General features: G+C 52.6%; 410 protein-coding genes, 4 tRNA genes, 3 rRNA genes, 13 pseudogenes, 2 riboswitches and 1 other annotated feature (1 of these 433 cut by a window edge). Of the genes and pseudogenes, 278 read left to right on the top strand and 152 right to left on the bottom strand.

Annotated features, from left to right (window positions below; genetic code table 11):
- Window positions 1–182 precede the first annotated feature (182 nt).
- Entirely contained in the window at window positions 183–947 is a 765-nt protein-coding gene (locus tag HP572_RS18145) for a DNA adenine methylase (RefSeq protein WP_240583935.1), read from the bottom strand.
- Between the two features lie 248 nt (window positions 948–1,195).
- On the opposite strand from HP572_RS18145, the gene HP572_RS18140 reads away from it, so the two are divergent.
- The 20 genes from HP572_RS18140 to HP572_RS18045 all read left to right on the top strand — a co-directional run bounded on the left by HP572_RS18140 (window position 1,196) and on the right by HP572_RS18045 (window position 14,750).
- Window positions 1,196–1,540, top strand: coding sequence for a putative holin (locus HP572_RS18140; protein ID WP_240583934.1), 345 nt, complete (start codon window positions 1,196–1,198; stop codon window positions 1,538–1,540).
- A 1-nt stretch (window position 1,541) separates the two neighbouring features.
- Window positions 1,542–2,189 carry a transglycosylase SLT domain-containing protein gene (locus tag HP572_RS18135; protein ID WP_240583933.1) on the top strand — a complete coding sequence of 216 codons (648 nt, stop codon included), beginning with the start codon at window positions 1,542–1,544 and terminating at the stop codon, window positions 2,187–2,189.
- Window positions 2,173–2,850, top strand: a complete 678-nt coding sequence (locus HP572_RS18130; RefSeq protein WP_240583932.1) for a hypothetical protein — start codon at window positions 2,173–2,175, stop codon at window positions 2,848–2,850. Before HP572_RS18135 ends, HP572_RS18130 begins: the two co-directional genes overlap by 17 nt.
- Window positions 2,850–3,182 (top strand): hypothetical protein, encoded by a 333-nt coding sequence (locus HP572_RS18125; protein ID WP_039558121.1) that lies wholly within the window; start codon window positions 2,850–2,852, stop codon window positions 3,180–3,182. The genes HP572_RS18130 and HP572_RS18125 overlap by 1 nt, the downstream gene beginning before the upstream one ends.
- Window positions 3,175–3,486: a hypothetical protein gene (locus tag HP572_RS18120; RefSeq protein WP_240583931.1), complete on the top strand. Its 312-nt coding sequence runs from the start codon at window positions 3,175–3,177 to the stop codon at window positions 3,484–3,486. Before HP572_RS18125 ends, HP572_RS18120 begins: the two co-directional genes overlap by 8 nt.
- 1 nt (window position 3,487) lies before the next feature.
- A complete protein-coding gene (locus tag HP572_RS18115) occupies window positions 3,488–4,045 on the top strand; it encodes a DUF3486 family protein (RefSeq protein WP_240583930.1) in 558 nt (185 codons plus the stop codon).
- Window positions 4,042–5,649 carry a hypothetical protein gene (locus HP572_RS18110; RefSeq protein WP_240583929.1) on the top strand — a complete coding sequence of 536 codons (1,608 nt, stop codon included), beginning with the start codon at window positions 4,042–4,044 and terminating at the stop codon, window positions 5,647–5,649. Before HP572_RS18115 ends, HP572_RS18110 begins: the two co-directional genes overlap by 4 nt.
- Complete coding sequence (locus HP572_RS18105) at window positions 5,649–7,142, top strand: DUF935 domain-containing protein (protein ID WP_240583928.1); 1,494 nt, start codon at window positions 5,649–5,651, stop codon at window positions 7,140–7,142. Before HP572_RS18110 ends, HP572_RS18105 begins: the two co-directional genes overlap by 1 nt.
- Window positions 7,123–7,944 carry a phage minor head protein gene (locus HP572_RS18100; protein ID WP_240583927.1) on the top strand — a complete coding sequence of 274 codons (822 nt, stop codon included), beginning with the start codon at window positions 7,123–7,125 and terminating at the stop codon, window positions 7,942–7,944. The genes HP572_RS18105 and HP572_RS18100 overlap by 20 nt, the downstream gene beginning before the upstream one ends.
- Entirely contained in the window at window positions 7,941–8,390 is a 450-nt protein-coding gene (locus tag HP572_RS18095; RefSeq protein ID WP_240583926.1) for a phage virion morphogenesis protein, read from the top strand. The genes HP572_RS18100 and HP572_RS18095 overlap by 4 nt, the downstream gene beginning before the upstream one ends.
- A gap of 195 nt (window positions 8,391–8,585) precedes the next feature.
- On the top strand, window positions 8,586–9,698 hold the full coding sequence (locus HP572_RS18090) for a peptidase (RefSeq protein WP_240583925.1): 1,113 nt from the start codon (window positions 8,586–8,588) through the stop codon (window positions 9,696–9,698).
- Between the two features lie 36 nt (window positions 9,699–9,734).
- Window positions 9,735–10,670 (top strand): hypothetical protein, encoded by a 936-nt coding sequence (locus HP572_RS18085; RefSeq protein WP_240583924.1) that lies wholly within the window; start codon window positions 9,735–9,737, stop codon window positions 10,668–10,670.
- Between the two features lie 10 nt (window positions 10,671–10,680).
- Window positions 10,681–11,019, top strand: coding sequence for a DUF2190 family protein (locus tag HP572_RS18080; protein WP_240583923.1), 339 nt, complete (start codon window positions 10,681–10,683; stop codon window positions 11,017–11,019).
- Between the two features lie 2 nt (window positions 11,020–11,021).
- Window positions 11,022–11,468: a gp436 family protein gene (locus HP572_RS18075; RefSeq protein ID WP_240583922.1), complete on the top strand. Its 447-nt coding sequence runs from the start codon at window positions 11,022–11,024 to the stop codon at window positions 11,466–11,468.
- The gene (locus HP572_RS18070) at window positions 11,468–11,935 is read left to right on the top strand and encodes a Gp37 family protein (protein ID WP_240583921.1); all 468 of its coding nucleotides are present in this window, start codon (window positions 11,468–11,470) and stop codon (window positions 11,933–11,935) included. The genes HP572_RS18075 and HP572_RS18070 overlap by 1 nt, the downstream gene beginning before the upstream one ends.
- Entirely contained in the window at window positions 11,932–12,156 is a 225-nt protein-coding gene (locus HP572_RS18065) for a hypothetical protein (protein ID WP_371745285.1), read from the top strand. The genes HP572_RS18070 and HP572_RS18065 overlap by 4 nt, the downstream gene beginning before the upstream one ends.
- The gene (locus HP572_RS18060; RefSeq protein WP_240583920.1) at window positions 12,146–13,573 is read left to right on the top strand and encodes a phage tail sheath subtilisin-like domain-containing protein; all 1,428 of its coding nucleotides are present in this window, start codon (window positions 12,146–12,148) and stop codon (window positions 13,571–13,573) included. The genes HP572_RS18065 and HP572_RS18060 overlap by 11 nt, the downstream gene beginning before the upstream one ends.
- Window positions 13,573–14,097 carry a phage major tail tube protein gene (locus HP572_RS18055; protein WP_240583919.1) on the top strand — a complete coding sequence of 175 codons (525 nt, stop codon included), beginning with the start codon at window positions 13,573–13,575 and terminating at the stop codon, window positions 14,095–14,097. The genes HP572_RS18060 and HP572_RS18055 overlap by 1 nt, the downstream gene beginning before the upstream one ends.
- Window positions 14,098–14,107: 10 nt before the next feature.
- Window positions 14,108–14,308 carry a hypothetical protein gene (locus tag HP572_RS18050; protein WP_240583918.1) on the top strand — a complete coding sequence of 67 codons (201 nt, stop codon included), beginning with the start codon at window positions 14,108–14,110 and terminating at the stop codon, window positions 14,306–14,308.
- 139 nt (window positions 14,309–14,447) lie between these two features.
- The gene (locus HP572_RS18045) at window positions 14,448–14,750 is read left to right on the top strand and encodes a phage tail assembly protein (protein ID WP_080163278.1); all 303 of its coding nucleotides are present in this window, start codon (window positions 14,448–14,450) and stop codon (window positions 14,748–14,750) included.
- A 74-nt stretch (window positions 14,751–14,824) separates the two neighbouring features.
- On the opposite strand, the gene HP572_RS18040 is transcribed toward HP572_RS18045, so the two are convergent.
- The gene (locus tag HP572_RS18040; protein WP_240583917.1) at window positions 14,825–15,094 is read right to left on the bottom strand and encodes a hypothetical protein; all 270 of its coding nucleotides are present in this window, start codon (window positions 15,092–15,094) and stop codon (window positions 14,825–14,827) included.
- 42 nt (window positions 15,095–15,136) lie between these two features.
- Between HP572_RS18040 and HP572_RS18035 the strand changes: the two genes are divergently transcribed.
- The 19 genes from HP572_RS18035 to envZ all read left to right on the top strand — a co-directional run bounded on the left by HP572_RS18035 (window position 15,137) and on the right by envZ (window position 36,313).
- Complete coding sequence (locus HP572_RS18035) at window positions 15,137–17,950, top strand: phage tail tape measure protein (protein ID WP_240583916.1); 2,814 nt, start codon at window positions 15,137–15,139, stop codon at window positions 17,948–17,950.
- Window positions 17,950–18,834 carry a phage tail protein gene (locus HP572_RS18030; RefSeq protein WP_240583915.1) on the top strand — a complete coding sequence of 295 codons (885 nt, stop codon included), beginning with the start codon at window positions 17,950–17,952 and terminating at the stop codon, window positions 18,832–18,834. Before HP572_RS18035 ends, HP572_RS18030 begins: the two co-directional genes overlap by 1 nt.
- Complete coding sequence (locus HP572_RS18025) at window positions 18,831–19,046, top strand: tail protein X (protein ID WP_080163287.1); 216 nt, start codon at window positions 18,831–18,833, stop codon at window positions 19,044–19,046. The genes HP572_RS18030 and HP572_RS18025 overlap by 4 nt, the downstream gene beginning before the upstream one ends.
- Window positions 19,034–20,185 carry a phage late control D family protein gene (locus HP572_RS18020; RefSeq protein ID WP_240583914.1) on the top strand — a complete coding sequence of 384 codons (1,152 nt, stop codon included), beginning with the start codon at window positions 19,034–19,036 and terminating at the stop codon, window positions 20,183–20,185. The genes HP572_RS18025 and HP572_RS18020 overlap by 13 nt, the downstream gene beginning before the upstream one ends.
- Complete coding sequence (locus HP572_RS18015; protein ID WP_129705315.1) at window positions 20,182–20,775, top strand: phage baseplate assembly protein V; 594 nt, start codon at window positions 20,182–20,184, stop codon at window positions 20,773–20,775. Before HP572_RS18020 ends, HP572_RS18015 begins: the two co-directional genes overlap by 4 nt.
- 65 nt (window positions 20,776–20,840) lie before the next feature.
- Window positions 20,841–21,188, top strand: a complete 348-nt coding sequence (locus HP572_RS18010; protein WP_240583913.1) for a GPW/gp25 family protein — start codon at window positions 20,841–20,843, stop codon at window positions 21,186–21,188.
- Complete coding sequence (locus HP572_RS18005) at window positions 21,179–22,285, top strand: baseplate J/gp47 family protein (protein WP_240583912.1); 1,107 nt, start codon at window positions 21,179–21,181, stop codon at window positions 22,283–22,285. Before HP572_RS18010 ends, HP572_RS18005 begins: the two co-directional genes overlap by 10 nt.
- Entirely contained in the window at window positions 22,278–22,853 is a 576-nt protein-coding gene (locus tag HP572_RS18000) for a phage tail protein (protein WP_240583911.1), read from the top strand. The genes HP572_RS18005 and HP572_RS18000 overlap by 8 nt, the downstream gene beginning before the upstream one ends.
- Entirely contained in the window at window positions 22,850–25,189 is a 2,340-nt protein-coding gene (locus tag HP572_RS17995) for a hypothetical protein (RefSeq protein ID WP_371745284.1), read from the top strand. Before HP572_RS18000 ends, HP572_RS17995 begins: the two co-directional genes overlap by 4 nt.
- A 122-nt stretch (window positions 25,190–25,311) precedes the next feature.
- The gene (locus HP572_RS17990; RefSeq protein ID WP_240583910.1) at window positions 25,312–27,312 is read left to right on the top strand and encodes a TonB-dependent siderophore receptor; all 2,001 of its coding nucleotides are present in this window, start codon (window positions 25,312–25,314) and stop codon (window positions 27,310–27,312) included.
- 41 nt (window positions 27,313–27,353) lie between these two features.
- A complete protein-coding gene (locus HP572_RS17985; RefSeq protein ID WP_240583909.1) occupies window positions 27,354–28,322 on the top strand; it encodes a hypothetical protein in 969 nt (322 codons plus the stop codon).
- Window positions 28,292–28,759: a hypothetical protein gene (locus HP572_RS17980; RefSeq protein WP_240583908.1), complete on the top strand. Its 468-nt coding sequence runs from the start codon at window positions 28,292–28,294 to the stop codon at window positions 28,757–28,759. Before HP572_RS17985 ends, HP572_RS17980 begins: the two co-directional genes overlap by 31 nt.
- Before the next feature lie 13 nt (window positions 28,760–28,772).
- On the top strand, window positions 28,773–29,789 hold the full coding sequence (locus HP572_RS17975) for a PLP-dependent cysteine synthase family protein (RefSeq protein WP_010277727.1): 1,017 nt from the start codon (window positions 28,773–28,775) through the stop codon (window positions 29,787–29,789).
- A 10-nt stretch (window positions 29,790–29,799) separates the two neighbouring features.
- Complete coding sequence (locus tag HP572_RS17970) at window positions 29,800–30,969, top strand: NAD/NADP-dependent octopine/nopaline dehydrogenase family protein (protein WP_240583907.1); 1,170 nt, start codon at window positions 29,800–29,802, stop codon at window positions 30,967–30,969.
- 60 nt (window positions 30,970–31,029) lie between these two features.
- The gene (locus tag HP572_RS17965) at window positions 31,030–32,280 is read left to right on the top strand and encodes an MFS transporter (protein WP_240583906.1); all 1,251 of its coding nucleotides are present in this window, start codon (window positions 31,030–31,032) and stop codon (window positions 32,278–32,280) included.
- The gene (locus HP572_RS17960) at window positions 32,273–33,433 is read left to right on the top strand and encodes an ABC transporter substrate-binding protein (RefSeq protein WP_240583905.1); all 1,161 of its coding nucleotides are present in this window, start codon (window positions 32,273–32,275) and stop codon (window positions 33,431–33,433) included. Before HP572_RS17965 ends, HP572_RS17960 begins: the two co-directional genes overlap by 8 nt.
- A gap of 68 nt (window positions 33,434–33,501) precedes the next feature.
- Window positions 33,502–33,912: a ParB N-terminal domain-containing protein gene (locus tag HP572_RS17955; protein WP_080718602.1), complete on the top strand. Its 411-nt coding sequence runs from the start codon at window positions 33,502–33,504 to the stop codon at window positions 33,910–33,912.
- Window positions 33,913–34,232: 320 nt separating this feature from the next.
- Window positions 34,233–34,952 carry a two-component system response regulator OmpR gene (gene ompR / locus HP572_RS17950; RefSeq protein WP_005969424.1) on the top strand — a complete coding sequence of 240 codons (720 nt, stop codon included), beginning with the start codon at window positions 34,233–34,235 and terminating at the stop codon, window positions 34,950–34,952.
- Entirely contained in the window at window positions 34,949–36,313 is a 1,365-nt protein-coding gene (gene envZ / locus HP572_RS17945; protein WP_240583904.1) for a two-component system sensor histidine kinase EnvZ, read from the top strand. Before ompR ends, envZ begins: the two co-directional genes overlap by 4 nt.
- 262 nt (window positions 36,314–36,575) lie before the next feature.
- On the opposite strand, the gene pckA is transcribed toward envZ, so the two are convergent.
- From pckA to HP572_RS17920, 5 genes are all read right to left on the bottom strand, one after another.
- Window positions 36,576–38,195 (bottom strand): phosphoenolpyruvate carboxykinase (ATP), encoded by a 1,620-nt coding sequence (pckA, locus tag HP572_RS17940; RefSeq protein ID WP_205555251.1) that lies wholly within the window; start codon window positions 38,193–38,195, stop codon window positions 36,576–36,578.
- Between the two features lie 197 nt (window positions 38,196–38,392).
- Window positions 38,393–39,262 carry an Hsp33 family molecular chaperone HslO gene (gene hslO / locus HP572_RS17935; protein WP_240583903.1) on the bottom strand — a complete coding sequence of 290 codons (870 nt, stop codon included), beginning with the start codon at window positions 39,260–39,262 and terminating at the stop codon, window positions 38,393–38,395.
- Between the two features lie 115 nt (window positions 39,263–39,377).
- Complete coding sequence (gene hslR, locus HP572_RS17930; RefSeq protein WP_205555249.1) at window positions 39,378–39,788, bottom strand: ribosome-associated heat shock protein Hsp15; 411 nt, start codon at window positions 39,786–39,788, stop codon at window positions 39,378–39,380.
- A 12-nt stretch (window positions 39,789–39,800) separates the two neighbouring features.
- A complete protein-coding gene (yrfG, locus tag HP572_RS17925; RefSeq protein WP_240583902.1) occupies window positions 39,801–40,487 on the bottom strand; it encodes a GMP/IMP nucleotidase in 687 nt (228 codons plus the stop codon).
- 117 nt (window positions 40,488–40,604) lie between these two features.
- Window positions 40,605–42,752 (bottom strand): intracellular growth attenuator family protein, encoded by a 2,148-nt coding sequence (locus HP572_RS17920; protein WP_240583901.1) that lies wholly within the window; start codon window positions 42,750–42,752, stop codon window positions 40,605–40,607.
- Between the two features lie 437 nt (window positions 42,753–43,189).
- Here HP572_RS17920 and nudE point away from each other — a divergent pair, with 437 nt between their 5' ends.
- Entirely contained in the window at window positions 43,190–43,747 is a 558-nt protein-coding gene (gene nudE / locus HP572_RS17915) for an ADP compounds hydrolase NudE (protein WP_240583900.1), read from the top strand.
- Between the two features lie 100 nt (window positions 43,748–43,847).
- Here nudE and mrcA read toward each other — a convergent pair whose 3' ends face one another.
- Complete coding sequence (gene mrcA / locus HP572_RS17910) at window positions 43,848–46,403, bottom strand: peptidoglycan glycosyltransferase/peptidoglycan DD-transpeptidase MrcA (protein WP_240583899.1); 2,556 nt, start codon at window positions 46,401–46,403, stop codon at window positions 43,848–43,850.
- A 115-nt stretch (window positions 46,404–46,518) separates the two neighbouring features.
- Here mrcA and pilM point away from each other — a divergent pair, with 115 nt between their 5' ends.
- The 12 genes from pilM to trpS all read left to right on the top strand — a co-directional run bounded on the left by pilM (window position 46,519) and on the right by trpS (window position 56,841).
- Window positions 46,519–47,370 (top strand): type IV pilus biogenesis protein PilM, encoded by an 852-nt coding sequence (pilM, locus tag HP572_RS17905; protein WP_240583898.1) that lies wholly within the window; start codon window positions 46,519–46,521, stop codon window positions 47,368–47,370.
- Window positions 47,371–47,372: 2 nt separating this feature from the next.
- A complete protein-coding gene (locus tag HP572_RS17900; protein ID WP_240583897.1) occupies window positions 47,373–47,942 on the top strand; it encodes a PilN domain-containing protein in 570 nt (189 codons plus the stop codon).
- Entirely contained in the window at window positions 47,935–48,522 is a 588-nt protein-coding gene (locus HP572_RS17895; RefSeq protein ID WP_240583896.1) for a hypothetical protein, read from the top strand. Before HP572_RS17900 ends, HP572_RS17895 begins: the two co-directional genes overlap by 8 nt.
- The gene (locus tag HP572_RS17890; protein ID WP_240583895.1) at window positions 48,519–48,893 is read left to right on the top strand and encodes a HofP DNA utilization family protein; all 375 of its coding nucleotides are present in this window, start codon (window positions 48,519–48,521) and stop codon (window positions 48,891–48,893) included. Before HP572_RS17895 ends, HP572_RS17890 begins: the two co-directional genes overlap by 4 nt.
- Window positions 48,894–49,005: 112 nt before the next feature.
- Entirely contained in the window at window positions 49,006–50,268 is a 1,263-nt protein-coding gene (gene hofQ / locus HP572_RS17885) for a DNA uptake porin HofQ (protein WP_371745339.1), read from the top strand.
- Between the two features lie 351 nt (window positions 50,269–50,619).
- Complete coding sequence (gene aroK / locus HP572_RS17880; protein ID WP_005969451.1) at window positions 50,620–51,141, top strand: shikimate kinase AroK; 522 nt, start codon at window positions 50,620–50,622, stop codon at window positions 51,139–51,141.
- A gap of 51 nt (window positions 51,142–51,192) precedes the next feature.
- The gene (aroB, locus tag HP572_RS17875; RefSeq protein ID WP_205555239.1) at window positions 51,193–52,278 is read left to right on the top strand and encodes a 3-dehydroquinate synthase; all 1,086 of its coding nucleotides are present in this window, start codon (window positions 51,193–51,195) and stop codon (window positions 52,276–52,278) included.
- A 166-nt stretch (window positions 52,279–52,444) separates the two neighbouring features.
- On the top strand, window positions 52,445–53,461 hold the full coding sequence (locus HP572_RS17870; RefSeq protein WP_240583894.1) for an SPOR domain-containing protein: 1,017 nt from the start codon (window positions 52,445–52,447) through the stop codon (window positions 53,459–53,461).
- A 79-nt stretch (window positions 53,462–53,540) separates the two neighbouring features.
- The gene (gene dam, locus HP572_RS17865; protein WP_014916855.1) at window positions 53,541–54,353 is read left to right on the top strand and encodes an adenine-specific DNA-methyltransferase; all 813 of its coding nucleotides are present in this window, start codon (window positions 53,541–53,543) and stop codon (window positions 54,351–54,353) included.
- Between the two features lie 112 nt (window positions 54,354–54,465).
- Window positions 54,466–55,143 carry a ribulose-phosphate 3-epimerase gene (gene rpe / locus HP572_RS17860; RefSeq protein WP_010297113.1) on the top strand — a complete coding sequence of 226 codons (678 nt, stop codon included), beginning with the start codon at window positions 54,466–54,468 and terminating at the stop codon, window positions 55,141–55,143.
- Window positions 55,136–55,840, top strand: coding sequence for a phosphoglycolate phosphatase (locus HP572_RS17855; protein WP_240583893.1), 705 nt, complete (start codon window positions 55,136–55,138; stop codon window positions 55,838–55,840). Before rpe ends, HP572_RS17855 begins: the two co-directional genes overlap by 8 nt.
- Window positions 55,837–56,841 carry a tryptophan--tRNA ligase gene (gene trpS, locus HP572_RS17850; RefSeq protein WP_205555235.1) on the top strand — a complete coding sequence of 335 codons (1,005 nt, stop codon included), beginning with the start codon at window positions 55,837–55,839 and terminating at the stop codon, window positions 56,839–56,841. The genes HP572_RS17855 and trpS overlap by 4 nt, the downstream gene beginning before the upstream one ends.
- 74 nt (window positions 56,842–56,915) lie before the next feature.
- Here the strand turns inward: trpS and HP572_RS17845 are convergent, their stop codons facing one another.
- The 8 genes from HP572_RS17845 to nirB all read right to left on the bottom strand — a co-directional run bounded on the left by HP572_RS17845 (window position 56,916) and on the right by nirB (window position 66,437).
- Window positions 56,916–58,373 (bottom strand): M20 family metallopeptidase, encoded by a 1,458-nt coding sequence (locus HP572_RS17845; RefSeq protein WP_205555234.1) that lies wholly within the window; start codon window positions 58,371–58,373, stop codon window positions 56,916–56,918.
- Window positions 58,374–58,467: 94 nt separating this feature from the next.
- Window positions 58,468–59,337: a transporter substrate-binding domain-containing protein gene (locus HP572_RS17840; RefSeq protein ID WP_240583892.1), complete on the bottom strand. Its 870-nt coding sequence runs from the start codon at window positions 59,335–59,337 to the stop codon at window positions 58,468–58,470.
- Window positions 59,338–59,413: 76 nt separating this feature from the next.
- Window positions 59,414–60,178 (bottom strand): ABC transporter ATP-binding protein, encoded by a 765-nt coding sequence (locus HP572_RS17835; RefSeq protein ID WP_095993023.1) that lies wholly within the window; start codon window positions 60,176–60,178, stop codon window positions 59,414–59,416.
- Window positions 60,175–60,909, bottom strand: a complete 735-nt coding sequence (locus HP572_RS17830) for an ABC transporter permease (RefSeq protein ID WP_240583891.1) — start codon at window positions 60,907–60,909, stop codon at window positions 60,175–60,177. Before HP572_RS17830 ends, HP572_RS17835 begins: the two co-directional genes overlap by 4 nt.
- Window positions 60,909–61,625, bottom strand: a complete 717-nt coding sequence (locus HP572_RS17825) for an ABC transporter permease (RefSeq protein WP_010277628.1) — start codon at window positions 61,623–61,625, stop codon at window positions 60,909–60,911. Before HP572_RS17825 ends, HP572_RS17830 begins: the two co-directional genes overlap by 1 nt.
- A 488-nt stretch (window positions 61,626–62,113) precedes the next feature.
- Window positions 62,114–63,493 (bottom strand): siroheme synthase CysG, encoded by a 1,380-nt coding sequence (gene cysG, locus HP572_RS17820; protein ID WP_240583890.1) that lies wholly within the window; start codon window positions 63,491–63,493, stop codon window positions 62,114–62,116.
- Window positions 63,494–63,519: 26 nt separating this feature from the next.
- A complete protein-coding gene (nirD, locus tag HP572_RS17815) occupies window positions 63,520–63,888 on the bottom strand; it encodes a nitrite reductase small subunit NirD (protein WP_240583889.1) in 369 nt (122 codons plus the stop codon).
- Complete coding sequence (gene nirB, locus HP572_RS17810) at window positions 63,885–66,437, bottom strand: nitrite reductase large subunit NirB (RefSeq protein WP_240583888.1); 2,553 nt, start codon at window positions 66,435–66,437, stop codon at window positions 63,885–63,887. Before nirB ends, nirD begins: the two co-directional genes overlap by 4 nt.
- A gap of 635 nt (window positions 66,438–67,072) precedes the next feature.
- Between nirB and HP572_RS17805 the strand changes: the two genes are divergently transcribed.
- The 7 genes from HP572_RS17805 (at window position 67,073) to ppiA (ending at window position 74,523) form a co-directional block, all read left to right on the top strand.
- A complete protein-coding gene (locus tag HP572_RS17805; RefSeq protein ID WP_103199182.1) occupies window positions 67,073–68,227 on the top strand; it encodes a mandelate racemase family protein in 1,155 nt (384 codons plus the stop codon).
- A gap of 99 nt (window positions 68,228–68,326) precedes the next feature.
- Window positions 68,327–69,937, top strand: coding sequence for an ABC transporter substrate-binding protein (locus tag HP572_RS17800; RefSeq protein ID WP_205555276.1), 1,611 nt, complete (start codon window positions 68,327–68,329; stop codon window positions 69,935–69,937).
- Between the two features lie 132 nt (window positions 69,938–70,069).
- On the top strand, window positions 70,070–71,110 hold the full coding sequence (locus HP572_RS17795; RefSeq protein WP_039492138.1) for an ABC transporter permease: 1,041 nt from the start codon (window positions 70,070–70,072) through the stop codon (window positions 71,108–71,110).
- Between the two features lie 38 nt (window positions 71,111–71,148).
- Window positions 71,149–72,030 (top strand): ABC transporter permease, encoded by an 882-nt coding sequence (locus HP572_RS17790; RefSeq protein ID WP_100018545.1) that lies wholly within the window; start codon window positions 71,149–71,151, stop codon window positions 72,028–72,030.
- Window positions 72,002–72,889 (top strand): ABC transporter ATP-binding protein, encoded by an 888-nt coding sequence (locus HP572_RS17785; protein ID WP_080762775.1) that lies wholly within the window; start codon window positions 72,002–72,004, stop codon window positions 72,887–72,889. Before HP572_RS17790 ends, HP572_RS17785 begins: the two co-directional genes overlap by 29 nt.
- A gap of 44 nt (window positions 72,890–72,933) precedes the next feature.
- The gene (locus HP572_RS17780) at window positions 72,934–73,710 is read left to right on the top strand and encodes an ABC transporter ATP-binding protein (RefSeq protein ID WP_202618495.1); all 777 of its coding nucleotides are present in this window, start codon (window positions 72,934–72,936) and stop codon (window positions 73,708–73,710) included.
- 240 nt (window positions 73,711–73,950) lie between these two features.
- Window positions 73,951–74,523 (top strand): peptidylprolyl isomerase A, encoded by a 573-nt coding sequence (ppiA, locus tag HP572_RS17775; RefSeq protein ID WP_010277593.1) that lies wholly within the window; start codon window positions 73,951–73,953, stop codon window positions 74,521–74,523.
- Window positions 74,524–74,609: 86 nt separating this feature from the next.
- On the opposite strand, the gene pelZ is transcribed toward ppiA, so the two are convergent.
- From pelZ to pelA, 4 genes are all read right to left on the bottom strand, one after another.
- Window positions 74,610–75,887: a pectate lyase PelZ gene (gene pelZ, locus HP572_RS17770; protein ID WP_240583887.1), complete on the bottom strand. Its 1,278-nt coding sequence runs from the start codon at window positions 75,885–75,887 to the stop codon at window positions 74,610–74,612.
- 175 nt (window positions 75,888–76,062) lie between these two features.
- Window positions 76,063–77,187, bottom strand: a complete 1,125-nt coding sequence (gene pelC, locus HP572_RS17765; protein WP_205555227.1) for a pectate lyase PelC — start codon at window positions 77,185–77,187, stop codon at window positions 76,063–76,065.
- A gap of 710 nt (window positions 77,188–77,897) precedes the next feature.
- Entirely contained in the window at window positions 77,898–79,025 is a 1,128-nt protein-coding gene (gene pelB / locus HP572_RS17760; protein WP_205555226.1) for a pectate lyase PelB, read from the bottom strand.
- 666 nt (window positions 79,026–79,691) lie between these two features.
- Window positions 79,692–80,816 carry a pectate lyase PelA gene (gene pelA, locus HP572_RS17755; RefSeq protein ID WP_240583886.1) on the bottom strand — a complete coding sequence of 375 codons (1,125 nt, stop codon included), beginning with the start codon at window positions 80,814–80,816 and terminating at the stop codon, window positions 79,692–79,694.
- 681 nt (window positions 80,817–81,497) lie between these two features.
- Between pelA and HP572_RS17750 the strand changes: the two genes are divergently transcribed.
- Window positions 81,498–82,073, top strand: a complete 576-nt coding sequence (locus HP572_RS17750) for an aminodeoxychorismate synthase component II (RefSeq protein ID WP_240585779.1) — start codon at window positions 81,498–81,500, stop codon at window positions 82,071–82,073.
- A 119-nt stretch (window positions 82,074–82,192) separates the two neighbouring features.
- The gene (locus HP572_RS17745) at window positions 82,193–83,419 is read left to right on the top strand and encodes an aspartate aminotransferase family protein (RefSeq protein ID WP_240583885.1); all 1,227 of its coding nucleotides are present in this window, start codon (window positions 82,193–82,195) and stop codon (window positions 83,417–83,419) included.
- 229 nt (window positions 83,420–83,648) lie between these two features.
- On the opposite strand, the gene crp is transcribed toward HP572_RS17745, so the two are convergent.
- Window positions 83,649–84,281, bottom strand: coding sequence for a cAMP-activated global transcriptional regulator CRP (gene crp / locus HP572_RS17740; protein WP_004090925.1), 633 nt, complete (start codon window positions 84,279–84,281; stop codon window positions 83,649–83,651).
- Window positions 84,282–84,656: 375 nt separating this feature from the next.
- On the opposite strand from crp, the gene HP572_RS17735 reads away from it, so the two are divergent.
- Entirely contained in the window at window positions 84,657–85,064 is a 408-nt protein-coding gene (locus HP572_RS17735; RefSeq protein ID WP_240583884.1) for an OsmC family protein, read from the top strand.
- 113 nt (window positions 85,065–85,177) lie between these two features.
- Here the strand turns inward: HP572_RS17735 and HP572_RS17730 are convergent, their stop codons facing one another.
- From HP572_RS17730 to HP572_RS17720, 3 genes are all read right to left on the bottom strand, one after another.
- Window positions 85,178–86,047, bottom strand: a complete 870-nt coding sequence (locus tag HP572_RS17730; protein WP_048262707.1) for a phosphoribulokinase — start codon at window positions 86,045–86,047, stop codon at window positions 85,178–85,180.
- 124 nt (window positions 86,048–86,171) lie between these two features.
- On the bottom strand, window positions 86,172–86,408 hold the full coding sequence (locus tag HP572_RS17725; RefSeq protein ID WP_010277524.1) for a YheU family protein: 237 nt from the start codon (window positions 86,406–86,408) through the stop codon (window positions 86,172–86,174).
- Entirely contained in the window at window positions 86,405–87,445 is a 1,041-nt protein-coding gene (locus tag HP572_RS17720) for a hydrolase (RefSeq protein WP_240583883.1), read from the bottom strand. Before HP572_RS17720 ends, HP572_RS17725 begins: the two co-directional genes overlap by 4 nt.
- A 106-nt stretch (window positions 87,446–87,551) precedes the next feature.
- On the opposite strand from HP572_RS17720, the gene HP572_RS17715 reads away from it, so the two are divergent.
- The gene (locus tag HP572_RS17715) at window positions 87,552–88,154 is read left to right on the top strand and encodes a LysE family translocator (protein ID WP_240583882.1); all 603 of its coding nucleotides are present in this window, start codon (window positions 87,552–87,554) and stop codon (window positions 88,152–88,154) included.
- Window positions 88,155–88,215: 61 nt separating this feature from the next.
- Here HP572_RS17715 and HP572_RS17710 read toward each other — a convergent pair whose 3' ends face one another.
- A complete protein-coding gene (locus tag HP572_RS17710) occupies window positions 88,216–90,129 on the bottom strand; it encodes an ABC transporter ATP-binding protein (RefSeq protein ID WP_240583881.1) in 1,914 nt (637 codons plus the stop codon).
- 125 nt (window positions 90,130–90,254) lie between these two features.
- Between HP572_RS17710 and kefG the strand changes: the two genes are divergently transcribed.
- From kefG to slyD, 4 genes are all read left to right on the top strand, one after another.
- Entirely contained in the window at window positions 90,255–90,806 is a 552-nt protein-coding gene (kefG, locus tag HP572_RS17705) for a glutathione-regulated potassium-efflux system ancillary protein KefG (protein ID WP_240585778.1), read from the top strand.
- A gap of 1 nt (window position 90,807) precedes the next feature.
- A complete protein-coding gene (kefB, locus tag HP572_RS17700; protein WP_039320306.1) occupies window positions 90,808–92,619 on the top strand; it encodes a glutathione-regulated potassium-efflux system protein KefB in 1,812 nt (603 codons plus the stop codon).
- A gap of 62 nt (window positions 92,620–92,681) precedes the next feature.
- Window positions 92,682–92,876 carry a YheV family putative zinc ribbon protein gene (locus HP572_RS17695; RefSeq protein WP_240583880.1) on the top strand — a complete coding sequence of 65 codons (195 nt, stop codon included), beginning with the start codon at window positions 92,682–92,684 and terminating at the stop codon, window positions 92,874–92,876.
- 120 nt (window positions 92,877–92,996) lie between these two features.
- Entirely contained in the window at window positions 92,997–93,581 is a 585-nt protein-coding gene (gene slyD / locus HP572_RS17690; protein ID WP_010277503.1) for a peptidylprolyl isomerase, read from the top strand.
- 109 nt (window positions 93,582–93,690) lie between these two features.
- Here the strand turns inward: slyD and HP572_RS17685 are convergent, their stop codons facing one another.
- Window positions 93,691–93,909, bottom strand: coding sequence for a protein SlyX (locus HP572_RS17685; RefSeq protein ID WP_010277499.1), 219 nt, complete (start codon window positions 93,907–93,909; stop codon window positions 93,691–93,693).
- A 282-nt stretch (window positions 93,910–94,191) separates the two neighbouring features.
- Between HP572_RS17685 and fkpA the strand changes: the two genes are divergently transcribed.
- The gene (gene fkpA, locus HP572_RS17680; RefSeq protein ID WP_205555216.1) at window positions 94,192–95,010 is read left to right on the top strand and encodes an FKBP-type peptidyl-prolyl cis-trans isomerase; all 819 of its coding nucleotides are present in this window, start codon (window positions 94,192–94,194) and stop codon (window positions 95,008–95,010) included.
- A gap of 143 nt (window positions 95,011–95,153) precedes the next feature.
- Here the strand turns inward: fkpA and HP572_RS17675 are convergent, their stop codons facing one another.
- Window positions 95,154–96,647: a PLP-dependent aminotransferase family protein gene (locus HP572_RS17675; protein ID WP_240583879.1), complete on the bottom strand. Its 1,494-nt coding sequence runs from the start codon at window positions 96,645–96,647 to the stop codon at window positions 95,154–95,156.
- 103 nt (window positions 96,648–96,750) lie between these two features.
- Between HP572_RS17675 and HP572_RS17670 the strand changes: the two genes are divergently transcribed.
- Window positions 96,751–97,554 carry a YggS family pyridoxal phosphate-dependent enzyme gene (locus HP572_RS17670; RefSeq protein WP_240583878.1) on the top strand — a complete coding sequence of 268 codons (804 nt, stop codon included), beginning with the start codon at window positions 96,751–96,753 and terminating at the stop codon, window positions 97,552–97,554.
- Between the two features lie 73 nt (window positions 97,555–97,627).
- Here the strand turns inward: HP572_RS17670 and pmrB are convergent, their stop codons facing one another.
- From pmrB to eptA, 3 genes are read right to left on the bottom strand one after another with little or no spacing between them, the layout of a single operon-like run.
- The gene (gene pmrB, locus HP572_RS17665) at window positions 97,628–98,722 is read right to left on the bottom strand and encodes a two-component system sensor histidine kinase PmrB (protein ID WP_205555213.1); all 1,095 of its coding nucleotides are present in this window, start codon (window positions 98,720–98,722) and stop codon (window positions 97,628–97,630) included.
- Window positions 98,719–99,387 (bottom strand): two-component system response regulator PmrA, encoded by a 669-nt coding sequence (pmrA, locus tag HP572_RS17660; RefSeq protein WP_240583877.1) that lies wholly within the window; start codon window positions 99,385–99,387, stop codon window positions 98,719–98,721. Before pmrA ends, pmrB begins: the two co-directional genes overlap by 4 nt.
- Window positions 99,384–101,030: a phosphoethanolamine transferase EptA gene (eptA, locus tag HP572_RS17655; protein ID WP_240583876.1), complete on the bottom strand. Its 1,647-nt coding sequence runs from the start codon at window positions 101,028–101,030 to the stop codon at window positions 99,384–99,386. Before eptA ends, pmrA begins: the two co-directional genes overlap by 4 nt.
- A gap of 371 nt (window positions 101,031–101,401) precedes the next feature.
- Here eptA and HP572_RS17650 point away from each other — a divergent pair, with 371 nt between their 5' ends.
- The 39 genes and pseudogenes from HP572_RS17650 to HP572_RS17460 all read left to right on the top strand — a co-directional run bounded on the left by HP572_RS17650 (window position 101,402) and on the right by HP572_RS17460 (window position 123,054).
- Window positions 101,402–102,124 (top strand): transcriptional regulator, encoded by a 723-nt coding sequence (locus HP572_RS17650; protein WP_240583875.1) that lies wholly within the window; start codon window positions 101,402–101,404, stop codon window positions 102,122–102,124.
- Window positions 102,124–102,513 carry a sulfurtransferase complex subunit TusD gene (gene tusD, locus HP572_RS17645; RefSeq protein WP_240583874.1) on the top strand — a complete coding sequence of 130 codons (390 nt, stop codon included), beginning with the start codon at window positions 102,124–102,126 and terminating at the stop codon, window positions 102,511–102,513. The genes HP572_RS17650 and tusD overlap by 1 nt, the downstream gene beginning before the upstream one ends.
- A gap of 9 nt (window positions 102,514–102,522) precedes the next feature.
- Entirely contained in the window at window positions 102,523–102,882 is a 360-nt protein-coding gene (tusC, locus tag HP572_RS17640; RefSeq protein WP_240583873.1) for a sulfurtransferase complex subunit TusC, read from the top strand.
- 18 nt (window positions 102,883–102,900) lie between these two features.
- Window positions 102,901–103,188: a sulfurtransferase complex subunit TusB gene (tusB, locus tag HP572_RS17635; protein ID WP_240583872.1), complete on the top strand. Its 288-nt coding sequence runs from the start codon at window positions 102,901–102,903 to the stop codon at window positions 103,186–103,188.
- A 131-nt stretch (window positions 103,189–103,319) separates the two neighbouring features.
- A complete protein-coding gene (gene rpsL, locus HP572_RS17630) occupies window positions 103,320–103,694 on the top strand; it encodes a 30S ribosomal protein S12 (RefSeq protein ID WP_005969567.1) in 375 nt (124 codons plus the stop codon).
- 96 nt (window positions 103,695–103,790) lie between these two features.
- On the top strand, window positions 103,791–104,261 hold the full coding sequence (gene rpsG / locus HP572_RS17625; RefSeq protein WP_009111198.1) for a 30S ribosomal protein S7: 471 nt from the start codon (window positions 103,791–103,793) through the stop codon (window positions 104,259–104,261).
- A gap of 96 nt (window positions 104,262–104,357) precedes the next feature.
- On the top strand, window positions 104,358–106,472 hold the full coding sequence (gene fusA, locus HP572_RS17620) for an elongation factor G (RefSeq protein WP_205555208.1): 2,115 nt from the start codon (window positions 104,358–104,360) through the stop codon (window positions 106,470–106,472).
- 69 nt (window positions 106,473–106,541) lie between these two features.
- Window positions 106,542–107,726: an elongation factor Tu gene (gene tuf, locus HP572_RS17615; protein WP_010277443.1), complete on the top strand. Its 1,185-nt coding sequence runs from the start codon at window positions 106,542–106,544 to the stop codon at window positions 107,724–107,726.
- Window positions 107,727–107,930: 204 nt separating this feature from the next.
- Window positions 107,931–108,125, top strand: coding sequence for a bacterioferritin-associated ferredoxin (bfd, locus tag HP572_RS17610; RefSeq protein WP_005970281.1), 195 nt, complete (start codon window positions 107,931–107,933; stop codon window positions 108,123–108,125).
- A 72-nt stretch (window positions 108,126–108,197) separates the two neighbouring features.
- A complete protein-coding gene (gene bfr / locus HP572_RS17605) occupies window positions 108,198–108,671 on the top strand; it encodes a bacterioferritin (RefSeq protein ID WP_010304949.1) in 474 nt (157 codons plus the stop codon).
- Window positions 108,672–108,975: 304 nt separating this feature from the next.
- Complete coding sequence (rpsJ, locus tag HP572_RS17600) at window positions 108,976–109,287, top strand: 30S ribosomal protein S10 (protein WP_001181005.1); 312 nt, start codon at window positions 108,976–108,978, stop codon at window positions 109,285–109,287.
- Window positions 109,288–109,319: 32 nt separating this feature from the next.
- Window positions 109,320–109,949 carry a 50S ribosomal protein L3 gene (gene rplC, locus HP572_RS17595; RefSeq protein ID WP_010304941.1) on the top strand — a complete coding sequence of 210 codons (630 nt, stop codon included), beginning with the start codon at window positions 109,320–109,322 and terminating at the stop codon, window positions 109,947–109,949.
- A gap of 10 nt (window positions 109,950–109,959) precedes the next feature.
- A complete protein-coding gene (gene rplD / locus HP572_RS17590) occupies window positions 109,960–110,565 on the top strand; it encodes a 50S ribosomal protein L4 (protein WP_010286181.1) in 606 nt (201 codons plus the stop codon).
- Window positions 110,562–110,865 (top strand): annotated as a pseudogene (gene rplW, locus HP572_RS17585) (50S ribosomal protein L23). Before rplD ends, rplW begins: the two are co-directional and overlap by 4 nt.
- Window positions 110,866–110,882: 17 nt before the next feature.
- Window positions 110,883–111,704, top strand: coding sequence for a 50S ribosomal protein L2 (gene rplB, locus HP572_RS17580; protein WP_010286179.1), 822 nt, complete (start codon window positions 110,883–110,885; stop codon window positions 111,702–111,704).
- A 16-nt stretch (window positions 111,705–111,720) separates the two neighbouring features.
- Window positions 111,721–111,999, top strand: a complete 279-nt coding sequence (gene rpsS / locus HP572_RS17575) for a 30S ribosomal protein S19 (protein ID WP_004929772.1) — start codon at window positions 111,721–111,723, stop codon at window positions 111,997–111,999.
- Between the two features lie 14 nt (window positions 112,000–112,013).
- On the top strand, window positions 112,014–112,346 hold the full coding sequence (gene rplV / locus HP572_RS17570; protein WP_005970275.1) for a 50S ribosomal protein L22: 333 nt from the start codon (window positions 112,014–112,016) through the stop codon (window positions 112,344–112,346).
- A gap of 17 nt (window positions 112,347–112,363) precedes the next feature.
- On the top strand, window positions 112,364–113,065 hold the full coding sequence (gene rpsC / locus HP572_RS17565; protein WP_005970274.1) for a 30S ribosomal protein S3: 702 nt from the start codon (window positions 112,364–112,366) through the stop codon (window positions 113,063–113,065).
- A gap of 12 nt (window positions 113,066–113,077) precedes the next feature.
- Window positions 113,078–113,488 (top strand): 50S ribosomal protein L16, encoded by a 411-nt coding sequence (rplP, locus tag HP572_RS17560; protein ID WP_005970273.1) that lies wholly within the window; start codon window positions 113,078–113,080, stop codon window positions 113,486–113,488.
- The gene (rpmC, locus tag HP572_RS17555; protein ID WP_005970272.1) at window positions 113,488–113,679 is read left to right on the top strand and encodes a 50S ribosomal protein L29; all 192 of its coding nucleotides are present in this window, start codon (window positions 113,488–113,490) and stop codon (window positions 113,677–113,679) included. The genes rplP and rpmC overlap by 1 nt, the downstream gene beginning before the upstream one ends.
- The gene (gene rpsQ / locus HP572_RS17550; protein WP_010286161.1) at window positions 113,679–113,933 is read left to right on the top strand and encodes a 30S ribosomal protein S17; all 255 of its coding nucleotides are present in this window, start codon (window positions 113,679–113,681) and stop codon (window positions 113,931–113,933) included. Before rpmC ends, rpsQ begins: the two co-directional genes overlap by 1 nt.
- A 161-nt stretch (window positions 113,934–114,094) precedes the next feature.
- Window positions 114,095–114,466: a 50S ribosomal protein L14 gene (gene rplN, locus HP572_RS17545; RefSeq protein WP_000613954.1), complete on the top strand. Its 372-nt coding sequence runs from the start codon at window positions 114,095–114,097 to the stop codon at window positions 114,464–114,466.
- A gap of 10 nt (window positions 114,467–114,476) precedes the next feature.
- On the top strand, window positions 114,477–114,791 hold the full coding sequence (rplX, locus tag HP572_RS17540; protein WP_005970267.1) for a 50S ribosomal protein L24: 315 nt from the start codon (window positions 114,477–114,479) through the stop codon (window positions 114,789–114,791).
- Between the two features lie 14 nt (window positions 114,792–114,805).
- Complete coding sequence (gene rplE, locus HP572_RS17535; protein WP_005970265.1) at window positions 114,806–115,345, top strand: 50S ribosomal protein L5; 540 nt, start codon at window positions 114,806–114,808, stop codon at window positions 115,343–115,345.
- A gap of 13 nt (window positions 115,346–115,358) precedes the next feature.
- Window positions 115,359–115,664 (top strand): 30S ribosomal protein S14, encoded by a 306-nt coding sequence (gene rpsN / locus HP572_RS17530; RefSeq protein ID WP_010286114.1) that lies wholly within the window; start codon window positions 115,359–115,361, stop codon window positions 115,662–115,664.
- 33 nt (window positions 115,665–115,697) lie between these two features.
- Window positions 115,698–116,090 (top strand): 30S ribosomal protein S8, encoded by a 393-nt coding sequence (rpsH, locus tag HP572_RS17525; protein ID WP_005970261.1) that lies wholly within the window; start codon window positions 115,698–115,700, stop codon window positions 116,088–116,090.
- Between the two features lie 12 nt (window positions 116,091–116,102).
- Window positions 116,103–116,636, top strand: a complete 534-nt coding sequence (gene rplF, locus HP572_RS17520; RefSeq protein ID WP_005970259.1) for a 50S ribosomal protein L6 — start codon at window positions 116,103–116,105, stop codon at window positions 116,634–116,636.
- A gap of 9 nt (window positions 116,637–116,645) precedes the next feature.
- Window positions 116,646–116,999 (top strand): 50S ribosomal protein L18, encoded by a 354-nt coding sequence (rplR, locus tag HP572_RS17515; protein WP_010286111.1) that lies wholly within the window; start codon window positions 116,646–116,648, stop codon window positions 116,997–116,999.
- Between the two features lie 14 nt (window positions 117,000–117,013).
- Window positions 117,014–117,514 carry a 30S ribosomal protein S5 gene (gene rpsE, locus HP572_RS17510; protein WP_005970257.1) on the top strand — a complete coding sequence of 167 codons (501 nt, stop codon included), beginning with the start codon at window positions 117,014–117,016 and terminating at the stop codon, window positions 117,512–117,514.
- Between the two features lie 5 nt (window positions 117,515–117,519).
- A complete protein-coding gene (gene rpmD, locus HP572_RS17505; protein WP_004846568.1) occupies window positions 117,520–117,699 on the top strand; it encodes a 50S ribosomal protein L30 in 180 nt (59 codons plus the stop codon).
- Window positions 117,700–117,702: 3 nt separating this feature from the next.
- On the top strand, window positions 117,703–118,137 hold the full coding sequence (gene rplO / locus HP572_RS17500) for a 50S ribosomal protein L15 (protein WP_010286086.1): 435 nt from the start codon (window positions 117,703–117,705) through the stop codon (window positions 118,135–118,137).
- 7 nt (window positions 118,138–118,144) lie between these two features.
- Window positions 118,145–119,476 (top strand): preprotein translocase subunit SecY, encoded by a 1,332-nt coding sequence (gene secY / locus HP572_RS17495; protein ID WP_010286083.1) that lies wholly within the window; start codon window positions 118,145–118,147, stop codon window positions 119,474–119,476.
- A 33-nt stretch (window positions 119,477–119,509) separates the two neighbouring features.
- Window positions 119,510–119,626: a 50S ribosomal protein L36 gene (rpmJ, locus tag HP572_RS17490; protein ID WP_002227352.1), complete on the top strand. Its 117-nt coding sequence runs from the start codon at window positions 119,510–119,512 to the stop codon at window positions 119,624–119,626.
- Window positions 119,627–119,772: 146 nt separating this feature from the next.
- Window positions 119,773–120,129: a 30S ribosomal protein S13 gene (gene rpsM, locus HP572_RS17485; protein ID WP_010286058.1), complete on the top strand. Its 357-nt coding sequence runs from the start codon at window positions 119,773–119,775 to the stop codon at window positions 120,127–120,129.
- A gap of 16 nt (window positions 120,130–120,145) precedes the next feature.
- Window positions 120,146–120,535 carry a 30S ribosomal protein S11 gene (rpsK, locus tag HP572_RS17480; protein ID WP_002919257.1) on the top strand — a complete coding sequence of 130 codons (390 nt, stop codon included), beginning with the start codon at window positions 120,146–120,148 and terminating at the stop codon, window positions 120,533–120,535.
- A 30-nt stretch (window positions 120,536–120,565) separates the two neighbouring features.
- Entirely contained in the window at window positions 120,566–121,186 is a 621-nt protein-coding gene (rpsD, locus tag HP572_RS17475; protein WP_010286047.1) for a 30S ribosomal protein S4, read from the top strand.
- Between the two features lie 25 nt (window positions 121,187–121,211).
- Window positions 121,212–122,201, top strand: a complete 990-nt coding sequence (gene rpoA, locus HP572_RS17470; protein ID WP_005970247.1) for a DNA-directed RNA polymerase subunit alpha — start codon at window positions 121,212–121,214, stop codon at window positions 122,199–122,201.
- Between the two features lie 40 nt (window positions 122,202–122,241).
- Window positions 122,242–122,634, top strand: a complete 393-nt coding sequence (gene rplQ, locus HP572_RS17465) for a 50S ribosomal protein L17 (RefSeq protein ID WP_005970246.1) — start codon at window positions 122,242–122,244, stop codon at window positions 122,632–122,634.
- A gap of 207 nt (window positions 122,635–122,841) precedes the next feature.
- Window positions 122,842–123,054: an alternative ribosome-rescue factor A gene (locus tag HP572_RS17460; RefSeq protein ID WP_010286032.1), complete on the top strand. Its 213-nt coding sequence runs from the start codon at window positions 122,842–122,844 to the stop codon at window positions 123,052–123,054.
- 30 nt (window positions 123,055–123,084) lie between these two features.
- Here HP572_RS17460 and mscL read toward each other — a convergent pair whose 3' ends face one another.
- From mscL to def, 5 genes are all read right to left on the bottom strand, one after another.
- Window positions 123,085–123,498 carry a large-conductance mechanosensitive channel protein MscL gene (gene mscL / locus HP572_RS17455; protein WP_014916810.1) on the bottom strand — a complete coding sequence of 138 codons (414 nt, stop codon included), beginning with the start codon at window positions 123,496–123,498 and terminating at the stop codon, window positions 123,085–123,087.
- Between the two features lie 91 nt (window positions 123,499–123,589).
- Window positions 123,590–124,966: a Trk system potassium transporter TrkA gene (gene trkA, locus HP572_RS17450; RefSeq protein ID WP_010304922.1), complete on the bottom strand. Its 1,377-nt coding sequence runs from the start codon at window positions 124,964–124,966 to the stop codon at window positions 123,590–123,592.
- Window positions 124,967–125,022: 56 nt separating this feature from the next.
- Window positions 125,023–126,312, bottom strand: coding sequence for a 16S rRNA (cytosine(967)-C(5))-methyltransferase RsmB (rsmB, locus tag HP572_RS17445; RefSeq protein ID WP_240583871.1), 1,290 nt, complete (start codon window positions 126,310–126,312; stop codon window positions 125,023–125,025).
- A gap of 67 nt (window positions 126,313–126,379) precedes the next feature.
- The gene (fmt, locus tag HP572_RS17440) at window positions 126,380–127,327 is read right to left on the bottom strand and encodes a methionyl-tRNA formyltransferase (RefSeq protein ID WP_240583870.1); all 948 of its coding nucleotides are present in this window, start codon (window positions 127,325–127,327) and stop codon (window positions 126,380–126,382) included.
- A 23-nt stretch (window positions 127,328–127,350) separates the two neighbouring features.
- Complete coding sequence (def, locus tag HP572_RS17435) at window positions 127,351–127,863, bottom strand: peptide deformylase (protein WP_014916807.1); 513 nt, start codon at window positions 127,861–127,863, stop codon at window positions 127,351–127,353.
- Between the two features lie 128 nt (window positions 127,864–127,991).
- Here def and dprA point away from each other — a divergent pair, with 128 nt between their 5' ends.
- The 6 genes from dprA to HP572_RS17405 are packed head-to-tail and all read left to right on the top strand — an operon-like array spanning window position 127,992 to window position 131,799.
- Window positions 127,992–129,113, top strand: coding sequence for a DNA-protecting protein DprA (dprA, locus tag HP572_RS17430; protein WP_240583869.1), 1,122 nt, complete (start codon window positions 127,992–127,994; stop codon window positions 129,111–129,113).
- A complete protein-coding gene (locus HP572_RS17425; RefSeq protein ID WP_205554347.1) occupies window positions 129,085–129,558 on the top strand; it encodes a DUF494 family protein in 474 nt (157 codons plus the stop codon). Before dprA ends, HP572_RS17425 begins: the two co-directional genes overlap by 29 nt.
- Window positions 129,559–129,578: 20 nt before the next feature.
- Complete coding sequence (locus HP572_RS17420; RefSeq protein WP_240583868.1) at window positions 129,579–130,136, top strand: type I DNA topoisomerase; 558 nt, start codon at window positions 129,579–129,581, stop codon at window positions 130,134–130,136.
- Entirely contained in the window at window positions 130,129–130,698 is a 570-nt protein-coding gene (gene tsaC, locus HP572_RS17415; RefSeq protein WP_240583867.1) for an L-threonylcarbamoyladenylate synthase type 1 TsaC, read from the top strand. Before HP572_RS17420 ends, tsaC begins: the two co-directional genes overlap by 8 nt.
- A gap of 19 nt (window positions 130,699–130,717) precedes the next feature.
- Window positions 130,718–131,545: a shikimate dehydrogenase gene (gene aroE, locus HP572_RS17410; protein ID WP_240583866.1), complete on the top strand. Its 828-nt coding sequence runs from the start codon at window positions 130,718–130,720 to the stop codon at window positions 131,543–131,545.
- Window positions 131,542–131,799 (top strand): DUF1488 domain-containing protein, encoded by a 258-nt coding sequence (locus HP572_RS17405; protein WP_240583865.1) that lies wholly within the window; start codon window positions 131,542–131,544, stop codon window positions 131,797–131,799. The genes aroE and HP572_RS17405 overlap by 4 nt, the downstream gene beginning before the upstream one ends.
- Here HP572_RS17405 and HP572_RS17400 read toward each other — a convergent pair.
- On the bottom strand, window positions 131,784–132,332 hold the full coding sequence (locus HP572_RS17400; protein WP_240583864.1) for a gamma carbonic anhydrase family protein: 549 nt from the start codon (window positions 132,330–132,332) through the stop codon (window positions 131,784–131,786). The two genes, HP572_RS17405 and HP572_RS17400, sit on opposite strands and share 16 nt — an antisense overlap.
- Before the next feature lie 430 nt (window positions 132,333–132,762).
- Here HP572_RS17400 and HP572_RS17395 point away from each other — a divergent pair.
- The 8 genes from HP572_RS17395 to aceK all read left to right on the top strand — a co-directional run bounded on the left by HP572_RS17395 (window position 132,763) and on the right by aceK (window position 144,042).
- Window positions 132,763–134,300: ribosomal RNA gene (locus HP572_RS17395) — 16S ribosomal RNA — on the top strand.
- 140 nt (window positions 134,301–134,440) lie between these two features.
- Window positions 134,441–134,516, top strand: a tRNA-Glu gene (locus tag HP572_RS17390).
- Window positions 134,517–134,749: 233 nt separating this feature from the next.
- A 23S ribosomal RNA gene (locus HP572_RS17385) occupies window positions 134,750–137,657 on the top strand.
- A 122-nt stretch (window positions 137,658–137,779) separates the two neighbouring features.
- Window positions 137,780–137,895, top strand: a 5S ribosomal RNA gene (gene rrf / locus HP572_RS17380).
- The 16S, 23S and 5S rRNA genes sit together here with 1 tRNA gene alongside, the layout of an rRNA operon.
- 218 nt (window positions 137,896–138,113) lie before the next feature.
- Window positions 138,114–139,043, top strand: coding sequence for a homoserine O-succinyltransferase (gene metA, locus HP572_RS17375; RefSeq protein WP_095992991.1), 930 nt, complete (start codon window positions 138,114–138,116; stop codon window positions 139,041–139,043).
- Window positions 139,044–139,327: 284 nt separating this feature from the next.
- Window positions 139,328–140,926: a malate synthase A gene (gene aceB / locus HP572_RS17370; protein WP_240583863.1), complete on the top strand. Its 1,599-nt coding sequence runs from the start codon at window positions 139,328–139,330 to the stop codon at window positions 140,924–140,926.
- A gap of 31 nt (window positions 140,927–140,957) precedes the next feature.
- Entirely contained in the window at window positions 140,958–142,265 is a 1,308-nt protein-coding gene (gene aceA, locus HP572_RS17365) for an isocitrate lyase (protein ID WP_240583862.1), read from the top strand.
- Between the two features lie 49 nt (window positions 142,266–142,314).
- A complete protein-coding gene (aceK, locus tag HP572_RS17360) occupies window positions 142,315–144,042 on the top strand; it encodes a bifunctional isocitrate dehydrogenase kinase/phosphatase (protein WP_240585777.1) in 1,728 nt (575 codons plus the stop codon).
- Between the two features lie 340 nt (window positions 144,043–144,382).
- Here the strand turns inward: aceK and iclR are convergent, their stop codons facing one another.
- Window positions 144,383–145,213 carry a glyoxylate bypass operon transcriptional repressor IclR gene (iclR, locus tag HP572_RS17355; protein WP_180792207.1) on the bottom strand — a complete coding sequence of 277 codons (831 nt, stop codon included), beginning with the start codon at window positions 145,211–145,213 and terminating at the stop codon, window positions 144,383–144,385.
- 239 nt (window positions 145,214–145,452) lie between these two features.
- On the opposite strand from iclR, the gene metH reads away from it, so the two are divergent.
- From metH to HP572_RS17340, 3 genes are all read left to right on the top strand, one after another.
- Window positions 145,453–149,088, top strand: a complete 3,636-nt coding sequence (gene metH / locus HP572_RS17350; protein WP_371745338.1) for a methionine synthase — start codon at window positions 145,453–145,455, stop codon at window positions 149,086–149,088.
- Between the two features lie 516 nt (window positions 149,089–149,604).
- Window positions 149,605–150,561, top strand: coding sequence for a helix-turn-helix transcriptional regulator (locus HP572_RS17345; protein ID WP_240583860.1), 957 nt, complete (start codon window positions 149,605–149,607; stop codon window positions 150,559–150,561).
- A gap of 305 nt (window positions 150,562–150,866) precedes the next feature.
- The gene (locus tag HP572_RS17340; RefSeq protein ID WP_371745283.1) at window positions 150,867–152,858 is read left to right on the top strand and encodes a TonB-dependent siderophore receptor; all 1,992 of its coding nucleotides are present in this window, start codon (window positions 150,867–150,869) and stop codon (window positions 152,856–152,858) included.
- A gap of 71 nt (window positions 152,859–152,929) precedes the next feature.
- On the opposite strand, the gene HP572_RS17335 is transcribed toward HP572_RS17340, so the two are convergent.
- The gene (locus tag HP572_RS17335) at window positions 152,930–154,384 is read right to left on the bottom strand and encodes a DASS family sodium-coupled anion symporter (protein ID WP_240583859.1); all 1,455 of its coding nucleotides are present in this window, start codon (window positions 154,382–154,384) and stop codon (window positions 152,930–152,932) included.
- A gap of 306 nt (window positions 154,385–154,690) precedes the next feature.
- Here HP572_RS17335 and HP572_RS17330 point away from each other — a divergent pair, with 306 nt between their 5' ends.
- Complete coding sequence (locus HP572_RS17330; RefSeq protein ID WP_240583858.1) at window positions 154,691–156,337, top strand: Na/Pi cotransporter family protein; 1,647 nt, start codon at window positions 154,691–154,693, stop codon at window positions 156,335–156,337.
- A gap of 365 nt (window positions 156,338–156,702) precedes the next feature.
- On the opposite strand, the gene lysC is transcribed toward HP572_RS17330, so the two are convergent.
- Entirely contained in the window at window positions 156,703–158,079 is a 1,377-nt protein-coding gene (gene lysC / locus HP572_RS17325; RefSeq protein ID WP_039545857.1) for a lysine-sensitive aspartokinase 3, read from the bottom strand.
- A 115-nt stretch (window positions 158,080–158,194) separates the two neighbouring features.
- Window positions 158,195–158,388: riboswitch (Lysine riboswitch) on the bottom strand.
- A gap of 201 nt (window positions 158,389–158,589) precedes the next feature.
- Between lysC and pgi the strand changes: the two genes are divergently transcribed.
- Window positions 158,590–160,239 carry a glucose-6-phosphate isomerase gene (pgi, locus tag HP572_RS17320; protein ID WP_240583857.1) on the top strand — a complete coding sequence of 550 codons (1,650 nt, stop codon included), beginning with the start codon at window positions 158,590–158,592 and terminating at the stop codon, window positions 160,237–160,239.
- Window positions 160,240–160,282: 43 nt separating this feature from the next.
- The gene (locus HP572_RS17315; RefSeq protein WP_119881870.1) at window positions 160,283–160,627 is read left to right on the top strand and encodes a DUF4156 domain-containing protein; all 345 of its coding nucleotides are present in this window, start codon (window positions 160,283–160,285) and stop codon (window positions 160,625–160,627) included.
- 60 nt (window positions 160,628–160,687) lie between these two features.
- Here HP572_RS17315 and epmB read toward each other — a convergent pair whose 3' ends face one another.
- Window positions 160,688–161,740: an EF-P beta-lysylation protein EpmB gene (epmB, locus tag HP572_RS17310; protein ID WP_205554996.1), complete on the bottom strand. Its 1,053-nt coding sequence runs from the start codon at window positions 161,738–161,740 to the stop codon at window positions 160,688–160,690.
- 41 nt (window positions 161,741–161,781) lie between these two features.
- Here epmB and efp point away from each other — a divergent pair, with 41 nt between their 5' ends.
- The 3 genes from efp (at window position 161,782) to HP572_RS17295 (ending at window position 163,255) form a co-directional block, all read left to right on the top strand.
- Window positions 161,782–162,348, top strand: coding sequence for an elongation factor P (gene efp, locus HP572_RS17305; protein WP_010295533.1), 567 nt, complete (start codon window positions 161,782–161,784; stop codon window positions 162,346–162,348).
- 182 nt (window positions 162,349–162,530) lie between these two features.
- Window positions 162,531–162,662 carry an entericidin A/B family lipoprotein gene (locus HP572_RS17300; RefSeq protein ID WP_005972977.1) on the top strand — a complete coding sequence of 44 codons (132 nt, stop codon included), beginning with the start codon at window positions 162,531–162,533 and terminating at the stop codon, window positions 162,660–162,662.
- Between the two features lie 239 nt (window positions 162,663–162,901).
- The gene (locus tag HP572_RS17295) at window positions 162,902–163,255 is read left to right on the top strand and encodes a DMT family protein (RefSeq protein WP_005972979.1); all 354 of its coding nucleotides are present in this window, start codon (window positions 162,902–162,904) and stop codon (window positions 163,253–163,255) included.
- Between the two features lie 39 nt (window positions 163,256–163,294).
- Here HP572_RS17295 and HP572_RS17290 read toward each other — a convergent pair whose 3' ends face one another.
- The 5 genes from HP572_RS17290 to frdA all read right to left on the bottom strand — a co-directional run bounded on the left by HP572_RS17290 (window position 163,295) and on the right by frdA (window position 167,309).
- Window positions 163,295–163,879: a lipocalin family protein gene (locus tag HP572_RS17290; RefSeq protein WP_240583856.1), complete on the bottom strand. Its 585-nt coding sequence runs from the start codon at window positions 163,877–163,879 to the stop codon at window positions 163,295–163,297.
- 123 nt (window positions 163,880–164,002) lie between these two features.
- Window positions 164,003–164,359 (bottom strand): fumarate reductase subunit FrdD, encoded by a 357-nt coding sequence (gene frdD, locus HP572_RS17285; protein WP_240583855.1) that lies wholly within the window; start codon window positions 164,357–164,359, stop codon window positions 164,003–164,005.
- A 14-nt stretch (window positions 164,360–164,373) separates the two neighbouring features.
- Window positions 164,374–164,769, bottom strand: a complete 396-nt coding sequence (frdC, locus tag HP572_RS17280; protein WP_109411734.1) for a fumarate reductase subunit FrdC — start codon at window positions 164,767–164,769, stop codon at window positions 164,374–164,376.
- A 13-nt stretch (window positions 164,770–164,782) separates the two neighbouring features.
- Entirely contained in the window at window positions 164,783–165,520 is a 738-nt protein-coding gene (locus HP572_RS17275; RefSeq protein ID WP_205554995.1) for a succinate dehydrogenase/fumarate reductase iron-sulfur subunit, read from the bottom strand.
- The gene (gene frdA / locus HP572_RS17270) at window positions 165,513–167,309 is read right to left on the bottom strand and encodes a fumarate reductase (quinol) flavoprotein subunit (protein WP_205554994.1); all 1,797 of its coding nucleotides are present in this window, start codon (window positions 167,307–167,309) and stop codon (window positions 165,513–165,515) included. Before frdA ends, HP572_RS17275 begins: the two co-directional genes overlap by 8 nt.
- A 474-nt stretch (window positions 167,310–167,783) precedes the next feature.
- Between frdA and epmA the strand changes: the two genes are divergently transcribed.
- Window positions 167,784–168,761, top strand: a complete 978-nt coding sequence (epmA, locus tag HP572_RS17265) for an elongation factor P--(R)-beta-lysine ligase (protein WP_010295515.1) — start codon at window positions 167,784–167,786, stop codon at window positions 168,759–168,761.
- A 51-nt stretch (window positions 168,762–168,812) separates the two neighbouring features.
- Here the strand turns inward: epmA and mscM are convergent.
- From mscM to rsgA, 3 genes and pseudogenes are all read right to left on the bottom strand, one after another.
- Window positions 168,813–172,138, bottom strand: a pseudogene (gene mscM, locus HP572_RS17260) (miniconductance mechanosensitive channel MscM).
- A 56-nt stretch (window positions 172,139–172,194) separates the two neighbouring features.
- On the bottom strand, window positions 172,195–173,223 hold the full coding sequence (gene asd / locus HP572_RS17255; RefSeq protein WP_240583854.1) for an archaetidylserine decarboxylase: 1,029 nt from the start codon (window positions 173,221–173,223) through the stop codon (window positions 172,195–172,197).
- Window positions 173,224–173,367: 144 nt separating this feature from the next.
- Window positions 173,368–174,417, bottom strand: a complete 1,050-nt coding sequence (rsgA, locus tag HP572_RS17250) for a small ribosomal subunit biogenesis GTPase RsgA (RefSeq protein WP_240583853.1) — start codon at window positions 174,415–174,417, stop codon at window positions 173,368–173,370.
- A gap of 183 nt (window positions 174,418–174,600) precedes the next feature.
- Between rsgA and orn the strand changes: the two genes are divergently transcribed.
- The 4 genes from orn (at window position 174,601) to HP572_RS17230 (ending at window position 176,591) form a co-directional block, all read left to right on the top strand.
- A complete protein-coding gene (gene orn, locus HP572_RS17245) occupies window positions 174,601–175,143 on the top strand; it encodes an oligoribonuclease (protein ID WP_205554990.1) in 543 nt (180 codons plus the stop codon).
- A 216-nt stretch (window positions 175,144–175,359) separates the two neighbouring features.
- A tRNA-Gly gene (locus tag HP572_RS17240) sits at window positions 175,360–175,435 on the top strand.
- A gap of 76 nt (window positions 175,436–175,511) precedes the next feature.
- Window positions 175,512–175,587, top strand: a tRNA-Gly gene (locus HP572_RS17235).
- Between the two features lie 458 nt (window positions 175,588–176,045).
- Window positions 176,046–176,591 carry a hypothetical protein gene (locus HP572_RS17230; protein ID WP_240583852.1) on the top strand — a complete coding sequence of 182 codons (546 nt, stop codon included), beginning with the start codon at window positions 176,046–176,048 and terminating at the stop codon, window positions 176,589–176,591.
- A 52-nt stretch (window positions 176,592–176,643) separates the two neighbouring features.
- Here the strand turns inward: HP572_RS17230 and HP572_RS17225 are convergent, their stop codons facing one another.
- Window positions 176,644–177,279, bottom strand: a complete 636-nt coding sequence (locus tag HP572_RS17225; RefSeq protein WP_240583851.1) for a dimethylsulfonioproprionate lyase family protein — start codon at window positions 177,277–177,279, stop codon at window positions 176,644–176,646.
- 10 nt (window positions 177,280–177,289) lie between these two features.
- A complete protein-coding gene (locus HP572_RS17220) occupies window positions 177,290–178,129 on the bottom strand; it encodes an alpha/beta fold hydrolase (RefSeq protein WP_240583850.1) in 840 nt (279 codons plus the stop codon).
- A 46-nt stretch (window positions 178,130–178,175) separates the two neighbouring features.
- Between HP572_RS17220 and HP572_RS17215 the strand changes: the two genes are divergently transcribed.
- The 6 genes from HP572_RS17215 to HP572_RS17190 all read left to right on the top strand — a co-directional run bounded on the left by HP572_RS17215 (window position 178,176) and on the right by HP572_RS17190 (window position 185,953).
- On the top strand, window positions 178,176–178,490 hold the full coding sequence (locus HP572_RS17215) for a helix-turn-helix transcriptional regulator (RefSeq protein ID WP_240583849.1): 315 nt from the start codon (window positions 178,176–178,178) through the stop codon (window positions 178,488–178,490).
- Between the two features lie 90 nt (window positions 178,491–178,580).
- Window positions 178,581–179,048 (top strand): redox-sensitive transcriptional activator SoxR, encoded by a 468-nt coding sequence (soxR, locus tag HP572_RS17210; RefSeq protein WP_205554985.1) that lies wholly within the window; start codon window positions 178,581–178,583, stop codon window positions 179,046–179,048.
- A gap of 329 nt (window positions 179,049–179,377) precedes the next feature.
- Window positions 179,378–180,523: an efflux RND transporter periplasmic adaptor subunit gene (locus tag HP572_RS17205; protein ID WP_240583848.1), complete on the top strand. Its 1,146-nt coding sequence runs from the start codon at window positions 179,378–179,380 to the stop codon at window positions 180,521–180,523.
- Window positions 180,520–183,597, top strand: coding sequence for an efflux RND transporter permease subunit (locus HP572_RS17200; protein WP_240583847.1), 3,078 nt, complete (start codon window positions 180,520–180,522; stop codon window positions 183,595–183,597). The genes HP572_RS17205 and HP572_RS17200 overlap by 4 nt, the downstream gene beginning before the upstream one ends.
- Window positions 183,590–185,101: an efflux transporter outer membrane subunit gene (locus HP572_RS17195; protein WP_240583846.1), complete on the top strand. Its 1,512-nt coding sequence runs from the start codon at window positions 183,590–183,592 to the stop codon at window positions 185,099–185,101. Before HP572_RS17200 ends, HP572_RS17195 begins: the two co-directional genes overlap by 8 nt.
- A 225-nt stretch (window positions 185,102–185,326) precedes the next feature.
- On the top strand, window positions 185,327–185,953 hold the full coding sequence (locus HP572_RS17190; protein ID WP_240583845.1) for a superoxide dismutase: 627 nt from the start codon (window positions 185,327–185,329) through the stop codon (window positions 185,951–185,953).
- Between the two features lie 228 nt (window positions 185,954–186,181).
- Here HP572_RS17190 and HP572_RS17185 read toward each other — a convergent pair whose 3' ends face one another.
- Window positions 186,182–186,790 (bottom strand): hypothetical protein, encoded by a 609-nt coding sequence (locus tag HP572_RS17185; RefSeq protein WP_240583844.1) that lies wholly within the window; start codon window positions 186,788–186,790, stop codon window positions 186,182–186,184.
- 261 nt (window positions 186,791–187,051) lie between these two features.
- On the opposite strand from HP572_RS17185, the gene HP572_RS17180 reads away from it, so the two are divergent.
- Entirely contained in the window at window positions 187,052–188,191 is a 1,140-nt protein-coding gene (locus tag HP572_RS17180) for an MFS transporter (RefSeq protein ID WP_240583843.1), read from the top strand.
- A complete protein-coding gene (locus HP572_RS17175; RefSeq protein ID WP_240583842.1) occupies window positions 188,188–188,883 on the top strand; it encodes a YjjG family noncanonical pyrimidine nucleotidase in 696 nt (231 codons plus the stop codon). Before HP572_RS17180 ends, HP572_RS17175 begins: the two co-directional genes overlap by 4 nt.
- A gap of 124 nt (window positions 188,884–189,007) precedes the next feature.
- Here the strand turns inward: HP572_RS17175 and HP572_RS17170 are convergent, their stop codons facing one another.
- From HP572_RS17170 to HP572_RS17160, 3 genes are all read right to left on the bottom strand, one after another.
- Window positions 189,008–189,337, bottom strand: a complete 330-nt coding sequence (locus tag HP572_RS17170; RefSeq protein WP_240583841.1) for a type II toxin-antitoxin system RelE/ParE family toxin — start codon at window positions 189,335–189,337, stop codon at window positions 189,008–189,010.
- Window positions 189,306–189,542: a hypothetical protein gene (locus HP572_RS17165; protein ID WP_039317656.1), complete on the bottom strand. Its 237-nt coding sequence runs from the start codon at window positions 189,540–189,542 to the stop codon at window positions 189,306–189,308. The genes HP572_RS17170 and HP572_RS17165 overlap by 32 nt, the downstream gene beginning before the upstream one ends.
- Before the next feature lie 184 nt (window positions 189,543–189,726).
- The gene (locus HP572_RS17160; RefSeq protein ID WP_240583840.1) at window positions 189,727–191,385 is read right to left on the bottom strand and encodes a DUF1963 domain-containing protein; all 1,659 of its coding nucleotides are present in this window, start codon (window positions 191,383–191,385) and stop codon (window positions 189,727–189,729) included.
- 336 nt (window positions 191,386–191,721) lie between these two features.
- Here HP572_RS17160 and HP572_RS17155 point away from each other — a divergent pair, with 336 nt between their 5' ends.
- The 3 genes from HP572_RS17155 to HP572_RS17145 are packed head-to-tail and all read left to right on the top strand — an operon-like array spanning window position 191,722 to window position 194,336.
- Window positions 191,722–192,741, top strand: a complete 1,020-nt coding sequence (locus HP572_RS17155) for an ABC transporter substrate-binding protein (RefSeq protein ID WP_240583839.1) — start codon at window positions 191,722–191,724, stop codon at window positions 192,739–192,741.
- A 15-nt stretch (window positions 192,742–192,756) separates the two neighbouring features.
- A complete protein-coding gene (locus HP572_RS17150; protein WP_039283646.1) occupies window positions 192,757–193,521 on the top strand; it encodes an ABC transporter permease in 765 nt (254 codons plus the stop codon).
- Complete coding sequence (locus HP572_RS17145; RefSeq protein WP_240583838.1) at window positions 193,518–194,336, top strand: ABC transporter ATP-binding protein; 819 nt, start codon at window positions 193,518–193,520, stop codon at window positions 194,334–194,336. Before HP572_RS17150 ends, HP572_RS17145 begins: the two co-directional genes overlap by 4 nt.
- Window positions 194,337–194,405: 69 nt before the next feature.
- Here the strand turns inward: HP572_RS17145 and HP572_RS17140 are convergent, their stop codons facing one another.
- Together HP572_RS17140 and HP572_RS17135 are read right to left on the bottom strand one after the other, a co-directional pair.
- Window positions 194,406–195,572 carry an MFS transporter gene (locus tag HP572_RS17140; protein ID WP_240583837.1) on the bottom strand — a complete coding sequence of 389 codons (1,167 nt, stop codon included), beginning with the start codon at window positions 195,570–195,572 and terminating at the stop codon, window positions 194,406–194,408.
- Between the two features lie 18 nt (window positions 195,573–195,590).
- Window positions 195,591–196,475 (bottom strand): LysR substrate-binding domain-containing protein, encoded by an 885-nt coding sequence (locus HP572_RS17135; RefSeq protein WP_205554973.1) that lies wholly within the window; start codon window positions 196,473–196,475, stop codon window positions 195,591–195,593.
- A gap of 250 nt (window positions 196,476–196,725) precedes the next feature.
- Here HP572_RS17135 and HP572_RS17130 point away from each other — a divergent pair, with 250 nt between their 5' ends.
- The 14 genes from HP572_RS17130 to ahpF all read left to right on the top strand — a co-directional run bounded on the left by HP572_RS17130 (window position 196,726) and on the right by ahpF (window position 212,250).
- Window positions 196,726–197,343 (top strand): LysE family translocator, encoded by a 618-nt coding sequence (locus HP572_RS17130; RefSeq protein WP_205554972.1) that lies wholly within the window; start codon window positions 196,726–196,728, stop codon window positions 197,341–197,343.
- Window positions 197,344–197,482: 139 nt separating this feature from the next.
- Window positions 197,483–198,532 (top strand): NAD(P)-dependent alcohol dehydrogenase, encoded by a 1,050-nt coding sequence (locus HP572_RS17125; protein ID WP_240583836.1) that lies wholly within the window; start codon window positions 197,483–197,485, stop codon window positions 198,530–198,532.
- A 205-nt stretch (window positions 198,533–198,737) separates the two neighbouring features.
- Window positions 198,738–199,280, top strand: coding sequence for a LemA family protein (locus HP572_RS17120; protein WP_240583835.1), 543 nt, complete (start codon window positions 198,738–198,740; stop codon window positions 199,278–199,280).
- Window positions 199,281–199,284: 4 nt separating this feature from the next.
- Window positions 199,285–201,345 carry a DUF2207 domain-containing protein gene (locus HP572_RS17115; protein WP_240583834.1) on the top strand — a complete coding sequence of 687 codons (2,061 nt, stop codon included), beginning with the start codon at window positions 199,285–199,287 and terminating at the stop codon, window positions 201,343–201,345.
- A gap of 65 nt (window positions 201,346–201,410) precedes the next feature.
- Entirely contained in the window at window positions 201,411–201,851 is a 441-nt protein-coding gene (locus tag HP572_RS17110; RefSeq protein ID WP_240583833.1) for a DUF6138 family protein, read from the top strand.
- The gene (locus HP572_RS17105) at window positions 201,818–203,119 is read left to right on the top strand and encodes a DUF6138 family protein (protein ID WP_240583832.1); all 1,302 of its coding nucleotides are present in this window, start codon (window positions 201,818–201,820) and stop codon (window positions 203,117–203,119) included. The genes HP572_RS17110 and HP572_RS17105 overlap by 34 nt, the downstream gene beginning before the upstream one ends.
- 69 nt (window positions 203,120–203,188) lie before the next feature.
- Entirely contained in the window at window positions 203,189–204,115 is a 927-nt protein-coding gene (locus HP572_RS17100) for a D-2-hydroxyacid dehydrogenase (protein WP_240583831.1), read from the top strand.
- 224 nt (window positions 204,116–204,339) lie between these two features.
- Window positions 204,340–205,818 (top strand): hypothetical protein, encoded by a 1,479-nt coding sequence (locus HP572_RS17095; protein WP_240583830.1) that lies wholly within the window; start codon window positions 204,340–204,342, stop codon window positions 205,816–205,818.
- A 375-nt stretch (window positions 205,819–206,193) separates the two neighbouring features.
- Window positions 206,194–206,403: a hypothetical protein gene (locus tag HP572_RS17090; protein ID WP_371745337.1), complete on the top strand. Its 210-nt coding sequence runs from the start codon at window positions 206,194–206,196 to the stop codon at window positions 206,401–206,403.
- 183 nt (window positions 206,404–206,586) lie between these two features.
- On the top strand, window positions 206,587–207,576 hold the full coding sequence (locus HP572_RS17085; RefSeq protein WP_205554965.1) for a hypothetical protein: 990 nt from the start codon (window positions 206,587–206,589) through the stop codon (window positions 207,574–207,576).
- A 314-nt stretch (window positions 207,577–207,890) separates the two neighbouring features.
- Window positions 207,891–207,966, top strand: a tRNA-Gly gene (locus tag HP572_RS17080).
- 253 nt (window positions 207,967–208,219) lie between these two features.
- Window positions 208,220–209,869, top strand: a complete 1,650-nt coding sequence (locus tag HP572_RS17075) for a DUF4153 domain-containing protein (RefSeq protein WP_240583829.1) — start codon at window positions 208,220–208,222, stop codon at window positions 209,867–209,869.
- A 110-nt stretch (window positions 209,870–209,979) separates the two neighbouring features.
- Entirely contained in the window at window positions 209,980–210,543 is a 564-nt protein-coding gene (gene ahpC, locus HP572_RS17070) for an alkyl hydroperoxide reductase subunit C (RefSeq protein WP_039278061.1), read from the top strand.
- A gap of 144 nt (window positions 210,544–210,687) precedes the next feature.
- A complete protein-coding gene (gene ahpF / locus HP572_RS17065; protein ID WP_240583828.1) occupies window positions 210,688–212,250 on the top strand; it encodes an alkyl hydroperoxide reductase subunit F in 1,563 nt (520 codons plus the stop codon).
- A gap of 517 nt (window positions 212,251–212,767) precedes the next feature.
- Here the strand turns inward: ahpF and queG are convergent.
- Complete coding sequence (queG, locus tag HP572_RS17060; RefSeq protein ID WP_205554962.1) at window positions 212,768–213,907, bottom strand: tRNA epoxyqueuosine(34) reductase QueG; 1,140 nt, start codon at window positions 213,905–213,907, stop codon at window positions 212,768–212,770.
- Between the two features lie 157 nt (window positions 213,908–214,064).
- On the opposite strand from queG, the gene nnr reads away from it, so the two are divergent.
- From nnr to HP572_RS17005, 11 genes and pseudogenes are all read left to right on the top strand, one after another.
- Window positions 214,065–215,633, top strand: coding sequence for a bifunctional ADP-dependent NAD(P)H-hydrate dehydratase/NAD(P)H-hydrate epimerase (gene nnr / locus HP572_RS17055; RefSeq protein WP_240583827.1), 1,569 nt, complete (start codon window positions 214,065–214,067; stop codon window positions 215,631–215,633).
- Between the two features lie 5 nt (window positions 215,634–215,638).
- Entirely contained in the window at window positions 215,639–216,121 is a 483-nt protein-coding gene (tsaE, locus tag HP572_RS17050) for a tRNA (adenosine(37)-N6)-threonylcarbamoyltransferase complex ATPase subunit type 1 TsaE (protein WP_205554960.1), read from the top strand.
- Window positions 216,118–217,805 (top strand): annotated as a pseudogene (gene amiB / locus HP572_RS17045) (N-acetylmuramoyl-L-alanine amidase AmiB). The gene tsaE and the pseudogene amiB overlap by 4 nt, the downstream one beginning before the upstream one ends.
- A gap of 51 nt (window positions 217,806–217,856) precedes the next feature.
- A complete protein-coding gene (gene mutL, locus HP572_RS17040; RefSeq protein WP_240583826.1) occupies window positions 217,857–219,866 on the top strand; it encodes a DNA mismatch repair endonuclease MutL in 2,010 nt (669 codons plus the stop codon).
- Window positions 219,859–220,800, top strand: coding sequence for a tRNA (adenosine(37)-N6)-dimethylallyltransferase MiaA (miaA, locus tag HP572_RS17035; protein WP_240583825.1), 942 nt, complete (start codon window positions 219,859–219,861; stop codon window positions 220,798–220,800). Before mutL ends, miaA begins: the two co-directional genes overlap by 8 nt.
- A gap of 113 nt (window positions 220,801–220,913) precedes the next feature.
- Window positions 220,914–221,213: an RNA chaperone Hfq gene (gene hfq / locus HP572_RS17030; RefSeq protein WP_010285823.1), complete on the top strand. Its 300-nt coding sequence runs from the start codon at window positions 220,914–220,916 to the stop codon at window positions 221,211–221,213.
- A 94-nt stretch (window positions 221,214–221,307) separates the two neighbouring features.
- Window positions 221,308–222,588 carry a ribosome rescue GTPase HflX gene (gene hflX, locus HP572_RS17025; protein WP_240583824.1) on the top strand — a complete coding sequence of 427 codons (1,281 nt, stop codon included), beginning with the start codon at window positions 221,308–221,310 and terminating at the stop codon, window positions 222,586–222,588.
- Window positions 222,589–222,684: 96 nt separating this feature from the next.
- Window positions 222,685–223,944: an FtsH protease activity modulator HflK gene (hflK, locus tag HP572_RS17020; protein ID WP_039545809.1), complete on the top strand. Its 1,260-nt coding sequence runs from the start codon at window positions 222,685–222,687 to the stop codon at window positions 223,942–223,944.
- 3 nt (window positions 223,945–223,947) lie between these two features.
- A complete protein-coding gene (hflC, locus tag HP572_RS17015; RefSeq protein ID WP_039545807.1) occupies window positions 223,948–224,940 on the top strand; it encodes a protease modulator HflC in 993 nt (330 codons plus the stop codon).
- Window positions 224,941–225,064: 124 nt separating this feature from the next.
- On the top strand, window positions 225,065–225,265 hold the full coding sequence (locus HP572_RS17010; protein ID WP_010285804.1) for a DUF2065 domain-containing protein: 201 nt from the start codon (window positions 225,065–225,067) through the stop codon (window positions 225,263–225,265).
- 99 nt (window positions 225,266–225,364) lie between these two features.
- Window positions 225,365–226,663, top strand: a complete 1,299-nt coding sequence (locus tag HP572_RS17005) for an adenylosuccinate synthase (RefSeq protein ID WP_240583823.1) — start codon at window positions 225,365–225,367, stop codon at window positions 226,661–226,663.
- Window positions 226,664–226,776: 113 nt separating this feature from the next.
- Here the strand turns inward: HP572_RS17005 and mpl are convergent, their stop codons facing one another.
- Window positions 226,777–228,162, bottom strand: a complete 1,386-nt coding sequence (gene mpl, locus HP572_RS17000) for a UDP-N-acetylmuramate:L-alanyl-gamma-D-glutamyl-meso-diaminopimelate ligase (RefSeq protein WP_240583822.1) — start codon at window positions 228,160–228,162, stop codon at window positions 226,777–226,779.
- 169 nt (window positions 228,163–228,331) lie between these two features.
- Here mpl and fbp point away from each other — a divergent pair, with 169 nt between their 5' ends.
- Window positions 228,332–229,336: a class 1 fructose-bisphosphatase gene (gene fbp, locus HP572_RS16995; RefSeq protein ID WP_010285800.1), complete on the top strand. Its 1,005-nt coding sequence runs from the start codon at window positions 228,332–228,334 to the stop codon at window positions 229,334–229,336.
- A 65-nt stretch (window positions 229,337–229,401) separates the two neighbouring features.
- Here fbp and ruvX read toward each other — a convergent pair whose 3' ends face one another.
- The 7 genes from ruvX to metK all read right to left on the bottom strand — a co-directional run bounded on the left by ruvX (window position 229,402) and on the right by metK (window position 234,861).
- Entirely contained in the window at window positions 229,402–229,821 is a 420-nt protein-coding gene (ruvX, locus tag HP572_RS16990; protein WP_240583821.1) for a Holliday junction resolvase RuvX, read from the bottom strand.
- Window positions 229,821–230,384, bottom strand: a complete 564-nt coding sequence (locus HP572_RS16985; RefSeq protein ID WP_205554950.1) for a YqgE/AlgH family protein — start codon at window positions 230,382–230,384, stop codon at window positions 229,821–229,823. The genes ruvX and HP572_RS16985 overlap by 1 nt, the downstream gene beginning before the upstream one ends.
- Window positions 230,385–230,467: 83 nt before the next feature.
- Window positions 230,468–231,427, bottom strand: coding sequence for a glutathione synthase (gshB, locus tag HP572_RS16980; RefSeq protein WP_010285797.1), 960 nt, complete (start codon window positions 231,425–231,427; stop codon window positions 230,468–230,470).
- Between the two features lie 11 nt (window positions 231,428–231,438).
- A complete protein-coding gene (gene rsmE / locus HP572_RS16975) occupies window positions 231,439–232,173 on the bottom strand; it encodes a 16S rRNA (uracil(1498)-N(3))-methyltransferase (RefSeq protein ID WP_240583820.1) in 735 nt (244 codons plus the stop codon).
- 117 nt (window positions 232,174–232,290) lie between these two features.
- Entirely contained in the window at window positions 232,291–232,989 is a 699-nt protein-coding gene (gene endA, locus HP572_RS16970; protein ID WP_240583819.1) for a deoxyribonuclease I, read from the bottom strand.
- A 96-nt stretch (window positions 232,990–233,085) separates the two neighbouring features.
- Complete coding sequence (locus tag HP572_RS16965; protein WP_240583818.1) at window positions 233,086–233,598, bottom strand: SprT family zinc-dependent metalloprotease; 513 nt, start codon at window positions 233,596–233,598, stop codon at window positions 233,086–233,088.
- A 111-nt stretch (window positions 233,599–233,709) separates the two neighbouring features.
- Window positions 233,710–234,861 carry a methionine adenosyltransferase gene (metK, locus tag HP572_RS16960; RefSeq protein ID WP_010295424.1) on the bottom strand — a complete coding sequence of 384 codons (1,152 nt, stop codon included), beginning with the start codon at window positions 234,859–234,861 and terminating at the stop codon, window positions 233,710–233,712.
- Window positions 234,862–235,419: 558 nt separating this feature from the next.
- Here metK and HP572_RS16955 point away from each other — a divergent pair.
- Together HP572_RS16955 and speA are read left to right on the top strand one after the other, a co-directional pair.
- A complete protein-coding gene (locus HP572_RS16955; RefSeq protein ID WP_005973095.1) occupies window positions 235,420–235,578 on the top strand; it encodes a hypothetical protein in 159 nt (52 codons plus the stop codon).
- Entirely contained in the window at window positions 235,571–237,553 is a 1,983-nt protein-coding gene (speA, locus tag HP572_RS16950; RefSeq protein ID WP_039531128.1) for a biosynthetic arginine decarboxylase, read from the top strand. Before HP572_RS16955 ends, speA begins: the two co-directional genes overlap by 8 nt.
- Before the next feature lie 59 nt (window positions 237,554–237,612).
- Here speA and HP572_RS16945 read toward each other — a convergent pair whose 3' ends face one another.
- Together HP572_RS16945 and HP572_RS16940 are read right to left on the bottom strand one after the other, a co-directional pair.
- Complete coding sequence (locus HP572_RS16945) at window positions 237,613–238,158, bottom strand: LuxR C-terminal-related transcriptional regulator (protein WP_205555005.1); 546 nt, start codon at window positions 238,156–238,158, stop codon at window positions 237,613–237,615.
- A gap of 674 nt (window positions 238,159–238,832) precedes the next feature.
- Window positions 238,833–239,585 carry a M48 family metallopeptidase gene (locus HP572_RS16940; RefSeq protein ID WP_039283589.1) on the bottom strand — a complete coding sequence of 251 codons (753 nt, stop codon included), beginning with the start codon at window positions 239,583–239,585 and terminating at the stop codon, window positions 238,833–238,835.
- Window positions 239,586–239,996: 411 nt separating this feature from the next.
- Between HP572_RS16940 and tkt the strand changes: the two genes are divergently transcribed.
- The 7 genes from tkt to HP572_RS16905 all read left to right on the top strand — a co-directional run bounded on the left by tkt (window position 239,997) and on the right by HP572_RS16905 (window position 248,537).
- Entirely contained in the window at window positions 239,997–241,991 is a 1,995-nt protein-coding gene (gene tkt, locus HP572_RS16935; protein WP_039516842.1) for a transketolase, read from the top strand.
- A 314-nt stretch (window positions 241,992–242,305) separates the two neighbouring features.
- The gene (gene epd, locus HP572_RS16930) at window positions 242,306–243,322 is read left to right on the top strand and encodes an erythrose-4-phosphate dehydrogenase (protein ID WP_240583817.1); all 1,017 of its coding nucleotides are present in this window, start codon (window positions 242,306–242,308) and stop codon (window positions 243,320–243,322) included.
- Window positions 243,323–243,394: 72 nt separating this feature from the next.
- Window positions 243,395–244,558 carry a phosphoglycerate kinase gene (gene pgk / locus HP572_RS16925; RefSeq protein WP_205551816.1) on the top strand — a complete coding sequence of 388 codons (1,164 nt, stop codon included), beginning with the start codon at window positions 243,395–243,397 and terminating at the stop codon, window positions 244,556–244,558.
- A 137-nt stretch (window positions 244,559–244,695) separates the two neighbouring features.
- Window positions 244,696–245,772 (top strand): class II fructose-bisphosphate aldolase, encoded by a 1,077-nt coding sequence (gene fbaA / locus HP572_RS16920; RefSeq protein ID WP_010300561.1) that lies wholly within the window; start codon window positions 244,696–244,698, stop codon window positions 245,770–245,772.
- Window positions 245,773–245,908: 136 nt separating this feature from the next.
- Window positions 245,909–246,763, top strand: a complete 855-nt coding sequence (mscS, locus tag HP572_RS16915; protein ID WP_205551814.1) for a small-conductance mechanosensitive channel MscS — start codon at window positions 245,909–245,911, stop codon at window positions 246,761–246,763.
- 232 nt (window positions 246,764–246,995) lie between these two features.
- On the top strand, window positions 246,996–247,610 hold the full coding sequence (gene argO / locus HP572_RS16910; RefSeq protein ID WP_205551811.1) for an arginine exporter ArgO: 615 nt from the start codon (window positions 246,996–246,998) through the stop codon (window positions 247,608–247,610).
- A gap of 201 nt (window positions 247,611–247,811) precedes the next feature.
- Window positions 247,812–248,537 (top strand): oxidative stress defense protein, encoded by a 726-nt coding sequence (locus tag HP572_RS16905; RefSeq protein WP_240585776.1) that lies wholly within the window; start codon window positions 247,812–247,814, stop codon window positions 248,535–248,537.
- 105 nt (window positions 248,538–248,642) lie between these two features.
- Here HP572_RS16905 and HP572_RS16900 read toward each other — a convergent pair whose 3' ends face one another.
- A complete protein-coding gene (locus tag HP572_RS16900; protein WP_010300546.1) occupies window positions 248,643–249,536 on the bottom strand; it encodes a LysR family transcriptional regulator ArgP in 894 nt (297 codons plus the stop codon).
- Between the two features lie 240 nt (window positions 249,537–249,776).
- Between HP572_RS16900 and rpiA the strand changes: the two genes are divergently transcribed.
- From rpiA to HP572_RS16885, 3 genes are all read left to right on the top strand, one after another.
- Window positions 249,777–250,436 (top strand): ribose-5-phosphate isomerase RpiA, encoded by a 660-nt coding sequence (gene rpiA, locus HP572_RS16895; protein ID WP_010681795.1) that lies wholly within the window; start codon window positions 249,777–249,779, stop codon window positions 250,434–250,436.
- A gap of 294 nt (window positions 250,437–250,730) precedes the next feature.
- A complete protein-coding gene (gene serA, locus HP572_RS16890; RefSeq protein WP_240583816.1) occupies window positions 250,731–251,924 on the top strand; it encodes a phosphoglycerate dehydrogenase in 1,194 nt (397 codons plus the stop codon).
- A 65-nt stretch (window positions 251,925–251,989) separates the two neighbouring features.
- The gene (locus HP572_RS16885; protein WP_240583251.1) at window positions 251,990–253,165 is read left to right on the top strand and encodes an IS4 family transposase; all 1,176 of its coding nucleotides are present in this window, start codon (window positions 251,990–251,992) and stop codon (window positions 253,163–253,165) included.
- Here HP572_RS16885 and HP572_RS16880 read toward each other — a convergent pair.
- The gene (locus tag HP572_RS16880) at window positions 253,079–254,113 is read right to left on the bottom strand and encodes a zinc-binding alcohol dehydrogenase family protein (RefSeq protein ID WP_240583815.1); all 1,035 of its coding nucleotides are present in this window, start codon (window positions 254,111–254,113) and stop codon (window positions 253,079–253,081) included. The genes HP572_RS16885 and HP572_RS16880 overlap by 87 nt on opposite strands.
- Before the next feature lie 136 nt (window positions 254,114–254,249).
- Here HP572_RS16880 and HP572_RS16875 point away from each other — a divergent pair, with 136 nt between their 5' ends.
- Together HP572_RS16875 and HP572_RS16870 are read left to right on the top strand one after the other, a co-directional pair.
- The gene (locus HP572_RS16875; protein ID WP_240583814.1) at window positions 254,250–255,158 is read left to right on the top strand and encodes a LysR family transcriptional regulator; all 909 of its coding nucleotides are present in this window, start codon (window positions 254,250–254,252) and stop codon (window positions 255,156–255,158) included.
- A 253-nt stretch (window positions 255,159–255,411) separates the two neighbouring features.
- On the top strand, window positions 255,412–257,115 hold the full coding sequence (locus HP572_RS16870; protein ID WP_205551804.1) for a methyl-accepting chemotaxis protein: 1,704 nt from the start codon (window positions 255,412–255,414) through the stop codon (window positions 257,113–257,115).
- A 75-nt stretch (window positions 257,116–257,190) separates the two neighbouring features.
- Here HP572_RS16870 and ettA read toward each other — a convergent pair whose 3' ends face one another.
- Window positions 257,191–258,858 carry an energy-dependent translational throttle protein EttA gene (ettA, locus tag HP572_RS16865; protein ID WP_010300532.1) on the bottom strand — a complete coding sequence of 556 codons (1,668 nt, stop codon included), beginning with the start codon at window positions 258,856–258,858 and terminating at the stop codon, window positions 257,191–257,193.
- Between the two features lie 358 nt (window positions 258,859–259,216).
- Here ettA and sltY point away from each other — a divergent pair, with 358 nt between their 5' ends.
- Entirely contained in the window at window positions 259,217–261,151 is a 1,935-nt protein-coding gene (gene sltY / locus HP572_RS16860; protein WP_240583813.1) for a murein transglycosylase, read from the top strand.
- Window positions 261,152–261,223: 72 nt separating this feature from the next.
- Complete coding sequence (gene trpR / locus HP572_RS16855) at window positions 261,224–261,571, top strand: trp operon repressor (protein ID WP_205551800.1); 348 nt, start codon at window positions 261,224–261,226, stop codon at window positions 261,569–261,571.
- Window positions 261,572–261,574: 3 nt separating this feature from the next.
- On the opposite strand, the gene yjjX is transcribed toward trpR, so the two are convergent.
- Window positions 261,575–262,114 (bottom strand): inosine/xanthosine triphosphatase, encoded by a 540-nt coding sequence (gene yjjX, locus HP572_RS16850; protein WP_010300523.1) that lies wholly within the window; start codon window positions 262,112–262,114, stop codon window positions 261,575–261,577.
- Window positions 262,115–262,164: 50 nt separating this feature from the next.
- Here yjjX and gpmB point away from each other — a divergent pair, with 50 nt between their 5' ends.
- Window positions 262,165–262,815 (top strand): 2,3-diphosphoglycerate-dependent phosphoglycerate mutase GpmB, encoded by a 651-nt coding sequence (gene gpmB, locus HP572_RS16845; RefSeq protein WP_240583812.1) that lies wholly within the window; start codon window positions 262,165–262,167, stop codon window positions 262,813–262,815.
- Here gpmB and robA read toward each other — a convergent pair.
- Window positions 262,804–263,691, bottom strand: a complete 888-nt coding sequence (gene robA / locus HP572_RS16840) for an MDR efflux pump AcrAB transcriptional activator RobA (protein ID WP_240583811.1) — start codon at window positions 263,689–263,691, stop codon at window positions 262,804–262,806. The two genes, gpmB and robA, sit on opposite strands and share 12 nt — an antisense overlap.
- A 223-nt stretch (window positions 263,692–263,914) precedes the next feature.
- Between robA and creA the strand changes: the two genes are divergently transcribed.
- Window positions 263,915–264,379 (top strand): protein CreA, encoded by a 465-nt coding sequence (creA, locus tag HP572_RS16835; protein ID WP_371745336.1) that lies wholly within the window; start codon window positions 263,915–263,917, stop codon window positions 264,377–264,379.
- Between the two features lie 54 nt (window positions 264,380–264,433).
- Here creA and arcA read toward each other — a convergent pair whose 3' ends face one another.
- Window positions 264,434–265,150 carry a two-component system response regulator ArcA gene (gene arcA / locus HP572_RS16830; protein ID WP_039490693.1) on the bottom strand — a complete coding sequence of 239 codons (717 nt, stop codon included), beginning with the start codon at window positions 265,148–265,150 and terminating at the stop codon, window positions 264,434–264,436.
- Window positions 265,151–265,901: 751 nt separating this feature from the next.
- On the opposite strand from arcA, the gene HP572_RS16825 reads away from it, so the two are divergent.
- The 5 genes and pseudogenes from HP572_RS16825 (at window position 265,902) to thrC (ending at window position 271,699) form a co-directional block, all read left to right on the top strand.
- Window positions 265,902–266,588, top strand: a complete 687-nt coding sequence (locus tag HP572_RS16825; RefSeq protein ID WP_039511228.1) for a tRNA/rRNA methyltransferase — start codon at window positions 265,902–265,904, stop codon at window positions 266,586–266,588.
- Window positions 266,589–266,781: 193 nt separating this feature from the next.
- Window positions 266,782–266,868, top strand: a complete 87-nt coding sequence (gene thrL, locus HP572_RS23015; protein ID WP_071531141.1) for a thr operon leader peptide — start codon at window positions 266,782–266,784, stop codon at window positions 266,866–266,868.
- Window positions 266,807–266,922: a sequence feature (Thr leader region), on the top strand. Its footprint overlaps the gene before it by 62 nt.
- A gap of 91 nt (window positions 266,923–267,013) precedes the next feature.
- A pseudogene (gene thrA, locus HP572_RS16820) lies at window positions 267,014–269,474 on the top strand (bifunctional aspartate kinase/homoserine dehydrogenase I).
- 2 nt (window positions 269,475–269,476) lie between these two features.
- On the top strand, window positions 269,477–270,406 hold the full coding sequence (gene thrB / locus HP572_RS16815) for a homoserine kinase (RefSeq protein ID WP_205551788.1): 930 nt from the start codon (window positions 269,477–269,479) through the stop codon (window positions 270,404–270,406).
- A gap of 3 nt (window positions 270,407–270,409) precedes the next feature.
- Complete coding sequence (thrC, locus tag HP572_RS16810) at window positions 270,410–271,699, top strand: threonine synthase (protein ID WP_039490697.1); 1,290 nt, start codon at window positions 270,410–270,412, stop codon at window positions 271,697–271,699.
- A 46-nt stretch (window positions 271,700–271,745) separates the two neighbouring features.
- Here the strand turns inward: thrC and yaaA are convergent, their stop codons facing one another.
- Complete coding sequence (yaaA, locus tag HP572_RS16805) at window positions 271,746–272,519, bottom strand: peroxide stress protein YaaA (RefSeq protein WP_240583810.1); 774 nt, start codon at window positions 272,517–272,519, stop codon at window positions 271,746–271,748.
- A 313-nt stretch (window positions 272,520–272,832) separates the two neighbouring features.
- On the opposite strand from yaaA, the pseudogene tal reads away from it, so the two are divergent.
- Window positions 272,833–273,787: pseudogene (gene tal, locus HP572_RS16800) on the top strand (transaldolase).
- A 76-nt stretch (window positions 273,788–273,863) separates the two neighbouring features.
- Here the strand turns inward: tal and HP572_RS16795 are convergent.
- Window positions 273,864–274,952 carry a GGDEF domain-containing protein gene (locus HP572_RS16795; RefSeq protein WP_205551782.1) on the bottom strand — a complete coding sequence of 363 codons (1,089 nt, stop codon included), beginning with the start codon at window positions 274,950–274,952 and terminating at the stop codon, window positions 273,864–273,866.
- A gap of 389 nt (window positions 274,953–275,341) precedes the next feature.
- On the opposite strand from HP572_RS16795, the gene mog reads away from it, so the two are divergent.
- Window positions 275,342–275,929 carry a molybdopterin adenylyltransferase gene (gene mog, locus HP572_RS16790; protein ID WP_240583809.1) on the top strand — a complete coding sequence of 196 codons (588 nt, stop codon included), beginning with the start codon at window positions 275,342–275,344 and terminating at the stop codon, window positions 275,927–275,929.
- A gap of 122 nt (window positions 275,930–276,051) precedes the next feature.
- Complete coding sequence (locus HP572_RS16785) at window positions 276,052–277,389, top strand: MFS transporter (protein WP_205551778.1); 1,338 nt, start codon at window positions 276,052–276,054, stop codon at window positions 277,387–277,389.
- A 103-nt stretch (window positions 277,390–277,492) separates the two neighbouring features.
- On the opposite strand, the gene satP is transcribed toward HP572_RS16785, so the two are convergent.
- Entirely contained in the window at window positions 277,493–278,068 is a 576-nt protein-coding gene (gene satP / locus HP572_RS16780) for an acetate uptake transporter (protein ID WP_005973207.1), read from the bottom strand.
- Window positions 278,069–278,551: 483 nt separating this feature from the next.
- Here satP and dnaK point away from each other — a divergent pair, with 483 nt between their 5' ends.
- The 4 genes from dnaK (at window position 278,552) to nhaR (ending at window position 284,130) form a co-directional block, all read left to right on the top strand.
- Window positions 278,552–280,459 (top strand): molecular chaperone DnaK, encoded by a 1,908-nt coding sequence (dnaK, locus tag HP572_RS16775; RefSeq protein ID WP_205551776.1) that lies wholly within the window; start codon window positions 278,552–278,554, stop codon window positions 280,457–280,459.
- Between the two features lie 108 nt (window positions 280,460–280,567).
- Window positions 280,568–281,704 (top strand): molecular chaperone DnaJ, encoded by a 1,137-nt coding sequence (gene dnaJ / locus HP572_RS16770; RefSeq protein WP_205551774.1) that lies wholly within the window; start codon window positions 280,568–280,570, stop codon window positions 281,702–281,704.
- A gap of 282 nt (window positions 281,705–281,986) precedes the next feature.
- Complete coding sequence (nhaA, locus tag HP572_RS16765) at window positions 281,987–283,183, top strand: Na+/H+ antiporter NhaA (protein WP_240583808.1); 1,197 nt, start codon at window positions 281,987–281,989, stop codon at window positions 283,181–283,183.
- A gap of 32 nt (window positions 283,184–283,215) precedes the next feature.
- A complete protein-coding gene (gene nhaR, locus HP572_RS16760; RefSeq protein WP_240583807.1) occupies window positions 283,216–284,130 on the top strand; it encodes a transcriptional activator NhaR in 915 nt (304 codons plus the stop codon).
- Window positions 284,131–284,167: 37 nt separating this feature from the next.
- Here nhaR and rpsT read toward each other — a convergent pair whose 3' ends face one another.
- Window positions 284,168–284,431: a 30S ribosomal protein S20 gene (gene rpsT / locus HP572_RS16755; protein ID WP_010681770.1), complete on the bottom strand. Its 264-nt coding sequence runs from the start codon at window positions 284,429–284,431 to the stop codon at window positions 284,168–284,170.
- Window positions 284,432–284,856: 425 nt separating this feature from the next.
- Here rpsT and ribF point away from each other — a divergent pair, with 425 nt between their 5' ends.
- The 8 genes and pseudogenes from ribF to carB all read left to right on the top strand — a co-directional run bounded on the left by ribF (window position 284,857) and on the right by carB (window position 296,555).
- Window positions 284,857–285,798: a bifunctional riboflavin kinase/FAD synthetase gene (gene ribF, locus HP572_RS16750; RefSeq protein WP_240583806.1), complete on the top strand. Its 942-nt coding sequence runs from the start codon at window positions 284,857–284,859 to the stop codon at window positions 285,796–285,798.
- Between the two features lie 31 nt (window positions 285,799–285,829).
- The gene (ileS, locus tag HP572_RS16745; RefSeq protein WP_240583805.1) at window positions 285,830–288,643 is read left to right on the top strand and encodes an isoleucine--tRNA ligase; all 2,814 of its coding nucleotides are present in this window, start codon (window positions 285,830–285,832) and stop codon (window positions 288,641–288,643) included.
- The gene (lspA, locus tag HP572_RS16740) at window positions 288,640–289,155 is read left to right on the top strand and encodes a signal peptidase II (RefSeq protein ID WP_094371036.1); all 516 of its coding nucleotides are present in this window, start codon (window positions 288,640–288,642) and stop codon (window positions 289,153–289,155) included. The genes ileS and lspA overlap by 4 nt, the downstream gene beginning before the upstream one ends.
- Window positions 289,155–289,630 (top strand): annotated as a pseudogene (gene fkpB / locus HP572_RS16735) (FKBP-type peptidyl-prolyl cis-trans isomerase). Before lspA ends, fkpB begins: the two are co-directional and overlap by 1 nt.
- Complete coding sequence (gene ispH / locus HP572_RS16730) at window positions 289,611–290,561, top strand: 4-hydroxy-3-methylbut-2-enyl diphosphate reductase (RefSeq protein WP_014916702.1); 951 nt, start codon at window positions 289,611–289,613, stop codon at window positions 290,559–290,561. The pseudogene fkpB and the gene ispH overlap by 20 nt, the downstream one beginning before the upstream one ends.
- A gap of 338 nt (window positions 290,562–290,899) precedes the next feature.
- Window positions 290,900–291,721 (top strand): 4-hydroxy-tetrahydrodipicolinate reductase, encoded by an 822-nt coding sequence (dapB, locus tag HP572_RS16725; RefSeq protein WP_240583804.1) that lies wholly within the window; start codon window positions 290,900–290,902, stop codon window positions 291,719–291,721.
- Between the two features lie 445 nt (window positions 291,722–292,166).
- Window positions 292,167–293,315 (top strand): glutamine-hydrolyzing carbamoyl-phosphate synthase small subunit, encoded by a 1,149-nt coding sequence (gene carA, locus HP572_RS16720; protein WP_240583803.1) that lies wholly within the window; start codon window positions 292,167–292,169, stop codon window positions 293,313–293,315.
- Between the two features lie 14 nt (window positions 293,316–293,329).
- Window positions 293,330–296,555, top strand: a pseudogene (gene carB / locus HP572_RS16715) (carbamoyl-phosphate synthase large subunit).
- Window positions 296,556–296,642: 87 nt separating this feature from the next.
- On the opposite strand, the gene HP572_RS16710 reads toward carB, so the two are convergent.
- Window positions 296,643–297,257: a LysE family transporter gene (locus HP572_RS16710; protein ID WP_119888439.1), complete on the bottom strand. Its 615-nt coding sequence runs from the start codon at window positions 297,255–297,257 to the stop codon at window positions 296,643–296,645.
- A 202-nt stretch (window positions 297,258–297,459) separates the two neighbouring features.
- Here HP572_RS16710 and HP572_RS16705 point away from each other — a divergent pair, with 202 nt between their 5' ends.
- The 3 genes from HP572_RS16705 to folA all read left to right on the top strand — a co-directional run bounded on the left by HP572_RS16705 (window position 297,460) and on the right by folA (window position 299,275).
- Window positions 297,460–298,233 carry a threonine/serine exporter ThrE family protein gene (locus tag HP572_RS16705; protein WP_240585775.1) on the top strand — a complete coding sequence of 258 codons (774 nt, stop codon included), beginning with the start codon at window positions 297,460–297,462 and terminating at the stop codon, window positions 298,231–298,233.
- Complete coding sequence (locus HP572_RS16700; RefSeq protein WP_240583802.1) at window positions 298,224–298,694, top strand: threonine/serine exporter; 471 nt, start codon at window positions 298,224–298,226, stop codon at window positions 298,692–298,694. The genes HP572_RS16705 and HP572_RS16700 overlap by 10 nt, the downstream gene beginning before the upstream one ends.
- Before the next feature lie 98 nt (window positions 298,695–298,792).
- Entirely contained in the window at window positions 298,793–299,275 is a 483-nt protein-coding gene (gene folA, locus HP572_RS16695; RefSeq protein WP_240583801.1) for a type 3 dihydrofolate reductase, read from the top strand.
- 81 nt (window positions 299,276–299,356) lie between these two features.
- Here folA and HP572_RS16690 read toward each other — a convergent pair whose 3' ends face one another.
- On the bottom strand, window positions 299,357–300,262 hold the full coding sequence (locus HP572_RS16690) for a LysR family transcriptional regulator (protein WP_240583800.1): 906 nt from the start codon (window positions 300,260–300,262) through the stop codon (window positions 299,357–299,359).
- Between the two features lie 110 nt (window positions 300,263–300,372).
- Between HP572_RS16690 and HP572_RS16685 the strand changes: the two genes are divergently transcribed.
- Together HP572_RS16685 and HP572_RS16680 are read left to right on the top strand one after the other, a co-directional pair.
- The gene (locus HP572_RS16685) at window positions 300,373–300,903 is read left to right on the top strand and encodes a DMT family transporter (protein ID WP_240583799.1); all 531 of its coding nucleotides are present in this window, start codon (window positions 300,373–300,375) and stop codon (window positions 300,901–300,903) included.
- Between the two features lie 148 nt (window positions 300,904–301,051).
- Window positions 301,052–301,246: a hypothetical protein gene (locus HP572_RS16680; protein WP_240583798.1), complete on the top strand. Its 195-nt coding sequence runs from the start codon at window positions 301,052–301,054 to the stop codon at window positions 301,244–301,246.
- A gap of 40 nt (window positions 301,247–301,286) precedes the next feature.
- Here the strand turns inward: HP572_RS16680 and apaH are convergent, their stop codons facing one another.
- The 6 genes from apaH to lptD form a co-directional block, all read right to left on the bottom strand.
- Complete coding sequence (gene apaH, locus HP572_RS16675) at window positions 301,287–302,144, bottom strand: bis(5'-nucleosyl)-tetraphosphatase (symmetrical) ApaH (protein ID WP_240583797.1); 858 nt, start codon at window positions 302,142–302,144, stop codon at window positions 301,287–301,289.
- 2 nt (window positions 302,145–302,146) lie between these two features.
- Window positions 302,147–302,524: a Co2+/Mg2+ efflux protein ApaG gene (gene apaG, locus HP572_RS16670; protein WP_010681750.1), complete on the bottom strand. Its 378-nt coding sequence runs from the start codon at window positions 302,522–302,524 to the stop codon at window positions 302,147–302,149.
- A gap of 12 nt (window positions 302,525–302,536) precedes the next feature.
- Window positions 302,537–303,355: a 16S rRNA (adenine(1518)-N(6)/adenine(1519)-N(6))-dimethyltransferase RsmA gene (gene rsmA / locus HP572_RS16665; RefSeq protein WP_014916690.1), complete on the bottom strand. Its 819-nt coding sequence runs from the start codon at window positions 303,353–303,355 to the stop codon at window positions 302,537–302,539.
- Window positions 303,348–304,349, bottom strand: a complete 1,002-nt coding sequence (pdxA, locus tag HP572_RS16660) for a 4-hydroxythreonine-4-phosphate dehydrogenase PdxA (RefSeq protein ID WP_240583796.1) — start codon at window positions 304,347–304,349, stop codon at window positions 303,348–303,350. The genes rsmA and pdxA overlap by 8 nt, the downstream gene beginning before the upstream one ends.
- The gene (gene surA / locus HP572_RS16655) at window positions 304,349–305,644 is read right to left on the bottom strand and encodes a peptidylprolyl isomerase SurA (RefSeq protein WP_205551744.1); all 1,296 of its coding nucleotides are present in this window, start codon (window positions 305,642–305,644) and stop codon (window positions 304,349–304,351) included. Before surA ends, pdxA begins: the two co-directional genes overlap by 1 nt.
- Before the next feature lie 218 nt (window positions 305,645–305,862).
- The gene (gene lptD, locus HP572_RS16650; protein ID WP_240583795.1) at window positions 305,863–308,271 is read right to left on the bottom strand and encodes an LPS assembly protein LptD; all 2,409 of its coding nucleotides are present in this window, start codon (window positions 308,269–308,271) and stop codon (window positions 305,863–305,865) included.
- 149 nt (window positions 308,272–308,420) lie between these two features.
- Between lptD and djlA the strand changes: the two genes are divergently transcribed.
- A complete protein-coding gene (gene djlA, locus HP572_RS16645) occupies window positions 308,421–309,311 on the top strand; it encodes a co-chaperone DjlA (RefSeq protein ID WP_240583794.1) in 891 nt (296 codons plus the stop codon).
- Window positions 309,312–309,393: 82 nt separating this feature from the next.
- Here djlA and rluA read toward each other — a convergent pair whose 3' ends face one another.
- The 4 genes from rluA to HP572_RS16625 form a co-directional block, all read right to left on the bottom strand.
- Entirely contained in the window at window positions 309,394–310,047 is a 654-nt protein-coding gene (gene rluA / locus HP572_RS16640) for a bifunctional tRNA pseudouridine(32) synthase/23S rRNA pseudouridine(746) synthase RluA (protein ID WP_240583793.1), read from the bottom strand.
- A 168-nt stretch (window positions 310,048–310,215) separates the two neighbouring features.
- A complete protein-coding gene (gene rapA, locus HP572_RS16635) occupies window positions 310,216–313,119 on the bottom strand; it encodes an RNA polymerase-associated protein RapA (protein ID WP_240583792.1) in 2,904 nt (967 codons plus the stop codon).
- A 207-nt stretch (window positions 313,120–313,326) separates the two neighbouring features.
- On the bottom strand, window positions 313,327–315,693 hold the full coding sequence (locus HP572_RS16630) for a DNA polymerase II (RefSeq protein ID WP_240583791.1): 2,367 nt from the start codon (window positions 315,691–315,693) through the stop codon (window positions 313,327–313,329).
- A 120-nt stretch (window positions 315,694–315,813) separates the two neighbouring features.
- Window positions 315,814–317,394 carry a sensor domain-containing diguanylate cyclase gene (locus HP572_RS16625; RefSeq protein WP_240583790.1) on the bottom strand — a complete coding sequence of 527 codons (1,581 nt, stop codon included), beginning with the start codon at window positions 317,392–317,394 and terminating at the stop codon, window positions 315,814–315,816.
- 429 nt (window positions 317,395–317,823) lie between these two features.
- On the opposite strand from HP572_RS16625, the gene HP572_RS16620 reads away from it, so the two are divergent.
- Window positions 317,824–318,594 (top strand): DedA family protein, encoded by a 771-nt coding sequence (locus HP572_RS16620; RefSeq protein WP_240583789.1) that lies wholly within the window; start codon window positions 317,824–317,826, stop codon window positions 318,592–318,594.
- A gap of 34 nt (window positions 318,595–318,628) precedes the next feature.
- On the opposite strand, the gene ilvN (HP572_RS16615) is transcribed toward HP572_RS16620, so the two are convergent.
- Window positions 318,629–318,940: an acetolactate synthase small subunit gene (ilvN, locus tag HP572_RS16615; protein ID WP_029368145.1), complete on the bottom strand. Its 312-nt coding sequence runs from the start codon at window positions 318,938–318,940 to the stop codon at window positions 318,629–318,631.
- Between the two features lie 5 nt (window positions 318,941–318,945).
- On the bottom strand, window positions 318,946–320,610 hold the full coding sequence (gene ilvB / locus HP572_RS16610) for an acetolactate synthase large subunit (protein WP_240583788.1): 1,665 nt from the start codon (window positions 320,608–320,610) through the stop codon (window positions 318,946–318,948).
- A 517-nt stretch (window positions 320,611–321,127) separates the two neighbouring features.
- Between ilvB and HP572_RS16605 the strand changes: the two genes are divergently transcribed.
- A complete protein-coding gene (locus tag HP572_RS16605; RefSeq protein WP_240583787.1) occupies window positions 321,128–322,750 on the top strand; it encodes a family 43 glycosylhydrolase in 1,623 nt (540 codons plus the stop codon).
- Window positions 322,751–322,754: 4 nt separating this feature from the next.
- Here HP572_RS16605 and thiQ read toward each other — a convergent pair whose 3' ends face one another.
- The 4 genes from thiQ to HP572_RS16585 all read right to left on the bottom strand — a co-directional run bounded on the left by thiQ (window position 322,755) and on the right by HP572_RS16585 (window position 327,275).
- Entirely contained in the window at window positions 322,755–323,465 is a 711-nt protein-coding gene (gene thiQ, locus HP572_RS16600; protein WP_205551729.1) for a thiamine ABC transporter ATP-binding protein ThiQ, read from the bottom strand.
- Entirely contained in the window at window positions 323,452–325,059 is a 1,608-nt protein-coding gene (thiP, locus tag HP572_RS16595) for a thiamine/thiamine pyrophosphate ABC transporter permease ThiP (RefSeq protein ID WP_240583786.1), read from the bottom strand. Before thiP ends, thiQ begins: the two co-directional genes overlap by 14 nt.
- Entirely contained in the window at window positions 325,035–326,018 is a 984-nt protein-coding gene (gene thiB / locus HP572_RS16590) for a thiamine ABC transporter substrate binding subunit (RefSeq protein WP_205555817.1), read from the bottom strand. The genes thiP and thiB overlap by 25 nt, the downstream gene beginning before the upstream one ends.
- A gap of 80 nt (window positions 326,019–326,098) precedes the next feature.
- Window positions 326,099–326,195: riboswitch (TPP riboswitch) on the bottom strand.
- A gap of 174 nt (window positions 326,196–326,369) precedes the next feature.
- Complete coding sequence (locus tag HP572_RS16585) at window positions 326,370–327,275, bottom strand: LysR family transcriptional regulator (RefSeq protein ID WP_240583785.1); 906 nt, start codon at window positions 327,273–327,275, stop codon at window positions 326,370–326,372.
- A gap of 284 nt (window positions 327,276–327,559) precedes the next feature.
- On the opposite strand from HP572_RS16585, the gene HP572_RS16580 reads away from it, so the two are divergent.
- Window positions 327,560–328,489, top strand: coding sequence for an aromatic alcohol reductase (locus tag HP572_RS16580; protein WP_240583784.1), 930 nt, complete (start codon window positions 327,560–327,562; stop codon window positions 328,487–328,489).
- 50 nt (window positions 328,490–328,539) lie between these two features.
- On the opposite strand, the gene sgrR is transcribed toward HP572_RS16580, so the two are convergent.
- Window positions 328,540–330,198, bottom strand: coding sequence for an HTH-type transcriptional regulator SgrR (gene sgrR / locus HP572_RS16575; RefSeq protein ID WP_240583783.1), 1,659 nt, complete (start codon window positions 330,196–330,198; stop codon window positions 328,540–328,542).
- Between the two features lie 90 nt (window positions 330,199–330,288).
- Between sgrR and sgrT the strand changes: the two genes are divergently transcribed.
- Complete coding sequence (gene sgrT / locus HP572_RS16570) at window positions 330,289–330,453, top strand: glucose uptake inhibitor SgrT (RefSeq protein WP_095992910.1); 165 nt, start codon at window positions 330,289–330,291, stop codon at window positions 330,451–330,453.
- A 183-nt stretch (window positions 330,454–330,636) separates the two neighbouring features.
- Here the strand turns inward: sgrT and HP572_RS16565 are convergent, their stop codons facing one another.
- Both HP572_RS16565 and HP572_RS16560 read right to left on the bottom strand, forming a co-directional pair.
- Window positions 330,637–331,197 carry an AlpA family transcriptional regulator gene (locus tag HP572_RS16565; protein ID WP_240583782.1) on the bottom strand — a complete coding sequence of 187 codons (561 nt, stop codon included), beginning with the start codon at window positions 331,195–331,197 and terminating at the stop codon, window positions 330,637–330,639.
- A 26-nt stretch (window positions 331,198–331,223) separates the two neighbouring features.
- Window positions 331,224–331,451 carry a hypothetical protein gene (locus tag HP572_RS16560; RefSeq protein WP_240583781.1) on the bottom strand — a complete coding sequence of 76 codons (228 nt, stop codon included), beginning with the start codon at window positions 331,449–331,451 and terminating at the stop codon, window positions 331,224–331,226.
- Between the two features lie 689 nt (window positions 331,452–332,140).
- On the opposite strand from HP572_RS16560, the pseudogene HP572_RS16555 reads away from it, so the two are divergent.
- From HP572_RS16555 to HP572_RS16540, 4 genes and pseudogenes are all read left to right on the top strand, one after another.
- Window positions 332,141–333,761: pseudogene (locus HP572_RS16555) on the top strand (methyl-accepting chemotaxis protein).
- A gap of 216 nt (window positions 333,762–333,977) precedes the next feature.
- On the top strand, window positions 333,978–334,814 hold the full coding sequence (locus HP572_RS16550; RefSeq protein WP_240583779.1) for an AraC family transcriptional regulator: 837 nt from the start codon (window positions 333,978–333,980) through the stop codon (window positions 334,812–334,814).
- A gap of 105 nt (window positions 334,815–334,919) precedes the next feature.
- Complete coding sequence (locus HP572_RS16545) at window positions 334,920–335,654, top strand: AzlC family ABC transporter permease (RefSeq protein WP_240583778.1); 735 nt, start codon at window positions 334,920–334,922, stop codon at window positions 335,652–335,654.
- Window positions 335,651–335,962 carry an AzlD domain-containing protein gene (locus HP572_RS16540; protein ID WP_039501490.1) on the top strand — a complete coding sequence of 104 codons (312 nt, stop codon included), beginning with the start codon at window positions 335,651–335,653 and terminating at the stop codon, window positions 335,960–335,962. The genes HP572_RS16545 and HP572_RS16540 overlap by 4 nt, the downstream gene beginning before the upstream one ends.
- A 68-nt stretch (window positions 335,963–336,030) precedes the next feature.
- On the opposite strand, the gene leuD is transcribed toward HP572_RS16540, so the two are convergent.
- The 4 genes and pseudogenes from leuD to leuA form a co-directional block, all read right to left on the bottom strand.
- Window positions 336,031–336,633, bottom strand: a complete 603-nt coding sequence (gene leuD / locus HP572_RS16535; RefSeq protein WP_039526799.1) for a 3-isopropylmalate dehydratase small subunit — start codon at window positions 336,631–336,633, stop codon at window positions 336,031–336,033.
- Window positions 336,634–336,646: 13 nt separating this feature from the next.
- Window positions 336,647–338,047 (bottom strand): 3-isopropylmalate dehydratase large subunit, encoded by a 1,401-nt coding sequence (gene leuC / locus HP572_RS16530; protein ID WP_240583777.1) that lies wholly within the window; start codon window positions 338,045–338,047, stop codon window positions 336,647–336,649.
- A gap of 2 nt (window positions 338,048–338,049) precedes the next feature.
- Window positions 338,050–339,142: pseudogene (leuB, locus tag HP572_RS16525) on the bottom strand (3-isopropylmalate dehydrogenase).
- Complete coding sequence (gene leuA, locus HP572_RS16520; RefSeq protein WP_039278285.1) at window positions 339,142–340,740, bottom strand: 2-isopropylmalate synthase; 1,599 nt, start codon at window positions 340,738–340,740, stop codon at window positions 339,142–339,144. Before leuA ends, leuB begins: the two are co-directional and overlap by 1 nt.
- A 410-nt stretch (window positions 340,741–341,150) precedes the next feature.
- Between leuA and HP572_RS16515 the strand changes: the two genes are divergently transcribed.
- From HP572_RS16515 to cra, 4 genes are all read left to right on the top strand, one after another.
- Entirely contained in the window at window positions 341,151–342,956 is a 1,806-nt protein-coding gene (locus HP572_RS16515) for a long-chain fatty acid--CoA ligase (RefSeq protein WP_240583776.1), read from the top strand.
- Window positions 342,957–343,317: 361 nt separating this feature from the next.
- Window positions 343,318–345,036, top strand: a complete 1,719-nt coding sequence (gene ilvI / locus HP572_RS16510; RefSeq protein ID WP_205551701.1) for an acetolactate synthase 3 large subunit — start codon at window positions 343,318–343,320, stop codon at window positions 345,034–345,036.
- Window positions 345,037–345,038: 2 nt separating this feature from the next.
- Window positions 345,039–345,530, top strand: coding sequence for an acetolactate synthase small subunit (gene ilvN / locus HP572_RS16505; protein ID WP_010681718.1), 492 nt, complete (start codon window positions 345,039–345,041; stop codon window positions 345,528–345,530).
- Between the two features lie 267 nt (window positions 345,531–345,797).
- Entirely contained in the window at window positions 345,798–346,802 is a 1,005-nt protein-coding gene (gene cra, locus HP572_RS16500) for a catabolite repressor/activator (protein ID WP_039278293.1), read from the top strand.
- 66 nt (window positions 346,803–346,868) lie between these two features.
- Here the strand turns inward: cra and HP572_RS16495 are convergent, their stop codons facing one another.
- Window positions 346,869–347,306, bottom strand: a complete 438-nt coding sequence (locus HP572_RS16495) for an L-alanine exporter AlaE (protein ID WP_010681525.1) — start codon at window positions 347,304–347,306, stop codon at window positions 346,869–346,871.
- A 303-nt stretch (window positions 347,307–347,609) separates the two neighbouring features.
- On the opposite strand from HP572_RS16495, the gene HP572_RS22940 reads away from it, so the two are divergent.
- The 17 genes and pseudogenes from HP572_RS22940 (at window position 347,610) to lpxC (ending at window position 366,078) form a co-directional block, all read left to right on the top strand.
- Window positions 347,610–347,738: a hypothetical protein gene (locus HP572_RS22940; protein ID WP_256462085.1), complete on the top strand. Its 129-nt coding sequence runs from the start codon at window positions 347,610–347,612 to the stop codon at window positions 347,736–347,738.
- A 457-nt stretch (window positions 347,739–348,195) separates the two neighbouring features.
- Window positions 348,196–348,654: a division/cell wall cluster transcriptional repressor MraZ gene (mraZ, locus tag HP572_RS16490; RefSeq protein ID WP_010298042.1), complete on the top strand. Its 459-nt coding sequence runs from the start codon at window positions 348,196–348,198 to the stop codon at window positions 348,652–348,654.
- A 2-nt stretch (window positions 348,655–348,656) separates the two neighbouring features.
- Window positions 348,657–349,601 (top strand): 16S rRNA (cytosine(1402)-N(4))-methyltransferase RsmH, encoded by a 945-nt coding sequence (rsmH, locus tag HP572_RS16485; RefSeq protein WP_201877950.1) that lies wholly within the window; start codon window positions 348,657–348,659, stop codon window positions 349,599–349,601.
- Complete coding sequence (gene ftsL, locus HP572_RS16480) at window positions 349,598–349,918, top strand: cell division protein FtsL (protein ID WP_039470042.1); 321 nt, start codon at window positions 349,598–349,600, stop codon at window positions 349,916–349,918. The genes rsmH and ftsL overlap by 4 nt, the downstream gene beginning before the upstream one ends.
- Before the next feature lie 23 nt (window positions 349,919–349,941).
- On the top strand, window positions 349,942–351,705 hold the full coding sequence (locus HP572_RS16475) for a peptidoglycan glycosyltransferase FtsI (RefSeq protein WP_010298031.1): 1,764 nt from the start codon (window positions 349,942–349,944) through the stop codon (window positions 351,703–351,705).
- The gene (murE, locus tag HP572_RS16470; RefSeq protein ID WP_205551699.1) at window positions 351,692–353,179 is read left to right on the top strand and encodes a UDP-N-acetylmuramoyl-L-alanyl-D-glutamate--2,6-diaminopimelate ligase; all 1,488 of its coding nucleotides are present in this window, start codon (window positions 351,692–351,694) and stop codon (window positions 353,177–353,179) included. Before HP572_RS16475 ends, murE begins: the two co-directional genes overlap by 14 nt.
- Entirely contained in the window at window positions 353,176–354,537 is a 1,362-nt protein-coding gene (gene murF / locus HP572_RS16465; RefSeq protein WP_240583775.1) for a UDP-N-acetylmuramoyl-tripeptide--D-alanyl-D-alanine ligase, read from the top strand. Before murE ends, murF begins: the two co-directional genes overlap by 4 nt.
- Window positions 354,531–355,613 (top strand): phospho-N-acetylmuramoyl-pentapeptide-transferase, encoded by a 1,083-nt coding sequence (gene mraY, locus HP572_RS16460; protein WP_010298023.1) that lies wholly within the window; start codon window positions 354,531–354,533, stop codon window positions 355,611–355,613. Before murF ends, mraY begins: the two co-directional genes overlap by 7 nt.
- A 3-nt stretch (window positions 355,614–355,616) precedes the next feature.
- Entirely contained in the window at window positions 355,617–356,933 is a 1,317-nt protein-coding gene (gene murD, locus HP572_RS16455; protein WP_240583774.1) for a UDP-N-acetylmuramoyl-L-alanine--D-glutamate ligase, read from the top strand.
- The gene (gene ftsW, locus HP572_RS16450) at window positions 356,933–358,135 is read left to right on the top strand and encodes a cell division protein FtsW (protein WP_010298016.1); all 1,203 of its coding nucleotides are present in this window, start codon (window positions 356,933–356,935) and stop codon (window positions 358,133–358,135) included. Before murD ends, ftsW begins: the two co-directional genes overlap by 1 nt.
- Window positions 358,132–359,223 carry an undecaprenyldiphospho-muramoylpentapeptide beta-N-acetylglucosaminyltransferase gene (gene murG, locus HP572_RS16445; protein ID WP_240583773.1) on the top strand — a complete coding sequence of 364 codons (1,092 nt, stop codon included), beginning with the start codon at window positions 358,132–358,134 and terminating at the stop codon, window positions 359,221–359,223. The genes ftsW and murG overlap by 4 nt, the downstream gene beginning before the upstream one ends.
- A 62-nt stretch (window positions 359,224–359,285) precedes the next feature.
- A pseudogene (gene murC, locus HP572_RS16440) lies at window positions 359,286–360,763 on the top strand (UDP-N-acetylmuramate--L-alanine ligase).
- Entirely contained in the window at window positions 360,756–361,676 is a 921-nt protein-coding gene (locus HP572_RS16435; RefSeq protein WP_205551690.1) for a D-alanine--D-alanine ligase, read from the top strand. The pseudogene murC and the gene HP572_RS16435 overlap by 8 nt, the downstream one beginning before the upstream one ends.
- Before the next feature lies 1 nt (window position 361,677).
- Window positions 361,678–362,520: a cell division protein FtsQ gene (gene ftsQ / locus HP572_RS16430; protein WP_371745282.1), complete on the top strand. Its 843-nt coding sequence runs from the start codon at window positions 361,678–361,680 to the stop codon at window positions 362,518–362,520.
- 59 nt (window positions 362,521–362,579) lie between these two features.
- Window positions 362,580–363,836 carry a cell division protein FtsA gene (gene ftsA, locus HP572_RS16425; protein ID WP_010298002.1) on the top strand — a complete coding sequence of 419 codons (1,257 nt, stop codon included), beginning with the start codon at window positions 362,580–362,582 and terminating at the stop codon, window positions 363,834–363,836.
- 68 nt (window positions 363,837–363,904) lie between these two features.
- Window positions 363,905–365,056, top strand: coding sequence for a cell division protein FtsZ (ftsZ, locus tag HP572_RS16420; protein WP_005975217.1), 1,152 nt, complete (start codon window positions 363,905–363,907; stop codon window positions 365,054–365,056).
- Between the two features lie 104 nt (window positions 365,057–365,160).
- Window positions 365,161–366,078 carry a UDP-3-O-acyl-N-acetylglucosamine deacetylase gene (lpxC, locus tag HP572_RS16415; protein ID WP_039278868.1) on the top strand — a complete coding sequence of 306 codons (918 nt, stop codon included), beginning with the start codon at window positions 365,161–365,163 and terminating at the stop codon, window positions 366,076–366,078.
- 18 nt (window positions 366,079–366,096) lie between these two features.
- Here lpxC and HP572_RS16410 read toward each other — a convergent pair whose 3' ends face one another.
- A complete protein-coding gene (locus tag HP572_RS16410) occupies window positions 366,097–366,624 on the bottom strand; it encodes a DUF721 domain-containing protein (RefSeq protein ID WP_240583772.1) in 528 nt (175 codons plus the stop codon).
- A 26-nt stretch (window positions 366,625–366,650) separates the two neighbouring features.
- Between HP572_RS16410 and secM the strand changes: the two genes are divergently transcribed.
- From secM to mutT, 3 genes are all read left to right on the top strand, one after another.
- On the top strand, window positions 366,651–367,166 hold the full coding sequence (gene secM / locus HP572_RS16405) for a secA translation cis-regulator SecM (protein WP_205551686.1): 516 nt from the start codon (window positions 366,651–366,653) through the stop codon (window positions 367,164–367,166).
- A 112-nt stretch (window positions 367,167–367,278) separates the two neighbouring features.
- Window positions 367,279–369,981 (top strand): preprotein translocase subunit SecA, encoded by a 2,703-nt coding sequence (secA, locus tag HP572_RS16400; protein ID WP_240583771.1) that lies wholly within the window; start codon window positions 367,279–367,281, stop codon window positions 369,979–369,981.
- Between the two features lie 90 nt (window positions 369,982–370,071).
- Complete coding sequence (gene mutT / locus HP572_RS16395) at window positions 370,072–370,467, top strand: 8-oxo-dGTP diphosphatase MutT (protein WP_240583770.1); 396 nt, start codon at window positions 370,072–370,074, stop codon at window positions 370,465–370,467.
- Between the two features lie 64 nt (window positions 370,468–370,531).
- Here the strand turns inward: mutT and yacG are convergent, their stop codons facing one another.
- The 3 genes from yacG to coaE form a co-directional block, all read right to left on the bottom strand.
- Window positions 370,532–370,726 carry a DNA gyrase inhibitor YacG gene (gene yacG / locus HP572_RS16390; protein ID WP_205551680.1) on the bottom strand — a complete coding sequence of 65 codons (195 nt, stop codon included), beginning with the start codon at window positions 370,724–370,726 and terminating at the stop codon, window positions 370,532–370,534.
- 75 nt (window positions 370,727–370,801) lie between these two features.
- Entirely contained in the window at window positions 370,802–371,554 is a 753-nt protein-coding gene (zapD, locus tag HP572_RS16385; RefSeq protein ID WP_240583769.1) for a cell division protein ZapD, read from the bottom strand.
- Window positions 371,547–372,173, bottom strand: coding sequence for a dephospho-CoA kinase (gene coaE / locus HP572_RS16380; protein ID WP_240583768.1), 627 nt, complete (start codon window positions 372,171–372,173; stop codon window positions 371,547–371,549). The genes zapD and coaE overlap by 8 nt, the downstream gene beginning before the upstream one ends.
- 294 nt (window positions 372,174–372,467) lie before the next feature.
- Between coaE and HP572_RS16375 the strand changes: the two genes are divergently transcribed.
- Window positions 372,468–373,508, top strand: coding sequence for a GMP reductase (locus HP572_RS16375; RefSeq protein ID WP_010681506.1), 1,041 nt, complete (start codon window positions 372,468–372,470; stop codon window positions 373,506–373,508).
- Between the two features lie 86 nt (window positions 373,509–373,594).
- Here HP572_RS16375 and hofC read toward each other — a convergent pair whose 3' ends face one another.
- From hofC to HP572_RS16350, 5 genes are all read right to left on the bottom strand, one after another.
- The gene (gene hofC / locus HP572_RS16370; protein ID WP_240583767.1) at window positions 373,595–374,800 is read right to left on the bottom strand and encodes a protein transport protein HofC; all 1,206 of its coding nucleotides are present in this window, start codon (window positions 374,798–374,800) and stop codon (window positions 373,595–373,597) included.
- Window positions 374,797–376,281 (bottom strand): type II secretion system protein GspE, encoded by a 1,485-nt coding sequence (gene gspE / locus HP572_RS16365; protein WP_240583766.1) that lies wholly within the window; start codon window positions 376,279–376,281, stop codon window positions 374,797–374,799. The genes hofC and gspE overlap by 4 nt, the downstream gene beginning before the upstream one ends.
- Window positions 376,282–376,283: 2 nt before the next feature.
- The gene (gene ppdD / locus HP572_RS16360) at window positions 376,284–376,730 is read right to left on the bottom strand and encodes a prepilin peptidase-dependent pilin (RefSeq protein WP_240583765.1); all 447 of its coding nucleotides are present in this window, start codon (window positions 376,728–376,730) and stop codon (window positions 376,284–376,286) included.
- Between the two features lie 328 nt (window positions 376,731–377,058).
- Window positions 377,059–377,949 carry a carboxylating nicotinate-nucleotide diphosphorylase gene (gene nadC / locus HP572_RS16355; protein ID WP_010681502.1) on the bottom strand — a complete coding sequence of 297 codons (891 nt, stop codon included), beginning with the start codon at window positions 377,947–377,949 and terminating at the stop codon, window positions 377,059–377,061.
- A 144-nt stretch (window positions 377,950–378,093) separates the two neighbouring features.
- Window positions 378,094–378,954 carry a nucleoside-specific channel-forming protein Tsx gene (locus HP572_RS16350; protein ID WP_039283422.1) on the bottom strand — a complete coding sequence of 287 codons (861 nt, stop codon included), beginning with the start codon at window positions 378,952–378,954 and terminating at the stop codon, window positions 378,094–378,096.
- A 456-nt stretch (window positions 378,955–379,410) separates the two neighbouring features.
- Here HP572_RS16350 and ampD point away from each other — a divergent pair, with 456 nt between their 5' ends.
- Both ampD and ampE read left to right on the top strand, forming a co-directional pair.
- On the top strand, window positions 379,411–379,983 hold the full coding sequence (gene ampD, locus HP572_RS16345) for a 1,6-anhydro-N-acetylmuramyl-L-alanine amidase AmpD (RefSeq protein ID WP_240583764.1): 573 nt from the start codon (window positions 379,411–379,413) through the stop codon (window positions 379,981–379,983).
- On the top strand, window positions 379,983–380,837 hold the full coding sequence (ampE, locus tag HP572_RS16340; protein ID WP_240583763.1) for a beta-lactamase regulator AmpE: 855 nt from the start codon (window positions 379,983–379,985) through the stop codon (window positions 380,835–380,837). The genes ampD and ampE overlap by 1 nt, the downstream gene beginning before the upstream one ends.
- Before the next feature lie 48 nt (window positions 380,838–380,885).
- Here ampE and HP572_RS16335 read toward each other — a convergent pair whose 3' ends face one another.
- From HP572_RS16335 to HP572_RS16325, 3 genes are all read right to left on the bottom strand, one after another.
- Window positions 380,886–381,842 (bottom strand): family 43 glycosylhydrolase, encoded by a 957-nt coding sequence (locus HP572_RS16335; protein ID WP_240585774.1) that lies wholly within the window; start codon window positions 381,840–381,842, stop codon window positions 380,886–380,888.
- On the bottom strand, window positions 381,820–383,253 hold the full coding sequence (locus HP572_RS16330; RefSeq protein WP_205551662.1) for a glycoside-pentoside-hexuronide (GPH):cation symporter: 1,434 nt from the start codon (window positions 383,251–383,253) through the stop codon (window positions 381,820–381,822). Before HP572_RS16330 ends, HP572_RS16335 begins: the two co-directional genes overlap by 23 nt.
- A 183-nt stretch (window positions 383,254–383,436) precedes the next feature.
- Window positions 383,437–384,795, bottom strand: a complete 1,359-nt coding sequence (locus HP572_RS16325) for an amino acid permease (protein ID WP_240583762.1) — start codon at window positions 384,793–384,795, stop codon at window positions 383,437–383,439.
- Window positions 384,796–385,477: 682 nt separating this feature from the next.
- On the opposite strand from HP572_RS16325, the gene pdhR reads away from it, so the two are divergent.
- The 4 genes from pdhR (at window position 385,478) to lpdA (ending at window position 392,587) form a co-directional block, all read left to right on the top strand.
- The gene (pdhR, locus tag HP572_RS16320; protein ID WP_010306328.1) at window positions 385,478–386,242 is read left to right on the top strand and encodes a pyruvate dehydrogenase complex transcriptional repressor PdhR; all 765 of its coding nucleotides are present in this window, start codon (window positions 385,478–385,480) and stop codon (window positions 386,240–386,242) included.
- A 141-nt stretch (window positions 386,243–386,383) separates the two neighbouring features.
- Complete coding sequence (gene aceE / locus HP572_RS16315) at window positions 386,384–389,047, top strand: pyruvate dehydrogenase (acetyl-transferring), homodimeric type (RefSeq protein ID WP_014916631.1); 2,664 nt, start codon at window positions 386,384–386,386, stop codon at window positions 389,045–389,047.
- A gap of 14 nt (window positions 389,048–389,061) precedes the next feature.
- Window positions 389,062–390,948: a pyruvate dehydrogenase complex dihydrolipoyllysine-residue acetyltransferase gene (gene aceF / locus HP572_RS16310; RefSeq protein ID WP_205551658.1), complete on the top strand. Its 1,887-nt coding sequence runs from the start codon at window positions 389,062–389,064 to the stop codon at window positions 390,946–390,948.
- A 214-nt stretch (window positions 390,949–391,162) separates the two neighbouring features.
- Window positions 391,163–392,587: a dihydrolipoyl dehydrogenase gene (lpdA, locus tag HP572_RS16305; RefSeq protein WP_010306320.1), complete on the top strand. Its 1,425-nt coding sequence runs from the start codon at window positions 391,163–391,165 to the stop codon at window positions 392,585–392,587.
- A 62-nt stretch (window positions 392,588–392,649) separates the two neighbouring features.
- Here the strand turns inward: lpdA and HP572_RS16300 are convergent.
- Window positions 392,650–393,547: pseudogene (locus HP572_RS16300) on the bottom strand (LysR family transcriptional regulator).
- Window positions 393,548–393,662: 115 nt separating this feature from the next.
- On the opposite strand from HP572_RS16300, the gene HP572_RS16295 reads away from it, so the two are divergent.
- The 5 genes from HP572_RS16295 (at window position 393,663) to HP572_RS16275 (ending at window position 401,307) form a co-directional block, all read left to right on the top strand.
- Window positions 393,663–394,856 carry a serine hydrolase gene (locus tag HP572_RS16295; protein ID WP_240583761.1) on the top strand — a complete coding sequence of 398 codons (1,194 nt, stop codon included), beginning with the start codon at window positions 393,663–393,665 and terminating at the stop codon, window positions 394,854–394,856.
- On the top strand, window positions 394,853–396,037 hold the full coding sequence (locus HP572_RS16290; protein ID WP_240583760.1) for an MFS transporter: 1,185 nt from the start codon (window positions 394,853–394,855) through the stop codon (window positions 396,035–396,037). Before HP572_RS16295 ends, HP572_RS16290 begins: the two co-directional genes overlap by 4 nt.
- A gap of 196 nt (window positions 396,038–396,233) precedes the next feature.
- Window positions 396,234–398,141 (top strand): rhamnogalacturonan lyase, encoded by a 1,908-nt coding sequence (locus HP572_RS16285; RefSeq protein ID WP_240583759.1) that lies wholly within the window; start codon window positions 396,234–396,236, stop codon window positions 398,139–398,141.
- 161 nt (window positions 398,142–398,302) lie between these two features.
- Entirely contained in the window at window positions 398,303–399,481 is a 1,179-nt protein-coding gene (locus tag HP572_RS16280) for a dienelactone hydrolase family protein (RefSeq protein WP_240585773.1), read from the top strand.
- 113 nt (window positions 399,482–399,594) lie between these two features.
- A complete protein-coding gene (locus HP572_RS16275) occupies window positions 399,595–401,307 on the top strand; it encodes a hypothetical protein (RefSeq protein ID WP_240583758.1) in 1,713 nt (570 codons plus the stop codon).
- Between the two features lie 167 nt (window positions 401,308–401,474).
- On the opposite strand, the gene HP572_RS16270 is transcribed toward HP572_RS16275, so the two are convergent.
- Together HP572_RS16270 and HP572_RS16265 are read right to left on the bottom strand one after the other, a co-directional pair.
- Window positions 401,475–402,803, bottom strand: coding sequence for an MmgE/PrpD family protein (locus tag HP572_RS16270; protein WP_240583757.1), 1,329 nt, complete (start codon window positions 402,801–402,803; stop codon window positions 401,475–401,477).
- A gap of 107 nt (window positions 402,804–402,910) precedes the next feature.
- Window positions 402,911–403,894, bottom strand: a complete 984-nt coding sequence (locus HP572_RS16265; RefSeq protein WP_014916622.1) for an AraC family transcriptional regulator — start codon at window positions 403,892–403,894, stop codon at window positions 402,911–402,913.
- 422 nt (window positions 403,895–404,316) lie between these two features.
- Between HP572_RS16265 and HP572_RS16260 the strand changes: the two genes are divergently transcribed.
- The gene (locus HP572_RS16260) at window positions 404,317–406,611 is read left to right on the top strand and encodes a TonB-dependent siderophore receptor (protein WP_240583756.1); all 2,295 of its coding nucleotides are present in this window, start codon (window positions 404,317–404,319) and stop codon (window positions 406,609–406,611) included.
- 106 nt (window positions 406,612–406,717) lie between these two features.
- On the opposite strand, the gene HP572_RS16255 is transcribed toward HP572_RS16260, so the two are convergent.
- Window positions 406,718–407,029 carry a metalloregulator ArsR/SmtB family transcription factor gene (locus HP572_RS16255; protein WP_205551641.1) on the bottom strand — a complete coding sequence of 104 codons (312 nt, stop codon included), beginning with the start codon at window positions 407,027–407,029 and terminating at the stop codon, window positions 406,718–406,720.
- Window positions 407,030–407,289: 260 nt separating this feature from the next.
- Between HP572_RS16255 and HP572_RS16250 the strand changes: the two genes are divergently transcribed.
- Window positions 407,290–408,690, top strand: a complete 1,401-nt coding sequence (locus tag HP572_RS16250) for an RtcB family protein (RefSeq protein WP_240583755.1) — start codon at window positions 407,290–407,292, stop codon at window positions 408,688–408,690.
- Window positions 408,691–408,838: 148 nt separating this feature from the next.
- On the opposite strand, the gene HP572_RS16245 is transcribed toward HP572_RS16250, so the two are convergent.
- On the bottom strand, window positions 408,839–409,345 hold the full coding sequence (locus HP572_RS16245) for a DUF3060 domain-containing protein (RefSeq protein ID WP_240583754.1): 507 nt from the start codon (window positions 409,343–409,345) through the stop codon (window positions 408,839–408,841).
- A 445-nt stretch (window positions 409,346–409,790) separates the two neighbouring features.
- Between HP572_RS16245 and acnB the strand changes: the two genes are divergently transcribed.
- Window positions 409,791–412,388: a bifunctional aconitate hydratase 2/2-methylisocitrate dehydratase gene (gene acnB, locus HP572_RS16240; RefSeq protein WP_205551634.1), complete on the top strand. Its 2,598-nt coding sequence runs from the start codon at window positions 409,791–409,793 to the stop codon at window positions 412,386–412,388.
- 205 nt (window positions 412,389–412,593) lie between these two features.
- On the top strand, window positions 412,594–412,953 hold the full coding sequence (yacL, locus tag HP572_RS16235; protein ID WP_039361517.1) for a protein YacL: 360 nt from the start codon (window positions 412,594–412,596) through the stop codon (window positions 412,951–412,953).
- A gap of 85 nt (window positions 412,954–413,038) precedes the next feature.
- Here yacL and HP572_RS16230 read toward each other — a convergent pair whose 3' ends face one another.
- The 8 genes and pseudogenes from HP572_RS16230 to HP572_RS16195 form a co-directional block, all read right to left on the bottom strand.
- The gene (locus tag HP572_RS16230) at window positions 413,039–413,713 is read right to left on the bottom strand and encodes an amino acid ABC transporter permease (RefSeq protein WP_240585772.1); all 675 of its coding nucleotides are present in this window, start codon (window positions 413,711–413,713) and stop codon (window positions 413,039–413,041) included.
- A gap of 1 nt (window position 413,714) precedes the next feature.
- A complete protein-coding gene (locus HP572_RS16225) occupies window positions 413,715–414,440 on the bottom strand; it encodes an amino acid ABC transporter ATP-binding protein (protein ID WP_095992877.1) in 726 nt (241 codons plus the stop codon).
- Entirely contained in the window at window positions 414,437–415,117 is a 681-nt protein-coding gene (locus HP572_RS16220) for an amino acid ABC transporter permease (RefSeq protein ID WP_240583753.1), read from the bottom strand. The genes HP572_RS16225 and HP572_RS16220 overlap by 4 nt, the downstream gene beginning before the upstream one ends.
- Window positions 415,118–415,123: 6 nt before the next feature.
- Entirely contained in the window at window positions 415,124–415,882 is a 759-nt protein-coding gene (locus HP572_RS16215) for a transporter substrate-binding domain-containing protein (RefSeq protein ID WP_240583752.1), read from the bottom strand.
- Window positions 415,883–416,471: 589 nt separating this feature from the next.
- Entirely contained in the window at window positions 416,472–417,137 is a 666-nt protein-coding gene (fsa, locus tag HP572_RS16210; protein WP_240585771.1) for a fructose-6-phosphate aldolase, read from the bottom strand.
- A 43-nt stretch (window positions 417,138–417,180) separates the two neighbouring features.
- Window positions 417,181–418,441: pseudogene (locus tag HP572_RS16205) on the bottom strand (PTS ascorbate transporter subunit IIC).
- Between the two features lie 14 nt (window positions 418,442–418,455).
- Window positions 418,456–418,743 carry a PTS sugar transporter subunit IIB gene (locus HP572_RS16200; RefSeq protein WP_205551624.1) on the bottom strand — a complete coding sequence of 96 codons (288 nt, stop codon included), beginning with the start codon at window positions 418,741–418,743 and terminating at the stop codon, window positions 418,456–418,458.
- 22 nt (window positions 418,744–418,765) lie between these two features.
- Window positions 418,766–419,209 (bottom strand): PTS sugar transporter subunit IIA, encoded by a 444-nt coding sequence (locus HP572_RS16195; protein ID WP_010286817.1) that lies wholly within the window; start codon window positions 419,207–419,209, stop codon window positions 418,766–418,768.
- 303 nt (window positions 419,210–419,512) lie between these two features.
- Here HP572_RS16195 and HP572_RS16190 point away from each other — a divergent pair, with 303 nt between their 5' ends.
- Window positions 419,513–420,703, top strand: a complete 1,191-nt coding sequence (locus HP572_RS16190; protein WP_240583751.1) for a LacI family DNA-binding transcriptional regulator — start codon at window positions 419,513–419,515, stop codon at window positions 420,701–420,703.
- Window positions 420,704–420,882: 179 nt separating this feature from the next.
- On the opposite strand, the gene HP572_RS16185 is transcribed toward HP572_RS16190, so the two are convergent.
- The 12 genes and pseudogenes from HP572_RS16185 to HP572_RS16130 form a co-directional block, all read right to left on the bottom strand.
- Window positions 420,883–421,920 carry a fatty acid desaturase gene (locus HP572_RS16185; RefSeq protein ID WP_240583750.1) on the bottom strand — a complete coding sequence of 346 codons (1,038 nt, stop codon included), beginning with the start codon at window positions 421,918–421,920 and terminating at the stop codon, window positions 420,883–420,885.
- Between the two features lie 42 nt (window positions 421,921–421,962).
- The gene (locus HP572_RS16180; protein ID WP_240583749.1) at window positions 421,963–423,579 is read right to left on the bottom strand and encodes an acyl-CoA dehydrogenase family protein; all 1,617 of its coding nucleotides are present in this window, start codon (window positions 423,577–423,579) and stop codon (window positions 421,963–421,965) included.
- Between the two features lie 370 nt (window positions 423,580–423,949).
- Window positions 423,950–424,276, bottom strand: a complete 327-nt coding sequence (locus HP572_RS16175; RefSeq protein ID WP_224073132.1) for a multidrug efflux SMR transporter — start codon at window positions 424,274–424,276, stop codon at window positions 423,950–423,952.
- 17 nt (window positions 424,277–424,293) lie between these two features.
- Window positions 424,294–424,710 carry a multidrug efflux SMR transporter gene (locus tag HP572_RS16170; protein WP_240583748.1) on the bottom strand — a complete coding sequence of 139 codons (417 nt, stop codon included), beginning with the start codon at window positions 424,708–424,710 and terminating at the stop codon, window positions 424,294–424,296.
- A gap of 46 nt (window positions 424,711–424,756) precedes the next feature.
- Complete coding sequence (gene cutD, locus HP572_RS16165) at window positions 424,757–425,707, bottom strand: choline TMA-lyase-activating enzyme (protein ID WP_240583747.1); 951 nt, start codon at window positions 425,705–425,707, stop codon at window positions 424,757–424,759.
- Window positions 425,708–425,800: 93 nt separating this feature from the next.
- Window positions 425,801–428,176, bottom strand: a pseudogene (cutC, locus tag HP572_RS16160) (choline trimethylamine-lyase); the annotation flags it as partial.
- A 666-nt stretch (window positions 428,177–428,842) separates the two neighbouring features.
- Window positions 428,843–429,532 (bottom strand): SDR family NAD(P)-dependent oxidoreductase, encoded by a 690-nt coding sequence (locus HP572_RS16155; protein WP_240583746.1) that lies wholly within the window; start codon window positions 429,530–429,532, stop codon window positions 428,843–428,845.
- Between the two features lie 65 nt (window positions 429,533–429,597).
- Window positions 429,598–430,065: a YhcH/YjgK/YiaL family protein gene (locus HP572_RS16150; RefSeq protein ID WP_240583745.1), complete on the bottom strand. Its 468-nt coding sequence runs from the start codon at window positions 430,063–430,065 to the stop codon at window positions 429,598–429,600.
- Window positions 430,066–430,252: 187 nt separating this feature from the next.
- Window positions 430,253–431,440: an exo-alpha-sialidase gene (locus HP572_RS16145; RefSeq protein WP_240583744.1), complete on the bottom strand. Its 1,188-nt coding sequence runs from the start codon at window positions 431,438–431,440 to the stop codon at window positions 430,253–430,255.
- A gap of 3 nt (window positions 431,441–431,443) precedes the next feature.
- Window positions 431,444–432,859, bottom strand: coding sequence for a sodium:solute symporter family protein (locus HP572_RS16140; protein WP_039549716.1), 1,416 nt, complete (start codon window positions 432,857–432,859; stop codon window positions 431,444–431,446).
- A gap of 38 nt (window positions 432,860–432,897) precedes the next feature.
- Window positions 432,898–433,782, bottom strand: a complete 885-nt coding sequence (locus tag HP572_RS16135; protein WP_039470120.1) for a dihydrodipicolinate synthase family protein — start codon at window positions 433,780–433,782, stop codon at window positions 432,898–432,900.
- 68 nt (window positions 433,783–433,850) lie between these two features.
- Window positions 433,851–434,987, bottom strand: a complete 1,137-nt coding sequence (locus HP572_RS16130; protein ID WP_205551603.1) for an iron-containing alcohol dehydrogenase — start codon at window positions 434,985–434,987, stop codon at window positions 433,851–433,853.
- A 236-nt stretch (window positions 434,988–435,223) separates the two neighbouring features.
- On the opposite strand from HP572_RS16130, the gene dtnK reads away from it, so the two are divergent.
- The 3 genes from dtnK to HP572_RS16115 all read left to right on the top strand — a co-directional run bounded on the left by dtnK (window position 435,224) and on the right by HP572_RS16115 (window position 438,609).
- Window positions 435,224–436,552 carry a D-threonate kinase gene (dtnK, locus tag HP572_RS16125; RefSeq protein ID WP_240583743.1) on the top strand — a complete coding sequence of 443 codons (1,329 nt, stop codon included), beginning with the start codon at window positions 435,224–435,226 and terminating at the stop codon, window positions 436,550–436,552.
- Entirely contained in the window at window positions 436,545–437,525 is a 981-nt protein-coding gene (locus tag HP572_RS16120; protein ID WP_233990208.1) for a D-threonate 4-phosphate dehydrogenase, read from the top strand. The genes dtnK and HP572_RS16120 overlap by 8 nt, the downstream gene beginning before the upstream one ends.
- A 268-nt stretch (window positions 437,526–437,793) precedes the next feature.
- The gene (locus tag HP572_RS16115) at window positions 437,794–438,609 is read left to right on the top strand and encodes a DeoR/GlpR family DNA-binding transcription regulator (RefSeq protein ID WP_240583742.1); all 816 of its coding nucleotides are present in this window, start codon (window positions 437,794–437,796) and stop codon (window positions 438,607–438,609) included.
- Window positions 438,610–438,649: 40 nt separating this feature from the next.
- On the opposite strand, the gene HP572_RS16110 is transcribed toward HP572_RS16115, so the two are convergent.
- The 8 genes from HP572_RS16110 to HP572_RS16075 form a co-directional block, all read right to left on the bottom strand.
- Entirely contained in the window at window positions 438,650–439,120 is a 471-nt protein-coding gene (locus HP572_RS16110) for a lipocalin-like domain-containing protein (RefSeq protein ID WP_240583741.1), read from the bottom strand.
- A gap of 108 nt (window positions 439,121–439,228) precedes the next feature.
- Window positions 439,229–440,107 (bottom strand): metal ABC transporter substrate-binding protein, encoded by an 879-nt coding sequence (locus HP572_RS16105; protein ID WP_240583740.1) that lies wholly within the window; start codon window positions 440,105–440,107, stop codon window positions 439,229–439,231.
- A 40-nt stretch (window positions 440,108–440,147) separates the two neighbouring features.
- Entirely contained in the window at window positions 440,148–441,002 is an 855-nt protein-coding gene (locus HP572_RS16100; RefSeq protein WP_205551590.1) for a metal ABC transporter permease, read from the bottom strand.
- The gene (locus HP572_RS16095) at window positions 440,999–441,709 is read right to left on the bottom strand and encodes a metal ABC transporter ATP-binding protein (protein WP_240583739.1); all 711 of its coding nucleotides are present in this window, start codon (window positions 441,707–441,709) and stop codon (window positions 440,999–441,001) included. The genes HP572_RS16100 and HP572_RS16095 overlap by 4 nt, the downstream gene beginning before the upstream one ends.
- 591 nt (window positions 441,710–442,300) lie before the next feature.
- Window positions 442,301–444,124: a metallophosphoesterase gene (locus HP572_RS16090; RefSeq protein ID WP_240583738.1), complete on the bottom strand. Its 1,824-nt coding sequence runs from the start codon at window positions 444,122–444,124 to the stop codon at window positions 442,301–442,303.
- Between the two features lie 41 nt (window positions 444,125–444,165).
- Window positions 444,166–445,071 carry a BadF/BadG/BcrA/BcrD ATPase family protein gene (locus HP572_RS16085; RefSeq protein WP_240583737.1) on the bottom strand — a complete coding sequence of 302 codons (906 nt, stop codon included), beginning with the start codon at window positions 445,069–445,071 and terminating at the stop codon, window positions 444,166–444,168.
- Window positions 445,068–445,619 (bottom strand): glucosamine kinase, encoded by a 552-nt coding sequence (locus HP572_RS16080; protein ID WP_240583736.1) that lies wholly within the window; start codon window positions 445,617–445,619, stop codon window positions 445,068–445,070. Before HP572_RS16080 ends, HP572_RS16085 begins: the two co-directional genes overlap by 4 nt.
- Window positions 445,616–446,923, bottom strand: a complete 1,308-nt coding sequence (locus tag HP572_RS16075) for an ABC transporter substrate-binding protein (RefSeq protein WP_240583735.1) — start codon at window positions 446,921–446,923, stop codon at window positions 445,616–445,618. Before HP572_RS16075 ends, HP572_RS16080 begins: the two co-directional genes overlap by 4 nt.
- A gap of 453 nt (window positions 446,924–447,376) precedes the next feature.
- Here HP572_RS16075 and HP572_RS16070 point away from each other — a divergent pair, with 453 nt between their 5' ends.
- The 7 genes from HP572_RS16070 to HP572_RS16040 all read left to right on the top strand — a co-directional run bounded on the left by HP572_RS16070 (window position 447,377) and on the right by HP572_RS16040 (window position 455,854).
- Complete coding sequence (locus tag HP572_RS16070; protein ID WP_240583734.1) at window positions 447,377–449,839, top strand: hypothetical protein; 2,463 nt, start codon at window positions 447,377–447,379, stop codon at window positions 449,837–449,839.
- Window position 449,840: 1 nt separating this feature from the next.
- Window positions 449,841–450,947, top strand: coding sequence for a glycoside hydrolase family 105 protein (locus HP572_RS16065; protein WP_240583733.1), 1,107 nt, complete (start codon window positions 449,841–449,843; stop codon window positions 450,945–450,947).
- Between the two features lie 2 nt (window positions 450,948–450,949).
- Complete coding sequence (locus HP572_RS16060; protein ID WP_205551574.1) at window positions 450,950–452,041, top strand: ABC transporter ATP-binding protein; 1,092 nt, start codon at window positions 450,950–450,952, stop codon at window positions 452,039–452,041.
- Between the two features lie 23 nt (window positions 452,042–452,064).
- Window positions 452,065–453,063, top strand: coding sequence for a carbohydrate ABC transporter permease (locus tag HP572_RS16055; protein ID WP_010279314.1), 999 nt, complete (start codon window positions 452,065–452,067; stop codon window positions 453,061–453,063).
- Window positions 453,064–453,071: 8 nt separating this feature from the next.
- Window positions 453,072–454,124, top strand: a complete 1,053-nt coding sequence (locus tag HP572_RS16050) for a carbohydrate ABC transporter permease (protein ID WP_039483648.1) — start codon at window positions 453,072–453,074, stop codon at window positions 454,122–454,124.
- Entirely contained in the window at window positions 454,124–455,161 is a 1,038-nt protein-coding gene (locus HP572_RS16045; protein ID WP_240583732.1) for a LacI family DNA-binding transcriptional regulator, read from the top strand. Before HP572_RS16050 ends, HP572_RS16045 begins: the two co-directional genes overlap by 1 nt.
- Before the next feature lie 78 nt (window positions 455,162–455,239).
- Window positions 455,240–455,854: a hypothetical protein gene (locus HP572_RS16040; RefSeq protein ID WP_240583731.1), complete on the top strand. Its 615-nt coding sequence runs from the start codon at window positions 455,240–455,242 to the stop codon at window positions 455,852–455,854.
- Between the two features lie 65 nt (window positions 455,855–455,919).
- On the opposite strand, the gene HP572_RS16035 is transcribed toward HP572_RS16040, so the two are convergent.
- Window positions 455,920–456,378, bottom strand: a complete 459-nt coding sequence (locus HP572_RS16035) for a GNAT family N-acetyltransferase (protein WP_240583730.1) — start codon at window positions 456,376–456,378, stop codon at window positions 455,920–455,922.
- Between the two features lie 335 nt (window positions 456,379–456,713).
- Between HP572_RS16035 and HP572_RS16030 the strand changes: the two genes are divergently transcribed.
- Both HP572_RS16030 and HP572_RS16025 read left to right on the top strand, forming a co-directional pair.
- The gene (locus HP572_RS16030) at window positions 456,714–457,979 is read left to right on the top strand and encodes an MFS transporter (protein ID WP_240583729.1); all 1,266 of its coding nucleotides are present in this window, start codon (window positions 456,714–456,716) and stop codon (window positions 457,977–457,979) included.
- A 1-nt stretch (window position 457,980) separates the two neighbouring features.
- The gene (locus HP572_RS16025) at window positions 457,981–459,414 is read left to right on the top strand and encodes a glycoside hydrolase family 32 protein (RefSeq protein WP_240583728.1); all 1,434 of its coding nucleotides are present in this window, start codon (window positions 457,981–457,983) and stop codon (window positions 459,412–459,414) included.
- A 178-nt stretch (window positions 459,415–459,592) separates the two neighbouring features.
- Here the strand turns inward: HP572_RS16025 and HP572_RS16020 are convergent, their stop codons facing one another.
- The 3 genes from HP572_RS16020 to HP572_RS16010 all read right to left on the bottom strand — a co-directional run.
- Window positions 459,593–460,588, bottom strand: a complete 996-nt coding sequence (locus HP572_RS16020; protein ID WP_119888516.1) for a LacI family DNA-binding transcriptional regulator — start codon at window positions 460,586–460,588, stop codon at window positions 459,593–459,595.
- A 126-nt stretch (window positions 460,589–460,714) separates the two neighbouring features.
- Entirely contained in the window at window positions 460,715–461,257 is a 543-nt protein-coding gene (ssb1, locus tag HP572_RS16015; RefSeq protein WP_039283288.1) for a single-stranded DNA-binding protein SSB1, read from the bottom strand.
- On the bottom strand, window positions 461,238–461,373 hold the 3' portion of the coding sequence (locus HP572_RS16010) for a hypothetical protein (protein ID WP_182912385.1). 59 nt of this gene lie beyond the right edge of the window; 136 of the gene's 195 nt are visible here — the last part of the coding sequence; the start codon falls outside the window, past its right edge; it ends in the stop codon at window positions 461,238–461,240. Before HP572_RS16010 ends, ssb1 begins: the two co-directional genes overlap by 20 nt.

The following is a 461,373-nucleotide window of genomic DNA, read 5'->3' as shown; positions in this document are numbered from 1 at the left end:
ATTGACATGTTTAGTTGGGCTGATGTTGCATACAACGTATCAGGGGCTGGCTGTAACGGTGTTAATCGGTATGGTTACCGTATCGGTGATGTGTTTGCTGCGAACTGGAAGACGACTTTTTAATATAATCAAGGTGCTATCATAGCGGGCGCAAAGGCTCGCTATGATATATCTATGCCTCATCAAAAATTACAAATCACCAGCTCCCGCCGTGGGGCTGCTTTCCCCGACAGGCTGTAATTGATCGCCACACTCTGTAGATTCAGTCCTTCAAACGTCTGCCGCATTTCTGGTATATCGTTCACCGAGATGATCATCTTCCCTTTGATCTCCCGCGCCAGTTGCGCCATCTGAACGTAGTTTTCCAACCCAAACTCGACGCCATAGCCTTCCGTTCCCCAGTATGGTGGGTCGCAGTAGAACAGCGTGTGTGGACGATCATAGCGCTGGATACACTCCGCCCAGTCAAGGTGCTCAATCACCGTTCGGGATAACCGCAGGTGTGCGATTGACAGCTCTTCTTCAATGCGTAGCAGGTTAAAACGCGGTGGTGCAGTCGTTGCCGTACCGAATGTACGTTCTTCCACCTTTCCGCCGAATGCCTGTTTTTGAAGGTAATAGAACCGGGCAGCACGCTGAATATCGGTTAGCGTCTCTTCTGGCACAGCCTGCAACCATTTGTATATCTGACGGCTGACCAGCGCCCACTTGAATTGCCGTACAAACTCTTCCAGATGGTGTTTCACCACCCGATAAAGGTTCACCAGTTCACCGTTAATATCGTTGATCACCTCGGCCTTGCTAGGGTGTTTCAGAAAGTACAATGCTGCCGCGCCGCAGAACGGCTCGACATAGCAGGTATGGGTGGGAAACAGTGGAAGAATATGTTTGGCCAGGCGGCGTTTACCACCAATCCACGGAACGATGGGCAAAGATTGCTCTTTCATTATCTGTAAGCCTTTTTCACAGGATGAAAATACGGTAGGCTTTTCCGGTTCTCGAGAACGGGAGAGCCTCGGTTGACTCACAGCTCACGTCTGTGTGTTGACGGCTTGTCCGGTGTTGACGCACCAGACAGGCCGCTCTTTTCCCCGCCATACTGGCGTTTCCCTCTGTTTTGCCACTATTAACGCCGTTTAAAATCCCTGCGTGACGCGATGCGTCATGCTGTCTCCACTTACATAAGGAGACAGCAATGAAACTCAACCTCTTTCGGTTCACACGCCTGAAACGCCTTTTAGGCTGGCAACTGACTGCCGTGTTACTGCTGGCGGTGATCGGGCTGGTATCACCGCAGCAACTCCCCGTCGTCATCTACAAAATCTCACTGATCACGCTGGCCGCTGTGTTGGGCTACTGGCTCGACCGTTCGTTGTTCCCCAAAGCGGCGCTAGGCCAGTATCTGGAACATGACCCCGAACTGATGGAACGCGGCGAATACCCGGTCAAAAATGGCTATCAACGGATATTTGCTGCGGCTTTGATCCGTCGCGCCATTATTGTGGCGGCGGTTTGTCTGGCCGTAGCGATGGGGCTATAAAATGGCTAATCGGATTCGTAACAACGATCCAGGAACAGGTCTGTTGTTACTCCTATTCATTCTGCTGCTGGTCGGTGCGTTGGATAGTGATGCCGCCCAGCCGCCTGCGGCGTCCAAACAATACCGCAGCGACCTTATCCGTAATGCCCGGCTGGACTGGGGGCTGAATGCGCCGGTGGCCGATTTCGCCGCGCAACTCCATCAGGAATCCGGCTGGAATCCCCGCGCAGTGTCGCCCGTTGGCGCACAGGGCTTGGCGCAGTTTATGCCTGCTACATCGGCGTGGATTAGCGACATCATGCCGGAACTCAAAGCCAATCAGCCGTTTAATCCCGCGTGGTCAATCCGTGCATTGACCCGCTATGACCGCTGGATCTGGCAGCGTGTTAATGCGGCTGACAACTGCCAGCGAATGGCGATGACGCTCTCCGGCTACAACGGCGGGCTGGGCTGGATACAGCGCGATCAGAACCTGGCTGCGCAACGCGGGTTAGACCGTCAGCGTTGGTTTGGGCATGTCGCTACCGTCAATGCCGGGCGTTCTGCGGCTAACTGGCGTGAGAACCGCCATTACCCACTGCGCATCCTGCAGGAGTTAGCGCCGCGCTATCTGACGTGGGGAGGCCGTAGCTGTGCTGAACCTGCTTAAAAAGTTGCCGTGGAAAACCTTGCTATGGGTTGCCGCCGTATTGTGTGCGCTGTGGTTGATTTACCAGAAAGGTTATGAGGGCGGATTCGCCAGGGCAGAATCCGCTGGTAATACCGCACTGGAGAAACAGAAATCGGCATCCGATGCAACATTGGCACGCCTTCAGGCGGATGTCGCTCAGCAGCAACAGCAACGGGCTGAACAGGCCAATGCCGCCTTACAGGCATGGCAGCAGCGCTATCAGCAACTTGTCGTGTCTGCCCATGCTGCCGAGCAGCAATACCTCACTACCATGGTGTCATTGCGCCAGCAAAACGAAAACCTGAAGCGGAGAATTGATGATGTCACCCAACGCTGGATTGATGAACGCGGCCAGAGCCGTCCTATTGAATGCGTGTTTACTGCTGGTTTCGTGCAGCAGTACAACTCCGCCTACGGATTATCCGTCAACAGTGAAACAGGCTCTGCCACCACTGCCAGCGGGGCTGGCGGTTCGACCACAACAGTTACCTCCCTTGACGCCCGGCTACGCGACTCCGGCGTTACCCAACGCGACATCCTCGCCCACAGCGCCGACGCCGGAGAACGTTACCAGCAGCTTGCCGCGCAGGTAAATGGCCTGTTGGATTACCTCGCTGCACTACAGAACAGGAAAGAATAATGAAAATTGAAGTGGAGTTCTGGCAACTGGTGGGCTTGTTGCTGGGTTTTTTAGGGTTTGTCTTTGCCGCTGGGAAAATTCTGCTGGCGCAGATAGAACAACGCCTGAACGAGCGCTTTGGCGCACTGGAGCAGGCCCGCTCTCAGAGCGAAAAAGGCTGGCAGCGGCTGGAGAGGGAGTTTCTGGAGTTTCGTGCCGATCTGCCAGTGACCTATGTCCGGCGCGAGGATTACATCCGGGGGCAGACAGTGATCGAGGCTAAGTTGGACGCGGTTTACAACAAGCTGGAACTGGTGCAACAGCACCGAATGAATGGAGGACAACATGGTTGATATCACTCGCGTGCGCCGTGAGGGACTGCGCTGGAGTCTGCTGGTCGCGCTCAATAAAACCCGCCCGTACACCGCCAGTGAGACGCTGTTGCTGGATATTGCACGAGCCATTTACCCGGACACTACACCGCTGGAGCTGCGGCGCGAGCTGGACTATCTGTCTGACCGCAAGATGGTGGAATTGACCAAACGCCCCAGCGGGGACTGGTTTGCTGATTTAACGCGGCTCGGCGTTGATATCGTTGAGTACACCGTGGAGTGTGGCCCAGGGATCGCCCGGCCTGAAAAATACTGGAGCGAATGATATGGCCCGTCGCAGCACTATCGACAAACTGCCGGAAGAGGCCCGCCGCTGGCTGGAGCGGGCGCTGACCGAGTCCGGCTTCAGTGGGTATGCCGAACTGGAAAGCCTGCTGCGTGAGCAGGGTTATATCATCAGTAAATCGGCGATCCACCGTTATGGTCAGAAGATTGAAAAGCGTTTCGGTGCCATTCGTGCAGCGACAGAAGCTGCCCGCATGCTAACCGAAGGGGCAGCGGACGATCAGGATGCGCGTTCGGAGGCGGTCATCGCTCTGATCCAGACTGAACTGTTCGAAAGTATCGTCCAGTTGCAAGAAGCCGACGAAGGTAAAGTTGACCCACAGGAGCGCGTGGCGTTGTTGTCCAAAGTGGCCAAGAACGTCGCCACGCTGTCGCGGGCCAGCGTCAATCTGAAGAAGTTCCAGGCTGATATCCGGCGTGAAGCCCGTGAGGAGCTATTACGTGAACAGTCTGCTGCATTGGCGAAAGAGGCCAAAGCCCAAGGCATGGGGGAAGACCAAATCAGGTTTTGGCGCGAAAAAGTGTTGGGGATCAAATGAAACCATTAAGCAGCACAGTTCGTATTGTTGAATGGGAGGAGTTGCCGCCAAGAGCGCGTGATATCCCATCCAGTTTCAATCCTATGGCGGATGGCGTTTTAATGGCTCATCAAATAGAGGTTCTAAAAATCAGAACCTCTATCCTTGCTGTACCCAAAGGCCGTCGAACTGGTATTACTTTCTCATTCGGATTTGATGCTGTGCTAACCGCTGCTGCCAGAAAAAACAGCGGTGGTATGGATGTTTACTATATAGGTGATACAAAAGAAAAAGGGCTAGAGTTCATTGGATACTGCGCAAAGTTCTCACGTGTTGTTGCAGAACAGCAAGCAGATTCAGTCTCAAGCATTGAAGAGTTTCTCTTTGATGATCAGGATGAGGACGGAAACACACGCCGTATTACGGCATATCGTATCCGTTATGCATCAGGGTTTCAGGTCGTAGCACTATCATCACGGCCAGCTAATATTCGCGGATTACAAGGTGTGGTCATCATTGATGAGGCAGCATTTCATCAGGACGTCCAAGGGGTTCTGGATGCAGCTACGGCACTACTTATTTGGGGAGGGCGTATTGTCGTTATCTCATCTCACAATGGTAGGTCAAATGCATTCAACTCGTTTGTCACGGATATTGAGAACGGTTTGTACGGCAGTGATGCCGCAGTCTATACCGTAACTTTTGATGATGCGGTAGAGAATGGTCTGTATGAACGTGTCTGTTTTATGAAAGGAGAAGAACCAACCATTGAAGGTAAGACTGCGTGGTACAGCCGAATCCGTAATGCTTATGGGCCAAGGAAAGCCGCGATGCGCGAGGAGTTAGATGCTATTCCTCGCGATGGAAACGGTATTTGCATTCCTGGTATTTGGATTGAAGCGGCCATGCCTCCAGGTGATGATCGGGTAGTGTTACGTCTGACTTTGGATGATGATTTTTCCACTAAGTCTCGTAAGGAGCGTGAGGCTTATGCCTCAGACTGGATAGCGCGTTACCTTGAGCCCGTCATTGCTAAGCTTGACCCCAATCTACGTTATTCCGTAGGTGAAGACTTTGCCCGTCACCGTGACTTTTCCTCCGTCGTATTACTGGCGGTAATGCCCAATTTGTATCGCAGGGTTCCTCTTGTCATTGAGATGCATAAAGTCCCCACCCGGCAACAGGAACAAATTCTTTGGTACTTACTGCGTGCATTGTTGCGATTTACGGGTGCAATGGATGCAACTGGCCCGGGACAAACGTTGGCTGAATATACCGCCGATGAGTTTGGCACAAATCGTATCGCCCAGATTAATCTCAACCGTTCCTGGTATGGAACGTGGATGCCGAAGCTGATTCAGGCATTTGAGGATGGTGTGATCACATTACCAGCTGACGACAACGTAAAGCAGGACTTACATAGCATTGAAGATATTGATGGCATCCCGATGGTTTCCCCTGTCCGCAAAGAGGATTTGAAAGACCCTGAGCTTTTTCGTCACGGTGATACCGCTATCGCTCTGGCTTTAGCGTGGTATGCCTCTGTCGCAATGAATGCTGGAGCTGTCACCGTTAATTCCCGTCGCCGCCGCTCTGCGGCACATCTATTGGAGAATTACTACTAATGGCACGCGGACTCTGGGTTTCTCCCACCGAATTTGTTTCCTTTTCTGAGCCGAAGAAATCGCTCAGCGAACAGATCGCCTCACGTGACCGCAGCATGGATTTCTATGGGCTGGGGATGTACCTGCCCAACCCCGACCCAATACTGAAAGCGCAGGGAAAGGATATCCGTATTTATCGTGAGCTGCGCACCGATCCGCTAGTTGGTGGCTGTATTCGCCGCCGCAAGGCTGCGGTGAAAGCGCTGGAGCGCGGGGTGGACAGAGGGAATGCCCCTGTCAGGGTATTCAGCTTTATCCGCGATATGCTGACGGACATGGATATGTCGCGCATTATCGGGGAAATGACCGACGCGGTGCTATACGGCTACCAGCCCTGTGAAGTGATGTGGCAACGCTCAGGGACAAGCTGGCATGTCGGCGACATCATCGGTAAGCCTGCTGACTGGTTCCAGTTCGATACCGACAACCGGCTGCGCTTCCGCGCCCGTGACAGCGGGTTTGAAGGCGAAGTTGTGCCGGACTACAAGTTCCTGGTGCCGCGTCAGGATGCGACCTATGACAACCCGTATGGCTTCCCCGACTTAAGCATGTGCTTCTGGCCCGTTACCTTTAAAAAGGGTGGAATGAAGTTCTGGGTGCGGTTTGCCGAGAAATACGGTTCGCCGTGGGTGATCGGTAAACATCCTCGTGGTACGCCGCAGGGGGAAATCGACAACCTGTTGGACTCTCTGGAATCGATGATCGAGGATGCCGTTGCTGCTATTCCTGATGATTCCTCTGTCGATATCAAAGAAGCAGCAGGCAAAGCCGACAGCAGCGAGATCTACCAGAATCTGATCGCCGTATCGCGTGGCGAAATTGCTATCGCGTTGCTGGGACAGAACCAGACCACTGAAGCGACGGCGAACAAAGCCTCGGCGCAGGCCGGGCTGGAAGTCACCGACGATATCCGGGATGGCGACAGCGATATCGTGACCAGCGCGATCAATCAGTTGATCCGCTGGGTGGTTGACCTCAATTTCGGCAGTCACGTTGCAGCGCCGGTGTATCAGCTATGGGAGCAGGAATCCGTCGATGAGGTACAGGCGACACGCGATGAGAAGCTAAGCCGCGCTGGTGTGACGTTCACCCCGCAATACTGGAAGCGTGAGTACCAGTTGCAGGACGGCGATATCGACGAAACGCCCAGAGAGACGCTACCTGACCAATCGCTGGCGTTCGCGGAAGCCGTCAATGCCGATGTCAACGCACAGGACGCGCTCGATGCGGCGCTGGATGTTGTGATGAACGGTGGCCAACTCGACGACACGCTGGAGCCGTTGCTGGCTCCGTTGTTTGAACGCCTCCAGTCCGGCGCTCGCCCCGGCGACTTGTTGGGAGAACTGGCGGAACTGTACCCGCAGATGAAAGCCGACGATCTGCAAGAGCGGTTGGCGCGGGTTCTGTTTGTCGCAAATATCTGGGGGCGTCTGCATGAGCATCACCGCGACTGAACTGGCGTACTGCATGACGCTACCGCCTAAACGGGCTATCAGTTACCTACAGACGAAAGGCTATGCGATAAGCTGGGACTGGGAAGACGTTTGGCAGGAATCTCATGCCCGTGCGTTTACCGTCGCTAAAGTGACCCGGCTGGATATTCTTGAAGATATCCGCCGTGCCTTGCAGGAGGCACTGGATGACGGCAAGACTGACCGCTGGTTTCGTAAGGAACTGGAGCCTGTGTTGCAGAAGAAAGGTTGGTGGGGGCCGCGTGATACTACCGACCCTGTCACTGGCGAGCCCGTCACTATTCAACAAGGTAGTCCGTGGCGGCTGGACACCATCTTTCGCACCAATATGTCGGTGCTCTACAGCGCTGGCCGCTGGGCTGAGCAGATGGAAAATGCCGATGATCGGCCCTACTGGATGTACAGCGCCATTCGTGACAAGCATACGCGGCAAAGCCATCTGTCGATGCACGGGCTGGTTTTTCGTTTCGACGATCCGTTCTGGCAGGCATTCTACCCGCCGAACGGCTGGCGCTGCCGCTGCAGTGTGATCGCCCTGAGTCAGCACGATATCGAACGGCGCGGGTTGAAGGTGGCCAACGCCATTAATGCGATGGGCTGGGAACTGAAGCTGGTCTCAGAGAAAACCGGCGAGATGCAACGCGTGGCCACGTTCAACACCGGCAGCACCAAAATCAGTACCGACATAGGATGGTCGTATGCGCCGGGCGCGGCGTATCGCCCGGATTTGGCCCGTTATCAGGGCGGTCTCGCGTCCCTGGCTAAACAGGAGTTATCGTCATGAGTACCGTCACAATCACGATTAACGACAACGATCTGCGGCGTGGACTGCGTGCGCTGGAGAGCGCAGCGGCGGATATGACCCCAGCGATGCGCAAGATTGCCGGCACGCTGCACGCAGAAACCGATATCAATTTTGATGAGGCCGGACGGCCTGAATGGATTGTGTCTCAGGCAGCAGAAGAGCGTGACGGCCAGACACTGCGCAAAACCGGACGGCTTCAGGGATCGGTATCAACCGAATATGATTCCAGCACGGCGATGATCGGCACCAACACCGTTTATGGTGCCATCCACCAGTTTGGCGGTAAGACCGGCCGCAATGAATCCGTCGAGCTACCCGCCCGTCCGTATCTGCCGATGGATGAAGATGGCAACCTGCAACCCGAGGCGGTCAACTCGGTATTGGACACCATCCAACGCCATCTTGAATCTGCGGCGCAGCGTTGATTTCCGGCGGCACGGTTAAGCCAATGTGCCGCCTATCCTGAAAAGTGGCTTAAATTCCTTTATAAAGGCTTTACAGCCGCACTATTTCCGCCACACCAAACCGGCTTTGCTCCCCGTTTTTCTTAATGGGGGTTAACAGCCAACTTTAGCGCTTCCGTTGACACTGTCCTGAGTTTTCCAAACCGGGACAGCACTATGCCACTCCACATTTTTAAATCCGGCACCCATACCGATATGCACGGCACGAAACTGCCGTTCACGCCTGCTGATTTGGCGGCGTGTGCAGCGGCGTATGACCCTGCAGTGCATGAGGCACCGATGGTGATCGGCCACCCGAAAGCGGATGCACCAGCCTATGGCTGGGTGGCTTCATTGTCGACCAGCGGCGGCGATCTGCTGGCTGAACCTAAGCAGGTCGATCCGCAGTTCGCCGAACTGGTGGATGCAGGCCGCTACAAGAAGGTTTCCGCCTCGTTCTATCTGCCTGATTCGCCCAATAACCCGAAGCCCGGCACGCTCTATCTGCGCCACGTCGGGTTCCTCGGCGCACAGCCACCGTCGATTAAGGGGCTGCGGCAGGTGGCCTTCAATGAACAGGAAGACGGCGTGGTCGAGTTCGCAGACTGGGGAATGATGACCAGCGCCAGCCTGTTTAGCCGCCTGCGTGAGTTCATCATCAGCAAATTTGGCATGGAAGAAGCCGACAGCGTCCTGCCGTCGTGGCAACTCGACACGCTGCGTGATGAAGCGATGCGGGAGGACAAAGCCTTACAAGCCGCCCCAGCATTTCAGGAATCCGTTCCCGTTAACCCAATAACATCCCCCCATGAGGACACCACTGTGACTAAAGAAGAGATTGATGCTCTACAGGCCGAAAACGCTCGTCTGAAGGCCGACGCCGCCAGCCGACTGGCTGCTGATGCGAAGCTGAGACAGGAAACGGTGCATACCGGCAACGTCGCCTTTGCAGAAAAACTGGTGACGGAAGGCCGTTTGGTGCCAGCGGCAAAGGCCGTTGTCGTGGCGTTACTGGATGAAGTCTCCAAAGGCGAGCAGCCCGTTGAGTTCGCTGAAGGTGAGGTGAAAAAGCCGCTGGCCAGCGCGTTTAAAGAACTGTTAGGCGGCACTACACCTGTACTGGATTTCAGTGAGCACGCCACCAAAGACCGTGTCAACGTCGATCTCACCACGACGTCGGCGGAATTTGCTGAAGCCGATCCTGAGCGTCTGGCTCTGCACCAAAAAGCTACGGCGCTGGCGAAGAAAGAAGGGATTAGCTACGACGCTGCCGTCGCACGCTGTCTGTAACCGCCGCAATCCGTAACCGTAAGAAAAGGAAACATCATGTCTGATTATTTAAAAGGTAAACGCGTCGTTGACCCGGTGCTGACCAGTGTGGCACGGGGTTACAGAAACGCCGCGTTTATCGGTGAAAACATCTTCCCCCTCGTTCAGGTGGAAAAAGAAGGCATCGTGGTGCCGCTGTTCGGTAAAGGTGCATTCGTTGAATATGACACCGAGCGTGCCGTCGGTGCAGAAAGTAATGTTCTGCTACGTGAGAAATCCAGTTCAATGGATTTGGTGCTCAACGAGCATGATTTGGCTGCGCCGGTGGACTACCGCGAACAGGCCGAGTCGCTGTTCAACGAAGAGGCAAAAGCTATTCGTCGCGCAACCAGCGGCGTCAATCTGAAGCGCGAACTGTATGCCGCCCGACTGGCACAAGACCCGAAGGTCTATCTGGCTGGTTCTAAAAAAGCACTGGCTGCTGCGGAGCGCTGGGTAAACGGTAAAGGTGAACCGGTCACATTGATTGAAGCGGGGATCGAAGCGGTTCGTAATGCGACAGGTTTGCGCCCGAACCTGATGACGATGGGCGCCAGTGTGATGTCGGTGCTGCGCTATCACCCGGCTATTCAGGCGCAAATTGGCGCTAACGAGCGCAAACGCATCACAGCAGAAATCCTGCAGGATATTTTCCAAATTCCCAAAGTGGTCATCGGTGAGCCAGTGTCCAGCCAAGACGCGAAGAAAAACCCTATCGATGTCTGGGCTGACAACCTGATGCTGCATTACGTTTCACCGCCGCAGCCTGGTACGGAAAGCGCGGACGAAAATGAGCCGTCATTCGGTTATACGTTCCGTCGCAAGGGGATGCCTGTTGCTGACAAATATCCGGGCGTGGGTGGCAAAGTCTCTTACGCGCGTTTCACCGATATCTACAAAGTCGCAGTTGTTGGCGGCGATGCCGGGTATCTCATCACCAATATCCTGAAATAACGGGGGCATTATGGGAGCTACACAACAGGTCATTCTGACCACCACGGTGCTGGCCACCGCTGCCCTGGCACAGCAGCGTTTTGTCGGTGCAGATAACGCCCCGTGTCAGGCGGGGGCTGCCGCATTGGGCGTTGCCGAAGTGGATGGCGCGGCAGGCGATGCCGTGCCGGTTAATGTACTCGGTATCGTTGCCGTGGAGGTCGGGGCCGCTATCGAGCGCGGTAAATCTGTCCAGTCCGACGAGTCCGCCCGTGCCGTTCTGCTGACGGAAGCGGGCGTATCAAATGGCATCGCACTGGATGCGGCCCTCGCCGAAGGCGACGTCATCCGAATCCTGCGCGGAGTATAACCATGTACTGCACGTTGGCGGATTTACTCGAACAGGTGCCTGAGTCCACGCTGATCCAGTTGACCAATGAAACGGTTGGCTTTGATGCCCCACCACCAGTTAACACCACGGTAGTGGACAGTTGCATTCGCTATGCCGATGAGCTGATCGATGCCCATCTGCGTGGACGTTACACCCTGCCGCTGACAGAAATCCCCACCGTGCTGCGTGACATTGCGGTCACTTTAACCCGTTACCGGTTGTATGCCCGTCGCCCGGAAGGGGCGATGCCAGATACGGTAAAAGACGACAACAAAGTGGCGACACGCCAACTGGTGGACATTCGTGATGCGAAGCTGACGCTGGCCTTACCGTCAACCAGTAAGGATGTACCAGAGTCCGGTGAGTTTCGGGTGCGGGCGCGTCGCGCAACCTTTGGCGGCAACAATGGCATGCTGGAGAAATACTGATGGACGTCAATCCGGTTATCGAGGCAGTGGTTGCCCGTCTGAAGGAAAAACTGCCCCAGCTACAGATTGAGTATTTCCCGGAGAAGCCCGCCGATTTCCGCCTCAATCACCCCGTGGGGGCGGTACTGGTGAGCTACGCCGGTTCCCGCTTTGGCAAGCCAGAGGATATCGGCGCGGTGATGCAGTCCCACACGATCACCCTGAACACGACCGTCGTTTTCCGCCAGTTAAACGGGCGAAATGGTGCGGTAGCGGTGCTGGATGTTGTTCGTCGAGTGCTGTGCGGCTACAAGCCGCCGAACTGCCACCGCAAAATCTGGCTGGTGCGCGATGTGTTTCTGGGCAATGTCGGCGGGCTGTGGCAGTACGCGCTGGATTTCTCCACCGAATCCATCCAGTTGGAAGATACCGATTTACCCGATGGGCCGTTACTGTCCCTGGTCAATTATGAGGAAAGTGAATCATGAAATACCGTTATACCGGCCCATCCAGTGGCGTCACGCTGGCTGACGGCACCGAGGTGCTGTTGTGGCCAGACAGCGTCGTTGACCTTCCAGAGTCCCACGACTACGTCAAAACGCTGGTTGCACTGAAGCATTTACACGCCGAGCCGGATGTCACCACCGTATCCGCCTCCCGCCGTAAAAATGTCAGTGAAGAGAAATTGGAGGTGATCAGTGGCAGCTAACTATTTACACGGCGTCGAAACCACTGAGGTAGAAAACGGCGCACGTCCGGTGAAAACCGTGAAGTCCGCCGTTATCGGTCTGATCGGCACTGCCCCCACGGGAGCCGTTAATACCGTTACGCTATGTCTGTCAGAGAAAGATGCGGCACAGTTCGGTAGCCAATACAGCGGTTTCACCATTCCGCAGGCGCTGGATGCGATTTACGATCACGGCGCGGGAACGGTGCTGGTGATTAATGTGCTCGACCCGGATGTGCATAAAACCCACGTTGATAATGCCAGTGTGGCGTTTGCCGCCGCGACAGGAAAAGCGCAACTGGCACAGCGTGCGGTCGCTAAGCTGGTGTTGCGTCAGTCGCTGGAAACCACGCCGTATATTGACGGAACGGACTACCAGATCGATGCGCAAACCGGTGTGATTACCCGGCTGAACAGCAACATCCCGACCGATGACGCGGTACTGGCCAGCTACGATTATGCCGACCCGACGAAAGTGACGGCGGCAGAGATTATTGGTGCCGTCAACGCAGCGGGAAATCGTACCGGCATGAAGCTGCTGCACGATACCTATAACCAGTTCGGCTTCTTTGCCAAAATCCTTATTGCGCCGGTGTTCTGTACCCAGAACAGCGTCAGCGTGGAGCTGATTGCGCTGGCAGACAAACTGGATGCCATCACCTATATCGATGCGCCAATTGGCACTACGTTTGCGCAGGTGCTGGCAGGTCGAGGGCCTGCGGGCAGCATCAACTTCAATTCCAGCTCAGACCGGGTGCGGTTGTGCTATCCGCACGTCAAAGTCTATGACGCACAAACCAACAGCGAACGGCTGGAGCCGCTGTCACAGCGTGCAGCGGGGTTGCGTGCCAAAGTCGATTTGGAGAGAGGTTTCTGGTGGTCATCTTCCAATCAGGAACTGATGGGCATTACCGGCGTTGAACGGCAGCTATCGGCGATGATCGACGACCCGAACAGTGAAGTTAACCTCCTGAACGAACAAGGCATTACTACCGTGTTCAACAGCTACGGCTCTGGGTTGCGTCTGTGGGGCAATCGTTGCGCGGCGTGGCCCACCGTTACCCATATGCGTAACTTTGAGAACGTGCGGCGCACCGGTGATGTCATTAATGAGTCTATCCGCTACTTCAGCCAGCAATACATCGATATGCCGATCACCCAGGCACTGATCGACGCGCTGACCGAATCGGTGAACGGCTATGGCCGCAAGCTGATTGGTGACGGTGCACTGCTGGGTTTTAAATGCTGGTATGACCCGGCGCGTAATGAAGAAACGGAGCTGGCAGCGGGCCACCTGTTGCTGAGCTACAAATACACGCCGCCACCGCCGCTAGAGCGGTTGACGTTCGAGACGGAGATCACCTCCGAATATCTGGTTACGTTGGAGGGCAATAGCTGATGGCTGGGAAAATTGAAGTAAACCGCATCACCAACGCCAATATCTATCTGGATGGGGTGAACCTGCTGGGGCGTGCTGAAGAAGTGAAACTGCCGGACGTCAGCATGGTGATGCAAGAGCATAAGGCACTGGGGATGGTGGGCAAGGTTGAATTGCCTGCCGGGTTCGACAAACTGGAAGGCGAGATCAAGTGGAACTCGTTCTATCGTGACGCCATGCTCGGTGCGGCGAACCCGTATAAAACGCTGGCGTTGCAGTGCCGCTCCAGCGTCGAGCGCTACAGTTCCCAAGGGCGTATCGATGAAATCCCGCTGGTGACGTACATGACCATCATGTTCAAGAAGAACCCGCTGGGTACGTTCAAGCAGCATGAGAACGCTGAGTTCTCCAGTAGCTTCACTTGTTCCTATCTGAAACAGGTACTGGACGGCGAAGATCTGCTGGAGTTGGATTATCTGGCCAATATCTTCCGCGTCGGTGGCATCGACCAGCTGACGGACTATCGCATGAATATCGGGGGTTAAGAAAAATAGCATGAGTGAGAAAATCGTATTACGTGCAGATCAGATTAAGGCGCTGGCTGAGTTTGCAGAGTCGGAAGGCCAGTATGCTTATACCATCACCCACGGCACTATTCCCGCTTTTGAAGCCGATGATGGCTCGATGGTGCCGGAGTATAGCGGGCTGATTGCCTATTCCGAATCCGAGCAGCATGGCGTGCTGCAACTGGACTAAGCAACCGCTGTATTTTCTCTACAAAGGAGGGATTGGTTCCCTCCTTTTTTCGTTAACTGCCATTAATATTGATTTTCCCCACCTCGCACCATACTGCCCCTGAACGCTAATTCGCATTAATTTCGTCAGGAGCATAACTATGTCTGAAACCTTTTCGTTATCGATCCCGTATTCCACTGCTGCCGGTGTCAAACTGGAATCCCTGTCCCTGCGGCGTCTGCAGGTCAAAGACCTGAAAGCCGTGCGCAAAATCAGTGATAAAGCTGAAGACTGGGATGACTTGCTGATTGCCCGTGCCAGTGGCCTGCCACCTGAAGATCTGGACGGGATGGATTTAGCTGACTATCTGGCGCTGCAAAAACGATTTCAGCACCTTACAGGGGTGGTTGCATCATCCGAAGACGCTGATTCAAGCGCAGGCGCTGTTGGCGAGGTGGTTTAGGTTTCAGCCGAGTGAGCTGAACGAGCTGGATCTGGATGAGTTTGAGAGCTGGCTGGAAACAGCCAGCGAACAGATTAAACGTGAGAACGGCGATAGCGACTAATCAGGGCACCGACGCCCGCAAATATCGCGGCCAGCAAATAGACGGCGGGTTGCAGGAGAAACGCGGCTAATGCCATTGCCAGCGATAATAATGCCGCACCGCCGCCAATCATCAGCACCCAGACAAACGGCTCACTGCTGCTGTTAACGGTATAGATAATCAGTTTTGCCAGCAGATAAAGATACGTCCCGCCAAATACCGTTATCAGCAGTCCTTTACATACCATCAGCGCATTTTCCATATCCGTATCCCTGTTTCGCATCGTTAAAAGGAATCATAAATCGTGGCCACAGAATTTTCCATAGGCGTGATTATTGGTGGAGCCATATCCGGCGCGTTTCGCAGTGCGGTAACGGGAACCCGCCGCACGCTGGATTCAATTGGCGAAACTACGCGCCGCCTGCAGGAGCGCCAAAATGCGCTTACGCGGGCCACAGAACGTTATGGCCAACTCGGTTCACGCGCCAGTCAGCGGCTGAACAGCGACCTGAAACGCGTCGGGCGAACCATGGAGCAGCTACAGCGCCAGCAAAATCGGCTTGCTGCAGCGGCGGCAACCAGCGATGCGGCACGGGCAAACCGGATGGCGCTCTATGCCAAAGGGGCCGAGACCTATGCAGTGGCCAGAACGGTAGCGTCACCGATTATGAGTTCGGTGAAGCAATACGCCAGCTTTGAGTCTGGGCTACGGGATATTGCAGTGACGGGCGATCTGGATAAAACGCAGGAACAGGCTATTGGGGCAGCGATTCGACAAGCAGCATTGAAGGTCAACCAGACACAGGAAGCATTGCTGGGTGGTGTCGGGCAACTGGTTGCGGATGGGATGAACCCCGTGGAAGCGGCAAGATTTGCCAGCATGTTGGGTAAAACCGCAACTGCGACTAAAGGGGATATGACTGAACTGGCAAAAATGACCTATGCCTTCAGCTCCGCATTGCAAATTACTGATCCCAAAGAGATGGAAGATGCATTCGCGATTGCGGCAACGGGCGCAAAGCTGGGTTCATTTGAATTAAAAGACATGGCGAAAGCGTTACCGGGACTCGCAAAATCTTTCGCGGCCAAAGGGATCGTCGGGAAAGACGCCATTACCCAGATCGTCGCCAGTCTTGAGGTGGCGAAAGGTTCTGGCTCTGCTGAAGAAGCGGTCACCAATATGACCAACTGGCTGGCTGCAATGAACCGTAGCGACACTATTCAGAAGTATGAAAAAGCCGGAATTAACTATAAAGCCTCGATGCAGGATTATGTTTCAAAGGGATTTTCGCAATATGAAGCCTCACTCATGATTGCCAACCGATTTATTGATGGCAAGGGCAAGGCATTTGCTGATCAATGGCAGAAAGCAGGTGCAAAGGGTGATAAAGAGACTCAGCAAAAATTATTTGAATCGTTCGGGTTGGCAGAGATTTTTACTGATATTCAGACTGCGCAGCATTTGATTTCAATGCGCCAAGACTGGGGGAAATATCAGTCAAATAAAACAGAAATGAATAGCCCTGAATCTCAACAAACGCTGGATAAAGACGCAGCCAAGCAGAACGATACGTTAGAGGCACGCTGGCGACAAACCCAAATACGTATGAATGAAGCGGCTATTGGCATTGGCGAGTCATTAAAACCAGCGCTAATTTCACTGGGTGAAACCATTATTCCGCTTATCGATCAGGCGGGAAAATGGATCGCCGCTAACCCTGAGATTGTGAAAGGCGTGGTGATGGCCGCAGCCGGACTGCTGGCCTTTAAAGCGGCGGCTATCGGTACCAAACTGGGCTTAAATCTGCTGCTGTCCCCCGTTGTTGACCTCTGGAAAGGCGCGGTGCTGCTGCGTTCTAAATGGCTGTTACTCCAAACCGCATTCGGTGCCGGTGGCCGTGCTCGCCAGTGGCTTAGCGTGCTGGGTAATTTATCCAGCGGTGCGCTCAATCTTTCCCGTTCTCTGGGCGGCGGGCTGTGGCGCGGCATCCAGTTAGCCGGTCGCGGACTGCTGTGGATGGGGAATGGTGTGATGTTCGTGGGGCGACTGTTTGGCGGTGGCATCCTCAGCGGCATAAAATTATTAGCCAATGGTGCGGGCTGGCTGGGCCGAATGTCGCTGGTATTAGGCCGTGTGCTCGGCGGCGCGTTACTGCGCGGTATTACGCTAGTGGGTCGTGCCGTGATGATTATGGGCCGCGCATTATTGATGAACCCTATAGGGCTATTGGTGACGGGGATCGCCGTCGCGGCCTATCTGGTTTATCGCTACTGGGAACCTATCAGTAATTGGTTCCGTGCACGCTGGAATGATATTACAACCGCATTTAGCGGTGGCATTGGCGGCGTAACAAAGTTGATTCTGAACTGGTCACCCATAGGTATTTTTTACACCGTATTTGCTGAAGTGATGAAATATTTCGGCATCGATATGCCGAGTAAATTTACCGACTTTGGCGCAAATATTATCAGCGGTCTGGTGAACGGTATTAGAAATGCCTGGGAAGGCGCAAAAAAAGTCGTCGGTGAATTAGGCGATAATATTAAGGGCTGGTTTGCCGAGAAATTAGGTATTCATTCCCCCAGCCGGGTATTTGCGTCATTCGGCGATAATATATCGCAGGGAGCTGCGATAGGAATTAGCCGCACTACACCGCTGGCCGCAAAAGCCGGGCAGCATCTGGCTGACGCATTAACTCCAGCTATTCCATCGATTGATATACCTGCTGTCACCGCGCCGACCATCGCGCCTTTTCAATCGTTACCGGCTGTCACTGTCCCCGTATCGCCATTACGTGTACCCGTCATGCCGTCTCTAACCAATGAGGCCTCAGCGAGACAAAGAGTAATCCCAGACGAGCCATTAACAAAAACACGCCCGAACGTGCCACAACTCCCTGCTATACCAGAAATGCCATCGGCCCGGCAGCAAGGCCGCGCCGTCAGCGGAGAACATGACAGCAACTTGCGTGTGACGTTCTCCCCGAATATCTACCTTAATGGGCAGAAAGCGCCAGCTACGCCGGAAATCACCAGCGCCCTGAATCTGTCCCTGCACGAACTGGAGAAGATGATGGAGCGCATTGTGGCGCAACAGCAGCGCCGGGGGTATGCCTGATGTTTGCCGTATTGGGTGACATTGAGTTTGAGTTGATTACCTACTGGGACGGTTTTGAATCGACGTTCGGCGTCGATTATGCCGAGCACAGCCGCATTGAGGGGAAGCCAGGGCTGCAGTTCGTCGGCGAACAGCTTGATGAGTTCCGCATTAGCCTGGTGTTCCACAGTCTGTATTGCGCCCCAGATAACGAGTTATCGCGGTTACGTCGCGCGATGCGGGCGCATCAGGCGCTGGCGCTGGTATTCGGTAATGGCGACTATCGCGGCTGGTTCGTGATTACCGCCGTGACGGCCAGCAGCCAGCAGACCGATTCATCTGGGAACGTGATGGCCATGACAGCGGAAGTGACACTGCGCGAGTACATCGGCGACCCGAAAAGCCTGCTCAAACCGCCCGCGATTAATAGCACCATTCCGGGGACGGGCGTTGTCACCAGCGCCGTCACCAAACCTAGCGGTATGGCGCAATCGGTGCGCGATGCCGTGAGCTATGCGAAGAAAGCACAGTCTGCCCTCACCGCCGCCGCCAGCACGGTGCGTGCAGTGCAGAAGATGGCGACCAATCCGACGGTTGCACTAACCCGCATTCCCGGTTTGATGTCACAGATAGGCGGCGTGACTGCACCGCTAATGTCATCTATTCCTGCGCTAAATGCCGTCAAAGATACCTTTCCTGATGCAGTGCGGTTAGCCCGTGATACCAGTCAGGCCGCAACGTTTGTGGCATCGGCGCGACAATCGCTGGCAGGCGTTGACAGCCGCAATCTGGCCGCTGCATTGAATACCGTTTCCGGGCAGTTTGATGCCGCTGGCGTGCTGTTGAAAAATAATTCTCCGGCACTCAGTAAAATGACATCGACCATTGTGGCGAGGAAAGCATGAGATACATCGAACATGTGACAAAAATGGGTGACCGGTGGGATTCGCTGTCACACCATTATTATGGCGACCCGTTGGGCTATGACCGGATCATCATGGCGAATCCGCATGTGGCCGTTACGCCATCATTACCGTCCGGCGTCGTTCTCTTGATCCCGATGATTGAACAGGATGAAGTCGAAAATGCTGAGGAGGTCGCGCCGTGGCTACGTTAACTCAACAAACAGTACCGCCTCCGGGAACCTCCGAAGTCCTGCAGCCGGTGTTTACTCTGTGGTATCTGAAAAAAGATATCACAAACGATATTGCGTCTTACGTCACCCGCGTCAGCTATACCGACAATATCAAATCGGAGTCAGACACCATTGAGGTCACACTGGATGACACCGATGGTCGCTGGCTGGATAAGTGGTATCCGGGTAAAGGCGATACGCTGACGCTGAAGCTCGGTTACAGTGGTGAGAAGCTGCTGTCCTGCGGCACGTTTTCTATTGATGAGATCGACGTCAGTGCACCGCCGTCAACGGTGTCCATTCGCGGTGTGGCCACGTCGGTCAACACTGCGTTGCGCACCAAATCCAGCCGTGGATTTGAAAATACTACGCTGGTTGCTATCGCAGGTCGCATCGCTAAAAAGCACAGCCTGAAACTGGTCGGCGGTATTGAGTCAATAAAGGTCGATCGTGTCACGCAGTATGCGGAAACCGATGTCGGCTTCCTGAAGCGACTGGCCAGCGAGTATGGCTATGCCGTTAAAGTCGTCAGCGACCAGTTGATATTTTCCCATCTGGCCACCTTGCGACAGCTTGATCCCGTAAAACAGTTATCGCCCGCCGATGTCGCCCGCTATTCTCTGCGTGACACCATCAATCAGATCTATAAATCGGCAAAGCTGAAGCACCAAAAGGCCAGTGACAAGAAACTGGTGACGTACCATTCCGATGGGAGTGCGGCGACAGCTACGGTAAAAGAGAGTGGCAAAACCACCAGTGCGGATACGCTCAAGGTCACCAGCCGCTCAGCGGACAAAGACAGTGCGCAGCTCAAAGCCGATGCCGCGCTGGATTCACATAACGAATATCAGCAAACCGGTTCACTGACGGTAATGGGAACGCCGCAACTCACTGCCGGCAACAAAATAGCGCTGGTGAAATTTGGTCAGTTATCCGGGCAATGGCTTATTACCAGCGCCCGGCATTCGTTTGATCGCAGCAGCGGTTACGTAACTGAACTGGAAGTCGCTCGTGGCCCGGTGACCAATGGCAAAAAAAAGAAGAAAACGCAGACGCTGACGGTTTACAAGGCGGATGGCACGACCACGACGACAACGACTGTGAAGGAAAAGAAAAAATGAGCGTATCCCGACAGGTGGGCACCGTCAGCGCCGTTGACCCGCAGAGCGTCCGCGCCCGTGTTCGTCTGCCCGAATGCGATAATATGCGCACCAACTGGCTGGATGTCCTGCAACACAATACCCAGAACAATAAGGACTACTGGCTGCCCGACGTCGGTGAGCAGGTTGTCGTGCTACTGGATGAAAATGGCGAGGACGGCGTTATCCTGGGTGCAGTCTATTCGAGTGTCGATAAGCCACCGGTTAGCAACCCGGACGCACGCGGCGTTACTTATTCTGACAACGCCGCGTTTTACTACGACCGTAAGGCGCATACTTTAACCATCAATGGAGGCATTGAGCATATTGTGATCGCCTGCGGTACGCACGTAACAGTGACAACACAAAAAGCCACCATTGATGCGCCAGAGACAGAAGTCACGGGCAATCTATTAGTAAAAGGTAAGCTGACCTATCAGGGCGGCATGGCAGGGTCTGGCGGGGTTGGCTCAGCAGCAACCATTCAGGGAAATGTCAGCGTTCAGGGGGATATTGATGCCACCGGCACAGTGATGGATACCGGTGGTAACTCAAATCACCATTCTCACTAGAGTTCATTCAGCCTTTCTAAATCACGTTAATAACCACCGATCCCACCGGGGGCGATACTGCCCCCATGAATACTAATTCTGTTTACTGGCAACCGGCCCTGCAACACTCTGGCGAACTCGTCGAGGGCGTTGCCGATATCACACAGGCCATTCACATAATTCTGCGCACGCCACGCGGCAGCGATCCCCATCGTCCCGAATTTGGTAGCAACCTGCATCACTACATTGACTACCCGGTTGACCGGGCAATTCCGCACGTCGTGCGGGAGACGGTCGACGCGATCAAACGTTGGGAGCCGCGCTGCAAGCTGCTGGCCGTGAAGCCATTGATTGATGGCTCGCATATGACATTGCGTCTGAGCTGGGAAACAACCAGCGGCGTGCTACAGGCTACGGAGGTGCTATGGCGGTAACGACTGAACCTGTCTTCATTGAGCGTGATGCCGCGAAGATTACCGCAGAACTGATTGCAAAATATGAGACAGACAGCGGTAAGACACTTTATCCCGCCCAGGCTGAACGCCTTCTGATTGACTTGATGGCCTACCGTGAAATGCTGGTACGCAGTGCGATTCAGGATGCAGCCAAACAGAATCTGGTGCGTTATGCCCGCGCGCCGATGCTGGATTACCTCGGCGAACTGGTGGGAACGTACCGCCTCGCTGCACTGGCCGGACAGACAACGCTGCAGTTTAGCGTCGAAAGCGCATTGTTGACCGATACGCTGATCCCTGCGGGAACCCGCGTCAGCGCATCTGACAGCGTCGTATTTGCAACCGACAGCGATGTGATAATGAAGGCTGGCACACTAAGCGCAACAGTGGCAGCGGCCTGTACGCAGGCGGGGTTAGTGGGCAACAACTGGCAACCGGCGCAAATCAGCACGTTGCTGGATGAAATTGACGATATCGATTTCACGGTAACGAATCTTACTGCCAGCGCCGGTGGTTCCGATGAGGAAACCGATGACCGGCTGCGCGAACGCATCCAGCTAGCCCCTGAGTCCTTCAGCACGGCAGGCTCAAAATTAGCGTACCGCTATCATGCGCTGAGCGCTCACCCCGATATTGTCGACGTTGCGGTGGTCAGAGCCGAGCCTGGCACTGTTCATTTATATCCGCTGCTGTCCACAGGCCTGCCTGATGACAGTGTGCTGGCGCAAGTGATCAGCGTTTGTTCAGATGAAAAAGTCCGGCCACTCACGGACACCGTCGCGGCAAAATCCCCAGTTACAATTGAATACTCACTGCATGCCAGATTGACGCTCAAACGCGATGTGCAGGCATTGCCAGTTAAACGAGCAGCACAACAGGCTGCGTTAGCCTGGACAGAACAACGTCGGGCAACATTGGGGCAGGACATCGTGCCCAGTCAGATTAATGCCGCCTTATTACTCGATGGGGTTTACAGCGTTGAGCTGCTGTCCCCGGCGTTGCTGGTGCTTGATGACTGGCAACTCGCTATCTGTACAGACATCGCAATAACCATTGCAGGTGCGGCTGATGAGTAAAGACCTTCTCCCGCCCTCACTGGCGTCTGATCTGCGATTTAGCGTGCTGGCATCGCTGCTGGATGGATTCGATGCTCTGCAGGTTGAAGCCGTCATTGTCTATCTGGTCGATATCGTCGACAGCAGCGCACTCGATGCCCTTGCCGAGCAGTTCTCACTGAAGGAAGACGGCTGGCAACTTGCTGAATCTGAAGATGCCCGCCGCGCAATGATTAAATCAGCGATAGAACGGCATCGCTTCAAAGGAACGGAATGGGCCGTGCGTGATGTTATCCGTAGTCTTGGGTTTGGTGATGTGGAGTTAATCGAACACATCGGACGCCTCAGTTACAACGGTATCCGCAGTTATAACGGCCATATGGTGTACGGCGATCAAAGTAAATGGCCGGTCTACCGCGTTCTGCTGCAACAACCCATTACCAACGACCAGGCGCACATGCTGCGCAACACACTGGAAATGATTGCCCCCGCCCGCTGCCTGTTGGCCAGCCTGGAATATCTGGGGGTGCCTATTCGCTATAACGAAACCGCATCATATGACGGTAGCTACAATTACGGGAGCGCATGATGGCTAATTTGCCTGAACAAAAAGAGTGGATCGACGGTATTTATCAACTGGAAACATCCGATCCTGTTATTGGTGGCCCCGGAGGTATTTCCAACCGACAGGCTGAACAGTTGGCTAATCGTACTGCGTACCTGAAAGAACAGCAGGAAAAAACGGGGGCAGATTTGGTATCCCATACCAAAGCGGCTGACCCGCATACGCAGTATGCCCCTAAACTCAGTCCAGCTTTGACCGGAACGCCTACGGCTCCGACTGCAGCAGCAGGCGTTAATAACGCGCAGATCGCCACAACGGCCTATGTAATGGCAGCAATTGCCGCTCTGGTGAATGGTTCGCCAGGCGCATTAGATACGTTAAAAGAACTGGCCACCGCATTAGGGAATGACCCTAACTTCTCGACCACCATATTAAATAAGCTGGCACAAAGGCTGGAGAAGGAACAAAACGGCGCGGATATTCCCGATAAGGCCAAATTTATGGCTAACGTAGGGTTAAAATCTGCCGCAACACGCGCAGTAGGTGCTGGTGCCGGCGATGTTCCCGATATTACGGTTAGTGATGGTCGCTATTTAGGGAAAACTGCCACGGCAGCAGCAGCAACTAAATTAGCCGCCGCGAGAAAAATCGCTGGTGTAGCCTTTGATGGTACAACCGATATCGCCTTGACGCCTCAAAACATCGGAGCATTACCGGCTGTAGGTGGCACACTGACGGGTAATTTGATTTCGACAGTCGCTGATGTGTTGCGCATGGTTTACGGTGGATATGGCGCTATTCTCCGGCAGGACGGCGGTGGCGTTTATATTCTACTGACCAATAAGGATGCGGCCAATGGGGCATTTAATAGTCTGCGTCCACTCAGAATTGATCTGGCTACAGGAAATATTGAGTTCGGTCACACGGCTAACGCCTCTGTGCTTCAGGAAAAAGGTCAGCGCGTCTACAGCCCAAACAATAAACCCTCTGCAGCGGATATCGGTGCCTTGCCAGCAGACGGAACCGCAGCAGCGGCGACCAAACTGTCAATGGCACGGAAAATTGCCGGAGTAGCGTTTGATGGTTCAGCGGATATTGCACTTACTCCAGCTAATGTGGGGGCGCTACCTGCGACGGGAACTGCAACTGCAGCAACGAAACTTGCCGTAGCCCGAACTATCAATGGTGTGGCCTTCGATGGCACAGTAAATATCGCACTTACTCCGGCTAATATAGGCGCATTGCCAGCAGCAGGAACGGCAGCAGCGGCGGATAAACTCGCAGTTGCGCGTACAATTAATAGCGTGGCCTTTGATGGTTCGTCGGATATAACACTAACCCCAGCCAATATCGGTGCATTGCCAGCAGCAGGAACGGCGGCATCAGCGACTAAGCTGGCAACAGCACGCACAATTAATGGCGTAGCCTTCGATGGCACAGCGAATATCGCGCTGACCCCAGCCAATATCGGCGCATTGCCAGCCGCAGGGACGGCGGCTGCGGCAACGAAGCTGGCAACAGCTCGCACAATTAACGGCGTAGCGTTCGATGGGACAACAAACATTACCATCACCGCCGCAGCCAATGGCGGTACAGCCACGACAACAACCGGTAATGCAGGTACTGCAACGAAGCTGGCAACAGCACGTAAGATTAATGGTGTAGCGTTTGATGGTACATCTGACATCAATTTAAATCTGGGCTTAAACATAAAAGCGCTGGGGCAGTATGGCACATTGTTTATGACTGAAGTTGCCTTTACCGCCTTGAATGCCAATACCCTACGCGGCAGCATCGTTACTTCAGAGTTGGGTATGTTTATAAAGCCAGGTGAAACTAAATTAGCCTTATGCAGTGCTACGCCGTCAGAAGTTATCAGCCCTGGATTAACACGATACCCATTTGTTGGCAGCTTCGTAATTACAGCCTTAACGCGCAGTGGTCAAAATAATGTGGTACTAACACTGGATATTACTTACCCCAATCATGGAGTAGTTGTGGGCGCTGCCCGAAATTTTTTAGCTCAGGCTTTTGTCTATCGGGAAATAGGGTGCAGTATTCAGGGGATGTTAGCTGCTGCAGATGGTTTTGTCCGTGTGAACGTTATCAAGCTGAGCTCACCTGCCAGCTCACTGATCGCCCCCATCATGACATCATCGATTCAGGATTCGGGGTCTGATTTTGGTGCACTGCCTGTTTCTCTGTATGGCAGGACAACACAAGCCTATGAGAACCGGGGGACGATCGCCTCTGCTTATCTTTCAGACCTGAGCACAATATTAATGAGTAGTGCAGATAAGAGTGCGAATGCATCAGACCCAACGCCACTCGTCAACGTGATGTTATTCGACTTCAATTAAAACGTTCACAGATCGCGTGGGTATATCAACTATGACATACGCATTTGCTTGTCAGTAGCAGATGGTTTTGTAATTTGTTTTCAGTATCTGTAACAGTATGGGGATTTAATTTATCGCGCAGGATGTGCCGCATTTATCGCGCGGCGCATCAGCTGCTGGGCAAAAAGGACGTGATGGATACGCCGTTTAACGTCAGCAACATGACCTCATCGTTTATTGAAAATAAACAGGCACAGACGCTGGGGCAGGTGGTTGCGCATGACGCATCGGTGCGGGTGAGCAGTTCTCAGGGCGGCTTGCTGGATTCCTACTACATTCGCGGTTTTCCACTCAATGAAGGAAACCTGAGCGACATCGCTATGAACGGTGTCTACGGTGTTGCGCCCAACTACCAGCTAATGACTGACTATATCGAGCGGGTGGAAGTGCTGAAAGGGCCGTCGGCGCTGCTGTATGGGCTGTCGCCGAACAGCAGCGTGGGCGGCGTGATTAACGCTGTCACCAAACGCCCGACCACCGTCGGCAATCTGACCCGTCTCACCACCAGCTGGCAGTCTGATTCCCAGCTCACGCAGCATGCGGATATTTCCCGCGTCTATGCGTTGGAAAATAACAACCTGCTCGGCGTGCGTTTTAACGGCAATTACGGTTACGGCGACACGGTGTGGGACGGCAGCGACAAACGTACACAGGTCGGCTCGCTCGGACTGGATTTCTCGTCAGAACGCTTCCGCGCCACGTTGGATCTCATCAGTCAGCACCTGAAAACGCGTGCGCCGTCGCGGCCCTACTCGTTTGCGCCCGGTGTGACTGTGCCTGACGCACCGGATGGCAATACCAACATTTCCCAGCCGTGGGGATTCTGGCATTCCAAAGACCAGTCGGTGCTGCTGCATACCGAATACGATCTAGCGGATAACGTCACCTGGTTTACCGATCTGGGCGGTTCCAGCGCACACGTGAGCCGACTGTCAGAGCAGGTGCCGCAGGTCACGAATAATAATGGCGATGTGAGTTCCGCCGTGGGGAATTATCGCTTTACTACCAGCCGCTACACGCTGGCGACCGGTGTTCGCGCGGATGTGGAAACGGGTTCGGTGACGCACAAGCTGTCGGCACAGACCAGCTACTATCGCGATCGTCAGGCGACCGGTATCGGCAGCGGAACAGCAATTAACTCAAATATTTACAATCCGGTTTCTTCACCTGCCCAGAATGTCGCTGCTCCGCCAAGCGTGTATAAACGCTCTTCCACCGCGCTGTCAGGTATCGCGCTGGCGGATACGCTCGGCTTCTGGAACGATGCGCTGCAAGTCACGGGCGGGCTGCGCTATCAACAGATCAAGTCGGATAACTTTGTTCCCGGCAATAGTGCGCCATCATCGTCCTACGACAAAAATGCGGTAACGCCGATGGTGGGTGTCGTGGTTAAGCCCTGGCAGCACGTCTCACTCTACGCCAACTACATTGAGGGGCTGAGCAAAGGCGATATTGCGCCTGCGAATGCGAGCAATCCGGGCCAGGTACTTGCGCCTTATAAGAGCAAGCAGTACGAAGCTGGGGTGAAAGTGGACGCGCTGGGGACGATCTCCACGCTGAGCGTTTTCCAGATCACCAAGCCGAGCGGTGCGCTGGTTAACGGTGCGGGTAGTGAGTTCGTTACCGCTAACGAGCAGCGCAATCGGGGTATCGAGCTGGATGTCGTCGGTTCACCGCTGGAGGATCTGCGCCTGACCGGTGGCGTGATGCTGCTGGATGCCGAGCTGACCAAAAGCGTGACGCCGGGGGCACAGGGCAAGCGCGCGCCGGGTACGTCGCGTTTTCAGGCGAACGCCGGAGTGGAATATGACCTGCCGTTCCTGCGCGATCTGACGCTGAATGCCAACGTCGTCCATAACGGGAAGCAGAACGTCAACACCATCAATACCCAGTCAATTCCTTCTTGGACCACCGTTGATTTCGGCGCGCGTTACAAGACACGAATCTATAACGCGCCCACCACGTTCCGTGCCGATGTGCTTAACGCCTTTGACCGCAATTACTGGTCTGGAGTGACGTCGTTCAGCACGGTATCGCAAGGAACGCCGCGGACGCTGATGCTGTCCGTCGCGGTTGATTTCTAAGGATATGTGTTTTTCAGGAACCGAACGTTAAGGAGATAGCGATGAGCAACCTGTTTAGCTTTGCCGCAGTGTCTTCCCTCCCTGTCGCGCAGGCCCACTGGCCTGAGAGACTGACGCCTTATTTGGATAGTGAGATTGAGCAGTTTGTTTTCAACTCGCCCCAAAGGCTGTCATGGTTGGTTGAGCAGTATGGATCGCCGCTGAATATTGTCTGGCCGCACACCGTGGCCAACAATATCGCGGCATTGCGGACAGTGTTGCAGCGTCACGACGTGGACTGCCGCCTGTACTACGGCGCGAAGGTGAACAAATCGCCGGGGCTGGTTCAGGCGGCGGTTAACGCGGGCGTCGGCGTGGATGTTTCCAGCTTACAGGAGCTGAAAGATGCGCTGCGGGCAGGCTGTGACGGCGCACGGCTGTGCGCTACCGGCCCGGCCAAAACGCGCGAGTTTCTGACGGTGCTGGTTCATCATCGCGCCCTTATCGTGCTGGATTCGCCGGAAGAGTTCGACGAGGTGCTCGCGCTGGCGGATTTGCTGCGTGTGACGACGCCTGTGCGGGTTCTGCTGCGCTATCGCCCGTCGTTCGCTCAGACCAGCCGGTTTGGCATGCTGACCGATGAGGTTGCAATCTGTCTGGAGGCGTTGAGCACCAGACAGGATGCGCTTCATCTGGAAGGCTTCCATTTCCATCTCGGCGGCTATGAGCCCGATACCCGCGTGGCGGCATTCGCTGAGGTGCTGCCGTTGCTGGAGCGGGCAAGGTCAAAGGGATTACAGCCCGCCATTATTGATATCGGCGGGGGATTGCCGATTCAATATCTTCCGGCTTCACGCTATCAGGATTATTTAGCGAAGCAGAATGGGGCGGATTACCGCCACGGTCAGGTGCCGACCTCGTTTTACCCGTATGGCGGCGAGCGTTCGGCAGTCGACTATCTTGAGGCATTCCTGTCCGCCCCAATTGGACAGGATCGCGTGTGGCTGATGTGCTCAAGCAGCATGACCTGATTCTGGCGATAGAGCCGGGACGCAGCCTCGCTGACCAAAGTGCGATTACGGTGTTTCGCGTCACGCGCACGCGCCGCCAGCCGGATGGCAACCACGTCGTGTTTGTGGAAGGCAGCAGCTTCAGCGCGTGTGAAACCTGGTTTAACTCTGAGTTTTTGATTGATCCTCTGCATGTTTTTTCCGTCAAAAAAGACACACCTCCGGTGCCGGGCAAAGCCTGGATCGCCGGACACAGCTGTCTGGACGACGATGTCATTACGAACCGATTGATTCATTTTCGAACCGTGCCGCAGTCAGGCGATTTACTGATTTACGCGAATACGGCGGGATACCAGATGGACCTGCTGGAAAACGCGTTTCATCGGCATCCGCTGCCTGCGCGCCTGTGTGCGTTCAAAGGTAAGAAAGGTGAGCTGATTTTTTCCAGTGATAACTGAATGGAGCAGAACCATGATCCTGAATAAAGTAACTGATTTGATTGGTAATACGCCCGTTATACAAATTCCAGTCCCCTATGGGGATACGCGTTTGTTTTTAAAAGTGGAGAAGAACAACCCCGGCGGCAGCATGAAAGATCGCATGGCGCGAAACATGATTGTTGCCGGACTGAAGTCAGGCAAAATCCGCCCCGGTGGCACCATTGTCGAGTCGTCATCGGGGAATACCGGTATCGGGCTGGCGCTGGCGTCGATTGAATACGGCCTGCGCTTTATCGCCGTGGTCGATCATCACGCGGCACAGGACAAAATTGCCATCATGCGCGCGCTCGGCGCGGAAATTCGCTATGTCTCCGGCGACTACGGTGAAGATGAAGTCGCGGTGGTGGAACGCCAACGCATGGCGGCACAGCTGGCGCAGGAAATACCCGGCGCGGTGTTTATGAACCAGTCGGACAACGCGGCGAATGCGGGCGGCTATGCCGATTTTGTCCGCGAGCTGTTTAGTCAGATTGGCAAGATCGACGCGTTTGTCGGCTGCGTGGGTACCGGTGGTTCGATGACGGGTATTTCGCACGGCCTGAAAGTCCATAACCCAGATATCACGACCATTGCCGTTGAACCGGTGGGCTCTATCGTCTTCGGTCACCCCGGCAAGCCTTACTATCAATCCGGCACCGGGACGCCAGCGGGGGATACCGTAGGGTTGGTGCTGGATTACAGCTGCATCGACTGTGGTGAGCAGGTTTCGGATGCGCAGGCGTTTGAAACGGCGCGCTATATCGCACGGCACTACGGTTTGCTGGTCGGCGGTTCGACGGGCGGGGTGATCTATAAAGCGCTGGAGCTGATCTATCAGGATCGCATCGGCGGCAACGTTGTGCTGGCGATTGCCGACGGCGGTGAGAAATACCTGCACACGGTGTTTAACGAAGAGTGGCTGGCGGCGCGTAACCTGATAGATAGCGGCGTGTGGCACGATCTGGATCGCTGGCTGGGCAACGCGATTTCTCTGGAGCAGGCAAGCTAAGGAGTCAAGGATGATCGAAACGCTAAGCGGGCAGCCGCTTAACGTGGTGATTTGCGGGGCCGGCAAGACCGGCCATCTCACCACGGTGCTGTTTAAACGACTGCCGGACGTCAACGTGACGCTGCTGGGCAGCCATCCTCGTCTGCCGGAAGCCTATCAGCAGCACGGTAAACGGCTACATGCGCTGCTGCCGGATGGCGAGACGCTGACGGCCACGCCGGACTGTGTCACCTGCGACCCGGCGGAAGCCTGCCGCGATGCGGATGTCGTTATCATCACCGTTCCCGCCAACTTCCGCGCCGACCTTCTGGGGCGGATCGTTCCCCATCTGCCTGCCAACAAGCCGGTTTATGTCGGGGCGATCCCCGGCTTTTGCGGCTTTGACTGGCTGGCCGAACGTGAGCTGGCCGCGCGTCCCAACGCGGTGATTTGGGGAATGAAGGACGTCGCGCACATTGCGTTTGATTTGCTGCCGGGCCAGTCGATCAAAATGGGCGGTGAAAAGGCCACGCTGTATGTCGCCACGCACCGGCGTGAAACGGCTGCGAGCCAGCAGTCGCTGATGGCGCTGTTGCAACGGCTCTATTCTGCGCCCGTGGTGCTATTGCCGGATTATCTGGAAATCACGCTGACGCCGGGTAACCCGATTATGCACAGTGCGGTGATTTATGGCCTGATTGGCCCCTACGGACAGTGGCACGCCCGGCCGCTCTCGCAGCCGCTATGCTGGTGGAATGATTGCCCGGAACGTGGCGCCTATTATCTGGAACGTATGGATGAAGAGAACCAGCAGCTGTGTGCGGCGCTGGAGACGCGGCTTGGCGTGCGGCTGGATTCCGTGCTGCCGCTCAAGCAGGAGATTATCGATGCCTATGGCGATCAGATTGCCGATGCGCACACGATGCTTTCCGTGCTGCGCACCAATCAGGCTTACCACGGCATTGGTCTGCCGCTGCGACAACATGACTCTGGCGGGTACGTGTTTGATACGCAGCATCGGGTGTTTCAGGAGGATATTGCCTACGGCCTGAGCCTACTGGTGACGATTGCGGAGAATCTGGCCGTTAGCGTGCCGTACATTGAGGAAGTTTACCGGTGGTGCAGCGATTACATGGGAACCTCCACGCAGGGTCGTCCCGACTATTTCCCGCCGCACTGGCTGACGGATGAGATGAATTGACGTGATGACCGTAGCGGGAATGAGGCCGGTTGACGCCGCGGAATCAGAAGGAGCTGACGCATGCGCTTGAGCGGACAGGTGGCATTCATCATCCACTTTATGTTTGTCGTGCAGCTGGTCGCGATGGGCGCGATGGAGATGAGCGGGCCGTTTTGGCCGCTGCATCTGGAAAGTATGTCATCCGGCGCGGAACTGAGTATCGCGGGGATTGCCGTGTACGTCGGGCCGATGCTGGGCATTATGCTGACCAGCGCCTTCTGGGGACGGATGGGCGATCGGCTGGGCAACAAAGCCATGATGATCCGCGCGCTGTTTGGGCTGGCGTTAACCCAGCTTGGGCTGGCGTGGGCTAACGACATCTGGACGATAGTCGCGCTGCGTTTTATTCAGGGTGCCTGTGCGGGCTATATTGCGCCCGCGCAGGCGTATGGCGTCGCGGTGGTCAGTCCGCTACAGCGCACGCGGCTGTTCGCCTGGCTTCAGGTGTCTACCAACGTGGGATCGCTGTTGGGAGCGATTGTCGGCGGGCTGATCCTCGATTACCTGAACTTCTTCTGGATCAACCTGAGTGCGGCGATCCTCTGCGCGCTGTGCGGCATTACCGTGGCGCTGTTTCTGCCACATGTCGCCCCCGAGGTTCCCACTGTTCCGCCTGCGGATACGCAGCCGAAAAGCGTTCCGCGCAGGCGGCTCTGGGCGCTATCGCCGATTCCCGGTTTGCTGCTGATTTCTGGCCTGTTACTGACCAGCCGTATGATCCCGCAAACGCCGTTTTCCCTCTATCTGGACGGCGTCTTTCAGGTGGATAAGTGGGTTATCGGGCTGTGTTATGGTTTACAGGCGACCGGCGTGATTGTCTCTGCGTCGCTGTGGGCGCGCTATTTTGAAAACCTCTCGCTGCCGCAGACGCTGAGCCGCCTGTGTGTGGTGATGCTGGCTTGCGCCATCGTGACATTGACGGCCGCCACAATCCTGAATATTGCGATTTTCATCCCGCTGTATTTCCTGTGGGGCGTGCTGCTGGGGGCGACAACGCCCGTTCTGATGGCGCTGATTTCCCGTGCGGCGGGGGCTGGGCAGCAGGGCTACATACTCGGCGTGGCGCAAAGCGTCAGCCAGTTTGCCTCGATTCTGGGCATTTCTTTGGGGGGATTGGTTCTCTATTCCCCCGGACTACGTTCGCTGTTCTTCTGCGTTGGTGCCGCCTATCTGGTGACCTTCCTGGTCTCGCTGATGCTGCTACGACGCCTGCGGATACAGGCGGAAAAACATGACTCTCTCTCGACGAAGGGAAATATCGAAAATGTGTAATCGTTGGACGCGGCAACATTGCCGTCGGTTATTGCTGAGTGCGCTGTTGATGGTCGGCCTGTCGCCGCTGGTGGGGCAGGCTGAGCAAACCGCGCAAACCTCCACTGTCATCAAGGACGTGTTGGGGCGTGAGGTGAGAGTCAACACGCCGGTGCAGCGCGTCATGTTGGGAGAGGGGCGTCAGCTGTATCTGGTCGCGATGCTCGATCGGGAAGATCCGGCGAAAAGGATTGTCGCCTGGAAGCGCGATCTGATTCAGTCGGATCCGGCAACGTGGCACCAGTATCGCGATCGTTTTCCTCAACTGACGAAAATCCCAACGTTTGACGGCACGGAAAAGGGCACGTTTGACGTGGAGCAGGCGGTGTCGCTGAAGCCGGACGTCATCATTATGAACATTGAGGCGCAGCGGTCGATTGTCGATGCGGGTTATGACCGGATACTGGGCAGCGTCGGCATTCCGATTGTGTATGTCGATTTTCGCTATCACCCGCTGGAAAACACCGCGCCGACCATGCGCCTGTTCGGCAAACTGTTTAATCAGGAAGCACGTGCCGAAGCATTTCTCGCATTCCGTGAGGCGCAGCTAAAACGCGTTTCCGATGTGCTGGCGGCGAAAAAACCGCGTTCACCGCGCGTATTCATTGAGCGACTGGGGGGCTATACCGATGAATGCTGCCTGACGTTCGGCCCGGATAACTTCGGGAAATTCGTGCAGTTGGCCGGTGGCGATAACGTCGCGGCGAAGAATGCACCGAGTACCTTTATGCAGATGCACCCTGAGCAGGTGATCGTAGAAAACCCGGAAATTGTGGTGATCACCAGCGGCAACTTTGAGGCCTTCGTACCTGGCGGACGCTGGATTGGTCTGGGGCCGGGGCAGGATATGACGGAAGGGCGCAAGCGTCTCGAGTGGTTTCTGGGGCGTCCGGCCTACACCAACAGCATCGCCAAGCAGCAGCGTGCGTTTCATGCCATCTGGCATCAGTTTTACAACGGCCCGTATGACTTTATCGCCATTCAGCAACTGGCCGAGTGGTTCCATCCGGACTTATTCCGTGATCTCAACGCGGATGACACTTTCCGCCAGCTTCACCAGCAGTTCCTACCGGTTGATTACCAGCCGGGTTATTTCGTCAGTCTTGCGCAGTAAGTCACTCACAGTCCGCTCCGGTACTTATGCCGGAGCGATACGAGATTGTTTACGTCAGGAGGTAGAGCGTGTTTGAAAGTATGACCTACCAGATTGCTCTTACGCCCGTGCAGTTCCTGCTTCCCTCTGAAAATGTCGATATGTCGAACGTGGAATGTCTGATGGAGGATATTTGCCGCTGTGGTTGCTGGACGACGCCAGTACCGATAGAGAAAGAGACGGGGATTATTATGGACGGTAATCACCGGTTACGTGCGGCCGCCGAGCTGGGATTAAAGCATATCCCCTGCGCGCTGCTCGACTATGACGATCCCCGCGTGTCCGTTTACCATTGGAAGACCGGACAGCCTTTTTGCAAAAGCCTGATTATGCAGACGATTGTGGCGGAAAAGAGTCTGTTCCCTTACAAGACGACGCGTCACCTTTTCCAGCCTGCACTGCCGTCGGTGCGTGTTGTGCTGGATGAGCTTATGCGTTAATCACTGCGATTTACGTTGTCGCCCTGAATTCAGGCGGCAACGTCCTCTCTGTTCGGTTTTCTCCTGCTTTTGCTGCCGCCGCGCCTTTTTATTAGTGGCGGCGTTACTATAATCTTCGTAAACGACAATCTTCGCTAACCGCCATCGTCATTAATCGCCGATTATTTCATGCCTGAGAGCACAGGAAATGATTGATTACACGAATTTTAATATGCTTTGTAACAATTTTGCCTAGAATGTATACCAGAAACGACTGTCAGTAATTCGTATGTTTCTGAACAATAGCATCGTCGGCGCTATTACGCCTTTGGAGAAAGAGAATGCAAGAAAACTATAAAATTCTGGTTGTAGATGACGACATGCGTTTGCGGGCGCTGTTAGAGCGTTATCTGACTGAGCAGGGTTTTCAGGTACGTAGCGTAGCCAATGCTGAACAGATGGACCGTTTACTGACCCGTGAATCCTTTCACCTTATGGTGCTGGATCTGATGCTGCCGGGCGAAGATGGGCTGTCCATCTGCCGTCGCTTGCGTAGCCAGAGCAATCCGATGCCGATCATTATGGTGACGGCAAAAGGGGAAGAAGTCGATCGTATCGTCGGGCTGGAAATCGGCGCGGACGATTATATTCCTAAACCTTTCAACCCGCGTGAACTGCTGGCTCGCATCCGTGCGGTGCTGCGTCGTCAGGCGAATGAACTGCCGGGCGCGCCATCGCAGGAAGAAGCCATTATCGCGTTTGGCAAATTCAAGCTGAATCTAGGCACGCGCGAAATGTTCCGCGATGATGAACCGATGCCGTTAACCAGCGGCGAGTTTGCCGTGCTTAAGGCGCTGGTGAGCCACCCGCGTGAACCGCTGTCCCGCGATAAGCTGATGAACCTGGCCCGTGGTCGTGAATACAGCGCGATGGAGCGTTCCATCGACGTACAAATTTCTCGTTTGCGCCGCATGGTAGAAGAGGATCCGGCGCACCCGCGCTATATCCAGACCGTGTGGGGGCTTGGCTACGTGTTTGTCCCGGACGGCAGTAAGGCATGATGCAATGGCGCTTTTCTCCGCGCAGCTCATTTGCACGGACGTTGCTACTGATTGTCACGTTATTGTTTGTCAGTTTGGTCACCACCTATCTGGTGGTGCTCAACTTCGCTATTCTGCCGAGTTTGCAGCAGTTCAATAAAGTGCTGGCATACGAAGTAAGAATGCTGATGACGGACAGTCTGCAACTGGAAGATGGCACCACGCTTGAGGTGCCGCCAGCGTTCCGGCGTGAGATTTACCGAGAATTGGGTATATCGCTGTACACCAATGCGGCGGCGGAGGAAAGCGGCCTGCGTTGGGCCCAGCACTACAAGTTCTTGAGCGACCAGATGGCGCAACAGCTGGGCGGCCCGACGGATGTGCGGGTTGAGGTCAGCAAAAATACGCCAGTGGTGTGGCTGAAAACCTGGCTGTCACCTGATATCTGGGTGCGCGTTCCCCTCACCGAAATTCATCAGGGCGATTTCTCGCCGCTCTTCCGCTATACGCTGGCGATAATGCTGCTGGTGATTGGCGGCGCGTGGCTATTTATTCGGGTACAGAACCGACCCTTGGTTGAGCTGGAGCATGCGGCTTTGCAAGTCGGTAAAGGCATTATTCCGCCGCCGCTGCGTGAATATGGCGCTTCCGAAGTGCGTTCCGTGACGCGCGCCTTTAACCAGATGGCCTCCGGCGTGAAGCTGCTGGCCGATGACCGCACGCTGCTGATGGCGGGCGTCAGCCACGATCTGCGTACGCCGCTGACGCGAATTCGTCTAGCGACCGAAATGATGGGCAAGGAAGATGACTATCTGGCGGAGTCGATCAATAAGGACATTGAAGAGTGTAATGCGATTATTGAGCAGTTCCTTGACTACCTGCGTACCGGTCAGGAAATGCAGACGGAAGTGGCAGACCTGAACGCCATTATGGGCGAAGTGGTGGCATCGGAAAGCGGTTATGAACGCCAGATCGACAGCGATTTTGCTACCGGCGAACTGCTGGTGCGCATTAGCTCTCTTTCGATCAAACGCGCAGCGCTGAATCTGGTGGTGAATGCGGCACGTTACGGGAATGGCTGGATAAAAGTCAGTACCGGACGTGAGCTACAGCGCGTCTGGTTTCAGGTAGAAGATGACGGAGAAGGCATCGCGCCCGATCAGTTACAGCACCTGTTCCAGCCGTTTGTACGTGGCGATAGCGCGCGAACCACGAGCGGTACAGGGCTGGGGCTGGCGATTGTGCAGCGTATTATCGATGCGCACAATGGCGTGCTGGATGTCGGCAGCAGCGAACGCGGTGGGCTCTGCGTCCGCGCATATCTGCCGCTGCTCTCAGACGCCGCGGTAGCGGTGGATACGAGTGCTACGAAAGAGTCATAAGCATTTTTTGCAGCACTGGCATGAATAAGAAAGGCGCGGATTCCGCGCCTTTCTTCGATTACGACAAAGGCCGTCGAGCGGTAGTAACGGATAGATCGTAAAGACGCTGTGAATACGTCCATGTACGCTCGGCTTGCGCCATCCATGGCGCAAACGCTTTACTCTTCTATTCCGTTACTACCGTTTTCATTCGTCAAATAGGTTGTCAACGATCTGAAGGCGCGGATTCCGCGCCTTTTTCGTTATAGATTCTCTTCAGCGTTTACCGTTTCGGCCCTGCTTTCACCAGCGCTGCGCCTGCCGGAGCATCGGTGTATTTATCGAAGTTGGTGATAAAGCGCTGTGCCAGATCGTCCGCTTTTTCCTGCCATTGTTCGACGCTCGCGTAGGTATCACGTGGATCGAGAATGTCAGGATTGACGCCGGGCAGCGAGGTCGGAATCGCCAAATCGAAGACAGGCAGCGTCTGCATTTCTGCATCATCAATACTGCCGTTCAGAATGGCATCAATAATCCCGCGCGTATCCTTAATAGAGATACGTTTGCCGCTGCCGTTCCAGCCGGTGTTCACCAGATAAGCCTGTGCGCCAGCGGCCTTCATGCGTTTCACCAGCACTTCAGCGTACTGCGTCGGGTGCAGCATCAGGAATGCTGCGCCGAAGCAGGCGGAGAAGGTCGGCGTCGGTTCCGTCACGCCGCGCTCGGTTCCTGCCAGTTTGGCGGTAAAGCCCGACAGGAAGTGATACTGCGTTTGATCGGACGTCAGGCGAGAAACCGGTGGCAACACGCCGAACGCGTCCGCCGTCAGGAAGATCACTTTCGTTGCATGGCCCGCTTTAGAGACTGGCTTAACGATATTCTGAATGTGGTAGATCGGATAAGAGACGCGGGTGTTCTCGGTTTTGGAACCGTCGTTGAAGTCCACGGTGCCGTCTGCCAGCACGGTGACGTTCTCCAGCAGCGCATCGCGTTTGATGGCACCGTAGATATCCGGCTCGGCTTCTTTGGATAGTTTGATGGTTTTGGCATAGCAGCCGCCTTCAAAGTTGAAGACGCCGTCGTCGTCCCAGCCATGCTCGTCATCGCCAATCAACTGGCGTTTCGGATCGGTGGACAGCGTGGTTTTTCCCGTGCCGGACAGGCCAAAGAAGACCGCCACATCACCTTTCTCGCCGACGTTTGCCGAGCAGTGCATGGAAGCGATGCCTTTCAGCGGCAGCAGGTAGTTCATGATGGAGAACATCCCTTTCTTCATTTCGCCGCCGTACCAGGTGCCGCCAATCAGCTGGATGCGTTCTGTCAGGTTGAACGCGACAAAGTTCTCGGAGTTCAGCCCCTGTTCCTGCCAGTTCGGGTTGGTGCATTTTGCGCCGTTCATCACGATGAAATCCGGCTCAAAGCCTTCCAGTTCTTCATCGCTCGGGCGGATAAACATGTTTTTGACGAAATGCGCCTGCCACGCCACTTCCGTGACGAAACGTACGCTGAGGCGGCTATCTGGGTTAGCACCGCAGAAGGCATCGATGATGAATAACCGTTTGCCAGACAGCTGCGTGGTAACGAGCTGCTTCAGGTGCGTCCAGGTTTCCTGACTCAAGGGTTGGTTATCGTTCTTACCTTTGCCTTGATCGGACCACCACACGGTGTCGCGGGTTACGTCATCGCGCACGATGTATTTATCTTTCGGGGAACGACCGGTAAAGATGCCGGTATCGACGGCTACCGCACCCAGTTGGGTTTCGATGCCGCGTTCATAGCCTTGTAGGGTAGGGGAGCGTTCTTCTTCAAAAAGCAGTTCATAGCTGGGATTGTAGACAATATCGCGGACATCGTGGATTCCATAAGCAGCCAGGGCTTGCGGGGTAATACCGTTGATCTGCATGTTGCTACTCCTCAAGTTATAGTCGTACTACTAAACATTGTAGGGAGTGAGCTTATTTTAACCGCGATAGCAATCATAAAATTAAATAAATTCATTAATAACTTTGCTTATTTAGGGTGTGTGAAAAATAATCACGGCGGTTTATAAGTGGGAAAATAAGCAAAATAAAACGGGTACTTTCGTACCCGTTAAAAAAATTAATGCAACAGATTTCCTGATGATTCGTGCCGTATGGCGCGAATGTCCAGCGAATTAAACAGATAGTGCGTACCGCAATAATCACAGTGCATATCGATTTCCCCGTCCTGCTCGATCATCTCATTCACTTCCTGATCGGATAGCGTCATTAATGCATCTGCGCAACGATCGCGCGAACAGTGACAGCGGAACTCGACATCCTGCGGCTCATACACGGTTACCTCTTCCTGATGATAAAGGCGGTACAGCACCTCGGTTGCAGGCAGGGTAAACAGCTCGTCGGCTTTGACCGTCGTGGTGAGCTGTGCCAGATGATCAAAATCATTACGATCGGCGTCCTGTGCGGGCAACACCTGGAGCAGCATGCCTGCGGCTGCCTGCTTCCCGTCGTGTTGACCGGTACGGATAAACAGCCGTGTTGGCAACTGTTCGGACTGCTGGAAATAGCTCTCCAGACATTCGGCCACGGTTTCACCTTCTAAGCCGACGACGCCCTGATAACGCTCACCGTCAGTCGGCGTAATGGTAATAACCAGGTAGCCATTGCCGACCATTTCTTTCAGCGAACTCCCCGGCGCGATATCCCCTTGCAGACGGGCAACGCCGCGCATCTGCTGCTGGTGATTACCGTTAATCACCGCCAGCTTCAGTGGGCCATCGCCCTGAAGCTGAACGGTGATATCGCCGCTGAATTTCAGCGTGGCCGTCAACAGGCTGGTAGCAACCAGCATTTCGCCGAGCAGCGTTTGTACCGCCGCTGGGTAGTCGTGGTTGGTCAAAATACGTTGATACGTTTCGTTAACGGTTACCAACTCGCCACGAACGGCATAATTTTCAAACAGATAACGATGTAGTTGGTCGTGAGCCATAGTATTTTCTCGTCGTTGTGCAGAGATGAGTTGTGTTGCGATGAGTGGTGCGGCAATTGCTGAGCCTTCTCTCTATTGTCAGCAGTTTGATGACCAACAAATGAAGGGCGGAGCACTAGTCCTGATCGCTGTATTTAAATTTAATCAGATCGCGTCGCTCTTTTTTATCAGGGCGGCGATCGGGGTGTGGCATCGTCAGCGCATTCATTTTTCGCGCCTGTGCCAGCTTTTCTCGTTTCTCAATGCTTGCGTCCGTTTCCTGATACAGCGCCTGCGCCTCTGTCGCGCTTCTGCGCTGCCCGCTGACGGCTAAAATGACCACGGTGCGTTCATCATTGCCCTGACGCAGTTTGATCTCGGCATTCAGTTCGACCTGTTTGCTCGGCTTACCGCGTTGCCCGTTATAGTGCACTTTGCCGCCGTCGATCATTTCGCGAGCTATCGCACGGGTTTTATAGAAACGGGCGGCCCAAAGCCATTTGTCCAGACGAACGGCGTCGTCGGCCTGCTCGGTAGCTTTCACCATAAATCCCCCTGATTACCCTGCGCTAACGGAGTGGCGCAGGGCTGGTAGCAGCGCAAGGTAGTCGTTCATTGACGGATGTTGCAGGAATGCCTTTTCCTGCTGGCTGGAATCGGGATTACGTACACCCAGACAGTAATGAATGCCGAATGTTTTCGCAGCATCCAGAATCGGTTCGCTGTCATCCACGAATAACGTTCTGGCGGGGTCGAAGCCAGTCTGTTGCTGTACGGCCTGCCACAAGCGCTGATTCTCTTTCGGATACCCATAAGTATGGGTGGAAAGTAATAAATCAAGGTGCTGATCCAGCCCCGTGTGTTCGATTTTTACCGCCAGACTGTGTGGATGGGCGTTGGTCAGCAGAATCGTCTCTTTACCGCATTCGCGCAGCGCCGCTAAAAACGGCGTCGTGTCATCGCGCAATTGAGCGCGTGCACCAATATCCGTCGTCATTTGATAGATATCCAGATCGAGACGTTCTGACCAATAATCGAAACAGTACCAGTTTAGCGTGTGCTGAACGGCCCGGTACTCCTGTTCGATAAGCTGGTGCGCCTGTTCAAGGCTGATGCGACGTTTTTCACTGAGCGACTGCGGCACCAGTTGAAGCCAGAAATAGCTGTCAAACGCCAGATCGAGCAGCGTGCCATCCATATCCAGTATCACGGTGTCGATGTCGTGCCAGTTAACGTGGGGATTCATAACGACTCCAGATGTCGCGCCGTGCTATAGGGGTGATGCAGCAGAAGACGCGCAATGCAATTGTGACAAGAGTGACGGCCGCTAGGTTAGCATAACCGCAGAGCGGGCACGATGCCGTTAGCGGGGGAGCTGTGGGCGATTGTCTGGGAACGCATTCGTCATCATATTGAACCGTGAGGCGTAATAGCGCTGAATATCGGTCACGCGCTTCTGGCTTTTACGCATCTTAATACCGGTCAATACTGCATTAACGATAAACGTTGCAGAAAAGAGCAGCAGCAGCAGACAAGTGCCGAGATAGCGCCAGACGGTAATGACGTCGGGTTCGCTGTGCAGGCTGATGTGCTGGGTCCCGTTGGCATCGGTATTCAGCTGCGTGATAACGCCCGTGGCATTAAACGGCGTATGCAACAGCATCGCGGAAAGCCGCTGGAGTTCCTGCCACTGGTCCGATGGACGATATTCATTCAGCGGCATCGGAGGGAGCGGATGGTTAACGAACTGTCGGCCTTCATCGCTGCGAATCAGGAATCCACCGGGCGGCGGGCTGTTCAGCGAATCTGCCGCGTTATTGATTTCCTGATAGAAGAATTGATCGGTAGAACTGTTGACCAAGGATTCCAGCGTTTCTGCGCTGACGGCAGGCAACACCACATTCATGCCTTTCAGCGTGCCGGAATTGGCATCTTTTACCAGCGTATTCCAGTTCTTGACGTCGCTTAGATTCACCAGTGCATTTTTCAGACGGGAGCAATCGTTTTCCTGCCGACACAAATCTTGTGTTCTCAGAACAACTTCAGCGAAGTTTTTCATCAGAATCAGCCCTGATTTCTGGATCGTCGACGCTAACTGAGAGTTAACCTGACCCTCTTTTTCCGCTTGCGGATGGAGCTGGCTGTTGACGGATTTAAGCAGGGCAGAGGCTTTTTCAATCGTCTCGGATTCCGGTAATGGCAGCGGCGCCGCTTTATTCCAGTAAATGGCGGAACAGTCAAAAGGGCTGAACGCATAGGACGATGGTGCGGAGACGGGATGAATGCCGGCGGGCACGTAGCACATGCCGTTTCCACGAACAGCCAGCGTGTCGCCAATGCGGAGCTGAGCGGTTTCCAGATCGCTGACCTGCGTGACCTGAATACGCTGCGCACCTTGAAGCCAGGCCAGGCTGAGCTTGAGCGGCAGTTCAAGCTGCACGTTAGTGACGAGCAAAATCAGGCTGAGCAGTGAACCCGCGGCCAGCAGCAGATTTCTGCCCCAGCGCTGTAGCGGGAAATGTTTCACTTCATCATGCAGCGACAGGTGCTCTCCCTGACGGATCACCTGTCGGTTGAGATAGATATCGACATCTGTTTTTCGCCCGAGATCCTGCGTGATATAGGGCTGCCAGTGAGGCGGGTAAATCAGATCGATATTACCGAGTGAGATATTGCCGAGCGGCCCCTGATTGGATTCGCCAAACAGGCCCAAGCCTTGTGGCGTGCCGTGAAGGCAGTGTACATCGCGCAGTTCCTGAGCGGACGGCGAGCGGAAAAGCTGCCACAGGCTCCAGCCTGCTAATAATGATGCGGTACCGATCAGCCAGGGGAGCAGGGCGATAGGGCTATTCAGGCTGATGAACAAAAGCAGAAAAGACACGCAGAGCACGGCCGTTTCTTTCAAGCCCCCAGAGTGGTGCATGGCGTGTTCTTCACGTGTTTCCTTACGGATCGTGACCAACTCGGCATGCTCACTGCCTTCCTGACGGATGGAGGCGTTCGGGACAGGGACTTCACTCGGCAGGGGAGCGAGGGGACGATCGTCGAGACACTCGGTTAGCGAGTGCCCATTCAAGGAAATGACCAGCGGGATCGAGCGCGTCTTAATCAGTTCGACGGTGTTATTTTCGGTAATGAACGGTTCCCAACTGGGCGGCAGATGGATTTCTTGCGTATCAATATAGTAGCGCCACTTATTCTGAGCGTCAGTGCTCAGGCCGTAGCGTGTAATCGTATGGGTGATGGGGTAAACCCGATTACTTTGCAGGGAACGCGGGAGTTTGGGCTGCTCATTGGGGGTATCAAGCGGCGTGGTTTGCTGGCTGTTTTCCTGAGCCAGATAACGCTCAATGGCGATCCGTTCATCTTCAGTTAACCGTCGCGGAAGCGATTGCGAAACGGGTAACGGCGGAGCGGAGAAGAAACGGTGTCGCATGCGGTAGGCAACAAGACCACCGACAACGATCAGACAGGCAAGCAATATCGCCAATAGGGTAAATATTGTGCTCATGTCATCTCCATTCCAAAACGCGATGCTCCTTGTTCTCGTCGGAGTTTAACAAAATTATACAATCGATGATAACCCGTATGGCATTGTTTTCTTAGATTAATAACGTAATTGTGAGTGGAATTAATCGCATAAGGTGATGATAGTAACAAGCAAAAAGTGCTGCTTGAATGAGGATATTCCTATTTTTTTTAAGTTATTGACTTTTTCTGGTGGTTTCTCATACAGGATGTATCCTTCATGTTGCCCACACGTAAATTCATCGTCGCGATAGTTGCAGCGGAGGCGACTGTTAACGCACAATGTGAACAGAATCAAAAAAGAATATTTACGATCTCTTCTTATTCAACAGCATGCCATGTTCAGGTTGCGATAAACGCCGTCTTTCATGCATGTTGGGCTAAGGTGCCGTTCTGGTCGTAACTCTCTGGGGGGCATCAATGAGCCATAACCTGAAAAAACCTAAAATCCTCAAGGTAGAAACGATAGCGCGTTCGCGCTTGTTCAATGTGGAATCCGTCGATCTTGAATTTAGCAACGGGGTACGCCGGGTTTATGAACGGATGCGTTCAAGCGGCCGACAGGCGGTGATGGTTGTCCCGATCGTTGATGATGAATTGCTGTTGATCCGTGAATACGCTGTCGGTATCGAAGAATACGAACTGGGCTTTCCCAAAGGGCTGATCGATCCCGGCGAAACGGTCTTTGAAGCCGCTAACCGCGAGCTGATGGAAGAAGTCGGTTTTGGGGCGGAAAAGCTGGAATTGCTGGCGACGTTAACGATGGCGCCCTCCTATTTTTCCAGCCAGATGAATATCGTGGTGGCGCGTGGTCTGTATCCGCAGAGCTTGGAAGGCGATGAACCGGAACCGATGCCGCAAGTCCGCTGGCCGATAGATAACATGATGTCGTTGCTGCAAGAGCCTGATTTCCGCGAAGCGCGTAATGTCAGCGCGCTGTTTTTGGCCCACGACTGGCTGCGTCGTACACCTCGCTAATTTTTAATAAACCAACCTGTTTTTCATAAGCCAACATAGCAAAAAAGAAGGCGCAGTTTCCTGCGCCTTCTTTGCCTTGTCTGATGCTATCGAACGCTGGCTAGAATAGCTCTTCGCTTTGTCCGTTATCCATCAGCGTGGTGCCGACTTCATGCACTTCGTATTCTTTCGGCTGCGTTCCATCAATGAAGTATTCGGAACGGCTATTCCCGCCACCGTTGGACAGCTTGCCGCTGCTACGGTCAATCACCACACTGACGATGCCAGGCGGCGGCGTCAGCGGTTGTTCCGGTACGCCATCCAGCGCGGCTTTCATGAAATCATCCCACGCAGGCTGTGCTGACTTCGCTCCGCCTTCATAACCAGAGATCTGATCTTTGATGACGCCAGATGCGCTGCTGGCACCCAGATCGCGGCGGTGATCGTCGAAGCCGATCCAGACTGAAGTCACCAGATTCGGACCATAGCCGGAGAACCAGGCGTCTTTAGAACTGTTCGTTGTACCGGTTTTACCGCCGATATCACGACGTTTCAAATCACGGCCCGCACGCCAGCCCGTACCCATCCAGCCCGGTTCGCCAAAGACGTTGCTGTTCAGCGCGTCTTTAATCAGGAACGCCAGCGGCGTATTGATCACGTGCGGTGCATAAGGCTGTGCAGCGCTTTGCTGTGCGGCTTCTGGCGTAACAGGTTCCAGTTCTGGCTGCGGCAGACCTACCGGAGGAGCTTCGTTTGACGTGGCAACATCTTCAACGTTAGTAGTCGCTAACACCGGAGAACGTGGCGTTTCACCGTAAACCAGCGGGAGATTACAGGTATCGCAGACCACTTTCGGCGTTGCGGTAAACACCGTACCGCCAGCTTCGCTCTCTATCTTGCTAATCAGATAAGGGTCGACCAGATAGCCGCCGTTTGCCATGACGGCATAACCACGTACGACCTGTAGCGGCGTAAATGAGGCGGCACCCAGCGCCAGCGATTCTGTATGGACGATATTCTGCGCCGGGAAACCGAAGCGTTGCAGGTAATCTGCGGCATAGTCCACGCCCATCGCACGCATAGCTCGTACCATCACTACGTTTTTGGATTGACCCAGTCCCTGACGCAAACGGATCGGACCATCGTAGGTTGCCGGTGAGTTTTTCGGCCGCCAGTCAGATCCTGCACCAGCATCCCAACGGGTGATCGGTACGTCGTTCAGAATCGTTGCCAGCGTTAAACCTTTGTCCATCGCAGCGGTATACAGGAACGGTTTGATGTTGGAACCAATCTGACGCAGTGCCTGCGTCGCACGGTTGAATTTGCTTTGGTTAAAGTCAAAACCGCCAACCAGTGCTTCTATCGCCCCGTTTTTCGGGTTAAGCGAGACGATGGCCGAGTTGACGTCCGGCACCTGTGCCAGCCACCAGTCATCGTTCACTTTACGCACCCAGACCTGCTGGCCTGCCTGTACCACATCCGTGACGCGCTTCGGTGTTGGCCCTTGCTGCGTATCGGAACGGTATGCACGTGCCCAGCGCATGCCCGACATCGGCAGGGCAATATTGCTGCCGTCAGACATGATCGCAATCGCGTTGTCAGCCGTAGTGCTGGTGACGATGGCCGGATAGAGCGGGCCGTAGACTGGCAACGCTTTCAGGGCGGCAATCATCTTCGCCTGATCCCAGACGCCTTCACCTACTTTCCAGAGCACTTTGCTCGGGCCGCGGTAACCGTGGCGCATGTCATAGGCGAGGATGTTATTACGCAGCGCATCCTGTGCAGCGGTTTGCAATTTTTTGGTGACCGTCGTGTAGACCTTATAACCGTCGTTATAAGCATCTTCGCCGTAGCGTTTGACCATCTCCTGACGTGCCATTTCTGCGACATACGGGGCGGAGAACGAAATATCCGGTGCGTGATAATTCGCGACCAGCTTTTCGTTACGTGCCGCATCGTATTGCGACTGCGTGATGTAGTTTTCATCCTTCATACGAGCAAGGACGACGTTGCGACGGGCAACGGCACGGTCGTAGGAATAGAGCGGGTTGAACGTCGATGGCGCCTTCGGCAGACCGGCGATCATCGCCATTTCGCTCAGCGTCAACTGGTCAACAGGGCGGCCAAAGTAAACCTGTGCCGCCGCGCCAACGCCATAAGCGCGATAGCCGAGGTAAATCTTGTTCAGATAAAGCTCAAGGATTTCATCCTTGGTCAGCAACTGCTCAATACGGATAGCCAGAAACACTTCCTTGATCTTACGAATCAGGGTGCGTTCCGGGCTCAGGAAGAAGTTCCTGGCGAGCTGTTGCGTAATGGTACTCGCCCCTTGAGAGGCGTGACCGGACGTGAGCGCGATAGACGCCGCGCGGATGATCCCGACGGGATCGACACCGTGGTGATCATAGAAGCGGCTGTCTTCGGTCGCGATAAAAGCGTGTACCAACTCAGGGGGAACCTGATCCAGCTTGAGTGGGATACGGCGTTTTTCACCAAACTGAGCGATCAGTTCGCCATCGGCGCTGTAGACCTGCATCGGCGTTTGCAGCCGAACGTCTTTCAGCGTGGCGACATCGGGCAGTTGGGGTTCGATATAACGGTACAAACCGTATATCGAGGCAGCTCCCAGCAGAATGCAAGAGACTGCAAGGATGAATAGATACTTTACGAACTTCACCTGGGATTTTCCATTCAGTAGCGTTTGGACAGTTTATAAACAATCGGGCGCTAGTATAAAGGTAAGCCAGCACTGTGGATACGTTCTTTTAAGGGATAAGGAAATCGGGTTGAACATGGCTTATCACATCTGGCGGGTTGGAGTAGATATACAAAACGGCTTCATGCGCGCGCTGGCGGTTCAGCGCCGCCGCGATGGCTGGCAGCTTCGTCACTGGTGGCAATATCCGCTACCAGACGACACCTTGCGCACGGGTAGTCTACACCATACTGAGGCACTTTGTGAGGCCTTGCGCACATGGCGTCGTTTACTGCCTGGACACATTTCGCTACGGGTGGGGTTCCCTGCTCAGTTGATTTTACAGCAGCATTTACCTATGCCCGACCAGCGTTTACAGGAGCCGGAGCGTAGCCTCTACATCGAAACCATGGCGGCTCGTAAGCTACCGATCAGCAGCGAATCGCTGGCGATAGACTATCGGGAAGACCCGCAGAGGCAGGGTTCGCTGCTGGTGACGGCCGCGCGCCGACAGGAGATCGATAAATGGCTGGCATGCCTGAATAGCACGGGGTTACACCCCGATGTACTTGAGGTTTCAACCTGTGCGCTTCGGGCGATGGCACAGCGGGCTGGGCTTGAAACTAACCGCCTGCTTCTGCATCGCTTGTTGGATGGCTGGCTGTGGGTTTCCCCGTTGAACCATGCTTTTCACTCGGGCGTGATACACCTTGATGAGCTGAACGATGAGGCCGATATCTTATCGGTTGTAAGCACTCGCTATCAGCACGATGTCGACGACATAGCCTATTACTCTAGCGTCTCGCCCGATTTACCCCGCCAGCAGACCGACGTATTACAGCCGTGGTCGCCGTTAACGGTGTTTAACCACATGCAGCCGCCGCTACCGAGTTTCCCCTCGGCTTTTGCGATTGCGGGTGGGTTGGCATTGCGTCCTGAGGATGCCTGACTATGCCGCTGATTAATCTTTTACCCTGGCGCCAAACCCAAATGCGTCTGCGGGTACGCCGTTGGTTAGGTCTGCTGTGGCTACAGACGGGGTTGATGTTATGCCTTATCGCCACGAGCTATCTGTTTTGGCAGCACAGACAGCAACGCGCGCAGGATGAACTCAATGCGGTGCTGGCCCAACAACAGCAACTGACGACGCAGTATCAACAAACGCATCAGGCGCGAGAAGCGCTGCGTCGCTATCTGGAACAGGAGCGCGCCGAGGCGATAGTCCAGCATGACAATCGTCGTAACCTCCATCTGTTCGACCAGCTTGCTGGCATGATGCCCGCGCGTCTGTGGCTGACGGAAATCGCTGACCGTGGCTCGTACCTGCTGCTGTCCGGTGTGAGTGAAAACTATCACGATATCATTACGCTACAGCATGCGTTATCACGCCATGTTTCCGTCGAGCGTGTACAACTGCTGCATACGTCCCGAGAGCGTGGTGTGAATACCCCGTTGCGCTTTTCCTTTCAGGCCAACTGGCGCGATACGGGTGTTTCCTTACCGGGGGAAGACCATGATTAATCAAGCGATCGTGACTGCCGTCGTACTGAATCGGCCTGGACTAGTTAATAAACCGCTCTGGCAGCAGCTAGCGCTTCAATTGGCGTTTGTCGCTGCTGCTGGACTGCTAGCAGGCTGGTTCCTCATCGGTGAAGTACGGCAGGCGGTGATTGGCATAGAAGAGCAAACCGTTCAGGCGCGTCTGGATGTCGGCGAACTCCAGCAAAAACTGGATGCGATGCCGCTGCTCTCAGTGCTAAGCACGCAATTAGCGGAGAAAACTGCGCAAGACGATCCCTTCCAGCCTGACCGACTGGCACAGCTTATCGTTGAGCCTCTGTCGCTGGCGGGGGCTTCGCTTCTATCCTGGCAGTCCACTCCACCTCATGCGGGAGCACCTCATCAGGAACGTTGGCAATTGGCATTTAGCGCGAACTACACGGGCGTATTGCAGGTGCTTCGTGCGCTGACGGCATTACCTTATGTTCTGCAAATAACGCAACTGACCGTAAAGCCAGATGGCGCTCCAATGGCGCAGTCAACAGAAATACCACGGTTGCAGGTTGAGCTATCGCTAATCAGGCCGGAGGCGGTGCCATGAACCACATAACACGTTGTATCGCATTGATGCTCTTCGTACCCCATAGCGTGCAGGCAGAAAAACTCGCAGAACGTATCGACCCTTTTCAGCCTCTGGCTGCTGCGCGTTGCCTGCCCTCAGCGACACTGCCAGCGTGGCAGCTAAAAGGCGTGATGGGTTCTGGTGACCGTTGGACTGGCTGGTTAGCGCAGCCGGAGGTTGGTTGGATCAGGCTGACACGTGGCGAAACGATTCCTCCAGGGAATTGGCTGGTCAGTCAACTGGATAAATCAGGGGCCAAACTTGTCCCGACAGCGCATGAGGCAAGTTGTGACGGCCTGCCAGAGAACCTGCTGCTGGTTTCTCCGTTTATCACTAAGCCAGTGGAATAGATGCAGACTGCCTGACGACAGGTATTTTGAACGTAGTCTTTGGACACCCGTTCTTTGAAAACAACGCTGGCAACAGCGTATCTCGATAACAAGGAAGGTTATTAATATGAGGATGTTATGTCGGGTGGTGGCGTGGAGTGGGTTACTTCTTCTCGCCGCGCCGTTTCAGGCCAGCGCGGAAAGTTCGGTATCGATGGCGTTTGAAGATTCACCGATACCTCGGGTGCTACAGGCGTTAGCCGATCACCAACAGCTCAATCTGGTGATCGCTCCGGGCGTGACGGGTAATCTTAGCCTGAGGCTGGCTGATATTCCCTGGCAGCAGGCTCTGGATATTGTTTTACGCATGGGGAAGCTCAGCGTCGAGCGGAACGGCAACGTGCTGATGGTTTTCCCTGCTGGGCACCTTGAGTCCTTGCAGAAAGAACGGGACGAACAGGCGGCGGAGCAGGCGCAGAAATTGCCGCTGCATAATATCTCTGTTGCATTGCAATATGCTGATGCGACGGAAGTGGCGGCCAGCGTTCAGGCTCAGCGTGGAACGCTACTCTCTGCGCGTGGCAGCGTAACCGTGGATAAGCGGACGAATACCCTATTGATTCGCGATACGGAAGAGGCTCTGACGCAGCTCGAACCGTGGGTGAAAGAGCTCGATCTGCCGTTAGCGCAGGTACAGCTAGCGGCCCATATCGTCACCATCAGCAGCGAGCACCTGCAGGCGCTGGGCGTGAATTGGGGGCTGGGTGAAGGGGACGCGGCGAACAAGGCACTCAGACTGAATAATTTTAACGTTGGCCTGCCAGTCGATACACCCACGATCAATGCCGGGTTCCATTTGGCGCGCTTGAATGGTCGCCTGCTGGACCTGGAATTGATGGCGCTGGAACAGGAAAGCCAGGTCGAGATTATCGCCAGCCCTCGCTTATTTACCGCGCACCAGCAGACCGCCAGTATTAAACAAGGCACGGAAATTCCGTATCAAGTCTCCAGCGGTGCCAGCGGATCGACGTCTATCGAGTTCAAAGAGGCGGTATTAGGGATGGAAGTCACGCCAGACATTCTGCGTGCCGGACGGATTACGCTAAACCTGAAAATCAGCCAAAACATGCCGGGGCAGACGATTAAGCAGGGTGATAATGGCGAAGCATTAGCGATCGATAAACAGGAAATCCAAACTCAGGTGACGGTCGCTGATGGAGAAACCATCGTTTTAGGCGGCATTTTCCAGCAGCAAAAAAAGAACAGCGACAGACAGGTACCCATATTGGGCGAGGTTCCCGTATTTGGTCATCTGTTCAGAAACCATACTCAGCAGCATACACGACGAGAATTGGTCATTTTCATTACGCCGACGCTGATACCCGCATCATCGTGAGTAAACCCAGGCGGGCTCTGATGTTATACGGTGTTTTTTTTTCGGATTAGGCGCAATATTTTGTCACGTTCGTCGCTTATGAGTTTGACGCTGCGGCGGATTTAGCTTACAAGGGTTAGCGAATTGAGCACTGAAGTGTTGTTCCACCGAAAATGTCGATAAAACATACTACATTGACCCCCTGTGGTCGGTGTGACATTTTATTCGGTTGCCAAACTACCCTGAGTCTTGAGATAATTTTTTGTCTGATTCTCGCACTATCGCTCATGAGGTTTCAGTTTAGGTCCCGCCGCTGGGTTGATTGGCGGGGCGGGTTATCATTAACGAATTGTCTTAGTAATACCAAAAAACATGGCAGAGAAACGCAATATCTTTCTGGTTGGGCCTATGGGTGCCGGCAAAAGCACTATTGGCCGTCAGTTAGCTCAGCAACTCAATATGGAGTTTTTCGACTCCGATCAAGAAATTGAGCGACGCACTGGGGCTGATGTGGGCTGGGTATTCGATGTGGAAGGCGAAGAAGGCTTCCGCGATCGTGAAGAGAAAGTCATTAATGAATTGACGGAAAAGCAAGGCATCGTACTGGCGACAGGCGGTGGCTCAGTCAAATCACGTGAGACGCGCAATCGTCTTTCCGCGCGCGGCGTTGTCGTTTATTTGGAAACGACAATCGAGAAACAGCTTGCCCGCACGCAGCGTGACAAGAAGCGTCCGTTACTTCAGGTTGAAACCCCTCCACGTGAAGTATTGGAAGCGTTGGCGAAAGAGCGGAACCCGCTTTATGAAGAAATCGCTGACGTTACCATTCGGACTGACGAGCAAAGTGCCAAGGTCGTTGCTAACCAGATTATCAATATGCTGGAAAGTAACTAAGAGCATACCTTATCCGCATTGAGCGGATCCTGAACGGGTTGTTTAACGCGCATGGAAAGAATTACCGTAACACTTGGGGAACGTAGTTATCCCATTACGATAGCCGCTGGATTATTTGATGATTCGGCTTCTTTTATGCCGTTGAAAGCGGGGGAGCAGGCCATGCTGGTGACGAACCAGACGTTGGCTCCTCTGTACCTTGACCGCGTTCGTGGTGTGTTGGAAAGCAGTGGTGTGCATGTTGATCAGGTTATTTTACCTGACGGCGAGCAGCACAAATCGCTGACCGTATTGGATCAGGTTTTTACCGCGCTGTTGGCGAAACCGCATGGTCGTGATACGACGATTGTTGCCTTGGGTGGCGGTGTCATCGGCGATTTAGCCGGTTTTGCCGCGGCCAGTTATCAGCGTGGCGTCCGGTTTATTCAGGTGCCGACAACGCTGTTATCGCAGGTAGATTCTTCTGTCGGTGGTAAAACCGCCGTCAATCACCCGTTGGGTAAAAACATGATCGGGGCGTTCTACCAGCCCGTATCGGTTGTGATCGATCTGGACTGCCTGAAATCTTTACCGGCACGGGAATTGTCATCCGGGCTGGCGGAAGTCATCAAGTACGGCATTATTCTGGATCGCGATTTCTTTCTTTGGCTCGAAGAAAACATTGAAGCCGTGCGTGCGCTACAGCATGACGCGCTGGCTTACTGCATTCGACGCTGCTGTGAAATCAAAGCAGCGGTGGTTGCAGCAGATGAACGTGAAAGTGGCATGCGTGCGTTGCTCAACTTGGGCCATACTTACGGGCATGCCATTGAAGCAGAAATGGGCTACGGTAACTGGCTGCACGGCGAAGCGGTTGCGGCAGGCATGGTGATGGCTGCACATACCGCACGTCGCCTTGGGCAGTTCTCCGCTGAGGATGTCGAACGAGTCAAGTCTCTGCTGATTCGCGCTGGCTTACCAGTAAACGGCCCAACGCAAATGACACCTGAATCCTATCTTCCTCATATGATGCGCGACAAGAAAGTGCTGGCGGGCGAGTTACGTCTGGTGCTGCCAACGGCAATCGGTCAATCTGAAGTTCGTGGCGGCGTCGCGCATGACATGGTGTTGGCTTCGATAGCTGACTGTCTTGCCTGATGCGTAATGCTATCGGGTTATGAAAGACTGGCAGTTATGAAAGATAAGTATTAACGACAGACACGCCCTGATGGGTTATGGTTAATAAAATACAATGCGTTACGATTCAATGATTCGCCTTGGCGACCGCGTGGCGAATTCGAGCTTTTTAGTGGGGAGATGTTAAATGGATGAGTTCAAGCCGGAAGATGAGCTGAAGCCTGATACCAGTGACCGTCGACCTACTCGTCAGCAGAAAAGCAGCAACTTCGCGGTACCTAAAATCGCGCTTTCCAGACAGCACCTGATGATTGGCATCGGGATTGTGGTGCTGGTGTTGCTGATCGTGGGTATTGGATCGGCCTTGCAGGCACCTTCTCAGCCACAAACCTCACAGACGCAGAATCAAGCGAGTGGCGAGCGAAATATCGATCTCTCTTCTTCGTCCTCCATGACCCAGAGCACGCAGCCTTCCTCTCCGAGTGAAAGCCCTGCGGCCGTTTCCGGCGAGGCCAGTCATGGCCAAATGCCAGGGCAGACGTCTTCTCAAACGCCGACGTCGCCTCAGACATTGAGTGCTCCACCGATTTCCGGTACGCCGACGGATGCACAGATTCAACCGCCGGTGGCAGGCCAGCAGCGTATCGAGCTGCCAGGCAATATCACCGATGCGCTGTCGCAACAGCAAGGGCGCGTTAGCGAATTCTCTCAGGGGTCGGCAGGAAACTCGACGCTGCCAACAGCGCCTGCGACGGTTGCTCCGGCGGGGAAAACGCCTGCGACCTCATCCGCTAAAAATACGCACAACACGACGCCTGCACACGCTAGCAACGCTAAGCCTGCTGCGAATAGCGCGCCAAAAGCGCCAGTAGCCAGCAAACCTGCAGCTAACGCAAAAGCAGCGCCTGCGGCGGCCGGGCAGAACGTTTCCGTACAGAATGCGCCTGCGAGCAGTTTTACGTTGCAACTGAGCAGCGCATCACGCTCGGATACGCTGAAAGCCTACGCAAAACAACATAATCTCGCCCATTCGTGGGTGTATGAAACGAAACGAGACGGAAAATCCTGGTATGTGTTAGTGACCGGAGTCTATGCTTCTTCTGCGGAAGCGAAACAGGCAATTGCCGCGTTGCCCGCAGAGGTACAAGCGAAAAAACCATGGGTTAAGCCGATCCGCCAGGTGAAGCAGGACTTGAATAAGTAACACCAATTTTAGCCCTGATGTGCTGTCTGACACAGAGTACAATCCGCGGCTCTGAAACGTATGAGTAACTAACGACGGCATGAAGAAGAACCGCGCTTTTTTAAAATGGGCTGGTGGTAAATATCCGCTGGTAGAAGAAATTCGTCGCTATTTACCCGCAGGAGACTGTCTCATTGAGCCCTTTGTTGGCGCGGGTTCCGTGTTTCTGAATACGGAATACGATCGCTACATACTGGCTGATATTAATAGCGACCTGATTAATCTCTACAATATCGTTAAATCGAATGCAGATGAGTTTGTTACCGACGCCCGTAAACTTTTTACGGATGAGGTCAACACGTCAGAGACGTTTTATCTGCTCCGTGACGAATTTAACCTTTGCAGCGATGCCTATCGGCGTGCGCTGCTGTTTCTCTATTTGAATCGCCACTGCTATAACGGCCTGTGCCGTTACAACATGCGCGGTGAATTCAATGTTCCTTTCGGGCGCTACAAGAAGCCCTATTTTCCTGAAGAAGAAATTCGCTGGTTCGCCTTCAAAGCGCAAAATGCCACCTTCGTCTGTGAGCATTATCAGGACACGCTGGAAAAAGCAGAGAAAGGATCGGTCATTTATTGCGATCCGCCTTATGCGCCGCTGTCTGCGACCGCGAATTTTACGGCCTATCACACCAATAATTTCAGTCGTGCCGACCAGCAGAGTTTGGCGCAATTGGCGCGCCGTTTATCAGCAGAAAGCCAGATTCCGGTACTGATTTCCAATCATGACACGTTACTGACTCGTGAGTGGTATCAGGAAGCTGTGCTGTATGTTGTTAAAGCGCGCAGAACGATTAGCCGTAATATTTTAGGGCGTAGTAAAGTAAACGAGTTATTAGCCCTATATCGGTAATACCGTTTGGGGTAAACAGAGCGCGGTGAATCGGTTAATGCCGTCTGAGAGGCGTCATTAGCCGGGAATAGGTTACCCGCAGGCATTCAGACTTTACCGTTTGGAGAAATGAATGAAGCCGTTTTTAATCGCGCCGTCTATTCTGTCGGCTGATTTTGCCCGTCTTGGTGAAGATACCGCTAACGTATTGGCTGCCGGGGCGGATGTGGTCCATTTTGATGTCATGGATAACCACTATGTGCCAAATTTGACGATTGGCCCGCTGGTCCTGAAATCCCTGCGCGATTACGGCATTACCGCGCCGATTGACGTCCACCTGATGGTGAAACCAGTCGATCGTATCATCCCGGATTTCGCCAACGCGGGAGCCAGTTTCATTACCTTTCATCCCGAAGCCACGGATCATCTCGATCGTTCACTGCAACTGATCAAAGATCACGGCTGTAAAGCCGGGCTGGTGTTTAACCCCGCGACGCCGCTGAGTTATCTCGATTACGTCATGGATAAGCTGGATATCATTCTGCTGATGTCGGTTAACCCTGGATTTGGCGGCCAGTCCTTTATTCCCAGCACGCTGGATAAACTGCGTCAGGTTCGTCGCTTGATCGACGACAGCGGTTACGACATTCGACTGGAAGTCGATGGCGGCGTAAAAGTAGAAAATATCGGCGCAATTGCTGAAGCGGGCGCGGATATGTTTGTGGCGGGATCGGCTATTTTTGGTCATCCAGATTACCGTGCCGTCATTGATCAAATGCGTAGTGAAATTTCAAGGACGACACATGACTGAATTAACCGCAGTTCGCGGATTGGCTTTTGATTTGGACGGGACGCTGATTCACAGCGCACCGGGTCTGGCGGCGGCGATCGATCAGGCCTTAGTGGCGCAGTCGTTGCCTGCTGCGGGCGAAGCGCGTGTCGCAACCTGGATTGGTAACGGTGCGGACGTGATGGTTGAACGGGCGCTGCGCTGGGCTGGCGTTGAGCCTACAGGTGAGCGCCTGCAAGAAACCCGTGAGCGGTTCGATAGCTATTATGCGCAGACGGTGGATAGCGGCAGTACGCTGTTTCCACAGGTAAAAGAGACGCTGGCACAGTTGGCGAAGCAGGGCGTTCCGATGGCGGTGGTGACCAATAAACCCACGCCGTTCGTTGCCCCGCTCTTGGCGGGCCTAGGGATTAGCGACTATTTTTCGCTGATCATCGGTGGCGATGACGTCATTGTGAAAAAGCCGCATCCTGCGCCGCTCTATCTGGTACTCGGTAAGCTGGGGCTGCGTGCCAGCGAGCTTCTGTTCGTCGGCGATTCCCGCAATGATATTCAGGCGGCACAGGCGGCGGGCTGTCGTAGCATCGGCATGACGTATGGTTATAACTATGGTGAAGCGATCGAGCTGAGTCAGCCGGATGTCGTTCTGGATCGTTTTGCCGATATTTTGCCCCTGATCGGGCAGTCTTCTTCACACAATCAGGAACCCTTAGCATGAGCAAGCCCATTGTATTTAGCGGTGCGCAGCCGTCTGGTGAATTGACCATTGGTAACTACATGGGGGCGTTACGTCAGTGGGTCAACATGCAGGACGATTACGACTGCATCTATTGTATTGTGGATTTGCATGCCATCACGGTACGTCAGGATCCGCAGGCGCTGAGAAAAGCGACGCTGGATACGCTGGCGCTGTATCTGGCCTGCGGTATCGATCCGAAAAAGAGCACTATTTTCGTTCAGTCGCACGTGCCTGAGCACAGCCAACTGAGCTGGATACTGAACTGCTACGCGTATTTCGGTGAACTGAGCCGCATGACGCAGTTCAAGGATAAATCCGCGCGTTATGAAGAGAACATCAACGCCGGTCTGTTTAGTTATCCGGTGCTGATGGCGGCGGATATCCTGCTGTACCAAACGAATCAGGTGCCGGTGGGTGAAGATCAGAAACAGCACCTGGAGCTGAGTCGTGACGTCGGGCAGCGCTTCAACAGCCTGTATGGCGACATTTTCAAAGTGCCAGAGCCGTTCATTCCGAAATCGGGTGCCCGCGTGATGTCGCTGCTGGAACCGACCAAGAAGATGTCCAAGTCTGACGATAACCGCAATAACGTTATCGGGCTGCTGGAAGATCCGAAAGCGGTGGTGAAGAAGATCAAACGCGCGATGACGGATTCCGACGAGCCACCTGTCATTCGCTATGACGTGGCGAATAAAGCTGGGGTATCCAACCTGTTGGATATTCTGTCTGGCGTCACGGGAAAAAGTATCCCAGAGCTGGAGCAGGAATTTAACGGCCAGATGTATGGTCACCTGAAAGGCGCGGTAGCGGATGCCGTATCCGGTATGCTGTCTGAGCTGCAAGAGCGTTATCATCGCTACCGTAACGATGAGGCTTTCCTGCAACAGATCATGCGTGAAGGGGCTGACAAAGCGAGTGCTCGCGCACAGGAAACGCTGAAGAAGGTCTACGACGCTATCGGTTTTGTTTCCCGTCCGTAAGTCTTAATTACCGTCAGGAGGCGTTCTCCTGACGGTTTCCTGCTACTGCTTATCTATCCCTTCGAATCAGCTTCTTATCCCTGTGGGATAGGCGCGAACACGTCGTCTGGAATCGGGTTCTCAAACGGTGTCTGCTGCAATCTTTCCTGATGGTCGGCTTTTGCCTGCGCAATCAGTTCGGGTGTGACCAGCAGATCGATAGCCAGTGAGGCCATCGCTTTCGCTGCGTACTCTGTGCCTTTGTGTGCGGCCCCGGTTTTCCCCTGTGCGACCAACTGCCATGAATGCGCTGGCGTGCCGATGGCATAAGTGGCGCTGCGAATCTGCACGGTTGGCACAACCCAGCTAACTGTTCCCACGTCGGTAGAACCGATGAAGGCGTCATTCGGGCTATACAGCGGATAAATTCCGTCGTGCAGCGTTAAACCCGGCTGCGGTTTAACGCCGAAACGCGCGTAGGATTCGGCAATGTCTTCGGCGCTCAGCGCGGTCTGGAACATCGCTGCCATTTTGCGGTCTTCGTCATCGAACGGTATCGGGCCGAGCGCCAGCAGATGTTCGTGCATACGCGCTTCCAGCGGCGGGTTCGCCAGCAGATTGGCATCACCGCTAATCACTTCGCTGCTGACTTCGGTTTCCGTCATCAGCGCCGCGCCTTCGGCAATTTTCTTCACGCGTTTGACCAACTGGTGCAGTTCCGGCAACTGGCGAGCTCGTACGAGGTAACGCACGGTGGCATTGGCCTGAACGACGTTCGGGGCGTGGCCGCCGCTGTCAGTAATCGCATAGTGGATGCGGGCAGAGGAGGGCATGTGTTCGCGCATGTAGTTGACACCAACGTTCATGAGCTCCACGGCATCCAGCGCGCTGCGTCCCAAATGTGGGCTGCTGGCGGCATGAGCCGCACGACCTTTGAAGTAAAAATTCAGTTCGTTACAGGCCAGCGATACCGGGCTGTTGACACCGGTGAAGGTCGCCGGGTGCCAGCAGAGGGCGATATCGACGTCGTCAAAGACGCCTTCCTTGACCATAAAGCCTTTGGACGATCCGCCTTCTTCCGCAGGGCAGCCGTAAAAGCGGACGGTTCCAGCCAGTGCGTGCTTTTGCAGATAATCTTTCACTGCCGTCGCTGCCTGTAGTGCTGCGGTACCGAGCAGGTTATGTCCGCAGCCGTGGCCATTGCCACCGTTTTCCAGCGGCTTTGGCTCAGCGACATTCGCCTGCTGGCTCAGGCCCGGCAGTGCATCGTATTCACCCAGAATGGCGATAATCGGCAGACCTTCGCCGAATTCTCCCAGCAGCGCGGTCGGCATGCCGGCAATGCCTGTTGTCAGGCGGAAGCCTTCTGCTTTCAGGACGGCTTCGTGCTGTGCCGCGGAACGATGCTCTTCGTAGTTCAGCTCTGGCGTATCCCAGATGCCGTCGCTCAGCGTACAGAACTGCTGCCGCTTAGTCGCAATCAGGTCGCAGATCTCTTCCACGTTCTGGCGATTAACGGCCGGCAGCGTTCCTTCAGTGTGTGTTGCATTCATGCGTGGTGTGCTCGTTTGATTTTTCTGATGGCATTGGCGAGGAGCGTGTCACAGCCAATTAGCCATGACACGCGATTCAGCGATTGGACAACGCTTAGAGCGGCGTGGTGTCCATGCCGAACCATTTTTCGCTCAGCTTTCTGATGGTACCGTCTTGTTTAGCCTGATCGATTGCCTTGTCGAACATGGCTTTCAGCTCAGGATCGCTTTTGCGCAGGCCAACGGAAGAACCGCTGCCCAGAATACCGCCGATGAACTGTGGCCCTGGCATCACGATGTTGTCATTGCCCGGTTTGTCCGTCGTGCTTTTCAGGTACGGTGCGGAAGCGATGACCAGATCCACACGGCCTGCTTTCAGATCCAGATCGTGTTCCTGCGTAGTTTTATATTCGCGTACTTTCATCACGCCTTTCATGTATTTATCCAAAAAGGCGCTGGCGATAGAGGCGGACTGCACGCCGATGGTTTTGCCTTCCAGCAGCGGTTTCAGTTTCTCAACTTCTGCCAGTGCTTTCGCTTCATCGGCAGGTTCAATGGAGAAACGCACGCCCGCGTCTGGGAAATCTTTGGCGAGTGAGCTGGATTTCAGCACGGCGAAGGTCTGCCCTGCCTGCGTGTACGGCTGGCTGAAATCGATCACTTCACGACGTTTTGCCGTGGCGGACATACCCGCGATGATCGCATCATATTTACCCGCGTTCAGCGCAGGAATCGCACTGGCGAAGGGCTGAACCATGATCTCGCATTTCACCTGCATGTTGTGACACAGCACTTTGTACAGCTCGATCTCCATGCCATCCAGCGTACCGTCTGGTTTGGTGAAGTTATACGGGTGGTAAGCGCCTTCGGTCGCGATGCGGACGGTCGTCCATTTTTTCTCTTCTGCGGAGGCGGTAAATGAGGCGGCCAGCGTGCCTGCCATACACAGCGAGCAAGCGAGCAGAGTGAGTTTTGATTTGATCATTGGTGTTCTCCCGGCGAGTGATATCGTTATATTTTGTTTATTTCCCACCACTGTCACGAGAGTGGTGGGGTTGTGTTTACCAACTGGCAATAAATTGCCGGAAGCGAGCCGACTGGCTGGCAGTGAAAACTTGCTCCGGCGTTCCCTGTTCTTCAATTTCCCCCTGATGGAGGAAGACGATGCGGTTGGAGACTTCGCGGGCAAAATCCATTTCGTGGGTCACGACCAGCATGGTCATCCCTTCGTCCGCCAGCGTACGCATGACGCGCAGCACTTCGCCGACCAGCTCTGGGTCGAGCGCGGAGGTCGGCTCATCAAACAGCATCACTTTCGGTTCCATCGCGAGCGCACGGGCAATTGCGGCGCGCTGCTGCTGTCCACCGGACAAATGCGCAGGATAGTAGTGACGCTTATCCGCCAGACCGACTTTCTCTAACAGCTGCTCGGCGTGCTCCACGCACTCCGCCTGTGGACGCTTTAAGACGTGCACGGGCGCTTCGATGATGTTTTCCAGCACGGTCTTGTGTGACCAGAGGTTAAAATTCTGGAATACCATGCCCAACTGGGTACGAATTCTGTCGATCTGTTTGAGGTTCGACGGGCGGTTCTGCCCTTTGCGGTTCGGCTTCATTTCAATTGCTTCTCCGCCGACGATAATCTCGCCCTGATCGGGAAGCTCAAGCAGGTTGCTACAGCGCAGCAGCGTCGATTTACCTGAACCGGACGATCCCAGAATTGAGATGACTTCCCCTTGATTGGCCTCAATCGAAATCCCTTTAAGGACGTCCAGAGAGCCGAAGCTTTTATGAATGTTGCGCAGGCTAATGGCGGGTGTCGTCATTGCAGATCTCCCAATTTCTTAATTTTTTTCGCTGCCGGTTGCGCACCCGGCGCACGGAGATGAGGGGTAAGCGTAAATTCTGTCCACATCAGTAAACGGGTCAGAATAAGGTTAATAAACAGATAAATAGCACCAGCGACCAGGAACACTTCGAGCGCCCGGTAGGTTTCCGCGATGAGGCGTGCGGCGATTCCGGTGATTTCCATCAGCGTGATGATGGACGCCAGCGAGGTCGATTTGACCATCGAGATCAGCTCGTTGCCGTAAGCGGGGAGTGCCTGACGGATTGCCAGTGGAAAAACGATACGCTTGAAAATCATGAACGACGGCATGCCGCAGGCGCGTGCCGATTCGATCTGGCCTGCAGGAACGGACTGCAATCCGCCACGGATAATTTCACTGGCATAGGCTCCGGTACACAGGCTGAGCGACAGCAGGGCGCACCAGTGCGGTTCCCGCAGGAATGGCCAAAGCATACTTTCCCGAACCCAGGTGAATTGCCCCAGCCCGTAGTAAATCAGGAACAGCTGAACCAGCAGCGGCGTGCCGCGGAAAAACAGCACGTAGGTCCGGGCAATGGAGCGCAGTACGGCAAAGGATGACAGCTGCATCAGCGCCAAGCTCAGCGCCAGAAAGAAGCCCAGAAAGACCGAACTGACCGCCAGTTGCAGGGTTAACGGGATACCGGGAATAATCTCCAGAAACGTTTCGTACAGAAAAGGAAAATCCATCAGCGTTTCACACCCCGGGAATAATGAGACTCAGCACGGCGCATAATCCAGCCGGAACAGATTGAGATAGCCAGATACAGCAGCGCGGCCGCCATGAAGAAATCAAACGGTTTGCCGGTAGAGCCCGCGCCCGTTTGCGCCTGCGTCAAGAGTTCAGCGACGCCGGTAACGGAAACCAGCGCAGAGGTTTTCAGCACCAACTGCCACACGTTGCCGAGTGGGGGGATCGCGTGGCGCAGCAGGAGCGGTATGATGATGCGGCGCAGGCGCAGTAGCGTTGGCATACCGCAGGCTTTGGCGGCCTCAATTTCCCCTTTGGACACGGCGTAGAACGCACCGCGGTAGACTTCTGTCTGCTGCGCGCCGGAGGAAATGCCGACGGCGATTACCCCGGCGAGGAAGCCAGGAAAGCCAAAGAACTCATTGCTGCCAAACAGTTTGGCGAGCAGAGTTAACGCAGAGCTGCCGCCGAAATACAGCAGGTAGATGATGAGTAGGTCGGGGACGCCACGGATAAGCGTCGTGTAGCCATCAGCCAGATAGCGTACGGGGCGATTGCCGCAAATTTTGGACCAGGCACCGATCGTGCCGATCACCGCCCCCAGCAGAAAGCCGCCGATCGCCAGTGCGAGCGTCATTCCTGCTCCGATTAGTAATAATTTCCCCCAGCCATGTTCACCAAAACTGATGAGCTGCCAGAAAGTAACGTCTTCCACAAGTGACTCCAAACTGCTTGCTTATTGTTCTGCTGAACAGAACTGTTTTTGTGATGAGAGAACGACATACTCCGTTCAGGAACGCGAGTAGAAATACGTAATGACGCGATGTATCACCTTTCGGTATGGACTCATTCGATGAGGCACTAATGTCGAAAAACCACGATGACTTGACGATGAAATCGTTTCGATAGGAACGATTCAGAGGTCGTGCCGCGAATCTATTAGAAAGCTAAGCAATAGTCGGGCCACGTTTTACGTAAACGATTATTGATTATTTATTCATATAGTCTGCTTATTAATGAGTTTCGTTTTAGTCAAAATAAGGCAGATGTGGCCTGCGGTAAAGCATTAAAGTGACATTTTGTAAGGGAGTATGTTCAAAATAGTGCATTGTTATGCTATTTGATGTGGCGTTGCATTATGATGGTGCAATAACCGCTATCCGGCAGAACGGATAGCGGGTGAGTAAGGTGGTAGGGAGAGGATTATGCTGTCTGGTCAGAGAACCAGCCCAATTTTTCCCGCAGCCCGACAACGTTGCCGATGATAATCAAGCTCGGGCTGCTGGCCTTCTGTGCTAATTCGCTCAGTTGGGAGAGCTGTCCACTCAGCACGCGCTGTTTGGTTGAGGTGCCGTTTTCGATAATCGCGACAGGCACGGTTTCCGGTAACTGCTGTTCGATGAGCTTACTTTGAATGTGCTCAGCCTGCTGAAGCCCCATGTAAAACACCAGCGTTTGCTTTTCCGCGGCGAGGCTGGACCAGTCCAGATCGGTGTCGTGCTTGACGTGTCCGGTGATCAACCTGACGCCCTGTGAGTGGTCGCGATGGGTGAGCGGGATGCCGCTGTAGGCTGAACAGCCCGACGCGGCCGTAATACCGGGGACGACGGAGAAGGGAACGCCTGCCTGTTGCAGGTGCTCCAGCTCTTCGGCACCACGGCCGAAGATAAAGGGGTCGCCGCCTTTCAGCCTGACGACCCGATGACCGGCGAGTGCCTTTTCTTCCAGCAGCTGATTGATTTGATCCTGAGGAACGCTGTGATAGCCAGACGCTTTGCCGACGAAGATTCGCTCGGCGTCGCGGCGTGACAGGTTGAGGATCTCTTTCGATACCAGACGATCGTAAACAACGATGTCGGCCTGCTGGAGATGCTGGAGGCCTTTCAACGTCAGTAATCCCGCATCGCCCGGCCCTGCACCGACTAACGTCACCTCACCCCGGTCATCAAGCGGCGCGGAGAAAAGCAGTTCCGTCAGTTGGTTAACGCTTTGGCTATTGTCGTTTGCCAACGCCTGCGCCAGCCGATCGTGTACGAAGAGCTTTTCCCAGAAGCGACGGCGTGCACTCATATTGCGGAATCGGCTTTTGACCCGACTGCGCAATTCACCTGCGTATGTCGCCAGCTTACCGAGATTTTGCGGCAGAATACTTTCCAGTTTTTCCCGCAGTAGCCGAGCCAATACCGGTGCAGCGCCGCCAGAAGACACCGCGACCATCAGCGGTGAACGGTCGATGATCGACGGCATAATGAAGCTGGCGCGTTCTGGAGAATCCACCACGTTACAGAAAATCCGGCGCTCGCTGGCGCTGGCATAGACATGGTTATTGACGTCCTGATCGTCGGTGGCGGCAATCACCAGCCACACGGCGTCCAGTAATGTGGGATCGAAGGTGCCGTGTACCAGCGTTAATTGAGCATCCTGCTCCCACGCCCGAAATTGATCGTTAAAATCGAGCGCATTGACGGTAATCACTGCACCAGCATCCAGCAATAGCCGGGCTTTACGCTCGGCTATTTCACCCCCTCCTACCAATAGACAAGGTTTATCGTGCAACTGACAGAATATTGGCAGGTAATCCATGTAACGCCTCTTGAAAGCTCAGGTTATTAGGGTAATGGTTGGCTATTATCAACCGCGGTGCCACGGTCTGCGATGGATATTTGCACATTACCGTTTGTGACCTGAGTATCATAAGCTGCAACAGAATAGGCTCCATCCTCCAGACAGAAGCCATCATAAAGGCGGAAATGCTGTTTTTTCAATGGGCTTGCTACCCAAAGATCGTCTTGATGCTCGCCCACTATACCGCGACTTAATACGCTCGCCTGCGCGAACGGATCGATATTGCTGATGGCGTAAACCTGTTCATCGTTACGTGGGCGGAACACGGCAATCTGTTGCTGCTCGACGAGTGCACAAACGCCGGTGCCGGGCAGGATGTCGTCTAACTTACATACGGTCGTCCACTGGCTCATGCGTTTTCCTCCTCTAGCTCAATCTGTTTCACCGGAATACGCTCGGCAGGGCGCGCCGGACGGTGTTGTTGACGTTCACTCACCATTTGCACGTTCGGGTCACGTACCGGGCTGTTAATGAAGTGGGCAAAGCGTTTCTGTGCGTCTGGATCTGCCAGCGTCGCCTGCCATTCGCAGAGGTAACCTTCCCGCAGACGTGCGATATCCGCTTCAAGCTGATCGTTAATGCCCAGCTTGTCTTTCACAATCACGTTACGCAGATAGTCGACACCGCCTTCGAGGTTATCCAGCCAGACGGACGTACGCTGGAGCTTATCGGCCGTGCGGATGTAGAACATCATGAAGCGGTCCAGATAGCGGATTATCGTTTCGCGGTCTAAGTCGGCTGCCAGCAGGTCGGCGTGGCGCGGTTTCATCCCGCCGTTGCCGCATACATACAGGTTCCAGCCTTTTTCGGTGGCGATAATTCCCACGTCTTTACCCTGTGCTTCTGCACATTCCCGTGTACAGCCGGAGACGCCAAATTTCATTTTGTGCGGTGTGCGGATGCCTTTGTAGCGGTTTTCCAGCTCGACGCCAAAGCCCACGCTGTCGCCGACGCCAAAGCGGCACCAGGTGCTGCCGACGCAGGTTTTTGCCATACGTAATGCCTTGGCGTAAGCGTGGCCGGTTTCAAATCCGGCTTCGATGAGCTGAGCCCACACGTCAGGCAGGTCGTCTTTCTGTACGCCGAATAGCGCCATGCGCTGAGAACCGGTCATTTTGGTGTACAGGTTATATTGCTTCGCAATGCGACCAATGGCGATCAGGCCATCCGGCGTGATTTCCCCGCCTGCGGAGCGTGGGATCACGGAATAGGTGCCGTCTTTCTGGATATTGCCGAGGAAGTTATCGTTGGAATCCTGCAGCGGCGTGTGCTGTGGTTTGAGCACGTACTCGTTCCAGCAGGAGGCCAGCAGAGACGCGGCGGTTGGTTTACAGACCTCACAGCCGTAGCCTGAACCGTGTTTCTCCAGCAGTTGATCGAACGTTTTGATTTTTTCGATTTGGATCAGGTGGTACAGCTCCTGACGCGAATAGGCGAAGTGCTCACACAGGTGGTTATTGACTTCGATCCCCTGCTTGCTGAGTTCCGCGTTTAACACCTGCGTCAGCAGCGGGATACAGCCGCCGCAGCCCGTACCAGCTTTGGTGGTTTCCTTTAGCGCCGCGACGGTATGACAGCCGCCGTTAATTGCTTTGATGATGTCGCCTTTGGACACGTCGAAGCAGGAGCAGATTTGCGCACTTTCCGGCAGAGCATCGACACCCAGCGTCGGTTTCGCACTGCCAGCGGATGCTGGAAGAATCAGCGCTTCAGGAGAATCCGGCAGCGGGATTTTGTTCAGCATGAATTGCAGCAGGTTGCCGTAATCCCGCGTGTCGCCGACCAGTACGGCACCGAGCAACGTTTTATTATCGGCGCTGACGATCAGACGTTTGTAGGTTTCTTTATTTTCATCCAGCCACATGTAGCTGCGAGAGCCCGGCGTATGGCCGTGTGCATCGCCAATCCCGCCGACATCGACGCCCATCAGCTTGAGCTTGGCGCTCATGTCGGCACCCTGGAATCGGTTTTCATGTCCTAACAGGTGGTCGACGGCAACCTGTGCCATCTTGTAGCCGGGTGCGACCAGACCAAATGGTCGACCATGCCAGGCGGCACATTCGCCGATAGCGTAGACGTCCGGGTCGGAGGTTTGGCACCAGTCGTTAATCGCGATACCGCCGCGTGGGCCGATTTCCAGCGCACACTGACGCGCCAGTTTGTCCTGGGCGCGGATACCGGTCGAGAACACGATGAAGTCGACTTCCAGCGTGCTGCCGTCGGCAAACACCATCGTCTTGCGGTTTTCCAGACCGGAATGCTGAATGGCCTGCGTATTCTTACTGGTGTGTACACGCACACCCATGTTTTCAATCTTGCGTTGCAGCAGGGCGCCGCCCTGTGCATCCAACTGTTCGGCCATGAGCACCGGGGCGAACTCAATAACGTGCGTTTCCACGCCAAGGTGTTTCAGCGCGCCAGCCGCTTCCAGACCTAATAGACCCCCGCCGATCACCGCGCCGCGTTTGCTACGGCGTGCGCAGTTTTCGATGGCGTTCAGATCTTCAATGGTGCGGTAGACGAAACAGTCTTGCCCGTTTGATCCTTTGATTGACGGGATCCACGGATAAGAGCCGGTGGCCATGATTAACTTGTCGTAATACACGGTACGGCCGGAATTGGAGTGAATGGCTTTTTCACTGCGGTTGATGGTGATGGCGCGTTCACCGAGCAGGACTTTAACGCCATTTTTTTCGTAGTAGCCTTCGCGTACTAAAGAGAGCTCTTCTACCGTGTGGTGCGCGAAGTAAGAAGAGAGGTGGACACGATCGTAGGCGACGCGGGGTTCTTCACAAAAAACGGTAATATCGTAGGTGGACGTTGGGGCCTTATCCAGCAACTCTTCGATAAAACGGTGGCCAACCATCCCGTTACCGATAACAGCGAGTCTGACTTTGTTCATTTTTGCCTCAAAATTGCTTCTTCTGAGGTTACCTTATCGCTCCACACTGGACGCTTATTGATGTACATCAAATTGTCTTTTATATACTACTTTATGAGTATCTCAATGATTTTACTTATTTTTTCTTAAGTCTTGGTTTTTGCTGGAGTTTTAGTAGCGGGCAAAAATGAGATCTATAGCACGCTTTTGGTCAGAAGCCGACTGGTTAGCGGGCAATCCGCTATCAGAGTAATCGTCCCCCTCGTCAATCATTCACGTTCCTGAGCGCTCAAAAATAAAACTAAGGGATTATCCATTTGTTTAATAAGGATATGAAATGTTCTGGTGATAATGCTCACAAGGTTGTGTGCAATTGCACAGTTATCGGCGACATAATTTCGTCATATGGAATAAATTGCCTAATGACTAACGGAGTCACAACCTTAATAATTGAAAATAAAACAGCATTTTTTTTTAATTAGCACACTATTTCTTTTCTGTGACCTTGATCGACTTATGAGGCCGTACCAGAAGAATAGCCGTGTTTTTTATCGACAGGACCAACACAGTCAGTGAAGTTATTCTTTAATTATTTATGTGGCTTACATTCGTCATCGTGTACATGAGTTGTGTTAAACATCAAGGCAGGTAACAACGTGAAAATAGAATCAATTGATGTCACCGTCTTCACTTATCCCACACGCCGGGTTTCCGACAGTGCGGGTCATTCACACCCGGGAGCCGAGAATCAGGCCAAGATGGCGCTGTTAACCATCACGGCAGATGATGGGCAAAAAGGCTACGCTTTCGCTCCGCCGGAAGTGATTCGTCCTCATATCGTTAATGCTTTCTTCCGCAAAGTGCTGATTGGGCAAAACCCGTTCGACCGTGAGCGCCTGTGGCAGGATCTGGTGCACTGGCAGCGCGGTAGCGCCAACCAACTGACCGACCGCGCGCTGTCGATTGTGGAATCCGCACTGTGGGATCTGCAAGGTCGCGTGCTGAACATGCCGGTGCATAAACTGCTCGGCGGCTATCGTGAAAAAGTCCCTGCTTACGGCAGCACCATGTGTGGTGACGAGCTGGAAGGGGGATTGTCTACGCCAGAGGAATACGGCCAGTTCGCAGAAAAGCTGGTGCAGCGCGGCTATAAAGCCATCAAGTTGCACACCTGGATGCCGCCGGTGTCATTCGCGCCTAGCCCGAAGATTGACGTACAAGCCTGTGCGGCAGTACGTGAAGCGGTCGGCCCGGATATCTGTCTGATGCTGGATGGTTATCACTGGTACAGCCGTAGCGATGCACTGTACATCGGCCGTGAACTGCAAAAGCTCGATTTCACCTGGTTTGAAGAGCCAATGGAAGAACAGAGCATGGCGTCTTACAGCTGGCTGACCAAGAGCCTGGATATCGATGTTATCGGGCCAGAAAGTCTGTCAGGCAAATACTTCAGCCGTGCTGACTGGGTTAAAGAAGGCGCATGCGACATTTTACGCGCGGGCGTGCAAGGCGTGGGCGGTCTCTGGCCGTGTATGAAAGTCGCGAGTCTGGCGGAATCCTTCGGTATGGACTGCGAAGTTCACGGTAACGGTGCGCCAAACCTCAACGTCGTGGGTGCGATCAAAAACTGCCGCTGGTATGAGCGCGGGCTGCTGCATCCTTTCCTCGATTACGACGAACCTGCTGCTTATCTGAATTCGATTGTCGATCCAATGGACAACGAGGGCTTTGTGCATCTGCCGCAACGTCCAGGGCTGGGAGAAGATATTAATTTTGACTGGATTGAGGAGCATACCCTAAGTAAAGAATAACGTTTTGTTCTACTGGTTTTTTGTTCTACCTGAAAGATAGCCTTACCTAAAAAATAAAAAGTTGTCGTCTTCCATGCTCCCACACCTTGGAGAATAATGATGAAAGCACGAGCAATACTCCGTACCCTGCTGTTAGGTTCACTCTGCATGGCCGCTACGCCGGCCATTCTATCGGCAAAAACCCCTGACGATCAGCTGATCGTGGGGATGAACATGAACAACATGCTCTCACTCGATCCGGCCGCCATGACCGGTAACGAAGTGGTGGGCATTATCGTCAACCTCTATGACTCGCTGGTGGTGCTGGATCCCGCCAACCTGAGTAACATCCAGCCTTCTCTGGCGAAAAGCTGGAGCGTCAGTGATGATGGTAAGGTCATTACCTTCAATTTGGTGGATAACGCCAAATTCCATTCCGGTAATCCCGTAACGGCGCAAGACTTCGCCTGGTCGATGAAGCGTCTGCTTAACCTCAACATGGCACAGGCCACGACGTGGAAATCCTACGGCTTCACCGCGGAAAACGTGGAGAAAATGATCCGTGCCAAAGACGCGCACACCGTTGAAATCGAACTGCCAAAACCGAACGATCCAAAACTGGTGCTCTACTCGCTGGCGACGCTGGGTAGCGGCTCGGTGCTGGATAGCAAAACGGTCATGCAGCATGAGAAAAACGGCGACTGGGGTAACGGCTGGCTGACCACGAACGAAGCCGGTTCCGGCCCGTTCAAGCTGGACGTGTGGCAGGCGAAAGACGTGCTGCGCATCAGCAAGGTTGAAAACAACTGGCAGGGCGATGCGAAAATGCGTCGCGTGATTTTCCGTCACATGACTGAATCACAGGCGCTGCGCCTGATGATTGAAAAAGGCGATATTGACGTTGCCTCTGGCATGTCGGTGCCGGATATCAATGCATTAAAACAAGATAAAGACGTTGTGGTTGATGAGGTGAAAAAAGGCACGCTGTACTACGTTGCAATGAGCCTGAAAAACGAATACTTCGCTAAACCGAAAGTGCGCGAAGCGGTTCGTTACCTGATTGATTACGATGGCGTCAATAAGACGGTAATGCCTGGCTATGGTTTCTATCATCAGCGCCCTATCCAGAAAGGAATGGATGCGACGCTGCCGGATCCTGGCTACAAGCTGGACGTGCCACGCGCCAAGGCACTACTGGCCGAAGCGGGCTACCCGAATGGATTTGAAACCACGCTGCGTGTCTTGTCCGATCAGCCGTTCCTGAATCTGGCGACGTCGGTACAGTCCACGCTGGCGCAGGCGGGCATCAAAGCCAAAATCATCTCCGGCACCGGTAATCAGGTTTACGGCGCAATGCGCGATCGTAACTTCGATATGCTGGTTGGCCGCGGCGGTGGCGGTGTCGATCCGCATCCTCACTCCAGCCTGCGTTCTGTTGTCTATAACCCGGATAACAGCGACGAAGCCAAACTGACCAACTTCCAGGGCTGGCGCACATCTTTCTACGATAAGCCTCTGAACGACATGATCGATCAGGCGCTGTTGGAGAAAGACCCTCAGAAACAGAAGCAGATGTATATCAACGTACAGAATCGTTATGAAGAACTGTTCCCGGCCATCATTCCGGTGTCGCAGATGATCGATTCTGTGGTGTTGCGTAAGGACGTGAAAGGCTATGTGCCGCATCCGTCTTCTACGACGCATCTGCGTGAGGTGTATAAGCAGCGCTAGTGTCCACACGTTAAACCGGATGATTAGCCGATACGTTCCCGGCTAATCATCCCGATCAGATACGTTAAAAAGAGATGACCGCGTGAGTGGTGATTTGCTGTCGCCGCTCACCGGGATATCAGGAGAAAGAACATGGTTTTCTCTGATTGGATCAAGCCGGGTGGAGTACTGCGTCGTTTGGCAAAACGTCTGTTTCAGGTCGTCGTCACGCTGTTCGGATTATTAATCCTGACCTTCGTGATCGGCCGCGTGATGCCAATCGATCCAGTCCTGGCTATTGTCGGACAGGACGCCGACCAAAGTACCTATCAACAGGTTTACCAACAGCTGGGGTTGGATAAGCCGCTGTATGTGCAGTTCTTTATTTACTTCAATTCACTGATGCATGGAGATTTGGGCAATGCCCTCCTGACCGGGCGACCGGTAATGGATGACATTATCCGCGTTTTCCCTGCCACCATCGAACTTGCCACCATGGCGATTATCGTCGGTGCCGGTCTGGGCGTGCCATTAGGCGTGCTGGCTGCGGCGCGACGTGGCAAGTGGGCGGATTATGTGGTGCGTTTTATCAGTCTGGCCGGTTATTCCACGCCGATATTCTGGGTCGGGATGATGGGGCTGCTGGTGTTCTACGCCTGGTTGAACTGGGTGGGCGGTGCTGGACGGGTTGATATGGCCTACGACGGCCTGGTGGAGAACCGTACCGGCCTGCTGCTGGTGGATTCTCTACTGGCGGGCGAGTGGGATGTATTCCGCAGCGCGCTGAACCATCTGGTGTTGCCAGCTACGATTCTCGGTTTCCACTCGCTGGCCTATATCAGCCGTATGACGCGTAGCTTCATGCTGGCGCAGCTTTCGCAGGAATACATCATTACCGCGCGAGTGAAAGGGCTGTCTGAGTTCCGCGTTGTCTGGGCGCACGCGTTTCGCAATATTCTGGTTCAGCTTCTGACGGTAGTGGCGTTGGCGTATGGCTCGCTGCTGGAAGGGGCGGTACTGATCGAAACGGTCTTCTCATGGCCTGGCTTTGGTTCCTATCTGACTGGCAGCCTGCTGCTGGGGGATATGAACGCGGTTATGGGATGTGTGCTGCTGGTCGGGTTGATCTTCGTGACGCTTAACCTGCTGTCGGACATGTTGTATCAAATCTTTGATCCGAGGACGAACGCATGAATATTTCCTCTGAGCCGCCGGTCAGCCGTGAATCGGTAATGCGGACACCGCCGGAAAAACGTGTGAGCCGCCTGCGGCTACGCGGTGCGCGAATCGGCGGGTTTCTCTTGACGATGATGCGCAATCCGCTGACCGCGATTGGTTCTGCAATTGTGCTGATGTTGATTCTGGTCGCTATTTTCGCCCCGTGGATCGCCACGCACGATCCGCTGGTACAGGACTTGGCTAACGCGCTACAGGCCCCGAGTGCGGCGCATTACTTTGGCACCGATGAGTTTGGGCGCGATGTGTTTAGTCGTCTGGTCTATGGTTCACGCATCACGCTGTATATCGTTGCGCTGGTGTCGGTAACCGTGGGGCCGATCGGGCTGGCGCTGGGCGTGGTGGCCGGGTATTACGGCGGCATCGTCGATACCATCCTGATGCGTATCACCGATATCTTCATTTCGTTCCCGAGCCTGGTGTTGGCGCTGGCGTTCGTTGCGGCGCTTGGCCCGGGTCTGGAGCATGTGGTGATCGCGATTACGCTGACGGCCTGGCCACCGATTGCCCGTCTGGCAAGGGCGGAGACGCTGTCGCTGCGTCACGCGGACTTTGTGTCTGCTGTGAAGCTGCAAGGCGCATCCTCTATCCGCATCCTGCTGCACCACATTGTGCCGCTGTGTCTGCCGTCGGTGATTATTCGTATCACCATGAATATGGCGGGCATCATTCTGACAGCGGCGGGTCTGGGCTTTCTGGGGTTGGGGGCACAGCCGCCCGATCCTGAATGGGGCGCGATGATCTCTGCGGGTCGTCGTTACATGATGGAGTGCTGGTGGTTAGTAACTATTCCGGGGCTGGCGATTTTGATTAACAGCCTGGCGTTCAACTTCCTTGGAGACGGCCTACGTGACATCCTCGATCCCAGAACTGAATAAGTCTTCTCAACGTGCGCCGGGAAGCTCGCCCCTGATGGAAGTGGAAAATCTGCGGGTAAGCTTCGTGAACCGTGGTGCCGTGACGGATGCCGTGCGCGGCGTTTCCTTCACGCTGGGCTGTGAAAAGCTGGCTATTGTCGGCGAATCTGGCTCCGGTAAATCGACGGTCGGTCGTGCGCTGCTGCAACTGCATCCGCACAGCGCGCGGATTACGGCAGACAAACTGCGCTTCGGCGATACCGACCTGCTGAAAGCGGATGAGGCGCGGATGCGCCAGATTCGCGGCAAGCGCATCTCTATGATTATGCAGGACCCTAAATATTCGCTGAACCCAGTGGTGTGCGTTGGCGATCAGATTGCCGAAGCCTATCTGGCGCACCATAAGGTGTCGCACCGCGAGGCGAAGGAAAAGGTCATGGCGATGCTGGACGTGGTACGTATTCGCCAGCCAGAGCGCGTATACAATCTATATCCCCATGAGATCTCGGGTGGGCAGGGGCAGCGCATCATGATTGCGATGATGCTGATTACTGAACCCGAAATCGTGATTGCCGATGAACCGACCTCCGCACTGGATGTGTCCGTGCGTTTGCAGGTGCTGGCAATGCTGGACGATCTGGTCAGCGAGCGCGGTCTGGGGCTGATTTTCATCAGCCACGATATCAATCTGGTACGCAGCTTCTGCGATCGGGTGCTGGTGATGTATGCCGGACGCGTCGTGGAGTCCATTGCTGCCGCCGATCTGGACAACGCGCAGCATCCTTACACGCGTGGGTTGCTGAATTCGCTGCCGGATATCGACCATCGACGCCCGCGTTTGCCGGTGATGAATCGCGACCCAGCCTGGATCAATGGATAAAGGGGATAATCATGGCAACTGAAGCAATGAGTCAGCGCAAGCCGATGATCGAAGTGAATAACCTGAATCTCTCTTTTGGGCAGGGCAGCACGGCGAATCAGGTGTTGTACGATGTGAACCTTACCGTCAACGATGGCGATATTTTTGGTCTGGTAGGAGAATCGGGTTCCGGTAAAACCACGGTGCTGAAGTGTCTGGCCGGGTTGTTTAATCATTGGGAAGGTACGCTGCATATTGACGGGAAGAAACTGGCACACCGAATCGATCAGGCGCGCTGTCGCCGGGTGCAGATGGTGTTTCAGGATCCGTACGGATCGCTGCATCCCCGTCATACCGTGGAGTCGATTCTGGAAGAGCCGCTGTCGATCCACCGCTTTGACGATCGTGACGATCGTATCGATACCTTGCTGGAGAAAGTGGGGCTGGGAACGCACTTCCGCCGCCGCTATCCGCACCAGCTTTCGGGGGGGCAGCGCCAACGTGTGGCGATTGCCCGAGCGCTGATTCTGGAACCGAGAGTGCTGCTGCTGGATGAGCCGACGTCGGCGCTGGATGTGTCGGTGCAGGCGGAAATTCTCAACCTGCTGACGGAGTTGCAGCAGCAGGAAAAGCTGACCTACCTGATGGTGACGCATGACTTAGGCGTGATTTCCCACTTGTGTCATAAAGTGGCGGTGATGCAATACGGTAAAATACTGGAAACGCTGGAAACCGACGACCTGACCAGCGATGTACCTAAGGACGCGTATACCTCCATGCTGGTGGACGCCAGCCGTCAGTACAGCCGCGATCTGGCGGTGCGTTCGGAGCGTATGGGCTAGGTATTTATAGACTAAGTACGTGTGGACTAGGTACGTATGGACTCGTCGCGCTGCGCGATAATTATCATCAATGAGGGCCGAGCAATCGGCCCTTTTTTTATCTTGGTCACAGGTTTTCGCTAACAGTTGGTTACGAACAGACTTTTATACGTAAAAAAAGGTAAATGGGTAGCGTTGAAGGGTGCGGATACTTACAATCATTACGCTTTCTGTAGTCGGCCTCTTCAAAAAGGAATTCTCATGTTCAAACGTACTCTGGTTGCTGCGGCAGCCCTTATTTCACTGACGGCATTTTCTCCCGCCTTTGCGGCTTCCGACACCACCACGCGTGTGCTGTTGACGACGTCTGCGGGCAATATCGAACTGTCTTTAGATAATCAAAAGGCACCGGTTTCGGTAAAAAATTTCGTCGAGTACGTTAACAACGGTTTTTATAACGGGACGACATTTCACCGTGTGATCCCTGGCTTTATGGTGCAGGGCGGCGGCTTTTCTGGCGAAATGAGCCAAAAAGCGACGAACGCGCCGATCAAGAATGAAGCCGATAACGGTTTGCGCAACCAGCGCGGCACGATCGCGATGGCGCGCACGTCTGATAAAGACAGTGCAACCAGCCAGTTCTTTATCAATGTCGCGGACAACGCGTTCCTCGATCACGGCCAGCGTGATTTTGGCTACGCCGTGTTCGGTAAAGTCGTGAAAGGTATGGACGTCGTGGATAAGATCTCTCAGGTGCCAACGAAAAACGTCGGTCCTTATCAGAACGTACCGACTACGCCAGTGGTGATTCAGTCTGCGAAAGTGCTGCCCTGATTGGCAAGATAGATAAGCAAAGAACCGAGAATACGTAAAAGGCCACTGATGTGGCCTTTTACGATCTTACGTACTCAACGGCTGTATTATTCCAGCGCTTTAGCCATTTGCTGTAGCCAGGCGTCCACGCCGGTGCTCGGCACGTTCAACTGACGGTAGGTCGCGGTTGCAACCGGATAGCCGCCGACGTCTTCCTGACTATTCACGAGGCCACCTTTCCGCTGTTTGAAATTCTCCACGATACGTTTATCAACGGCATCACGATCTTTAGGACGTGCGCCTGCGCTTTGTAGTACCTGATTAGTGACGGCGCTGGCCGGTGATGCCGTTAAGCCCGCAGGCCAAATAGGGGACACTTTGAGTAAATTAATCCCGCTGCCTGACGTTTGCGGTGCGGCTTTGCCCTTGGCATCGTACGCGAGGTTATCTGACATCCAGACATCGCCGGAGCTGTTGCTTCCTACCAGCCCTAAACCTGCTTTGGTATTGGCACCGTAATGCATCACGTTACCCGCCACGGAGACGCGTGGGCTGGCGGGCATGGTTTTTCCTTCCCACTCTTTCACTACTCCACCAACGCGAAGACCCCAGATGCCGGGGTTATAGATCAGGTTATTGACCATGACGCCCGTTGAGCCAGCCTTGAACCAGGCATTGCGCTCGTTGTTGTGCGCATAGAGGCTGCCCACAATCGATACGTCAGTCACGTTATCGTGAACCAGCGTCCCCATCGAGTGAATACCTTTGGTGTGAGCCGAGTCGTATAGGCCTTCAGCAACGATATTATTCGACAGCGTGATACGGCGTGCGGTGCCCTGCGGCCCGTCATAGCGTGGGCCGGAAATAGACAGGTTTTCATCCGTACCCCAGGCGAAACTAGAATGGTCGATCACGACGTTGTAGGCATCTTTGCCGTTGATGGAAACATCGCGTTCAAAGCCGCTTTTTTTACCCGTTCCAGCATCGCCGATGCGGAAACGAATATGCTGCATGAGGACATCGTGTGTGCTGATCCCCATTCCGCCGCGAATGATGGTGATACCGGGAGAAGGGGCGGTCTGGCCGGCGATGGTGACAAACGGCTCAGTTAACCGGAGGTCACTTTTATTCAGGTCGATAATGCCGCCAACCTCAAAAACGATAATGCGCGGCCCTTTAGCGGCCAGCGCTTCCCTGAGTGAGCCTGCACCGGAAGAGGCCAGCGTTGTGACGCGAATAATGCGTCCACCGCTGCCTGCAACGGTATCCGTTCCGAATCCTTTCAACTCTGGTGCTGCCGGTGTGGCGGCGCTAGCCATCGGTACGCCAACACTGAATACTAAGCCAGTGCTGAACAGTGCGGCGAACAGAAGAGAACGTTTCATTTCATTTCCTTGAATATTAACGATAAAAATGAGCGAGCCCTTAGGACTCGCTCAAGTGCGGCCCGAACGATAGACCAACGGGCGTTAAGCGCGCTTGCAGGCTCCGGTTAGCACAGGACAATGAGGGCGGAGCCTGCAGTTTGCTTATTTACCTTTCACGCTTTACACATCGCAATTAGTTGCAATTTGCTGCTGTCAGCACGGCAAGGTTTTTGTTCACGCCAGCATAGTTCGCCAGTTTGTCCTTCACGCACTGTGCCGAAACCGGAGAGTAGCTGTAAGGAACAGAAGCGAATGTGCCAGTGCTTTTCCAGTCTTCCGCATTCACGTACGGCTTGGAATCTTTATCCCAAGTGATGTTGTATTTCGCGAAATCGGCTGGGCTCATGACGTTGTTATTACGCAGCTCCCAGGTACCGAAGTTGGAACCGTCGTAACGTGAGGTCACCGGGTTTTTCGCATTCTCGAACCAGTTACGTTCGATCAGCGCAATCCCTTTCTGACGCACGTTCAGGCCAGAACTGGTGATGCCGGTATACAGGTTGTTGTACGCGTGAACCTGGCCGCCACGTTGCAGCGGGAGGCGAGCGTTAACGTCGTCGTAAATATTGTGATGGTAAGTCAGGTCACGGCCCGTATCGCTGCTGCTGAAGCCGCTCAGCCCCACTTTTTTGATGCCATGAATGTAGTTATACGACACCGTCACGTTGGTTGAGGCTTTCTTGATATCAATCGCGGATTCGAATGTGGTGTCGCCGTCTTTTGTACCAGCGCATTCAAAGTTTTTCGCGAAGATTTCGTTGTGGTCGATCCAGACGTTCGGCGTGTTATCAATACGAATGGCATCACCATCCTGCGCGCCGCCCGGCATGTAACCAAAACGCATGTTACGGATGACGATATCGGATGATTTTGTCAGCCAAATCCCGAAGTTGGCGGACGATCCGTTGGTTCCGATGATGGTAATGCCTTTGGTGAACTCTTTGATTTCTACACCGCGGGCATCCTTACTCCACTGGCCGCAGATGTTGGCCTCAGCGGCTTTGATCAGCGCGTCTTCATTACCGTTATAGGTGATGACGAGCGGGTAAGCACCACCTTTGACTTTCTTACCTTTGGAATCCAGCTTCGCTTCTTCGATGATATCAATGATGTCTTGCATGGAGCGCGCCGTTTTTTTCACGGCACCGGCAACGTCACCACCGTCAGTGGTAGCATAACCCCCCGTATTTGCCGCCATCGTTGGTTGGGCCGCAAGCAATAACAGCCCAGCGGCTGCAGAAGGCAGTAGGTATTTCATTAAGGTACTCTCCTTGGAATTGAATTTTTGTTTGGGCATTTATGATCTACATAACCCAGATTATATTATTTTGGTGTTTCAATAAAAATGAAATCAAGGTTTATTGAAATCCCAATTAAGTCTTACCATAAAAGTAAAAGAATTCAATATTTCGATATTAAATATATAGGGTGAATAACGGTGGGAGTGCGCATGGCTAATAAGTGACTATTTTAAAAGGTAATATTTTTTTCATTTTTTCTAAAATTAAGCTGCTTTGAATTTTTATGAAAAATAAAATTATATTTCGTTTTATTGCTCGCTGTTGGATTCAATTTGATAGAGGTGATAACTGTGAGCGACATCAATAAATAAGTAAAATTTCCTTATTGAGATGATGGTGTAAGAAATATTTGATGCTGATCAAATTATTAATTAATCATGTGTTGATTGAACGCGGTTATTTTTATCGATTAATCCTTAATTAAATAATGGTTTCTTCATTAATAAACAAAGCTATTAATTTAATATGTAAATAATTAGCCTGTTATTTAGTTGGTGCGTATTTTTTAGGAATGCCTATTCACTCTCATGTGTAGGTTCCATAAAAAACGAGCGAGCTCTAAGAGCTCGCTCGGAGAGAACCATGTCTTAGCGTGAAGAGTCATGGCCGCGGGACATTCAGGCTTATTGCTTTCTGTCTTGATTCGACAGAGAAAGCCTGATCGCGTTTATTTGCAGTTAGCGGCTGTCAGTACAGCCAGGTTTTTACCTACGCCAGCATAGTTTGCCAGTTTATCCTTCACACACTGCGCAGAAACTGGCGTGTACTTATAGGAGACGGTAGGGAATTTTCCTGTGGTTTTCCAGTCATCCGCATTGATATGAGGGGATGACGGTTTGCCCCAGGTGATTTTGTATTTAGCGAAGTCTGCCGGTTTCGTGACGTTGTTGTTACGCAGCTCCCAGGTACCAAAGTTGGAGCTGTCGTTACGTGCCGTCACTGGGTTCAGCGCATTTTCGAACCAGTTGCTTTCGATGAGAGCTTTCCCTTTCTGACGGACGTTAAAGCCTGAACCGGTGATGCCGTCATACAGGTTGTTGTAGGCGTGAACCAGACCACCACGTTGCAGCGGCAGGCGTGAGTTAACATCGCGGTAGATATTGTGATGGTAAGTCAGGTTACGAGCCGTCGTATCCGAACTACTTGAACCGCTCAGGCCGACTTTCTTGATGCCGTGGATGTAGTTGTAGGACACCGTGACGTTCGTTGACCCTTTCTTGATATCAACCGCTGATTCAAAAGTGGTGTCATTGTCTGGCGTACCAGCGCATTCGAAGTTCTTGGCGAAGATCTCGTTGTGGTCGATCCAGACGTTCGGTGAGTTATCGATACGAATGGCATCGCCGTCTTGCGCGCCGCCCGGCATATAGCCAAAGCGCATGTTACGTACCACGACGTTAGAAGAATTCACGATCCAAACACCGAAGTTGGCGGATGAGCCATTGGTGCCCTGGATAGTAATGCCTTTGGTGAACTCTTTGATTTGTACGCCGCGGGCGTCCTTACTCCACTGACCGCAGATATTTTTTTCAGCCGCTTTGATTAATGAATCTTCATTACCGTTATAGGTGATGATGAGTGGGTAAGCGCCACCTTTGACTTTCTTGCCTTTTGAATCCACTTTCGCGGCTTCAATAATATCCACAATCTCCTGCATAGAACGTGCCGTTTTTTTCACGGCGCCAGAAACTTCGCCACCATCCGTAGTGGCATAGCCGCCCGTATTTGCAGCCATCGCGGGTTGAGCAGCAAGTAATAACAACCCAGCGGCTGCCGTAGGCAATAGGTATTTCATTATGATTGTCTCCTTGGAATAGAATTTTTATGGGCATTTATCGATCCCTATGCCCGATATAGCAGGTACACATTTTTCAACAAAAATGAATCTCAATTTTGGTGAAAAACCAAGGGGAGTGTGGTCAAAAAATAAGATCAGTTCAAGGGTGAAATGTTAAATGTATTAGGTTGGAAACATTTTGTAATACTGATGATTGGATAATTTGGATTTTATGAGAAACGATTTTCTTTTAAATCAACCTAAAATCATAAGGTTATTTTGTTGGCAGAAAATAAATGCACTCGGGTTTCTTTATTGGTTGGGTTTTAAATGGTTATTTTTATTGTGGCAATCGCTGCCGCTAGTGTAAGGAAATCATCTTAAGTCAAAATATACTATCACAGGCATATTCAATATTGTTTACGTGATGATCCAATTTTATCGTGAATTTTAGTTTGTTAAAAAATAATAATTATTAGTCACTATATGGCGTTTCTTTATGTGATAAGCAAAAAATAGACCTCATTATTCATCGCGGTTTATTGGCTAAATGATCATTAGCATGCGTCTGTTTTCATGAAAGTTACGCTGACAATCTTGCGCAGGTCTCTTAAAAATGAGCGAGGCCGAAGCACTCGCTCATGAAGAACCCGACGCAGAATGAATGCGTCGGGCGTAACGCGTTTATTTACAGTTAGCTGCTGTCAGGACTGCCTGGTTTTTACCTACGCCAGCATAGTTTGCCAGTTTATCCTTCACGCACTGTGCGGAAACTGGTGAGTAGCTATACGGGACGGCAGGGAATTTGCCGGTGCTCTTCCAGTCATCCGCATTGATGTGCGGGGTGGATGGTTTACCCCAGGTGATCTTGTATTTAGCAAAATCAGATGGGCTGGTAATGTTGTTGTTACGGAGTTCCCAGGTACCGAAGTTGGAATCGTCGTTACGTGCGGTCACTGGGTTGAGTGCATTTTCGAACCAGTTGCTTTCGATCAGTGCGATCCCTTTCTGACGGACGTTAAAGCCTGAACTTTTGATACCGTCATACAGGTTGTTATAAGCATGCACTTGACCACCACGTTGCAGCGGCAGACGTGAGTTAACATCGCTGTAAATATTGTGATGGTAAGTCAGGTTACGACCGGTATCTGTGTTGCTTGAGCCGCTCAACCCTACCTTTTTCACGCCATGGATATAGTTGTACGACACGGTGACGTTGGTTGAGGCTTTCTTGATATCAACCGCTGATTCAAAGGTCGTGTCGTTGTCTGGCGTACCAGCACATTCGAAATTCTTGGCGAAGATCTCGTTGTGGTCGATCCAGACGTTCGGTGTGTTATCAATACGGATGGCATCGCCATCTTTTGCACCGCCCGGCATATAGCCGAAGCGCATGTTACGCACGATAACGTTGGAAGAGTTAACTATCCAGATACCGAAGTTAGCGGAAGAACCATTGGTACCGAGGATGGTGATCCCTTTGGTGAACTCTTTGATTTCTACACCGCGCGGATCTTTGCTCCATTGGCCGCAGATGTTAGCCTCAGCCGCTTTGATTAGCGCATCTTCATTACCGTTATAGGTAATGACGAGCGGGTAGGCGCCGCCTTTGACTGCTTTACCGCTTGAGTCCTTTTTCGCGGCTTCAATGATATCGACGATCTCTTGCAGAGAGCGTGCGGTTTTTTTCACAGCACCGGAAACGTCGCCGCCGTCAGTGGTGGCATAACCTCCCGTATTTGCCGCCATTGTCGGTTGGGCAGCGATCAGCAACAGCCCAGCGGCTGCAGAAGGCAGTAGGTATTTCATTATGTACTCTCCTTGACATAGAATTTTTTTGGGTATTTATCACTACACACCCTGTGTAATAAAAAAAGGCTGTTTCAACAAAAATGAAACCAAAGTTTGTCTATAAAGCCGAGCTAAGTGTTAACAGAAAAAATAAACAATACAAGATGGGGCGTTAAATATATTAATTAAATAACAGAGGACAACTGAGAGGATTTGTGTCTATTACTTTTAAATAGAAACCAATTTCCATTTAAATCATTTAAATTCATTGGTTTATGTTTTTTAATATGTGTTTTTTCAATCTGGATTCTTTATTTTTTATCCATCTAACATGCGTGGTTTATTCGCTTTCTTAGCAATTGTGATCGTCATCAAGAATATCACTTTAAAGCTAATCTTCTCGCCATCCTGCCTTTTTTAAAAAATATGAATTAATTCATAGGTGGTTTTAATTTATTATTTTTTTTGTTAGAAATAATTTCAAGGTAATGCGTTTACTGTGGGTAGGGATAATAAATAAGGCCTATTAATAAAGATATTTACTGATGAAATAAATGATTTATGATCGATGAAATGATTATCATGCTAATTTCTTAAATGGTAAGAGCGACCCCTTGTCTTTGATGGTAACGAGGGGGGTACCTGGCGCGGATTTCATGTATGTTAGTACGGATTTTTCCGACTAACAGTGCAATGACTATGCTGCTAATTATCGATAACTACGACTCCTTTACCTACAACCTTTACCAATACTTTTGTGAGCTTGGCGCGCAGGTTGTGGTGAAGCGTAATGATGAACTGACGCTGCGTGAGATTGAACAGCTTGCGCCTGAGCGGTTGGTCATTTCACCGGGCCCTTGTACGCCGGACGAGGCGGGCATTTCACTGGCGGCCATTCGTCACTTTGCCGATAAGTTGCCTATTTTGGGCGTGTGTCTTGGCCATCAGGCGATGGGACAGGCGTTCGGCGCGCGCGTGGTGCGGGCACGACAGGTCATGCACGGGAAAACCTCAGCGATTGCGCATAGCGATACGGGGGTTTTCACGGGGTTGGCTCAGCCTTTGACGGTCACCCGTTACCATTCACTCATTATTGATTCCGCCTCGCTACCCGATTGCTTTGAAGTCACGGCCTGGAGCGAGCATGAAGGGAAGCGTGATGAGATTATGGGGATCCGCCATCGCATATTGCCGCTGGAAGGGGTTCAGTTTCACCCAGAGAGCATTCTTAGCCAGCAAGGGCATCAGCTTTTGGATAATTTCCTTAAAATTTAGCTATATAGAAAGTTATTCTCCTCAGTAGCCGATTTAATATTGCCTGTAATTGATTTTTTATGCATATTTATTGACTATATTTTCATTCCGACATGATGGGCAGCAGAGTGAGGCAGCAAATGGCAGCAGAGCAGAAAGCAGTGACACGGGATACTCACGATAAAGTGATTTTGCCAGTTTATGCACCCGCGAAGTTTGTACCCGTGAAAGGTAAAGGGAGCCGCGTCTGGGATCAGGACGGCCGCGAGTATATCGATTTTTCCGGTGGTATTGCGGTTACGGCGCTGGGTCACTGCCATCCTGCATTGGTGAATGCGTTGCAGCAGCAGGGTGAAAAGCTGTGGCACACCAGCAATATTTTCACTAATGAGCCTGCGCTACGCCTCGCCAGCAAATTGATTGATGCTACTTTTGCCGACCGCGTGTTCTTTGTTAACTCCGGTGCTGAGGCTAACGAAGCGGCCTTTAAGCTGGCGCGTCACTATGCGGTTAAACGCCATAGTCCGTATAAAACCAAGATCATCTCCTTCTACAATGCATTCCATGGTCGGACGCTGTTCACCGTCTCGGTCGGCGGACAGCCTAAATATGCCGACGGTTTCGGACCTAAGCCTGCGGATATTGTTCATGTTCCCTTCAACGATCTGGCTGCGGTTAAAGCGGTGATGGACGATCACACCTGTGCAGTCGTGCTGGAGCCGATTCAGGGTGAAGGGGGGATTACGCCTGCTACGCCTGAGTTTTTACAAGGCGTTCGCGATCTGTGCGATCAGCACAAGGCGCTACTGGTGTTTGATGAAGTGCAGAGCGGAATGGGGCGTACTGGCAAACTATTCAGCTACATGCACTACGGCATTACGCCGGATATTCTCACAACGGCTAAAGCCTTGGGCGGTGGTTTCCCAATTAGCGCGATGCTGACGACGGAAGAGATCGCATCGGCCATGACGGTTGGTGTACACGGCACCACCTATGGCGGCAATCCGCTGGCCTGTGCGGTGGCGGAAGCCGCGCTGGATATTATCAACACGCCGGAAGTGCTGTCAGGCGTGGCGGATCGCCACGATCGCTTTGTCAGTGAGCTTGAGAAAATCAATCAGCAGTACGGTGTATTCGAACAGGTTCGCGGTATGGGGTTGCTGTTGGGCGCGGAACTGAAACCGCAATGGCACGGTCGTGCAGGCGAGTTTCTGGCGGCGGCAACGGCTCAGGGGCTTATGGTACTGATGGCTGGGCCGAATGTGATCCGCTTTGTACCGTCTTTGATCATTAATGAAGACGATATTGTGCAAGGGATGGCCAAATTCGCCAAAGCCGTCGCGCAGGTCGTTAACGCAGCAAACTGACTCTGTTCTTAAAAGATCAGCTATAAAAAAACGTAGGGAACGTTTTTCAACGTCGTTTTGCGACGGCCCGTAGGGTGGTGAGCAGGACGCTCGCCATAAAAAAACGTAGGGAACGTTTTTCAACGTCGCTTGCGACGGCCCGCAGGGTGGCGAGCAGGATGTTCGCCATAAAAAAAGCGTGAGGCCGAGGCTTCACGCTTTTTTATTGGTAGGGTACCGCGACAGGGGCTTAGCGAGTGCCGTAAACGACAATCGTTTTACCGTGTGCAGAGATCAGGTTCTGGTCTTCTAACATTTTCAGAATGCGGCCCACGGTTTCACGCGAGCAGCCAACGATTTGCCCAATTTCCTGACGAGTAATTTTTATTTGCATGCCATCTGGATGCGTCATGGCATCAGGTTGTTTGGCCAGGTTGAGTAGGGTTTGGGCAATACGGCCGGTCACATCAAGGAAGGCGAGGTTGCCGACTTTCTCAGAGGTAACCTGAAGTCTGCTTGCCATTTGCGCAGACAGACGCATGAGGATATCCGGGTTAACCTGGATGAGCTGGCGGAATTTTTTATAGGAAATTTCAGCCACTTCACAGGCAGTTTTTGCCCGAACCCAGGCGCTGCGTTCCTGACCTTCTTCAAACAGGCCGAGCTCGCCGATAAAATCGCCCTGATTGAGGTAGGAGAGAATCATTTCCTTGCCTTCTTCATCTTTGATTAGCACTGCGACAGAGCCTTTCACGATGTAGTAAAGCGTTTCTGCTTTTTCACCTTGGTGAATCAGCGTGCTCTTCGATGGATACTTGTGAATATGACAATGGGAAAGGAACCATTCGAGAGTTGGGTCTGTTTGCGGTTTGCCGAGAACCATTCGCTATCATCCTCTGTTGTAATTCACTGCGCAAATTACAGGGGTCAGAGTTCCCTGTACGGCGTGTTTAACTGCTAAAAAAATAAAATTCAGTCTAGGCAGAATGACGTCAGGGAATATACTGAAACCTCTGTACCCTTTATTTTCCGGTTGCTGCCTTGCCGCACCGTAAACATGGCTGGGGTATGTCTGGCCAGGTCATCATCTTCTTCGTTTCTGGGTTTGTCCAGAAAAGGTCTATTCTATTTTCGTTTTAACACAGCTTTAAGGACGTGTCTTGTGTTGTCTCGCTTCAGCATGACAAAGCGCTGATTAACGCTGGTTTTTGTACAGTAACGGTATAAATTTTCAAAAAATTTTTAGTGGAGAGGCATCATGCAGGCACGGGTAAAATGGGTTGAATGCTTAACGTTTTTGGGCGAATCCGCATCAGGGCATCAGATATTGATGGACGGCAATTCCGGTGATAAAGCGCCGAGTCCGATGGAAATGGTGTTGATGTCTGTAGGCGGATGCAGCGCGATTGATGTGGTATCGATTCTGCAAAAAGGCCGCAACGATGTCGCGGATTGCGAAGTGAAATTAACGTCAGAGCGTCGGTCTGACGCGCCGCGTTTATTTACCCACATCAATCTGCATTTTATCGTGACGGGAAAAGGATTGACCGACAAAGTTGTCGAGCGAGCCGTTGCACTGTCGGCGGAAAAATACTGCTCTGTCGCACTGATGCTGGGCAAAGCCGTTGAGGTGACGCACAGCCACGAAATTAGGGTGCTGGCATAACCCCTGTCTCTGGGCACTAATTCTGGTCACTTAAGCCTGTTATTAGGGGAAACACAGGGGGAGGTTCCCGTAGGGAGGCCTCACCCCTGTGGTCGCCCCGTGTATCTCGATGCTTATTCGATGGTTTTCCCTTCAATTAACCGCTGTACCAGCGGCGCCATGATTAATTCCATCGCCAACCCCATTTTCCCGCCGGGAACGACCAGCGTGTTGATGTGGGAGATAAAGGAACCCTGCAACATGGCGAGCAGATAGGGATAATCAATATTATCCAATCCCTGAAAGTGAATCACGACGAAGCTTTCGTCCAGTGAAGGAATCGACTTGGCGGCGAACGGGTTGGAGGTGTCCACGGTAGGCACGCGCTGGAAGTTGATGTGGGTGCGAGAGAACTGTGGCGTGATATAGGTGATGTAGTCTTCCATTGAGCGGACGACGGAATCCATCACTGCTTCACGCGAGTGGCCGCGCTCATTGACGTCACGAATCAGCTTTTGAATCCATTCCAGGTTGACGATCGGTACCACGCCGACGAGTAAATCCACATGCTGTGCCACGTCGTTTTGCTCGGTGACCACGCCGCCGTGCAGTCCTTCATAGAACAGGATATCGGTGGGTTCCGGCATTGGTTCCCACGGCGTGAACGTTCCGGGAACCTGATTATAGGGAATCGCTTCATCGTAGGTGTGAAGGTATTTACGCGTCTGGCCGCGCCCGTGCAGGCCATATTCAATAAACGACTGTTCCAGCAGGCTGAAATCATTCGCTTCCGGGCCGAAATAACTGATGTGGCGTCCTAAATCACGCGCTTTACGAATCGCCATATCCATTTCCGGACGGGTATAGCGGTGAAAGCTATCGCCTTCTAACTGGGCGGCACGCAGATCAAACTGCTGGAAAATCTTACGGAAGGCCAGACTGGTTGTCGTGGTTCCCGCTCCGCTGGAGCCGGTAACCGCAATAATCGGATGCTGATGTGACATAAGGTGCGTGACTCCGTGATCGCGATGCCCGCGTAGACCGAAGGCCTGCGCGCATCCTCAAAAAAGACGTAATTGTCATCATTGTTAGCATGTTTGGCGCGTTCTTTCACGACTTTCGGCGTGCTCAATAAGGGGCATGCCCTCCGGAATTGAGCTGGTTACGCGGCATGATATTGAGAGTTTCATGTAACTCAGACCACACCAACACCACCTCGCCAGATTGGAGTTGGCCGCGGATATCTTCCACTTTCTGTGCCAGCGAACGCTCCTGTTCGCCATAATCGGTGCCTTCCCGCAGGACGAAGGATTCGATGATGTTATCCAGCGTTTCTGGATCGAGCTGTTGCCAGGGAATAATCACGCTATGTTTCCTGATTCAAAGGGTTCCTGAGTAAAAACGGTTCCTGAAGAAAAAGAGTCGCTGACCTGGTCCAAAAATGGGCTAAGCCAGTTGGGAATGCGCTGTTCCAGCCACATTTCCGGTTTCAGCAACGTTCCGCCGACGAAGCCAACATGCCCGCCATGCTCCGTTAGCTGATACTCAATATTAGACGGTAACTGAGACAGATCGGGAATCACCTCTGATGTCATGAAAGGATCGTCCTTCGCATGGATGATGAGCAGCGGTTTACGTATCTGAGGCAATAGTGGCAGAGCGCTACAGCGTCGATAGTAGTCGGCCGCATCGCGGAAGCCGTGGATACGTGAGGTAATGACGTCATCAAACTCCCGCAGTTGGCGGATTCGCTTCAACTGCGGTAGCTGAATTGGCAATGTATCTGGATACGCCGCCAGCTTGCGGCCGGCGTTTTGTTTCAACAGGCGCAGCAGGTAATGCTGATAGACGCGGGAGAAACCTTGTTCCATCCGACGGCTACAGGGCTCGAGCATCAGTGGCGCGGAAACAATGATGGCCGCGGACAGGGAACAGGCTTCACCTTGCTGCGCGAGCAGGTAGGCCAGCATGTTACCGCCGAGAGATACGCCGATGGCGGCGGTAGGCACATCGCCCAGCGTCTCCTGCATCCAGCGCAAGAAATAGCTGGCATCGCTGGTTTCGCCGGAGTGATAAATACGCTTCATCCGGTTGGGTTTACCGCTGCATCCGCGGAAATGCATGATGACGGCCAGCCAGCCGCGCTGCTGACAGGCATGCAGCAGGCCGTGAGCGTAGGGGCTATGAAAGCTGCCTTCTAGCCCGTGGAACAGCACCACGCGCGGTTTGTGCCGCGCCTGTTCAGGGGCTTCGCTCCAGGCCAGATCGACGAAATCGCCGTCCGGTAATTCCAGTGACTGCCAGACTGGCGAGAATTGCGCATGACGGCGGATCAGACGCGGTAATAGCGTTTGCAGATGTGGGTTATGAGCGCCGCTTAGCGGACGAAAATGGTCATACATAAAGGATATAGAAATCTTGTTGTCGGCTCTTGTACGATCAATATCACACTGTTAGCTTCAATGCTGCCAGTTGGTACGACATTTGGGTCAGGAGCGCCCACAAATAATGGAACTGAGTTTATTTCTTTCGATGTTGGGGTTTTTGTGGGTAGCGGCCATCACACCAGGGCCGAATAATATGCTGTTGACCACCTCGGGCGCGAATTTTGGCTTTATGCGTTCACTGTGGCTGATGATCGGCATCATGCTGGGCATGCAGAGCATTTTGCTGCTGGTGGCATTCGGTGTCGGTGGTTTGATTCTGATTTACCCTTCGCTGCACTTTATTCTGAAAGTTCTCGGTAGCGCCTATCTGCTCTGGCTGGCGTGGAAAATCGCCACGGCGGCTTACGAACGACTGGAAGCGTCCGTTGCGCCGCCCCAGCCGATCCGGCTCTATCAAGGGTGGTTGCTGCAATTTCTGAACCCGAAAGCGTGGCTCATGGCGCTGGGCGCGGTTGCCAGCTTTAGTCTGGCGGGGGAAGGCTATAACCAGTCCGTGATCGCGATAAGCATCGGGATTGTGCTCGTCAATCTGGTGTCCGGCGTCATCTGGCTCGGATTTGGCACGATGATTGGACGACTGCTGCGCAGTAAGAAAGCGTGGATTATCTTTAATGTGTCAATGGGGCTGCTGACCGCCGCCTGCGTGCTGTTGATTTGGCATTAAGGCTTCGTTGATAACGTCGCGAGCGGTTTTTCGCTCGCGACTCTTTTTCAGGCAACTAATATCAAAGCGAATCGCTCTGCATCATCTGCTCTAGCTGTTCCTGCGCATCCAGCCAGGATAGCTCCGTTTCTTCCAGCTCGATTTTGACTTTGGTTTGCTGTTGCAGGCAGTCGGTGAGTTCGGCCTTGCGGCTGATGTCGTAGATGGCACTGTCCGCCAGCCGAGCTTCCAGCGCTGCCAGCGTTTCTCCCAGCTTTTCCATTTGCTGTTCAAGCTTGGTTATCTGTTTGCGCAGCGGCTGCGTTTGCGTTCTCAACTCGGCTTCGCGGCGTTTCTGATCTTTTCTGCCTTGCGCGCTGTTGGCCGTATTTTCTTTTGGCGCTTCATCGGCTGCATTTTCCTGACGTTGCAGGCCGACCAGCCACTGCTGGTAATCTTCCAAATCGCCGTCAAATGGTTCTACTTTTTGGTCGTGTACCAGATAGAGATCGTCCGTAGTAGAACGGATCAGGTGTCGATCGTGCGAGACGACAACCAGCGCGCCTTCAAAATCGATTAACGCTTCGGTCAACGCCTGACGCATATCCAGATCGAGGTGGTTGGTCGGTTCGTCGAGCAGCAGGAGGTTCGGGCGCTGCCAGACGATCAGTGCCAGCACCAGACGGGCTTTCTCGCCACCGGAGAAGCGCTCGGTGATCTCGGTGACTTTGTCGCCCTGAAAACCGAAGCCGCCGAGGTAGTCGCGCAGCTGCTGTTCCGTTTCCCGCTCTGCCAGACGCACCAGGTGCTGCAAGGGTGATTCGTCCGCACGTAGAAACTCTAACTGGTGCTGGGCGAAATAACCGAGCTTCACACCTTTTGCCAGCCCAATTTCCCCTTTCAGCGGGGCGAGCGTGCCAGCAAGCAGTTTGATCAGCGTAGATTTACCCGCACCGTTATGGCCGAGCAGCCCGATGCGGGAACCCGGCACTAAATTGAGTTTAATGGATTCCAGAATCGGCTTGTCGTTGTAGCCTGCGCTGACCTTTTCCATCTTCATCAGTGGATTGGGCAACGACTCCGGGGCGCGAAAACTGAAGCGGAAAGGGTTATCGACATGCGCTGGCGCAATCATCTCCATGCGTTCCAGCATTTTTATCCGGCTTTGTGCCTGCTTGGCTTTGGTCGCTTGTGCGCGAAAGCGGTCGATGTAGTGTTGCAGATGCGCGACGCGCTCCTGCTGATGTTCATAGAGCGATTGCTGCTGTGCAAGACGGGTGGCGCGCTGGCGTTCAAACGAGGAGTAGTTACCCGTGTACTCATTGAGCGACTGCTGCTCAATGTGCAGAATCTTGGTCACCACCGGATCGAGGAAATCACGGTCGTGCGAGATCAGGACCAGCGTGCCGGCATAGTTTTTCAGCCATTTTTCCAGCCAGATGACCGCATCCAGATCGAGGTGGTTGGTCGGTTCATCCAGTAACAGCAGGTCTGAACGACAGATCAGCGCCTGTGCCAGATTCAAACGCATCCGCCAGCCGCCGGAAAAAGCACTGACGGGCTGTTGCAACTGTGACTGAGAAAATCCTAGCCCGTTTAGCAGGCTTGATGCTCTGGCCTGAATCGTCCAGGCCTGAATGGCATCCAGCTTGCCGTGCAGCGTGGCAATGGCGTTGCCATCGTTTTCTTCGTTGGCGGTCTGCAACGCGGCTTCCAACTGGCGAAACTCACGGTCGCCGTCAATCACGTAGTCCAGCGCGGGTTTATCCAACGCAGGCGTTTCCTGATTGACCCAGGCCAGTGACCAGTTTTGCGGGAAGGTCGCACTGCCACCGTCGGCGCTGATTTCGCCTTTCAGTAATGACAGCAGTGTAGATTTACCACAGCCGTTTTTGCCAACCAGGCCGACTTTCTGGCCGGGATTAACCGTTGCTGTCGCGTTGTCGATCAGAACGCGCACACCACGTCGAATTTGCAGCGAAGAGAAAACAATCATAAAGCGCCGTATGTTCAGAGTATGTTAAATTATGGACATATCAGGACACGCGGTGCCCTGTTTTTAGTCGTTGCGCTGCATGGTAACGGAAAACGATTATTATGACGACGCTTTGGAGGGGAATGATGTCGCAGCCACCGAAGATTTTGCTGCTGTATGCCCATCCGGAACCACAGGACTCGGTAGCGAACCGGCTCTTATTGCAACCGGCTCAGCAGTTGGCGAATGTAACTGTGCACGATCTTTACGCACACTATCCTGACTTTTTTATCGATATTCATCATGAGCAACAGCTGCTGCGTGAGCATCAGGTCATTGTTTTCCAACATCCGTTTTATACCTATAGTTGCCCGGCTTTGCTGAAAGAGTGGCTCGATAGGGTGTTATCCCGTGGTTTTGCCAATGGGATCGGCGGGAATGCGCTGGCGGGGAAATACTGGCGTTCGGTGATTACAACGGGTGAGCCGGAAGATGCCTACCACGTTGACGGGAGCAATCGCTACCCGATGGACGATTTGCTACGTCCGTTTGAGCTGACGGCAGCAATGTGCCGTATGCATTGGATGCACCCCATGATTATTTACTGGGCGCGTCGGTTACAGCCCGATGTGTTGTTGAATCAAGCCAAAGCTTACGGTGAATGGCTATCCTCCCCTTTACCTGAAGAGGAACGCTAATATGGAGAGTTCTGCGCTACTGACCGCCGGAGTCTTGTTTTTGTTTGTGGCGGTAGTAGCTGTACCGATTGCTGCCCGATTAGGAATTGGTGCCGTACTGGGCTATTTGATCGCTGGGATCGCCATTGGCCCGTGGGGGCTTGGCTTTATCCGTGATGTGGAAGCCATCCTGCATTTCTCTGAGCTGGGCGTCGTTTTCCTGATGTTCATCATTGGCTTGGAACTGAATCCGTCCAAACTCTGGACGCTGCGCCGCTCGATCTTTGGCGTTGGGGCGGCTCAGGTTGGACTGAGTGCGCTGATTTTAGGCGGAGCCCTGTATCTGACGGATTTCTCGTGGCAGTCCGCGCTGATTGGCGGCGTGGGGTTGGCGATGTCGTCAACGGCCATGGCGCTGCAGCTGATGCGCGAAAAGGGCATGAACCGCAATGAGTCGGGACAGTTGGGCTTCTCTGTTCTGCTGTTTCAGGATTTGGCCGTTATCCCTGCGCTGGCGCTGATCCCGATTCTGGCTGGTGTGCAGGGGGATTTCGGCGATTGGGAACGGATTGGGCTGAAGGTTGCCGCGTTTCTCGGCATGCTAATCGGCGGTCGCTATCTGGTGCGTCCGTTGTTCCGTTTTATTGCGGCATCCGGCGTGCGCGAGGTGTTCACCGCCGCCGCGCTGTTGCTGGTGCTCGGCTCTGCGCTGTTTATGGAAGCATTAGGGCTTTCCATGGCGTTAGGCACCTTTATCGCCGGTATTCTGCTGGCGGAAAGCGAATATCGGCATGAATTGGAAATTGCCATTGAGCCGTTCAAAGGCCTGCTGCTTGGGCTGTTCTTTATCTCTGTAGGCATGGCGCTGAATCTTGGGATCCTCTACACCCACATCGTGAAGATTATGGTTGCGGTGCTGGTGCTGGTGGCAGTGAAAGCGGCCGTACTGTATTTCCTTGCGCGAATTAATCGTATGCGCCGCTCCGAGCGCTTGCAGTTTGCCGGGGTGCTGAGTCAGGGCGGTGAGTTCGCTTTCGTTCTGTTTTCCGCTGCGGCGTCATTCAACGTATTGAAAGGCGAGCAACTGCCGCTGTTGCTGGTGACGGTGACGCTATCCATGATGACGACGCCGTTGCTGATGCAGTTGATCGACCGCATTCTGGTACGTCGTTACAACGTGCAGGATGTGCCGGATGAGAAACCGTATGTCGAGGATGACGAGCCGCAGGTGATCGTGGTGGGCTTCGGGCGTTTCGGACAGGTGATTGGTCGCTTATTAATGGCGAACAAAATGCGGATTACGGTTCTGGAGCGTGATATCAGCGCCGTGAGCCTGATGCGCAGCTATGGTTATAAGGTTTATTATGGTGATGCTACTGAACTGGAACTGCTGCGCTCGGCGGGCGCGGATAAGGCTCGCTCCATTGTGATCACCTGTAATGCGCCAGAAGATACGATGGAGATTGTGCATCTCTGTCAGCAACACTTTCCAAATCTGGAGATTCTGGCACGGGCACGTGGGCGTGTTGAAGCTCATGAGCTGTTACAAACAGGCGTAAGACATTTCTCGCGTGAAACCTTTTCCAGTGCGCTGGAGCTAGGGCGGAAAACGCTGGTGACGGTGGGCATGCACCCCCATCAGGCGATGCGTGCACAACAGCATTTCCGCCGTCTGGATATGCGCATGCTGCGTGAACTGATGCCGCAGTTGACGGGGGATGTCGCGCAAATCTCTCGTGTGAAAGAGGCTCGCCGTGAGCTGGAGGATATTTTCCAGCGAGAAATGCTGCGCGAGCGACGTCGGCCGAGTGTATGGGATGAGGACGACGAGTAAGAACCAATAACGCCTATTGGAGTTCTTTACAGATGCTGGAACGGCGAAGAATGGGAGTTATCATGCGTAAACGCTTTATTGCAGGGGCTGTGTGCCCGACGTGTCAGGCTCAGGATACGCTTGCCGTTGGACGAGAAGATGACGTTGAGGTTGTGGTGTGCGTGAAGTGCGGATATCGCCAGAGCCAGACAGAGGAACCTGCGACGGCATCTGCCCCGCAGTCTAACGAGATTATCGGGATCTTCCGGCCAGAATGAGGGATGAGTGTCGTGGTGGCATTGTCACCAACCGTAGACGTTTTTTGATTCCAGACGGTACATAGGGACATTTTTCAGCTACAATTTGCGCCAGTTTGATTTCCAACGGTAGGAGATATCATGAAAGTAGCAAAAGATCTGGTGGTCAGCCTGGCCTATCAGGTACGTACAGAAGACGGTGTGTTGGTTGATGAGTCTCCGGTGAGCGCGCCGTTGGACTATCTGCATGGTCACGGTTCCCTGATTTCTGGCCTGGAAAAAGCGTTGGAAGGCCGTGAGGCTGGCGCGAAGTTTGATGTGAACATCGGTTCCAGCGACGCTTACGGCAACTATGATGAGAATCTGGTTCAGCGCGTACCGAAAGATGTCTTTATGGGCGTTGACGAGCTGCAGGTTGGCATGCGTTTCCTGGCTGAGACCGATCAGGGTCCAGTACCAGTTGAAATCACCGAAGTTGAAGACGACCACGTTGTTGTCGACGGCAACCACATGCTGGCAGGCCAAAACCTGAGCTTCAACGTTGAAGTTGTTGCTATCCGCGAAGCGACGGAAGAAGAGCTGGCGCACGGTCACGTTCACGGCGAACACGACCATGAACACGGCGACGGCTGCTGTGGCGGTCACGGCCATGATCATGACCACGATCACGGTCACCAGCACGGTAAAGGCGGCTGCGGCGGCAACGGTGGATGCGGCTGCCACTAATTAGTCGTAGCGCATAAAAGAAACCTCAGGTTGATGAAGATCACCTGAGGTTTTTTTATTTGTGTTTATATCTGGACGGTGGTGAGCGCCGATATAACGGGCGCGAATCTCAGTAATGCGGCGGCGGCGTTTCTTCCGACTGAGGGGCAACGAGCGAGGTTTGCTGGCTGCGCAGCCGGTCGGTGAGTAGACGGACATGTTCACGCAGGCGGCTAATTTCCCGCTCGTGTTGAATAACCGTTTGGTTAAGTTCTTCTATGGTTAATTCCTGAAAAGCCTGTCGGCTTTCCAACTGTTCGAGCCGTTCTTCAAGTGCTGATGGTGACATCGGTATTCCCCTTACTTCTTGTTACCCGCGAGTTTGTCAGAAAGCGGAAACTTCTGGTAGTAAAAACGGTCGCAGTAGGGCGCAATGCACTATCCGGATCGGGGCATATCGTTGCCAGAAGGCCTTAGGACGACACAAATGATGTCAGAAAAGCTTCCTGACGTTTTTTATCAAAGGATTGTCGCGTGCGTCGTTGTGTTGTCTTCGTCCGCACAGTTATAGTAGGCGCGAATTTATTTTAATGATGGCTGGAGCGCGTCGCTCCAGATGCTGGAGAAATGGATGAAATCACTGTTTAAAGTAACGCTGTTAGCAACAACGATGGCTCTGGCTCTGAACGCAGGCCAGGCTCTGGCGGCAGACAAAGCGCAGGCATCTGACACCACTGCGGCAGCCAAATTCAAGAACGATGAGCAGGCAGCAGCTTATGCGTTAGGTGCATCTTTAGGGCGTTACATGGATAACTCTCTGAAAGAGCAAGAAAAATTAGGTATCAAACTGGATAAAGATCAGCTGATTGCTGGCGTTCAGGATGCCTTTGCTGATAAGAGCAAGCTGACTGACGAAGAAATCGAGAAAACGCTGCAAGGCTTTGAAGGTAAAGTGAAAGCCGCTGCTGAAGCCAAGATGAAGCAAGATGCGAAAGATAACGCGGATAAAGGCGCTAAGTATCTTGAGTCCTTCGCCAAAGAAAAAGGCGTGAAGAAAACTGAATCTGGCCTTCTGTATCAGGTTGAGAAAGAAGGTAGCGGTAACGCACCGAAAGACAGCGATACTGTAGTCGTTAACTACAAAGGTACGCTGGTTGACGGTAGCGAGTTCGACAACTCCTACAAACGCGGTGAGCCACTTTCTTTCCGTCTGGACGGCGTGATCCCAGGCTGGACTGAAGGTCTGAAGCACGTTAAGAAAGGCGGCAAAATCAAGCTTGCTATCCCACCGGCTCTGGCCTATGGCGAGAACGGCGTGCCTGGCATTCCGGCTAACTCCACGCTGGTGTTTGACGTTGAACTGCTGGACATTAAATCTGAAGCTGATCTGAAAGCAGCAGATGATGCGAAAGCTGAAAAACCAGCAGCCGAAGCGAAAGCGGCTAAATAAGCATCGCGATAATGGCGCTATAACCGCAGGCTGCGACCTGCGGTTTTTTTTGTTTCACCATCACTTCCCTGCGATTGAATCCCTTTCCCGTTAACCGTGACGGCACCTATCTGTCATCTACCACCAATCTCTATCACCCATCATCAGCACAGCGCGCGTAGCACCTTCGCCAACGTCTTGACTGCCGTTTCCAGTTCATGCGGTGCGTGGGCAGCAAATCCCATGAGGAAACCAGCTTGATGTTGGCCCGAGGCATACAGTGCTGTCAGCCCGAGCAGATCGATACCGGCCCGACGCGCGGATTCCACCGCGTCGTGTTCAGAGATGTCACGGATGAAGATACAGGGCATCTGCATGCCTCCGGCCGGCACTCGTGGCTCCACGAAGTCAGCCAGGTGGTGACGTACCAGCCGTGCCAGCACATCGCGGCGTTCCGCATAAACGGCGCGCATCGTGCGGACATAGGCACCGAAGTGGCCTCCTTCGATAAAACGCGCCAGCGTGAGCTGTGGAATAGGCGCGCTGTGCCCATCCATCAGCGTGCGGGCCACAGTCATCGGGGCAACCAACTGCGGTGGCAGTACCATGTAGCCGATGCGCAGGCCGGGAAACAGCGATTTGGTGAAGGTGCCGATATAGATGGTTCGATCGTGCGCGTCGAGCCCCTGCACGCAGGCGGTAGGTTTGCCCGCGTAGTGGAACTCGCTGTCGTAGTCGTCTTCAATTATCCAACTCTGATGCTGCCAGGCCCATTCAATCACGGCCAGCCGCCGATCCAGTGCCAGCGTCGCGCCAGTGGGGAACTGGTGTGAGGGCGTCAGAAACACGGCTTTCGCGGGCGTATTGTGCGCATGACTTGCCTCAAGCAGGTGCTCGACCTGCAAACCATCGGCATCCAATGGGATCGGCACACAGGCAAGTCCGGCGGCTTCGAATGCCTTGCGTGCGCCATGGTACACGGGATCTTCAAGGAAGATCGGATCGCCAGCATCCAGCAATACCGTCGCACACAGGGTGAGTGCTTGCTGGGAACTGGTCAGCACCAGTACGCGATCGGGCGTGGCACGAGCTCCCCGTTCAAGATTGACATAATCTGCGATGGCGCGTCTCAGCGCTTCCACGCCCTGCGGTGGGCTGTGTAGCAGCGCCCGCGTGCCATATTCCTTTAGCACCTGTCGTTCTAGCCGTTCCCATGTTTGGAGGGGAAAGCTGCGGGTTTCTGGTACGCCGGGCGCGAACGCGCGCGGGATGATGAAGTCGCGAACGCCACCATTCTGGAACATAGCACTGCCGCGTTGACTGAGGCGCAGTGCTGCTTTGCTCTCTCCCGTTTTTCGGGCTTTGCCACGTCCCGGCAGACGCTTTGCCCGCTCCGACACGAAACTGCCGCTGCCGACGCGGCGTTCGATAAATCCTTCTGCATGCAGCTGGCTGTAAGCCGATTCGACCGTATCACGCGATACTCCCAGCGATGTAGCCAGTGCGCGTGAGGCGGGTAAGGGCTTACCCACATCAAGAATGCCATCGAGGATTAACTGGCGAATCGCTCGCTGGATGCGGGCGTGTAAGGGTAGGGCACCTTGTGCGGGGTCGCCAATCCAGGCCTTGACCGATTCAAGCTGGGCGTGTTTGAACAATTGGTCTGCCTCTTATCAGGAAAATGGTGGGGGACATCCAGCTATTTTAAATCTATAAATACGTTTCACAATCCATTCATCTTCTTCGTCAGGAGTGACGCTGATGTCGACATCCTCCGATACACAAACTCGCCACGACAGGCACGGCTGCTATCCCGATGCTGTCACGGTTGACGATTTCCAACTCAATCTGGCGGCAGTTCAGGCTCGCATCACAGCCGCTTGTCAGCGCGTTGGGCGCGATCCTGCAACAGTGCGGCTGCTGCCCGTCAGCAAGACCAAGCCCGAAAGTCGCCTGCGTATGGCTCATGCGGCTGGTTGTCGGATATTGGGTGAAAATAAGGTGCAGGAGGCATTCCGTAAATGGGAAGCCATGCAGGATTTAACCGATTTACAGTGGTCCGTCATTGGTCACCTGCAAACCAACAAGGCTAAGCTGGTGGCACGCTTCGCTACCGAGTTTCAAGCGTTGGACAGTCTGCGGCTGGCTGAAGCGCTGGATCGTCGCTTGCAGATTGAAGGGCGCTCGCTGGATGTATTTGTGCAGGTGAACACCTCCGGTGAAGCCAGCAAATACGGCTTGTCACCTGAGGATGTCCCCGCGTTCATTCAGGCGCTTCCCGCATTTTCTGCGCTACGCGTGCGTGGGTTCATGACGCTGGCGCTGTTCTCCAGCGAGGCCGAACGTGTGCGCCAGTGTTTTATACGGCTGCGCCAGTTACGCGATCGGTTGCAGCAAAACCTTCCGGTTGGCATTGAGTTGGATGAATTATCCATGGGGATGTCCGGCGATTTTGAAATAGCCATTGAGGAAGGTGCTACCGTGGTACGCGTCGGTCAGGCAATCTTTGGCGCTCGCCCTCTGCCAGATAGCTATTACTGGCCTGATAGCGCCATTACAGAATGACCGTCTTAAAAATCATAGGACGATTCCTATGTATGACGCTTCTCTACTCTTACTGACTTCGACCCGTTGCTCTTCAGGCCTCATCCAGGGATTTTTCAGGGGCGGTGAGCACCACGCGAGCAAGTGCACCGGAACGTTGCGGCCGGTTGCAGAGGAAAAATTTTCCATCGTGCAACTGAGCAATGCGCGTCACGATACTTAGCCCGAGGCCGATACCGCCATAGCGGCTATCCATGCGAACGAACGCCTTACTCAATTCACCGACTTTGCTTTCGTCGATCCCCGGTCCCTCATCCTCAACCTGTAGTTCAATATGTTGCGGCGTGCTCAGACTCACGGCGATCTGGCTGGCTTCCGGGCTATAGCGATAGGCGTTTTCTACTAGATTGCGTAGCAGTAGCTGGAGCAACGTTGCATCGCCGCGCAGAGTGATATCTTCTGGTGGCAATATCCATTTCAGCGTCTGCTGGCGTTTTTGTAGCATCTCGGCCAGTTCATCCTGCATAGGAAAAATGACGTCTTTCAGGAACGCGACATTTTGGTGATGACCCGCTGAAAACTCTTGCCCGACACGCGCAAGCAGCAAAAGCTGCTCCACCGTTTTCACCATTTTATCAATGCGTTTGATGAGCGAACTACAGTCAATCTGATGTTGCTGCTGGTGCAGTTCGAGGTGCAGCCGAATACCGGATAGCGGGGTTCGTAATTCATGAGCAACATCCGCAGTAAATTGCCTGTCGCGTTTCAACGTTTCGTCCAGACGTTGAAAAAGCTGGTTGATGGTATGGGTGACAGCCGCGATTTCTTTAATGTCACTCTGCTGTGGCAGCGGCTCCAGGTTTTCCGCTGTGCGATCCTGCAATTCTTCCTGTAGGCGGGAAAGCGGACGGGTGATCCAACTGACCGCCTGAAAGCACATGAGCAATGTCAGGATGACCATCACCAGACTTGGGATACTGAGCGAGGCGATCGCCTCATTGATCTCTTGATCGATCTGCATGTTCTGAGCGCTGGCGCTCAGGGATTTATCAACCAGCAGGCCGATCTGCTCTTCGCTTTCGTGCCAAAGCCAGAATACGCTGATCATCTGACAGACGAGCAGGATGCCGCCCAGTGCCAGCACCAAACGACGACGCATGCTGGTAACGGTGTCGGCATCGCTCTTCATGGCTGTTCACCTTTAGTTAGCAGATAGCCAAAACCTCGCAGGGTCCGGATGCGGTCTTTCCCTATCTTGTGACGCAGATTATGGATATGCACTTCCAGCGAATTGGAGGACGGGTCGTCGTTCCAGGCGTAGATATCCTGATGCAGAACCTCGCGATGTACCTGAGAACCGGCTTTCAACACCAGACGGGACAGGATCGCAAACTCTTTTGGCGTCAGCACCACTGGCTTGCCGTCCAGTAACACCTGTTGATTGTTTAAGTCCAACGTAATGTTGTCGACCTGTATTGTGCTGTTGCTTGAACCCTGATGGCGGCGAATCAGCGCGCGTACGCGCGCCTGTAATTCCGTTAGGGCGAAAGGTTTGGCAAGGTAATCGTCTGCGCCGACATCCAGCCCGCTGACGCGATCGTTTACCTTATCCCGCGCCGTTAAGATGAGTACGGGATGCTGGTAATGATTCTTACGCCAGCGCGAGAGCAGGGTGAGTCCGTCTTCATCCGGTAAGCCAAGATCGAGAATAACCAGACTGTAATGCGCACTGCTGATGAGCGCATCCGCTTCTTTGGCCGAGCCTGCGCAATCGCAGGCATAGCCTTCATGACTCAACGCCAATAATAATCCTTCCTGCAACAGCTTATCGTCTTCAACAATCAATAATTTCACGTTGCCTTGTCCCTGCACGGATGAAGGATATCGAGCTGAGGCTGATATTCTTTCGTGGCGATAGTAAACATCCCCAGTATGGTATGGAAAAGATTATCTTGCGAGTAATCCAGCTGTTTTGCGTTCTGGCGCAGACAGGTGTCCTGAATGCCCTGTTGCTGCAGGTAACCCGTTGATAACCACATCAACATCGGTACGTGCGTTTGCTGCTTCGGCGCAATTGAGTAAGGCATGCTGTGCAGGTAGATGCCGTTTTCCCCTAACGATTCGCCGTGGTCGGACAGGTAAACCAGCGACGTATTAAATTTATCCTGATGCTGTTTCAGTAAATTGATCGCTTTATCCAGAACAAAATCGACATACAGGATCGTATTGTCATACGTATTGGTCAGCGCTTCCTGCGTACAGGTTTGAATCTGATTGGTATCGCACGTTGGCGTAAATTTCTTAAAGGCGTCAGGGTAGCGCTGGTAATAGCTCGGGCCGTGGCTGCCTATCGTATGTAATACGATAATTCCGTCGTTATCGAGCTTGTTAATATAGTCTTCGACGCCGTGGAATAACGCTTCATCGTGGCATTCGCCGTTGGTGCATAATCCCGGCAGCTTTAATGATGTCACATCAACCGTTGGCACTCGTGTACAGGCATCTTTGCAGCCGCCGTCATTTTCTTGCCAAAGTACGTTAACCTTTGCCCGCTGTAATATATCCAGCAGCCCTTCCTGATGGCTGGCTACATCGCCGTTAAAACTCTGGCGCGGCATGTTGGAGAACATGCAGGGAACAGAGACGCCCGTTGAGGTACCGCACGATGAGGTGTTTTCAAAATAAACCACATTGTCTTTTGCCAGCAGCGGATTCGTTTCTTTCCCGTAGCCGCCCAGCGAAAAGTTTTGCGCCCGGGATGTCTCGCCAACCACCAGAATAACCAGATTCTTTTTTGCCGTCGGGGATGGTGGGGCCGCTTTGTGGGCATCCAGACCAATTTGCTCTAGAGGCAAATTAGCCAGCACACTATGTTTATGGTAGGACAAACTGGCCGCCACAATATTGCTGGGCGTAATCGCTTTTACCAACTCTTTGTTATTACGCATGAACGAGGCGTAATCTTTATAAAAGAATGCCGCGACGGATAAAATGGCGAATAACGAAATAATGACGCTAAGAAAGCGCATGCCAATATAGAGCGCTGTCGGCTTGGCGGGCTTTATTTTTATCCAGACGGCGAGCGCCGCAGGAATGACGCCAATAAAGAATACCCAGGCGACAAGCTGTGGCGTCAGCAGTGAAAAGGATTCGCCAGCTGTTGTCTCCAGGATATTCTGGATCATAGTGCGGTCAATGATAATGCCGTAGTTCAGCATAAAGTATTGCGCTGCGGCACCGGTCAGCAGGAAAAGAACAATGACGCCCTTACGCAGATAAGGTACTGCCAGAAGCGTGAAAATGATATTCAGCACCGCGAAAATCACAACGGGCATGCTGAGAAAGAAAGGGATATTAATCCAGTCTGCCATGTCCAGCAGTTGCAGCGTCTGGCGATAGTAGGCAATGTTCTGGACCAGAGTAATAAAGGCAGAAAATATCAGCACGAACGTGATGCTGCTCAGGTGTGGTCTGCCCATCGGTATTCGTTTTTTCATACACGTCTCTCGTGATTTCCATGATGGAGAGGAAAGAAGACGCTGACTCTAGCGGGATTAAATTAATGCAACCTTAAGAGGTAGCCCGTGAAATTCAGGGACGCGAGTGTGGACATTTGCTAGACTGTGTCCCTTGTCAATACAAAATAAATAGACCCGTCATACTTCAAGCTGCTTGTGCGTTGGCCGCCCTTACTCACCCCAGTCACTTACCTGAGTAAGCTCCTGGGGATTTGCGCGGTTGCTGCGTTACAAGGCCATAAATGGGCCTTGCCCTAAAGGGTCAACGCAGAGCGTTGTTCAAAACGCTAACGTTTTGTCACGCAGCTCGAATTATTGGGGGGATAATGACGTTGAGGGTGGTGTCTGCCATGTCTAATTCGCTTGTATCTGGCGAATCTTATGAGCTTGATTTGCTGGATGAACGTCCTTTCAGTCAAACGGACTATGAGATCCTGAAATCGTATGAAGCGGTGGTTGATGGCTTGGCCATGTTGATTGGCGAGCATTGTGAGATTGTGTTGCACTCGCTTGAGGATCTTAAATGTTCTGCCGTGCGTATTGCCAATGGAGAACATACTGGTAGGAAGATTGGCTCGCCGATTACGGATCTTGCATTGCGCATGCTGCATGACATGGCAGGTGAAGATAGCAGCGTGTCGAAAGCCTATTTTACCCGCGCAAAAAGCGGCGTGTTGATGAAATCAGTGACGATTGCCATTCGCAATCGCGAGCAGCGTGTGATTGGGCTGCTGTGTATCAACATGAATTTGGATGTGCCTTTCTCCCAGATTGTGCAGACCTTTATTCCACCTGAAACGCACGATGCCGCCTCTTCCGTTAACTTTGCGTCATCCGTTGATGATCTTGTGGCACAAACGCTGGAATTTTCGATTGAGGAAGTCAATGCGGATCGCAACGTCTCCAATAATGCGAAAAATCGCCAAATCGTACTGAGCCTGTATGAGAAAGGCATCTTTGATATTAAAGACGCCATCAACCAGGTCGCCGAACGCCTCAATATCTCCAAACACACGGTCTACCTTTATATTCGTCAATTCAAAAGCGGCGACTTCAGCGGGCACGAACGTTAATGTTGAGTTACTGTTTGCTGGTGACAGGCCCGGCTTATGGCACACAGCAGGCAAGCAGCGCGTTGCAGTTTGCACAGGCGCTGTTGGCTGAAGGGCACAGACTGAAAAGTGTGTTCTTCTATCGCGAGGGCGTGTTGAATGCCAACCAGCTAACGTCACCCGCTAATGATGAGTTTGATCTTGTCCGCGCCTGGCAGCAGTTGGGTAAAACGCATCAGGTGGCGCTGAATGTCTGTGTCGCCGCGGCATTACGCAGAGGTGTGACCGACGCGCAGCAAGCGACTCAGCTCAACCTTGCGGGCGCGAACCTGCAACCCGGCTTTGTTCTGAGCGGGCTGGGGGAGTTGGCGCAATCGGTGCTGACCTGCGATCGGGTTATTCAGTTTTAAGGTAGCGTTATGAAGCGAGTCGCATTTGTTTTTACGCATTCTCCACATGGGAGTGCTTCCGGGCGAGAAGGGCTAGATGCGCTATTGGCGATGTCAGCACTGACGGAAGAGATTGGCGTATTTTTTGTTGGTGATGGCGTACTGCAACTGCTGCCGCATCAACAGCCGGAAAAGATTTTGATGCGTAATTACATCGCAACGTTTGGCGTGCTGCCGTTGTACGATATCGACGCGTGTTATCTGTGTGAGACTTCTGCGCGCCAGCGTGGGTTGAGTATCGATACGGACTGGGTTTTGGATGTAGAGCTATTAGCGCCGCAAGCATGGCGCAGTAAGTTGGGCGATTATCATTCCATCCTTTCATTCTAGCGACGGATTTCCTCTTTTATGCTGCATACGCTCTCACGTTCTCCTTATCACGTTGACCTGGATGCACTCTTGCACAGTTTGGATCAGGGTGATGCGTTGGTCTTATTGCAAGACGGTGTTATCGCTGCGCTGGCGGGTGGAGATATTATTCAGCGTCTTCTTGATTCAGCGGTTCTTCTCTACGCGCTCCAGCCTGATACAGCGGCAAGAGGAATGACTGAACAAATTTCAAACAATGTGACACTCATTGACTATAATCAGTTTGTTCAACTGACAGTGGAGCACCCGCAGCAACTCGCGTGGTAACGCCGAATTTTTGTATATTTCTTGACTCCTTCCACTGCCAGCCCTAAAATTCTGCGTCCTCATACTTTGCCTTGCGCAAACATGAGGCGATTTATTACGTGTTTACGAAGCAAAACCCAGGAGCTTTTTGAATGGCAACGATTAACCAGCTGGTACGCAAACCACGCTCCCTGAAGGCTGCTAAAAGCAACGTTCCGGCGCTGGAAGCATGCCCGCAGAAACGTGGTGTATGTACTCGTGTATATACTACTACCCCTAAAAAACCGAACTCCGCACTGCGTAAAGTATGTCGTGTTCGTTTAACCAACGGTTTTGAAGTTACCTCCTATATCGGTGGTGAAGGTCATAACCTGCAGGAGCACTCCGTGATCCTGATCCGTGGCGGTCGTGTTAAAGACCTGCCAGGTGTGCGTTACCACACCGTTCGTGGCGCGCTGGACTGCTCAGGTGTTAAAGACCGTAAGCAATCCCGTTCCAAATACGGCGTGAAGAAGCCAAAGGCTTAATGGTTCTCCGTTAAGTAAGGCCAAACGTTTTAACTTAAATGTCAAACTAAACTCGTAGAGTTTTGGACAATCCTGAATTAACAACGGAGTATTTCCATGCCACGTCGTCGCGTCATTGGTCAACGTAAAATTCTGCCGGATCCTAAGTTCGGATCAGAACTGCTGGCCAAATTTGTAAACATCCTGATGGTAGATGGTAAAAAATCTACTGCTGAAGCAATCGTCTATACCGCGCTGGAGACCCTGGCTCAGCGTTCTGGTAAAGATCATCTGGAAGCTTTTGAAGTAGCTCTGGACAACGTTCGCCCGACTGTCGAAGTTAAGTCGCGCCGCGTTGGTGGTTCTACTTATCAGGTACCAGTAGAAGTCCGTCCGGTTCGTCGTAATGCGTTGGCAATGCGTTGGATCGTAGAAGCTGCTCGTAAACGCGGTGATAAATCTATGGCTCTGCGCCTGGCGAACGAACTTTCTGATGCAGCAGAAAACAAAGGTACTGCTGTTAAGAAACGTGAAGACGTTCACCGTATGGCCGAAGCTAACAAGGCGTTCGCTCACTACCGTTGGTAATCCCTTCGCTGTAGTCATGCTAACCAAGCGGGCGCTAAAAATAGCCAGCCCGCTTGGGTTAACTAAATTGAACGCCCTAGTAAATAGAGGATACAAATGGCTCGTACAACACCCATCGCACGCTACCGTAATATCGGTATCAGTGCGCACATCGACGCCGGTAAAACCACTACTACCGAACGTATTCTGTTCTACACTGGTGTAAACCATAAAATCGGTGAAGTTCATGACGGCGCAGCTACCATGGACTGGATGGAGCAGGAGCAGGAGCGTGGTATTACTATCACTTCCGCAGCGACTACTGCATTCTGGTCTGGTATGGCTAAGCAGTATGAACCGCATCGCGTAAACATCATCGACACCCCGGGACACGTTGACTTCACTATCGAAGTAGAACGTTCCATGCGTGTACTTGATGGTGCGGTAATGGTTTACTGCGCAGTTGGTGGTGTTCAGCCACAGTCTGAAACCGTATGGCGTCAGGCAAACAAATATAAAGTTCCACGCATTGCGTTCGTTAACAAAATGGACCGCATGGGTGCTAACTTCCTGAAAGTTGTTGGTCAGATCAAATCCCGTCTGGGCGCGAACCCTGTTCCGCTGCAGTTGGCAATTGGTGCTGAAGAAGGTTTCACCGGTGTTGTTGACCTGGTGAAAATGAAAGCTATCAACTGGAACGATGCCGATCAGGGCGTGACCTTCGAATACGAAGATATCCCTGCTGATATGCAGGATCTGGCTGAAGAATGGCACCAAAACCTGATCGAATCCGCAGCAGAAGCTTCTGAAGAGCTGATGGAGAAATACCTGGGTGGTGAAGAACTGACTGAAGAAGAGATCAAAAAAGCTCTGCGTCAGCGCGTTCTGAACAACGAAATCATCCTGGTAACCTGTGGTTCTGCTTTTAAGAACAAAGGTGTTCAGGCGATGCTGGATGCGGTAGTTGACTACCTGCCATCCCCAGTTGACGTACCTGCGATCAATGGTCTTTTGGATGACGGTAAAGACACGCCGGCTGAGCGTCACGCAAGTGATGACGAGCCGTTTGCTGCACTGGCGTTCAAAATCGCTACCGACCCGTTTGTAGGTAACCTGACATTCTTCCGCGTGTACTCTGGTGTAGTTAACTCCGGTGACACCGTACTGAACCCAGTTAAATCAGCACGTGAGCGTTTTGGTCGTATCGTTCAGATGCACGCTAACAAGCGTGAAGAGATCAAAGAAGTTCGTGCGGGCGATATCGCTGCTGCTATCGGTCTGAAAGATGTAACGACGGGTGACACTCTGTGTGATCCAGACAACGTCATCATTTTGGAACGTATGGAATTCCCAGAGCCAGTAATTTCCATCGCGGTAGAACCGAAAACCAAAGCTGACCAGGAAAAAATGGGTCTGGCATTGGGCCGTCTGGCTAAAGAAGACCCGTCTTTCCGCGTATGGACTGACGAAGAATCTAACCAGACTATCATCGCTGGTATGGGTGAATTGCACCTCGATATCATCGTTGACCGTATGAAGCGTGAATTCAACGTTGAAGCGAACGTGGGTAAACCACAGGTTGCTTATCGTGAAGCGATTCGTGCGAAAGTTACCGATATCGAAGGTAAACACGCCAAGCAGTCTGGTGGTCGTGGTCAGTATGGTCATGTTGTTATCGACATGTATCCGCTGGAGCCGGGCTCAAATCCGAAAGGTTACGAGTTCGTCAACGACATCAAAGGTGGTGTAATTCCTGGTGAATACATCCCTGCCGTTGATAAAGGCATCCAGGAACAGCTGAAAGCGGGTCCATTGGCTGGTTACCCAGTGGTTGATCTCGGCGTGCGTCTGCACTTCGGTTCTTTCCATGACGTTGACTCCTCTGAATTGGCGTTTAAACTGGCTGCTTCTATCGCCTTTAAAGACGGCTTTAAGAAAGCAAAACCTGTTCTGCTTGAGCCGATCATGAAGGTTGAAGTTGAAACGCCAGAAGAGAACACTGGTGACGTCATCGGTGACCTTAGCCGCCGTCGTGGTATGCTGCGTGGTCAGGAATCCAACGTTACTGGCGTTGTGATTCACGCTGAAGTTCCGTTGTCTGAAATGTTCGGATACGCAACTCAACTGCGTTCTCTGACCAAAGGCCGTGCTTCTTACTCCATGGAGTTCCTGAAGTACGATGACGCGCCTAACAACGTTGCTCAGGCCGTAATTGAAGCCCGTGGCAAATAAGCCTCAGGGTTAAAACAAAATCCCGTGCTCTCTCCATAGGGGGAGAGCATTTGAGTAAGGAATATCGCCGTGTCTAAAGAAAAATTTGAACGTACAAAACCCCACGTTAACGTTGGTACTATCGGCCACGTTGACCATGGTAAAACTACTCTGACTGCTGCAATTACTACCGTTCTGGCTAAAACCTACGGTGGTTCTGCTCGTGCATTCGATCAGATCGATAACGCACCAGAAGAAAAAGCACGTGGTATCACCATCAACACCTCTCACGTTGAATACGATACCCCGTCTCGCCACTATGCGCACGTTGACTGCCCAGGACACGCCGACTATGTGAAAAACATGATCACCGGTGCTGCCCAGATGGATGGCGCGATCCTGGTTGTTGCTGCGACTGACGGCCCAATGCCTCAGACCCGTGAGCACATCCTGCTGGGTCGTCAGGTTGGTGTTCCTTTCATCATCGTGTTCCTGAACAAATGTGACATGGTTGATGACGAAGAGCTGCTGGAACTGGTTGAGATGGAAGTGCGTGAGCTGCTGTCTCAGTACGACTTCCCAGGCGACGACACCCCAGTGGTTCGTGGTTCTGCTCTGAAAGCGCTGGAAGGCGAAGCTGAGTGGGAAGCAAAAATCATCGAATTGGCAGAGCACCTGGATTCTTACATCCCAGAACCAGAACGTGCGATTGACAAGCCGTTCCTGCTGCCAATCGAAGACGTATTCTCCATCTCCGGTCGTGGTACTGTTGTTACCGGTCGTGTAGAGCGCGGTATCGTTAAAGTCGGTGAAGAAGTTGAAATCGTTGGTATCAAAGATACTGCGAAATCTACCTGTACCGGCGTAGAAATGTTCCGCAAACTGCTGGACGAAGGTCGTGCAGGCGAGAACGTTGGTGTTCTGCTGCGTGGTATCAAGCGTGAAGAAATCGAGCGTGGTCAGGTACTGGCTAAGCCGGGTTCAATCAAGCCGCACACTCAGTTCGAATCCGAAGTGTATATCCTGAGCAAAGATGAAGGCGGCCGTCATACTCCGTTCTTCAAAGGCTACCGTCCTCAGTTCTACTTCCGTACCACTGACGTAACGGGCACCATCGAACTGCCAGAAGGCGTAGAGATGGTAATGCCGGGCGACAACATCAAAATGGTTGTTACCCTGATCCACCCAATCGCGATGGACGACGGTTTGCGTTTCGCAATCCGTGAAGGCGGCCGTACAGTAGGCGCGGGCGTTGTTGCTAAAGTTATCGCTTAATCGCTGATAAACTTAATGCATGAAAAAGGCACTTCGGTGCCTTTTTTTACGTCCTAATGATTAAATGGAAATTGAAATAAAAATAATTCTTATTTAGAATAACTCAGTTGGTTAAAAAATCGCTAGGAGCGATTTCAAATGCTGGTTGCAGTGTCCTGAAAGGTAGTGCGAAAGACACTCGTGATAACAATGAGTCATTCTGATATGTATGTTTGTTTGTGCAACGCGATTTCTGACAAAGTCATTCGTAATGCTGTTCGTCAGCACCAGCCTCAATCTATGCAGCAATTACGCAAACTCGTCCCTATCGGGACTGATTGCGGTAAGTGTATTCGTCAGGCGCGTGTCATTTTTGAGGAAGAGCAGGCTAAAATTCCTGATATGTATGAAGTAGCATAAAATGTAGGGTCGTTTTTTTGACTCTCTGCTTACCGGTTCTACACTTTAAGAACTGGAGCGGAGGAGCATGTCATGAAAGGCGATAAAAAAGTCATCACACATCTGAATAAGTTATTGGGCAACGAGCTGGTAGCCATTAACCAATATTTTCTTCATGCCCGAATGTTTAAAAACTGGGGCTTAACCCGTCTTAACGATCACGAATATCATGAGTCTATTGACGAAATGAAACATGCTGATCGCTACATCGAACGAATCCTGTTTCTCGAAGGCATCCCGAATCTACAGGATTTGGGGAAGTTAAATATTGGCGAGGATGTCGAAGAGATCTTACGTTCTGATCTTCAACTTGAGTTGGATGGCGCAAAGAGTTTGCGCGAGGCAATTGCCTATGCTGATTCGGTGCATGACTATGTCAGTAGAGATTTAATGATAGAAATTCTTGCTGATGAAGAAGGGCACATCGACTGGCTGGAAACAGAATTAGATTTGATTTCACGCCTTGGTATACAAAACTATCTTCAAGCTCAGCTAAAAGCTGAGTAATGGGTTATCGTAGCCTGCTATGTAATTTATGCCCCAATCCGGCCGGACTGCGTGCATTGCTCCGGCCGCGTTAAAATCATTTCATCCTGCTTGTTGCTTCCCCAGCCAATTTGCGTATAATGCGCGAGCTTACCGAAACTAGGTAAGCCTGATTCAATCCGAATCAGACGGCCAATATTCATTTATTGACCAAAACAATACTCCCGATATGGGGGTTATGTGCTGACGATTACACTCCCCCATCAATCGAAATGGGTGCGAGGAGTAATCATTTACGTTTATAAATAATTGGAGCTCTGGTCTCATGCAGAACCAAAGAATCCGTATCCGCCTGAAAGCGTTTGATCATCGTCTGATTGATCAATCAACTGCGGAAATCGTCGAGACTGCTAAGCGCACTGGTGCGCAAGTACGTGGTCCGATCCCGCTGCCGACCCGCAAAGAGCGCTTTACCGTTCTGATTTCTCCGCACGTCAATAAAGATGCGCGCGATCAGTACGAGATTCGCACTCACAAGCGTCTGGTTGACATCGTTGAGCCAACCGAGAAAACCGTTGATGCTCTGATGCGTCTGGATCTGGCTGCTGGTGTAGACGTGCAGATCAGCCTGGGTTAATCAGGTCATTGAGCGATTGAGAGGTTGAAACAATGATTGGTTTAGTCGGTAAAAAAGTGGGCATGACCCGTATCTTCACTGAAGATGGCGTATCTATCCCCGTAACCGTTATCGAAATTGAAGCAAACCGCGTAACTCAGGTTAAAGACCTGGCTAACGACGGTTACCGCGCTGTGCAAGTAACTACTGGTGCTAAAAAAGCAAACCGTGTTACCAAGCCAGAAGCAGGTCACTTTGCTAAAGCTGGCGTAGAAGCTGGCCGTACTCTGCGTGAATTCCGTCTTTCTGAAGGCGAAGAGTTCACTGTAGGTCAGAGCATCAGTGTCGAAATTTTCGCAGACGTTAAAAAAGTAGACGTTACTGGTACATCTAAAGGTAAAGGTTTTGCTGGCACAGTTAAGCGCTGGAATTTCCGTACTCAGGATGCTACTCACGGTAACTCCTTGTCTCACCGCGTTCCGGGTTCTATCGGTCAGAACCAGACTCCGGGCAAAGTGTTCAAAGGCAAGAAAATGGCAGGCCAGCTGGGTAACGAACGTGTAACCGTTCAGAGCCTGGACGTAGTGCGTGTTGACGCTGAGCGCAACCTGCTGCTGGTTAAAGGTGCTGTTCCGGGAGCTACCGGTAGCGACCTGATCGTTAAACCAGCTGTGAAGGCGTGAGGAGATAGCAATGGAATTAGTATTGAAAGACGCGCAAAGCGCGCTGACTGTTTCCGAAACTACCTTCGGTCGTGATTTCAACGAAGCGCTGGTACATCAGGTTGTTGTTGCTTATGCAGCAGGTGCCCGTCAAGGTACTCGCGCCCAGAAGACCCGTGCTGAAGTAACTGGTTCCGGTAAAAAACCTTGGCGTCAGAAAGGTACTGGCCGTGCGCGTTCTGGTTCTGCTAAGAGCCCGATCTGGCGTTCCGGTGGTGTAACCTTCGCTGCTAAGCCACAGGACCACAGTCAGAAAGTTAACAAAAAGATGTACCGCGGCGCGCTGAAAAGCATTCTGTCCGAACTGGTACGTCAAGATCGTCTGATCGTTGTCGAGACGTTCTCTGTAGAAGCACCGAAAACTAAGTTGCTTGCGCAGAAGCTGAAAGAAATGGCACTGGAAGACGTGTTGATCATCACCGGCGAACTGGATGAGAATCTGTTCCTGGCTGCGCGTAACCTGTACAAGGTTGACGTGCGTGATGCAGCAGGTATCGACCCAGTTAGCTTGATCGCCTTCGACAAAGTCGTTATGACTGCTGATGCAGTTAAGCAAGTTGAGGAGATGCTGGCATGATCCGTGAAGAACGTCTGCTGAAAGTACTGCGCGCGCCGCACGTATCTGAAAAAGCATCTACCGCGATGGAAAAAACTAACACCATCGTTCTCAAAGTTGCTAAAGACGCGACTAAAGCAGAGATCGTTGCTGCTGTAGAGAAACTGTTCGAAGTAGAAGTTAAAGACGTAAACACCCTGGTAGTTAAGGGTAAAGTTAAGCGTCACGGACAGCGTATTGGTCGTACGCAGCGACTGGAAAAAAGCTTACGTCACCCTGAAAGAAGGCCAGAATCTGGACTTCATCGGCGGCGCTGAGTAAGTCGGAGGAGAAAGACAATGGCAGTTGTTAAATGTAAACCGACATCTCCGGGTCGTCGCCACGTTGTTAAAGTGGTTAACCCTGAGCTGCACAAGGGCAAGCCTTATGCCCCGTTGCTGGAAAAGAACAGCAAATCCGGTGGCCGTAACAACAATGGCCGCATCACTACCCGTCACATCGGTGGTGGTCACAAACAGCAATATCGTCTGATTGACTTCAAACGCAATAAAGACGGTATTCCTGCGGTTGTTGAGCGTCTGGAGTATGATCCGAACCGTTCCGCGAATATCGCGCTGGTTCTGTACAAAGACGGCGAACGTCGTTACATCCTGGCGCCGAAAGGCCTGAAAGCCGGCGACCAGATTCAATCTGGCGTTGATGCTGCGATTAAAGCGGGTAACACCCTGCCGATGCGTAACATTCCAGTCGGTTCAACGGTTCATAACGTAGAAATGAAACCAGGTAAAGGCGGCCAATTGGCTCGTTCTGCTGGTGCTTACGTTCAGATCGTTGCTCGTGACGGTTCTTACGTTACCCTGCGTCTGCGTTCTGGCGAAATGCGTAAAGTCGAATCCGACTGCCGCGCTACGCTGGGCGAAGTTGGCAACGCTGAGCACATGCTTCGCGTTCTGGGTAAAGCTGGTGCTGCACGCTGGCGTGGTGTTCGTCCTACCGTTCGCGGTACGGCAATGAACCCAGTCGACCACCCACACGGTGGTGGTGAAGGTCGTAACTTTGGTAAGCACCCGGTTAGTCCGTGGGGCGTTCAGACCAAAGGTAAGAAGACCCGCAGCAACAAGCGTACTGATAAATTTATCGTACGTCGCCGTACTAAATAATCTTAGAGGATAAACCATGCCACGTTCTCTCAAGAAAGGTCCATTTATTGACCTGCACTTGCTGAAGAAGGTAGAGAAAGCGGTGGAAAGCGGAGACAAGAAGCCTTTGCGCACTTGGTCCCGTCGTTCAACGATCTTTCCAAATATGATCGGTTTGACCATCGCTGTCCATAATGGTCGTCAGCACGTTCCGGTGTTTGTTTCCGATGAAATGGTCGGTCACAAACTGGGTGAATTCGCGCCGACTCGTACTTATCGCGGCCATGCGGCCGACAAAAAGGCCAAGAAGCGCTAAGGTAGGAGGAAGAGATGGAAACTATCGCTAAACATTGCCACGCTCGTTCTTCTGCTCAAAAGGTTCGCCTGGTGGCAGACCTGATTCGCGGTAAGAAAGTGTCGCAAGCTCTGGAAGTTCTGACCTACACCAACAAGAAAGCTGCTGGTCTGGTTAAAAAAGTGCTGGAGTCTGCTATTGCTAACGCAGAACACAACGATGGCGCTGACATTGATGATCTGAAAGTCGCGAAAATCTTCGTTGACGAAGGCCCAAGCATGAAGCGCATTATGCCGCGTGCTAAAGGTCGTGCGGATCGCATCCTGAAGCGTACCAGCCACATTACTGTGGTTGTGTCCGATCGCTGAGACTCTGGAGACTAGCAATGGGTCAGAAAGTACATCCTAATGGTATTCGCCTGGGTATTGTCAAACCTTGGAACTCTACCTGGTATGCGAATACCAAAGAATTCGCTGACAACCTGGACAGCGATTTTAAAGTTCGTAAATACCTGACGAAGGAACTGGAGAAGGCTTCCGTTTCTCGTATCGTTATCGAACGTCCGGCAAAAAGCATTCGTGTGACTATTCACACTGCTCGCCCGGGTATCGTGATCGGTAAAAAAGGTGAAGATGTTGAAAAACTGCGCAAAGTCGTAGCGGATATCGCTGGCGTACCTGCACAGATCAATATCGCAGAAGTTCGTAAACCTGAACTGGACGCAAAACTGGTTGCTGACAGCATCACTTCTCAGCTGGAGCGTCGTGTGATGTTCCGTCGTGCTATGAAGCGTGCTGTACAGAACGCCATGCGTCTGGGCGCTAAAGGTATTAAAGTTGAAGTAAGTGGCCGTCTTGGCGGCGCTGAAATCGCGCGTACCGAATGGTACCGTGAAGGTCGTGTTCCATTGCATACACTGCGTGCGGATATTGACTACAACACCTCCGAAGCGCACACCACTTATGGTGTTATCGGTGTGAAAGTGTGGATCTTCAAAGGTGAGATCCTGGGTGGTATGGCTGCCGTTGAACAACCGGAAAAACCGGCTGCTCAACCTAAAAAGCAGCAGCGTAAAGGCCGCAAGTAAGGAGAGTCGCTGATGTTACAACCAAAGCGTACAAAATTCCGTAAGGTGCACAAGGGCCGCAACCGTGGTCTGGCGCAGGGTACGGATGTTAGCTTCGGCACTTTCGGTCTGAAAGCTGTTGGCCGCGGTCGCCTGACTGCTCGTCAAATCGAAGCTGCACGTCGTGCCATGACCCGTGCTGTTAAGCGTCAAGGTAAGATCTGGATCCGTGTATTCCCGGACAAACCGATCACCGAGAAACCGCTTGAAGTTCGTATGGGTAAAGGTAAAGGTAACGTGGAATATTGGGTTGCCTTGATTCAGCCAGGTAAAGTCCTGTACGAAATGGACGGTGTGCCGGAAGAGTTAGCCCGTGAGGCATTCCAACTGGCAGCAGCGAAACTGCCTATCAAAACCACCTTTGTAACTAAGACGGTGATGTAATGAAAGCAAATGAGCTGCGTGAAAAAAGCGTCGAAGAGCTGAACACTGAACTGCTCGGCCTGCTGCGCGAGCAATTTAACCTGCGTATGCAGGCTGCCAGTGGTCAGTTGCAACAGACTCACCTGGTAAAACAAGTGCGTCACAATATTGCACGTGTTAAGACTTTACTGACTGAGAAGGCGGGTGCGTAATGACCGATAAAATCCGTACTCTGCAAGGTCGTGTTGTAAGCGACAAAATGGAGAAATCCATGGTTGTTGCTATCGAACGTTTTGTGAAACACCCGCTTTACGGTAAATTCATTAAGCGTACGACTAAGCTGCACGTACATGACGAGAACAATGAATGCGGTATCGGTGACGTGGTTGAAATCCGCGAATGCCGTCCGCTGTCCAAAAATAAGTCTTGGACACTTGTTCGCGTTGTAGAGAAAGCGATTCTGTAATAAAGTAGCGCTCTTCTCTTATGATAAACGGCTCTGCAAAGGGCCGTTTATTTTTTCTACCCATACCAAGGAAGCGGTGTTATAATGCTGCGCCCTCAATTATGGGGTATTTAATGGCCCGAAAGGGTCCTAGAGTAGTAGTTGACAAGCGGAGCACTAAAATGATCCAAGAACAGACTATGCTGAACGTGGCCGATAATTCCGGTGCACGTCGCGTAATGTGTATCAAGGTTCTAGGTGGCTCGCACCGTCGCTACGCAGGCGTCGGCGATATCATCAAAATTACCATCAAGGAAGCAATTCCTCGCGGTAAGGTGAAGAAAGGCGATGTTCTGAAGGCGGTAGTGGTGCGCACCAAGAAGGGTGTTCGTCGCCCGGACGGTTCTGTCATTCGCTTCGATGGCAATGCTTGCGTTATTTTAAACAATAACAGCGAACAGCCTATCGGTACGCGTATTTTTGGGCCGGTAACTCGTGAACTGCGTAATGAGAAGTTCATGAAAATTATCTCTCTGGCACCAGAAGTACTTTAAGGAGCGAATCATGGCAGCGAAAATCCGTCGTGATGACGAAGTTATTGTGCTAACCGGTAAAGATAAAGGTAAGCGCGGTAAAGTAAAAAATGTCCTGTCTGCTAGTAAGGTCATTGTTGAAGGTATTAACCTGGTTAAAAAACATCAGAAGCCGGTTCCGGCCCTGAACCAACCAGGTGGCATCGTTGAAAAAGAAGCTGCAATTCAAGTTTCTAACCTTGCAATCTTCAATGCGGCAACTGGTAAGGCTGACCGTGTAGGCTTTAGATTCGAAGACGGAAAAAAAGTCCGTTTCTTTAAATCTAATAGCGAAACTATCAAGTAATTTGGAGTAGTACGATGGCGAAACTGCATGATTACTACAAAGACGAAGTAGTTAAAAAACTCATGACTGAGTTTAACTACAATTCTGTCATGCAAGTCCCTCGGGTCGAGAAGATCACCCTGAATATGGGTGTTGGTGAAGCGATCGCTGACAAGAAACTGCTGGATAACGCAGCAGCTGATCTGGCAGCAATCTCCGGTCAAAAACCGTTGATCACCAAAGCACGCAAATCTGTTGCAGGCTTCAAAATCCGTCAGGGCTATCCGATCGGCTGTAAAGTAACTCTGCGTGGCGAACGCATGTGGGAGTTCCTTGAGCGTCTGATTTCCATTGCTGTACCGCGTATTCGTGACTTCCGTGGCTTGTCCGCTAAGTCATTCGATGGTCGTGGTAACTACAGCATGGGTGTGCGTGAGCAGATCATCTTCCCGGAAATCGACTACGATAAAGTCGATCGCGTTCGTGGTTTGGACATTACCATTACCACTACTGCGAAATCCGATGATGAAGGCCGTGCGCTGTTGGCCGCCTTTAACTTCCCATTCCGCAAGTAAGGTAGGGTTACTAATGGCTAAGCAATCCATGAAAGCACGCGAAGTTGTTCGTGTGAAACTGGCTGAAAAATACCGCGCTAAACGCGAGGAATTGAAAGCTATCATCTCTGGTGTGAACTCATCCGACGAAGATCGTTGGGATGCAGTTCTTAAGCTGCAGACTCTGCCGCGTGATTCCAGCCCGTCTCGTCAGCGTAACCGCTGCCGCCAAACTGGTCGTCCGCACGCTTTCCTGCGGAAGTTCGGGTTGAGCCGTATCAAGGTCCGTGAAGCCGCTATGCGCGGTGAAATTCCGGGTCTGAAAAAGGCTAGCTGGTAATTGTCACCAATTGAATCACGGGAGTAAAGACAGATGAGCATGCAAGATCCGATCGCGGATATGCTGACCCGTATCCGTAACGGTCAAGCCGCGAACAAAGTTGCGGTCACCATGCCTTCCTCCAAGCTGAAAGTGGCAATTGCCAACGTGCTGAAGGAAGAAGGTTACATTGAAGATTTCAAAATCGAAGGCGACACCAAGCCAGTTCTGGAATTAGAACTTAAATATTTCCAGGGCAAGGCAGTGGTAGAAAGCATTCAGCGAGTAAGCCGTCCAGGTCTGCGCATCTATAAAAGAAAAGATGAGCTGCCAAAAGTTATGGCCGGTTTGGGTATCGCAGTTGTTTCTACCTCTAAAGGTGTTATGACTGATCGTGCAGCTCGCCAGGCTGGTCTTGGTGGCGAGATTATCTGCTACGTAGCTTAATCGGGAGGAAAAATGTCTCGTGTTGCAAAAGCACCCGTCGTCATTCCTGCCGGCGTAGAGGTAAAACTCAACGGTCAGGATGTTTCGATTAAGGGTAAAAACGGCGAGCTGAGTCGTAAGATCCACGATGCTGTTGAAGTGAAACAAGCTGACAACGCTCTGACTTTCGCTCCGCGCGAAGGTTTTGTTGACGGATGGGCCCAAGCGGGTACCACTCGTGCTCTGTTGAACGCAATGGTTATCGGTGTTACCGAAGGCTTCACTAAGAAGCTGCAACTGGTTGGTGTTGGTTACCGTGCTGCTGTTAAAGGCAACGTGGTTAACCTGTCTCTCGGGTTTTCTCACCCAGTAGAGCATGCACTGCCGGCAGGTATTACTGCAGAATGCCCAAGCCAAACTGAAATCGTACTGAAAGGTGCTGATAAGCAGGTTATTGGTCAGGTTGCTGCGGAATTACGCGCCTACCGTCGTCCTGAGCCTTATAAAGGCAAGGGTGTCCGTTACGCCGACGAAGTCGTGCGTACCAAAGAGGCTAAGAAGAAGTAAGGTAACACTATGGATAAGAAAGCAGCTCGTATCCGTCGTGCGACCCGCGCACGCCGCAAGCTCCAGGAACTGGGTGCGACGCGTCTGGTGGTACATCGTACTCCACGCCATATTTATGCGCAGGTCATTGCACCGAACGGTTCTGAAGTCCTGGTAGCCGCTTCTACTGTAGAAAAAGCTATCGCTGAACAACTGAAGTCTACCGGTAATAAAGACGCAGCAAGTGCAATAGGTAAAGCTATTGCAGAACGCGCGTTAGAAAAAGGCATCAAAGATGTCTCTTTCGACCGTTCCGGTTTCCAATATCATGGTCGAGTCCAAGCACTGGCAGATGCTGCCCGTGAAGCTGGCCTTCAGTTCTAAGGTAGAGGTGTAAGATGGCTCACATCGAGAAACAAGCTGGCGAACTGCAGGAAAAGCTGATCGCGGTAAATCGCGTATCTAAAACCGTTAAAGGTGGTCGTATTTTCAGCTTCACCGCACTGACTGTAGTGGGTGATGGCAACGGCCGCGTTGGTTTTGGTTACGGTAAAGCTCGCGAAGTTCCAGCAGCGATCCAGAAAGCGATGGAAAAAGCCCGTCGCAATATGATGAATGTCGCGCTGAACAACGGCACCCTGCAGCACCCAGTTAAAGGTGCTCACACGGGTTCTCGTGTGTTCATGCAGCCAGCTTCCGAAGGTACCGGTATTATTGCCGGTGGTGCAATGCGCGCCGTTTTGGAAGTTGCAGGGGTTCACAACGTATTGGCTAAAGCCTATGGTTCCACTAACCCGATTAACGTGGTTCGTGCAACGATTGATGGTTTGGCCAATATGAAGTCCCCGGAAATGGTCGCTGCCAAGCGTGGTAAATCCGTTGAAGAAATTCTGGGGTAATGACCGTGGCAAAGACTATTAAAATTACTCAAACCCGTAGTGCAATCGGTCGTCTGCCGAAACATAAGGCGACACTGCTTGGCCTGGGTCTGCGTCGTATTGGCCATACAGTTGAACGTGAGGATACTCCTGCGGTTCGCGGTATGGTCAACGCGGTTTCCTACATGGTTAAAGTAGAGGAGTAACAGATGCGTTTAAATACTCTGTCTCCGGCCGAAGGTGCTAAACACGCACCGAAGCGTTTAGGTCGTGGTATTGGTTCTGGCCTGGGCAAAACCAGTGGTCGTGGTCACAAAGGTCAGAACTCTCGTTCTGGTGGTGGCGTACGTCGTGGTTTTGAAGGTGGTCAGATGCCTTTATATCGTCGTCTGCCGAAATTCGGTTTTACTTCTCGCAAAGCGATGATCACGGCAGAAGTTCGTCTGTCTGATTTAGCTAAAGTAGAAGGCGACGTGGTTGACCTGAATACGCTGAAAGCCGCTAATGTTATTGGCATTCAGATTGAGTTCGCGAAAGTGATTCTGTCTGGTGAAGTTGCTCGTCCGGTAACGATTCGTGGTCTGCGTGTCACTAAAGGTGCTCGTGCTGCTATCGAAACTGCTGGCGGTAAAATTGAGGAATAAGTAGCAGATGGCTAAGCAACCAGGATTAGATTTTCAAAGTGCTAAAGGCGGAGTTGGTGAACTGAAGCGCAGACTTTTGTTTGTTATCGGTGCGCTAATTGTTTTCCGTATTGGCTCTTTTATCCCAATTCCTGGTATTGATGCCACTGTGCTTGCCAAATTGCTTGAACAGCAGCGAGGCACCATCATTGAAATGTTTAACATGTTCTCTGGTGGTGCTCTCAGCCGTGCTTCTATCTTTGCACTGGGTATTATGCCGTATATTTCGGCGTCGATTATTATCCAGTTGCTGACGGTGGTTCATCCCGCGTTGGCTGAAATAAAGAAAGAAGGGGAAGCTGGCCGTCGTAAGATTAGCCAGTATACCCGCTACGGTACCTTGGTATTGGCTATATTCCAGTCGATCGGTATTGCTACCGGTTTGCCGAATATGCCTGGAATGCAAGACTTGGTGATAAATCCAGGTTTTGCTTTCTACTTTACCGCTGTTGTGAGCCTGGTTACTGGGACAATGTTCCTGATGTGGCTGGGAGAACAGATTACGGAACGTGGTATCGGTAACGGTATCTCGATCATAATCTTCGCTGGTATTGTTGCGGGACTACCGCCGGCCATTGGCCATACCATCGAGCAAGCTCGGCAAGGCGACCTGCACTTCCTCCTGTTGCTGTTGGTTGCAGTTTTAGTGTTTGCAGTAACCTTCTTCGTTGTTTTCGTTGAGCGTGGTCAACGTCGTATCGTCGTTAACTATGCAAAACGTCAACAGGGGCGTCGTGTTTATGCAGCACAGAGTACGCATTTACCGCTGAAGGTGAACATGGCTGGGGTTATCCCTGCAATTTTCGCCTCCAGTATTATTCTGTTCCCAGCCACGATTGCATCTTGGTTTGGGGGCGGTACCGGTTGGAACTGGCTGACAACTATTTCGCTCTATTTGCAGCCCGGACAACCGCTTTATGTGTTACTCTATGCGTCTGCAATCATCTTCTTCTGTTTCTTCTACACTGCGTTGGTTTTCAACCCGCGCGAAACAGCAGATAACCTGAAGAAGTCCGGTGCATTCGTGCCAGGAATTCGTCCGGGAGAGCAAACGGCGAAATATATCGATAAAGTGATGACTCGCCTGACTCTGATTGGTGCGATGTATATTACTTTTATCTGCCTGATCCCGGAGTTTATGCGTGACGCAATGAAAGTACCTTTCTATTTCGGGGGTACATCTTTATTGATCGTTGTTGTCGTCATCATGGACTTTATGGCTCAAGTGCAAACTCTGATGATGTCGAGTCAATATGAGTCTGCATTGAAGAAAGCAAACCTGAAAGGCTATAACCGTTAATTAGGTGAGCTTGAGAAGTTACGGAGAGTAAAAATGAAAGTTCGTGCTTCCGTCAAGAAATTATGTCGTAACTGTAAGATTGTTAAGCGTAACGGTGTCGTTCGTGTGATCTGCAGTGCCGAGCCGAAGCATAAACAGCGTCAAGGCTGATTATCTCGCATATTTTTCTTGCAAAGTTGGATTGAGCTGGCTAGATTAGCCAGCCAATCTTTTGTATGTAGCTGCAACATTATTTGAGTATCCTGAAAACGGGCTTTTCAGAATGGTGTTGCTGTATAAAATTGTAGGAGTGCATAGTGGCCCGTATAGCAGGCATTAACATTCCTGATCATAAACATACCGTTATTGCGTTAACGTCGATTTTCGGTATCGGTAAAACCCGGTCGCAGGCTATTTGTGCTGCAACAGGGATTGCCGAAGATGTTAAGATCAGTGAGCTGTCTGAAGAGCAAATCGATAAGCTGCGTGACGAAGTTGCCAAGTTTGTTGTAGAAGGTGATCTGCGTCGTGAAGTTACCCTGAGCATCAAGCGTCTTATGGACCTTGGTACTTATCGTGGTTTGCGTCATCGTCGTGGTCTGCCGGTTCGCGGTCAGCGTACCAAGACTAACGCCCGTACCCGTAAGGGTCCGCGCAAACCGATCAAGAAATAATCGGGGTGATTGAATAATGGCAAAGGCACCTATTCGTGCACGTAAGCGTGTAAGAAAGCAAGTCTCTGACGGTGTGGCTCATATCCATGCTTCTTTCAACAACACCATCGTAACCATTACTGATCGTCAGGGTAATGCGCTGGGTTGGGCAACTGCCGGTGGTTCCGGCTTCCGTGGTTCTCGTAAATCTACGCCGTTCGCTGCTCAGGTAGCTGCAGAACGTTGCGCAGAGGCCGTGAAAGAGTACGGTATTAAGAACCTGGAAGTTATGGTTAAAGGACCTGGTCCGGGCCGTGAGTCTACTATCCGCGCATTGAACGCGGCTGGTTTCCGCATCACTAATATTACTGATGTGACTCCGATCCCTCATAACGGTTGTCGTCCGCCGAAAAAGCGCCGCGTATAACGCCGCTTTTAGGATTGTTGGAGAAAGAAAATGGCAAGATATTTGGGTCCTAAGCTCAAGCTGAGCCGTCGTGAAGGCACCGACCTGTTCCTGAAGTCTGGTGTTCGTGCGATCGATTCCAAGTGTAAAATTGAACAAGCTCCTGGCCAGCACGGTGCGCGTAAACCGCGTCTGTCTGACTATGGTGTACAGTTGCGTGAAAAGCAAAAAGTTCGCCGTATCTACGGTGTTCTGGAGCGTCAGTTCCGTAACTATTATAAAGAAGCAGCACGTCTGAAAGGCAACACAGGTGCAAACCTGCTGCAACTGCTGGAAGGTCGTCTGGATAACGTTGTTTATCGTATGGGTTTTGGTGCCACTCGTGCTGAAGCACGTCAGATGGTAAGCCACAAAGCTATCATGGTAAACGGTCGCGTTGTTAGCATCGCTTCTTATCAGGTATCCCCGAATGACGTAGTCAGCATCCGTGAGAAAGCTAAAAAGCAATCTCGCGTGAAAGCCGCTCTGGAGCTGGCTGAACAGCGTGAAAAGCCAACTTGGCTGGAAGTTGATGCTGCCAAGATGGAAGGTGTGTTCAAACGTATTCCTGAACGTACCGATCTGTCTGCGGACATTAATGAACACCTGATCGTCGAGCTTTACTCCAAGTAAAGCTTAGTACCAAAGAGAGGACACAATGCAGGGTTCTGTGACAGAGTTTCTAAAACCGCGCCTGGTTGATATCGAGCAAGTGAGTTCGACGCACGCCAAGGTGACCCTTGAGCCATTAGAGCGGGGCTTCGGCCATACTCTTGGCAACGCACTGCGCCGTATTCTGCTTTCATCCATGCCAGGTTGCGCGGTGACCGAGGTTGAGATTGATGGTGTACTGCATGAGTACAGCACCAAAGAAGGCGTACAGGAAGATATCCTGGAAATCCTGCTCAACCTGAAAGGGCTGGCGGTGAGAGTTCAAGGCAAAGATGAAGTTATTCTTACCCTGAATAAATCTGGCATTGGCCCTGTGACTGCAGCCGACATCATCCATGATGGTGATGTCGAAATCGTCAAGCCGCAGCACTTAATTTGCCACCTGACCGATGAGAACGCATCTATTAGCATGCGTATCAAAGTTCAACGTGGTCGTGGTTATGTGCCGGCATCTGCCCGTATTCATACGGAAGAAGATGAGCGCCCAATCGGTCGTCTGTTAGTTGATGCTTGCTACAGCCCTGTAGAGCGTATTGCCTACAATGTTGAAGCAGCTCGTGTAGAACAGCGTACTGACCTGGACAAGCTAGTCATCGAAATGGAAACCAATGGCACGATCGATCCTGAAGAGGCGATCCGCCGTGCGGCTACCATTCTGGCTGAACAACTTGAAGCTTTTGTTGACTTACGTGATGTTCGTCAGCCAGAAGTTAAAGAAGAGAAACCAGAGTTCGATCCGATTCTGCTGCGCCCTGTTGACGATCTGGAATTGACTGTCCGCTCTGCTAACTGCCTTAAGGCAGAAGCTATCCACTACATCGGTGATCTGGTACAGCGTACCGAGGTTGAGCTGCTCAAAACGCCTAACCTTGGTAAAAAATCTCTTACTGAGATTAAAGACGTACTGGCTTCCCGTGGTCTGTCTCTGGGCATGCGCCTGGAAAACTGGCCACCGGCAAGCATTGCTGATGAGTAACCAGATCACAGGTTAAGGTTTTACTGAGAAGGATAAGGTCATGCGCCATCGTAAGAGTGGTCGTCAACTGAACCGTAACAGCAGCCATCGTCAGGCTATGTTCCGTAACATGGCTAGTTCTTTGGTTCGTCATGAAATCATCAAGACGACCCTGCCGAAAGCGAAAGAGCTGCGTCGCGTTGTTGAACCGCTGATTACTCTTGCCAAGACCGACAGCGTTGCTAATCGTCGTCTGGCATTCGCCCGTACTCGTGATAACGAGATCGTGGCAAAACTGTTTAATGAACTGGGCCCGCGTTTCGCGAGTCGTGCCGGTGGTTACACTCGTATTCTGAAGTGTGGCTTCCGTGCTGGTGACAATGCGCCGATGGCATACATCGAGCTCGTTGATCGCTCAGTTTCGCAGACAGAAGAAGTGGCTACTGCAGAGTAATCTGTAAGAGCATAAAAAAACCGGGGAAACCCGGTTTTTTTATATCTGAAATAAGTCATGCTTTCGCATAAATGTACATGGTAAGCAACTACCTGTGTCTGAGTGAACTGAAAAATACATCCCACCTGTTCTCATCTACCCATTTCGACTATATACTCTGCACGTTTTATTGATGTACATACCAACCCGAGTTCCTTAGGAGTAATGATGACCACATATCGCCATAAACGTGGGAAAATCCAGGACAACGCCATTGAGGCATTGCTACATGACCCACTGTTTCGCCAACGAATTGAAGTGAATGAGAAAGGGAAAGGAAGTTATCGTAGAAAAGAGAAGCACATGAAGAAAGGTAACTGGGAGGCCAGTGGTAAGCAATCAAATGATTATTTACCTCTGGCCTTTCTACTTTCTGCTTAACGATACTGAGTCTAAGCAGAAACTCAATTCTTACTGTCTAGTCTGTTGTTCTTTTAGTAAGTCGCGAATTTCAGCTAAGAGCTTTTCTTCTGCGCTAGGTTTTGGCGGTGCTGCAGGGGTATCTTCCTGTTTACGACGCATTTTATTCATAAGCTTGATCGCTATAAAAATCGCGAAAGCGACGATGACAAAGTCGAAAATATTCTGGATGAAAGCGCCATAATTCATGACGACGGCAGGAATTTCGCCTTGTGCATCACGAAGAATAAGGCTGAATTGTTTAAAATCGACACCACCAATCAAAAGCCCAAGTGGCGGCATAATAATATCTGATACCAGAGAAGAGACGATTTTGCCGAAAGCTGCACCAATAATGACACCCACCGCCAAATCGACAACGTTGCCACGCATGGCAAACTCTCTGAATTCTTTAATGATGCTCATATCCGTTCTCCTTGCCAAAATTTATAAATTAATTCTAACCAATAGCCGTATCTTTGCCAGATTATCGATTAGTAATAAAGCTGTTCCCACATTATAAAAAGAAGGGACTCGGTTGAAATAGACGTTCAACATCAGGCACAAATTTCTTGTCAGCCAAGAACATGATGACATGATCACCTTGTTCAATTTTGCTATTTGCGTTGGCAATGATGACATCATCACCGCGAACGATTGCACCGATGGTCGTGCCGGGTGGAAGCTTAATATCTTCGATCATTCTGCCGACAACTTTCGATGTGCCCTCATCTCCATGGGCGATGGCCTCGATTGCTTCGGCTACACCACGACGTAAAGAGGATACACTAACAATATCCGCCTTACGGACATGGCTGAGTAGCGCAGAAATTGTTGCCTGCTGTGGGGATATTGCGACATCGATGACGCTGCCCTGAACCAGATCGACATAAGCCCGACGCTGGATAAGGACCATTACTTTTTTCGCGCCCATGCGTTTAGCCAGCATAGCTGACATAATATTCGCTTCGTCATCGTTGGTAATGGCGATGAATACATCGATCTGCTCGATATGCTCTTCGGCGAGGAGTTCTTGATCTGAAGCATCGCCGTGGAATACGACCGTATTTTGCAGAAGCTCAGCCAGTTCCACAGCTCGGTCTGCATTTCGTTCTATCAATTTTATGCTGTAGTCTTTTTCTAACCGCTGCGCTAATCCTGCACCGACGTTCCCGCCACCAACGATCATGATCCTTTTATACGGTTTTTCAAGGCGCTGCAGTTCGCTCATCACCGCACGAATATGCTGTGAAGCGGCGACAAAAAACACTTCATCTCCGGCTTCGATAATGGTGGAACCCTGCGGACGAATCGGGCGATCGTGACGAAAAATAGCCGCAACGCGGGTATCCACGTGAGGAATGTGTTCACGGAGAGAGGTGAGCGCATTACCGACCAGTGGGCCACCATAGTAGGCGTTAACTGCCGCAAGACTCACTTTGCCTTCAGCGAAGTTGACGACCTGAAGTGCTCCAGGATATTCGATCAGTTTGTAAATGTTATCGATCACTAACTGTTCCGGGGAGATCAGGTGATCAATGGGAACCGCTTCTGGTAAAAACAGCTGTTCTGATTCACGGATGTATTCAGCGGCACGAATGCGCGCAATCCGGTTTGGTGTTTTGAAAAGAGAATAAGCAATCTGGCAGGCTACCATATTCGTTTCATCTGAATTGGTAACGGCGACCAGCATATCAGCATCTTCTGCTCCCGCTTCACGCAGCACTCGTGGATGAGAGGCATAGCCTGTAACGACACGCAGGTCAAATTTATCCTGAAGCTGGCGTAACCGATTTGCATCAGTATCAACGACAGTGATGTCATTGTTTTCACCCGCTAAATTTTCCGCCAGTGTTCCGCCGACCTGACCCGCGCCAAGAATGATAATTTTCATAATAAGCCATGCCGTTTATTGATTGCTGTCTGTTGCAGACAATACTGGGTTCAATATCAGTTTTTTACCAGCTTCGCATAAAAGAAACCATCACCACCATCGGCATGGGGAAGCATCTGTATACCCGGCATTTCTCTTGCTCCTGTATCGACAAGCGTTGCATCGGTATGGCGAGTCAAGAAATCAGCAACTTGTTGGATATTTTCTTGTGGCAGAATAGAGCAGGTAGCATAGACCATCGTGCCGCCTGTTTTGAGATGTGGCCAGATGGCATCAAGAATTTCTTTTTGCAATGCCACTAGCTCCTCGATGTCTCTGTCTCGGCGCAACCACTTAATATCAGGATGACGGCGAATCACACCAGTGGCTGAGCATGGAGCATCCAACAGAATGCGATCAAATACACGTCCTTCGCACCATGAATCGGGGTAACGTCCATCACCTTGTTTTACTTCGGCATGCATTTGTAGCCGCAGTAAATTTTCTTTTACCCGACCTAAACGTGTTTCATCTACATCGACAGCGAGTACATGAGATTTTGGTGCCGCTTCTAAAATGTGTGTCGTTTTTCCGCCAGGAGCAGCGCAGAGATCGAGGATCTGTTCGCCATCCTGTGGATCGAGCCAATAGACGCAACCTTGAGCCGATGCATCCTGTACCGTTGCCCACCCTTGCGAAAATCCTGGCAATTGATCGACCGCACAGGGAGCAGCAAGTCGTACCGCATCGCTGTATTCAGCATGAGGAAATGCTTCGATTCCCTCTTGCTCTAACAAGTTTAAATACGCTTCACGTGTGTGGTGTAATCGATTCACACGTAGCCACATTGGTGGGCGTTGATTATTCGCCTCAACGATGTTTTGCCAGTGATTTGGATAGGCACGCTCAATGCGCGCCAGCAGCCAGCCTGGATGCAGGTAGTGAGATGAGTGAGTTGCCTCACGTTGAATCAGTTCTTCCTGCTGACGCTGAAATTGGCGTAATACGCCATTAATCAGTCCTTTGAGCTGTGGCCGCTTTAATGCGACGGCACCTTCTACTGTTTCTGCCAAGGCCGCATGTGGCGGGATCCGAGTGTAATGTAGCTGGTAGATGCCGACCATGATGAGGTAGTGCAGCGTGCGTTGTTTACCCGTCAGAGGTTTAGCCATCAGTTGTTGAATACACCATTCCAATTGCGGTAAAACGCGTAATACGCCGAAGCAAAGCTCTTGCAAAAGTGCGCGATCTTTATCGGAGACTTCACGCTGATGAACAGGTAATAAGGCACTGAGTGATTGTCCCTGATCCAGAACCTGTCCCACCACTTTTGCGGCAATACTGCGTAGATTGTATGAGCTTTTCATGTGTTAGCGATGACGTATACGTAAAAGAGAGAGGATATACCGGCATGGTGCCGGTATGAAAAATAGATTAGTCCAGTGTATTACCGGGAACGAACCACTCACGACGTGAGTTAAGCAGATCCTGCGCGCCCATGACTTTTTTGCCTGCGGGCTGCAATTCCTGAATATTCAAGATGCCATCTGCTGTTGCTACCTGAATGCCCTGCTTGTCTGCCTGTATGATTGTACCAGGCTGTGAGCCATGTGCTTTGGCGATGACTTCAGCTTTCCAGACTTTCACTGGTTGTTCATCTACGATGAAATAGCTGACTGGCCAAGGATTAAAAGCACGAATACAGCGCTCAAGCTGCTCGGCAGATAACTGCCAGTTGAGACGGGCTTCTTCTTTGCTGAGCTTTTCTGCATAGGTGGCAAGGGCATCATTTTGTGTTTCAGCAACAGCGCTGCCATCAGCAAGCTGCTCCAGCGTTTCCAATAAGCCACGTGGGCCCAGCTCAGCAAGTTTATCGTACAACGTTGCACTGGTATCCTGTGGCAGTATTGGGCACGAAATTTTATGCAGCATTGCGCCAGTATCGAGTCCAACATCCATTTGCATGATCGTCACGCCGGTTTCACTATCCCCAGCCCACAATGCACGCTGAATGGGGGCCGCGCCGCGCCAGAGAGGCAACAGAGAACCGTGAACATTAATGCAGCCAAGGCGAGGCATGGATAACACGGGCTGCGGCAGAATTAAGCCGTAGGCGACAACGACCATAACATCGGCATTTAACGCCTGAACCATCGCTTGATTTTCTTCCGGCCGCAGAGATTTAGGCTGGAAAACGGGGATATTATGCTGCTCTGCCAGTACTTTTACCGGACTGGGAGTGAGCTTGTTGCCCCTGCCTGCTGGACGATCGGGCTGGGTGAAAACGCCAACGATTTCATGGCCCGATGATAAAAGCGCGTCGAGGTGACGCGCAGCAAAGTCAGGGGTTCCGGCAAAGATTATGCGTAAAGAATCAGACACGGTGCTTCCTGTCAGGATGAAAATTATCGGGCTCGACTATTCTGCTTAGCCAGTTTTTCCAGTTTTTGACGAATGCGCTGGCGTTTAAGCGGGGAAAGGTAATCGATAAACAGTTTCCCAACCAGATGGTCCATTTCATGCTGAATACAAATGGCGAGTAGCTCGCTTGCTTCAAGTTCGAACGCCTTACCTTCACGATCCAATGCGCGCACTTTCACATGCTCTGCACGAGGAACCAGCGCGCGCGTTTCAGGGATCGACAGGCAACCCTCTTCGATGCCCGTATCGCCGCTCTTTTCAATCAGCTCGGGATTGATCAGCACCAGTCGTTGGTCTCGTTCTTCAGAGACGTCGATAACAATAATACGCTGATGAATATCCACCTGTGTCGCAGCCAGCCCAATACCTTCTTCTTCGTACATGGTATCGAACATATCATCCACGATACGTTGAATATCTGCATTGACTTCTTTTACGGGTTGCGCAGTGATGCGGAGCCGCTCGTCTGGAAAATGTAATACCTGCAAAACTGCCATATATGTTTAGATCTGTATCTGAATAGTGAGAGAGTCTTAGCCCTCATTCTAGACATTTCCTGCCCCGATTGACAGCATCGGCACTGAATTGCAGCACTTATCTGAACAGGGCGGAGTAAGGGACACCGATGCGATCAATGGAAATCTGGCTACGTATGACGGGCGTACGGCATCTGGGGGTCAGACGTGCTTGGGCGATTGTCAGAAAGCTTATTGACTTAAACTCGTTCGATAATGAGGTTTTGGGGGCGTTAGGCCTGTCTGCTACTCAAATAGCCCAATTCTGTTCCTATGATCGTAAGATCCTGGAAGAAACTCTCAACTGGTTGTCTCATCCTAATCATCATATCGTGACGTGCGAAGATGCCTTATATCCTTTTCTGTTGAGCAATATTCGTGATTTTCCGCTTCTGCTCTTTGTTTCTGGTTCTCCTGAGTTACTGGCATCGCCACAAATATCGATTATTGGTAGCCGGGGGAGTAGTGCTTACGGTGAACGCTGGGGATGCTTTTTCGCTCAAGAGCTTGCCGCGAATGAACTCACGGTGACAAGCGGGCTAGCGATTGGCATTGATGGTATTGCTCATCGTGCTGCTTTGGATGCGGGAGGGCTAACCATTGCGGTGCTGGGAAGCGGGCTGAAGAATGTTTATCCCAAGCGGCACGCTAAGCTTGCCGAACGTATTTGTGGCGGTGGTGGCGCGTTGGTCTCCGAATTTCCCCTCGCGATGCCGCCTTTCCCAACCAACTTTCCCAGAAGAAACCGCATTATCAGCGGGCTAGGGCTGGGTGTTCTGGTCATTGAAGCGACTATCCGCAGTGGGTCGTTGGTCACTGCGCGTTATGCTTTGGAGCAAGGACGGGAAGTTTTTGCTCTGCCGGGGCCGATTGGTAACCCGATGACTGAGGGAACACACTGGTTGATCCAGCAAGGAGCCAGCCTGGTTACACATCCGAAAGATATTCTTGAGCAGTTGGTGAGTGAGTTACAGTGGCTGCCGATGGAAAGCGGGCAAACTATTTCTAACGAAGAAGAGGATGGCGAATTGCCATTTGCCGATGTGTTGGCTAACGTAGGAGATGAGGTTACACCTGTTGACGTTGTCGCTGAACGTGCCGGCCAACCTGTGCCAGAGATAGTCACTAAGCTATTAGAGCTGGAGTTAGCAGGATGGATCGCAGCAGTACCCGGCGGCTATGTCCGATTAAGGAGGGCAGGCCATGTTCGACGTACTCATGTACTTGTTTGAGAGCTACATCCACAATGAAACTGAAATGCGTGTCGATCAGGATACGTTAACTGATGACCTCACCCGCGCTGGATTCCATCGTAACGATATTTATAGCGCGTTGAGTTGGTTGGAGAAACTGGCCGATATTCAGGAAGGGCAGACTGCGCCGCTTTATTTAGCGAACGATCCTCTGGCTATACGGATCTATACGCAGGATGAGGCGCTGCGTCTTGATGCGGAATGTCGTGGCTTTTTATTGTTCCTTGAGCAAATTCAGGTTCTGAACCTTGAAACGCGGGAAATGATTATTGAACGCGTCATGGCGTTGGAAACGCAGGAATTTGATCTGGAAGATCTGAAGTGGGTCATTCTCATGGTGCTTTTCAATGTACCTGGTTGTGAGAATGCTTATCAGCAAATGGAAGAATTACTCTTTGAGGTCAATGACGGTTATGTGCAATAGCCAGAGGAATAACAGTTCGAATGGCTAAGCCTGCACTGTTTGCTGAAAAAAAACAGGAAATGTGTCCAGACTGTGGGTCAGTGCTGGTTATCCGTTCTGGTCGGCACGGCCCATTTCTTGGCTGTTCTGCGTATCCAGAATGTGAGTTCATTCGCCCGCTGAAAGCACAAGCTGATGGACATATCGTCAAAGTGTTAGATGGGCAGCAATGTCCGCTTTGTCAGTCGACCCTAGTCTTACGGCAAGGCCGTTATGGGATGTTCATCGGCTGTGGCAATTACCCTGAATGCCATCATACCGAGACTATCGATCGCCCTGATGATACGGAGATTCGATGTCCACAGTGTAATGAAGGCACGCTGTTGCAGCGTAAATCTCGCTACGGCAAGGTGTTTCATTCTTGCGATCGCTATCCCGATTGCCAGTTTACGTTAAACCATAAGCCGATAGCGGGTGAATGCCCTTCTTGCCATTACGCTTTATTGTTTGAGAAAAAAACGGCACAAGGCATCAAGCTATTTTGTGCCAGTAAATTATGTGGAAAACCGATAGCGGCAGAAGTTGATAAGAATGAGTGATGTGTCTGATGAACTAATGATTCCCATTTTGCGGGAGTTACATAACGAGCAGGTTATTGCGTACCCGACTGAAGCGGTATTTGGGTTGGGCTGCGATCCTGATAGTGAAGTGGCGGTGAATCGCCTGCTGGCGTTAAAACAGCGCCCCTGGCAAAAAGGGTTGATCCTGATTGCGGCAGATTTTAGCCAACTGGTTCCTTATATTGATGACAGTGCGTTATCCGATGAGCAGAAAGCGGTGATGTTTTCCACATGGCCAGGTCCGGTTACTTGGGTATTGCCAGCAAAACGCACGACCCCGCAGTGGTTAACGGGGCAATTTGCTTCACTTGCGGTGCGCGTTAGCGACCACCCATTAGTCAAGGAACTGTGCCAGCGTTACGGTAAACCGTTGGTATCGACCAGTGCCAATTTAAGTGGTCAACCGCCTTGCCGCACGGCTCAGGACGTTTCTCTACAGTTTGGTGATGATTTTCCTGTGCTAGTTGGGGATGTCGGCGGAAGAATGAACCCATCAGAAATTAGGGATGTATTAACAGGCGAGCTTATTCGTCAAGGGTAACGACAAGTTGGAGAGGAACGTGTCTGAAGTAACGTCTTTTGCGGTTTTTGGCAATCCGATTGCGCATAGTAAATCACCTCGCATACATGAGCTATTTGCTGCACAGACGGGGATAACGTTGACGTACCAGCGCGTGTTGGCGCCTCTGGATAATTTTGAGCAGATGCTGCGCCAGCATTTTCGTGATGGTGCTGGTGGGGCGAATGTGACTGCGCCCTTTAAAGAGCGGGCTTTTGCAGAAGCCGATGAGTGTAGCGAGTGTGCCACGCTTGCGGGGGCGGTCAATACATTGAAGAGATTGAGTGACGGCCGCCTGTTGGGTGATAATACCGATGGCATCGGTTTGCTCAGCGATCTGCAACGATTGGCGCTGGTGAAACCGTTGGATCGTGTTTTGTTGGTTGGTGCGGGCGGCGCGGCGCGGGGTGTTATCCAACCTCTGCTGGCTTATGGCTGTTCCGTCGTACTGACGAATAGGACCTTTTCCAAGGCCGATGCCTTAGCTAAGATCTTCTGTGACATTGGTGATATTAACGCTGTTGCTCTAGATGATTTACAGGGTCAGTCGTTCGATCTGATCATCAACGCCACATCTTCTGGTATGTACGACAGCGTTCCTAACTTACCGACAGAACTCATTTCGCCGGAAACGTGCTGTTATGACATGTTTTACCTGCCGCAACTGACACCATTTTTGTCATGGTGCGTACAGCATGGTGCCCGCCATTATGCAGATGGTTTGGGAATGCTGGTGGGGCAAGCGGCACATGCGTTTAAACTTTGGCATGGTGTTATGCCGGATGTGGAGCCAGTTATTGCTTTGCTAAAGCAGGATCTTGCTAAATGAACCAAGCGATCCAGTTTCCCGATCGTGAAAGCTGGGATGATAAGGTAAGGGCGATCCGCTTTCCTGTTTTAGTGAATGGCTTTCAGCAGGAATGCTTAGTGAACGCTGAGCTGCTCCAGCAACGTTATGGTGGTGATAGCCCTGAACGGTGGCTGGCACTGTTCAGGGAATATCGATGGGATCTTGAAGATGAACTGGAACAAATGATCGCTGCTGAAGAATGGGATGATGAAGGCTGTTACTCGTTGTCCTGAGCAAGGTATTCATCTTTCCAGCGAACGTAGTTGTTTGCCGAGTAAATCAATCCCTCTATTTCTTCTTGTGTGAGTGGCCGAATTTTTTTGACTGGGCTGCCGAGGTATAGATGTCCCTTCTCTAGCCGTTTTCCTGGGGGAACTAAGCTACCTGCACCAATCATGACATCATCTTCAACAATTGCTCCATCCAGGAGTATTGATCCCATTCCGACCAGAACCCGATTTCCTATTTGGCAACCGTGCAGCATCGCTTTATGGCCCACCGTGACGTCTTCACCAATAATAAGCGGATTACCTTCTGGCTTTTTCTCTGAGCAGTGGGTGACATGAAGTACAGAACCGTCCTGAACATTACTCCTTGCACCAATAGTAATGTAGTTAACATCGCCTCGTATGGCGACAAGGGGCCAGATGCCGACATCATCGCCTAGTGTTACCTTGCCAATCACCACGCTGGAATGATCGACCATGACCCTTTTGCCTAAAACGGGAGAAATACCGTTATAACGACGGAATGTTTTTGCACTCATCGACAACCTCGTAGTTATTTGCCACATACTGATTATTCGTTATTAGACAAAATATCGACAGATATGGGATGTCGGCAACTGAAAAGTGGCGTGGATCGAGTAAGATCTCATCGAAAGGGTCGAAAAACACGCGAACAGAAAAAAAGATCAAGAAAGTTGTTGTGTAACGAAAACGGATCCCTATAATGCGCCTCCATCGACACGGCGCTGTGAACACACAACAGGGTCGATAAAGAAAGAGAAAGCACTTTAAAATTTAATCAGACAGGCTCTTTAACAATTTAATCAGACAATCTGTGTGGGCACTCACAAGACCGTATCTTAACGATATAAAAAGTCTTGAAGAGTGAACAACAGTAAATTCATTACGAATAAACAGTTACTAATTCTTTGAGCATCGCTGACGAGTTCAGCAAATCAAACAAATCTTAAATTGAAGAGTTTGATCATGGCTCAGATTGAACGCTGGCGGCAGGCCTAACACATGCAAGTCGAGCGGTAGCACAGGGGCTGTCTCTGGGTGACGAGCGGCGGACGGGTGAGTAATGTCTGGGAAACTGCCTGATGGAGGGGGATAACTACTGGAAACGGTAGCTAATACCGCATAACCTCGCAAGAGCAAAGAGGGGGACCTTCGGGCCTCTCGCCATCAGATGTGCCCAGATGGGATTAGCTAGTAGGTGAGGTAATGGCTCACCTAGGCGACGATCCCTAGCTGGTCTGAGAGGATGACCAGCCACACTGGAACTGAGACACGGTCCAGACTCCTACGGGAGGCAGCAGTGGGGAATATTGCACAATGGGCGCAAGCCTGATGCAGCCATGCCGCGTGTGTGAAGAAGGCCTTCGGGTTGTAAAGCACTTTCAGCGGGGAGGAAGGCGGTAAGGTTAATAACCTTGTCGATTGACGTTACCCGCAGAAGAAGCACCGGCTAACTCCGTGCCAGCAGCCGCGGTAATACGGAGGGTGCAAGCGTTAATCGGAATGACTGGGCGTAAAGCGCACGCAGGCGGTCTGTTAAGTTGGATGTGAAATCCCCGGGCTTAACCTGGGAACTGCATTCAAAACTGACAGGCTAGAGTCTTGTAGAGGGGGGTAGAATTCCAGGTGTAGCGGTGAAATGCGTAGAGATCTGGAGGAATACCGGTGGCGAAGGCGGCCCCCTGGACAAAGACTGACGCTCAGGTGCGAAAGCGTGGGGAGCAAACAGGATTAGATACCCTGGTAGTCCACGCTGTAAACGATGTCGATTTGGAGGTTGTGCCCTTGAGGCGTGGCTTCCGGAGCTAACGCGTTAAATCGACCGCCTGGGGAGTACGGCCGCAAGGTTAAAACTCAAATGAATTGACGGGGGCCCGCACAAGCGGTGGAGCATGTGGTTTAATTCGATGCAACGCGAAGAACCTTACCTACTCTTGACATCCAGAGAATTTGCTAGAGATAGCTTAGTGCCTTCGGGAACTCTGAGACAGGTGCTGCATGGCTGTCGTCAGCTCGTGTTGTGAAATGTTGGGTTAAGTCCCGCAACGAGCGCAACCCTTATCCTTTGTTGCCAGCGATTCGGTCGGGAACTCAAAGGAGACTGCCGGTGATAAACCGGAGGAAGGTGGGGATGACGTCAAGTCATCATGGCCCTTACGAGTAGGGCTACACACGTGCTACAATGGCGTATACAAAGAGAAGCGACCTCGCGAGAGCAAGCGGACCTCATAAAGTACGTCGTAGTCCGGATTGGAGTCTGCAACTCGACTCCATGAAGTCGGAATCGCTAGTAATCGTAGATCAGAATGCTACGGTGAATACGTTCCCGGGCCTTGTACACACCGCCCGTCACACCATGGGAGTGGGTTGCAAAAGAAGTAGGTAGCTTAACCTTCGGGAGGGCGCTTACCACTTTGTGATTCATGACTGGGGTGAAGTCGTAACAAGGTAACCGTAGGGGAACCTGCGGTTGGATCACCTCCTTACCAAAAAGATGTGTGTTGCGTGAAGTGCTCACACAGATTGTCTGATGAAAATACTGAGCAAGCGCACCTGTTGATGTCATGAGTGTAGACTCATGCTGACGCGAGCGTGCCGGGTTTATGACCTGGTGCGGATTTTTCGTGTCCCCATCGTCTAGAGGCCTAGGACACTGCCCTTTCACGGCTGTAACAGGGGTTCGAATCCCCTTGGGGACGCCAATCCGATAATGAGTGAAAGACATTATCACGAATATCTTAAAGATGATTCTTCGGAGTCATGTTTACGATATTGCTCTTTAACAATCTGGAACAAGCTGAAAATTGAAACATGACAGCTGAACATGCATTGATGCCTGCGGGTATGAATGGCGTGTCAGTATGTTAATGAGTCTCTCAAATAATCGCAGCGCGAACAGTGACTTTGAGTTATCAAAGACACCTTCGGGTTGTGAGGTTAAGCGACTAAGCGTACACGGTGGATGCCTAGGCAGTCAGAGGCGATGAAGGGCGTGCTAATCTGCGATAAGCGTCGGTAAGCTGATATGAAGCGTTATACCCGACGATACCCGAATGGGGAAACCCAGTGTGTTTCGACACACTATCATGACATGAATACATAGTGTCATGAGGCGAACCGGGGGAACTGAAACATCTCATTACCCCGAGGAAAAGAAATCAACCGAGATTCCCCTAGTAGCGGCGAGCGAACGGGGAGGAGCCCAGAACCTGAATCAGTTTGTGTGTTAGTGGAAGCGTCTGGAAAGTCGCACAGTAAAGGGTGATAGTCCCGTACACAAAAATGCACAAGCTGTGAGTTCGATGAGTAGGGCGGGACACGTGACATCCTGTCTGAATATGGGGGGACCATCCTCCAAGGCTAAATACTCCTGACTGACCGATAGTGAACCAGTACCGTGAGGGAAAGGCGAAAAGAACCCCGGCGAGGGGAGTGAAATAGAACCTGAAACCGTGTACGTACAAGCAGTGGGAGCCTACTTGTTAGGTGACTGCGTACCTTTTGTATAATGGGTCAGCGACTTATATTCTGTAGCAAGGTTAACCGTATAGGGGAGCCGCAGGGAAACCGAGTCTTAACTGGGCGTTAAGTTGCAGGGTATAGACCCGAAACCCGGTGATCTAGCCATGGGCAGGTTGAAGGTTGGGTAACACTAACTGGAGGACCGAACCGACTAATGTTGAAAAATTAGCGGATGACTTGTGGCTGGGGGTGAAAGGCCAATCAAACCGGGAGATAGCTGGTTCTCCCCGAAAGCTATTTAGGTAGCGCCTCGTGAACTCATCTTCGGGGGTAGAGCACTGTTTCGGCTAGGGGGTCATCCCGACTTACCAACCCGATGCAAACTACGAATACCGAAGAATGTTATCACGGGAGACACACGGCGGGTGCTAACGTTCGTCGTGAAGAGGGAAACAACCCAGACCGCCAGCTAAGGTCCCAAAGTCATGGTTAAGTGGGAAACGATGTGGGAAGGCATAGACAGCCAGGATGTTGGCTTAGAAGCAGCCATCATTTAAAGAAAGCGTAATAGCTCACTGGTCGAGTCGGCCTGCGCGGAAGATGTAACGGGGCTAAACCATGCACCGAAGCTGCGGCAGCGACACTTAGGTGTTGTTGGGTAGGGGAGCGTTCTGTAAGCCGTCGAAGGTGGCCTGTGAGGGCTGCTGGAGGTATCAGAAGTGCGAATGCTGACATAAGTAACGATAATGCGGGTGAAAAACCCGCACGCCGGAAGACCAAGGGTTCCTGTCCAACGTTAATCGGGGCAGGGTGAGTCGACCCCTAAGGCGAGGCTGAAAAGCGTAGTCGATGGGAAACAGGTTAATATTCCTGTACTCGGTGTTACTGCGAAGGGGGGACGGAGAAAGCTAGGTTATCCGGGCGACGGTTGTCCCGGTTTAAGCGTGAAGGTGGATGACTTTGGTAAATCCGGGTCATTGTTAACACTGAGGCGTGATGACGAGTCACTACGGTGATGAAGTAACCGATGCTACGCTTCCAGGAAAAGCCTCTAAGCTCCAGGTAACATCAAATCGTACCCCAAACCGACACAGGTGGTCAGGTAGAGAATACTCAGGCGCTTGAGAGAACTCGGGTGAAGGAACTAGGCAAAATGGTGCCGTAACTTCGGGAGAAGGCACGCTGATGGTAGGTGAAGTGACTTGCTCATGGAGCTGAAATCAGTCGAAGATACCAGCTGGCTGCAACTGTTTAATAAAAACACAGCACTGTGCAAACACGAAAGTGGACGTATACGGTGTGACGCCTGCCCGGTGCCGGAAGGTTAATTGATGGGGTCAGCCGCAAGGCGAAGCTCTTGATCGAAGCCCCGGTAAACGGCGGCCGTAACTATAACGGTCCTAAGGTAGCGAAATTCCTTGTCGGGTAAGTTCCGACCTGCACGAATGGCGTAATGATGGCCAGGCTGTCTCCACCCGAGACTCAGTGAAATTGAACTCGCTGTGAAGATGCAGTGTACCCGCGGCAAGACGGAAAGACCCCGTGAACCTTTACTATAGCTTGACACTGAACCTTGAGCCTTGATGTGTAGGATAGGTGGGAGGCTTTGAAGCGTGGACGCCAGTCTGCGTGGAGCCAACCTTGAAATACCACCCTTTAATGTTTGATGTTCTAACGTGGACCCGTGATCCGGGTTGCGGACAGTGTCTGGTGGGTAGTTTGACTGGGGCGGTCTCCTCCCAAAGCGTAACGGAGGAGCACGAAGGTTAGCTAATCCTGGTCGGACATCAGGAGGTTAGTGCAAAGGCATAAGCTAGCTTGACTGCGAGAGTGACAGCTCGAGCAGGTGCGAAAGCAGGTCTTAGTGATCCGGTGGTTCTGAATGGAAGGGCCATCGCTCAACGGATAAAAGGTACTCCGGGGATAACAGGCTGATACCGCCCAAGAGTTCATATCGACGGCGGTGTTTGGCACCTCGATGTCGGCTCATCACATCCTGGGGCTGAAGTAGGGTCCCAAGGGTATGGCTGTTCGCCATTTAAAGTGGTACGCGAGCTGGGTTTAGAACGTCGTGAGACAGTTCGGTCCCTATCTGCCGTGGGCGTTGGAAGATTGAGAGGGGTTGCTCCTAGTACGAGAGGACCGGAGTGAACGCACCACTGGTGTACGGGTTGTGATGCCAATTGCATTGCCCGGTAGCTAAGTGCGGAAGAGATAACCGCTGAAAGCATCTAAGCGGGAAACTTGCCTCGAGATGAGTCTTCCCTGGGCACTAGATGCCCCTGAAGGGCCGTTGAAGACGACGACGTAGATAGGCTGGGTGTGTAAGCGTAGCGATACGTTGAGCTAACCAGTACTAATGACCCGAGAGGCTTAACCTTACAACACCGAAGGTGTTTTGTGGGCGACTCAGAGATTTTGATTTTAGCTTGTTCAGAGATTGGTTCTGATGGTTGTGTGACACAAAAAGTGGAACATAACGGTTGGAATGAAACAGAATTTGCCTGGCGGCGATAGCGCGGTGGTCCCACCTGACCCCATGCCGAACTCAGAAGTGAAACGCCGTAGCGCCGATGGTAGTGTGGGGCTTCCCCATGTGAGAGTAGGGAACTGCCAGGCATCAAACAAGTGGAAAGCCCTCGTCGAAAGACGAGGGCTTTTTAGTGATCCTGAGGCGCTTAAACGTATTCAGCAGAAGTAACACTGATGAGGCATACTCGGTTTCGTGAAACATTTTCACCTTATGCGCTGAGCGCTCGACATTAGAACAAAAACTCGCTATCTTCGGGCATCTGGATGTCTAAACGTTTAAACGTATGCTTTGAGGATATAAGGTTATGCCAATTCGGGTTCCTGATGAGTTACCAGCCGTCAATTTTCTGAGGAATGAGAACGTCTTTGTGATGACGTCCTCGCGTGCTAAAACGCAGGAAATTCGTCCCCTCAAAGTGCTGGTTCTGAACCTGATGCCTAAAAAGATCGAGACTGAAAACCAGTTTCTGCGCCTGTTATCCAACTCCCCCTTACAGATCGATATCCAGCTGTTGCGTATCGATAGTCGTGAATCAAAGAATACGCCGGCTGAGCATTTGAATAACTTCTACTGCGATTTTGACGACATCCAAAACGAAAATTTTGATGGCTTGATTGTGACTGGCGCACCGCTGGGATTAGTCGATTTCTGCGATGTTGTTTATTGGCCACAGATCGCACGTGTCATAGAGTGGGCAAAAGAGCATGTTACCTCCACACTATTCGTGTGTTGGGCTGTGCAGGCTGCTCTCAATATCCTCTACGGCATTCCCAAGATGACTCGCAAGGAAAAGCTATCCGGCGTTTACCTACATCAAACGTTGCAACCCCACGCTTTGCTGACCCGCGGCTTTGATGAAACGTTCCTGGCACCACATTCGCGCTATGCAGATTTCCCCGCTGATGTGATTCGGCAGCATACGGACTTAGAGATTCTGGTCGAGTCGGAGCAGGCCGGAGCCTATCTGTTTGCCAGCAAAGATAAGCGTCTGGCGTTTGTTACCGGACACCCTGAGTATGATGTCTTGACACTCGCGGGTGAGTTTTTCCGCGATTGTGATGCTGGATTGGATCCGGCCGTTCCGGTGAATTATTTCCCTGATGACAACCCTGAACTGGCACCGAAAGCGAGCTGGCGTAGCCACGGTCATCTGCTTTTTGTTAACTGGCTGAATTACTATGTTTACCAGATTACGCCTTACGATTTACGCCGGATGAACCCTACGCTGGACTAACCTCATTCTCCTTCTTTTCTCTAAGGCACCTTTTGAGGTGCCTTTCTTTTTTGTGCTGAACCCTTCCATTTCTGTTGGTTAATGAAAGTTATTTCTCTTCCTTTTTGATTTTAATTTTCATTTTTATCATGAAGTTATTTTTATCTTTTCATTAAAATGGAAATTGTTTTTGATTTTGTTTTTTATTGTATTACGCTTAATTCTGTCGGCTAAGAAATGTACATACTGGTTTGCCGATTTGGCGGTTGTTGATAAATGAAGCGGAATCTGAAAAGGAACCACGAATGATGCAGCAGACGATAAACAGAGAATTGGCGTTTAGTCAGCGTTTTGGCGAAGGTGAGAAGCAAATTCTGACGGAAGAAGCGATTGATTTCTTAACGGAGCTGGTCGCACATTTCACGCCAGCACGTAATCAATTACTCGCCGAACGGCAGGTACAACAGCGTAATATCGATCAGGGTAAGTTGCCTGATTTTATTTCAGAAACAGCTTCCATTCGTGATAAGGCATGGACAATACGCGGTATTCCCGATGACCTTCAGGATCGTCGCGTTGAAATTACCGGTCCGGTCGAACGCAAGATGGTGATCAACGCATTGAATGCCAACGTGAAAGTATTCATGGCGGACTTCGAGGATTCGTTGTCGCCGAGTTGGGAAAAGGTGATCGACGGGCAAATCAACTTGCGTGATGCCGTACGCGGGACGATTTCCTATATCAATGAAACAGGGAAAATCTACCAGCTGAAGCCCAATCCTGCCGTATTGATTTGCCGGGTACGCGGCTTGCATCTGCCTGAAAAACACGTGTCCTGGCAGGGGGACGCGATTCCCGGCAGCCTGTTCGACTTCGCGCTGTACTTTTTCCACAACTATCAGGAATTGCTGAAGAAGGGTAGTGGCCCTTATTTCTATCTGCCAAAGACCCAGTCATGGCAGGAAGCGGCCTGGTGGAATGATGTCTTCTGTTACACGGAAGATCGCTTTGATCTGCCGCGCGGGACAATCAAAGCGACGGTGTTGATTGAAACGCTGCCTGCCGTTTTCCAGATGGACGAAATTCTCTATCACTTACGTGACCATATCGTTGGGCTGAACTGCGGCCGCTGGGATTATATCTTCAGCTATATCAAAACATTAAAGAACCACAGCGATCGCGTCCTGCCCGATCGCCAGTCGGTGACGATGGAAAAACCCTTTCTTAGCGCTTACTCGCGGCTATTGATCAAAACCTGTCACCGTCGCGGCGCGTTCGCTATGGGCGGGATGGCGGCGTTCATTCCGAGTAAGGATGCGGAACGCAATAACTGGGTGTTGGATAAGGTACGTAAAGACAAAGAGCTGGAAGCTCACAATGGTCACGATGGCACCTGGGTGGCGCATCCGGGGCTGGCCGATGCGGTGATGGAAGTGTTCGATCGGGTGTTAGGTGAGCGTAAGAATCAGCTCGAGATCAGCCGTGAACAGGATGCGCCTATTCGTGCCGAAGAGCTGCTTGAGCCTTGCCCGGGAGAGCGCACGGAAGTGGGGATGCGCGCGAATATCCGTGTTGCAGTGCAGTACATCGAAGCATGGATATCCGGCAATGGCTGCGTCCCGATTTATGGGCTGATGGAAGATGCGGCAACGGCAGAAATTTCCCGCACCTCAATCTGGCAGTGGATTCGCCACGGCAAGACATTAAGTGATGGTCGTGTGATCACCAAAGCGCTGTTCCGCCAGATGCTGGCCGAAGAGATGTTTGTGATTCAAGAGGAGCTCGGTGATGCCCGTTTCAGCGGAGGGCGCTTTGATGAAGCCGCTCGGCTAATGGAGCAAATTACCACGCAAGATGAGCTGATCGACTTCCTGACGCTACCTGGCTACGCACTGCTTGATTAATCCTGACTGATAATAAAAAGGAACCTCTGCTATGACGACCTCTCGTATCCAACAAGTCCAGCATATCGAAAAAGAGTGGAAAACCGCCCGCTGGGACGGTATTACGCGCCCCTACAGCGCAGAAGATGTGATTAATCTACGGGGATCGGTGAACCCGGAATGCACGCTCGCGCAGCTCGGCGCGGCAAAGCTATGGAGCCTACTGCATGGTGACTCCCGCAAAGGCTATGTGAATTGCCTGGGCGCGCTGACGGGTGGACAGGCTTTACAGCAGGCGAAAGCGGGCATCGAGGCGATTTACCTTTCCGGTTGGCAGGTGGCGGCGGATGCCAACCTGGCGTCCAGCATGTATCCCGATCAGTCGCTCTACCCGGCGAACTCCGTACCTGCGGTGATTGAGCGCATCAATAACACGTTTCGACGCGCCGATCAGATTCAGTGGGCGAACCGCATTGAGCCGGGCGATAAGCGTCATACCGACTACTTTCTGCCGATTGTGGCGGATGCGGAGGCGGGGTTTGGCGGCGTGCTGAATGCGTTTGAACTGATGAAGTCGATGATCGAAGCGGGTGCTGCGGCGGTTCACTTTGAGGATCAACTGGCATCGGCGAAGAAATGCGGGCACATGGGGGGCAAGGTTCTGGTGCCGACGCAGGAAGCGATTCAGAAACTGGTTGCGGCGCGTCTGGCGGCGGATGTCTTGGGCGTGCCGACCTTACTGGTTGCACGAACCGATGCGGATGCAGCGGATTTGCTGACTTCCGACTGCGATGAATATGACCGTGATTTCATCACCGGAGAACGTACGGTGGAAGGCTTCTATCACACACGAGCTGGTATCGAGCAGGCAATCAGCCGCGGTCTGGCCTACGCACCGTATGCCGATTTGGTGTGGTGCGAAACCTCAACGCCGGATTTATCGCTGGCGCGTCGTTTTGCTGAGGCCATCCACGCGAAGTTCCCCGGTAAGCTGCTGGCGTACAACTGTTCTCCTTCCTTTAACTGGAAGAAGAATCTGGATGACAGCACGATCGCACGTTTTCAGGATGAGCTGTCGGCGATGGGCTACAAGTACCAATTCATTACGCTGGCCGGCATCCACAGCATGTGGTTCAACATGTTTGATCTGGCGCATGCCTATGCGCAGGGCGAAGGGATGCGGCACTACGTAGAAAAAGTGCAGCAGCCTGAATTTGAGGCGATTAAAGACGGCTATACCTTCTCATCGCATCAGCAGGAAGTGGGTACCGGCTACTTCGATAAGGTGACGAACATCATTCAGGGAGGCGAGTCTTCAGTGACGGCGCTGACGGGATCGACAGAAGAACAGCAGTTCTGATCCTAACCCGGTCAGTGTTCGTCTGGCCGGGTTTCATCGGGAGATCATGATGACGTGTGACCTTGAAAAGCTGGTGGCGCAGACGATCCTGCAAGGGTTTGATGCGCAATATGGACGTTTTCTCGAAGTGACAGCAGGGGCACAGCAGCGCTTTGAACAGGCTGACTGGCCTGCCGTACAACAGGCAATGAAACAGCGTATTCACCTATACGATCACCACGTTGGTCTGGTGGTTGAACAGCTGCGCTGTATTACGGGTATTCGCTGCGATGATGCGGATTTTTTGGCTCGGGTGAAGCATATCTACACCCGCTTACTGCCGGACTACCCGCGTTTTGAGATTGCCGAGAGTTTCTTTAATTCCGTCTACTGTCGGCTGTTTAACCATCGGGAACTGACGCCTGATAAGCTGTTTGTTTTCAGTTCTCAGCCTGAACAGCGCTTTCGTGAAATCCCCCGGCCTATCTCCAAGACGTTTGTGCCCACTGACGGCTGGCAGAACATGTTGGAAAAGCTGCTGAGCGATGTGCCGCTGCGCTTACCGTGGGAAGATTTGCCGCGTGATATTGGTTATATCACTGCGTATTTGCAGCGTACTTTCTCAGCGGAGCAGCTTGCGCAGGCGACATTACAGCTGGCTAATGAGCTGTTTTATCGTAACAAAGCGGCTTGGCTGGTGGGAAAACTATCGCTCCCTGACGGTGTTTTTCCGTTCCTGCTGCCGATTCACCACAACGAACGCGGGGCGCTATTTATTGATACCTGCTTAACCAGTCAGGCAGACGCCAGCATTGTGTTCGGTTTCGCCCGCTCTTACTTCATGGTGTATGCCCCGTTGCCGTCGGCGCTGGTGGCCTGGCTGCGTGACATTTTGCCGGGGAAGACGACGGCGGAGCTTTACCTGGCGATTGGTTGTCAGAAGCACAGTAAAACCGAGTATTACCGCGAATATCTGCACTACATTGCCGAATCAGAAGAGCAGTTTATCATCGCTCCCGGCGTGAAAGGTATGGTGATGTTGGTGTTTACGCTGCCGTCGTTCGATCGCGTATTTAAGGTCATCAAAGATCGTTTCGCGCCGCAGAAAGAGGTAAGTGCAGAGCGGGTAATGGCGTGCTATCAGTTGGTGAAAGAGCACGATCGCGTCGGGCGTATGGCGGATACGCAGGAATATGAAAACTTCGTCATCGATAAGCATCGTATCAGTCCAAAGTTGCTGGAGGAACTTTGGCGTGAGGTACCGGAAAAGTTGGAAGATCTAGGCGATCAATTGGTGATCCGACACTTGTACATGGAGCGCCGGATGACGCCGCTGAACCTCTATCTGGAACAGGCAAGCGCACAGCAGTTGCATGATGTGATTGAAGAATACGGCAATGCCATCAAACAGCTGGCCGCGGCGAATATTTTCCCCGGCGACATGCTATTCAAGAATTTCGGCGTCACGCGTCATGGGCGAGTCGTATTTTATGACTACGATGAAATCTGCTACATGACTGAAGTGAATTTCCGCAAAATCCCGCCGCCGCGTCACCCAGAGGACGAACTGGCCGCCGAGCCGTGGTACAGCGTCGCGCCGAATGACGTATTTCCCGAAGAATTTCCCCATTTCCTGTGTAGCGACCGCCACATTCGCACGCTGTTTGAGGAAATGCACGGCGACTTGTTTTGCGCGGATTACTGGCGAGCACTACAACAGCGGATCAGGGACGGGCACATTGAGGATGTTTACGCCTACCGACGCCGCAAGCGTTTTAGTCAGCGTGCTGCAATTTGAGCGTGGCTCGTTATTCGTTATATGTATTCTGTCTCAGAGAGCGTTTCGTGCGCCACACCGCAGCCATTTACATGCGATACCGTATACGCGCCCGACGTAGGGCGGCTCAGTCGCCGCCGCCCTACGAACCCAGGCTTCCGGCTAAATTATGCCGCTACGCGGTTCCATCGATGCTCTTGGCCGCTAGTCGAGCCGCCAGTGACGCGTTCCCGACGCGGCACTGGCTTTCGCGACGTCCTGTCGCTCACTCGGCGGTCAAGTTCACCGCTGCATAATTTTCATGCCGGGTAATAGTAAAGCCCACCATAATTGGCAGCTTATTACGAGGAATACACCTTATTCATAACCCACTGTATTCCTGCATCACCTGTTTGGCGGCTTTGATCACCAGCGCGCCGAGTTCTGTGACGCGGTCGTCCGTTATGCGCGACACGGGGCCGGAGATGGAAATAGCGGCGAACGCTTCATGATGTTCATCCAGAATACAGGCCGCGATGCAGCGCAGCCCCAGCGCGTGCTCTTCGTCATCGAACGAATAGCCCTGCTTGCGAATCAGCGACAGGTTTTCTTTCAACGCTTGTGGCGAGCTGAAGGTGTGTGGCGTGTAGCCATGCAGCCCTTTCTTGTGCAGCAGTTGAGTGACCTGAGCATCGGGTAAATGTGCCAGAAACGCTTTCCCGGCACCGGAAGCATGCATTGGCAACTTACCGCCAATAGGTGCGGACATACGCATCAGCGCCGTACACTGCACCTGATCGATAATAATCGCCTGGCTGTCGGTCTGATCGAACACGGCCAGATTGACGGTTTCACCAGAGTCTTCCATTAACTTGCGTACTATCGGATGCACAATCGCCAGCAGGTTGCGGCTTTGCAGAAAGCTGCTGCCGACGATAAACGCGTGTGAAGCAATCGTCCACAGCCCCAAGTCGCCAACCTGACGCACAAAGCCCTGTTGCTGCATGGTGGTGAGCAGACGGTGGGTCGTGGAATTCGGTAAACCGGCCTGCTGAGCGAGATCGGTTAGCGCCACGCTGCCGTTGGCTTTGGCGATATATTCAAGCAGCGTCAGGCCACGGGTCAACGACTGCACCTGCCCGGTCGGTTGTGCAGCGGTGCTCGCGCTGGCTCTGGGTTTTTTCCCGCGTTTGGCTGGCTCTGGTGGCGTCATAGCGTCGATTCCTTTTTATGGTAATGGAATTGATTTTCGTTTTTTCACCGCAGAATGCAACTCTTCTTTCTCTGCACTTTTTATCGGCAAATGACCTGAAAAAGTCTCATGCTACACCGCGTTAGCGTGCTCATAACTTATGCTAGGATAGACACAACATATCGTATTTATTGGCCGGGAATGGGGTTCGCGTGAGTAATCGGGTAGACGAATTGCGGCGTCAGTTGGCGCAACGCATTATGGTGCTGGATGGTGGTATGGGAACCATGATCCAGGGTTATCGCCTGCAGGAAGCAGATTATCGCGGTGAGCGCTTTGCTGACTGGCCGAGCGATGTGAAGGGAAATAACGATCTGCTGGTACTCACCAGGCCGCAGGTGATTAGCGAAATCCATGACGCCTATCTGGAAGCCGGTGCCGACATTCTCGAAACCAACACCTTCAACGCCACCACCATTGCGATGGCGGACTATGATATGCAGGCGTTGTCGGCGGAAATTAATACCGTTGCTGCACAGCTGGCGCGTGCCAGCGCGGACAAATGGACGGCCTTAACGCCGGATAAGCCACGTTATGTTGCCGGTGTGCTTGGCCCGACGAACCGTACCGCGTCGATCTCTCCCGATGTTAACGATCCGGCATACCGTAACGTCAGTTTTGATCAACTGGTGGAAGCGTATCGCGAATCGACTCGTGCCTTGATCGCTGGCGGTGTCGATCTGATCATGATCGAAACCATCTTCGATACGTTGAACGCTAAAGCGGCGAGCTTCGCGGTAGAAAGCGAGTTTGAGGCATTAGGCATCGAGCTGCCGGTGATGATTTCCGGCACGATCACGGATGCGTCAGGGCGTACGCTATCCGGCCAGACAACAGAAGCGTTTTACAACTCCTTACGTCATTCCCGTCCGCTATCTTTTGGCCTGAACTGTGCGCTGGGACCGGATGAACTGCGTCAGTATGTCGCTGAGCTGTCACGTATTTCAGAATGCTATGTGAGTGCGCACCCGAATGCAGGGCTGCCCAACGCCTTTGGGGAGTACGATTTAGATCCGGCCGATATGGCGAAACATATTGGCGAATGGGCGCGATCCGGTTTTCTGAATATCGTCGGTGGCTGCTGCGGATCGACACCTGCGCACATTGCTGCGATGGCAAAAGTGGTGGAAGGGGTACCGCCGCGCAAGCTGCCAGAGATTTCGGTGGCTTGCCGCCTATCCGGTCTGGAACCGCTGAATATCGATGCCAACACGCTGTTTGTTAACGTCGGGGAACGGACGAACGTCACCGGCTCCGCACGTTTTAAGCGTCTGATCAAAGAAGAAAAATACAACGAAGCGCTGGATGTTGCCCGTCAGCAGGTGGAAAGCGGCGCGCAAATTATCGACATCAACATGGATGAAGGCATGCTGGATGCGGAAGCGGCGATGGTCCGATTCCTGAACCTGATTGCCGGTGAACCGGATATTGCCCGTGTACCGATCATGATCGACTCCTCTCGGTGGGAGGTGGTTGAGAAGGGGCTTCAATGTATTCAGGGCAAGGGCATTGTTAACTCGATTTCCATGAAAGAAGGCGTTGAGGCCTTTGTGCATCACGCCAAACTGGTACGGCGCTACGGCGCGGCTGTGGTGGTGATGGCGTTTGATGAAGTCGGTCAGGCGGATACTCGCGCCCGTAAAATTGAAATTTGTCGCCGGGCGTACCGAATTCTGACGGAAGAAGTCGGTTTCCCACCGGAAGATATCATTTTCGATCCGAACATTTTTGCTGTGGCAACGGGGATCGATGAGCACAACAACTACGCGGTAGATTTTATCGAAGCCTGTGCGGACATCAAGGCGCAGCTGCCGCATGCGATGATCTCCGGCGGGGTATCCAACGTTTCCTTCTCATTCCGTGGCAACGATCTGGTGCGTGAAGCGATCCACGCTGTCTTCCTCTATCACGCGATCCGCAACGGCATGGACATGGGGATCGTGAATGCCGGTCAGTTGGCGATCTATGACGATCTCCCTGCGGAATTACGCGATGCGGTGGAGGATGTGATCCTGAACCGTCGCAGCGATGCCACCGAGCGCATGCTCGAACTGGCAGAAAAATATCGCGGCAGCAAAACGGAAGATGAAGGGAATAAAACGCAGGCGGAATGGCGCGGCTGGGATGTGAAGAAGCGTCTGGAATATTCGCTGGTGAAAGGCATTACCGAATTTATTGAGCTGGATACCGAAGAAGCGCGCCAGCAGGCCGCACGGCCGATAGAGGTGATTGAAGGCCCGCTGATGGATGGCATGAACGTCGTCGGCGATCTGTTCGGCGCAGGGAAAATGTTTTTGCCGCAGGTCGTGAAATCAGCTCGCGTCATGAAGCAAGCGGTGGCCTATCTCGAACCCTACATTGAAGCCAGCAAAGCCAAAGGCACGTCAGCCGGAAAGATCCTGCTGGCGACGGTAAAAGGCGACGTTCACGATATCGGTAAGAATATCGTCGGTGTGGTGCTGCAATGTAACAACTACGAAATTATCGATCTGGGCGTGATGGTGCCGACGGACAAGATTCTGAAGACCGCACGCGAAGAAAAGGTCGATATTATCGGGTTGTCCGGGCTGATTACGCCGTCGCTGGACGAAATGGTCAACGTGGCGAAAGAGATGGAGCGTCAGGGTTTCACGCTGCCGCTGCTGATTGGTGGCGCGACGACGTCTAAAGCGCATACCGCTGTGAAGATTGAGCAGAACTATAGCGGCCCGACGGTCTATGTGCAGAATGCTTCGCGCTCTGTCGGCGTGGTATCGGCGCTGCTGTCCAGTGCGCAATATGACGACTTTGTTGCACGTACCCGTAAAGAGTACGAAACCGTGCGTATTCAGCACGCGCGTAAAAAGCCGAGAACGCCGCCCGTGACGCTGGAAGCGGCTCGTGCTAACGCTTCCGATCTGGATTGGGAGAACTACACGCCGCCCGTTGCACATCGGCTGGGCGTGCAGGCAGTGACAGCCAGCATCGAAACGCTGCGCAACTACATCGACTGGACGCCGTTCTTTATGACCTGGTCGCTGGCCGGGAAATATCCCCGCATTCTGGAAGATGAGGTGGTGGGTGAAGAGGCCAAGCGCCTGTTTGCCGATGCCAACGCGATGCTGGACGATTTGTCCGCACGCGGTGCACTTAACCCTCGTGGCGTGGTTGGCTTATTCCCGGCGAACCGCGTTGGCGATGACGTGGTGATTTATACCGATGAACGGCGTGAAACGGTGCTGTCAGTGAGCCACCATCTGCGCCAGCAGACGGAGAAAACCGACTTCCCGAACTACTGCCTGTCTGATTTTGTGGCACCGAAGTCCAGCGGCAAGCCGGACTACCTCGGGGCGTTTGCGGTGACCGGTGGACTGGAAGAAGATACGTTGGCCGATCAGTGGGAAGCTCAGCATGATGATTACAACAAGATCATGGTGAAGGCGATCTCCGACCGTCTGGCGGAAGCCTTTGCGGAATACCTGCATGAGCGTGTGCGTAAAGTTTACTGGGGCTATGCGCCGAATGAGAACCTCAGTAATGAGCTGCTGATCCGCGAGAACTATCAGGGCATCCGTCCTGCACCGGGCTATCCTGCTTGCCCGGATCACACGGAAAAAGTGCAAATCTGGCAGTTGCTGGATGTGGAAAAGCATACCGGCATGAAGCTCACCGAATCCTATGCCATGTGGCCGGGCGCGTCGGTATCCGGCTGGTATTTCAGCCACCCCGACAGTAAATACTTCGCCGTCGCGCAAATCCAGCACGATCAGGTAGCGGATTACGCGGTGCGTAAAGGGATGGATGTGGGTGAGGTGGAGCGCTGGCTAGCGCCGAATCTAGGTTATGATGCTGATTAAGGGATTGAGTAAGGTGCTTACAGATATTGTTGTCTGAGTTATGTATGACTGTGAGCGTTTCGGGCGTGAGGGCAAAGGTGATATTTTGTGACGAATACGCCACGCCCGACATAGGGCAGCTCAAACGCCGCTTGCCCTATGTACCCAGGCTGTTGGCTGAAATCCTGCCGCTACGCGGTGCCTTCGGAATCATTGAACGCTAATCGAGCCGCCAGTGACGCGTTCCCGACGCGGCACTGGCTTTCGCGACGTCCTGTCGCTCACTCGGCGTTCACTGATACCTCAGCATGATTTCTGATGCCAGTCAGAGAACCTTCCCTACGTTAGCCAAGGTGTTCAGGATTTAGAACACCATTTCAATGAGAATAGTTATCAGTCTTATTGATGCAATTTCATGGTAATGGTAAGGTGAGCATCAATTAAGCAGAAAGCATTTTTCTGTTTTTATTCCACTCATTTCCGCTAACCGCTGGCCTGATTCTGGGCGTTAAACAGGATGAGGGTATCTTCCCGCTCATGCTAAAACGACTCTTTTCCATTGAGGATTTCTTCGACATCGGTGAACGTTACGGGATTGATTACCACTTCCCGCAGCTGTCGTCCTGCCGTGAGCGCGCGAAAGAAAAGCGTATCGTGGTGCAGGGCGATGTCGAAGAGATGACGCTGTCCTCTGGGATTTGCCTGACGAATTCTAACGTGCAGGTGTTGCAGCCTTACGAATCGACGTCGTTGCACTGTTGCCCGTTTTATACGCTGGTGGTGCTGGAAGGTCGCGTCGCGCTGCGTCTGAACGGCAAGGAGTTTGTTGTTCGCTCCGGTATGGCATTCAGCACCCGGCTGGGTGACCCGTTAATCATGAACGCCAGCCACCTCGCGGACTGTCATCTGCGCACCGTATCGCTGGGTATTTTCCCCACCACCTTTGCTTTGGATCCACTGTTGGGCTCGCTGCTGAACGAGTGGGAACAGGGCGGTAATCCAACATTTCTATGGCAGGTTCCCGGCTATTTGTTATCTGGGTTGCAGCACGCGCTGGAAAATACCGTGCCGGGATTATCGCGTCAGCTGATGCTGGAAGGCGTGATGCTACAACTGCTAGGGCAAGGCCTGTCATTCGGGCAACGTGGGGGAGAGCGGCGCGTCTTGCCTCCGCCCGGTGAACAGGATCGGCTGGAGAACGTTCGGCGGCTTCTGGCGCAACAGCCTGAAAAAGAGTACACCCTCAATGAACTGGCGCAGCTGGCCGCGATGAGCACCAGTAGCCTGCGTACCAAGTTTCGTCAGGCGTATGGTCATTCGGTCTTTGACTATCTACGTGACTGTCGGCTGGAACTGGCTCGGCGCTATCTGGTGCAGGGATACAGCGTTCAGCAGGCGGCCTGGATGTCGGGCTACCAGCATGCGACCAACTTTGCCACGGCTTTCCGGCGGCGTTACGGTATGGCGCCGAGCGATGCACGCATGGTCAGCTAGCATTTCCTTTCTTATCACTCTCCTGAGCCTTATTTGTGCCAGCTATTGTCACTTGGCTGCCCGCTTGGCGCTTTCTCGCTGAGTTCCCGTTTTGTCATTGCGCATACGCAAGTTGTCACTGCGCATAGCTATCGCAAGACTAAAAACAGTAATAATTCTTATTTACAATAATAAGGTCTGTGGAGATTCCCATGTTCAGAAAAACGCGGCTGGCGCTGGTGGTTGGCTGTTTCACCAGTGGATTAACGGTGTCGGCACTGGCGTAGGATACGCCATCCTCTTCTTCTCAGGGTGATACGTTAGTCGTGACGTCTCAAACGCAACGCGGCGCGACCAAGCTGGAAACGCCCGATATCGAGACTCCTCAGGCCGTTTCTATCATTACGCGCGACCAGATTCAGGAACAGGGTGCGACCAGCGTTCGTCAGGCGGTCGGCTATACGCCGGGCGTGTACAACAACCAAATCGGCGCGTCCAACCGCTTTGACTACATGGTGCTGCGCGGCTTTTCCGACGGCAGTCTCGATAACGTCTATCTCGACGGGCTGAAGATGATGGGGGATACCAACTCCCATAGCTCGCTGGTTATCGATCCCTGGTTCCTCGACAGCATTGAAGTGGTCAGAGGCCCGGCGTCCGTACTTTATGGTCGTTCTTCTCCGGGCGGTATTGTGGCGCTGAACTCCCGTCAGCCGTCGTTCGATCGCAGCGGACAGATCAAACTCTTTGCAGGCAATAATGCGCAGCGCGGTGCGGCGTTTGACGTTACCGGACCGCTGGATGATGACGAGCGTTTTGCGTTTCGTCTGGGCGGGATGGTGCGTGAGGCGGATACCCAATTTGGGCCGCTGAAAGAAGAACGCTATGCGATTGCACCTAGTCTACTGTGGCGGATTTCCGACAAGACCCGTTTGGAGTTGATGGCGTACCTGCAACGCGATCCAGAAGGCGGCAGTCACTCGGGTTTGCCGTATGAAGGCACGGTAGTCGCGCACAACGGGCGGAAAATCTCGAACACCTTCTATGAAGGGGAAGAGAATTATGAGAAATACGACCGTAAGCAAAACATGGTGGGATACAACTTTGAACACGGTTTTGATAGCGGCTGGGCGGCGCGCCAAAAAGTGCGCTATCTGCGTACCAAAGTGCATTTGGATCAGGTTTACGCCTATGGCTGGACGCAGCCGAGCGCCGATACGCTGACCCGTTATTACTCAGGTTCCCGCGAGTCGCTGTCTGCATTAACGTTAGATAATCAGCTCGATGGCAGCGTGGATACCGGTGCGGTGAACCACCGTCTGCTGGTGGGGCTCGACTATCAGCAGCGTAATAACAATATGGACTGGCCTTCGGGGTCCTTCCCGGCGCTTGACGCGTTTAATCCCGTTTACGGTTCTGGTCCAACGGCCATGTCCGGTACGCTGGAAAAGCACAAGCTGCAACAGACGGGCATCTATCTACAAGATCAAATGAGCTGGGAGCGTTGGCGTTTAACGTTGGGCGGTCGTCACGACCAGGTAAAAGTGACCCATGTTAACCATACCAAGGGGACACACAGCGAGTTGGATAAAAACAACTTTAGCTCGCGTGCCGCCTTACTCTACCTGTTTGATAATGGCGTTGCACCGTATGTCAGCTATTCCACGGCCTTTACGCCGACCAGCTTCGCCGATGATAACGGCAACGTGCTGGAACCGATGAAAGGCAAACAGTGGGAAGCTGGGATGAAATATCAGCCTGAGGGTTCTAAGGATCAGTACAGCCTGTCGGTATTCCGTATTAACCAGAAGAATGTGGCGACAAAAGTTCAGCCTAACGATCCTTACCGCTCCGTGGGTGAAATTGAGTCTGAAGGGGTTGAACTGGAGGCCGTGAGCCACATTACCGATAATCTGCGTCTGCAAGCGGCCTATACCTATACGGATATTCGCTATAAGAAAAGCAGTGTGGCTGAGCAAGGAAAACGGGCGGTGTACGCGCCGCGCAATCAAGCCAGCGCCTGGGCTAGCTATGATGTCAAAAGCGGTCCACTGGACGGCCTGACGATTGGCTCCGGCGTACGTTACGTGAACGGTGTGACTTCCGATCGCGCTAACACCCACACGCTGCCGTCTTACACGCTGGTGGATCTGGCAGTGGGATACGATCTCTCGAAGGTCGGTCTGAAAGGGCTGAGTGCGCAGCTTAATGTGAACAACCTGACCGATAAACGCTATGTCTCCGCCTGTAACTCGCTGGAGTTCTGCTACTTCGGTGCGGAGCGCAGCGTAGTCGGCAGCGTCTCTTATTCGTTCTGATCGCGCGTGTTGCAGCCATGAAACGAAAGCCGGGGAAACCCGGCTTTTTCACATCATGTATTCGCTAACGATCAATACAGGCCAATCACCTTCCACCACAGCAGACCCGCGCTCATGAAGATCGCCTGATTCACCAGACTGACGACGAAACCGGTGCGCCACCAGACGGCGGTGGGCACGTAGCCCGCGCCGAACAGGATGGGGCCGCGCGCGTGGGTATATTGCGTCAGTGAGCAGTACAGACTGCTGGTAAACGCCAGCATGAATGCCATCGGCACCGCCGGAATGTTCAGGTTGATCCCGACGCCGAGGAATACGGCAAAAAGTGCGGCGATCTGCGCGTTGCCGCTGGCGAAGAAATAGTGGGTGTAGAAATAGGCCGCATTTAGCAGTAACAACACCAATACCCAGCTGGTTCCCTGCATTAAGTGGCCGATGTTGCTGCCGATGAGATCGCCAAACCAGTTGGTGAAGCCGAGCTTTTTCAACTGATTCGCCATCATCAGCAGGGCGGCGAACCAAATCAGCGTATCCCAGGCTCCTTTCTCGCTCTTCACGTCTTCCCAGTTCAGTACGCCGGTTAACAGCAGGAAAGACAGCCCGACGAACGAGGCTGTCGTGGCATCCACGCCTAATTTATCGCCAAAAATCCACAGCACCAGCAGCAGGACAACGGTGAATGCCATCAGCCATTCACCGCGGCTCATGTTGCCCATCTTTGCCAGTTCGGCGACGGCCAGTTTTGGTGCATCTGGCGTATGGCGAATTTCCGGCTTGGTCAGCCAGTAGACGAGCAGGGGGACAACGGCCAGAGAAATCAAACAGGGCACGAGCGCTGCCAGAAACCAGCTTCCCCACGTGATGGTCACGCCCGCGTTGGCCGCGAGTTTCACCGCCAGCAGGTTGCCGGTATAAGCGGTCATAAACAGCGCCGCCGTCACGTCGTTAACGTTACCGATGCAGGTAATCAGAAAGGTGCCAATCTTACTGCGCGAGGCATCTTCCGGTTTGGAATCGAAGCTGCGCGACAGCGAATCAGCAATGGGATAAATAATTCCGCCGCAGCGGGCGGTGTTGCTCGGCATCGCAGGGGAAAGGACCAGATCGGCAAAGGCCAGCCCGTAAGCCAGACCCAGCGTGCGTTTTCCCAACATGCGGATCATCTGCAAGGCGATACGGCGACCCAGCCCTGTTTTGATAAAGCCGCGCGCGATCATGAAGGCGACAACAATCAGCCAGATCAGCGAACTGTTCAGGTCGCTGAGCGCGGTTTGTATCGCACCGCTGGCCGTTGTATCTCCCGCGGCGTACGTCAGCGCAAAGAGTGTGATACTGATAATACCGATAGCCCCAATCGGGAGCACATTCGCGACAATACTCACGATCGTGGCGACGAAGAGGACGGCGGAGTGCCAGGCGGCGGGGCTTAAGCCAGTCGGGGGCTCTATGTGCCAAAAAAAGGCGGCGATGGCGAGGATAATGATTAGCGGAAGCCAGTTCAGTCCATATGAGGTTTTCGTTTTCATCCATTTTCCTTACTCGAGGGCTGCAAGATTATGCAGAGTTATAACCCATAAGAGTTATAGGGATAAAAAGAGCATAGCGCTAACCGGGAAAGGCGTGAGGCAAAATTATGGGCTTTTTGATTTGGATTCTGTTTTTTAAATATTGTCAGTTAAGTAATTGTTATACGTCATTGATCGCTGCACGATTTTGCTTTGGCGCGGGCTGCCTCGCAGTACGGTCCGCCAACATCTGGTAAGATGGTCGTTCATTACGTCATCAACACCTTCTATTTTATCAACACACGTTTAGCTGGAGGCGAGAATTTTTTGTTAACACTGCTGAATCTCCTTTCTGCGATTGCGTTACTGGTATGGGGCACTCACATTGTCCGCACCGGTATCATGCGAGTTTATGGTACCCAGTTACGGCGGGTTCTCAGCGATAGCGTTGAGAAAAAACCGTTGGCTTTTATGGCCGGTATTGGCGTAACCGCGCTGGTGCAGAGCAGCAATGCGACCGCGTTGCTGACGACCTCTTTTGTCTCACAGGGGCTGGTGGCATTAACGCCTGCGCTGGTGATTATTCTCGGGGCGGATGTCGGTACGGCACTGATGGTGCGTATTCTGACGTTCGATCTGTCCTGGCTTTCTCCGCTGCTGATTTTTCTGGGCGTAATATTTTTCCTCAGCCGTAAGCAGACGCGGGTGGGTCAGGTTGGTCGCGTGGCGATTGGGCTCGGGCTGATTTTGCTGGCGCTGGAAATGATTGTCGTGGCCGCGGCTCCGATCACACAAACGTCGGGCGTGAAAGTGCTGTTCTCCTCGTTGACGGGCGACGTCATGCTGGATGCACTGGCTGGCGCGCTGTTCGCGGTGATTACCTATTCCAGTCTGGCAGCGGTGCTGCTCACGGCAACCTTGACGGCAAGCGGTGTAATTTCGCTGGAAGTGGCGATGTGTCTGGTCATTGGTGCCAATCTGGGTAGCGGTTTACTGACGATGATGAGCACCTCGACGCAGAATGCGGATGGTCGACGCGTGGCGCTCGGTAGCATGCTGTTCAAGCTGATAGGCTGTTTGGTTGTGCTGCCGCTGGTTGAGCCGCTTTCGCGCTGGCTGACGCATATTCCGCTGGGTGCTGAAGAGTTGGTGATCTATTTCCACCTGTTCTACAACCTGATTCGCTGTCTGCTGCTGATCCCGCTCACTGGCGTGGTGGCGCGGCTGTCCTGCGCGATGATTGCTGACTCGCCGCAGGTCGATCTCCAGATGAAACCGCGCCATCTGGACACCAGTTCGCTGGATACGCCAGCGCTGGCGTTGACCAACGCCGCACGAGAAACGCTGCGTATTGGCGATGTGCTGGAGCAGATGCTGCGTCTGTACCGCGAAGTCTTGCAGGGCGACCATATGCAGCGGCGGGAGATTCGCCGACTCGATGATGATGTCGATATCCTTTACACCGCGATTAAGCTCTATCTGGCACAGATTCAGAAAGACGGATTGGATGAGCGAGATTCCCGGCGCTGGGCTGAGGTGATCGAAGTGGCGCTGAATCTGGAGCAGGCGGGAGATATTATCGAACGTATGGCAGATGACATCGCGAATCATTCCTCCGGCGTACGCATGGCGTTTTCCGCGCAGGGTCTGGAAGAGTTGAACCATCTGCATGAACAGCTGCTGGCGAATCTGCGTCTGGGGCTATCGGTTTTCCTGTCGGAGGATGTCACCAGCGCGAAACGTCTGCGCCGTGCTAAACACCGCTTCCGCATTATGAACCGCCGCTATGCCCATGCGCATGTCGATCGCTTACATCAGCACAATGTACAGAGTCTGGAAACCAGCTCGCTCCATTTGAGCTTACTTGGGGACATGAACCGACTGAATTCACTGTTCTGTGCGGTGGCTTATAATGTCTTGATTGTGCAACAGGATGAGGACGAAGAGCGCGAAGAATCGCCGCTGACGCTGTGATCCTTTGGAGGTTATCTTAGTTATATTTTTATGCAGGCTAAGAGGTGGTTTCGTGCGCGATAATACTGCCATTTTCCTGCTACTTCATAGCACGCGCCCGACACGGGACGGCTCAAACGCCGCTCGCCCCGTGACCCCAGGCTTTTCGGCGGGAATTATGCCGCTTGTGCGGTTCCATCGGTGTTCCTGACCGCTAGTCGAGCCGCCAGTGACGCGTTCCCGACGCGGCACTGGCTTTCGCGACGTCCTGTCGCTCACTCGGCGGTCAAGCCCACCGCTGCATAATTTTTGACGCCGGATAACGTCAAAACCTGCGGTGTCTCTGTATTTGTGACTAAGAGACAGACCAAATACAGAGAGCGAACTTACTCGAACAGGCTGCGGTGCAGTGTTTGTACCACACGCTCGGCGTCATCACCCGGTACCAGGAAGCACAGGTTGTTGCTGCTGGCGCCGTAGCAGATCAGGCGAATACGGAACGGTTCCAGTACGCCAAACACTTCTTTCCCGACGCCACAGGCCTGAGACAGATTGTTGCCGATTAACGCGACCAGCGACAGATTCTCTTCAACCTCAACCCGACACAGCGATGACAGCTCGGTCAGCAAGGCGCTGGAGAGCAGGCTGTCGCCCGTTGAGGTGGAGCCGGTTGTGTCGAGCGTCAGCGCAACGTTGACTTCTGACGTCGTGATCAGGTCAACGGAGATGTTGTGACGCGCCAGAATGCTGAACACTTCGGCCAGAAAACCGCGTGCGTGCAGCATGTTCAGGCTATACAGCTTAAGCAGCGTTTGCTTACGACGCAGTGCCAGCGCGCGGAACAACGGCGGATTTTCGGTTTTATTGCACACCAGCGTACCGCCAGCGGCCGGATCTTTGCTTGAGCCGACGAACACAGGAATATCGCTACGTACCGCAGGCAGCAGCGTGGCCGGGTGCAGGACTTTTGCGCCGAATGTCGCCATTTCGGCGGCTTCTTCAAACATGATTTGGTCGATGCGTTTTGCAGTCGGCACCACGCGTGGATCGGTGGTGTAGATGCCGGGAACGTCGGTCCAGATATCAATCCGGCTGACGTTGAGCGCTTCGCCCAGCAGCGCCGCCGTATAATCGCTACCGCCGCGACCCAGCGTGGTCGTGCGGCCTTTCGCTTCGCTGCCGATAAAGCCCTGAGTGATCACCAGACCTTGCTCAAGACGCGGCTGCAGCTGGCTGCGAGTCAGCTCACCCAGCACGTCACAGTCCGGCTGAGCGCGACCAAAGTGATCGTCGGTACGCATGATCTTGCGTACATCAAACCATTCTGCAACGACATCACGCTGACGCAGGATCTCGACAAACAGCAGGGTAGACATCAGTTCGCCGTGGCTGACCAGTTCATCGGTCAGGGCGTTTGACGTCGCGAGCGCCGCCGCTTCAGACAGGGTGGTGACGCTGTCCAGCATGCGATCAATCTCATCGCGAATAACGCTTTGATTGGTCAGTTTGTCGATGATGGCGTATTGGATTTGGCGAATTTTCGCCAGATGCTCGGCGCGCGTTTCCGGCGTTTGGCCTTCCGCGAGTGCGACCAGTAAATTCGTAATACCCGCTGATGCTGACAGCACCACAACGCGCACATTCGGGTTGGATAACACCACATCGGCACTGCGATTCATGGCGTCAAAGTCCGCCACGCTGGTGCCGCCAAATTTGGCAATAACGGTAGAGTTCGCGTTTGCGGAGACTTCAGTTGCAGACATGTCAAAAAACCTCGTGTCAGGGGGTAGGCTGTTTTCAGTAAACAGCATTCCATTAATCAGCCTTGGCACAGGGGGAGAGCAAAAGTAGGGGGCAGGCGTAGAAAATAACTACGATACACCCAGAAGCGCTCCACCTTGCTGGACGTCCATCAGGACAAATCCGGTGACAACCCAGAGGATTCAGCCTCTGTAGTCGATAGGGTGAAAGCCGTATTTTCACCGCATCTCGGCGTCGCTCCCCCTCGGATATCATCAGCGGATTACGGTTCCTCCGATATCTTACCTGGGCGACGCGCCTCTTCTGGCTTGCACACCGAGTGTGCAAGTACGGTGTTACAAATAACGGGTTATGCGGTTTCTGTCAATAAACAATCTGTCAGCAAACTACAAGCTGTCAGTAAACGACAGGGCATAAACCGCTTTTAGCAAGAAAAGGGATCTCAATCTGGATTTTAAGGGATACAATCGATTCAGTCACTTTGAACTCATGCTTAGAGAGAAAGTCGCATTATGAAAAATATCAATCCAAGCCAAACTGCCGCCTGGCAGGCATTACAAACCCATTTTGACGCGATGAAAGACGTGCAAATCAGCGAGCTGTTTGCACAAGATAGCGATCGTTTCGCGCATTTTTCCGCGACGTTCGACGATCAGATGCTGGTGGATTACTCCAAAAACCGCATCACGGCAGAAACAATGGAAAAACTGCACTCGCTGGCACGGGAAACCGACCTGTCTGCGGCGATTCAGTCCATGTTTGCCGGCGAGAAAATCAACCGCACGGAAGACCGCGCTGTTCTGCACGTTGCCCTGCGTAACCGCAGCAATACGCCGATTTTGGTGGATGGCAAAGATGTGATGCCGGAAGTCAACGCGGTGCTGGCGAAGATGAAAGATTTCAGCGAACGCGTGATTGGCGGTGAGTGGAAAGGCTATACCGGCAAAACCATTACCGACGTGGTGAACATCGGTATCGGCGGCTCCGATCTCGGCCCGTTCATGGTAACGGAAGCGCTGAAGCCTTATAAAAACCATCTCAACATGCACTTTGTCTCTAACGTTGACGGCACGCACATCGCTGAAACGTTGAAGCCGCTGAACCCAGAAACTACGCTGTTCCTCGTCGCGTCGAAAACCTTCACCACGCAGGAAACCATGACCAACGCGCACAGCGCTCGCGACTGGTTCCTGAAAACGGCGCAGGATGATAAGCACGTTGCCAAGCACTTTGCCGCGCTGTCCACCAACGCGAAAGCCGTCGGCGAATTCGGTATCGATACCGACAACATGTTCGAATTCTGGGACTGGGTTGGCGGACGCTACTCTCTGTGGTCGGCGATTGGGCTGTCGATCATTCTCTCTCTGGGCTTTGATAACTTTGAAAAACTGCTCAGCGGCGCGCACGCGATGGACAAGCACTTTGCTGCCACGCCAGCGGAGAAAAACCTGCCTGTGCTGCTGGCGCTGATCGGTATTTGGTACAACAATTTCTTCGGTGCTGAAACTGAAGCGATTCTTCCGTATGACCAATACATGCACCGTTTTGCCGCCTATTTCCAACAGGGAAATATGGAATCCAACGGGAAATCTGCCGATCGCAACGGCAATCCAGTGGATTACCAGACCGGGCCGATTATCTGGGGCGAACCGGGCACGAACGGCCAGCATGCGTTCTACCAGTTGATCCATCAGGGTACCAAGCTGGTTCCGTGTGATTTCATTGCACCGGCGATTAGCCATAACCCATTGAGCGATCACCACAGCAAGCTGCTGTCGAACTTCTTTGCACAGACGGAAGCGCTGGCGTTCGGTAAGAGCCGTGAGGTGGTGGAAGCAGAATTTGCCGCGGCAGGAAAAAGCCCAAAAGAAGTGGAACACGTCGCGCCGTTTAAAGTATTCGAAGGCAATCGCCCAACCAACTCTATCCTGCTGCGCGAAATCACCCCGTATAGCCTGGGAGCGTTGATTGCGCTGTATGAGCACAAAATCTTCACTCAGGGCGCGATCCTGAACATCTTCACATTCGATCAGTGGGGCGTGGAGTTAGGGAAACAACTGGCGAACCGTATTCTGCCAGAGCTGGAAAATGACAGTCAGATCGACAGCCATGACAGTTCTACTAACGGACTGATCAACCGTTTCAAGGCGTGGCGTAACTAATCGGGCCTGTGCCCTTTGGTTTTTCAATCGCAAGGAGGAAGACATGCAGGTTCGTATTTTGTTGGGGCTATCAGCAGCCGTTTTGCTGGCGGGGTGCAGCAGCACCAGTCAACTTAGCGCTGCTGGACAAGCCGTGGCGTTCACGGACACCAAACCAGGAAGCGAATGTCAGCTGTTAGGGCAAGCCAGTGGTAGCCAGTCTAACTGGCTGGCGGGAAACCATAGTGACGGCAGTTCTATGCGCAGTGCGGCAAACGATCTGCGTAATAAAGCGGCGGCGATGGGAGGCAATACCATCTATGGCGCAACCAGTTCGAGCGAAACCTTCTGGTCAAGCTTTGCGCCGCTAGACAGCAAGATGAACGGCAGCGTCTACAAATGTCCTTAAGCTAAAGAAAAACCCGGTGAGAGTGACATGTTGCTCTCACCGCTTTTCCTAACGTATTGCTCAACCGACTATCCCAGCGTCATCCTGATGCTGCTTCATCCCTAAATCCAGTGGCGTTTTGCTGGCTTCCCCACCGATTTCCCGCGCCAGACGCGGCACCAGATAGCCGGATACCTTCTTCAGCAGCGCTTTAACCAAGATGCGCGCCTCGTTGTCATCGACCAGAAAATGCGCGGCACCCTGAACCTTATCCAGTACGTGTAGGTAATAAGGCAGAATTCCTGCGTCAAAGAGCGCATTACTGAGCCGCGCGAGTGTCTCTGCGTTGTCATTCACCCCGCGCAGCAGCACGCTTTGGTTGAGCAGCGTCACACCTGCACGGCGCAAACGCGCCATACTTTGTGTTAAATCAGGATCAATTTCCTGCGGGTGGTTAATATGCGTCACCAGCAACACCTGAAGCGAACTGCGGGACAGGCGATCGCACAGCGCGTCGGTAATACGTGCAGGGATAACCACCGGCAAGCGGCTGTGAATGCGCAGACGTTTCAGATGTGGGATGTGTTCCAGTTCGGTGATCAGCCAGTCCAGCTCGTGGTCTTTAGCCATCAGCGGGTCGCCACCGGAAAAAATAATTTCATCCAGTTCTGGGTGCTGGCGGATATAATCCAGCGCCTGACGCCAGTTTGCCTTGTTGCCCTGATTATCCTGATAGGGGAAATGGCGGCGGAAGCAGTAGCGGCAGTTTACCGCACAGCCGCCTTTAACCAGCAGCAGAGCACGGTTGTGATATTTGTGTAGTAGCCCCGGCACGACGCTGTGTTGCTCATCAAGCGGGTCATGAGTGAAGCCTGGGGTGGCGATAAACTCTTCACGCGCGGTCAGTACCTGTAGCAGCAACGGATCGTCAGGATTGCCTTTTTGCATCCGTGCAGCGAATGCGCGCGGCACCCGCAGCGCAAAAAGCTTGCGTGCATCACTGCCTTGCCGGAGTTTAGCGTGATCGCTCAGTGCCAAAAGTTGCAGTAATTCATCAGGATCGGTAATTACGTCCGCAAGTTGCTGCAACCAATCTTCTCTGGAAGGTATATTTAGGGTTACAATGTGTGCCATTTTTTGGCTTCGTACCAGTATTAAAATTGTAGAGGGCCTTTATGGCGACTTATTCTAGCAACGATTTCCGTTCCGGTCTTAAAATCATATTCGAAGGCGAACCGTATGCTGTCGAATCCAGTGAGTTTGTTAAGCCGGGTAAAGGCCAGGCTTTTGCTCGCGTAAAAATGCGTCGCCTGTTGACGGGCTCTCGCGTTGAAAAAACCTTCAAGTCTACCGATTCTGCAGAAGGCGCAGACGTCGTTGATACCAACATGAACTACCTGTACAACGACGGTGAGTTCTACCACTTCATGCATCCTGAGACGTTTGAACAACATCAGGTTGAAGAAAAGACCGTTGGTGATGCTGCAAAATGGCTGCAAGACAACGCCGAATGTATCGTTACCCTGTGGGATGGTCGTCCTATCGCTGTTCAGCCACCGAATTTCATCGAAGCTGAAATCACCGATACCGACCCAGGCCTGAAAGGCGACACTGCCGGTACTGGTGGTAAGCCAGCAACGCTGAGCACCGGCGCAGTCGTTAAAGTGCCATTGTTCGTGCAGATCGGCGAAGTTGTCAAAGTTGACACCCGTTCTGGTGAATACGTATCACGCGTTAAGTAATTAATGCGAAAAAGGCCGCCTTCTGTGAGGGCGGCCTTTTTGATCCCGCTGTCTGACTGAAATCACCTTTTTGCTTTTCTCCTCATCCGAAAAAACCTCCACAAGAATTAAAATTGGCTACGCTTAAAAAGCAGTCACTTTCGTACCGTTGAAATCCTACTCTCATAAAGAAGGAATCGAGTATGTTGAAGAAAGCTTTTGTTGCCATTTTCTCTCTGGTTATTCTCTCTGCGGTGGTTGGGTGCAATACCACCCGAGGCGTTGGGCAAGATGTTGAAGCGGGTGGGAAGGCTATTCAGCGCAGCGCCCAATAGCCCATACCCGTCATACTTCACGCTGCATGTGCGTTGGCTTTCCTCGCTCACCCCAGTCACTTACTGATGTAAGCTCCTGGGGATTCGCTGCGTTGCCGCCTGCATGCAACTCGAATTATTTAGGGTATGTTTTAGGAAATAAGTCGTAATAACTTTTCCGAGTGGAAGAAAATGCCGTTTATGGTGTTTTCTTCCCCGCGGCGAGATAATGTGAAAGTGGATCACTCGGAGAAGTAATAATGTCGCCTCTTTTCATTACTGTCGGCATGCTGACGTTGAGTAATATATTTATGACGTTCGCTTGGTATGGGCATCTACGCTATTTCAGTGGCCGAACCTGGATAATTGCTGCATTGATCAGTTGGGGTATCGCATTATTTGAATACCTTCTACAGGTGCCGGCAAATCGGATTGGTTATCAGGTCGCCTCTGCCGGTCAATTGAAAATATTGCAGGAAGTGATCAGCCTTTCCGTATTTATCCCTTTCTCCATGTTCATTTTAAAAGAGCCGTTCCGTACCGACTATATTTGGGCGGGGCTATGCCTGCTGGGCGCGGTTTTCTTTATGTTCCGCGATAAGATTATGGGATAACCCATCGGTTATCCCATTGTTGCGCCCAATACGCTCAGATTACTGATTGACCCAGATAAGTGCTTCTGTCGGGAAGCCGTAGCGTTTGGCTGTGGCGAGCAGTTTGTCGCGTGTCGCGGCATCCAACGTTGGCGTGCGTGAGAGAATCCACAGGTAGTCGCGGTTCGGCCCGCAAATTAGGGCGTAGCGATAGTCGTCGTCCAGTTCAATAATATTGTAACCGCCATAGAACGGCCCGAAGAACGACACTTTTAGCGCGCCACGCTGAGGTGACCCCGTGAAATACGCTTTTCCGATGCTTTCTTTCCATTCCTGTTTTTCGACGTTAAAGCCGCGATTGATCACCTTGATTCCGCCGTCATCCCGCGGGCCATAGGTTGCCGTCACGCGTTCCATATTGCGTTCAAAACGGTGGTCGAGACGGGCGATCTCATACCATGTGCCGAGGTAACGGTTGACGTCAAAATTTTCCACGACGGTAACGTTATCGGGCGGCGTTACGCTACAGGCGACGGAAAAGAGCGCTATCAGCGCGGCAACGCACGCTTTCCCACATCGTCTGATTTTGAAGAGAAGGCTTTTGAATAACGTGGTGTTAAGGCGAGTAGCATTAAAGAGCATCATATTGACATCTCATCGTTTTCATCTTTGTTCCAGTGTAGACGATGAGCGTGGTCAGGCGGGAAAATAATACGGCCTGCGACGATCTCGTGCAGGCCGTTAGGTACATATTTACAGATGTTACCTCTACAGCGTAACGACACCGATAACGGTAACCACAGTCAGGATTGCCGCCAGACCGTAGAACACCCACTTCCCGGCAGGGACGTGGATTTTCAGGTCATGCATCGCGTGGTGGATACGGTGCAGGCCACACCAGAGCGGCAGTATAATCATCAGCAGTAAAAAGACACGGCCGATAAAGCTCTGGCTGAACGCGGCGATGCGCTCATAGGTTAACGCGTCTGGGAACAAGCCCAGAGGCAGCATCACTCCGACCAGCAGAATGATCACCGGAGCGAAGAACGCGCTCCACATCCCACCAGCGCCGAACAGGCCCCAGAAAGGCGGTTCGTCAGAACGTTTTGGCGTTGGGTTAATCACATTATTTCTCCTGTTCAGAATAGTAAGGCGATCGCCAGAACGGCAACGGTTACCACCACGGTGACAGCCCATAGCCCTTTAATGATCGGCTCTGGCCCCATTTTTTCATCTTTAACAACGATGATGCTGGCCTTCGGTGCCAGTTCAAACCAGGTTTTGGTATGCAGCGCAGCAGCCAGCAGAGCAACGATATTGATCAGCAACACCAGCGGGTTTTGCAGGAAGCTGACGAAGCCTGCCCAGCCTTCTGGCCCATTTTTCAGCGCGAAAACGCCAAACATCAGTACGATGCTGAACCAGACGGCAGGGACGGCAGTCCCTTCACGCAACATATAAAAGCGGTAGAACCCCAGCTTTTTCCACCAGGTCGGCGACATACCGCGAACATACGCTTTACGTTTAGATGTCATCATTGTCCCTCCCTTATTGTGGTTTCAGCATGGCGATCATGAAGTCTTTCGCGCTTTCGACTTTGCCTTGCTGGATGGCAGCGGCAGGGTCGACGTGCTTCGGACACACTTCTGAGCAGTAGCCCACAAACGTACAGGTCCAGACGCCGTTATTGCCGTTCAACTGCGCCATACGCTCTTTCTTGCCGTGATCGCGGTTGTCCAGGTTATAACGGTGCGCCAGCGTAATTGCTGCCGGGCCGATGAACTCAGGGTTCAGGCCGAACTGCGGACATGCCGCATAGCACAGGCCGCAGTTAATACAGCCGGAGAACTGGTGATACTTCGCCATTTGCGCCGGAGTCTGCTTGTTCGGACCGTCAGCAGGTTTACGAGCGTTGCCGATGATATATGGCTTGATGGCTTCCAGACTCTCGATAAAGTGGGTCATATCGACCACTAAATCGCGCTCGATGGGGAAGTTGCCCAGCGCTTCGACCTTCAGACCGTTCGTGTATTCACGCAGAAAGGTTTTACAGGCCAGTTTAGGGACGTTATTCACCATCATGCCGCAGGAGCCACAGATTGCCATGCGGCAGGACCAGCGGTAGGAGAGATCCGGTGCCAGGTTATCTTTGATATAACCCAGCGCATCCAGCAGGGACGTCTGCGTGTTGTACGGGACATCGAACGTTTCAAAATACGGTTCATTGTCCCGTTCAGGGTTATAGCGCATGACTTCCATTTTCAGGGTTTTGATCGTCTCAGCCATTCGCCTGCTCCTTCTTGCTGCCTTCCTGCGCATCACCTTCTGCACCGTATACGCGTTTGGCCGGTGGAAGTTTGGTAATCTTCACATCGCTATACTCCAGACGAGGTGCGCCTTCTGGGTTATAGAACGCCAGCGTATGCTTCAGGAAGTTAACGTCATCACGCTCGGTGCAACCGTCATCCAGACGCTGGTGGGCGCCGCGAGACTCTTTACGGTTGATCGCCGAGTGCGCCATACATTCCGCAACATCCAGGCTATGGCCCAGCTCAACGGTGTACAGCAGGTCGGTGTTGAACACGCTGGAGCGGTCGGTGATTTTCACGCGTTTGAAGCGTTCTTTCAGCTCTGCCATCTTATCGACGGTTTTCTGCATCAGATCGGTGGTGCGGTAAATACCGCAGCCTTCTTCCATCGACATGCCCATTTCGTCGCGGATTTTCGCCCAGCTTTCGGTGCCTTCCTGATTCATCAGGTCATGCAGGCGTTGTTCGATGTCGCGCGTTTGTGCGTCCAGCGCCGTGCCGTTGGCCGGTGCCGCCGCCTGTGCGCGCTGTACGGCGTGCTCACCCGCTACGCGCCCGAAGACCACCAGTTCGGCCAGCGAGTTGGAACCAAGACGGTTCGCGCCGTGCAGACCAACCGAGGAACATTCGCCGACGGCGAACAGACCCTTGATGCGGGTTTCGCAGTTCTGATCGGTTTCAATGCCGCCCATCGTGTAGTGCGCGGTAGGACGAATAGGAATCGGCTCTTTCACCGGATCGACGCCGACATAGGCTTTTGCCAGTTCGCAGATGAACGGCAGACGTTCCAGAAGCTTCTTCTCGCCGAGGTGGCGCAGATCGAGATAAACCACGTCGCCCAACGGGGTTGAGACGGTGCGGCCTGCGCGCCATTCGTGCCAGAACGCCTGCGAGACTTTATCGCGTGGCCCCAGCTCCATGTATTTGTTCTTCGGCTGGCCGAGCGGCGTTTCCGGGCCCATGCCGTAGTCTTGCAGGTAACGGTAGCCGTCTTTGTTGACCATGATGCCGCCTTCGCCGCGGCAGCCCTCAGTCATCAGGATACCGGAACCGGGCAAGCCGGTTGGGTGATATTGAACGAATTCCATATCACGCAGTGGGACGCCGTGGCGGAACGCCATGCCCATTCCGTCGCCTGTGACGATGCCGCCGTTGGTGTTGTAGCGGTACACGCGGCCTGCGCCGCCTGTCGCCAGCACCACGGCGTTAGCGCGGATCTGAATCAGCGAACCTTCCATCATATTGATGGCAACAAGGCCGCGCGCTTCGCCGTCATCGACCAGAACATCGAGGACAAAGTGCTCGTCAAAACGTTGGATTTGCGGATATTTAAGGGAAGTTTGGAACAGGGTATGCAGCATGTGGAAGCCGGTTTTATCGGCGGCAAACCAGGTGCGTTCGATCTTCATCCCGCCAAAGCGGCGAACGTTGACAGAACCATCCGGTTTACGGCTCCAGGGGCAGCCCCACTGTTCCAGTTGAATCATCTCTTCTGGGCAGTGTTTGACGAAGTGCTCAACAACGTCTTGTTCACACAGCCAGTCGCCACCGGACACGGTGTCGTTGAAGTGATAATCGAAGCTATCGTGTTCCTGAGTCACTGCTGCTGACCCACCTTCTGCCGCCACGGTATGGCTACGCATTGGGTAGACTTTTGAGATCAGCGCAATTTTCAGTTGAGGGTTGGCTTCTGCGGCTGCAATTGCCGCTCGTAGGCCAGCTCCTCCGGCCCCGATAATGGCCAAATCGGCATTAAAGGTTTGCAATGCATTCCTCCAGTTACTTAAGTTAATTAAGTTAAAATAAAAAAATAATATCTATTCGTTTCTGTCTTTATATCTGAGCTTAATATCAAACCCGCTGAAAATTATGTGATAGATGTATAAAGAATAGATAAACCTATAATTTTTGTGTGGGAATGATTATACCGAATTATGGGTAGATGAAATTTGATGTGATCCTGCATTTTGTGGTTTTTTCAGCAGGCTGCGTATTTATTGATAAAAACGTGATCGAAAGGCTTATTTAGGGGGAAATGATGCTTTTATTTCTTTAATAACCCTTTTTAGGTGGATATAAGGAAATGATCCACTGGATATAATTTACGGCGACTATCCTGACCGCTCCCTCTTGGAGGGTAGAGCATGCATGGCTGAAAAGCGCGTCTGGCCTTTTTTCCGCTGGAAATTTGGGCTGATGCGGGTAGACTGCACCCCCTGTTTGACTTTGGAGTAAGAACCATGAGCGAGACGACAAGTTGGCAACCTAGTGCTTCTGTCGCTAATTTGTTGAAACGAGCGTCGATCATTGCTGCTGTCCGACGTTTCTTCACCGATCGTGGTGTACTGGAGGTCGAAACGCCCGCGATGAGTCAGGCTACGGTAACGGATGTTTTCTTATACCCGTTCCAGACCCGCTTCGTTGGTCCCGGTGCTGCAGATGGCATGACGCTGTATTTGATGACGAGCCCGGAATACCACATGAAGCGTCTGCTGGCTGCTGGTAGCGGACCGATCTTTCAGCTATGTCGCAGTTTCCGCAATGAAGAATCAGGCCGACACCACAACCCAGAATTCACGATGCTGGAATGGTATCGCCCTCACTATGATATGTACCGCCTGATGAATGAGGTCGATGACCTGTTGCAGCAGGTACTGGATTGTGAAAGCGCGGAAATGCTCTCCTATCAGCAGGCGTTTTTACGCCATCTGGAGATCGACCCTCTGTCTGTTGATAAAGCGCAGCTGCGCGAAGCAGCAGAAAAACTCGGGCTGGGCGATATCGCCTGCCGTGAAGACGATCGCGATTCGCTGGTGCAGATGCTGTTCACCTTTGGCGTTGAGCCGCATATCGGGCGCGACAAACCGGCGTTTGTCTATCATTTCCCAGCAACACAGGCCTCGCTGGCCGAGATCAGTTCGGAAGACCATCGCGTCGCCGAGCGTTTTGAAGTCTATTTCAAGGGGATCGAGCTGGCGAACGGCTTCCGTGAATTGACCGATGCCGATGAGCAACGTCAGCGTTTTGAGCAGGATAATCGCAAGCGTGCCGCGCGGGATTTGCCACAGCAGCCGATTGATGAAAACCTGCTGGCGGCGCTGAAACACGGTCTGCCGGAGTGTGCCGGTGTGGCGTTAGGTGTGGATCGTTTGATCATGCTGGCGCTGAATGCCGAGAGACTGAGTGATGTGATCGCGTTCTCCGTCGATCGCGCGTAATCCGTTTGAAGCAGGGCGGGGCCACATCTGACCGCCGCCCGTTTTCCCTTCTTATAAGCTGCCCGGCGTCCGCTGCCGTGGCGTCAGCGTTTTTCCACTGCGCGACAGATTGTCCATTTTCACCTGGAACGGTGGGAAAGGAAGCTCCAGATTGTGTTTGCGGTAGTTTTCCAGAATCAGCTGATGCAGTTCGTGGCGCAGTGGCATACGGTGCCCCATTTCGGCGGCGAACACGCGCAGCTCGAAAATCTGAATCCCCTGTTGCAGATCAACGAGGAAGGCTTCGGGCTCTGGCGTATCCAGAATCAGCGAACAGCGCTTCACTGCATCCATCAGCAGTTCCGTGACTTCCTGACTGTTCGCGTTCGCCGGAGCAGGCACCGTCATCACCACACGCGTGACGGAATCCGACAGCGACCAGTTAATAAACTGCTCGGTGATAAATGCCTTGTTCGGCACGATGATTTCTTTTCTATCCCAGTCGGAAATGGTGGTGGCGCGGGTGTTAATTCGCATGACGCTACCTGTGAGATCGCGGATCGTGACCGTATCGCCGATGCGGATCGGTTTCTCAAACAGGATGATCAGGCCGGAGATAAAGTTGGCGAAGATCTCCTGCAAACCGAACCCGAGTCCCACACCCAGTGCGGCAACCAGCCATTGCAGTTTCGACCATTCGATCCCGATCAGCGAGAAGCCCATCAGACAGCCGATCAGCATCAGAATATATTTGCTGATAGTGGTAATGGCGTAGCCGCTGCCCGGCGACAGATCCAGATGCTGTAGGATCGCCAGCTCCAGCAGGGCGGGCAGGTTACGTACCAGCTGTGCGGTAATAATGAAGATCAGAATGGCGATCAGTACCGATCCCAGCGTGATCGCCTGCACGCTCTCCACGCCTTTGACCGTGCTGGAGACATCCCACAGGCTGATATTTTCCAGGAATGCGAAGGCAGAATGAATTTCCGACCACAGCGCGATAACGGAAACCAGTGCGATCAGCGTCAGAATGGAGCGTACGAGCTGCAGGGACTTAGCGCTGATGGCATCCAGATCGACGACGGGTTCTTCCACCGCTTCCGAACTGCTTTCATGGGACGATGCAGACGGCGTGTCTTCTTCACCTTTGGCACGCTGCGCCAGAATTTCCGAACGTCGCTGTTTGGCGCGGTCGAAGGCGATACGGCGGCGCTGAATCAGCATCCAACGGCGAATAATGTGGTAAACCACCAGCAGGAAGAACCAGATAGAGACGGAGGTTTCCAGACGGGCTAACAGCGCCTGTGCGGTCGCCAGATAGCCGATACAGGAGGCCAGCGCGGCAACGAGCGGCATGGCGATCAGGATGTTCCACATCGCACGGTTAACGGAGTTTTCCCCCGAACCTTCTTTATCCAGATACAGCGGGATCCCCGCGCGTTTTAATCCGGTCGTGACCAAACTCAGAGCCATACAGAGCAAGATGAAGCAGAGCCGCCCCAGCGTGCTGGAAAACTCGCGATCGTTGAGCTTATCGAACGTAATCAATGCGCCATAATCAGCGGCACGATAAAGGCGATGGAAAGACGATAGTAGCGCATCGCTCTGGCTACGCGCTCCGGCGACCAGCGGAAGTGGACAATGAACAGCCCCTGCGGATGCGAGAATGAGGCGCTGATCATCACCAGCCACATCAACGGCACGGTGGCGGTCACGCTGTCGCCGATAGCGACGGCAATCGGGTAAGGCCAGGCGTTTTGCAGCCCGTATCCCAGCGCGGCCCAGAGCACCGGCAGCGGCAGGGCGGTAAGGATGGACCAGAACACGGTACGCAGCGTCAGCATAAAGTGGTCGAGAGTGACCTTGCCGACGCGGCTGCTGGCACGCTCCATAAACGCATGATAGTGACGACGCGAGCTGATACTAAAGCCAACCAGCAGCAGTGCGCCCAGCAGCGGCAGCACGGTTTCCTGACTGGTTACCATCATCACCAGCGCGCTACCCAGCTGCGTCAGCGTGTCTAATGACAGCAGGCGCGTCAGATCCTGTACCAGTTTGAGCGGATAGGCGAACGTCACGGGATCGACATCCGCCACCCAGAACAGGTCGCGATGGGCAGCTTCCCGTGTTTCGGTTAGCGCATCCGCCAACTGGTTATTGGCAACTTTGAGTTTGGTCAGTTCGAGTATCTGTGAATCACAGCCAGAGATCAGTGAAGTCAGCAGGTCGCGCTGGGTTCGCATCTGATCGGTCAGAATACGCTGCTGTGCGCTGGTCAGCGGATCGCCGTTATCCTGTTTGGCATTATCAAGATCTTGCGGTTTGTTGATCAGGTCTTCAAAGTGCAGCCGCTGTACGCGCAGCTGCGCCATGTCGCTATCCAGCAACTGAGGCTTGGGCATTTCCGGCAGGCGGGCAATCTGTGCCCGTAAGGTTTCACCCAATATCGGTGAAACGCCGAGCCACTGTGCTTGCTCGCGAATGGTGCTCAGCGCCTGACGAACCTGAATGGTGTGCGTGGCAGCCTGACGCTGCTGAGAAGCAATGAGGTCCATCCGCTGTGCCTGCTGGTTCAGCGCGACGGAGAGCTCGCGGTTAACCTGTAGCTGCTTGCTGATGACGCTGGGTAAATCGCCACTTTGTTCCGCGAGCAGCTCTGTGCGCTCTAATGCCTGTTCGGCTTCGCGCTGGCGCATATTGTTGAGTCTGCTGCGTAAATCCTGTTGCAGCAGATCCAGCCTGTCGTGGCGCTTTTTATACAGTTCGACACGTAGCCGGGATAGCTCTTGACGATTGCTGGCTGACAGCTGTGCCAGCTCCAGTTCGTCCACCCGGCTTTTGCGCAGGGCGGATTCGGCCTGAAGTGCGACGAGCTGCGCTTGCCCCAGCGGGGTAGCAGGCGTACCGAGAGACTGAATACGGCGTTCCGCATCGCTTTGCATGCGGCTGGCTTCAGTTTGCTGCTGCGGAAGCTGGCTCAGTGAATCGCTGATTTCACGCAGCCGATCCTGTTCCTGTTGGAGCTGGCGCGCCTGTTCCAGTAGCTGGCTGCTGGTTTGCAGTAATTGCTGTTCGAGATCGTTGCTGGAGAGATTTTCTGAAATAGACGACGGTTTGCCGTCTTCGGCATTAAGCTGGCGACGCAGCTCCTGAACCAGCTTGGGGAAATCATCAATCACGCGCTGATACTGTGTGGCGCGCTCCAGTGACTCTTTACGATCCTGCAGGGTGTTCAGTGCAGCCTGATATTCCTCAACGATTTTCGCCTGATCGGCTGCACCTTTGTTGGCTTCCGCCTGCTGTAGCTGCTGGCGTAACTGCGCCTCATTGGGCGCAGTGGCAGCCAACGCGGCAGTTGATAATAAACATCCCAAAAGAAAAGTCAGAATCAGACGCACGTTAGCTACCTTTATTACAAACAACACTCTTACAAGCGACGAAAATCGGCCGTTATTTACGGCGCGTCGGGTTTGTGGCCCGTCTGGCCGGATGCATCAACCGCAGGGTTTTGTCCCTCAATCTGAGCGGGCTCAGATGCTACCGCGGCAGGCGACAGTGCGGCGTCGTTGGCTTCCAGCTCGGTGCCTTCTGGGAAGACAACAGGCGTTTGCTCATCCTGACGGACTTCAGCAAACGGTTCGCCCATACGCGTCACGCTCATGGTATTCAGGTGAGCAGCAAACTGGAGATTATTGCCTGCAGCAAACAGGTTAATCACGGTTGAACCCAGCTTGAAGCGGCCCATTTCCTCGCCTTTTGCCAGCACCACGGCACCTTCTTCGCCCGCCTGCGGGTAAGTCCAACGCTTGATGATGCCTTCACGTGGTGGCGTCACCACGCCTGACCACACGGTTTCGATGCTACCGACAATGGTCGCACCCACCAAAATCTGTGCCAATGGGCCGAATTCAGTATCAAACAGGCAAATGACACGTTCGTTACGTGCAAACAGATTCGGCACGTTATCGGCGGTCAGCAGATTGACGGAGAACAGGTCACCCGGTACATAAATCATCTCGCGCAGCACGCCGTCGCACGGCATGTGGAGGCGATGATAATCACGCGGCGAAAGATAAATGGTGGCAAACAGACCGTCGCGGAACAGATCAGCCATCATATAGTTGCCAGCCAGCAGCGCTTCCAGCGTGTAGTCGTGATTCTTCGCCTGAATCAGTTTGCCGTCGGTAATGGGGCCAAACTGCGACAGCACGCCGTCAGCGGGCTGCACCAGACGGTGCGCATGAGGATCGACAGGGCGAATGCCTGGACGCAGAGGACGAACGAAAAATTCGTTAAACGTGCGGTAGGATGCGGTATCCGGCTGTTGCGCTTCCTGCATGTTGACGTTGTATTGGCGGACAAACAGATCGATCACCAGCTTGGTGAGTTTTCCTGCTCGCTTATTTGCTCCCCAGCCCGCTAAGCGGGTCAGCCAGATCTTGGGAAGCCAATACTGTAATTTGATTTTGATATTATCCAGCACTGTGAGCCTCTTGGATTAATAGTGCGCCATAAAATAAGCTGTCTGGGGAACACGCCTGACGTTGCCAGCGGTAGCCCAGAAAGAGAGTTAGCGGATTCGTTAACTCTCAAAGGGGGCGCATTGTAACGATGGTCATGATAAATGTCAGTTATCTGTATCCGAAAAGCCTTTACGCGTTTTTACTTGCGCCATGCTTTCCAGAATCCGGTGATAGTTATCAAAACGCTCTGTGGCAATCTCTCCGCGCGCAAGTGCAGCATTGATCGCGCAGCCTGGATCGTTTTCATGTTTACAGTCGCGGAACTTACACGAGCCGATGTATTTACGTAACTCAATGAAACCACTCGTCACCTGTTCAGGCTCCAGATGCCACAGACCAAATTCGCGCACGCCCGGTGAGTCGATTACGTCGCCGCCGTGTGGGAAGTGGTAAAGCCGGGAGGCGGTGGTGGTGTGTTGCCCCAACCCTGAGTTATCAGACACCTCATTGACCAGAATCCGTTCTTCGTCCAGTGCGAGCAGCGCGTTAAGCAGGCTGGATTTTCCGACACCTGACTGTCCGGCGAAAATACTGATACGGTCGGTGAGGGCTTGCTCCAGTTCAGGGATACCCTGTTGGGTATGGCTGGAAACCATCAGCACGCGATAGTCGAGGGCGCGGTAGATATCCATTTGTTTATCAACAAACTGGCGGGATTCGTCATCCAGCAGGTCAATTTTGTTCAGCACGATCAGCGGGTCGATCTCCAGCGTTTCGCAGGCGACCAGATAGCGATCGATAATGTTCAGCGACAGCTCAGGCAAGATCGCCGAAACGATCACGATTTGATCGATATTGGCGGCGATCGGTTTAATGCCATCGTAATAGTCAGGGCGAGTTAGGACGGAATGACGGGGGTGAACGGCTTCCACGATCCCGCTGATGCCAGCGAGTGATTCATGGCCGGGGCGCCAGACGACGCGGTCGCCCGTGACCAGCGATGAAATGGTCCGACGAATGTTGCAGCGGTGAACCACACCATCGGCGGCTTCCACATCGGCGTGCATACCGAATCGGCTGATGATAATACCTTCCTGCGCATCGCCCAGTTGGCTATCTTCCCATTCGATTTTGCTTTCCGTTTTTTTCAGGCGACGCTGGTGGTTGGCGCTAACCCGACGCTGCTGACCTTTCGACAGTTTCTTTTTGCTCACTGAGCCTCACTTAAGACGATTTATCGTTCACGACAGCGGGTTGTCGCTCGCCGCGTTTGAACGGACTATAATACACTCTATTTGATTTTAATTAACTGATACCACCTTGTCGGTATCAGCATTGAGATTGTTACTGGTATCCTTGTATCGACGACAGGGCACAATGCAACAGGAATTCCCACGATGGTAGATGAAAATAACCTGATCTGGATCGATCTCGAGATGACGGGTCTGAACCCGGATCACGATCGCATCATTGAGATCGCAACGCTGGTGACGGATGCAAACTTGAACGTGTTGGCTGAAGGGCCGGTCATGGCGGTGCACCAGTCAGATAGCCAACTGGCGCTGATGGATGACTGGAATGTGCGTACACACGGTGCCAGTGGCCTGACGGATCGCGTCAAAGCCAGCACGATTGATGAACGCGCTGCCGAGTTGGAAACGCTGGCGTTTCTACAAAAATGGGTACCGGCGGGTAAATCGCCGATCTGTGGCAACAGCATCGGTCAGGATCGCCGCTTCCTGTTCCGCTATATGCCAGAGCTGGAAGCCTACTTCCACTACCGCTATCTGGATGTCAGCACGCTCAAAGAATTGGCGCGACGCTGGAAGCCAGAAATTCTGACCGGCTTTAAGAAGCAAGGCACGCATCAGGCGATGGACGACATTCGCGAATCGCTGGCGGAACTGGCCTATTACCGTGAGAACTTTCTGCGACTGTAGTCGGTGAAGCAAAACGGGTAGGGTGTGATGTGCAGGGATCTGCTGCTATTTACGTCACAACGCCTGTTTTGTCAGCGTATTGTTTTTTTTATCAGCAGTCAGACAATTTTTCATTTTGGGGGGCTTGCGGTTAAACGGATTTCTCGTATAATGCGCACCCCATACCGATGAAGAATTTCAATTAAAGAACTTCAACATCGTGTAAAGATTTCCCGGGCGGGAATAGCTCAGTTGGTAGAGCACGACCTTGCCAAGGTCGGGGTCGCGAGTTCGAGTCTCGTTTCCCGCTCCAAGTTTTATCACTGTTTGTCACCATACAAACCGTGTGCAGTAATCAGACGTAACGCCTGTTAATGTCTGTCCGATATGCGGGAATAGCTCAGTTGGTAGAGCACGACCTTGCCAAGGTCGGGGTCGCGAGTTCGAGTCTCGTTTCCCGCTCCAATCTTTTAGTCTCTTTCTTTGATTCAATCTCCTTTTCTCTTTTGACGTATCAAACCCGTTAAACGCTTTCTGTTTTCTTCATTACGCAAGAAATCCATGTCGTACGCTGAGTAATGTCTCTGGGTTGTGCCTTGAACGTTGATATCGTAGATAAATTATTTTATTAAATACTTAGCTTGATTATATTTATTCTGATGTCTGTTTCTATTTTATTTTTTGTGTCGGTTTGATTTTGACGTAATATTAAAATTTGACTATGTTTATAACCAGAATGCATTTATAAAATCACATCATTTAAAATGACGAAGATTGTTATTGTTTTTAGTGATTTTTCTATTCGACGCTATCTGGGGAGTATCATTTAAATTTCATGAGGCATTCCGGTTATTTATTTAATAAATAATGGATTGTTATCATGGATCATATGGTTATCCCTACAGATAAAAGAGGATGGAAAAATGAATGCAATGAATAGCACTATTTTACACGTTGTAGCAACGGCGGCATTGGTGATGAGTGGTTTTGCTCAGGCTGATGACACGGCAAAAGCACATACCGGAAAAGACCAGGTTGAACTCAAACACATTCATGCTGTACTGCAAAATGGAACGCCCAGCCCGCAGCACGATGCGATGTGTGAGAAACAGCTGAATATGCCTGAATCCAAATACGTCGGCATGAAAGTAACAACAGAATATAACATTAATACCCAGTCAATGATGATGTCAGCAAAATCCATGTTCCCTTCGCCACACAGCACGCAACCAATGGAATTAACGGCCGATTTATCCGCTTTGGGGCTATCTGATAGCTATTCATTTGGTGCATTTAAGCCCAGCGCCTTACCTAACGCTTATATTATTTTCTCTGTTGATAAAAAAATGAAAAACCCGGCTAGCACTTTTATGGTTATTAATGAAAGTGAAACGTATAACTGTGTTATTAGCAGTTCAATGCATGGGGTAAGCAAAGAGGCAATGAAAAGCCTTGAAATGAAGAAATAATAATTCTTTATTTTCTACCGTAGATTGCAGGCCGCTGGTCTGCAATCTACGGCTATTCACTTGACCCACGCCGCCATTCAGAAGGCGAACGGATATCGCCGTGCCATATATATAAAGCAAGTACAGGGTCTTCTTGCGCCCGAGTCGCGTGTGTAACACCGCTACGGTGAAAAATTAATTCACCGGGTTGACGTGGAAAATAGCCCCCATTCCCCATTGACCACAAACCCGTACCAGCCAGAGGAAGGTAAATCTCCGTCGCGGGGTGACAATGCGCTGGATAATGTGTTTTTGGTGCAATGAGCGTCAGACCTATCGCTAAATGGGATGATATCCAGCGATCTTCAGGCCCGACAAATTGTGTAAAGGCGATCTTTTCGTCCAGATACGGAAAATCAGGATGCGGAGAATAATCAAAATTCCAGCTTAATGCGGGGGCTAATAACCTGATCATCGAGCATATTTCTTTGTCTCCCGATACTTCCCCAATTTTCAATGCTTGTTCAAGATAATCAACCGCAGGCAGCTGCGCAGCGGTACTCAACCGCGCGTTTTTTATTGGCAGGGAAGGCCAACTATTGATTATGGGGAGGAGATCGCCACGTAAATGTTGCTCTATGGGGATCGAGACCAACCGTTTATGGATCGTGAAGAGTAGACGCCCGAGAATAGGGTTACTGCTGCTCATGATTGCCGCCTTATCGTGAGGATGGTGTTCCCGCCCGCTGTAGCAGCAAGGAATACATCGATTGAACAATGACTTCGGGAGAGTCTTCCTGAACAAGGTGACCTGCGTTTTTGACGATCTGTAAGGGGACATCGCCGAGTCGATGAGCCAGACGTTGACCGACATCAAGCGGTATCCACTCATCCTGTTCGCCCCACAACATATTCACTGGGCAATCAAGCTTGGTGAGTAAAGGCTCAATGTCGGCGGTATAGCATTGGTCCATCTGGGCTATTTGCCGATAGAAAGCCGCTTGCCCGACTGCTCCTTGCCACGGTGACATGTAAATATTCAGGGCCTCTTCCGATAACGGCTGATAAGCCGCACCCTGTAAATAAGCATTGAGTAAAGCCTCGTGAGCGTATTCCGGTAGCCCGGTGAAGGCGTCCTGATATTTTCTGACATGGGTGACAAAGGGTGATCCCCACGGGGAAAGGACGACCGCATCAAACAGCGTCAGAGAGGCATAGCGGAGGCTTTGCAGGAAATAGCCGCGTAGTGCTGTTGCCCCGCCGAAATCATGGCAAAGTATGTCGGGTCGCGTAAGTTTCCATTCTTTCAGGAGTGCGGCCAAGAGCCTATCCTGCACGCCGAGCGACACCTGCTGTCCGGCAGATTTATGTGATTGCCCGTAGCCCAGCATATCGTAGTAATAAATGGTCCACTGGGAAGCGAGCAGAGGAGCGATGCGCCGCCATACCTGAGAGGAAAAAGGTGTACCGTGAATGAGCACCAATGCGGGGCCTTGACCCATGCATCCCCAGGCGACAGGCTGACCTTCGAAAAGAAAACTATTTTTTAGCTCAAGCATGTTATCATCATATTCAATATTAGCTATATGACTATATAATACGATAATGAGCGTGAGATCAACCCAGGTTAAAGCATTAGCCAGTGAACCACGACTGGAAATCCTCCGGCTGCTTAAGCATCCACAGCAGCATTTCAGTGGGCAGACATCAGCCGATCCGCAGGAGTTTGGTGTGTGTATTACGCTGATCGCTGATGCATTGCATATCGCCCAGCCGACCGCCAGCCGGCATGTCGATCTGTTGCGACAGGCAGGCTTCATTACGATAAAACGTTATCAGAAATGGACGTACTGCCAGAGAAACGAAGCGGCTTTAGCGGACTACATTCAGTGGTTGACCGGGGAGCTATGTGGAAAATAGAGTGATGGGCGTGGGCGTTCCGCCCTGATTGCCGCGTGACCATCTGCCGTATAAAATCTCAACCTAACTTCATGTCTTGGGGAATTGACGATGTCTAAGGTTGCAGAAGGCAAAGACGCCGGGCTGCCGCGTTTGCTGAGCGTTGGGGAAGTCTCTAAACGTACTGGCGTAGCAGTTTCGGCGCTCCATTTCTACGAATCGAAAGGGTTGATCAGCAGTATACGAACGCCAGGCAACCAAAGACGCTATACGCCCGGTGTGATGCGCTATATCGCGATCATCAAGGTTGCGCAGCGTGCCGGGATTCCGCTCGACGAAGTGCATGAAGCATTGGGTGACTATCAGCCGCTTGTTCGAGTCAGTACCGAGCAGTGGAAGGTGGTTGCTTCCCGCTGGCGTCAAAGCCTCAACGACCGAATTACCAAACTACAGCGACTTCGTGATGAGCTGGATAGCTGCATCGGATGCGGATGCCTGTCGCTGACGGATTGTCCACTGCGTAACCCCAATGATGAACTGGCTCAGAAAGGGCCTGGCGCTTATTTACTTGAGCGTTAATCGGCTCGGCCTGCTGATGAGGTTACCTTGTGGCAGGCCAGAACTCACTGCTGTACGACAGGAAACACGCCGTCTTTCCCCTTCTATGCGCCGATGATGCTTCGGTTGCTGTCCCTCCTTCTCGATGAACAAAAGCTCTTGACCTCAAGTTAAGTTGAGGCTTTATAAAAGCACCGATTTCTTGGAATGAGCGCCAAGCGTCGGTGTCTGTGTACTGCTGTTCTCTACGATAAGTGGCTGTTATTTATGGCACGTTTCGATGGTGAGGCTGTATGGGTCAACGAATGCCTGATGCCTATACGTCGTAACGTTATGTGGAGAGCAGCAAAATGAGTGAGCCATCGCCGGGCAGTCCTGCCCGCAAGCCATCTGGATTCAATACTATCGTCATCGCAGGTGTTGTGGTCACCCTGATTGCCACCAGCCTATGGTATTGGCGGTCTGCGCGCCAAAGTCAGGGAGGCTGGGCAGGCGGAGGGCCGATTGATGTGGTGGCGACGACGCTGCACACGCAGGCTGCACCAGTAAGCCTGGAAGGCTTGGGTGAACTGCGTGCGGTTCGTCAGGTGATGCTGTCGGCTGAGGTGGCTGGGCGCGTCGCCGCCATTTCATTTGAGCCCGGTCAGCGGGTCAAAGCGGGAACGGTGTTGGTACAGCTGGATGATGCGACCGAGCAGGCCGATTTGGCTGCGGCCAAAGCCTCTGCTGGTTTCGCTCAGGGTCAGCTCACTCGGGCGAGTGAACTGGCTCGGACGGGCGCTACGTCTCGGGAGATGTTGCAGCAACGTCAAGCTGAGCGTGACCAGACTGCGGCGCAAGTTCAGCAGCTAGAAGCACGTATCCGTCAAAAGCGTATACGCGCGCCGTTTGACGGAGAGCTCGGTTTACGCCGTATCGATCTGGGGCAGTATCTCAACCCCGGCGATGTCGCCGTGACATTGACCGATCCAAGCCAGTTGTATGCCAATTTTGACATCCCCCAGCAAGAGCTGGCGAGAGTGAAGGTGGGGCAGACAGTACAGGTGCGCATCGACACGGCTGGGGTTGCGCCAGTGCAGGCCACCATCAGCGCCATTGAGCCACAAGTGGGGCGAGATACGCGCAATGCTTCCATTCAGGCAGAAGTGGACAACCAAGGGCGCACGTTGCAGCCGGGCATGTACGCGACGGTGGACGTGATGTTACCGGCTGAGCCCGATGCGTTGACGCTGCCTGTCTCAGCCGTAATGACTTCTGCCTCAGGCGATGCTGCCGCCGTCGTGCGCGGGCTCACGCCTGAGAAGACTGGCAAGGCTGAGATCGTCCCGATTACGGTAGGGCGGCGCATTGGCGATACGGTGGTGATTGCTAGTGGGCTGAAAGCTGGCGATGTTGTGATCACGGAAGGTCAACTGCGGGTACGTCCGGGCGCCGATCTGCGCGTGGTGGATAAGCCTGTTGCCGAGGGGGCTCCGGCCACTGGGGGTCAGCCATGAAGTTTACCGATCTGTTCATCAAACGGCCGATCCTGTCGATCACGCTGAGTACACTCATTCTGTTGATCGGTCTCGCAGCGCTGTTCTCGTTACCGATGCGTCAGTATCCGGCGATGGAAAGCGCGACGATTGTTGTCACGACCAATTTCCCCGGAGCCTCGCAGGATGTGATGCAGGGCTTCGTCACCACACCTATCGCTCAGGCGATTGCCAGCGCTAACGGCATCGAATATCTGAGTTCAACGTCCACGCTGGGGCGCAGCGAGATCAAGGCAAAACTGGTTCTCAATGCGGATGCGGATCGGTCCATGACCGAAGTGCTGGCCAAGGTGCAGCAGGTGAAGTACCGCTTGCCCGAAGGCGTATACGATCCAGAGATCAAGAAGATCACTGACGGCGTGTCGGCGGTGCAGTATCTGTCCTTCGTCAGCGATCAGCAGAGCATTCCCGAGATTACGGACTTCATCAACCGCGTGGTACAGCCGCAGATCACTTCGGTGCCGGGCGTCGCGTCAGCGGAGACGAGTGGTGGGCAAACTATCGCAATGCGCCTCTGGGTCGATCCGATCAAACTGGCCGCCCGGGGGATGACCGCCAGCGATCTGGCCGCGGCGCTGCGTGAAAATAACGTGCAGGCCGCACCCGGTGCGCTACGTGGCCGTGACAACCTGATTCCGATCACGGCGGCTACTGACATGCGTAGCGTGCAGGACTTTCGCGATCTGGTGATCAAACGTGGAGACAACGGTGTTGTACGCGTCGGCGATATCGCCACCGTCGAACTGGGTGGTCAGAACTACGACAGCAGTTTTTTGAACGATGGTGCGCGTGCGGTAGCCATCGCCATCTCGCCGACGCCTGATGGTAATCCGCTAGAGATCGTGGCTGGTGTTGACGCGTTACTGCCTGATTTGCAGCGTGCCGCGCCTCCTGGCTTGAAGGTGGTCAATAACTTCGATACTGCGCGCTTCGTCAATGCGGCGATCGATGAAGTCATGAAGACCTTGCTGGAGGCGGTTGTCATCGTGGTGGTGGTGATCTTCCTGTTTCTGGGGACTTTCCGCGCCGTTCTCATTCCCATTGTCACCATTCCGCTGTCGCTCGTCGGCACAGCCTCACTGATGCTGGCTTTTGGTTTCTCGATCAATCTGTTGACCCTGCTGGCGATGGTGCTGGCCATCGGGTTGGTGGTGGACGATGCCATTGTGGTGGTGGAGAACATCCATCGACATATTGAGGAAGGGCTGTCGCCGGGCAAGGCGGCTATCGTGGGCGCGCGTGAGATCGTATGGCCCGTCATCGGCATGACGGTCACGCTGGCAGCTGTCTATGCGCCCATTGGTATGATGGGAGGCATCACCGGTGCGCTCTTTAAAGAGTTTGCTTTCACGCTGGCTTGCTCGGTGATTGTCTCTGGCGTGATTGCCTTGACGCTGTCGCCCATGATGAGCAGCTACATGCTCAACTCGCAGATGTCTGAGGGCCGCATGGCCAAGGCTGTCGAACGCACGATGCACAATCTGGCCGTGCGCTATGGCCGTCTTTTGGGCTACGTACTGCATGCCCGCGCGGCAGTGATGATGGTCTGTGTGGCAGTACTGGGTGGCATTGTTGTTCTGTTCATGGGGGTACAGCGCGAGCTGGCACCGGGCGAGGATCAGGGCTACGTGTTCGTGCAGACCAAGTCACCTCAGTACGCCAACGTGAGTTACACCGAGCGGACTGGGGTGGCGGTCGAAAGCATCTTTCGTTCGCTTCCTGACTATCAGGGCAGTTTCATGGTCAATGGCTATAACGGCCAGAATGCGGGGTTTGGCGGCGTTGTGCTTAAGCCTTGGGAAGAGCGGCAGATGACGGCAAATCAGGTCGAGGGCTCGCTGAATGCACGTAGTGGCGGCATTACCAGCTCCTTTGTTACCGCTTTCCAGCCCGCGCCTTTACCTGCTGGCAGCGACGGCTTGCCCGTACAAATGGTTCTCCGTTCACCCGCAAATTTCACCGAATTATATGGCGTGCTTGAAAACATCAAGGGGGCGGCATGGGGCAGCGGTCTGTTCGCATTTGTCGACAGCGATCTGGCTTTTGACAGTCCGCAGGCTCGCCTGACTATCAACGCGGCTAAAGCGGGTGAAATGGGCGTCACGATGAGTGCCGTGGCGGATACGCTGGCGGTGCTCGTCGGCGAGAACTACATCAACCGCTTCAACTGGTTTGATCGTTCCTACGATGTCATCGCGCAGGTTCCGCAGGATAAACGCCGCGCGCCGGGCGACTTGACGGGCTACTACGTGCGTGCCGAATCGGGCCGTCTGGTACCGCTGTCCACCGTGGTCGATGTGCAAGTGCAGCCACAGGCCAACCGTCTGCCGCAGTTTAACCAGATGAACGCCGTGACGCTTTCGGGCGTGCTGTTGCCGGGTGTCACGATGGGACAGGCTGTCGATTTTCTGAAAGCGCAGCCTTTGCCACCGGGTACGCAGGTAGACTGGCTCTCTGATAGCCGCCAGTTCGTCAAGGAAGGCAATCGCCTGATTGTCTCGTTTGGCTTCGCGCTGATCGTTATCTTTCTGGTACTGGCTGCGCAGTACGAGAGTTTCCGCGATCCGTTAGTGATTCTGGTGACGGTGCCGCTTGCCATCTGTGGCGCGCTGCTGCCGCTGTGGCTCGGGTTTGCCACCATGAACATTTATACCCAGATCGGACTGGTGACGCTGATCGGCCTGATATCCAAGCACGGCATTCTGATGGTTTCCTTCGCGAATGACATCCAGAAGCATGAAGGCCTCAGCCCGATGGAAGCCATGCACAAGGCGGCCATGATCCGTATGCGGCCGGTGCTGATGACCACGGCTGCCATGGTCGCTGGCCTCATTCCGCTGCTGTTCGCTGGCGGAGCTGGTGCTGCCAGCCGCTACTCTATCGGTATTGTGGTGGTAGCTGGCCTGATGATTGGCACGCTGTTTACGCTATTTGTTCTGCCAACGATTTATACCCTGCTGGCGCGTGACCACCGTGCGTCTGCCGCCTCCGAACGTGAGCGTGAACTGAATGATGAGGTTTCTAAACATGCGTAATCCTCCACGTAACGTTTACGTAAGGCCTGTTCTGACGGCGTTGGCGACGGCGCTGCTGCTATCAGGCTGCTCCCTGGCACCTGTGAACCAACGGCCTGCTGCGCCGATTCCCTCTCAGTGGAGTGATGGCGTTGAGGGAAGCAACGCCGGTACGTCGAGCAAGCAAAACGCTTTAGCCACCCGCGCACTGGACTGGCAAGCCTTTGTCACTGACGATGGGCTGCGTGGGCTGATTACGCTTGCGTTGAACAACAACCGCGACTTGCGCCAGACTCTGCTTAACGTTGACGCGGCGCGTGCGCAGTACCGTGTGCAGCGTGCCGATCGATTACCGGGTGCCCAGATTGACGGAAGCGGCATGCGTCAGCGCATCCCTGAAGATCTTCGTACGCCGGGTGCTTCATCGGTGCAGAGCAACTATCAGGCCGGTGTGGGGCTGACTTCCTTCGAACTGGATCTATTCGGGCGCGTTCGCAATCTCTCCGAAGCGGCTATGCAGGAGTATCTGGCAACTGAGGAAGCTGCACGTAGCGCGCAGATCAGTCTGGTTAGCGAGGTTATACAGGCCTACCTGACGCGCGATAGTGCGCAGCGGCGCTATCTGCTCGCCACGCGCATCCTTGAGGCGCGCGAAGCGTCACTCAGGCTGATTGATCAGCGCCGTGCGCTTGGCGCAGCCAACGAGTTGGACTATCAGGAGAGTCTGGGTCAGACCCAGCAGGTGCGTGCAGATTTGGAACGTATCGATCGTGAATTCCGTCAGGCAAACAATGCGCTGGCACTGTTGGTTGGAGTGAACGATGTACGGCCACATCTGCCTGCGTCCTCAGGTACAGGGACTCTGTTGGTGCAGGCGCTTGCACCGGGGACGCCGTCGGACCTGCTAGAGCAGAGGCCGGATATTCGTGCCGCAGAGCATCGGTTGCAGGCGCGCAATGCCAGCATCGGTGCTGCTCGCGCCGCGTTCTTCCCACGTATTTCCCTGACTGGTCTGTTCGGCAGTTCGAGTTCTGAACTGTCCAACCTGTTTGAGTCTGGTCAGCGGGCGTGGTCCTTCGCACCGCAGATCACGCTGCCGATCTTCGATGGCGGGCGCAACCGGGCTAATCTGGATCTGTCTCTTGTACGGAAGGACATCGCCATTGCCGATTATCAGCAGGCGATTCAGGTGGCATTCCGTGAGGTATCGGATGCGCTTGCGGCGACCGACACCTTGCGCCGAGAAGAACAAGCGCAGCGTGCGTTCGCCCAATCAAGCTCTCGGGCGCTGCAGCTTGCGGAAGACCGTTACCGCAGCGGTTCCGATGATCATCTGCGGCTGCTCGACGCGCAACGTAACGATTTTGCCAGCCAGATGACACTCGTCCAGATAGAAACCCAGAGACAGATCGCGCTGGCAACGCTCTTTCGTACCTTAGGCGGCAGTTGGCGAGGCGATGTGCCTGCGCAGGGTAGGGGGCAAACCGGCAGCAATCTGGCTTATGCAAGCATAGCGAGTCGATGACGCACGTTGAAAAGAGCGCCCGGCCTTGATTGGCCGGGTTGCTTTTGCCTCGCTGAAATCAGAGGAGCATCGCTTCGCTCACTTTCCGAAAAATAGTTGAATAAGAGGATTGACCTTAAGTTAAGTTGAGGTTGTATAAACACAGATGCACTTGTCATGACGATGTGGTGCAGCGACGGCAAGCCGTCGTATTAGCTGATTTTTTCCCCTATTGGAGAGTTTCCTATGTCTTACGTCTTACCTTCTCTTCCCTATGCATTTGATGCGCTGGAACCCCATTTCGACGCCCGCATGATGGAGATCCATTACTCTAAGCATCATCAGACCTACGTGACCAATCTCAACAACGCGGTGGCCGATGCGGGCGACCAGCAGGTACCTGTGGAGGTGCTGATCGCCGATATCGCGGCGCTACCGGAAAACATTCGAGTCGCCGTGCGTAACAATGGCGGAGGGCACGCGAATCACTCGCTGTTCTGGACCGTGTTAAGTGCACAGGGAGGCAAGCCCGAAGGAAAACTGGCTCAGGCCATCGACAGCGATCTGGGTGGGTATGAGGCTTTCAAAGACAGCTTCACTAAGGCGGCGCAGACCCGTTTTGGCAGCGGCTGGGCGTGGCTGACGGTGAGGCGCGATGGCAAATTGCTTGTCGAGAGCAGCGCGAATCAGGATAACCCTCTGATGGGGGACTTCGCTGGCCTGTCAGGCGGCACCCCGATTCTGGGGCTGGATGTTTGGGAGCATGCTTATTACCTGAATTATCAGAACCGCCGCCCTGACTATATCTCAGCGTTCTTCTCCATCATCAACTGGCAGGAAGTGGCTCGACGCTACGAAAACGCCACCAAGTGAGTGAGGCTGCCAGCGAAGCATTTTTGCTGGCAGTTCGCTTTTGGCGTTTAATTTGTGTTTTATTATACGTTGCCAATATTATGTACAGTTGAGAAAAGCATGTATCTCTGTTTATGTAATAATTCCTATTCTACTTTCCGGTCTTAGGCTTTTATGAATTATTCTCCATGCCGTTATTAAATTAACGAGTTCGATAATAATAAATGGGGAGCTAACTTTCCTAATCGGTCAACAAAGCGAAAGAAATTTAGCTAGCCGACTTAACGCATTAAGTTCGCTTCTGGAAGCTGATTTTGAGAGCAGTAGACGATAGTCATAAGCATGCAGGGTGCTTTTAACCGCATTGGTTGAAACCTGGCTAAATAATGCTGATTCACTAAAATCGCTCTCAATAGTGACAATCGAATATTGTCCTTTTGTACTCCATTGATTAAAGCGAACGACGACGGAGCCCCTGACTATAACGGCTCCTTCTTTCTTATCCTCTGAAAAATAAAAATCAAAAACAGGTTCAGCAATCCCATTGACTAAACAAACGGCCTTATAGCATTTCAAAAGAGAAATAAGGCTCGCTCCCCGTCCTATAGAGAAACCGCTTCCGGCATTTTCATCGAGATAAAAATAGCGTTTAAAAACAATATTCAGCTTTTTATTATGGTAGCCAACAACATAGTCCTTCTCATAAAAATGAAAATCAGTCGGATCGCCGACTAACTCGTATCCTTGAGAAACCAGTTCTGTCGGCGAAAAATCCTTAAGACCAAAAATGTCTGGGTGCTGAACGGTCGATGCTTTTAGATACCTGATAAAGAGAGTAAAGAAAGAGATTTCCAACATTGTTTGCCCACCGCGTATTGCGCCTCTGAGCACAATGTTACCTGTTTGTATAAGAATGTGATGGTATCATCTCTGTTCAGATGGCCAAATTTAGTGTGTTACTACTATTCCGTTTGTTACTACATTCCGTGTGTTACGACAGGCCAGTGTTACAGGTAAATAATTATTTTGAGTGCAAATCGAATCCAAACCCCGTCTCTCCCCGTGTTAAAGCTCCTCGCACTTGCGACAGCCGCGTTTCTGACCTTACTGACTGAGATCATGCCGGCAGGGCTCCTCAGTTCGATCGCGACGGGTCTTGATGTCTCTGAAAGTCTGGCCGGCCAGTTCATTACCGCGTTTGCTCTGGGGGCGCTGTTATCTGCGATTCCTGCTACGGCGCTGACGCGCGGCATGCGGCGCAAGCCCTTGCTGCTCATCGCGATTAGCGGATTTGCCGTCGTGAATGCGGTGACCGCCTTTTCAGACAACTACGTTTTATCACTGGCTGCCCGCTTTGTTGCAGGCCTGTTCGGTGGCGTGGTCTGGTCGATGCTGGCTGGGTACGCCTCCCGTATGGTTCCCCGGTGGTTACTCGGGCGTGCAATCGCCATTGTCGGTGCGGGATCTACGGCCGCGCTGGTTCTCGGCGTACCGATTGGCGGCCTTCTCGGTTCAGTCATCGGCTGGCAGGGCGCATTTGGACTCGTGTCGGTTATTGCGGTGCTTCTTGTGGTCTGGATCGCGCTTTTTGCTCCCGATTTTCCGGGTGAATCAGCCGATAAACGGCTATCGCTGCCTCAGGTTGCCGCCAAGCGTGGCGTCGGGGCGACGCTTGCGCTGATCCTCACCTACATCGTCACGCACAATATTCTGTATATTTACATCGAGCCTTTCCTCGTGGCTTCGGCCATGGGGGACTGGCTCAATGGTGTGTTGTTCATTTTCGGAGCGGGTGCGGTCTTTGGCCTCGTGCTGTCAGGGATTATCGTCGATGGAAATCTTAAGCGTCTCGGTCCTGCCGAGGTGTTCTTATTCGCCGCGGCGACGCTCCTTCTGGGCCTTTGGTCCGATGTACAGGTCATTCTGATTCTGGCCGTCTTTATGTGGGGCGTCTCTTTTGGGGGATTCTCCGTCGTCACGCAAACGGCAATGACTCACCTTTCTTCTGATGCCGTGGACGTTGCACAGTCGATGTCTACCACATCGTGGAACACTGCGGTGGCCTCAGGGGGCGTCATTGGAGGATTGCTCCTCAGCAGCGCAGGCCCGGGCGCGTTTCCGTGGGTGATGATCGGGCTATTGACGCTATCATTCCTCGTCGTACTTCTGGGGGTTAACCGTGCGCTGACGGCCGTTAAGCCAGCGCAGTCCGTCTCCGTCAGAAATGATTCCTTGATGCAGAGTAACCAACAATTATGAAATACCGCCACTTCCTGTTTGACCTTGACGACACGCTGTTGGACTTCAAAGCCTCTGAGCGCCTTTCGTTTGCGCGTACGCTGACGAACCTTGGCGTCGATATTGAGAATACGACCCTGTTCGCAGACTATCAGCGCGAGAATTCTCAGCTATGGAGCGAGTTTGAGAAGGGGGAAATCTCCAAGGATCTCCTGAAAGTAGAACGATTTCGGCGCACGTTTTCCCTTCATGGCATCGATATCGATCCCCACAAAGCGAGCAACCTCTATCTGGAGTGCCTGCCTGAGACCGTGGTGCTGGTAGATGGCGCGGTTCAGATCTGTGAAGCGCTTGCCGAGATTGGTGAAGTTGGCATTATTACCAACGGTATTGAGCATGTGCAGGCGAAGCGGGTGGCGAACTCGGGTCTGGCGGATTGGCTCACGTTTGTCGCTACCTCTGAGGCCTGCGGATTCGCCAAGCCGGATGCGCGTTTCTTCGAGTTCTCCGCCAGCAAGTTCAGCTCGTTCAAAAAAGCCGAAGCGATCATCGTGGGCGACAGGCTCGATGCCGATATCCTTGGAGCGAACCTCTACGGCATCGACAGCTGCTGGTTCAACGCAGGTGGAGCTGCCAACGATTCGGACATTGCGCCAACCTATGAAGCCGCAACCCTGCAAGCTGTCTTCACGCAGATCAGTGCCAAGTCTTAAGCCTGTACCACGCCACATCGACGACAATCACCACGATTAATTCGCTTTGGGTTGTCGTCGCACTCTACTTAGTCATTTCCTGAACAAGAAAACCGCTTAAGATAAAAAGAGCATCTGAGACTCGTTACTTAATAAGCTTTAAGTCGGCTTTTCTGTGACGCTTTTGATCATCATAGAAATTTTCATGTGAACCGAGGCTCAATAAATATATTTCAAGTTTAGCGTCAACCCAGCTATAACTCAGGAGATATTGCTGGTTACTCATATAAAATTTATGTACCCAAAGATAATTCAGATCACCTTTTTTTCGCTCACCAATCTCAGGTTCGTCAATGATAAGTTCAATCTGCTCATCGACGGTTTTCTGTTCTTGTTCTGTCAGAGAGGCAAATTTTTTCTCAAAACGGCGTGACTGATATATCTCAAGATTTTTCTCGGTCTCTTCTGCGCACATATTTCGTCATTCTTCCATTGTCGATTTCTGATTTCGCCAGCAAGATTTCGTTGATGAAGGAAAAAGGCAATTCAGGGTTATCCTCAGCAATACGGCCAATTTTAGCCCAGTACTCTATTTGCTTTGGCACACTTCGGCTCATTGCCTCAGCATGCACTTTCACCTCTTCAACAAAATCATCATCCAGGCGGATGCTTGTTGCCATATTTTGGTACTCCACTATGTAGTCACCACAGCCTCTTAGTGATGGTTTTGATGATACGTCACCTTTCGACGCACTACAGATTTTAGTTTGCGACAAATTGTCGCAATGTGCAACTTTTTTTCTTGCGGCAGCCCGCAACATGGGTATGTTTTGTCTCTGCGATTGTTTTACTAAATGCTCTCAATCAGTAGTCACAGACCAGAAATACGCGGTCGAAGCGTAGGGCTGCGAGGTCGGTACGATGAATGATGAAATTCAGCATGCCGTCATCCCACTGAAATTGTCCGTCCAGACAGACCTGAAACAGTACCAGCCAGTCCTGCGCTTCGCCGCCTAACTTCTGTGCTGCCTGCAACTCGGGTAATTCATGCTGGCTGAAGCCACAGCCGTTGATTCGGGCAATGCCCTGATACTCGGGCAATGGGGCATCAGGCGAAAAGTCTGATGGCAGCATCTCCCTGTCGATCATCCAGGCGAGTTGCTCTTCCGTCGTTTTGCTGTCAGGCAGCAGATTGAATGCCCCCAGTTGCCGTAACTGCCAGGCGTAATATTGGGCAAAGCCAAGCCGAGACAGCGCATCGTCGTATACATCATTGTCCAGCTCGGCCTGCTGTTCCAGACTCAGGCGTGAGCAGAGTATGGATCCAAGATGAGGATTTTGGTGCAATGCGTAGAAGCTGGGGACGGCGACGCTGGTTCTCGGGTGTAGTTTGAATGCGGGCTTCTGTCCGAGCGTCTTCTCGTCATTGAAGGCCAGGTCGGCAAAGCGTGTGCCGCTGCACAGATGTGCGGAGTCCTGTACATAGATGACTTTCCCTCGGGTTGTTACAGGGCTGCTTCCACATTCCAGAAAGAAGAATAACGTGCCTTCGCGCGGTAAATAATCTTGCAACGGTGCCAAAGCGCGGCAGTCTACCTGTGCAATAAATTCCAGCGGTACACGATAGCTCTGCGTGACGTCGTCCCAAGGGAAAATGCACACGTCTTTTTCGTCTTCACCTTCTTGCCAGCATTCCTCGTATTCGAGCAAGGTGTCTTCGGGGACGCTGACGCAAGGATAGGGAATATCGACAGGTAAATCTGGCAGACCGCCCAGCCGATGATTGCCCAGCGCTGTCTGCTCGTCCTCTGCGCCATGATAGAAATCGATACTACTGCGTAAGGTGCCAGCCACGGCGTAGGCTATGGGGGCGATGGCATCCGCCGAGAGCAGCGCATCCACAAGGTGCCGCCGTAACGGAGAATGCTCTGCCAGCAGCGGGTGCAAGGCTGGATCTACGGGCATAGGGGTAAAGGTTGGCGTCTCGGTTGTCTCTTCCTGCTTTATTTCTACCTTGTTTTCCTGAATGGCGTTGGCCACCGCTTCTTCTTCCCCTAATGCTTGTCTATGGAGGATCAATGCCATCTCTGGGGTTGTGGTGACAATCCGCAGGCTGCGCAGCGCGGTTTCCAGGGTTTTGAAATGTTCTTGTCGCCGATCCTGCGGGCAGTAGCCCCCAGCGAAAAGGCAAACCGTGTCCGTTAAGCGGATAAACGCGAACACGTAGGCGAAGCCGTAAATCCCTTCAGCCGTCATGAACAATGCGCTGTCGTTTTCGAGGGTTAACGTCTTTTCCTCAAGCCAGGTGAGTTTGCCATAGCTTTTACCGCAGAAAGTGCGATATCGCTCTACCTGCCCCGTTTCTACTTTATGCAGCAGTTCCCCACTCACCGGGTAAATGTTTAGCGCAACGACGCCATCGTCAGTGGCGTACTGGCCGAGTCCCCCTTGTCCTATCTGCTCAACGGACGTGAAAGTTGAGGGGAAATCTATAGATAAAACATCCGTGTGCATGATTGTCATGACAATCCCTAACGTAGAAAAGCATATCGCCTCTGATGGATTTTTTATGATGCCACATTTGTCTGCATCAGCAAGAAGGCGATGTGCTGACGGCGAGTCACTCTGCATCACTCGCAATGCATTTTTGTAACGTTTTGCTTTTTTTTGGTGCGTTAACGCAGCCTGAACGGCGTGTTTGCTGGGGTTTTATGGTGCTAATAAACATGGCACGGCCTGTGCTTAGTCTTACATACCATCTTGTGTACAAGATGGTGCGACTCAGGCAATCGACCTGATCGGTTTTTTCAGGCTGGTGGTTATCGGCTGTTGTTAGCTCACCGTTGAAGGGGGAATACAATGAAAAATAACAATGACAAGATCGATCGTAAACGCAGGCAGTTGATGAAGTGGTCAGCGGTTAGCGCAGGCGCGCTGACGCTAAGCAGCTTGCTGCCAGGAATGGCTTTTGCTGCCGAAGGGGAAGAAATCCGCATTGGTTACTGGCCGATTGTGGGCGGCTTGCCTTTATATGTGGGCGTTGAGCGGGGCTTTTTCAAAGAGGCAGGGTTGAATGTGCGAGCGGTGAAGTTCGCCAGCCCGCAACAGATTGTCGAGGGGATGATCACGGGCCGCATACACGGATGCGCCAACGGTACGGCCACCGGCGCATTGGGATTAGGAGCGATTACCTCACCCGGCCTGTTCAAGATCATTTGCTCGAATCCTTCTAATCATCGGATGGTATTAGATGAATTTCTGGTGCCGTTAAACAGCGATGTAAAAAGTATCGCGGAGCTGAAAGGCAAGCGTATCGCCTGTGGGCCGGGTATTCAGAATGTGGTGATGACCAAAATCATTCTGGAGAAAAATGGCTTTACGGCGGACGAGCTGCGCGTGACGGAATTGCCGGTTGGGCAACATGTTGCTGCGCTGGCGGCGGGTCAGATTGACGGTGTTTATACTCTGGAACCGACGGGAACCGTCGGCCGTCTGAAAGGGCTGTCGCGTACGCTGGAAACCGGCGTGATCTCACGCTATGTGCTTGGTAACCCCGATGCGCCGTGGTTTGGTGGTGCGGCGGCGTTAAATAGCGGTTTTATCGAAAGTCGTGCGGCGGATGCAAAGCGCTTCACGCAGGCCTATGCCAAATCGGTGCAGTTTATCCAGCAGAATCCAGAAGCCGCTCGCGATCACATCACGGGTTACACCAGCATTGAGGCCGAACTGAGTAAAGAAGTGCCGCTGCCGGGGTTTGTCATGTACGACGAGCTAAAAGGCGACAATCTGGCGTGGTTCCAGAAGTTTTATGACGTGTTCACCGAAAGAAAAATCTTCCGGCAGCCGGTGGATGTCAGCAGCCTGATTTATCAGCCTTAAGGGAGGAGCTCGATTATGCGCCAGCATTGGACGTCTAAATTATTACCCGCTGTCGGCCCGATTTTACTGTTTCTCTTTTGGCAATTGGCCGTCAGTGCGAAATGGCTGAACCCTATTTTATTGCCATCGCCTGTCGAGACGCTGGGTTATATGTTCCAGTCTTTCGCGGATGCCAGCATGCGTACCGATATCGGTGCGACGCTATACCGTACGCTGGTGGCGTTTGGTTTTGCTGCTCTGATTGGCGTGCCGCTTGGCATCATTTTAGGTAGCAACGAAAAGATCTACCGCAGCCTGGAGTTCTTGATCGACTTCTTTCGTTCTACGCCATCATCGGCGCTGATTCCGCTATTTTTGCTGATTTTCGGGATAACCGATGCGAATAAGATTGCCATTTCGGCCTTTGCCGCTGTGCTGGTGATTCTGTTCAACAGCGCCTATGGCGTGATGAATGCAAAGAAAACCCGTCTGATGGCGGCGCAGGTCATGGGGATTTCCCGCTGGCATATTTTTAAAGACATCATGCTGCTGGAAAGTCTGGCGCAAACCTTTGTCGGCCTGCGCACGGGGGTGTCGATGGCGTTGGTGATCGTCATTGTCGCGGAGATGTTTATTGGCTCGGAAACAGGGCTGGGGCACCGCATCATTGATGCCCAGCAGGTGTTCAATATTCGGGATATGTACGCTTCAATTCTGATTACGGGCGCACTGGGATATCTGCTTAACGTCCTATTTTTAGTGGTAGAGAAACGAATTGTTCACTGGAGTGGCAAAGCATGATGACATCTCATACAGCGCAAATGGAAAAACCGGATACCGCTTTTCCGCCTTATCCGGCACCGAACACCCACGTTACCATTCGCGGCTTGAACAAGTCGTTTGCGGATCAGCCGCTTTATACCGACCTGAATCTGGATTTACCGCGTGGCAAAATCGTGTCTATTTTCGGGCCAAACGGCTGCGGTAAATCGACGCTGATGAACATGATTGCCGGGCTGATTCCCGTCGATAGCGGCGATATCCTGTTTGATGGCAAAACGTTGTCAGAAACTAGAATCGGGTATGTGTTTCAAAACTATCGTGATGCGCTTTTCCCCTGGATGAGCGCCTGGAAGAATATTGCTTACCCGCTGGTGCGCAGCGGCATGCGCAAGCAGGACGTTCAGACGCGCATGGATGAGTTGATCGCAATGTTTGATATTCGCTTCGATCTTCAGCGTTATCCGTATGAGCTTTCAGGTGGACAGCAGCAGACGGTATGTATCATGCGGGCGCTGGCGACGGGGCCGGAGGTGATGTTTTTGGATGAGCCGTTCTCCGCGCTGGATTTTGAAATGACGCTGTTCATCCGTGACAAGCTGCAAGAAGTTCAGGTGGCGACTGGCGTGACGATGGTCATCGTGTCACACGATTTAGAAGATGCGGTATTTCTGGCGGACGAAATCCTGCTGCTGACGCGCCGGCCAACGACGGTGTCGGAGATTGTTCCGTTCAACTTGGCGCGCCCGCGCGGTGCGGAGGCGATGAGCGATCCTGAGTTTATTCGCGTCAAGGCACACACGCTGGAGGTGTTCAAACGCGAAATGGCTGCATAAGTGCCTATCTGGCGTATCTATTTCTGGCTCACCAAGCCCGCTACAGCTTGGTGAGCCAGATTTATACATTCACTCTTCACCCAACGAGCGCGATACGCGTTCTTTTCTTAATACGCCTTGTATGCCGACAAACAGTACGCCGGTTAGCAGCAAGATGGCGATGAGGCCGTCGTAGCCGTAAAACGTGATGGCGGCACCAGAGAAGAGTGGCCCGCTGATACTGCCAGCCGACCACACCAGCCCCAGAAGTGAATTCATCACAATCAGCCGCTGACCGGCAAATTTCTGACCCGCCCGAACCAGAGACAGCGTGTAAAGCCCGCCAGCCGCTGCGCCCAGTACAATACAGACGGGCACCAGAAGTGAAGGGGAGGAGAACGAGAAGGTGATCAAGACCAGCATCACACAGAAAAGGATGCCGCAGCCGATGTGGGTTTTGATGATGCCGCATTTGTCTGCCAGCCAGCCAATCGGCGTCTGAAAGACGGCATCGCCCAGAAAGATGAGTGTGACCAGCAAGATCGCAGATTTTTCGTCCAAGCCCTGTTCCATGCCGTAAAGCGGAAAGAGCGAAAGGATACTGGCATCGAAGAAGGAGAAGCAGAGCACGCCAGAAGCGATTGCCGGGAGAAAAGGAATAAGATCCCGATAAGACGCTGAGGACGATTCATCTGCCTGAACCATTGTGGCACAGTTCCTCAGCATGAACGCACACGCGGCGGATATCGCGCAAATCAGCCATAGCGCATAGGTTTGCATCGACTCGCCAGCGGCAATGAGCAGCGGCCCTATCAGCTGACACCCGGTGAAAACGGCGGCATACAGCCCCGTCAGCGTCGCTTTGTGTTTGTCTGATGCCCGGCTGGTGACCCAGGTTTCTCCCAACACCACCAAAACCCCCGAGGCGAGCCCGGTTAACAGGCGAGGAAAAATAAGCGAAACAGGGTGTGATAGCTGGAACGAGGCAACGGTTGATGCCGCCAGAATGATCAGGCTGCCGGATAACAGATAGCTGGCATGCAGGCGACGGCTGAGCCACGGCGTAACGAAAGAGGATAGCATCATCCCCGCTGCCGGAAGAGCTGCCAGAATACCGAGTGTCGCGGTGCTGTGCCCGAGCTCGGCCAGCTTCAGGCTGATTAGCGGCAGCGTGTAGCCCGTAACCAAGCCCACGAGTGAGGCGGCGATAATCATGTTGATTGTCGTGAAGTTGGCTTCACGGGACTGTGCTGTCATTGTCTTTCCAGTGCGATTTTAACAAGCATTTTCAACCCCAGAAAGGCAGGTGGACACTTCCTGCATTAGCCAGGTATGAAATCGTACGTACTTTTCATTTTGCTCAAGGGGGATGGGCGATAACAGATAATAAGCAGAACCCTCCCGCGCAAATCCATACGGTGCATGCAGTTGCCCGTTTGCAATTTCGTCCTGCACCATCAGGAAAGACGCCATTGCCATGCCTAATCCCGATACGGCCGCCTGAATACACAGATAAAAGTGTTCATAGTCCGCTCTGGTACTGCCTTTGAGTGACACATGCGTCTGTCGTTGCCAGGTTGCCCACGCTTTCGGACGCGTTCCGGTATAGAGCAAACGCATTCCCTCCAGACTGTCCTTGCGATCGGCTTTGTCGCGACTTACCGGCCCCATCCATTCGTCACACACCTTTACCCCATGCGTTTGTGGGTCCCAGTGAAAATCGTCACGCCGCAGCGCGAGGTCAACGCCGCTACGCACAAAATCAATCGGCCCGCCCGCAGCCACCAGATGAAGTTTGATATCGGGATTCGCCTGATTAAAAGCCGGTAGCCGCGGAATCAGCCATTTCATGGCAATCGTGGGCTCGCATGACAGCGTCAGTACGTCATCCTGCGCACCTTGCTGTAGCCGATAGACCGCGCCTTCGAGCTGCTCGAAGACAGACTGCGTGACCGTATGCAAAGAACGGCCCGCCGCGTTTAAAAAGATCGCGCGGTTGCGTCGTTCAAATAGCTCAACCCCCAGCGCCTCTTCCAACAATCTGATCTGCCTGCTGACGGCACCATGCGTGACGTGCAGGGACTCGGCGGCTTTAACAAAGCTACCGGTTTGTGCGGCCGCTTCAAAGAAGCGAAAAGAGGCTAACGAGGGAATTTTCATATACACGATGAAATTTGACAGATTTATACCAAGATAAATCGCTTTTTTGCCACATGCAAACGCTGAATAATCACACTGTCTTCAGGTTTAAAAGGCCTAATGGCCTAAATAATGAGGAAATATTGTAAAGGTCGCATCTTTGCTAGCCGTATTGCGTCAGTGATTTTTGCATTCTTCCTTTAGCCTGTCTGTTACCCATCTGTGCAAAATCATCGTGAAAGTGATGGCTTGCCGAACAAGGAAAACGTTAATGAATGAGTTAATTGCCGTCGCGACGATCACCATTTTGGCGGTGATCAGTCCGGGGCCTGATTTTGCTATGGTGACTCGCAACAGCTACGCCTTTGGCTCGCGCGCCGGTTTACTCAGTGCGTTTGGCATTGCCTGCGGCGTCCAGATCCACGTGATGTATACCGTTTTTGGCATCGCGGTATTCATTGTGAACTCTCCGATGCTATTTATGGCGATGAAAGTTCTGGGAGCGTCATACCTGATTTATCTGGGGTATAAGTCATTAACCAATAAAACAAAAATAACATTAGAAGAAGCGTCCGGTAATGCGCCGTCATCGCTTGCTGCGTTTCGCATGGGCTTTCTCACCAACGCGCTTAACCCAAAAACCATGCTGTTTGTCGTCGCCACCTATACCCAGGTCGTACAGCCCGGTAGCCCAATGAGCCATAATTTTGGCTACGGGTTATTCATGTCGGTGGCGCACTGGGTCTGGTTCAGTATTGTTGCGCTGTTTTTTGCCGCGCCAGCTATGCGCCGCCGACTCATCGATCGTCAACATTGGGTCGACAAAGGTATCGGTGTTGCCCTGATTGCGTTAGGTGCATCTCTGGCGTTCACCAAAATTACCCTCTGATGAGGGGGAATACATCGGATCAGGCAAGAAAACCATCGGAATGCTATACCTACCTGCTGAGGGATTTAGGAAAATATTCGATTTCTTAACATGATCGATTCTCAACATGATCGGTTTCTCAACAGAAAAGGAAATAGCCATGCTTGTACATGCGTATGGGGCCCATGCGGGCGATAAACCTCTTGAACCGTTGCAGATCGTCCGTCGTGCGCCGGGAGCCCACGATGTCCAGATTGAGATTGCGTACTGTGGCATCTGCCACTCGGACCTGCATCAGGTGCGTGCTGAATGGGCAGGCACACAGTTTCCCTGTGTACCCGGCCATGAAATCGTCGGACGGGTGTCGGCGGTAGGGGCACATGTTTCGGCCTTTAAGGCGGGCGATCTGGTCGGTATTGGCTGCATCGTGGACAGCTGTCGGCACTGTGAAGAATGTGATGATGGCTTAGAAAACTACTGTGGCGGGATGGTCGGCACGTATAACGGCCCGACTGCGGATGAGCCCGGCTGGACGCTTGGTGGCTATTCTCAGCAGATCGTCGTGCATGAGCGCTATGTGCTGCGCGTCCGTCATTCCGAGGCGGAACTGGCTGCGGTCGCGCCTCTGCTGTGCGCGGGGATTACCACCTATTCGCCGCTGCGCCACTGGAATGCCGGGCCGGGTAAGAAGGTCGGCGTCGTGGGTATCGGCGGGCTTGGTCACATGGGGATCAAACTGGCGCATGCCATGGGTGCTTATGTTGTGGCGTTCACCACGTCTGAATCTAAGCGTGAAGATGCCAAGGCGCTGGGTGCAAATGAAGTCGTGGTATCTCGTAACGCGGAAGAGATGGCAGCGCACGCGGGCAGCTTCGATTTAATCCTGAATACCGTTGCTGCGCCGCACGATCTGGATGCGTTTCTGGTTCTGCTGAAGCGCGATGGCGCGCTAACGCTGGTCGGTGCGCCTGCGTCACCGCATCCTTCTCCTAACGTGTTCAACCTGATCATGAAACGCCGTACGGTGGCGGGATCGATGATCGGTGGCATTCCTGAAACGCAGGAAATGCTGGATTTCTGTGCCGAGCACGGGATTGTTTCCGATATCGAGCTTGTTCGCGCCGACGAAATCAATGAGGCCTACGAGCGGATGCTCAAAGGCGATGTGAAATACCGCTTCGTCATTGATAACGCCACGCTGAACGCCTGATTGGCCTAGGTCCCACAGCACGGATTTCCCCGTGCTGTGGGGCTGTCATGACATGATTTATCACGCCTTCTCTATATCATGAGAAAAACCAAACCATCGTAATTTCCTGTCACCAACGACGCGTGAATGCGGTACTATTCGTCGTCATATCTTTATACCAACACGTTGATTTTCCTTCTCTATCACAGCGAAAAGACAGCTTAAAATGGAAATTTATCTTGGTTTAGCTCTGGTTGGTTTGGTGGTTATCTGGGCGATTTTTACCTACAACCGATTGATATCTCTGCGACGTTTTAAAGATGAAGCCTGGAGCGGCATTGCAGTGCAGTTAAAGCGCCGTCACGATCTGGCCCCTAATCTTCTGACGTTGGTCAAGCGCTACGCGCAGCACGAAAAAGATCTGCTGGAAGCCATTGCCCGTCAGCGTACTAGCCAGACTGGCAGCACGCGACAAATTGCTCAGAATGAACGGGAATACTCAGGGACGCTGGGGCGATTTTTTGCGCTGGCGGAGGCTTATCCTGACCTGAAAGCCAACCAAAACTTCCTCGCCTTGCAGCAATCGCTTTCTGAAATTGAAGAGCAGCTTCAGATGTCGCGCCGTTATTTCAATGCCACGGTGCGGGATTTGAATATTCAGGTGGAATCCTTCCCCAGTCTGTTAATCGCCAACCTGTTCCAGTTTAAAACCGAAACGTTCTTTGAACTGGAGAATCCCGCAGAAGGTGACGTTCCACGGATGGAGTGACGTGATGGCAAGGTGGGTGGATGCGCTGCGCCGTTGCGGCTGGTTGGTTTTACTCGGGTGGATCGCTCTGGTTCAGGCAAACGCGCTGGATAATACGTTTATCCCCGGGGTTAGCGTTGCGCCGGGAACGACGGTTTCTCAGCAGACGGCGGACGAACGTATTCTGCTGTTTGATTCGCAGGCTCGCTTCCAGACGGATGGCACCATGCTGGTGGACGAGACCATTCAGGTTCAGTCGACCGGCGAGCAGATCAAACGAGGGATTTTCCGTACGCTCCCGCTGGTCTGGCATCGGCAGGACGGCAGTACGTTCCGGCTGGCGTACCAGATTACACAGGTGCTGCGAGATGGCGAGCCGGAAAGCTACAGTATTGATCAAACGGGCGAACAGATTAAGTTACTGATTGGCCGTGCCGATCGTCAGCTACAAGCCGGAGTATACCGCTACCGTATTCAGTATCAGGTGAGTAACCATTTCAGCCGCTTTCCCGACTGGGATGAGCTGTATTGGAACGTCACGGGTAACGGTTGGAGCTATCCTATCAACCGAGTTCGTTTTCGCCTGTATCTGCCGGAGCAAGCCGCGTTTCTCTCTGCCAGCGGTAAAGATTCCCGTCTGCAATCGGTTGACGTCTATACCGGTCCGGTGGGTTGGAAAGGCGACAACGCCCGCATTCTGGCTGATGGCAGTATTGAGACGCTCGCACCGCTGCATCCAGGGGAAGGCGTAACCGTCGCCTACACCTGGCCACGGAGTATTCTGGCTTCCGCCCCGGCACCGCAAGAGGATTCTCTGCTGGGGAATTGGCTCTCGCCCGCGTTGAAAAGCGGGATACTGTGGTTTCCCCCCTTTCTGATCGTGGCTTACTACCTGTTTTGGTGGAGTAAGCATATAACCCCCCTTGGCTTAACGAAACCCGCAGTCATGCCGTTGTATAGCGTTCCCAATGGCATTTATCCCGGCTATGTACGTTACCTCTGTCAACGAACCTACGATAATGTGGCTTTCTCCAGCGATGTCTTGGATCTGGTTGCCAGGCGTGCGATTGCGCTGACAAAAGTCATCCATAAGCCGAGAAAAAGCCGAAGTGGTATGACGCAGAAGCGAGAAGAGCAGTGGCTCACTCGCTTACCTGAAAGCGAGTCTATGAAGCTGACACCTGAGGATAAACAGCTCCTTAGTACCTTGTTTCCCGGCAAGACGAAGAAACTGGATATTACGGAAACCAGTATGCGTTCGGTGCCAATGCAGAAGGCGCGCAAGGCTCAAGAGACGCATTATGAAAAAATGCACCCGACGCTGTTTTTATCGATTGCAGGAGCCGTGAGAGCGGGACTCGCGCTAAGCCTCTTGGTTCCGGTGCTGTACGGTTTTTTCTTTAATCTCTGGACGGCAATCAGTACGGTCATCGGCATGCCTTTCCTGCTGTTCAGTATGATGCTGTGTCTGCAATTAATTAAATACGCACGCTTTTCCGCGCTGCTAAAGAATAGTGAGAAAAGTAAAGCCTCGCTTTTTCTGGTGGTGGCCGGGTTTCTCTTTACGCTGCCGTTTGGTCTCGGGCTGTTTCGCTTACTGACATCGTCTCAACTGCCAACAGACTATCAGGGTGCCTTATTGGTCAGCCTGTTACTGTGTCTGGGTTTCTTCTGCATCGTCCCGCGCCATACCCAGAAAGGGTTGAATGGTTTGGCCATAGCCAAAGGGATGACCTTGTACCTCCGCACCGCAGAAGAGCGCCGTTATGAGACGCTGTATCCGCCCGATGAGCGAGTGACTCATTTTGAACGCATGCTGCCTTACGCACTGGCGTTGGGCGTGGGGGAAACCTGGGCTAATACGTTTGCTCAGTATCTGAAAAACCACCAAATGGCCTCTGACGTGTTCTCCAGTACGCAGTGGAACGGAATCTCCCAGTTCAACCGCATGTGTAGTGCCTCGTCGATAACGGTGGTGAGCTCCGGCTCTGGCGGGGGAGGTGGCGGCAGTTCCAGTGGTTCAGGCTCTTCCGGCAGGGGATCGTCGGGGGGCGGTTCCGGTGGTGGCGGTGGAGGCGGTTGGTAGAAGCATCAATACCGTGCTTTGGGGCAGTATTTCATCTGCGATAAATAATAAGGAAAAATAGAAAAATGACGGACAGGCATTCAAACGAGACCGGGGTATCACCACAACACGACCTGCCGATGCGGGATGAATCGCTTACGGCAATCAACAAATGGTTTGATACGCAGGAGCAAAGGGCCGGGCTTGATGAGATTGTATCGCGAACAACGTTGCAGGCTGGCATCCATGATGATTTGATACTGGATTATGCTCCAGGGCGTACGTCGATATCCTCTGAAGCGAAGCCGGATGCCGATGGGGTGTCGCCCGGCAGTCGCAAAGGTGCGCTGAGCGTCGCGCAAATACAGGAAAGTATCGTTCCTGTGCTGGCTCAGGCTATCGCGCAGCGTGTTGAGAAACTGGCAGATACGGCGCTGATTGACTACCAGTTTTGCTTCCGTGCCGTATCTTCCCGGCAACGGAAGGCCGCCTGTTGGTTACGCTGTTTACGTTCACCAACGAGGTGAAAAAACAGCGGCTACTTGAGTCTATCCACGCCTATACCGATCGACACCTGACGCATGGCGATGCGCCGACGGAGCCGCTGCAAACGTTCTTTCTGGTTCGTCACCTGTTCGATGCGCATCTCTTTCCTGCGATGGATATCGACAACGTCATCACTCTGCTTGAGCTGATTCAGCAGCGAAACGCAGGAGGTGCGGAGTTGTCGGAACATCGACGCACCATTACCCGTGAGTTAAAAGCGTGGGTGGATCAGCACTTTTTGTTGCGCTATTGCGACGTGTCCAAACCCGAGTATTTTTTTGAACCAGATAAGTATACCCTCAATCCCGGTATCGCACTGGAGTTACAGGGTTCACAAGCGCTTCATCCCGTTGAATTAGTGCTCTATGCGGCCGTTATGATTCTGCGCTATGAACCTTCTTATAGTAAGTCCCAGGCTTTGGAATATCTGGATATCGCGAAGCAGTTGGGCTATCCGCGTGCGGTAAGCATGATGGAAGAGGGAAGCGGCACGTTTGAGCACGCGCTGATTAACCTGAAGAACGAATTGGTGGAGTGCGTGGCGAATGATGTGTTCTCGACCATCACCGTTCGTATTCGCAAGGAAAGCGCCGAAGCGTATGAGCAGGCGCTGCGCTTCATTACGCGCTTACTGACGCTTGGTTTCCCAAAGAGCTACAAGATTGTCCTGAAATCGTCGGTGCGGCAGTACCTTCCCATCAAGGGTCTGGCAAAATCAGATACCCATCGTTTTTTTGCTAACGCGTTGCAGTATGCATCGAACTATCCGCTTCTTGAGGATTATGCGCGTACTGCGATTGAAGAATTTGAGTGGTACGCCGATTCGGAAGGCGAAAAGTGCTGTATGCCGGGAAGTTATGCGGTATTCGGGCTGGGCCTGACTGAGGCGGGATACTTCCCACTCGTTAAAGATTACATGGAAAGTGTGGATGATGAGCATCAATCGCTACAGGATGCCTTCATTCGTGCGTTTTTCGATAAGCATGGCGTGACGACACAGAACGTGGCGACGCTGGTTGCCTGTCTGAGCCATGCGACAGAAAGCCTAAAGTTGAATATGTTGCCTGCGTTAGAGGATGACGCGCTGTTCGAACAACTGGTCGAAGAAGTGCGGATGCGGGAACCCGCCGTGATAGAACATATTCTGTATCTCATCTGGGGCAATACCAAGAAACTTGCCGCACTGGTGAAAAAATCGGAAGCGAAGCGCGGCGCGCTACTGACGTCGCTCATTCAGGCTTCGGCCTAATCGTAAACGTAATGAAGACAATGATCGGAGTGAGGCCGAAGGTGCCTCACTCTGCTAAGGAACGTGCTTATGACCGCTATTCTGCTGCTGGACTCGCGTGCCGATGAGATCGGCTCTGTCTTAAATCATAGTGCGCCGGAGCTTGAGCTGGTGCTCTCGAACGGTACGGCAGAGCAAGCGGCGGGCTGCCCGATTTGGCTGGGCGAACCTGATACCGCAGCGGCACTGCTGGCTCAGGGAGCGAAACCGACGTGGCTACAGTCGACTTGGGCGGGGTTCAAGCCGCTGCTGGCCGATGGGTTACCGCGTGATTACCGTCTGAGTCGCGCCGTTGGCGTGTTTGGGCAGCCGATAGCCGAGTATGTGATTGCTTATATGCTCAGGCATGAGCTGCGCCTGGGGGAACGGCAAGCCAGTCAGGAAGAGCGGCGCTGGGATCATCGCTTACCGGGATCGCTGGCGGATAAAAACGTGCTGATTGTCGGTGCGGGAGAGATCGGCTGTGAGGTTGCAGGCTTCCTACGGCCTTTTGGCGTTGAGCTATACGGTATTGTCAGTACGCCAAGACAGCGGCCTGATTTTAAACGGATCATGAGCTTAGCGGAGTTACCTGCTGCGGTACCGAAGGCCGACTATGTCATCAATCTCCTTCCCGATACGTCGGCAACCACCGATATCTATGATGCCCGTCTATTTGCCGCCATGAAGTCTTCGGCGCTGTTCATTAATGTCGGGCGCGGTAGCGCCGTAGTGGATGATGATTTGCGGGCGGCGCTGTGTGGTGGACAGATTGCGGGTGCGGTGCTGGATGTCTTCAGGCAAGAGCCGCTACCGTACAGCCATCCGTTTTGGAACACACCGAATCTGACGTTGACGGCGCACATTGCCGGACCAATGGTGCCGGGACTGATGGGGCGATTATTTCTGGATAATCTCGCTCGCTTTCATGCTGATAATACGCTGCGTGGCGAGGTGGATTTTAATCGAGAGTATTGAATAATTATTGAATGAATTATAAATGAGCGAATTAATTATACTTAATAATAATTTCAATTTGCTCATTTAAAAAAAATTCATTTTAAATATTTTTGTAAGATTTTATTGAGATTATCCGGCGTGTCGGTGTAATACTACGTCCGCTTAACATTCAGTATTTGTTAATTATTAAATAATAAGTCTGCTTTCTATTTGAGAATACTCAAAGATAAGGAAATATTGGGATGAAATACCATCGTTTAAATGTATATCTTGCGGCTGCCGGATTGGCATTCTGCATGAGTTCAGCGATTGCTGAAACCAGCGTTTCTGTCGAAGTGAAGGATATTGGGAAACTGCAAAAGAAAGGCACGGTTTCTGTATTTGATGCTCCTAACAGTATACAGGCGCATGCTGCAAGTAATTATAAATTCCACAAAGCGGAAAATGAGGGCGTTGTCGTTATTACTCCCAATGCTCCCACTGCGCAGGCTGATGCAAAAAGCGCGCAAAAAAAACCGTTATCCAGCACTCAACCTCTTGCTAATAACGCTGCATTTACCCCTTTGTGTCCAACCCTTGCCGTAAATTCAATTTATACGCTGGATGGGCTGCAAAGTGGAGGCAGCGCCTGTTATCACTTTGAAATCACTCAGCGTGCTAAAACAACCGCGTTCGTCGTAGGCATGAGTCCTGAAACCGATATTGCACTTAGCTTGATGCGCGATGATGGCCAGAATAATGTGACGGCAATTAATTATTCAAATCAAGCAGGGAATGCTGATGAAGCTACGTTGGATTTAACGCCACCGGGGCACTACTATTGGTTTATGGAAGCCAATACCGCAGATGGTTCCGCTTTTAACTTTGGTGCTATCGTTAATACAAATGTTGATGACTATGAGCTGAATGATATCCCTTCATTGGCTTATCCTTTATCTGATAATTTGAAAGAGGTTGAAGCTAACTCTGATAGTGATTCTGATGTAGATTACTACAAATTTATCGCACTACGCGGCCAGCATGTTTTGCTTCGTCTTGATGGCATTACTAGTGGGACGAATAATAATTGGTTACTTGCGTACTCGACTAACGGTGGGAATTCTTGGGTAACCAGTTCTACGGGACAGGAAAATACGATCGTTCCCTCCCAGCCAAATGAAAAAATTCTGGTAAGAGTTTTACCAAATCCATCAGCGTTGCCGACAGTATCTCAGAAATATAAGTTGTCTGTAGGCTCAAAAATTGCTGGATTCACTTCTTCTGTTAAAGGAGAGGATACGGTTCTACGTATTCCAAATGCGGCTCCGACAGCTTATGGTTTCATGACTACGCAAGCCTATCGCGATGTTACCTGGAACGTTCGTATTACCGATTCAACTGGAACTGGTATTCCAAATATTATTGCGCTTTTTTACCTCGACCAACGAGAAAATAACGGTAATTTGGAGTTTAGTCCGAGTAACGGTCATGGGGCAATAACTGATGCCAACGGAGTTGCATCGGGAACCGTGAAATTGGATGCCTGTCAGGCTGATTACACCACGGAGTTCCAAGACTATAGTCAGGGTTATATCAATACGTGGAGAACAACTTATGATGTTGGTGCATGGAAGATCACAGTCCCTTATCAGTATGATGTTGGTGTAGGTGGTAACAACTCTAAGTACGTCACATTTGGGCACATCTGCAAGCAAACCTTGTTGAAAAGCGTAAGATCCTGATACGCATAAGCCAATGAAATACCAGGCCGCCTTATCCTCGGGCGGTCTGGTTGTTGAGGTGGGCTCATGGCTTTGCCTCCACAGCGTTGGGGCTGGTTAAAACTGGACGGTAAAGTTTTCAGCGAAAGGGGCTCTCACTCGAAGTTGATTGTACATAATGCTAAGTTTCGAGCTGCTTACTGACTAAATGGTTATTAAATTCAATTCATTACATTTTATTTGGCAGGGTTTAATTCGCTGTGAATTCAGCACAATTTTCTTGCTGAAGTAAAAGATAATAAATTCGATTCTCTGCGGGAATAGCTCAGTTGGTAGAGCACGACCTTGCCAGGGGCGCGAGTCCGAGTCTCGTTTTTCTCTCCAATTGCGGGAGCGGTGCTGTGTGTCTTCAGACAAGAGCCGTTACCGTACAGCCATCAGTTCTGGAAAACACCGAACCTGACGTTGACAGTACATATCGCCGAACCGATGGGGCAATTATTTCTGAATAATTTCGTTCGTTTCCATACTGATAATATCCTGCGTAGTGAGATAGATTTTAGTCATGGACACCATATTACTATTAGCATTCAATTAATTATTTAAAAAACAATATCACTCTCTTTATATTCTAAAGAATTCTGAAAAATAGCCGTTAAGACTATATTAGGGGGTAATTCTGCCTAATTTAGAAAGTTCCAAATCTTGCATTCAGGAAAAATCACCTTATTCGGATTACTCAACGATAAGATAATCTTGAGACAACCTATCACGTTACATCGGCGGTTGGTGGATAGTTTTAATCAAATTCTTGGCAGTTCTGATGCTCACTACGCATACATTCTACTACGTAGTCAGCATATTTTAGTGTGTACTGGTGTCCCAGCTCAGGAAGATGTTGGTGTAGAAGGAAAAAGCGCTACTCATATCACATTTGAGCACATTTGCAGGGAAACCTTATTGCACAGCGTTAAATCATGGCACACAGGAGCAAATGGTATTATGAATAGCATTTCTACGTTTGGATCGTATGCAGTTGCAGATTCGGGGCAAAGTCCTCGAACGATGAATAGCCAGACTGAACAATATGCCGCGAAGAGTAAAGCTGTGTTAACTGGGGAAACCATTGAGCGTCAGGTTGTAGAGATAAGCCAAGAAGCCCTTGCTAAATTTCAGGAATACACTGCAAAGCAGAAGGTCGGCGATACGGCATCTGAGCAGCTAAGAACTGTTGAAGGTGCGAGAGTTGGGCAGCCAGGTTATATAAGTGAGGAAGATCAAACTAGGCTAATGGAGGCAATGCTTGCGTCCAGTCTGGACGAATACTTAGGAGTATTGGATGAGGTCTCGGGTAATCTTTCCTCAGTAACGAAGCAAATTGATCAGGCTTATTCGTCTTTTCTGGATCAACTTGCTGAAGACCACCCTGACTTAAAGGACGCATTTTTTGGATTTAGTGTGAATAAAGATGGGACGCTTTCTGTGACGCAGTCAGGAGATCTGAATAGAGAACAAGTTAATCGTTTGGAGAAGGTATTGAATGACTCTGATGAATTAGTCGCCTTGGCCAACGATTTGGCGGATGCTCAGATTGCGGTATTTAATACAATTCGTGGGGCCAATCCCGAAAAGACGCTTAATCGAGATAATTATGCCCAAACCATCGATATGGGGATTGATCTCCTAACAAGGCATCTCGCACGTTCCGCTCCTCGTGATGGTTCTGCTTCGGAGATCCACCAACGGAACTGGGATAGCAACTGGTATAACCAATTATAAGTAAGAACATAAGATTCCCCAGGCAGTAAACGACGTAACGCGAAACCTCTTAACGCCTAAGTGGTTTAGTCGTGGAGGCGGGCTTATAGCTTTGCCTCCACAGCGTTGGGGCTGGTTAAAACGGGACGGTAAGGTTTTCAGTGAAAAGGGCTTGCCACGTTAAGTTGATTGGTACATAATGCTGACCGTCGAATCATTTTGTTAGTAAATAGTGATTAAATTCATTAAGTTACATGAGATTTGACAGGGTTTGATAAATTTTGGTTTCGGCACGGTTTTTTGCTGAAAGTAAAAGATAATAAATCCGATTCTCTGCGGGAATAGCTCAGTTGGTAGAGCACGACCTTGCCAAGGTCGGGGTCGCGAGTTCGAGTCTCGTTTCCCGCTCCAAAATTCTTCATCTCTAACTCTCTTCTTTACTCTGATTTCTGGCTCTTATCGCCGCATAACATCCTTATTCTGCATCAATCCTATTTTCAATTTGTGGTAAAACTGTCCATCGTCGTTCTGTCGTAATAGCAACTTTTTCCACTCATGGAATAACATAGTCGCTACGTTGCAATACGCCGTGATAGTTATTGCTGGCATATTGACTCCGCCGATCCGGATATACTCACGTTTATTCTCGACAAAAGGATTTGCCATGTCCGCCCATGCCCCATCGTTAAAGTTTTATCTGACTATTGGCTTGCTTCAGGGGCTGCTCCTTGTCGCGGCGCTTGAAATGAAAGAGGGCGCTCTTCAGGGAATGCTCATAACGATGGCGGTGGTTGGCGGCATTAGTCTGCAATTGCTGGAACGCACTCTCTTGGTGAAAAAGACGTGGCTGTTGGCTGGCGTGCTGACCGCGCTGATGACCGCCATCAGCGGCTGGATCCTCTTCGAAAATGGACTATTCCGGTTGCTGGATTCCTGGGTGCTGTGTGGCATCCTCCTCGGTTATATCTGCTGTACTTTCATTTGCAGTTGGCCAGACCGTGAAGGGCGATGGCCGTCCTACGATGCACTCTGTAAACACGCCTGGATCAATATTTTTACTGTGCTGTTGGCCTGGCTACTCGTTCTGGTCGTTGTGTTGCTGCTCGTGCTGTGCGGCATGCTGTTCAACATGTTGGGATTCCGGCAGGTAAGTAAAGTATTCAGTCATTACCGATTCTATATGCTGCTTTTGCCGGTGGTGTTTTCTCTCGGCATATATATCGGAATGACCAAAGAAGCCGTAATCGGGTTGCTGCGCGGGATTCTGCTATCGGCTTGTCGTTTCCTGCTGCCGTTTAGTGCACTGATTACAGTGGTTTTCACCTTAACGCTGCCTTTTAGCGGCCTGGAGCCGATATGGAATACCGGCCGTTCCACCGTCATTCTGTTATGCCTGATGGGTGTAAACCTCTTTTTGATTAACTGCACATCTCAGGATGATAACGAAGGCCGCGCTTACCCGGTGGTTTTACGCGGGTTGGTTAGCGCCAGTGTGATGTGTCTGCCGATTTTGGTTGGGTTAGCAGGCTATTCCAGCTGGCTGCGCATAGAACAGTATGGCCTGACGCCTTTCCGTTTTCAGTCGATCTTCGTCGTGGCGATCGCGATGCTTTATAGCCTGGCGATGGTATGGGCCGTCATCCGCCGCTCTGGCGTTTGGTTGGGGAATTTACGCACGAGCAATCCGCTGCTCGCGGCTGTCACCTGCGTTCTGATGGTATTGCTGCATACGCCGTTGTTAAACCCAGAAGCGTTTAGTGCGAGAAATCAGGTTCAGCGTCTGCTTAGTGGGAAAACGCCGGTCGATGAATTTGACCTGTGGGCGCTGCGCGATGAGTTAGGGACGGCGGGCAGGCAGCAGTTTACCTGGTTGGCTGAAGAATTGAAGCAAGACCGTATACTGGATGAGACAGGGCGTCAGGCACTACGCGATCGGCTGCAAGGGCACCCTGCGAAAGTACTCCCTGTTCAGGTCGAATGGGTGGGGCCATTGGAAGACGGGGTCGAAAGCATGCTGCAGGGCGATAACCTGGGTAATCAGTGCAGGGAAATTGCTTGCCTGCTCTTTGCGATTGATTTGACCGGCGATGGTCATAACGAAGTGCTCGTTTTTCCCAGAGTGGGCTGGGGGAATGGTGGGAAGATCCTCGCCCGTGATGAACAGGGACAGTGGCAGATTGCGGCCAGTATGTTTGGCGCGATAGGGACGGAAAAACTGGTCGCGCTGGTGAAGGACGGCAAGGTTGAAGCCGTTGCCCCACGCTTCAAGACGGTCAGGATCGGTGACCAGAATATGGAGATCACGTATCCCTGATTTCACGCTACGTTAGGTATTACTTATTGATTCGATAAAGACAACAGATTGGTGATAACGATCACGTTTCTGTACTTTAGCCGCATGCGAAAACACATGAGGATAAAGTGATGTCAGTAATCAATACCCAAGTTAAACCATTCAAAAACATGGCTTTCAAAGACGGCCAATTCATTGAAGTGACTGAGAAGAACATCGAAGGCAAATGGAGCGTGTTCTTCTTCTATCCGGCTGACTTTACGTTTGTCTGCCCGACCGAACTGGGTGATGTCGCTGACCACTACGACGAATTCCAACAGCGTGGCGTGGAAATCTACTCTGTTTCCACCGACACCCACTTCACGCACAAAGCGTGGCACAGCAGCTCTGAAACCATTGGCAAAATCAAATACACCATGATCGGTGACCCAACTGGCCAACTGACGCGTAACTTTGAAAACATGCGCGAAGCAGAAGGTCTGGCTGACCGCGGTACGTTCATCGTTGACCCACAGGGCATCATCCAGGCGGTAGAAATCACGGCTGAAGGCATTGGCCGCGATGCCTCTGACCTGCTGCGTAAAGTGAAAGCGGCGCAGTACGTGGCTTCTCACCCAGGCGAAGTGTGCCCAGCCAAGTGGAAAGAAGGCGAGGCTACACTGGCTCCGTCTCTGGATCTGGTTGGCAAAATCTAAGCTAACACTTCGGAAAACATAGCTGTGGAAAACATGGCTATTTTTGTCGGGTGCATTGCACCCGATTTTTCTGGCCCGGCTTTTTGGGGCCAGCACCCCGCGCGATTCTGCTTTTGTACCACCTTGCCTAATTAAGGACGACCAATGCTCGACAATACGATGAAAGTCCAGTTGAAAGCCTATCTGGAAAAATTAACCAAACCTGTTGAGTTGATTGCGACTCTGGATGACTCCGCCAAATCTGCTGAAGTCAGAACCCTGCTGGCTGAGATTGCTGAGCTGTCCGATCGGGTAAGTTTTATTGAAAAGAATGATCTGGCAGTACGTAAGCCGTCATTCCTGATTACCAATCCAGATTCCCAAAGCGGCCCGCGTTTTGCCGGTGCGCCAATGGGACACGAATTTACCTCCCTGATTCTGGCGTTATTGCAGGTGGGCGGTCATCCGTCGAAAGAAGCGAAAGAATTACTCGATCAAATCCGCCATCTTGACGGTTCGTTCCACTTTGAAACGTATTACTCGCTGTCCTGCCACAACTGCCCAGACGTGGTGCAGGCATTGAATTTAATGGCGGTGCTGAATCCGAATATCACCCATACCGCGATTGATGGCGGTGTGTTTCAGGATGAGATTCAAAGCCGTAATGTCATGGGCGTTCCCACCATTTTCCTGAATGGCGAGCACTTCAGCCAGGGTCGGACGAGCCTGGCTGAGATTGTGACTAAAATCGATACTGGCGCGGGCGCTAAACAGGTTGAGAAGCTGAACCAACGCGACGTCTATGATGTGTTAATCATCGGTAGCGGCCCGGCGGGCGCAGCAGCGGCGGTCTATTCGGCGCGTAAAGGCATCCGCACCGGGTTGGTTGGTGAGCGCTTTGGCGGTCAGGTACTGGATACCGTCGATATCGAAAACTACATTTCCGTGCCGAAAACGGAAGGGGCCAAACTGGCGACGGCGCTGAAGAGCCATGTTGATGACTACGATGTTGACGTGATCGATGCGCAGAGTGCAGAAGCCTTAATTCCTGGTGGCGAACCGGGTAAACCGCATCAGGTGATTACCGTATCCGGTGCGACACTGAAAGCGCGTAGCGTGATCATTGCGACCGGCGCGCGCTGGAGAAACATGAATGTCCCCGGTGAAGATCAGTACCGTACACGCGGCGTAACATACTGTCCGCACTGTGATGGCCCGCTGTTTAAAGGCAAGCACGTTGCGGTGATTGGCGGCGGAAACTCTGGTGTGGAAGCGGCTATCGATCTGGCAGGCGTAGTGAAACATGTCACGCTGCTTGAGTTTGCACCGGAACTGAAAGCGGATTCGGTATTGCAGGAGAAAGTACGTAGCCTGCCGAACGTTGACATCATTCTGAATGCGCAAACTACTGAAGTGAAAGGTGATGGACAGAAGGTGACGGGGTTGAGCTATAAAGATCGTCTTACTGATTCAGTGCACGATTTAGCGCTGGAAGGCATCTTCGTACAAATTGGCCTGCTGCCTAACACCCACTGGCTGGAAGGTACGGTAGCCAGAAACCGCATCGGTGAAATTGAGATTGATGCTAAGTGCGAAACCAGCGTGAAAGGGGTCTTTGCTGCCGGCGACTGTACGACGGTGCCGTACAAGCAGATCATTATCGCGACGGGTGAAGGCGCAAAAGCATCCTTGAGCGCCTTTGATTATCTGATCAGAACCCGCGCATAACATCAGCTTGTGGGGAAGGAGGATGTTGCCGTCCCGCTTCTCTGACGACGATCTTAACGTTCCGCGCGGCGATGCCTCATGAAGAGGTGTCGCCGCGTTTTTGCTTTTGATCGTAGAATTTTTCTTTCGATCGTAAAAATTAGATCTCAGCCCTTGCTAAAGGACAATAAGAAATTCATAATGCTCGCCGCTTTGTGCTGTTGCCCGTTTTTTACTGTCTACACGGCATCATATTTCGAGCGCAAGCGTTACCTTAATCCACATCATCTTTTATCAGTTAATACAAAAAATCATATTCTTCTTAACAGACTTATCCACAGGCTGTTTGTTGGTTATTTATTAATCATGCCATGTTATTCATAAAATACTGTAGAGTATCTTATTGATATCTATTCATAAATCTTACTTGTAAAACGTTATAACTATCGCTTGTACTTTTTGTGACAGTTGATTGGCAACGGTTTTTTTTATTTATTCACAGCGCGTGCGACAAACTGATGACAATAGTTTGAGCGGCTCACGCATCACGCGGTAATCCTTTCTCTACTGCACGAATAAGTCGTTTTTTCTGTGTGGATTGGACGTCAATTTCCAGCAATGCACGACGTTCCAACTGCTGATGAACTGCCCAGTGGATATGTTCATCCAACAGTTCGCTTTCACCCAGACGGGCTTGCAGCGCCAGCACGATACTATCCTGATAGGGGGCATTCCCCAGTGCGACGGCAATATTGCGTAGCCAGCGGAGATGGCCGATGCGCCGGATCGGTGACCCTTCCGTAATACGTAGAAATTTCTCTTCATTCCAGCCGAATAGCGCCAGCAGCTCTGGCGTATGCAGCGCGGCACGCGGGCTGAAATCCGCCTCGTCGGTAAGCTGTGAAAACCGATTCCACGGGCAAATCAGCTGACAGTCATCGCAGCCATAGATGCGATTACCCATTAGCGGACGAAATTCTTCAGGAATCGGACCTTCCAATTCGATAGTCAGATAGGAAATGCAGCGACGGGCATCCACGGTATAAGGTGCGACAATCGCGCCGGTTGGGCAGGTGGTCATGCAGGCGACACAGCGGCCGCACTGTTCTTCCTGTGGGCGATCGACGGGGAGAGGTAAATCGATCAGCAATTCACCGAGAAAGAACCAGGAACCGGCTTCTCTGTTCAGAATTAGTGAGTGTTTACCAACCCAGCCAAGCCCGGCTTTCGCAGCCAGCGGGCGCTCCATGATGGGCGCGGAATCGACAAAGGGGCGAAAATTCAATTCACCGCAGTATTCCTGAATCTGGTCGCCGAGTTTTTTCAGGCGCTGGCGTAATAGCTTGTGGTAATCACGGCCGAGTGCATAGCGGCTAACGTAGCCGAGTTCTGGGTTTTTTAAGGTACTGGCGAATGCGGCTTTGGCAGGCAGGTAATTCATACGTACACTGATGACGCGCAGTGTGCCGGGCAGCAATTCATGCGGACGCGCTCGTAACATGCCGTGGCGCGCCATCCAGTCCATTTCCCCGTGGTATTGCTTATCCAGCCAATCCTGAAGCCGAGGTTCTTCTGCGGACAAATCAGTGTCGCAAATGCCGACCTGCTGGAACCCTAATGCCTGTCCCCATTGTTTGATGTGTTGCGCTAATTCGTTGAGATCGTAGGGGTATGACATGATGGGGCCACAGAAATAAACAAGACGTGCTGATGTTACCATATTCGCGCCGCAGAGCCGATGCCTGCTGAGACGTGCGGAATGCTGGCGGTCGTTTAGGTTGCTTGCTAATTTTAAGTCATTGTAATGAAAAAATTGTAATGAAAACCAAGAGCACATGATGACGTGTCATGACCGGAAGCGAGAGGATGAGTTGCCTGATTCGGTGTTTTACGCCGAATGGGTGCGGCGTGAAGAAGCCAGAGCCGCCAGCGAGTCGGGGCTTTCGCTGTGGGAACTCATGCAGCGTGCGGGAGAAGCCGCATTTCAGGTGGCTCGCCAATGCTATCCCTCAGCTCGACGTTGGCGGGTGCTGGCTGGACACGGCAATAACGGCGGTGATGGATATGTGGTCGCCAGCCTGGCGCTGGCGGCAGGTATGGAGGTCGATGTTGTTGCCTGTACCAGCGATAAGCCGCTGCCCGACGAGGCTTATCTTGCCCGCCAACGCTGGCTGGAGCAGGGCGGCCGTATCCAAGAGGTTAGTGCGCAGGATGGTGATACGCCGTGGCCGGACGGGATCGATCTCATTGTGGATGGTCTACTGGGAACCGGTCTTTCTGCTGCACCGCGTGCGCCTTATGCCGCGTTAATGATGCAGGCGAATGCCTATCCGGCTCCCATTGTTTCACTGGATATTCCCTCTGGCTTACATGCTGAAACCGGCGCCTGTGCGGGCGTTGCGATTTGTGCGGTGCAGACGGTGACGTTTATCGCGCTGAAACCGGGACTACTGACCGGCCGCGCCCGTGAGCACGTCGGAACATTACATTATCATTCGTTAGGATTGCAGGCGTGGCTGGACGATCAAACCGCGCCGATACGGCGGCTGACCGCGGCGCAACTTCCCGAGTGGTTGACGCCTCGTTCAGCCGGACAGCATAAAGGTGATAACGGTAGACTGCTGGTGGTAGGCGGCAACGTCGGCTTAGGCGGCGCGGTATTGATGGCTGCGGATGCGGCGTTACACAGCGGTGCAGGATTGGTGCGAGTACTTACTCACAAGCAGTATCAATCGGCGTTTCTAACGGCTCGGCCTGAGCTGATGGTGCAAGAACTGACGACAGAGACGCTTCGACAGGGGCTGGAATGGGCGGATGTCGTGGTGATTGGTCCCGGTTTAGGGCAGGATGAATGGGGCAAAAGCGCGCTGCGTCTGGCAGAAAATTGTAACAAACCCATGTTATGGGATGCGGATGCGCTTAACCTGCTGGCAATCAACCCGCATAAGCGGCAGAATCGCGTGCTGACACCTCACCCCGGTGAGGCAGCACGTTTACTGAATTGCCGCGTTTCTGATATTGAAAGTGATCGCTTACTTGCGGCCACAAAGTTGGTAAAACGCTATGGCGGTGTTGTCGTATTGAAAGGTGCGGGAACGGTGATTGCCAGCGAGCGAGACGAGGTTGCTATTGCTGATGTGGGAAACCCCGGCATGGCGACAGGCGGCATGGGTGATGTGCTGTCAGGTATCGTTGGTGGTTTGCTGGCGCAAAAGCTCTCGCTGTATGATGCTGCCTGTGCAGGGTGTGTTGTTCACGGCGCGGCGGCCGATTGGCTGGCAGCGCGACGCGGCACTCGAGGTATGCTGGCAACCGATTTACTGCCTGTGTTGTTCCGATATGTTAATCCCGAGCGGGTGTTTCTAGAGCCGATGCTTTCAGAACCTATGTTTTTAGAACAATAGATAGAATGAAAAAAATAGTCTTACTTCTGCCGGATGAGGCAGCAACGATTGCTTTAGGTACGGCGCTGGCGAAAGCCTGTGACGGTGCTTGTGTTATCCACCTTTATGGCGACCTCGGTGCGGGAAAAACGACGTTTAGTCGCGGTTTCCTACAGGCGCGCGGTCATCAGGGCAATGTTAAAAGCCCCACTTATACGCTGGTCGAGCCCTATGCGTTATCGCCGCTTGCTGTCTATCACTTTGATCTCTATCGACTGGCCGACCCGGAAGAGTTGGAGTTTATGGGGATCCGTGATTATTTGACGCAGGATGCCATTTGTCTGATTGAATGGCCGCAGCAGGGCGCTGGCGTACTGCCCGATGCCGATATCGAACTGCATTTGCGCTATCAGGATCAGGGCCGACAGGCTGAGCTGTCCGCTGTCTCTGCGGCGGGAGACGCGATGTTGCAACGTTTTTCTCTTCAGCCAGGAACAACCGAATCATGATGAGTCGTATGGTTAAGCTGTTCATCGGCGTATGGCTGTTGCTGGCAAGTTCGGCGTGGGCGGCTAATCTGTCTGATATCAAGGTGGATAATGCGTCAGGTCAGGCCACGGTGCGCCTGAGCTTTAGCGGTCAGCCGATTTATGCTTTTTTCCCGCTCAGTAACCCCGCCAGAGTGGTCATCGATATTCGTCAGACTGGCGTCATTCAGGGGCTGCCGTTGGATTTCAGCGGGCAAAATCTGATTAAGCGTGTGCGAACCAGCAACGCGCAGGACGCACAAAGCCTGCGTTTGGTGCTGGATTTAACTCAGGCGGCTAAAACGCGGGCGGTGACGCAAAAAGAAGGATCGGGTTACGCTGTTGTTTTCACCATCACGGGTGATAAAGCCAAAACGGTGCAAGCCTCTGCGCCTCCTGCTTCACGTCAGCAAAATAGCGCGCCGGCAGAACCGGCCAACAATCCGTTTACCAACAAGCCGTTTACCAACAAACCGACAGTTGCCGTCAATACCAGTTCGTCATCTACCCGTGCGCCAGCCCGACAGGGGAATGAACGCGTCGTTGTGGCGATTGATGCTGGGCACGGTGGGCAGGATCCAGGGGCGATTGGCACGAACGGTCTGCGGGAGAAAAATGTCACGATTTCTATCGCGCGTAAGCTACAAATTTTTTACTGAATAACGATCCGGCCTTTAAAGGTGTGCTGACGCGTGACGGTGACTACTTTATCTCCGTCATGGGGCGTTCGGAAGTTGCGCGTAAGCAGGGGGCGAACCTGTTAGTGTCGATTCACGCGGATGCGGCACCGAATCGCAATGCCAAAGGCGCGTCTGTTTGGGTGCTGTCCAACCGCCGTGCGAACAGTGAAATGGCAAACTGGCTGGAGCAGCATGAGAAGCAGTCCGAACTGTTGGGCGGTGCGGGCGATCTGTTAGCGAACAGCAGTGCCGATCCTTACCTCAGTCAGGCGGTACTGGATCTGCAATTTGGTCACTCTCAGCGGGTGGGGTATGACGTGGCGACCAAGGTGCTGCGTGAGCTCCAGCGTGTCGGTGGGCTGCATAAACGACTGCCTGAGCACGCGAGTTTGGGCGTGTTGCGCTCGCCGGATATTCCTTCTCTACTGGTGGAAACCGGATTTATCACCAATGTCTCGGAAGAGCGGCTGTTGGGGAGTAACGACTATCAGGAAAAACTCGCCAATGCGATTTATCAGGGGCTGAGAAGTTACTTCCAAACTCACCCGATTCAATCCCTCCCAAAGCAGGAAAGCCGCCCACTACAGTCGGCGGCAAGTGATAGAGCAACGTCGGGCGGTAACGTAACTGCGGCAAAAGCGAGTGCGGGCAGCACGCGTCATACCGTCGCGCGTGGCGAAACGCTCTCTTCGATTGCCAGGCGCTATGGCGTCAGTCTCTCGGCTATGCGTGACGTGAATAAGCTGAACAAGGACATCGTCTGGGTTGGGCAGCGCTTGAATATTCCGGCGACAGGAACGAAGCAGACGGCATCGACACCTGCGCCCAAAAAGGCCACGCCGGTTAAGCATAAGGTCGTAAAGGGTGATAGCCTGAGTGCGATTGCTGCCCGTTACGGTGTCAGCATGAAAGAAATCCAACAGGCGAATAATATGCGCTCCGGCACGGTACAGCTGGGGCAAACGCTGGTTATTCCGTCTGCCTGATTCTTCATGCTGACGGTGTCGATAGATTGAGGATAGTAAGAGGGATACGCCATGCCGATTCAGGTGTTGCCACCGCAACTGGCTAACCAGATCGCTGCCGGAGAAGTGGTTGAGCGTCCGGCTTCGGTCGTGAAGGAGCTGGTGGAAAACAGTCTGGATGCAGGCGCGACCCGGATTGATATCGACATAGAACGCGGCGGCGCGAAACTGATCCGTATTCGTGACAATGGTTCGGGTATTGGAAAGGATGAATTAACGTTGGCGCTGGCGCGTCATGCGACCAGCAAAATTGCGACGCTCGACGATCTGGAAGCCATCGTTAGTATGGGGTTTCGCGGCGAAGCGCTGGCAAGTATCAGTTCCGTCTCTCGTCTCACCCTGACATCGCGCACCGCCGAACAATCCGAAGCCTGGCAGGCTTATGCCGAAGGGCGCGACATGGCGGTGACGGTCAAACCCGCCGCTCATCCTGTAGGCACCACGCTGGAAGTGCTGGACCTGTTTTATAACACGCCCGCTCGCCGTAAATTTATGCGCACCGAAAAAACCGAATTCACCCATATTGATGAGGTGGTGCGCCGCATCGCGCTGGCGCGTTTCGATGTCGCTATTACGCTGCATCATAACGGTAAGCTGATGCGGCAGTATCGTGCTGCGCCAGATAAAAGCCAGTATGAACGCCGGTTGGGCAGCATCTGTGGTGCGACGTTCCTGCAACATGCGTTGGCAGTGTCATGGCAACACGGCGATCTCACCATTCATGGCTGGGTGGCCGATCCGGTTGGGGCTAAACAATTACCGGATATGCAGTATTGCTACGTGAACCAGCGCATGATGCGCGATCGGCTGATTAATCATGCTATCCGGCAGGCTTATCAGGATCAGCTTAGCGACGAGCAGCAGCCCGCCTATGTGCTGTATCTGGAGATCGACCCGCATCAGGTGGATGTGAATGTGCATCCTGCCAAGCATGAGGTGCGTTTCCATCAGGCGCGTCTGGTACATGACTTTATCTATCAGGCGGTGATGTCCGTTCTGCAACAGGCATCCTCACCGGCGCTTGGCATGACAGAGCCGGAGACCGGGAAACCCGTGCGATGGCAGCAGGAAAACCGCACCGCCGCAGGTGAAAACCATTTTGCCCAGCCGTCACGTAGCGATAGTTCGCCGTCGTATGGTGGGAAAACGCCGCGCGCGGGTCATTCCGGTCAGGCGAGAGAATCTGCTTATTCCGGCTATCAGCCAGAGAATCCGTACCAGAAGAAGCAAGGTGATCTGTATAAGGCGCTGCTGCAACCAGCGGATAGTGCAGCAAGTGCACCGCCGTCGTCTGGTGAGCGTATTTCTGTACCGTCGAGTCACGTTATGTCGCCGGATAGGGATGTCCCATCTACGGTATCGCATGACGCACCGCCAACTCGAACCGCGACGGACACCGCAGCCAGCAATAATAAGCAACGTGCGTCGGTTGAACCACCGCTGGAAAGCCAATCGAACGGTTTTGGGCGGGTATTGACGGTTTATCCTCCGTGCTACGCGCTGTTGGAGTACCATAAGGGATTGGCGATGCTGTCGCTTTCCGTGGCTGAACGTTATCTGAAGGCGGTGCAGTTGACGCCGTCGGAAGAAGGGCTGCGGGCGCAGCCGTTGCTGATTCCACAGCGCCTGACGTTGAGTAAATCTGAGCTGAACGTGTTGTCTGCTCATCACGCTTTGCTGGCGCGTTTTGGTATTGATGTCGTGGTTGAGTCACAGCGTGCCACATTGCGTGCCGTACCTTTACCATTGCGCCAACAAAATTTACAAAACTTGATCTCCGAACTGATAGGCTATCTGGCCGACTATCAGACGGTTGAGACACAGCAGGTGGAACCTGGCGAATTGGCATCGTGGATGGCAACGCGATTGCAGAGTGAGCAGGAAAGCTGGAGCCATTCTCAAGCCATACAATTACTGGCGGATGTCGAGCGGCTTTGTCCGCAGTTGGCGAAAACGCCGCCGTCTAAACTTTTATCTGTGATGGACATCCAGGATGCCATCAAGGCTTTAAAGCATGAGTGATGTAGAAAACGCGTCGTTGCCGCCTGCCATTTTTATCATGGGGCCGACGGCGTCAGGAAAAACGGCATTGGCAATGGCGTTACGAGAATATTTGCCGGTAGAGTTGATTAGCGTAGATTCCGCCCTCATCTATAAAGATATGGATATTGGGACGGCGAAACCGAGTGTGGAAGAGCTGGCACTGGCCCCGCATCGATTAATCGATATTCTCGATCCAACAGAATCCTATTCTGCGGCGGACTTTCGCCGTGATGCGTTACGTGAGATGGCGGACATCACCGCTGCCGGGCGCATTCCCCTGTTAGTCGGGGGGACGATGCTGTATTTCAAGGCGCTGCTGGAGGGACTTTCTCCTCTGCCGTCAGCCGACCCTGCCGTGCGCCAACGCATTGAAGAGCAGGCAAAAGAAATCGGCTGGGAAGCGATGCATCGGCAGCTCAGTGAGATCGATCCGGTAGCAGCAATTCGGATTCATCCAAATGATCCGCAGAGACTCTCGCGAGCACTGGAAGTTTTTTTCGTTTCAGGTAACACTTTAACTGAACTGACAAAAACGTCTGGCGACGCGCTGCCCTATCAGGTTCATCAGTTTGCTATCGCTCCGGCGACGCGTGAATTGTTGCATGAGCGGATTGAACAGCGTTTTCATCAGATGTTGGTGGCAGGTTTTGAGACAGAAGCCCGGACATTGTTTGCCCGGCATGACCTTCATACGGATATGCCCTCTATTCGTTGCGTTGGTTATCGCCAGATGTGGTCATATTTATCCGGTGAAATTGATTACGATGAGATGGTTTATCGGGGAATTTGTGCGACGCGTCAGTTAGCGAAGCGGCAAATGACCTGGCTGCGCGGTTGGGATGATGTCTGCTGGCTGGATAGCGAAAAACCGACTGAAGCACTGGACAAGGTGATACAGGTTGTTAGTGCATAGGTTGAGTGATTGTGTACAATCGGTGAGTCTCAGCGTGCAAGTTTTTTTACACCGTTATTTTAGAGCCGTAGGGTTCTTTGTTACAAACAACATACAAATAAGGAAAATATAGAATGGCTAAGGGGCAATCTTTGCAAGATCCGTTCTTGAACGCTTTGCGTCGTGAACGTGTTCCGGTTTCGATTTATTTGGTGAACGGTATTAAGTTGCAAGGTCAGATCGAATCTTTCGATCAGTTCGTGATTTTGTTGAAAAACACGGTAAGTCAGATGGTTTATAAGCACGCCATCTCTACAGTTGTTCCTTCTCGCCCAGTCTCTCACCATAGCAACAATCCAGGCGGCAGCAACAACTATCACGGTAGTAACACGACTGCTCAGCAGCAGTCGCAGGAAGCTGATGACGCCGAATAAGGCGTATTGTCAATTCACCACGGCGTGGGAGAGCTGGACGCATCGCTCGGCTCCTTCGCTGTGGTGTTTTTTGCTCGTTTGAGAGGTTACTCGCTTGTTTGACCGTTATGAATCAGGTGAACGGGCCATATTAGTTCATATTTTCTTTTCGCAAGATAGAGATACAGAAGATCTGCTGGAGTTTGAATCTCTGGTTTCTTCTGCCGGAATTGAATCCTTGCAGGTTGTTACTGGCAGCCGTAAGGCGCCTCACCCCAAGTATTTTGTCGGGGAAGGCAAAGCTGAAGAAATTGCTCAGGTAGTAAAAGAAACGGGCGCGTTTGTCGTGCTCTTTGATCATGCGCTGACGCCTGCTCAGGAACGTAATCTGGAGCGTTTGTGCGAGTGCCGGGTGATCGATCGTACCGGACTGATTTTAGATATTTTTGCCCAGCGTGCGCGTACGCACGAGGGGAAATTACAGGTAGAACTGGCACAGCTGCGCCACCTTGCGACCCGATTGGTTCGCGGTTGGACGCACCTTGAACGTCAGAAAGGCGGTATCGGTTTGCGTGGCCCGGGTGAAACCCAGCTTGAAACCGACCGTCGTTTATTGCGTAACCGTATCATGCAGATACTGTCGCGTCTTGAACGGGTAGAAAAACAGCGTGAACAAGGGCGCCGGTCGCGGGTTCGTGCCGATGTCCCCACCGTTTCGCTGGTGGGCTATACCAACGCGGGTAAATCCACGCTGTTTAACAAGATTACATCGGCGGGCGTCTATGCCGCCGATCAGTTATTTGCCACACTGGATCCAACATTGCGCCGCATTCAAGTGGATGATGTTGGTGATACGGTGCTGGCGGATACCGTAGGTTTTATCCGGCAGTTGCCCCATGATTTGGTGGCTGCGTTTAAGGCTACATTACAGGAAACACGTCAGGCCTCGCTGCTGCTGCACGTAGTTGATGCCGCCGATCCTCGTCTTGACGAGAATATTGAAGCGGTTAATGACGTATTGGCGGAAATTGAGGCAGACGAAATACCTGCGCTGTTGGTAATGAACAAGATTGATATGCTGGATGATTTCGTTCCGCGTATCGATCGCAACGAAGAGAATCTACCGGTACGGGTCTGGCTTTCAGCACAGACCGGCGACGGTATTCCGTTGCTATTTCAGGCATTGACTGAGCGGCTTTCCGGGGAAATCGCACAACATACCTTGCATCTTCCCCCGCAGGCAGGACGCTTGCGTAGTCGTTTTTACCAGCTTCAGGCAATAGAAAAAGAATGGATTGAAGAGGATGGGCAAATTGGTTTGGTTATTCGTATGCCGATTGCTGACTGGCGCCGCCTCTGCAAAAAAGAGCAGGAACTGATGGACTATATTGTCTGATTTGACTGGCATAAACAGTCTGAACGGTGAAATAGTCTGACGGACTCTGGGATATTGAACCTGAAGAACACCTATCATAAAGAATGGAGCTAAAACATGGCGTGGAATCAGCCCGGTAATAACGGACAAGACCGCGACCCGTGGGGGAGCAGCAGCAATAATGGCGGCAACTCTGGCGGAAATAACAATAAAGGTGGCCGAGATCAGGGGCCGCCGGATCTGGACGACATCTTCCGTAAACTGAGCAAAAAACTCGGCGATCTGGGTGGCGGAAAAGGTTCAGGCTCAAGCAACAGCGGAAATTCTGGCGGCCCAGCACTGGGTGGCCGGATCGTCGGTATCGCTGCCGTCGCTGCGGTTGTCATCTGGGCCGCTACTGGTTTCTATACCATTAAAGAAGCGGAACGCGGTGTCGTCACGCGCTTTGGTGAATTCAGCCACTTGGTTGGTCCGGGTCTTAACTGGAAACCGACCTTCATCGATTCTGTTCGCGCGGTGAACGTTGAGTCGGTGCGTGAACTGGCGACGTCGGGCGTGATGTTGACGTCAGATGAAAACGTCGTGCGCGTTGAAATGAACGTGCAGTATCGTGTCACGCAGCCAGAACAATATCTGTTCAGTGTAACCAATGCTGATGACAGCCTGCGTCAGGCAACTGACAGCGCGCTGCGCGGCGTTATTGGTAAGTACACGATGGACAAAATTTTGACGGAAGGCCGTACCATTGTGCGTACGGATACTCAGCGTGTACTGGAAGAAACTATTCGTCCGTACAACATGGGTATCACGCTGCTGGACGTCAACTTCCAGACCGCGCGTCCGCCGGAAGAAGTTAAGGCCGCGTTTGATGATGCGATTGCCGCACGTGAAAACGAACAGCAATATATTCGTGAAGCGGAAGCGTACGCGAACGAAGTACAGCCGCGTGCTAACGGTCAGGCTCAACGTATTCTGGAAGAGTCTCGCGCTTATAAAACCCGTACCGTTCTGGAAGCTCAGGGTGAAGTTGCCCGTTTTGCCAGAGTCTTACCGGAATATAAAGCTGCACCGGAAATCACCCGTGAGCGTTTGTATATCGAAACGATGGAACGCGTGCTGAGCCATACCCGTAAAGTGCTGGTCAATGACAAGGGGGGCAACCTGATGGTGCTGCCGTTGGATCAGATGCTGCGTGGACAAGGCGGTGAAAATACGCAAAGCAATAACAGCAGCAGCGCTAACCCACTGCGTTTGCCTAGCAACAGCAGCGGTGCGACGAATAGCAATCAAACGCGCAGCAGTAACAATGGAAATATCATGGATCAGCGCAGAGCAAATGCGCAGCGTGATGACTTCACTCGAGTAGGGAGAGAATAATCGATGCGTAAGCCCTTACTATTTATCCTGATCCTGGTACTGATGGTGGTCTATGCGTCACTGTTTGTGGTGCAGGAAGGCCAGCGCGGCATTGTGATGCGTTTTGGCAAAGTATTGCGTGATGACGACAATAAGCCGCTGATCTATGCACCGGGATTGCAGTTCAAGATTCCGTTTATCGACTCAGTGAAAATGCTGGATGCACGTATCCAGACGATGGAAAACCAGGCTGACCGCTTTATCACTAAAGAGCAGAAAGACCTGATTGTCGATTCTTACCTCAAATGGCGTATCAGCGATTTCAGCCGCTACTATTTGGCAACGGGTGGTGGTGACATCTCTCAGGCTGAAGTACTGCTGAAACGTAAGTTCAGTGACCGTCTGCGTTCTGAGATTGGTCGTCTGGATGTGAAAGGCATTGTTACCGACTCGCGTGGTCAACTGATGTCTGACGTGCGTGAAGCGCTGAATACTGGTACCGGTGAAACGACCGAAGCCGATAATGCGATTGCTTCTGCTGCTGCGCGTGTTGAGAAAGAGACTACGAGCAACGAACCTCATATCAACCCGAACAGTATGGCTGCGCTGGGTATTGAGGTTATCGATGTGCGAATTAAGCAAATCAACCTGCCAACTGAAGTCTCTGACGCGATTTACCAACGTATGCGTGCAGAGCGTGAAGCGGTAGCACGTCGCCACCGTTCACAAGGTCAGGAAGAGGCTGAAAAGCTGAAAGCGACGGCCGACTATGAAGTCACCCGTACGCTGGCTGAAGCTGAGCGTCAGGGACGTATCACCCGTGGTGAAGGGGATGCCGAAGCGGCGAAACTGTTTGCTAACGCATTCAGTGAAGATCCTGACTTCTACGCTTTCGTTCGTAGCCTGCGCGCGTATGAAAACAGCTTCAGTAATAATCAGGACGTGATGGTGCTCAGCCCGGATAGCGACTTCTTCCGCTACATGAAGTCACCGGACAGCATGGTTCCACGCCGCTGATAGTCATTAACTGACGTCTCATCAAGCCCGGGTTCTTTCTCCGGGCTTTTTTTTGCCATTTTCTGGCAGAGATAAATCCAAGAATGTGGTCCTGTTCGTACTTGACGCGGGAAAAGAGGGTGTTATGAATTCAACGATTTGGCTGGCGCTCGGGCTGGTTTTGGTGCTCGAAGGGTTGGGGCCGCTGCTGTTTCCCCGTCTCTGGCGGCGTATGATTTTGGGAATAGCGCAGTTACCGGATACTATTTTGCGCCGTTTTGGCGGCGGAATAGTTGTTGCAGGGTGCGTGATCTACTACATGTTGCGTAGCCGGATGGGTGGCTAAAATTAAGCAGAAAAATGTGCGCAATCGTGTGCTAAAAGTACTGAAAGCATCCAAATGAGATGGTAGAATCCTTTTTTAAGCAACCTGGTGATTCTTGAAATGGGTAAGAACGTCGTCGTACTGGGCACCCAATGGGGTGACGAAGGTAAAGGCAAGGTCGTTGACCTGCTGACTGAACGGGCTAAATATGTTGTGCGCTATCAGGGTGGACACAACGCTGGCCACACGCTGGTTATCAACGGTGAAAAAACCGTCCTTCATTTAATTCCTTCTGGCATTCTGCGTGAAAATGTTGTCAGCATCATCGGTAACGGTGTTGTGCTGGCGCCTGACGCATTGATGAAAGAAATGACGGAGCTTGAAGCGCGTGGCGTCCCGGTACGCGAACGTCTGCTGCTCTCTGAAGCCTGTCCGTTAATCCTGCCTTATCACGTCGCGTTGGATAACGCGCGTGAAAAAGCGCGTGGTGCGAAAGCAATTGGTACGACTGGCCGTGGTATCGGCCCTGCGTATGAAGATAAAGTTGCTCGCCGTGGCCTGCGCGTTGGCGATCTGTTTGATAAAGAAACCTTTGCTGTCAAACTGAAAGAGATCGTCGAATACCATAACTTCCAGTTGGTTAACTACTATAAAGCTGATGCCGTCGACTACCAGAAAGTGTTGGACGACGTGTTGGCGATTGCCGATATTCTGACTGGCATGGTCGTTGATGTTTCCGATCTGCTGTACAAAGCGCACCTGCGTGGCGATTTCGTCATGTTTGAAGGCGCGCAGGGTACGCTGCTGGATATCGACCACGGTACTTATCCGTACGTGACCTCTTCAAACACCACTGCGGGCGGCGTTGCTACCGGTTCTGGTCTGGGTCCACGCTATGTAGACTACGTACTGGGTATCGTTAAAGCTTACTCTACCCGTGTAGGTGCAGGTCCATTCCCGACTGAACTGTTTGAGGAAGTGGGTGAGCATCTGTCTCAGAAAGGTAACGAGTTTGGCGCGACAACGGGTCGTCGTCGTCGTACCGGCTGGCTGGATGCGGTTGCCGTACGTCGTGCAGTACAGATCAACTCGCTGTCTGGTTTCTGCCTGACCAAGCTGGATGTTCTGGACGGTCTGAAAGAAATTAAAATCTGCGTAGGCTATCGTTTGCCGAATGGCAGCGAAGTGGATACCACTCCGCTGGCGGCTGAAGGCTGGGAAGGTCTTGAGCCGATTTACGAAACGATGCCGGGCTGGTCTGAAAGCACGTTTGGCGTGAAAGATCACAGCAAACTGCCGCAGGCTGCGCTGAACTACATCAAACGTATCGAAGAAATCACTGGTGTGCCGATTGATATTATTTCTACCGGCCCAGATCGTAGCGAAACGATGGTGCTGCGCGATCCGTTCGACGTCTGATGTTGCCACCCATTATTAATGGGTGATGAGAAGATGAAAAAGGACGGGATTCCCGTCCTTTTTGCTATCTGCCGTTTGGCCGTCGTGGTGTGAACGACGACGGCTTCGACCTGTTATTCCTGAACGTCTTTCGCCTTCTGCGCTTTGTTCTTCAGGCCATCCAGCAGCTTATTGTGGATGTTGCTGAACCCGCCGTTGCTCATCACCAGAATGTGGTCGCCAGGCTGTGCAGTCTTGACGATGTTTTCTACCAGCGTGTCAATATCCGCGCTCCAGTGGGCGGGTTGTACGCAGGCTTCCGCAACTTCTACCACCTGCCATGGAATATGTGCTGGCTGGAATAAGAAAACTTCATCGGCGCGGCCTAATGACGGCGCCAGTTCGTTTTTGCACATCCCCAATTTCATGGTGTTCGAACGGGGTTCAAGTACGGCCAAAATCCGGGCTGTGCCGCCAACCTTGCTGCGTAGCGCTGACAGCGTCGCCAGAATCGCAGTCGGGTGATGTGCAAAATCGTCATAAACCGTGACGCCATGCTCCGTACCGCGTAACTCCAGACGACGACGCGCGTTGATAAATCCGCCCAGCGCGCGGCAGGCATCAGCGGGGAGTACGCCAACGTGGTGAGCGGCAGCGATGGCCATTAGCCCGTTGTGCATGTTGTGTTCGCCCACCAGCTTCCAGTGGACTTCACCGACGAGTTCTTTATTCAGGTAAACCTGATATTGGCTGGCATCGGTCGATACTTTCTGTGCCCGCCATGTGCCTTCTTCACCAACCAGTTCCTGCTCACTCCAGCATCCCATTCCCATCACCTGTTTGAGGTTAAGGTCATTGGCTGGCAGGATGATCTTCCCGCTGCCCGGCACCAGTCGCACAAGATGATGGAACTGTTTCTGAATGGCTTTCAGATCGTCAAAGATGTCGGCGTGATCAAACTCAAGATTGTTGAGCACCAGCGTTCTTGGGCAGTAATGGACAAATTTAGAGCGCTTGTCGAAGAACGCACAGTCATATTCATCGGCTTCGAGCACCATGAATGGGCTGTCACCCAAGCGGGCGGAAACGGTGAAGTTGCCGGGAACGCCACCGATCACAAAGCCCGGCTGATAGCCGCAATCTTCCAGAATCCAGGTGACCATCCCCGCCGTGGTGGTTTTGCCATGTGTACCCGCAACGGCAATCACCCAGCGATCGCGCAGCACATAATCATGCAGCCACTGTGGGCCGGAAACATAAGGTAATCCCTGTTCCAGTACGGCTTCGACGCATGGGTTTCCGCGCGTCATCGCATTACCGATGATGACCAAATCAGGCGCGGGGCTAAGCTGTGCCGGATCGTATCCCTGAATCAGCGTGATTCCCTGTTCTTCAAGTAAGGTACTCATGGGGGGATAAACATTTGCATCTGAGCCTGTGACATCATGCCCCAGCGAACGAGCAAGCAGGGCAAGGCCACCCATAAAGGTGCCGCAGATACCTAAAATATGAATACGCATACATTTTCCATCTTCACAGTGAGTCTGCGTCACATTCTAACGCTATGAATCCGCCATAAGAAATGGATTTGACTAGGTACTCACTTTCTCTTTGGGCTACACTGCATGCGCAAACGTTGGCGGTGCAGAAATGAAACCGCTTTTCATCCGTAGATTCTGGAATAGTGTTATGAAAACGTTAGGCGAATTTATCGTCGAAAAACAGCACGATTTCTCTCACGCCACAGGTGAGCTTACCGCGCTGCTGTCTGCTATTAAACTGGGTGCCAAGATTATTCACCGTGATATCAATAAAGCAGGTTTGGTTGATATCCTGGGAGCCAGCGGTATTTCTAATGTTCAGGGCGAAGTGCAGATGAAGCTCGATCTGTATGCCAATGAGAAACTGAAAGCGGCATTAAAAGCACGTGGTGAAGTGGCAGGTATCGCCTCCGAAGAAGAAGACGAAATTGTTATCTTTGAAGGTGATAAGGCGGAAAATGCCAAGTATGTTGTTCTGATGGATCCGCTGGACGGCTCGTCGAATATTGATGTAAACGTCTCTGTCGGTACGATTTTCTCTATTTATCGCCGTATTACGCCGCTGGGAACGTCAGTCACGGAAGCGGACTTCTTGCAGCCGGGTAGTCAGCAGGTTGCTGCGGGCTACATCGTTTACGGTTCTTCAACCATGCTGGTGTACACCACGGGTCACGGCGTTCACGCCTTTACCTACGATCCGTCGCTCGGTGTGTTCTGTCTCTCGCATGAAAAAGTTTGCTTCCCGGAAAAAGGGAATATGTATTCCATCAACGAAGGGAACTACATCAAGTTTCCTGTCGGCGTGAAGAAATACATCAAATACTGTCAGGAGCAGGATGAAGAGACGCAGCGTCCTTATACGTCGCGTTACATCGGTTCACTGGTCGCAGATTTCCACCGTAATCTGCTGAAAGGCGGAATTTACCTGTACCCGAGCACCGCGAGCTATCCGAAAGGTAAACTGCGTTTGCTGTACGAATGCAACCCGATGGCGTTTCTGGCGGAGCAGGCAGGCGGTAAAGCCAGCGACGGTAAAAACCGTATTCTGGATATCACGCCAGAGAAACTGCATCAGCGCTCACCGTTCTTTGTAGGAACAGAATCCATGGTTGATGACGTCGAACGTTTCATCCGTGAATTCCCAGACGCCTAATTAACACTAATTAGTCGTTGATGTAGTCCCGTGTGGTCGGATTCTCGGCTACACGGGATTGTCTTTTAAAGCTGTGCTTCGAACCAGCTCTCCAGAATAATCACCGCAGAAGCCGCGTCAACGCTACCTTTATCCAGCGCTTTAAAGCCACCGCGTTCGAAGAGATCGGCACGCGCTTCCACCGTACTCAAGCGTTCATCGTGTAACTCAATCGCGACACCAAAACGGCCATGCAGTCGGTTAGCGAACTTCCGCGCCCGTGCCGTCAGCGGTTGTTCGGTGCCATCCATGTTGAGCGGCAGGCCGACGACGACCAGATCGGGCTGCCATTCTGACAACAGCTTTTCCACTTTTTGCCAGTCGGGTATCCCTTCCTGCGCTTTGAGCGAGGTCAGTGCGCGCGCCGTACCGGTAATTTCCTGACCGATGGCGACACCGATACTTTTTGTCCCAAAATCAAAGGCAAGAATGGTTCTGCTGGCCATCAGGCATGCCCTGCTTCGGTGGAGATATTATGAATATCGATACCCAACTTTCTGGCCGCCGCCCGCCAGCGTTCGGCAATCGGCGTATGGAACAGAATCTCTTGATCGGCTGGCGTTGTTAGCCAGGCATTATCCAACAGTTCCTCTTCCAGTTGACCGTTCTCCCAGGCGGAATAGCCTAAGGCGACCAGCGTATTTTTCGGCTGCTGGGGAGTGCCTAGCGTTTCCAGCACGTCTTTGGACGTGGTGATCATGGTGTCCTCAGAAATACTGATGCTGGAACCAAAGCCGGAGCAGGGCGTATGCAGGATAAAACCACGGTCGTCTGCCAGTGGACCGCCAATGAAGACGGGCTTATCCAATCGAATGGCAGGATCGCGCGGTGTCGGATCTATTTTTAGTTTTTTCAGCACATTTTCCACGGAAAACTGATCCATCGGTTTGTTGATGATCAGCCCCATGGCTCCGTCTTCATTATGTTCGCAGATATAGACCACCGAACGTTTAAATACAGAGTCCTGTAGTGCTGGCATAGCAATGAGGAAGTGATGCTGTAAATTCATTGTGTATTTTTATCGATATCCGTCAGCGTTGGAGAAACGGCCCGTATTGCGCGGGCCGGGTGGCGTGCCAGGTGTCTCTGGTCTTAGCGGGTACGTGCAGCGAGACGCTTTTCAATGGCGTCCATCAGCATGCCTGTGATGGAAACATCCGGGTAAGCCGCTTCGATTTCACGTACGCAGGTCGGGCTGGTGACGTTAATTTCTGTCAGGCGGTCACCGATGATGTCCAGACCGACGAAAATCAGCCCTTTGGCTTTTAACGTTGGTGCGACATCACGGGCGATTTTCCAGTCGCTTTCGGTTAGCGGACGCGCTTCGCCGCGCCCACCGGCTGCCAGATTGCCGCGTGTCTCACCGCTTTTCGGGATACGCGCCAGGCAGTAAGGAACGGGTTCGCCATCGACCACCAGCACGCGCTTGTCGCCGTCTTTAATCGCAGGCAGATAGTTTTGCGCCATGCAGTAGCGGGTCGCGTGTTCGGTCAGCGTTTCGATGATGACCGAGACGTTGGCATCATCCTGCTTCAAACGGAAAATAGACGCGCCGCCCATGCCGTCGAGCGGTTTGAGAATGACGTCGCCGTGTTTTTCATGGAACTGGCGCAGTTTGTCTGCACGACGCGTAACGAGCGTATCAGGGGTCAGATGCGGGAACCAGGCGGTGAACAGCTTCTCATTGCAATCACGCAGGCTCTGCGGCTTGTTGACGATCAGCGTGCCTTTCTCTTCCGCACGTTCCAGAATATAGGTGGCGTAGATGAACTCCGTATCAAACGGCGGATCTTTACGCATCAGCACCACATCCAACTCTTCCAGCGCAATATCCTGCTCGCCGGAGAAATCGTACCAGCCGTCGTAATCGTACTGGACGCTCAGGCGACGCGTTGTTGCGCGCGCGACGCCCGCATGCATATAGAGATCGTTCATCTCCATATAATGCAGTTCCCAACCACGGCGCTGTGCTTCCAGCAGCATGGCAAAGCTGGTGTCTTTCTTGATATTGATGGTGTCAATTGGATCCATCACGATACCGAGTTTGATCATTCTTTTCTCCTTTACCCCAAATCGCCGAAACGTACCTGTAAGGCGGTCATGGCGGTGAGTGCAGTGGTTTCTGTGCGCAAAACGCGTGGCCCCAACAGGATATCAGTGAATCCGTGTTCTGAGGTCATGGTAATTTCACCGGCGGTGAGCCCGCCTTCCGGACCAATCAGTAGCCTGACCCGATCGACTGGCAGTGGTAATGTATTGATGCTCTGTGTGGCGCGTGGGTGCAGATTCAATTTCAACGCGTTATCTTGTTCTGCACACCAGGCTTCCAGCGTCATCGCTGGCCGCACCAGCGGCACACAATTGCGGCCTGACTGTTCACAGGCGGCAACCGCAATTTTCTGCCACTGGCTAATTTTTTTCTCCATACGCTCGGCATCCAGTTTGACGCCACAACGTTCAGAAAGCAGGGGGGTAATTACATTGACGCCCAGCTCGATGGATTTCTGAATGGTAAATTCCATCTTCTCGCCGCGCGACATCACCTGTCCCAGATGTAAATGTAGGGGCGATTCTTTATCTTCCAACTTACCTGCTGCGAAGCGAACGCGCACACTCTTTTTGCCAGCCGCGATGATTTCTGCATCAAAGACATGATTGCTGCCATCAAACAGCTGCAATGACTGACCCGTCGTCATGCGTAACACGCGACCCACATGATTGGCGGCATCGTCACTCAGTTCGACTTCACCGCCGTTAAGGGGGAGCGTTTCGGGATGAAAAATGCGTGGTACTCGCATACTGGATTCAGACCTTTGAATAAAATAGAGCGGCGCAGAAACGCCAGAAATAGGCAAAACCACCGTCATCTGGCGGTGGTTTTGCTGGAAACAGATTCGCTATAGTAGGTAGAGGAACTAGCGCTGGCAAGCCTGTTGAACGTAGGGATTTGGGTTTCCCTGTTTTGCGGCAATGCGCTGATTGCGGGTACATTCCCACTGGGTGACCGGGTACTGCTTATCCCAGGCTTCGAACAGCTGAGTCTGCTGGTTGGAAAGACGTAACTGATAGCGGTCGCGCATATAGAAATAGGTACGGGCGATCTGGCCGCGAGCGCGAGCGGGCGGTTCTGCCAGATTATTTTTGAAATCGACCTTCATTTCGCATTGACCATATTGGGATGCGCCGCCGTTCCACTGCCCATACATGGCATTGCCGCGATCGCCATTTACCTCGCCGATAGCAGGTTGCAGGTTATGCAAATCGGTTTCCATCTCACGGTAGACAGGGTCGCTGTTACAGTTCTTTCTGCCGCCATCCTGCCAGCACTGGCGCTGGTGGCCGAATTGCCAGGCCGGTACAACGTGCTCCCACTCGATACGGCTGGCACGCTGCTCATTCTTCCTTACCTGATAACCACAGGATTCAAGGTCGGGCGTGCCTTTCTTGCCCTGCCACGTAATCTTGCAGCCACAGTAGAACGAACCCGGCGCATCGCGATTAATGTCGACAGCGGCGGCCTTTGCCTGCGAAAAATTATTGATGTTTTGACCCAACGCGGTGGCCGAAAACAGACCCGCGCCTACGGCAGCGATAGCGAGAATTTTGCGTAGCATATTCCAAATAATCCACAGGCTGTAAAGTTGGCAGACTACCGGATGTCTCGTCGGCAGGCAAATGCAAAAGCAGTTTTTAAAACTGGAAATTCCCTTTTAAATAGAACTTTTTACATCATGACGTAAGGTTTTCCCGCAACGACGACAGCGATATTCTGTTTCGCCGCGCAGCACCCGATTGTGCCGGCGGATCGTCAGCTCATGCTGTTGGCAATCACACAGGTAGGTGAAGGTTTTCCCCTGTACGGATTGCACTGCAAACCGATGCGTGCGTTTTGCCGGGACGTGCAGGACGCTTTCCATCATCCAGCGCCATTCCTTGCCATGTGGTGCGACACGGCCAAAACGTGCATAAACCAGCAAATGAGCCAGTTCATGGGGAACCACTTCATCGATAAAGGCCTGCTGATTTTCCTGCAACAAGACGGGGTTCAGTCGAATTTCCCAGTGTTGCAGCCAGGCCGTTCCTGCCGTTGAACCGCGTTGCTGGTAATTGACTGTTGGCTCGGTGTAGTTCGTCTGCAAGGTGAGGTTAGCTTGCTGCAATTTATCACGCAGGCAGCGCATCACAGCCTGATGACTGGCAATGGGGATTCGGGGTGTGTTCATTGCTGTGAGCATAAATTGAGTGGCTGAGAGACGCAATAGGCGAAGCGGGGGGAGGTAGAATGAAAAACGGCGAATTTTCATTCGCCGTTTGGTATTTATTGAGTAGCCAGATTACAGGCCAGCAGCTTCGCGCAGCTCTGCGGCTTTGTCCGTTTTTTCCCACGGGAAATGTTCGCGGCCAAAGTGACCATAGGCTGCGGTTTCCTGATAAATCGGATGCAGCAGATCCAGCATCTGGATTAAGCCGTAAGGACGCAGATCGAAGAATTCACGCACCAGCAGCGTCAGTTGCTCAGTGGACACTTTCTCTGTGCCGAAGGTTTCGATCATGATGGAAGTCGGTTCTGCCACGCCGATAGCGTAGGACACCTGAATTTCGCAGCGATCGGCCAGACCAGCCGCGACGATATTCTTGGCAACATAGCGTGCAGCATAGGCAGCAGAACGGTCTACTTTAGACGGATCCTTACCGGAGAACGCACCGCCTCCATGACGTGCCGCGCCGCCGTAGGTATCAACGATGATTTTACGGCCAGTCAAACCGCAGTCACCCATTGGGCCGCCGATAACAAAGCGTCCGGTTGGGTTGATGAAATATTTGGTATTGGCAGACAGCCATTCTGCAGGCAGAACCGGTTTGATGATCTCTTCCATCACCGCTTCATGCAGATCTTTCTGGCTGATGTCTTCTGAATGCTGGGTAGACAGCACCACGGCATCGATGCCAGCAATCTTGCCATCGTCGTACAGGAACGTAACCTGGCTTTTTGCATCCGGGCGCAACCACGGCAGAGAACCGCTCTTGCGGACTTCTGACTGGCGCTGAACCAGACGGTGTGCATAAGTCACAGGTGCAGGCATCAGGACGTCGGTTTCGTTAGTGGCGTAACCGAACATCAGACCCTGATCGCCTGCGCCTTGTTCCAGCGGATCGCGGCGGTCAACGCCCTGATTGATGTCAGGAGACTGCTTGCCAATCGCGCTCAATACGGCGCAAGAATTGGCATCAAAGCCCATTTCAGAATTGACATAACCGATATCACGCACGGTACGGCGGGTAATTTCTTCGATGTCGACCCAGGCGCTGGTGGTAATTTCACCACCGACTAACACCATGCCGGTCTTTACATAAGTCTCACAAGCGACACGCGCTTTTGGGTCTTGCTCCAGAATGGCGTCGAGAACCGCATCAGAAATCTGGTCAGCAATTTTATCAGGATGTCCTTCAGAGACTGACTCGGACGTAAAAAGGTGTTTAGCCATGAGTTTCTTTACCTTCAAATCAAAGCCGTTAAGCAGTGTATCAGTTAATCGGTATAGACGGATTAACATCTGGATGGCTATTCTAGGTCACCTTTTAGTCTCAGTGCCAGTAGTTTTTCGCATTAGCGCGCCATCGTCCTTTTATCATCGGCCGTTTTTTCTTTTACAAGAGATGACTAGCGGTAATTTTCATTTTGCTTTTCCAGCAGCATGTAGGTATAAACGGCGAGCGGTGATACAACCCGCGACATCTTGAATTTTTTATTGATAGCTGACCGCATAGCCTGCGGCGCACGTGGAGGTGGTAGGATTAATGATCCGTTGTTTACTGAGTATATTGCGTTCGCAATATGTCCCTTTTGACGCTACCGCGTCCGCGACTCAACCCTTCTTTTCCGTTTCTCGACGTAGCCTGTCTTTAAATTCGACACAGGACTCCAGGGCTGGTTAACCTGCCTGTTATTCTTTCTGCCAGAAGCGTTTAGCGTCTTTCTGGTCACGTTCGCCCGGTGATTTTCACAACGAGTTTTATCGACCCGTAACACGGAGCCTGACAACGTGTTTTACACTAATAAGAGTAATAAAGTGACGGCATACTTCACTACGCCGGTTTTTTCACTGTCGATGCCGCATGTTGCAGGTATGCTCATGTGGGCTGTTTATTCAGGTACTGATGTGATCAGCAGTCTAGAAAAAGAAGAGGTTCGTTATGTCTGACGACATGATTCATCACGGCTCGTCAGCGACGGGTAAACATGAAAATTTGCGCTCTATGCAGGAGGTTGCCATGAATGACCGTAATGCCAGCGAAATGCTTCGTACTTACAATATTGCCTGGTGGGGCAATAATTACTATGACGTCAATGAACTCGGCCACATTAGCGTGTGCCCGGATCCTGACGTACCAGAAGCTCGCGTCGATCTGGCCAGATTGGTCAAAGATATGCAGAAAGATAACCATCAGCGCCTTCCTGCGCTGTTCTGCTTTCCGCAAATCCTTCAGCATCGCCTGCGTTCTATTAACGCTGCGTTTAAACAGGCTCGCGAATCGTTTGGCTATGAAGGCGGGTATTTTCTGGTTTATCCGATCAAGGTTAACCAGCATCGTCGCGTCATTGAGTCACTGGCTAATTCCGGTGAACCGTTGGGTCTGGAAGCCGGTTCAAAAGCGGAACTGATGGCGGTATTGGGCCACGCGGGCATGACCCGTACGGTGATTGTGTGTAACGGCTACAAAGACCGTGAATACATCCGTCTGGCACTCATCGGTGAAAAGCTGGGCCACAAGGTGTATCTGGTCATCGAGAAGATGTCCGAAATCCGGCTGGTGCTGGAAGAAGCCGAGCGCTTGAATGTGGTACCACGCCTTGGCGTCCGTGCGCGTCTGGCTTCTCAGGGATCGGGCAAGTGGCAATCCAGCGGCGGTGAAAAATCCAAGTTTGGTCTGGCAGCGGTCCAGGTGCTGCAACTGGTTGAGATGCTGCGTGAAGCGGGGCGCTTGGATAGCCTGCAACTGCTGCATTTCCATCTGGGATCGCAGTTGGCGAATATCCGTGATATCGCGACGGGCGTGCGTGAATCCGCACGCTTCTACGTTGAACTGCATAAGTTGGGCGTAAATATCCAGTGCTTCGACGTCGGTGGCGGGTTGGGCGTGGATTATGAAGGCACGCGCTCTCAGTCCGATTGTTCAGTGAACTATGGCCTGAACGAATACGCCAACAACGTGATTTGGGGCATCGGTGATGCCTGTAACGAACATGGGTTGCCGCATCCGACGGTTATCACCGAGTCTGGCCGTGCGGTAACCGCGCACCATACCGTGTTGGTTTCCAATATCATCGGTGTTGAACGCAACGAGTTCAGTGACCCGACTGAGCCGGAAGAAGGCGATCCGCGTGCGCTGGAGAGCCTGTGGTCAACCTGGAAAGAAATCAAGCAGCCGGGGAAACGCCGTTCGCTGCGTGAATGGCTGCACGACAGCCAGATGGACTTGCACGATGTGCATACCCAATACACGCACGGCATGTTGGATCTGACACAGCGTGCGAAAGCAGAGCAGCTTTATCTGAGCATCTGTCAGATGATTCAGGAACAGCTGGATCCGAGCAACCGTGCGCATCGACCGGTAATTGATGAATTACAGGAGCGGATGGCTGACAAGCTGTATGTCAACTTCTCGCTGTTCCAATCCATGCCGGATGCATGGGGGATCGATCAGTTGTTCCCGGTCATGCCGTTGGAAGGGCTAAACAAGCCGCCTGAGCGCCGTGCTGTTGTGCTCGACATCACCTGTGATTCCGATGGTACGATCGATCATTATGTCGATGGTGACGGGATCGCGACGACGATGCCAATGCCGCCTTACGATCCAGAAAATCCGCCGCTGTTGGGCTTCTTTATGGTCGGTGCCTATCAGGAAATCCTGGGGAATATGCATAACCTGTTTGGCGATACATCGACCGTTGACGTGTTTGTCTTTCAGGATGGCACCGTTGAGATTGAAGAATCTGACGAAGGGAATACGGTTGCTGACATGCTGGAATATGTGCAGCTTGACCCCAAAGTGCTGATGACCCGTTTCCGCGATCAGGTGAAAGAAACCGATCTGGATACCGAACTTCAGGCGCAGTTCCTGGAGGAGTTTGAAAGCGGGCTGTACGGCTATACTTATTTGGAAGATGAAGAATAAGTGTGACTGACTGAGTAAAAAGGGATGCGAGTGAGCATCCCTTTTTTTTCGGCTATCGCTTAGATAAGCGAATTACTGATATTGATATCGGCTGCTGGTTTTGGAAGGGAATCAAATTCTTCAATGACGCTGTCTTTGAAGATAATTTTAGCAATAAGCAGTAAAGAGTTTTTATCCTGAACGCCATATTTATTCAGTAATCGTGATTTGCTGTTCAGTACGGACTTCTTATTTAATCCGATGATGTCGGCAATCGCTTCCGCTGTGTAGCCCGCACACCAATGCTGGAATACGGCATATTCAGATTTTGACAGTCTGACGGGACTGAATAAACGGCGGTCGTGAAGGTGGACGAAATCGAGTAATTTATAAAAAGAATCGATGGCTGCTGACTTTGAAATAAGAATCGTTTTTTCGTCAATGCACACGGGAGGGTGATTGGGGGAATTATTGATGATCACGAACGACGACGCCATATTATAAAAGTGGGTTCTTATCGACTCGTAGTATTCCTCAAAGCCCTCGCTGCTACCGTCAATGATGAAAATACATTTCTTCTTTCCTTGCTGCAGCGTAAACCTGTTGACGGGTTTTATCGAGAGCATAGGGATACTGGATAGGATTTCCCGTAATCCTACCGTGGTAAAATTGCATTTACTGAAAATTCTCACATCCATGATTTTTAACACATATGAGTTTATTGTCTGAAAGTGGCCATAAACCAATAATCGCTGCTGATGTTATCCAGTTATTAAGAAATCGCGATCCTGAAATGCCTTTAAATCGCTAAAAGGTGGAGCCTCTAGAGAAACCTGCGGACGCGACAACAGGTTTTATCATATATCTATATGATCAAACTGGAAAAAATTTTATTGGTTTAACATAGTATGCTTGATTTACTGGTTTATTTCTATCTTTAAATACAGGGGGTTACTCCATCATTCTTGTTTATTGCGACGTATGTCTCCGTGCTAATCATGATTGCCTCTTTTCCGTATGCTGCGCATTCACGGATTGCTGCGCTCGGAATCTGGAAATCTGCCAAGATTCGTTTCTTAAAAAGAGAACGGAAAGTAAATACGATTGAAAATAGCTATCTATTTATATCTATTAATTCTTAAATCCTATCATTGTGAGGATAGAGGCGATTGAAGATAGCGGTTATGTCGCAGCTTACCGTGAATATGATGGGGATGATAGTGGTCGGATGACTAGCGGGCAATTGAGATTTTTTCAATTGCCCCAGTGTGTGCTCTTTGCGAGTAATCAGCGTGTGTGATTATTTCTCGGCAGCGATACGCTCACGAATGTGTTTGGCACGTCCTTCCGATGAAGGATGGGAATCGAACATGCTGCTCTCACGCCCGGCATCAAGTTTGGCCAGTTTTTCAAAGCTGCTTGCCAGACCTTCCAGTTTGACGCCACGTTTCTTCAGCAGATCGAAGGAATAGTCATCTGCCTGCGTTTCCTGAGTTTGAGAGAATTGGGAATTAACCAGTTTTTCTCCCAGATCGGCGAGTTGAGACTGTGACAGGGACGCCGCTACGCCACCCGCAGAGCCAATGGCAGTACGTGCAGCCGTCGCCGCATAGGCAACCTGCATGGCTTTACGCGTGTGGCCCAGCGCAACGTGGCCAATTTCGTGGCCGAGAACGCCTTCCACTTCGTTGTCATTCATCATATCCATCAGGCCGCTGTATACGCGGATGCAGCCGTTAGCCATTGCCCAGGCGTTAACGTCTTTGGTCAGATAAACCTTATAGTTGGCTGGTGTACCGTTGATGTCATGACCCAGCGCATCTGCAATTTTATTCAGGCGCTGTGTGTACTTGCTGTCGGCTGGAGCAATTTTTGCCTCTTTGTCCATTTGTTCACAGGACTGATTGCTGAGTGATTTAACATCAGCATCGCTGAGCGTTGCCGCCTGAAACGCCTGTGCGCCGGATTGCATTAAGGTATTGGTGTTTAAGTTCTGGCAGCCAGTCAGCAAGGTTGCTACACACAGCGCCAGTACAGAAGAACGAATTGCCATAAAATCATCTCCCTACGATAGTGTTTGTTTTTTAATACGAAAGAAAATCGGCTATAACCTACCCGAAAACCGCGTGGAGAAATAGATCGGAAAATCTGATTTGTATGCTTTCCGATATCACCGTTGGCGATGAACTTTATTTTTTGTGCGTTCCAAAAAGGTGCGATGAATAAAGGCAAACCCACTAGAAAACATGGCGTATGGCGCTGTAATCAACTGCATAATTGGCAAAAGAACCGTCATTGATTCGTCAGCCGATAAATCCCTCTTTTTTGCTCACGGTTCCATGTGCATTCCCTCTGCTTTTCATGTACATTTGTAATCATATTTATTTTGTCATTCCTGTGTAACTTGTTGATTTTTATTGGTTATGCATGAAAGGCAGTCGTTCAATCCGATCTGGAGTCAAGCATGTCCTCTCGTAAAGAACTTGCCAATGCTATCCGCGCGCTGAGCATGGATGGGGTGCAGAAAGCCAAATCCGGTCACCCGGGCGCACCGATGGGCATGGCCGATATCGCCGAAGTGCTGTGGCGCGATTACCTCAACCATAATCCGGCCAACCCTAACTGGGCCAACCGTGACCGCTTCGTCCTGTCCAACGGCCACGCGTCCATGCTGATTTACAGCCTGCTGCATCTCTCCGGCTACGACCTGCCGATTGAAGAACTGAAAAACTTCCGTCAGCTGCATTCCAAAACTCCAGGCCACCCTGAATACGGCTACACCGCCGGCGTTGAAACCACCACTGGTCCGCTGGGTCAGGGTATTGCCAACGCGGTCGGGATGGCAATTGCCGAGCGCACGCTGGCAGCGCAGTTCAACCGTCCGGGCCACGAGATTGTCGACCATCACACCTACGCCTTCCTGGGGGACGGCTGCATGATGGAAGGGATTTCTCACGAAGTCTGCTCGCTGGCAGGCACCATGAAGCTCGGCAAACTGACCGCGTTTTATGATGACAACGGCATCTCCATCGACGGTCACGTTGAAGGCTGGTTTACCGACGATACCGCGGCTCGCTTTGAAGCCTACGGCTGGCACGTTGTGCGCGGCGTAGACGGTCACGACGCTGACGCCATCAAACGCGCTATCGGTGAAGCACAGCTGGTGACCGACAAGCCGTCGCTGCTGATGTGCAAAACCGTGATTGGCTTTGGCTCACCGAACAAGGCCGGTACGCATGATTCCCACGGTGCACCGCTGGGTGATGCGGAAGTGGCGGCTTCCCGCGAACAGCTGGGCTGGACGCACGCGCCGTTTGATATCCCCGCCGACATTTATGCCGCATGGGATGCTAAACCGGCCGGTCAGCGTAAGGAAGCCGCGTGGGACGAGGCGTTTGCCGCCTACGCCAGCGCGTACCCTGAGCTGGCTGCCGAGTTCAAACGCCGCACCGGCGGTGAACTGCCAGCCAACTGGCAGGCTGACGCACAGAAATTTATCGACGATTTGCAGGCGAATCCGGCGAAAATCGCCAGCCGCAAAGCGTCACAGAACGCGCTGGAAGCTTACGGCAAACTGCTGCCGGAATTCCTGGGCGGCTCTGCTGACCTGGCGCCAAGCAACCTGACCATCTGGTCTGGTTCTGTTTCACTGGATAAAGACCACGCGGGCAACTACATCCACTACGGCGTGCGCGAATTCGGTATGACGGCGATTGCCAACGGGATTGCGCTGCACGGTGGTTTTGTACCGTACACCGCGACCTTCCTGATGTTCGTGGAATACGCGCGTAATGCCGTGCGTATGGCCGCGCTGATGAAAATCCGCAGCATCTACGTTTACACCCACGACTCTATCGGTCTGGGTGAAGACGGCCCGACGCACCAGCCGGTTGAACAGCTGGCCAGCCTGCGCGTCACGCCGAACATGAGCAACTGGCGTCCGGCAGACCAGGTGGAAACGGCGGTGGCGTGGAAATACGCCATTGAGCGTCAGGACGGCCCGACGTCGCTGATCCTGTCCCGTCAGAACCTGGCACAGCAGTCACGTACGGCTGAACAGCTGGCGAACGTGGCGAAAGGCGGCTACGTGCTGAAAGACAGCGAGGGTCAGCCTGAGCTGATTCTGATTGCCACCGGTTCTGAAGTTGAACTGGCTGTCGGCGCGTATGACAAACTGACTGCCGCAGGCCGCAAGGTACGCGTGGTGTCCATGCCATCTACGGATGCGTTCGACAAGCAGGATGCGGCCTATCGTGAAGCGGTGCTGCCAAAAGCGGTATCGGCACGCGTAGCAATTGAAGCGGGTATTGCGGACTACTGGTTCAAGTACGTCGGCCTGAACGGCGCGATTGTCGGCATGACGAGCTTCGGCGAATCGGCTCCGGCTGAGCTGCTGTTCGAAGAATTCGGCTTCACCGTCGATAACGTCGTTGAAAAAGCGCAGGCGCTGCTGAAGTAATCACGCCGCGTTAATCTCGATATGAGAAGCCGTCAGCTAACGCTGGCGGCTTTTTTTCATCTTTAATTTAACCCACCTCTCAATGCGCGTTGTCTGCCCCTCGATCGCGGTTTTTTCATTTTTATGACGCAGGTCACTCTTCTTGTGTGTGCCAGACGAGAATATTTCTTTTATGCATTAATTCGTTTATGCTAGCTGAAGCGTTTCAGTTGTTGTGCTGACGGCGTTTCTCCAGGGGTTCTCTGGTGTCTAAGAAGGGTATATCCTATGCGCTGGGTAACCCTGCCACGACACAAGGAATCACAAGGAACGCCATGACGATTCGTATTGCGATAAACGGTTTTGGCCGCATCGGCCGCAGTGTTTTACGTGCGCTGTATGAATCGGGCCGCCGAGCCGAGATTACGGTTGTGGCGATTAATGAGCTGGCGAGCGCGGAAGGTATGGCGCATTTGCTCAAGTATGACTCCAGCCACGGCCGTTTTTCGTGGGATGTGCGTCAGGAGTGCGACCAGCTTTATGTCGGTGATGACTGTATTCGTCTGTTGCATCAGGCAGAGATTCAGTCTTTGCCCTGGCGAGAACTCGGTGTCGATATCGTGCTGGATTGCAGCGGCGTCTACGGTAGCCGAGAAGATGGAGAAGCCCATCTGGCGGCAGGTGCAAAGAAAGTGCTGTTTTCTCATCCGGGAACGACGGATCTGGATGCCACGGTGGTGTTTGGCGTCAATCACCACCAGTTGGAAAGCGGGCACTGCATTGTTTCCAATGCATCTTGTACGACTAACTGCATTATCCCGGTCATCAAACTGCTGGATGATGCGTTTGGTATCGAGAATGGGACGGTGACGACGATTCACTCGTCGATGAACGATCAACCGGTGATCGATGCTTATCATCACGATCTGCGGCGTACACGAGCCGCCAGCCAGTCGATCATTCCGGTAGATACTAAACTGTCTGCGGGGATCACCCGTATTTTTCCGCAGTTTGTCGATCGTTTTGAGGCGATCTCGGTGCGTGTACCGACGATTAACGTCACGGCAATTGACCTGAGTGTTAGCGTCAGGAAAGCCGTAAATGTGAATGAAATTAACGCACTATTGCAAAAATCAGCGCATGAGTCGTTTCGTGGTATAGTTGATTACACTGAATTGCCGTTAGTGTCGGCTGATTTTAACCACGATCCGCACAGTGCCATTGTCGACGGCACGCAGACACGGGTCAGTGGTCAGCATCTGATTAAAACATTGGTCTGGTGCGATAACGAATGGGGCTTTGCCAACCGGATGTTGGATACAACACGGGCGATGGCGGCCAGCGGTTTCTAGTACGACGGTGGCGATCTGGGGTCGCTATCTCGCTCAAGCAACTTTAAAAGAGAATCAACAAGAGGATTCACCATGTCTGTAATTAAGATGACCGATCTGGATCTGGCTGGTAAACGTGTTCTTATTCGTGCGGATCTGAACGTACCAGTAAAGGAAGGGAAAGTGACGTCTGATGCGCGCATCCGTGCCTCTCTGCCGACCATCGAAATCGCCCTGAAACAAGGCGCTCGCGTTATGGTCACTTCCCACCTGGGACGCCCGACCGAAGGCGAGTACAACGAAGAATTTTCTCTGCTGCCTGTCGTTGACTACCTGAAAGAAAAACTGTCTTCTCCTGTGCGTCTGGCGAAAGATTACCTGGACGGTGTTGATGTCGCCGAAGGTGAGCTGGTTGTACTGGAAAACGTCCGCTTTAACAAAGGCGAGAAGAAAGACGACGAAGTCCTGTCCCAAAAATACGCGGCGCTGTGTGATGTGTTCGTAATGGATGCATTCGGTACGGCACACCGTGCGCAGGCTTCAACCCACGGCGTGGGTAAATTTGCCCCTATCGCCTGTGCGGGCCCGCTGCTGTCTGGTGAGCTGGAAGCACTGGGTAAAGCCTTGAGCGAGCCAGCTCGTCCGATGGTCGCTATCGTTGGTGGTTCTAAAGTCTCCACCAAGCTGACCGTACTGGATTCCCTGTCTAAAATCGCCGATCAACTGATCGTCGGTGGCGGTATCGCTAACACCTTCGTTGCTGCACAAGGCCACAACGTGGGTAAATCCCTGTACGAAGCTGACCTGATTTCTGAAGCGAAAAAGCTGCTGGAAACCTGTGATATTCCTGTACCGAGCGATGTGCGTGTTGCGTCAGAATTCTCTGAAACTGCAACGGCAACGCTGAAGTCAGTTACGGCAATTAAAGACGAAGAGCAGATTCTGGATCTGGGTGATGTGTCTGCTGAGCGTCTGGCTGAAATTCTGAAGAATGCCAAGACCATCCTGTGGAATGGCCCGGTTGGCGTCTTCGAGTTCCCTAATTTCCGTAAAGGAACTGAGACCATCGCCCGTGCTATCGCAGATAGCGATGCGTTCTCTATCGCAGGTGGCGGCGATACTCTGGCTGCGATCGATCTGTTTGGTATTGCAGATAAAATCTCCTACATTTCTACTGGTGGCGGCGCATTCCTCGAATTTGTCGAAGGGAAAAAACTGCCAGCAGTGGTTATGCTGGAAGAACGCGCCAAGCAATAATTTAAGGTAAGGGGCGCTTTTCCTCTTTCCTGTGGTTGTCTCGATATGTGATGTTCGCAATATCGTGTCGAGACAACCTGTCGATTTAACATCGATTTCTCTAACCCCTCCACGGCCAACGAAACGGGACACGTAACATGTCTAAAATTTTTGATTTCGTAAAACCCGGTGTCATCACTGGTGATGACGTTCAGAAAGTTTTCGCAGTAGCAAAAGAAAACAAATTCGCCTTGCCAGCAGTGAACTGTGTCGGTAGCGACTCAATCAATGCTGTGCTGGAAGCCGCAGCCAAAGTGCGCGCGCCAGTTATCGTTCAGTTCTCTAACGGCGGTGCAGCATTTATCGCCGGTAAAGGCCTGAAAGCAGAAGGTCAGCAGGCGGCAATTTTGGGTGCGATTTCTGGCGCTCATCATGTGCATCAAATGGCTGAACACTATGGCGTGCCAGTAATCCTGCACACCGACCACTGTGCGAAGAAATTGCTGCCGTGGATCGATGGCCTGCTGGATGCGGGTGAAAAACACTTTGCTGCGACTGGCAAACCGCTGTTCTCTTCTCACATGATCGACCTGTCTGAAGAGTCTCTGGAAGAGAACATCGAGATCTGCTCTAAGTATTTGGCGCGTATGGCCAAAATCGATATGACCCTGGAAATCGAACTGGGTTGTACTGGTGGTGAAGAAGACGGTGTGGATAACAGCCACATGGATGCTTCTGCTCTGTACACCCAGCCAGAAGACGTTGACTACGCGTACACCAAACTGAACGCGATCAGCCCACGTTTCACTATCGCTGCTTCTTTCGGTAACGTGCATGGCGTATACAAGCCAGGTAACGTGAAACTGACCCCGACCATCCTGCGTGATTCTCAGGAATATGTTTCTAAGAAACATAACCTGCCGCACAACAGCCTGGACTTCGTATTCCACGGCGGTTCTGGTTCCAGCGCTCAGGAAATCAAAGATTCCGTTAGCTACGGCGTAGTGAAAATGAACATCGATACCGATACCCAGTGGGCAACGTGGGAAGGTATCCTGAAATACTACAAAGAAAACGAAGCGTATCTGCAAGGCCAATTGGGTAACCCGAAAGGCGAAGATCAGCCGAACAAGAAATACTATGACCCACGTGTGTGGCTGCGTGCCTCACAGGCAAGCATGGTGACTCGTCTTGAACAAGCGTTCAAAGAGCTTAATGCTGTTGACGTGCTGTAAGTCAGACGACGTAAACATGATTTGATGCTAAGGCTCCTACGGGAGCCTTAATTTTTTGGGGCTTTTGGGACTCAATGTTGCGGTTTCAGTTAGGGACGTTATGCTGTCCCAGTGATTAAAAAACAGGAGCGTTCAAATGGAAGAACTTAATACGGGGTTGGATCAGGCAGGGGACTGGTTGGTGACACACCAGAACTTGTTTTTGCAGTATGCCGTGAATATCGTCGCAGCATTAGTGATCCTCATCGTTGGTCTGGTGATCGCTCGGATCGTTTCCGGCACCATCAATAAACTGATGATTAACCGTTCTATCGATTCAACCGTGGCCGATTTCCTGTCTGCGCTGGTGCGCTATGGCATTATCGCGTTCACGCTGATTGCGGTATTGAGTCGGGTTGGCGTACAGACGGCATCGGTGATTGCTGTACTGGGTGCCGCGGGCTTGGCTGTCGGTCTGGCATTACAGGGGTCGTTAGCCAACTTTGCAGCGGGCGTCTTACTAGTGATTTTCCGGCCTTTCCGTACCGGCGAATGGGTGGATTTGGGCGGCGTGTCCGGTTCGGTCACGCAGGTACAGATCTTCTCGACGACGCTGCGCACGTCTGACGGCAAAATCATCGTCGTACCGAATGGCAAAATCATTGCTGGCAATATCATCAACAGCTCGCGTGAACCGGATCGCCGTACCGAAATTATTGTTGGCGTAGCCTATGATGCCGATATTGACGTGGTGAAAAAGCTGCTGGGCGATATTGTCGCGGCGGATGAGCGCATCCAGCACGACAAGGGCGTCACGATCCGCCTGAATGAAATGGCGGCATCCTCGCTGAATTTTGTGGTGTGGGTGTGGACAACCAACGGTAACGCGCAGGCGGTGTATTGGGATCTGCTGGAAAGCTTTAAACGCGTGCTGGATGAGCACCGTATTGCTATTCCTTATCCGCAGATGGATGTGCACCTGCATAACGACGTAAACGCCCCCTCTGCGTAGCTTAGCGCCCAGTGAAACAGCCCGCGTAAACCCGCTGGCATGATCTACCAGACATGCACCATGCCGATAAAGACATGGTGCATCGTCAGAAATTATCTTCTCGTCTGACACGGACTTCCTCTGCCTTCAGATCATTAGCTTAGCTAATGTAGCGTTAGAATATTCAATTTCACTTATCTAATCGGCTTCCATACACTCCCCGCGATAACAACAAACGGGGTAGGAGAGAAGTATGTGGGCGGTGTATTTACAGGGCGTTCTGTTGGGGGCGGCGATGATTTTGCCTCTGGGGCCGCAGAATGCGTTTGTGATGAATCAGGGAATTCGTCGGCAGTATCACCTGATGGTGGCGCTGTTATGTGCCTTGAGCGATATGGTGCTGATTGCCGCCGGTATTTTTGGCGGTAGCGCGTTGCTGAGTCAGTCTTCACTGCTGTTGGGGGCGGTGACGTGGGGCGGCGTTGCGTTTCTGCTCTGGTTTGGCTGGGGAGCGATGAAAACGGCCTTCAGCAAAAATATTGCCCTCGCCAGTGCCGAAGTGATGAAACAAAGCCGCTGGCGCATTATTGCCACCATGTTGGCGGTGACCTGGCTGAATCCGCATGTCTATCTGGATACTTTTGTGGTGCTAGGGAGTCTGGGGAGCCAGTTTGCGGACGATGCCCGAAGCTGGTTTGCGCTGGGTACGATAACGGCTTCTTTCACCTGGTTCTTTGCGCTGGCGCTATTGGCCTCCTGGCTGGCGCCGTGGCTGAATACGCCGCGGGTACAGCGGGTCATCAACTTTTTTGTCGGCGTAGTGATGTGGGGCATTGCCTTGCAGCTGGCGCGTCACGGTTGGCAATGATGGTTGGAAATAAATAACCTCACCTTACGCTGTGTTTCAGAAATTCACCTATATTGTGTGGAGTTGGTAATGCGTTATGTTGGTCGGTAAAGCAATCCGTCTTGTCTCTTTCATTCTGGAAGATACCGTGTTGGCACAAATAATCTGCCTGCGGCATGCGTGACGAAACATAAGTAAGGAGAGAGTGTGAAGCGAGGTATGATGAAGCTCAATGCACTGGCGCTGGCCGCCGCAGTAGGACTTGGCGGTGTGTCGATAGCCGCACAGGCTGCGGAATTGCCGGATGGCCCGCATATCGTGACGTCAGGGACATCCAGCGTAGATGCGACACCGGATATCGCGCGTCTGGCGATTGAAGTGAGCGTGTCGTCGAAGGATGCGGCGGAAGCGAAAAAGCAGGTCGATGCCCGCGTTGCACAATATTTTGATTTTCTGGGTAAAAATGGCATTGAGAAAAAAGATATCAATGCCGCCAATTTACGTACGCAGCCAGAATATGACTATCTGAAAACAGGTGGCTCGGTGCTGAAAGGCTATCGTGCGGTGCGTCAGGTGGAAGTCACGCTGCGCCAGTTAGACAAACTGAACGAGCTGCTGGATGGGGCGCTGAAATCGGGGCTGAATGAGATTCGCACGGTAGAATTAGGCGTTGCTAACCCAGATACCTATCGTGATGAAGCGCGTAAGAAAGCCATCGAGCAGGCAACGAGTCAAGCGGAAGCGCTGGCGCAGGGCTTCAACGCCAAGCTGGGGCCGATCTACAGCGTTCGCTATCACGTTGCCAACTATCAGCCGATGCCAATGGCACGGATGTTCAAAACGGCAGATGCCGCGGTGCAAAGCGAAGCGGCACAAACCTATGAACAGCAAACCATTCACTTTGACGATCAGGTGGATGTCGTGTTTGAGCTACAGCGTACGCAGTAACGCTCACGCTAAAATACGGTTGCGTAAACCATTGATGATACCAACAGGCCTGCTCAGACAGGCCTGTTATTTTTTACTCTCTATTTTTTGTACTTTCTCAGTACGTTATGACTGCCGCAGTACCTGATGACCGTGCGAGAGCAGGGCATCCGTCACTTTCCTCATCATCCGGCTTTCCGGCGCGAAGCGGTGCCAGTAGAGCATCCTGCGCTGAAACAGCCCCGGCGTCAGGTCGATTAACTCGTTATTGGCAAGTTCTCTTTCGATTTGCAGATGTGGGATCATGCAGCAGGTTGTGCCTTGACGCGCTAGCTGTACAAACGCTTCCGACGAATTCACGATGTGACAGGGAACGCTGCCGGGCGACAAATCAAAATTCTGCTGTAAAAAAGCCTGATGCATATCATCCAGATGGTCGAAGGCGACTGCGGGCGCGCGCAGCAGCGCCGAGCGCGTCACACCATTGGGGAAATAGCGGGCGGCAAAGGTCGGCGACGCGACAAACAGATAGTCCAGAGCACCCAGTTTATCCACCAGACAGCTTGGCAGCGGCTGAGACTGAATACTCACCGCACCGACCACTTCACCCCGGCGCAGCCTTTCCTGCGTGCGCGTTTCATCTTCTACCTGCAAATTAAGACGAATCGGTGAATCGACCAGCACGGGTTGTAACGCAGGCAGCAGCCAGGTTGCGAGACTGTCGGCGTTCACGGCCAGCGACAGCAGCAGCGGGATATCGCTGTTGGTTTCATTGCCCAGCCACTCTTCTTCCAGCAACTCGACCTGATGAAGCAGAGCCAGCAGTTTCTGCCCTTGTTCTGTAGGACGAGGCGGAATGGTTCTGACTAATAGCGGCTGGCCGAACAGGTTTTCCAGCTGTTTGATACGCTGCGAAACGGCAGATTGGGTAATACACAATTTTTGGGCAGCGCGTTCAAAACCACGCTCGCGGATGACGGCATCCAGAGCCTGAAGCGTTCGATAGTCCGGGCGTTTCATGAAAGTCAAAATCCTCTGAATGAGTCTGTTTTTTTTCACTATGCCACATTTTGTAGATTTGCCATGCAGAAATCTTATTTTGGCTGTTATGCGCAATCACGATTCAGCACGGTATGTGTGAAAGGGGGCGCATGAAATAATGCATCGGCAGTGAAGTGAATTTGCACGCTTTCCCCAACGTGCATGTTCTATAATACGCACACGTTTTCGTATATCGATTCTACAGGCCAGAAGCAGATTATGACGCAAGATGAACTGAAAAAAGCAGTGGGATGGGCAGCGCTCGACTACGTTCGCCCCGACACCATTGTGGGAGTAGGAACTGGATCGACGGCAGCACACTTTATTGATGCGCTGGGTTCGATAAAACATCAAATCAAAGGCGCGGTTTCCAGCTCGGATGCCTCAACGGAAAAGTTGAAAAGTCTGGGTATTCCCGTTTTTGACGCCAATGATGTGGATTCGCTGGATGTCTACGTGGATGGCGCGGATGAGATCAACGGCCACATGCAGATGATCAAAGGCGGTGGTGCAGCACTGACCCGCGAGAAAATCATTTCGGCAATGTCACGCCAGTTCATCTGCATTGTCGATGCATCCAAACAGGTTGATGTGCTGGGCAAATTTCCTCTGCCGGTTGAAGTTATCCCGATGGCGCGGTCTTACGTGGCGCGTGAACTGGCGAAGCTGGGCGGGCAGCCCGTCTATCGTCAGGGCGTACTGACGGATAACGGCAACGTCATTCTGGATGTGCACAACCTGAATATCATGGATGCGGTCGCGGTAGAAAACCACATTAATGGTATCCCAGGCGTCGTAACCGTTGGGCTGTTTGCCAATCGCGGTGCAGATGTCGCGTTAGTCGGTACGGCTGAGGGTGTAAAAACCGTCGTTAAATGAGTGCGCGATCGTTCTGGCGTGGTGAACCCCCACGTCAGAAATTTTTTAGCTAAAAAAATCCATTTAGTTAACGGCTCATTTTTGGTACTTAATATCACATTTTCTTATTTTATTTATCGTCGATATGGCGATGCACATCTTTGGCAATATTTTTTGCCATAAATCAGGCGCGCTCCTCAGTAGCGCGATTTGGGCGAAGCAATCGTTTGTATTGCTGACTGCGTAATTTTTGTTATGTTGGCAGAAGCTATTGAGCACTCTGTCACATTTGAAGTCTGAAAATAAGGTCGGGAAATGGCAAAGGTATCATTGGAAAAAGACAAGATTAAGTTTCTGTTAGTGGAAGGCGTGCATCAGAGCGCGCTGGATAACCTGCGTGCAGCGGGTTACACCAACATCGAGTTCCATAAAGGTGCACTGGATCCTGAGGCGCTGAAAGCCTCGATCCGCGATGCGCATTTTGTGGGTATCCGCTCGCGTACCCATCTGACAGAAGAGATTTTTGCTGCTGCGGAAAAACTGATCGCGGTAGGGTGTTTCTGTATCGGGACTAATCAGGTTGAGCTGTCGGCAGCGACCAAGCGTGGTATCCCGGTATTTAACGCACCTTTTTCCAATACCCGATCCGTGGCAGAAATGGTGATCGGCGAGATGCTGCTGATGCTGCGCGGTATTCCGGCGGCTAACGCGAAAGCGCACCGTGGTATCTGGCATAAGCTGGCTGTGGGCTCGTTTGAAGCGCGCGGTAAAAAACTGGGGATCATCGGCTACGGTCATATCGGTACCCAACTAGGGATTCTGGCTGAAAGCCTGGGAATGCACGTTTACTTCTATGATATCGAAAGTAAATTGCCGCTGGGTAATGCTCAGCAGGTGCGCCACCTGTCCGACCTGCTGAATATGAGCGACGTGGTGAGCCTGCACGTGCCGGAAAATGACAGCACGCAGAATATGATGGGTGCAGAAGAGCTGGCGCTGATGAAGCCGGGCTCCATTCTGATTAACGCCGCTCGCGGTACGGTAGTGGATATTCCTGCACTGTGCGACGCGCTGAGCAGCAAGCATCTGTCCGGTGCGGCGATTGACGTATTCCCACAGGAACCCGCAACTAACAGCGATCCATTCCTGTCACCGCTGTGCGAGTTTGACAACGTGCTGCTGACGCCGCATATCGGTGGTTCCACGCAGGAAGCGCAGGAAAATATCGGTGATGAAGTCGCTGGAAAATTGGCAAAATATTCAGACAACGGTTCTACGCTGTCTGCGGTGAATTTCCCTGAAGTGTCGCTGCCTGTTCATGGCGCACGCGCCAGCCGCCTGCTGCACATCCATGAAAATCGTCCTGGCATGATTACCAAAATTAACCAGATCTTTGCTGAGCAGGGCATTAACATCGCCGCGCAGTATCTGCAAACGACACCTGAAATTGGTTATGTGGTCATTGATGTCGAAACTGACGGTGCGCAAAGGGCTGACGGTTCCCCATAAATAAAGACAGGCATAGAAGGTTGTGATCTACTTAGTGTTCCACCAAAAAGTAAGGTCACGCCTCTATGCCTGCTTCACAAGTTTGCCATAAATTTTTTAGCCAGTCCCTGAACTCACTTCATCAGTACCGTAAAAATGCTCTGCTCGATATGACCGTCGCACTGACGCGTGGCGCATCGCTCTCTCTTACCAGCATCGGCAGGTATCTGCCTGGACCGGCACGGGTTAAGCACAAGATTAAGCGTGTTGACCGGCATCTCAACAGTGACCTGATGTTTAGCGATGTCCCCGCTGTTTATCAGAAGCTTGTATCCCGCCTCACCAGCAGCCTTTCATTATGCGTTATTGCTGTGGACTGGAGCGGCTATCCGTCATCGGAGCTCAGCGTTTTGCGGGCAAGTCTACTGTGCGATGGAAGAGCTATCCCGCTGATGAGTAAAGTCATTTCCTCTCAATACCAGAACAACGCTACCGTTCAGAACGACTTTCTCGATCAGATGGCTGCCGCCATCGGCAAAGATAAGCAGGTCATTGTTGTGACTGATGCAGGCTTTCGCAGCAGTTGGTTTCACCACATTCGCTCTCTGGGCTGGCATTTTGTCGGACGTGTCAGAGGTCGCCTTTACTTTCAGATAATCGGGGATGAGGAATGGAAAATGGCGCGGAATATTACGTCAAGAGCGAAGTCATGCTATCTGGGATTTGGGCGACTGGCACGCAACGCCAGCCGTGACTGCCTCGGACATTTCTATACCGTGCATAAGCGGGCAACGGGCAGGAAAGGCAACCAGTGCTTCCCTAAAACGGACAAGATGTATCGTAAAAGCGCGCGTGAACCGTGGCTGCTTTTTACCAGCCTGATGGGATATAAACCACGTGAGATAGTTAAAATTTACAGTCGCCGTATGCAGATAGAGCAGAATTTCAGGGATGAGAAAAGTGAGCGCTATGGATTGGGGCTTAGGGCAAGTAAAAGTCGGGGCGAAAAGCGAATATCAGTGCTTTGCCTGATAGCGACACTCTACAGCATCATCATGTGGCTGACGGGTTATTATCTTGAAAGCAAAGGAATAAATAGATGGTTTCAGGCGAACAGTGAGAAATCTCGGAGGGTGTTGTCGTATCTGACATTGAGTGAAAATGTCATCCGTCAATCACCGAGGATCCTGTCGGGGATGAACCCCGACAGGGTATACGACGATATGGCGAGAGCCTATCGAAACATCATCATGGTGTATTGATGATGTTTCTGGGGATCTCTCAGCCCGAAAGGGCAGCGCTTCGCTGGCGGTTCCCTGAAGTTTTCCTGCATCAACCAGCTGTGCGACTTCGTGCAAAATATTCCCCTGTTCCGCGATATCCGGCGTGGTGAACATGCTGCGGGTAAACATTAATTCCCAGTGCAGCGCCGCGCTTTTGAGTTTCAGTGCCGTTTGGTCGAGCGGATTTTTGTTTTCCACGATGGTGCAGATGTGTCCCATCGGCGCGATCAGTTTACTGATGGCATCCCAGTGGCCGTCCGTGTCGTTCAGGCAGAAAATATAGTCGACCTGTTTGAGCCCTTCTTTTTCCAGAGACTCGACCAGATTACGGTAATCCACGACCTTATGGGCACCGCGCTGGCGGCACCACTCTGCCGAGTCAGGCTGTGACGCAGTGGCGATGATATTTACCGAACTGCGCAATGCCGCCAGAGAAATCGCGAGAGACCCTACGCCGCCTGCACCGCCGATAATCAACAGCGTTTTGTCGCTGTCGGCCTGCTGTATTTTCAGATGCTCGAATAACCCTTCCCAGGCGGTCAACGCCGTGAGCGGCAGGGCGGCCGCTGCTGCCCAGTCCAGCGACACCGGCTTACGCGCTACGATACGTGAATCAATTAACTGATGGGTGGTGTTGCTGCCGGGGCGGGTGATATCGCCGGCGTACCAGACTTCATCGCCCACCTGAATGTTGTTAACCGCGCTGCCGATTTTCAGCACGACGCCGCTGGCATCCCAGCCGAGAATGCGGGGCTGCTGTAATCCATTCTGACGTAGCCCAGCATGAACCTTGGTATCCACGGGATTGACGGAAATAGCTTTTACGCCGACCAACAGATCGTATTCACCGGGCTCGGGAATGTCCTGCGTGATGGCAATGAAATTTTCTGGCTGTTGTGGATCAACGGCTATCGCATGAGCGGTCATGGTCTGTTCCTCATTATTTTCAGAATGTGGTCTGGTGAATAAAACCTATTTTTGCATAAGCCAAAGTGTAGAACACAGCGATAGGGCTGATAAGATGGACAATAAATAATGCAGTGTTCGTCTGGGGTGAACAATCATGTTTAAGCAATTGCAGGATATGGCGCTGTTTGCGCTGGTGGCCGAGTGTGGCAGCTTTACACAGGCGGCGCGAAAAGCCGGGCTGGCAAAATCCAGCCTGAGTCTGCGCATTAGCCAGCTTGAACAGCAGATTGGCCTGCGGTTGCTGAACCGAACCACACGCCAGCTCAATCTGACGTTTGCCGGTGAGCGCTACCTGATTCACTGTCAGGAGATGCTGCAAGCCAGCGAGCGTGCCGATCTCGCCATACAGCGCCTGCGTGATAATCCCAGTGGGCGGCTGCGCATCACTAGCCCGGCAGGATTAGGTTCTACGCTGCTGGCGCGGCTCACCGCTGAGTTTCAGCAGCAGTTTCCGGCGGTATCACTGGATGTGCTGATTTCAGACGATGTGATCGATCTGGTGCAGGAGGGCTTTGATGTCGCTTTTCGCACCGGTAAACCGCATGATTCTTCACTGATTGGGCGTTCGCTTGGGCAAACCCCGCGCTATTTGCTGGCATCGCCTGATTATCTGGCGCGGCACTCGGCATTACTTCATCCACAACAGCTCCAGCAACACCGCTGTATTGCGCATCATGCGTGGACGGAGTGGCTCTTGCATCGCGGTTCGGAACTCTATCGCTGGTTACTCCCTGATTCGCATATCACGGATAACCTGCTTTACGCCCGTGAGTGCGCGATTGCGGGGGCGGGGATTACGCTATTGCCAGATTTTCTCTGTCTGGATGAAGCTGTGTCTGGAAAACTGGTCAGGGTCTTGCCAGATTGGCAGGCGGAAGCCAACGAACTTTATCTGGTCTACCCCAGCCGCAAGCTGAATTCGCCCGCATTGGCATGTTTTATCGACTTTGTTTTACAGCATCGCGCGTTGGACGATTACTCAACGTTTTTGAAAAAGCAGTAGGGATTGTCGTAGCTATAATATTTTCGTTTCATTTTTGCGGGTATTTTTTAATTTTTATTGAAACGTGATTTCCATCAACTTATTTTAGGTACGTTTTAGATTGAAAATGCCGATAACAATCGTGGTTCCTTTTGACTTTTTTATGAAAGGTTTGTTCTGCGTGGCATTATTGTCACAGTGATATCTGGGCTCTGCCGCACCGCAATGGCAGAGATAATGTAGACCAGTGATGGTGAAAATGAGAATGCAACCGATGTCTGTTCAAAAAGAGAAGTTGAGTTACATCAACAATATACGTCTCGTTTCGTTATTTATTACTCTTTTTTCAATTATCCTGATTTTATTTGCGCTTTCTATTGGCACAGCGAGCTATTTCTTAAAACAAAGTAATGATTCATTGGATAAGGCGAATGAATTGTCTGATATCCGGGCTGGCATTAGCAGCAGTCTCGATCAACTGCGCGTTGCCAGATTACTGCTTATTCAGGCGGGTGCGGCAAACCGTATTAGCGATCACGAAGTATTTAAATCCGCTTCAGATCAGGCCGCTGGTCGAGTCAGAGCCTCACAGAAGCGTCTGGATGAATATATCGCGCGTCCAGACAAACTGGAGAGCGAAAACGCGCTGGATGACGAGATTCTTAAGGCGTATGCCAACTACCGTGATAACGGGATTCTGGCTATGCAGAAAGCGACAAACGACGGGGAATTTGAAGATACGATCACGTTGGAAAGTACGCTGGCCCGTCAGTTAGATGAAGCGTTTAGTGTTCCAGTACGCAAGAAAGTGAATGAACTCACGCAAGCTGCGCAGGATATTAATCTGCGGGCAGAACAGAATGCCCAGCTGGGTTACTGGATGATGGCGGGCTCGTTTGTCTTGTCTATCATTATGGCGATCATGGCCTACATCATGGTGCGCAATGTGATTCTCGCGCCGGTCAACAGGCTGGTTGATCGTATCCAGAAGATCGCGGCGGGTGATTTGACGCAGCCGCCGATGGCGATGGGACGTAATGAAATCGGCATTCTGGGGACGAATATCCAGAACATGCAGGCGGAGCTGACGGATACGGTTACGATCGTGCGTGAAGGCGCGGATTCGATCTATCAAGGGTCGTCAGAAATTACGGCGGGTAACGTCGATCTCTCTTCGCGCACCGAGCAGCAGGCGGCCGCGCTGGAGGAAACCGCAGCGAGCATGGAACAGCTGACTGCGACGGTGAAACAGAACTCTGACAATGCCCATCATGCTAGCCAATTGGCGAAAAATGCCTCTGAAAAAGCGGAGAAGGGCGGACAGATCGTGAAGAACGTGGTGGATACCATGCAGGATATTGCTACCAGTTCACGTCGTATTTCCGAAATCACGTCCGTTATTAATAGCATCGCTTTCCAGACCAACATTCTGGCGCTGAACGCGGCGGTAGAAGCCGCGCGTGCGGGTGAACAAGGGCGTGGTTTTGCCGTGGTGGCGGGTGAAGTCCGTAGTCTGGCACAGCGCAGCGCACAGGCAGCGAAAGAGATCGAAGGGCTGATTGGTGAATCGAGCCGGTTGGTGGATACAGGATCTGGGCTTGTGTCTCAGGCGGGTACAACCATGGGCGAGATTGTCCGCGCGGTTGTCAGCGTGACCGACATCATGGGAGAGATTGCCTCCGCTTCTGACGAACAGAGCCGTGGTATCGGGCAGGTGAGTCAGGCCGTGTCTGAAATGGATAGCGCGACGCAGCAGAATGCGGCGCTGGTACAGGAAGCCTCGGCGGCGGCCGTTTCACTTGAAGAGCAGGCGGCACGTCTGACGCAGGCTGTCGCGGTATTCAAGCTGGCTGGCGTGGCTCAGAGACTGAAATCGTCCTTACCGAAGGCGGCACCGCAACCGCGCTTAGCGCCAGCGATGGCCCTCGCCGGAGCCAGCAGCAAAGGCAGCGAGAATCAAAACTGGGAAACGTTCTGATCGGGTAAGTGAGCTGTACTGGAAAGAAAAATGGCCCGCAATGCGGGCCATTTGTTTATCACGTTCGATGACGGCTTATTTAGCGATCTTCTTGTACTTGATGCGGTGTGGTTCCAACGCATCGGCACCCAGCGTACGCTTCTTGTACTCTTCGTATTCGGTAAAGTTACCTTCGAAGAATTCCACTTTACCTTCATCCTGATAATCCAGAATGTGTGTTGCGATACGGTCGAGGAACCAACGGTCATGCGAGATCACCATGGCACAGCCTGGGAATTCCAGCAGGGCGTTTTCCAGTGCGCGCAGGGTTTCGATATCCAGGTCGTTGGTCGGTTCATCGAGCAGCAGCACGTTGCCGCCTACCTGCAACAGCTTCGCCAGATGCAGACGGCCGCGTTCACCACCGGACAGCTCGCCAACGCGTTTGCCCTGATCAACCCCTTTGAAGTTGAAACGGCCAACGTAAGCGCGGCTTGGCATTTCGGTGTTGCCGATACGCATGATGTCCTGCCCGCCAGACACTTCTTCCCAGACGGTTTTGCTGTTATCCATTGCGTCACGGAACTGGTCAACTGACGCCAGTTTTACCGTTTCGCCCAGCTCAATCGAGCCGCCATCCGGCTGTTCCTGACCAGACATCATGCGGAACAGGGTCGATTTACCGGCACCGTTCGGGCCGATAATGCCGACAATCGCGCCTTTCGGTACGGAGAAGGAAAGCCCATCGATGAGCTGACGTTCGCCGTAAGACTTGCTGAGGTTGGTGACTTCCACCACTTTATCGCCGAGACGAGCACCTGGTGGAATAAACAGTTCGTTGGTTTCGTTACGCTTCTGGTATTCGGTGTTGTTCAACTCTTCAAAGCGTGCCAGACGTGCCTTACCTTTGGACTGACGGCCTTTCGCGCCTTGACGCACCCACTCCAGCTCTTTCTCAATGGATTTACGGCGTGCCGCTTCCTGAGAGGCTTCCTGTGCCAGACGCTGATCTTTCTGCTCCAGCCAGGAAGAGTAGTTGCCTTCCCACGGAATACCTTCGCCGCGGTCCAGCTCCAGAATCCAGCCTGCGACGTTATCGAGGAAGTAACGGTCGTGGGTAATCGCCACCACGGTGCCCTCGAAGTCGTGCAGGAAGCGTTCCAGCCAGGCGACAGATTCGGCATCCAGGTGGTTGGTTGGTTCGTCGAGCAGCAGCATGTCCGGCTTTTCCAGCAGCAGACGGCACAGTGCCACGCGGCGACGTTCACCCCCGGACAGGGTGGCGATTTTCGCATCCCACTCCGGCAAGCGCAGCGCATCGGCGGCACGCTCTAGCTGGTTGTCCAGATTATGGCCGTCGTGCGCCTGAATGACTTCTTCCAGTCGGCCTTGTTCGGCGGCCAATTTATCGAAGTCTGCATCCGGGTCGGCATACAGCGCATAGACTTCGTCAAGACGCTTCAGCGCGGTGACGACTTCAGACACCGCTTCTTCCACGGATTCACGTACGGTGTGCTCCGTGTTTAACTGCGGTTCCTGCGGCAAGTAGCCGATTTTGATTCCAGGTTGTGGGCGAGCTTCGCCCTCGATGTCCGTATCAATGCCAGCCATAATACGCAACAGCGTTGATTTACCGGCTCCGTTCAGACCCAGCACGCCGATTTTGGCACCGGGGAAAAAACTGAGGGAGATGTTTTTCAGAATGTGACGCTTCGGCGGTACGACCTTACCGACGCGATGCATGGTATAAACATATTGAGCCACGTTGCGACTTCGCCTCTCTCTTATCTCTATGATTTGTCACCATAAGCGGGTGACCATATGTAGCACTGTGTTACCTAATACTAAATCGCTGCTAAGGAAATACTCTGGCAGCGGATCGATTATTCTAAGCGCATTACTCTAAGTATGAAGTGTAGCGGTTTTCAGCCTGCGATCCCAGCTATCCGGCGATTTGCCATGGTCGATCTGAGACGTAGGCCCGCGTGATGAATTTCAGAATCGGTTTGCGGATCGGCATATCGTTGTCTGGCATGATGTGCCACACTGGATCTGCCCGATAGGATAGGGGTATCGATACGATGAAGGATGCCGATAGCAAGTTCGATAACGGATGAGGTTAATGCAGGTGATAAAAGCGGGTCATTGGTGGTACGCCGTTTCGGCGATATGTCTGGCTGGGGTTTCCGGCCATGCGCTGGCGGATTCTCTGGACGAACAGCGTCAGCGCTATCAGCAGGTTAAGCAAGCATGGGACAGCAACCAGATGGACACGGTCGCGCAGTTGATGCCGACGCTGCGCAGTTACCCACTTTATCCTTATCTTGAATACCGTTCGCTCACGCAGGACCTGAGTCAGGTCAGTGCGACGCAGGTGAAGCAGTTTATGGCAACGCACCCGACGTTGCCGCCTGCCCGTAACCTGACGACCAGCTTTGTGAATGAGCTGGCGCGTCGTCAGGACTGGATTGGGCTGCTGGCATTTAGCCCCCAGCCGCCGAAGCCGGTCAGCGCCCGCTGTAACTTTTATTACGCCCAGTGGGCAACCGGTCAGCGTCAGGGCGTGTGGGAAGCCACACGTGATATCTGGCTGACAGGGCGTTCGCTCCCTACCGTGTGCGATAAACTCTTCTCCGTCTGGCAGCAGGCCGGCGAACAGACGCCGCTGACGACGCTGGAACGCACGCGTCTGGCGATGGACGAAGGCAGCGGCAGTCTGGTGAGCTATCTCATCAAGCAGTTACCCGACGACTATAAAACGATGGGTGATGCGCTGTTGAAACTCCAGAACGATCCGAATTCGCTGGAGAGCTTCGCCCGTACCGTCGGGCCGACGGATTTTACGCGTAAAGTCACTCTCTCGGCCTTTACGCGCACGGCGCGTCAGGATACCGATAATGCCCGTTCGATGCTGCCAGTCATTGCCCGTTTGCAGAAAATGAGCGCGGCAGAACGTCAGGGGATGGAAGAAACCATTGCCTGGCGTTTGATGGGCAACGATGCCACGCCAGAACAGGCACAGTGGCGGGATGGCGTAGTGCGGCAGAGCACCTCGACGACTTTGCTGGAACGCCGCGTACGTATGGCGCTGGGTGCAGGCGATCGTCAGGGGCTGACGAGCTGGATGGCACGTTTACCGGCGGATGCCTTGCAGAAAGACGAATGGCGCTACTGGCGTGCGGTAGTGCTGTTGGATCAGGGTAAACGTCAGGAAGGCGAGACGCTATTACGCAGCCTGATGCAGGAACGCGGGTTCTACCCGATGGCAGCGGCGCAGAAACTGAACGAGCGCTATCCCATGACTATCATGGCGGCGGTGAAGCCGGATCCTTCTCTGTCTCAGCTACCGGAAATCACCCGCGTACGGGAGTTGATGTTCTGGCAGATGGATAATCTGGCGCGCAGCGAATGGGTCGGGCTGGTGGCGAATCGCAGCAAACCGCAGCAGGAAGCACTGGCTCGCTATGCGTTTGAGCAGCGCTGGGCGGATTTGAGCGTACAGGCGACGATTGTCGCGAAGCTGTGGGATCATCTGGAAGAGCGTTTCCCGCTGGCCTGGAACGATGAATTCCGCCGTGAAACGCAGGGGAAAGGCATCAGCCAGAGCTATGCGATGGCGATTGCTCGTCAGGAAAGCGCCTGGAACCCGAAAGCACGTTCCCCAGTTGGTGCATCGGGCCTGATGCAGTTGATGCCCGCGACGGCGCAGCATACGGCCAAAATGAGCAATATCACGTTCTATACGAACAGCAGCCAGTTGTTCGATCCCGAAACCAATATCCTGTTGGGAACGAGCTATCTGGAGTACGTGTACCAGACATTTGGGCGTAACCGCATTCTGTCTTCCGCGGCTTATAATGCCGGGCCGTCGCGTGTGAATACCTGGCTGAGGAACAGCGCTGGGCGCATCGATCCCGTTGCGTTTATCGAAAGTATTCCGTTCTCGGAAACACGGGGTTACGTGAAAAATGTGCTGGCGTATGACGTCTTCTATCGCTATTTCCTTAATCAACCAGCGAATGTGCTGACGGATGGGGAATGGCAGCGGCGTTATTGAGACGCGGCGTTGCGATCGTGGCCTGAAATTGTGTTATGCTGCCGTACTAGTTAAATAGTATGGCAGCCCGTTATGACTCCGTTATCGCTTATCGACCCGGCACTTTCTGAACAAGACAATGAGCATTGGTTACGCTTTGTCGCGTTATTGCAGCAGTCTATTGCGGAGGATCTTCACCTACCGCTGCTTCAACTCCTGATGACGCCGGATGAGCGTACAGCGTTAGGAACGCGGGTGCGAATTATACAGGAGCTAATGCGGGGTGAAATGAGCCAGCGTGAGCTGAAAAGCGAGTTAGGTGCGGGCATTGCGACGATTACGCGCGGTTCAAACAGTCTGAAAGCCGCGCCCCCCGCGTTAAAAAGCTGGCTGGAAGCGCAGTTGCTGTCGGCAGATAAGCCGTTGAGTGACGACGCGTAGCCGTTACGGTTTTGCTGCCTGAACGGGAATCTGATAGATCGGATTATGGAACGGCACCAGGGCCAGCAGCAACGCCTGATGGTACACACTGGTGCGTGACAATTTGCCGTCGGTGAAGACGCCGATGGCACCACCTTTATGTTTGATATTCTGAACGCCCGTCAAACGCTCCATTTCATCGCCTAATTCCCGCCCTTCACGGATACCATGTAATATACTTTCTGGAAGAACCAGGCTTGCAGAACGTGATTCGCCACGCAGGTGGGCGTTTTCGATCACCATCCAGGCGAAAGTCATGCTTTCTTCAATACCTGCTTCGACACCGACCCAAAAATCGGCTTCTGGTCGCACCTGACGTGCCATCATGACGCGGTTTCTGGCACCTGTACGGGTTTCGAGAGAGCCGAGAGGCTGGCGCGGGACGCCACTGTCGACGTCAACGCCTTCGATGCGGCAGTTTTCTGCACCAAAGACATCGGTGAATGCCAGAGTAATAGCCTTAATCTTTGCCGGGTTGGTAGTTGCAGCAACAACGTGATACATAACAGTTTCGTACCTTTAGTTAATTTGACGCAGTATAACGGAAAATAACCATGTTACAGGTATATCTTGTTCGCCACGGCGAAACGGAATGGAATGTGGCTCGACGTATTCAAGGTCAATCGGACAGTGCGCTGACGCCAAGAGGTGAACAACAGGCACAGCAAGTTGCTGAACGAATCAGGACGTTAGGGATTACGCATATTTTTACCAGCGATCTCGGAAGAACGCGTCAGACGACAGAAATCATCGCTAAATCTTGTGGTGATTGCCAGATAATCCTGGAGCCCGGGTTACGTGAATTGAACATGGGCGTCTTGGAAGCCCGCGATCTGGATTTGCTGACCGCCGAGGAAGAAAAGTGGCGTAAAGGGCTGGTGGATGGCACTCCCGATGGCCGCATCCCAGAAGGCGAGTCGATGGTTGATGTGGCATTGCGCATGCACGGCGTTCTGGAGCGTTGTCTGGCGTTGCCTGCGGGAAGTCGTCCTTTGCTGGTTAGCCATGGTATGGCGCTGGGGTGCTTGCTGAGTACGGTTCTGGGGTTACCCGCATCGGCTGAACGGCGACTGCGTCTGCGCAACTGTTCCCTGTCGCGCATTGATTATCAGCAAAGCCCGTGGCTGGCACCCGGATGGGTGGTGGAAACGGCCGGAGATATCTCACATTTGGATATTCCGGCACTGGATGAGTTACAGCGCTGATAGCGGCTCGGTATGTTGGATGGGGATAAAATACTCGCAGCGAATGATGTCGGGTATTTCCCCGTCTGTATCGCGACTAGGGTGAAAACGCTCGGCGTCGAACCCTTTACGGCGCGTGAGCTGGAAGGTTGGCAGACAGGTGTCATACAGGCTGATAATAAAATCCTGTAGCTCGTCGGTCGGGCCGTCAAAAACGAACATCGCGTAGTCGCCGCCCGGTAGCGTGATGGGTTCGCCAGTATGGACATCATCAGGCAGATACTGCGGCTCCAGTGCGGTGGTGTAGAGCACTGCGTGCTCGTCGTCTTTCTCTTTACTCGGCTGCGAATGATGTAGCCCGTAAAGCACCGGTGGGACGCAGCGTGTTTCTCCCAAAAATTGACGCCAGTAGTGGACGCGAATTTCGGTACGGAAATTACAAATCTGTTCCAGGCGACAGGTATAGGTTTGCGTTAGCCCAAGCAACTGCGTTTCTGGCAGGGTGACAAACTGCGGCTGCGGCAGGGTAAACTCACCAAGCCGAATCGGCGGACGAATGCCGAAAGTGTTCCAGTTATCGGAACGACGATAAGACGCTGGCGTTTGTGCAAACTGTTTTTTGAACGCGCGGGTAAAAGTCTGTTGTGAATCAAAGCGGTATTGCAGGGCAATATCAAGGATGGGGCGACTGGTCAGGCAGAGTGCAACCGCCGCTTTGGTCAATCTCCGCGCTCGGATATATGAACCAATGGCATGGCCCGTCACATCCTTGAACATTCTTTGCAGATGCCACTTGGAATAACCCGCTTTCGCCGCCACATTATCGAGTGATAGCGGCTGGTCGAGATGGCTTTCCAGCCAGTTAAGCAAGTCACGTATGATACCGGCTTGATCCATAATCTTCCTCATCAAACACATTGAGCGCGAGCGTATTGAGATCCCGCATCATAGCAATATTTTCACTTTGGTACTGCCGAAGATTTTTGAAAATTTTCCGCAGGTAATTTGGATAAGGAGGGAGATTATAGCGGTTTATTTTTCTCATCCCCTTTTTAATTGTGGTTATTAACCGTTTGTTATGAATTGTCACAGGACCTGAAATATGAACATAAAGCGCATCATGGGAGCGGGTCTGCTATTGCTATCCACCGCCGGCGTTGTCAGTGCGGAAGAAGTGGGATCTGTCGATACGGCCTTTAAACTGCTGGGGCCGGATCATAAGATCGTCGTGGAAGCGTTTGACGATCCAGATGTATCAAATGTTACCTGCTACGTTAGCCGAGCCAAAACAGGCGGAATCAAAGGCGGGTTAGGGCTGGCGGAGGACACGTCGGACGCTGCCATTTCCTGTCAGCAGGTTGGGCCGATTACGCTGTCCGATAAAATCAAAAACGGCGGCGATCGTGGGTCCGTTGTGTTCCAGAAAAGAACATCGCTGGTTTTCAAGAAATTGCAGGTTGTTCGATTTTACGATCAAAAGCGCAATTCGCTGATCTATCTTGCTTATTCTGATCGCATAGTCGATGGTTCGCCGAAAAATGCGTTAAGCGCAGTGCCGGTTATGCCGTGGGGAAAGAGTGAATAACGTGCGGTAAGAAGGGAAAACAGCCGGAACAGATTTCTGTTCCGGCTGAGGGAATTAATTTTCCAGATCACCGCAGAAGCGGTAGCCTTCGCCGTGGATCGTGGCGATGATTTCTGGCGTATCGGCTGTAGATTCAAAGTGCTTGCGGATACGACGGATGGTGACGTCAACGGTACGGTCATGCGGCTTAAGCTCGCGACCCGTCATTTTCTTCAGCAGCTCTGCACGGGATTGAATCTTGCCCGGATTTTCGCAGAAGTGCAGCATGGCGCGGAATTCACTGCGCGGCAGCTTGTATTGTTCACCAGCCGGGCTAATCAGCGAACGGCTATTGATGTCCAGTTCCCAGCCGTTGAAACGATAGCTTTCCACCAGACGACGCTCTTCCGTGCCACCGCCCAGATTCATGGTGCGTGACAGCAGGTTACGGGCGCGGATCGTCAGTTCACGTGGGTTGAACGGTTTGGTGATGTAGTCATCCGCACCGATTTCCAGACCGAGGATCTTATCGACTTCATTGTCGCGGCCGGTGAGGAACATCAAGGCAACGGTGGCTTGCTCGCGCAATTCACGTGCCAGCAACAGGCCGTTCTTTCCTGGCAGGTTGATGTCCATGATCACCAGATTGATGTCGTTCTCGGACAAAATGTGGTGCATTTCTGCGCCATCAGTGGCTTCGTGAACAACGTATCCTTCCGCCTCAAAAATGCTTTTGAGGGTATTACGAGTTACTAGCTCGTCTTCAACAATAAGAATGTGCGGCGTCTGCATGTTTGCTACCTAAAATTGCCAACTTAAATTATAGAAATCGGAAGTACAGAAGTCGCTGTCATACCCTGCTGGCCCGCTGGCTACAACGCCAGTTATTCCGGGTATTTCCCTGGAGCTTATCGAGGTAGACTACGCTCTCGCTCAACGTCAGACTCAAGTACGTAAATGCGTTACTGGTGTTCATTCTCTACCCGCTTAGAGGTACTGCTAGCGGGTGAGCGTGGCGCTAATTTAACTGCGCTCAAAGTGGCGCACAGTTTAACCTTATTAACAGCAACATAACAGTAAGCACAGATTTTGCCTGCTGATAAATCTACGGTTCTGTTGACATATATCAAATTTCATTTTAGCACGTTAACTATTTTGTGATAAACACTTATAGGATTGCCAGTTTACGTCACAATTTAGCACTTTTTATGAACGATTTAGCATAGCAAATGCCAATAATCATAATTGGCGCTACACAGTCGTTGGTGCTTTTATAACTTATTGAAATAAAATAATTTACCTTATTTTTCTTAAGGTTTTATCTTCCCGCCCATTTTTTGGACTCACCGATGTTTCCTGGCGAAGGCTGTGTTGATGCCGGAAATGTTGTTGGTTTATTGTTAACTTTTCACTGTGATACTCAACAAATTGTCGTTATCAATAAATCGTCGTCATCAATAAATTGTTATCGATTACAAGGTCGTGTTGTTTGGCGAGCAGATAAACTATTGCCAAAACGCATGTAACCCATACTGAGGAGCCTATGCAGTTTCATATTATTTTGGTTGAGCCCGCTCGGGCTGAAAATGTAGGGGCGGCCGCTCGTGCGATGAAAACGATGGGGTTCAGCAGCTTGCGTATTGTCGGTAGCACGGTACACCAAGAGCCTGCGGCTCGCTGGGTGGCGCACGGTTCAGGGGATATTCTGGATAATGTACAGGTGTTTTCCACGCTGGCTGAAGCGCTGGCAGATGTCGATTTTACGGTCGCGACCACCGCGCGCAGCCGGGCTAAGTATCACTATTACTGCACGCCAGCGGAATTGACAGGTGTATTGCAGGAGAAGGTTCAATGGATGGCGTCTGCGGCGCTGGTGTTTGGTCGGGAAGATGTTGGCCTGACGAATGAAGAACTTGAACTGGCGGATGTGCTGACTGGCGTGCCGATGAAAGCGGATTATCCCTCTCTGAATCTTGGTCAGGCGGTGATGGTGTACTGTTACCAACTGGCTGAACTGATGCAGGTCAAACCGGAAGCGACACAGCCAGCGGTGGCGGGGCAGTTATCGGCGCTGCGCGATCGTATGGATCGGCTTTTGGTGACTCTGGCGGTTGAGGACGATGAAAAACTGCGGGACTGGCTGCATCAGCGGCTGGGACGTTTAGAGCAACGCGATACGGCGATGCTCCATCGGTTGCTACACGACATTGAAAAAAGACTGCCGAAATAAGATAGCAGAGATGGCTTTTTTGGCAGTCGAACATCTTGAGTCACGTATTTTGACAACGGTTTGTCCGGCTTATTTCTGTTTAGGCAGTGGGTTGAGCGGCTGGATTTTTTCCTTCGGCGAGAAGAAAAAAAAGAAATCCGTTGACTTCAAAGGGCGATTGGCCTAACTAATAGGGCAGATAACTCTACTTCTAATGAGATTCGATTTTAGCATGCGCACTATCAGCCTGATCACCACGATTATTACCATCACCGATACAACCAGTAACGGTGCGGGCTGACGCATATAAAGATTCCAGAAAAAGCCCGCACCGAACAGTGCGGGCTTTTTTTTTATGGCAGGTTATCCCTCAACGCCGTCTGTAAGCGGCATACAAAAAACGCTTCCGGCGTTTGGTTGGCAGAAATTCAGGAGAACAGATAAAAATGCGAGTGTTGAAATTTGGCGGGACTTCAGTAGCAAATGCGGAGCGTTTTGCACGCGTTGCCGACATTATCGAGAACAACGCGCGCCAGGGACAGGTGGCTACCGTATTGTCCGCTCCGGCGAAAATTACCAACCATCTGGTTGCCATGATTGAGAAAACCGTCGCCGGACAAGATATCCTGCCTCATTTAAACGACGCCGAAACGATCTTTTCTTCGCTGCTGCAAGGCCTTGCCGCGTCTCAGCCCGGCTTTGACCATGCCCGCCTGAAGGCATTTGTGGATCAGGAATTTGCACAGCTGAAACACGTTCTGCACGGTATCGCGCTGCTGGGCCAGTGCCCTGACAGTGTGAACGCAGCGATCATCTGCCGGGGAGAAAAACTGTCTATCGCCATCATGGAAGCGGTCTTTCAGGCACGCGGCTATGGGGTTTCCGTTATCAACCCGGTCGAGAAGCTGCTGGCACAGGGACACTATCTTGAATCCACCGTGGATATCACGGAATCGACTCGCCGCGTCGCTGAAAGCGCCATCCCGAAAGATCATGTGATCCTGATGGCGGGCTTTACGGCTGGTAACGACAAAGGCGAACTGGTCGTGCTGGGCCGTAACGGTTCTGACTATTCCGCTGCGGTACTGGCTGCGTGTTTGCGTGCCGACTGTTGTGAGATCTGGACCGATGTGGACGGTGTATATACCTGCGATCCGCGTCAGGTGCCGGACGCTCGATTATTGAAATCGATGTCCTATCAGGAGGCGATGGAGCTGTCCTATTTGCGGCGCCAAAGTCCTCCACCCTCGCACCATCGCTCCTATCGCCCAGTTCCAAATTCCCTGCCTCATCAAAAACACCGAAAATCCTCAGGCTCCCGGCACGCTCATCGGCATGGACAGTACGGATACTCAGTATCCGGTGAAAGGCATTACCAACCTGAACAACATGGCGATGATTAACGTATCCGGCCCAGGCATGAAAGGCATGGTCGGCATGGCCGCGCGCGTGTTTGCCGCGATGTCACGTGCGGGTATCTCTGTTGTTCTGATTACGCAGTCATCTTCCGAATACAGCATCAGCTTCTGCGTATCGCAAAACGAGCTGGCGCGCGCCAGAAAAACGCTGGAAGACGAATTCTATCTGGAACTGAAAGAAGGCGTGCTGGAACCGCTGGATGTGATGGAACGTCTGGCGATCCTCTCTGTCGTCGGTGATGGTATGCGTACGCTGCGCGGCCTGTCTGCACGTCTGTTCTCGGCATTAGCGACGGCAAATATCAATATCGTGGCTATCGCGCAGGGCTCGTCCGAGCGCTCTATCTCTGTCGTGGTGAATAACGATGTCGCCACAACTGGCGTACGCGTTGCCCACCAGATGCTGTTTAACACCGATCAGGTGATCGACGTATTTGTTATCGGCGTCGGCGGCGTGGGTGGCGCACTGCTGGATCAGATCCACCGTCAGCAGCCGTGGCTAAAAGACAAGCATATCGACCTGCGCGTGTGTGGGATCGCCAACTCCAAAGCGATGCTGACCAACATTAACGGCATCTCGATGGAAAACTGGCATGAAGAGCTGGGTAAAGCCCGCGAGCCGTTTAATCTGGGTCGTCTGATTCGTCTGGTTAAAGAGTACCACCTGCTGAACCCGGTGATCGTCGACTGTACGTCGAATCAGGCCGTGGCCGATCAGTATGTGGATTTCCTGGCCGACGGTTTCCATGTCGTGACGCCAAACAAGAAAGCTAACACGGGGTCGATGAATTACTATCATCAACTACGTAGCGCCGCGGCGAAATCCCGCCGTCGTTTCCTGTATGACACCAACGTCGGTGCAGGTCTGCCGGTGATTGAGAACCTGCAAAATCTGCTGAATGCGGGTGATGAGCTGATTCGCTTTACCGGTATTCTCTCTGGCTCGCTGTCCTTTATTTTCGGTAAACTCGATGAAGGCATGTCGCTGTCGGAAGCGACCACGCAGGCGAAAGAAAAAGGCTATACCGAACCCGATCCGCGTGACGATCTGTCCGGTATGGATGTGGCGCGTAAGCTGCTGATTCTGGCGCGTGAAGCGGGTTATCAGCTGGAGCTGGGCGATATTGAGGTGGAATCTGTGCTGCCTGCCAGCTTTGATGCGTCCGGCGATGTTGCCAGCTTTATGCAGCGCCTGCCGACGGCAGACGCTGAGTTTGCCAGCCGTGTTGCACAAGCGCGTGATGAAGGTAAAGTGTTGCGCTATGTCGGCGTGATCGAAGAAGGCCGCTGTAAGGTCAAGATCAGTGCCGTTGGCGGCAACGATCCGCTGTTTAAAGTCAAAGATGGCGAGAATGCGCTGGCATTCTACAGCCGTTATTATCAGCCACTGCCGCTCGTGTTGCGCGGTTATGGCGCGGGTAACGATGTTACCGCTGCTGGTGTGTTCGCAGATCTGCTGCGCACCTTGTCATGGAAGTTGGGAGCATAATTATGGTTAAGGTGTATGCACCTGCGTCAATCGGTAACGTCAGCGTCGGGTTTGATGTGCTGGGCGCGGCCGTCTCACCGGTAGACGGTTCACTGCTGGGGGATTGCGTCTCTGTTGAAGCTGCCGATCTGTTCAGCCTGCGTAATGAAGGGCGTTTTGTTAGCAAGCTGCCGGACAACCCGAAAGAAAACATTGTGTATCAATGTTGGGAACTGTTCTGTCAGGAAATTGGCAAAACCGTGCCAGTAGCGATGACGCTCGAAAAGAACATGCCGATTGGTTCCGGGCTCGGTTCCAGCGCTTGTTCTGTCGTCGCCGGGCTGATGGCGATGAACGAATTTTGCGGTAAGCCGCTGGATGATACCCGTCTGCTGAAACTGATGGGTGAGCTGGAAGGGCGCATTTCCGGCAGCGTTCACTACGATAACGTGGCGCCGTGTTTCCTCGGCGGCGTCCAACTGATGCTGGAAGAGAACGGCATCATCAGCCAGTCTGTGCCGTCATTCGATGATTGGCTGTGGGTCATGGCGTATCCGGGGATTAAAGTCTCCACTGCTGAAGCGCGCGCGATTCTGCCTGCGCAATATCGTCGTCAGGATTGCATCAGCCACGGTCGTTATCTGGCCGGTTTTATCCACGCTTGCCATACCGGACAGGCTGAGCTGGCGGCGAAACTGATGAAAGATGTCATCGCGGAACCTTATCGGACGAAACTGCTGCCCGGCTTTGCTGCCGCTCGCCAGGCTGCTGAAGATATCGGGGCGCTGGCCTGCGGTATTTCCGGCTCTGGCCCAACGTTATTCTCCGTCTGCAACGACATGGCAAGCGCACAGCGTCTGGCCGACTGGCTGCGGGATAACTATTTGCAGAACGATGAAGGTTTTGTTCATATTTGCCGTCTTGATACGACTGGCGCACGACAATTGGGATAACGCATGAAACTGTACAACCTTAAAGATCACAACGAGCAGGTCAGTTTTGCTCAGGCTATCAAGCAAGGGCTGGGTAGCCAGCAAGGGCTGTTCTTCCCGCTGGAGCTGCCGGAATTTGAGCGCACCGAAATTGATGCCCTGCTGGATCTGGATTTCGTCACTCGCAGCAGCCGTATTCTGTCTGCGTATATTGGCGACGAGATCGCGACTGAAACCGTGTTCGAGCGCGTAAAAGCTGCCTTTGCGTTCCCGGCACCGGTTGCGCCAGTTGCGGAAGACATCGCTGCGCTGGAGCTGTTCCACGGCCCGACGCTGGCCTTTAAAGACTTCGGCGGCCGCTTTATGGCGCAAATGCTGACGGAAGTGTCTGGCGACGAGAAAATCACTATTCTGACGGCGACCTCTGGCGACACTGGTGCTGCTGTGGCACACGCCTTTTACGGTCTGGAAAATGTCCGCGTTGTGATTTTGTATCCGCAGGGCAAGATCAGTCCGTTGCAGGAGAAACTGTTCTGCACGCTGGGTGGCAACATTCACACCATCGCTATCGACAGCGATTTCGATGCCTGTCAGGCGTTGGTGAAAAAGGCGTTTGATGATGAAGAACTGAAAAAGGCGATTGGCCTGAACTCAGCGAACTCCATCAACATCAGCCGTCTGCTGGCGCAAATTTGCTACTACTTTGAAGCCGTTGCGCAGCTGCCGCAGGAAGCCCGTAATCAACTGGTGGTTTCTGTACCAAGCGGTAACTTCGGCGATCTGACCGCTGGCCTGCTGGCGAAATCGCTGGGTCTGCCAATTAAGCGCTTCATCGCTGCGACTAACGCCAATGACACGGTACCGCGCTTCCTGAGCAGCGGGAATTGGGAACCTAATAAAACGGTGGCAACCTTATCCAACGCCATGGACGTAAGCCAGCCGAACAACTGGCCGCGTGTGGAAGAGCTGTTCCGTCGTAAGAACTGGCAGTTGAAAACGCTGGGCTTTGGCGCGGTGAGCGATGAGACCACGAAAGAAACCATGCATGAGCTGGATGCGCTAGGCTATCTCTCTGAGCCGCATGCTGCGATTGCCTACCGTCTGCTGCGCGATCAGCTGCAAGCCGGTGAGTTCGGTCTGTTCCTGGGTACAGCGCACCCGGCGAAATTCAAGGAAAGCGTAGAAGACATCCTGGGTAAAGAACTGGATCTGCCGGAAGCGCTGGCTGAGCGTGCCGATCTGGATCTGCTGTCGCACAACTTCCCGGATGATTTCGCAAAGCTGCGTGAGTTCCTGATGTCACTGCCGGAATAAATCGATTGAAAGGGCGGAATATTCCGCCCTGTTTCCCTTCTTTTGTTTACTGTTCGTGGCGCTTAAACACCAGCTCGTTAGCTGAAGAATCCGCAGCCTCGAAAAAGTAACCTTCCAGATTAAACGCTTTCAACTGCTCCGGTTGAGTCAGGCGGTTTTGAATAATGAAACGACTCATCAGACCGCGCGCTTTCTTGGCGTAGAAACTGATCACCTTGAATTTACCGTTTTTCTCATCCAGGAAGACGGGTTTGATCAGACGGGCATTAAGCTTTTTCGGTTTAACGGCTTTGAAATATTCGTCCGATGCCAGATTAACCAGCACATCGTCGCCTTGATCGCGCAACGCCTGATTCAGCTTTTCAGTAATGGTGTCGCCCCAGAAACTGTAGAGATCTTTACCGGCTTTATTTTCCAGCTTGGTGCCCATTTCCAGCCGATATGGCTGCATCAAATCTAGCGGGCGCAACACGCCATACAGGCCTGACAGCATACGCAGGTGCTGCTGGGCGAAATCGAAGTCATCCTCGCTGAAATCTTCTGCAGCCAATCCGGTATAGACGTCGCCCTTAAACGCCAGCAGTGCCTGACGCGCATTCTCCGGCGTGAAATCCGGCTGCCAGTCGCTAAAGCGGCCTGCGTTCAGGTCAGCCAGCTTATCGCTGATGCTCATCAACGAGGATATTTGTGCTGGCGTCAGTTTTTTACACACGCCAATCAACTGGCTGGAATAGTCCAGAAGCTCCGGCTGCGTATAACGCGTCGTTGCCAAAGGACTGGTGTAGTCGAGCGTTTTTGCGGGTGAAATAGTAATAAGCATGCGCCATGTCCTGTCGGTCTGATTTCTGATGGGTCTACTATAGCAAGAACGCAGTAAGAAAACGGCGATAGCTATAATACGCCTCGTCTTTCACGTCTCATCGCGTTCGGGAAGGGGAAAACATGGCGTCTTACCGGCGTGTAAGCGCCGTTGCAAAGGCGAGTGGGAAAAGGCTGGCTTGCGCGGGAAAGTGCGCGTGTTATTATCAGATTTCGGCGCAAAACAGACGGCCACCAGATTAGATAACAAGTCGATTCATATACGAGCTATTTTCATTCACGAGCACCACGTATAAACAACGAGACATGCCAACATGACGGATAAACTGACTTCCCTACGCCAACTGACCACGGTTGTAGCTGATACCGGCGATATTGCGGCAATGAAACTGTACCAACCGCAAGATGCGACCACCAACCCTTCACTGATTCTGAATGCGGCGCAAATTCCTGAATACCGCAAACTGATCGACGAAGCAATTGCCTGGGCGCGTGAGCAGAGCAGCGATCGCAAACAGCAGGTCGTGGATGCCACGGATAAACTGGCGGTCAATATTGGTCTCGAAATTTTAAAATTGATCCCAGGCCGCATCTCTACAGAAGTGGATGCGCGTTTGTCTTATGACACCGAAGCCAGCGTGGCGAAGGCAAAACACCTGATCAAGCTGTACAACGACGCGGGCATCAGCAACGAGCGTATCCTGATTAAACTGGCTTCCACCTGGCAGGGCATCCGCGCGGCAGAGCAGCTGGAAAAAGAAGGCATCAACTGTATACCTGACGCTGCTGTTCTCCTTTGCACAGGCGCGCGCTTGTGCTGAAGCGGGCGTGTTCCTGATTTCTCCGTTCGTTGGTCGTATCCTTGACTGGTACAAAGCCAATGGCGATAAGAAAGAATTCGCGCCGCATGAAGATCCGGGCGTGGTTTCCGTTAGCGAAATCTATGACTACTACAAAGAGCACGGCTATGAAACCGTCGTGATGGGCGCAAGCTTCCGTAACGTCGGTGAGATTCTGGAACTGGCCGGTTGTGATCGCCTTACGATTGCGCCAGCTCTGCTGAAAGAGCTGTCAGAAAGCGAAGGCGAAGTGGTTCGCAAACTGTCTTACGTCGGTGAAGTGAAAGTCCGTCCGGCGAAAATGACCGAAGCGGAGTTCTACTGGCAGCATAACCAGGATCCAATGGCGATTGATAAACTGGCCGACGGGATCCGTAAGTTTGCTATCGACCAGGAAAAACTGGAAAAGATGATTGCAGATTTACTGTAAGCATTCTGCTGATAAAAATAGCCGGGATTCCCGGCTATTTTTTTGTCTGCAGTTTGGTCTCGTGGAGGGAATAGGGCTATTTTGCCGTCGCGTTACGGGTTTTCTTCGCGATATAAAGATTATCATCGGCACGCTTCATGACCTCGCTAAGATCTTCCCCAGCGATATAGTATTCAACCAGCCCAATACTGACCGTCAGCCTGATTTTCCCCGCGGCGGTTTCACAAGGCGTGTCGCTAACGCGCTCTCTTGCTTTGTCCACGATGGTGTACGCATCGTCTAATCCGGTATTCGGTAATACGATCGCGAATTCATCGCCGCCAATTCGGCCAAAAATATCTTCACGGCGAAATGATTTCTTGAAGGTGTCGGCAACAAACTTCAACGCATCATCCCCGACGCCATGCCCAAAGCTATCATTCACCTGCTTAAAGTAGTCGATGTCGATCAGAATGACGCTAACGGGGCGCTTGGTCAGGTTGGCGATACTAAAGGCTTTATTGGCGGCCAGAAAGAACGCGTCTCGCCGCAAATAACCGGTGAGATCGTCATACCGCGCGATGATGGGCAGTTCCACCAAATATTTTTTCGTCAGCACGGACAGCAGGCTGCCTAAAATAGCGAAGAGCAGCACGCTGCCAGTAATAACGAGAAGTGAGGACAGGGAGAACATCGTCTGGATAAATGATGGTGGTGGGTTTTCTGACGTTGTTCTTATCCAGATACCCAGTAATTCATCGGTTGGCGACAGAATAGGGAAAATAATTGTCAGCGTGTTTTTACCTGCATAGTCCCCGATAGAGGGCAGTTTATTTTGGCAGGTGCGAATTACGGCCATATCGTTGAAATTGAGATCGGAAGAGGAAAGCTTGTTTATGCATTCGCTACGCGAATCCCGCGTGTGAAAGGCAAATGTTCTGGTACGTGACAATAAATACGTGCCGGATTGTCGAATCATATCGCTTTCGGTTACCTCACCGCTATTGGTGTAGGAGCCGTAGGTTTTGATCGCGGTATCAAGATTTATCCGTTCTGTTTTCCAGGTCGATTTATTGGCTTCATGCATAATAACGATGGTGAAGATAAAGGAAATCGCCCCGAACAGAAGAAATGCGTATGTCGGATGGGCAAAAAGTTTAAGTATCTTATACTTAAGATCGTTCATGGCGACTTCCTTGATAGGGCTTTTTTACTTATTGTGATACTAAAGAAGTGCTTTAATTTTATCATATTATTTGATTTTACGTGATGTTCTGTCGTGGTAGGTACCATCCTTTTTCTCTTTAATCTATCGGCTTATTTCATCTGCTCTTAATAGGTAAACGATCTTTTTTATTTGCCAACTATTCTTAAGTTTTAATTGCGTAGCGTTATTATTAATTTCAGTAATCCCCTGATTTTTTTGAGACGCTATTTAATAATTATTATCAAATGTCATACCGCGCTCGGCGTGAAATAACGAACATCGTGTGAATTTCCTTATGAGAGCGAATTGTTTGCTAAAAGCCGTCAATATCCTGATAAAATTAGTGTTTTGTTTAAACTGAGGTGCTTATGAACGTATTGCGTATTGGTTTGGTCTCCGTATCCGATCGCGCTTCCGGCGGGGTTTATCAGGATAAAGGCATCCCAGAACTGGAATCCTGGCTCCGCAGTGCCTTGACCACGCCTTTTGAAGTGGAAACCCGGCTGGTGCCGGATGAACAGCCGATGATTGAACAAACGCTGTGTGAACTGGTTGATGAACGCAGCTGTCATCTGGTGCTGACAACTGGGGGAACGGGGCCCGCACGTCGTGATGTCACGCCGGATGCCACGATGGCCGTTGCCGATCGAGAAATGCCGGGGTTTGGCGAACAAATGCGACAGATTAGCCTGCGCTTCGTTCCTACCGCGATCCTTTCACGCCAGGTGGGCGTGCTGCGTAAACAAGCGCTGATTCTTAATCTTCCAGGGCAACCCAAGTCGATTAAGGAAACGCTGGAAGGCTTAAAAGATGCAGATGGCAAGGTGGTTGTGGCCGGTATTTTTGCCAGCGTACCGTATTGTATCCAGCTGCTGGAAGGCCCTTATATTGAAACCAATACGGATGTGGTAGCAGCTTTTCGCCCTAAAAATGCCGTGCGCGAAATAAAAAACTGAAGTTAGGCGATTTGAAACATAAGATTCAGCTTTGCTGGTGTATAAAAATTTTGCCGCTATAGTAATTTATACTTTACACACTGCGGTGATGTTTTTCTCACTCTGGCAATGCACGGTAACTTATGACTCAGGATCAACACGCCCATCCTCGCCGGTTGAACCGGCAGGACTATAAAACGTTGTCTCTGGCTGCGCTGGGTGGCGCGTTAGAGTTTTACGATTTTATTATTTTCGTCTTCTTTGCTGCCGTGATTGGCGATCTCTTTTTCCCACCAGATATTCCTGAATGGCTGCGGCAGGTACAGACGTTCGGTATTTTCGCCGCAGGCTATCTGGCCCGCCCGCTTGGGGGCATCATCATGGCCCACTTTGGCGACAAGAGTGGACGTAAGAAAATGTTCAGCCTGAGCATATTGCTGATGGCGTTACCGACGCTGGCAATGGGCTTGCTGCCAACCTATGAAGCCATTGGTATTGCGGCGCCACTTTTACTGCTGTTAATGCGCGTGCTGCAAGGTGCCGCAATCGGTGGGGAAGTCCCCGGTGCGTGGGTCTTCGTTGCGGAACATGTGCCGCGCGCCCGCATTGGGTTTGCCTGCGGTACGCTGACTGCCGGCTTGACGATGGGGATTCTGTTGGGCTCGCTGATCGCGACGTTGCTGAACACGGTGCTCACGCCAGAGCAGATGTCGGGCGGTGGCTGGCGTCTGCCGTTCTTCATCGGCGGGGTATTCGGCCTTGTCGCTATGTATCTGCGCCGTTGGTTGCAGGAAACCCCCATTTTTATGGAAATGCGTGAGCAGAAAAAGCTGGCGGAAGAACTGCCGCTGAAATCTGTCGTCTTAAATCATAAACGTGCGGTTGTGGTTTCAATGCTGCTGACCTGGCTGCTGTCTGCGTGCATTGTCGTCGTGATTCTGATGGCTCCTACCTACTTGCAAAAAGTCCACGGCATTCCTGCTGCGCTGGCATTGCAGGCGAACTGCCTGGCAACGATTGCGCTGATGGTGGGCTGCGTCGGCGCGGGGCTGCTGGTTGACCGTTTCGGTGCCAGCAAGCTGTTTATGGTGGGTAGCCTGTCGTTGGCCGCCTGTAGCTGGTTCTTTTATAGCTCGGCAGCAAGCAGCACGACGTTGCTCTTTGTCAGCTATGCGATTGTGGGGCTCAGCGTTGGTGTGGTGGGCGGCGTACCGTATGTCATGGTGCGGGCGTTCCCGGCGGCGGTGCGGTTCTCCGGGATTTCTTTTTCCTACAACGTTTCCTACGCCATTTTCGGTGGCCTGACGCCCGTCTTCGTGACGCTGATTATGAAGGCGACGCCGATGGCGCCTGCTTTCTATGTCCTGACGCTGGCTGCCGTGGGATTGCTGTTGGGGATTTACTTGCAGCGCGATCTGGATGCGGACTCACGTGCTTCGGCCGATAGCGACGCGCGCGATCGTTCGCCCGTCGAAGTTTAAGCACACTGTTATCAAAAAATAGTACGTCATCAAAAACAAACGAGCCCTGTCAATCTGACAGGGCTCGTTAGCATGTAACGCAGAACTTGTATTACGTCAGAACTTAGTGAGACGCGCCACGAGCACCAATTGGCAGTACGGTGCGGCCAAACTTCTCGTTCAGCACTTCAGCCATTGCCAGATAAATCGCGCTAGCGCCACAGATGATGCCTTCGTAACCCGCGAAGGTCAGCAGAGCGTGGTTGCCGGTAAAGTTGCCTACGGCCAGCAGAGCAAACAGCACGGTCAGGCTACCGAATACAAATTGCAGGGCGCGGTTGGTGCCGAATGTACCGAAGAACATAAACAGCGTGAAGACGCCCCACAGGCCAAGGAATACGCCAAGGAATTGCGCATCGCTGGCTTCCGCCAGACCCATTTTTGGCAGTACGAGAATGGCAACCAGCGTCAGCCAGAATGCGCCATAAGACGTAAATGCGGTCACGCCAAACGTATTCCCTTTTTTATATTCCAGCAGGCCAGCCAGAATCTGGGCGATGCCGCCGTAGAAAATACCCATGCTGAGAATGATGGAAGAAAGTGGGAAAAAGCCTGCGTTGTGCAGGTTCAACAGAATAGTGGTCATCCCGAAGCCCATCAGTCCTAATGGACCAGGATTTGCCAACGTGTTCGTGCTCATAAATCCTCTGCAATAACAGATTATTAATAGTCCCTTCGCGTCGGGCGCGGCATTAAGGTTAGCGAGTGCGCCAATCACGTTGGGATAGGTGTCGTTTAGGTGTTATTGCCCGCCATTATGTAGGGAAATGTCCCCATTTCTGCGGCGGGCGCGGCATCATATCGGGCGTTTGGAACGGACACAACATGGGGAAGGCAGAATAGTTTGATCGTACGAGGGATAAAGGTCATTTTTTTTCATCTTCCCCCCTTGATGATAGAAATGTTGGCCCCATCTTATTTCCAACCGAAACAGTTTGACCTGCCGCAAAGGCGTGTGTCGGGCCGTTACATCGGTGGTTAGCATGAAAATGAAACGTGTGCTGCTGATGAAAAACGAGGGTGTGTCGTTAGAAAACGAGAAATCTTGTTGAAAAATGACATTTCGCCCGCACAGTAGGTTTAACCACCACACCGAATATGACTTTTTAGTGGAGATGTTTAGATGGGTAAGATTATTGGTATCGACCTGGGTACAACCAACTCTTGTGTCGCGATTATTGACGGTACTCAGGTAAAAGTACTGGAAAATAGCGAAGGCGATCGCACCACGCCTTCAATCATTGCTTATACGCAAGATGGTGAAACTCTGGTTGGCCAACCGGCTAAACGTCAGGCAGTGACCAACCCGAAAAATACACTGTTTGCTATCAAGCGCCTGATTGGCCGTCGTTTCAAAGACGAAGAAGTTCAGCGTGATGCCAACATCATGCCGTACAAAATCATCGCGGCAGATAATGGCGATGCATGGCTGGAAGTGAAAGATCAGAAAATGGCTCCGCCGCAGATTTCAGCTGAAGTGCTGAAAAAAATGAAGAAAACGGCGGAAGACTATCTGGGTGAGACCATCACCGAAGCGGTTATCACCGTACCCGCTTACTTTAACGATGCGCAGCGTCAGGCAACTAAAGATGCCGGCCGTATCGCGGGTCTGGAAGTCAAACGTATCATCAACGAACCGACAGCGGCAGCGCTGGCGTACGGTCTGGATAAAGAAGTTGGCAACCGCACTATCGCGGTTTACGACCTGGGCGGCGGTACGTTCGATATTTCCATCATCGAAATCGACGAAGTTGATGGCGAAAAAACCTTTGAAGTTCTGGCGACCAACGGTGATACGCACCTGGGTGGTGAAGACTTCGATAGCCGCATGATCAACTATCTGGTTGACGAATTTAAGAAAGAGCAAGGTTTCGACCTGCGCAACGATCCACTGGCTATGCAGCGTCTGAAAGAAGCAGCAGAAAAAGCCAAGATCGAGCTGTCTTCTGCACAGCAGACCGACGTTAACCTGCCGTACATCACGGCGGACGCTACCGGTCCTAAGCACCTGAATATTAAAGTAACGCGTGCGAAACTGGAATCACTGGTAGAAGAGCTGGTGAACCGTTCTCTGGAGCCGCTGAAAGTGGCGTTGCAGGATGCTGGCCTGTCCGTTTCTGAAATTCAGGACGTGATTCTGGTTGGTGGTCAGACGCGTATGCCTCTGGTACAGAAGAAAGTTGCTGATTTCTTCGGTAAAGAGCCACGTAAAGACGTGAACCCGGACGAAGCTGTTGCTATCGGTGCTGCGGTTCAGGGCGGTGTCTTGTCAGGTGACGTGAAAGACGTTCTGCTGCTGGACGTAACCCCGCTGTCTCTGGGTATCGAAACGATGGGCGGCGTGATGACTCCGCTGATCGCTAAAAACACGACGATCCCGACTAAACACAGTCAGGTGTTCTCGACGGCGGAAGACAACCAGTCTGCGGTAACGATCCATGTTCTGCAGGGTGAGCGTAAGCGTGCGCACGATAACAAATCTCTGGGTCAGTTTAACCTGGATGGTATTCAGGCTGCACCGCGCGGTATGCCACAGATCGAAGTGACTTTTGACATCGATGCTGACGGTATCCTGCACGTTTCCGCGAAAGACAAAAACAGCGGCCGCGAGCAGAAAATCACCATCAAGGCATCTTCTGGTCTGAACGAAGAAGAAATCCAGAAAATGGTACGTGACGCAGAAGCAAATGCGGAATCTGACCGTAAGTTTGAAGAGCTGGTTCAGGCTCGTAACCAGGGCGATCACCTTCTGCACAGCACGCGTAAGCAGCTGGAAGAAGTGGGCGACAAACTGGCCGCTGATGACAAAACTGCGATTGACGATGCACTAAAAGCGCTGGAAAGCGCGCTGAAAGGCGAAGACAAAGCAGACATCGAAGCGAAAATTCAGGCGCTGGTTCAGGTTTCCGGCAAGCTGCTGGAAGCGTCTCAGCCACAGCCAGGCGCTGAAGGTGCCGCTGATGATGCTTCTGCTCGTCGCGACGACGATGTCGTTGATGCTGAGTTTGAAGAAGTCAAAGATAAAAAGTAATCGCCCTTGAGCGGGCGCAGTAGCAGCCACAAGGCTACTGCTGGCAATCAGCACGGGCGTCGAGGAAACTCTGCGCCCGTGCACGCATGTTGAGGGGCAGGAAAAGAAATGGCGAAGCAAGATTATTACGAAAGCCTGGGCGTTGCTAAAAACGCGGATGAGCGCGAAATAAAGAAAGCATACAAGCGTCTGGCGATGAAGTACCACCCGGACCGTAATCCTGGTGATAACGAGGCAGAAGCCAAGTTCAAAGAGATCAAAGAAGCCTACGAAATCCTTATTGATTCGCAAAAACGCGCAGCCTACGATCAGTACGGTCACGCGGCGTTTGAGCAAGGTGGTATGGGCGGAGGCGGCGGTGGCTTTGGCGGCGGCGGTGCCGATTTTGGTGATATTTTTGGCGACGTGTTCGGAGATATCTTTGGCGGCGGTCGCCGTCAGCGCGCGAGCCGTGGATCCGATTTACGCTACAACATGGAGTTGACGCTGGAAGAAGCGGTACGTGGCGTCACCAAAGAGATCCGTATTCCCGCACTCGAAGAGTGTGATGTGTGCCACGGCAACGGCGCGAAGCCGGGTAGCTCCCCGATCACCTGTCCGACCTGTCATGGTAATGGTCAGGTTCAGATGCGTCAGGGCTTCTTTACCGTGCAGCAAGCGTGTCCGCACTGTCATGGTCGCGGTAAGATCATTAAAGATCCGTGCGTCAAATGTCACGGTCATGGTCGCGTAGAAAAGAGCAAAACGCTGTCGGTGAAAATTCCGGCGGGCGTGGACACGGGCGACCGTATCCGTTTGTCTGGTGAAGGCGAAGCGGGCGAGCACGGCGCACCGTCAGGTGATTTGTACGTTCAGGTGCAGGTTAAAGCGCACCCGATCTTCCAGCGTGAAGAAAACAATCTGTACTGCGAAGTGCCGATTAATTTTGCGATGGCAGCATTAGGCGGCGAGATTGAAGTTCCGACGCTGGATGGCCGCGTGAAGCTGAAAGTGCCTGCCGAAACGCAAACCGGAAAACTGTTCCGTATGCGTGGCAAAGGCGTGAAATCGGTACGTGGCGGTGCGCAGGGCGATCTGCTGTGCCGTGTGGTTGTAGAAACGCCGGTTAACCTGAACGAGCGTCAAAGACAACTGTTGCAAGAGCTTGATGAGAGCTTTGGTGGCCCGTCTGGCGAGAGAAATAGCCCGCGCTCGAAAAACTTTTTCGATGGCGTGAAGAAATTTTTCGATGATTTAACCCGTTAATGGTTTGTCGTTAACGCGTGATAAGAAACCGGTGGGGTAAACCTGCCGGTTTTTTTATGACGGAGATCCCTGTCCGCCACCTTGCGACCGTTGCTGCGCAATGTTGAAAAACGCCCCGATATTTTTTATTCCTTCCTCTAGAGCCTCAATTTAATAGATCGTTTTTTACGATGATTAAGCCAGTTTTAATCTGCTTTTAACGAGTGGTTAGGTCACGTAATCTTGCCAGCAAGAAAGCGAACGTGCGGTATTAGCGTTTGTGCCTGATGGGAGATTAAGTCAATGATAACAATGATTCGTCGCTTTATTCGATTGGATGCCGCCGCTGGTGTGATGCTAATGATGGCAACGGTTTTGGCGATCGCGTTTGCCAACTGGTCTGTGACTGCCGCTGGCTATCAACAATTCCTGATGATGCCGGTGGAAATGCGGTTTGGCGCACTGGAAATCAATAAGAACCTGCTGCTGTGGATTAACGATGGGCTGATGGCAATTTTCTTCCTGCTGATTGGCCTGGAAGTGAAACGCGAGCTCGTTGAAGGCACGTTAGCCAGCCGTCAGCAGGCGATGCTGCCACTGGCGGCTGCGGTGGGCGGAATGATTTTTCCTGCCTTGCTCTTTCTGCTTTTCAACGCCAATGATGAGACGACACGCGCTGGCTGGGCGATTCCTGCAGCGACAGATATCGCGTTCGCTGTTGGTGTGCTGACGTTATTGGGCAAGCGTGTTCCCGCTGGGCTGAAAGTCTTCCTGCTAGCGCTGGCGATCATTGACGATCTGGGGGCGATCCTGATTATCGCTCTGTTTTATACGCAGCAGATCTTCTGGCCTGCACTGGGTGGTGCGGTGCTGGCGATTGCGGCGCTGGCCTATATGAACCGGCAGCAGGTTGGTAAAACCTCCGCCTATTTGCTGGTGGGGATCGTCCTGTGGGTCTGTATTCTGAAATGTGGTGTTCACGCGACGCTGGCTGGAGTGATCGTCGGATTCTTTATTCCTTTGCGCACGTCCAACGGGGAATCTTCTCCGGCAACCACGCTGGAACATGGCTTACAAACGTGGGTCGCGTTTCTGATTATTCCGCTGTTTGCCTTCGCGAACGCAGGCATTGTGTTGCAGGGGATTGTGCTGGAAAAACTGTTTTCCCCTTTGAGCCTTGGCATTGCCGCCGGGTTGCTGATTGGTAAACCGCTGGGCATTACTTTGTTCAGTTGGCTAACCATCCGGCTGGGCTATGCGCGTCTGCCCGTTGGTGTTCATTTTAGCCAGATTATGGCGGTGTCAGTGCTGTGTGGCATCGGCTTTACCATGTCGATATTCATTACGCTGCTGGCCTTCTCCGGCGGCGATGCGGAATTGATTACCTATGCCAAGCTGGGAATTCTGCTGGCATCGGGGCTGGCTGCGCTGCTTGGCTATCTGGCGCTACGCGGGGTGTTGCCTACGCTGGACAAGGCGATGCAACCGTGTAAGGGTTGATGCTATGCCGGAGGCGCGAAGAGGGGGCGGGTGTGTCTCATTTGAATTTTAATCATCTCTATTATTTCTGGCAGGTTTATAAGTCGGGATCCGTGGCTGGTGCGGCAGAAATGCTGTTCTTAACGCCGCAGACTATTACCGGGCAAATCAAATGCCTGGAAGAGCGTTTACAGGGCAAGCTCTTCAAACGTAAGGGGCGCGGGCTGGAACCGACGGAGCTGGGACAGCTTGTTTTTCGCTATGCGGATAGCATGTTCCAGCTTAGCCAGGAAATGTTGGATATTGTGAACTACCGCAAAGAATCGAATCTGTTATTCGATGTCGGCGTGGCCGATGCGCTGTCCAAACGGCTGGTGAGCAGGGTGCTGGAAACGGTCGTAACGGAACAGGAACATATCCATTTACGCTGTTTTGAGTCGACGCACGAAATGCTGCTGGAGCAGTTGAGTCAGCATAAGCTGGATATGATTCTGTCAGATTGTCCGGTGGATTCGACGCAGCAGGAAGGGCTGTTTTCAATCAAGCTGGGCGAATGTGGTGTGAGTTTTTATTGTAAACGTCCGCAGCCTGAACTGCCTTTTCCCGCCTGCCTTGAACAACGTAAGCTGCTGATTCCTGGGCGGCGAACTATGCTGGGACGTAAGCTGCTGAACTGGTTTACTGCGCAGAACATTCAGACGACTATTTTGGGCGAGTTTGATGATGCGGCGCTGATGACCGCGTTCGGCATTAATAACGACGCGATTTTCGTTGCCCCGTCGCTGTATGCCAATGAAATCTACCAGCAGGGCGATATCGTCGAGATCGGCAGGATCGAGAACATTCAGGATGAGTATTACGCGATTTTTGCGGCCAGAATGATCCAACATCCGGCTGTACAGCGCGTCTGTAACGCGGATTTTTCAGCGCTCTTCCGTGATACTACAGACACAAAAAAACCGGCCTAGGCCGGTTTTTTCTTAGCAACAACACGCAGATGCGTGATTATTGCATGGCGTTGATGCGCGCAACCAGATTGGATTTATGACGTGCAGCTTTGTTCTTGTGGATCAGGCCTTTACCAGCCTGGCGATCCACGATCGGTTGCATGTCATTAAATGCTTTCTGTGCCGCTTCTTTATCGCCAGTAGCGATCGCCGCGTATACTTTCTTGATGAAAGTACGCATCATTGAGCGACGGCTTGCGTTATGCTTACGGCGCTTCTCAGATTGTACGGCGCGTTTCTTAGCTGATTTGATATTAGCCAAGGTCCAACTCCCAAATATATTCAATCGAGGACAATTCAAAGGCCGTGGAATATGCTCGTTTAGCCTTCGTTTGTCAATGGATTTGTGCAAATAAGCGTCGTTTGTACGTCGACACTTGTTACGTTGTGATGGCGCAGGATTTTAGCAGCTTCACGCGGTGGAATACAGCTTTTCGCATCATAAATTCATCCTGAATTTGATAAAGCCCTGTCTGTCATCGGTAAAGTCGGATTGCATGCGCTGTCCGTCGTCTGGATATTCTGCGCATAGGCGTCATCCATCGATGATTCCGCTAAAAAACGTGCAAATACTGGCACGATTTACAAGGTGGCTGCAAAAGGCGCGAATCGCGGGTTAACCTTACTCGCTGTACAAGGTATAATCCGCCGATTTCCATAATATTAACCCTTTGTTCTGGGCCAGCCATGCAGCTAATTCGCGGTATACACAATCTTCGGGCACACCATTACGGCTGTGTGCTCACTATTGGTAATTTTGACGGCGTGCACCTCGGACACCAAATGCTGCTTGAACGACTGAAGCAGGAAGGTCGCGCTCGTGGGCTGCCGGTGATGGTCATGATTTTTGAACCACAGCCGCTGGAGCTCTTTGCTGCGGAAAAAGCGCCTGCCCGTCTGACGCGTCTGCGTGACAAAGTGAAATATCTGGCGCAGGCCGGCGTGGACTATCTGCTGTGCGTCAGATTCGACGCACGTTTTGCCGCCAACGATGCGGAGACGTTCGTTTCTTCCCTGCTGGTGAAAAAATTGGGCGTGAAGTTTCTGGTGGTGGGAGATGACTTCCGCTTCGGGGCTGGTCGTCAGGGAGATTTCCTGTTATTACAGAAGGCTGGAAGTGAGTCGGGATTTGATGTCATCAGCACCGATTCGTTCTGTAATAGCGGCAAACGGGTTAGCAGCACTGCCGTACGTGAAGCGCTCAGTCGTGATGAACTTGAGCTGGCAGAAAGCCTGTTGGGCCATCCTTACAGCATTTCCGGGCGTGTGGAACATGGTAAAGAATTGGGGCGAACCATTGGGTTCCCTACTGCCAACCTGCCGCTGAAACGTCAGGTTTCCCCTGTTAGCGGCGTGTATGCCGTCAGCGTTTATGGGCTGGGGCAAGAACCGCTACCGGGCGTTGCCAACATTGGCACGCGTCCGACCGTAAACGGTGACAAACGCCAGCAGCTTGAAGTGCATTTGCTGGACGTGACGATGAACCTCTATGGTCGTCATATTGAAGTCGTACTGCGTAAAAAGATCCGTAATGAACAGCGTTTTGCTTCGCTCGATGCGTTAAAACAGCAAATCGCCGATGATGTGGTGACAGCCCGGACGTTCTTCGGGTTAAAGACACCGGTTTAATTTTTCTAGCCGAAACGAAATCGAGAATCTAATGAGTGACTATAAGACTACCCTGAACTTGCCGGAAACAGGGTTCCCGATGCGTGGCGATCTGGCCAAGCGCGAACCTGACATGCTGAAACGTTGGTATGAGCAGGATCTGTACGGGATTATTCGCAATGCGAAGAAGGGAAAGAAGACCTTCATTCTGCACGATGGCCCTCCGTACGCGAACGGCAGCATTCACATTGGTCACTCAGTTAACAAGATTCTGAAAGATATTATTGTTAAATCAAAAGGTCTGTCTGGCTACGACTCCCCTTATGTGCCGGGCTGGGACTGCCACGGTCTGCCGATTGAACTGAAAGTAGAACAGCTGATCGGTAAGCCGGGCGAGAAAGTCAGCGCCGCAGAATTTCGCGCTGAGTGCCGTAAATATGCGGCAGAGCAGGTTGCGGGTCAGAAAGCCGACTTTATTCGTCTTGGCGTGCTAGGTGATTGGGATCGTCCTTACCTGACGATGGATTTCAAAACCGAAGCGAACATCATTCGCGCGCTGGGCCGCATCATTGAAAACGGCCACCTGCACAAGGGGGCCAAGCCGGTTCACTGGTGTGCCGACTGTGGTTCCGCGCTGGCGGAAGCGGAAGTCGAATATTACGACAAAACCTCTCCATCCATTGATGTCGCGTTTAACGCCAGCGATGTGGCTGCGGTATTAGCCAAATTTGGCGTGAGTAGCGTAGACGGCCCGGTTTCGCTGGTGATCTGGACAACCACACCGTGGACGCTGCCGGCAAACCGTGCGATCTCGCTGAATGCGGAATTCGATTATCAGCTGGTGCAGATTGACGGTCAGGCGCTGATTCTGGCGACCGATCTGGTTGAAAGCGTGATGAAGCGCGCAGGCGTGACCCAGTGGCAAGTGCTGGGCGACTGCAAAGGCGCAGAACTTGAGCTGCTGCGTTTCAAACATCCGTTCCTGGGCTTTGACGTACCAGCTATTCTGGGCGAGCACGTCACGCTGGATGCAGGTACCGGTGCGGTGCATACCGCCGGTGGTCACGGTCCTGACGACTATGTGATCAGCCAGAAATACAATCTGGAAATCGCCAACCCGGTTGGACCGAACGGCTGCTACCTGAGCGGCACCTATCCTGAACTGGATGGCAAATTCGTTTTCAAAGCCAACGACCTGATCGTTGAAATCCTGCGTGAAAAAGGCATGTTGCTGCACGTAGAGAAATTGCAGCACAGCTACCCGTGCTGCTGGCGTCACAAGTCGCCGATCATTTTCCGTGCCACGCCACAATGGTTTGTCAGCATGGATCAGAAAGGCCTGCGTAAGCAGTCGCTGTCTGAAATCAAAGGCGTGCAGTGGATCCCGGATTGGGGTCAGGCGCGTATCGAAGCGATGGTCGCCAACCGTCCTGACTGGTGTATCTCCCGTCAGCGTACCTGGGGCGTGCCGATGTCGCTGTTCGTCCACAAAGAGACGGAAGAACTGCATCCGCGTACCGCTGAGCTGATCGAAGCGGTAGCGAAACGTGTTGAAGCCGATGGCATTCAGGCATGGTGGGATCTCGATCCGGCCGATGTGCTGGGTGCGGATGCTGACAGCTACGTCAAAGTGCCGGACACGCTGGACGTATGGTTCGATTCTGGATCAACGCACGCGTCTGTTGTGGATGTACGCCCTGAATTCGGCGGTCACGCAGCGGATATGTATCTGGAAGGTTCCGACCAGCATCGTGGCTGGTTCATGTCTTCCCTGATGATCTCTACGGCGATCAAAGGCAAAGCGCCTTATCGTCAGGTACTGACCCACGGTTTCACCGTTGATGGTCAGGGCCGCAAGATGTCCAAATCGATCGGGAATACCGTCAGCCCGCAGGACGTAATGAACAAACTCGGTGCCGACATTCTGCGCCTGTGGATCGGTTCAACGGATTACTCCGGTGAAATCGCCGTATCCGATGAGATCCTGAAGCGTTCCGCCGATGCCTATCGCCGTATCCGTAACACCGCGCGTTTCCTGTTGGCGAACCTGAATGGGTTCGATCCACAGCAACATATGGTGAAACCAGAAGATATGGTTGTGCTGGATCGCTGGGCGGTCGGCTGTGCGAAAGCGGCGCAGGAAGAGATCCTCGAAGCGTATGAAAGCTATGATTTTCACCGCGTCGTACAACGCCTGATGCAGTTCTGCTCGATCGAAATGGGTTCGTTCTATCTGGATATCATTAAAGATCGTCAGTACACGGCAAAAGGCGACAGCGTGGCACGCCGTAGCTGCCAGACCGCGCTGTACCATATCTCAGAAGCGCTGGTACGCTGGATGGCACCGATTATGTCCTTCACCGCAGATGAGATCTGGAACTACCTGCCGGGCGAACGTGCGCAGTACGTCTTTACCGAAGAGTGGTATGACGGTCTGTTCGCGCTGGATAGCGCAGAAACCATGAACGATGCGTTCTGGACGGATGTCCTGAAAGTGCGTAGCGAAGTGAACAAAGTCATTGAGCAGGCGCGTAACGACAAACGCATTGGTGGATCGCTGGAAGCCTCCGTCACGCTGTACGCCGACGCCAATCTGGCAGGTAAGCTGAATCAGCTACGTCAGGAACTGCACTTTGCGCTGTTGACGTCAAAAGCGCTGGTGGAACGTTATGAAAATGCGCCGGATAACGCGCAGGCAACGGAACTCACCGGACTGAAAATTGCCTTAAGTGAGGCAGAAGGGCACAAGTGTCCACGCTGCTGGCATTACGAGACGGATATCGGTAGCAATGCCGAGCATCCTGAAGTGTGTGGTCGCTGTGCGACTAACGTGGGCGGTAATGGCGAAGAGCGTAAATTTGTCTGATGAATAAGATCTGTTCGAGTGGACTGCGCTGGCTCTGGCTGGCGATACTGGTTTTAATTGTCGATCTTGGCAGCAAGCAGTGGATCCTTGCCCACTTTGCGCTGGGAGATACGGTGCCAGTGATGCCTTCTCTGAATCTGCATTACGCCCGTAACTACGGCGCAGCATTCAGCTTCCTGGCGGATAAAGGCGGCTGGCAACGCTGGTTCTTTGCTGGCATCGCGATTGCTATCGTGGTTGCCCTGCTGGTGATGATGTACCGTGGCAGCGTCAAACAGCGGCTCAATAACATTGCGTATTCGCTGATTATCGGCGGCGCACTGGGCAATCTGTTCGACCGGACATGGCACGGATTTGTTGTCGATTTCATCGACTTCTATGTCGGTGATTGGCATTTCGCCACGTTTAACCTTGCCGATACTGCTATCTGTATTGGTGCGGCACTCATCGTACTGGAAGGATTTTTCAGTACGCATGATGATACTGATACCGTTAAGCAAAAGGGTCACTGATGTCCGAGAGTGTTCAGCATAACAGCGCGCTGCTGGTGCATTTTATTCTGACGCTAGAGGATGGCTCAGCGGCTGAATCTACGCGTGAGCGCGGCAAACCAGCGCTGTTTCGCCTTGGCGACGGCAGCCTGTCTGAAACGCGTTGGAACAACATCTGTTGGGATTGAAGCGTGGCGATAAACGCAAGTTTACGCTGCCGCCGGAGTCGGCCTTTGGGCCGACCAATCCGAACCTGATCCAGTTCTTCCTGCGTCGTGATTTTGCCCAGACCGGCGTGCCGGATGTTGGTACCATCATGCTGTTCAGCGGCGTTGCCGGAAATGATATGCCGGGGATTATCCGCGATGTGACCGAAGAGTCGGTCACCGTGGATTTCAACCACCCGCTATCCGGTCAGGCGATTACCTTCGATCTTGAAGTGCTGGATATCGATCCCGTACAACAGGAGGTGACTCATGCAGATCCTGCTGGCTAATCCGCGCGGCTTTTGTGCCGGTGTCGATCGGGCTATCAGCATTGTGGAACGTGCACTGGAGCTTTTTGGTACGCCGATCTACGTCCGTCATGAAGTGGTACATAACCGCTATGTGGTTAACGGATTACGCGAACGCGGTGCAATTTTTATTGAGCAGATTGAAGACGTGCCGGATGGTGCGATTCTGATTTTCTCGGCACATGGCGTTTCGCAAGCAGTACGTAATGAAGCCAAAAACCGCGATCTGACGGTATTCGATGCCACCTGTCCGCTGGTGACCAAGGTGCATATGGAAGTGGCTAGAGCCAGTAAGAAAGGCGTAGAAGCGATTCTTATCGGGCATGCCGGACACCCTGAAGTTGAAGGAACGATGGGGCAGTACAGCAATGCGGACGGTGGCATGTATCTGGTGGAATCCCCTGAGGATGTCTGGCAGCTACAGGTAAAAGACGAAAGCAATCTATGTTTTATGACGCAAACCACGCTTTCTGTTGATGACACCTATGCGGTGATTGATGCGTTGCGTGAGCGTTTCCCGCAGATCGTCGGCCCGCGTAAAGATGACATCTGCTATGCCACGACCAATCGTCAGGAAGCCGTTCGTCACTTGTCGGATAAGGCGGATGTCGTGTTTGTCGTCGGCTCTAAAAATTCCTCAAACTCCAATCGCCTGGCTGAATTGGCACAGCGCGCGGGGAAAGCGGCTTATCTGATAGATTCAGCGGAAGATATTCAGGAGTCATGGCTAGCGGGTGCTTCGCATGTTGGAGTAACCGCAGGCGCATCGGCACCGGATATTCTGGTACAACAGGTGATTCAGCGCCTGAAAGAGCTAGGCGGCAAGGTGGCGGTTGAAATGCAGGGACGTGAAGAAAACATCGTCTTTGAAGTGCCGAAAGAGCTGCGTGTTGAAGTCAAACAGATAGATTAATGCTGTTTCTGCGGTAGGGCTCCGGCCCTATCGCTTTTATACCCCCATTTTCTTACGCGCTGTTATTCACTCATGAAAATGTTAATGCATAAAAATGAATTTTTATGCGTTATGTCATATGGTTTAATTTTGACCACTTCTGCTTATCTTCAAATCCCTTGTGGTTTTTCATCGCTCTGATGCGTCGTTTTGCTGTCTGTGGTGAGACAGTTTTGCTGATTTTCTGCGGCTTCAAACAGTATTTTCTAATCTGGCGGTAAATCCGCTGGCGATAGTGCGCAGCGCCCGTTAACCTGATGTTATTTTTATGTCGTTAGGATCAAAAAGAGAGAGACATTATGAAGGATTCATCCATCCGTATTGCGGTTGTAGGTGCGGGCGGCCGTATGGGACGCCAGCTGATTCAGGCTATCGAGCAAATGGACGGCGCGGTATTGGGCGCGGCGCTGGAGCGTTCAGGTTCGTCTCTGATAGGAAGCGATGCCGGTGAACTCGCTGGGCTGGGTAAAAGCGGTATTACCGTGAATGAAAGCCTGGATGCCGTGCAGAATGATTTCGATATTTTGATCGACTTCACCCGTCCGGAAGGCACCTTAGCGCATCTGGCATTTTGTCGTCAGCACCGTAAAGGCATGATTATTGGGACAACTGGCTTTGATGACGCAGGGAAAGCGGCGATTAAGCAGGCGGCGCAGGATATCGGGATTGTGTTTGCGGCGAACTTCAGCGTTGGCGTCAATGTCATGCTAAAGCTGCTGGAAAAAGCGGCCAAGGTCATGGGCGACTATACTGATATCGAAATCATTGAAGCACACCACCGCCACAAAGTGGATGCGCCATCGGGCACCGCGCTGGCGATGGGCGAAGCGATCGCCGATGCGCTGGGACGCGATCTGAAGTCCTGTGCCGTGTACGCGCGTGAAGGCCATACGGGTGAACGCGATCCGAAAAGCATTGGTTTTGCGACCGTGCGAGCGGGCGATATTGTCGGTGAACATACGGCGATGTTTGCTGATATTGGCGAGCGCGTTGAGATTACCCACAAGGCATCCAGCCGTATGACGTTTGCCAATGGTGCAGTAAGAGCCGCTATCTGGATTAGTTCGAAAGAAAGTGGCATTTTTGATATGAGAGATGTGCTTTCTCTGGATGATTTGTAGTATTTAATTGTTTATATAAAATCATATCTAGCTGATAAAGGTGGTTATTTTTATGATCACCTTTATTTTTACCTGTTACATATCAAATTTTGTTTATTGTTTCTTTTTATCTGTTTTTCATTCGGTTTTTTAGCACCAATTCTTCCTTGTGACTCCTGAAATGTGCCTTGCTGGCGATTTGTTATCCTTATTTTAGCGATGTTGTCTCGCAACCGTTTACTTATCTAAGTTGATCGGGTTTTTTACGTCAGTGGGCGGCTATTTATTTCGGAAAGCATAAAAATAAGATAAAAAAAGCGGTTTGGGTAGACAATCAGGAAGACCATCATTAAAATGCGCCCAATTTGCCAAAAATTGGCCTTACAGGTAGTTTTTGCATTGATTTAGTGGCTCGAATCTGAATTAATATGCAAATAACGTGATTGTTTATTCCTTGGAGGGTGTTTTGATTAAGTCAGCGCTATTGGTTCTGGAAGACGGAACCCAATTCCACGGTCGGGCCATTGGGGCAGAAGGGTCGGCAGTGGGGGAAGTGGTCTTCAATACGTCGATGACCGGTTATCAAGAAATCCTTACTGATCCTTCCTATTCCCGCCAGATTGTCACTCTCACTTATCCCCATATCGGTAATGTCGGCGCCAATGCCAACGATGAAGAATCCCCCTCTGTACAGGCTCAAGGTCTGGTTATTCGCGATTTACCTCTGATTGCCAGCAACTACCGTAGTGAAGAAAGCCTGTCTGAATACCTCAAACGCAACAACATCGTCGCCATTGCTGATATCGATACCCGTAAACTGACCCGTCTGCTGCGTGAGAAAGGCGCACAGAATGGCTGCATCATCGCGGGCGATGGGCCGGACGCTGCCGTCGCGCTGGAGAAAGCGAAAGCCTTCCCAGGGCTGAAGGGCATGGATCTGGCAAAAGAAGTGACGACGGCAGAAAGCTACAGCTGGTTACAGGGAAGCTGGACGCTGGAAGGCGAATTGCCTGCGGCGAAAAACGAAAGCGAACTGCCTTACCACGTTGTGGCTTATGACTACGGTGTGAAACGCAACATTCTGCGTATGCTGGTGGATCGCGGCTGCCGCCTGACGGTCGTTCCGGCCCAGACACCTGCTGAGGACGTACTGAAGCTGAATCCAGACGGTATTTTCCTCTCTAACGGCCCGGGCGACCCAGAGCCGTGTGACTACGCGATTCGCGCGATCAAAACCTTCCTGGAAACGGATATTCCGGTATTCGGTATCTGCTTAGGTCACCAACTGCTGGCACTGGCGAGCGGTGCGAAGACCATCAAAATGAAGCTGGGTCACCACGGTGGCAACCATCCTGTCAAAGATCTGGATAACAACTGTGTGATGATTACCGCACAGAACCACGGCTTTGCGGTTGATGAAAATAACCTGCCTGCCACGCTGCGCGTCACGCATAAATCCCTGTTTGACCACACCGTTCAGGGGATTCACCGCACGGATAAGCCCGCGTTCAGCTTCCAGGGTCACCCAGAAGCGAGCCCAGGCCCGCACGATGCCGCGCCGCTGTTCGACCACTTTATTGACTTGATTCAGACTTACCGTTCTTCAGCTAAATAATCAGGAGCGAGAAAATGCCAAAACGTACAGATATTAAAAGCATCCTGATTCTGGGCGCAGGCCCGATTGTTATCGGCCAGGCGTGTGAGTTTGACTACTCGGGTGCACAGGCGTGTAAAGCGCTGCGTGAAGAGGGTTACCGCGTTATTCTGGTGAACTCCAACCCAGCAACCATCATGACCGACCCGGAAATGGCCGATGCGACCTACATCGAGCCGATTCACTGGGAAGTGGTGCGTAAAATCATTGAAAAAGAGCGTCCAGATGCGGTGCTGCCAACGATGGGCGGCCAGACTGCGCTGAACTGTGCACTGGAACTGGAACGTCAGGGCGTGTTGGCCGAATTCGGCGTGACCATGATTGGTGCAACGGCGGATGCGATTGATAAAGCAGAAGATCGCCGCCGCTTCGACGTGGCAATGAAAAAGATCGGTCTGGATACCGCGCGTTCCGGTATTGCACACAATATGGAAGAAGCGCTGGCAGTTGCGGCTGACGTCGGCTTCCCGTGCATCATCCGTCCTTCCTTTACGATGGGCGGCACCGGTGGCGGTATCGCTTACAACCGTGAAGAGTTCGAAGAGATCTGTGAGCGCGGTCTGGATCTTTCGCCAACCAAAGAGCTGTTGATCGATGAATCGCTGATCGGTTGGAAAGAGTACGAGATGGAAGTGGTGCGTGATAAGAACGACAACTGCATCATCGTCTGCTCAATCGAAAACTTCGATGCCATGGGGATCCACACCGGAGACTCTATCACCGTCGCTCCTGCACAAACGCTGACCGATAAAGAATACCAAATCATGCGTAACGCCTCGATGGCGGTACTGCGTGAAATCGGCGTAGAAACGGGCGGTTCTAACGTTCAGTTCTCGGTAAACCCGAAAACTGGCCGTCTGATTGTTATCGAAATGAACCCGCGTGTATCACGTTCTTCCGCGCTGGCGTCTAAAGCGACGGGCTTCCCGATTGCAAAAATCGCGGCCAAGTTAGCCGTGGGTTACACGCTCGATGAGCTGATGAACGACATCACTGGTGGTCGTACGCCAGCGTCTTTCGAACCTGCTATCGACTACGTTGTGACTAAGATTCCACGTTTCAACTTCGAAAAATTCGCTGGTGCTAACGACCGTCTGACCACGCAGATGAAATCTGTGGGCGAAGTGATGGCGATTGGCCGTACGCAGCAGGAATCCTTGCAGAAAGCGCTGCGTGGCCTGGAAGTGGGCGCAACCGGCTTCGATCCGAAAGTGGATCTGGACGATCCAGAAGCGCTGACCAAAATCCGCCGCGAGCTGAAAGATGCCGGTGCCGAGCGTATCTGGTACATCGCCGATGCCTTCCGTGCGGGGATGTCTGTCGATGGCGTATTTAACCTGACTAACGTTGACCGCTGGTTCCTGGTGCAGATTGAAGAACTGGTGCGTCTGGAAGAGCAGGTCGCTGAAAAAGGCGCAACCGCGCTGGATGCCGAATTCCTGCGTACGCTGAAGCGTAAAGGCTTTGCTGATGCGCGTCTGGCGAAACTGGCTGGCGTGGCGGAAAGCGAAATTCGCAAGCTGCGTGATAAGTTCGACCTGCATCCGGTCTATAAGCGTGTCGATACCTGTGCGGCTGAATTTGCGACCGATACCGCGTACATGTACTCCACGTACGAAGAAGAGTGTGAAGCCAATCCGACTCAGGATCGTGACAAAATCATGGTACTGGGCGGTGGGCCGAACCGTATTGGTCAAGGGATCGAATTTGACTACTGCTGCGTCCACGCTTCACTGGCGCTGCGTGAAGATGGTTATGAAACCATCATGGTCAACTGCAACCCGGAAACCGTTTCAACAGACTACGATACGTCTGACCGTCTGTACTTCGAGCCGGTAACGTTTGAAGACGTGCTGGAAATCGTCCGCATCGAGAAGCCAAAAGGCGTGATCGTGCAGTACGGTGGTCAGACGCCGTTGAAACTGGCGCGTGCGCTGGAAGCGGCAGGTGTGCCGGTTATCGGCACCAGCCCGGATGCGATTGACCGTGCAGAAGACCGCGAGCGCTTCCAACAGGCGGTGAATCGTCTGGGGCTGAAGCAACCGGCTAACGCCACAGTCGCGACCATTGAGCAGGCGGTAGAAAAAGCGCGTGGTATCGGCTACCCGCTGGTTGTCCGTCCTTCTTATGTGCTGGGCGGCCGCGCGATGGAAATCGTGTACGACGAAATCGACCTGCGTCGCTACTTCCAAAACGCGGTTAGCGTATCCAACGATGCGCCGGTGCTGTTAGACCGCTTCCTTGACGATGCTATCGAAGTCGACGTTGATGCGATTTGTGACGGCGAGCGCGTGCTGATTGGCGGCATTATGGAGCACATCGAGCAGGCGGGCGTTCACTCCGGTGACTCGGCTTGTTCACTGCCGGCTTATACGCTGAGCAAAGAGATTCAGGACGTGATGCGCCAGCAGGTTGAGAAACTGGCGTTTGAACTCTGCGTTCGCGGTCTGATGAACGTGCAGTTCGCGGTGAAGGATAACGAAGTTTATCTGATTGAAGTGAACCCACGTGCGGCACGTACCGTACCGTTTGTCTCGAAAGCGACAGGTGTTCCGTTGGCGAAAGTCGCGGCACGCGTGATGGCAGGTAAAACGCTGGCTGAGCAGGGCGTCACGAAAGAAATTATCCCGCCGTACTACTCCGTAAAAGAAGTGGTGCTGCCGTTCAACAAATTCCCTGGCGTTGACCCGATTCTGGGGCCAGAAATGCGTTCAACCGGTGAAGTCATGGGCGTGGGCCGCACGTTTGCTGAAGCGTTTGCTAAAGCGATGCTGGGCAGTAACTCGCACATGAAGAAAACCGGACGCGCGCTGCTGTCGGTGCGTGAAGGCGACAAAGCTCGCGTGGTGGATCTGGCGGCCAAGCTGCTGAAGTATGGCTTTGAGCTGGATGCGACGCACGGCACGGCGATTGAACTGGGCGAAGCGGGCATTAATCCGTCGTCTGGTGAACAAGGTGCATGAAGGTCGTCCGCACATTCAGGACCGCATCAAGAACGGCGAGTACACCTACATCGTCAACACCACCGCAGGGCGTCAAGCGATTGAAGATTCCAAGCTGATTCGCCGCAGCGCACTGCAATACAAGGTGCACTACGACACGACGCTGAACGGCGGTTTCGCCACAGCCATGTCGTTGACGGCAGATCCGACGGAGAAGGTGACTTCTGTGCAGGAAATGCATGCGATGATTAAAGGCTGATTGACCGACTTCGGTCGGCGGTAAGCGGATAATAAAAGCCAGCGTTGGTAACAGCGCTGGCTTTTTTCATGGGGAACGTTTTGCGTGTTAACCCAGCGCGACTTTGATACCCAGCGCAATCAGAACTGTACCCAGCAGCTTATCCACCAGTTTCTGTGCTTTAGTCAGGCCGCGCCGTACCGGTTCGCTTTGGAAAAGCATGACCAGCAGCGGCCACCAGACGACCGATAACAGCCAGATAATCATGGCGTACCACAGCTTTTCACCGATGCCAGAGTGAATGTTCAGGACCTGTGTGAACATCGCCAGAAAGAATAGGGTCGCTTTCGGATTCAGCAGATTGCAGAGGTAACCTTGAAGGAACGCTTTTTTCAGGCTGATGCTTTGCTGCCCCTGATTTGAGACATCCATCTTGCTTCCGCCGCGCGCGAATAACGCCTGAATACCGATCCAGATCAGATAGGCGGCACCCGCATATTTCAGTACATTAAACAGCCACGGCGTGGTGGTGATGACGACGGCCAGCCCCGCGACGCAGTATGCCATGTGGGTTGCCACGCCGCAGATGACGCCAAACGCGGTCATCAGTGCGGTAACGCGCGGGTAGCGTGTGGCATTCTTGATGACGAGGAAAAAGTCCGGGCCGGGAGAGAGCATCCCCAGCGTGGCGATAGTGGCGACAAACAGCGATGTTTCTAACATGGTCATCCCAGAGAGTGAAATAGTAAGAACGTTGGAAATGATAGCGCCAGAATAATGAATTCGCATCACACTTATTGGTTATTCGGCGGCGATATGTTAACAATTATCCTTTCATTTTTTATGGTTAATTTCAGGGGCGGGTTGAGATAACAACATGGTCAGTGAACGTGAGAACCGTGAACCATTCAGTAGCGAAAAACGGATGGGGGAAGCGCCACAGCAGCGGGAAATAACCCGACTGTGCATCCAGTGTGCGCTGCTGCTGTTACAGCACGGCGCAGAGAGTATGGTGGTAGAACAGCTGTCGTCACGGCTGGGTATGGCGCTCGGCGCTGATAGCGTTGAGAGCTCTATCTCAGCAAATTCGATTGTGCTGACCACCATCGTGCAGGGACATTGCCTGACGTCGACGCGGAAGAATGTGGACCGCGGCATTAACATGCACGTCGTTATTGAGGTTCAGCATGCAGTCATCATGGCCGAACATAAGCTGCTGGATGTGGCAGGGGTGGAAAAACGTCTGGGAAATATCAAGCCGTTGCGCTATCCGCGCTGGCTGATGGTGTCCGTTGTTGCGCTCTCCTGCGGCTGTTTCAGCCGTTTGAACGGCGGAGGGTGGGATGCGTTTATCGTCACGCTGATTGCCAGCGGTTTGGCGATGTATGTCCGGCAGGTCTTTACGGCGCGACACCTGAATCCGTTGATCAACTTCTGTATTACGGCGTTTGTTGCGACGTCGGCATCCGGGCTGTTAATGCGTTTACCCGCTTTTTCTCAAACCTCGACGGTAGCGATGGCGGCGAGCGTGCTGCTGCTGGTTCCCGGCTTTCCGTTGATTAACGCCGTGGCAGATATGTTTAAAGGGCACGTGAATACCGGTTTGGCACGTTGGACGGTCGCGAGTTTACTGACGCTGGCAACCTGTATTGGTGTCGTGATGGCGATGTCGCTGTGGGGGTTACGCGGATGGTCTTAAGTTTACTGTGGGCGCTCTTGCAGGATATGGTGCTGGCGGCGGTTCCTGCGTTGGGGTTTGCGATGGTCTTCAACGTGCCGCTGAAAGTGCTGCCTTATTGTGCGCTGCTGGGCGGTGTCGGGCATGGCGTGCGGTTTATGGCGATACATTTCGGCATGAATATCGAGTGGGCGTCGTTTCTGGCGGCGATCTTGATTGGCATCATCGGTATTCGCTGGTCGCGCTGGCTGCTGGCGCATCCTAAAGTCTTTACCGTAGCGGCCGTGATCCCGATGTTTCCTGGTATTTCTGCCTATACGGCGATGATTTCGGTAGTGGAAATTTCGCACCTTGGCTACAGCGAAGCGCTGATGAACGTCATGATGACCAATTTCCTGAAGGCCAGTTTTATCGTCGGTGCGCTCTCTATCGGCCTGTCTTTACCGGGGATCTGGCTCTACCGCAAACGGCCGGGAGTATAAAACTCTTATATTACGTTTCGGTCTTGTATCTATATCGACGAGCGAAAGGGCTTTCCGTATAGTGTCAGCAATTTTCTGACCTACAGGGTTTTTTCACCATGGTTATTAGTTTGATTGCTGCACTGGCAGTGGATCGCGTGATTGGTATGGAAAACGCGATGCCGTGGCATTTGCCAGCCGATCTGGCATGGTTTAAGCGTAATACGCTTAATAAGCCGATTATTATGGGGCGTAATACTTTCCGTTCTATCGGTCAGCCGCTGCCCGGCCGACTGAATATTGTCGTCAGCAATCATCCCGGTGATGACGATCGTGTGACCTGGGTCTCTTCGCTAGACGCTGCGCTGGCGGCAGCGGGCGACGTCGAGGAAGTGATGGTGATTGGCGGCGGCAGTATCTATCAACAAATGCTGGCGCAGGCTAATCGCCTCTATCTGACGCACATTGATGCCGAAGTGGAAGGCGACACGCATTTCCCTGACTATGAGCCGGATGAGTGGCAGTCTGTTTTCAGCGAATTCCATGATGCTGATGAGCGCAACTCACACAGTTACTGCTTCGAGGTTCTGGAACGCCGCTAAGCGCCTTTCCTGCGATAATATTCTGTCGATGAATAGCTAACCCGCCTTGTTGCGGGTTTTTTCGTTTTCTTACCCGATGTTTTATTTCCCCGACTGACAGCTTTCCCAAATGGCGTGCCTTAGCCAGCGATGCGCAGGATCGCTCTCGCGTCGCTTATGCCACACCTGCTGGAAGGCAAAGTTGGGTATCGCGAAAGGAGGCGGAAAAATGTACAAATCTGGCGTGGTGATGTGGGTCATGCTTCGTCGCGCCGCTGTCAAAATCAGGTCAGTGCCGGCAATGAGATTGATGGCGGCATGCCAGTGGGGCAGCGTCAGTACGACATTGCGTGACAGGCCGCTTGCAGCAAGCGCGCTGTCCACTTCATTGGCTGAATCGGGATGCATGGTGACCAGAACATGTGGTCGTTCCAGCCATGCCTCAAACGATAGCGTACCGTTTTCCGGCAGCGTGGCGCGGTCGGCCAGACAGGCAAACTGTTCTTCAAAGAGAAGCTCGGCGTGTATTTCAGGCGGGCGTTCAGGAAATACGCCGAGGCCTAAGTCGATTTCTCCATCAATCAACTGTGCCAGCATCATTTCACGGCCGGCATGACTGACGGCCAGCGAAATGCCGGGAGCCTGTACACGTAGATGCCGCATGAGCGTTGGCAAAACGGCATTCGTACCGTAATCAGAGAGCGTCAAACGGAAATGTCGCGTGCTATGGCACGGATCGAACTGCGGTGCCTGGATAAGCCCATTCAACTGGTCAAGCGCCTGTTCCAGCGGGTCGAGTAGCGCCTGAGCGCGAGTCGTCAGCGTCAGACCGACTTCACGCCGGACTAACAGCGGATCGTTAAAAATCTGGCGAAGCTGTGATAGTGAATGGCTGACGGCAGGCTGGCTGCGGTGCAGGCGCAGCGCTGCCCGCGTGACGTGTTTCTCCGTCAACAGCGCATGAAGCGTTAGCAGCAGATTCATATCAATACGACGCAAATCATCCATTTTACGAATGCCTTCCGTATGAATTACGAATTTCCATCAGTTTAATGGATGATGGAGTATTGGAACATCCCAATTACGTTGTGAACTTATATTGTGAATCAGGGGGTTCCATGTCGTTATTCTCTTCTTTTTCTCTCTCATTATTGCTGCCGTTGGGTATTGCGGTATTTGCCGGGAGCATTGTGCCTTTTCAGGCCGCCAGTAATGCGATGTTGGGTCGCTCGTTAGGCCATCCACTTTGGGCAACGCTGGTATCCCTGCTGGTCAGCATCTGCGTGCTGTTGCCGATTCTGTTTGCTGCTCGGGTGCCCACGCCAGCGCTGGGTAATGCCTTGCAGGGGCCGTGGTGGATCTGGCTGGGCGGAGTGGCAGGTGTGGCTTATATCACTGCCGCCTTATTGCTGACGCCAAAGCTTGGAGCCTCAGGTTTTATTGTCTGCGTGATTGTCGGTCAGGTTGTGGCATCGCTGATCATCGATCATTTTGGTTTGATGGGGCTGGCAGTGAAGCCTGCGACGCTGGGGCGAATCGCGGGTGTCACGTTAATCGTGATGGGGATGCTGGTGGTGCAATATTCTGCGGCTTCTCAACCGCTGACAAAATCCACCGCTGAACCCATCAGCCAACACAGCGAGAGATGAACTCACCATTTTTTAACGGAAATAGGTCACATTTCCGTCATCTATCATCGCTAGTATGAAAATGAGTAGCGGCTTCCGTCGTTCAATTGAAATGTCGTTAAGCCGCTGTGTTTGATAGATAGGAGTTGATAGATAGGAGACAGTAAGCATGACGAATAGAAACAGCAATCTGAATACTGACCGACTGAGCGATCCACGCCGCCGTGAATTGCCGTCAGGCGGCGTAGAAACCGTTGGCCTGTCTGGGTTTCTTGGCGGCGGTATCTGGTCGATTCCCGCCGAGGAGTTGGCCGTAACGTCATCCAAAAAGGCTCAGTCTGAGACGACTTTTCCCTTTCTATGACTTTGGCACGGTTGGCGATCGAGCAACGGCTTTCGAACCTTTACTCACCTGATAAGGGCGCGCTATTGCCAGAAAGCTCGGTATTTGATGAGAGTGACGGTTGCGTGAAATAGCGCTTATCGTCCCAACGCAGCATAGTCAGTTCTCCCCCCCAACAGCACCCGGTATCCAACGCGTAAATGTTTTCCGGCGTGCCTTTCCCTTCCAGCGAGGCCCAGTGGCCGAACGCAATAGCATATTCCCCGGCGACCTGGCTCGGCAGCTCAAACCACGGTTTTAGCAGAGAAGGGGCCTGACTCGGCGGCTCTTTACAGAGCATATCCAACTGCCCGCCAGAGAAGCAGTAGCGCATACGGGTAAAGACGTTGGTGCTAAAGCGTAGACGGGCCAGACCGCTGAGCTCCGTGCTCCAGTGGTTCGGCATATCGCCATACATAGCATCAAGGAAAAGCGGGTAGCTGTCGCTGCTCAGGATCGATTCGACTTCGCGTGCACACATCAGCGCCGTTGGAAGATCCCACTGCGGTGTGATACCCGCATGCGCCATAACTAGCTTTAGTTCTTCATCAACCTGCAAGATTGGCTGACGACGTAGCCAGTTGATGAGTTCGTCGGCATCGGGCGCGGTAAGGAGCTCGTTGAGCCGATCTTTCGGTTTGTTGCGGCTGATACCAGCATAAACGGCCAGCAGGTGCAGATCGTGATTGCCAAGCACCATGCGAACAGAGGAACCGAGGGAGCGAACAAAGCGTAGGACCTGGAGAGAATCCGGCCCGCGTGCGACTAAATCGCCAGTTAGCCAGAGCGTATCTTGCTCTGGATTAAAGGAAACTTGCGCCAATAGCGCATTAAGTTCCACGAAACAGCCGTGAACATCGCCAACTAAATAGGTAGACATAATTAATGTATCAGTGAAGGAATAGCCAGACGGAAAACGGGGATGGAAACCTGAAACGCTTTACCCTGATGGTCAACCATATGGTAGTGGCCTTCCATCGTGCCGAGAGGCGTTTCGATGACAGCACCGCTGGTATATTGGAATTCGCCGCCGGGCTGGATAATCGGCTGTTCGCCGACTACGCCTTCACCCTGCACTTCAGTCTGGCGACCGTTACCGTTAGTGATCAGCCAATACCGCCCCAAAAGCTGGACTTCATGACGCCCCAGATTGCGAACCGTAATCGTGTAAGCAAACACGAAACGTTCTTCATCAGGCTCCGACTGTGATTCCACGTAGAAGCTCTGAACCTGTACACAAACGCGGGGCGCATTAATCATGATGAACTCCAGTTATTCCTGTTTTGCAGGATGCTCGCTCAACCAGTTTGCCAATCGGCAATATTGTTCAACGGTCACATTCTCTGCGCGGCTGGAGACATCGATTCCCAGCTCGGTGAGAATTTCCGGGGTGAACAGGTTGCCCAGACTATTACGTAGTGTCTTACGGCGCTGGTTAAACGCTTCCGTCGTGATGCGGCTCAGCACGCGAATGTCGCTGACCGGGTAGGGGATCTCGGCATGAGGAACGAGTCGCACTACGGCGGAATCAACTTTAGGCGCGGGCTTGAATGCCTCTGGTGGTACTTCAAGCACTGGGATTATCTGACAATAATACTGTGCCATGACGCTCAGGCGTCCAAAGGCTTTACTGTTCGGCCCTGCCACCAAGCGGTTAACCACTTCTTTCTGCAACATAAAGTGCATGTCGCGGATAGATTGAGTATAGGTGAACAAGTGGAACATCAGCGGTGTGGAAATATTATACGGCAGGTTGCCGAAAACACGCAGCGGTTGCCCAGCCTGTTCAGCGAGCGCGGCGAAATCGATCGTCATGGCATCTTGCTGAATAATCGTCAGCTTGTCTTTCAGCGTCGGATGCGTTTCCAACCGCGCGGCCAGATCCCTATCCAGCTCAATAACGGTAAAACGATCCATCCGCTCGCCAACGGGCGCGGTCAACGCGCCGAGGCCGGGACCGATCTCAACGATCGCTTGACCCGGTTGAGGATGAATCGCCGAAACGATGCTATCGATCACGAAGTGATCGTTTAAAAAGTTTTGCCCAAAACGTTTACGGGCGAAGTGACCTTGGTGTACGCGATTATTCATTACTGTGTTTTATCATTTTAATGGCAAGATTTAATGCCGTGATGAAGCTGCCGGGGTCGGCGCTGCCGGTTGCGGCCAGCTCAAGCGCTGTACCGTGATCGACCGACGTACGAATAAAAGGTAACCCCAGCGTGATATTAACGGCGCGCCCGAAGCCCTGATATTTCAGAACCGGGAGCCCTTGATCGTGATACATCGCCAAAACGGCGTCAGCGTGTTGCAGATACTTTGGCTGGAACAGCGTGTCGGCAGGCAACGGCCCAACCAGCGTGATGCCCTGCAGCCGGAGTTCGTCCAGCGCTGGGTTAATCACATCCAGCTCTTCACGGCCCATATGGCCGCCTTCACCGGCATGAGGATTTAGCCCACACACATAGATTTGCGGTTGAGCAATGCCGAATTTCGTCTGCAAATCGTGATGCAAAATCGTGATGACTTCGTGCAGGCTCTGGCGGGTAATCGCCGCAGAAACCGCTGCAAGCGGAAGGTGCGTGGTCGCTAAGGCGACACGCAGTTCTTCTGTTGCCAGCATCATGACGACACGGTCGCAGCGGCTGCGATCGGCGAAAAATTCAGTGTGTCCGCTGAATGGGACACCAGCATCGTTGATAATGCCTTTATGCACCGGGCCGGTAATCAGCGCGGCGAATTCGCCGTTCAGGCAGCCATCGCAAGCACGCGCCAACGTTTCAACGACATAAGCGCTGTTAGCGACATTCAGTTGGCCTGGAATGATGGTTGCCGGTGCGGCGATCGGCAGAATGGTCAGGCTGCCTGCCTGTTGTGGCTGTGCGGGCTGGCCGGGTTGATAGTCACGCAGCGTCAGCGGCATAGACAGCTGCAATGCGCGACTGAGTAACAGGTCAGGATCCGCACAGATCACAAGCTCTACAGGCCAGGCCTGCTGAGCCAGAGCAATCACCAGATCGGGGCCAATCCCGGCGGGTTCGCCGGGGGTGATCACAACGCGTGGCGTATTGCTCTCAGTCTGCATTAGTTACTGGCACCATTAATCACTTTGACATAGGCCGCTGCACGCTGTTCCTGCATCCAGGTTTGCGCTTCTTCAGCGAATTTACGATTAAAGATCATACGGTACGCCTGCTCTTTTTGCGCCGCGTCGGTTTTATCAACCTGACGGGTATCCAGCAACTGAATCAGGTGCCAGCCAAAAGAGGAGTGAACAGGCTGACTGATTTCGCCTTTCTTCAGTTTCAACAACGCATCACGGAAGGCCGGATCGTACATATCTGGAGAAGCCCAGCCAAGGTCGCCGCCCTGATTTGCTGAACCTGGATCCTGAGAGAGCAGTTTGGCTTGTGAGGCGAAATCGGTGCTGCCGTTTTTGATCTGCTGTGCCACTTCGGCCAGCTTGGCTTGCGCCTGGCTGTCTGTCATAACGACAGATGGTTTGATCAGAATATGGCGAGCATGCGTTTCGGTTACTGATACGCTTTTGTTACCGCCACGAATATCGTTCACTTTCAGAATGTGGAAACCCACACCAGAACGGATCGGGCCAACGACCTGACCTTTCTGCGCCTGTGTTAAGCGTTCAGCAAACAGCGTTGGGATCTCTTGTAACTTGCCCCAGCCCATTTGGCCGCCTTTCAGCGCCTGAGAGTCTGCGGAATAGGTAATGGCCAATTTGCCAAAATCCGCGCCTTCATTGATTTGTTTCAGCAGCGACGTTGCCAGATTTTCCGCCTCATCAACCTGCTGCTGAGTCGGGTTTTCTGGTAATGGGATCAGAATGTGGCTCAGATTCAGCTCATCGTTTTCACCGGTCTGGGTGGCGATTTGCTTAGCCAGCGTATCGACTTCCTGTGGCAGCACGGTAATGCGACGACGGACTTCGTTGTTACGCACTTCCGAAATCAGCATCTCTTTGCGAATCTGGTTACGGTAGGTGTTGTAGTTCAGACCTTCATAAGCCAGCTGGCTTTTTAGCTGGTCCAGAGACATCCGGTTCTGAGCGGCAATATTGGTAATCGCCTGATTCAGCTGCTCATCCGTCACCTGGATACCCATCTTCTGCGCCATTTGCAGGATGATGTTATCCATGATCAGGCGATCGGTAATCTGATGACGCAGCGTGGCGTCATCCGGCAACTGTTGCCCAGCCTGCTGGGCGTTCAGTTTTACCGACTGCAAAAGACTGTTTACATCACTTTCCAACACGACGCTGTTGTCGACCACTGCTGCGACTTTATCAACCACCTGTGGTGCTGCGAACGCGGTAGAGGCACTCAGTGCCAATCCGAGAATAAGCGTTCTCCAGTTCTTCATACCTTTCCCATTATTTCATCCGCAAGGCGGGTTAAAAGTTCCAACGTTTCAGTGAGACAGCCTGTTTGCCACATCTATACACGTCATACTTCAAGTTGCATGTGCGTTGGCTTCGTTCACTCACCCGAATCACTTACTTGAGTAAGCTCATCGGGATTCCTTCCCTTGCCGCCTTCCTGAAACTCGAATTATTTAGTGTATAAGAACTCCGTACTGCATCAGAATGCGCGCTGGTAAGGCAAAATACCTGAACGCAGCATTTTGTCGGAACCCAGACTGTAATTGCTGCTTAAACCACGTAATTCGATATTAAACGACACTTTGTTGTCGTATTCGCTGCTGCGGCTGGCACTATTCCAGTCGGTAATTTTACGTTCATAACCGACGCTCACAGCCCAACAGCAGGTATTGTACTGTAAACCAATCAGCTGGTTTGCCGGCTGATTAGCCTTGGTATCGTAATAATAAGCTCCAACCACCGCCCAACGCTCGACGATCGGCCAGCTCGCGGTGACACCCACCTGCGAGATACCTTGCTGGAATCCAGGGTTTCTGACATTAGGAATCATATCCTGAATATATTCAGGGCTGGCATAACGGTAGTTTAGCTGTACCAGACGTTCCGCATCGCGACGATATTCTAACACGGCGTCGCCCAGCGCGACTTCGTTCAGGCGGTTGTCATATTGCAGACCCCCGCGAATGCCCCACCTATCATCGATTTTCAGGAATGAATCACCGGCCCACACCTGGCTGCCGTTGTTATCACTTTTATCAAGAGACGTATTGCGGTCGCCGGTACGTGGACGATCGAAGTAATAGATTTGACCAATAGAAGCGTTAAAACGTTCAACCAGCGCATCATCATAAATACGCGTAGTGACACCGGTCACAAGCTGATTCGCGGATGCGATACGATCCAGACCGCTATAACTGCGATCGCGGAACAGGCCGGAATAGTCGGTCTGCATCAGCGTGGAGTCATAGGTATGGATACTGCTCTGATCGCGATAAGGCACGAACAGGTATTGCGCGCGAGGTTCCAGCGTCTGGGTATAGGCCTGCGACCAGTCCATTTCGCGTTCAAAGACCATTTTGCCATCGACTTTATATTGCGGCATCACCCGATTCACCGAATCTTTCAGTGCATTTTTCGAATCTTGTATATCTTGAGTGCTACTTGGTGTCGCACGATAGCGAGCCAGATTATCCTGTTGGTAGTGCGTCGCTAACAGCTTGGCTTCGGTATTCAGGCTGGCCCAGCGGTTTGCCAGTGGGAGATTCAGCGTTGGTTCAACGTGCAGACGAGTCGCTTCCGGCCGATTGTCGTTGACGTTGGTAAATTTTACCGCCTGACCATAAAGGTGCATATCAACCGGGCCGATATCATTCTGGTAATAATTGATATCAAGCTGCGGCTCAGCACGGTAGACATCACGGCTGGTTGCGTTGGAAAAGACCTGGAACCGTCTGGTGGACACCGTGGTATCCCAGTTTTGGTTCGCATAGCCTGCGCTGAGTTTTTGGGTGACGTAGCCATCGGTGGTCGAACCGTAGCGCGAATCCAGATCGGTGAAGTAGCGGTCGTCGCTGACTTTTGTGTAGTCCGCGTTAAACCGCCATACCTGATCCATCACGCCACTGTGACCCCAGTGGAACAGCCAGCGCGTATCGTTATCGTCCTGCGGGGAGACTTTTGCGTATTCATTGTCGCTGGGCAGCCAGTCAAACTGAATGACACCAAGGCCCGGCGTGGTCAGGTAGCGGAATTCGTTCTGCCACTGCATACCACGTTTAGTTTGCAGATGCGGGGTGATCGTGGCATCAAAATTAGGGGCAATGTTCCAGTAATAGGGCGTCAGCAGTTCGAAGCCATTGCTGCTACCATATTTCGCATTGGGGATCAGGAAGCCAGAGCGTCGTTTATCGCCGATAGGAAGCTGTAAATACGGGCTATAGAACACAGGTACGCCAGCAATCTTGAAACGCGCGTTCCAGATTTCAGCAACCTGCTCTTCTCTGTCTTGAATCACTTCCGAACCGACGACACTCCAGCTATTATCTCCCGGCAGACAGGAAGTGAAGGAGCCGTTTTCCAGAATGGTGTAGCGATTGCTGTCACGCATTTTCATTTTGTCGGCGGAACCACGCCCTTGACGGCCCACCATCTGATAGTCGCCTTCATAGACGTCGGTATCTTTGGTGTTCAGGTTGGCCCAGGCTTTAGGGCCTTTCAGGATAACCTGATTGTCGTCGTAGTGGACATTTCCCGTCGCAGTAATGGTACGCGTAGGCGTGCTACCCTGCGTTGTCGGATCCAGCTGGTTCAGCTCCACCTGCTCGGCGGTCATGACGCTGTTGCCCTGCTGGATGTTAACATTGCCGATGAATTTGGCGTTGTCGGGATAGTTGGCTTCGGTTTTGTCGGCCTGAATATTGACCGGCAGCTGATTAGGATCGCCTGTTACCAGCGGTCTGTTGTACGTAGGTACACCCAGCATGCACTGTGCAGCGAGATCGGCCAGCGCGTGCTGGCTGTAAAGCGCCGACCAAACCAGAGTGGCCAGCAGAGTTGGGAAACTTTTTTTCATACGTGGTATCAGGTGTTCCGTCATCAGGGGCATCATGCCGGCAAACGGTCAGAGACTATATCACTCGTTAGCGTTGCGCCAGTGTTAAATCCCCACCGCCTATACGCACCGCCGTTAGGTGCAAAGATAAATGACAGGTATGATAAAGCAATTTTTGGCTGACGGCATGAGGATTTGAGGAGTATATGCGGTATTGGGGAAAGTTGCTGGGGTTGGCGCTGGGAATCGTCTCAAGCGCTGGCATCTGGGGAATGATCATGGGCTTACTGATGGGGCATTGGATTGACAAAGCCCGGGCATCGCGTCGCCGTGATTATTTCTCCGCTCAGTCTACCCGTCAGTCATTGTTCTTTCTCACGACCTTTCAGGCCATGGGACATCTGACCAAATCCAAAGGCCGGGTGACGGAAGCCGATATCAAGATCGCGACCAAAATGATGGATCGCCTTGAGCTGTTTGGTGAGGCCAGAACCGCCGCTCAACGGGCTTTCCGTGAAGGAAAGACCAGTCATTTCCCTCTGCGAATAAAATTACGCAAGCTACGCGATGCCTGTCTGGGACGTTTTGATTTAATTAAGATGTTTCTGGAAATTCAACTTCAGGTCGCGTTTGTTGATGGCGTTTTGCATCCAAATGAACGACGTGTGTTGTATGTGATTGCCGATGAGCTGGGCGTGACGCGCGAGCAGTTTGAGTTCTTTCTGCGGAATATGGAGAGTAGCACGGGGCAACAGTCGCGGCAGAATCAGTCACGCCAGAACGGTAAATCGCATCAGCGCCGCAGTAACGGTCACTCCAGCGGGAGCTACTCCAACGGACACTCTTATGGCGGCCAACGCCCGGCTTCACCGCCGCGTGGGCCAACGGTCGAAAGTGCCTGTCGTACGCTGGGCGTGCGCAGCAGCGATGACGCGGTGACGATTAAGCGCGCCTACCGCAAGCTCATGAGCGAGCATCATCCCGATAAGCTGGTCGCCAAGAAGCTTTCGCCGAGGATGATGGAGATGGCCAAGCGCAAAGCGCAGGATATTCAGGCCGCCTATGAACTGTTGAAAAGCGCGAATCAGACAAAATAATCCGCATCCTTCCTCTTCTTACACCTTCCCCGTTTTACCGCTCAACCAAACCCGATTTGCAAATACCGTCAGCGCATCGGCCTCAGAAATCCGCTTCGCAACGAAAGTGCATTGGGGTATTGAACTCAGGGTGGGTGATTGCCAGCTCTTGCGCGTGTAGTAAAAGGCGGGGGGCGAGTGCTTTGGCATCGGGATGCGCATAAAAGCCATCGCCGAGGATAGGGTGACCTAGCGCGAGCAGGTGAACACGCAGTTGGTGGGAGCGACCGGTAATCGGCATCAGCTTGACGCGTGTTGTACCGTCAGCGTCACGCGAAAGTACCTGATATTCAGTCTGTGCTGCTTTTCCTGTTTCAAAGCAGACTTTCTGTTTCGGGCGGTTCGGCCAGTCGCAGATCAGTGGCAGGTTGATGACGCCTTCATCCTGCGCCATATGTCCCCAGACGCGGGCAAGGTAGGATTTCTTGGGTTCACGCTCGCGAAATTGACGCTTTAATTCGCGCTCGGCGGCTTTCGTGAGCGCGACGGCAATCACGCCGCTGGTTGCCATATCCAGACGATGTACAGATTCTGCTGTCGGATAGTCAGCCTGAATACGGCTCATGACGCTGTCTTTGTGTTCTGGCGCACGGCCGGGAACCGACAGCAGACCGCTGGGTTTATTCACCACCATGATGTGCTGATCCTGATACAGAATATGCAACCAGGGATCGGTAGGCGGATTATAGGGTTCCATCGGAGCACCTTCAGACAACATATAATGTGTGATATTAGGGAGAACACGGGGATGAGGTTCCCGCAGGGAGACCTCGCCCCGTGGTATGCCCGTGTATCTCGATTTTTCAAACAACGTGTCTTTATAACAGCGGTATGAGGTTTATGCCTATACCGCTGTCAGAAACGTTTACTGATGTGTCACCACAACCAGACGAATTGCATCCAGACGCCAGTTGGCTTCATGCAGGTTGCTCAGCACCTGCTCGCGCTGGTTTTCCAGCGCAGTCAGCTCATCTTCACGAATATTCGGGTTGACGGCTTTCAGCGCTTCCAGACGTTCCAGCTCGCGGCGCAGTTGCAGGTCCGCCTGCTCCTGAGCTTCGGCGATGAGCTGGCGCGCCTGCGTTTCTACTAACGCTTCCGCCTGTTGCAGCATGGCGTGAACATCGGCCTGTACGGCATTCACCAGCTTGCTGGACGTATGGCGGTTTACCGCATTGAGCTGGCGGTTGAAGCTTTCAAACTCAACCTGTGCCGCCAGATTGGTGCCTTTACGGTCCATCAGCAGGCGAACCGGCGTAGGCGGCAGGAAGCGGGTCAGTTGCAGGTGTTTCGGTGCCTGCGCTTCCACCACGTATACCAATTCTGCCAGCAGCGTGCCGACTGGCAGCGCTTTATTTTTCAGCAGTGACACCGCACAGCTTCCGGTATCGCCGGACAGCACCAGATCGAGCCCGTTACGGATAAGCGGATGTTCCCAACTGATAAACTGTGCATCTTCGCGAGAGAGCGCCTGATCGCGATCGAAGGTGATCGTACAGCCGTCCTGCGGCAGACCTGGGAAGTCTGGCACCAGCATATGATCGGATGGCGTCAGGATGATCAGGTTATCGCTGCGATCTTCCTGATTAATGCCAACAATATCGAACAGGTTCAGGGCGAACGTCACCAGATTGACGTCATTGTCCTGCTCGGCAATGGCTTGCGCTAGCAGCTGAGCCTGTTCGCCACCGTTAGAATGCATTTCCAACAGGCGATCGCGGCCTTGTTCAAGCTGTTGCTTCAGGTTGTCGTGCTGTTGACGGCAAGTGTGAATAAACTCATCCAGCCCCTGCTGTTCGCCGACCGTCGTCAGTCGCTCGATCAGCTGTGCATGGTGCGCATCATAGATGGTACGGCCTGTCGGGCAGGTGTGCTCAAACGCGTCCAACCCTTCGTGATACCAACGTACCAGCAAGGCCTGCGCGGTATTTTCAAGATACGGCACCATGATCTGAATTTCTTTGGCCTGTCCGATACGGTCCAGACGACCAATACGCTGTTCCAGCAGGTCGGGGTTGAACGGCAGATCGAACATCACTAAATGGCTGGCGAACTGGAAGTTGCGGCCTTCGGAACCGATCTCTGAACAGATCAGCACCTGTGCGCCTTCTTCTTCAGAAGCAAAATAGGCGGCGGCGCGGTCACGTTCCAGAATAGACAGTCCTTCATGGAAGACGGCGGCGCGGATGGCTTCACGCGTGCGCAGCACCTGTTCCAGCTGTAGCGCGGTGGCTGCCTGTGCACAGATCACCAGGATTTTTTCATCACGATTGGCGGTCAGGTAGTTCAGTAACCATTCCACGCGCGGATCGAAGTTCCACCAGGTGGCATCGTCCCCTTCGAGCTGCTGATAAATTTGTTCCGGGTACAGCATGTCGCGGGCGCGGACTTCCAGCGCCTTATTCGCGTTCATAATGCCGGACACTTTTATCGCCGTTTGGTACTGCGCTGGCAGCGGCAGGCGGATTTGATGCAGGACACGCTGCGGGAAGCCTTTAACCCCCTGACGCGTGTTACGGAACAGCACACGGCTGGTACCGTGGCGATCCATCAGCATGGTGATCAGTTCCTGACGCGCTTTCTGATTGTCATCGCTGTCGCTGTTGATGGCTTTCAGCAGCGGCTCGATATCCTGTTCGCCCAGCAGATCGCTCAGCGCATTCAGTTCAGCCGTTTGGGCTTTTTCGCCCGCTAACAGCAGCGTGACGGCGTCGGCGACAGGACGGTACTGCTGCTGTTCAGCAACGAATTCCTGATAGTCGTGGAAACGGTTGGGATCGAGCAGGCGCAAGCGCGCAAAGTGACTCTGTTGGCCGAGCTGTTCCGGCGTTGCGGTTAACAGCAGAACGGCCGGCGTGGCGCGTGCCAGCGTTTCAATGGCCTGATATTCCGGGCTAGGGCTTTCTTCGCTCCAGACCAGATGGTGGGCTTCATCCACCACCAGCAGATCCCAGTCGGCGTTGACGAGCTGCGCAAAGCGCTGGGCGCTGCGTTGAACAAATCCCAGTGAGCAGATCACCAGCTGTTCAGTTTCAAACGGATTGCTGCTGTCCAGCTTGGCTTCGGCGTAGCGCTCGTCGTCAAACAGTGAGAACAGCAGGTTAAAGCGGCGCAGCATTTCGACCAGCCACTGATGTTGCAAGGTTTCCGGCACGACAATCAGCACGCGACTGGCACGACCCGCCAGCAGTTGCTGGTGGATGATCATCCCCGCTTCAATGGTTTTCCCCAGACCGACTTCGTCCGCCAGCAGAACGCGTGGCGCGTGGCGTTGACCGACTTCATGAGCGATATGAAGCTGATGAGGGATAAGGCTGGCACGCATGCCGCGCAATCCGACCTGCTGCTGTAGCGCCTGTTCGTTCTGATGCTTGCGGGCGCGATAGCGCAGGGCAAAGCGATCCATACGATCGATCTGCCCAGCAAACAGGCGATCTTGCGGTTTGTTGAACGTCAGTTTGCTGTCGAGGAAGACTTCACGCAGTTCCGCCGCCGTTTCATCGTCCAGGCGTTGGCCGCAATACACCAGCAACCCTTTTTCTTCTCGCACGTCATCAACTTTAAGCTGCCAGCCTTCATGGCTGGTGACGGTGTCGCCGGGATTGAACATCACGCGGGTGATGGGGGCGTCGCTGCGGGAATAAAGTCGGTTTTCACCGCTGGCAGGGAAAAGCAGCGTAATCATACGCGTATCGACGGCAACAACCGTTCCCAGTCCAAGTTCGCTTTCCGTATCGCTGATCCAGCGCTGACCAAGTGTAAAAGGCATAAATTCTTAGCTCGATGTTCGTCTGTGTCGGAGGAATGTCTGATTACATTATCGGTTGACGATAATGCTGCTGATGCAAATTCAGAAAGGGCGTTATGGTAATGGATGACGGTGCGTTCGTCACCCCTCAAACTTGCTGTGGCGCGAATTAGCCTGTTTCATGTAAAAACATGAATACCTGCCTTTTAAAACCTGAGTAACGTTCATTTAAAACAAACCCATCTGACCTGTTACCAGTGTAGCAAAATCGTCGTGCAGGAAAGGCAGAATCGCGTCCGCGACGGGCTGGAGCTGGCGTTCGACATAATGCTGGTAATCCAGCGGAGAATGGCGGGTTTCCAATGGTTCGGGGCCGTTGACGGTCATCACATAGCTGATCCAGCCGCCGTTTTGGTATTGCAGCGGTCGTCCTTGCTGGCGGTTATAGTCATCGGCGATTTTCGCGGCTCTGGCGTGGGGAGGCACGTTGCGCTGGTAGTCATCGAGCCGGCGGCGCAGCCGTTTACGGTAGATCAGCAGATCGTCGAAATCCCCGTTCAGGGTGCGATCGACATAATCCCGCAGCCAGTCCTGATAAGGCTGTTGCTGAAAAATCAGCAGATAGAGCTGTTGTTGAAACTGCTGCGCCAGCGGTGTCCAGTCGGTGCGCACGGTTTCCAGCCCCTTGAACACCATCTTTTCGCCTTGTGGCGTGTCGATCATGCCGGCGTAGCGCTTTTTGCTGCCTTGTTCCGCACCGCGAATCGTTGGCATCAGGAAGCGGCGAAAGTGCGTTTCAAACTCCAGCTCCAGCGCGCTGGTCAACTGCTGAGTGTCTTGCAGGTGCTGTGTCCACCAGTGGTTAACGTGCTGCACCAGCGCGTTGCCAATCTTTGCTGCTTTCTCTTCGCTATGCGCGTGCTTCAGCCAGACGAAGGTAGAGTCGGTATCGCCATAAATTACCTGATAGCCCTGTTCCTCAATCAGTTCGCGCGTTTTGCGCATGATTTCATGGCCGCGTAGGGTGATGGAGGAGGCGAGACGCGGATCGAAGAAGCGGCAGCCCGTCGCACCCAGCACGCCATAAAAAGCATTCATGATGATCTTTAGCGCCTGCGACAGTGGCTTATTGTTGGTACGCTTCGCCGCTTCACGTCCTTGCCAGATTTGCTCGACAATCGCCGGCAGGCAGTGTTGTTCACGGGAGAACCACGCGCCGCGAAAGCCGGAGATGGCGTGCTGAGCATCAGGGTTTTGTGTCCCTACCGCCAGCCCGACCGGGTCGATCAGGAACGTACGGATGATGGAAGGGTAGAGGCTCTTATAATCCAGCACGAGCACCGAGTCATACAGACCGGGACGCGAATCCATCACAAATCCGCCGGGGCTGGCTTCAAGCGCGACGTCACCCAGATTCGGGGCAACGTAACCCATGCGATGCATGCGCGGCAAATAAAGGTGGGAAAATGCTGCAACGGACCCCCCGCTGCGGTCGGCCGCCAGACCGGTGACGCTAGCGCGCTCTAGCAAGAAAGGCAGCAGCTCGGTTTTGTCGAAAATACGCGTGACCAGCTCGCAATCTTGCAGGTTATATCGCGCGAGAGCGGGCTTATCTTCAGCAAAACGGCGGTCGATTTCATCCATTCGCTGATAGGGCGTGTCGATAGCTTTACCTTCCCCCAGCAGCGACTGCGCGACGAACTCCAGACTAAACGAGGCAAAATTCCATGTCGCAGACTTGAGCGCTTCAATGCCGTCGATAATCAAACGGCCAGTGGCGCTGGCAAAAAAATGTCCCTGTTTAAATCCGTGCTCTCGCCACTCTAACGCCTGCCCGTTACGTCCCAGCTTGAGTGGAATGTTGTAGCGCTCGGCATGTTTCTGCAAGACGCGCAGGTCAAACTGCACCAGATTCCAGCCGATGATGGCATCGGGATCGTGCTGCTGCATCCAGGTATTCAGCTTTTCCAGCAGCAACGGGCGGCTGGCGACGTACTCCAGCGTAAAATCCTCGTGCTCGGCAGGCGTGCCGTTTGGTGGGCCGAGCATGTAAACCTGACGCTGTCCGCAGCCTTCCAGCCCGATGCAGTAAAGCTCACCGTGGCGGGTAGTCTCGATATCCAATGACACCAGTTTGAGCGTCGGGCGGTAATCGGGATTCGGCTTCATGCGAGCGTCCGTCATCAGGCTATCTGAAACGGCGTTGCCGCTAAACCACACTGGCGCGGTGATAAAGCGCTCCATCAGAAAGCGTTCCGTCGGACGAATATCCGCTTCGTAGACTTGAACGCCGCTTTCACGCAGCAATTTCTCCAGCCGCAGCAGCTGTCGGTATTGCGGGCAATACAGCCCCAGCAGCGGCTGATGGTGGAAATCCTGCATGGCGAGCGGTTTTAACTGCCAGCGTTTTTCCTGCTGTAAGAGCGTTCTGGCGCGGGCTTCTTGTTGTGCGGGAATAAAGGCAACCGACTGCTGTACCGGCAGGCGCGCGAGCAGCGGGCCCTCATCGGTGGCCAGCCAGAATTCAACCTGCGTGCCGGCTGGTGTGTCGTTCCAGTGGCGGGTCAGTAGAAACCCCTGACGAACCTGAGTCACTAAGCGGCCTTTTATAGCGAGCGGGATAGGGAAGAATGGTAGAGATAAGTATGGTTATTTATACAGGTGATGTCCAGTATCTAGCGACATCACCTATGAGAGAGAAGAAGGGAAAATGGATTACTGCTCGTTGCCGGAGGCTGAAACCACGCGGTTGCGGCCTTCTTGCTTGGCTTGATACAGGGCTTCATCTGCCAGCTTGAAGGTGCGATCGATTGGCATATCGCTGACGCCCGGTTCCCACAGGGCAACGCCTAATGAGATGGTGATATTGCCCACGACAGGAATGGTCAATTCCTGCACGCGCTGTCGTAGCCGTTCAGCGATGCTGAGTGCGACGTCGAGACTGGTTTCCGGCAGTAGAATCAAAAATTCTTCACCGCCGCTGCGGCACAGGATGTCGGCATCGCGTGAGTTGGTGCGAATAAGCTGTGAGAGATATCGAATGACGTTGTCGCCGACATCGTGGCCGTGGGTGTCATTGATGCGCTTGAAGCGATCGATATCCAGCGCGATGACCGCAAAGCTTTTTTGCCCCATTTGCCAGTAGCGGAGCACGCTATCCAACCCGCGACGATTGAGCAGTTCGGTCATGGGGTCTGAGTGTGCTTCAGAACGCAACTTACCAATTTTGCGCTGGAGTAAATCGATACCCAACAGCATGGCCTGTTTGAGCTGCGAGGCTTCGAAATACCAGGAGTGGATATTTCTGATGTCGTCGGAGACATCGAGTGCATCCATCTTATTGGCACTGCGCGCCAGCAGCCACAGCGGCTGGGCGATGAGTCGAGCCAGCAGCCACACGCAGAAGATGGTCAACAGCGCGAGCGGAAGCGTGTGACGCAGCACGTTCAGCATCAGGCTATCGAGCGGTTTCAGCGTGATGTCCATTGGGCGAAGCGCCACAATCTGCCACTGTGAGGTGGCTTCAACGGCGTAACCCGCCAACATGGCTTCGTCCAGATAGTTCACCATATGCTGGCTGCCATTATTTTCATGATGCGCATCGATCTGCAGATTATTGGTTTCTGTTTTGCCAATACGTTCCATGTCACGGTGATACAGCATTTTTTTGTTCTTATCGGTAACGTAAATATAAGAACCATCGCGGTAATAGTGTTTGTCTAAGAGCGTATTGAGCACGCTGGGCTGCTTAAGATAGATCGAACCACCGATAAACCCCTTATAGCGGCCATCTCGTGTGAATATCGGCGAAGATATCAGCACGATGAGGTTATTGGCGGCGGAGACATAGGGCTGGCTGATAAGTGGCTGCTTTTCTTTCAAGGCTTCGAGAGCGCCTTCTGATGTCAGGCTTCTCCCGATTAATTGGAACGTATCGGGCGATGTGGCTCTGACGATGCCTTTTTCATCGGCAATGACGACAGAGTTAAAATTGCTGGTTTGTAGCCGCAGGCGCTCGGCTTCTTTAAACAGACCGACTTTATCATCCATTTGGGTAGCGGCGATATTGGCGCTGTAGGCGAGCTGCTGCTGGGATTCTTTAAAGAAGGAATGGGTCATCGCCGCGAGCTTGGTGGCGTAAACGCGGTTGGCTTCAAGCGTGTTATCAATCAGCAGCTCTCGTTGGACGCGATAGCTGGCATAAAAACTGTTTGCCAGTGTTACCAAGGCGCTCGCCACTGCCAGAAGTAGGATAAGACGTCGTAATCCGACATGTTTGAATAGTTTAAAAAACATAGTGGCAGTATGGCACAGTGGCAAAAAATGACCGCTATCATAAGTGTTGAGGCTCGTCCGTGCAAAAGAATTGACCATAAAACAACATTACTGAAGTGGTGCTAACGGCTTGAATTGGAAAATGATATTGCGTGTGTCTTGATAAGGGGAATAGTTGATATTTATCAGAACGTACAGGCTTTCTATACCCGCGAGCTGAGATCGCTTCAACGCGGGATAGATAAACTATGCTACATATTTTCAGTAGGATATTGCTGGGTTTCGTGCTAGCAGACGGAGGATCGCTCGTTCCTGGGAGACGAAATCGTGTGGTAATCCGGCATGTTGGTTTTTACCGTAGCCACAATCGAATGAGGGGTGAAATCAGGAGTTGACGGCTTCTGCTATGATCCAGACAATCCTTATTTTTATAACGTACGGGTAGATTTTATGGAAGCGTGGCTGGATCATCTGGTTACCCAATCGCTAGCGTATTCACTGATCGCCGTCATGCTGGTTGCCTTTCTTGAATCTCTGGCTCTGGTGGGGCTGTTGTTGCCGGGAACGGTGATGATGGCAACGCTGGGAGCACTGATCGGCAGCGGACAAATGGGGCTCTACCCAGCATGGGCGGCAGGGATTATCGGTTGCCTGCTAGGGGACTGGATTTCCTATTTTATTGGCATGCGTTTTAAGGCACCGCTGCATAACTGGTCTTTCCTGAAAAAGCATCAGGCGTTGCTGAGTAAAACGGAATATGCCCTGTATCAGCACCCGATGCCGACGATACTGATTGGGCGTTTTGTCGGCCCGACGCGTCCGCTCATTCCGATGGTGGCGGGGATGCTGGGGTTACCGCCTTATAAATTTGCCGTGCCGAATATCATCGGCTGCCTGCTGTGGCCGCCGGCCTATTTCTTACCCGGCATTTTGGCTGGTGTTGCGATTGATATTCCCGCGGGGACGAACAGCGCAGGATTTAAGTGGCTGCTGCTGATTACTGCCATCATGGTGTGGGGCGCAGGCTGGCTAAACTGGCGCTGGTGGCGCAGTGATAAGCGTAAAAATCATGACTGGTTTAGCAGAAAGATGCCGCTCAGACGTTTGCGCTGGGTCGCGCCCGTGATGTCCGTGGCGGCTGCTGCCTTGCTGATCGTACTACTACAGCATCCTCTGATGCCAGTTTACCGCCATCTGCTCTGGCAGGTGTTAAACGGGTAATGTTGGGCAGGCCGGGAAGACCCGGCCAAGCCATTTAGCAGTAAAACTCAGCGACCTGCTCGAAAATACGCATTTCTTCACCGTGACGGCGAACCTGAAGGACGTCCTCCAGCTTTTCCACCTGACTGATCATTTGCTGTAGCCGCTGGTCATCTTTAACCAGTAGCCAGATCCGGCTTTCCTCTCCATTTGCCAGCGGCATACACAGAATGCCTTCCACGTTAAATGCCCGGCGGGCAAACAGGCCGCAAACGTGTGACATCACACCGGGGTGGTTGCGCACCGAGAGTTCCAGCGTGACCTGATTTGACGTTGCTTGCGTTGGCGAAGTTGGTTGAATTGACATAGTCATTAATCTCCGATCATATCGATGTTCGCGGCACCCGGTGGCACGATGGGTAACACTTTTTCATTGGCGTCAATAAGCACGTGGATCAGCGCAGGACCCGGCTGGTTGAGCATCTCTTGCAGCGCGGCCTGTGGATCGGCGGCGGCGTTCAGATCGCAGGTTGCAAAGCCAAAACCTGCGGCAATCGCGAGGAAATTCGCGCTGTAGCGGTAATCGGCCGCGAAGATGCGCTTCTGGAAAAACATATCCTGCTGTTGGTGAACCAGACCGAGCGACTGGTTGTTCATCAGGACGATTTTTACGTTAAGTCCTTCTTCTGCCGCGGTCGCCATTTCCTGAATATTCATCATCAGGCTGCCATCACCCGAGAAACACACCACGGTGCGATCTGGTTCAGCCAGCGCCGCGCCAATCGCCGCAGGCAGGCCAAAGCCCATCGTCCCAAACCCGCCGGATGTCAGCCACTGGCGCGGACGACGCAGCGGATAAGACTGCGCGACCCACATCTGATGCTGGCCGACATCGGTCGTGATGATGGCATCATCCGTCAGCGCCTGTGCCGTGGCCTGAACCAGACCATAATGGCTCAATGGATCGTCAGCGCCCGGCATGCTGAACGGAAATTCCTGTTGCAGCCCGCGAACGGTGGTACGCCAGACGTCACGCTGCTGCGGCGTAATGTGCGGCAGCAGCTGATCCAGCGCGTGTGCGACATCCGCGTTGATCGCCACGTGCGGCTGACGGATCTTACCCAACTCGGCGGGATCGATATCGATATGAATGATGCTGGCCTGCGGGCAAAACTGCTCCGCTTTACCAATCGCGCGATCGTCAAAACGCGCACCCAGCACAATTAACAAATCTGCCTGCTGTAAGATCAGATTGGTTGATCGTGCGGCGTGCATACCCAGCATCCCGAGCGACAGGGGATGATCGACGGGCATGGTGCCCAGCGCCATCAGCGTCATGGTGGTTGGCAGGCTGGAACGTTCCGCCAACTGAAGCGCCTGTTCGTGCGCAACGCCGCTAACAATCCCGCCGCCCAGATAGAGCACCGGACGCTGAGCCGCATTAATCATGGCCGCAGCCCGCTCGATTTCCTGCTGGGCAATGGCGGGTGGTGTGTCGAGAGGAAAGACGCCCGGCAGTTCGCTCAGCTCAATGGTCGCATTCTGAATGTCTTTTGGAATATCGATCCACACAGGACCGGGACGGCCCGACTGTGCGATGCGAAAGGCTTCTGGAATCACGCGCGGCAGCTCATTGATGTCGCGAACCAGATAGTTATGTTTGGTGACGGGAATAGAGATGCCGTAGGTGTCGACTTCCTGAAACGCATCGGTACCGATCATGCTGGAAGGCACCTGACCGGTGATGCACACCAGCGGGATCGAATCCAGTTTGGCATCGGCGATGGCGGTGAGCAGGTTGGTCGCCCCCGGCCCGCTGGAAGCCATGCAAACCGCGGCGCGTCCGCTGGCTCGCGCCATGCCTTGTGCCATAAATCCAGCACCCTGCTCGTGGCGAGCCAGAACGTGGCGAATCGTCTTACTTTGACCCAGTGCATCATATAACGGCAGGGCCGCGCCGCCGGGAATGCCCGCTACGGTGGTGATGCCCTGCTGTTCGAGCAGCCGAACAATTAACTGAGCGCCTGTATAACGCATGTTTACATCCTTCATCAGGGCCGGTGCGGTGTCGGAGCGGGGAGGGTAGAAACAAGAAACCCCGCTCGGCTTGCGCCGGCGGGGTTTGAGAATCTTCGATTCGGAACCCGTTACGGCGCGCTGCCGACGACGACCACGACGACCACGCGCACGACGACGACCGCGTCAACATGCGCGGTGTGTAGTAGTGCTGAAGTGGAAGAAGTGTAGTGCGTCACGGGAATCCTATTTATGTTCAGGTTAGTTATGTTCGAACTAATTGCGGTCGAGTGTTGTGTTCGAATGAGTTATTCAATCGCCAATTCATATAAGCACAGCAGCACAAAAAGACACAATACCTACAAGGGATAAAAGCTGAATATGTCGAATTGGTCACAGTATATTGAAAATTACACGGTGTTATTACCGCTTTATTTTTCGCCGTATAACCGAGAGAAGCGTGACTGTTTTCACAATTGGAACAGGGTTTCAATGTTATAAATTATAAAATAATCATTGGGATAGTGGGTGGTGATAAATGGGCGTGTCCCGAGCGGTAGGGAAAGGCGTATTAAGCGGTATCTTCTTGATGGCAATGGGTATCGGCACGGCGATGGCCTGTCAGGCTGGCCCTGCCAACGAATGGATGCGGGGGATTGAACAGCAGCGTCAGGCGGATTTGGGCAATGGCTGTTATCTCAATCCGATTATTGCGGGCGATCATCCTGATCCCACGATTATCAAGGATGGGGATGACTATTACATGACGTTCTCGTCATTTGACGACATCCCCGGACTGTTGATTTGGCATTCACGCGATTTAGTGAACTGGGAACCACTTGGCCCCGCGATAACGACGCCTGTTGATGCGATCTGGGCACCGGATTTGGTGAAACACAACGGCAAGTATTACATCTATTTCACCACCAACCGGATTATCGACGCCAAAGGGACGAAAAAGAAAACGCTGTATGTGATTACCGCCGATGATATCCACGGCCCGTGGACGCCGCCGAAAGATACTGGCTTGAAAAACCCGGCTAGCGATCCCGGCCACGTCGTGGGAGAGGATGGCAAGCGTTACATCTTTATGTCGGGTGGCAACCGCGTGCAATTAACGGACGACGGGCTATCGACGGTCGGTGACATGGCGGTGGTTTATCAGGGATGGCAGTACCCGGAAGAGTGGGATGTGGAAAGCTTCTCGCAGGAAGGGCCGAAGATGCTGCGTCACGGCGACTACTTCTACATGGTGCTGGCGGAAGGCGGAACGGCTGGGCCACCGACCGGGCACATGGTGATTGCTGCGCGCTCCAAATCAATCAACGGACCGTGGGAAAATTCACCGCATAACCCGATTATCCGCACGCAGGATCGTTCAGAGAAGTGGTGGTCGCGCGGCCATGCGACGCTGATCGAAGGACCGGATAAAAACTGGTACATGGTGTATCACGGCTATGAAAACGGCTTTATGACGCTGGGGCGGCAGGCGATGCTGGAGCCGATTGTCTGGGGCGATGACGGCTGGTTTACGTCCGCCGGATTCGATACCGGCAAACCGATTCGCAAACCGGAAGGTGGCGAGGCGGTGCCTCACGGCATTGGCTGGTCTGATAGCTTTACCGACGAGAAATTTCCGGCACGCTGGCATTTCTACCGTGCCAATGCGGAAGAGCTAAAGCGGGTTACGCTGAGCGACGGCAAGTTGCATCTGAAGGCAAAAGGCACGTCGCCGAAAGACAGCGCGCCACTGACGATGATCCCCGGCGATCAGGCTTACCAGATTGAAGTGACGGCGAACTTTGCTCCCGGCGCGCAGGCGGGTTTACTGCTGTTCTACAACGCGAAGCTGTACGTCGGGCTGTCGTTTAATCAGGATGGCACCGTCATGCATCGCTACGGGCTGGAAAGGGCGGAGAAGAAATTGCCGCATATTACGGGCAATGAGGTGCAGATTCGGATGAAAAACGATCGCCATATTGTGACGTTCTACACCCGAACCTCGGATCAGGAGCCGTGGAAGAAATACCCGGTGCAGATGGAAGTATCCGGCTACCATCACAACGTCGCGTATGATTTCCTCAGTTTGCGGCCTGCCTTGTATGCTTCGGGCGAGGGAGACGTGACGTTCAGCAACCTGCGCTATCAGGCTTTGCCTTAATTTCTCAATCCGAAGACGGACGTGAAATTCCCAGGATGGTGGCTGCCTCGGCGCTGCCATCCTGTAACGCCTGAGTCGGCCCATCATAATAAATCTGCCCGTCCACGATCAGCACCGTACGCTTCGCGATCCGCATAGCATCATCCAGATTGTGGGACACCATCAACAGCGTGAACTCACGCTCCTGACACACGCTTTCAACCAGATCGAGCATCTCTTGACGCAGTGCAGGATCGAGCGCCGAAAACGGTTCATCCAGCAACAGAATGGGCTGGTGACGCACCAGACAGCGTGCCAATGCCGCGCGCTGGCGCTGCCCGCCGGAAACCTGCGACGGTAGACGATCCAGAAGATCCGTCAGACCAACCCGGTCGGCGATCTGCCGTAGTGTTTCACGCTGTTCTGCACTGAGGCGCAGGCCGGGATGAAGCCCCAGCGCGATGTTTTGCCCGATCGTCAGATGAGGAAACAGGTTATTTTCCTGAAACAGAATCGAAACCGGTCGTTTAGCGGGAGGCGTCTCGCGGTGAGATTCGCCGTTAAGTCGTAATTCACCGCTGTCCGCCATCAGGAAGCCCGCCACCAGATTTAGCAGCGTACTTTTCCCTGCGCCGCTGGGGCCGAGGATGGCGATGCGTTCGCCCGGTTTGACGTGAAAATCAAAACGCATGGGCAAGTGCTGATAAAAGTAGGTCAATTTCTCAAGCGCGATCATGACGGCCTGCCAGTTTCTCAATCAGGGTAAATAACATAAAGCACAGCAGCATTAACAGCAGCGCCGTGACTGCGCCGTCGGCGCTGCGATAGGAACCAATTTGCTGGTACAGATAGAACGGCAGCGTGCGGAACTGCTCATTGCCGAACAGCGCGATAACGCCGAAGTCACCGATCGACAGCACGCAGGCAAAGGCCAACGCCTGCGCCAGCGGTTGTTTCAGCGCGGCGAGTTCAATCAGCTTCAGCCGCTGCCAGCCGCGAATGTCCAGCGATGTGCAGAGTCGGTTGTAACGCTCGGCAACGTCCAGCATTGGGTTTTCCAGCACTTTGATCGCGTACGGGATTGCCATCAGCGCGTTGGTGAACACCACCAGCGCGTAAGGGGACTGCGGTAGCCCGATGCTGTTATTCAGCAGCAGGAAAAAGCCGGTTGCCAGCACAATCCCGGGCATGGCGAGGATGAGCATACCGCTCAGGTTCATCAACTGCCCGTAGAGCGGCTTCTGGCGTAACTTGAGCTCGCGGCTGCTCCAGAGCAGCATCATGGTCAGTACCAGACACAGCAGCCCCGCGCCTAAGGCAATGCGCAGCGAGGTAAACAACGTTTGCCAGAGCACAGGCTGTTGCAGCACGGTAACCAGAGAGCGGTTCACGCCATCCACCACCACGGCCAGCAAAGGAGGGACGACCAGCAGCAACAGCGCACCAATCAGCAGGCCATCGGTGAGGCGGCTTAAGACGCTATCCTGCGGGTTGCGCCAGGCAAGCTGCTGTGTGCTGCCGACGGGCAGAATGCGCCCCAGTCGCTGGCTCAGCAGTACCAAACCAAGACAGCAAACCATCTGAATTAACGCCAGCAGCGCCGCGCGCCCCGGATCGTAATCAAAGCTTAATGCCTGATAGATAGCTAGCTCAATCGTGGTTGCCTGCGGGCCGCCGCCCAGCGACAGCACTGTGGCAAAGCTGGCGAAGCAGAGCATAAAAATCAGCGCGCCAGTGGGTAAGATCTGTCGGCGCAGGGCGGGCCATTCCAGCAGGCGTAAATGCTGCCAGCTGTTCATACCCAGATTCGCGGCCAACTGACGTTGCTCAGTAGCGATGCCTTCTAACGACTGCAACAGCAATCGGGTTGCCAGCGGCAGATTAAAGAAGACGTGCGCTAGCAGGATGCCCTGCAACCCATAGGGCGAAAATGTGTATTTCAGGTCAAACCAGCCCAGCGCAGAGGCCAGCCAGCCTTGGCGACCGTAAACGCTGAGCAGGCCAAACACGGCCACCAGCACGGGCAGCACCAGCGTCATCGCGCATAGGCGCAGCAGCCAGCGATGGCCAGGAAAGCGTCGTCGATACAGCGCTCTGGCGAGAAAAATGGCCGGAACGGTAGAGAACAGCGCAGAAAGAAAAGCCTGCCAGAAGGTAAACCGAATGACATGCCAGAGATAGCTGTCATGCCATAGCGTGCGCCACTGGCTTTCAGGTGCCTGTAGCCACAGGGCACCGAAAGCCAGTGCGGCAACGGAAATTAACAGCGTTGTGGCCAGTAGCCCTGGCCACAGACGTCCGCCGATCAGTGGCTGACGGCGCGTTGCCATGCCTGAATCCACTGCGTCCTTTGATCGGCTACTTCCTGTGCGCTGAACTGCATGGCTTTTTCCGGCACCGCGAGCGTCGCGAAGCCTGCTGGCAGATCAGTTTTAACTGCCGGATACATCCAGTTCGTGGTAGGGATCGCCTGCTGGAAGGTTGGGCTCAGGATGAACTGCATAAAACGTTTTGCCAGCTCGGGATTTTTGCTGGAAGCCAGCTGTCCGGCGACTTCAATTTGCAGATAGTGCCCTTCGCTGAAGGTCGCTGCCGCGTAGTTGTCTTTCTTCTCTTCAATGATGTGATAGGCCGGCGACGTGGTGTAGCTCAGCACCAGATCCGCTTCCCCTTTCAGGAACAGACCGTAGGCTTCGCTCCAGCCTTTGGTGACGGTGACGGTTTTTTTCGCCAGCTTCTGCCAGGCTTGCGGCGCATCGTCGCCGTACACTTTCTGCATCCACATCAGCAGGCCCAGTCCCGGCGTGCTGGTACGTGGATCCTGATAGATCACTTTCCACGGTTCGTTGCTGTCCACCAGCTCATGCAGGCTTTTCGGCGGGTTCTTTAGCGTGTTTTTGTTATACACAAACGCGAAATAGCCGTAGTCATAAGGAACGAACGTTTTATTGCTCCAGCCGCCCGGTACCGTAACGGCGCGGGTGTCCAGATTGTGTGGCGCAAACAGGCCGGTTTGCTCCGCTGCTTGCAACAGATTGTTGTCCAGTCCCAGAATGATATCCGCTTTGCTGTTCTTGCCTTCCATACGCAGACGGTTCAGCAGCGAAGCACCATCTTCCAGCGCGACGAAGTTCAGCTCGCACTCGCACTCTTTTTCAAACGCGGTCTTGATGACAGGGCCTGGACCCCACTCGGAAGCGAATGAGTCATAGGTATAAACGGTCAACGCAGGTTTGGCGAAAGCCGAAGCTGAGAGCAGTAGCAGGCAAGACAGGCTGGTTTTCAGCACGGTGGCTGAACGCGGTAATAATTGATTTAACACTTTGCACTCCTGAGAATCATAGGGTGGCAAAGGACTTTGAGGCAGCAATAAGCAGCACTCTCAAATCCCTTCGCCGGTATTAACCGGATCAGGTTCGACGGGTATCTTCTCAGCGAAAAATTTTCCGCACCCCGTTGAGAACGGCACATTGTAAAGGGTTAAGTCGGGCAGCGAAAGGCTCTCAGCGTTCCGGCGGCGCAAACTAGGCGGATTTAAAATCAAACCCGCCCTATTGGCTCGCTCAGATACTGCGGTGTAACAGCCGCATGCTCACAACTTCGCTTAACGTGACGGCTTTTGTGTCCTATTTGTGGTCATTTACCATTTAACGGCCTCTTTCCCGATCCGCGCAGTACACCAGTCAATAAAGGCGCGGATCGCAGGCGAGAGGTGGCGGCTTTGTGGGTAGAGAATGAAAAGAGGTTCAAGCGGGGCACTGATATCAGGAAGTAGCCTGACAAGATGTCCATCAGCAAGTTGCTGGGGCACCATATAGCTGGCAATGCGTATTAGCCCCAAACCGGCTACACCAGCGGCAACATAGGCATCAGTGTCATTGACGCTGATCTGTGCTGTTATTGGAATCGCTACGGTGCGCGATCCATCGTGAAAATCCCAGCGAGCTGAATGTCCTGTCCGGCTGTGGGTATATCCTACTGCGGTGTGCTCTTTGAGCGAGTCTAACGTTGTAGGGTAACCATGCTTCTCTAGATAGCGTGGAGACGCGCAAATATACCACTGGAACGCACCGAGTCGCCGTGCGACCAGTCGCGATAACGGCGGTTCTCCGGTTCTGATGACACAATCGATACCCTGCTGGACGATATCCACGGTGGCATCACCCAAGTGGAAGTCCAACTTTATTCCGGGATGACGTTCAAAGAAGTCGGGCAGCGTGGGGATAAGGAAATTTTTGACCAGAGAAGATGTCGCCCCGATTCTGATCGTTCCATGCAGTTCTTCCTTTTGCTGTGCCGTTACGCTTTCTGCGGCGTGCACATCATGCAAGATCGCTTTGCAACTGTCGTAATAGCGCAGGCCAACATCCGTAATGCTGAGCGCTCGTGTTGTTCGGTTGAGTAACCGAGCCCCCAGATGTGATTCGAGTTCCTTAATGCTGCGGGTTACGGTGGAGGGTAAAACATGCATGGTTTCCGCCGCTTTTTTGAAACTACCCGCATCGACCACTCGCATGAATATTTCCATGGCCTGAAACCGATCCATACGATGTCTCCTCATTTTGTTATGAAACTTCATAAGACGCGTATATGGCGTACCTATCGTGTCAGCGGCTACATCACTTAATTGTTTGATTTTTTCAAATTATGAAGTGATGTGGCTGAATCTTATCATGCGCGCATTCTTGTATAACATAACGCTCGATCTTTGGGTGTCCTGATTTTTTACAAGAGTTATCAGCTCAGGGACATATTGGCAAACTGAATGCATGGGGAAAATTCGCTCATCCCTATGATGTAGATAATTTGAAATTTCGAAGGAGTTAAAAAATGAATAACAGCGGATCGGTGCTGAAGGACATTCTTGTGCTTGGTGCAGGACAGCTCGGTATGGCGGTCCTACGTGCTCTCGCCCCGCGTGCGCGAGCCTTGGAGTTGTCGGTCACGGCGCTCGTTTCACCGGATACTATTAACGATCCTTCGGTGCAGGATAGGGCAAAGCTGGCTGAACTCCGCGCACTAGGCATTGACGTTATGGGCTTCGACCTGGCTTCTGATGAACACGCCCTGACAGCGCTTTTCAGGAATTATAAGACGGTATTGAATTGTTCGGGATTTGTGGCAGGGCCGGGCACTCAGATGAAAATAACCAGAGCGGTGTTGGCTGCCAACGTTGTGCGTTATTTCCCTTGGCAATTCGGTGTTGATTATGACGTTGTGGGCCGAAACAGCGGCCATCCGGTTTTTGATGAACAGTACGACGTGAGGCAGCTGCTACGTAGCCAACTGAGTACCGAATGGGTGATTGTTTCGACTGGCATGTTCACGAGTTTCCTGTTTGAGCCAGCCTTCGACGTGGTGGATCTGGAACGTGGAACCCTTCATGGCTTGGGAAGTTGGGATACCAAAGTGACAGTGACGATCCCCGAGGACATTGGCTGGCTGACGACTGAAATATTGCTGGCTGAACCACGATTGGCTAATGAGGTTGTTTACGTGGCAGGTGACACGATCTCATACGGGCAACTTGCCGATATTGTCGAACGGGTCACGGGGAAGGCATTTAAGAGGACCGTATGGACTCTGGATAAATTGCGGGCGGATTTGAAAACTGCTCCGGATGACGTAATGGCCCGCTATCGTGCAGCGTTTGCGTTGGGTGAGGGAATGTGGTGGGACAAATCCGGCACCTTCAACGAACGTAATGGTTACGAGACGGTCGACGTCGAGCATTTCTTACGAATGCATGTGCAAAAATAGACAGAAGAGTGCGGCGCGATTCACTTTGCCCCGCACTTTTTCAGGTACAGTCAGCGTTCCGGCGGCGCAAACCAGGCGGATTTAAAATCAAACCAGCCCAGCATATTCATCCTGACGCCGCGCATACTGCGCTGACCCTGAAGCTGTAGCCAGTGATGAAGAAGAGGGTGCACCTGGCCGCTACCGATCAACTTTTCACACCATTCCGCCATCGGCAGCAAGTGACTGCGCCATTGCTGTGCATCCGCATGCAGATCGTCATCCAGACAGTGCTGCACCAGCGGAAGTTCGTAGAGCATCGCGAACAGGGAGAACTCGAGCGGTAAATAGCAGTTCACGCTGCTAAACCAGATATCACTTTCGGCATTGCCCTGATACCAGTCTTCGTAGCTGACCGTCTGGATATGCAGCGTGACGCCGTGTTCCGCCAGCAGCGCACGCATGATTTCGCTTAATATCCGGTACTCAGGGTGCTCATGATAAAAGGTCAGCGTCACCTGCGTCAGCCCTGCGGGAATAGGTTGGCGTTCGTCTGGATGGTGATGATGCCAGCGTGGCAACAGGCTGTAAGCGGGGGACCAGTCGCGCTGGTGGCTGGTGTCGGCATGGCTGAGTAGCGAAATCGGGTTAAAGACCTGCCAGAGCCAGCGGCGAACCTGTGGGCATTTAGCAAGCGGTGAACGTTTATCGAACAGCAGGAAATAGCAGCCTTCTTCCATCCGGCTTTCCAACTGTTCATGGCGAGAATCATCAGACTGGAATTGGACGGAGACCGGCATTTCCTCCGGTTCGTCCGGCAGTACCCAGATGTTGACTTCATCAATCAGTGCCCGATAGCCAAAATAATCATCGAAGGCGCGGATTTTTAGCTGGTTGCTGTTATTGCGTACCACGGTGTAAGGGCCGGTGCCAATCGGGTGTTGAGCGAAATCGGGTAGCGTTTGCCATTCCTGCGGCAAAATCATGGCGTGCACGCTGCCCAAAAGCCACGGCAGCCAGTTATCCGGGCGGCTCAGCCGGATATCAATCACGAACGGCATCGGTGATGTGATGGTTTCAAGGTGCGAAAACAGCGGCCATGCGGTGAGGCGCTTGAGGGAGGTGATGACATCATCCATCGTGAGCTCGCGACCGTGATGGAAGCGAATGGCCGGACGCAGATAAAAACGCCAGTGCAGCGGTGCCAGCATTTGCCAATGATGAGCAAGATCGGGTTTTATTTCCCCATTTTCCTCATTTATATTGGTCAGCCCACTAAAAATTTGCCGCGCAATGTGCATTTCCGAACGCCGCAGCGCCGAACCGGGCTGTAGGTTGCGTAAGGGGCGGTAATAGAGGATGCGCAGAATATGCTTTCCCTGCCGGAAACTCCGTCCAAGATGGGCAAGCAACATCTGGCGTACCGCTTCTTTGTCACCCACCAACTGCACTAGCTGCTCAATGCGATCCTGCTCCAGCAGATCCTCGGCACGCTGCTGCTGTAGCGCTAATCCGGTATACACAAACGATAGCTGCGAGCGCTTTCCTCTTCCTGCTTCGGCCTGCCAGACGAGCCAACCTTCCTGCTGCATCGCGTTCAGTAATGAGCGGATATGGCGGCGTGAGCAGTTCAACACCCCGGTCAACTCTTGCAGCGTGGTGTCGGTGGTTTGCCCCTGGAAGTGTTGCCACAGGCGGATGAACTGTTGTTGCAATCGAGGGGAAGACATAAAAGAGGAACTCCCTGCACTAAAGTCATCAATTTATCTTTCCCTATATTACGTCGATACTTTGCAACAAGGAAAGAGAGGAGGTGGCTTATGGCGATTTCCAGTTTGTATCAGTTCTATCGAACCTACTTATCGACCTGTAAAGCGAAGTGGTTTCGGTGGATGTCTACCCAACAGCGCATTGCATTATTGCAGCAGGCGACGCAGTGGCACCTGAAAGACATGTCTGACGACGAGTACCGTCATTGGCTCTAGGTAGTACGAAACAATTTATTCTGAGTAAGACAATTTATTCTGAATAAAACAATGTATTCTGAGTAATGGTGATGTTTCACCAGCCAGCGAATTTTTCGCTGGCTTTTTTTATGGTGTTTACCTGCCGCTAGCTTTTGATTATCGGGAGTGGTTTGCAGAGCAAGGGGATACCTGTGGCACTGTTCACGGGATGATTTGTTCACGTAATGGTTTGCCTTCGCTGAGCAGTGCACAATAACGTGCCAATTCGTCCTGCTGGCGTGCATTGCGTATCTGTAAGGCCAGATTAATCGTGGCAAGCTCCCTGGCGTTATCGGCTAATTCCTGGGGTATTTTTTTTTGTTTGGCCAGCCAGTCGGCGACATCGCTCCACTCCCATAGCGGCGATGTACCGCGTAAGCGCTGGACCGGAGAGGGGAAATCCCCCGCACCACGTTTCCCATCTTTGAGAAGCGCAATAGCCTGACGTGACAGCGCAGATAAAGCGGCGATGTCACTGATCCCAACCCAGGCTGCATCGACGGAGTGGACTTTGGCTTTGATGCTCGCGGATTCAATATCATGAATAGCGCTAATGACAGCTTTAGAAAAGCTAGGGCTTTCTCGATCAAATTCGAGATAGACAGCGCTGCCATAGAAGCAGATCAAGGCATCGTCGCAGCCGCTGGTAAAAAGCGCATCCTCCAGTCCTGCGGTGTCTGCGGAAACGCCCGATAGCGTGAGAGAAAAGTGATACATCGTCATAAATTCCTCGGTAAGCCGTGTGTCTTCTATTGTTTCAGTATTGCCTGACAGCTATCGACGTTGCGGCGGATTTGCTTTGCGTGATTTTCTGGGACTGATGGCGTGGACCAAATACTCATCATATGGATACTGTGATCCGGCGTGCTGCAGATAAGCCTGCCAAATGCGTGCCCGTTGCTGGGATAAAAATGCCAGCCCTGCGCTAACGCGTATTCAATGGCTGCCTGAATATACTTGTTTGGATGTTTTTTCATCGCTATATAGGGTCATGGTAAATTCATGTGTTGACTATTGTCAACGCTGGTGTTGATCGAGAATGAAATATACCTGCTTATTTAGCTGACCTTTAAACGGCGTGATCGGCCTGCGCGCAGCGTCGCAAAAGCAAATCGAAGAAGAAGATTGGAAAGGAAGCATGCCCTGAGGGAAAGGTACCGGGCATGCTTACATCGGGCTATTCCATCGGTTCTGATGGGCGACAACGTGGCACAACATGGGGATCATCGGTGAATGCTAACCTGAGCGTGTCGTAACGTGATGCTTTTATATTCAGGATGACGAAATAGTGAATCAGTCAGTAATGTTGAATGTTCAAACGTGTTTATTCTCAATAAAAAAGAATGACTCCGTTAATCTATTTTTTCTCTTATAATTAATATTAGTGTAAGAATAATGACTAAAATAATTCACTAATTTAGTGTAATGATTTTCATTATAAATTGTTTTTTTAGGAAACTATTTTCGTTGAAATTATAGGCGATTTTTTTGTGATGGCGGTCCTATGGATAAATTATTTTTTATAGCCCACTGTTTTTTATCTTGTGTTTAACGCACATTGTCACATTCTTTAAATATTATGTAACATGTAGCGGCGTTTTATTTTTTCTTGCTTACCAGCAATTTACTTCACAGCAATTTTTTGAATAACTCGACGGATGTAAAAATGAGCGATGTTCCTTATCAGTCAATAGCGATTTACGAAAAGCCAGAACCCTGGCACGCTGCCCCTGGCGTGCACAACATTAAACTGACGCCTCTTTTCGTCATTGTTTTTTCTGGTGTTTTACTTCTTTTTGCCTTGGCAGTTTCCACATCGTTCCTATTTTCTTAAGCAGGCTGAACAGTCGTTAAATAGTTCGACACTGGAATTGAATGTTCGAATGGAACTTGTTGATAGTGCTAATCATATGCGTGCGGCGCGTATGAATTTGCTACATGCTGTGAATCACTTACGTAATGGTCTTACTGATAACTACAATGCAAGTATGAAAGCGGCAGAAGAACGCCTGTCGCTGTCTCAGCAAATGTTTAATGGGTATCAAAATAGGTCGGTTCGCTCTGATGTTGAACTCGCCCGCGATAACGAATTAAAAGCGCGCTATGGCGATTATGTTGAACGCGGTATTAAACCCATGTTTGATATAGCGAAGAAGGGCAATGTTGAAGAACTCAATGCGTTTGAGTCGACAGTGATGTCTAAATTGGATGATGACTATGATGTGCCGTTGAAAGCGTCTTATCTTTATCGAGTTGAGATGGCAAAAAATATTAATGTGACGGCTGAAAGGAATTCCACTCTGGGCTATACGCTCATGATAGGCGCCTTTATTCTGGCTGTCGTATTAACGGGCATGACGTTCTTAGTCATTCGTCGGGTCATTATTAACCCAGTACAGTATTGGGTGTCACGCATACAGGCGATTGCGCACGGGGATTTAACGCGTGCGAGTGTGGATGTCGGACGGAATGAAATCGGCATTCTGGGGAACAATATCCAGCAAATGCAGGATTCGCTCTCCGAAACGGTTGGCTCGGTACGCGATAGTGCCGAGTCGATTCACAGCAGTTCGACGAAAATTGCCGTCGGTAATACGGATTTGTCTGCACGAACGGAGCAGCAGGCTGCGGCGTTGGCGGAAACAGCAGCCAGCATGGAGCAGCTTACGGCTGCGGTGAAGCAGAATACCGATAACGCGCACCATGCCAGCGATGTGGCGACGGAGACCTCAGCCAAAGCGGTGAACGGCGGCAGCATTGTTGAACAGGTTGTGGGTTCTATGTCGGACATCGCCAGAAGTTCGGACAAGATTTCTGAGATTATCGCGCTCATTAACGGGATTGCATTCCAGACTAATATTCTGGCACTGAATGCGGCGGTTGAAGCGGCCAGAGCGGGCGAGCAGGGAAAAGGCTTCGCGGTAGTTGCAGGGGAAGTACGTAATCTGGCACAGCGCTCGGCTAATGCCGCAACGGAAATTGCCGCATTGATTAAAGAATCTGAAACCAGAGTGACGGAAGGAACGGCGCTGGCATCCGAAGCGGGTAAAGCGATGGCCGAAATTGTGGCTGAAATTAATAACGTCACCCGCATTATCAATGAGATCGCGCTGGCGTCTGATGAACAGAGCAGTGGTATCAATCAGGTGTCGTTAGCGATATCAGAAATGGATCGCGTCACGCAACAGAACGCAACGCTGGTGCTAGAAGCGTCCTCGTCTGCTGCATCGCTTGAGCAGCAGGCCGAACGGTTGAATCTTGGCGTGTCCCGATTTCATCTGATGTAACCCGGTGGGTAAAAGACAAGAGCGGTAAAAGACAGGAATCATCATCATTGGCCAGCGGCTTTGTCGCTGGCTTTTTTCGTTGTTTTTTCGAGCATGGGGATGTGAATCCGCTTCTGATAGAATCAGTGAACAGGTACGCTGTTTCTGGCGATAAAGAAGGATGCACATGTCGCTTCCGCCAGAGCAATTTTGTACAAAGGATAAGAGGATTAACGCGTGCATAAAAAGCCGGTAGTGCAAGAGCAAACACATTTCAGACACCTGGAAGCATTAGGTGGTCTGGATATGTTGCAGGCGCAGTACTATCAGCAGCATTTTCCTCGTCATGTGCATGATACATATTGCATCAGTGTAATTGAGCAGGGGGCTCAGCGTTTTTATCGCTCCGGTGCAGAGCACGTTGCGCCTAAAGGTGACATCATTCTGGTGAACGCGGACGATGTACACACGGGGAGTTCCGAAGTAGAAACTGGCTGGGCCTATCGCGCCATTTATCCGCATCCCGATCTTTTTCGTTCGATTAATCAGGATCTTCAACGCGCAAAGGATTCCATTCCGTGGTTTCCCGACGCCGTTGTTCACGATCCAGGGCTGTCGGATCAGCTGCTCATGACGTTCAATATGCTCACTCAGCCGGGCAATATGCTCTTGAAAGAAACGCTGCTGTTGTCGTCATTAACTTGGCTGACGATGCGCTACAGCAAGACGCGCCTGACGCCACAGATGTTGCCCGTTGCGACCCAAAACATATTGAACGTTAAAGCGTTTATGGACAGCTATCCTGAGAGAGAACTGGCTCTTGTTGAATTGGCCGCGCTGGCCGAACTCAGTGTGTGGCACTTCTTACGACAGTTTAAAGCGGTGGTGGGGATTACGCCTCACGCCTACTTGATTCAGGCTCGTCTGCGCAAAGCTAAGGCATTGCTGCGTAAAGGCGATGCTATCCTTGATGTCTCCGTACGGTGCGGTTTTACCGATCAGAGCCACTTCCACCGTCATTTCAAAAATTCTTTGGGGCTGACGCCAGGGGAGTTTGCTAAAGGCAATCTGTAGTTATACTCGGCCCCTATTCTGGGGCGCAGCAAATTCATCCAATACTCTTAAAAAACGTTTTGTTAGTTTTCCGCTATCGATTTTTTTATGGTAGTGCAATGTTATATGGAAAACACCGTAGCCCGTTCATCGTCTGAATCAAAAGAGACTGTTAGTCCGTGGAAGCATTTTATGACCGGCGTGGTTGAAATGCTTCCGCTCTGTTTGTCCGTGGTGCCCTGGGGAATTCTGGCTGGCTCTATGGCTATCCAGTCGGGATTGTCCGTTGGGCAAAGTATCGGGATGTCCGCGATTATTTTCGCGGGGGCGGCGCAGCTCGTGTCACTAGGCTTACTTATGTCTGGGGCGAATGTCGCGACGCTATTAATCTCTGTTTTTTTTATTACCGCTCAGCACCTGATATATGGCCTGACGCTACGCGAATATGTTTCAACGTTGAAATTGAGAAAGCGCCTTCCTATCGGCTTTTTATTATCAGACGAGCTTTTTGCACTCAGCGAAAAGAAAGACTGGAAGAACAACGTTAGCACCAGCTATTTAATTGGTGCCGGTTTCACCTTTTATATTTTTTGGAATATCTTCAGCATTCTTGGCGTGGTCATGGCGTCATCTGTGCCCGATTTGGATAAGTATCATCTTGATTATTCTATCGTTGCCACGTTCATCACCATTGTTGTACCGATGATAAAGAAAATCAGTACCTTTTCTGGCGTTCTGTTTTCTCTGCTGTTGTCGATGCTATTAACCTATTTCGAGGTGGAAGGCGCCATTGCTATTGCCGGCGTCGGCGGCATGTTTTTCTCTGTGTTCATTGCGTCTGTACTTAAGGAAGAAAAATGAGCTGGTTATTGATATTCGTTTTGGCAGGGATCGTATTTTTTAATCGCTATATTTTTCTCGAACCCGCTGTGCCGGTAAAAATTCCGGTTTTACTCCATCGTGCATTAAAGTATTCAGCACCTTGTTTACTCACCGCGATTTGTGGCCCGATTATTTTAATGGATCACGGCGTGATTCGCGCATTTCCTGATAACCCGTATTTTCTCGGCGCGATAGTGAGTGTCGTGATTTCATTCTTTATCAGAAATATTGTGGGCGCGGTGCTTTTGAGTATGTTGGCTTTCTATCTGATTGCCGCTTTACTATAAGGCAATCGGTCTTCCAAAAGAAAAAGCCCGCAATAAAGTGCGGGCTTCGGGCTATCCGTAATCTTGAATCAGTTCAGAAAAGCAGGCTGATTCTTTTCATACTCGGTGATTGACGCTTCGTGTTGCAGCGTCAGGCCGATGCTGTCTAATCCATTGATCATGCAGTGACGGCGGAAGCTGTCGATTTCGAACGGATAGCTTTTGCTGCCCGCCTGAACGACCTGATTTTCCAGATCGACCGTGAAGTTAATGCCTTCCTGCCCGTCAACCAGCTTGAACAGCTCGTCCACTTCCTCGTCGCTCAACTTCACCGGCAGCAGCTGGTTGTTAAACGAGTTGCCGTAGAAGATATCGGCGAAACTTGGAGCGATAACGACTTTGAAGCCGTAATCGGTCAGCGCCCACGGTGCGTGCTCACGGGAAGAGCCACAGCCGAAGTTTTCTCGCGCCAGCAGGATACTCGCCCCTTTGTAATGCGGCTGGTTCAGCACAAACTCAGGGTTAGGCTGTTGGCCCGCATCATCCAGAAAGCGCCAGTCGTGGAACAGGTGTTGGCCGAAACCGGTACGCGTTACCTTTTGCAGAAACTGCTTGGGAATGATGGCGTCGGTATCGACGTTAGCGGCATCCAGAGGAACCACCAGACCAGTGTGTTGAGTAAATTTAGCCATGTCGGTTTCTCTCTTAATTCAACTCGCGGACGTCGGCAAAGCGACCCGTCACTGCGGCAGCCGCAGCCATTGCCGGGCTGACCAGATGGGTGCGGCCAGCGCGACCCTGACGGCCTTCAAAGTTACGGTTGCTGGTTGATGCACAACGCTCGCCGGGGTTCAGACGGTCATTGTTCATCGCCAGACACATGGAGCAGCCCGGTAAGCGCCACTCAAAGCCCGCCTCGATGAACACTTTATCCAGCCCTTCCAGTTCCGCCATGGTTTTTACCGGGCCGGAGCCGGGTACGACGATAGCCTGAACGCCAGCGGCGACTTTACGCCCTTTGGCGATTTCTGCCGCGGCGCGCAAATCTTCGATACGCGAGTTGGTGCAGGAGCCGATGAAGACTTTATCGATCTTCACGTCAGTCAGTTTAATGCCGGGTTGCAAATCCATATAGGCCAGTGCTTTGGCCGCGGAGGCGCGTTCTACCGGATCGCTGAAAGAGTCAGGGCTAGGGATTTCCTGATTGACGGCGATAACCTGACCGGGGTTGGTACCCCAGGTGACCTGCGGCGCGATCTGAGCGGCATCCAGCGTGACGATTGTGTCGAATTGCGCGTCATCATCGGATTTCAGCGTGCTCCAGTACGCAACGGCGGCGTCCCAGCTGGCATCTTTCGGTGCAAACTGACGGCCTTTCAGGTAGTTGAAAGTGGTGTCATCCGGTGCAACCAGACCCGCTTTCGCGCCCATTTCAATCGCCATGTTGCACAGCGTCATACGGCCTTCCATGCTCAGCGCACGAATAGCGGTACCGCAGAATTCAACCACGTGACCGGTGCCGCCTGCGCTACCGGTTTTACCGATGATCGCCAGCACGATGTCTTTCGCGGTGATGCCGTGTGGTGCATCGCCTGTGACTTCAATCTTCATGGTTTTGGCGCGACCCTGCTTCAGGGTTTGCGTCGCCAGCACATGTTCCACTTCCGACGTACCGATACCGAAAGCCAGTGAGCCAAATGCGCCGTGCGTTGCCGTGTGCGAGTCACCACAGACGATGGTCATACCCGGCAGCGTCATCCCTTGCTCAGGCCCGATAACGTGAACGATACCCTGATACGGGTGGTTCAGGTCATACAGCTGAACGCCGAATTCTGCACAGTTCTTGATTAACTCCTGCATCTGGATGCGAGCCATCTCGCCACTGGCGTTGATGTCTTTGGTCTGCGTGGACACGTTGTGGTCCATGGTCGCGAAGGTTTTCCCCGGCTGACGAACCTTGCGGCCCATCGCGCGCAGGCCGTCGAAAGCCTGTGGGGAAGTCACTTCGTGTACCAGATGTCTGTCGATGTACAGCAGCGGCGTTTCGTTCGGCGCTTCATGAACCACGTGCGCGTCGAACAATTTTTGATATAACGTCTTACCCATGGTTATGCCCCTTGCGCGACAAAACGCGCAATCACGTCGCCCATTTCATTGGTGCCGATCGCGCTACCGGTGCTTGCCAGATCGGCAGTGCGGTAGCCTTCAGCCAGTGCGGTATTGACGGCTTTTTCGATTGCCTCTGCGGCATCATCTGCACCCAGGCTGTAGCGCAGCAGCAACGCCAGCGACAGAATCTGTGCAATCGGGTTGGCAATATCTTTACCAGCGATATCCGGTGCGGAACCGCCAGCCGGTTCGTACAGGCCAAAGCCTTGCTCGTTAAGGCTTGCGGAAGGCAGCATGCCCATTGAACCGGTAATCATGGCGCACTCGTCGGACAGAATGTCACCGAACAGGTTAGAACACAGCATCACGTCAAACTGAGACGGATCTTTAATTAACTGCATCGTCGCGTTATCGATATACAGGTGGGACAGCTTCACATCTGGATAGGCTTTGGCGACTTCGTTGACGATCTCGCGCCACAGAATCGAGCTTTGCAGCACGTTGGCTTTATCGATGGAGGTCACGATGCTGCGACGTTTGCGAGCGGATTCAAACGCGATATGCGCGATGCGCTCAATCTCAAAACGGTGATACACCTCGGTATCGAAAGCGCGCTCATACTGACCGCTACCTTCACGACCTTTTGGCTGGCCGAAGTAGATCCCACCCGTCAGTTCGCGGACGCACAGGATATCAAAGCCTTTCGCGGCGATGTCGCTACGCAGCGGACAAAACGCTTCCAGCACCCTGATACAGACGAGCAGGGCGCAGGTTGCTGAACAGTTTGAAGTGCTTACGCAGAGGCAACAACGCACCGCGCTCCGGCTGTTCTGCTGGCGGCAGGTGTTCCCATTTCGGGCCACCAACGGAACCAAACAGAATCGCATCGGCCTGCTCACAGCCTGCGACGGTCGCCTGTGGCAGCGGCGTGCCCTGACGGTCAATGGCGATACCGCCAACGTCATATTCGCTGGTGGTAATGCGGATGCCAAAACGCTGACGTACCGCATCCAGTACTTTATGGGCCTGCGCCATTACTTCTGGGCCAATGCCGTCTCCGGGTAAAACGGCGATATGGTAGCTCTTTGTCATCACACTGTTTCCTGACTGTTTTGTTGTTTGCTATCGTTTTGTTGTTGGTTACTGTGCTGCTGCAGACGTTGAATTTCTTTTTCTACCTGCTGAGCACGTTTGATGTTGTTTAATACATTTACCATTGCCTGCGCGGAAGATTCAACGATATCCGTTGCCAGACCGACACCGTGGAAGCGACGCCCTTGATAATCCGCGACAATATCAACCTGACCCAGCGCATCACGACCCTGACCTTTGGCGGTCAGTTGGTATTTGACCAGTGAAACCTGATAACCCGTAATACGGTTGATCGCCTGATAAACGGCATCTACCGGGCCATTACCCGTCGCGGCTTCTGACTGGGTTTCTTCGCCGCAGATCAGTTTGACAGAGGCGGTTGCCATCACGCTGGAACCAGACTGAACGCTGAAATAATCCAGATGATAGAACTCAGGCTCTTCCTGCTGACGGCTGATAAAGGCCAGCGCTTCCAAATCGTAATCAAAGACCTGACCTTTCTTGTCCGCCAGTTTCAGGAAGGCAGAGTACAAATCGTCCAGATTGTAATCGCTGTCCTGATAGCCCATCTCTTCCATGCGGTGTTTCACCGCCGCGCGACCAGAACGGGAAGTCAGATTCAACTGTACTTCTTTCAGGCCGATGGATTCCGGCGTCATGATTTCGTAGTTTTCACGGTTCTTCAGCACGCCATCCTGGTGAATACCAGAGGAGTGAGCGAAGGCGTTAGCACCCACAACCGCTTTGTTAGCAGGGATAGGCATGTTGCAAATCTGGCTGACCAGTTGGCTGGTACGGTAGATTTCCTGATGATTGATGTTGGTGTGTACATTCAGAATGTTATGGCGAGTTTTGATCGCCATGATAACTTCTTCCAGTGAACAGTTACCCGCGCGTTCACCGATACCGTTCAGTGTACCTTCTACCTGACGAGCGCCTGCGTGTACCGCCGCCATGGCGTTGCCGACGGCCAGACCCAGATCGTCATGAGTGTGAACGGAAATGATAGCTTTATCGATATTGGGAACACGTTGGTACAACGAGGCGATGATATTGCCGAACTCATGCGGCATGGTGTAGCCGACGGTGTCAGGAATATTGATGGTGCGAGCACCGGCATTGATGGCGGCTTCAACCACGCGACACAGGTCTGGGATTGGCGTACGACCCGCATCTTCGCAGGAAAATTCAACGTCATCTGTGTAGTTACGCGCGCGTTTGATCATGTAAATGGCGCGTTCGATCACTTCATCCAGCGTGCTGCGCAGCTTCGTGGCGATGTGCATCGGTGAGGTCGCGATAAAGGTGTGGATACGGAACGCTTCTGCGACACGCAGCGCCTCTGCGGCGACATCGATGTCCTTCTCGACGCAGCGGGTCAGGCCACACACACGACTGTTTTTGATATTACGGGCGATCGTCTGAACAGATTCAAAGTCGCCTGGAGAGGACACAGGAAAGCCGACTTCCATGACATCAACGCCCATACGCTCCAGGGCGAAGGCAATTTGCAGCTTTTCTTTTACACTCAGACTCGCCTGTAATGCCTGTTCACCATCGCGTAATGTGGTATCGAAAATAATGACTTGCTCGCTCATCGGTTTAGTTCCTTGTCGTGTCTACTTGTACTTGGCGCTCGGCGAGTAAAAAAAAACCCGCGCATCAGCGCGGGTTTTTGTATCGTGTGGCGAGAAACTTAGTTCTGAACTCTGCCCACAAACCTACCGCGCAAGAAGGATGCGTTTAGTAGTAGGCTTAGTAGGACAGTAAAGTTGAACATGGTGTCTCGTCATCTAAAATTCGGTGTTCCTTTATTGGTACGCGATTATCAGGGTTATGTCAACTTTTGATTGGTGTGACATGCATCAAGTAAACCAGCGATAGCCTGCGCCGAATGAACGAAAGATCGTTGCGGTTTTGAACAATGACGGTAGACTGCACGCCAAATAATGTACAGCTGTACGCTGAAACGCTGTCAAATTCTTCCCCCTTAGAAATTCTTTTACAGATGAATAATCATTTACAGCCATACCATGTGGTGCACCGGGTCCAAGATCGAATCAATCACTGCGCAGGCCGTATCACGTTGCGCGAGTGGACGCCTGCGGGCGAACAGCAGCTCACCTGGACACAGGCCGGGCAGCGCATTCAGCGCATTGCCAGCGCGCTTTTAGCGCTGGGGCTGGATGTTCAGGAACGGGTTGCGATTTTCTCTCACAACTCAATGAACTGGTCGCTGGCCGATCTGGCGCTGCTGCACCTGCGTGCGATCAGCGTGCCAATCTATGCCACGAATACGGCGGCACAGGCGGCATTCATCATCAACGATGCGGATATCCGTACGATATTCGTCGGCGGCCAGGAGCAGTTGGATGCGCTGCTGGCGCTGCGGGATACGTGCCCGCAACTGCGAAACATCATCGTGATGGATGAAGGCGTTAACCTGCGTGGTAGCGACATCGTACAATCCCTGCATGAATTTGAAGCGCAGGCCGTAGACGATTTCTGGCGTGATGAATGGCAAGCGCGTATCGACAGCCGCGATCTCAACGATCTGTTTACGCTGATTTATACCTCTGGTACTACCGGCGAGCCGAAAGGCGTCATGCTGGATTACACCAACATGGCGATGCAGCTTAAGCTGCATGACGATCGTCTGGATATGTCAGAAAATGACGTATCGCTCTGTTTCTTGCCGCTTTCCCACGTATTTGAACGTGCGTGGAGCTTTGTCATCATGCATCGTGGTGCCCAGAACGTGTATCTCAACAACACGAATCTGGTTCGTGATGCGATGCAGGCGGTGAAGCCGACGGTGATGTGCGCCGTACCGCGTTTTTATGAGAAAGTTTATAGCGCCATCCATGAAAAAGTGGCGCAGGCACCGTGGTATCGCCAGCGGCTATTTAACTGGGCTATCGCGCAGGGGAAAAACGCTTTTCTGGCGAGCCAGACCGCGAAGAAGGGCGGTCTTTTCCGCCGCGTGATGTACCACTATGCAGACCGTCTGGTGCTAGGGAAACTGCGCCAACTGCTGGGGGGCGAGATTCGCTTTATGCCAGCCGCAGGCGCGCGACTGGATGACAACATCATTCTGTTTTTCCGGTCGATCGGAATTCGCATCATCTATGGTTATGGCATGACCGAAACCTGTGCGACGGTTTCCTGTTGGGAGGAAGGCCGCTTCCGTCTGGGCTCTATTGGTACGCCGCTGCCGGGCATTGAGGTCCGTATTGGCGAGGAAAAAGAGATTCAGGTACGCGGTGCGACCATCATGCGGGGTTATTTCCACCGTCCGCAGGAAACCGCAGAAACGTTTACCGAAGATGGCTGGCTGAAAACCGGCGATGCGGGGGAACTGGATGCCAACGGTAACCTGTTTATTACCGAACGGTTGAAAGATCTGATGAAAACCTCCGGCGGTAAATATATTGCACCGCAGCATCTGGAAGGCACGCTGGGACAGGATCGCTTCATCGAGCAGGTTGCGATTATTGCGGACACGCGTAAGTACGTATCTGCGCTGATTGTTCCCTGCTTCGAAGCATTGGAAGAATACGCTCACTCTATCAACCTGAAGTACCACGATCGTCTGGAGCTGCTGCGCCACAGCCATATTATTGAGCTGTTCGAACAGCGCTTGCGGGAGATGCAGAAGGAGCTTTCCCGCGTGGAGCAGGTGAAGAAATTCACGTTGCTGCCTGTGCCGTTTTCGATGGCAGAAGGGGAACTGACGCCAACGCTCAAGCTGCGCAGGAAGATCATCAACCAGCGTTACCAGCTAGAAATTGATGCGATGTACGCTGAGTCTTGATGATGTCGTCGGCCGAGAAGCGCGTTTCCTGAAAAGAAATGTGGTTTTCGGCCTCAATATTTCACTCTGTAATTTATGGCCTTCATGGACGATCTCTCAGGTCGGAAGGTTCCCAGTTAGTATTTTATCTCAGTTCCTTTTTCCCTCACGTTCGATTTCCCCTAGGCACGATTAAGGGCGGTGGTTTTTTGCCGTTTGTCTGCGTCATAATCTGGCGTTATGTTAATGGGTTATCAGTAATCCCTATAATATTTCGTATTCTTGTACTAAAAGTTAACAGTATTAATACAATGTGAGCTCGGGGATTTCTCCCGATCAATACAGAAGCGGATTCCGCTTTCTGAACAAAAGAGGCAGACCCATGGAGATGTTGTCAGGCGCCGAAATGGTGGTCCGATCGTTGATCGATCAGGGCGTAAAACATGTGTTCGGTTATCCGGGCGGTGCGGTGTTGGATATTTACGACGCCCTGCATACGGTTGGCGGTATCGATCATATTTTGGTGCGGCATGAGCAAGGTGCGGTACATATGGCGGATGGCTATACGCGCGCGACGGGTGAGGTCGGCGTTGTGCTGGTCACGTCCGGTCCCGGTGCGACCAATGCCATTACCGGTATCGCTACTGCCTATATGGACTCCATTCCTATGGTGGTGTTGTCCGGTCAGGTTGCGACTTCGTTGATTGGCTACGATTCCTTCCAGGAATGCGACATGGTGGGGATCTCTCGCCCGATCGTGAAGCACAGTTTTCTGGTCAAGAAAGCGGAAGATGTCCCGACTGTCCTGAAAAAAGCGTTTTATCTGGCATCAACCGGACGCCCGGGTCCCGTGGTGGTCGATCTGCCGAAAGACGTCATGAATCCGGCGAATAAGCTGCCGTACGTTTATCCCGAAAGCATCAGCATGCGTTCCTATAGCCCGACAGTTCAAGGGCACAAAGGTCAGATTCGTCGTGCGCTGCAAACGCTGCTGGCGGCAGAAAAACCGATTATCTACGGCGGTGGCGGCGTGATTAACGCGGAGTGCCACGAAGAACTGCTGACGCTGGCCGAAAAACTTAACCTGCCAGTGACAACCTCGCTGATGGGGCTGGGCGGTTTTCCCGGCACGCACCGTCAATGCCTCGGTATGCTGGGGATGCACGGGACGTATGAAGCCAACATGGCTATGCATAACGCCGATGTAATTTTCGCCGTAGGGGTGCGCTTCGACGACCGTACGACGAACAATCTGGCGAAGTACTGTCCGAATGCGACGGTATTGCATATTGATATCGATCCCGCGTCGATTTCCAAAACGGTCAATGCCGATGTTCCTATCGTTGGCGATGCCAAACAGGTATTAAGCCTGATGCTGGAGTTGCTGGCGCAAGATGGCGCACAGCAGCAGTTTGATGCGCTGCGCGACTGGTGGCAGGTTATCGAACAGTGGCGTGGGCGTCACTGTCTGAAATACAGCACCGACAGCGACAAGATTAAACCGCAGGCGGTGATTGAAACGCTGCACCGGCTGACCGAAGGCAAAGCCTATGTGGCATCGGACGTCGGCCAGCACCAGATGTTCGCTGCGCTGTATTATCCTTTCGATTTACCGCGCCGCTGGGTGAACTCCGGTGGACTGGGCACGATGGGCTTTGGCCTGCCTGCGGCATTGGGTATCAAACTGGCGCTGCCGGAAGAAACGGTAATTTGCGTAACGGGCGACGGCAGTATTCAGATGAATATTCAGGAGCTTTCTACGGCGCTGCAATATGATCTGCCTGTGGTGGTCATTAACCTGAACAACCGTTTCCTTGGCATGGTGAAGCAGTGGCAGGACATGATCTACTCTGGCCGCCATTCCAGTTCTTACATGGAATCATTACCGGATTTCGTCAAGCTGGCTGAAGCGTACGGTCACGTCGGGATTTCTATCGATACGCCGGACGAACTGGAAAGCAAGCTGTTGCAAGCGCTGGCGCAGAAAGACCGTCTGGTGTTTGTTGATATCAACATCGACAGCAGCGAGCATGTTTACCCCATGCAGATTCGCGGCGGGGCGATGGATGAAATGTGGTTGAGCAAAACGGAGAGGACCTGATCATGCGGCGGATTTTATCAGTATTACTTGAGAATGAATCAGGCGCCTTGTCACGTGTCGTCGGCCTGTTTTCCCAGCGCGGCTACAACATCGAAAGTCTGACGGTGGCACCAACCGAAGACCCAACGCTATCTCGTATGACTATCCAGACGGTAGGCGATGAGAAAGTGCTGGAGCAGATCGAAAAGCAACTGCACAAGCTGGTGGATGTCCTGCGCGTCAGCGAGCTGGGGCAGGGCGCGCACGTTGAGCGTGAAATCATGCTGGTGAAGCTACAGGCGACAGGCTATGGTCGTGAAGAAGTGAAACGCTGCGCCGATATTTTCCGCGGCCAGATCGTGGATGTCACCGCTTCGCTTTATACCGTACAGCTTGCTGGCACCAGCGATAAACTGGATGCGTTCCTTAGTGCCGTGCGTGAAGTCTCCGAAATTGTTGAAGTGGCGCGCTCTGGTATCGTCGGCGTATCGCGCGGCGATAAAATCATGCGTTAATCGACTTTTCGCTGCTTTTTCTTTTAAGAGGCCCGATAATAGTATCGGGCCTTTTTATTTCCCTTATCTTATATAGACACAATATATTCGGCTTAAAAGACATCCATTATTGATATGGCAGCTTGAAATATGTGGGTAACGTGATAAAAGCAGTTGCCGTACAAAAGCTTCTGCTGTTAGATCTACGCCATATCCATGATGATTTTATGGTCATCACACTATTTATTGAGCCGGCCTACTTATTTTCCGGCCTACTAAGGGGTTACCGTGAAACTGGATGAAATCGCGCGTCTTGCGGGTGTTTCACGCACGACAGCCAGCTATGTCATTAACGGGAAAGCAAAACAATATCGCGTGAGCGATAAGACCGTTGAGAAAGTCATGGCTGTCGTCAGGGAGCACAATTATCATCCCAACGCCGTCGCGGCTGGATTACGTGCTGGGCGTACGCGTTCAATTGGTTTGGTTATTCCCGATTTGGAAAATACCAGCTATACACGCATCGCTAATTATCTGGAGCGTCAGGCCAGACAGCGCGGATATCAGCTATTAATTGCGTGTTCAGAAGATCAGCCAGACAACGAGATGCGATGCATTGAGCATCTGTTGCAGCGTCAGGTTGACGCGATTATTGTTTCTACCGCATTACCGCCGGAGCACCCGTTTTATCAACGTTGGATAAACGGCAGCTTGCCGATTATTGCGTTAGACAGAGCGTTAGATCGTGAGCACTTCACCAGCGTGGTGGGGGCCGATCTTGAAGATGCTGAAATGCTGGCGCAGGAATTAAGAAAAGTGCCTGCGAAATCGGTACTTTATCTTGGTGCCTTGCCTGAGCTTTCCGTCAGCTTCCTGCGTGAGCAGGGGTTCCGTCAGGCATGGGCGGGCGATCCGCGCGAAGTGAATTACCTTTATTCTAATAGCTATGAACGCGTGGCTGCTGCCGCCGCGTTTATGGATTATTTGAAAAATAATCCTATGCCTGAAGCGTTATTCACCACGTCATTCCCGCTATTGCAGGGCGTGATGGACGTTAACCTGAAGATTAACGGGCGCTTGCCGAATAATCTAGCTATTGCGACCTTTGGGGATAATGAACTGTTGGATTATCTGGAATGCCCAGTATTGTCTGTCGCTCAGCGCCATCGTGAAGTCGCGGAACGTGTACTGGAACTGGTGTTGGCCAGTCTGGATGAGCCGAAAAGGCCGAAACCGGGTTTGAATCGTATCCGGCGTAATCTGTATCGTCGTGGTTCTTTGAGCCGCGCGTAATCTCTACCTGCTTTTTGCGCCATAGATTGCTATGGCGCTTCTTCCTTACCCAGCCTCAATTCACTTTTACGGCAAGGCGACCCGGAATAGCCGACGGCAATATTCCAGAAAGTAGCCATATATCACGCCCGTCACCATCGACACCACCAAATTACTGGTAACCGCGGTCAGGATTTGCGCGGGGTTGGCTCCGATAGACCAGAGAATGATGGCGTAAACCGGGGATTGGAAGCTGACATAGGCAAACAGATCGGCGACGCTGCGCACCAGGAAATGCTCACCGCCGTGACGTCTGGCCATATTCAACACGCGATCGCGGTAAAGCCCATACGGCCAGGCAATGGCAATATTGACGGGGATAGATAACAAGCGTGAAGACAGCGATTGCTCGAAGCTCATACCGGAAAGCATGATTTCTATCGCCATGCCGGTGATGAAACAATAGACAACGAGCGCAAAGGTATCTGCGGTGGCACTTCGCAATCGTGACGTCGGGGAAAACATTCCTGGTTGCTCCATTCTTAGGGCGGATAAACTGGTGTAATGGTTTTGTATGGTTTTTTGTCATGCCTTATTTTATTTGCGTAGTTTACATCACTGCATGATTGGCTTTGTACTAGGTAAAAATATTTATTTGTGAGCGCTTTTTATACTTTCCCGCTACTTTATGTCTGTCCGGTAATTTTTCCGTTTTTTTATCGCGACAAGAGATTTAAAATTATTTAAAAACAAATTGTTATGGTTTTTTGGTGAAAAGCCTTTCTGCGCGGGAAGGAATTGCGTTAAAGCATTAAAGGAAGTGAGTAGATGACCGATAAAACAGGGTTGCTTGTGGTGCCTCATTTTTACTGCGTCTTTGAGGATGAGGGGCGCTTAATTTATTCGGCACATTTCCTGAGCCTGCTTTTCTTTTCAGGAAACCGCATTCGTCGGTAAGGGCATCAATGAACGTAAATTGGCTGATTAATGAAGAATCGGCGATGTTGATGTTAAAAATGTGACATTGAGCAGATGTTAACAGCTACGGTATGATGCTGCGGGCTTGTGTAGGCCTTGGTATTCAAGGTGTTCGGCTTGGTAAGACTATTCTGAAAACTGCTGTCTTTGGTATCAGCTTGTGACAATAAAAATAATCGATATGCCGGAGTTGGTGGCTATATGTTTGCAATATTCCCGTTCCGCTATAAATTTTCCTCAAATTATCATGATGTTAATCTTTGTTAATTCTGACTCCTTATTCCTTTTACCTCTATGTCGGCCCGAATTCATTCAGGAATAATCCCAAAGCGCGCCAGCTCTGGCTTGACAAGGTTTTCATACCCTCCGTACACTCTTAAAGGTGGGATTTTGTGGGGTAAAGTGGTGAAAAAGGTTGTGGAGGGGTAACTCAGGTATGTTTCGTGGGGCTACGCTGGTTAACCTCGACAGTAAAGGGCGCCTTGCTGTGCCTACCCGATATCGGGAAATGCTGAACGGGGAATCGCAAGGTCAAATGGTGTGCACCATTGACCTGCATCAGCCATGCCTGCTGCTTTATCCCTTACCTGAATGGGAAATTATTGAACAAAAATTGTCGCGCTTGTCGAGCATGAACCCTGCTGAACGTCGTGTTCAGCGTTTGTTATTGGGGCATGCCAGCGAGTGCCAAATGGATAGTGCAGGGCGTTTGTTGATTGCGAATACGTTAAGGCAGCATGCGGACCTCAAAAAAGAAGTGATGCTAGTCGGGCAGTTCAACAAGTTTGAACTGTGGGATGAACAGACTTGGTATCAACAGGTCAGGGATGATATTGACGCTGAACAATCGACTCAGGAACCTCTGTCTGAGCGGTTGCAGGACCTATCGCTATAGTCATGCTGGAAAATTATAAACATACCACCGTCCTGCTGGATGAGGCAGTAAATGGCCTGAACATTCGCAGCGGCGGCATATACATCGACGGCACATTTGGCCGTGGTGGTCATTCTCGTCTGATTCTTTCCCAACTGGGGCCGGAAGGACGTCTGTTAGCTATCGATCGCGATCCTCAGGCAATTGAAGCCGCCAAGGCGATTGACGATCCTCGTTTCTCTATTATTCACGGGCCGTTTTCCGCGATGGCGGAGTATGTTGCGGAACTCGGACTCACTGGGCAGATCGATGGCGTTCTGCTCGATCTTGGCGTTTCTTCCCCTCAGCTTGATGACCCGGAGCGCGGGTTCTCATTTATGCGCGATGGCCCGCTGGATATGCGTATGGATCCGACGCGTGGCTTGTCCGCCGCGGAATGGCTGATGAAAGCGGAAGCTGACGATATTGTCTGGGTCTTGAAAACGTTCGGCGAAGAGCGTTTTGCCAAGCGTATTGCCCGCGCCATTGTGGAGCGTAATCGTCTCGACCCGATGACGCGGACAAAAGAACTCGCTGAATTGATCGCTGCCGCCAGCCCAATTAGAGAAAAGCATAAGCATCCGGCAACGCGCAGTTTTCAGGCGATCCGCATTTACATCAATAGCGAATTGGAAGAGATCGAACGTGCGCTAGAAGGTGCACTGAGCGTATTGGCTCCGCAGGGACGTCTGTCGGTGATTAGCTTCCACTCGTTAGAAGATCGGATTGTGAAACGGTTTATTCGCCATCAGAGCCGTGGGCCACAGGTGCCGGCTGGCCTGCCGTTAACTGAAGAGCAGTTGCGCAGCCAGGGCGGACAGACGTTAAAAGCTGTCGGCAAGAAAATGATGCCTTCGGAAGCAGAAGTTGCGGAAAACCCACGCGCGCGCAGTTCTGTTCTGCGCTTCGCTGAGAGACTGCCAGCGTGATCGGTAACGAGCGGCATACTCTAGTCGGCGTCATCGGTGAGGATTTGCTGCGTAATGCAAAGCTCCCGGTGCTGCTGCTGATTGCCGTGCTGGTTTCTGCGGTCTTTGTGGTCACCACGGCGCATAAGACACGCCTGCTGACAGCAGAACGCGAACAGCTTCTGCTGGAGCGTGATGCGTTGGATATCGAATGGAGAAACCTGATCCTGGAGGAAAACTCACTAGGGGATCATAGCCGCGTGGAGCGGATCGCGACGGAAAAACTGCAAATGGGGCACGTTGATCCGTCACAGGAAAACATTGTGGTTAAGCAATGAACTAAATAGGCAACCAGCTAAGCATGAAAGCAGCCCGTACAGGAAAGTTAAAGCGCCAGGAAGATCAAGCCAGCTTTGTTAGCTGGCGTTTTGCGTTGCTTTGCGGCTGTATCCTGCTTGCGATGGTTGGCTTGATGGCGCGTGCGGCTTATCTTCAGGTCATCAACCCAGACAAACTGGTGCGCGAAGGGGATATGCGTTCTCTGCGCGTACAGGAAGTGCCAACGGCACGCGGCATGATAAGCGATCGTGCAGGCCGTCCTTTGGCCGTCAGCGTGCCGGTGAATGCCGTCTGGGCCGATCCGAAAGAAGTGAACGATCGTGGCGGCATTACGTTGGATACGCGTTGGAAAGCCCTGTCTGATGCGCTCGATATTCCGTTGGATCAGTTGGCAACCAAGATCAACGCTAACCCTAAAGGTCGCTTCGTTTATCTGGCTCGTCAAGTGAACCCAGCCATTGGTGAATATATCCATAAGCTGAAGCTGCCGGGCATCAATCTGCGGCAGGAGTCTCGCCGATACTATCCTTCTGGACAAGTGACCTCTCACCTCATTGGCTTCACCAATATCGATGGACAGGGCATTGAAGGCGTTGAGAAAAGTTTTGACCGCTGGCTGACCGGGCAACCCGGTGAGCGAACCGTGCGCAAAGACCGGTTTGGCCGCGTGATTGAAGATATCTCCTCCGTTGACAGCCAGGCTGCACACAATCTAGCGCTCAGTATTGATGAGCGTCTGCAGGCGCTGGTTTACCGTGAACTCAATAACGCAGTTGCCTTTAACAAAGCTGAGTCAGGTACGGCCGTACTGGTCGATGTGAATACGGGCGAAGTGCTGGCAATGGCGAATAGCCCGTCTTATAACCCGAACAATTTGGCGGGTACGCCGCAAGACATTATGCGTAACCGCGCGATTACCGACATCTTCGAGCCCGGCTCTACCGTTAAACCGATGGTGGTGATGACGGCGCTACAGCGCGGTGTCGTGAAAGAAAACAGTGTACTCAGCACCCTGCCGTACTACGTCAATGGCCATGAGATCAAAGACGTGGCGCGCTATAGCGAATTGACGCTGACGGGCGTGCTTCAGAAGTCGAGTAACGTTGGCGTGTCTAAGCTGGCGTTAGCGATGCCTTCCTCTGCGCTTGTAGATACTTACGCGCGCTTTGGATTAGGAAAAGCGACCAATTTGGGGTTGGTCGGAGAAAGCAGTGGCTTATACCCTCAAAAACAACGGTGGTCTGACATAGAGAGGGCCACCTTCTCTTTCGGCTACGGGCTGATGGTAACACCGTTACAGTTAGCGCGAGTCTACGCCACGATCGGCAGTTTCGGTATTTACCGTCCGCTGTCGATTACCAAAGTTGATCCACCGGTTCCAGGCGAGCGTGTCTTCCCTGAAGCGCTGGTGCGTTCCGTGGTGCACATGATGGAAAGTGTAGCGCTGCCCGGCGGCGGCGGTACCAAGGCGGCCATCAAAGGTTATCGTATCGCGATTAAAACCGGTACGGCCAAGAAAGTTGGCCCGGATGGTAAGTACATCAATAAATATATTGCCTATACGGCGGGTGTGGCTCCAGCCAGTAACCCACGTTTTGCTCTGGTTGTCGTGATTAACGATCCGCAGGCAGGGAAGTACTACGGCGGCGCGGTTTCTGCGCCAATCTTTGGCGCCATCATGGGCGGCGTTCTGCGTACGATGAATATCGAACCGGATGCGTTGCCGACAGGCGACAAAAACGAGTTTGTAATTAATAGAGAAGAGGGATCAGGTGGCAGATCGTAATTTGCGCGATTTACTTGCGCCGTGGGTGCAAGACACTCCGGCGCGCGCGCTGCGGGAAATGACATTAGACAGCCGCGTTGCGGCTGCCGGGGATCTGTTTGTCGCGATTGTCGGGCACAAAGCAGATGGACGGCGCTATATCCCGCAGGCAATTGCGCAAGGCGTAGCAGCGATTGTTGCCGAAGCTGAAGGTGAGGCCGCTGATGGCACCGTTCGCGAAATGCACGGTGTGCCAGTGGTGTATCTCAGCAATCTGAACCAGCGACTGTCTGCGCTGGCAGGCCGTTTTTACCAGCAGCCTGCGGAAAAGTTACAGCTTATTGGCGTAACGGGAACCAACGGAAAAACGACGACGACTCAGCTTCTGGCACAGTGGAGTCAGGCATTAGGCGAAACGAGTGCCGTGATGGGCACCGTAGGCAATGGCCTATTAGGTCGGGCGATTCCGACAGAGAATACGACAGGATCTGCTGTCGATGTTCAGCAGGTGCTGAGCCAACTGGTCGAGCAAGGTGCGACGTTCGCCGCCATGGAAGTGTCCTCCCACGGCCTGGTGCAGCATCGTGTGGCTGCATTGCCGTTCGCGGCGGCGGTGTTCACTAACCTGAGCCGCGATCATCTTGATTACCATGGCGATATGGAAAGCTACGAAGCAGCCAAATGGGCGCTGTTCGCCGAGCATCGTGTTGGGCAGATGATTATCAACGCTGATGATGAGGTAGGGCTGCGCTGGTTGGCGAAGCTGCCGGACGCGGTTGCTGTCACTATGGAGAACAATCTGGTCCCCGGCTGCCGTGGGCGCTGGTTGAAAGCGACACAGATTGATTATCACGACAATGGTGCCACGATCGCGTTTGATTCAAGCTGGGGACATGGCGAAATTGAAAGCCGCCTGATGGGCGCGTTTAACGTCAGCAATATGCTGCTGGCGCTGGCAACGCTGCTGTCTCTCGGCTATCCGCTTGATAAATTGGTTATCGCGGGTTCTCAGTTGCAACCGGTATGTGGCCGCATGGAAGTTTTCCATGCTGAAGCAAAGCCAACGGTCGTTGTGGATTACGCCCACACACCAGATGCGCTGGAAAAAGCGCTTGAAGCTGCTCGCTTACACTGTCAGGGGAAACTCTGGTGTGTGTTTGGCTGTGGTGGCGATCGTGATAAAGGTAAGCGCCCACTTATGGGCGGTATCGCAGAACAACTAGCCGACCGCGTTGTGGTTACCGATGATAACCCGCGCAGTGAAGAGCCTCAGGCCATTGTTGCCGATATTCTCTCCGGGCTGTTGGATGCCGGACGCGTTCAGGTGATTCACGGACGTGCTGAAGCGGTCACTAGCGCAATCATGCAGGCGCAGGAAAATGACGTGGTGCTGGTTGCGGGTAAAGGGCACGAAGACTACCAACTGGTGGGCAATCAGCGTCTCGATTATTCCGATCGCATCACCGTTGCCCGCCTGCTGGGGGTGATTGCATGATTCGCGTCTCCTTGCAGCAGCTTGCCACGGTGCTGAATGCGCAGCTGATTGGCAATGATATTGATATTGAAGATGTTTCAACCGATACGCGTAAGCTGACATCTGGCTGCCTGTTTGTTGCGCTGAAAGGCGAGAAATTCGACGCGCATGATTACGCTGCTGATGCGGTAAAAGGCGGCGCGGCGGCTCTTTTAGTCAGTAAGCACTTACCTATCGATGTGCCGCAACTGCTGGTGAGCGATACGCGTCTGGCGCTGGGCCAATTAGGTGCCTGGGTTCGTCAGCAGTCAACGGCGCGTGTTGTCGCCCTGACAGGCTCTTCCGGCAAAACCTCAGTTAAAGAGATGACGGCGGCAATTCTGCGCCAGTGTGGTTCCGTGTTGTATACCGCCGGTAACTTCAACAACGATATCGGTGTGCCGCTAACGCTGTTGCGTCTGACGGCGGAACACCAGTTCGTAGTGATTGAGCTGGGGGCAAATCACATTGGTGAGATTGCCTATACCACCGATCTGGTGCGGCCGGAAAGCGCGCTGGTCAACAATCTGGCCGCCGCGCATCTGGAAGGTTTTGGTTCACTGGCCGGCGTGGCGCAGGCGAAAGGTGAGATATTTTCTGGTTTGCCAGCAGACGGCGTAGCGATCGTGAATGCAGATAGCAACGATTTCCCGCACTGGCAGGTCATGCTGAATCATAAAACCGTCTGGCGTTTCTCACCGCAGGCTGCTTGCGATATCGATTTTTTTGCCAGCGACGTAGATGTTTTGGCGCAAGGCACGCGTTTCACGCTGCATACCCCGTTTGGTGAAACGCAGGTTCTGCTGCCTTTACCGGGTCGTCATAACATTTCGAACGCACTGGCTGCGGCTTCTCTGGCGATGTCCGTCGGAGCGACGCTGGAAGCCGTTAAAGTCGGATTATCTCAGCTTCAGGCGGTGCCGGGGCGGTTGTTCCCGATTACCTTGTCTGAAGACAAGCTGCTGCTGGATGACAGCTACAACGCGAATGTCGGTTCAATGACGGCAGCGGCACAGGTGCTGGCAGAGATGCCGGGCTACCGTGTGATGGTCGTTGGTGATATGGGCGAGCTGGGGGATGAAGCCCCTGAGTGCCATCGTCAAGTGGGCGAAGCGGCGCGTGCTGCGGGCATTGATCGCGTATTGAGTGTGGGAACGTTGAGTGAATTGATCGGCACTGCCAGTGGCAATGGTGAGCATTTTCAGGATAAAGCCGCGCTGGTTTCACGTTTGAAGGTGCTGATGTCAGAACATAACGTCATCAGCGTATTGGTCAAAGGCTCACGCAGTGCTGCGATGGAGCAGGTTGTACATGCATTACAGGAGAATGCTCAATGTTAGTATGGCTGGCCGAACATTTGGCCAAACTTTATACCGGCTTTAACGTCTTTTCTTATTTGACGTTCCGCGCCATTGTCAGCCTGCTGACCGCATTGGTTATTTCCTTATGGATGGGGCCGCACATGATTGCCTGGCTGCAGCGTTTGCAGATTGGGCAGGTTGTGCGTAACGAAGGGCCAGAATCACATTTCAGTAAGCGCGGAACCCCGACGATGGGTGGCGTGATGATTCTGGTGGCGATTATCGTTTCCGTTTTGATGTGGGCGAATCTGTCTAACCCGTATGTCTGGTGCGTACTGCTGGTGTTAGCAGGCTATGGCGCAGTCGGTTTTGTCGATGATTACCGCAAAGTGGTTCGTAAGGATACCAAAGGGCTGATTGCCCGCTGGAAATATTTCTGGCAGTCGGTGATTGCGCTCGTGGTGGCTTTCACCATGTATTCCATCGGAAAAGATACGCCAGCCACGCAGCTGGTTGTGCCGTTTTTCAAAGACGTGATGCCGCAACTGGGCCTGCTCTATGTTGCGCTTGCCTACTTTGTGATTGTCGGCACCAGTAATGCGGTAAACCTGACCGATGGCCTGGATGGTTTGGCCATCATGCCGACTGTGTTTGTTGCGGCGGGTTTTGCACTGGTGGCATGGGCAACGGGGAACATGAATTTTGCCGGTTACCTGCATATTCCGTATATCCGTCATGCCAGTGAACTGGTGATCGTCTGTACCGCGATTGTGGGCGCAGGGCTTGGGTTCCTGTGGTTTAACACCTATCCGGCGCAGGTCTTCATGGGGGACGTAGGTTCTCTGGCGTTGGGCGGCGCGCTAGGGACTATTGCGGTCCTGCTGCGCCAAGAGTTTTTGTTGGTGATTATGGGCGGCGTCTTCGTGGTCGAAACGCTGTCGGTGATTCTGCAAGTCGGGTCCTTTAAGTTGCGCGGGCAGCGGATTTTCCGCATGGCGCCAATTCATCATCATTATGAACTTAAGGGCTGGCCGGAACCGCGCGTGATTGTGCGCTTCTGGATTATTTCGTTGATGCTGGTGCTGATTGGCCTGGCAACGCTGAAGGTACGGTAAGACATGGTGGACTATCAGGGTAAAAAAGTCGTCATTATCGGGTTGGGCCTGACCGGTCTCTCCTGTGTTGATTTCTTTCTCGCGCGCGATGTCGTACCGCGCGTGGTGGATACCCGTATCAGTCCGCTGGGTCTGGATAAGCTACCGGAGCAGGTGGAACGACACCTCGGTAGCCTGAATGAAGACTGGTTGATGAACGCAGATTTGATCGTCGCCAGTCCTGGTGTTGCGTTGGCGACGCCAATTCTGTGTGACGCTGCCGACGCTGGCATTGAGATCGTTGGCGATATCGAACTGTTCTGCCGTGAAGCGCAAGCACCGATTGTAGCGATTACTGGTTCTAACGGTAAAAGCACGGTGACGACGCTGGTCGGTGAAATGGCGCGTGCCGCAGGCTGGCAGGTGGGCGTGGGGGGCAACATCGGACTACCTGCACTGCAACTGCTTGAACAGCCTGCTCAGCTTTATGTGCTGGAACTGTCGAGTTTCCAACTGGAAACGACGAGTAGCCTGCACGCCGCTGCTGCAACCATTCTGAACGTGACGGAAGATCACACCAACCGTTACCCGTTTGGTCTACAGCAGTACCGGGCGGCGAAATTGCGTATTTATGAACACGCGGATTTGTGTGTTGTGAATGCTGACGATGCGCTGACCATGCCGGTTCGCGGTGCGGATGCGCGCTGCCGCAGTTTCGGCGTCGATGTTGGTGATTATCATCTTAACCGCCAGCAGGGAGAAACCTGGCTGCGGGTGGACGGTGAACGTGTGCTCAATACTCGTGAAATCAAGCTGGTCGGGCAGCACAATTATACCAATGCATTGGCAGCGCTGGCGCTGGCTGATGCAGTGAAGATTCCACGTGCGTCTGCGCTGACGGCGTTGACGTCATTTACCGGACTGCCCCATCGCTTTCAAATGGCCTTTGAGCGTAATGGTGTGCGGTGGATCAATGACTCTAAAGCCACCAATGTGGGCAGCACCGAGGCCGCATTGAGCGGTTTGGCGGTAGAAGGCACACTGCACCTGCTGTTAGGCGGTGACGGCAAATCTGCCGATTTCTCGCCGCTGGTGCCGTATTTGCAGGGCGAGCACATTCATTTGTACTGCTTCGGTCAGGATGGGCAACAGCTGGCTGCGCTGCGCCCGGAAATTGCCGAGCAGACAGAAACGATGGAACAGGCGATGCGCATCATCGCCAAACGCGTTCAGCCGGGCGATATGGTGCTGCTGTCGCCAGCCTGCGCCAGCCTGGATCAGTTCCGCAGTTTTGAACAGCGAGGCGATGAATTCGCTCGTTTGGCGGAGGAGTTAGGCTGATGCGGTTCTTCGGGCTGGCGTTTATCGAGCGCATCAAGAGCTGGGTGATGGGAACGCGCGAAAGCGATACGCTCAGCGTGGTTCTGTACGACAGAACGCTGGTGTGGTTGACGCTTGGGCTGGCTGTGATTGGTTTTGTGATGGTGACGTCGGCTTCTATGCCTGTTGGGCAGCGCCTTGCCAGCGACCCGTTCTTGTTCGCGAAGCGCGATGCGATTTATCTGGGGTTGGCATTTGGCTTGTCGTTAATCACGCTGCGTGTGCCGATGGAGATATGGCAGCGCTACAGCCCGGTGCTGTTATTGCTCGCGATGGTCATGCTGTTGGTGGTGCTGGCGGTGGGAAGCTCGGTCAACGGTGCATCCCGCTGGATTTCGCTGGGGCCATTGCGTATTCAGCCTGCGGAATTATCCAAGCTGGCGCTGTTTTGTTACCTGTCCAGCTACATGGTGCGCAAAGTTGAAGAAGTGCGAAATAACTTCTGGGGCTTTTGCAAACCAATGGGCGTGATGGTGGTGTTGGCGGTGCTGCTGCTGGCACAGCCTGACCTCGGTACCGTGGTTGTACTGTTTATTACGACTCTGGCGATGCTGTTTCTGGCTGGCGCCAAGATGTGGCAGTTTCTGGCGATCATCGGCTGTGGCGTGTTTGCCGTTGGCCTGCTGATTGTCGCTGAGCCTTACCGTATGCGCCGCGTGACGTCGTTCTGGAATCCATGGGACGATCCGTTTGGCAGCGGCTACCAGTTAACGCAGTCCCTGATGGCATTTGGGCGCGGTGAATTCTGGGGGCAAGGGCTCGGGAATTCAGTACAGAAACTGGAATATTTGCCGGAAGCACATACCGATTTCATTTTCTCTATTTTAGGTGAGGAACTCGGCTATATCGGTGTGGTTTTAGCGTTGTTAATGATATTCTTCGTCGCTTTTCGCGCGATGTCTATCGGGAAGCGGGCGCTGGAGATCGATCAGCGTTTTTCGGGCTTTCTGGCGTGTTCGATTGGTGTCTGGTTCAGCTTTCAGACGCTGGTGAACGTAGGCGCGGCGGCGGGGATGCTACCGACAAAAGGGCTGACGTTGCCGCTGATCAGTTACGGCGGTTCCAGCTTGCTGATTATGTCGACGGCGATCGTGTTGCTGTTACGCATTGATTTTGAAACGCGTCTGACGAAAGCGCAGGCGTTTACGAGAGGTGCCCGATGAGTGGCGAAGGCAAGCGTTTGATGGTGATGGCTGGCGGTACGGGCGGGCATGTCTTCCCCGGGCTGGCGGTTGCGCACCACCTGATGGCGCAGGGCTGGCAGGTTCGCTGGTTAGGTACAGCGGATCGTATGGAAGCCGATTTGGTGCCTAAGCATGGTATCGAAATTGATTTTATCCGCATTTCTGGCTTGCGTGGTAAAGGCATTCGGGCGCAGTTAAGCGCGCCGATTCGTATTTTTCAGGCAGTGCGTCAGGCTCGCGCGATTATGCGCCGTTACCAGCCTGATGTGGTGCTGGGTATGGGCGGCTACGTTTCCGGCCCCGGTGGCTTGGCTGCCTGGCTGTGCGGTATTCCGGTCGTCCTACATGAGCAGAACGGTATTGCAGGGCTAACCAATCGCTGGTTATCCCATATCGCCAAAAAGGTATTGCAGGCATTTCCGGGCGCATTTCCTAAAGCAGATGTTGTGGGGAACCCAGTCAGAACCGATGTGCTGGCATTGCCTGCGCCGGAAACACGATTAGCCGATCGCTCAGGCCCTGTGAGGGTGCTGGTTGTCGGTGGTAGTCAGGGCGCAAGAGTGCTGAACCAAACGCTACCCGGCGTGGCGGCACAGCTGGGCGATCGCGTGACGATTTGGCATCAGGTTGGTAAAGGGGCGTTATCAACCGTTCAACAGGCCTATCAGGATGTTGGGCAGACGCAGCACAAGATTACCGAATTTATTGATGACATGGCGGCCGCTTACGCCTGGGCGGATGTGGTGGTGTGCCGTTCCGGCGCATTGACCGTCAGTGAAATTGCGGCGGCTGGGTTACCGGCGCTGTTTGTCCCGTTCCAGCATAAAGATCGGCAGCAGTACTGGAATGCGCTGCCGCTGGAAAAAGCAGGCGCGGCAAAAATTATTGAGCAGCCACAGTTCAACGTGGCGGCTGTTAGCGAGGTGCTATCCGGTTGGGATCGCGCAACCTTGCTGACAATGGCACAAAAAGCCCGCGCAGTGGCCATTCCAGATGCAACCGACCGGGTTGCGGCGGAAGTCAGTGCAGCGGCAGGCAGTCGGGCCACACATGTGGCTCATGGTTAATTAATACAACGTTGTCGGACATAAGGCTGTGCGACGACGCTACAAGGTAGCGATAGAATAAAGTGAATACTCAACAACTGGCGAAACTACGTTCAATCGTGCCCGAGATGCATCGCGTCCGGCACATACACTTTGTCGGCATCGGCGGTGCTGGCATGGGTGGTATCGCCGAAGTGTTGGCCAACGAAGGTTATGAAATTAGCGGTTCCGATCTGGCACCGAATGCGGTGACGCAGCAGTTGACTGAACTTGGCGCGCAGATTTACTTCCATCACCGTGCGGAGAACGTTCTGAACGCCAGCGTGGTGGTGGTGTCGAGTGCGATTACTGCGGATAACCCTGAGATTGTCGCCGCGCATGACGCACGTATTCCGGTGATCCGTCGTGCCGAGATGTTGGCGGAACTGATGCGTTTTCGTCACGGTATTGCGATTGCGGGCACGCACGGTAAGACGACAACAACGGCGATGGTCTCCAGTATTTACGCGGAAGCGGGACTGGATCCGACGTTTGTGAATGGTGGATTGGTGAAGGCGGCGGGAACGCATGCGCGTTTGGGCTCAAGCCGCTACTTGATTGCGGAAGCAGATGAAAGCGATGCGTCTTTCCTGCATTTGCAGCCGATGGTGGCGATTGTGACCAATATCGAAGCTGACCATATGGACACCTATCAGGGTGATTTCGAAAACCTGAAGCAGACGTTCATCAATTTCCTGCACAACCTGCCGTTTTACGGGCAAGCGGTGATGTGTATTGATGATGCGGTAATCCGTGAGCTGCTGCCGCGCGTGGGTCGTCATATTATCACGTATGGTTTTAGCGACGATGCTGATGTGCGTATTTCAGGGTATCACCAGACTGGCGCGCAAGGGCATTTCACGCTGGAGCGGAAAGACAAACCGCTGCTCACTGTCACGCTGAATGCTCCGGGGCGTCACAATGCGCTCAACGCGGCAGCAGCGGTTGCAGTAGCGACCGATGAAGGCATTGATGACGAGGCGATTCTGCGCGCGCTTGAGCGTTTTCAGGGTACGGGTCGCCGCTTTGATTTTCTCGGTGAATATCCGCTATGAGCTAGTGAATGGTCAAAGCGGTACGGCGATGTTAGTGGATGATTACGGCCACCATCCGACGGAAGTCGATGCCACGATTAAAGCTGCCCGCGCCGGGTGGCCAGATAAGCGGTTGGTCATGATTTTTCAGCCGCATCGCTATACGCGAACCCGCGATTTGTATGACGATTTCGCACACGTGTTATCGCAGGTTGACGTACTGCTGATGCTGGATGTGTATTCCGCTGGAGAGTCGCCGATTCCAGGCGCGGACAGCCGTTCGCTGTGCCGTACGATTCGCGGAAGAGGTAAGATTGATCCGATTCTGGTGACGGATGTGGATACTTTACCGGAACTGTTGTCACAGGCGCTGCGAGGTGAAGACCTGATTTTGGTTCAGGGCGCCGGCAACATCGGTAAACTGGCGCGTAAACTGGCTGATTCCAGATTACAGCCACAGATGAGTGAATGAGGAACATCATGACTGAGAAAGTTGCTGTATTGCTTGGTGGAACCTCTGCCGAACGTGAAGTGTCGTTACTTTCCGGTCAGGCGGTTTTGGCTGGCCTGAAAGAAGCGGGCATCAACGCGCATGCGGTTGATACCCGTGACGTCTCTGTGACGACGTTAAAAGAAGAAGGTTTCACCAAAATTTTCATCGCCTTACATGGTCGTGGTGGCGAAGACGGTACATTGCAGGGCGTTCTGGAATTCCTGGGGCTGCCTTATACCGGTAGCGGCGTCATGGCATCGGCACTGACGATGGACAAACTCCGCACCAAACAAGTATGGCAAGCTGTGGGATTACCCGTATCGCCATACGTAGCGCTGGATCGTCGCCAATATTCAGAAACGGCGGCAAACGCGCTGCTGGCGAAATTCACTCATCTCGGGTTGCCGCTGATCGTCAAGCCAAGCCGTGAAGGTTCCAGCGTGGGGATGAGCAAAGTGAATACGCTGAGCGAACTGCCTGCGGCACTGGAAGAAGCATTCCGTCACGATGACGATATTCTGATCGAGAAGTGGCTGAGCGGCCCAGAGTATACGGTGGCTATCCTGGGCGATGAAGTATTGCCTTCTATTCGTATTCAGCCTGCGGGTACGTTTTACGATTATGAAGCGAAGTATTTATCGGATGATACGCAGTATTTTTGTCCGAGTGGTTTGCCGGACGAGCAAGAGCAGGCGTTAGCAGGACTGGCGATGGCGGCTTATCGTGCGGTGGACTGTAGCGGATGGGGACGCGTCGATTTTATGCTGGATAGCGACGGTGCCTTCTATCTGCTTGAAGTGAATACGTCTCCGGGGATGACGAGCCACAGCCTGGTTCCTATGGCTGCGCGCCAACGTGGGCTGACTTTCTCGCAACTGGTCGTGAAAATTTTAGAGCTCGCTGGCTGATATGTCGCAGGCAGCGCTGAATACACGCGGACGAGAGCCTGAAACGAAGGGAACACGTCGCAGTAATGGAGGCCAATTGGCAGGGATGATTTTCCTGCTGATGGTGATAGGGACCATCGTCTGGGGAAGCTGGATGGTCGTGGGGTGGATGAAAGATGCCAGCCGCTTACCGCTCTCCCGCATGGCAGTGACAGGGGAAAGGCAGTACACCACCAACGACGATATCCGTCAGGCTATTTTGTCGTTGGGGTCGCCGGGAACGTTCATGACACAGGATGTGAACGTGATCCAGCAGCAGATCGAGCGTCTGTCGTGGATAAAACAGGCTAGCGTGCGCAAGCAGTGGCCGGACGAATTAAAGATTCATCTGGTTGAATATGTTCCGGTAGCGCGTTGGAATGACCAGCTAATGGTTGATGCAGAAGGAAATTCGTTCAGTGTACCCGCCGAACGTATTGGCAATCGCAAGATGCCGCTGCTGTATGGCCCGGAAGGCAGTGAAGCAGAAGTGCTGGAAGGCTATCGCACAATGAATCAGACGCTGGCCGCCGGGAAGTTTACGTTAAAAATGGTGGCGATGAGTGCGCGGCATTCGTGGCAACTAGGATTAGACGATGATACTCGCCTTGAATTGGGGCGGGACGATAGGGCCAAACGTCTGCAACGCTTTATCGAGCTGTATCCGCTGTTGCAGCGGCAGGCTCTGAGCGAAAACAAACGTATCAGCCATGTGGATTTGCGGTACGACAGCGGGGCTGCGATAGGTTGGGCTCCAGCTTTGCTTGATCAACAACAGGGTGATCAACAACAACACGGTGATCGGCAACGAGTTGGTCAGCACTAAGACATTGATCAGCAACAGAACAGTAACCAGAAACAGGCACAGGCACAGGCTAAACAACAATGATCAAGTCGACGGACAGAAAACTGGTAGTTGGGCTGGAAATCGGTACAGCAAAGGTGGCTGCGCTGGTAGGGGAAGTTCTGCCCGATGGCATGGTCAACATTATTGGCGTAGGCAGTTGCCCGTCACGCGGTATGGATAAAGGCGGCGTAAACGATCTGGAATCGGTCGTTAAATGTGTTCAGCGCGCTATTGATCAGGCTGAGTTAATGGCAGACTGCCAGATCTCTTCCGTGTATCTGGCGCTCTCGGGAAAACACATCAGCTGCCAGAATGAAATAGGGATGGTGCCTATTTCAGAAGAAGAGGTTACGCAGGATGACGTGGAAAGCGTGGTGCATACCGCTAAATCCGTGCGCGTGCGTGATGAACATCGTGTTCTCCATGTGATTCCACAAGAGTACGCGATCGATTATCAGGAAGGGATTAAAAACCCGGTTGGCTTATCCGGCGTGCGCATGCAGGCGAAAGTCCACCTGATAACCTGCCATAACGATATGGCGAAGAATATTGTTAAAGCCGTTGAACGCTGCGGCTTAAAGGTCGACCAGCTGATTTTTGCGGGACTGGCTTCCAGTTATGCTGTTCTGACTGAAGACGAACGTGAGCTGGGCGTGTGTGTCGTTGATATTGGCGGCGGTACAATGGATATCGCGGTCTATACCGGTGGCGCATTGCGACACACTAAAGTGATTCCGTATGCGGGCAATGTGGTTACCAGCGATATTGCTTACGCATTTGGTACGCCGCCGACGGATGCGGAAGCGATCAAGGTGCGTCACGGTTGTGCACTAGGCGCGATCGTCGGCAAAGATGAGAATGTGGAAGTCCCGAGCGTTGGAGGACGTCCACCCCGCAGTCTGCAAAGACAGACATTGGCGGAAGTGATTGAACCACGTTACACCGAGCTGTTGAACTTGGTGAACGATGAACTTTTACAGTTGCAGGAGCAGTTGCGTCAACAAGGCGTGAAACACCATCTGGCAGCAGGGATCGTGCTGACGGGCGGGGCCGCGCAAATAGACGGTCTGGCGGCCTGTGCGCAGCGTGTGTTCCATACACAGGTGCGTATTGGACAACCAATGAATATAACAGGGCTGACGGATTACGCCCAAGAGCCTTATTACTCAACGGCGGTTGGGTTGCTGCATTACGGAAAAGAATCTCATCTGGGTGGTGAGCATGAAGTCGAAAAACGTGCCTCAGTGAGCAACTGGTTCAAGAGAATCAACAGCTGGTTGAGGAAAGAATTTTAATTTTATCAAAGAGATCACCTGGCACAGTTTTATGATCTCGCAGTTACAGGCACAAACGGAGAGAAATTATGTTTGAACCAATGGAATTAACCAACGACGCGGTGATTAAAGTCATCGGCGTCGGTGGCGGCGGTGGTAATGCCGTCGAACACATGGTGCGTGAGCGCATCGAAGGCGTCGAATTCTTCGCGGTCAACACGGATGCGCAGGCATTACGCAAAACGGCTGTTGGCCAGACGATTCAGATCGGTAGTGGCATCACGAAAGGTCTGGGTGCAGGCGCTAACCCTGAAGTCGGCCGTAATTCGGCTGAAGAAGATCGTGAAGCACTGCGTTCAGCACTGGAAGGTGCGGACATGGTGTTTATCGCCGCAGGTATGGGCGGTGGTACAGGTACCGGTGCTGCGCCAGTTGTGGCTGAAGTCGCAAAAGACCTGGGCATTCTGACCGTTGCTGTGGTGACCAAGCCTTTCAACTTTGAAGGCAAAAAGCGTATGGCGTTTGCAGAGCAGGGTATCGCCGAGCTGTCTAAGCACGTCGACTCGCTGATCACTATTCCAAACGACAAGCTGCTGAAAGTACTGGGACGTGGTATCTCCCTGCTGGACGCATTTGGCGCGGCAAACGATGTGCTGAAAGGCGCGGTGCAAGGTATTGCCGAGCTGATCACGCGTCCAGGCCTGATGAACGTCGACTTTGCAGACGTGCGTACCGTGATGTCCGAAATGGGTTATGCCATGATGGGTTCCGGTGTTGCGCGTGGTGAAGACCGTGCAGAAGAAGCGGCTGAAATGGCGATCTCCAGCCCGCTGCTGGAAGATATCGATTTGTCTGGCGCGCGTGGCGTGTTGGTCAACATCACGGCGGGCTTTGACCTGCGTCTGGATGAGTTCGAGACGGTTGGTAACACCATCCGTGCATTCGCGTCCGATAATGCGACAGTGGTAATCGGTACGTCGCTTGACCCGGAAATGAATGATGAACTGCGTGTCACGGTTGTTGCGACGGGTATTGGCATGGACAAGCGTCCTGAGATTACTCTGGTGACGAACAAGCAGGCCAGCCAGCCTGTGATGGATCATCGTTATCAGCAACACGGTATGACGCCACTGGCGCAGGAAAAACCGGCTGCTAAAGTGGTTAACGACCAGAATCCGCAGACGAATAAAGAGCCAGATTATCTGGATATCCCGGCGTTTCTGCGTAAGCAGGCAGACTAATTTGCTGCCAGATAACGTTGGAATCTCCGCTCTTTGTGCTAAACTGTGCCACCGAGCCTGGTGTATACTAGGTCGGTAGGTTCAGTAACATGCGAGATAAAATGATGATCAAACAACGTACATTAAAACGTATTGTTCAGGCGACTGGTGTCGGGTTACATACCGGCAAGAAGGTCACGTTGACCATGCGTCCTGCACCGGCAAATACCGGGGTCATCTATCGCCGCACAGACTTGAATCCCCCGGTTGATTTTCCGGCTGATGCAAAATCCGTGCGTGATACCATGCTCTGTACTTGCCTGGTTAATGAGCATGACGTCCGTATTTCTACGGTGGAGCATCTTAACGCTGCGCTTGCAGGGTTGGGCATTGACAATATTGTCATTGATGTTGACGCGCCAGAAATTCCAATTATGGATGGCAGCGCCAGCCCGTTCGTTTACCTGCTGTTAGATGCCGGTATCGAAGAGCTGAATTGTGCCAAGAAATTCGTACGTATCAAACAGCCCGTTCGCGTTGAAGATGGCGACAAGTGGGCCGAGATGAAACCGTTTAACGGCTTCAGCTTGGATTTCACTATCGACTTCAACCACCCGGCGATTGATGCGGGCAACCAGCGCTATCGTTTGGATTTCTCCGCTGATGCGTTTGTTCGCCAGATCAGCCGTGCGCGTACCTTTGGCTTCATGCGCGATATCGAATACTTGCAGTCTCGTGGGTTGTGCCTGGGCGGCAGTATGGATTGTGCCATCGTTGTTGACGATTACCGCGTACTGAACGAAGACGGTCTGCGTTTTGAAGATGAGTTTGTCCGCCATAAAATGCTGGATGCCATCGGTGACCTGTTTATGTGTGGCCACAACATCATTGGTGCGTTCTCTGCGTTTAAGTCTGGACACGCACTGAACAACAAACTGTTGCAGGCTGTGCTGGCGAATCAGGAAGCGTGGGAATACGTGACCTTTGAAGACGAAGCTGAAATGCCGCTGGCGTTTAAAGCACCGTCTATCGTGCTGGCGTAACGCTTGAAGTTGAAGTAATCACTTCTTATTACGACTGGTTTTATTGGTACTCTCTCCGGCCAATGAAGCCAGTCGTTCTAATATCTTTCTGAGTTTTTCCGGGCTATTGCCTGCTAACGTCCTCAATGTTTCCGCACTTTGTTCACTCAACTGACGCAACGGTTTGTCATCGGTATTTTCCGTCGGCGTAATGTCACTATTTTTCATGATTTCATGCCCTTTTGCGGCAAGCGTTGGATTAATCCTGATGTCGATTGAAGCCAATGATGGTAGTATTTGTGCGCGCAATGCAGAGAGCAGCGCAGGTTGTTCGTAACGTAACCGCATCAGCCAACTGGCGTTGGCGGTTTCCAGTATCAGTAAACCTTGCCGGTAATTAGCGACGCGGCACCATGGGTGCAACGGTGCAGGCAGTAACCCGCGTACGGCACGGTTGAGTTTTAATAAGGCGATAGCGCGCTGTTGCACATCTTGTAGCGGGCCTTTACCCGACATGGATGCGCTATCAAACAGAAATTCCAGTGATTGTGGGCGGCTATCACGCATAGACCTGGCTCCGGTGGATGTTACTCGTGATTGGTATTCTAAATCGTTGGCGACAATTTGGCAGACGTTATTTCTGGCCGCATCTCTTATTAGGGATGGTCGCGGCAAGTCTTGGCCTGCCGACAAGCCTGAACGACTCACAGGATATCGCCTCACTTCCTAATTCAAGCTCCAGCGTGAGTCGCCAGAATCACGTATCGCTGAACCTTACCGATCTGGTCGCGCTGAAGGAAGCGCATCGACGTTCGTCCTACAGCGTTGATTATTGGCATCAGCATGCGATTCGCACGGTAATCCGTCATCTTTCTTTTGCGTTGACGACGCCACAGACGGCCAGTGCCCAGCAGGTTGACGATCTTCAACCTCACTCTCTGGTTTTACTGGATACGCTAAATGCGTTGCTAACGCAGGATTCCCAGTATCCCTTTGTGATCTCCCCCCATGCAGGGCATGTCACTTTTTATCCTCAGGCACACCATCAAATCGGCGTCTGGCTTGCCCAAATCCGCGGCATTCGTGCAGGGCCCTCTCTTTTCAGCTGAACGTGTAATGGATAATTAGCTGAAGAAATTTCTCTCGTTTTTTGCTGAGTTTCTCAGTTTTTCGATGTTGTGTTGCCACTGGATACGTGGCACTTGTGAGATTAAAACTATTATGGTCATGAATATCCTAACCAAAATTTTTGGTAGCCGTAACGATCGTACGCTGCGTCGTATGCGTAAAAATGTTGATGTCATCGGTCGTTTAGAACCAGAAATGGAAAAACTTTCAGATGAAGAACTGCAAGCAAAAACGCTAGAGTTCCGTGTTCGTCTGGAAAAGGGTGAAACGCTAGAGAACCTGCTGCCGGAAGCCTTCGCGGTAGTCCGTGAGTCCAGTAAGCGTGTCTTTGGCATGCGTCACTTCGACGTACAGCTTATCGGCGGTATGGTACTGAACGAGCGCTGCATCGCGGAGATGCGTACCGGTGAAGGTAAAACACTGACGGCAACGCTGCCTGCGTACCTGAATGCGCTGACTGGTCGTGGCGTACACGTGGTTACCGTGAACGACTATCTGGCACAGCGTGATGCCGAAAATAACCGTCCGTTGTTTGAATTCCTTGGCCTGAGCGTTGGTATCAACCTGCCGGGAATGCCGGCTCCGGCGAAGCGTGAAGCCTATGCCGCAGACATCACCTACGGTACCAATAACGAATACGGTTTTGACTACCTGCGTGACAACATGGCGTTCAGTCCGGAAGAGCGCGTGCAGCGTAAATTATACTACGCGCTGGTGGATGAGGTTGACTCCATCCTGATCGATGAAGCGCGTACGCCGCTGATCATTTCCGGCCCGGCTGAAGACAGCTCTGAGCTTTATATCAGCGTCAATAAAATCATCCCTAACCTGATCCGTCAGGAGAAAGAAGATTCGGATACTTTCCACGGTGAAGGCCACTTCTCTGTTGATGAGAAAGCGCGTCAGGTTAACCTCACTGAGCGTGGTCTGGTTCTGGTGGAAGAACTGCTGGTGAAAGAAGGCATTATGGAAGAGGGCGAGTCGCTGTACTCTCCGACCAACATTATGCTGATGCACCATGTGACCGCTGCGCTGCGTGCGCACGTGTTGTTTACCCGCGATGTCGATTACATTGTGAAAGACGGTGAAGTCATCATCGTCGACGAACACACTGGCCGTACCATGCAAGGGCGTCGCTGGTCCGACGGCCTGCATCAGGCTGTGGAAGCGAAAGAGAAGGTGGCCATTCAGAATGAAAACCAGACGCTGGCTTCCATTACCTTCCAGAATTACTTCCGCCTGTATGAAAAACTGGCGGGTATGACTGGTACGGCAGATACCGAAGCGTTCGAATTCAGCTCCATCTATAAGCTGGATACGATTGTGGTACCGACTAACCGTCCGATGATTCGTAAGGACTTGCCTGATCTGGTCTACATGACCGAGCAGGAAAAAATTGATGCCATCATTGAAGATATCAAAGACCGCTCTGTAAAAGGCCAGCCTATTCTGGTCGGTACGATCTCTATTGAGAAATCAGAAGTGGTTTCTCAGGCGCTGGAAAAAGCGGGCATCAAACACAATGTGTTGAATGCGAAATTCCACGCCATGGAAGCGGACATCGTTGCACAGGCGGGTCAGTCTGGTGCGGTCACCATCGCGACCAACATGGCCGGTCGTGGTACGGACATCGTATTGGGCGGTAGCTGGCAGGCCGAAGTCGCACATCTGGAAAACCCGGATGACGCGCAAATTGCAGAAATCAAAGCGGCCTGGAAAGTGCGCCATGATGCGGTGTTGGCTGCGGGTGGCTTGCACATTATCGGTACAGAGCGCCATGAATCTCGCCGTATCGATAACCAGCTGCGTGGTCGTTCCGGTCGTCAGGGGGATGCGGGTTCATCACGCTTCTATCTGTCGATGGAAGATGCGCTGATGCGTATTTTTGCCTCCGATCGCGTTTCTAATATGATGCGTAAACTGGGGATGAAACCGGGCGAAGCGATTGAGCACCCGTGGGTCACCAAGGCGATTGCTAACGCACAGCGTAAAGTAGAAAGCCGTAACTTTGATATTCGTAAACAGCTGCTGGAATACGATGATGTGGCGAACGACCAACGTCGTGCGATCTACACACAGCGTAACGAACTGCTGGACGTGTCCGATATCAGCGAAACCATCACCAGTATTCGTGAGGATGTGTTTAAAGCGACTATAGACAGCTATATTCCACCGGAATCTCTGGAAGAAATGTGGGATACGGAAGGTCTGGAACAGCGCCTGAAGAACGACTTCGATCTGGATATGCCGATCAAGGCGTGGCTGGATAAAGAGCCTGAGCTGCATGAAGAAACGCTACGTGAGCGTATTTTCCAGCAGGCGCTTGAGGTTTATCATCGCAAAGAAGAAGTGGTTGGCGTTGAAGTTATGCGCAACTTCGAGAAAGGCGTGATGTTGCAGACGCTGGATTCCTTGTGGAAAGAACATCTGGCGGCAATGGATTACCTGCGTCAGGGCATCCATCTGCGTGGCTATGCACAGAAAGATCCGAAACAAGAATATAAGCGTGAGTCGTTCTCTATGTTTGCCGCGATGCTGGAATCACTGAAATATGAAGTGATCAGTACGCTGAGCAAGGTCCAGGTGAGAATGCCGGAAGAAATTGAAGCGCTGGAGCAGCAACGCCGCGAAGAAGCTGAGCGTTTGGCACAGCAGCAACAGTTTAGCCATCAGGAAGAAGATAGCCTGAACACCGGTTCACCAGCGCAGGCAGATCGTAAAATTGGACGTAATGACCCTTGTCCATGTGGTTCAGGCAAGAAATATAAGCAGTGCCACGGTCGCTTACAGAAATAATTGGCTGCTGAGTCCAGTGATTAAAATGTGATAAGTACAAGGGCGGTCATTGACCGCCTTTTACTTGATAAGAACCTGATAGGAAGTGTCATGACGCAAAAACAGTTATCCGTCGCGGTCGGCATCATCCGCAATGCGGAGCAGCAATATTTCATTGCTCGCCGCCCTGATGGCGTTCATATGGCAGGGATGTGGGAATTTCCCGGCGGTAAAGTTGAAGAAGGCGAAACGCCAGAGCAGGCGCTGATTCGTGAACTGCGTGAAGAAACGGGCATCGAAGCCAGTGCACCACAGAAGCTGGACGACAAGACGTTTTCTACGCCGGAGAGAATCATCACGCTTCATTTCTTCCTGGTTGAAACGTGGCAGGGAGAACCCTATGGTCGGGAAGGTCAGGAATCTCGCTGGGTGAGCGTAGAAGAACTACGTGAGGAAGAATTTCCGCCAGCGAATGCGGAGATGATCCGCTGGCTGAAATCGCTTTAATCTAGCTTTACTTTTTCCTGTCTGAAAGCCCCTGCCTGAAAACTATAGTGGCGAAACGTGGCCGTTAGCGCGTTTCGCTCCAGTCTTCACTATCAGAAACCATATCATCACTTGGAATACGCTTTTCTTCATCAGCCCATTCCCCTAAATCGATGAGCTGACAACGTTTGCTGCAAAATGGGCGATAGAGGCTGGTTTCATCCCAGATGACCGCCTGCTTGCAGGTTGGGCACTTCACCGTCGTAATTTCTGCTGTCATAAGATTCTTTTCACTCTATTTGGTACTTAACACATATTGGTACGTAACACATTTTTGTCTGTCAGGGGGCTGAGTCTAGCAGCAGGCCAGTTCAAAGGTTAAACGCGGCGGAATATGGCCGTTTTCGCTATCTAATGGCAGAAAACGGATGGCATAGCGTGTCTTATGGCCAGATATTTGCGGATAGAGTTGATGTAACTGCTCAAGGCGCAAACGTAGCAGATCCGCATCGGAGGCATTGTCCTGGAAAAAACCGTTCAGGCTGGTCTGCGGGCGGAACGTGCCAGAGTGGCGGATCAGTTCCAGAATCATATCCAGCGCTTGTTTGAGCGGTGACAAGGAGTTAAGCCAGCCGGAAACCAATTTCTCACGCAGCTCCTGAGGCTGATGCAGCCAGCTATGGAGCGTCGGCAAATCGAAACTACAGCATCCACCGGGAATACCAAGCCGCTGGCGTACCATGCCAATCAGGCGATCTTCTCGTAAGAACTGCCCCATTCGTGGTGCGGCCATCAACGTACTGGCCAGATCTTTCAACTGGCGTCTCAACGTATGGATGCGTTCCATGTCAACGCCCGGAACATCACTCCATTGCAGCAGTTTTTGCTGTTGCCGCTCCAGTTCTTTCAGCAGCTCGGTACGGACATCTCCACGCTCCAGCACATCAAGCAGTTCGGCGATAGCACGAAAAAATGTCAGAGCGCCTCCCATATCGGTCAGGGAGTGGTTTTGATGTAACTGCTGCAATAATGATTCAATACGCAACCAGGTACGTGTTTTTTCGTTCAGTGGGTATTCGAATAAAATTGTTGAGGGGGCGTCACTCATTCTTAGTCATCCTGTCGGCTGCGGAGGCGGCGAGCTCCAGGTACTGGCGGTGTAATTCCGCAACCTGTGGAGCCAGCTCGTTTGGGCAGCGACTGTTATCAATAATATCATCGGCATAAGCCAGGCGCTGTTCTCGGGTAGCCTGTGCTGCCAGTATGTTTGCTGCTTGCTGCCGACTGATACCATCGCGGGCCAGCGTACGTGCAAGCTGAGTTTCTTTGTCTACATCAACGACCAGAACACGCTGTGCTCGCTGTTGTAAACCGTTCTCCACCAATAAAGGGACGACCCACAGAATGTACGGTGCGGATACAGCCTGAAACTGGGCCTGTGTTTCCTGTTGGATTAACGGATGGAGTAAATTATTCAGCCACTGTTTCTCCTCTGGTGAGGAAAAAATCTGTTGGCGTAGTGCGGCACGGTTCAATGAACCATCGGTATTGAGCATAGCGTCGCCAAACCGGAGCCTGATGGCATCCAGTGCGGGTTCCCCAGGCTCGACTACCTGACGCGCGATGATATCCGCATCAACGATAGTGGCCCCTATTTTGGCAAATTCATCGGCTACGGTGCTTTTTCCGCTGCCGATCCCGCCCGTTAAGGCTACGATGTATGTCATTGCACCCGTGTTGAAAAGTTAACATTTCTACTATTTTCAAGGGTGAGGAATATCTTCCCGTCCCCCTGAAGTCAATCAGGTATCAACCGCAGTGTGCTTCACGTTATCACTTTGCTGGGTGATAGGTAAATTTCTCTGATTTTATCCCAAATAAAGTGAAAATCGCAGTCTTGCCGCAGGATTATTCCTGCGTATGATAACGTCACTGGTAAAGGGCTATTATTTTTTCAGAAATGATTATGCTCAGTAACGATACTGAGTATTCCGCCGTCACTAACCAGGAACTCGAACCTCATGCGTATTGAAGAAGATTTAAAGTTAGGCTTTAAAGACGTTCTCATCCGGCCAAAGCGTTCGACGCTGAAAAGCCGCTCCGACGTTGAACTGGAACGTCAATTCACTTTCCTCCATGCCGGCGGCAACTGGTCCGGCGTACCGATTATCGCAGCCAATATGGATACCGTGGGTACGTTTAGTATGGCGGAAGTCCTGGCCTCTTTTGATGTTCTGACGGCTGTCCATAAACACTACTCTGTCGAACAATGGTCTCAGTTTGTGCAACGCACTCCGGCATCGGTATTGCGCCATGTAATGGTCTCGACCGGGACATCTGAGGCTGATTTCATCAAGTTAAAGCAAATTTTGGCGCTGTCGCCTGAGCTGAAATTTATCTGTATCGATGTCGCCAATGGCTATTCCGAGCACTTTGTCACGTTCCTGCAAAAAGCGCGTGAGGCCTGCCCAGACAAAGTTATCTGTGCTGGAAACGTCGTGACCGGTGAAATGGTGGAAGAACTTATCCTCTCCGGTGCAGACATCGTGAAAGTTGGCATTGGCCCCGGTTCTGTTTGCACGACGCGCGTTAAAACGGGTGTCGGCTACCCTCAGCTTTCTGCCGTGATTGAATGTGCCGATGCAGCACATGGTCTCGGTGGGCAAATCGTGAGCGACGGCGGATGTGCCATGCCGGGCGATGTCGCGAAAGCATTTGGCGGCGGAGCCGATTTCGTCATGCTGGGCGGTATGTTGGCAGGGCATGATGAATGTGAAGGCACCATCGTGGAAGAAAACGGTGAGAAAATGATGCTGTTCTACGGCATGAGTTCCGCATCTGCGATGGAGCGTCATGTTGGCGGCGTAGCGGAGTACCGTGCCGCAGAAGGAAAAACCGTGAAGTTGCCTCTGCGCGGTCCGGTGGACAATACCGTGCGCGATATTCTTGGCGGCCTGCGCTCGGCCTGTACCTATGTTGGTGCATCCCGTTTGAAAGAGCTGACGAAGCGTACAACGTTTATACGCGTGGCCGAGCAGGAAAACCGTATTTTCAACGGGTAGTTGCCGCCGTTACGCGCCGTCTTTCCGCTGGTAGCGGAGGTGCGTACGACGTAGCTTGTCGCTGTTTGTATGCTGTATTGGTCGGTTCAGGCACCGGCCAATACATTCCCCAACTGGAAGATAGGCAAATACATGCCAATCACCAGCGCCCCGACCATTCCCCCGACGACCATCATCAGCACCGGTTCCAGCGTTTGTGTCAGCATGTCTGCCTGCTGTTGTACCCGACCTTCATGCCATTCTGCCAGCTGTGTAAAGATCGCATCCAACGCCCCGGTTTCTTCCCCCACGCGGATCAGCTGCGGACAGGGCGCAGGGAACAGCATGGCGTGATGCTGTGTGGCATGGTATAGCGATGTCCCCTGATGCAACTGCGTTTGTATCTGCTGAATTGCGGCCTGATAAAGCGGGTGACGAATCGTCGCAGCGGCATCGAGCCCTTCTGGTAGCGTCAAACCGGCATGTTGCGTCATGGCGAGAATATGGAATATCTGGTTCAGCGATTTACCGCGTAACAGGCTGGATACGATAGGAAGCTTCAGCAGCCATTCTTGCTCTCGGGTTTTCCACAATGGCTGTTTCTGCCTCAAGCGGGCGTACCCCATCATCAGGCAGCTAAGCGTCAGTAACCCAATCAGTCCGTAGTCAGATATGATTTCTGCCAGATAAAGCAACTGACGGGTAAACCACGGCAACGGCGTATCGAACGAGGAATAGAGCGACGCAAACTCGGGCAGAACCAGCGTCAACATCATCATGCTGACCAGCATGGCAATTGCCAAAACAAAACAGGGATAGCGTAGCGCTTTGATGACTTTCTGTTGCAGCCTGGACTGCTTCTCTTGCTGCTGGGCGAGCTGTAGACAGCATGCGTCTAGCTTCCCAGTCAGCTCGCCGACGGCAATGAGGGAACGATACAGAACGGGAAAGATATGCGGGTATTCCTGTAACGCCTCAGAGAACGAATTTCCCTGAGCAACATGGGTACTCACATCCCGTAATACGCAGCGCCAGCCGGGGCGCTCGTGCTGTTCCGAGACCAGCTTCAATGCTTCCAGCAGCGGTAATCCGGCTTGTAGCAACGCAGCAAGCTGTTTGATTGACTCGCCTAGCTGTTCGCGTTTCCAGTAGCGAAGCGACAGGTAATGGCCGGCTTTGACGAGAAGCGGCTGGTAACCCTGTGCAATCAGGCTGGCATAGGCGTGCTGGCGATGTGTGCTAATGAGTTCTCCAGCGATAAATTCGCCCTCGGACGTGATGGCCTGCCAGTGATATAAGCGCTGTAGCCTCATTGTGCCTCCTGATTCATTGACCGCTCATCGCCCACCACACGGTAGACTTCAGCAAGTGAGGTCAGGCCGTCGTTGACCAACTCAAGCCCTGCGGTCATCAACGTTGGAAAACCTGAATGGCGAGACAGGGCAGATAATTCCCCTGTGCTGGCGTTGCCCGCTAATGCGGCCTGAAAATCTGGCGTGATAGGCAACAATTCATAGAGCGCGACGCGGCCATAGTAGCCAGAAAAACAGTGGGTACAGCCGCGGGCCTGCCAATGTTGCAGTGTCCCTTGCCATACGTCGTTTGGCAGTGAAAGTAGCGATTCTCCTGGGGTTTTACAGTGTGGACATAACCGACGTACAAGGCGTTGGGCAATGATGAGTTTTAGCGCCGCGGCTAACAGGTAGCCGGGGATGCCCAGATGACTGAGGCGGGTCAGCGTTTCTACGGCTGAGTTGGTATGTAATGTGGACATGACTAGATGGCCGGTTTGTGCGGCTTTTACCGCAATTTCTGCGGTTTCAGCGTCACGGATTTCACCGATCATAATGACGTCTGGATCCTGTCGCAGCAGCGCTCGTAAAATTCGGCCAAAGCCCAGTTCGGCTTTGGGATTGATTGCCGTTTGGTTGATGCCCTGCAAGGGAATTTCGACCGGATCTTCTACGCTACAGATATTGCGGCTGCACTCGTTCAGCCAGCGTATCGCGCTGTAAAGCGTGACGGTTTTGCCACTACCTGTCGGGCCCGTGACTAACAGCATTCCCTGTGAGGCGCTCAGCACGCTAATCACCTGCTGTAACGCCTTTGCGGTTAGCCCAAGTTTATCCAGTGCCAGCTCCTGCTGATGCGTTTGCAAAATACGCAGTACGACTTTTTCACCTTGTTGTACGGGCAGCGTAGCAATGCGCAACGAATAGGCTTGTTGATCCAGCGTCAGGCTGAATTGACCGTCCTGCGGCAACCGCCGTTCGGCGATATTCAACTTACCCATGATTTTCAGCCGTGCGGCAATACGGTTTGTCAGTTCGGGCGGCGGTGCGGATATGGCCTGTAGCACGCCGTCAATGCGTAGCCGCACGCGATAGCTGTCCAATAACGGCTCAAAGTGGATATCAGAGGCGCGCCGCTGAACGGCGAGACGCAGCGTTTGATGGATAAACTGTGCAACGGGGGAGTCATCGTCATGATCCTGTTGCCCGGCGCTGTTGCGATAAGTGTTAGCTGATGTGCTGGCATGGTAAGTTTCTGCGGGTTCGGCAACGGCGTTCACCGGGTTAAGCTGCTGTTCCATTCTGGCCTGTGGCCATTGTTCTACCATAATGCGGCGATTGCTGGCGAAGCGCAGTGCGGCAATCATCTCCGCAGAAGGGGAAGCCGTGACGGCGACCGACAGCGTTTGTTCATCAAGACTAAGTAATAATGCCTGATAACGTCGGCACAGCGTCTGTAGCTCGCTGAGCGTATGCTCAGAGGAAAAGGAGGAATCTGTCATGATTAACCCGCCGTGTTATCGAAACGGAAAACGTCCTGACAGGCAGATTGCAGGCTTTCTGTGCTGTCGTCCGTGGCACAGTTTTTCGTCCAGCGTGAAGCGCCAGTTTCGGTATCCCACGTTGGCGTTAGAATAACGCGCAGCCCTTGCAGTGTGGATTGGCCAGTCAGCGTAATCACTCCTTGAGCGACGCTAACGGCGCTGACATAGCGTGAAGATTTGCTGCCCGGAATTCCCTGATTACCTGCATTGCAGGCGGTAAACGCGGCATTTTCCAGACCACAGAGATCGACGGGCGTTTTATAAGACACCATCGTCTGCAGCATGTCCGTTAGCGCAGCTTTTTGCAGATAGCCTTGATAAGCCGGTACGCCAATAGCGCTGAGGATAGCGACGATCGCAATAACAATCATTAGCTCAATTAGCGTAAATCCTTGCTGTTTTATCATGTTGATTTCCCTGTTGTTGCATATAAATTTTGTGGCACATAAATGAAAGGCTTCGGTGCAGAAATCCATACGGATGGCGGCAGCATAGAAAAGGGAGCGAAGGCTGACGAGCGGGGAAATGTGAAACAGGAAAGCGCTACGACAGGTTTTTAGCGGACTTGCAGAGGATTGAAAATTTTTTGCGAGCAGAGACGCAATTTTCACGCTGTCGGACAGGAAGTCCGCGTGGGATTTGCAGTGTGTTGTTACGATGGTGTGCGAGAGGATGGGGTGTCGAGAGGTAAACGAGGTGCGAAATAGCACCTCGCCGATAGAAATAGAAGAGCGGTTAGATGAAGCGCATGGATAAGTCCAGCGCCTGTACGTGCTTGGTTAGCGCCCCCACGGAGATATAGTCCACACCCGTTTCCGCGTAGCCACGCAGCGTGTCGAGGGTGACATTACCGGATATCTCCAGCAGTGCGCGGCCTTGTGTGGTGTTAACGGCTTCCCGGATGTTATCCAGACTGAAATTATCCAGCATGATGATATCGGCGCCCGCTTCCAGCGCTTGCTGTAATTCATCCAGCGATTCGACTTCAACTTCTACCGGAACGTCGCTGCGTAAAGACTGTGCTTTTTCTACCGCATTTTTGATTGAGCCCGCGGCGATGATGTGGTTTTCCTTGATCAGGAAGGCGTCGGATAAACCGAGTCGATGGTTGTCTCCGCCACCGCATGATACGGCGTATTTCAGTGCGGTTCTCAGCCCCGGCAGCGTCTTGCGCGTATCCAGCAGTCGAGTGCGTGTTCCCTGCAATACGGCAACATAGCGGCTGACTTCAGTGGCGACGCCGGATAGCGTTTGCAGGAAGTTCAGCGCGGTACGTTCGCCCGTCAGGAGCTGTTTGGCTGGGCCGGTGATGTCACACAGCGTTTGGTTAGGCGTGATAGCGTCGCCATCGGCAACGTGCCAGACGATCGTTGTCGTGTTGCCCAATTGAGAAAAGACTTCCTCAAGCCAGCGCGTACCACAGAATATGCCCGCTTCACGCGTGATAATGCGTGCGCTGACGGTCTCGTTGTCGGGGAGCAGAAGCGCGGTAATGTCTTGATTAGCATCGACGATGCCACCTAAATCTTCACGCAAGGCCAGTTGCACGCTGGCGGGAATATCTTGTGCAATACGAGCGAGCAAGGCTTGTTGGCGTTGTTCCTGACTGTAGCGACGCGTTGACATGACAAAACTCCGAAGGGGGATTCGGAGGTCTATGCTACCTTGTTTACATCAGGACATCCAGAATGAATAGTTATTACAATTCAGTCGGTTACTGTTATTAATCTTCCGGCGAACATCCGTGGTCGCCGGAAAGAGGAGGCGATTTTAGAAGTTGTAACCGACGACCAGGTAGTAGCCCCAGCCGGTAGATTTCACTTCAAACGGGCCTTTGCCGAAATTAAGTTCTGCGCCATCAGCCCATTGGCCGCCGTTGTGGAAGTAACGAGCGACGAAAGAGTAGTGCCAGTGGTCGTAGCCCAGCGCCAGAATATGGCTGGAGGCAATGGAATTGTTGGTGCGGCTTGAGTTCGATTTATCACGCAGTTCTGAGCCAAAATCGAAATTGGTGAAGCTGATATACGAGACGTTGCCGCCCAGCATTGAGCCCAGTGGGTAAGAGTATTTCACTTTTACACGGTAGCCGTCCCACTCGTTTTCGTTAGCGGCGCCGTAGTTTTGCCATTGGTATTTGGCATAGCCGTTCACTGACAGAGACAGGTCTGTGCCGGTATCAATATCAGTACCTAAGCCCATGTACCAGGTGCTCTGGCGTGAACCGCTGTTGCGACCCTGATCGTAAATAACGTTATTGGCGATGTACCACTCTTTAAACGGACCAAAGCTCAGATCAGCGCCCGTCAGCTTATCAATAGAGAAACGTGGTTCGATCTCGACAAACAGCGGAGAGCCTTTGTCCCAAATGCCACGGCTGTCGGGATCGCCACCAAAAAACTTAGGCGCATCGGCGTAGCCGTAGAAATCGAACCAGTCTTTACGCGCAAATGCTTCGTATTCCAGGTAAGTCGTGCTGTTCAGTTGCGGCCCGAAACGCGTGTGGGCGCTACCGACGACGTTAATGCTCTGGTGCCACCAGTCGGACAGGTATTCGGCTTTATTGCTGTCGGCAAGAGCAGGCATTGAGCATGACAGTGCGAGCAACGCGCCTGCGGCGAAAGTTTTTTTCATGTTAAGTACCATAGTGTTAGACGTTATTTACGTCGTACGTAAGACCGCAAAATAAGTTTTGGTAATATCTAAAAAAATCAGAAGATAATTTTGTCATGCATTTTAAGTAAAAATAGACGCAATGCACGAAAACGATTGCCTTTTGTTATGCCATTACATTTGTAATGTGATTTTAATCACATAATGGTGTTAGGGATTTCACCTTACTAAAAAAGGTATCGGGATTGCGTTTGGGCAGGAAAGCGGCGGGAATATCACAAAACAAACGGTAAAACCTATTGATATCCAGTTGAATAGATAGCGTGGCGCGAAACATGGTATCTTGGAGACAAGCACCTTTTGGCTACAATTGTTTTTACACCTGACATTATTTTTATATCTGACATTGTTTTTATTCCGGAAATTGATTTTTCGCCTGATTCAGCCGGCAAACGATACGATGCGAGGTTATCGCCGATGCTTTTGGAAAATGGCTGGTTATCCGACATTACACACACGCCTTCACCGCATTATGATGGTCGCCCGAATGATGAGGTGCCTTCCCTACTGGTGATCCACAATATCAGTCTGCCGCCCGGCGAGTTTGGCGGGCCGTATATCGATCAACTGTTTACGGCGACGTTGGATCCCACTGCGCATCCTTATTTCGCCGACATTTCCCATTTACGCGTCGCGGCACACTGCCTGATTCGCCGCGATGGGCAAATCACCCAGTATGTGCCTTTCGATCAGCGCGCCTGGCATGCCGGTGTGTCGGTGTTTGAAGGCCGGGAACGCTGTAATGATTTCTCTATTGGCATTGAGCTGGAAGGGACGGATACGCTGCCTTTTACCGCGCAGCAGTATCACTCGCTGGTGGCGATTACACGCCTATTAATGCGGGCCTATCCTATTACGCTATCGCGCATTACCGGACACAGCGACATCGCGCCGGGCCGTAAAACCGACCCCGGACCGGCATTTGACTGGGACGGCTATCATCGTTTGCTACAAGAAAACTGGACAGAGAATAAAGGGAGTCTGGATTAATGACGCTGTTTACACTGTTGCTTACGCTGGCATGGGAACGCTTGTTCAAACAGGGCGAGCACTGGCAGATCGATCATCGGCTTGAGGTTGTATTCCGGCACGTACCGTCTCCGTCTTTATTGCAAACGCTGTTCCTGACGCTCTGTAGCATGGGCATCGTGGCGGGCTTGCTGTGGCTCACGAGCGGTATTCTGTTCGGCCTGATTTCTCTTTTGCTGTGGATTGTCATCAGCCTGATGTGCATTGGCGCGGGTGAAATCCGTCAGCACTATCGGCGCTATTTGCAGGCGGCACAGCGCGGCGAGGCGGATGCCCGCCGGGAAATGGCGGCTGAACTGGCGCTGATTCACGGTCTGCCCGTTGGCACGGGAGAAGAAGAGCAACTGAAAGAGCTGCAAAATGCGCTGCTGTGGATAAATTTCCGGTTTTATTTAGCGCCGCTGTTCTGGTTTATCGCTGCTGGACCCTACGGGCCGATTGCGCTGACGGGGTATGCATTTTTACGCGCCAGACAGACCTGGCTTGCCCGCCACCACACCCCGCTGGAGCGCGCGCAGTCTGGCGTCGATAGTTTACTGCATTGGCTTGATTGGATTCCCGCCCGCTTGGTCGGTGCCGCTTATGCATTGCTGGGGCACGGAGAGAAAGCACTGCCTGCGTGGTTCGCCTCGTTGGGGGATTCCCGCAGTTCACAGTATTGGGTGTTGACTCAACTGGCCCAATTTTCTCTCGCGCGTGAATCCTACGTTGAGCCTGTAGAGACGCCGAAAGCCGCCGTGACGCTGGCGAAAAAGGTGACGCTGGCATTAGTGGTGGTCGTCGCGCTTCTGACGATATACGGTGCGCTGGTTTAATTTCTAAATGTACGTCCCAACCGACGTCCCAGCGCACTCTTCTCTCGCTTATTGCCTGTCTGCGGGCGGTTCGCCGAACACCGGCATACCGTCACGATCCCAGGTGAAGGTTTTAATCCGCGTATGGCGATTCGGGTCATACAGCGGGTCGCCTTCGATCTCCGTGTAGTTGCGGGCGTGGTAAACCAGAACGTCTTCGCCCGTTTCTGTTTGGGTAAAGCTATTATGGCCTGGTCCAAACTGCCGATTTTCTCGGCTGGTGGTAAAGACCGGCTGCTGCGATTTATGCCAGCTTGTCGGGTTCAACAGATCGCTGTCTGTATTCGCCCACAGTAAGCCGATACAGTAATTTTCATCGGTGGCGCTGGCGGAATAGGTGATGAAGAGACGTTCGCCGTGCTTAATGACAGCGGGCCCTTCATTGACTTTAAAACCAATCACTTCCCACGGCAGCTCCGGCTTGCTCAACATGACCGGCGTACCTTTCAGCGTCCACGGATTTTCCATTTCCGCCAGATACAGATTCGAATTACCTGAAATAGCGGGATCTTTTTGCGCCCACAGATAGTAGCGTTTGCCTTTATGTTCAAAGTGGGTGGCATCCAACGAGAAGGTATCGAATTGCGTATAAATCCGGCCTCTTTCAACCCAGTTGCCTTTTAGCGGGTCGCTGTCTGCACATTCCAGCGCGAACATACGGTGCTGGAATAAGCCATCTTTGATGTCTTCCGTCGGCGCAGCGGCGAAATAGACATACCATTTGCCGTTAATCACGTGCAGCTCCGGCGCCCAAATCAGCGCACTTAACGGGCCGCGTTCATGCTTGCGCCAGATCGTTACCGGAGTGGCGTGGGCAAGAGCCTCTAGCGAACTGGCTCGGCGAATTTCGAGCCGATTGTATTCAGGTACCGAGGCAATAAAATAATATTGTCCATCCGTGTGGCGAAGAATGAAAGGGTCAGCCCGTTGTTCAATCAGTGGGTTAGGCCATTGATGTGGGTTCATCATTCTCTCCTCCTCTTTTGACGTTGAGTGACTGACTGTCGCGGCTCTCGCTCAGTTCCCGATAGTTATTACGGCGTTTTTCCAGATCGATTTGTATTTGCTGCATGAGCTCGCGATCGACCTTCAGCAAACGCACAACGCCTGCGGTAATCAAATAGCCTACGCCCGGAATAAGGGTGAACAACATAATGATGCCGTTCATGGCTTCTGCATTTTGCTGTGGAGCATTGGCATCATAACCATAGTAGGACAGCAGGAAGCCGACCATCGCCCCTGCAATCGCCAGCCCGACTTTCAGGAAGAACAGATTGCCGGAGAAGCTGATCCCAGTTATTCGCTTGCCGGTTTTCCACTCGCCATAGTCATCCACATCGGCCATCAGCGACCAGTGGAGCGGGGACGGGATCTGGTGCAGGACGTTCAGCAGGAAGTACATCACCAGAATAAAGCTGGTCAGGTGAGGGTTGAAGAAATAGAAGGCGCTGGAGAAGATCGCTAGCGCGATGTTGACCCAGAAAAACACTTTCAGCTTGCAGAAACGGTCAGTCAGGGGCTTTGCCAATGCGCTGCCGAACATCATGCCGACCACGCCGAGACTGATAAACAGGCTGGCGAATGAGGCGGATTTTCCCATCACCCAGGTGACGTAGTACATCGTGGCTGCCATGCGGATAAATCCGGGACAGACGTTGCACAGGGTTAACAGCAGAATGCGCGGCCATTGGTCGTTTTTCCAGACGTCTCGCAAGTCTGCTTTCAGCGCATCGTTGGTGGGGATGGCGGGCTTAATTCGCTCCTGAACGGTGGCAAAGCAAAACAGAAACATGAATAGGGCAATGATCGCCATCACGCCCATCGACATTTGGTAGCCGCGCGCTTTGTCCTCGCCGCCGAACCACTCTGCCATAGGCAGCAGCGTCGAAGAGAGAATGAGTGTGGCGATACCGACCATGATGAAGCGGTATGACTGACAGGACACGCGCTCATGCGGGTCAGCGGTGATCACGCCGCCAAGCGAGCAGTAGGGGATGTTGATGGCGGTGTACGTCAGCGACATCAGAAAATAGGTGACGAACGCGTAGATGACTTTGCCGTTGTAGCTCCAATCCGGTGTGGTAAACATGAGGACGCTGAACAGAACGTAGGGCACGCAGACCCAAAGCAGATAAGGCCGAAAGCGACCCCAGCGGCTTTGGGTGCGATCGGCGATCGCGCCCATAATTGGGTCCGTGACGGCATCGATGACGCGAATGGAGAGTAGCAGGGTGCCGACCAAGGCTGGTGAGAGGCCATAGATATCGGTGTAGAAGTAGCTCAGAAATAGCATGATGGCTCCGCCAATCATGTTGCATCCTGCGTCACCCATTCCGTAGCCGATCTTTTCTTTAACGGACAGTGCGTTGTTCTTCATGAATACGACTCCTGTGCTTAACGTGTAAGCACGATTATTCCCCTCGATAGGGATAAAAGAGCGTATGAAATCGGTTGCAAAAATGGACAAACGGGTCGGGTGGAGCAAAGTGTGATGGACGTGGCAAATATGAAAATGGCCGACAGAGTCGGCCATGAAAAAGGATGGGGTGAACGCTTAGGCTTAAGTCGGCTGATTTTTCTTTTTGATAAAATAGCCCACGCCCAGAATAACCAGCCAGACCGGAATCAGCATGACGGAAATCTGAATGCCTGGCGTCAGGAACATGATGACCAATATACCCGCCAGGAACAGCAGACAGATGTAGTTACCCAGCGGATAAAGCAGCGCTTTAAACTTGGTCACCGTACCTTCTTTGTCCTTTTGCGCCCGGAACTTCAGGTGCGCCAGACTGATCATCGCCCAGTTAATGACAAGAGCAGACACGACCAGCGCCATCAGCAGCTCGAACGCTTTGCCGGGAATAAGGTAGTTGATCAGGACGCACAGCGCCGTCGCCAGCGCGGAGATACCGATAGCAACAACCGGAACGCCACGCGCATCGACTGTTTTCAGTACTTTCGGTCCGTTACCCTGCTTTGCCAGACCGAACAGCATGCGGCTGTTGCAATACACACAGCTGTTGTAAACGGACAGCGCGGCGGTCAGTACCACGATGTTCAGCACCGTTGCTACGACGTTGCTGTTCAGTTCATGGAAGATCATGACGAACGGACTACCGCCTTCTACAACCTTGCCCCACGGATACAGTGACAGCAGGATAGCGAGTGAACCGATGTAGAAAATCAGGATGCGATAGATAACCTGATTGGTCGCGCGTGGAATGCTTTTCTCTGGGTCATCCGCTTCTGCCGCAGTAATCCCCACCAGTTCCAGCCCGCCAAATGAGAACATGATCACGGCCATCGCCATCACCAGACCGAGCACGCCGTTCGGGAAGAACCCGCCCTGCGCCCACAGGTTGGTTACGGTCGCTTCCGGCCCGCCCGTACCGCTGAGCAGCAGCCAGCCACCGAAGACGATCATGCCAATAATCGCGACGACTTTGATGATGGCAAACCAGAATTCCATCTCACCGTAGACTTTGACGTTCGCCAGATTGATGGCGTTAATCAGCAGGAAGAAGACGGCGGCGGACACCCAGGTCGGAATGTCAGGCCACCAGTACTGGACGTAAATCCCCACGGCGCTAAGCTCGGCCATGGCGACCAGAACATACAGCACCCAGTAGTTCCATCCCGATGCAAAGCCCGCGAAATCGCCCCAGTATTTATAGGCAAAGTGGCTGAACGATCCGGCTACCGGCTCTTCAACCACCATCTCGCCCAGTTGGCGCATAATGAGAAACGCGATCAGGCCGCCAATCGCATAGCCTAACAGTACCGATGGCCCAGCCATTTTGATTGTCTGTGCAATACCAAGAAAGAGGCCAGTACCTACCGCGCCACCCAAGGCAATCAACTGAATATGACGGTTTTTCAAACCACGCTTTAGCGTGCCGTCCGTTTGTTGATTATCCATCAAATTTAACCCTCTGCCAGTGCAAGTAAAAAACACGGTGTGAACGAACACGCGTATTAGTGACTATACGTTTGTGTAATTTTATTTTTACGGATCGGTATTTCTTAAAATAAGAAAATCGCTACCGTTTGGCAGAGAATAGTGGTAAGTACGCAAGATTGCACTGATTTCTTATCGTCTGATAATTAAAAACTATCGCCACATCAAAAATTTTACCTTTCCCTGATTAAGAGCCTGATGACGAGAAAATTGAGAGAGGATTTTTCAGGGGAGAAGGGGGTGGATACTCCTTTAGTTTTACCCCCTTTTATTATCTCTTTATCCCTGCTGTAAAATAGTGTTTACCACGATGTGAAGCTGCGGGTAACTACGTTTCCCTTATGAGAATAAAAAACCTGATTTTTTGCATTTAAATTCACTATTTTCGTATTTAAACGGTTCAGCAATGCCTGCTTTACGTTTCAAAAAAGTTAAAATATAGACAGAGGGGATTAATGGTAATACCACAGGCGGGCTATCACTTTGCCGCATGTTTCTCGTGTATTTGTTAAAATCTGGTGGGATTGGTGATTTAGCTCAAGGTCCTTATGGACAGAAGGTGAATACTTTGTTACTTTAGCGTCACGTTTTTGAAATTGGTATTACCAATTGACTCCGCGCCATTCGCAGAGAAGAATTCACTATGGCATACAGCAAGATCCGTCAGCCCAAACTGTCAGATGTGATTGAACAGCAACTGGAGTTTCTGATCCTTGAGGGAACCTTGCGCCCCGGCGAGAAGCTCCCTCCGGAGCGCGAACTGGCAAAACAGTTCGATGTTTCCCGCCCTTCTCTGAGAGAAGCCATTCAACGCCTGGAAGCCAAAGGTCTCCTTTTGCGCCGTCAGGGTGGTGGTACCTTCGTTCAAGCCAATCTATGGCAAAGCGTCAGCGATCCGCTGGCAGAATTACTGAGCACACATCCCGAATCACAGTTCGATCTTCTGGAAACGCGTCATGCGCTGGAAGGCATTGCTGCCTACTATGCTGCGTTGCGTGGCACAGAGTCGGATCTGCAGCGTATCCGGGATTGTCATGCCGTGATTGAGAAGGCGAGGGAAGCGGGCGATCTGGACGCCGAATCAGAAGCCGTTATGCAGTATCAGGTTGCTGTAACAGAAGCCACGCATAATGTGGTGTTGCTGCATTTGGTGCGCTGTATGGGGCCGATGCTCGAACAGAACGTGAGGCAGAATTTTGAATTGCTTTATTTGAGCCGTGAAGTGTTGGCTCAGGTTAGCATTCATCGCGCCAGCATTTTTGAGGCGATTGTTGCCCGTGAGCCGGAAAAGGCGCGCGAAGCATCACACCGTCATCTGGCGTTTATTGAGGAAGTATTGCTGGATCTTAACCGGGAACATAGTCGGCGCGAGAGATCGCTGCGTCGGCTCCAGCAACGCAGGGATTGAGCATCCGTAATTTGGGGCTCTGAATGCGGTAATGACGACGATGAGCCTGTCTTCATGCGTTTTGCTCAGGACGAAACCTGAGTCAGAATGCAGGAAGACAGGCTCCATAAACTAACTGATTAGAGAAGATAAGGAATAACCATGTCAGATCGTTTAAATAATGACGTGGATCCGATCGAAACCCGCGACTGGCTGCAGGCGATCGAATCGGTCATCCGTGAAGAGGGTGTTGAACGCGCCCAGTTCCTGATTGATCAGGTTCTGAGTGAAGCACGTAAAGGCGGTGTCAGCGTTGCTGCTGGTACAGCTGCACGTCAATACATCAACACCATCGCAGTGGAAGACGAGCCGGAATACCCTGGTAATCTGGATCTGGAACGTCGTATTCGCTCAGCAATCCGCTGGAACGCGATCATGACAGTGCTGCGTGCTTCTAAAAAGGATCTGGATCTGGGCGGCCACATGGCTTCTTTCCAGTCTTCCGCCACTTTCTATGAAGTGTGCTTTAACCACTTCTTCCGTGCTCGCACTGCGCAGGACGGCGGCGACCTGGTCTACTTCCAGGGCCACATTTCTCCGGGCGTTTACGCTCGTGCCTTCCTTGAAGGCCGCCTGACCGAAGATCAGATGAACAATTTCCGTCAGGAAGTTCACGGTAACGGTCTGTCTTCTTATCCGCACCCTAAGCTGATGCCGGACTTCTGGCAGTTCCCGACCGTATCTATGGGTCTGGGCCCGATCGGTGCTATCTACCAGGCTAAATTCCTGAAGTATCTGGAAAACCGTGGTCTGAAAGATACCTCTAAGCAAACCGTTTATGCCTTCCTGGGCGACGGTGAAATGGACGAACCAGAATCCAAAGGTGCGATCACTATCGCGACCCGTGAAAAACTGGACAACCTGGTGTTCGTCATCAACTGTAACCTGCAGCGTCTGGATGGTCCGGTTACTGGTAATGGTAAGATCATCAACGAGCTGGAAGGTATCTTCAGCGGCGCTGGCTGGGATGTGATCAAAGTCATGTGGGGCGACCGTTGGGACGAACTGCTGCGTAAAGACACCAGCGGTAAACTGATCCAACTGATGGAAGAAACCGTTGACGGTGACTACCAGACCTTCAAATCCAAAAACGGTGCCTATGTGCGTGAGCACTTCTTCGGTAAATATCCGGAGACGGCAGAACTGGTTAAAGACTGGACCGACGATCAAATTTGGTCACTGAACCGTGGTGGTCACGATCCGAAGAAAGTCTACGCTGCACTGAAAAAAGCGCAGGACACCAAAGGCAAACCAACCGTTATTCTGGCACATACCATTAAAGGTTATGGTATGGGCGACGCGGCTGAAGGTAAGAACATCGCTCACCAGGTTAAGAAAGTTAACATGGATGGCGTGCGTTACTTCCGTGACCGCTTCAACGTGCCAGTATCTGATGCCGATATCGAAAAACTGCCGTACATCACTTTCGATAAAGAGTCTGAAGAGTACAAATACCTGCACGAACGTCGTCAGGCGCTGGGTGGCTACCTGCCGTCTCGTCAGCCGAACTTCGATGAGAAGCTGGAACTGCCAACGCTGGAAGATTTCAGCACCCTGTTGGAAGAGCAGAACAAAGAAATCTCTACCACTATCGCATTTGTTCGTGCCCTGAACGTGATGTTGAAGAACCAATCTATCAAAGATCGTCTGGTTCCAATCATCGCTGACGAAGCGCGTACCTTCGGTATGGAAGGTCTGTTCCGCCAGATCGGTATTTATAGCCCGAAAGGCCAGCAGTACACCCCGCAGGACCGTGAGCAGGTTGCTTACTACAAAGAAGACCAGAAAGGTCAGATTCTGCAGGAAGGTATCAACGAGCTGGGCGCAGGTTCTTCCTGGCTGGCGGCGGCAACGTCTTACAGCACCAACAACCTGCCGATGATCCCGTTCTACATCTACTACTCCATGTTCGGTTTCCAACGTATCGGCGACCTGTGCTGGGCAGCGGGTGACCAACAGGCTCGTGGCTTCCTGATCGGTGGTACTTCAGGTCGTACGACGCTGAACGGCGAAGGTCTGCAGCACGAAGATGGTCACAGCCATATTCAGTCTCTGACTATCCCGAACTGTATTTCCTACGATCCAGCATTCGCCTACGAAGTTGCGGTCATCATGCATGACGGTCTGCACCGCATGTACGGCGAAGCACAGGAAAACATTTACTACTACATCACCACGCTGAACGAAAACTACCACATGCCTGCGATGCCGCAGGGTGCGGAAGAAGGTATCCGTAAGGGTATCTACAAGCTGGAAACGGTTGAAGGTAGCAAAGGTAAAGTGCAACTGCTGGGTTCAGGTTCTATCCTGCGTCACGTACGTGAAGCGGCTCAGATTCTGGCGACAGACTACGGCATCGGTTCTGATGTATTCAGCGTGACTTCCTTCACTGAACTGGCTCGCGAAGGCCAGGATTGTGAGCGTTGGAACATGCTGCATCCAACCGAAACGCCACGCGTACCTTACGTGGCTCAGGTACTGAGCGATGCGCCAGCGGTGGCATCTACTGACTACATGAAGCTGTTTGCTGAGCAAATCCGTAACTTCATCCCAGCTAGCGATTACCGCGTACTGGGTACTGACGGTTTCGGTCGTTCTGACAGCCGTGAGAACCTGCGTCACCACTTCGAAGTGGATGCGTCTTACGTCGTGGTTGCGGCTCTGGGTGAACTGGCTAAACGCGGTGAAATCGATAAGAAAGTGGTTGCAGATGCCATCACTAAATTCAACATCGATGCAGATAAAGTTAACCCGCGTCTGGCATAAGAGGTAAAGATTACATGGCTATCGAAATCAACGTACCGGATATCGGTGCAGATGAAGTTGAAGTCACCGAAGTGCTGGTGAAGGTTGGCGATAAAGTTGAAGCTGAACAATCGCTGATCACGGTTGAAGGTGATAAGGCTTCTATGGAAGTCCCTTCTCCGCAGGCTGGTGTCGTGAAAGAGATTAAAGTCTCTGTCGGTGACAAAGTTGAAACTGGCAAACTGATCATGATTTTCGATTCCGCCGACGGTGCAGCTGATGCTGCACCTGCCAAGGCAGAAGAGAAGAAAGAAGCGGCTCCGGCTGCTGCCCCAGCGGCAGCAGCAGCGAAAGACGTCAACGTACCGGATATCGGCGGTGACGAAGTCGAAGTGACCGAAGTACTGGTTAAAGTAGGCGACACCGTTGCTGCTGAACAGTCTCTGATTACCGTAGAAGGCGATAAAGCCTCTATGGAAGTCCCGGCACCTTTCGCAGGTACGGTTAAAGAGATCAAAATCAGCACCGGCGATAAAGTCTCTACCGGTTCTCTGATCATGGTATTCGAAGTGGCGGGTGCAGCACCTGCTGCCGCTCCGGCACAAGCCGCTGCTCCTGCAGCAGCTGCGCCAGCGGCCTCTGCGGCGAAAGAAGTCAACGTACCGGATATCGGCGGTGACGAAGTCGAAGTGACTGAAGTGATGGTTAAAGTTGGCGATAAAATCGCGGCTGAGCAATCACTGATCACCGTTGAAGGCGATAAGGCTTCAATGGAAGTCCCTGCGCCGTTCGCGGGTACGGTTAAAGAAATCAAAATCAGCACCGGCGACAAAGTGAAAACCGGTTCACTGATCATGGTCTTCGAAGTGGAAGGCGCTGCACCTGCGGCGGCTCCAGCTGCCAAGCAAGAAGCGGCGGCTGCACCAGCTCCAGCGGCAAAACCTGCTGCTGCACCGGCTGCGAAAGCAGAAGGCAAGAGCGAGTTCGCTGAGAATGATGCTTACGTTCACGCAACGCCGGTTATCCGTCGTCTGGCACGTGAATTCGGCGTGAATCTGGCGAAAGTGAAGGGTTCTGGTCGTAAAGGCCGTATCCTGCGCGAAGACGTTCAGGCTTACGTGAAAGATGCGGTGAAACGCGCTGAGTCTGCGCCAGCTGCTGCCGCTGGCGGCGGTCTGCCAGGCATGCTGCCATGGCCGAAAGTCGACTTCAGCAAGTTTGGTGAAGTGGAAGAAGTTGAACTGGGTCGTATCCAGAAAATCTCTGGTGCTAACCTGAGCCGTAACTGGGTGATGATCCCGCACGTTACGCACTTCGACAAAACTGACATCACCGATCTGGAAGCGTTCCGTAAACAGCAGAACGCTGAAGCTGAGAAGCGTAGACTGGATGTGAAATTCACCCCAGTTGTCTTCATCATGAAAGCCGTTGCCGCTGCGCTTGAGCAGATGCCACGCTTCAACAGTTCACTGTCTGAAGATGCGCAACGTCTGACGCTGAAGAAATACATCAACATCGGTGTTGCGGTTGATACCCCGAACGGTCTGGTGGTTCCGGTCTTTAAAGACGTGAACAAGAAGAGCATCACTGAGCTGTCTCGCGAACTGATGGCGATCTCCAAGAAAGCCCGTGACGGTAAGCTGACTGCAGGCGAAATGCAGGGCGGATGCTTCACGATCTCCAGCCTGGGTGGCATCGGGACTACGCACTTTGCGCCGATCGTCAACGCGCCGGAAGTCGCTATTCTTGGTGTGTCTAAGTCCGCGATGGAACCGGTCTGGAATGGTAAAGAGTTCACTCCGCGTCTGATGATGCCGATGTCTCTGTCCTTCGACCACCGTGTCATTGACGGTGCTGATGGTGCTCGCTTCATTACCATCATTAACAACACGTTGTCTGACATCCGCCGTCTGGTGATGTAATCGAAAAGCCGGCCTGACGGCCGGCTTTTTTCTGATAAGCTGTAATTTGTTACAGCTGTCAGTGATCAAGGACAAATCGTTAGTCGCTTGTTGTTTCAAAATTGTTAACGATTTTGTAAACTACTGCGGCAAAGACACGTCCCGGTGGAAGAGGGCGTTAAGACTCAATAACAATGACGTCACAGACCCGCCGGAAATCAATTAAGAGGTCATGATGAGTACTGAAATTAAAGCTCAGGTAGTGGTACTTGGTGCCGGCCCCGCGGGTTACTCTGCTGCATTCCGCGCGGCGGATTTGGGTCTGGAAACCGTACTGGTAGAGCGCTACTCCACGTTGGGTGGGGTGTGTCTGAATGTTGGTTGTATCCCTTCCAAAGCCCTGCTGCACGTTGCTAAAGTCATTGAAGAAGCCAAAGCACTGGCAGAACACGGTATCGTGTTCGGTGAACCTAAAACCGACATTGATAAAATCCGTCTGTGGAAAGAAAAAGTTATCACCCAACTGACCGGTGGTCTGGCTGGCATGGCGAAAGGCCGTAAAGTTAAAGTCGTTAACGGTCTGGGCAAATTCACGGGTGCCAACACGCTGGAAGTTGACGGCGAAAACGGCAAAACGACGATCAACTTCGATAACGCGATTATCGCTGCGGGTTCACGTCCAATCCAACTGCCTTTCATTCCTCATGATGACCCGCGCGTATGGGATTCTACCGATGCGCTGGAGCTGAAAAACGTCCCAGGACGTCTGCTGGTTATGGGCGGCGGTATCATCGGTCTGGAAATGGGTACCGTTTACCATGCTCTGGGTTCACAGATCGACGTTGTTGAAATGTTCGATCAGGTTATCCCGGCTGCTGACAAAGATGTCGTTAAAGTCTTCACCAAGCGTATCAGCAAGCAGTTCAACCTGATGCTGGAAACCAAAGTGACGGCAGTAGAAGCCAAAGAAGACGGCATCTATGTGACGATGGAAGGCAAAAAAGCGCCAGCCGAGCCACAGCGTTACGATGCGGTTCTGGTGGCTATCGGTCGTGTACCGAACGGCAAAAACCTGGATGCTGGCAAAGCGGGCGTGGAAGTTGACGATCGCGGCTTCATCCACGTTGATAAGCAAATGCGCACCAACGTGCCGCACATCTATGCTATCGGCGACATCGTCGGTCAGCCGATGCTGGCGCACAAAGGCGTGCATGAAGGCCACGTTGCTGCCGAAGTGATCTCCGGTAAGAAACACTACTTCGATCCGAAAGTGATTCCTTCTATCGCCTATACCGAACCGGAAGTGGCGTGGGTGGGTCTGACCGAGAAAGAAGCGAAAGAGAAAGGCATCAGCTACGAAACCGCGACCTTCCCATGGGCAGCGTCTGGCCGTGCTATCGCGTCTGACTGTGCTGACGGTATGACCAAACTGATTTTCGACAAAGAAACTCACCGTGTTATCGGTGGTGCGATTGTCGGGACTAACGGTGGTGAACTGTTAGGTGAAATCGGTCTGGCGATCGAAATGGGCTGTGATGCAGAAGATATCGCACTGACCATCCATGCGCACCCAACGCTGCATGAGTCTGTTGGTCTGGCGGCTGAAATCTTTGAAGGCAGCATCACTGACCTGCCGAACCCGAAAGCGAAGAAGAAGTAAGTTCGCTCAGGTTCGACTAGCGTGAATTCAATCCGGCACCTTTTATAGGTGCCGGATTTTTTTTACGCATCAGAGGAAGGAAATACTCGCGCGCAGAGAAAATCGACGAGTGCCCGTACTTTTGGTGACGGGTGTTTGCTGGCAGGCCACAACACATAGAAGACGCCGCTGCGTTCCACATAGTCGGTCAGGATCGGCTGTAGATGGCCGCTGGCCAGCGGTTCACGGATGGAGAAGTCTGGCAGGTAGGCGATTCCCAACCCTTGCAGTGCGAAACAGAGGCGCGTTTCGATGTTGTTGCAGACCATTGAGGTGGGTAATGGCAACTCTGGTTCGCCGGGGGGAAGTCGTAGCGCCCACGGCTCCAGTTTGCCGCTGTTGGGAAAGCGATAGTGCAGACAGGCGTGCTGCATCAGATCGACAGGGATCTGAGGGGTGCCACGCCGGGTCAGATAGTTTGGCGCAGCGACTAGCAGAGAACGGAAGGCGCCAAGCCTCCGTGCGGTGAGGCGTGAGTCAACGGGGTCTCCCGTCCGTACCACAGCATCGAAACCTTCCTCAATGACGTCGACCATTCGGTCGGTGAAAGTCCAAATCCAGTTCGATCTCGGGGTATTCGCGCATGAATTCGCCGAGTACGGGTAACACCAGTGAACTGACCAACGGCAAACTTACCCGCAGGCGTCCACGCGGTACGGCGCTGGTCTGAGACAGCTCGAGTTCTGCTGCTTCGATTTCAGCCAGAATTCGCCGGCTACGCGCCAGAAATAGTGAGCCTTCGGCGGTCAATGTGATACTGCGCGTACTGCGGTGAAATAGCCTCACGCCCAATTTTTCTTCAAGCCGAGCGATGCTTTTGCCAACCGCAGACGCTGATACACCCAGTAGTCGACCAGCGGCAATGAAACTGCGCGTTTCAGCCACCTGCACAAATACTGCTAAGCCATTCAGGCTATCCATACTCTCTCTCTATTGCGGACGGTTTGTTCCGTATATTAAGGAACGGTAGCCTACTTTTTCTTTAATTGTCGATTTTCTATCGTAACGGGAACACTCATTGATAAAAGGAACACCCGTGATAACTCCCGTATTTCCTCTGGATACCGGTGCCTCGACAGCCCCTCTCTCTGCCCGAATTCAGGCCGTCGTTCAACAGGCGCTGGACGATGGGCGCTTGGTCGGTGCTGTCGTGCTGGTCGCGTGCAACGGAGAATTGATTCATCAGCAGGCTGCAGGATGGGCTGACCGGGAGAGCGCCCGTCCTATGGCTCTGGATGCCATCTTCCGGCTGGCTTCTGTCAGCAAACCCATCGTGTCAGTCGCGGCACTGGTTCTGGTGGCGCAAGGTCGGCTCGATCTGGATGAGGACATCACTCGCTGGATGCCGACGTTCCAGCTCCGGCTGGCCGACGGCAGCCCTGCTCGCATTACCGCGCGGCAGTTGCTTAGCCACACCGCGGGTTTGGGCTACCGCTTTTTCGAAACCCATGCGGACGGCCCCTATGCACTGGCGGGTATCTCAGATGGTATGGATGCCTCCGGCATCAGCCTGACTGAGAACCTGCGTCGTATTGCCAGCGTTCCCCTGCAATACGTGCCGGGAGAGGCCTGGGGTTATTCGCTGGCAACAGACGTCTTGGGAGCCTTGATCGAACGTATTCACGGTACGTCATTGAACGAGGCGGTTCGCCAACTGGTGACCGACCTGCTGGGCATGCACGATACCGGCTTCGTTGTACGTGACCCATCGCGCCTGACTACTGCTTACGTGAACGACACCCCGCAGCCGCATCGCCTGACCGAAGGTGAAACGGTTTCTCCCTTTGAAGGGGCAATTGGCATCGCGTACAGCCCTGCGCGCATCTTTGATCCTCAGGCCTTTCCATCTGGTGGTGCCGGCATGGCGGGCACGGCCTGGGATCTGCTGCGCCTGCTGGAAGCCCTGCGTAAAGGGGGCGGCGTTCCGCTGCCTGACACGCTGATCGAGGAGATGGGACGCGATCAGACGCAGGGGCTGGAGCTGCCTAATGCACCGGGCTGCGGTTTTGGCCTCGGTTTCTCGGTCTTGCGCGATCCACTGTTAGCCGGGTCGCCGGAATCATCAGGCACCTGGCGTTGGGGAGGTGCCTACGGTCATTCATGGTTTGTCGATCGAACACAAGGTTTGAGCGTCGTAGCTTTCACCAACACGATGTACGAAGGGATGTCGGGGAGTTTTGTCACCGAGCTGCGCGATGCCGTGTATGGCGAGTTGGAGGCGGCACGATGACAGCCTCACTGACCGATATACACCGTGACAGGTTGCCCGTTGCCTCATTACTGGCATTAGCCACGGCAGCTTTCATCACTATCCTGACCGAAGCGCTGCCAGCGGGCTTACTGCCGCAAATGGCGCAAGGTCTGGCGGTGTCCGAAGCCTGGATTGGGCAAACCGTCACTATCTATGCCGTAGGCTCTTTGGCGGCCGCGATCCCGTTAACCGCGGCGACGCAAGGTGCGCGTCGCCGCCCGCTGCTACTGTCAGCCATTGCAGGTTTCGCTGTCGCCAATGCTATTACGGCATTTTCCGGTAGCTACGTGCTAACGATGGCGGCGCGTTTTCTGGCGGGTGTTTCAGCTGGGCTGCTGTGGGCGCTGCTGGCGGGCTATGCAGCCCGCATGGTGCCTGAACACCAGAAGGGACGGGCTATTGCGATAGCGATGGTCGGCACGCCATTAGCCTTGTCGCTCGGTGTACCCGCGGGAACCTTTCTTGGCAACGCGATCGGCTGGCGAATGTGTTTCGGTATGATGAGTGGTTTGGCCTTAATACTGATGTTGTGGGTACGCATTCAGGTACCGGATTTTGCTGGGCAATCAACAGGCAGGAGGCTATCTCTGGGGCAGGTGTTCACCATGGCAGGCGTGCGGCCCGTGCTATGTGCCGTGCTGGCCTTTGTGCTGGCGCATAACATTCTCTACACCTACATTGCGTCGTTTCTCGCGGCGGTGGGCATGGTTGCGCAGACTGGTTTGGTGCTGCTGGTATTCGGCGTTACATCACTGCTGGGCATCTGGATCGTTGGCGTGCTGATTGACCGTTATTTGCGCGCTCTGACGCTCGCCTGCTCGGCATTGTTCTGTCTGTCCGTACTGGCGCTTGGCGTGGCAGGTGATGTATTGGCTGTGGTCTATGCGGCCGTGGCCGTCTGGGGGTTAGCCTTCGGCGGTGCGGCAACGCTATTCCAGACGGCTCTTGTTAGAACGGCGAAAGGGGGGACTGATGTGGCGCAGTCTATGTTGGTTACCGCCTGGAACGTGGCTATTGCAGGGGGAGGTATCATCGGTGGTGTTCTGCTGGAGCGCCTCGGCGTTGCTGCCTTCTCTCCGGTGCTGTTGGTACTGTTATTGATTACGTTCGTTGTGGTGTGCTCTGCCAGACAACACGGCTTCCCTGTAACGCGACGGTAGAGTGCCAGATGACGGTTTTTTATCTGTGACTTTTATAGCGCAATAAATTGTTTATTTATCATACATAGACGTCATGATTTCTTGCCTTGTTTTCGTGATTGATAATTACGCTGCTGTACTAATCTGGCGTGGATATGCCTGTATGCAATTTGTACAACGGGAGTAAGGGCATTCTTCACGTAATCAAGGAGAGAAAATGAAACGCTATTTATCAACGCCGCGAGCAGGCGTCATTGCTGTTACATTGCTTGCTACACTGATGGGCGGTGGGCAGGATGGGCTGATGACGTCGGCTTATGCGGCAGGAAAAAGTAAGCAAATTGAATTGCTGGATCGCGGACTGTTTGCATTCAAATCATCGAAACATGTTTTCTTAAGCTGGCGGCTGTTTGCTACTGACCCTGAAAATATTGCTTTTAATCTCTATCGAGATGGTCAACTCATCAATCCTTCCCCTCTGAGTACAACGACTAACTTTATCGATCCGGGTGGTAAAGCCGATTCCATTTATGCGATACGCCCGATCATTAAGGGAGTCGAAGGGAAAGAAGATGTCGCTAAATCTGTACTGAGTGGTCAACGTTATCAGTCGATTCCCTTGAAGAAACCTGCCGATGGTGTGACACCAAAAGGAGATGTGTATTCCTATGGGGTGAACGATGGATCCGTTGGTGATTTGGATGGCGACCGTCAATACGAATATGTCATTAAGTGGGCGCCGAGTAACTCAAAAGATAATTCGCACGCTGGCTATACCGGCAATACTTATATTGATGCCTATAAAGAGGATGGAACGCGCCTCTGGCGTATTGATTTGGGTAAAAACCTCAGGTCCGGCCCTCATTACAACGACTTTATTGTGTACGACCTGGATGGTGACGGTAAAGCCGAAGTGATGCTGAAAACCGCCGATGGGACAATCGATGGCGAAGGAAATGTCATTGGTGATAGTCAGGCGGATTATCGCAATGGCAATGGTTATGTTCTCTCTGGGCCAGAATACCTGACGGTGTTTAGTGGTCAAACCGGGAAAGCAATGGCGACGGTGGATTATATCCCGGAGCGTGGTGATGTATGCGACTGGGGTGATTGCTATGGTAATCGCGTTGATCGCTTTCTCGCGGGGGTTGCCTACCTTGATGGCGAAAGACCGAGCGCGGTTTTTTCACGCGGCTACTATCGGCGCGCGGTGATTGTCGCGTGGGACTGGCGTAATGGTAAGCTGACGAAGCGCTGGACTTATGACAGCGGAACGGCTGGCGATGTGCTGAACACCGCCTATGGGCAAGGTGCTCACCATTTTCGCACTGGCGATGCCGATGGGGATGGGAAAGACGATATTATTTTTGGCGCAGCAACGATTGGCAGCAATGGCAAGTTATTAAATTCCACAGGCCTGGGCCATGGTGATGCGCTGCATTTTGGTGTACTGGATCCTTCGCGTGAAGGCAAACAAGTCTTCATGGTGCATGAGGGTGCGAAACAATATGGCGATAATGCAATGGAAATGCATGATGCCGCCACGGGCGAGATCCTCTGGGGATACACAAACGGTTCAGGTGGTGATAACGGGCGTGGTGTCTGCATGGATATTGATCCTGCCCATTTGGGTGTGGAGTGCTGGTCTTCACAGGGCGGGTTGTTCAATGTGAAAGGCGAGCAGATCTCTGATAAGAAGCCCACAGCAATCAATTTTGCTATCTGGTGGGATGGCGATCTGCTGCGTGAGACATGGGATCGCACGATGATTGATAAATGGATTCCGGAACAAGAGAAAACCGAGCGGGTGTTCAGCGCTTATACCTACAATTCGGGGACGTGGATAAATGGGACGAAAGCGACACCCGTCCTGAGTGCCGATCTTTTTGGTGACTGGAGAGAAGAGTTCATTATTCCCAAGTCTGATAATAGCGAGTTACAGATTTTCAGCACCACGACGGAAACGTCCTACCGTATGCCAACGTTGATGCACGACCCGGCCTATCGGACACAGGTTGCGGCTCAGAATGCAGGCTATAACCAACCACCACACACCAGCTTTTACCTTGGTGATGGGATGACGCTCCCTGTGAAATGGGAAAGTGTGTATACCGTACCTAAATGATGTTTTCTCGGCACGATGACGATCGTGCCGATTTTTCTTCCAACGTATCGCAGTATTTTTTAGGGACGCTTCGCAGAATGCGCGTTCCGTCCGTTTATTTTTAGCGGCGTCAATTACAATCAAACCTCAAAAAGAAACGACGTTTTATTTTTGAGGTTATGATGAATCTTAATACCTTACGCTCCTCTGTCTGGCTACTGGCGGCTTTGCTGACCAGCCCTTCACTGATGGCGAACGATATGAACCCTACGATTCAACCCGCGACAGATCAGGCGGTGACGGATGAAGGACTGCCTTCATTTTATCCGCAGCTTAAACAGCAGATGACCTACTCGGATTCCTGGCTATCGGGGAATTTTACGGATTTTAGCCAATGGCAAGCCCAGTCGAGAAAAACGCTGCGTTCGCTGCTCCTGACGCCGGATTCCACCAAAGACTTTGCCCCGCAGACGATGGAAAAACAGGATCGCGGCAGCTACACGGCGGAGAAAGTCGCTTTCAACTTGACCGATGAAAGTCGCGTAGATGCGCTGCTCCTGACGCCAAAAAGCGCGGGGCCGCATCCTGCGGTGATCCTGCTGCACGATCACGGCGCGAAGTTTGATATCGGCAAAGAGAAGATGATCAAGCCGTGGGGCAATGACGCACAGCTCGATTCCGCACAGGCGTGGGCCGATAAGTTCTTCACCGGCCGCTTTGTCGGGGATGAACTGGCGAAGCGGGGCTATGTGGTGCTGGCGGTCGATGCGCTAGGTTGGGGATCGCGCGGGCCAATTAAATATGAGCAGCAGCAGGCGCTGGCGAGCAATTTCTTTAATCTAGGGCGCTCGCTCGCGGGGCTGATGGCCTACGAAGACATGCGGGCGACGGACTTTCTGGCATCGCTTGAACAGGTTGATAAGCAACGTATTGGCGTCGTGGGTTTCTCGATGGGCGCCTATCGTGCCTGGCAGCTCGCCGCGCTATCCGACAAGGTAGCAGCAACGGCGGCGGTGTCCTGGATTGGCACGTATGATGGCCTGATGACGCCGGGCAACAATGTGCTGAGAGGGCAGTCGGCATTCTACATGCTGCATCCGGGGCAACCGACGCGCTTTGATTTCCCTGATGTGGCGAGCGTCGCCGCGCCAAAACCGATGCTGCTATTTAACGGTGGTCAAGACAAACTGTTCCCGACGCAATCCGTTGAAGATGCTTACGCCAAAATGCACAAGGTGTGGCAATCCCAGCGGGCGGACAGCAAGCTGCAAACCAAAATCTGGCCTGAGCTGGGGCACGTGTTCTATCAGGAACAGCAGGAAGAAGTCTTTAGCTTTTTAGACCAATGGCTAAAGCCCTAGCCGACAGTGCCTGAATTGTAATAAGTTTTTTGATAACATCAGCTTACTGATGCATGACTCGCCTCTGCGTGCCGCGGCATTCAGAGGCTTTTTAATTTTACAGGGATGAAGTGATGAAGAAATACCTGGGTATTATCATGATGGCCTTATGGCTATCGGGCTGTAATGGAGAACAAACACTGAGCGAGGGGAAATATCTGGTTGAGGATATTCGCGTAGTGTTTGATAACAGTAAACATCCTGAAGCCAATGAAAACAGAGATAACCTTCAGAAACATATCGCAAAAAACCTCAAAGGCATTAAAAACGATCTCTATTTTAATCTGACGCCGACGCAGGTGAGTTACTACAGTGAGGATGGCGAATATACCGAGGAGATGAAAGATAACCGTATACGGGTAAACGGTATGTGGCACACGCTAAACATCACCGGGAAAAACACGGTTACGTTCGTATCCGATAAAAGTGCTGCCTGTGCGTTTTATTATTGTGAAATCACCATGGTCTTGAAAAAGACGGAAGAACAGTCACCCGGTTTACTCAAAATCCAGCAGCGTTTTGCAGAACATAAAAAAGCCTATCAGGCGTGGCTTATTGAAGAAAAAGCGGTATTTAATCGCGCGCCGATGGATGATTTCCCCGGTATCCCCTTTTACCCCGAAGAATATTTCACGATTAAGCTGCCGTTTAGCATGCACGACAAGCTGAGCCTAGAAGAGCACGGGATGTATATTCGCAAGATGGGGCGTCTACTCATCGACCGGGAAAATAAAGACACGCAGATCTACACCTATCGGGATAAGCAGAATAATACCGATTTTGACCTGCTTACCGTTAGCGCAGCAAAAGAGGATTTTAATCTGGCATTGTGGCTGGAAGGACAAAAGGGTGTGTTATTCCAGTCGGAAAACGGCGCAGCATATGATAATAAACAGGGAAAATTAGAAGCCGTCTATTTTCAATATGATGAGGCTAATCAACGCTATTTTATCGGGTTAGCGAATGCTGAGGACACCGTCGCGTTAGCCAACGCGTTTGCTGTACTGCGTACGATGGATGAACGTTACCGTGGCGAGCAGGCATTGTCGATGTACGATCTGGCATTATCTCAGCCGGAATTGGAAGCGAAGTATGGCGTAAAGATCGCTGATGAATTTAAGATCGCAGAAATGCATCAGACTATTTGGAAAGCACTCGAACAGCGCATGGAAAAGCCTGAGCGCTTTATTAAACGGAGCATGTCAAAAACGCGCATTAAAATAAAATTCCCGTCGGAAGTGTTTAAGTACGATGTTTATTTTAAGGTCGCTCCTCAGTCGATTCCTGAACTCATGGCTGAAACCAAAGAGATCGTCCCCGAAGGTAAAGAAGTGGATAACATCTTTATTTATGGCGACAGCGCGTTTGTCGGCTATGAATACGATGTGAATGTGGGAAGTGGACTCACATTACAATTTTTAGTCCCGAAAGATGCAGGAACGCCGCTGGAACGCCTGATGTTCCTGCATGTATTACGTCAGCTTGATGTGACGCGATTCCCTGCTATTGCCGCGCAAGAGAAAAAGAACCTGTTTACGTATGGCGAAGCGACGTCTTTTAAAAACAACCTTGATAATCGTTACTTCAAGGTAGAAGAAGGTCTCATCGACAGCACGGGCAAGTTGATCGTCAAGAATCCTGATGATGGCTATTTCAATTTTGACTATCGCTCTCCCCACATACTGGCGACCCACTATAAATCAGAGGGGGAAGGGAGTTATTCCAGAGTGCCGGGCGTGACGGTATTTGATGAAAAAGGGAAATGGCTTTCCCATCAGAAAGACTAATTCGATCTGACAGCGTGGTGGTTGTCGGTAATGATATTGGCGGTCATGGTATTGCCAGTAATCGTATTGCCGGTAATCGTGCTGTCGATAATGGCGGTTATCGACAGCACCTCGCATCCTGCTAAAACAGTATCCCGTTAAACCAGCATTGTTAAAACAGTATTTTGTTAAAACAGTAGCCCAAGCAAATAACGTAGATCGCCTTCCTGCCGTAATGCGCAGCGGTCGGCGATCTGGCTGCTGTCGAGATGCGCCAGCGAACCGATCGTTTGCTGCAGCTTGGCACGGAGATCGGTAGGACGCGCCGAGGTTTCCTGACGTGTGGTGCGTTGGATTAGCGTGCTGCCGTTACGCAGGTGCAGCGTAACCTCATGAAAACGTGCTTCCGGGTCAAGCTCATCGGGTGGCGCGGTTTCATCAGCGCGGCGTATGACGCGATTCGCCAGTGCGGAAATCGTGGTTTCAACCGGGGCTTCCGAGAAATGTGCCAGCTTCAGTTCCCCTTCAATCAGCGCCGCCGCAATCACATATTCCAGACTGAACCGGGCTTCTACGCCGTTGGTCGCGTTACGGATAAAGGGAGCAACATCGCCACCCGGCGGGAAGGTCACCGTGATCTGTTCGATGGCATCGGCCAGATCGGCATCCGCACCATTCTGCTTATGCCACTGTTCCCGCAGTGCAAAAGCCGCCTCGGCAGCGCTGTGGGTACCGCCACAGGTTGGGTAGCGCTTGAACTCCAGACCGGGAGACAGCATGCGCCACGGCGCACCCCAGTTTTCAACCAGCAGTTCCGGCTGCTGTTTTTGATCGCCGTGCGCGGTAAGAAAGGCGTCAATCACCTGCTGTTTATTGCCTTCAAAGCCCGCTAAGCCCAGCTTGACGGCGGTTAGCCCCGCTCTGGCGGAAAGCCCGGCATGTAGCGGTTTGACCGCTGAGCCAAACTGCGCCCGCAGTCCTGCGGCCTGTGTGGCAGCCAGACCAAGAATGGTTTGCGTCTGTTCTACCGAAGCACCAGCCAGACGTGCAGCAGCGGCAGCGGCGGCGATAGCGCCGAGCGTAGCCGTATTGTGGTAGCCGAGGCTGTAATGGCGCGGGCCGCATGCCAGCCCGATTCTGCCTGCGGCTTCCACGCCGATCACATACGCCGTCAAAAAAGCCTCTTCCGTGACGGATGAGTCTTCTGCAGCCAGAGCAAACAGGGCGGGCAGAATGACGGTGCTGGGATGTCCACGAAACGCCGGGTGGTAATCGTCAAAATCCAATACGTGACCGGCATAACCCAGGATCAGACTGCGCGTCAGGCTGTCCGTGCCGCTGAAGACCTGCTTTAACGGCGCGAGCCCGCTATCGGCAATCGCTCCCTGTGCGATGGGAAGTGCGGTGGAAACGAAGTCAGTCACCCCGTCGCGGGCGGCCTCTATCGCTTCTCGATTAGGTTCGCTATGGATGATGTGGTGGGCAAGCGTTGCGGTGATATCAGTCTGATTGGTCATGGATTGTCGTGTGCTGGCAGAAAAATACTAATTTACTGTGCATCGCTGAATAGCGATTAATAACCAAACGGAATAATAAATTCCATTTGGTTATTAGTGGTTGAGAATCAGAAGCGGTCTTTTAGCTGCCCCGGCGTAATACCGAATGCACGGCGCAGGGCGGTGGCAAAGTTGGCGGGGCTGTTATAACCAGCGATGCTGGCCGCCTGCGCAATGCCGATGCCATCTTTCTGCAAGGCCAGCATGGCGCGCTGCAAACGGCAGTTACGTAGGTATTCAAACACGCTCATATTGAACGTCTGACGAAAATGGCGCTGTAGCGTGCTTTCACTCATGTTGACGCTTTTGGCGATCTCACTCATCGAGAGATGGTCGGCGCTGCCGCTTTCCAGCATGTCTCTGACCTGTTGAATGCGATGGTAGCTGCGCAGGGTAACGCCGCTGCTTTTTTCCTGCGCTACGCTGGCGGTCAATGAGGTAAACGCCTCGATAATCAGGCTCATACACTGCATTTCCAAATAAAGGCGCTGGAGCGGCGTTTGGCAAGGTTCGGCATCCAGCGTTTGTAAGGCAATCGCCAGCGCCTGTCGGGACGGTGTCCACAGGTGTGTCGCCAGGTGAGTCTGCGTGAAATCGTGGATGGCTTGCCAGTCGCCAACGGTGTCCATCATATTGCCGTACAGCCATTCCCTGTCGAACGTCAGCGTAATCGTTCGCTCATATTCATCACGCTTGCCGATGCGGGTAAACATCGTCGGCTCCGTCAGCGCAATCAGCGAGGCGGGCTGCTTCTCTCCCAGATGCAGTTCCTGATGACCAAATGAGATGTGCGCATTGCCACTGACCACGATGGCCAGCTTGATTGCGCCATCCAGCAGGTTTTGGGTTTTCATGTTGTGGCGATTAATCACATCCGCAGTATGCAGGATCAGATGCGGATTGAGCTGGACGACAGTGAACGAGCCGAATAGCACTGGCGTGTTATCGATCAACCGAGGGCCGATAAAACGGTAATTATTCGCGACCAGACTCGATTGCTGAACGATGTGATCTTTATAGATCGGCTTTGATGACTGAGTGAAGCTGCGCACGTGATTACCTACCTGATTAAACCCTTCGACCTGCGCCTTCCATTTTGATGCTTTGGCAAAACATTTTGCTGCTAGAGCAAACCCCGTCCTGAATGACAAATGTAACAATGACCGCGCCAAAATGGTAATGCAAATACTTCTCAATAGCATTTTTCGTTGAGAACGTCACACTGCACGATAAAGGCATTTTCCATTTCCGGCAATGCGGAGAAAAGGGCTGATTGATTACACACAGCATTTCATAACAACACGACGTGATGCCATTGGCATGACGCTTCTCCCCGATAACCGCCACGTTTGCGCGTTTTATCTCCGCCGTTATTCAGCGTTTTGCTGATTGTCGTTAGGTGTCGCTGTACCGGCTGCGATGTTGATCCTTTTTCAGGCTACTTATTCATTTCTTACAGGGCAGGATAATTTTGATGAAACTACCACAATCGCGTCGTTATCTGGCGACGCTCATTGGCGTTAGCTGCGGGATGACGTCGTTTCTGAGCGCTGCGCAGACCTCGCCTTCAACAGAACCTGCCCCTCAGGTGCAGAATCAGGCCGAAAGTAAAGCATCGGGCGACACGATGGTGGTGACGGCCGCTGAGCAAACCCGTCAGGCTCCTGGCGTGTCAGTAATTACGGCTGAAGATATCAGTAAGCGTCCGCCTGCTAACGATCTGTCCGATCTGATTCGCACCATGCCGGGCGTCAATTTGTCCGGTAACTCAACCAGCGGCCAGCGCGGTAACAATCGCCAGATCGATATCCGCGGCATGGGACCGGAAAATACACTGATTCTGGTGGATGGTAAGCCTGTGTCGAGCCGTACCGCCGTGCGTTACGGCTGGCGCGGCGAGCGCGATACCCGCGGTGACACCAACTGGGTGCCTGCCGATATGGTCGAGCGCATTGAAGTGCTGCGCGGCCCTGCGGCGGCGCGCTATGGTAACGGTGCAGCGGGCGGTGTGGTTAACATCATCACCAAACAGCCGACGCAAGAATGGCACGGCACCTGGAACACCTTCCTGAACGCGCCGGAGCATAGCTCAGAAGGCGCCACCAAGCGTACCGATTTCAGCCTGATGGGCGGCCTGACCGACAGCCTGAGCTTCCGTCTGTACGGCAATCTGAATAAAACCCAGGCTGATGCACGTGATATTAACCAAGGGCATCAGTCCGCGCGGGCGGGCAATCAGTCAGCTTCACTGCCTTCCGGGCGTGAAGGCGTGCGTAATAAAGATATCAACGGCCTGTTGCGTTGGGATATGACCGAGCAACAGTCACTGGAATTTGAAGCGGGTTCCAGCCGTCAGGGCAATATCTATGCGGGCGATTCGCAAAATACCAACACCAACCCGCTTGTCGTGAGTAATTATGGCAAGGAAACCAACCGCATGTACCGCCAGAATTTTGCGGTTACACATCGCGGCTACTGGGACAGTGGCGTTAGCTCTACGTCGTATCTGCAATACGAGCGCACGCACAATACCCGTATCCTTGAGGGACTGTCTGGCGGTTTAGAAGGGATTTTTGATACGACGAGTCCGAACCAATATGGCACGATCAAGCTGGATAATTTCACTGCACATAACGAAGTGAATATCCCGCTTAATGTCTGGGTCGATCAGGTGCTCACGTTCGGGGTTGAATGGAACGAGCAGAAGATGAAGGATCCGGTGTCGAACTTGCAGACGACAACCGAGGCGGGCAGTGTGGGTTCACTTACCAGCAGCGGTCGTAGTGAGAAATCCGCAGCTCGTCTGGCTTCTGCCTTCGTGGAAGATAACGTCCAACTGACGGACAGCACCACGCTGACGCCGGCGCTGCGTATCGATCATCACAGCACGGCAGGCACCAACTGGAGCCCGTCGCTCAACCTGTCGCAGGAACTGGGTGACGACTATACGCTGAAGTTAGGTATCGCTCGTGCTTATAAAGCGCCGAACCTATACCAGACTAACGAGAATTATCTCCTTTATAGCCGTGGACAGGGTTGTGCTGGCGGCACGTCCTGCTACCTGATCGGTAATGAAGACCTGAAGGCGGAAACCAGCCTGAATAAAGAGATTGGTCTGGAGTTTCACCGTGATGGGGTGATCGCGGGTATCACCTATTTCCATAACGATTACCGCAATAAGATTGAAGCAGGTAACAATGTCATCGGCAAAGCGGTGGGCGGAACCAATGCCCAATATGCCAACGCCAATATCTTCCAGTGGGGCAATGTACCGAAAGCGGTTATTCAAGGGCTGGAAGGTAACCTGACCGTTCCTGTCACGGAGAGCATCAACTGGCGTAACAACCTGACCTGGATGCTGGAATCGAAAAATAAAACCACGGGTGATTATCTGTCGATTACGCCGGAGTTTACCCTGAATTCATCGGTGGACTGGCAGGCGACAGAGAGCCTCTCCTTCCTGGCCGATGTGACCTGGTATGGTCGCCAGAAACCGAAGAAATATAACTACAAAGGTGAGCGCGTAACGGGTAGCGCAACCAATGAGTTAAGCCCTTATGCGCTGTTCGGGTTAAGCAGTACCTATAAGTTTAATAAGAACCTGAGCGTGACCGGTGGGGTTGATAACCTGTTTGATAAACGCCTGTTCCGCGCGGGTAATGCGCAGGATGTGGTGAACAATAACGTGGTTACCATCGCGGGTGCCGGTGCGGCAACCTATAACGAACCGGGACGGACTTTCTTTGTCAGCGTGAATACGTCGTTCTAAATTTTATATCCGCCATACTGAATCGCGAACGCCACGGTGCCATTGTGCCGTGGCGTTTTTTATGGCGTGCCGTCCCTGGCTGCCACCCTGCGGGTCGTTGCCGCTATCAGGGACAGAAAATGCCTTTTAAGGTGGCAACTATTTTTTCCACATCCTGATTTTCGATGCGGTAGTACAGCGTTTGCGATTCGCGCCGATAGCTAATCAACCCTTCTTCACGCATTTTCGCCAGATGCTGCGAGAGGGCGGACTGGCTGAGTGGGATGTGTTCAAGCAGCGTGCCAACCGACATTTCACCGTGCTCGATAAGCAGGCAAAGCACCAGTAGCCTGTTCTCGTTGCCAATCGCGCGCAGCATCGTTGCGGCTTTTGCTGCACCGTCCTGCATAAATTCTCGATCCGAATTGCTCAACGCCATGTTCCTACCATCCTGCGTAACTGACTAATTTAGTGATGCCTAATGTATTGAGCTTACCATACCCTCGGTCATGAGTGAGGATAATGACTGACATCGATAAAACAGCGCATAAAGGAGCCAACGCGATGCGACCTGCGGTTTACAATAGGGGCGTTCCTCCCTAGAATAGCCCGACATCCTTTCCTGAATCTGCTGCTGCAGGAAAAACAACCTTCTCTCCGAAACGGGAGGAGCGATTTTTTGTTTTTCTAGGTAGCACCATGTCTACATTTACTCGCTTACAAAAACGTTTATCCCGTTTGGGGATAGACACCGATTACCAACATTCTATTTATCATCTTCGCAGGCAGCACGCAGAAGCGCAGGTTCTGTTGCCGGACACGTTGCCGCTGGAAGAAAAGGCGGTTCAGCAACTGCTGGATTTCGCCTCGGTACACCTACCGGGCAGCGATGCACGCGTCTGTGCCGCCCGTGCGACGCCGGATTTCCATCCCGGTACGCTTGCGCCTGTCGGCAGCATTGTTGCCACAACGGAGAACTTCGTTATCCCTGCGGCGATTGGGACGGATATCAATTGCGGCATGCGCTTGCTGACGACAGGCGTGCATCATACGGATGCCGATGAGCACAAACTCGCGCTGATTCAGGCGCTCAAAAACACGTTACTGATGGATCGGCGTGATGTTCCCGTTACGCCGGATTCGTTTTCTGCGCTCTTTGATGAGGGGTTGCCAGCGTGGCTGGCGGCACTGCCTCGGCAGGGGCTTTGGCAGGAGGTGGACTTCCGACGGCTGTCGGCGGAACTCGGCTCCATCGCTGGAACCGAGGCGGTTCGTGCCAATAGTCGACATGCGCCTGAGCCGTTTTTTGCGCCTCGCGAGATACTTCGACCTTCCAGTTTGGGCACGGTAGGGTCGGGTAACCATTTCGTTGAGCTGCAAATTGTCGATGCCGTGTTGGACAGGCACGCGGCGTATCAGGCTGGCGTGCAGGAAGGCGAAGTTGTGGTGATGATTCACACCGGTTCACGAGACGTGGGTTTTTATGTCGGCCAGCGTGGGATCGATAAAGCGCGAGCCTGCTGGCCTGCGGGAGAAAAATATCCGGCGTCCGGCCTGTTTGGTCTGGTTGATGAGCAGGCGACGGAGTATATGGAAGCCATGGGCGTCGCCGCCCGCTATGCGTGGATCAACCGGATCGTGCTTACTGAGCTGATTCGTTCTTCCTGGAAGCAGGTGTTTACGCGAGATACCAGCAAGCTGGTGGTCGATCTGTCGCATAACATTATTCTGCCGGAACACGGGATGAACCTGCACCGTAAAGGCGCGACGCCCGCCAAAGCCGGGGAATTTGCGTTGATTCCCGGTTCAATGGGCGATTACTCTTATCTCGTGACAGGGAAGGGAAATCCCGATTGGCTCTGGTCGTGTTCACACGGCGCGGGACGTGCCGAACGTCGGCAAAGTATGCGTAACAAGGTCGATACGGCGAAGTCGGCAGATACGTTGCCCTGGCAATGCATCACGCTGAAAGACGAACGCCTGCGGGAAGAAGCGCCAGCAGCCTATAAACCGGTTGCGCCTGTGATTGATATTCAGGCGCAGTCAGGGCTGATTCAACCCGTGGCACGGCTGCGCCCGTGGCTGACGTTTAAGGCCTGATGTGACCCGCTCTAGCGGGAATTGATTCGATAGTCTTTGTATAAAATAGTCTTTGTACTAAAAATAACGCCTCAATCGGCGAGCTGTTGATTGAGGCGTGTGTTCTTCGTTGCCCACGTCCGTTTGTCGGATGAGGGAATGCTACAAGTTATGGTTTTTGTTTGATGACGTTATTAGCACCGCTGGAAGAGAGTTTCGGTTCTGTTCCTCCCCATGAGAGGCGGTTGCTGATGCCATTAAAGGAAACAATCGCAGGGCCTTTAAAATCCAGATCGAGATGATGTTCCGTACCCGTCACATTCACCTTTGCTGGTTTATCCTCGGAAAGGATGTGCGTGCGGATGGTGTTTTTATACGCGGCGACGGTCAGGTCACCCGTCGATTGACCTGTGGCGGCAATCTCTGAACCGGTCACGGTAAGCGATGTTGCGGTATCGAATGTGATGTTGTGCTCGGAACCCGCGACGGAAATATCGGCACATTTACCCGTCAATACGATGTTATTGCCGTTGCCTGAAATATTGACATCATTGCCATTACAAGGAATATCGCGCGTTAAACCGATCCCCTCCAGCTCGATAGGGGCGGCATAGACGGATGCGGTGAACGCGAAAGCAGAGACGAAAACCATTGGCAGATACCGTGTTATCTTCATGGCGTTTTTTCCTGTTATCAAAGAGGTCATCCGGCATCATTGCCGTAAAGGCACCTATCATCTGTTAACACTTTTCCCGACTCTATTGCGAACATTCTGATTATCGCTATGCCATCAAACGATGATTAATCGCGCTATGTTGTTAAAAACCTACCTATTATGTGGTTAACTCAGCATAGTTAGTGTGTGCCGTCAGGGACATGCTATTCTGCTGATGTCGGCATTTTTCAGCGATAGTGAAATTGGACACATAGCATAGTTGAATAAAAATTAATGTTGCTATTATGTGAACGAATTAACAATCAATTCAAATCCTGATATGCTGGCGAGGCTGGACCGGACACTCTACTACCTTACATCCACACGCTGGCACCCAGGCATGGACACCACAAGCGGGAACAAGAGCGCCGGGCATAATGAAGACAATGAGAGCGAGGAGAACGTCGTGCTAGAAGAATATCGTAAGCACGTAGCCGACCGGGCTGCGCAGGGGATTGTTCCTAAACCGTTAGATGCCACGCAGATGGCCGCGCTGGTTGAGTCACTCAAGAATCCCCCGGCGGGCGAAGAAGAAGTATTGCTTGACCTGCTGATTAACCGTGTCCCCCCCGGCGTTGATGAAGCCGCCTACGTGAAGGCCGGTTTTCTGGCTGCCGTCGCCAAAGGTGAAGCCACTTCCCCACTGGTCACCCAGGAAAAAGCAGTTGAGCTGCTGGGCACCATGCAAGGGGGCTACAACATTCATCCGCTGATTGATGCGTTAGACAACGACAAGCTGGCACCGATTGCCGCCGAAGCGCTGTCCCACACGCTGCTGATGTTTGATAACTTCTACGATGTAGAAGAAAAGGCGAAAGCAGGCAATGCGCACGCCAAGAAAGTGATTCAATCCTGGGCTGATGCCGAGTGGTTCCTGTCCCGCCCGAAACTGGCGGAAAAAATTACCGTTACCGTTTTTAAAGTCACCGGTGAAACCAACACGGATGACTTGTCTCCGGCACCTGATGCCTGGTCACGCCCTGATATCCCGCTGCACGCGCTGGCGATGCTGAAAAACGCCCGTGAAGGTATCGATCCCGATCAACCTGGCGCCGTGGGCCCGATCAAACAGATCGAAGAACTGAACAAGAAAGGCTTCCCGCTGGCTTACGTCGGTGACGTTGTCGGTACGGGTTCGTCGCGTAAATCGGCAACCAACTCCGTGCTGTGGTTCATGGGTGAAGATATTCCTTACGTTCCGAACAAACGCGGCGGTGGTGTGGTGCTGGGTGGCAAGATCGCCCCGATCTTCTTTAACACGATGGAAGATGCCGGCGCGCTGCCGATCGAAGTCGATGTGAACGATCTGAATATGGGCGATGTGATTGATATCTACCCGTATGAAGGTGAAGTGCGCCGTCATGACACCAATGAAGTGCTGGCGACGTTTGCGCTGAAGACTGACGTACTGCTGGATGAAGTCCGCGCCGGTGGCCGTATTCCGCTGATTATCGGTCGTGGACTGACGTCTAAAGCGCGTGAATCACTGGGCTTGCCGCATAGCGATGTGTTCCGTATTTCTAAAGCGGTTGAAGCCAGCAAAAAAGGCTTCTCTCTGGCGCAGAAAATGGTGGGACGTGCCTGTGGCGTTGCGGGTATTCGCCCTGACGAATACTGCGAACCAAAAATGACGTCCGTGGGTTCACAGGACACCACCGGGCCGATGACCCGTGACGAGCTGAAAGATCTGGCCTGTCTGGGCTTCTCCGCCGATTTGGTGATGCAGTCGTTCTGTCACACCGCCGCCTATCCGAAGCCGGTCGACGTGACCACACACCATACGCTGCCTGATTTCATCATGAACCGTGGCGGTGTATCGCTGCGTCCGGGCGATGGGGTTATCCACTCCTGGCTGAACCGTATGCTGCTGCCGGATACCGTTGGTACGGGCGGTGACTCACATACTCGTTTCCCAATCGGTATCTCTTTCCCTGCGGGCTCCGGTCTGGTGGCGTTTGCTGCCGCGACGGGCGTGATGCCGCTGGATATGCCGGAATCCGTTCTGGTGCGCTTTAAAGGCAAAATGCAGCCGGGCATTACCCTGCGCGATCTGGTTCATGCCATTCCGCTGTACGCCATTAAGCAAGGCCTGCTGACCGTTGAGAAGAAAGGCAAGAAGAACATCTTCTCTGGCCGTATTCTGGAAATCGAAGGTCTGCCAGATCTGAAAGTCGAGCAGGCGTTTGAACTGACCGACGCCTCGGCGGAACGTTCTGCGGCTGGCTGTACGATCAAGCTGGATAAAGAGCCGATCATCGAGTATCTGAACTCCAACATCGTACTGCTGAAATGGATGATCTCCGAAGGCTACGGCGATCGTCGTACGCTGGAGCGTCGTATTCAGGGCATGGAAAAATGGCTGGCCGATCCACAACTGCTGGAAGCGGATGCCGATGCCGAGTACGCGGCGGTGATCGACATCGATCTGGCCGACATCAAAGAGCCGATCCTGTGTGCGCCGAACGATCCAGACGATGCGCGCTGGTTGTCTGACGTGCAGGGCGAGAAGATTGATGAAGTCTTCATCGGTTCCTGTATGACCAACATCGGTCACTTCCGTGCGGCAGGTAAACTGCTGGATAGCCACAAAGGCCAGCTGCCGACCCGCCTGTGGGTTGCGCCGCCGACCAAGATGGATGCGGCACAGCTGACCGAAGAAGGCTACTACAGCGTGTTTGGTAAGAGCGGAGCGCGTATCGAGATCCCAGGCTGCTCGCTGTGCATGGGTAACCAGGCGCGCGTAGCGGATGGTGCGACGGTCGTTTCTACCTCGACGCGTAACTTCCCGAACCGTTTGGGAACTGGTGCTAACGTGTATCTGGCCTCTGCCGAATTGGCTGCGGTTGCTTCTCTGCTGGGTCGCTTGCCGACGTCAGAAGAGTACCAGACCTACATGTCGCAGGTGGATAAAACCGCGCAGGACACCTATCGCTATCTGAATTTTGACCAGTTAGGTCAATATACCGAGAAAGCGGATAGCGTGATCTTCCAGACGGCGGTCTAACTCGCTATAGTTCGCATCTCTACACTGAAGGAGGCCTTGTGCCTCCTTTTTTTCTGCCCGTTTTATACCCGTCATACCTCACGCTGCCTGTGCATTGGCGGTTGGCATCGTGCCTTTGCAGCATGAAAGGTGAAGGTGTATCACGACGATAGGGGGCAGAGGCGACTAAACTGAACAAAAGAAACATAACAGTGAGGATGGCATCATGGACTATGAATTTTTGCGGGATGTGACGGGCCAGGTCATCGTTCGTATGTCGATGGGACATGAAGCGATCGGGCACTGGTTCAATGAAGAAGTGAAAGGCCAACTGACGATCTTGACTGATGTCGAAGACGCTGCGCGTTCCGTCGCAGGCAGCGAGCGGCAGTGGCGGCGCGTGGGTCATGAATACACACTGTTGCTGGATGAAGAAGAAGTGATGGTGCAGGCAAATCAACTGTCTTTCACCACGGATGAGCTGGAAGAGGGCATGAGTTATTACGACGAAGAGAGCCTGTCTTTATGCGGTCTGGATGATTTCCTGACGCTGGTGGAAAAGTACCGCGAATTCGTCCTGCATTGACAGAACGGTGAAGGAAAAGCGTGCTGGAATCAGTACGCGGGGAACCTTTGGCCGTTATCTGCATCAATCATTGCTCACTGTCAGGTTAGGCCTGAGTGAGGACAAGCAGCTTGCGTTCAATGATTCTGGATAGCAGCACAATAAAAGAAATCAGCACTAAGTAAACCAGCGCAGCGAACAGGTAGGCACTGAAAAACTCAAAGTTAGTTGCCGCGACTTCCTGAATGCGGGAAAAAAATTCAGTGTACTGGATGAGGAAAGCGATGGTGCTGTCCTTGATATTATTAATGACCTGATTAGTCAGTGCGGGCACCGAGGTGATTAACACCTGAGGCAAGATTATTAAGCGAAATATTTGCCACTGGCTAAACCCTTGTACGACGGCTGCTTCCGCCTCGTACTTGTTAAGGGAGTTATAAGCGGTTGTCATATAGGCGGCGTTATAAGCCCCGATATTCAGGGTAAATCCCGTTACCGCGACAGCGAAAGGCGATAAGTTAATACCGGTTTGTGGCAAGCCGTAATACATGACAAATAAAATAAGAATTAATGGCGTGCCGATAAAGAAGTCCATATACATTTCTGTTAGCTTTTTAACGGCAGGTCGATTACTGATACTCAGAAAAAAAATAATAATGCCCCAGAAAAAGCCCGTGAGAGAAACCACTATCGCCAGCTTTACTGTCTCGCTGATTCCATCAAGCACCAGCGGAAGCTGATCTATCAGCTCGTGATAAAAACTCATCCATCCGGCAAGCATATTATTTTTCTCCAAAAAAATAATGGATGTCCGGCTCGCCATTGAGGGCTGACAGCTCTGCGAAAGATCCTTCGGCCCGGATCCTGCCATAATTTAGGAAGGTCACTCTGTCACAAAGCTGTTTAGCCAGACGTATATCGTGGGTGACGCATAATATGGTGACTTTCCGCCGGTGAAGCTGCTTAATGAGCGAACCCACCTCGCGGGTCATGAGCGGATCGAGGGCGGAGGTCGGCTCATCAAACACAATGATTTCAGGATCGGTAACCAGAGCGCGGATGAGAGCAACGCGCTGTTGCTGGCCGCCAGAGAGCTGTGAAGGGTATTTCATACCGTGCTCCTCCATCCCCAGCCTTTCCAGTTCATATAAGGCTTTAGTTCTGGCATCACGTTCGGAGACGTTAAAGACTTTACGCAGCGCCAGAGTAATATTGTCCATAACGTTCAGATGGCGGTATAGCGCGTAGTTCTGAAAAACGAATCCAATTTTTTTCCTGAAATCGAGAATATTAAATTTTTTATCGGTAACGTTCTGACCATGAAAAAATATATTACCCGTATCCGGGCTTTCAAGCTGGGCCAGGCAGCGCAGCAGCGTTGTTTTGCCACAGCCCGATGGGCCCATGACGATTTTTATTTCGCCATGCTCAATCTGTAAATTGAGATTATCCAGTACCTTTTTGCTACCGAGTGTTTTACTGACCTCGCGTAATTCTATTAACGTCATCTATTGCCACCCTGATTTTTCAAGCTATCACCCGTTACCTGAAATCTCATTTCAAGCCGCCTTACGGCGATAATAGATAATTTGTAAATGAGAAAATAAAGGATTGCCGCCAGCGTATAAATGACCAGACCGTTCATCGTGACTGCCGTCAGAGACATGGCCTGCTTGGTGATTTCCGGTATACCCACGGTGTAGGCAAAAGGTGTGGCTTTTAATACCGATGAGAATTCGTTGGCTACCCCAGGAACGGAAAAGCGGAGCATTTGCGGTAGCTCGATGTATCTTATAATTTGTAATTTCCCTAAACCTGCGGCCTTGGCGGCGGTAATCTCTGACGGATCGACCAATTGAAGCGCACCGCGGAACACTTCCGCAAGATAACTCCCGCTGATTAATCCAATGCTAATGTTCATGGCAAGCAGGGGGGGAATGCTCAGGCCTATTGCCGGAAGGCCAAAATAAACGAGGAAAACGGCGATTAAAACGGGAATACCACGAAAAACGAAGACCAGAATATCCAGTATGTTCTTCACCGAGGGAAAAACCAGTCGCCGTAACACGGCGACGGTTAACCCAATAACCAAGGCTGATGCAAAACACGTCAATGTAACGATGAGCGTGTACTTGACACCTTCAAACAAGAAATAATAGATGTTTATCATGTCTTGCGATGACATCGTTTTTTATTTCATCCACTTATCTACGATGCCCGATATTTTTGCTTCACCCTGTTCATTCAGCCAGGTATTAAAGTCATCGCGCACCGGTGAACCTTTCTTAAAGGCAAACCCAAGGTGGTCAACGCCTTTGAAAACGTAGCGGCTTTCAATCGGGGCTTTTTGCTTGTTCTTGTAGTTAAAGTAAACCGGGTCCTCTATGAAGGCGAGATCTAAATTGCCATTTTTCAAGTCGGCAATGGTTTCATTATAAGAGGGGTAAAGTTTTACTGTGCTGAGTGAGTAATATCCTTTGGGTTCCAGATCGGTTTTGATCAAATCGGCGTAAGCCATACCTCTGGGAAACCCTACGGTGTATTTTTTTAAATTATGTAGATCGCTCAAATCGATGTCGCGATTATTTAAACTGACCATATTAAACGAATTCACATAATAAGGCGTAGAGAAGTCCATGACTTTCTTGCGTTTATCTGTGATGGATATCCCTGAAAACGCCACATCAGCCTGACCACTTGCCACGGCACCCAGCATGCCATCCCAGGAGTATTCCGTTATTTTCAGTTTGCAGTTTCTTTCTTTGCAATAAGAAGAGAAGAGTTCAAGATCGATCCCTTCTAATTTCCCGTCAGCGGATTTAAATAGCATCGGGGGTGAAGCTGGAGAAACCGCAACGTTAAGTGTCTTTCCATCGACAGGATTGGCGGCGAAAACCGTAAATGAGGTTATTCCTAAAATTGTGCCTAATAAAAATGTTTTGAGTAACATGCTGGACTCCTGAATGTAATATACCCGTCATACTTCAAGTTGCATGTGCGTTGGCTACGTTTAGTCACCCGAATCACTTACCTGAGTAAGCTCATCGGGATTCCCTCTCTTGCCGCCTTCCTGAAACTCGAATTATTTAGGGTAGGAAGATACATACGTATTTTGAATCAACCATAGGAGAAAAGTATTGCCACTATCGCTGTCGGCAAAGGGTAAAAGCCGCATTTCAAATAAGAGCCGTATTTCTGCCAGAATACAGAGCCTCAGCAATGCGCCATTTAAACCTTAATTTAAACTTATAAGACAAGTAGTTTAATATTGTAACTATTGATTATTGTTATTATCACCAAAAAAACTACTAAATGATAAATATAATCACCTCTTTCTTAATGTGCAAATTTTGTCCAATCAATTATCTTATGGGAGAACAGAGCTGCGGCTACGGTGAGATACCGCGTATTCGCATGAGGTCTGGGGTGGGGGAAATGGGTGATTCAGCGCTCGCCTTTGAATCCGCGAGAAGGGGGCAGAGGTGGGTTTACAAACCGTGTAAAACACCACCCGGCGAGCGAGTGGTGTTTTCCATCAGTCAACCAAGATCGGCATGACCAAAGCGTGTCTGCCAGTCATGATCGAACCGGTTAAGCGCATCTTCAACCGCAGGATCTTGCAGGAATAGTTCAGCAACGGCAGGGTCGACGGTAATCGCCCGACACCCCGCCAGCAGGCAGTCCAGTACCTGACGTGGCGTGCGAAAACTGGCTGCCAGTACCTGAGTTTGCGGGCTGTGCAGATTAATTAGGGTTTGCAGCTCTTTCACAAGTGCAATCCCATCGCCACCCTGCGCATCAATGCGGTTGACGTAAGGCGCGATATAGCGAGCGCCAGCCAGCGTGGCATAAAACCCTTGCCCCGCACCGTATACGGCGGTGCCGAGGGTGGGAATATCCAGCGCCGTCAACTGCCTGATAGCGCTCAAACCCGCATGCGTCACCGGCACTTTGACGACCAGAGAAGGAATCACATCTCTGAGCTTCAATGCCTCTTCCACCATCACGTCAGGATCGCGCGACATCACCTGAGCAAACAGCTGTCCTTCCGTGCCGATAACGGCCTGCATGTCCCGCAGAACGCTGTAAATATCGGATTTTCCGCGTGCGACAATGCTTGGATTAGTGGTCACGCCTTTAATCGGCAACACGCCAGCGAGTCGTTCTACTGCGGCGACATCCGCCGTATCTAAATAGAATTCCATCATTTCCCCCGTTAACTAAAACCGGTCCATTCATCATGCGGACTTAGCGCACGATAATGCCGAGCAGAATCCCCACCGCGCCGAAATCGGAATCGCTGAACGTGGTGTTCGCCAGTCCGATACTGCCCAGCACCGGCAGCAGGAAAACAGGCAGGAAGGTAATCAGCAGTCCGTTGGCAAAAGAACCTAGAATCGCACCGCGACGTCCGCCGGTGGCGTTACCGAACACACCAGCCGCTGCGCCGACGAAGAAGTGCGGCACTACGCCAGGAATGATCACCGTTAATCCCATCAGGTAGAGCAGGACCATACCGATCACCCCAGCCGCAAAGCTGCTCAGGAAGCCGACCAGAACGGCATTCGGGGCATACGGGAAGACAACGGGGCAATCTAATGCCGGTTTAGCGTTGGGAACCAGTTTGTCAGAAATGCCTTTAAACGCAGGCACGATTTCCGCAATCACCATCCGCACGCCTTGCAGCACGATGTATACGCCAGCGGCAAAGGTAATGGATTGGATCAGCGAAAACATGAACCAGTTTTTCCCACCAGCGTTCATCGTTTTCACCGCTTCAGGGCCAGCAAACAGACAGGTGAAAATGAAGATGAAAAACATGGTAAAGGCGATGGCAACCGGCGTATCACGCAGGAACATGCAGGCTCTTTGGTACTTCCATGTCCTCTGTTGATTTCTCTTTATTACCAAACTTGCTGCCGATAAATGCTGACAGCAGCTGTGATATCGCAGAGAAGTGACCAAAGGCGACGTCATCCGAGCCTGTGACTTTCTTCATATACGGGTGAATAATGGCAGGGAACAGCACCATTGATACCCCAACGACCAGCGACCCAACGGTAATCAGCAGCACGCCTTTCATGCCTGCGGTCGCCAGAATCACGGCAACCATCATCGACATAAACAGCGTGTGGTGGCCGGTCAGGAAAATGTATTTCCACGGCGTAAAGCGGGCGATCGCGATATTAATGACCATCGCAAAGAACATGATCATCGCCATCTCGGTGCCGAAGTTCTTCTGTGCTACCGCGACAATGGCTTCATTGTTTGGTACTACACCGGCGATACCAAAAGCATGGTGGAAAATCTGGGCGAAATCTCCCAGCGAGGACACAATCAGGCTCGCGCCCGCCCCGAGGATCAGGAAGCCCATGACGGTTTTCACCGTGCCCTTGATGCATTCCGTAGCCGGCTTTTTCTGTGCAATCAGGCCGATAAGCGCAATCAAACCGACCAATATGGAGGGTTCAGACAGCACATCACTCATTAAAAAACGGAAGAATTCCATTTTTAATCCCTCGCTTATAATGCGCCAAGTTCTGTCAGGGCGACCGACAGGCGCTCTTTCATCGCCACTTTGTCGATCATGTTATTCAGGGACACGATTTTCCCCGCCACTGCCTGTGCGACGAGCTGATCGGCAATATCCTTTGTACCGACAAAGATGTCGCTGTCCGTGCCTTTCGCCGAGCCTAAATCTACGTGATCCACGTCAGCAACCACACCGAGTTCTTTAACGATGTTTTTAATGCTCATTTCCATCATCAGGCTGGTACCCAGGCCGTTACCGCATACGACTGTAATTTTCATAATGTGTGTCCTCTGGTGGCAATTAATAACGAGAAATAACGGAAAGCACCTGTTCGACTTCCGTCGCGTTAATTAACGCGGCGACGTCATCAGGCGTGTCGAACAACTGAGCGAGCTGTGAAATAATATCGATATGGCTGTTACTGTCCGTGGCGGCCAGAACAATCAGTAAATGCACGGGATCGTTGCCTTCGGAATGGAAAACCACGCCGTCGCGAATCAGCGTCAGGCTGACGGCGAGCTGGTTTACGCCGTCTTCCGGGCGCGCATGCGGCATGGCAATTCCCGGGCCGACGACATAGTAAGGACCGATGGCCTCATGAGAGCGGTAGATCGCCTCAACATAGGTGGGTTCAATCGAACCGTTATCCAGTAAAGGCTTACAGGACAAGGCGATAGCGTGACGCCAATCATCACAGGCAGGTAAAATCTGAACAACGTCTGGTGTTAGTAAAGTGTTAAGCATTAGAGTCACCTCTGTATCATTCTGAACGCAGGATAGTGTGCCGGCTTCGAAAATAATGTGATTAACATCTAAAAAGATAGCGCTAACTGATATGACTATCATTAACTGTGACCTGCTTAGCACAAGCGGGGCCATTATTTGTTCCCCCGTGTCGTCACAGGCACACTATGAACGGTGATGGCACGGCGTGAATGAGTCGGGAAATCGGGGTGTTCGCCCTTCACGCTAGCCTGAAGGCAATGACGTAACAGGCTGTTATCGCGACCGTGCGATGAGAAAATGACGAATGGAGAGGAAGTGAGCATGCGTAAGCGTCGCAGTACCGGTAAGGTTACGCTACAGGATGTCGCCGACTACGCGGGCGTAGGGACGATGACGGTATCACGCGTGATGCGCAAGCCCGATCTGGTCTCTGAAAAGTTACGCAGCAAAGTGGAACTGGCCGCCAGAGCATTAGGCTATGAGCCCAATCAAGAAGCCAGCCAGCTCACCGAGAGTACGAGTCGCGTGACGCTACAGGACATCGCGAGCCATGCCGGTGTCGGCGCGATGACGGTGTCCCGCGCGTTGCGGGAGCCGGGGCTGGTCTCCGATGCCACACAGAAGAAAATCAATGACGCGATAAAAACGCTGGGCTATGTACCGAATCAGGCCGCAGGCGCGCTGGCATCAGCCTATCAGCCGGCTATCGCGGTGCTTTATCCTTTTCAGCAAGACCGCGCCAGCGTGCGTTTTGTACAGGCGCTGCAACAGGCGGTGGGCAAACATAACGTTCCGTTAATCATGGGCTGCCATGAATATCGCCAGCATACCGAAGCGGGAATGGTCGAAAAACTCCTGCAGCAGCGGCCAGCGGCGTTGGTGCTATTCAGCGCGCAACTCTCACAGCGAACCCGAGACATTATTCAGGCCAGCAACGTCATTACGGTGAACGTTTCCGGCGCTGACGTGCTGAGTGCGAATATCAATATTGATATCGCTCTTGCCGAAGCGGCGGAGCAACTGACGATGTCGCTGCTGGAAAAGGGGTATCGCCACGTGGCTTATATCGGTGCTCATACGGATAACCGTTTGCAAAAACAGCAGCTGAATGGCTGGAATAAAGCCATGCTGGCGCACTATCACAATGCGGATTTGAAAATTACGATCCCAGAAGCACCCAGCCTGCAGTTTGGCCGCTATGCCATGACGGAACTGCTACAAAACCAGCCGGAGTTGGATGCGATTATCTGTAGCCATGAGGAAATTGCGCTGGGGGCGCTCTTTGAATGCCAGCGCCGGCTGATGAAAGTCCCTTACGATCTGGCGATTGCCTGTCTGGATGGCTCTGAACAATGTGAGCACACGTTCCCAGCGCTGACCGCGATGCGGCTTGATTATGAAACGCTGGGTGCGGAAGTCGGGCGTCTGGTGCTCGCGATGATGGAAAACGACGAGCATCCCCCCGTACAGGAAAAGGTGAAGTTTATCTTTGAACCTCGTGCCAGCAGCTAGCCGGAGAGGCGTGTTATGCTGCACGTTGCATCGCTATTGGGCAAAATGATCGTGTTTTTCCTGAAAAGAGACTCGCACTGAGTATCAACGGCCAAAACAGAGATTTCGGCCGTTGATATATTGCGATGGTTGGCAGCCACTATCCTATGCCACGCTTCAGAAAGCGCCGCCTTTCTTCATTATTGATTCTTGCTCCAGCGGTTTGCGCGACTGAAAGAACCGAAATCATTAAACCGAACGCCCATATCCCTCATGACTTTATGTGCCACGGGGGTTGATAGCTGCCTTATATAAAAGGGTTCATTCACGACAAAATGATGTATTGCATGTGTGCTGCCAAAGTTAAAACAGAAGAAATTAATGGGATAGAGCCACCAGGGGTTAAGAACCTGTGTTTCCTGAATGACATTTCCGCTTTCATTGTCACCATGGTAATGCAGGTTTGACGAGATAAAATGTAAGCAGAATGACCATAGCATATTGGGGCCAACAATGATTACCACGGAGATATTAATAAAGTGAATGGCGCTCATCATGGTTTCAGACCAGATTACTGGATTTTCTGTTAATATAAAATAAAGGTTTATGCCGTGAAAAATTAAAAAAGAATACCATATTACCGAGTAGATTACGGCGAAGGGGAAAAACGCTTTGACGGAGAATGAAAGCAGTTTCTTTTTCTCCAAAGGTGTTTTAGCATTATTCATCATAACAACGGCGGCGACAACTAAATCACTGAGCATTAAAATTCGCAGAAGCCCCCACTTTCTACCATTACCTAAAAACTTCTCTTCTACATCATGTTCAGATCCTGATACCTGATGGTGTAGTAGATGTACGTCACGCCTCATCCATGGACTTGCTGTGCTGGGACGCATTAGCCAGACTACGGTCATCATCATATGGTGTATAAAACGATTTTTTCTGAAATATAAATTGTGGATTAGGTCATGTTCAATTTCATGTGCAACAGAAATACATAGCGTATTGACTATCAGGCAAGCCCACCAGGGAAGATAGCCATAAAAATAGAATAAGGAACTGAGCACCATCACGACGGTGATTGCAGTTAAGGCACTAAATCCTAATAGATCCTGATGATTTAGAATAGGATATTTATTTCGCAGTTCCTTACCATGCTCAATAATGACTTTTCTGATTTGTTTTGACTTTGCGCTATCATCTCTATCTATCAGCTTAGATATAGGTACATTCATGATGTATTTCTCCGGGAGGCAGGTGAAATGTTAATTGGCTATTTATGACATCGCGTAAAGTTCTGAAGTAAACTCTTCTGTATAATTAGGGGTAATGATTGGTGCGGTAATTAACTCAATTGGTGGAGTAAGTATCTTCATCAAATAATTTATCTTTTCTATCGTTGGATTAATGACATTGAAAGATAGGGTGTCTGACATATACGGTGTAAAGCTATTGCTGAGATCTTGTAGCATATCACTATCTAAAATGCCTGTTTTTTGGATGTTTTGAATAATAAGATCTAGTGCGTAGGTATAGGTAAGAGCCTGTGCTTCTGCATGGGTGAATCGGCGCTGATTGCAGGCGGTGACAACTTTCTTTTCTATTTCTTGTGCGATGTTTTCTGGTTTAATATCATGATTTTTAAATCTATTTAATCCAATCATATACTTGGCAATCTGATAAGACATGACGGAGTTATCACCGGCAAAGGTAATATTAGCCTCATAGTCAATCTGCATGGACATAATTTGGTTGTAGTGATGTAGACCCTGAGCCCCGCACATCGCCCGGCATTTGCGTAGGATTTCCAACCCGAGTGATGACCCTAAATATTTTCCGACTGCGACTAAAATCTGCAATTGTTTATGCGTGCTTTTATCTTCCCAATTTATTTTGAATTGCTCAATGATAACATTATTCAAAATGTGCAGAGAGAATGCCTTGAGTAACTCGGGGTATAATCGTTGACAAAATAATGGTTCCATAATTAAGGTTTGATATGTTGGCTTTAATGATGTGACTCGGTGTTCAGAAAATTTATAGGTAATATAAAGTGCGGCTGCTGCAGACAGGCTACCGCTGCTCAATGGAAAAATGCGTTCCTGCAAAAAGGTTTCAAACAGCGATGCGAAACGTTGGGATTTGGACGTCTGACTATAAAACACGCCATCGGAAGTAATTTCAGAATGACGCTGCATCATCGCCTCAAGGGGCAAACTGACCTGATTAAAGCGAAGGCCGGAGATTTGATATCCTTCCACACCGCCTTTGGGGTCGCAAGAAATAGCACTGATACCGGTAAGTAAACTCTCACCTTCTTTATCTCTCAGTGGTACTCGAAACCAATGAATGCCTTCATCACGATCGTTAACGATCAGTCTCGCCAATACCATGCCGACGGTAGCGGAATAAAGTGCATTTCCTATCCAGAATTTCGCAGAATCAGGGGTTGGGGAATCGAGTATCAGTCTGTGCTGTAGATGATCGTAAGTGACGGTCGTTTTTATATTGCGTAAATTAGTACCACAGGCTATTTCTGTGCAGCAAAAAGAATAGATACGATCTAAGTTAATTACTTCATCTCGATACTGTCTTATCTGACTGGGGCTGGATTGCGTAAATATTACATTTCCTGCAATGAGGTGTGCTGCAAGGGATATGCCTAATGATAAATCTAACGTGCCGAATAAAGCGACATTTTTACAGAGATCATCAAACTGCGCTTGGTTTTCTTGCCCCAACCACATTTCGTTATTAATCAGTCCTTCTTGAAAAATAACCCGCATTCTTTTTACCGTTAACTCCATATAATCACGTGATGAAATATGATGCCTTACTCTTGGATCAAATAATTTCATTTCTATGATTTTATTAAATTTATCATTACAAGACATGCTCACCATCCGATAGAGTATTGGATATAGTATTAAATAAATATATGGGGTTTCTCAATTACAAGAGTTTTTCAGTATAGTTGTGACTTTGTTTTGTTCAAGGGGGAAATAATCATTCGTCGCTATTAAGTAGGGTGCATATTATTAATTTAATTGGGTTTGGTTTTTATTAATGAATGATTTCATAAGGATGGAGTGTTTTGTTTTTTATTTTTTTAATTTTTATTTTCATATTTTTATTAAATATTATGCTACCTGCCGATAACGGTAAACGAGTGTAGTGGGGCCTGAATGGCCCCGTGATGTAGATACCATAGTGCTGGGTGGGACGATAAGTGCTCATGATAGAACGTAATGAAATCAATACCTTTTACATACTCGAATACATATTCATGATAATTCCCCCGCTGATAATTAATGCCATAGAGAATAGGGCCGGGAGATCGGGTTTTTGTTTATAAAGCAGCATTGAAATAAACGTCACGCCGACGATGCCAAAACCGCACCATAGGGAATAGGCAACCCCTACGGGTAAATAGCCCATTGCACGCGTTAACGAGAAGTAACAAAGGCAGTAAGCCAGAATCACGACAATGGAGGGGGCGCGTTTTTTGAATCCATCGGTTTTCTTTATCATCGATGTGCCGGTAATTTCTGAACCAATGGAAAGCGCCAGCCAGAGAAATCCGTTTAACATGATGGGCATCCTTATTTTTAATGAATGATTTTTGTGTTCAATGGCGGGTTTTTATCGCTGTCCGTTAGTATTTCGGGCTGTTCATCAGTGCCCATTTTAGAGAAAAGATTCATGATTACTATGCCAGTGGCAATCACGCTCATACCAATGATGGCAGGAATATCAGGACGTTGGTCGTAAAAAATAATACTGAGCGTCGAAACTAATAAAATACCTGTGCCGGACCAGGTTGCATAGGCTAACCCCACCGGAAGATGTTTTACGGCTTTTGACAGCGAATAATAGCAGACGCAGTACAGCAGAATAATAACCCCCAATAACGCTATTTTTGTTATCTCCTGACTATCATCAAACATTTTTAGCGTGGATGTGGCTGACGTTTCTGACAGGATAACTAATAACATCCAAAGCCATGATTGCTTTCTAATTGACATATATTGCTCCTGACTTATGTTAAGAATACGCGATCCGGTTTTCTCTTTAATGACGAACCAGACGAATATCGAAATCAAATTCGTTAAAGAAAATCTCCAAACGATTTAACTCTTCTTCGTTGTAACTGGGATCCTCTTTTATTGGGTAAATCATGCCCAACCTTTCGTACTTTTTACGGCCTAACTGGTGGTAGGGCAGCACGTCGATGCGCCGTATACTGCCGCGCTGTGCCAGCGTCTGAACATAGTGAATGGCGTTGGTCACCGCATCGTACGAATCGTTATAGCCGCGCACGAGTGGCATACGAATGACGATATCGGCTCCCAGCCCGACCAGATGTTCCAGATTACGCCGTATGTTTTCATTCCCGATGCCAAACAGCGTCTTGTGCTGCTGGGTATCAATGTGCTTGATGTCAAAAAGGAATAAATCCGTTACGGCGGCTAATCTGCTGTAGTGGGATTTTAGGGTCGTGCCCTGTGTTTCTACTGCGGTGTGAATCATCATGCGCTTGCAGGCGGTGAGCACTTCGACAGCGAAACTCGTTTGTAGGCTCATTTCCCCGCCGCTAAGCGTGACGCCACCGCCAGAGGACATATAAAAATGATGATCCTGCATGATGATTTCCATCAGCTCCGCAACCGTCATCTCTTTTCCCATGACGTCCAGCGCACCTGACGGGCATGCTGTTTCACACTTCCGGCAGCCCATGCAGTCCGCTGTGCGATCGAGATGATGGTGCCATTGACCCTTGCTGTCTGCCCGCATGCTGTGAATGCCTGTCGGGCAAACGTCCGCACATTTGCCGCAGTCTACGCATTTATCCTGAGAAATCATGATTTGATAGGCGCTGCTGATCCCTTCCGGATTCGCGCACCAGGGACAACGGATATTGCAGCCTTTCATAAAGATCAGCGTGCGGACGCCGTCTCCGTCATAGATCGAATATTTCTGAATATTGAATATTCGCCCTGTGGTTTTCTGCGCAGGTTTCATTGTTATGCCTCCTTCTGTCACCGTAAGCTTCCTTGCTCGACAATATTCTGTGGATGTCTTTAGGCCCTGTGGCGATCAGAGCTTGTCGAACGATCAGAACTTATCGATCATGGTGCGACTGATGATCTCATTCTGGACTTCCTTGCATAATTCAACGAAATAGGCGCTATAACCTGCGACGCGCACGATCAAATCACGGTATTGCTCCGGTGTTTGTTGGGCTTTTCTCAATATTTCATCGTCAACGTAGCTGAACTGCATTTGCCCATTACCCAGAATGGACGACGTTCTCAGCAGAGCGATCAATCCATTACGGCCTTCTGGGGTATCCAGCATGCCTTTAAGGAATTTGAAGTTATGCACCATGCCGATATTCATGCTTTCGACGTTCAACTTGCTGACGGATTTGATAGCGGCAGTTGGGCCTTGGGTATCCGCCCCTTGTGTCGGGCTGATACCATCGGAAAGCGGCATCCACGCCAGTCGGCCGTTAGCGCTGGCTGCCGTCAGTTCACCAATTGGCGTGTTGTTTGAGATCGACAATGTGCCGTGGCTAAACGTGGAGTAGAGCATCTTGTACTGACGGCACGCTTTTTCCGTCCATTCCGTGAGATCCCGCGCGAGCTGATCGACTGCGTTATCATCATTGCCATATTTCGGGGCATTCAGGCAGTCTCTTCTGAGTTCGTCATAGCCTGAAAAATTCGCCAACAGGCCATCACGTAGCTGTTCCAAGCTGTATTGACGGTCTTCATAAACGAGCTTGCGAATGGCTGCCATAGAATCAACGTAAGTCGCCAGTCCTGAGAAAATGAGCCCCGGCCCGTGATTGACGAGGGCGCCACCGGCAGCGACATCCCGCCCTTTTTCCATACAGCCTTCGACCAGCAGGGACATCAGCGGTTTAGGCGCCACATCACGATGCACGCGCTGGCTGATCACCGTGCCAATCGCGGACAGGCGGATAATGTGCGCAATCTGCGTTTTCACTGCGCGATCAAAAGCCTCGAAGGTATCCAGCGTACTCAATTCGCCAGTGTCCAGTCCCTGAACGCGATCGAACAGGATCATACGGCCGCGGTTTAAGACAAACTCAATAGCGATGGGCCACTGGGTGTAGCCCGTGGAGGTCCACTGATAAATGCGGCCTGATTTTTGCGGTTCAACGCAGCCCATCAGGCAGTAGTCGCGCGCATCTTCAAAATCGAAGCCTTTGCGCAGCATCATCTTGATATGGGAATCATCGAAGTGGCAGGCTGGAAAGCCCATCCCTGATTTAACGACGTCGACAATTTTTTCCAGATACGCCTGAGGAGATTGGTTATGAATACGGCAGGCCAGTGACGGTTGATACACCTTCACGAAGCGCACTGCATCCATGATCAGGTAAGTCAGGTCGTTACAGGCATCGCCTCCGCTACGCTTCTGCCCGCCGACCGTCAGGTTGATGAACGGTTGATAGCCTGCGAAATATTTCGCACCGCTTTCGCTGGACATCCACATCAGCTCCGCACATTTCAGAATGAACATCTGCATCATTTCCAGTGCCTGTTCGCGCGTCAGGCGACCGGATTGAATGTCGGCTTCATACATCGGGTAGCAGTATTGATCGACACGCCCCAGTGAAATCCCTGTCTGGTTCTCTTCCACTTCAAACAGCGACTCCAGCGTCCAGATGCTTTGCAGCGCTTCCTGCAACGTTTTGGGGGGATGAGCTGGCACGTTCTCGTTGATTTCTGCAACGGCCAGAAGTTCAGCTCGCCGTGAAGCGTCACCTTCCTGTGCCGCCAGTTCGCGTGCGTGTGCTGCGATGCGGCGCGCATAGGCCATGACGCCGTCGCAGGTTTCAATTGCGGCCTTATAAAAATAGATACGATCGATATCCTCCGGTTCTCCCCTATCAAGCTGAGCCAGATTTGCCTGTGCGTCGGCTTTGATGCCTTCCATACCTTTGGTAAACAGCAGCACATCGTAGCCGGGGCAAGTGTCGCCGCCGCCGTTGATCTGATGGTAAGAAAGATCGCTGACGAAGGTTTCTCCACTGAATGCCCAGATGCCCGCTTCACGGTATTGCGTCTCGCAAATTTCATCCAACGAGCGACCTTGCCAAAACGGGACTATCTCGTCACGGATGGTTTTTTTGTCTTCTTCTGAAATTTGAAAAGGATCCTGAGGGCGGGTGCTCATGGTGTCCAGTTCGTCACGTACCCAGCGCCAGGCAATATCGGGAGAGAACGCCCCCGCTCGCGGTTTACCGCAGGGATGGCCTACGATCAGTTCTTCATCCTGAATCAGTATCGGTGCCGTTTCGCAGGCTTTACGAAAGGATTTGGCCCGTAACAGAATAGGCGGCAGGCCAGGATTGTGCTTTGCCACTTCGGTGAAGGCCAGTGCGCGATAAATAGAAATACTGGGACGTGCCTCTAAATAGCGGGCGCGAAGACGCTGCATGCGTGGCGTAAGGGTTTCTTGCTCTGCTATGCCAGATGATTTTTTTATGCCACTCGGCATAATCATTTTTTCATTATTCAATAGGCTGTTATTAAACGGGAAATGATTTTTTTCTGGTGCTAACATGTCATTATCCATACGAAAATATCCTGTTGTTATTTGTCCGATTAAATCAAAAGCGGTAGGGTGAGTTAAATATTTCATGTCTGAATGGTGTAATAGGCAGAAAATAGCGCCCTGAATGTCTTCATAACTATTCATGGTGGTTCTGTTTTTTTTTGTTATTTTATTTTTTATGTATTTGTTTTATTAATTAATTTTTTGATCTTATTGTTTTGTCTCACCAGTCAAGGGTGGTAAGTTATTAGTAGTTGGCGAATCTTTTACATTTTATTTTTTATACGTTAAAGATAGTGTAGATACTATTTATATAATGGTGGTTAATAATGGCGTTAATAAGTTGATTGAGATCAACTCATTCTATTTTATTGGAAGGTGTGTTTTTATTATTCTTTTGTTAATTATTTCGAATGGATGTATTCATAGTAATGAAAGGGAATAATATCTCTCTACAATAGGCGAGTGACATGGGGACAAGAAGCGGAGAAATAATTCAGGCCAATCTCCGTTTAAGAATATTGGCCTGTAGTTATGTCGTTATGTAGTTATGGAAATCGTGATGGCTTACAGCGATGCACCGCCGCACATCACCAACTGCTGGCCGGTAATGGCTGCGGCAGACGGGGAGAGCAGATAGCCCACCAGATCGGCCACTTCCTGTGGCTGGATGAAGCGTCCAATCGGCGGCAGCTTCGGCGGAGAACTCTGGCGACCCGGCATCGTCAGCATCGGCGTTTCTGTTGCGCCTGGCGCGACGATGTTTACCGTAATGCCGCGCGGAGCCAGTTCCGCCGCCCAGCTTCTTGCCATGCCGATCATCGCGGATTTGGTGGTGACGTACTGGCTGCGTCCCGCGGAACCGCTTGATGTACGGCTGCCCAGCAGCACGATTCTTCCACCTTGCGGCAGCTTATCGACCAGACGATCGGCGAGTACCTGCGCCGCATTGATATGCAATCGCCATAGCATTTCACCGTCTTCCAGCGAAAGCTGACCGAGCGGGGCTGCTTTCATGATGCCAGCGGCATGGATGACGGCATCAACCTGCGTAATCTCGTCCAGAATGGCCGTCAGCGCGGGCGTATCCATGATATCCACCGCGCGGTGGGTAAAGTGTGGATGTGAATAGTCACCCGGCTTGCGTGACAGGCCAGTTACCCGCCAGCCTTCCGCCAGTAATTTTTGAGTGATGGCGGCACCGATCCCTGAGCTGCTACCGGTAATCAGGGCGTGTTTAGGGGCTGTCGCTGACATGAGATGTGTCTCCTTAATGCGGACTTAACGGCTTTGATGCAACCGTTCTGATGCAACCATTTTAATTACAACAACGTAACGGGGATTTTAAACACGGCTTTTTTGACCGGGGCAGGGCTGTCATTAATCGCACACAGCGCCTGATGAGCTTCGCCCGGATAGAAGGTGACGAAGTCGCCTGCCCGCAGGTGGATCTGATGCGGCACCTGTGGGTTCTCCAGAATATAGAGATCCGGCTTACGTTCAGTCGCGGGCTGGCCATGCACATCATTCAGACCGTAACCGATAATCTCCTCGCCTTCCAGAATCAGTTGAATATCGAGGTAGTTGCTGTGAAATTCGGTATGTCGTGTGGCGCGCGGCGCGGTGTTCACGGTGCCGATATTGTAGAACCAGTCGGCTCCTTCCGGCTGATAACGGCCTTCGGGCAGCGCGTTCAGTTCAGCTAACGACATGCCCGGTGCGGACAGAATGGCCCACAGCGCGTCGGGCAGCGTGGCGAGTTTGAGGGCGTTTAGGTTTCCTGCAATCATAATAGTGTCCTGAAGATATACCCGTCATACTTCAAGTTGCATGTGCGTTGGCTTCATTCAGTCACCCGAATCACTTACTTGAGTAAGCTCATCGGGATTCCCTCACTTGCCGCCTTCCTGAAACTCGAATTATTTAGGGTATTGCGGGGGAGCGCCCCCCGCTGACAAAGAGAAAAAGCTGCGTGGTTTAGTTCGCTTTGACCCACTCCTCACTCACCACGACGTGCTTGATCGCCTGACGGAAGTAGGTGAACGCTACGTGGAGCTTACCGTCCTGCGCCTGCTTGACGCTGGGGTAAGAGAACTCGCGGTTCAGTTTTTCCGTGGAGTTATTGGTCATGCAGTAACCGTCGCCCACTTCGATATTGCGCTGCCACGGCCAGCTCTTGCCGCCGTCTTCCGAAATGGCGAGCGTCATCGGCGCGCGTGGAGCACCCCAGAAGGCGCTACGACCACCGGCTTGCACTTCCGGCATTTTGGCATTGCTGGCTTTGTCTTCTTCATCCTCGATTTCATCGTACAGCGACAGACGGCGTTCGGTGGCATCGGCAGCGCTCATGTGGTTGAACACCAGTGCCAGATGGCCATTCTCCAGCGTCGTCACCTGAATGGACGAGTTGTTGTTCGGCAAATCGGTCGGTACGGGATCTGACCAGGTTTTACCGCCATCTGTTGAACGGCTTTGGTAGATGAAATCCGCCCAGCGGCTGCGGTACAGCGCCAGCAGCGTGCCGTCGTGCAACGGGGTGATGTTCATATGCACGCAGCCCGTACTGTTTGGCACTGGGTATTCCTGCCAGGTTTTCCCCTGATCGCTGGAAATTTTTACGGCGCTGTCATCATCGTTGCCGACCCATTTCTCACCCGGCTGAACGCGGCAGTAGAACACCGGCAGAAGCCAGTCGCCGTTTTTCAGTACGGTGATAGGCTGGCGGATGAAAGTGCCCGGCTGATCGAGCAGCGTGCCGATCTCGCCCCAGGTGGCACCAAAATCCGTAGACTGACGGTAGCGCACAATCGCGGTGTCCTGATTACCGGACTTCTGCGCGGTGTACAGCAGCCACAGCACGTTGTCCGGTGCGAGGAACAGAACCGGGTTCTGTTCGGAACGCGTGGAATCCTCAGACAGTTTAACGGCTTGACTCCAGCTATCGCTGCCTTTCACCAGACGGGACATGTAGATAGAGATATCCGCAATCCCTTCTTGCGTACCACCAAACCAGACGCACAGTACATCGCCGTTCGGCAGATGGAGCAGGTTGGCCGCATGATTCTGCGGGCATTCCGATGGAATGTAGGCATCCAGACGCGCGGCATCGCCTTCTGCGTGATGAACTTTTCCGCTACGTTCCACGGTAATGGTTTCGCTACTCATGACTCAGGCTCCCGATTTATTTTCAGTTTGAGAAATTTTGATTTTGGCCGCTTTGTTCGGAATCATGCGGTCGATCAGCATGACGATAGCAGGGGTAACCAACGCGACGTACATGTTATCGATGCCGTACGGGTTGCCGAGAATATACCAAACAGAGGTGACGACGCAGGCTGATATCAGGCTGGCGTTTGCACCGCGTGCGCTGTTGAAAAACGGCAGGTAGAACGCAATTACCGCAACCACGGAAATCGACAGACGAATGGCACGGGTAAAGAACGACAGCTTCAGGATCTCAGGGACGAACAGAACGAAGAGGAGCGGCGCGAAACCGACGACAAGCGACAGGATTCGGGTCATTTTCATCTCTTTTTCTGGCGTCGGTTTCCAGTAAGGAACGTAGAAGTCCTTAATCAACAGGGAAACGATAGCCAGTGCCACCATACTCACGCTAATGAAGATAGAGGCGACCAGTGACGTGGTGACCAGACCGGCGAGCCACGGGTTCATGTCTTGCAGGAAGACTGGCATCGCGTACAGGCTGTTGATTTCAGGGTGGGCAAACTTCGCCGCAACACCGATGACCGCGATAGCCAGCGCAATCGGCATACAGAAGAAGAAGGCAACCCAGGTCGCACGTTTAGCGCTGGTGGCATCTTTCGTTGACGAAATGGCCTGAATCACGAACTGCGTACAGAAGATAGAACCGATAGTCCCGATCAGCCAGGCGAAGATGGTGCCAGCACCGAGTTTACCGTCCCACGTCCAGTAGTAATCCGGCATTTGTTCGATCATTGGCTTGAAGCCGCCGGTCATTTTCAATGCCACGAACAGAATGATCATGACGCCAGCGTACTTCACGGCGCTGTGGATCAGCGTGATGTAGGCTGTTCCTTTCAAGCCGCCGAAATAGTAGTAGAAAGTACTGACGACAGCAGTGATCAGCGCGGCGACAGGCAGGGAGACTTTCAACACCGTGGCGATGGCTGCCGCGCCGCTGACGTAGTTGCCTACGTTAACCAGCAACAGCGCATAGATCATGATGATCGAAATGATGTTCTTGGTGCTGGTACCATATTTCTCGGCAATCGCGCCGGAGATGGTGATTTTCCCGGTGTTATAAATCTTCTTCACCAGAATCATACCAAACAGCGGGAAGCCGATGGCGGCGCCAATCACCGACCATGATGCGGCAAAGCCGTTCTCAAAGGCAGATTGTGCCGTACCGATGGTGGATTTGGCACCGATGAACTCGGTCATCAGCAGGATACCGACGATAAACGCCGGTAGCGCGCGTGAACCTTCCATGAACTCGGTGTTCGATTTACTGCGGAGCTTGTAGGTTAACCATGAGGTGAATGCGATATAAAACACAATCATCCCAACGATTATGAGGGTGTCAGTTAAGTTAAAATGGTTCATATCTTCTCGGCCTATAAGTGGAAATTGAAATTTCTCTGTTACTGCGAGAATTGACTAAGTATGTTGCGGATGTTGTCTTCATCCTGTGCGGAAAACTGGATCGGATAGCGGCTGACGCCGACATCTTCGCCCATGATCGCCAGCGCTTTTTTCACCACAGCTGGTGAGAATGCGATGGCGTACAGTGTCTTACGCAACTCGGCAACCTGTTCTTGTGCCTGACGGGAGCCTTCGATGTCACCCGCGTTGAAGCGGTGCCAAATCTGGCTGATCGGTTCCGGTGCCACGTTAGCCAGCCCGGAAATACAGGCGGAGCAGCCGTCAACAAAGCCCTGGTGAATGAGCGAGTCTGGGCCATTCAATACGTTAAAGCCCTGTACACCTTTCACCGCTTGCACATAACCGCTCAGGCTTTCATAGCTGCCTGCGCTGTCTTTAATGCCGATGATGTTCGGGTGATCCGCCAGCGTGCGGACGGTTTCCGGTGCCAGCGTATTCCCCGTGCGTGCAGGAATGTTGTAGAGAAACACCGGCACTGTCAGCGCATCGGCGACGGCGGTGTAGTGGGCGATCAGTTCTTCCTGTTTGAGTGGGATGAAATACGGGGTGATGACCGAAACGGCATCAACACCCAGCGCGGCGATGCGCTTGCCGAGCTTGATGGTTTCCCGCGTGGAGATTTCACCGATGTGGCCGACAACCGGCACTTTTCCGGCAACTTCATCAACGCAGGTTTCAGTGACGGCGACTTTCTCATCGGTGTGCAGCACGAAAAACTCACCGTTGGTGCCGTTACAAAAAATACCGTTGCCGTAGCGCATCTGGCGCTGAACCTGAAGACGCATAGCAGCGGGGTTAAATTCGCCCTGGTTATCAAACGGCGTGACGATGGCAGTTAGTACGCCGGTAATATTTTTACTCATTGTTCTTCCTCGTGACACGTAATCAAAAAGATGAAAAGTTAAAACCGTTCTACCTAAACCCGCGCGCTTTAAAACAGAGTCAGATAAACCTCACGGACGTCGTCGGCACTGACCTGTGTTGGCACGTTTTTCATCAGGCGCTGAACCTGTAACGCGGCATCAACCAGGTACGGCAGGTGGTCTTTTTCCACGCCGAGCTGCTGTAAGGTGTTAGGCAGGTTGAGGCGTTTAACCAATTCGCTGAAGTAGGTCACCAGCGCCTGTGCTTTTTCCGCTGTACTGAGCGTCAGATCGGCATCCGGCAGCAGGTCATACGCCTGGGCGAATTTCTCCTGTGCGGCGTCCTGCACGAAACGCATGCAAGGGGCGAGCAGGATGGCGTTCGCTACGCCGTGCGGGATGTGGTACTTGCCGCCCAGCGGGTAAGACATGGCGTGAACCAGATGCGTACCGGAGTGGGCAATGGCGGCACCGCCGTAATAGGACGCCCACAGCATGTTCAGCTTGGCTTCCATGTTGTTCGGCTCGCGCACGGAGGTTTCGAGGTTGGCAAACAGCTTTTTCAGGCCAATCAGCGCGTAGTTGTCGCTGACCGGGTTGGCAATCGTCGAGGTGAAGCACTCAATCAGGTGGCAGAGCGCATCAATACCGGTTGAGGCGGCGATATGTGACGGCATGCTGATGGTCAGCTCCGGCACCAGCGCAACATAGTCCGGCAGCATCACCGGCGTAATAATGCCGACTTTGGTCTCTTTTTCCGGGATCGCCAGAATGGCATTCGGCGTGGCTTCTGAGCCGGTTCCTGCGGTGGTCGGGATAAGCAGGGATGTCGTGCGGCGCGTCGGTTTCTCTCCTGCCAGCAGGCTATCCAGCGTGACGGTTTCATCGCCCGCGCACAGTACGGAAAGCAGTTTGGCGACGTCCAGAACGCTGCCGCCGCCCACGCCGATGACCAGATCGGTCTGGATTTGATTAAGTTGGCTCAGTATCTGCGCAACATCGTGCTGGCTTGGTTCGGCAGGCACATGATCAACCAACAGAACCTGCGGAACGGCTTGCTTAACTTGTGCGATCAGCGCCTGAACGTCAGGCAGCCCGACGATGTTTTTGTCGGTGACAAATAAAACGTGCTGTTTCCCTGCCAACAGGTGACTAATGTCCTGAAGTACCCGGTAACCGCTGAGGATAGTGCTATTGATGTTCATGCTTATTACCTTGCCTTTTCTCTTTCGCCAGAGCGTTATCGCTATGATGATAATGGTTGCGATGGTGATTACTTTCAGTCAAATGACGTGGTTCTCATCACGCCGAAACGCCATTTGCCACATCGTGGTGATAATTTATAGGTGAAATTCCTTTTAAATAATTTGATATTGCTCACATATAATCAAATGTGATTCAATATAATCATTATCAGGTAATCATGAACCGGGGATGAAGTATGTCAAACGTGCAGCAATCAGCAGAACAGGTATTAGTAGTCGCTGATGACTTTACGGGTGCCAATGATGCGGGCGTCGGTCTGGCGCAGCATGGTGCGCGGGTTAGCGTCGTATTTGACGTTAATAAACTGCATGCGGATTTACTGGGTGATGCGGTGGTGATCAACACCGATAGCCGTGCGGCGCGTGACGACGTGGCGTCTCAACGCACCGCTGAAGCGGTTGCAGCCTGGCAGGCAGCCGGTGGACAAGGTTGGATTATCAAGAAAATTGACTCGACGCTGCGCGGGAATGTGGGGGCGGAAATCGCCGCCGCGCTGTCTGCGGCAGACGTGCCCGTTGCGCTGATTGCTGCGGCGTCGCCGACGCTGGGACGTGTGACCCATAAAGGTGAAGTCTGGGTGAATGGTCGCCTGCTTACCGACACGGAATTTGCCAGCGATCCCAAAACGCCAGTCACCTCCGCTTCTATCGCTGCCCGTCTGGCAGAACAAACCGCTTTACCGGTGGCGGAAATACACCTTGATGACGTCCGTCAGGCCCATTTAGCCCAGCGTTTGCAGCAGTTGGCGGACGAAGGCGTGCGTCTGATTATTCTTGATACGGACGTGCAGGACGATCTGACACATATCGTTGATGCCGCCAGAACGTTGCCGTTTCGCCCCTTGCTGGTCGGTTCGGCGGGCCTGAGCGAAGCGCTGGCCAATACGCAGAATTTTACGCGTAAAACCGCAAAGCCGCTGCTGGCTGTCGTCGGCTCGATGAGCGATATCGCTCAAAAACAGATTGCGGCCGTCAGGCTGCGCAGCGATGTCACGCTGGTTGAGATCGATATCAACGCACTCTTTTCAGCCGAGTCATCCACCGTCATGGCATCCCAGTGTGAGGATGCGGTGAAGGCGCTGATGAACGGCAATCACTGCATTATTCGTACCTGTCATAACGAAAATCAGCGCTTCGAGATCGACGCGCGGTGCCAGCAGCTTGGGCTTAGCCGACAGCAGCTTGGCGAAACGATCAGCCACTATCTGGGGGAACTTACGCGCAATATTGTTCAGGCGCTAGACAGCCTGACTGCGGACAGCGCTAACCGGCGTCTGCCGGGCGGACTGTATTTATCCGGTGGTGACATTGCGATTGCTGTGGCAACCGCACTGGGCGCGACCGGCTTTCAGATTAAGGGGCAAATCGCATCCTGTGTGCCCTGGGGATACCTGCTGAACAGCGTTGTCGGCACGACCCCTGTGATGACTAAAGCGGGGGGTTTTGGCAACGAAACTACTTTGCTCGACGTTTTACGTTTTATTGAGGAGAAGGTCAGTGAGTAAAATTATTGCGGTAACGATGGGTGATCCGGCAGGGATTGGACCGGAAATTATTATCAAGTCTCTGGCCGAAGGTGAGCTTTCCGGCGCATCCGCTGTGGTGGTGGGCTGTGTACAGACGATGCGACGTATTCTGGCGCTGAATATCGTGCCAGCCGTAGAGCTGAAAATCATTGATAAGCCGGCTGACGCGGTCTTCGCACCGGGCGTCATCAACATGATTGATGAGCCGCTGGAAGACCCTCAGGCGCTGAAGCCTGGCGTTGTTCAGTCGCAGGCGGGCGATTTGGCTTACCGCTGCATCAAGAAAGCAACCGAGCTGGCGATGGCCGGTGAAGTCCATGCGATTGCCACCGCGCCGCTGAATAAAGAAGCGCTGCACTCGGCGGGCCACCTCTATCCGGGCCACACCGAACTGCTGGCGAAGCTGACCAACAGCCGCGACTATGCGATGGTGCTGTATACCGATAAGTTGAAGGTGATCCATGTTTCAACGCACATCGCGCTGCGTAAATTCCTGGATACGCTGAACCGCGATCGCGTGGAAACGGTGATCGACATGGCAGATGTCTTCCTCAAGCGCGTCGGTTTTACTCATCCGCGTATCGCCGTTGCTGGGGTTAACCCGCATGCGGGCGAGAATGGTCTGTTTGGTGACGAAGAGATCACCATCGTGTCGCCATCGGTTGAAGCGATGAAGGCAAAAGGCATTGATGTTTATGGCCCATGCCCGCCGGATACCGTCTATCTACAGGCGTATGAAGGCCAGTACGACATGGTAGTGGCGATGTATCACGATCAGGGACACATTCCGCTTAAGCTGCTGGGCTTCTATGATGGGGTGAATATCACCGCCGGATTGCCGTTTATCCGCACCTCTGCTGACCACGGCACGGCGTTTGATATTGCCTGGACGGGTAAAGCGAAGTCAGAAAGTATGGCGATCTCTATCCAGCTCGCCATGCAACTGGCCTGATTTTCGGTAACCCATCACGGTTGATAGCACGGTTTTTTAAGCTACAGTGCACATTGCAGGATATCTTCCTTCCCGCGTTCGAGAAGGTTTCTGGTATCCTGCAATCAAGAACCAACAACATAAAATAACTTTATACCCCCAATAATTCGAGTTGCAGGAAGGCGGCAAGCGAAGGAATCCCGATGAGCTTACTCAGGTAAGTGATTCGGGTGAGTGAGCGCAGCCAACGCACAAGCAGCTTGAAGTATTACGGGTATATGACAGCAAGATGGATATCGCCGTGGATCCTACATTAACTGATGCTTTCCGCATGAGCGGGGATAAAGTAAAAGGGCAGAGCCGTCTTGATCAGATTATGGATTACCTGAAAAGCCATAATCTGGTGACGGTAGATGAACTGGTGTCCGTGATCGACGCTTCCCCAGCGACGATCCGTCGTGATTTGATCAAACTGGATGAGCAGGGCGTGATTAGCCGCAGTCATGGCGGCGTGACGCTCAATCGTTTTATTCCTTCCCAGCCGACCACGAATGAGAAGCTACATCGTAGCCTTCAAGAGAAGCAGGCGATAGCCCGCTATGCCGCGACGCTGGTAAAACCGGGCAGCGCGGTGGTGCTGGATGCGGGAACGACCATGCTGGAGCTGGCGCGTCACCTGACGCATCTGCCGCTGCGCGTGATTACCGCCGATTTGCAAATTGCGCTGTTCCTGTCTGAGTTCAAGCAGATCGAAGTGACGATTATCGGTGGGCGTATTGATGACAGCAGCCAGTCCTGCATTGGCGAACACGGTCGTCGTCTGTTACGCAGCATTTACCCCGATATCGCGTTTATCAGCTGCAACTCGTGGAGTCTGGATAAAGGCGTCACCACGCCGACGGAAGAGAAAGCGGGCGTAAAACAAGATCTCGGCGCGAATGCCAGCCGCCGGATACTGCTGGCCGATAGCAGTAAATACGGCGCGTACTCACTGTTCTGCGTCACGCCGCTGTCGGAACTGACCGATATCATCACCGACAGCGCGCTAGCACCCGAGGCGCAAACGGAACTGAAAGGTAAAACGTTCAATCTGACGCTGGTGTAAACCGGGTTTGTGCCTGACGCCTTGTGCATGACGCGTTGTGTCAGGCCGACTGCCGCCGCCAGTTGAGTTCGGGTTTATGCACCACGCCGTTGAACGTCATCGGGTCCGTTGTTAAACAGAGACGGGTGTCGTTTTCACTGAGCTGCGCGTAGCGCAGCTGGCTGGAACCAATCCAGTTCGGAATGAGGCAATAATCCAGATAGTGCGTGACGGTCTGCGCTTCGTCATCGGTTTCATAACGGCCTGCGTAGGCGAAGTAGGTGGCGGCGGCCTGTATCAGCTGCTGCTCTGAGCCACCTGTCATGGTGCCCGTATCGTAGGGACGTCTATTGCTGCCCATGATTTGCACCGTCATCCAGTTATCGTCGGTATACTGGATATAGCCGGTCGCCCCTTTCCCCATCATGTCAACCACGCTGCCGTCACCCAGTACATCAATGAAGGATTCCAGAAACCATAGCCCGCGAAGTCTCTGACGTAACCCGATGCTGTTGAAAGATTGCGATGTCATAGGAACTCCTTGCAAAGATCGTCTCTGCTAAGTGTAGTGAATCTTTCCCAGAGGGCGGGCAGAGAGAGAGGGCTCCTGCCAGCGATGTCACACTGGCAGGAATGAGGCTTACTTCATGCTGGCGGCGAGGGTATCGACGTTGTGTTTAAACGCGGCCGTGTAGGTTGCTGCGGGGCCGGAGGCGTCAGTCAAAGCTTCCGGGTACAGTTCACCGCCGGGCTGCGCGCCGCTGGCATCGGCGATTTGCTTCACCAGACGTCCATCGGTCTGGTTTTCAATGAAGTAGCTTTTCACCTTCTCTTGCTTGATTTGCTTAATCAGCGAGGCCACTTTTTTGCTGCTGGCTTCCGATTCGGTAGAGTAGCCCACCGGCGACAGGAACTTCACGCCGTAGGCCTGGCCGAAATAGCCGAACGCGTCATGGCTGGTCAGCACTTTACGTTTTTCTGGCGGAATGGTGGCGAACGTTTGCTTCGCGTAGCTATCCAGCCCCTGTAACTGTTTGATGTAGGCTTCACCCTGCTGGCGATAGTAATCGGCATTCGTTGGATCGGTTTTCACCAGCGCGTTGACGATGTTGTGCGCGTAGACCACGCCGTTGCTCATGCTGTTCCAGGCATGCGGATCGGTTTCCGTTTTGCCGTCTTCCACCATGGTGCGGGTTTCAATCCCGTTTGAGGCCGTAATGACGTCGCCACGGTAGCCGGAGGCGGTGACCAGCCGATCGATCCACCCTTCCAGCCCCAGCCCGTTAACGAAAACCAGATCGGCTTTAGCCAGCGTTTTGCTGTCTTTCGGAGAAGGCTCAAACTCATGCGGATCGCCATTGGGCTTCACCAGATCGGTGACGGTAACGCGATCGCCACCGATCTGGCTGACCATATCGCCCAGTACGGAAAAGCTGGCGACAACCTCAAGGTTCTTTGCCATCGCCAGTGGACTAAGCAGCAGGCCGGATAATGCAATAGCTAACAGTGAACGTTTCATTTTTCCCTCACAGACAGTTGCAGATAACAAGATTCATCGGTCACCGGCGCAGGCGTAACAGCCCACCGTTGTGACCAACGCAGACCGAGAAACAGAAAAACAGCGTAATCGTCAGAATGATGGCGGGCCCGGCGGGCAGCTCGGCATAGTAGGACCACAGCAGCCCGATCAGGCTGGCGAGCATCCCTTGCAGCACCGCAATGCCGAGCATCACGGGCAGGCGCTGCGTCCAGAACCGTGCGCTAGCGGCAGGCAGCATCATCATGCCGACCGTCATCAGCGTGCCTAACAGCTGGAATCCCGCGACCAGATTCAGCACCACCAGCGACAGAAACAGCCCGTGGATCAACGCCCGATAGCGTCCTGAGCTGATGCGCAGGAAGGTCACATCAAACGATTCAATCACCAGCGCCCGATAGATCACCGCCAACACCAGCAAAGAGGTCGATCCGATCAGCGCAATGTCGATCAGTGCGGCGCGATCCACCGCGAGGATCGATCCGAACAGCACATGCAGCAGATCGACGCTGGAGCCGCGCAGGGACACCAGCGTGACGCCGAGCGCCAGCGAGCCGAGATAAAAACCGGCAAAACTGGCGTCCTCTTTTAATTCCGTGTGGCGGGTGACGAAGCCGGAGAGCATGGCGACGGCCAGCCCGGCGATAAAGCCGCCGATTCCCATCGCCAGCAGCGACATCCCGGAGATGAGGTAGCCGATGGCGACGCCGGGTAAGACCGCGTGCGACAGCGCATCGCCAATCAGGCTCATGCGCCGTAGCAGCAGGAAACAGCCCAGCGGCGCGGCGCTCAGCGTGATGACCAGACAGCCGACCAGCGCACGGCGCATAAAACCGAATTCGGCAAAAGGAGAAGTGATCAGGTGAAATAACATCATGACGTGACGATCCTGAGCGTTGGCATATCGCTGTCGGCCTTGCGCAGGCTATGTAGTATGGGCTGAGCCTCACCCCAGCGATGGCCGTCCGGGGTGAGATGCAAAATGTTCGGGAAGTGCTGACCGACCAGTTCCAGATCGTGCAAAACGGCCAGAATGGTTCTGCCTTCGGCGTGAAGCTGCTCGATTGTCTGTAAAAGCGCCTGCGTGGTGTGGCTATCGATGCCGGTAAAAGGTTCATCCAGCAGAATGATGGGAGCCTGTGTCAGCAGCAGCCGCGCGAAGAGCACGCGCTGTAATTGTCCACCGGACAGGACGCCAATATGCCGATCGGCGAAATCCGTCATGGAGACGGCGTCGAGCGCGTCGGTCGCTTTGCGATGCCAGTTGGTGTTGATACCCCTAAGCAACCCGCGATGAGGCAGCGATCCCATGAGCACCAGATCGCGCACGCTGATAGGGAACTGTCGATCGAATTCGGAGAGCTGTGGCAAATAGCCGATAGCATTATCTTTGCAGCCGTTACCGAGACTGAACGAACCAGAAAGCTGCGGCAACAGACCTGCCAGCGTTTTCAGCAATGTGGATTTTCCGCAGCCGTTTGCGCCAATAATCGCCGTCAGCGAACCTTGATGAAAGCACCCGCTGAGCGTCGCGAGCGGTGGTTGATTACGATAGCCAAAGGCCAGTTCCTGTAGGGCAATCATGGCAACACCACCGCCCACCCCACCAATAGCCACAACGGTACTAACAGCAGGGAAACCAGTAACACGCGCTTCAGCGCGGAGAGGGAGTAAAAACTTGTCATTATCATCGGTAAAAAGCTAATTTGTTATATTATAACATACCGATTTTTATCGATGACGATAGAGGCAATAGGTAAGAAAGTATGTAAGTCGACATTAGGGGGATTTGGTGTGATTGCTACAGGTGTGCAGTATTTCGTGCGCTTCACTGCTGAAAAAAACCAGCCAACTCATATCGCGATGGCTCTTCTTTTCACGGCGTAAAAAATTATGCTGAGGAGATAGCAGGCTTAGGATGAGCCGCATGGACGCGGCGAAAGCTTGCGCCACGTCGGGAACGTGTCGCAAGCGGTCCTCTAAGCCTGATACCGACGAAGGCACCGCTTTAGCGGCATAATTTCCGCCAAAAGCCGGGGTTCATAGGGGGCTGGCGTAGCCCCCTATGTCGGGCGCGTGCTACGACGTAGCATGAAGAGAACGGTGTTTGAAGCGCACGAAACCGTCTCCGCATGTACATAACCCATGTGACTAAAAGGCAATCACATGAACACATCACGCCGTGACGAAATTTCCCTGCATATCAACCACAAAGCGGGTCGCTGGCTCATCGTTGATGTAACCGGCGAGGATTTTCAGCATCAGGCCGAAGCGGTATTGCAGGCTGTCCGGCGGTAGCGTGGCCGTTGGAGTGTAGGCTGCCAGCAGGGCGCGGTACTGTTTCACCCGCGCTGACGGAATATCCTGCCAGGCGAGATCGCTGCCGTTGCGCAGGCAGTACCAGTCGGTCACCAGCGTGAGCAGTGAAATATCCTGTAACCCATCTGTGCCTGCAACCGCATTCGGTTTACGCTCGGCGGCGTCGGGCAGCGTTTTGGCGCTGATCGGTTCCTTTTGCTGTGCGATCCACAGCAGATCGGCACAGTTCAGCGTATTGATGAGAGACGATAAATCTTCCGGCCAGTCTTTCACCAGAAAACGCTGGCGTACCAGCAGCGCCAGATGATGGTGCAGGAAGTCATAATAATCGCGGCTTTTCAGAATATCGCCCAGCGGTTCCCCTGTGCGATCCAACTCTTTCTGATAGAACGGGAACAGATGGTTGAACTGCGGCACGTTGCGCAGGACCAGCGTATCGATATCGACTCTGTCGCTATGCAGCGTCGCCAGCTTCATGGCGGGCGGGTAAGCGGCCAGCGACGGCACCGCGACATTTACCAGCGTCCCCTGTGAACCGCGATACACGCCGGTGTCGTTAACGTGCAGGTGGCCGCTGAAGTGCAGACGGATTCCAGCCGCCAGAGCTTGTTCGGCAACCTCCGGCCGCGGCGTGCGTTTAATGAAGCTGTTGCTGCCAAATAGCTGCTTTTCGTCTTCTACCGTGCCGTCGAGGAAATCGACCAGCGGATAGTGCGAGAACACCAGCAGCTTCTTATTCTGCGCTTTTGCCCGCTGTACCACCGATTTCACCCACGGCAGCATGAACGGTTTCTCGGTCAGCAGTGCATTCCAGCCGGTATTGCTGCTGGTGGAATAGCCTTCAATCCCTTCACGTTTCTCCGGGCCGTCTTTGACCTGATATACGTTGGCATCGATGGAAAGCAGCCACAGTCCTGCTTCCGGTTCCACCAGATAGGACGCATCCACAATATTCCACTGCTTGCTGCCGTCCGGTGAGCGGGCGAGATACTGACGTTTACTGAGTTCATCACTGTCGCCAAACGGTGTTTCCCAGTGCAGGAAGTCGTCGCGTTTAAAGAAACCAAACGGCTTCATCAGCGGCAGGCCGCGTTCATAGCCGAGCGCTTGCATCTTGGTGGTAACAATCAGCGACTGGGCGTCGCCAAGCTTAACGCCGGGTTTGCTGCTCAGCATGGTGCTGCTGCCGTCGGCGTTGAGCATTCTTTGCCAGGAGTCATCACCCTGTGGACGATTGACATCGTGGTTGCCGGGCGTGGCGAAGAATCGCATACCGTGGCGCTGTTCATACTGCGTCAGGATGGCGGCAATGCCTTCAACGGTAGGCTGCTGGCCGTCATCAGAATAATCGCCAGACAGCACCACGTATTTCACCTGCTGTTTTGCCAGTTCATCCAGCGCGGCCAGCAGCGCAAAGTAGGGCTCATTGAAGATGCGGGTCGAATTCACCGAATCTTTCAGGGTGCGAATGGTCAGCTTTTTTCCGGTCTGCGCATCGGGCAGGCCGTCAAAATCGTAGTTGCCGTAGATATTGTGGACGTGGACATCCGAAATAATGGCGATACGCAGCGGCCCGGCAGGGGCTAATGATTCGCCATTCGCGTGAAAAAAGCCGCCAGCCAGCGTAATGGCGCTGCCTGCGCCGAGCTTGACGAAAGTTCTACGAGTGAGTGATTCCATGACTATCTCCATAGGCGGGGTTGCTGGTCGAACCCAAAGGACTAGCGGTATAACGCATAATCATGACAGGCAATCAATCGTGCGCCGTCGAGCGCATCGCCCATCGGGGCGGCGAGTTGAGATTGCCACTCGTTCGGCAGCCACGGGCGAATGTGTAAGCCGATGCTGCCCATGAGCGATAAGCGAGGCGTCGCGTGGCGTGCCACTGCGGCCAATAGCAGGCTGATTTCGCTGGCCGTCTGCGCCAGCAAAGCGTGAGAAACGGCATCGTCCTGCCGAGCGCAGTCAAATACGTGGCGGGCGAACTGCGCATAGTCGCCCGGTTTCGCCTGCTGGCTAAACGTCTGTAGCGCGTCGAGCGTGTTTGTGGCCTGCGTGGGGGTTGCGCTGGCGGAAAAGACGTCGTCGATACTCTGACTGAGCGCAGACGGCGCGCACCAGCCTTGCAGCACATTATAGGTATGTTGCAGCGCCGCCAGCCCAAGCCGTGCGCCGCTGCCCTGATCGGAAATTGGGAATTCATGGCCGCCGTAGGCGGTAATCGTCTGGTTCTGCCACGCCAGCCCGCAGGAGCCGGTTCCGGCAATGACCACGCCCGCCTCTTTCCCTTGGTTGACGGCCAGACAGGCACCCAGCGCATCGGTATTGAGTACCTGAGCGGCATAAGGATGTGGCAACGCCAGAAATGCCTCATAGGCGGTACGATGCTCTGCGCTGGCGAGTGCCAGTCCGACGTTCAGTCGGGAGACGTCATCCGGCGACAGCCCGCTATGCTTCAACGCCTGCGCGATGGCGTCGTCCACCGACTGTCGTACGCTTTCCACGCCGAGCAGCAGATTGGCGCGACCGCCGTGTCCCTGACAGAGCGGCGTACCATCGGCCTGATAAATACGTGCCCGACAGCCTGTGCCGCCGCCATCCACGCCAGCATAGAGCCATGTCGTCATGATGCGTGCGCTCCAGAATCCAGATAGGGAAGACAGGCCACCGCCAGATCGCCGCTGAGGCTGACGGATTCAGTTTGTGAGTCCGGCAGACTATTGAGTAGCAGACTCAGTTCGCCCGCGCAGCGGGTCAGCAGTTGTACCGCCAACGTATCCTGTGGATGCGCCAGGACAACGTGCCCGAGCATGCTGTAGTCAGCGGCCTGCGCCTGCTTTGACCAGTCGATAACCCGATCGACATGCTTATCGAAGTGCAGGAGCAGCACTTCACTGAGTGGCGTCAGCGGGGTGATGCCTTCAACGGCCTGAAGCATCTCCTGCACCGCCCACAGCCCCAGCCGTGACAGGCTGGCCGGGTTGCCGATGGGGAAGCTGTCACCGCCGCGACAGGTCAGGCGGCCGTCATGCCAGTGCAGCAGCCGGGTAAAACCGCCAGTAACCAGCAGATAGCGGCTTTGCCCCGGCCAGCGCTGTTCGCATACCGTGCTTTCGCTAATGCGATCAAAGGGACGATCGCCATCGATGTCGCTCGCCCTCAGATGCCATTTCACGGTGCGTTTTTCCGCTGTTGTTGATTCGTCGCGATCGTTTCGTTGAGGCGCTTCACATCGTTGGACGTTAGGCGCAGATACTCATCAAACGACACTTGATCGTTCAGGTATTGGGTAAAGCGCGTCAGGATGATCGGGTACAACTCGTTCGCGCCCAGACTTTCCATGCGTTCCCAATCAAAGACGTAAGACGGGATCTTTTTGATCTCTTCACGCGCGGTGTTCAGGCCGTCGATCACGTGTTTATCTTTGGTCTGGTAGTGCAGATCGGGAATATCCGCGCCGACGATGATATTGAAGCGCTCGGCGATCTCACGTTGCAGTGGCTCGCTGCCCAGCCATTCCATGAATTCGGCGACTTCCTGCGGGTGTTTGGTGGTGGTGAACGGCATGATGAAGGTTGCGCCGCCCATCGAGATGCATTTCTCTTTGCAAGGCGCGGGCAGCACTTGCCAGTCAAAGCCGTCGCCAATCTGCTTACTGAACTGGTTCAACAGCCAGTTGCCGGAGAAGTAGGTCACGATGTTGCCGTTCACGAAATCGTCCGCCATGCTCTTGTACTGACCGCCGCCTGCCGCACCCCACATTTCACGCGGGAACACGCCTTCGTCCGACCAGCGTTTCAGATCTTTAATCCACTGCTGCGCGGCTGCGTCCGGGAAGTTGATCAGCCCGTCTTTATCGTAACGTGCGCCGTAAGAGTAGGCCGGACCGGAGAAGCGGAAACCGCTGCGGTCGATAGTAAAGGGGATATGCACGCCGGTTTTTTCTGCGACCAGCTTCGAGGCTTTCATTAAATCATCAATCGTGTAGCCCGGCTGCGGCAGAGGAACACCCGCCTGTTCAAACAGCGTCACGTTAACGAACGGCAGATCGGCAGTCCAGGAAGCGACAAAGCCCGGTAGCGCATCCGCTTTATGCACGCCTTTCACGCGCATGATCTTTTCGATACCGGCGCTATAGCGTTTCTCAAAGGTGGCTGGGTCTTTCAGGTAGGGGCGCAAATCCAGCGTATAGCCGAGCAGCCCCATTTGCGTGGTTTTGGCAATATCCGGGCCTAAGCCTGCCGCCAACTGCATCGGTAACTGTGTTTGCAGCGCGTTATAGCCGGTGCTGACAAAATTCACATCGATGCGCTCATTGCTCTGGGAGAAAGCTTTTACTTTCTGCTCCATGAAATGCACTAATTCGGGATCGTCGTCACTATATAAAAATGTTATTTGCGTTTTGGCGGCTAACGCGCTGCTGCTGAATAACCCCAGTGCAAGGGCGGAAAAAAATAACGCGGTGTTGGAACGCATCATAAACCTCTCCGTTGGTGAGCACATCTTATGTTTGATTAATGACGTAAATACCCTGGCGTTGGCGACGGGGTTTATTTTATTCCTGCGATTTATGTTGTCTTTTAATTAATGCAAATTTGCATTCATCTGTCATTTTCATCATGCAATCATGGACAGAACGCTGATTGATTTATGTGAAGCAGGTTAAAGATATTTTAAATGTTGATTTAAATAAAGAATTTTTGTGATATTAATCACATATATAAACGCGATAATCTTATTTATTAATGCGAAATGTCAATAAATGAATGCAAATGACAATTTAATGCAAATTTGCATTCTTATTGCGATATCACGGTGCAGGGAATGACCCGCTGCCCTAAATATTGGCAGGGTGTGCACAGCGAGAGTGCAAATAAGTGCCGCCATACATTTTCGTTATTTTATTTTTCAACGCCGTAAACAGGATTCCGTATGAATATCGGTTGGAAATTAAAGAAGAACGGCGTCATTAATCGGTTTCTCATCACCGAGTTGACGGAAAAACGTTATTTCGCCGAGCCGGATACGCTGCCGGATAAGGTGAATTACCGCTTTATTAACGGTTTTGTCGATGTCGGCGTGCTGCCCTGTCGCGTGCGTTTTTTACAGGAAGAGGCAAAGCGCGACGTGGCGCTGCCGGACGATTTACGCTTCCCGCTGATGTGGAGCGGCGGCGATGAAAGCCGCAGCGTGAATTTCAGCGATTTCTGGCCGTGTCCGGTTCACGTGCAGCGCTTTTCCCGCTGCGTAATCCACAGCGACAGCGCGCAGGCGGCTCCGTTTACACTTAGCACCTGCGGCGGCGTCACGCTGTGGCTGAACGGTGAGCCGATTACCCGCTTTACGCCGTTTACCCGTAATACCGAACAAACCTGTGCTATCACGCTGCCGCTGCAAGCAGGGGCGAATACGCTGGTGGTACATAGCGAAGAGCTGTGCGAGCGCGATACCGACTACCTGTTCAGCCTGTGCTATCAGGGAGACGACACGCTTTTCTGGCAGCTTGATGAGGACGCGGCGCTCAGCGCACAGCTGGCCGCGCTGGATAGCTGGGTTAACGGGCTGACGCTGGAAAATAACCTGATCCAACCGCCCGTGTTGGTGCTGAACAGCACGCAGCCGCTGCCGGAATCTGTGACGATGGCGCATCGGTTGATTGGCAACGTCAACGAATCCGTCCCCGCGTGGCAGCAGAAACAAACGCTGCCTGCTGGCAATCTGGGCTGGCAGGTGGATCTGCCTGCGGTTCTGGTGGGCTACTACGATCTGGTCTGCGCTGCGACCTGCAACGGCATTACGCTGACGCGAACGCTCAGTTTTGGGCGCTTGCCTGAGCAAACGATGCCCGCGTTACCGACGCTGGCGGCACGGCGTGAAGCGCTGCTGCGCCATACCGCGCTGCACGGTTTTGAGCGCCTCGGGCGGCTGCTGGCGATTGTCGCAACGGGCGAGGGCAACGATGCCGCGGCGCCGATTCTCAACAGCGCATTGCAGAAAATCAGCCGCCGTGAAGACTGCGCTGATTTCCAACTGGTGCCGCTGATTTGGCTGTGGCAGCGCTATCAAGGGCAGCAGTTGCCGCCGCAGGACTGGCGTCGCGTGCGCAGCGCGATTCTCGGTTTCCGCTACTGGATTGATGAACCGGGCAACGACACCATGTGGTTCTGGAGCGAAAACCACTGCCTGTGCTTCCACGTCGCGCAGTATCTGGCTGGGCAAAACTTCCCTGATGATACTTTCCCATGCAGCGGCCGCCGTGGTCTGAAGCAAAAGGCAATTGCCCACGAACGCCTGACGCGCTGGTTTGATTCGATTCTGGAACACGGGCTGGTGGAGTGGAATTCGGCGGCCTATTACCCCATCGACCTGATTGGGCTGGTGGCGCTGTATGAACTGGCGCAGGACGCCGATCTGCGCGAGAAATCTCGCGTGGTGATTGATCGCATCATGCTGATGACGGCGTGGGTACATCAGAACGGCGTCGCGGTTGGCACGATGGGGCGTGCCTACGATAAAGAGCTGCGCTCCGGCATGTTGACCGAACTGTCTGGCCTGTGTGCACTGATGTGGGGCGAGGGCTGGCTGATTCCGCACTGCGCCGCGCTGCCGCTGCTGTGCCTGAGCGACTATCAGCCGCCGGAAACGACGGATCGGATCGCGCACTGGTCACTGCCGCACGGTGCAGAAGCACGTTGGGTGCAGGGGCTGAACCGCAGCGCCCGCATCATTGCCTGGAAGCAGCGCGACGTGGCCTTTTCTTCCGTTTTCGATCATCACCCTGGTCAGCCAGGACACCAGCAGCATCTGCTGGATGTGCGGCTGGGTACGCACTATGCCGCCCGCCTGTGGGTGAATCACCCTGGCGAGGATCGCCCTGACGGCGTGCACCGTCCTTCTTATTGGGCGGGCAACGGACGTTTGCCGCACCTGATGCAGCATCGCAACCGCGCGCTGATGGTGTTCGATCTGCAACAGGATATCCGTCCGTGGACACACCTCTATCTGCCACAAACCGCGCTGGATGACGTCATCGTTGAAGATGTCTGGTGCTTCGTACGCGGTGGTAACGGCTATGCCGCGTTTCATAATCCCGCCGGATTGCAGCCGTTTGCAACCGCAGGTCAGCAGGCGGAAGGCGAACTGCGGGCGTATGGCGAGCAGAACGTCTGGTTCGTTGCCGTGGACAGCGGCGACGGCGCGCAAGGATTTGCCGCATTCGCTGATCGCTTCCGCGGGCGTTCGCTGATACAGGACAGCGACGGCGTGCGTATCGACGATCCCGATTACGGCGAACTGGCTTTTAGCCACGCGGCAGGATTCAGCGTGGCGCAGCAGCCTTTCATTTTTCCCGACGATGTCCCGGTCGTCCCGCAGTTCAACACAGGAAACCCATGACATGCAGACAGGTTCACTTAACCGACAACAAACCGAAGCGCTGCTGGCGCAGGTGGCGCGGGCATTTTGCCGCCTGAAAGCGATCGACAGTGTGACGCAGGACGATGCGCCGGACGCCGGACTGACGATTCAATTCGAAGAGTGGGATTGGGAAGTTGGCGTCGGGCTGTACGGTTTCTGGAAGCTGGCGCATCTGACGCAGGACGACACCATGCTGACGACGCTGGCGAACTGGTATCAGCAAAAGCTGGATGCCGGGCTGCCGCCGCGCCAGATCAACTCGACGGCACCGATGCTGGTGCTGGCTTTGCTGTGTCAGGACAAACCGGATGCCCCTGCGCAATGGCGTGAAACCGTAAGCGACTGGGCGGACTGGCTGCTGCACTCGCTGCCGAAAACCGAGGACGGCGGCTTCCAGCATACGGTGAAAGAGCGGCCGAATACCGGACAGCTGTGGGATGACACGCTGTTTATGGCCGGCCTGTTTCTGGTGGTCGCGGGGAAATTGCTCTCTCGCCGCGATCTGATCGAAGAGGCGGAATACCAGCTCGTCACGCATGCACGCTATCTGGCCGATGTGCGCAGCGGGCTGTGGTATCACGGCTGGACGTTCGTCGGTCGCCATCACTATGCGAATGCGTTCTGGGGACGCGGCAACGCCTGGATCACGCTGGTGCTGCCGGAAATGCGGGTGCTGGCGGAGGATCAGCTGTCTGCGCCGGTCATGCGCACGCTGGAAGCGATTCTGGAACAGCAAACGACAACGCTGGCGCGCTGCCAGCATGAGTCCGGCTTGTGGCACACGCTGCTGGATGACCCGGATTCACCATTGGAGACGTCTGCCAGCGCGGGATTCATTGCTGGCATTCTGACGGCGCGTCGGCTGGGCATGTTGCACGATTTCCCGCAGGACGTACTGGAAAAAGGCTATGCCGCCGTGGTGGCGCAGATTGACGCACAGGGCGTGGTGCAGGGTGTCTCGGACGGCACGGCGATGGGACACGACTTACAGTTCTATCGCGATATTCCCAATGTCGCCGTGCCTTACGGGCAGGCGCTGGTCATGCTGATGTTATTGGCACAGTTAGATTCTGTTTGCGAGGGCTGACAATGGCGAGTCTGGAACTAAAAAATGTCCACAAAAGCTATGGTGCGGTGAACATCATCAAAGGCGTGGACTTAACGATTCATGATGGCGAGTTCATGGTCTTTGTCGGCCCGTCGGGCTGTGGAAAATCCACGCTGCTGCGCATGATTGCCGGGTTGGAAGAGATCAGCAGCGGCGAGCTGTGGATCGACAACCGCAAGGTGAACGATCTCACCCCTGCGGAGCGCAAGATTGCGATGGTGTTCCAGTCTTACGCGCTCTATCCGCACCTTTCGGTGCGCAAGAACCTCGCGTTCGGGCTGGAGAACCTGCACTTCCCCAAAGATGAAATCGCCCGCCGTATTGATGAAGCCGCCCGCATGCTGGGGCTGGAACCGTATCTGGATCGTCGGCCGCGTGCGCTGTCGGGTGGGCAGCAGCAGCGCGTGGCGATTGGTCGCGCGATCGTGCGTGAACCCGACCTGTTCCTGTTTGATGAACCGCTCTCCAATCTGGATGCCAAGCTACGCGTGCAGACGCGCGGCGAGCTGTCCCGTCTGCACCAGAAGCTGCGCACCACCATGATTTACGTGACTCACGATCAGGTGGAAGCGATGACGATGGCGCAACGCATTGTGGTGCTGAACGCCGGTCGCATCGAGCAGGTTGGCACGCCGCTGGAGCTGTTCAATCGGCCGAAAAACAAATTTGTCGCGGGCTTCATCGGTTCACCGCGCATGAATATGTTCCCGGCGCAGATCGTCGCCACCTGCGCGGACGGCGTTGAGGTGCAGTGTCCGTCCGGCAATCGTCTGGTGCTGCCGTTTATCGGCACTGTCGGGCAGAACGTCACGCTCGGCATTCGTCCTTCACACTGCGAGCTGGTAGAGGACGGCGAGGGCATGGCGCTGTGCGTCGATCGCTGCGAGATGATGGGGCATGAAACCTTTATCTACGGGCGAATGAGCGGCATTGACGATGAGATGATCGTCCATCTGGCGCAGCACCGTGAGTTCGCCGCGGGTGAGTCGGTGTTCGTCCGCTTCCCGCCGACGTATTGCCATCTGTTCGACGGTAAAACGGATGACACATTGCCGCGTTGTACCGAGCATTAATTATCGCGACGGGAGAGGACGACATGAAAAAGATTGCCTTACTGCCCGCAGGATCGCTGATCGATAAGCTGGTCACGCCAGTGGAAAAAGCGGTGAATCTGCTACAAAAACTCGGTGGCCGCAAAGTGATGCCGTGGTTTTTTATCGCGCCGAATATGCTGCTGTTCGCCGTTTTTGTCTTTATTCCGATTCTGCTGGCGGTGTGCTACGCCTTTACCGGCGGCACCAATATCCTGCTGTGGGAACGCCCTTACGTTGGCGTGGATAACTTTTCTACGCTGTTGAGCTGCGGCAACTACGCCGAGCCATCGACCTGTGAACAGGATCTGTTCTGGACTGGCGTTTACAACACGGTGTCGTTCACCTTTTTCAACGTGCTCTGCACGCTGCTGGTGGCGCTGGTGACGGCGCTGATCCTCAACCGCAAGATTATCGCCCGTGGCTTTTTCCGCGCCATGTTCTTCTATCCGGTGCTGCTGTCACCGGTGGTGGTGGGCCTGATCTGGCAGTGGTTCCTTAACCGCAACGGCCTGCTGAATCTGGTGCTGTCGTCGCTGGGTGGGCAGCCGATTACCTTCCTGCTCGACCCGACGCTGTCGCGCTTCTGGGTGGTGTTTGTCTCCGTCTGGTTTCACGTCGGGTTTTATACCCTGATCCTGTTGGCCGGATTGCAGGCGATCCCGCGTGACATTTATGAGGCTGCGGCGGTGGATGGCACCTCGCGCTGGCGCGGTTTTTATCGCCTGACGCTGCCGCTGCTGGCACCGAACATTCTGGTGGTGGTGATTCTGCTGACCATCAACAGCGTGCAAATCTTCGATGAAGCCTGGGTGCTGACCAACGGCGGCGGCCCCGGCACGGCCAACAGCTTTATCGTGCAGTACATCTACCAGACGGCCTTTTCGTCAAACGCGTCGCTCTACGGGCTGGCCTCAGCGGCCTCGGTGCTGATGGGCGTAGTGCTGATGATCCTGACGGCGTTGCAGTTCCTGCTGACGCGTCGGCTGGAAGGGAAAAAATAACGGGAGCCATGATGAAAATAATCGCATTTCTCACCCGTACCCGTCATCCGGGGCGCATTCACATAACGGATATCATGAGCTGGGTTTGGCTGGTGGTGGGTACGCTGCTGGTGATGATTCCGGTGATGTGGGCGGCGATGTCGTCGTTCAAAACGCCCGCGGAGATCAACCGCTTTCCGCCCAGCTTTCTGCCGCAGGCGGCGGATACCATCACGCTGCCGGAGTACCCGAAACCGCTGGAGCTGTGGCAGGTTAAGCAGGACGACGGCGAAGCGAAAACCATGGCGCTGGTGCGGCGCATCGGCCTGATTGCACAGCTGGTGAACCCGGATGCGCCGAGCGAGGTGGTGCGTGTATCGACGAAAGATCTGGTGCCGATGAAGGCATTACATCTGGAGACGGAGAACTACACGACGCCGATAACGAAGTTCCACTTTGCCACCTATCTGAAGAACACCGTGTTTGTGACGGTAATGGCAACGCTGCTGACCCTGTTGCTCAGTTCGATGGCGGCGTTTGCGCTGTCGAAATACGAATTTCGCGGGCGCGGTACGGTGCTGACGCTGTTTCTCTCCACCATGATGATTCCGCTGTCGGTGGTGATGGTGCCGACGTTCCTGGTGGTGATTGGCCTGAACATGGGCGATAACCTATGGGGCGTGATTATTCCCACGGTGGCGACGCCGACCGGCGTATTCCTGCTGCGGCAATACATGCTGACGATCCCCGATGAACTGATCGAGGCGGCGCGTATCGATGCCGCCAGCGAGTTCCGTATTTACTGGAAGATCATCCTGCCGTTAACCGCCCCCGCGCTGGCGGTGCTGGCGATCTTCTCGGTGATCTGGCGCTGGAACGACTTCCTCTGGCCGCTGATCGTCCTCTCCAGTCAGGATAATTTTACGCTGCAAATTGGTCTGAATGCGTTTCAGGGGCAGTTCTCGGTGCAGTGGCACTATATACTGGCGATGACGATGCTTTCGCTTCTGCCAGTGACGGCGGTGTTCGTCTTCCTGCAAAAATACATCACGACGGGGATTGCCAACACGGGGATGAAATAATGGCGACACTCAAGGATATTGCTGACCGCGCGGGGGTTTCCATCAGCACGGTTTCCCGCGCGCTGAACGGGACAGCACCGATCAGCGCTAAAGTCAGGCAGCACATCATGGCGATTGCTACCGAGCAGGGCTATCCGCTGCATAAAGTAGCCAAAGCGGCCATCGCGCAGACGGAACCGCTGCGCCACATTCTGCTGGCGACGCCGCGCAACCTGATGCTGGAGAGTGAGTACAATCTGGTGTCGCTGACGCTGATTAACGCCCTGAAAACGCTCTGTCTGCAACGCAATATCCAGCTGCGTCCGTTTCTGGGGGAGCACGACACCATTAACGAACAGCAGCTATTGCGTGAACTTCAGGGCGGAAAAGAGAGCGGTATTCTGATTGTGAATGACGATCACCCGACGTTGCTGAACGCTGTGGCGGAAAGCGGCATTCCGGCGGTGCTGATCAACGGTGAAGATCCCTCGATGCGCCTGAGCAGCGTGACGCCTGCCAACCACTATGCGGCGGCGGCGGGCGTGCGTTACCTGATCGATCAAGGGCATACGCGGATCCTGCATCTGACCTGGACGTCGCGCATGACGATCAAACAGCGCGAGCGAGGCTATCGGGATGCGCTCATGCAGGCGGGGATTGCGGTGGATGAGGATCTGATCCTCTCGCTGCCGGATTTCCACCCACGCACGGCGCGTGACGCGCTGCTGCGCTGGCTGACGGCTAACCCGGATAGACTGGGTGTGACCGCAATTTTCTGTGCGGCGGATAATCAGGCCATCGGGGTTATCGATGCGCTGTATCAGCACGGGCTGCGGGTGCCAGAGGACATGTCCGTGATGGGCATGGACGACATCCTGCCGTTCGACATGCTGCCGGTTTCGCTCACCACGGTGCATTTGCCGTTTGAGACCATCGCCCGTGCGGCGCTACAGCTGCTGGCGCAGCAAATGACGCCAGCACAGGCGCTCGGTATCGCCCAGCGCACCGAGTTAGCCGGACAGGTAGTGGTCAGAGAGTCGGTGCGGCGGGTGGGGTAGCGAAGATCAACGTAGCGAGTTCATTCATGTTGTGCTCAAATCCCTTACTGTGATGACTTTGTGTCTAAGGAGGGAGTGATGGATATTGAACAGAGAAACACTGGCGAACATCAAACGGTTATCAATAATGAATCCGGCGTTATTAACGTCAATAATCACCACGGGCAATACACTAATCTGGCGGGTGAAAACACGGCTCGCATTTATAAGGAAATATCGCATTCTGAGCAGAGTAAGTTCATTGTCAGCTTTGTGACCGTTTGTTTATTGCCGGGATTGAGTCTTGTCGCGGATCTTATGCAGATTCATCCTGCAATCAACTTGCCGCTGTGGGCATATGTCATTGCATTCGGGGTGATATTTGCTGTGGTGGTGGCGGGATATTATGACAATCTCCGCATTTTTGTCTCCGGCGCGCCGAATAAAGAGGAATGCAAACAGCTTTATGCCGACAGGTTATTTAGCAGAACTGAAGGCGGCTATGTGGTGTTTACCCACACGACGGCGTGTATTTATCCTGACTGCTGCGGAAAAATTGTGATTTCGACACCTCCAGAGAGATACAACGGAGAATACTCTTTTTTCGGTAAATGCAGCCTTGCTGGCAGGCAGCACTCTTATGGTATCGACTATAACTTCAAAGCGTATCCCATAAAGGTGGACTGGCGGCCGATACCCAAGTCGAACAAATAATGCTTTGGTCGTGAATTCCTGATGCCGCACAGAAAGTTTGTGCGGCGGAAATCTATTTTTTATCGTTAAAGCGGCATTCTGTATTCTATAACGCCCGGTTTTTCTGCCACCCAATCATAAAGTCGCTGAGCTGTTTTATTGGTTTCCTGAGTATGCCAATACAATCGGTCGCAGCTTTTTTCCTGTGCCTGTTCTCTCACGTATTCAATCAGTTTTTTCCCGACGTGTTTACCGCGAGCGGTCGGAGCAACAAACAGATCTTCTAAGTAACAATAAGAGTTTACTCCCCAGGTGGAATCGTGAAAAACAAAGTGCACGAAGCCCACAATATGTAATCCTTCTCTCGCTACCGCGCAATACACGGGGATATCGGCTTTAAAAAAGCGGCTCCAGGTGACTTCCGTAACCTCATCGGAAAGCTGCACCTTATAGAATTCCTGATAACTCTTCCAATAGGGCAGCCACTGCGCGTGATCTTCTGGCTCAACGGGATTAACAATAATTTCTTGGTCTGTATTCATCATTTTATTTTCCTATTATCGTGGATAAGTGCTGGCAATCAGGCTGATATTTTCCGGAATAAAATAGCAATCAAATAGATGGATATGCCCCTCCACTTATTGAGAGAGGACCAGACCAATTTTTTCACTCTCCTGGCTGGCTGAGACCAAAAAGAAGAAGCTTTGTTTTTGTTCCGGTTCCGGTGCGTTGACATGAGTAAAAATTGGCGGTTAGGTCACAAAACCTCTAAGTTAACGTTAACATTTGTGATTACCATCCCATATCTCCACAAGGATGATGTAAATGATGGATTGTTAACGTTAACAATGGCGGTGAACTTCTTGCGGAATAGATCAACATGAATAAATACGCGCATATACCGGCATACTCTGCCAGACAAAATTACTTAAAATTAAGTGGGTTGCTATTCGCCTTCTTCTGGACATGGTCTTCAGCCTTTTCACTGATCTCGTTGTGGCTTAACCAGAAGGTTGGACTACGGGGAGCGGATACGGGGATCATTTTTTCAATCATCAGCCTTACCGCGTTTTTCGCTCAGCCGATTTATGGTTTTATTCAGGATAAACTGGGACTGCGAAAAAACCTGTTGTGGTGCATTGGCGTTCTGCTGTTGTTGAGCGGGCCCTGGTTTATTTTTGTTGGAACACCGCTTTTACGCTGGAATATGTTTCTCGGCGCATTCAGCGTCGGTGCTTATGTTGGCGCTACGTTTTTTGCAGGGATCGGGGTTCTGGAATCCTATACCGAGCGTGTCAGCCGCATTACGGGATTTGAGTACGGAAAAGCCCGTATGTGGGGATCGCTTGGGTGGGCGGGGGCGACGTTCTTCGCCGGAATGTTATTTAACATCGATCCTAACCTGAATTTCTGGATGGCCTGTGTATCAGCCAGTGTGTTCTTGCTGTTGTTATGGCGTCTTAATGATATTAAGCCGCACGCGATGGGCGAGCTGGAATACGGGAAGAGTAATGCGCTCACTGTCGCGGATGCCATTGGGCTGCTGCGCTTGCCGCGCTTCTGGTCTCTGGTGGTGTTTGTCTGCGGTGTGAGCGTCTATAACGTTTACGATCAACAGTTTCCTGTCTATTTCGCCTCACTGTTTAGCGACCCTGCGCGCGGCAACGAAATGTTCGGATTCCTCAATTCGTTTCAGGTGTTTTTAGAAGCCGGTGGCATGTTTTTAGCCCCGTTTCTGGTTAACCGTATCGGTGCCAAACGCGGCTTGTTATTAAGCGGCCTTATCATGACGTTTAGGATATTCGGATCGGGGCTGGCGGAAGGGTCATTTGCCATCTCGTTGTTAAAATTACTCCATGCCGTCGAACTGCCGATCCTGCTCATCGCCATGTTCAAATACATTACCTCGCAGTTCGACAAACGTCTGTCGGCCACGCTCTATCTGGTTGGATTCCAGTTTGTTACCTCATTTTGCGCCGCGATCCTCTCCCCGATTGTGGGGTATGGCTATGACGCACTGGGCTTTGCTGACACCTATATGATACTGGCGGTCGCTGTACTCATTCTGACACTGGTGTCTGGCGTATTGCTTCGCGCGGAGGATGATGAATCCGTTTCTGAAAATATGAATACAGCACCACGGTGAAATGATGAAATCACGTTTGATAAAGGCAGAATCTGCACGGAATACGTTGTTGACGCAGCGCGGCAATACGTTTTACCCACATTACCATTTAGCGCCGCCTGCGGGGTGGATGAACGACCCCAATGGCCTGATCTATTTCAATGGCGTCTACCACGCTTTCTATCAACATCATCCCATGAGTGAACACTGGGGGCCGATGCATTGGGGGCATGCGACAAGCCCGGATATGGTGCGCTGGCAGCATGAGGCTATCGCCTTGGCACCAGGGGATGAATATGATCTTGATGGCTGCTTTTCTGGCAGCGCCGTGGATGATGATGGCGTGCTAACGCTGATTTACACCGGACATGTCTGGTTGTCAGGAGAAGGGGACGACAGTGCCATCCGTGAAGTGCAATGTCTGGCAATCAGCCACGATGGTATCCATTTTGAAAAACGGGGCGTCATCCTGACGCCGCCAGAAGGCATTATGCATTTTCGCGATCCGAAGGTCTGGCGTGAGGATGGTTCTTGGTGGATGGTGATCGGTGCGCGGGACAGGAACGATACGGGGCAGGTATTACTGTATCGCGGTTCGTCGTTATCTGAATGGTGTTTTGAACGGGTACTGGCTCATGCCGATTCACAGGAAGGGTATATGTGGGAGTGCCCGGACTTTTTTCCATTAGGTGAACACCGCTACCTCATGTTTTCTCCTCAGGGGATGAAAGCAGAAGGCTATGCCTATCGCAATCGCTTTCAAAGTGGCGTCTTGCGGGGACACTGGCAGCCTGAAGCCATGTTTAAACGGATGGGGGCCTTCGAAGAACTGGATCATGGGCACGATTTTTATGCGCCACAGTCGTTTTTAACGGCAGACGGCAGACGCGTCATTTTAGGGTGGATGGACATGTGGGAGTCGCCTATGCCGTCCAAACAGGAAGGGTGGGCCGGATCGTTTACCTTGCCGCGTGAACTCATTGAATGTCACGGAAAGCTATATCAGCGGCCGGTTCGTGAACTGGAAAACCTGCGCCAGCAACCGCAGCTTATTGAGCCCGCGACCATGACGGGTCCCTTTCTTATCACGCCTTATGCAGACGCGGTTGAACTGGAAATCTGTTGGGACACGGCACGCAGCCAGGCAGAGCAGTATGGTGTCAGGTTGGGAGAGGGGCTGCAACTGTATGTGGATAATCAAGCTAAGCGGCTGGTGTTATGGCGTCGCTATCTACATGAAGGAATAGACGGCTATCGGAGCATCGCGTTACCGCAGTGTGAACAGGTAAAAATTCGGATGTTTATCGATCGTTCTTCGGTGGAAGTCTTTGTGAACGATGGGGAAGCCTGTATGACGAGTCGAATTTATCCGCAGTCGGAACAGCGTGCATTGACGCTTTATTCCAGTCAGGGAGAGGCGGTCATGCTTGGCGGTTCGCTTTGGCGTCTTGAATAGCGCCTGTTTGCATTGTAATCAATCGTTTACTGCGATGCGCTATTCATTACGTACTGAATCATTGCGTACTGAAACCACCGCGTAATCAAAAGATTGGTGCATTGATACACGAAGACTCGGTAGTTTCACTGTTGCTGAGTCTTTGTCAAACGTAAAAGCGAATCTTACAGCAGCCGTATTATGTCGATGAGCGGATCAGGAGTGGACAAGGGAGTTGCTGACAACCGCCGTTTTCGCGGTTTTCAATAATGTGAAGCGTTGCCTGCCGGCCAATCTCATCGTGAGGTAATTGTATGGTAGAAAGGGGAGGGAGGAATAAATTGCCCATGCCTACCTGATTATCAAACCCTAATACTGCAACCTGTTCGGGGATAGCAATGCCGTGTGCAAGCAAGACCTGATAAGCGATAAAGGCGATCCTATCGTTACCGCAGATAAGGACATCAAAATCAGGATGATTATCTTTTAATTTGATGGCCAGTAATTCTGCCAGGTCGGTGTAGTGTTCATCTCCCAACATCATATGATGCTGCGAGGTGTCTGATAATGAACGTCCCGCCGTTTGCCAAGCATGCTCAAACCCGTTGCGGCGGTCGCGGCTTGCCGCTTCTGCGTCAGGGAGCCAAAAGCACAGGGGTTTTTGGTAGCCACGATCAATCAGATAGCGTGTTGCCTGATACTGTGCGTCAAAATTGTTGGGGATGTAGGCGGGAAGCGACTTATCGTCTGACTGACAGTTCGCTAAAATAACATTTTCCCCTTTCAGCACATCTGGCAGCGTGACGTGGCGAAGCCCCATAGTGGTATAAATAATTCCGTCTGGGCGCTGTGCTAACAGCTGCCGTACTGCCCGCTCGCTGTCTTGCTCTGAAAATATATTAATAAGAAAACTATTCCAGCCTTTTTCCCGCGCAGTTTGTTCTATTGCTAATAAAATTTCGACGGAGAAGGGCGTTGTTGCGGTATCTCTTGCCAGAATCGCAATAGTTGAGGCGCTGTTACGCTGGGTACGTATTTTTCGTGCGGAATGGTCGGGGATGTAGTTAAGCGTCTGCACCGCCTGCATGACGCGCTTTCTGGTTTCAGGGCGAACGGTATCGGGATGGTTGAGGACGCGTGACACCGTCATCATTGACACACCCGCTAACTGCGCCACATCCTTCAGGGAAACCATACTTTTTCCATTATGATGAAGATGATGACCCTTTATCATAAAAGGGTGATGAATCAATGTTTCAAGAGCTGATGGTTACCACAAAAGAATGTGGTAACCATCAATGTGACAAGGATACTTTCGAAATCAGAACGGAATGTCGTCGTCGAAATCCATTGGTGGTTCGTTGCTTTGTGCTGGAGCGCTGTTCTGTGCAGGGCGCTGTTGAGACTGCGCGCCGCCGCTGAACTGGTTGCCGCCCTGCGGCTGCTGAGGTTGACCCCAACCGCCTTGTTGCTGACCGCCACCTGCGTTACCGCCTGCTGGTGCGCCGCCGCCTTGGCGTCCACCCAGCATCTGCATGGTGCCGCCGACGTTAACGACGACTTCGGTGGTGTAGCGCTCTACGCCAGCCTGATCGGCCCATTTACGGGTTTGCAGTGCGCCTTCGATGTAAACCTGAGAGCCTTTACGCAGGTATTCGCCCGCGACTTCTGCCAGTTTGCCGAACAGCACCACGCGGTGCCACTCAGTCTTCTCTTTCTGCTCACCGGTTTGCTTGTCACGCCAGCTTTCCGACGTAGCCAGCGTGATGTTGGCAACTGCACCACCATTCGGCATATAGCGGACTTCCGGGTCTTGACCCAGATTCCCGACAAGAATCACTTTATTAACGCCTCTGCTGGCCATGCTCGTCTCCTGATGAATCGGTAGATTTATTTTCTAAGTCTAAACGATCAATCTTACCATGGGAAAACTCTCTGTCATACCTGCGAAATGGCTTCAGAAATGAAAGTAAGGTTTGC

Origin of the sequence: Pectobacterium sp. PL64, assembly GCF_022477975.1 — a bacterium.
Classification (GTDB): Bacteria; Pseudomonadota; Gammaproteobacteria; order Enterobacterales; family Enterobacteriaceae; genus Pectobacterium; species Pectobacterium jejuense.
The sequence above is the reverse complement of the archived record's forward strand: the minus strand, read 5'-3'. Positions and strand labels throughout refer to the sequence as shown.

Coding starts and splice junctions, on each gene's coding strand:
- tsaE (WP_205554960.1), top strand. CDS start 215,639: ATGAAAAAAATAGTCTTACTTCTGCCGGATGAGGCAGCAACGATTGCT.
- HP572_RS17345 (WP_240583860.1), top strand. CDS start 149,605: ATGCTAAAACGACTCTTTTCCATTGAGGATTTCTTCGACATCGGTGAA.
- HP572_RS17335 (WP_240583859.1), bottom strand. CDS start 154,384: ATGAAAACGAAAACCTCATATGGACTGAACTGGCTTCCGCTAATCATT.
- rplO (WP_010286086.1), top strand. CDS start 117,703: ATGCGTTTAAATACTCTGTCTCCGGCCGAAGGTGCTAAACACGCACCG.
- HP572_RS16155 (WP_240583746.1), bottom strand. CDS start 429,532: ATGTCAGCGACAGCCCCTAAACACGCCCTGATTACCGGTAGCAGCTCA.
- ftsQ (WP_371745282.1), top strand. CDS start 361,678: ATGTCGCAGGCAGCGCTGAATACACGCGGACGAGAGCCTGAAACGAAG.
- rsmE (WP_240583820.1), bottom strand. CDS start 232,173: ATGCGAGTACCACGCATTTTTCATCCCGAAACGCTCCCCCTTAACGGC.
- HP572_RS16885 (WP_240583251.1), top strand. CDS start 251,990: ATGCCTGCTTCACAAGTTTGCCATAAATTTTTTAGCCAGTCCCTGAAC.
- HP572_RS16280 (WP_240585773.1), top strand. CDS start 398,303: ATGAATCTTAATACCTTACGCTCCTCTGTCTGGCTACTGGCGGCTTTG.
- HP572_RS17975 (WP_010277727.1), top strand. CDS start 28,773: ATGATCCTGAATAAAGTAACTGATTTGATTGGTAATACGCCCGTTATA.
- rsmA (WP_014916690.1), bottom strand. CDS start 303,355: ATGAATAATCGCGTACACCAAGGTCACTTCGCCCGTAAACGTTTTGGG.
- miaA (WP_240583825.1), top strand. CDS start 219,859: ATGAGTGATGTAGAAAACGCGTCGTTGCCGCCTGCCATTTTTATCATG.
- HP572_RS16900 (WP_010300546.1), bottom strand. CDS start 249,536: ATGAAACGCCCGGACTATCGAACGCTTCAGGCTCTGGATGCCGTCATC.
- HP572_RS17970 (WP_240583907.1), top strand. CDS start 29,800: ATGATCGAAACGCTAAGCGGGCAGCCGCTTAACGTGGTGATTTGCGGG.
- metA (WP_095992991.1), top strand. CDS start 138,114: ATGCCAATTCGGGTTCCTGATGAGTTACCAGCCGTCAATTTTCTGAGG.
- efp (WP_010295533.1), top strand. CDS start 161,782: ATGGCGACTTATTCTAGCAACGATTTCCGTTCCGGTCTTAAAATCATA.
- thrC (WP_039490697.1), top strand. CDS start 270,410: ATGAAACTGTACAACCTTAAAGATCACAACGAGCAGGTCAGTTTTGCT.
- HP572_RS18025 (WP_080163287.1), top strand. CDS start 18,831: ATGAGATACATCGAACATGTGACAAAAATGGGTGACCGGTGGGATTCG.
- ilvN (WP_010681718.1), top strand. CDS start 345,039: ATGCGGCGGATTTTATCAGTATTACTTGAGAATGAATCAGGCGCCTTG.
- lysC (WP_039545857.1), bottom strand. CDS start 158,079: ATGTCTGCAACTGAAGTCTCCGCAAACGCGAACTCTACCGTTATTGCC.
- HP572_RS17730 (WP_048262707.1), bottom strand. CDS start 86,047: ATGTCACATCAGCATCCGATTATTGCGGTTACCGGCTCCAGCGGAGCG.
- rpmJ (WP_002227352.1), top strand. CDS start 119,510: ATGAAAGTTCGTGCTTCCGTCAAGAAATTATGTCGTAACTGTAAGATT.
- fkpA (WP_205555216.1), top strand. CDS start 94,192: ATGAAATCACTGTTTAAAGTAACGCTGTTAGCAACAACGATGGCTCTG.
- cutD (WP_240583747.1), bottom strand. CDS start 425,707: ATGAAACCTGCGCAGAAAACCACAGGGCGAATATTCAATATTCAGAAA.
- folA (WP_240583801.1), top strand. CDS start 298,793: ATGGTTATTAGTTTGATTGCTGCACTGGCAGTGGATCGCGTGATTGGT.
- HP572_RS16195 (WP_010286817.1), bottom strand. CDS start 419,209: ATGCTTAACACTTTACTAACACCAGACGTTGTTCAGATTTTACCTGCC.
- HP572_RS16585 (WP_240583785.1), bottom strand. CDS start 327,275: ATGGATCGGTTTCAGGCCATGGAAATATTCATGCGAGTGGTCGATGCG.
- queG (WP_205554962.1), bottom strand. CDS start 213,907: ATGTCATACCCCTACGATCTCAACGAATTAGCGCAACACATCAAACAA.
- HP572_RS17405 (WP_240583865.1), top strand. CDS start 131,542: ATGAACCAAGCGATCCAGTTTCCCGATCGTGAAAGCTGGGATGATAAG.
- HP572_RS16700 (WP_240583802.1), top strand. CDS start 298,224: ATGGTCTTAAGTTTACTGTGGGCGCTCTTGCAGGATATGGTGCTGGCG.
- trpR (WP_205551800.1), top strand. CDS start 261,224: ATGACTCCGTTATCGCTTATCGACCCGGCACTTTCTGAACAAGACAAT.
- HP572_RS16410 (WP_240583772.1), bottom strand. CDS start 366,624: ATGCGTGATAGCCGCCCACAATCACTGGAATTTCTGTTTGATAGCGCA.
- epd (WP_240583817.1), top strand. CDS start 242,306: ATGACGATTCGTATTGCGATAAACGGTTTTGGCCGCATCGGCCGCAGT.
- HP572_RS17890 (WP_240583895.1), top strand. CDS start 48,519: ATGAACCACATAACACGTTGTATCGCATTGATGCTCTTCGTACCCCAT.
- HP572_RS18115 (WP_240583930.1), top strand. CDS start 3,488: ATGGCCCGTCGCAGCACTATCGACAAACTGCCGGAAGAGGCCCGCCGC.
- zapD (WP_240583769.1), bottom strand. CDS start 371,554: ATGAGTGACGCCCCCTCAACAATTTTATTCGAATACCCACTGAACGAA.
- ilvB (WP_240583788.1), bottom strand. CDS start 320,610: ATGCGTTATACAGGCGCTCAGTTAATTGTTCGGCTGCTCGAACAGCAG.
- cysG (WP_240583890.1), bottom strand. CDS start 63,493: ATGGATTACCTGCCAATATTCTGTCAGTTGCACGATAAACCTTGTCTA.
- sgrT (WP_095992910.1), top strand. CDS start 330,289: ATGGCGATTTCCAGTTTGTATCAGTTCTATCGAACCTACTTATCGACC.
- HP572_RS16580 (WP_240583784.1), top strand. CDS start 327,560: ATGAATAACAGCGGATCGGTGCTGAAGGACATTCTTGTGCTTGGTGCA.
- rluA (WP_240583793.1), bottom strand. CDS start 310,047: ATGGAACCCTATAATCCGCCTACCGATCCCTGGTTGCATATTCTGTAT.
- def (WP_014916807.1), bottom strand. CDS start 127,863: ATGGCAGTTTTGCAGGTATTACATTTTCCAGACGAGCGGCTCCGCATC.
- HP572_RS17230 (WP_240583852.1), top strand. CDS start 176,046: ATGAATGCAATGAATAGCACTATTTTACACGTTGTAGCAACGGCGGCA.
- yjjX (WP_010300523.1), bottom strand. CDS start 262,114: ATGTATCACGTTGTTGCTGCAACTACCAACCCGGCAAAGATTAAGGCT.
- HP572_RS16985 (WP_205554950.1), bottom strand. CDS start 230,384: ATGAATTTACAGCATCACTTCCTCATTGCTATGCCAGCACTACAGGAC.
- HP572_RS16940 (WP_039283589.1), bottom strand. CDS start 239,585: ATGGCAATTCGTTCTTCTGTACTGGCGCTGTGTGTAGCAACCTTGCTG.
- mpl (WP_240583822.1), bottom strand. CDS start 228,162: ATGCGTATTCATATTTTAGGTATCTGCGGCACCTTTATGGGTGGCCTT.
- hfq (WP_010285823.1), top strand. CDS start 220,914: ATGGCTAAGGGGCAATCTTTGCAAGATCCGTTCTTGAACGCTTTGCGT.
- hslR (WP_205555249.1), bottom strand. CDS start 39,788: ATGGTGAAAGCTACCGAGCAGGCCGACGACGCCGTTCGTCTGGACAAA.
- epmB (WP_205554996.1), bottom strand. CDS start 161,740: ATGGCACACATTGTAACCCTAAATATACCTTCCAGAGAAGATTGGTTG.
- djlA (WP_240583794.1), top strand. CDS start 308,421: ATGCGGTATTGGGGAAAGTTGCTGGGGTTGGCGCTGGGAATCGTCTCA.
- arcA (WP_039490693.1), bottom strand. CDS start 265,150: ATGCAGACGCCGCACATTCTTATTGTTGAAGACGAGCTAGTAACTCGT.
- nhaA (WP_240583808.1), top strand. CDS start 281,987: ATGATAACAATGATTCGTCGCTTTATTCGATTGGATGCCGCCGCTGGT.
- HP572_RS16185 (WP_240583750.1), bottom strand. CDS start 421,920: ATGAATGTACCTATATCTAAGCTGATAGATAGAGATGATAGCGCAAAG.
- HP572_RS16605 (WP_240583787.1), top strand. CDS start 321,128: ATGGGCGTGTCCCGAGCGGTAGGGAAAGGCGTATTAAGCGGTATCTTC.
- HP572_RS16565 (WP_240583782.1), bottom strand. CDS start 331,197: ATGACGATGTATCACTTTTCTCTCACGCTATCGGGCGTTTCCGCAGAC.
- nnr (WP_240583827.1), top strand. CDS start 214,065: ATGATGACGTGTCATGACCGGAAGCGAGAGGATGAGTTGCCTGATTCG.
- HP572_RS17400 (WP_240583864.1), bottom strand. CDS start 132,332: ATGAGTGCAAAAACATTCCGTCGTTATAACGGTATTTCTCCCGTTTTA.
- murF (WP_240583775.1), top strand. CDS start 353,176: ATGATTCGCGTCTCCTTGCAGCAGCTTGCCACGGTGCTGAATGCGCAG.
- robA (WP_240583811.1), bottom strand. CDS start 263,691: ATGGATCAAGCCGGTATCATACGTGACTTGCTTAACTGGCTGGAAAGC.
- fbp (WP_010285800.1), top strand. CDS start 228,332: ATGAAAACGTTAGGCGAATTTATCGTCGAAAAACAGCACGATTTCTCT.
- ahpC (WP_039278061.1), top strand. CDS start 209,980: ATGTCAGTAATCAATACCCAAGTTAAACCATTCAAAAACATGGCTTTC.
- HP572_RS16255 (WP_205551641.1), bottom strand. CDS start 407,029: ATGGCGTTGAGCAATTCGGATCGAGAATTTATGCAGGACGGTGCAGCA.
- mscL (WP_014916810.1), bottom strand. CDS start 123,498: ATGAGCATCATTAAAGAATTCAGAGAGTTTGCCATGCGTGGCAACGTT.
- HP572_RS17695 (WP_240583880.1), top strand. CDS start 92,682: ATGCGTAAACGCTTTATTGCAGGGGCTGTGTGCCCGACGTGTCAGGCT.
- rapA (WP_240583792.1), bottom strand. CDS start 313,119: ATGCCTTTTACACTTGGTCAGCGCTGGATCAGCGATACGGAAAGCGAA.
- HP572_RS17010 (WP_010285804.1), top strand. CDS start 225,065: ATGAATTCAACGATTTGGCTGGCGCTCGGGCTGGTTTTGGTGCTCGAA.
- metH (WP_371745338.1), top strand. CDS start 145,453: ATGGTGCTGGATGGTGGTATGGGAACCATGATCCAGGGTTATCGCCTG.
- HP572_RS17150 (WP_039283646.1), top strand. CDS start 192,757: ATGCGCCAGCATTGGACGTCTAAATTATTACCCGCTGTCGGCCCGATT.
- HP572_RS16225 (WP_095992877.1), bottom strand. CDS start 414,440: ATGACGTTAATAGAATTACGCGAGGTCAGTAAAACACTCGGTAGCAAA.
- rplP (WP_005970273.1), top strand. CDS start 113,078: ATGTTACAACCAAAGCGTACAAAATTCCGTAAGGTGCACAAGGGCCGC.
- HP572_RS16795 (WP_205551782.1), bottom strand. CDS start 274,952: ATGAACGATCTTAAGTATAAGATACTTAAACTTTTTGCCCATCCGACA.
- HP572_RS17895 (WP_240583896.1), top strand. CDS start 47,935: ATGATTAATCAAGCGATCGTGACTGCCGTCGTACTGAATCGGCCTGGA.
- bfr (WP_010304949.1), top strand. CDS start 108,198: ATGAAAGGCGATAAAAAAGTCATCACACATCTGAATAAGTTATTGGGC.
- creA (WP_371745336.1), top strand. CDS start 263,915: ATGGGAGCGGGTCTGCTATTGCTATCCACCGCCGGCGTTGTCAGTGCG.
- HP572_RS16475 (WP_010298031.1), top strand. CDS start 349,942: ATGAAAGCAGCCCGTACAGGAAAGTTAAAGCGCCAGGAAGATCAAGCC.
- HP572_RS16705 (WP_240585775.1), top strand. CDS start 297,460: ATGGGGGAAGCGCCACAGCAGCGGGAAATAACCCGACTGTGCATCCAG.
- HP572_RS16175 (WP_224073132.1), bottom strand. CDS start 424,276: ATGTTAAACGGATTTCTCTGGCTGGCGCTTTCCATTGGTTCAGAAATT.
- aceK (WP_240585777.1), top strand. CDS start 142,315: ATGACGTGTGACCTTGAAAAGCTGGTGGCGCAGACGATCCTGCAAGGG.
- mraY (WP_010298023.1), top strand. CDS start 354,531: ATGTTAGTATGGCTGGCCGAACATTTGGCCAAACTTTATACCGGCTTT.
- HP572_RS17095 (WP_240583830.1), top strand. CDS start 204,340: ATGAAATACCATCGTTTAAATGTATATCTTGCGGCTGCCGGATTGGCA.
- HP572_RS17205 (WP_240583848.1), top strand. CDS start 179,378: ATGAGTGAGCCATCGCCGGGCAGTCCTGCCCGCAAGCCATCTGGATTC.
- envZ (WP_240583904.1), top strand. CDS start 34,949: ATGATGCAATGGCGCTTTTCTCCGCGCAGCTCATTTGCACGGACGTTG.
- aceE (WP_014916631.1), top strand. CDS start 386,384: ATGTCAGATCGTTTAAATAATGACGTGGATCCGATCGAAACCCGCGAC.
- rplE (WP_005970265.1), top strand. CDS start 114,806: ATGGCGAAACTGCATGATTACTACAAAGACGAAGTAGTTAAAAAACTC.
- HP572_RS16690 (WP_240583800.1), bottom strand. CDS start 300,262: ATGGATGATTTGCGTCGTATTGATATGAATCTGCTGCTAACGCTTCAT.
- yacL (WP_039361517.1), top strand. CDS start 412,594: ATGGACTATGAATTTTTGCGGGATGTGACGGGCCAGGTCATCGTTCGT.
- iclR (WP_180792207.1), bottom strand. CDS start 145,213: ATGACGCCACCAGAGCCAGCCAAACGCGGGAAAAAACCCAGAGCCAGC.
- yrfG (WP_240583902.1), bottom strand. CDS start 40,487: ATGAATCCCCACGTTAACTGGCACGACATCGACACCGTGATACTGGAT.
- pgk (WP_205551816.1), top strand. CDS start 243,395: ATGTCTGTAATTAAGATGACCGATCTGGATCTGGCTGGTAAACGTGTT.
- fusA (WP_205555208.1), top strand. CDS start 104,358: ATGGCTCGTACAACACCCATCGCACGCTACCGTAATATCGGTATCAGT.
- HP572_RS18070 (WP_240583921.1), top strand. CDS start 11,468: ATGGACGTCAATCCGGTTATCGAGGCAGTGGTTGCCCGTCTGAAGGAA.
- secA (WP_240583771.1), top strand. CDS start 367,279: ATGGTCATGAATATCCTAACCAAAATTTTTGGTAGCCGTAACGATCGT.
- HP572_RS17750 (WP_240585779.1), top strand. CDS start 81,498: ATGCTGCTAATTATCGATAACTACGACTCCTTTACCTACAACCTTTAC.
- murD (WP_240583774.1), top strand. CDS start 355,617: ATGGTGGACTATCAGGGTAAAAAAGTCGTCATTATCGGGTTGGGCCTG.
- HP572_RS18085 (WP_240583924.1), top strand. CDS start 9,735: ATGTCTGATTATTTAAAAGGTAAACGCGTCGTTGACCCGGTGCTGACC.
- HP572_RS16680 (WP_240583798.1), top strand. CDS start 301,052: ATGACGAATAGAAACAGCAATCTGAATACTGACCGACTGAGCGATCCA.
- murG (WP_240583773.1), top strand. CDS start 358,132: ATGAGTGGCGAAGGCAAGCGTTTGATGGTGATGGCTGGCGGTACGGGC.
- fbaA (WP_010300561.1), top strand. CDS start 244,696: ATGTCTAAAATTTTTGATTTCGTAAAACCCGGTGTCATCACTGGTGAT.
- HP572_RS17300 (WP_005972977.1), top strand. CDS start 162,531: ATGTTGAAGAAAGCTTTTGTTGCCATTTTCTCTCTGGTTATTCTCTCT.
- HP572_RS17845 (WP_205555234.1), bottom strand. CDS start 58,373: ATGAATGCAACACACACTGAAGGAACGCTGCCGGCCGTTAATCGCCAG.
- mraZ (WP_010298042.1), top strand. CDS start 348,196: ATGTTTCGTGGGGCTACGCTGGTTAACCTCGACAGTAAAGGGCGCCTT.
- HP572_RS17855 (WP_240583893.1), top strand. CDS start 55,136: ATGACTGAATTAACCGCAGTTCGCGGATTGGCTTTTGATTTGGACGGG.
- HP572_RS17075 (WP_240583829.1), top strand. CDS start 208,220: ATGTCCGCCCATGCCCCATCGTTAAAGTTTTATCTGACTATTGGCTTG.
- trkA (WP_010304922.1), bottom strand. CDS start 124,966: ATGAAAATTATCATTCTTGGCGCGGGTCAGGTCGGCGGAACACTGGCG.
- HP572_RS17720 (WP_240583883.1), bottom strand. CDS start 87,445: ATGTATGACCATTTTCGTCCGCTAAGCGGCGCTCATAACCCACATCTG.
- HP572_RS16105 (WP_240583740.1), bottom strand. CDS start 440,107: ATGAAACGTTCACTGTTAGCTATTGCATTATCCGGCCTGCTGCTTAGT.
- rplD (WP_010286181.1), top strand. CDS start 109,960: ATGGAATTAGTATTGAAAGACGCGCAAAGCGCGCTGACTGTTTCCGAA.
- HP572_RS16515 (WP_240583776.1), top strand. CDS start 341,151: ATGAATAATCATTTACAGCCATACCATGTGGTGCACCGGGTCCAAGAT.
- HP572_RS16785 (WP_205551778.1), top strand. CDS start 276,052: ATGACTCAGGATCAACACGCCCATCCTCGCCGGTTGAACCGGCAGGAC.
- HP572_RS16560 (WP_240583781.1), bottom strand. CDS start 331,451: ATGAAAAAACATCCAAACAAGTATATTCAGGCAGCCATTGAATACGCG.
- gshB (WP_010285797.1), bottom strand. CDS start 231,427: ATGATCAAACTCGGTATCGTGATGGATCCAATTGACACCATCAATATC.
- hofQ (WP_371745339.1), top strand. CDS start 49,006: ATGTTATGTCGGGTGGTGGCGTGGAGTGGGTTACTTCTTCTCGCCGCG.
- mscS (WP_205551814.1), top strand. CDS start 245,909: ATGGAAGAACTTAATACGGGGTTGGATCAGGCAGGGGACTGGTTGGTG.
- rpsK (WP_002919257.1), top strand. CDS start 120,146: ATGGCAAAGGCACCTATTCGTGCACGTAAGCGTGTAAGAAAGCAAGTC.
- HP572_RS16060 (WP_205551574.1), top strand. CDS start 450,950: ATGGCGAGTCTGGAACTAAAAAATGTCCACAAAAGCTATGGTGCGGTG.
- kefG (WP_240585778.1), top strand. CDS start 90,255: ATGTCGCAGCCACCGAAGATTTTGCTGCTGTATGCCCATCCGGAACCA.
- HP572_RS18140 (WP_240583934.1), top strand. CDS start 1,196: ATGAAACTCAACCTCTTTCGGTTCACACGCCTGAAACGCCTTTTAGGC.
- fsa (WP_240585771.1), bottom strand. CDS start 417,137: ATGGAATTCTATTTAGATACGGCGGATGTCGCCGCAGTAGAACGACTC.
- orn (WP_205554990.1), top strand. CDS start 174,601: ATGGTAGATGAAAATAACCTGATCTGGATCGATCTCGAGATGACGGGT.
- HP572_RS18050 (WP_240583918.1), top strand. CDS start 14,108: ATGAGTGAGAAAATCGTATTACGTGCAGATCAGATTAAGGCGCTGGCT.
- rpmC (WP_005970272.1), top strand. CDS start 113,488: ATGAAAGCAAATGAGCTGCGTGAAAAAAGCGTCGAAGAGCTGAACACT.
- rpsH (WP_005970261.1), top strand. CDS start 115,698: ATGAGCATGCAAGATCCGATCGCGGATATGCTGACCCGTATCCGTAAC.
- HP572_RS16335 (WP_240585774.1), bottom strand. CDS start 381,842: ATGAACCCACATCAATGGCCTAACCCACTGATTGAACAACGGGCTGAC.
- ftsW (WP_010298016.1), top strand. CDS start 356,933: ATGCGGTTCTTCGGGCTGGCGTTTATCGAGCGCATCAAGAGCTGGGTG.
- HP572_RS16115 (WP_240583742.1), top strand. CDS start 437,794: ATGGATATCGCCGTGGATCCTACATTAACTGATGCTTTCCGCATGAGC.
- HP572_RS16050 (WP_039483648.1), top strand. CDS start 453,072: ATGATGAAAATAATCGCATTTCTCACCCGTACCCGTCATCCGGGGCGC.
- tsaC (WP_240583867.1), top strand. CDS start 130,129: ATGAGTGATGTGTCTGATGAACTAATGATTCCCATTTTGCGGGAGTTA.
- HP572_RS17200 (WP_240583847.1), top strand. CDS start 180,520: ATGAAGTTTACCGATCTGTTCATCAAACGGCCGATCCTGTCGATCACG.
- HP572_RS17140 (WP_240583837.1), bottom strand. CDS start 195,572: ATGACAGCACAGTCCCGTGAAGCCAACTTCACGACAATCAACATGATT.
- HP572_RS17960 (WP_240583905.1), top strand. CDS start 32,273: ATGTGTAATCGTTGGACGCGGCAACATTGCCGTCGGTTATTGCTGAGT.
- ampE (WP_240583763.1), top strand. CDS start 379,983: ATGACGCTGTTTACACTGTTGCTTACGCTGGCATGGGAACGCTTGTTC.
- apaH (WP_240583797.1), bottom strand. CDS start 302,144: ATGTCTACCTATTTAGTTGGCGATGTTCACGGCTGTTTCGTGGAACTT.
- HP572_RS17650 (WP_240583875.1), top strand. CDS start 101,402: ATGTCTAATTCGCTTGTATCTGGCGAATCTTATGAGCTTGATTTGCTG.
- HP572_RS17220 (WP_240583850.1), bottom strand. CDS start 178,129: ATGCTTGAGCTAAAAAATAGTTTTCTTTTCGAAGGTCAGCCTGTCGCC.
- secY (WP_010286083.1), top strand. CDS start 118,145: ATGGCTAAGCAACCAGGATTAGATTTTCAAAGTGCTAAAGGCGGAGTT.
- rplQ (WP_005970246.1), top strand. CDS start 122,242: ATGCGCCATCGTAAGAGTGGTCGTCAACTGAACCGTAACAGCAGCCAT.
- HP572_RS17165 (WP_039317656.1), bottom strand. CDS start 189,542: ATGGCAACAAGCATCCGCCTGGATGATGATTTTGTTGAAGAGGTGAAA.
- HP572_RS17130 (WP_205554972.1), top strand. CDS start 196,726: ATGAATGAGTTAATTGCCGTCGCGACGATCACCATTTTGGCGGTGATC.
- tusC (WP_240583873.1), top strand. CDS start 102,523: ATGAAGCGAGTCGCATTTGTTTTTACGCATTCTCCACATGGGAGTGCT.
- HP572_RS16095 (WP_240583739.1), bottom strand. CDS start 441,709: ATGATTGCCCTACAGGAACTGGCCTTTGGCTATCGTAATCAACCACCG.
- HP572_RS16035 (WP_240583730.1), bottom strand. CDS start 456,378: ATGATGAATACAGACCAAGAAATTATTGTTAATCCCGTTGAGCCAGAA.
- rplR (WP_010286111.1), top strand. CDS start 116,646: ATGGATAAGAAAGCAGCTCGTATCCGTCGTGCGACCCGCGCACGCCGC.
- HP572_RS17215 (WP_240583849.1), top strand. CDS start 178,176: ATGAGCGTGAGATCAACCCAGGTTAAAGCATTAGCCAGTGAACCACGA.
- pmrB (WP_205555213.1), bottom strand. CDS start 98,722: ATGAAGAGCGATGCCGACACCGTTACCAGCATGCGTCGTCGTTTGGTG.
- HP572_RS16170 (WP_240583748.1), bottom strand. CDS start 424,710: ATGTCAATTAGAAAGCAATCATGGCTTTGGATGTTATTAGTTATCCTG.
- HP572_RS18005 (WP_240583912.1), top strand. CDS start 21,179: ATGGCGGTAACGACTGAACCTGTCTTCATTGAGCGTGATGCCGCGAAG.
- serA (WP_240583816.1), top strand. CDS start 250,731: ATGGCAAAGGTATCATTGGAAAAAGACAAGATTAAGTTTCTGTTAGTG.
- rplV (WP_005970275.1), top strand. CDS start 112,014: ATGGAAACTATCGCTAAACATTGCCACGCTCGTTCTTCTGCTCAAAAG.
- HP572_RS16085 (WP_240583737.1), bottom strand. CDS start 445,071: ATGACGACATGGCTCTATGCTGGCGTGGATGGCGGCGGCACAGGCTGT.
- yaaA (WP_240583810.1), bottom strand. CDS start 272,519: ATGCTTATTACTATTTCACCCGCAAAAACGCTCGACTACACCAGTCCT.
- dam (WP_014916855.1), top strand. CDS start 53,541: ATGAAGAAGAACCGCGCTTTTTTAAAATGGGCTGGTGGTAAATATCCG.
- HP572_RS18135 (WP_240583933.1), top strand. CDS start 1,542: ATGGCTAATCGGATTCGTAACAACGATCCAGGAACAGGTCTGTTGTTA.
- argO (WP_205551811.1), top strand. CDS start 246,996: ATGTGGGCGGTGTATTTACAGGGCGTTCTGTTGGGGGCGGCGATGATT.
- HP572_RS16190 (WP_240583751.1), top strand. CDS start 419,513: ATGCGTAAGCGTCGCAGTACCGGTAAGGTTACGCTACAGGATGTCGCC.
- HP572_RS16220 (WP_240583753.1), bottom strand. CDS start 415,117: ATGTCATCGCAAGACATGATAAACATCTATTATTTCTTGTTTGAAGGT.
- rplC (WP_010304941.1), top strand. CDS start 109,320: ATGATTGGTTTAGTCGGTAAAAAAGTGGGCATGACCCGTATCTTCACT.
- dapB (WP_240583804.1), top strand. CDS start 290,900: ATGAAGGATTCATCCATCCGTATTGCGGTTGTAGGTGCGGGCGGCCGT.
- rpsE (WP_005970257.1), top strand. CDS start 117,014: ATGGCTCACATCGAGAAACAAGCTGGCGAACTGCAGGAAAAGCTGATC.
- HP572_RS16180 (WP_240583749.1), bottom strand. CDS start 423,579: ATGTCTTGTAATGATAAATTTAATAAAATCATAGAAATGAAATTATTT.
- HP572_RS17800 (WP_205555276.1), top strand. CDS start 68,327: ATGAAAGCACGAGCAATACTCCGTACCCTGCTGTTAGGTTCACTCTGC.
- HP572_RS17185 (WP_240583844.1), bottom strand. CDS start 186,790: ATGTTGGAAATCTCTTTCTTTACTCTCTTTATCAGGTATCTAAAAGCA.
- HP572_RS17870 (WP_240583894.1), top strand. CDS start 52,445: ATGGATGAGTTCAAGCCGGAAGATGAGCTGAAGCCTGATACCAGTGAC.
- trpS (WP_205555235.1), top strand. CDS start 55,837: ATGAGCAAGCCCATTGTATTTAGCGGTGCGCAGCCGTCTGGTGAATTG.
- rpsC (WP_005970274.1), top strand. CDS start 112,364: ATGGGTCAGAAAGTACATCCTAATGGTATTCGCCTGGGTATTGTCAAA.
- HP572_RS17920 (WP_240583901.1), bottom strand. CDS start 42,752: ATGAGCACAATATTTACCCTATTGGCGATATTGCTTGCCTGTCTGATC.
- HP572_RS16150 (WP_240583745.1), bottom strand. CDS start 430,065: ATGATTGCAGGAAACCTAAACGCCCTCAAACTCGCCACGCTGCCCGAC.
- HP572_RS17290 (WP_240583856.1), bottom strand. CDS start 163,879: ATGATGCTCTTTAATGCTACTCGCCTTAACACCACGTTATTCAAAAGC.
- frdC (WP_109411734.1), bottom strand. CDS start 164,769: ATGACATCTAAACGTAAAGCGTATGTTCGCGGTATGTCGCCGACCTGG.
- ppiA (WP_010277593.1), top strand. CDS start 73,951: ATGTTCAAACGTACTCTGGTTGCTGCGGCAGCCCTTATTTCACTGACG.
- HP572_RS17225 (WP_240583851.1), bottom strand. CDS start 177,279: ATGAGCAGCAGTAACCCTATTCTCGGGCGTCTACTCTTCACGATCCAT.
- HP572_RS17790 (WP_100018545.1), top strand. CDS start 71,149: ATGCGGACACCGCCGGAAAAACGTGTGAGCCGCCTGCGGCTACGCGGT.
- HP572_RS16545 (WP_240583778.1), top strand. CDS start 334,920: ATGGAAAACACCGTAGCCCGTTCATCGTCTGAATCAAAAGAGACTGTT.
- HP572_RS16245 (WP_240583754.1), bottom strand. CDS start 409,345: ATGAAGATAACACGGTATCTGCCAATGGTTTTCGTCTCTGCTTTCGCG.
- HP572_RS17315 (WP_119881870.1), top strand. CDS start 160,283: ATGCAGGTTCGTATTTTGTTGGGGCTATCAGCAGCCGTTTTGCTGGCG.
- rpsL (WP_005969567.1), top strand. CDS start 103,320: ATGGCAACGATTAACCAGCTGGTACGCAAACCACGCTCCCTGAAGGCT.
- HP572_RS17160 (WP_240583840.1), bottom strand. CDS start 191,385: ATGACAATCATGCACACGGATGTTTTATCTATAGATTTCCCCTCAACT.
- tusB (WP_240583872.1), top strand. CDS start 102,901: ATGCTGCATACGCTCTCACGTTCTCCTTATCACGTTGACCTGGATGCA.
- rpsJ (WP_001181005.1), top strand. CDS start 108,976: ATGCAGAACCAAAGAATCCGTATCCGCCTGAAAGCGTTTGATCATCGT.
- HP572_RS17145 (WP_240583838.1), top strand. CDS start 193,518: ATGATGACATCTCATACAGCGCAAATGGAAAAACCGGATACCGCTTTT.
- HP572_RS16870 (WP_205551804.1), top strand. CDS start 255,412: ATGTCTGTTCAAAAAGAGAAGTTGAGTTACATCAACAATATACGTCTC.
- nirD (WP_240583889.1), bottom strand. CDS start 63,888: ATGAGCCAGTGGACGACCGTATGTAAGTTAGACGACATCCTGCCCGGC.
- HP572_RS18055 (WP_240583919.1), top strand. CDS start 13,573: ATGGCTGGGAAAATTGAAGTAAACCGCATCACCAACGCCAATATCTAT.
- HP572_RS16065 (WP_240583733.1), top strand. CDS start 449,841: ATGCAGACAGGTTCACTTAACCGACAACAAACCGAAGCGCTGCTGGCG.
- rpsG (WP_009111198.1), top strand. CDS start 103,791: ATGCCACGTCGTCGCGTCATTGGTCAACGTAAAATTCTGCCGGATCCT.
- dtnK (WP_240583743.1), top strand. CDS start 435,224: ATGTCAAACGTGCAGCAATCAGCAGAACAGGTATTAGTAGTCGCTGAT.
- dnaJ (WP_205551774.1), top strand. CDS start 280,568: ATGGCGAAGCAAGATTATTACGAAAGCCTGGGCGTTGCTAAAAACGCG.
- rplN (WP_000613954.1), top strand. CDS start 114,095: ATGATCCAAGAACAGACTATGCTGAACGTGGCCGATAATTCCGGTGCA.
- HP572_RS17275 (WP_205554995.1), bottom strand. CDS start 165,520: ATGGCTGAGACGATCAAAACCCTGAAAATGGAAGTCATGCGCTATAAC.
- HP572_RS18090 (WP_240583925.1), top strand. CDS start 8,586: ATGCCACTCCACATTTTTAAATCCGGCACCCATACCGATATGCACGGC.
- leuC (WP_240583777.1), bottom strand. CDS start 338,047: ATGGGTAAGACGTTATATCAAAAATTGTTCGACGCGCACGTGGTTCAT.
- HP572_RS16070 (WP_240583734.1), top strand. CDS start 447,377: ATGAATATCGGTTGGAAATTAAAGAAGAACGGCGTCATTAATCGGTTT.
- HP572_RS17780 (WP_202618495.1), top strand. CDS start 72,934: ATGATCGAAGTGAATAACCTGAATCTCTCTTTTGGGCAGGGCAGCACG.
- nadC (WP_010681502.1), bottom strand. CDS start 377,949: ATGTCAACGCGTCGCTACAGTCAGGAACAACGCCAACAAGCCTTGCTC.
- ftsA (WP_010298002.1), top strand. CDS start 362,580: ATGATCAAGTCGACGGACAGAAAACTGGTAGTTGGGCTGGAAATCGGT.
- slyD (WP_010277503.1), top strand. CDS start 92,997: ATGAAAGTAGCAAAAGATCTGGTGGTCAGCCTGGCCTATCAGGTACGT.
- HP572_RS16905 (WP_240585776.1), top strand. CDS start 247,812: ATGAAGCTCAATGCACTGGCGCTGGCCGCCGCAGTAGGACTTGGCGGT.
- HP572_RS16075 (WP_240583735.1), bottom strand. CDS start 446,923: ATGATGCGTTCCAACACCGCGTTATTTTTTTCCGCCCTTGCACTGGGG.
- HP572_RS17745 (WP_240583885.1), top strand. CDS start 82,193: ATGGCAGCAGAGCAGAAAGCAGTGACACGGGATACTCACGATAAAGTG.
- crp (WP_004090925.1), bottom strand. CDS start 84,281: ATGGTTCTCGGCAAACCGCAAACAGACCCAACTCTCGAATGGTTCCTT.
- ftsZ (WP_005975217.1), top strand. CDS start 363,905: ATGTTTGAACCAATGGAATTAACCAACGACGCGGTGATTAAAGTCATC.
- rsmH (WP_201877950.1), top strand. CDS start 348,657: ATGCTGGAAAATTATAAACATACCACCGTCCTGCTGGATGAGGCAGTA.
- sgrR (WP_240583783.1), bottom strand. CDS start 330,198: ATGTCTTCCCCTCGATTGCAACAACAGTTCATCCGCCTGTGGCAACAC.
- yacG (WP_205551680.1), bottom strand. CDS start 370,726: ATGACAGCAGAAATTACGACGGTGAAGTGCCCAACCTGCAAGCAGGCG.
- rpsD (WP_010286047.1), top strand. CDS start 120,566: ATGGCAAGATATTTGGGTCCTAAGCTCAAGCTGAGCCGTCGTGAAGGC.
- HP572_RS18080 (WP_240583923.1), top strand. CDS start 10,681: ATGGGAGCTACACAACAGGTCATTCTGACCACCACGGTGCTGGCCACC.
- HP572_RS16260 (WP_240583756.1), top strand. CDS start 404,317: ATGAAACTACCACAATCGCGTCGTTATCTGGCGACGCTCATTGGCGTT.
- dnaK (WP_205551776.1), top strand. CDS start 278,552: ATGGGTAAGATTATTGGTATCGACCTGGGTACAACCAACTCTTGTGTC.
- ileS (WP_240583805.1), top strand. CDS start 285,830: ATGAGTGACTATAAGACTACCCTGAACTTGCCGGAAACAGGGTTCCCG.
- ruvX (WP_240583821.1), bottom strand. CDS start 229,821: ATGGCCAGCAGAACCATTCTTGCCTTTGATTTTGGGACAAAAAGTATC.
- thiQ (WP_205551729.1), bottom strand. CDS start 323,465: ATGATCGCGCTTGAGAAATTGACCTACTTTTATCAGCACTTGCCCATG.
- HP572_RS16135 (WP_039470120.1), bottom strand. CDS start 433,782: ATGAGTAAAAATATTACCGGCGTACTAACTGCCATCGTCACGCCGTTT.
- aroK (WP_005969451.1), top strand. CDS start 50,620: ATGGCAGAGAAACGCAATATCTTTCTGGTTGGGCCTATGGGTGCCGGC.
- ahpF (WP_240583828.1), top strand. CDS start 210,688: ATGCTCGACAATACGATGAAAGTCCAGTTGAAAGCCTATCTGGAAAAA.
- HP572_RS17835 (WP_095993023.1), bottom strand. CDS start 60,178: ATGACGACACCCGCCATTAGCCTGCGCAACATTCATAAAAGCTTCGGC.
- kefB (WP_039320306.1), top strand. CDS start 90,808: ATGGAGAGTTCTGCGCTACTGACCGCCGGAGTCTTGTTTTTGTTTGTG.
- mutL (WP_240583826.1), top strand. CDS start 217,857: ATGCCGATTCAGGTGTTGCCACCGCAACTGGCTAACCAGATCGCTGCC.
- HP572_RS16110 (WP_240583741.1), bottom strand. CDS start 439,120: ATGACATCGCAATCTTTCAACAGCATCGGGTTACGTCAGAGACTTCGC.
- pelB (WP_205555226.1), bottom strand. CDS start 79,025: ATGAAATACCTATTGCCTACGGCAGCCGCTGGGTTGTTATTACTTGCT.
- rplF (WP_005970259.1), top strand. CDS start 116,103: ATGTCTCGTGTTGCAAAAGCACCCGTCGTCATTCCTGCCGGCGTAGAG.
- HP572_RS16090 (WP_240583738.1), bottom strand. CDS start 444,124: ATGGAATCACTCACTCGTAGAACTTTCGTCAAGCTCGGCGCAGGCAGC.
- aceB (WP_240583863.1), top strand. CDS start 139,328: ATGATGCAGCAGACGATAAACAGAGAATTGGCGTTTAGTCAGCGTTTT.
- gspE (WP_240583766.1), bottom strand. CDS start 376,281: ATGACAGATTCCTCCTTTTCCTCTGAGCATACGCTCAGCGAGCTACAG.
- HP572_RS16325 (WP_240583762.1), bottom strand. CDS start 384,795: ATGGATAATCAACAAACGGACGGCACGCTAAAGCGTGGTTTGAAAAAC.
- HP572_RS16945 (WP_205555005.1), bottom strand. CDS start 238,158: ATGCTCTCGATAAAACCCGTCAACAGGTTTACGCTGCAGCAAGGAAAG.
- thrB (WP_205551788.1), top strand. CDS start 269,477: ATGGTTAAGGTGTATGCACCTGCGTCAATCGGTAACGTCAGCGTCGGG.
- ilvI (WP_205551701.1), top strand. CDS start 343,318: ATGGAGATGTTGTCAGGCGCCGAAATGGTGGTCCGATCGTTGATCGAT.
- HP572_RS17735 (WP_240583884.1), top strand. CDS start 84,657: ATGCAGGCACGGGTAAAATGGGTTGAATGCTTAACGTTTTTGGGCGAA.
- ribF (WP_240583806.1), top strand. CDS start 284,857: ATGCAGCTAATTCGCGGTATACACAATCTTCGGGCACACCATTACGGC.
- HP572_RS16130 (WP_205551603.1), bottom strand. CDS start 434,987: ATGAACATCAATAGCACTATCCTCAGCGGTTACCGGGTACTTCAGGAC.
- nirB (WP_240583888.1), bottom strand. CDS start 66,437: ATGAACAAAGTCAGACTCGCTGTTATCGGTAACGGGATGGTTGGCCAC.
- rpsN (WP_010286114.1), top strand. CDS start 115,359: ATGGCTAAGCAATCCATGAAAGCACGCGAAGTTGTTCGTGTGAAACTG.
- HP572_RS16055 (WP_010279314.1), top strand. CDS start 452,065: ATGAAAAAGATTGCCTTACTGCCCGCAGGATCGCTGATCGATAAGCTG.
- HP572_RS16620 (WP_240583789.1), top strand. CDS start 317,824: ATGGAAGCGTGGCTGGATCATCTGGTTACCCAATCGCTAGCGTATTCA.
- HP572_RS17995 (WP_371745284.1), top strand. CDS start 22,850: ATGATGGCTAATTTGCCTGAACAAAAAGAGTGGATCGACGGTATTTAT.
- HP572_RS16270 (WP_240583757.1), bottom strand. CDS start 402,803: ATGACCAATCAGACTGATATCACCGCAACGCTTGCCCACCACATCATC.
- pdxA (WP_240583796.1), bottom strand. CDS start 304,349: ATGCAGACTGAGAGCAATACGCCACGCGTTGTGATCACCCCCGGCGAA.
- aceF (WP_205551658.1), top strand. CDS start 389,062: ATGGCTATCGAAATCAACGTACCGGATATCGGTGCAGATGAAGTTGAA.
- eptA (WP_240583876.1), bottom strand. CDS start 101,030: ATGAAAAAACGAATACCGATGGGCAGACCACACCTGAGCAGCATCACG.
- aroB (WP_205555239.1), top strand. CDS start 51,193: ATGGAAAGAATTACCGTAACACTTGGGGAACGTAGTTATCCCATTACG.
- leuD (WP_039526799.1), bottom strand. CDS start 336,633: ATGGCTAAATTTACTCAACACACTGGTCTGGTGGTTCCTCTGGATGCC.
- pelC (WP_205555227.1), bottom strand. CDS start 77,187: ATGAAATACCTACTGCCTTCTGCAGCCGCTGGGCTGTTATTGCTTGCG.
- ispH (WP_014916702.1), top strand. CDS start 289,611: ATGCAGATCCTGCTGGCTAATCCGCGCGGCTTTTGTGCCGGTGTCGAT.
- leuA (WP_039278285.1), bottom strand. CDS start 340,740: ATGAGCGAGCAAGTCATTATTTTCGATACCACATTACGCGATGGTGAA.
- mog (WP_240583809.1), top strand. CDS start 275,342: ATGAACGTATTGCGTATTGGTTTGGTCTCCGTATCCGATCGCGCTTCC.
- ssb1 (WP_039283288.1), bottom strand. CDS start 461,257: ATGGCCAGCAGAGGCGTTAATAAAGTGATTCTTGTCGGGAATCTGGGT.
- HP572_RS17795 (WP_039492138.1), top strand. CDS start 70,070: ATGGTTTTCTCTGATTGGATCAAGCCGGGTGGAGTACTGCGTCGTTTG.
- HP572_RS16290 (WP_240583760.1), top strand. CDS start 394,853: ATGACAGCCTCACTGACCGATATACACCGTGACAGGTTGCCCGTTGCC.
- HP572_RS17295 (WP_005972979.1), top strand. CDS start 162,902: ATGTCGCCTCTTTTCATTACTGTCGGCATGCTGACGTTGAGTAATATA.
- tusD (WP_240583874.1), top strand. CDS start 102,124: ATGTTGAGTTACTGTTTGCTGGTGACAGGCCCGGCTTATGGCACACAG.
- satP (WP_005973207.1), bottom strand. CDS start 278,068: ATGAGCACGAACACGTTGGCAAATCCTGGTCCATTAGGACTGATGGGC.
- HP572_RS17670 (WP_240583878.1), top strand. CDS start 96,751: ATGTCGACATCCTCCGATACACAAACTCGCCACGACAGGCACGGCTGC.
- HP572_RS16540 (WP_039501490.1), top strand. CDS start 335,651: ATGAGCTGGTTATTGATATTCGTTTTGGCAGGGATCGTATTTTTTAAT.
- HP572_RS16275 (WP_240583758.1), top strand. CDS start 399,595: ATGAAGAAATACCTGGGTATTATCATGATGGCCTTATGGCTATCGGGC.
- HP572_RS16250 (WP_240583755.1), top strand. CDS start 407,290: ATGTCTACATTTACTCGCTTACAAAAACGTTTATCCCGTTTGGGGATA.
- dprA (WP_240583869.1), top strand. CDS start 127,992: ATGCGATCAATGGAAATCTGGCTACGTATGACGGGCGTACGGCATCTG.
- HP572_RS16145 (WP_240583744.1), bottom strand. CDS start 431,440: ATGAGTAGCGAAACCATTACCGTGGAACGTAGCGGAAAAGTTCATCAC.
- HP572_RS16710 (WP_119888439.1), bottom strand. CDS start 297,257: ATGTTAGAAACATCGCTGTTTGTCGCCACTATCGCCACGCTGGGGATG.
- HP572_RS17195 (WP_240583846.1), top strand. CDS start 183,590: ATGCGTAATCCTCCACGTAACGTTTACGTAAGGCCTGTTCTGACGGCG.
- HP572_RS18075 (WP_240583922.1), top strand. CDS start 11,022: ATGTACTGCACGTTGGCGGATTTACTCGAACAGGTGCCTGAGTCCACG.
- hofC (WP_240583767.1), bottom strand. CDS start 374,800: ATGAGGCTACAGCGCTTATATCACTGGCAGGCCATCACGTCCGAGGGC.
- HP572_RS16100 (WP_205551590.1), bottom strand. CDS start 441,002: ATGATGTTATTTCACCTGATCACTTCTCCTTTTGCCGAATTCGGTTTT.
- pdhR (WP_010306328.1), top strand. CDS start 385,478: ATGGCATACAGCAAGATCCGTCAGCCCAAACTGTCAGATGTGATTGAA.
- nudE (WP_240583900.1), top strand. CDS start 43,190: ATGAGCCATAACCTGAAAAAACCTAAAATCCTCAAGGTAGAAACGATA.
- HP572_RS16375 (WP_010681506.1), top strand. CDS start 372,468: ATGCGTATTGAAGAAGATTTAAAGTTAGGCTTTAAAGACGTTCTCATC.
- thrL (WP_071531141.1), top strand. CDS start 266,782: ATGAGATTCGATTTTAGCATGCGCACTATCAGCCTGATCACCACGATT.
- HP572_RS17175 (WP_240583842.1), top strand. CDS start 188,188: ATGAAATACCGCCACTTCCTGTTTGACCTTGACGACACGCTGTTGGAC.
- HP572_RS16880 (WP_240583815.1), bottom strand. CDS start 254,113: ATGACCGCTCATGCGATAGCCGTTGATCCACAACAGCCAGAAAATTTC.
- HP572_RS18100 (WP_240583927.1), top strand. CDS start 7,123: ATGAGCATCACCGCGACTGAACTGGCGTACTGCATGACGCTACCGCCT.
- metK (WP_010295424.1), bottom strand. CDS start 234,861: ATGGCTAAACACCTTTTTACGTCCGAGTCAGTCTCTGAAGGACATCCT.
- HP572_RS18105 (WP_240583928.1), top strand. CDS start 5,649: ATGGCACGCGGACTCTGGGTTTCTCCCACCGAATTTGTTTCCTTTTCT.
- HP572_RS18125 (WP_039558121.1), top strand. CDS start 2,850: ATGAAAATTGAAGTGGAGTTCTGGCAACTGGTGGGCTTGTTGCTGGGT.
- HP572_RS17110 (WP_240583833.1), top strand. CDS start 201,411: ATGACGGACAGGCATTCAAACGAGACCGGGGTATCACCACAACACGAC.
- HP572_RS16330 (WP_205551662.1), bottom strand. CDS start 383,253: ATGAAGAACAACGCACTGTCCGTTAAAGAAAAGATCGGCTACGGAATG.
- bfd (WP_005970281.1), top strand. CDS start 107,931: ATGTATGTTTGTTTGTGCAACGCGATTTCTGACAAAGTCATTCGTAAT.
- HP572_RS22940 (WP_256462085.1), top strand. CDS start 347,610: ATGACCGATAAAACAGGGTTGCTTGTGGTGCCTCATTTTTACTGCGTC.
- rpe (WP_010297113.1), top strand. CDS start 54,466: ATGAAGCCGTTTTTAATCGCGCCGTCTATTCTGTCGGCTGATTTTGCC.
- HP572_RS16020 (WP_119888516.1), bottom strand. CDS start 460,588: ATGGTTTCCCTGAAGGATGTGGCGCAGTTAGCGGGTGTGTCAATGATG.
- HP572_RS18095 (WP_240583926.1), top strand. CDS start 7,941: ATGAGTACCGTCACAATCACGATTAACGACAACGATCTGCGGCGTGGA.
- HP572_RS17005 (WP_240583823.1), top strand. CDS start 225,365: ATGGGTAAGAACGTCGTCGTACTGGGCACCCAATGGGGTGACGAAGGT.
- tkt (WP_039516842.1), top strand. CDS start 239,997: ATGTCCTCTCGTAAAGAACTTGCCAATGCTATCCGCGCGCTGAGCATG.
- HP572_RS17965 (WP_240583906.1), top strand. CDS start 31,030: ATGCGCTTGAGCGGACAGGTGGCATTCATCATCCACTTTATGTTTGTC.
- HP572_RS17990 (WP_240583910.1), top strand. CDS start 25,312: ATGTGCCGCATTTATCGCGCGGCGCATCAGCTGCTGGGCAAAAAGGAC.
- HP572_RS16285 (WP_240583759.1), top strand. CDS start 396,234: ATGAAACGCTATTTATCAACGCCGCGAGCAGGCGTCATTGCTGTTACA.
- soxR (WP_205554985.1), top strand. CDS start 178,581: ATGTCTAAGGTTGCAGAAGGCAAAGACGCCGGGCTGCCGCGTTTGCTG.
- HP572_RS18000 (WP_240583911.1), top strand. CDS start 22,278: ATGAGTAAAGACCTTCTCCCGCCCTCACTGGCGTCTGATCTGCGATTT.
- HP572_RS17115 (WP_240583834.1), top strand. CDS start 199,285: ATGGCAAGGTGGGTGGATGCGCTGCGCCGTTGCGGCTGGTTGGTTTTA.
- coaE (WP_240583768.1), bottom strand. CDS start 372,173: ATGACATACATCGTAGCCTTAACGGGCGGGATCGGCAGCGGAAAAAGC.
- rpsS (WP_004929772.1), top strand. CDS start 111,721: ATGCCACGTTCTCTCAAGAAAGGTCCATTTATTGACCTGCACTTGCTG.
- HP572_RS16230 (WP_240585772.1), bottom strand. CDS start 413,713: ATGCTTGCCGGATGGATGAGTTTTTATCACGAGCTGATAGATCAGCTT.
- gpmB (WP_240583812.1), top strand. CDS start 262,165: ATGTTACAGGTATATCTTGTTCGCCACGGCGAAACGGAATGGAATGTG.
- HP572_RS17125 (WP_240583836.1), top strand. CDS start 197,483: ATGCTTGTACATGCGTATGGGGCCCATGCGGGCGATAAACCTCTTGAA.
- HP572_RS17840 (WP_240583892.1), bottom strand. CDS start 59,337: ATGATCAAATCAAAACTCACTCTGCTCGCTTGCTCGCTGTGTATGGCA.
- HP572_RS17135 (WP_205554973.1), bottom strand. CDS start 196,475: ATGAAAATTCCCTCGTTAGCCTCTTTTCGCTTCTTTGAAGCGGCCGCA.
- HP572_RS16625 (WP_240583790.1), bottom strand. CDS start 317,394: ATGTTTTTTAAACTATTCAAACATGTCGGATTACGACGTCTTATCCTA.
- HP572_RS16495 (WP_010681525.1), bottom strand. CDS start 347,306: ATGTTTTCCCCGACGTCACGATTGCGAAGTGCCACCGCAGATACCTTT.
- HP572_RS17420 (WP_240583868.1), top strand. CDS start 129,579: ATGGCTAAGCCTGCACTGTTTGCTGAAAAAAAACAGGAAATGTGTCCA.
- hflC (WP_039545807.1), top strand. CDS start 223,948: ATGCGTAAGCCCTTACTATTTATCCTGATCCTGGTACTGATGGTGGTC.
- HP572_RS17715 (WP_240583882.1), top strand. CDS start 87,552: ATGGAACTGAGTTTATTTCTTTCGATGTTGGGGTTTTTGTGGGTAGCG.
- HP572_RS16040 (WP_240583731.1), top strand. CDS start 455,240: ATGGATATTGAACAGAGAAACACTGGCGAACATCAAACGGTTATCAAT.
- hflK (WP_039545809.1), top strand. CDS start 222,685: ATGGCGTGGAATCAGCCCGGTAATAACGGACAAGACCGCGACCCGTGG.
- rplB (WP_010286179.1), top strand. CDS start 110,883: ATGGCAGTTGTTAAATGTAAACCGACATCTCCGGGTCGTCGCCACGTT.
- HP572_RS17710 (WP_240583881.1), bottom strand. CDS start 90,129: ATGATTGTTTTCTCTTCGCTGCAAATTCGACGTGGTGTGCGCGTTCTG.
- HP572_RS17460 (WP_010286032.1), top strand. CDS start 122,842: ATGACCACATATCGCCATAAACGTGGGAAAATCCAGGACAACGCCATT.
- HP572_RS16140 (WP_039549716.1), bottom strand. CDS start 432,859: ATGAACCATTTTAACTTAACTGACACCCTCATAATCGTTGGGATGATT.
- thiP (WP_240583786.1), bottom strand. CDS start 325,059: ATGGCAACGCGCCGTCAGCCACTGATCGGCGGACGTCTGTGGCCAGGG.
- HP572_RS16435 (WP_205551690.1), top strand. CDS start 360,756: ATGACTGAGAAAGTTGCTGTATTGCTTGGTGGAACCTCTGCCGAACGT.
- HP572_RS17985 (WP_240583909.1), top strand. CDS start 27,354: ATGAGCAACCTGTTTAGCTTTGCCGCAGTGTCTTCCCTCCCTGTCGCG.
- rsmB (WP_240583871.1), bottom strand. CDS start 126,312: ATGAAAAGCTCATACAATCTACGCAGTATTGCCGCAAAAGTGGTGGGA.
- HP572_RS17190 (WP_240583845.1), top strand. CDS start 185,327: ATGTCTTACGTCTTACCTTCTCTTCCCTATGCATTTGATGCGCTGGAA.
- HP572_RS17685 (WP_010277499.1), bottom strand. CDS start 93,909: ATGTCACCATCAGCACTTGAAGAACGGCTCGAACAGTTGGAAAGCCGA.
- pilM (WP_240583898.1), top strand. CDS start 46,519: ATGGCTTATCACATCTGGCGGGTTGGAGTAGATATACAAAACGGCTTC.
- HP572_RS16200 (WP_205551624.1), bottom strand. CDS start 418,743: ATGAAAATTACAGTCGTATGCGGTAACGGCCTGGGTACCAGCCTGATG.
- HP572_RS18045 (WP_080163278.1), top strand. CDS start 14,448: ATGTCTGAAACCTTTTCGTTATCGATCCCGTATTCCACTGCTGCCGGT.
- mutT (WP_240583770.1), top strand. CDS start 370,072: ATGACGCAAAAACAGTTATCCGTCGCGGTCGGCATCATCCGCAATGCG.
- rpoA (WP_005970247.1), top strand. CDS start 121,212: ATGCAGGGTTCTGTGACAGAGTTTCTAAAACCGCGCCTGGTTGATATC.
- HP572_RS16875 (WP_240583814.1), top strand. CDS start 254,250: ATGTTTAAGCAATTGCAGGATATGGCGCTGTTTGCGCTGGTGGCCGAG.
- HP572_RS17900 (WP_240583897.1), top strand. CDS start 47,373: ATGCCGCTGATTAATCTTTTACCCTGGCGCCAAACCCAAATGCGTCTG.
- HP572_RS18120 (WP_240583931.1), top strand. CDS start 3,175: ATGGTTGATATCACTCGCGTGCGCCGTGAGGGACTGCGCTGGAGTCTG.
- HP572_RS16965 (WP_240583818.1), bottom strand. CDS start 233,598: ATGAACACACCCCGAATCCCCATTGCCAGTCATCAGGCTGTGATGCGC.
- HP572_RS17180 (WP_240583843.1), top strand. CDS start 187,052: ATGCCGGCAGGGCTCCTCAGTTCGATCGCGACGGGTCTTGATGTCTCT.
- HP572_RS16825 (WP_039511228.1), top strand. CDS start 265,902: ATGCAGTTTCATATTATTTTGGTTGAGCCCGCTCGGGCTGAAAATGTA.
- HP572_RS18030 (WP_240583915.1), top strand. CDS start 17,950: ATGTTTGCCGTATTGGGTGACATTGAGTTTGAGTTGATTACCTACTGG.
- rpiA (WP_010681795.1), top strand. CDS start 249,777: ATGACGCAAGATGAACTGAAAAAAGCAGTGGGATGGGCAGCGCTCGAC.
- HP572_RS17155 (WP_240583839.1), top strand. CDS start 191,722: ATGAAAAATAACAATGACAAGATCGATCGTAAACGCAGGCAGTTGATG.
- speA (WP_039531128.1), top strand. CDS start 235,571: ATGTCTGACGACATGATTCATCACGGCTCGTCAGCGACGGGTAAACAT.
- HP572_RS18010 (WP_240583913.1), top strand. CDS start 20,841: ATGAATACTAATTCTGTTTACTGGCAACCGGCCCTGCAACACTCTGGC.
- HP572_RS17830 (WP_240583891.1), bottom strand. CDS start 60,909: ATGGATTTTCCTTTTCTGTACGAAACGTTTCTGGAGATTATTCCCGGT.
- HP572_RS17425 (WP_205554347.1), top strand. CDS start 129,085: ATGTTCGACGTACTCATGTACTTGTTTGAGAGCTACATCCACAATGAA.
- rpsQ (WP_010286161.1), top strand. CDS start 113,679: ATGACCGATAAAATCCGTACTCTGCAAGGTCGTGTTGTAAGCGACAAA.
- lptD (WP_240583795.1), bottom strand. CDS start 308,271: ATGATGCCCCTGATGACGGAACACCTGATACCACGTATGAAAAAAAGT.
- ampD (WP_240583764.1), top strand. CDS start 379,411: ATGCTTTTGGAAAATGGCTGGTTATCCGACATTACACACACGCCTTCA.
- aceA (WP_240583862.1), top strand. CDS start 140,958: ATGACGACCTCTCGTATCCAACAAGTCCAGCATATCGAAAAAGAGTGG.
- pelA (WP_240583886.1), bottom strand. CDS start 80,816: ATGAAATACCTACTGCCTTCTGCAGCCGCTGGGCTGTTGCTGATCGCT.
- HP572_RS16215 (WP_240583752.1), bottom strand. CDS start 415,882: ATGTTACTCAAAACATTTTTATTAGGCACAATTTTAGGAATAACCTCA.
- HP572_RS16030 (WP_240583729.1), top strand. CDS start 456,714: ATGAATAAATACGCGCATATACCGGCATACTCTGCCAGACAAAATTAC.
- HP572_RS18110 (WP_240583929.1), top strand. CDS start 4,042: ATGAAACCATTAAGCAGCACAGTTCGTATTGTTGAATGGGAGGAGTTG.
- HP572_RS18145 (WP_240583935.1), bottom strand. CDS start 947: ATGAAAGAGCAATCTTTGCCCATCGTTCCGTGGATTGGTGGTAAACGC.
- HP572_RS17170 (WP_240583841.1), bottom strand. CDS start 189,337: ATGTGCGCAGAAGAGACCGAGAAAAATCTTGAGATATATCAGTCACGC.
- HP572_RS18015 (WP_129705315.1), top strand. CDS start 20,182: ATGAGCGTATCCCGACAGGTGGGCACCGTCAGCGCCGTTGACCCGCAG.
- HP572_RS18040 (WP_240583917.1), bottom strand. CDS start 15,094: ATGGAAAATGCGCTGATGGTATGTAAAGGACTGCTGATAACGGTATTT.
- ompR (WP_005969424.1), top strand. CDS start 34,233: ATGCAAGAAAACTATAAAATTCTGGTTGTAGATGACGACATGCGTTTG.
- pgi (WP_240583857.1), top strand. CDS start 158,590: ATGAAAAATATCAATCCAAGCCAAACTGCCGCCTGGCAGGCATTACAA.
- ppdD (WP_240583765.1), bottom strand. CDS start 376,730: ATGATAAAACAGCAAGGATTTACGCTAATTGAGCTAATGATTGTTATT.
- ilvN (WP_029368145.1), bottom strand. CDS start 318,940: ATGTCAATTCAACCAACTTCGCCAACGCAAGCAACGTCAAATCAGGTC.
- HP572_RS18065 (WP_371745285.1), top strand. CDS start 11,932: ATGAAATACCGTTATACCGGCCCATCCAGTGGCGTCACGCTGGCTGAC.
- HP572_RS16025 (WP_240583728.1), top strand. CDS start 457,981: ATGATGAAATCACGTTTGATAAAGGCAGAATCTGCACGGAATACGTTG.
- HP572_RS16045 (WP_240583732.1), top strand. CDS start 454,124: ATGGCGACACTCAAGGATATTGCTGACCGCGCGGGGGTTTCCATCAGC.
- epmA (WP_010295515.1), top strand. CDS start 167,784: ATGAGCGAGACGACAAGTTGGCAACCTAGTGCTTCTGTCGCTAATTTG.
- HP572_RS17120 (WP_240583835.1), top strand. CDS start 198,738: ATGGAAATTTATCTTGGTTTAGCTCTGGTTGGTTTGGTGGTTATCTGG.
- pelZ (WP_240583887.1), bottom strand. CDS start 75,887: ATGAAACGTTCTCTTCTGTTCGCCGCACTGTTCAGCACTGGCTTAGTA.
- surA (WP_205551744.1), bottom strand. CDS start 305,644: ATGAAGAACTGGAGAACGCTTATTCTCGGATTGGCACTGAGTGCCTCT.
- apaG (WP_010681750.1), bottom strand. CDS start 302,524: ATGATTAATGCGCCCCGCGTTTGTGTACAGGTTCAGAGCTTCTACGTG.
- hslO (WP_240583903.1), bottom strand. CDS start 39,262: ATGGCTCACGACCAACTACATCGTTATCTGTTTGAAAATTATGCCGTT.
- sltY (WP_240583813.1), top strand. CDS start 259,217: ATGCAGGTGATAAAAGCGGGTCATTGGTGGTACGCCGTTTCGGCGATA.
- HP572_RS16350 (WP_039283422.1), bottom strand. CDS start 378,954: ATGAAAAAAACTTTCGCCGCAGGCGCGTTGCTCGCACTGTCATGCTCA.
- lpxC (WP_039278868.1), top strand. CDS start 365,161: ATGATCAAACAACGTACATTAAAACGTATTGTTCAGGCGACTGGTGTC.
- endA (WP_240583819.1), bottom strand. CDS start 232,989: ATGCTACGCAAAATTCTCGCTATCGCTGCCGTAGGCGCGGGTCTGTTT.
- HP572_RS16685 (WP_240583799.1), top strand. CDS start 300,373: ATGTCGTTATTCTCTTCTTTTTCTCTCTCATTATTGCTGCCGTTGGGT.
- HP572_RS17100 (WP_240583831.1), top strand. CDS start 203,189: ATGACCGCTATTCTGCTGCTGGACTCGCGTGCCGATGAGATCGGCTCT.
- lpdA (WP_010306320.1), top strand. CDS start 391,163: ATGAGTACTGAAATTAAAGCTCAGGTAGTGGTACTTGGTGCCGGCCCC.
- rplX (WP_005970267.1), top strand. CDS start 114,477: ATGGCAGCGAAAATCCGTCGTGATGACGAAGTTATTGTGCTAACCGGT.
- pckA (WP_205555251.1), bottom strand. CDS start 38,195: ATGCAGATCAACGGTATTACCCCGCAAGCCCTGGCTGCTTATGGAATC.